We start from the raw sequence: 424,968 nt of genomic DNA, 5'->3' as shown, positions 1-424,968 counted from the left end.
CGGAGACGGGGTATCAACAAACTTGGCGTTGATTTTTGGCACGCTGTTGAGTTCTCAAGGAACGGACACTTCCTTCGTACTCACCCGAGAGACTCTCTCAGGCTTTCCTCCGGGCGTTTCCCTTCGGTCTTGCGATTCCGACTCTATCAGATCCTTTCGGGCCTGATTCCCAGTCAGCGGGTTTGTCTTCCGGGCCGTTGGGCCCTTCCGACGTCTCAAACTTTAGCGGATCCTCGCGGCAGTTCCTAATCGAGCTGCTGCACCCAAATCGAATTGAATTCGGGCACGCCGAATTCGACCCCGTTGGGAGATCGTGCTGGTGGTTTGATTGCCGCTCTTGCGGCGGAGGTGCTGTCGCAGAACCGTTACGGCTCCGTGGCAACTCGAAGAACCCTACGCGTCGGGCAGGGGGGTGTCAACCTCGCCTGTCAAGATCTTTAATCCAGGTCGCTGAGCCGGCCGCCGGCATCCGGCTGGGCGTGCTCCACACGGCGGAGGAGGCGGGTCAGCACCTCACCGAGGACACCGCGTTCGTCGCTGGAGAGGTCCTGGAGCAGGTCCTCCTCGAAGCCCGAGGCGAGGCGCATGACCTCCAGCCACTTCTCGCGGCCCTCGTCGGTCAACTCCACGATGACGCGTACGCGGTTCGACTCGTCGCGCTCCCGGGTGACAAGCCCCTCCCCGACCATGCGGTCGATGCGGTGGGTCATCGCGGCCGGGGTCAGACCCAGCTGCTTGGCCAGGTCGCTCGGGCCCATGCGATAGGGAGCGCCGGAAACGACCAGCGCCTTGAGGACCTCCCACTCGGCGTTGCTGATGCCGAGCGCCGCGGTCTGGCGTCCGTAGGCGACGTTCATCCGCCGGTTGAGGCGGGAGAGGGCCGAGACGATCTTCTCGACCTGGGGGTCGAGGTCCCGGAACTCTCGCTGGTACGCGGCGATCTGCTCGTCGAGTGTCGGCTCGCTGACGCCGGGGGTGTCGCCCATGGGCCGAAGTATCGCACGGGCTCGCTTGCCGTTGAAGTCCTCCAATGTGTATTGTTTAGATCCTAACTTTAGCTTCGAAGTCTTCAGGTCTGCACCCATGCACCGTCATGGGGTTGCACATGCCCTGAGGGCCTCACGACCAGGGCAGGTGAAAAGTGACCAGGGCGATGGGCGCAGCGATGCGCCGGATCCATGTGGGCAACGCGCTCAGCGCGTTCGGGCTCGGCTTTACCGTCCCCTTCCTCTACGTCTATGTGGCGCAGGTGCGGGGACTCGGCTCCATGACGGCGGGCGTCGTGCTCGCCGTCTTCGCCGTGGCCGCTCTCGTCGTACTGCCGTTCGCCGGGCGGGCCATCGTCCGGCGCGGCCCGCTGCCGGTCCTGCTCGTCGCCCTGGTCACGGCCTCTCTCGGAGCGCTGAGCCTCGGGCTCGCGAACAGTGCCACGACCGTGTTGCTGTCGGCGGCCGCGCTCGGTGCCGGTCAGGCCGTGATGTCGCCTGCGCTCGCGACGATGATCGTGGACTGCTCCTCGGCGGACACCAGGTCGCGCGCCTTCGCCACGCAGTTCTTCCTGCAGAACCTGGGACTCGGCGTCGGAGGCCTGATCGGCGGTCACATCGTCGACACCTCGCGCGCGAGCTCGTTCACGCTGCTGTTCTCGATCGAAGCGGCGATGTTCCTGCTGCTGGTCGTGATCATGTCGACCGTCCGGTTGCCACACACGCCGAAGGTCGAGGGTGCGCCGCAGGCCAGGGGCGGCAGCTGGAAGCAGCTGCTCGGCAACCGGGCCATGGTGCAGCTGTCCGTGCTGGGCTTCGTGTTGTTCTTCGCCTGCTACGGACAGTTCGAGTCGGGGCTTTCGGCGTACGGCGTCGAGGCGGCCGGGATCTCCACGTCCGCGCTCGGTACGGCGATGGCGGCGAACACCGCGATGATCGTGGTCGCGCAGTTCGCCGTCCTCAAGTTCGTGGAGCGCCGGAAGCGGTCGCGGGTGATCGCCGCGGTGGGGCTCATCTGGGCGGTCGCATGGCTCGCGGCCGGCTATGCAGGCCTCGGGCACGGCAGCCAGACCATGGCGACCGCCGCGTTCGTGTCGACGTACGCCCTCTTCGGTCTCGGTGAGGCGATGCTGTCGCCGACCGTCGCGCCGCTGGTCGCCGATCTGGCGCCGGCTGGCATGGCGGGGCAGTACAACTCGGCCTTCGCCCTGGTGAAGCAGCTCGCGCTGGCGGTCGGTCCGGCGGTGGGCGGTCCGATGGGGGCCTCGCTGCACGGGCCGTACGTCGTGACGTTCCTGCTGTTCTCGCTGGGCATCACCTACCTCGCGACACGGCTGGGACGGCAGCTCACGCCCGTACAGAATCAGCCGTGGCTCGCGCGGAGCCGGGTGGTCGCGCAGGGCGGAGTTCCGGCGGAGCCGGTGCGTGCCGGGGCCTGAGGGACGGTCGTACGACGGCCGCCACCACTTCTCGAAGTGGTGGCGGCCGTTTTCGCTTGGTGTCAGCGGATTCCGGTCACCAGGTTGGCCGCGAAAGGGAGGGTCGCGCTGCCGTCCGGGGCCGTGCGGTCCTTGAGGTGGGTGTGGACCGCGCGGCCTGCCTGTGCGAGGGCTTCGTGGCCGCCGTTGTCGACGATCGACTGGCCCCAGGGCACCGAGGAGAGCTGGCCCGCGGCGTAGTCGCCGAGGGGCGGGAGGGCGATGCCGAAGGTGACCTCGTGGACGGTGACGTCGTGGAAGCCGGCCTCGCGGAGGGTGGTGGTGAGGCGGTCGGGGGTGCCGGAGAAGGCGGCTTCGTAGCTCGCGGCGACCTCCGGAACCAGGTGGGGAGCCACGTACTCCTTGACCGCTTCGTACTGGGCCACGAAGTACGGGATCAGCTTCCTGTCCGCCCAGGCGGTGGCCGCGAAGTGTCCGCCCGGCCGGGTGACCCGGGCCGCCTCCGTGAGGGCCGCGCGCAGGTCGGGGAAGAACTGGACTCCCTGCTGGCAGACGACCGCGTCGAAGGTGGCGTCCTGGTAGGGGAGTTCGGCCGCGGGGGCCTCCGTGAACTCGATGTCCGGGTAAATGCGGGGTGCGCGTGCCTTGGCGACCCTCAGCATGCCTTCGTTGATGTCCGCGCCCGAGACGCGGCCGGCGGGGCCGACCCGGGCGGCTGCGGCGCGGGCCACGAAGCCGGTGCCGCAGGCGAGGTCGAGGACTGTGGCGCCGGGGGTCAGGTCCGCTGCGTCGAGGATCGCCGCGACGAAGGGCGCCATGATCGGCGCGGCGTACTGCTCGTATCGCTCAGGCGCGCTGCCGCTGAGCTGAAAACCCGTTTCGTCTGCCATGGGTGAGCTACTAGCACCGGGTGGGGGTGGGGGCTAGGTGGCGCGCAGGGGTGGTTGGCGGGGAGTGGGGTTTTCGCCCCCTCCGCCCCTTCCCGTCGCGTCCACTGGGGGCTCCGCCCCCAGACCCCCGTTCGCCCGAAGGGCTCGGCCTCGAACGCCGGACAGGCTGAAACGGGGCGTAGCCCCGGAAGTACGGGACGGGCAGGGGCGGAGGGGGCGAAGAACACACGACCCCTGTCCAGGCTCACCCCTCCCCCCGCGGCAACGCGAACTCGCACCACACCGCCTTCCCCCCGCCCGGGGTACGCCGTGACCCCCAGCCGGAGGCGATCGTGGCGACGATGGCGATGCCTCGGCCGGCCTCGTCGGCGGGCTCGGCGCGGCGGCGGCGGGGCAGGTGGTCGTCGCCGTCGGTGACCTCGATGATCAGGCGGCGGTCAGTGCGGCGGAGGCGCAGGCGCATGGGCGGGGTGCCGTGCTGGAGGGAGTTGGCGACGAGTTCGCTGGCCGCGAGGATGCCGAGGTCCTGGAGGTCGGCCGGGAAGTGCCAGCTCGTCAGGACGCCGGAGGCGAAGGCACGCGCGCGTGGAGTCGCTTCCACGCCGCCGAGCAGCTCCAGGGCGGCGTTGCGGAAGAGGTCGCCGTCCGGACCCGTACGGGCAGGGTGCTGGAGGACCAGGACGGCCACGTCGTCGTCGTGGTCGGCGGTGACGCCCGCGGAGCGGACGAGCCGGTCGCAGACGACCTGGGGGGTGCCGGTGGCGCCGGCGAGGGCGCGCTCCAGGGAGGCGATTCCCTCGTCGAGGTCCTCGTCGCGGCGCTCGACGAGGCCGTCGGTGTAGAGGACGGCCGTCGAGCCGGGGCCGAGCGGGACCGAGCCGGAGGCGTGCAGCCAGCCGCCGGTGCCGAGCGGCGGTCCGGTGGGTTCGTCGGCACGCACGACGACGCCGCTCTCGTCGCGGACGAGGATCGGCAGGTGGCCGGCGGAGGCGTAGATCAGGCGCCCCTCGTTGGGGTCGTGGACGGCGTACACGCAGGTGGCGATCTGGTTGGCGTCGATCTCGGTGGCGAGGCCGTCGAGAAGTTGCAGGACCTCGTGCGGGGGCAGGTCGAGGCGGGCGTACGCGCGTACGGCGGTGCGGAGCTGGCCCATGACCGCCGCGGCGCGCACCCCGCGGCCCATGACGTCTCCGATGACGAGCGCGGTGCGGCCGCCGCCGAGGGTGATCACGTCGTACCAGTCGCCGCCGACCGCGGCCTCCGTGCCGCCGGGCTGGTAGGTGGCCGCGATGCGCAGGTCGTCGGGCTCCTCCAGCTCCTGCGGGAGGAGGGAGCGCTGGAGGGTGACGGCGGTCTCGCGCTGGCTGCGTTCGCTGGCGCGCAGCCGTTCGGCGGCCTCGGCGTGGTCGGTGACGTCGGTCGCGAAGATCAGTACGCCGCCGCCCTGGCCCTCGGTGGAGGTGTCGACGGGGGTGCAGGTGAAGGTGTACGAGCGGCCGTTGGAGGTTTTGCGGGACTTCACCGTGCGGGACTTGGCGCTGCGCAGGACCTGGTCCAGGAGCGGGAGCAGGCCGAGCTCGTGCAGCTCGGGGAGCGCCTCGCAGGCGGGCTCGCCGAGCGGTCGGGCGCCGAAGGCAGCCGTGTAGGAGTCGTTGACGTACGCGACGCGGTGCTCGGAGCCGTGGACGAGGGCGACGAGGGCCGGGACGCGGTCGAGGACGTCGCGGACCGGCAGTTCGTCGACGGCGGGCACGGGCGGCGCGTCGTCGGTGAGCTGCTCGGCGCGGGCCGCCGGCACGGGAGCGCCTTCCCCTCGCAGGTCCGGGGTGACCGTGTGTTCGGTCTGCGCCGCGGTGCGGCGCTGCGTTCCGGGGAGCCGGGCGCTCCAGCGCGTGAAGTTCACTTGGGGAAGGCCTCGTGGGTTAGAAGGGCGAGCGGTGGGCCCGCCCAAGGTCGTGGACCAGTCTGGCCGACCGGACCGACATCCGTCAGACGCCGGCCTGACCGGTGGAGTTCCAGGGTCCGGTCAGGACGACCCCTTCGGGCCGAGCTTCGGGTCGAGAGGATGCTTTCCACCGGCCGCGAGTTCGAACTCCGCTCGGGGATGTTCGAGCGAACCGAGAGAGACGATCTCCCTCTTGAAGAGCCCCGACAGGGTCCATTCGGCGAGCACACGGGCCTTGCGGTTGAAGGTGGGCACCCTGCTCAGGTGGTAGACGCGGTGCATGAACCAGGCAGGATAGCCCTTCAGCTTGCGCCCGTAGACGAACGCGACACCCTTGTGCAGCCCTAGGGAGGCAACCGAACCGACGTACTTGTGGGAGTACGTTTCGAGCTCCTCGCCGCGCAGGGAGTGCACGATGTTGTCGCCGAGGACCCTGGCCTGGCGTACCGCGTGCTGGGCGTTGGGGGCGGTCTCGGTGCCGGGCTCCGCGGTGACGTCGGGGACGGCTGCGGCGTCTCCCGCGGCCCACGCGTGCGTGGTGCCGTCGACGGTCAGCTGGGGAGTGCACTTGAGGCGGCCGCGCTCGTTCAGGGGGAGATCGCTCGCGGCGAGGACCGGGTGCGGTTTCACCCCGGCGGTCCACACGACCGTACGGGTGGGGAAGCGTGCGCCGTCACTGAGGACGGCGATCCGGTCCGCGCAGGAGTCGAGGCGGGTCTCCAGCCGTACGTCGATGTTGCGGCGGCGCAGCTGGGTGACCGTGTACTTGCCCATCTCCTCGCCGACCTCGGGGAGGATGCGGTTCGAGGCCTCGACGAGGATCCACTTCATGTCCTCGGGCTGGACGTTGTGGTAGTAGCGCGCGGTGTAGCGGGCCATGTCCTCCAGCTCGCCGAGGGCCTCCACGCCCGCGTAGCCGCCTCCTACGAAGACGAAGGTCAGGGCGGCGTCGCGGATCGCGGGGTCGCGGGTGGAGGAGGCGATGTCCATCTGCTCGATGACGTGGTTGCGCAGGCCGATGGCCTCCTCGACGGTCTTGAAGCCGATGGCGTACTCGGCGAGACCGGGGACCGGGAGGGCGCGCGAGATCGAGCCGGGGGCGAGGACGAGTTCGTCGTACGAGAGCTGTTCCGCGCCCGCGCCCTCTTCCTCGCCTGCGAGGGTCGTGAGGGTCACGGTGCGCTTGGCGTGGTCGATCGACCGGGCCTCGCCGATGACGATCCGGCAGCGGTCCAGGACCCGGCGCAGCGGGACGACCACATGGCGCGGCGAGATCGAGCCCGCGGCGGCCTCCGGAAGGAACGGCTGATAGGTCATATAGGGGTCCGGGGAGAGGACCGTGATCTCGACTTCCCCCCGTTTAAGTTCCGCCTTCAACTTCTGCTGGAGCCGCAGAGCGGTGTACATCCCGACGTAGCCGCCGCCGACCATGAGAATGCGCGTACGTTCCTTCACCACCCCATGACGCACCCAGCACTGGAGTTTGTCCACAGCCTCGACAATTTGTGTGACCGGCCGTCGTCAGCGCGGAGGGCGGGTCGAATTGCCGGACTACGAGGAATAGGCACAGGTCAGTGAGGGTGCAAGGGGTGTCGGAAGGAGGATCAATAGGGACGTATACGACCCGTACTCCGATCGGGGGGCGCTCCGTGCGGAACCTGCCCCTTCTGAATTGACCCCCGCTCAACTATGTTCGTGTGTCGACGGGGTGTAGGGGGATGCGCTCGACGAGTCCGTACGACGGACTCGTGCACACAAGCTTGTTCCGCGCGCTCCGGCTGCCGATGGCGGGGAGAGTCTCCGGGGGGAGACGGTCATTACCGGGGGAACGCTTATGCACATTCAGGAATCTCATTGGTCATCCGCGTCTGCCACCGCGTCCGGTGGCATCGTCGGCGCGGCAGCGGGCGGTGACGGCCGCGGTCCGGGCTCCGGATCGCGTACGACGCCGCTTCGCGTGGACGCACAGCGCAATCTGGAGCACGTACTGCGCGCGGCGCGCGAGGTCTTCGGCGAGCTGGGGTACGGCGCGCCCATGGAGGACGTGGCGCGGCGCGCCCGGGTCGGCGTGGGCACGGTGTACCGGCGCTTCCCGAGCAAGGACGTCCTGGTCCGCCGGATAGCCGAGGAGGAGACCTCCCGGCTGACGGACCAGGCGCGTGCGGCGCTCGGGCAGGAGGACGAACCGTGGTCGGCGCTCTCGCGCTTCCTGCGCACGTCGGTGGCCTCCGGCGCCGGGCGGCTGCTGCCGCCGCAGGTGCTGCGGGTCGGCGTCGCGGAGGACGGCACTGAGGCGGAGGACGCGCGGGTACCGCAGCAGCGGTCCCAGCTCGCCTCCGAGCTGCGGCTCGTCGAGCAGCGGCCGGCGCCCGCGGAGGAGGTGCTGGTCGCGGCGGCGGACGACGCGGGTGCGGCGCAACTGCTCGACGTGGTGGGCCGGCTGGTGGACCGCGCGCGTGCGGCGGGCGAACTGCGGCCGGACGTGACCGTGGCCGACGTACTGCTGGTGATCGCGACGGCGGCACCCTCGCTGCCGGACGCCGCTCAGCAGGCGGCTGCCTCGGCCCGGCTCCTCGACATTCTGCTGGAGGGGCTGCGCTCACGCCCGGCGTGAGCGCCGGCCACCACGAACAGCGGACACCGGCGCTGCTCTGGGCGCGGGTGCTGCGGCACTCCGTCACTCGCGCACCAGGCCCACCGGTCACGCTCCGGACATTCCGGGCGCGGCGCCAACTCCCGGCCGGGAGCCGTTCGTTGACTATTCCCCAAAAGAGTGACGGCTAGTGCTGGCGTATGGGAAGTCCCCACGGACGAGTGGTAGGTCCGTACGGGGGCGTCAAGCCCCCTGTGCCTGTGGCAGTCTTGCCCGGTATTCGGGTCCGAGTGTGCAGGCGGGGGCTTTCCGCGATGAGCGTTGACGGGCGGGACGAGTCACTCGGTGACGGTGGCGCGGACGGCGGCACGGAAACCGGCGGGCTGCCGTCACAGCAGGTACCCAGCCAGGGCGGTCCGCAAGGTGGACCACAAGCTGGACCACAAGCTGGTCCGCAGGGCGGCGCCCCGGGTGCCGCGCCCTCGGACGGCGGGCCCGATCCCAGCGTTCCGCCGCAGCGCGACCGGTTCGACCGACGGGACGGCGGCAGCATCCTGCCGCCTCCCTTCAACCCGCTTCCGGTTGATCAGTCATCGATCGACCAGTCTCCGGTCGACCAGTCTCCGGTCGACCGGTCTCCGGTCGATCTGCCGTCGTCCGACGCCGATCTGATCGAGCGGATGCGCGCGGGCGACGACACGGCGTACGAGGGGCTGTACCGGCGCCATGCCGAGGCCGTGCGCCGGTACGCCCGCACCTGCTGCCGGGACACGCACACCGCGGACGACCTCACGGCCGAGGTGTTCGCCCGCATGCTGCAGGCCGTACGCGGCGGCAGCGGCCCCGAGCACGCCGTACGCGCGTATCTGCTCACCACCGTCCGCCGGGTCGCCGCGAACTGGACGAAGACGGCGAAGCGCGAGCAACTCGTCGAGGACTTCGCGGTGTTCGCCGCGCAGGCCGCCCGGAGCTCGGAGGTGTCCGACGACGACACACTCGACCTCGGTGCGGATGTGCGCGCGATGCACGAGGCCGAGCAGTCCATGGCCATGCAGGCGTTCCGGTCGCTGCCGGAGCGCTGGCAGGCCGTGCTGTGGCACACCGAGGTCGAGGACGAGTCGCCGAGCGACGTCGCCACGCTCTTCGGACTCGACGCCAACGGCACGCGGGTGCTGGCCAGTCGCGCCCGCGAAGGCCTCAAGCAGGCCTATCTCCAGGCGCATGTGAGCGCCACGCTCACCATGGACGAGGAGTGCGCGCGCTACGCCGACCGGCTCGGCGCCTACGCCCGCGGCGGGCTGCGTACGCGCGCCGAGCGCGGGCTGCGCAAGCACTTGGAGGAGTGCGCCAAGTGCCGCCTTGCGGCGGGCCAGATCAAGGAAGTCGCCAGCGGGATCCCGTCGCTCGTGCCGATCGCGGTCATCGGTTGGTTCGGTGCCGCCGGGTACGCGAAGGCCGCCGCGCTCATCGCCGGCGGGGCAGGCGCGGGTGCGGCCGGAGCGGCGGGTGCCGCCTCCGCGGCGGCCGGCGGCTCCGGCGGAGCGAGCGCGGGTGGCGGCGCGGCGGCCTCGGAGGGGCTCGGCGCGCCGGTCAAGGCCGGTATCGCGGCGGGTGTCGTCGCGGTGGCCGCGACGGCGATCGCGCTCGCCCTGGCCGGCAACGAAGCCCCGCCCAAGAGGCCCGAAGCCAGGCCGGCCACCTCGCCCGCCGCCGAGGTACCACTTCCGTCGCCCAAGCCGCCGAAGAAGGCACCCGCGCCCGAGCCGCCGGTGGTGCCGGCGGCCGAGCCGACTCCCACGCCGACGCCCACACCCACCCCGAAGCCCACGCCGAAACCGACGCCCAAGCCCTCGCCCACCCCGACGAAGCCGAAGCCCGCGCCCAAGCCGACGCCTCCCCCGTCCCCCACTCCGACACCGCCGCCTCCGCCCGCGCCGGTCGTCTACCAGTGGAGCGAGCTGGACTACAACGTCAACGGCGACGGCACCAAGCCCGAGATGCGGCTCGGCGAGAGCAGTTGGGTGTGGCAGCGCTTCGGGGTGTCGATCGCGGACAAGCAGTACCCGCACGGGGTGACCGTCCACGGCCACTCCTCCGTCACCATCGACCTCAACCGCAGCTGCTCGGCGTACGACGCCGTGGTCGGCATCGACGACATGACCCTGGGCCTGGGCCAGGTGCGCTTCTCCGTGTATGCCGACGGCTCCCGCCTGTGGCAGTCAGCGCTGGTCAAGGGCGGCGACGAAGCGGTCCCCGTCCATGTGAACCTCACCGGCCGCAAGACCATCCGCCTCGTCGTCGAACCCCACACCGTCCTCGACGCGCCGGCACTGGCGGACTGGGCGGAGTCGAAGTTCCTGTGCGAGTGAGCGCGGCTGAACGGCGCGAACACGCGTCGGCGGGACGTCCCTGAGAGCCGCACAGTTGGAGATCGGCGAGGTGCTCCTCGGAGCCACGTGGCCAAGCGTCGGTGGAGTGTTCCCCAGAGCCGCACGGCTGGACGCCGGCGGAATGCTCCTGAGCCGCGCGGCTAGAAGTCGGCGGGGTGTTCCTTCACTGCCTCAGCCAGGTCCCGCTGGGCGTCGTCCCGGGTGAAGTCCGCACCCGCGGCGCGCTCCGACTCGTAACGGGCAGGGCCAAGGACCGTGATCGCGGCGGCCTCCGTGCGCTCGGCCGCCGTACGCTCCTGGGCGCGCCGGGGATGGCCGCCACGCCACCGCGTGCCTACGCCGAGCATGCGGGCCGCACGTGGATGGTCGCCCAGGTCGGAGAGAAGGCTCGCGGCGCAGTCGACGAGGGCGGCCAGCACCACATCGGCGCAACGCCCCGCCACCGCCGCCGGCAAAGCGTCGGACAGCTTCCGCAGCCCGTGCTCCGGGCCACTCCGGGCTGCCGTGATGACCGCCTCGACCCAGTCCAGCGCCGCCACGAACTGCGGCGGCGGGGTGCCACGGAGACTCTCCACACGTGCCTGCTCGTACATCTCGTGGGCGAAGGCGATGTCCCCGTCGTCCAGAGCCAACTGGGCACGCAGCATGTGGACGAACGCGCGGGCGTCCGGCACCCCGTACCGATCGGACGCGGCGCTCGCCTCGTCCAGAGCCTCCAGCGCCCGGGCCCGGTCGCCCACGCGGTAGGCGATCTCGGCCAGCCGCGCCGTGAGGAAGGGCGTCTCGGCGTACGCGCCCACCTCGAAGGAGAGCCGCAGCGCCTCCTCGTACTCCCTCTTCGCCTCTTCGAAGAGACTCCGTGCCATGGCCGCCTCGCCGGCCGCGCTGCACACCAGGGCCCGCATCCAGCGGTCGCCCACCCGGCGGCTGAGTACGCGCAGCTCGGCCAGGCCGTCGTCCACGTCGAGCATCCCGCCGGGCGCGTCGACGGCCAAGTGCGTACGGAACATCAGGATGAAGCCGACCTCCCACTCACCGCCGTACAGACGGCAGTTGGCGATCGCCGCGTCCATGGCGGGCCGCAGGTCCTCCGTGCTGCCCATGTAGTAGGCGGCCAGTGGCCAGATGATGCCCGGGAGAATGGCCGCCTCCGGGCCGCCCTTTTCGAAGACGGACCGCACCCGCGCGGTGTACTCCCGCATCGGCCCGTCCTCCTGACCGGCCAGCGGGTCGGTCTCCACCGTCATGAACAGGTACAGCATGCGCAGCCTCATCCGCATGGTGTACAGCGGGTGACGCTCCTCGTCGGAGGCGTGTGCGGGGGTCGCGAGGAAGGCCGCCACCGGGTCGACGCCGGCCAGATAGGCGAGAGGTGCGTCCTGGCCGCGGTCGGGAGAGTCGCCCGGACTGCCGCACCGGCCGGGGGCGGACGGAGCAGCGCCCTCGCCGGCCGCGCACAGCCGCAGTACCAGGTCCGTCCACTCCGCGCCCTCGCGGCGGAAGTTGCGCAGCCACCAGAACCAGCCCATGGCGAGGACGAGGGCGCCTGCCTCCTCCTCGTCACGGACGAGAACGGCGCGGTAGACGGCCGCCCGGATGTTGTCGAGCTCGGTCTCCAGGCGCCGGATCCATGGCAGTTGCTCGGCGGAGCGCAGCAGCGGCTCGGCCTTCTCGACCAGCGCGCGCACCCACGCGCGGTGGCGCCGCTCTGCCTCGGCACGCTGCTCGGGGGCTTCGGCGGCGCGCTCGGTGGCGTACTCATGGATCGTCTCCAGCATCCGATACCGCATGCCGCCGCCTTCGCCGCCTTCCCGGCCTTCCTCCCCGTCTCCTCCGTACGGCGTCGCGACGATCAGGGACTTGTCGACGAGCGCCCCTACGAGGTCGGCGGCGGGGCCGGTGCACACCGCCTCCGCGGCCGCCAGGTCCCAGCCGCCCGCGAAGACGGACGCCTCGCGCAGGACGGTCCGCTCCCGCTCGTCGAGCAGGTCCCAGGACCAGTCGACGACGGCGCGCAGGGTCTGCTGGCGGGGCAGCACCGTGCGGCTGCCGGAGGTGAGGAGCCGGAAGCGGTCGTCGAGCCGGTCGGCGATCTGCCGGGCCGTGAGCAGCCGCAGCCGAGCGGCGGCCAGCTCGATGGCCAGGGGCAGGCCGTCGAGCCGCCGGCAGATCTCGTCCACCGCCGCGGAGTCGTGGAACTCGGCGTCCGCGTCGGGACGGACGGCCGACGCCCGCTCCAGGAAGAGGCGGCGCGCGGGATCGGGCGGCAGGGGCTCGACCGGGCGCAGCAACTCGCCCGGCACGCCCAGGGGTTCACGACTGGTGGCGAGGATCGTGAGCCCGGGGCAGTGCGTTAGGAGGGTTTCGGCGAGTTCGGCGGCGGCGCCTATGACGTGTTCACAGTTGTCAAAGATCAGGAGCTGGCTGCGCGGGGCGCAGTACTCGACGAGCAGGGCGACCGGGTCGTCCTGCGGTCCCGCCATCTCGTTGGTGATCAGCACGGTTTCGCGCAGACCGAGGGCGCTGACCACGGCACCGGGAACCGCCTCCGGCCGGTCGAGCGGAGCCAGCTCGACCAGCCACGCCTGGGGAAGCCCGGCGGCGGCCTCCTCGGCGAGACGGGTCTTGCCCGAACCCCCCGGTCCGGTCAGAGTGACCAGTCGTGCCCTCTGCACATCCGAACGGATGGCGTCGATTTCGGGTTCCCGCCCCACGAATGAGTTCAGACGCGGACGAATGTTGCCGTTTCGGGCGAAGGGGGACAGAGCTCCGGGCGCCGTGCTCCGAGTCCCCGCGTCCTGAGCCGTCAGCCCCCGAGCCTGTGGATCGGCACCTCTGCCGTTCCCCGATCCCTCCCGGTCCCCCTCCAGCAACTCCGCGTGCAGGGCGCGGAGTTCGGGCCCGGGGTCGGTACCCAGCCCGTCCGTCAGGCGGCGCCGTGTCCTCTCGTACGCGGCCAGGGCGTCCGCGCCACGGCCGGCGTCGCGCAGGGCCCGGATGAGCAGGGCGTGCAGCGCTTCGTCGTACGGGTGAGCCTCCGTCAGTTCCTTCAGCTCCGGTACGACGTCATCGGCGCGGCCGAGTCGCAGGTCGGCCTCGATGCGGGTCCGGGTCGCCTCCGCGCGGAGGGCTTCCGGGCGGGTCGCGGCGGTGCGGTCGGGGAGGTCTGCGAGGGCGGGGCCCCGCCAGAGGGCGAGTGCGTCGCGCAGGTGGGTGGCGGCGGTCAGGGCGTCGTCATGTGCGAGGGCGGACTTGCCCTCCCCTACGAGGTGCTCGAAGACGAAGAGGTCCACCTCGTCCTTGGCGGCGCGCAGCCGGTAGCCGCCGGCCTCCGAGGTGACCGTGTCCTTCCCGATCGCTCTGCGGAGGCGGCCGACCAGGGCCTGCAGCGCGGCGGGGGCGTCCTGTGGGGGCTCCGCGGACCACACCTCGTCGATCAGGGTCTCCGGGGTGACCGTGCGGTCGGGGCGCTGGGCGAGGGCGGTGAGCAGCGCGCGTACCCGGGGGCCGCCCACCGCTACCCGGGCCCCCCGGTCGTCCTCCACCTGGGTGACCCCCAGAATCCCGTACCGCACCCACCCATTCTCCCCGCCCCCACCCCTCCACAGCACCGCCTTTCTCCGGCGAGCCCGGGGGCACCCCGCCGCGGGCGCCCAACCACAACCCTTTTTCGCCCCCTCCGCCCCTACCCATCCCGTACCTGGGGGCTCCGCCCCCAGACCCCCCCAACGCCCAAAGGGCTCGTCCTCAAACGCCGGACAGGCTGAAAATCCCTCCCCCGGCCGGAACTGGAGAGTTGAGCCCCTCGGGTGGGTGGGGGTTCGGGATGGCACTGCCTTGTCCTCAAGCGCGAGACAGACTGAAAATCTCTCGCCTGGCCGGGACGGGAGAGTTGAGCCCCTCGGGTGGGCAGGGGATCGGGACGGCACCACCCTTGTCCTCAAGCGCGAGACAGACTGAAAATCCCTCGCCTGGCCGGGACTGGAGAGTTGAGCCCCTCGGGTGGGCAGGGGATCGGGACGGCACCACCCTTGTCCTCAAGCGCGAGACGGGCTGAAATCCCTCGCCCGGGCCGGGGGAGGGAGAGTTGAACCCCCAGGGGTGGGTGCCTCGACATCAAGCGCCCCACAGTCTGGAGATCGCCGGTCGAGGCTGAAGACTGGCCCCGCCCTCAAACGCCCGACGAGACGAAGCCCGCCGCCCGAAGCCGAAAAGCAATGCTGCCGCCCCTCGCCCCCGGCAGCCGAACGACGGCGGAAGGGGGCGTGCCGGTACGTCCAAATGCCCGTCGCGTACGTCCGCGTCACCGGACCCCCACCCCACTGCCCGACGCCTGATCCGGCGGCGACGGGCGGGACGTACCGGCACGCCCCCGACCCACCCACCCGGACGCCCCACGCACCGGCAAACGCACCGGCACCGGCAGGCACACGCACCCGCACCCGCACACGCGCGAGACAGCTACCCCCGCCCCCCAGCCCCCGCCCCCAACGCCCGCCCCTGCGGCACAATCCCCGCAGGCACCGCCCGCTGCCGAGCAGGCGTCCCCGTCCAGCAGGTCCCCCGGCGGGCCAGCAGCCGCCGTAGCCACAACTCCAGGGAGACCAGATCCGCCAGGCCGTCCAAGGGCAGCGGCTCCCCCGAGGCGGCCGCGCGCAGGGCCTTGCGGACGACGCGTGCCTCCACCAGGCCGGCCTGCGCCAGCAGAGGCGTGTCGAAGAGCGCGATCAGGGAATCCGCGGCGACACGGAGTCCCGTGCGCGCGGCCGCCGCCGAGGACGCGTGGGACGGCGCGCCCCACCCGGCCGGCAGATCCCCCACGCCGGCCCCCTCCAGCACCGTACGAAGGATCGCGGCCCGGGCACCGGGCTGAACCCGCAGTGCTTCGGGCAGAGCGCGGCACGCCCGTACGACCTGGTTGTCGAGGAACGGCGCGTGCAGCCGCTGGAAGCGGATCTCGGCGGCCTGCTCCAGGACGCGCAGATCGGACGCGTGGCGTGCGAGGGCGGCACGCGCGCGGAAGTCGCCCGGCCGCTGCCCGGGACCGACACCTGGCCGGCCCGAGGCGACCTGTAGGCGAACCGATACTTCAGCTAGCGCCTCACCGGTGAGCCAGCGCGCGGCGGGCCCGGGTCTGGCCCAGGTGAGCGCCGCGAGCGAGGCCCCGACGGCACCGCCCGGCTCGTCGAACTGCCGCTGCATCAGGCGGTCGGCGAGAACGTCGACCCCGGTGCGGTACGGCGTACGGGCGAGCTTGCGTGCCGCGCCGTACACGCGCGCGGGGACCATGACGGACCCGTCCGCCTTGGTGAGCGCGGCGACGGGTTTCACCAGGTGACGGCGTTTGCGGTCCATCAGGAGGTCCGCGAGCCGGGCGGGGTGGGCGTCCATGACCTGCCGGGCGCCGTACCCGGTGAAGTGATCGGCGCTCCCGGAGGACAGCCGGGCCCGGTGCCGCGCGGCCGTCACCAGGGAGGGCCCCGGCTCGTCGGTGAGCGGCCCGTCCAGGTCGGCGTAAGGAAGTGTCTCCTCGCCCCCGGTGACCACCACATGGTGCAGCCGGGGATTCGCGGCGAGCGAGCCCGCCCGTTCCAGCTCGGATTCCCGTCCGCTGACGGCGAGGTCGTTGAAAGTGACCGCCAGGAGGCGTTCACCGGCGCCTGTGCCGTGCCCGAGGACGGTCCCGGGCGCCCCCGGAAGCCCTGCCGCGAGCAGTGCCAGCGTGCCCGAGGCGGGTCCTCCGGAGAGGTCGGCGCCGATCCCGGGGACGGGCATCCCGCGCGCGGCCCGCCGCTCGGCGGGCCCCATGCCGGGTACGGGCCCGGGGTCCACATCGGTGCCCGGCACATGCCGGGGCGCGGCGAGACGGGCGCGTACGGCCTCTACGAGAGCGTCACGTACGGCGTCCACCGCGCTGGTGGGATCGGCCGAGGGGGTGGCGACGGCGAGGGAGAGGGTCTGCTCGTAGCTTGCGATCTCGCGCGCCCCGGCGCGCAGGATCAGCGCGTGCCCCGGCGGAATGCGCCGTACGCCCTCGTACGGGGTCGAGTCGTGCACCGCGGCCGGTACGTCGGGGGCGGCGAGCAGCGCCGCGAGGTGCCCGAAGTCGAGGTTGGCCTCGATGAGGTCGGCCAGCGGCAGGGCGGCGGTCGCGTACGCCGTACCGCCTGCCCAGGGGGTGTAGAAGACGGGCCGCGCGCCCGCGAGGTCGCCCGCGACCATGAGGCGGCGGCCGACCTGGACGACGGCGGTGTAGCTGCCGGACCAGGCGGTGAGATGGCGAAGTGCCCCGCCGCGCGCGGCGAAGAGTCCCACCCGCAGTTCTTCGTCGGAGGCTCCGCAGATGCCGAGGACGGCCATCCGGTTCTGCTCGTCGGCCTTCACGACACGCACCTCGTCGGGACGCCAGTCGCCGACGGCCCAGAGCGGATCCGGGTCCCCCCAAAGGAGTTGGGAACCCACCGGGTGAACGGTCTCCCCGTCGCTTCCCGTGGCGCCCGCCGAGCCGATCTCAGGCGCTCTGGCGACGGTGCTGCTCCACCCCACCAACCATCGCATCGCCGCCTCCACAGGCTGTGGACAACCAGTGCACCGTACGAACTGGGCACCATGCTGCCACGAAGGAGGCACACGGGAGGGCACCTGGGGCGGCTTGCGCTCCCTGAAGTGCGCCCCCGTAGGGGTGTATTGAGCCCGTCAGGAACAGGTCGGCGGCGGGGCACCGAGGACATACCGGCACCGGATGACCGACGGACGAGCTACGGGCGACCGACGGATGAGCGACGGACGCGCGACGGACGAGCGCCGAATCGAGGACTGAATCGAGGACCGAGCGGCGACCGACCAGCGACCGACCTCCCACGGTCCGTCGCCGGCCCGGCGAGCAGCGCCGCGGCGGACCGGATAACCAACCACCACCGAATCTGCGACGTGAATGCGCCCCCGATACACTCCCCAAAAACACCCCGTGCGCCCTCAAGTCACGTGGTAGGAGCGCTAATTGCCCGCAAAGACCACCGTCGGTTTTCAGCCAAATCGGCTTCTGACGGTCAGGTCCGCACACGCTCCGTACAGGCCTTCCGCACCGCTCGGCCAACGCACAGTCCGGGAGGCGGAGTTCGCCTCCCGGACCGGTCCGCCGCCCGCGGGGATGTAGGCGGCGGTGTCCCCCAGCCCACTGGATCCAGTACAGCGGGCCGACCCACGCATCATCCATGGAAGCGCTCCCCCGGTGGCCGGAGAAGAGCGCACGGACGGGCGCACAGCCACACAACGGGAGCACGCCGCGACCGTCCGTACTGTCGTACGGACCACAATCCCGCCATCCGGAACTACGCCCCTTAACGCTTGGGATGCAGCGAACTACGCTGGGTTTACGAATGCCGCGTGGTTATGCCAGCGCGGCAGCCGTCTGTGTCGAGGGGTGGCGCATGTCCAGGGAGCAACGCGGGCCGAACGAAAAACTCGGCACCGTTCTCGCCCTCGCGGGAATCAGCAACGCAGGACTCGCGCGTCGCGTCAACGATCTTGGCGCTCAACGCGGGTTGACTCTTCGCTACGACAAGACGTCGGTGGCGCGCTGGGTGTCGAAGGGAATGGTGCCCCAAGGTGCCGCGCCGCACCTCATCGCGGCCGCGATCGGCCAGAAACTCGGCCGCCCCGTGCCGCTCCACGAGATCGGCCTGGCGGACGCGGATCCCGCGCCGGAGGTGGGTCTCGCGTTCCCCCGTGACGTCGCGCAGGCGGTGCGGTCGGCGACCGAGCTGTACCGCCTCGACCTCGCCGGGCGCCGGGCCGGCGGCGGCGGGATCTGGCAGTCGCTCGCCGGATCCTTCGCAGTGAGCGCTTACGCAACTCCCGCTTCGCGGTGGCTGATAACCCCGGCCGACAGCTCGGTGGCGCGCGAGGTGACCCCCGGTGAGGGCACCGGAGCACCGCAGAAAGTCGGCCACAGCGATGTGCTGAAGCTGCGCGAGGCGGCCGAGGACGCCAGGCGCTGGGACTCCAAATACGGTGGCGGTGACTGGCGTTCGTCCATGGTGCCCGAGTGCCTGCGGGTCGAGGCGGCGCCGCTGCTGCTCGGCTCGTACTCCGACGAGGTCGGCAGGGCACTGTTCGGGGCGAGTGCCGAACTGACCCGCCTCGCCGGGTGGATGGCCTTCGACACCGGCCAGCAGGAAGCCGCCCAGCGCTACTACATCCAGGCCCTGCGGCTGGCCCGGGCGGCCGCCGACGTACCCCTCGGTGGCTACGTACTGGCCTCCATGTCCCTCCAGGCGACCTACCGCGGCTTCGGCGACGAGGGTGTCGACCTCGCCCAGGCCGCCCTGGAGCGCAACCGCGGCCTGGCCACCGCCCGCAACATGAGCTTCTTCCGGCTCGTCGAGGCACGGGCGCACGCGCGCGCCGGTGACGCCCATGCGGCCGGCGCGGCGCTGCGGGCCGCCGAGGGCTGGCTGGAGCGGGCCCGGGACGGCGACAACGACCCTTCCTGGCTCGGCTTCTACTCGTACGACCGTTTCGCCGCCGACGCCGCCGAGTGCTACCGCGACCTGAAGGCACCGCGCCAGGTGCGCCGCTTCACCGAGCAGGCGCTGTCCCAGCCGACCGAGGAGTTCGTACGCTCCCACGGTCTGCGTCTGGTGGTGTCGGCGGTCGCCGAGCTCGAATCGGGCAACCTGGACGCGGCCTGCGAGCAGGGCGTCCGCGCGGTCGAGGTCGCCGGGCGCATCTCCTCCGCGCGCACCACCGAGTACGTGAAGGACCTCCTGCACCGGCTGGAGCCGTACGGCGACGAACCGCGCGTGGTGGAGCTGCGGGAGCGGGCACGGCCGTTGCTCATGGCACCGGCCTAGGGAACGGGTTCCTTCCCGTCTGCCTGGTTTCGGCGTCTTGGGGCTGCCGGTCACCTGTGGCTCGTCGCGCAGTTCCCCGTGCCCCTGGGCGCCCCTGCGGGGCGTCCGGGACGCTCCCCCTGGTTTGAGGGCGTTGTCAGTGGCGCAGTGCACTCTTGAAGCCGGGAGGTGGAGCAGGTGCGGATCGGGTACGACTGCGATGTGCTGGTGATCGGCGGCGGGATCGTCGGGCTGTCGACGGCGTATGCGATCACGCGCGCGGCGCCGGGCACGCGGGTCACCGTGCTGGAGAAGGAACTCGCCCCTGCCCGCCACCAGACGGGCCGCAACAGCGGGGTGATCCACAGCGGCATCTACTACCGCCCGGGCTCCCTGAAGGCGCGGTATGCGGTGCGGGGCGCCGCCGAGATGGTCAAGTTCTGCTCGGAGTACGACATCGCGCACGCCGTCACCGGCAAGCTGATCGTCGCCACCGAGAAGGCCGAGCTGCCCCGCCTGCACGGACTGGTCCAGCGCGGCCGGGAGAACGGCATTCCGGTCCGGGAACTGGGCCCCGCCCAGATAGCGGAGTACGAGCCGGAGGTGCGCGGGCTCGCCGCCATCCATGTCGGCACGACCGGGGTCTGCGACTTCGCCGCGGTGGCCCGGCAGCTCGCGGAGTCCTCCGGGGCGGAGATCCGGTACGGGGCGGATGTCGTCCGCATCGACCGGCGCTCCGGGCTCGGCGCCGCCGTCCTCACGGCCGACGGGACGGTCGTCCGCGGGCGCGTACTGGTCAACTGCGCGGGGCTGCACTGCGACGAGATCGCCCGGCTGGCGGGCGACGACCCCGGAATGCGGATCGTGCCCTTCCGCGGCGAGTACTACACCCTGGCGCGGCCCGAGCTCGTCCACGGACTCGTGTATCCCGTGCCCGACCCGGCGTTCCCCTTCCTCGGGGTGCATCTCACCCGCGGGATCGACGGAGGCGTGCACATCGGGCCCAACGCGGTACCCGCGCTCGCCCGGGAGGGGTACGGATGGGGTGTCGTACGTCCGCTCGAGCTGGGCGCGACGCTGGCGTGGCCCGGGGCCTGGCGGATAGCGCGGCGGCACTGGCGGTACGGGGTGGGGGAGCTGCGGCGGTCGGTGTCCAAGCGGGCGTTCACGGGAGCCGTGCGGCGCCTGTTGCCCGCGGTGACGGCGGACGACCTGGTGCCCGCCCGTGCCGGGGTCCGGGCGCAGGCGGTGCTCCGGGACGGGACCCTGGTGGACGACTTCCTCATCCGGGAAGGGCCGCGGACGGTGCATGTGCTGAACGCGCCTTCGCCCGCGGCGACTGCTTCGCTGCCGATCGGGCGGGAGGTTGCGCGGCGGGCGCTGGGGGCGCTGGCGGGGGGTTGAGGGGAGTTTTTTCGCCCCCTCCGCCCCTGCCCGTCCCTTACTTCCTGGGGGCTGCCGCCCCCAGACCCCCGCTGTCGCGCTGAACGCGCTCGTCCTCAAACGCCGGACGGGCTGAAAGATCTCCAGCACCGCCCCCGTAAAATGAACCCCACTGTGTCTGAGCCCAACGCCTCCCCCCAAGCCCCCCGCCCCAAGGGCGAGCCCCGATTCCCCGACGGGCCGATGCCCGATCCCGCCGGGTCGCACTTCGAGCGGCGGATCCGGAGTTTTCAGCCGCGGCGGAGCCGGGTGACGGTCGGGCAGGCGGACGCGTTGCAGCGGTTGTGGCCCAAGTGGGGCCTGGATATCGACGGGCAGCGAACGCTGGACCTCGCGGAGCTGTTCGGCGGCGAGGTCCCCGTCGTACTCGAGATCGGGTTCGGGATGGGCGAGGCCACCGCGCAGATGGCGGCCGAGGACCCGGAAACCGGAATCCTGGCGGTCGACGTCCACACCCCCGGTCAGGGCAACCTGCTCAATCTCGCGGACCGGAACGGGCTGTCCAACATCCGGGTGGCCAACGGCGACGCGATCATCCTGCTCAGGGAGATGCTCACGCCGGACTCCCTGAGCGGCCTGCGCGTGTACTTCCCCGACCCCTGGCCCAAGAAGCGGCACCTCAAGCGGCGGCTGATCCAGCCGGAGTTCCTCAGCCTCGCCGCGACCCGCCTCCGGCCGGGCGCCGTCGTCCACTGCGCGACCGACTGGGAGCCGTACGCCGAACAGATGCTCGAAGTGCTGAGCGCGCACCCCGACTTCGAGAACACCCGGCCCGACGGCGGTTACACGCCACGTCCGGACTTCCGGCCGCTGACCCGTTTCGAGGGCCAGGGACTGGACAAGGGTCATGTGGTGAACGACCTGCTGTTCCGGCGCGTACAGCACCGGGACCAGCAATCCGTCGGCGACTGATTCCCTGAGACGGCACCGGCCACCACACCGGACACCACGCACCGTCGCGGGGAGCGCCCCTCCCTCGTTAGGGTCGATGCCGTGGCCACCAGCCCTCCCTACCCGACACACCCCACCGGCGCCGCCGACGACGCACCGCGGCGGCCTGCGCACTGGTGGCGGAGAAGGTGGGTGCGCTACGGCGTGCTGGTCACCCTGCTCGCGATATCCGGGCTGGTGATCCTTGCCCTCGTCCGCCAGCAGACCGGCACCGAGGGCTTCCTGGTCGGCCTCGGCCTCGCCGTGCTCCCCGTTCCGCTTCTCATCGCCGTGTTCCGCTGGCTGGACCGCGTCGACCCGGGCCCCTGGCGGAACCTGCTCTTCGCCTTCGCCTGGGGCGCCTGCGCGGCCGCGCTCATAGCGATCGTCGCCAACAGTTTCGCGACGAGATGGATAGCGACGGCCACCGCCGACCCGACCAACGCCGACACCCTCGGCGCGACCGTCATAGCGCCCATCGTGGAGGAGTCCGCGAAGGCGGCGGCCGTACTGCTGGTCTTCCTCTTCCGCAGGCGGGACTTCACCGGGATCGTCGACGGGGTCGTCATAGCCGGGGTCACCGCCACCGGCTTCGCCTTCACCGAGAACATCCTCTACCTCGGCACCGCCTTCGGCACCGACCAGCTCAACGGCGACAGCGGGCTCATGTCGGTCACCGCCGCCACCTTCTTCGTCCGCGTGGTGATGTCGCCCTTCGCGCACCCGCTGTTCACGATCCTGACCGGCATCGGCTTCGGGATCGCGGCCCTGTCCGCCGAACGCCACCACGTACGCCGCGTCCTGATGCCTCTGGCCGGGCTCCTGCTCGCCATGGGTATGCACGCCATGTGGAACGGCTCGTCGAGCTTCGGGGAGTTCGGTTTCTTCGCGGTGTACGCCACGTTCATGGTGCCCGCGTTCGCCCTGCTGACCGGGCTGATCATCTGGACCCGGCAGCGGGAACTGCGCACCGTGCGTGCGGAACTGCCCGCGTACGCCGCCGCCGGCTGGCTGTCCGCGCCCGAGCCGTACGCGCTCGGCTCGATGCAGGCGCGCCGGATCGCCCGCAAGTACGCCGCCCGCCACCTCGGCAAGCCCGCCGCCCGTTCCGTCGCCGAGTACGAGGCGTACGCGACCTCGCTGGCGTTCCTGCGGCACCGGGCACGCGACGGCCGCGCGGGCGCCGACTTCGTCGCACGGGAGCGGGAGTTGCTCCACGAGCTGTGGCGCCGCCGCGAGGCCGCCCGCCCGGCCCTGGCGTACGCGGCCCGGGCGGCGGCTCAGCTTCCGGTGGTCCCGCCACCGCCCTGGCCCACGTACGGGTCCGCGCACAGCGAGCCCTACTGGCAGCCCTACGGGACCGCGACGCCGTACCCCGCGTACAACCCGTACCGCTCGTAGGACGTACGGCAGGGGTTACGCCGACGCCTCCGTCAGCCTGCCCAGTTCCGTGTCCGTGAGGACGAGGTCCGCCACTCCCAGCAGCGCCGGAAGCTGTTCCACGTTCCGTGCGGAGGCGATCGGCGCCGCGACCGTCGGCTGGGCGGCGAGCCAGGCCAGGGCGACGGTGGCGACCGGCACGTCGTGGGCCTGGGCAGCCTCGTCGAGGGCGGCAAGGACGCGCAGGCCCCGCTCGGTCTCCAGGTGCTTGGCCGCGCCCGCCGCACGCGGCGAGTCGACCTTCGTACCCGGGCGGTACTTGCCGGTGAGGAAGCCGGACGCGAGGCCGAAGTACGGGACGGCCGCCAGGCCCGAGCGGGAGGCGATGTCGCGCAGCGGGCCCTCGTAGGTGTCGCGCGAGACCAGGTTGTACTCGGGCTGGAGGGCGACGTAGCGGGCGAGGCCCTCTCGGTCGGAGAAGTCCAGGGACTCCTGGAGCCGCTCGGGTGAGATGTTGGAGGCCGCGATGTTGAGCACCTTGCCGGCCTTCACCAGCTCGTCGAGCGCGCCGATGATCTCCTCGACCGGCACCTCGGGCTTGTCGAAGTGCGTGAAGTAGAGGTCGATGTAGTCGGTGTCCAGACGGCGCAGAGAAGCATCCGCCGCAGCCTTGATGTTGTCGCCGGACAGCCCCTGGTACTCGGGGTGCTGGCTGACCTTGGTGGCGATCACGATGTCGGAGCGGTTGCCGCGCGCCTTGACCCACTTGCCGATGATGGTCTCGGACTCACCGCCCTTGTGCCCCTCGATCCACGCCGAGTACGAGTCGGCGGTGTCGAGGAAGTTGCCGCCTGCGGCCGCGTACGCGTCGAGCACGGCGAAGGACTCGGCCTCGTCGGCGGTCCAGCCCCACACGTTGCCGCCGAGGGCCAGCGGGAAGACCTCGAGGCCGGACGAACCGAGCTTGCGAAGAGTAGTCGTCATGTCAGGATCCAACGTCCCGAGCGAATGACTGTATTCCACATGTATCAGACCGGCAGCCCTGACGTCGGGGGGATGATGTCAGGGCTGCCGGGGATCAGGGGATTACGGAACTACGCACCCGTGAGGAAACGTGCAGGTCAGGGGTTGAGCCCCTTGCTCTGCAGCCACGCCATCGGGTCGATCCCGGTCGCCGCGCCGTCCGGGTGGACCTCCAGGTGCAGATGCGCCCCGGTGACATTGCCCGTCGCGCCCACGCGCCCGATGACATCACCGGTGGCGACCTTCTGCCCCACGCTGACGCTGATCGACGACTGGTGGCAGAACCACAGCTCGGTGCCGTCGTCGAGGGTGAGGATCGTGCGGTAGCCGTACGACCCGGCCCAGCCGGCCTCCGTGACGGTGCCGCTGTGGACCGCCTTGATCAGGGTGCCCGTGGGAGCGGCGAAGTCGAGGCCGGTGTGGTAGCCGGAGGACCACAGTGCGCCGGCCTGACCGAAGGTCGAGGTGATCGTGTACGAGGAGGTCGGCAGCGTGTAGCTCTTGGCGAGCTCGGCGAGGCGCTCGGCCTCCGCCTTGGCCGCGGCCTCCTCCTCCGCCTTCTTCTTCGCGGCGGCTTCCTTGGCCTCGGCCGCCTTCTGCTCCTCGGCGGCGGCGTCGGAGGCCTTCTTCACGGCGGCGGCCTGGGCGGCCTGCTGGGCCGCGGTGTCGGCCTGGTCCTTCTGGACCTCGGCCTGCTGCATGATGCGCGAACGCAGGACCTCGCCCGCGTCGGTCGCGCCCTGCTCGGTGTCGGCGATCGTCAGACCGGCACTGGTGAGCGGGGTGGTGGAGCCCTTGGCCTCGTCGGCGGAGCTGTCGTCCGTGAGGATCGAGCCGACGGACGGCAGGTCGGGCACGGAGATCGACACCGGCGGCTTGCCGGGCGCCGCGGTGGCCATGCCACCGGCGCCGACGGCGGCTATGACACCGACGCCCAGAACGGTGGAGCTGCGAGCGAGTCCGCCGCCTCCGCGCTGCTTGGAGACGCGGTGCCGGCCGCGGATGGGACGGAGGGATTCCTCGGTGGGATTCCACTCCTCCCGGGGGCCCTCGTCGTCCATGCCGTAACCGAAGGTGTGCGTTTGGCTCGGCGGGTACGAGGGTGCCTGGGCAGGCGGGTTCGACGCCACGTGGGCGTGCTCCTTTCCTTCCTTCTCGCCTACCGGGTTAGCTGACGGGTTCGGAGCAGGAAGGTCTCCTACGCGCGTCAACCGCTGGTGTTCCCACCGCGGTAGACGCTCGATTCACCCCAAGTTGGTGGTTCCCCGGTTCCCTTGCGGGATTCGGCGCGTGCGCACGGAGCCGACTCTTGTGACGGCTGGGACTACCGCGCTGCGTTATCGAACGTTAATAGACGCGGGCACCGGATTCCAAGCCGTTCTGACTGATCATTAACGCTTCTGGCCAGGACTTTCAGGTCATCACCGCCGTAAAACGGGCGAGTTGACCACCACTTGTCGGTCACAGGTTTTCTGACGATGCGTCAGATGTTATGCGGAGGGACGCCATTCGATCACCCCTGGTAACAACGTGAACGAGGGCGTTCACGGACGTCGTACGGCAAGCAGCGCCATGTCGTCCGTGGTGCCGCCGCCGGAGTGCCGGCGGACCTCCTCGGCGAGGGTGGTCAGCAGTGCCTCGGGCCCGGGGAAGGTCCGTCCGGCGAGGCTCACCGCGGGATCGTAGAAGCGCCCGCGTTCGTCGCGGGCCTCGGACAGCCCGTCCGTGTGGAGGAGCAGCATGGCCCCGCGCGGGAACTCCGTCTCCTGCGCGCGGTCGGGCCACATGCCCAACTCGCCCATTCCCAGGGGCAGTGCGGGATCCTCGGCGTCGAGCGAGACGAGCGTGCCGTCCGCGTGCAGGAGCAGCGGCGGGGGATGGCCACGGTTGACGATCCGTACGACCTCCTCGCCGTGCGGGATCTCCGCCAGTACCGCCGTGGTGAACCCCTCGAAGGCGTCGAGGCTCTCGCGCCGGGTGCCCTCGCGCGCCAGAGCCCGCTCCAGGCGCCCCGCGACCGCCTCCAGCGTCGTCTCCTGCTCGGCCGCCTCCCGGAACGCCCCGATCACGACGGCGACGGCGGCCACCGCGCCCATGCCCTTGCCGCGTACGTCGCCCACGACCAGGCGTACGCCGTACGGGGAGTCCTGCACCGCGTACAGGTCACCGCCGATGAACGCGTCCTCCTGCGCCGCCTCGTACCGCGCCGCGACGTCGAGCCCGTCGATCCGCTCCTCGGGCTGCGGCAGTACGGCGCGCTGGGCGGCCTCGGCGATCTCACGGACGGAGGCGAGCCGGGCGTTGCCGCGCCGGACGACGACGTTGATGAGGGCGGCCAGGACGGCGGCCGTCGCCACCGTGACCACTTCGGTGACCGCCTCGGCCTGCAGCGCCACTCCGAGCTTCATCTGAACCGCGACGGCCCCCACGGCGGCCATGGCCCCGGTCAGTACGGTGCCGCGCAGCGAGTAGAGGGGCGCCGCCACCAGCGCGGCGGCGGTGAAGAGGGGGGCGCCGGTGAAGTCCCTCGGCGTGAAGTACTCATAGAGAATCCCGGCGACGATGAGCAGGGCGGGAAGCACCCGGACGAACCTCTGGGTGTACGAGGTCCTCGGCCCGTCCGTTCCCGCCGCCCCGGGCAGCGCTACGTCCCCCACCCCCAGCCCGGGATCGGGCACGGGGTCCCCCGGCAACCGCCCACCGGACCGGTCGTACGACGGGTCGTACGACGCACGCGGGTCGTCCGGGTCGTCCGGATCCCCCGCCCGCTGCTCACCTGCTTGCTGCCCCACCCGTCCAGATTTCCCGGAGCGGGGCCGGAGGGCGACCGGTGTGGGCCGACCGAGGGACGCCCGCGCATACCCGGAAACACCAAGGGCCGGAACTCGTGAATCCGAGTTCCGGCCCTTGGCCTTCAGTAGCGGGGACAGGATTTGAACCTGCGACCTCTGGGTTATGAGCCCAGCGAGCTACCGAGCTGCTCCACCCCGCGTCGTTGAACCCAACTGTACGCCATTCGCGGGGCCTGCTGCACCAGCGTTGCCGCCACCCCCCTCAGGCGGCCGGATTCCCGGCGTGCGTGAGGGTCTCCCAGGACACGAAGAGATCGTCGGTGCCGGCCGGCCGCGTCTGCTCGGCCAGCCGGTGGGCGGCCGGGACGTGTACGTCGAGCCGGTCCTCCAGGTGGTTGAGCGCGACCTCCAGGTCGGGCCCCATGTTCCGGTCGATCCGCCCGCCGCACAGCCACGCGGGCGCCGCCTCCCCCATCTGGTACCTGGAGTGGAAGTCGAGCGCCGCCTTCAGCCGGTCCTTGACGCCGCGGTAGAGGTCGACGCCCTGGTGCCAGGCGGTCTCGGCGATGTGCGCGGTGGCGGCGAGCGAGTACCCGACGTGCTTGAAGTTGCGGCAGGTCTCCTGCGAGACCCCGTCCGTGTACCGCTGCTGCCCGAACCAGTACGTGGTCAGCTTCTGCGGGGTGTCGACGGTGCTGCCGACGGGCGTCAGCGGCACCTTCCCGTCCTTCGCGAGGTAGAAGTACGCGGGCACGCGCTGCCGGAACCGCTCGACGGCCTCGTCGAAGGCCTTGTGGTCATCGAGAAACACGGCGATACCCATCGCGGCATCGGTCATGACGAGATCCCAGTTCCCGTTGAAGTCCGGGACCTTCCTGCTGACTTCGGGGAGGTAGGCGGTCCGCAGCATGCCCTGGAACCGCGCCACGCCCGTCTCGGGCCACTTCGCCCCCGTGTGCCGCACGATCTCCGCGGCCCGCGCCCAGGTGGACCCGGCCCACGCGGTCTGCAGGCCGGCGTTCCCCGCCGTGTGCCTGCGCACCTTCGCCGACCAGGCGTCCATGATCTGAACCGCCTTGTCGGCGTGCTCCTGCTTGCCCGTGATGCTCCACAGCAAGGCCTGCGTGTACGCCGCGATCGCGTCCTCACGCTCCTCGACGCAGCCGTGCCCCGCCCGCGTGCCCGGCGGACACTCGACGGTGGCGTACGGCTTCGCCTGGTACTTGTACGACCCGTACTTGCTGTCCCGCATGTCCAGGAACGCCCGCAGCCACGGCTGCTCCCCTGCGTCCACGTGCTTGCGTACGGCGGTCAGCTGGTCCTTGCTCACGAGCACTCCGGGGTGCTCGAACGCCGCGTCCTTGGCCCGCGCCCGCACCGTCCGCCCCTGCGACGACATCCCGCACGACGCCACCAGCCCCACCAACAACGGCACCAACACCACCGCCGTCACCCGCCGCCCCACTGACCCCATCGCCACTCCTACCTCCGTGTCGGCTCAGAAGCAGCCTGACGGGTGGGGGGAGGGAGCGCAGGATCTCTTAGCCCGGGCGGGAGATCTTTAGCCTGTTCGGCGTTTCACGACGAGGCCGCGCCGTCCCCCACCAACCCGCGGGGTGAGGTTCCAGCCCGTCCGGCGCTTAAGGACGAGACGGTCCCGTCCCGACCCCCCACCCACCCACCCACGGGGGCGAGGTTTCAGCCCGCCCGGCGTTCGAGGACGAGACGGTCCCGTCCCGACCCCCGCCCACCCACGGGGGCAAGGTTTCAGCCCGCCCGGCGTTCGAGGACGAGACGGTGCCGTCCCAACCCCCCACCCACCCACGGGGGCAAGGTTTCAGCCCGCCCGGCGTTCGAGGACGAGACGGTCCCATCCCGACCCCCCACCCACCCACGGGGGCGAGGTTTCAGCCCGTCCGGCGTTTGAGGACGAGGCCGTTCAGGCCGAAGCGGGGGTCTGGGGGCGGCAGCCCCCAGAAACAAGGGACGGGCAGGGGCGGAGGGGGCGAAAAACTCCCCCCCCCCCCCCCGCCGCGAGCTCCCCCTACCCCACCAGATGCCGATTCGGCGCCACCGCAAGCTCCTCGTACTCCGGAAGCACGACGACCGAGGCCCCCGCCGCCACCAGAACCCCCTTCCCATCAGCCCCCGCCACGAACGTGTCCGGCTCCCGCCAAGCAGTGACAACCCGCCGCACCCCGGCATCAACGATCAACCGCGCACAGGGCACCGCCCGAGACGCCCGCCGAGCACACGGCTCAAGACTGCTGTACACCGTGGCGGACGACAGCCGCGGATCGGCAGGATCGACCTTGGCAAGCGCGGCCTCCTCGGCGTGCACGACAGGATCGCCCCCCTCCCGGGAGTACCCGCGCGCCAGCTCGGTCCCGTCCGCGGCCACCACAACCGCCCCCACACTGAACGCACTCTCCGACGCCGGACACAACGCAGCCAGCTCGCAGGCAACCCCCAGCCAGCGCCGGTCGGCGGCGGAGGCGAGCCCACCGGCTCCGGGCGCGGTGGGGACGTACCGGATGAGCACGACGTCCCCGACGGCCCGCGTCTCCACCATCCGCAGCCGCCCGGGGGGATACGGGCCTGGCCCGAAGAGCCGGGGCGCGTCCGTCTCCCCGACGAACAGCGGGGCGACGGCGAGCTGGATCTCGTCCGCGAGCCCCTCCCGTACCAACTGCGTGTGCACCCGGCCGCCCCCCTCGACCATGAGGCGCCGCACACCTCGTACGTCATGAAGGTGTTCGAGGACGGCCCGCCAGTCCAGTTCGGGGCCGACCGGGACGACGTCGGTGTCCAGCCCCAGCCCCAGTCCGCGCAGCCGCTCGGCGCCCTTGTCGGTCGTGTAGACGATCTTCTCGCCGCCGGTGTGCCAGAACCGCGCGGCGGGATCGAGATCACCGGACGCGCTGACCGTGACCTTCAGCGGGTACTCGGAGCGCCCCGCGGCGACCCGCGCCGCCCGCCGCTCGGCCGAGTTGACCAGCAGCCGGGGGTTGTCCGTGCGGAGGGTGCCGGCGCCGACCAGGATCGCGTCGCTGGAGGCCCGTACCTCGTCGACGCGGTCGAAGTCGGCCGCACCGGAGAGGAGCAGCCGTTCGGGACCGTTGTCGTCGAGGAACCCGTCGAGGGAGACGGCGGCGGACAGCAGGACGTAGGGGTGGGGCATGGGGCGCACACTCCAGCTCACGAAGCTCGATACGACTGACTCGGTACGACTGACTCGATACGACTCAATGGTGGCCCGTGGCCTGTGATCTGCCCGGCCGGTGGTGGTTCTGGTGGTTCAACTTTTAAACAATACCTACACTGGTGGTATGACGACCCGCTGGCTCTCCCCCGCAGAACAGCGCGCCTGGCGCTCGTACATCTCCGCGACCTCCCTCGTCGGCGACGCGATCGACCGCGGGCTGCAGGCGCAGGCGGGTATGCCGCACCTCTACTACTCCATCCTCGCCATGCTCTCGGAGGCACCGGACCGGCGGCTGCGGATGACCGAGCTCGCGGAGATCCTGAAGATCACCCGCAGCCGTCTGACGTACGCCGTGACCCGGCTGGAGAACGACGGCACGGTACGCCGTGAGGGCTGCCCCAGCGACAGGCGCGGCCATGTCGCCGTACTCACGGACGAGGGCATGGCGGTCCTGGAGCGGGCGGCGCCGGGGCATGTGGAGACCGTACGGAGCGCGCTCTTCGACCAGTTGACCGCCGAGGAGGTCGGGCAGCTGGAGGAGATCTGCCGGAAGGTCACGCGGGCGATCGAGGGCGAGAATGCCAGGGCTTCCGGGGAAGATCTGCCGTGGCGGCGGCGTTCATCCACACCATGAGGCACGAGCCGCATGAGGCGTAGGATCGCGAAACCCATTGCTTGAACTTTAAAGCACCATGTACTGTGCGTCTCCAACGATGTGCTTCAAATCTTAAGCACCAAGCTGTGAGCACTACGCCTCTGAGCACTGAGCCGATGCACGACCCCGCTGGACCGGACCGGAGAGACAACATGCGCGACTACCCCACCGCCACGGTGCGCACCCGAGTCACCGTGCCCCTGCGTTTCGGCGACGGCTACACGGTCGACGGCGAGCTGGTCACCTTCCACGGCCTCACCGACGGCCTGGAACACCTGGCCGTCGTCCTGGGCGAACCCGGGGCGAACCCGCTGGTCCGGCTGCACTCCGAGTGCCTGACCGGCGACGTCTTCGGCTCGGCCCGCTGCGACTGCGGCCCGCAGCTGCGCGAGGCGGTGGAACGGATCGCGGACCGCGGCGGCGTCCTGCTCTACCTCCGCCAGGAGGGCCGCGGCATAGGCCTCTACAACAAGCTCGACGCGTACGCCCTCCAGGACCAGGGCCTCGACACCTACGCCGCGAACGCCGCGCTCGGGCTCCCCGAGGACGGCCGCGACTACACCGCCGCCGCCCAGATGCTCCAGGCCCTCGGCATCAACTCCCTGGACCTGCTCTCCAACAACCCCGACAAGGCCGACCAGCTCCGCGACCTGGGCGTCACGGTCACCCACCGCGTCCCCACAGGTGTCTTCACCACCGCCCACAACGTCCGCTACCTCCGAGCGAAGGTCCTCCAGACCCAGCACACGCTTCCGCTGCCGGAGCTGACGGCGGGCTGACAGTCCAGCCGTCTCCGGCTCCTGACCGGGAACGCGCAGAGGAGCCCGTCGTCGTGGGGGTACCGACGGGCTCCTCGGTCTTCGGTTCTACCGGTTCACCGGGCGCTCCGGTTCACCGGGCGCTCCGGCTCACACTGTGGTGCCGGCGAAGGTCCGGCCGAGTGCGCGTACGGTCCACCCCGCCGCCTGCCAGCGCTCCGCCGGCAACGCGTTGCGGCCGTCGAGGATCCGTGGGCTGCGCACCGTCGCGGCCAGCGCCTCGGGGTCGAGGTCGCGGTACTCCTGCCATTCGGTGAGATGGAGGATCAGGTCGGCCTGTTCGCACGCCTTGTCGATGTCGAGGGCGTAGTCCAGGGTCGGGAACACGGCGCGGGCGTTGTCGATCGCGGCGGGATCGTGGACGCGGACCCGGCCGCCCTGCAGCTGGATCGCGGCGGCGACGTTGAGCGCGGGGGAGTCCCGTACGTCGTCGCTGTCGGGCTTGAAGGCCGCGCCGAGCACCGCGATGTTGCGGCCGAGGAAGGAGCCGCCGACGAGTTCGCGGGCCAGGTCTACGGTACGCAGCCGTCGCCGCATGTTGATCTCGTCGACCTCCTTGAGGAAGGCCATCGAGTCCTGTACGCCGAGTTCTGTCGCGCGGGCGAGGAAGGCGCGAATGTCCTTCGGCAGGCAGCCGCCTCCGAAGCCCAGGCCCGCGGACAGGAAGCGCGGGCCGATGCGGGCGTCGTAACCGATGGCCTTGGCGACGGTGGTGACATCGCCGCCGGCTGCGTCGCAGACGTCCGCGATGGCGTTGATGAAGGAGATCTTGGTGGCGAGGAAGGCGTTGGCGGACACCTTGACGAGCTCGGCCGTGGCGAGGTCGGTGGAGATCCACGGTGTGCTGTCGCTGTCGAGTATCGGGGCGTAGACAGCGCGGAGCAGGTCCTCGTCGGCCGGGGAGGTGACGCCGACGACCAGCCGGTCGGGGTGCAGGGTGTCCTGGACCGCGAAGCCCTCGCGGAGGAACTCGGGGTTCCAGGCCAGCGTGGCGGCCGTCCCGACCGGGGCGAGGGTCCGGATCCGCTCGGTGACGTATGCCGCGGTGCCGACGGGGACGGTGGACTTCCCTACGACCAGCGTGTCGCGGTGCAGATGCGGGGCGAGGCCATCGACGACGGCGTCGATGTAGCGCATGTCGGCGGCGTTGGACCCGGGCTTCTGCGGGGTGCCGACGCAGATGAAGTGGACGTCACCGAACTCGGCGGCCTCGGTGAGCGAGGTGGAGAAGCGCAGCCTGCCGGCTTCGACGTTGCGGGCAAGTATCTCGTCCAGACCCGGTTCGTGGAACGGGGTCCGGCCGGCGGCCAGTGCTTCGATCTTGGCGGTGTCGACATCGACACCGAGGACGTCATGACCGATCTCGGCCATGCAGGCGGCGTGGACGGCACCGAGATACCCGGTGCCGATGACGGTGAGACGCATGTGGGGGGCCTCCTCGTAATGCGGATCAGACGGTGGGGGAACCGCTGGAGTAGCCGTTGGGGTGGAGCTGCTGGAAACGCCAGGCATCGGCGCACATGGCGGTGAGGTCGCGGGTGGTCCGCCAGCCCCAGGCGCGCTCGACGCGGCCGGGGTCGGCGATGAGGGTGGGCACGTCACCGGCGCGGCGTGCCTGGATGCGGTACGGGACGGGGGCGCCGACGGCCCTCGTGAACTCGGCCAGGAGCTCCAGGACCGATGCGCCGGTCCCGGTACCGAGGTTGAACACCCGCAGACCCTGCTCGTCGTCGAGGTGGTCGAGGGCGACACGGTGGCCGTCGGCGACATCGGAGACGTGGATGTAGTCGCGTACTCCGGTGCCGTCGGGGGTGGGGTAGTCGTCGCCGAAGACGGGCAGTTCGGTGAGGCGCCCGACGGCGACCTGGGCCATGTAGGGCAGCACGTTGTTCGGTATGCCGGTCGGGTCCTCGCCGATCTCCCCGCTCGGGTGGGCGCCGATCGGGTTGAAGTAGCGCAGGGCGATCACCGACAGCTCGGGGTACCTCGCGCACGTATCGGCGAGCAGTTGTTCACACAGGTACTTGGTCCGCGCATACGGGTTGGCGGGGGCGGCGGGGTCGTCCTCGTCCAGCGGGACCTTCGGGGTCTCGCCGTAGATCGAGCAGGACGAGGAGAACACCAGTCGGTGCACTCCGTGCTGGACCATGGCCCGGAGCAGGGTGACGGTGCCGCTGACGTTGATGTCGTAGTACTCCAGCGGGATACGGGTCGATTCGCCCACGGCCTTCTTGGCGGCGAAGTGGATGACCGAGTCGATCTCGTGGGCGGTGAACACGGCGTCCAGCGCCGCGCCGTCGCGCAGATCGGCCTGGTGGAACACCAGAGGCCGGCCTGCCAGCTTCTGCACCGCGTCCAGGGCCGGGGGCGAGCTGTTGGAGAAGTCATCGACGACGATGACCTCGTGGCCGTGCTGGAGGAGCTCCACACAGGTGTGGCTGCCGATGAAGCCGGCGCCACCGGTGACAAGGACGGTCTGGGGCACAGGGGTTCTCCCTTTCGTCGGGCGCGGCTACCAGCCGAGGAACGCGCTGGCGTAGGCGGGGTAGCGGGCGATGGCGATGGTGACGGGCACGGCCGCGAGCGCGCCCGCCACCAGCGGGACCGCCACGGTGCTGCGCACCGCGGTGCGCAGCCGGACTCCGGCGGCGCGGGCGGCCTCCCCGGCGTGCAGCAGCGGAACGAGGAGTCCCACGACCGTGTACGTCGTCGATCCCAGCAGGCACAGGAAGACGTAGCCGGCCGCGTGTGTCCAGGTCTCCGCGTAGAGGGCGGCGGCTGCCAGCAGCACGTTCGTCGTCAGGTAGGGGAGCGTCAGCCGCAGGGGGAGAGGTTCCAGGCCGAGGGCGGACTTGGGAGTGACCTTGAAGGTGATCTGCCGGGGCCTGATCCGCTGGATGACCGCCGCTGTCACTCCCCAGGCGATCAGTGGCCAGCGCGTCAGGCAGTAGAGGTTGTTCTCCCAGCTGATGACGGGAGCGCGCCGGGGACGCAGCAGTCCTCGGCGCCGCAGCAGAAGTGCCAGCGCGAGCACCCAGGCCGAGATCGACCACCAGCGCAGCAGGAACTCGACGTAGTTGACGTGAATCCATGGGGTGCCGGTGACCGCGGCGACGGGCGCCAGAGCCATACCGGCCACCGTGGTCGTCGCCAGCAGCACGTAGTACGACAGGGCGTACAGGAATCGCAGCCGCAGTTTCCACGGCAGCCTGGGCAGATGCCGGGGAACGAGGTCGAGCAGGACGGTGGTCAGGCTGCGTGACCACTGGAACTCCTGGACCAGCATGGCCGAGAAGGTCAGCGGACCGTCCCCGTGCGCTTCGGCGTCGATGGCGAAGGCACCTTGCCAGCCCGCGGAGTTGAGCAGAAAGCTGGTCGAGAAGTCCTCTGCCAGCTCCGGGCCGATGCCGCCGATGGAACGCAGTGCCTGGGTACGCACCGCGTAGTGCGAGCCGATGCACGCCGGCGCCAGCCCCGCGCTGTGTCCGAGCTGCGACGGGCCGTGGAACGTCGCCTCCCGGTGCAGCCGGCCGCGCGCCGCCCAGGACAGCTCGGCGTTGGAGTCGCACACGCTCGGTGCGGCGACGTAGCCGATCGCCTCGTCGGCGAAGGGCCGGACCATCTCGGCGAGGTAGCCGGGCTCGGGGACGTGGTCGCAGTCGAGCTGCGCCACCACGTCGTAGTCCCAGTAGCCGATCTGGTCGTAGAAGTAGGCGAGGTTGCCTTCCTTGCACCGGGTCCTGCGGGGCCAGGTGGTCCGGTGGTAGTCCGGCACCTCGAAGCGGGTCACCACGCCGACGTTGTTGTCGTCGCACCAGACACGTATCTCGTCGGTCGGCGACTCGTCGCACAGCCACACGTCGAAGGGGTGGGGGTAGCGCTGGTCGAGCATCGCCCGGAGGGTGGTCCTGGCGACGTCCCACGGTTCGGACGGCGCCCGCGTCACGACGAAGGCCACGCGCAGTTGCGGGATGCCGATCGAAGGGTCCACCCGCTTGAGCCGGTTGACACCGACCATGAAGTAGACGGGCATCACGGACAGGTAGAGCAGCACCGTGCCGTTGATCGCGAGACCCGGCCAGCCGACCCGGTGCGACGGCTGGAGCAGCCAGGCCCAGAACAGCCCCAGGCAGGTCAGCCAGCCGGCGGTCAGCACGGCGACCACGATCCGGTCGGCACGGCCCAGCACCGGTACGAACGTATCGCTGAGAAGCCGGCGGGACCGGGCGGAGGAACGGTCGAACACCGGGCCGCTCGGCGGGATTCCGACGACGTGGCCGTCGGAGAGTGTGAGCACGGCCTCGGCCAGCTGTGTGCCGTCCAGTGCGGGGGCGACGAGGGTGCCGCCGGCGCGGACCGCGGGGAGGAGGGAGGACGCCGTGGAGGCGGAGGTGGAGGAATCGGAACTGGAACCGGAAGTGGAAGGGGACGGTCCGGCGCCTGGACGCAGAACGCTCATCTGCTGGACTCCGAGGATGTCGCTCCCGCCGGCCGCAAGGGGGGCGGCGGCCGGCGGGGAAGAAAGGGACGTGAGATGACGGAAGGGCCTCAGGCGGCCTGGACGACGCCGACCGTGCCCTGCGCGGGAACCACCGCGCCGTCGAGTTGCCCTCCCGCGATCGCCTCGCGAGCGGCCTCGACCTCCTCGGGCCGGCCCTGGAAGTACTGCACGGTGCGGCGGAGCCCGTCCTCGTCGGAGACGACCGGCTCCCAGCCCAGTACCTGCTGCGCCCGGGTGATCAGGGGACGGCGGCGGGCGGGGTCGTCGACCGGCAGCGGGTGGTACTCGATGGTGCTCTCGGCCTTGGTCAACCGCAGTACCAGCTCGGCGAGTTCGCCCACCGTGCGCTCATGCGGATTGCCCAGGTTGACGGGGCCCGGGTCGGTGGAGTCGATCATCGCGACGATGCCACGGATGAGATCGTCGACGTAGCAGAAGCTGCGGGTCTGCGAGCCGTCGCCGTAGATCGTGAGCGGATCACCGTTCAGCGCCTGGGAGATGAAGCTGGTCACCACCCGGCCGTCGTGCGGGCGCATCCGGGGGCCGTAGGTGTTGAAGATCCGGACGATCCCGGTGTTGGCCTGGGCGGTTCGCCGGTGCGCGCTGGTCAGCGCCTCCGCGAAGCGCTTCGCCTCGTCGTAGATGCTGCGTGGACCGATGGGGTTCACGTGTCCCCAGTAGTCCTCGGTCTGCGGGTGGACCTGCGGGTCGCCGTAGACCTCACTCGTGGAGGCCAGCACGAAGCGTGCTTCGCTGCGTTGGGCCAGCGCCAGTGCATTGTCGGTGCCGCGACTGCCGACCGCCAGCGTCTCCAGGGGCATGCGGTGGTAGTCGGGCGGGGAGGCGGGGCTCGCAAGGTGGGCCACGGCGTCCACAGGAACCGTAACCGGTATTTCCTCGGACACATCGGCCAAGATGAATTCGAATTCATCATGGCTCAGCAGGTGTTCGATGTTTTCGCGCCGACCAGTTGACAGATTGTCGACGCAGATGACCGAATCGCCGCGATTGATCAGGGCATCGCACAAATGCGACCCCAGGAATCCGGCGCCTCCGGTGACGACGATACGCACGATTCTCCTCGAAATGTGGGGGGAGTGAGGTGTGAGGGCGAGGGCGATTTCCCACGGCAAAGGAAGCATCTGTGCGGGGTGAGAGTTCCGGAGCAGTAATGGAAATACCCGTCGTGCTCAGTAACTATCGCACTCCAAGGAGTTAGTGGTCTAGGCCTTTTTAGGTGTGATCGTCGTCACATTAACCCCCCGACTCGGCACCAACCTCTTGCATTCGTTGGACCCGCCATCTATGTTGCCGACTTGTTTCCGGAGTGCTGCTTTCTGTGCGTACTCTTTGAATTCGAACGGGAGTCCGTCGACGGTCACGCCGGCCCACCGTCCGGAAATGGTGTCCATTCGCTCCAGAATACGAGGAGGTGTGAAATGGCGCCTTTTCTGCTTGGTCGCCAATCAGGGTGCAGGTGTTGTACCGTTAATGTGGCGGGCGGCCGTTGCCGCATTCCCTGTCGTATGGACACTTTCGGACGGGAGTGAGCTTGCTGTCACGGAGAAGACTGCTGGCCGCGATGCCTTTGCTGGCCGCCCCGGTGGGCCTCGGCTGCCAAGCGAAGGGGGAGGCCGAGCTGGCCCCCATCGCGATGACCTCGCCTGCTCCCCCACTGCGCGGCGTGGACCTGTCCAGCACTCTGCAGGCGGAGTCCGCGGGCCAGAAGTACAAGGACAAGGGGAAGTCCGCTCCGGTGGAGCGCCTCCTCGCCGCTCGCGGCGCGAACGTGATGCGCCTGCGGGTCTGGGTCAATCCCTCGTCCGGCGGCTACGACCTCGCCTCGGCCATCGAGTTGGCCCGCCGGGCCCGTGGCGCCGGCATGGGTGTGCTGCTCGACCTGCACTACTCCGACACCTGGGCCGACAACGCCCACCAGACGACGCCCGCCGCGTGGGCGGACATGGACTGGCATACGCTCGCCGCCACCGTCCGCACCTACACGCGCGACACCGTGCGGGCGTTCGCCGCGCAGGGCATCCCGCTGGACATGGTCCAGATCGGCAACGAGGTCACCAACGGCATGTTGTGGCCCAACGGCCAGGTCCACTTCACGCAGGGAGATCACTGGGAAGGCTTCGTCGAGCTGCTCCGGGCCGGTCTTGAGGGAGCCGCGGAGGGCTCGTCGTCCGAGCTGCGCACCCTCGTCCACGTGGACAACTCCGGCGAGGGCGTCGACATCTACTCCTTCTACGACCGCCTCGCCGCGGTCGACATCCGGTTCGACGTGATCGCTCTCTCGTACTACCCCTTCTGGCACGGTTCGCTGGCCGCCCTGCAGACCAACCTGACCGACCTGGCGAACCGTTACGGCAAGGACGTGCTCGTGGTGGAGACGGCCTATCCGTGGAAACTGCCGCCCGAGGGCGACGAGGGACAGCACCTCGTGACGAAGGTCGGCCAGTTGCCGGACGGTACCCGCTTCCCGCCCACCCCCCAGGGGCAGGCCGCCTTCTTCGACGCCCTGCGCACCGTGATCGCACGGGTACCCGGGGGGCACGGCCTGGGCTTTCTGGCGTGGGAGCCCGCCTGGGTACCTGGGGTGCCCTGGACATTCGGCGGGGTGAACCCCTACAGCAACCTCACCATGTTCGACTGGTCAGGAACCGGGCTCCCGTCCCTCTCCACCTTCGGCGGCTGAGTGCCGCGCTCCGGGCGGATTTCCCCTCGGCGGCGGACCGCCGCACCCCGGGCGGGCTCCACCCTCGGCGACTGACCGCCGCACCCCGGGCGAGCCGGGTGGTGCCAGGTCAGCCGCCGGTGTGGTCCAGGTCGTGGGCGAGCGCCCGCAGGACCGGCCCGTACTCCGGGTGCGACAGGGCGGACGCGAACTGCGCGACCAGGTAGTCGGCCGGGTTGCCGGTGTCGTACCAACGGCCCTGGATGACCTGCCCGTACACCGCGCGGCTGCCCGCGTAGGCGTTGATGGCATCGGCCAGGTACACCTCGCCGGTGCGGTGCTCGTACCAGCGCGCGGTCTGCTCCCGCAGCTCGTCGATGATGCCGGGGGTGATCACGTAGCCACCGATGGCGGCGAACGCGGAGGGAGCGTCCTGCGCCTTGGGCTTCTCGACCAGGCCGACGATCCGCAGCAGTCCGTCGTCCAGGTCCTCCTTGACCACGGGCACGCCGTAGCGCTCGGAATCCCCCGGGGCGATGGGCAGCAGGGCCAGCACCGGGGCGTTGGTCACCTCGTAGGCACGGATCAGTTGCTGCGCCCGGGGCACTTCGGCAACGAAGACGTCGTCCGGCCAGAGAACGATTATCGGCTCATCACCGAAATTCCGGGCGGCGTTCAGAACGGGGGTGCCGTTGCCGTAAGGACCGTGCTGGTCGAGGTAGGTGATATGACCTTGCCGGGCCAGCTCGCCGACTTCCTCAACGGCGTCCGCGTAGGCGGTTTTGCCGTCGGCACGCAGCCGGGCGACAAGGTCGGGGCTGGGGCGGAAATGGTCCTGGATCACGGATTTTCCGCCGGAGACCACAATGGTGATGTCCGTGATCCCTGACGCCACGAGTTCGCGCACTGTGTGCTCGATCACGGGTTTGTCGCCGACCGGCAGCATTTCCTTGGGTATTGCCTTGGTGAGGGGCAACAGGCGGGATCCGAGCCCGGCGGCAGGGATCACCGCGCGGCGAATGGTGGGGGGCACGGTATCTCTCTCCGTAAAGTGGGATGCCACGCCGAATCGGCCACGGGAATGGCAGGGCGTGGCAAGGCTGAGGTACGGGCGGAACAAGTGGGGTGTGCCGCCCGCCGAGGGGAACGTCCATGTTCCCCGGCAGGCCGTTGCGTGTCGCAACAACCGCCCATGACCTGAATGGTCGGCTTATCGCTGAGCGTCCGTATGTCGGCTGAGCGCGCCTTTGCGTTCATGATCCCGAAGGGGTGATTTTAGTGGGGCACTGATTCGACCCCAGGTATCAATTGAACCGGCGGCCGCAGCGGCCCGTCAAGGGCGCACATCAGATGCGTGGATGGTCGGGAGTGGGGTGAACTGCGCTCTTCAGGCCGGGTATCCGTCCTCGCTGACGGGACGTTCACTCCGGAGAAGCCGTCCCGGCGACCTGGACCGACCTGGACCGTCTCGGCTCCGCTGCCGCGGCCGCGGCCGCTGGGGTCGGCGCCTTTGCCGGTGCCTGTGCCGCGGTGCCGGTTGCCGCGGTGCGTGTCGGTGCCGGTTGCCGCGGTGCGTGTCGGGCGATCCGGAGCAGGGCCAGGGGCCAGGGCCTCGGGCCTCATTTCGCCGCCTGCCTCGCCGCTCTGGTGGCGACGACACGAAACAGGCCGTCGCCCGCGCCCAGGTCTACCAACGGGTTATAAGTCCTGGCGTGATCTTGCTAGGTGGGTCCCGGCGCTGCTCCGTTGCCAGCCACGTGAGGCGGTTGCTTCGCACGTCGAGTTGACGCAGCCGGGGAGGGCCGGCCAACCATCCATCCCCTCTAGATTTTCTCATCTAGGGGGGCTAGATTATCCATCCCTTCATGAGAGAGGTGCCGGAAATGAACCTGCCGCGGATCGTGGCCCACCGGGTCGACAGCGGATGGATGCTGGAAATGGACGGACTCGAACCCGCCTACGTTCGCCGGCTCAGCGACGCGGCCGAGAGCGGGCGCGCACTCATGAGAGCAGCTGGTGCGCTCGGAGCCGACCACGGTGTCCAACTCAAGGTCGACCTTGGAGATGAACTCAACCGACGCGTAAAGGCTGCCACCCAGGCGACCGTCGACGCCCACAACGCGCAACTGCAGGCAGCAGCTGAACTGCGGCAAACGGCCGCAGCCCTCAAGAGTCAAAACATGACGGGCCGAGACATTGCTCATGTCCTGGGCGTCTCACCCCAGCGCGTCTCGCAGCTGCTTGCCGAGCCTGCCGCCCGGGGTTGAAGCGCAAGGTGAGAACCTGCTTGCAATCCGCATGTGATCACCCGCCCCTGCCGGCATGCCTTGAGCGCGTCCCGGAAGATCCGTCGACTTCACTGGAGGTGGCCAGAGCTCAAGGGACTGGTCCGAGCCGACTCTCGACCGCCGTCGAGATCAGGCTGCCTCTCTCATCGAGGCGCGCCTCCCCCGCACAAGCTCCGTTGATTCTTGTCGGTTACAGCATGAGCGCTCAGGCGGCTGCGGACCTGGTCAGCCACTTCGGCGAACGTGTCACGCACCTGGTCCTGTGTGCTCCGGGCATCTACTCGCGCATTCTGCGGCGCGGACCGGAGATGGGACGCCGGGACCGAGCCGCACCCTGACACCCCGTCAGGCATCCATTTACCCGCAACGTGACAGCGCCCCTGCGGTTATGTCGCCGGACCAGTCGTCATTTCACCACCGGCCAGGCAGCCGAACTGTTCCCGCGCAATGCATACCCGGACGGGTCGTCGACGACGTCGCTGTGGCAGGCGTCGGCGGCTTACTCTCTCCGTGTGGCGACGAATTGGGTGATGACCACGAACACCACCAGGATCACCACGGCGATCGCGAGCATGCCGCCCGTGGGTCCCAGGAGCTTCGCCGCATCGGGGCTCGTCGCCATCAGGGTGAACAGCCGGTTGACCGGAGGCATGCCCTTGACGAAGAGGGCGCCCATCACCAGAGCGAGCGCGGCCACCAGTGCGTAGCCCTGCCGCCTGAAAACCAGGCGTGAGCACAGCACGCCGATGGCGATGCCCACGAGTACGCACGTGAGTTGGGCTTCGGCCCCCAGCAGAAGATCGGCTGCGGTCACGTCGTAGCTTCCCATCCACAACGGGAAGACCAGGCCGAAGACCATGAGGACCAGACAGCTCAGCAGCGAGGTTCCGATGGCCGCGAGCAGGACCTTCAGTGACCCGCCGCCGGAAGTGACGACGACGATCGACCGCTGGGTCGGGTCGTCCAGGCTCATCAGGGCGATGGTCAGCCACGTCGAGCAGACGAACATCGCACCGGCGGAGGAGGCGTAGGCGGGAGGCAGCGGGCCGCTGCCGTTGACGGTCAGCACACCCATCAAGCCCACGAACATCAGCAGCGGGGCGGCGTAGCGCTGCGTGTGCAGCAGGGTGGCGAACGTATAGCGGATGAGCGCGATCACCGCGTGCCTCCGTTGGTGGCTACGTCCGGCTCGCAGTGGGCCGGCACCGTTCCTGTCACCTGTGTCACCCGCTCGACGGACCAGCCGTGCTGGAGCGCGGTGGACAGCAGAGCGTCGGTTGCCTCACGTGCCACTCTCACCTTGACCGCGGAGACCTCCCGGCTCACCGCCAGCACGCCGTCCAGCCGCTCCCAGACGAGGTCCTGGGGCACGCCGCCCGTTCGGGACCCGGTCAGCACAATGTCGGACGAGGGTCGGTAATCGGTCTCCCGAGGCTCCGGCCCGCGCAACGAGACGCGCCCTTTGCCGACGGTGTACGTCCGTGTGGCACGGGCCCGGGTCACCGATTCCCGATGGTCGGTGAAGACCACCGTGCCACCGGCGTCGGCGACCTCGGTCATGACCTCGGACAGCACGCCGTGGGCATCCGCGTCGAGACCCGACCAAGGTTCGTCCAGGACGAGCAGCCCAGGCTCCGTCAACAGGGCCTGGGCGAGCGCGACCTTCTGCGCGTTGCCCTTCGACAGGCTCCGCAGGGGGGCCTGCTTGCCGCCCACCAGTGCCAGCCTGTCCAGCAGTTGGTGGGCGCGCGACGAGGCGATGGAGGTGGTCAGCCCGCGAACGCGGCCCATGTGGGTCAGGTACGCCACAGCTGACATGCGTTCGTCGGGGGAGAAGCGGTCGGGGACGTAGCCCACGACGGGTGGCCGCGCGGCCACGCTGCCGCTGGTCGGCCGGGACAGCCCGACCGCGATCCGCAGCAGTGTCGACTTCCCCGAACCGTTCCCGCCGGCGAATGCCACGACTTCTCCCGCCGGGGCCTCCACATCGACGTCTCTCAGAATCCAATCGCCACGGCCATAGCGCTTGCTCACCGCTTGAAGACGTAACAAGACAGGTGCCCCCCCCTAGCCCGGTACGGCGACCTCCAGATGCGTGCAGATTACGGCGCCCGCCGTCCTCTTTGCATGGGCAGCGTGCTCGGGGCCGTGACGGTGATCTTCGCGGCGAGCAGCTCCACGTTGACCCGCACGTCGTCGAAGACGGTGAACTGCTCCAGCGGCCACATGACCTGCTCTCGCGGTGCAGCTACGGGGATGATCCCCAGCGACATGGACGGCAGTGCCATCGACGCCAGGAGGGCGCCGAGTTGAGCGGCCATGACCTCTGTGTCACCGACGACACCCCGTCTGGTGGGGCCTCTGCCGCCTCTACAACGGTGGCCGGTTCAAGGACCCGGGCAGGCTCTTCCCCCTTGTCCATGCCCGCCTGCAACCCGGCGGAATGTTCGCCTTCTCCCAGCCGCCGGCCATCCCCGGCGCCTACGGCCCGCAGGGCATGTACAAGGGCGGGTTCGCGGGGAAGGCCATGCACACCTACCGGTACAGCTACCGGCCCGCGGTGTGGGAGCGGCTGTTGACCCGGGCCGGTTTCGCCACCGCCACGGCGGAGGTGCTCGGTGCCCCGGAGCCCGGCCATATCGGGACGTTGATCGTCTCCGCCCGCGCCTGAACGACGGCGCCGGCCGGTGCCCTCGTGCCATGATCGTCCGCACTTTGGGCCAGCAGCGGGCCGGCTATCGATCTCCAGGCCCTCAGAACACACCGAAGCCCCAGCTCAAAACCCAATTTGACCTGGGGCTTCTCCGTAGACCCTGTGGGACTCGAACCCACAACCAATGGATTAAAAGTCCACTGCTCTGCCAATTGAGCTAAGGGTCCACGCATCGGTCCACGGGGATCCCGTTGGGGATCGTGTGGTGATGCATCCCCGAGCATAGCGGGACGTGGCCGGGACTCCGATCGGGTATCGGGGCCCGGCCGCGCCGAAAGCGCGTACGGCTGGGGATCAACAGGGCGCAAGGTTACGGATCGACCGGTTCGGCCGGCCCTTTGCGGGCCGCTTCGCGGGCGAGGGTGCGTTCGTGGGCGGGGTTGAGGAACCAGTGGCGGGCCGAGGCGAGCCACCAGGTGGTGGCGAAGCCGAGGACGACGAGGACGGCGACCGGGGCGTAGTTGAAGGTCTCCCAGGTGACCGGGGAGACCTGGGGGAGCATGAAGAGGATCGTGATGGCGGCGACCCAGAGGACCGAGACGACGCCGATCGGGCGGGACCAGCGGCCCAGGTGCCAGGGGCCGCGTTCGAAGGCCTCGCCCTTGCGGATCCGCAGCAGGGTGGGGATGACGTACGCGATGTAGAGGCCGATGACGGCGATGGAGGTCACCGCCGCGTACGCCGTGATGTTGATGAGGTACGGCAGGCCCAGGAGCAGGGCGCCCAGGGCGGCCAGCCAGACCGCCGCCACCGGGGTGCGCGTGCGCGGGTTCACCGTGTGCCAGACGCGCGAGAAGGGCAGCGCGCCGTCGCGTGAGAAGGCGTAGATCATGCGGGAGTTGGCCGTGACCGACGCCATACCGCAGAACAGCTGTGCGCCGATCACCACGAGCAGGAGCAGCTTGCCGGTGGTCGCGCCCAGGGCGTCGAGCAGGATCTGGGCCGGCGGCACCCCCGTCGGCGACCCGAGGGCACCGTCGTACGACTGGATCGCGAAGGTGAAGCCGAGGAGGAGGACGAAGCCGGCTATCCAGGACGTCCAGATCGAGCGGACGATGCCCTTGGGGCCGGCCGTCGACGCGTCGTGCGTCTCCTCCGTCATGTGGGCGGAGGCGTCGTAGCCGGTGAAGGTGTACTGCGCCATGAGGAGGCCGAGGGCGACGACGTACACGCCGCTGCCCCAGCCCGTGTTGTTCACGAACTCCGTGAACACGAAGGAGGCGGACTGGTGTTCGTCCGGTACGAAGGTCAGGGCGCCGACGATGACCAGCACGCCCAGCACGTGCCACCACACGCTGATGTTGTTGAGGAGGCCGACGATGCGGACTCCGAAGGTGTTCAACAGCCCGTGCAGGACCAGGATCCCGGCGAACAGCAGCACCGTGCGGCCCGGTGTGACCTCGAAGTCGAACTGGAGGTTCAGGTAGGCGCCCAGGAAGGACGCCGCGCCGAAGTCGATGCCGGCGGTCACCGCGACCTGGCCGAGGACATTGAACCAGCCCGTGAACCAGGCCCAGGCGGCGGCCGTACGAGGGGGCGCGAGGCGGTGCGCCCAGAAGTAGAGGCCCGCCGACGTCGGGTACGCCGAGCAGATCTCGGCCATGGCCAGGCCCACGAAGAGGGTCATCAGGCCTACGGCCACCCAGCCCCAGGTGATCACGGCGGGGCCGCCGGTGTTCATGCCGAACAGGTACAGAGTCAGGCAGCCCGACAGGACCGAGATGATCGTGAAGGAGACCGCGTAGTTGGAGAACGCCGACATACGGCGGGCGAGAACCTGCGTGTAGCCGAGCTGGGCAAGCCGTTCTTCGTCCGAGGGCCCACTCGCTCCGGCATCACGCGCGGATTGCGCGGAGTTTGTCATGCCCCCAGCGATTCCCTCGCCGGGGGCGTGACATGCGTCATACGGTGGCCGAAAACTGCGCCTAGAAGATCCCCTTGTAGCCCTGCCAGCCGGAGGCGATCTTCACCCGGGCCGCGAACGTGCCCTTACCCGTGCCGGTCTGGCGGTACAGATTGCCCGCCGTGTCGCGTGCGACGAGGTCTGCCTTGCCGTCGCCGGTGATGTCACCGGCGCCGACGACCACGTTGTAGGTGGCGCCCCAGTTGGCGGAGACCTTCACGCGGGCCGCGAAGGTGCCGTTGCCCTTGCCGTAGTAGCGGTAGAGGTTGTTGGACTTGTCCTGCGCGAGAAGGTCGCCGATACCGTCGCCGTTCAGGTCACCGGCGCCCACGATCTTCTTGTACGTCTTCCAGTTGTCGTACAGCTTCACGCGCGCCGACAGCTTGCCGGTGCTGGTGCCCTTGTACAGGTACACGGCTCCCGTGGCGGAGTTGCGGGCGATCAGGTCCGGACGGCCGTCCTTGGTGACGTCGCCCGGCGAGGTCAGTACGTCGTACTGGTTCCAGCCGCTGGTGGAGAGCGTCGTGTACGACGTCGACGGCTTCAGCGCCGCATCGCAGCCAGGCTTGTAGAGGCGCAGGGCCCCACTGCTCAGCCGTACCAGGACGTCGTTGCAGCGGTCGCCGCTCAGGTCGCCGAAGGGGACGGCCTTGACGGAGGTGGCCCAGCCCGAGCCGGTGACCTTCCCGGAGAACGTGCCCTTGCCGGTGCCCTGCTGGAAGGTCAGAGCGCCGGAGGAGTTGAGGGTGAGCAGGTCGCCGACGGCGTCGCCGCCGAGGTGGTCGTGGCGCACCGGACTGCCCTTCTCCAGCCTCACGGAGCCCTTCACCTCCAGCGGCCCGCCGACCCCGTCCGCGGGCGAGACGGACAGCGTCCAGTCGTACGTGCCGTTCGGCAGGAACACGTCCCCGCCCACCGTCGGGTCGTCGCCGTCCCACCCGACGGTCAGCTCGCCGCGCGCCGCGCCGCCGTCCCGGGTGTCGACGACCTTGCCGGTCGCGGGGTTGCGCACCGTCAGCCGCCAGCTCGCGGAGGGCTTCGACAGCAGCACGGTCGTCAGCGTGTCGAGCGTCGTGTCGAACTCGTGCGCCTCGACGGACGGCGCGTTCTGCGCCGGACCGAGCAGCCGCAGCGGCTGCTGCGGCACTCCGGACGGTACGAGGTGCACCTGCTCCTGGTCGTCGACGTACGCGGCGTTCGCCCCGGACTCGTCCACGGTCCAGCGCACGTCGTGCTGCGAGACGCCGGTGTCGGGAAGGTCCCCGATGACCCGGCTCTCGGGCGTGCCACCCGCGACCGCGGTGAGTGTCAGCTTCCCTGCCTGCTTGTCGTGCGTGACGACGAACCCGTCGCCGAGCTTGGCCTCGCCCGTCGGCACGGGCACGGACTTCTTCGCCGTGCGGTCGTAGACGCCTGCCTTGCCGTCGCAGGTCCAGTAGAGATAGCGGCCGAGCGCCTGGAGCTCGGTGGGCGCACACCCGGCGTCGGTAGTGACGGTCTCGGTGGTCTTCTTCGTCGTCAGGTTGTACGCGGTGACGGTGCCGGGGGTCGTGCCGGCCGTCCAGAGAATGTCGCCGGAGAGGGCGGCGGCGCCGGGGGTTCGGGTGACGGCGGGGGTACTGCCGCCGTCGATCTTGTAGACGTTCTGCAGGGTCGCGGTCGTGTGGATCACGTACTGGCCGGACACGTCGGTGATCTGGCCGCCGGCAGGGACACGGATCTCCCTGAAGCCGTACTCAGCGGGCCCGTTGACCCGGAGAAGGTCGTAGTCGGCCGAGCCCTTCATCAGCCAGACGGCACGGTTGTCGGCGGTGCCGTAGATCCGGCAGCCACCCTCCGCCGACGGGCAGTCGTACATCACCAGGTCGCTTCCGTCGTACGAGGAGCGCGCACCGAACTGGGGCGTGCCGGTCGCGGAGACGGTCCGGACATAGGTGTCCCGGTACCCGGCCCAGCTCTCGTCGGCGACCAGGAGCCGCCCCTGGTCCAGCGCGAGGCCCTGGATCTCGTACGGCGGCTTCGGCAGCGCCTTGACGAGCGCGACGACGGGCTTGCCGTCCTCGCCGGGGTGGATGCGCTGGACCCCCCAGTCGTCGACGCCGGCGCTGGTGCGGCCGATGACGACGGCGTTGCCGGACGGTGCGGCGGATATGCCGTCGTTGGAGGAGGTGAGCAGGGTGATCGGGTCGCCGCCCTTGATCGGAACGGCTGTCACCTTGGTGCCGCCGGCGGGCCGGTGGACGAGCCAGTCGCCGACCACCGAGAGGTCGTCGGCGGGGTTCACGCCGTCGGTACCGTCCAGGGTCACCTCGACGGGGGCCGCCGAGAGGTCGGCACGGGAGTAGACGTACACCTTCGAGGCGGACGGGCCCCCGTACTGGACCAGGTAGTCGGGCGACAGCTCGGTGTAGGCAGTGCCGCTGGGCCGGGCCTGGGTCCAGCTCTGGACCTGGCCGGTCTGCGGGTCGACGGCCACCGAGCGGATGGTTCCGTCGACCGAGCCGTTGAAGATGAGCCCCGTGGCGTCACCGCGCCGCGGCCCTCCGAGCTTGAGCTCCTCGGGGATGCCCGAGACGACCACGTCACGGGTGGTCCCGTCGGGGCCCGCGCTCAGCAGGTGCTTGACCTGCGTGGTGGTCCCGTCCTCGGCGGTGACCGTCTCGAGGGTGGCGACGATGTCGCCGAAGACCCCGGACAACACGCTGTGCCCCTCGGGGATCTGCAAGGTGCTCATCGTTCCGTCGACGGCGTTCCACAGGTCGACGTGACCGTCCTGGTAGCGGAACGCCGCGACGTCGCTGCCCGTCCCACCGTCGATGGCCAGGCCCGTGGAGGCCGCCGGCACCTCGAAGGACTTGCCGTCCGAGTACCGCGTCCACACCAGTCGGTTGGGGTCGTAGAGCCGGTGGAAGACGCCCTCGCTGCCCGCTCCGTCCCCACCGTAGATCTCGTCGGGGTAGAAGAGACTCGACCGCGTGTAGCTGCTCTCCAGCGTCGCCGGTACCACCGTCTCCTGCGCCGCGTCCGTCGCCGAAGCCACCGGCAGCAACGGGCTCAACCCGCCCGCGAGCACCGCGGATGCCGCCACGACGACGGCGACGCGTCTGACCCGCGAGTGATGTACGAAGGCATGACGAATCAAGGCGATCCTCCCCAGAAGCCACGAGAGGAAGCGGGCCCCGCATCAGATGTCCCCGGCCCCGGCCGTCGCATCCCCCTCATAAGTCCGCTGATCTTACAGCGGGTGCGAAAGCCTGGGCGAGAGCGTTTTCCGGGGCCGCACGACAGAGCGCCGTGGCCCACCCGGAGCGGGGGACCACGGCGCTCAGCGCTCATACAGGTCAGCCGTTGCGCTTCCAGCGCGGCTTGTCGTCGCGGCGGCCGAAGGAGCCGGTGGCGGTACCGGTGCCGGTGCCGCCGCGGTGGTCGTCGCGACGGCCGGTCGGGCGGTCGTGGCCGCCGGAGCGGAAGCCGCCGGTGGGGCGGTCGCCCTGACGGTCGCGGTTGAAGGGACGGTCGCTGCCACGGTGGGTGGACGGACGCTCGTCACGACGGTCGCGGTTGAAGCCACCGGAACCGGCCGAACCGGCCGAGCCACCCGACGGGCGGTCGTCGCGACGGAAGCCGCCGGAGTTGCCCGAGGGACGGTCGTCACGACGGTCGCGGTTGAAGCCGCCCGAGTTGCCGGACGGGCGGTCGTCGCGGCGGAAGCCGCCCGAGTTGCCCGAGGGACGGTCGTCACGGCGCTCGAAGGAACGGCCGCCGCGGTCGTCACGACGGTCACGGTTGAAGCCGCCGGAGCTGCCCGAGCCACCCGACGGACGGTCGTCACGACGGAAGCCGCCGGAGGGACGGTCGTCACGGCGGTCGTCACGGCGGAAGCCGCCCGAGTTGCCCGAGGGACGGTCGTCACGGCGGAAGCCACCACGGTCACCGCCACGGTCGCGGTTGAAGCCGCCCGAGTTGCCCGAAGGACGCTCGCGCCGCTCGTAGTTGCCACGGTCGTCACGGCGCGGACGCTCCTCGCGCACCGGTGCCGCGGCGACTGCCGCCTGCTCCGCAGCAGCGGCCTCGGCAGCGGCTGCCTCCACGACGAGGGCGGCCTCGGCCAGCGCGGCCTCGGGGTCGTCGCCCCGCTCACGCGCGGCGCGGGCGACCAGGCGGTCGGCCTCGCCACGCAGCTCGACGGCGCGACGCTGCGCGCGCTCCAGCTCCTTCGTGAGGTTCGAGACCTCGCGCTCGGCCTGCTGCGCCGCGTTGCCCGCCGACTCGGCCTGGACCTCGGTCATCGAGCGGGCGCCGGTGATCTCGGCGACCTCGGGCTCGAAGGCCGTACCGGAGTTGATGATGTGACGCGTGGCGTCGACGCCCGCGTCCTCCATCAGCCGGAAGATCTGACGGCGCTGGTGCGGCAGCGAGAGGGATACGACGGTGCCGCTGCGGCCCGCGCGGGCGGTACGGCCCGAGCGGTGCAGGTAGTCCTTGTGGTCGCCGGCCGGGTCCACGTTCAGGACCAGGTCGATGCCGTCGACGTGGATACCGCGGGCGGCGACGTCGGTCGCGACGAGCGCGTTGACGTAACCCTTCTTGAAGTCTTCGAGGACGCGGGTGCGGGCGCCCTGGGTCATGCCGCCGTGCAGCGCGTCGGCCTTCACTCCGGACTCGCAGAGCTGCTCGGCGATACGGTCGGCGCCCAGCTGGGTGCGGACGAAGATGATCGTGCGGCCCTTGCGGGAGGCGATCGCGGAGGTGACCGGCGCCTTGTCCTTGGGCTTCACGATGAGGATGTGGTGCGACATCGTCGTGACGTTGCCCTGGGCGCTGTCGACCTCGTGCGTGACCGGGTTGGTCAGGTAGCGCTTGACCAGCGTGGAGATCTCGTTCTCCATGGTGGCCGAGAACAGCATGCGCTGGCCGCCGCCGGGGATCTGGTCGAGCAGCTCGGTGACCTCGGGCAGGAAGCCCAGGTCGGACATCTGGTCGGCCTCGTCGAGCACGGCGACCTGGACGTTCTCCAGCGAGCAGGCGCCGCGGTTGATGAGGTCGCGCAGCCGGCCCGGGGTGGCGACGAGGACGTCGACGCCGCGCTCCAGGGCGTACATCTGGTTGCTCATCGACGTACCGCCGCAGACGACCTTCATCTTCAGGCCGAGTACGTCGCCGTACGGCTGAAGCGCGTCCGCGACCTGCATCGCGAGCTCACGCGTCGGCGTGAGGATGATGCCGCGGGGCTTCTTCTTGTCGGTGTGGCCGCCGGACAGCGCAGCCAGCAGCGGCAGACCGAAGGAGAGGGTCTTGCCGGAGCCGGTGCGGCCGCGGCCGAGGATGTCCTTGCCGGCCAGGGCGTCCGGGATGGTCGCGGCCTGGATCGGGAAGGGGGCGGTCACGCCGTTCTGCGCGAGCTTGCGGACGATTCCGTCGGGGAGACCGAGGGAGCCGAAGGTGATCCCCGGGGTCTCGGACTCCTCGGGGGTCTCGGACTCCTCGGAGGTCTCGAACGCCTCGGGAGCCTCGACCGTGTCGACGATCTGGACGCTCTGGGCGCTCTCGGTGTCGACGGTGTCGTTCTCGTTGTTCTCGGGCACGACGACGTGATCAGTACTGGAAACAGACATGCGAAATGCGAACCTTCCGGAGTTCTACGGCACGCGCCCAAACTCCGTGAAGTCGCAATCGACCGCCTCTATGCGGTCCGGCCACGGCAAGGGAGAGTACGCGCCACGCGGCGCTCTCTTCATCGGCGCCAGGCAATTGGTATCAAACGATCTACTACCATACGCACCGCTCCCCCCTGAAGGCAAACTGCCCGCATAGGTGCAGGTCAGGGGGGTGCGGCAGTCCCGTCCGCGCGGCCTACACCGGCTCGCCGGCCCGCGGCGCCGGCTCCCGTTCCATCAGCTGTGTGACCTGCTCGTGCGCCGAGGACGAGGGCTCCGCGGTGCTCGGTTCGACCACCGGCGGCGACGAGACCGGAGGCGGGGGCGGCTCGGGCGTCGGCTCCGCCGTGGTACGCGTGGGAGTCGGCTCCCCCTTGGTCGGCGCGGGCTCCACGGGCCCGCCCGGCCCGTCGTTCCCCGTGGGCTTCACGGACGGCTTCGCGCCCGCGGACGGCGACGCGGATGGAGACGCCGACCCCGACGCGGACTCACCCGGCTTCGGCGAACCACCGCCCCCCTTGGCTCCTTTCGCCCCGTGGAACCCGGTGCCGCCGCCGCTCAGCGCGGTGCCCCCGTCGGGCGCCTCCCCGCCCTGCTGACCCGCCGAATGCGAGGGGGCGGGCCGGCCCGCGTCGTCACCCACGCTCATACAGCCGGCTGCCGCGGCGACGGCCATGACCGTGGCGGCCAGACGGACGGGTACGTACAAGGCGCGCACGGGCAGCCACCTCCGATTGGGGTCTCCCCTCTTCGAACCTCTTCGATCGAAGCCGAGAACTCGGGAATGGTTCGGGGGAGTCCCCCTGCCCAACTCCCGCCGCCCACAAGAAGACACGCGCGGCCGTCGAACGACCTGCGGTCACATGTCCCCGCTCCGTGACCGCGCCACAAGCGCGCTGTCCCTGACAATGGCCTTGTGCTGGAGATGACGCGCGAAACCTTCGAAGAGCTCGTGAGCCAGGCCCTCGACCGGATCCCGCCCGAGCTGACCCGGGTGATGGACAACGTCGCCGTGTTCGTCGAGGACGAGCCGGCGGCCGACGATCCCGAGTTGCTGGGCCTCTACGAGGGCACCCCGCTCACGGACCGGGGCGAGTGGTATGCGGGCGTGCTCCCCGACCGCATCTCGATCTACATGGGCCCCACGCTGCGGATGTGCGAGACCCCGGACGAGGTCGTGCACGAGGTCGCCGTGACCGTGATCCACGAGATCGCCCACCATTTCGGCATCGACGACGAGCGGCTGCACGAACTGGGCTGGGGCTGAGCCCGGGCTCCGGCCCGACAACTGCCTCCACCGCTACGGAAGCCTCGCATCCCCTCGTACAAGAGTCCGGAGCATCCCGGCATACCCACCCCCACACATGGGCATACGCGACCAATGGCCCGCGCCCCCGCTGCCGTGACCACCGTCCTACGCCGCATACGAGAACTACGAGAACTACGAGAGCCACGAAAGACACGACAGCTACGAAAGACACGAGAGCTGCGAAAGACACGAGGGACACCACCCCGCGTCCTCGCCCTCGCCCGCCGCTACCGCGCCCGCCGGCCCCACCCGGCGACCGAACTCGTCCACCAGCCCCACCCGTACGCCCGGGTCCTGGGGCTCATGACCGTCGTCCTGTTCGGGGCCTGGCTGGGGCTGCTGATCGTGGGGAACGTGCGCGTGCCGGTCGGTCCCATGGACACCACCATGACGCTGCGGCCCTCCCTGGACGGCGGCACGAAGATCAACGTCGCCCCGCTGGGCGCCCTGGAGCTGCGCAGCCACGAGGCCCCGCTACGGCTCGACGTGGACGTGGACCGGCTCGACCCGGTGCGCTCGCAGGCGCTGGTCGATCACCCGGAGCGGCTTTCCGGCCTCCAGGAGGAGGTCGCGCAGGACGTGGAGCACGGCACGCTCGATCTGGCCGTACGGTCCTGCGTGGCCGTCGTGTCCGGGGCCACGGCGCTCGGCCTCGCGGTCTACCGCCGGCCCCGCCGCGCCCTCGCGGCGGGCGGCCTCGCCCTCACCCTCCTCGCCGCCTGCGGAGGGACGGCCTTCGCCACCTGGAACCCCAACTCGGTCCTGGAACCGAAGTTCTCCGGGCTGCTCTCCTCCGCACCCTCCCTCGTCGGCAACGCCCGCAGCATCGTCAGCGAATTCGACGTCTACCAGAAGGAGTTGGCGCGCCTGGTGACGAACGTGACGAAGCTGTACGACGTCACCTCGACGCTCCCCGGCTACGAACCGGACCCGACCACCATCCGGGTCCTGCACGTCTCCGACATCCATCTCAACCCGGCGAGCTGGAAGATCATCGCGTCGCTCGTGGAGCAGTACGACATCAACGTGATCGTCGACTCCGGCGACACGATGGACCACGGCACGGCGGCCGAGAACGGCTTCCTGGACCCGATCGCGGACCTGGGAGCGCCGTACGTCTGGGTCCGGGGCAACCACGACTCCCTCATCACCCAGCGCTACCTCGAAAAGATCAAGAACGTGCGCGTCCTGGACAAGGGCCGGGCGGTCACGGTCGCGGGGCTGCGTTTCGCGGGCATCGGTGACCCGTCGTTCACCCCTGACCGGGCGGTCGATCCGGGTGGTGCCCAGGCGCAGCAACTGGCGGGCGCACAGCTGGCGTCGGTGCTGCGCGACCAGCGGGTGGCGGGCACGCCCGTCGACATCGCCATCGCCCACGAACCGGACGCCGCCCGCGAGACGGACGGGGAGGTGCCGCTGGTCCTGGCGGGTCATCTGCATCACCAGGAGATGGAGGTCATGCCGGGCGGAACGCGGCTGCGTATCGAGGGGTCGACGGGCGGCAGCGGCCTGCGCGCCCTGGAGGGCAAGTACCCCGACCCCATCGAGGCTTCCGTCCTCTACCTCGACCGGGACACCCGCCGTCTCCAGGCCTGGGACGAGATCAAGCTCGGCGGACTGGGCCTGACGACGGCGGAGGTCAGCCGTCACCTGCCCGAGGAGAACAGGCCCGGCGCGGCGCCCCAGTCCCCGACTCCGTCCGACAGCGGCTCGACCCCGGCCCCCTCAGGGAGCACCCCCTCAGAGACAGCCGGCTCAGGGAGCAGCCCCTGAAACCGTTTTGGCGATACCTCCCGCCATCCCATATGCTTCTGACGTCCCCGACGCGCTGCAAAGCGCCCAGGCGGGCCGATAGCCCTCATCGTCTAGCGGCCTAGGACGCCGCCCTTTCAAGGCGGTAGCACGGGTTCGAATCCCGTTGGGGGCACCAGCTACTCATAGGTATCGCAGGCCAAAGTACGTATTTGGCCTGCGATTTCTTTTTGCGCCCTGGCGGGTAGAACCCGCCGCGCACCTCCGGCACCCGCCTCACCACTCCGGTACATACGGGTCAGATCGCTCAAACCACCCTCCACGGGCCATCCAGCAAACATGTCGGAGCCGTTAAGATCGCCCGCCATTTGAAGTCACCAAGTCATTTACTCATCAGGCGTCCCGCGTCTAAGGTGGCCGAGAGGACCTCATCCTCGGTGTCCGCGAGCAGTTCGGGGTCACCGTCGTGCTGGTGACCCACGACATCGACGAAGCCGTCTACCTGGGCGACGAGGTCGTGGTGTTGTCCGGCTCGCCGACGCGCGTACGCGAACGGCTTCCGATTCCGCTCGGCGAGCATCGCGACCAGGTCGGGACGAAGTCCCTGCCCAAGCTCGCGGAGCTGCGGGCACACGTGCTCAACCTGATCCAGCGGGAGAAGTCCACAACACAGGCCGCCGCACCGACGCGCCAGGGCTGAGAGGCGGAACGACCATGATCCAGCTTCGCCGGTACGAAATAGTCCCGGGTGAACTCGACGCCTTCGTCGACTGGTGGCGGGCCACGATGCCCGCGCTGCGTACCAAGGCCGGGTTCACCGTCGAGTTCGCCTACGTCAATGAGGATGCGGGCGAGTTCGTGTGGGCCGTCAGCGTTCCGGGCACGGCGGAGGACTTCGCACGTGTCGACGCCGCCTACCGGAGCTCGGAGGCCCGTCGGCGTGTCTTCGACGGCCTCCCGGAACGGGTCGCGAAGGCGCATGTCGGGTTCGTGCGGCCCGCTCTCGAAGACTGAGGGCCGGCCGGAGTCACGACGGAGAGAGGGCTGAGCATGGGCGAGACCATTGAACTGCTCAGCGACGGCGGGGCGTTCGAGGCCTACCTCGTACGCCCGGCGAGCGGAACCCCCGTCAAGGGTGGACTCATCGTCATCCACGAGATCTGGGGGCTTGCCGATCACATCAAGGACGTGAGCGAGCGCTTCGCTGCCCCACGCGGCCGTGTCCCGCCAGTGGCGCTCCAGCCGGACGAGCTCGGCGATGTCGAGCTTGTCGAGGTGTTCTGCGAGTCTTGCCCGGTCGATCGGCACGGTGTGTTCCCTGGGTTCGGTCTTTTCTGGTGGTTCCGCGGGGCGGCGTTCGCCAGGGCGACGAGGTCAGGAATCCGGCCCGAGCGGAAGGGCGGCGACCGAGGAGCCGACGAGCAGGCAGGGCTCGCTCGACCTGTTGCTCCAGGCGTGGTTGGTCCCCCGGATCACGACGGTGTCGCCCGGCGTGAGCTTGACCTCGTCGACATCGGTCAGGAGGTAGACCTCGCCCCGTACGCAGGTGATGCAGTCGAGGGTGTCGGTGCGGTGCATGCTCGGGTGACGGCTGCGTTCCTCGTCGGTGGCCTTGATTGTCTGTCCGGCCTGCGCACTGAGCTCGTCGAAGACCTGCGCGGACCGCGCGGCGTCCGGGTCGTCCGGCTGCAGTTCGAGCGCACGGCACAGCAGGCCGTTGGGCAGCGGTTCGCGGCGCGGGCCGATGAGAGACCTGTCGCCCTCGACGGAGTTGTCGGCGGGCGTCTCCGCGGTGGCCCACAGGGTCGCTCGCCAGAAGTAGCCTTCCTTCTCCTGGACGTTGCTCAGCTTGTCGTCCAGCACGGCCGAGCGCCCGTTCTCATCGCTGCCGATGACGTAGCGATTGATACGCGACATCGCTCTCCCTTTCTGTCAGGTGCGGCTCAGCAGGTTCTGGCGGTTCTGACGGTTCTTTCGGCTCTTTCGGCTCTTTCGGCTCTTTCGGCTCCTGCGGTCGCGGCTCAGCGGGCCGGGAATCCGCTCGGCGGCGGAGTCGGACGCGAGAGCTGGGATTTCTGTGATGCCGTGTAGAGGTCGTTGACCATTCCCTCGCAGGCACGCCGGAAGGCCATGATGTCGAGTCCGAGGGTGAAGACCTTGACGCCCATCTCCAGTGCGTCCAGGCAGGTTTCCGGGGTCGGATCGAGGTTGGGCCCGCCGATCACCGGGACGTCGTACTTGGCGGCGGCGTCCATCACCCGGCGGTAGGCGGCCTGGACCTTGGGGCTGCGCAGCTGCTCGACGCCCTCGCCCATGGCGAAGGAGAGGTCGCCCACGCCGAAGATCACCATGCTCACTTCGGGGAGGGCGCAGATCTCCTCGATGTTCTCGACCGCGTCGGGGTGCTCGATCAGCGGGACCAGGATGGTCGATTCGTTGTTGCGGCGCGCGTACTCGTTGAAGTCGCTGAACGCATAGCCGGTCGCCCGCACGGCCGGACAGATGCCGCGCTTTCCCAGCGGCGGGAAGAACGCGGCGTCGGCGGCCGTCCTGATATCCGCAGCCGACTTGACCATCGGCAGAAAGATGCCCTCGGCGCCGGCTTCGAGGGCACGGCGGATCGAGGCCTCGTCGTCGAAGCTGGGCACCCGGACCACCGGAACCATATTCACGTGGTTGGCCGCCCGGATGCTGTCCTCGAGTGCTCGCGGATTGTTCGGCGAATGCTCCGTGTCGAGCATGACGAAGTCATAGCCGGTCAGCCCGAGGACCTCTATCAACGCTCCGTTTCCGGTGAAGCACTGCATTCCCAGCGGCACGATTCCCTGGTCGACCATTTCCAGCAGTCGATTGCGGTATGCGCTCACGTCATCCCCTTTTCGTTGGCCAGTGCGAGCGTAGACCAAAGGCAACAAGTCAGCAAGTGACTTGGGGATCTGAAGTCTTCCCACCTGGGAGGCGGGCCGCGCGACCCTGCCGCCGACCCCACGGGGTTCCCGCCTTGCGGTACGATCCAACGAGCAAGACCTATAGTCACCTGATGAGTTCGTGGCTGTTGGGGCGCACCCATGAGGTGTCGGACGATGACGAGGAGAGGGCAGACGGTGACGGCGTTTGTTGCAAACGGTGGCTTCGACCGAGACCGTGCGAGTGTCGCCGATCGAGTACTGCGCGACCTGGAGTCGGGCATCCTGTCGGGCCGCCTGAAGCGCGGCTCCAAGCTCCCCTCCGAGAAGGAGCTGGCCTCCTTCTACGGCGTCAGCTCACCGACGATCCGCGAAGCCATCCGGGCGCTCAGCGCGATGCGCCTCGTGGAGGTGCGGCACGGCTCGGGGATGACCGTGATCGCGGACTCCTCCACGCTGATGGCCTCGGCGATGCGGTCGGTGGTCGAGCTGGAGAACATCGACCTGCCGAGCATCCTGAAGCTGGCGGAGACGCTGAACCTCCAGGCAGTCGATCTCGCGATCACGACCGCCACTCCCGAGGAGATCGACGCCGTACTCGCGACGGCGAAGTCGTTCAACGACTCCATGTCCAGCGAGGAGTTCGTCCAGACTCTGCAGGAGTTCCTCGGGGGGCTCATCGCCCTGTCCCACGACAAGCTGCTCGAAGTGGTGGCGTCCTTCGTCATCTCGACGCACCTGTCGCTGGCCCGCCGCGTCCGTCAGGGCCCGGAATCGAAGTGGGCATCGGACGTCGCGAGGCTGCGTGGCGTGCGTATCGCCATCGTGGAGGCGGTCGCCGCACATGACCGCCTGGCAGCGGCCAAGGCGGTACGGGAGTACACCGCGCAGACACTCGCGATCGCCGGAGCGACCATTGACGATCAGCGCGTCACAGCCGACGACCTCAGCTGAGCCCGGCGGAGCCGCCGTTGCCGCACCTCTTTACGGAGGCCATGAAAACGTCTGCACGAGCCTTGCACCTAAGTCACCTGGTGACCTAATGTGACAGTCGCGTTAAGAGGTGGGAACGCCCGAACAGGACGCGGACTTCGCCTCCTGACACCGCTCGTAGACACGCAGACCGATTCGGCCAGAACCGAGGATGCGCTCCATGGCGGATCACCTGTACAAAAGCCAGGATTTCCACAGGGTTGGGCGCGGCCGGGCGGCCGACCGCATTTTCGACGACCTGCGGAATCAAATCCTTCACGGAGCGCTGCCCGACGGATCGCGCCTCCCGCCGGAACGGAATCTCGCCGAGCGGTACGGCGTCAGCAGTGCCACGGTGCGTGAATCGGTGCGTGCGCTGACGGCCATGGGCCTGGTCAGTGTCCGGCACGGCACCGGAACATACGTCACCGCCTCGACCGACACCATGATCGCTGTGTCGCTCGCCTCGGTGATCCAGCTCAAGAACGTCGGCCCAGCCGAATTCCTCGGCCTCCAGGCCGCGTTGAATGCCTACGCGGTCGAGTTGGCGGCGCGCTGCGCCTCCGACGAGGAGATCGCCTCCCTCAGGGCGGCCGCCGAGAAACTGGCCGCCATCCGGAGTGTGGACCGGGCCGCGGCCGATCTCAGGAATTACCTCCACCGGCTCTCCGAGATCTCCCACAGCGCGCTCCTCGCGGCACTGTGCGGATTCTTCGCCGACATCCAGGTACAGCTCGCTTTCGAATTGTCCGGGGGTCCCAGGCTCGCCGACTGGCAGCGCATCGCGGGTGCTCTCCATCCGCAGCGCATTGCCGTCGTGGAAGCCCTTGAGGCCCGGGACGGCGAGCGGGCGGTGCGGATGGTCCGAATCCACCATGCCCACGCACTCGAACTGATCACTTCCTCGCCGCGCGGCGATGAGATCAGGGCCTCGGGTCCCCTCTATTCAGAGCTGATCGCCTCGCTCCTGAACACCCGGACCGACACGAATCCGAGTAACAGAGCCCAAGCCTCCGAGCCGCACCAGCGAATCCACGAAGCGCCATCGAGCCCGAACGCCACGGAATTGAGCCTTGATTCAGCAGCATGGAAAGGGACGACCCATGAGTACTGGTGCGAGCGCCGAGGTCGGCTCGGTTCTTGACACAGGACGTATGTCACGCCCCACCCTGACCGTCATCCTCCTGTGCGCGGCGGTCGCACTACTGGACGGGCTCGACACCCAGTTGATCTCCCTCGCGGCCCCCGCCATGGGCCCCGACCTGCATCTGGAGCCCTCGGGGTTCGGCACGGTGTTCGGCATCGGGCTCTTCGGGGGACTGATCGGGGCCACGGTGGCCGGGGTGATAGGCGACCGTGTGGGGCGCAGGCCGTTGGTGGTCTTCGGGGTCCTGGCCTTCGGTGCCGTCACCCTCCTGACCCCGCTCGTCGGCTCGGTCGGCGCCCTGGAAACCGTTCGGTTCTTCACCGGAATCGGTCTCGGCGCCGCCCTGCCGGGCATCATCTCGCTCGCCTCGGAGTACGCGCCCGCGAAGTCCCGGGCGACGATCGTCGGGCTGATGTTCTGCGGCTTCCCGATGGGCGCGGTGGTCGGCGGAGTCCTGGCGAACTGGCTGATCCCGGCCTACGGCTGGCAGAGCGTCTTCTACGTCGGCGGTGTCGTGCCGCTGCTCCTGCTGCCACTGCTGGTGTTCCGGCTGCCCGAGTCCGCCCGGTTCCTGGCCGCCCGCGGCGACGGCGTGGCCGCGGCCAGGACCCTGGAACGGCTGGGGATCCCGGCGGACGGCGGCGGTGCGAGAGAAGAAGACCCCGCCGTGACCCGGTCTCCCGTCGCGGCCCTGTTCAAGGAGGGCAGGGGCCCGGGCACGGTCCTGCTGTGGGCCGCGATGTTCCTGACCCTGCTCATGACGTACTTCCTGGTCACCTGGCTGCCCAGCGTCGCCGTCGCGGCCGGGGCGGACAGTGGCCTGCTCGCCGTGTCCACACTGAATCTCGGAGGCATCCTCGGCTGCCTGGTGATCGGCCGGCTCGCGGACCGTGGCCGACCGCCCTTCGTGATCGGGGCCGCGTACACCCTGGGCGCCGTCGCCGTCGCCCTCATCGGCTGGGCCACCACGTCCGACGGCATGCTGCTCGTCATCACCTTCGTCGCCGGTCTGCTCAGCCTGGGTGCGCAGATGTGCACGATCCCACTGATCCCCCAGTTCTACGACACGTCCCAGCGCGCCACCGGCGTCGGCTGGTCCATGGGCTGGGGGCGGCTCGGCGGCATCGCGGGCCCGGTGGTGGGCGGCTGGCTGATCGCCGCGAAGCTCACCACGTCCTCGCTCTTCGTCCTAGCGGGCTGCGTCTCCCTCTGCGCCGCAGCGGTGCTGTTCGGGTTCGGCATGCTCAAGCGGAACGCCCCGGGTCCCGCCACCCTGCAGGCTCCCGTCAAGGACGTCACCAGCCCCGCCTGATCACTGGTACACACGGTGCCGTGCGGACCATTGCCCGTCACCACGTCAAGGAACGGATTCATGGAAGTTCTCCTGCTCAAGCACGCATCACTGATGGTCGACAGCGCCCTGGAACACGGACGCGCCCTGGAGTGCCATCCGCTGACCGTCGCCGTCCTCGACCCGGGGGGCCATCTGCTCGCCCTCAAGCGAGAGGACGACAGCGGGATCCTGCGGCCGGACATCGCCCAGGCCAAGGCGTGGGGAGCGCTGGGCATGGGCGCCGGAGGCCGCGATCTGGCGCGGCGGGCCGCCACGGCACCCGCCTTCTTCGAGGCCCTGAGCTCCATCTCGGGCGGCCGGATCGCCCCGGTTCCCGGTGGCGTACTCGTCCGCGACACGGAGGGCCGCATCATCGGCGCGGTGGGGATCAGCGGAGATCACCCCGACAAGGACGAGGCGTGCGCGGTGCACGCCATCGAGAGTGCCGGCTTCACGGCAGACTGCGGCTGACACAGATCCAGCGTTGAGGAGGGCGTCCCATGCGGACGGTGCGTACCGGGCAGGGATCCGTCAGGGGCAAGGAGAACGACGGGGTGCACGCCTTCCTGGGCCTGCCCTACGCGGCCCCACCGGTCGGCGCGCTGCGGTGGCGGCCGCCGGCCCCGCCCGCGCCGTGGTCCGGGGTGCGTGAGGCGACGGCGTTCGGCGCGGCCGCGATGCAGACGGCGGGCAACGGGCGCGGGCCAGGACTGGGCGCCGAGCAGAGCGAGGACTGCCTGTACCTCAACGTCTGGACCCCCGAACCGGACGGCGCCGCACAGCTGCCGGTCATGGTGTGGATCCACGGCGGCGGTTTCATCGGTGGCTCGGCGTCGGATCCGTTGTTCTCGGGCGAGACCCTGGCACGGCACGGTGTGGTCGTCGTTTCGGTCAACTACCGGCTGGGCGCCTTCGGTTTCCTGACCGATCCGCGGACCGGCACCAACTTCGCGGTGGGCGACTGGGTCGCCGCCCTGACCTGGGTGGCGGAGAACATCACCGCCTTCGGGGGCGACCCGGGCAACGTGACCGTCTTCGGCCAGTCCGCCGGCGCCGTCGCGGTGCGCACCCTGTTGTCGACGCCTTCCGCCCGGGGCCTGTTCCACCGGGGAATCATCCAGAGCGCGGGCTTCGAGGACTACGCCGTGGCCGCCTCGCCGTCCTATGAGCGTGCCGCCCGGGCGACGGAGGAGGTCTTCGGCTTCCTGGGCAGCAAAGACCCGGACGAGCTGCGCCAGTTGTCCGCCGAGCGGGTGCGTGAGGCGTCCTGGGCGACGGCCGGCACCACGGCGCCCCCCGGCCAGGTGCACACACCGGCGAACCTCGTGTGGTACCCGACGGTGGACGGCGAGGTCGTGACGGAAGGCTTCTCCAACTGGCCCGCGAACCTACCCGTGATGTTCGGCAGCACCCAGGACGAGGCACGGTTCTTCGACCGGCCGGACGGCTTGCACGGTCGCCCCGGCCTCGACCCGGCCGAGGTCTACACACCCCGCACACTTGCCGCGATGGCCGGCACGCTCGGCGGCTCCCGCGCCGACGACATCCTCGCCGACTTCGACAGCAGAGGCCTGACGACGTACGAGGCGCTGGCCGAACTGTCCACCAGCGCCGTCTGGCACGAGCCGGAGCTGACCTCCTACGAGCGCTTCACCGCCCTGGGCCGTACGTGCTACTCGTACCGCTTCGCGCGCGTCTCACCGTCCGCCCGCCGCTCGGGCATGCTCGCCTTCCACATGGCCGAACTCCCCTACCTCTTCCGCCGGATCACTCCCGGCGAGGACTACGACGAGACCGATGCCGGGATCAGCGAGGTACTGCGGCACGCCTGGACGGAGTTCGCCCGCACCGGCGTTCCGCGGGGCCCCGACGGTGCGGCCTGGCCCGCCTGTGACGCGTCGGCTCCGCGGCAGACGCTGATCGCGGACACCGTACACAGCCGGCCGCTGCCCGTCGGACCTGTCACCGGGATGATCCACTCGCTCCGGACCGGTCCCGCCGACGCCCTGGACGCGAGTCCCGCCCCCTGATCCCTCAGCCGGTGCTCAGCCCAGACCGTCCGCGCCGACCTGGACGGCGGACTCGTCGAGCAGCGTCTCGGTGACCGGCTGCGGCGAGCCGTCGATGCCGAGGACGGGGCTGGCCTCCTTGTACCAGGACTCGATGACCGCGCTCCCCCAGAAGTCTCGGCGGCGGTCGTCGTGGACGTTCCAGCGGTAGGTCTCGTGGTCGGGGTCACCGGTGTAGTAGTCGGAGGTGTAGATCTCCACCCGGTGGCCGTCGGGGTCGCGCAGGTAGAGGTAGAAGGCGTTGGAGACACCGTGGCGGCATCAGGTGCGCTCCTGGTCCGGGTCGAGGCCCTGGCCGGGGTCGAGGCCCTGGTCCGGGTCCGGGCCCGGGTCCTGGCCCGGGTCCGGGCCCGGGTCCTGGCCCGGGTCCTGGCCCGGGTCCTGGCCCGGGTCCTGGCCCGGGTCCTGGCCCGGGTCCTGGCCCGGGTGGCGGACGCGTTCACGGTCCGGCCCCTGGTCCGGGCCCGGGTCCGGGTAGCGGACGCGTTCGCGGTCCGGCCCCTGGTCCGGGTCCGGGTCCGGGTGGCGGACGCGTTCGCGCAGGGACAGCAGACCGTCGACCGCGTCCATGGCCGGGCTGGGGACGCCGGTGCGCCTCGCGAGTTCCCGGACGGCGCCGAGAATGGCGTCCGTCTCCAGGCGCCGGCCGCGGTCGGAGTCCTGGAGCATCGAGGTGCGGAAGTTGCCGAGCCGGGCGGCGACTTCGAGCCGCTCGTCCGCCGACATGGTGGTCGGGATGCCGAGCCTCGCGCCGACCTCGGCCGTCTCCTTGAAGATGTCGGCACAGAGCTGTCGTAGATCCGGGCTCTGGAGGATTTCGAGCACCGTGCCGCCGGTCAGCGCGCTGACCGGGTTGAGGTTCACGTTCCCGAGCAGCTTCTCCCACATCGCCGTGCGGATGCCCACGCTCACCTCGGCGCGCACCGGGCCCGCGGACAGCGCCTTGGCGCACCGGTCGACACGGGCGGAGGCCCCGCCGAGCGGGTCGCCGATGATCAGGCAGTCGCCGCCGGTATGCGTCACATGGCCGGGCTCCGGGACGGAGCTGCTGAAGTGGGCTACGCCGGCCATCACCCGGGAGGGCGGCAGCAGATCCAGCAGGCCGCCGTCCGGGTCCACCTTCCGGATCACCTGGTAGCCGAAGCCGTCCACAGTGGCCAGCAACCACCACGGGACGCCGTTGGCCACCACGAGCACATCGGCACCGGCCTCGATCCACGGCCGGACGCGTGCGACGGCCGCGGACAGGTCCTGGCCCTTGACGCAGATGACCACCAGGTCAGGATCGGGGAGCAGCGCCGGGTCGTGGGAGGCGGCAAGGCGGTACCGGGCGGTGCTGCCCGTGCTGTCCACAAGGAGCCCGTGCTCGGCGATGGCGTGAAGATGAGCGCCCGGCGCTCCCAGCAGGGACACCTGCGCGCCGCCCGCGGTGAACGACGCGGCCAACGTCGCGCCGACCGCGCCGGGTCCGACAATCGTGATCTTCAAGGCCATCCCTCAGCTCTGGTAGGACGGATCGGTCAGGCTCTGGTACGACGGACCGGTCAGCTCGGGAAAGGCGGACCGGTCGGCTCTTGTACGACGACGGTTCGGTCAGCTCTCGTAGGACGGATCGGTCAGCGCCTGGTAGACGAATCGGTCAGCTCTGGTACGACGGATCGATGCGGTCGATCTTGCGTCGCAGCGCCTCGAAGAGGACCCGTCCCGCGTCGGTACGGTCCCCCAGCTGGAAGGACTCCCGCGTCGACTGGACCGCGGCCTCGCGGCTGACCTTGGCCAGCGGCCGGCCGGTGGAGGTGGCGGCGAGCTGGAGTTCGCAGGCGCGCTGCAGAGTCCACAGGGCAGAGAAGGCGGCCGGCAGGGTCGGCCCCAGCGCCAGCAGGCCGTGATTGCGCAGGATCATCAGATTGCGGTCGCCCAGGTCCTCGACCAGCCGCGGCTGCTCCTCCGGGTTGACGGTGACGCCCTCGAAATCGTGGTACGCGACCATCTCGAAGAGCTGGGCCGAGTAGAAGTTGTCCGGGTCCAGGCCGTCGCGGATACAGGCGACACCGCTGCCCGCCGTGGTGTGGGTGTGCATGATGCAGTGGGCGTCGGAGCGGCTCGCGTGCAGGATCGTGTGGATCAGCAGTCCGGCCTCGTTCACCGGCCAGGGCGAGTCCGAGAGGATGTTCCCCTGGTGATCGATCTTCACCAGGTTCGAGGCGGTGACCTCGTGGTACATCAGGCCGAACGGATTGATCAGCAGGCTGCCCTCCTCGTCGGGCACCCGCAGCGTGATGTGATTGAAGATCATTTCGACCCAGCCCAGATGATCGAAGATCCGGTAACCGGCGGCCAGTTCGAGCCGCGCCCGCCACTCGGCGTCACTCATGGAGGCCGGGGGCCGGCCGGTCGAGGGGTGCATCAGAACGGTCATCGCCGACTCCTTCGTATCGCGGCGCATCCTTCATGTCGCGGCGCATCCTTCGTATCGCGGCGCACTGGACATGAGCATGGGACGACGGACCAGCCAGGACAATGTCGAAACGTACACTCGATGACGTGCGTCAATGTCGAACCCGACATCACCTGGGATGAGGAGGCCGGATGACGTCACTGCCGTTGACAGAGCTGGTCACCTCGATGCCCGAGGACGTGCTGACCGTGCTCGCGGGCGGCGGCGCCCGGGCCCAGGCCGTCGCGGGGGTCGAACTGCTCGACTGCCCGGAGGCGGCCGGTGACCTGCCGCCCGGGCAGCTGCTGCTCGCCGTGGGACTGGATCCGGCCGACGGCACGGCAAGCGGGGCCGCCCTGCGCACCGCCGCCGATCACCGGAGTGTTCTCGCCGTGAAGTGCGCGCTCCCCGCACCCGGCGCCTTCGTGGAACGGGCGACGGAGCAGGGAGTCACCGTACTGGCGGTGGACCCCCGGGTGCCGTGGACGCGTATCCAGCACATGGTGGCCGCGCTGCTCGCCGCACGCCCCGGCGACCCGGGGGCCCGCGATCGCCGGCTCCCTGGCGGAGATCTGTTCTCGCTGGCCAACGCGGTCGCCACGATCGTCGGCGGCGCTGTCGCGGTCATGGACACCCAGCAGGTTCTGGTGGCCTACTCCAACCTGCCGGACCAGCCCATCGACGAGACCCGCAGACGCGGGATCCTGGGCCGCCGGGTGCCGAAGGACGCCGTCGCCGACCACCTGGACAAGGAACTGTGGGCCGGCGACGCGGTGATCCGGCACACCAGGCCCGGCGACCTGCCACGGCTGGCGGTGGTGATCAGGGCAGGACAGGACGTTCTCGGCTCACTGTGGGTGGCGTTCGCCGACGGCGACCGGCAGCCGGCCGACGACCACGAGGCGACGTTGCGCGAAGCGGCCGCGGTCGCTGCGCCGCACATGCTCACGCTGCGCAGGCAGGCCGACGACGACCGGGACAGCCGCAACCGCGCGCTGCGGTCCGCCCTCGAGACGGGCACGGCGCCGGACCACCGGACCGGGATCCGGCTGCCCGCCGTCCTGTTCGGCCTGGATGAATCGTCCCCGCCCCTCCACCGGACGGCCGCCGGGGAGGTGGACGAGGACATGCGGCTGCGCGCCGACCTGATGCGGATGCTCGACCTGATCGCCCTGGACGGCAGGTCACTCGGGCACCAGCCGGTCGCCACCCTCATCGGCGACCGGCTCTACGCCCTGCTGCCGACCGCGTCCCCCGCCACCGTCCCGGTGGACCATCTGCTCGACCACCTCATGGACCGCGCTCGCCGGTCGCTGGGCCGGACCTACACGCTGGTGCGCTCCGGCGACATCACCTCCCCGGCCGGCCTGCGCGAGGCGCGCCAGGACATCGACGCGGCGCTCGACCACCTCCACGACGAACGCGCGGCACCCGGCGTCTACCGCACCCACGAGCTGCACGCCGAGCTGGTGCTGCGCCGCCTCCTCGCCACCGTGCGCGCCAACGCCGACCTGCGCACCGGAACCGCCGAACGCATCGCGGCGTACGACACGGAGCAGGGCACCGACCACCTCGCGACACTCGGCGCCTACCTACGGCACTTCGGCGATGTCGTACCGGCCAGCGCGGCGCTCCACATCCACCAGAACACCCTCCGGCAGCGGTTGCGCAGGGCCGAGCAGACCTTCGGTCTCTCGCTCCGGGACCCCGCGCAGCGGCTTCTGCTGTCCGTGGAGATCGCCGCCCTGGGGAAGTAGCGACCCGTTCCCCGCGGGTCGGCGCGTGGTGAACCTTCCCTTGCGTACATCCGTCGTGCCTGCGCAGGCGATCACTGGATCGTCGATCCGACGCAAGCCCGACTGGAGAGGCATGTTGTATGCGTGTACGGGCACTTCTCTTCGCCTTCTTATTGGTGGTTGTCGGTGTGTCAGCCACAGCCGCGGTGTTCCAGGCCCGTTCCGGCGACTCCGCTGACGGTTTCACCGAGGCCGCGGCCGCCGCGGAGCACACCGTCACCTTCCAGAATCAGACGGCCGGCCGCGTCTGGGTCGGCGCCACGGTCAACGCCGACGGCTCGACCCCGCTCGCCGGGCTGCCGACGCTGGACCCCGGCCAGTCCGCGACCATCACCATTCCCGAGCGCTCGGGAGCCGGGCACTGGCGCGGCAAGTTCTTCGCCCGCCAGGGGTGCAGCGGTGAGGTGGGCAGTACGTTCCACTGCGCCGTCGGGGACTGCGGACCGTACGCCGACCGCTGCTCCGTCGGCGAACAGCCCGCCAGCCTCGCCGAGTTCAACTTCGACACGGCCGACGCACTGGCGCCCTGGTACAACGTCAGTTACGTCAACGCCGTCTCGGTGCCCATCACCATCACGCCCGATGGTGTGGCGCCTCCCGAGAACGGCGGCGAGTGCGCCGAGATGGGCTGCCCTGGTGATCTGCTGTCCGTCTGCCCGCCGGAGAACCTGACGAGGGAGCAGGGCACCGACAAGCCGTTGGTGTGCGTCAACCCGAACCGGGACGCGAAGACCGCGTACAGCGACGCGATCAGCAAGCAGTGCCCCAAGGCGTACGCGTGGTCCAAGCAGGATGCCGAGGCGGGCAACCAGACCGTGCGTCAGTGCAGCAAGTGCAGCGGTCTGACCGTCGCCTTCCACGGCTCCGCCGGCGCCGGTGCCGGAAACCCCGCACCCGACCCCATCCCCACCGTCCACGCGGAAACCGCGTCCTCGCCCCACAAGGGCGCCGCCCTGAACCCCGTCCCGGGCACCGGCGAGGCGCTGGCCGACTCCGGCGCGACCTGGTACCACAACTGGGCCTCCTCCAGCGGCGAGCTCGGCAAGCCTGCCGGTACGGAGTTCGTCCCGACGATCTGGGGTCCCGGCTCGGTCACCGACGCCGAACTGGGCAACGCGGCCCGCGAGGGCAGGAACCTGCTCGGCTTCAACGAGCCGGACTCGCCCAGCCAGGCCAACATGAGCCCCGAGCAGGCCCTGGACCTTTGGCCACGGCTGCAGGGCACCGGCCTGCGTATGGGTGCCCCGGCCGTCGCGACCGGCGCCGACGTCCCCGGCGGCTGGCTGGACCGCTTCATGCAGGGAGCCGCCGAACGGGGCCTGCGCGTCGACTTCATCCCCGTGCACTGGTACGGCGCCGACTTCGGCCCCGCCGCCGCCGGCCAGCTCGCCGACTACCTCCAACGCGTCCACGACCGCTACCACAAGCCGATCTGGCTGACGGAGTACGCCCTCATCGACTGGTCCCAGGGCGCCCCCCGCTACCCCAGCGACCAGGAACAGGCCGCCTTCATCCAGTCGTCGACCACCATGCTGGACGGCCTGGACTTCGTGGAGCGCTACTCCTGGTTCGCCCTCTCCACCCAGACCAGCCCGACCGGCCTCTACAACGGCACAGCCGCGAACGCCAGCGGCAACGCCTACCGTGCGGCGGACTGATCCGGGATTGTCCCCCGCCGAGGCTTCTTGACGGGGCGGCAGCAGCAGAGACAGGGGCGGGCCGCACCGGAAGAACGGTGCGGCCCGTGCCGTCGGCTGGCGGAGTAGCGGTGTCAGCGGCTCTTCTGCGAGGGCGCCGGGGAGCCGGCCCGGCTGAGGTCCGACACCGGGGACACGGGCTCCTGACTGCCTTCGCCGCCCATGCTCTTGGTACGGGTGAGAGCTGAGCCGTACCGATCCAGGAATTTCTGCGAGTCCCGCACGGGGGAAGCGAAAGGGGCGTCAACCACCGTCTCCCCACTGAGAAACGTCGGCGGCTCATGCGCGATATCGCCGGCCGGCAGGCGGGATTCCGTAGCCAGACTCAGATCCATTTCGGTGGCCAGGGTCGCGCGCAGGTCCGCGCCTCCCTCCACCGGACCTCGTTCGTACAGCTCCGCCACACTCATGGACGACCGTCTGCTCCGCACCGACTCGGCATCCTCTTTGGGGGCAGGTTGCTCGGGCTCCTTGGGAGCAGGCGGCTCGGCGTTCTTGGGGTCCGTCTTCTCGAGCAGCATCTCGAGTACGGGCAGTTGGCGGTTCGCGTACGCATCCCGCAGACGGGGTGACTTCACGATCAGGTCCAGCAGCTGGGCGGTGAGCTTCTCGGCATCCTTGATCGAGAGTTCCGCGACGTCCGCCATCGAGAACTTGCGCTTGCGCTGTTCCGCCCTGTCAGCCGGACGCTCTGCGGCGGGCGCGTCTCCTCCGGCTGGGCCGGAAAGGCCGGCCGAGGGCTCCTGAGACCCCCCTTCACCGGCCGGGGACCCGGACTCCTTCCGCGGTGACCACAACCGTTTCAGGTAGTTCCACAGGGCGCGCCAGCGCGAGGTCTTCCTCAGGTTCTCCTTGATCACGTCCTGCGCGCGGCGCTTCCAGAGCGCGTCCTCCTGCTGCTCGGAGAGAGCCGGACGCGGCTTGGTCAGCACCTTCCGTGGCTGGGGACCCGGTGGGGAATCGGCCATGGTGCCCTTCTCTCATGGGGCGGAGACACCGACAGGAGCGACAACGGGGAGCCGGGGTCAACAGTTCAATGAACCGTTTTCGCCTCTCTCCCGTTTCGGGGTACGTCCCGTCGTGACGTCGTGATGTCACGCGAGGGGCAGGACGACGTCATGGGACGTCACGAGTGGAGGTTTCCCCGATGAGCGGTGCGCGCCGGACGGCGGGCGGATGCCACGCCAGGACCTCGGCCGCCAACCCGCCTTTCGTCGGGAGAGCTGCCGGGACATGCGGCCTGAGGACGGTCAGGGCCGGCTTCTCCGGCTCCGGCGCCGACGTGAACGGGAGCCGGTTCCAGGAATGACATGCCCGGCTTCACCCTCCGGTCGTGCGATTCGTCTGGCGGCCGGCGGCAGCATCCCGTCGTACGCCGGACGGCCGGCCGGGAAAGCACTCGTTCAGGCTGCCGACCCGCTTGCGCATCTCCTCGGCGTCCGGGTGGTCGAAATCCTCGAAGATCGACAGCGCCTGGTTCCAGGTGGTGCGGGCCGCCTCAAGGCTGCCGGAGGCCAGGTGGACCTCACCGACATGCCCGAGCGTGTGACCCTCGCCCCAGCGGTTGCCGACGTCGCGATGCGTCTCCAGCGCCCGGCGGTAGTGGTCCAGCGCCTCGTCGTGGCGTCCGAGCCGGTGGTGGACCGTACCGAGGATGTCGAGTGTGACGCCTTCGACCCAGCGGTTGCCGATGGTACGCAGCACGGTCAGCGCCTGCTCCAGGCAGTCGACGGCCTCGTCGAACCGGCCGAGCCGCTGGTAGGCGTCGCCCAGGTTGGCCAGCATGATGCCTTCCGACCACGCGCTGCCGATGATCCGGTGGACGGCCAGGGCCCGGCGGCTGTACTCGACGGCCTTGCCGAGCCGGCCGGTCTGCAGATAGGTGTTGCCCAGGTTGCCGAGGCAGTGGGATCTGCCGAGCGGGTCGCCGAGCTCCCGCCAAAGGGTCATCGCCTGCCGGAGATGGTCGATGGCCTCGTCGAACCGGTGCATCTGCGTCAGAGCGGCGGCCACGTCCCCGAGGCTCCACGCCTCGCCCTTGCGGTCACGGGCGGACCGGGCGGCGGCGAGGCCCGTACGCGCCACGTCGAGCCAGTCGTGCAGATGGCTGCGGAGGTAGAAGAACCCCCACAGGGCGCCGGTCAGTCGCCACGCGATGCCAGGCCGGCCGGATGCGGCGGCCTGGTGCACGGCGACGACGAGGTGGGTCCGCTCGGCCTCGCACCAGCTCAGGGCCTGCTCGTGAGTCGTGAAGGCCAGCGGCTGGCACAAGGGGGGCAGGGGGTCGAGGGGGACCCGTCTGCGATGCGGGGTGAGGAACGGATAGGCGGCGTCCGCGGTGTGCAGGTACCAGGCCAGGAGCCGTTCGACGGCCCGCTCCCGCTCCTGCCGTGTCTCCTCGGCGTGGACGCGCTCGCCGGCGTAGACGCGCAGCAGGTCATGCAGGGTGTAGCGGCCGGGCAGGTGCTCGGCGAGCAGGTGGGCACGGGTGAGCTCGACGAGCAGAGCGCGGGTCTCGCGGAGGGGGAGTCCGGCGAGGGCGGCCGCCGCGGGCGCGGTGATGTCGGGCCCGGCGTGCAGGCCGAGCAGCCGGAACAGTCGTGCGGCGGGCGTGGACAGTGCCTCGTACGACCAGGAGAAGACGGCGCGTACGTCGCTGGTGAGGTCGCCCCCTGCGAAGGCGTCGAGGCTGCCGTGGCTGTCGCGCAGTTCCGTGGCGACGGCGCTGAGCGGGAAGCCGGGGTTGGTGGCGGCGCGAGCGGCGACGATGGCCAGGGCCAGCGGCAACCGGGCGCAGTGGGCGATGAGTTCGTGGGTCGCCTCGGGCTCCGCCGCCAGCCGGCCGGCGCCGAGGCGGTTGGCCAGGAAGTCGTGTGCCTCGCCGGGAGCGAGCGGGTTCAGGGTCAGCGGGAGCGCCCCGTCGTTGACGACCAGGCCGCTGAGCTGGTTGCGGCTGGTGACGATGACCAGACAGCCGGGGGTGCCGGGCAGCAGGGGGCGGACCTGGTCGGTGTCCTGGGCGTTGTCGAGAAGGATCAGTATCCGGCGGCCGGCGAGCAGGCTGCGGTACAGCGCCGCCTGGGCGTCGAGACCGGCGGGTATCCGGTGCGGGGGGACACCGAGCGCGTCGAGGAACGTACGGATGGCCTCGCTCGGCGGCACGACCGTGCCGGTCGGGTCGAAGCCGCGCAGGTTGATGAAGAGCTGTCCGTCGGGGAAGCGGTGGGCGATCCGGTGGGCCAGGTGCACCGCCAGGGTGGTCTTGCCGATACCGGCCATGCCGCCGATCGCGCTGATCAGCACGGTGGCCGGGTAGTTCCCGTCTTCGGGCAACAGGGCCTGGGCCTGCTCCAGTTCGGCGCGTCGGCCGGTGAAGGTGGCCAGGTCGGCGGGGAGCTGGGCGGGGCCCGCCGGCTGTACGGAGGGCGGGGTCGCCGGGGCCGCCGGCGGGTCGGCTCCCTGCTCCGACGAGGTGAGGTCGAGTGAGGCGTCGGCCGCCAGGATGCGCTCGTGCAACTCCCGCAGGGCGGCGCCGGGTTCGATGCCCAGCTCGGCCACCAGGGTGCGCCGTGTCCTGCGGTAGGCCGCCAGCGCGTCGGCCTGCCGTCCGGACCGGTAGAGCGCCAGCATGAGCATCCGGCAGAGCTGCTCCCGCAGCGGATGCTCGCCGATCAGCGCGGTCAGCTCGGCGATCACGTCGCTGTGCCGCCCGAGCCGGACGTCGAGGTCGAAGCGGGTCTCCAGGATGTTCAGCCGTGCCTCGTGCAGCCGGGAGCGCTCGGCCTCGGCCAGCGGGCCGGGGATTCCGGCCAGCGGTGTGCCCTCCCACTCGTCGAGCGCGGCGTGCAGCAGCTCCGCCGCCGCGGGCTCCTGGCCCGCCGCGCGGAGCCGCTTCGCCTCGGCGACCCGTTGCTCGAACACACCCAGGTCCAGGGCGTCTTCGGGAACGTGGGCCAGGTATCCGTCCGCGGCCGAGATGACCACCTGCGGGGAGCCGCCCACGTCCCGTCCGGGTTCCAGCACCTTGCGCAGCCGCGATACATAGGTACGCAGAACGGACACGGCTGCCGTCGGCGGTTCCGCGCCCCAGACGGCGTCGACGAGCTCGCCGACCGTGACGGGGCGGCCACGCCGCAGGAGCAACGCCCCCAGCACAGCTCGTTGTTGTGGTGAACCGAGGTCCAGTTCCCGTCCACCGCGCCATGCCCGGACCGGCCCCAGCACAGCGAATCGAACGGAATCAGTTAAGTGTCCAGTGTTCTCGTAAGCTGTGTTCACACCTTGAACGAGGGGACCAGATGGGTTCGAGGTTCCGCTGTTGCACGGAACCTGCCCTTCCGTTACATGTAACGGCCCCTTGGATGCTAGGAGTTGATGCCCTGGTGTGCCGCTTGGAGGGTCCCTGAGGGAACCTCCGAGGGGCCTTTCGGGCACGGGGTCTGCACGTGGGTACCGGCTGTGGGGCCCGGTCGGCCGGGACAGTCGGCTTTTCGAACACCGCCGCCGCGAGGGAGCCCTGGGTACTGGCGTCGCTGCCGTCGCCGCCACCGCCGCCATCGCCGCCATCGCCGCCATCGCCCACGACGGCCACGACGGCCACGACGGCCACGACGGCCTGAACGGGCATACGGTTCAACGCCGTTCGCGGAATGCCGGAGCCGACTCCGCTTCCGGATCCGTACCTGATGAGCGCCGGAGTTGAACTGTTTCCCTCCGGAACCCGTTGCGGGGTGCGGGGGCCGCTGTGCCGCCCGGTCTGTGGCCGCTCACGGGCCGCGGCGGCCCCCGTACCGAGGCCACACCGAGGCCACGCGGACAGCAACGTCGGGAAGGGGTGGGCATGAGCCCGGGCGAAGAAGATGACGAGCCGATCTGGGGGGAGAGGCACCCCGCACCCGGGGAACAGGTGGACCCCGGCCCACAGTCCCCCGCGGGCGGACCCTCCGGTCCGTCCGTCATCCCCGTGGTCGTCTCCGGCGACGGCTCCGCCTCCATCGACGGCATCCCCGTACCCGTCATGGGAGGCGAGACGGTCGACGTCGCCATCCTCGACACGCTCCACGGATACGCCCGCAACCGCAACGCCTCCGTGAGAGCTGCCATCTCCGACCCCTCCGCGGGATACGTCGCCATCGTCGAGGTCGCCCCCGACGGCTCCAGCAAGCTGGTGGAACAACGCCAGGAGGCGTCGGACGAGGAAGATGAGGAGGACGAGGAAGCCGGATACGACGAGCCCACCGGGCTCACGGGGCCCGTACCGCCTACGGGTTTCGCCGGAAACGCGGGTCCGTCCAGGGCCGAACAGCCTTCCGGGTACGCCGGGTTGCCCGACGACGTGGATGACGATGACGAAGACGCGGTTGCTTTCGCTCCGTCGCCGGCGCGGCCGAGAATCCCAACCCCCGCTCACAGCCCGGGACTCGACAGGGAGCCAGTCCTACGGAGGAAGATCCGGCGTCAGTCGGACGACGAGTACGAGCCCCCAGCATTCCTCAAACGCCCCCTGGGCGTAGGCGTGGCGGGCGTCGTGGCGGCGGCGGTCATCGTCGTCCCCCTGGTCATGCTCGGCAGCGGCTCGGGGAGCGGCCAGGGCCAGGACGGCCAGAACCAGGCGGCCGACTCCTCCACAGCCACCGGCACCACACCCCGAACCCCACTCGAACTCACACCGAGCTACTCCCCGTCCCCCATCCCCTCGCCCTCACCTTCCCGTTCCCCGTCTCCCTCCGCATCGACCTCGGCGAAACCGAAACCGAAACCGACACCGAAACCGAAGACAACGGCGAAGTCGAAGGCGACAACGACACCAAAGGCCAAAGCGAAGGCGAAGACGGAGGCAAAGTCGACCCCCAAGGCGGTGGCCCCGAAGTCCACGCGCTCCCCGGCCGTCCCCACCGGCAGGGTGCTGTTCAAGAACAAGAAGTACGGCTTCTGTCTCGATCTTCCGGGCAATGGCTCGGTCGGGGTGGACACCCGGGTCCAGGACTACGACTGCATACCGACCGGCGACAACCAGGACTGGACCCTGGATCTGGTCTCCAAGGGCGGCGGCACCGCCGGGGCGGACCTGTACCTGATCCGCAACGTCAGCTCCAACCTCTGCCTGGACCTGCCGAACTACGGCACCGTCGTGGCGACGACCCCGGTGAGCGTGTACCACTGCCGGCCCAACGCCGACAACCAGCTCTGGTGGTTCGACAACCGTCCGAACGGCACGTACTGGGTGCGCAACCAGAAGAGCGGCGACATGTGCCTCGACGTGGCCAGGACCAGCAAAGAGGCCGTCACCGCCAAAGTGACGGTGTTCGAGTGCAACGCCCGCGACGACCACGAGTGGAGCTTCCCGAAGAGCTGAGGTGGCTGGACGGGCAGGGCTGAGCAGGCAGGGCTGAGCGGATGTGCGGGTGGGACGCACATCCGCTCGGTCCGTTGGGCGAGTTGGGCTCGGTGTCTCCCTCAGGCCGGGGGCGGTCCGGGCGGCGGCCCGAACGGATCCTTGGCGTCGACGGGAGGAACCTCCTTCGCCCGATGCCCACCGGGCTTGCAGCCGGCAAAGGGGCCCATCGGATCCCTCAGGGAGTTCATCACCGGTCCCAGGTAGTCCCGGTGCCAGTTCGCGGGCCCGGCCATCCCGGACCCGGGACCGGTCAGATCGCCCCAGGCCAGCCACAGACCGTGGAGTTGAGCAACCGCCTCGGGATGCTCCCACCAACGGGAGCACCAGGGAGCCGTGGAGGTGACTTCCCTGCCGTAGACCGGCAGCAGCACGTGATGGGTCCACAGGGTCAACTGCCGCAGCGTCTGGGCGTATGCGGGGCCCTCCATGTAGAGGATGAAGTGTGGCGGGCGCGGAGGCTCCTTCAGCGGAGCCACGCCTTCCGCCTTCGCGCCGGCCTCCACCGCGGTAGCGGTGCCCGGCTCGACTCCGGTGACCTCAGCGGACTCAGCGGACTCAGCGGACTCAGCGGACATTACCGTCCTGCTTTCTCTCGGCTGCTGTATTGCTGTTGGGCCGGGAGAGAACGGGAGGAACCGTTGCTCCTCCCGGGCTCCAAGCTCCGCGGTGTGCATCCCCGGATCCGTCGCCACCACGTAAGCGAGCGACGAACGGTTCACAAGGTGGCGCGGGGTTGGCGGCCTGTGCGGACCTCGGAGTCGTTCTCACGGCAGGCCCAGCCGCGGACGCGGCGGCAAGGGTTGCCGATGTGACTGGTGTCCTCGATTCAGGCGTCCGTTGAACCGTCCGAGCTCCCAGTTCGTTGTGCTCCCCAGCAAGCAGATCTCTGACTCTGCGAAAGGAAACCCAGGTGCCAGGCCACGAAAAACACAAGTCGCAACGCAGCTCCAAGGGCAAGGGCAGAAAGTACCCGGAGGAAGCCTTCCAGACCCCATCCAACCCAGCCGGTGCCTACATGTCCGGAGGCAACAACGAAACCGCGACCAGCACTGTCGCGGCCGAGCCGGTAATCCGCCGTAATTCATCCACCGTCAGCGTCTTCCGCGGCCGATCGTCCTTCAGCGGCAACCAGTCAAAGAACCCCGGTCGGGCTACGTTTGTCGGCGACGTCACCATCGAGATGCCCAAGGACCCGCCCGCAAACACCTCGGCGCTGATCCAAGACGGCAGTTCGAAGAAGGTCTACGCGGCCATCGAGACGCCCGGCCGCAACGGCAAGAGCGACTGGTCCGTGAAGAGGTGGAGCGAAAGCACGCAGAAATGGCTGCAGGAGAACGAATCCGGCATTAAGGCGTTCGTGAAGGGAGCTGCCCTCTTTATTCAGGGGGCGGGGAAGATGGCGCAGTCCTACGGGAATGCCCACGGGAACCAGCAGATGGAGTACTACGGGAATCTTGCGCAGCAGGGCGGGGCCCACATCGAAACCTACATGGGAATCCAGGACACGGTGAATTACGCCGCAGCCACCTGGCAGAACCCCAATGCTACGGACGCGCTCAAGACGGCGGCCTCCGTTGTCAATGTAATCGGAGGGGCTTTGGCGGCGGACGGCCAAAGCGCGCAGTACGACACGAACGAGCAGAACCTGCGGCAGGGAATCGGACAGATGCTGCAGGGCCCCGGCCAGTTCGCCTACGGCCCGACACAGCACGAGCAGCAGCTGCAACTGGCAGCCGCCCAGCAACAGCTCAACAACTTCACGTTCCACGACAACACGCAAATCAACATGGACCACCGAGACTCAGACCTCAGTTTCACCTCCGCGTCGCCGAACCAGCCGGAAAGAGCGTCGTACTTCGACCCCCGCCGGAGGGACTCGTACACGTCTGGCTCGGAGATCCCCATGCAGCCGCTGGCGCCGCGGGGCACTCTGCCCATGATTCCGGCGCGCACCGAGGTGCACCACACCGGGAGCGGCAGTGGCAGCGGCAGCGACTACGACAGCTCGGAGCAGCGTGGCAGGGGGCGGCAGCAGGGTGAGCAACCGAGGCAGCGGTCCCGGTCCCGCTGATCCGGACGACGAAGTCGTCGCGTATCGGTAAACCGATACTCACGGATTGAGGAAAGGCGCCCGGCAGTCCGAGTTGGCCCGTCGCGGACCGGCCGACACCACGACCGCCGGGCGCCCGCCCGTACCGGCCGAGGGCAGCCCTCGCTGTCGGGCCCGTCAAGTTAGGGCCGGCCTCCGCGGCGTCCATCCGCCATGGTCAACCACGCCGGCTTCGGCCAGACCATCCGCTCCGTCAACGGCGACCTGGAGTGCGACGGCAAGCAGCCCGAGCTGGTCGAGAGCCGCGTTGCCGCTTGCGAGCGCCTCACCGGTATCCGCGGGATCGCGCCGGAGGGCTCCCTCACCTGCTGAGGCGGCCGAATCCCCCCTCGCCGTACGGGCCGGCGACTTCATTTTGGTCCCGGACGGCGTTTGCGTCCCCGCTCGGGGGACACCTCGCGCGATCGCGACGCGTCGGAATCTCCACGCACGTGCGAGCCCCTGTCCGTGGAGAAGCCGCCAGGCATCATCCCGGCTATTTCCGCCGAATGCCTCGGTGTCGGTGATGGCGACTGCGACTGCGACTGCGAGCGAACGGTGCGCGAGTTCTCCGACCCCGCATCCCGGGGTGAATCGGGAGCCGTGGACCGGGCATCCCTGTTCCACTTGCTCCACTCCTGGAACTTCTGAAACTGCTGGAAGTCCTGGAACTGCTTGAAATCCTCGGACTGCGTCGGTTCCTTCGACGCCTTCGGCTCTGTCGACCGCGGGTCAGGATCCTGGCGCATCTCCCCCATCGCCGAGTCCCTGGCTTCCTGTGCCTGCGCCGCGGCCCTTTCCTGACGCTGACGCGTCTGCCACCTCAGGCCCAGGTACCCGAACCCCACCCCCATCGCCACCGCCAGCGGAAGCGCAAGCGGCCCTCCGACCAGCATGCCGATGCCGAATCCGATCAGCGCCGGCCCCCAGATGCCTTTCGTGCTCCACAGCCTCTGCCCGACCCACCGGGCCGCTCGTCCAACGGCTCTCAGAATTCCCACAGTTGCGGCTCCGGATCGTGGCGTCGGTCTGGAAGCGGATACGGCCCGCCGAAAGGGCGCCCCCCGGGGGAGGGAGGGCGCCCTCGCCATCTCCACGGGAAAGGGAGGCGAGTGGTTCACCGCGCGGCTTCGAAGAGGTCGGGCGCGGACGCGGATTGAACTGTTTCCCCTCGGCCCACGTTGCGGCGTTGTGCAGGGACCGTGTCCGTGTTCTGGCTGGACGGCCTGGGTTCGTCGAGCATCCTTGAGCATCCGGACCGGGGCCACACGGGCGGCAACGTGAGGAGGGGATGGGCATGAGCCTGGGTGAAGAAGAGGACGACGGGCTGTTCTCGGGGGGCGAGTACCCCGTACCCGGGGAAGGGGTGGACTCCGGCCCACGGGGGCCAGAAGGGGCAGCGGCCGAGAGCTCCGTCATCCCCGTGGTCGTCTCCGGCGACGGCTCCGCCTCCATCGACGGCATCCCCGTACCCGTCATGGGAGGAGAGTCGGTCGACGTCGCCATCCTCGACACGCTCCACGGATACGCCCGCAACCGCAACGCCTCCGTGAGAGCGGCCATCTCCGACCCCTCCGCGGGATACGTCGCCATCGTCGAGGTCGCCCCCGACGGATCCAGCAAGCTGGTGGAACAACGCCAGGAGGACTCCGATGACGACTTCACCGATGCGGACGTCGATGTCGATGCGGATGCCGACGTCGATGACCTCGGCCCCGTACCCATTGCCCCGAAGCCGCCCAGGCCGAGGATCCCAACCCCCACGCTCAGCCCGTCCCTCAGCCTGGCCCCTCTCCGGAAGAAGATCCTCCGTCAGTCGGACGACGAATACGAGCCGCCGGCATTCCTCAAACGCCCCCTGGGCGTAGGAATAGCAGGCGTCGTCGCAGCGGCAGTCATCGTCGTCCCGCTGGTCATGCTCGGCAGCGGCTCGGGGAGCGACGAGGGTCACAACCAGGCCTCCGGCTCCACAGCCACTGACACCGATACCGAGACCGGCACCACTCCCCCTACACCGATCGAACTCACACCGAGCTACTCCACCTCCCCCGTCCCCTCCCCGTCCCCCTCACCGTCACGCTCCCCCTCTCCCTCAGCCTCCGCCTCGGCAAAACCGAAGCCGAAACCGAAGACAACGGCGAAGCCAAAGGCGACAGCAGAGGCGAAGACGCCCGCAACACCCAAGCCCCACAAAGAAACCGCCGCGGAGGCCGTCATGAAATTGGCGGCGAGGGATCCCGGGCGGCACATCTGCTACCGCGTGTACCTCGACAAGGACGGCTGGCAGAAGCCGGCGTGCGACGGCACCACGGCCGGGCGCGTGGGCGAGAGCCAGAAGATCAAGTCGCTCAACACGGCGACGGCGGGTACGAAGGGCACGGCCTCCAGTGCCTGGGTCCACATCGAGGAATGGAAGGCCCCCTGGAACGGTGCGGCCGACGGCGTCGACAATTACATCGGCTCCACCAAGGCGGGCTACCCGTACATCCTGGGCTTCGTCATCAACGTGGGTGACGGCGCGGTCTGCCAGAACGCGGCCGTCAACGGCCGTTGGGGCGGCATGGCCTGCGACCAGCCCACCGGCCAGGCGCCCGGCAACTTCATCTGGGGCGGCACCCAGGACAACTCCCTCTGGCTGCAGGCCGTCAGATTCACCGTGTAAACGGAACGGAACAGGAGGGGCTGGGCGGGCGGCGTCAGTGCCGCCGGCCCCGCCCCGTTGGCAGCGGCGCTGACGCCGCCCGTCGGCGCCTCCCCTACTTGTTCCACCTCTTATTGGTGTTGTTGACCTCCAGCTCAGCCGCCGTCAGATCCACGTGCAGGGGGATTCCGGGGCGGTTTCCGACCTTGATGAGGAAGTTGCCGAGGCCGGGCGGGTCGGTGCGGCGGCCGTTGGCGCCGTCCCAGGCGGGCGGGGTGGACCAGTCGACCAGGAGCCGCTTCTCCGGCTCGGTCAGTTCGACGATCTGGGCGAGCTGCGGCATCTCGGCCGGGGGCAGCCCCGCGCAGATCACCATGCCCGCGCGTTCGACGAAGCCCTTGGCCTTGGTGCGGTCCTCCTCGGTGGGGAGGGCGAGCAGGTCGTCGAGGCTGTGGGTGATCATGGCCAGGCCGACTCCGCGCTGCCGGTCCAGGCGGGTGAGCGCGTTGACCCGGTCGACCAGGCCGCGGCCCGCCTGGAGGACCCGCCACAACTCGTCCATGACGAGGAAGTAGTTGCGCTGCGGCTCAAGACCGGCGTCCGCGAGCGCGTGCGCGGCGGAGACCGCGCCGAAGCCGTAGGACCAGCAGGACAGCAGTGCCGCCGCCTGGAGCAGGACCTCGCTGTCGTCGATGCCGCTGATGTCGAAGCAGACCGGCCGGTCGAGCTTCATCGGCTCGGTGGTCTGCTGGGCGAAGGTGCCACCCAGCCGGCCGTCACCGAGCAGCGCGGTCAGCGACGCCTCCAGGTTCTCGGTGATGTCCTGGTAGCGGGTGATGTCGCCACGGTCGAGCGCGACCGAACGCACCGACTCCGGGGCCTCCTTGATGACCCGCACCAGGTCGCCGAGTACCGGTATGTCGCCCGGACCGTGCCGCTCGTCGAGGACGTTCAGCGCCGCCGAGATGATCGTCTCCTCGCGGTCGGTCGGCGGTGCCGAGCGCAGGATGGTGATCAGCGCGGAGACCATGTGGAGGCGCCGCCCATGGATGTCGGCGAGGAGCCGGTGGCGCGCGTCGCCGGTGAGCCGGGACGCGGCCTCGATCGACGCGCCGGGGTCCAGGACGTTGAGGTTGCCCCGGCCTCGGCCCAGGCTGATGACCTGCCCGCCGATCGCCCGGATCAGGTCCACGTAGTCGGGCTTGAGGTCGCCGAAGATCAGCGGGTGGACGCCGTAGCCGGAGAGGCCAAGTGCCATCCGCCGTACGATCGTTGACTTGCCGAGACCCGGACGGCCCAGCACGAACATCGAGGGGTTGGCCAGCAGGCCCGTGCGCGTGAACCACGACACTGGGTCGCAGCACACCGTGGCCCCCGAGTCGAGGTCGCGGCCCAGCGGCACCCCGACCATGGGGGTCCCCGCGCCCGCGCCGAACGGCCACAGCCCGCACACCTGCACCGAAGTGCCACGCCATTCCGGGGCGGGATCCACGTACCCCACCATGCCGCCGCCATGGCCGGGCCAGCCACGGGAGGTAGCGCGCGCCGGTCGGGGTTCCCTGGTCGTACGTGCCATTGAACTTCCCCTGTACTGGATCGAGTTGTCCTGGACCGGGCCTGCGCGGCCGGGTTACATCGAGTCCCGCACCGTCTGCGGCAACGCCGTGTGCAGCGGCAGCACCAGCCCCAGCGGGAGGGCCGCGGCGAACGCCGCCGCCTGCGAGCCGTAGACCGGCCGCACGGCGATGCGCGCGGCGGGTGCCAGGTTGTCCACGGTGGCGGCGGCCGTCGCCAGTTCGTCGGCGGAGTTGACGGTCGCCGTGATGAGCAGTCCGAAGCGGATCACCCCGTGGCCCTGGGCCTGTTCCTCGGTGGTCCTGCGGGCCGCCGTCAGCTCCGCGTCGTCACGTGCCTGGCCGACCTGCGACTGCTGGGCGGTGAACAGGGCGTTCTTGTAGTCCTGTTGGACGACCCGGGCGCCCTCGGCCCGGGTGTGCGGGCGGTAGAGCAGGGTGACGCGCTTGCGGGCGATGTCGCGGTTGGGCTGTACGAGCGCGGTCAGGACGTTGGAGAAGACCTCGCCCTGCGGGGCCTCCGTCATGGCCCAGGTGACGCTGAAGACGCCGTCGTGGCGGTAGTGGTCCCAGGACTCCTGAGCCGCCATGGGTCCGGCCTGGTCCCAGGTCAGCCCGGTGCCGCCGGCGCCGCGCGCCTCCTCCACCAGGGACGCCACGGTGGGGTCGTAGGCGACGCGCACCGCCTCGGCGAGTTCGGTCGCGGTCATCGGTACGGCTGTACCAGCGCCGGTCATCGACAGCCCGGCGGTCAGACCGGGCAGGCGGGTGCCGATGTGCAGCGCCATGTCCTCGACGCTGCGGCGGGGTGTGCCCTCGCGGGCAGCGCCCGAGTACGTCAGCGCGATCCGGGTGGCGATCTGCGCCGAACCGGCGGGATAGGCGGCCAGCACCTCCCGGAGCATCGACCGGGCCAGGTCGGGCGCCCCGAGGACGGAGTTGGCCGCGATCTCCTGCTGGAGCCGTACGCCGGAGTCGGGGGCGGTCTCCACGGTGACGCTCGCGGCGACGAGGCCCGGCTCGGCGCCCAGGGCGGACAGCCACTGGCCCCAGTGGGCCACCCAGATGTCGACCTGCTGCTCGTCGACGAGGGCGGCTCCGTCCGCGTCGCAGGAGATGACGACGGTGTGGTGGCCGGTCGCCGGAATCGTGATCACGGCGAACGGGCGTCCGTAGCCGTCCCGCGCCTCCGTCAGGGTCGACTCGGCTGCCAGGCCCGGGAGTTGGCAGGTGCCGTAGGCGGTCAGGCCCAGCGGGCCCGAGCGGTACTGGTGGCCGCCGGACGAGGTGGTGCGCCGCCAGGCCAGCCGGACCGCGCCGCGCTGCATCAGGGTGCGGCCGTGCCGGTCCCGCAGCGCCAGCGGGGCAAGCACCGTCACCAGCACCATCGCCAGGGCCAGCGCGGCCCACACGGAGACCAGCGTGGCCAGGACGACGGAGATCAGCCCGGCGAACAGCAGCATGGTCGCCCCGAGGGACAGCCCCCGCAGGCCGGAGGTGCGGGGCTTGCGGAAGTTGCCGTACGTGCGGGGTTGGGTCGCTTCAGTGGCTGCCACGGGACTCCTCCTGCTGGTCGTGGGTGTGCTGCCGGGCCGGCAGGAGTACGGCGGCTGCCTCTTCCCACCGGTGCTCGGGCTCTGTCTCTCCGCTGTCCGCCGGGTCCTGCGGAAGTACGGGCCAGGTGTCCTCCGGAAGTACGGGCCTGGCGGCGTCGCCCGCTGTGTGCTCGCCGTCCGGTGCGCCGCGCGCCCCGTCGGCGCCCCGTGGCGGCACCGGGCCCCCGGGAGTGGTGCGGGCGCCGGTGTTTCCCAGCCGGTCCGGCCTGTCCGGGCTCATGGCGGCCCCCGACACCGACCGGCCGGCGGCCGGACCGCGCAGCTGCGGGACGGGCAGCGCCCCGGTGGCCACGGCCGCGACGCCCGCCCCGGCACCTGCGGACGCCTTGCCCGCACGGCCCGTACCGGACACCGCCGCCTGTACGACGGGGGCGGCGAACCGCATCAGCGCGGGCAGCGTGAAGCAGGCCAGGACGATCAGGACGACCCCGGAGACCATCGAGACGACGTCGTTGTCCTGTGTCTGGCCGGACATCGAGAACGCGGCCGCGTACACGACGGCCGCGGCCGGTTTGTACAGCACGAAGGCGAGCAGCCAGCCCACGGACCTGCGGAACCAGACCCGGCCGGTGGCGGTGGAACTGGCCGCCGCCGACAGCGGCAGTGTGCCGGTGAGGATCACCAGCATGGCCATCCGTACGATCATCAGCGCGATCTGCGCGACGCTGCCGGTGATCACCAGAATGGCCATGATCAGGACGAGGAACGACGAGTCCGCGTCGCCCAGCGCGAGCATGGCCGAGGTGCGTTTCTCGAACTCGGCAACGCAGCTCGCCACTGGTTCGCCGGTGGCGCTGATCTGCCGGCAGCCGGTGGACCTGTCGATGATCCAGACGCTGAACTTGTCTCCCGCCTCGGCCAGCAGATTGACCGTGGCGACCCCGGCGGAGGAGACCACTACCAGGTTGAGCAGCCCCTGAAGGGCCTGCCGGGCGGGCTCGCCGCGACGCTGCCAGGCGAGATGTCCGGCCGCGACGAGCAGACACAGTACGGCGGTGAAGGTGGTGAACCAGAGCGTGGAGCCGCGCAGGAACGCCACCGGGCCGCCGTCCTCGCCCAGATCGGGACTGCCCAGGTCCATCCAGGCGCTGCCGAGTGCCTTGACGGTGGTGCTCGCCGCCTGCGCGGCGCTCTCGGCTATGTCGTCGAACCCGGTGTCACCGAGGTCCTTCGGAGCGGTCCCCGTCCCGTTGCCCACGCAGTAACCGCCGACCGTGGGGGGTATCCAGCCGAAGTCGCAGCCCGCCATCAGACGCCTCCCCACTCGGTGTATCCGGCGAGCGAGCCGACCGGGGCGGGGTCGGCCGGGTCGGCCGGGTACTCCAGCCGCCAGTCGCCGGCCTGCCACAGCACCGTCGTGGTGGCGGCCTGCATCCGCCCGTCCGGGAACCGCCACACGGTCTGGATCACCGCGGTGGTGTCGTTGTAGGTGACGAACCTGAATCCGGCGATCTGCCCGTGCGAGCCGCCGTCCCCGGCCGGGGCCGCCGTCTCCTCCGCCTCGGTCCGGTCGGTGATGTAGGCGTCGCGGCCCGCGCCCACGGTCTGGGTACGCGTGACCTTCAGCCAGTCGTCCGCCGCCAGATAGCGCACGCTGATCTGGCTGGTGGCCAGCAGGGCGCCGACGGGGGTGTGTGCGTAGCAGCGCGCCACGTCCTTGCCGGCCGCGGCCGGGCCCGCCTCCTCGGAGGAGGGGAGGGCGACGCTGCCGTACAGGGTCCAGGTCACGCCCGTGGGTGCGGACGTGGGCAAGTCCTGTTCGCTGTCGGCCAGTTCGGGGCACGAGGTGCCGTCGTCCGCGGACCCGGACGGCAGGCCTTCGGCACGGGCGACGGGTGTCCCCGGCGTGCCGGAGCCGCCGGCCGCGGAGGTGTCCGAGGTGATGGCGAGCACTGTCCCGATGACGGCAATGAAGCCGATGAATGCGGCGGCGAGGACGAAGCCGGTGCTCAGCCACGGACTGCGCGGCTCACCGGCCGCCGCGCGGTTGCCGGACTCTGACATGTTCCCTCCCTCATCCTCGTGGGTTGTGGGGTGACGGGTGGCCGGGGGACGGGTTGTTGGTCGACGGGCGGCCTGGGGACGGGTGGCCGGGGGACGGGTTGTCGGGCGACGGGCAGCCTGGGGACGGGTGGCCGGGGGACGCGTTGTCGGGCGACTGGCGGCCTGGGGACGGGTTGTCCGGCGACCGGCTGCCGCACGACGCGCGAGCGTGTGACCGGCTGCCGGGCGACCGATTGCCGCACGACGGGCGAGCGCGCGGCCAGTTGCCAGGCCACCGGCTGCCGCACGACCGATTGCCGCACGACGCACGAGCGCGCGACCAGTTGCCGGGCGACCGGCTGCCGCACGACACGCGAGCGCGCCGCCAGTTGCCGCGCGACCGGCTGCCGGGTGACCAGTTGTCGGGCGACAGGTCGCCGGGACGCAAGATCGCCGTACGGGTTGTCGGCCCGCGTCGGCGCGCGGCCGGCGCCCCGTCGCCTAGACGAGCGCGCCGACAATGCCGGAGGCGGAGCCGATGAGCAGGCAGGCGCCCAGGACGAAGCCGAGTCCCCTGGCGTGCTCGCGGGCGCCTCCCCGGGAGTGGTCGACGGCCATCCTGGCGGCCACGCCGAAGATGCCCGCGACGCAGAGGGCGGTGACGCTCCAGGCCACCCACTTCAGCACCGTGAGCAGGCCTTCGGCGCCGGGTGGCGCCTCGCCCCCGCCGACGTCCGGCGGACCCGAGGGGACCGGGGTCGCGGCGGCCAGCTGGACAAGAGGGGCTGTGACTATGTGCGGTGAGGCGTCCAGAACGACCGCCAGCAGGCTGGACAACGGGGTTCTCCCTAAGCGGGTCGGGCCAAGCGGAGCGGGCTAACGGGTCGGGCCAAGCGGGTCCGGCAAAGCGGAGCGGGCTAAACGGAGCGGGCCAAACGGGTCGGGCAAAGCGGGTCCGGCTAAGCGGGTCGGGTGAGTCGGGACAGGTCGCGCGCCAGCGGCGCGCACTCCTTGGGCAGGTGCTCCGTGGGCGATTCGCCGAGCCGCCAGGGCTCCACCCACGGGACCTCCCACAGCCGGGGGACGGCGCCGGAGACCAGCCGCACCAGGTTCTGCAGCACCCGGGGGCGCCGGCCGGGAGCGTCGGCGACGACGACCAGGCCGAGCAGGTCGACGCCGGGGACCATGCCGGAGGCCCACTGCCGCGCGGCGTTCTGCGCGGCTTGGATGCCGTTCGCGCTGGAGCGGGCGACGAGCACGACCGCCGGGGACTCCACGGACAGGGGCCAGGCAAGGCCCGCGTCCCGGCCCCCGGGCACGGCCCGTTCCAGCGTGCTGACACCCGCGCCGCCGTGCACGCCCAGCCACCACCAGGCGTGATCGGTACCGGGCCGCGGCCAGGCGACGCGAAGTCCCTGCTCGGGCCGCGGCACTCCCGCGCCCTGGGGTGCCGACGGGCCGGTGAGCCCTGTCGACAACTCCTGAACCGATCGCAGGGATTTCCCGTTGCTGCCCCCGGAAGGGCGTGACTGCGGCAACCAGGGATTGACGACCGGTACCTCACCCGCCACGGCAACTCCTTCCACTGCTGACTCGACTGACTGGACTGCCTCAACACGCCGATAGTACACATAAGTTAGCAATACAACACAAGTAACTACTTATCAGAAATGCGAAATTCAGGGCGAGTTGAGGCTCTTCCGGAGCGTCTTTCGTGGCGCCTGCCGGAGCACTCGGCTCCGGGACCGCAGGCCTATTCGGGGGGATGCAGATGACCGGCCATACCGCGCAGGCCCGGTCGACGATGCTGGTGACGGGTTGCAGCGTCCTGGCGTTGATCGGCTCGCTGGTCGGCCTGTCCGTGCTGGGTTCCGTGGACCAGCAACAGGCCGCCGCACCCGCGGGGTTCGCCACCACGCTCGACGCCGAGGGTGTTCCGGCGGAGTACGTGGATTGGATCGAGCGCGCCGGCCGGCTGTGCGAGGAGGTCAGCGCCCCCTTGGTGGCCGCGCAGATCAAGGCGGAGTCCAACTGGGACCCGACCGCGGTGAGTCCGGCCGACGCCCAGGGGCTCAGCCAGTTCATCCCCGGCACCTGGGCGACCTGGGGCGTGGACGCGGCGAGCCGGGACGGCAGCGCCCAACCGGACGGCGTGGCGGACCCGTTCACCCCGGGCGACGCCATCATGACGCAGGCCCGCTACGACTGCTGGCTGGCCGGCAAGGTCAAGGCGATGGGCGCGGCGGGCGACCCGACCCGGCTGATGCTCGCCGCCTACAACGCGGGCCCCGGCGCGGTCCAGCAGTACGGCGGCGTCCCTCCGTACCCGGAGACCCAGGCCTACGTCGCCAGGATCATCGAGTCGATGGCCGACTTCACCGGCGCCCAACCGGCCGAGCAGGGCGGCGCGTTCGGCGACCGGGTGGTGGCGGCCGCCGAGAAGTGGCTCGGCACCCCGTACTCATGGGGCGGCGGCGGTCCGGAGGGCCCCGGGCGCGGATTCGCCCAGGGCGCGAACACGATCGGGTTCGACTGCTCAAGCCTCGTCCAGTACGCGGTCTACCAGGCGAGCGGCGGCGAACTGCTCCTGCCGCGCGTCTCCCACCTCCAGGTCGGCGCGGGCAAGGCGGTGGCACGCGAGGACATGCGGCCCGGCGACGTCATCGGTTTCAAGCTCAACGGCAGCTACGACCACATCGGCATCTACATCGGCCACGGGCAGTTCATCCACGCGCCGAAGACCGGGGACGTCGTCAAGATCAGCAACCTCGACGACCCCTACTACACCTCGAAGCCCCAGAAAGTGAGGCGGTTCGGATGACTCGCCCCGGCACGCGGAACACCACCGCCGCGACCGTGACTCCCACCGCAACCGCGACCGTGACCCCTACCGCGACCGTGACTCCCACCGCGACCACGACCACGACCGCGACCGTGACCCGTACCGGAGCCGTGGCCGCGACGGTGCTCGCCCTCGCCCTCACCCTGGCCGGGTGCGGCTCCGGCGGCGACCAGGGCCCGGCCGCCCGCCCGTCGGGCCCCGCCGCGACCGGCACCGGCCCGTATCCGACCCCGCCCGACGCCCGCGAGGCCGCACCCCTGCCCGTGGGCGCCAAGGGCACCCCCAAGGGAGGCGTCCCCCGGCCCGCCGACGTCGACCAGCGGAACCCGGACGCGGTCGGCCGGGGCGCGCTCGATGTGATGTGGACCTTCGACGCCGACATCGACAGCGGCCCTCAGGACGCCATGGTGCGCGCCGCGGACGCGGGCTGGCTGACCCAGTCGTACGCGGCACGGCTGCGTACGTACCGGCCCCGTTCGGTTCCCGGCGCCCAGTGGCGGGAGTGGGCGGGCCACCGCGCGTACACCGTCGTCACGGTGCGCGATGCCGAGGACGCCGCCAAGCCCGGTGACACCGGCACCGAGGCGTGGCGGCAGTGGACCGTCACCGCCGCCCCGTTCGGCCGCGACGGGTGGAAGGGCGAAGCCACCACCGTCGTGGCGTACGTACAACTCACCCGCACGGCAGCCGACGTGGCGTGGCGTGTCGCCGATGTCACCGTCCCCTAGGACCTGTCCGGAGGGATTTCATGCCTACGACGTATGAGGACGCGGAAGTGCCCGCGTGGCCGGTCTACGCGCTCACCGTGCACGACGGCGGCCAGGTCGACGCCTCCGGACCCTTGGTGCCCGCGTACGGGCATGCCGACCGTGCCTCGGCCATCGACACCGTGGCCGCGGCGGCCGCCCGCCTCGGCCGTCCGGTACGGGCCGAGGCCACCGAACCGGACGGCACCGTATGGCATTTGGTCATCTCGCCCGAGGGAGCGGTGCGGGAGCTGCCGGGCGGCGGACAGCGCACCAAGGCGACGAAGAAACGCCACGACAGGCCCGACAAGCCTGCACCCCGGCCCGCGCACACCACCCCGGAGCCGGCTGTGCCGCAGCTCCCGGCAGAGACCGACGGAACCACCATCGCCGTACGGACTTCAGCAGGGCCGCTGGCCAACGGGCAACCGGTGACGGCCGTGCCGATCCGGCCGGTACCGAGTACGGCGGTGGCCGCCTCGCGTCAGCCCGGCCCGGTGGCCGCCTCGCGTCAGCTCGGCCCGGGGACCGATCCCGGGACAGATCCGGCGGAGTACGCCGAATCCCTGGCCCTGGTCACGAAGCTGCTGCAGACGGGCCGTGTCGGGAGGGCCGCCTCGCTCGCCTCGCGGCTGGACGAGCAGGCCGCCGGCACCCTCGGGGTCTCCCACCCCGACGCCCTGCGCATCCGCGAGATCCGGGCCCGGGTCACCGCCCTGTCGGGGGACGCCCTCGGCGGCGTACAGCTGTTCCGTGATGTCGCCGAGCGCTGGCACTACCAGGGGGAAGGCGAGCGGGCCGAGGCGGCGGCGGCCCGCGCGCAGGCGCTCTGGCTGCAGATCACCGACCTCGATCCCGCGCTGTCCGCCGCCGTCGCCGTGGTCCGGCTGCGCAACCAGATCCCGGGGGAGGGCGGCGCGGCGCTCACCGCCGCACTGCACCACCGGGCGTGGCTTGAGGCGTCCCGCGTCGCGGGCGGACAGCCACTCCCCTCACAACCACTCCCCTCACAACCACTCGTCTCGCAGCCGCTTGTCGCGCAGTCGCTGGTCGCGCAGTCGCAGGTCGCGGGCGGGCAGCCGCTGCGGGAGATCACCCCGGCGGGTCCGCCCGGCAGGACGCGGACCCGGCGTCCGATGCCGTCCTGGGAGCGCCCCGCGCAGGAGTCCCGGACGGCCAGGTGAGCCGGGGCCGTCCGGTGGCCCGCCGAGACGGGCCGGACCGGTCACGCGGCAGGCGTGTGCCACTGGACCGGGTGCTTCCCCGCGACCACTTCGTCGGGGGTCTCCACGATGCCCAGGGCCATGCGCAGCGCCCGTACCGCGTGGTACAGACGGGACTTGACGGTGCCCGGCGGTATGCCGAGCGCGAGGGACACCTCGCGTGTCGACCTGCCGGTGTAGTAGGTCTCGTACAGCACCTGCCGGTGCTTGGGCGAGAGCGACTTGAACGCCTGCTGGAGGATCATCGAGGAGAGCAGCCGGTCCACGTCGTCGGACTTGGCCAGCAACTCGTCGAGCCAGGCGGTGCCGTCGACCTCCTGGGGGCGGGCCATCCGCAGCCGGTACTCGTCGATGACGAGGTTGCGGGCGACCCTGAACAGCCATGGCCGCAAAGGCTGGTTGTCCTCCATGCTCTGCGTGCGCCAGCAGCGCAGCAGCGTCTCCTGCACCACGTCCTCGGCTCGGTGCCGATCGCCGCCAAGCAGTCGCAGGACATAGTGGTACAGGTCTCTCGCGTGGTCGTCGTACAGCGTGCGCATCGCTCGTTCCCTGACAGCGACGGCTCCGTTTGATCCCATCACGGTCCAGCTCAAGGCCGTACTCCCTCGTTCTGTGACCTCGTGGCGAAGGTCGGGCGTCGAGGCCGGTTTCAGCAGCCCCGATCACCGGGAGTTTCGCGAGCCGGGTTCCACGTCGAATTGACGAGCGATGTACGCGCGCGTGATGGATCCACGAGGAAACGGAGGCCGCGCATCCGTAGCGGCGGGGATGCCCCCACCGGGCCTCTCCCGCCGCTGTCACACGGTTGAGCTGGGCTTTCCGCCTCAGGCCGCTCCGGTCACCCGGGCGTCGGACGCGTCGGTGAGGGCGCGCATACGGCGATTGACGAGCCGCGGCAACGCGGCGTCCACCACGTTCCGGCCGCCCTGTTCCTTGCGTGTGGACGACACGGCGAGCAGTACGGCGAGCAGGGCGCGGCCGTGCTCGACGGCGGACGGCACGTCCTCGACCAACAGCCACGCGGCGGCCGCCCGGGTCAGCTCCTCATGCACCCGGGGGTCGCCCTGCCGGTGGCGGATCCGGGCGAGTTCGATACAAGTGGCCGCGGCGAGACGATGGTTGTCGCTCCGATGCGCGACGAACGCCTCCAAGGCGTGGGCCTCAAGCGTGTAAGGGTGTTCGCGGCCGAAGGCACGCGCGGTGTGTTCCCGCAGCCGGAAGGCGAGCGCCGCCGCCTGTTCCAGCGCACCGGCGTCCACGGAGTGACGGACGAGCGCGACAAGTTCGGCGAGTTCGCCGGGAACCGCCTCCGGGGCCGCGGCCGGAGGCCGGACTGTGACCGGCGGCGGAGCAACAGCCTGAGAGAGGTCGGCAGTTGGTGGCAGTACTGCCTCCGAACGGCGTTCCGCTCCCCGCGTCTCGTCGTGTTTCTCGTGCAGCAGGACCCGGCTCGAACCGTCGGGCGCGACCTCGACGAGAGTGACCTCGCCGCCCTGCCGGTCGAAGATCACCGCCTCGACGGGCTCACCCCGGGCCTGTGCGTGACGGTGCATCATGTCCAGCACCACGACGTGCACCGGCTCGCCCTCCGGTACGTGGAGAGGTTCACCGTCCACCGCCGTACTGCCGTCGTGGCCGATGAGCACGTCGAAGGGGGACGCCGTCGTCGGCGCGGTGTCTTCCGGTGTGTTGTCGTCCTGTGCGGTGTGGTCCGGTGTGTTGTCGTCCTGTGCGGTGTGGTCCGGTGAGTCCGGACGAATGCGCTTGCTGAGCACGTCGTGCCTCCCTGCTGTGCTGGTCAGTAAGTGGGCATCGGGCGCGGGCTGCCGGTCGGGTACTCCTCACCGTCCGTCAGGTCGATGTCCGCGGAGTACAGGGCGAACGACGACCTGACGCTGACGATGTAGCTCTTCGCCCGCGAGTTGTCCGGTACGCCCTTCGCCTGCTTGACCGCGTCAAGACCCCCGTCGTACGCCGCCAGCATCATGTCCAGGCGATCGCCCTTGACCTCGTTGTTGGCGATGAGCTTGTCGAGCTGATCGGCCAGCGAGCACATGTACCTGCCCTGAGCCATGATCGAGTCGGCCGCGTCCAGGGCCGAGGTCTTGTCGTTGTCGTTGTCGTCCTTGCCGAACTCCTTGAACTTGTCCGGCGGCAGCTGGGAGATGCCCTCGGCCCCGTCGGGACCGATCAGCTTCTCGTTGAACTGGGACTCGGCCTGGATCTGGGAGGCGATCACGATGGAACCCATCTGATGGCACTCCTCCCCGGCTTCCTCGATGCGCGCGAGGTACTCCGACGGCACGGCGCTGTCCAGCAACACGCCCTGCCCGTTGCTGGAGTAGGCCGACACGACCTGCTCGGTGTCCACGCCGCTACCGCCGCTGCTGTTGTCGTCGCAGGGCAGAATGCCGATCTTGCAGAGGAGCATGAGCGGCCAGAAGATCCATCCAAGGGCGCACGCGACAAGCACCCCGGCGATGATGAGCAGCAGAAGCACAAAGGCGATGACGCAGCCCACGCCCCCCACGCCGATGCCGGCGGCTATGTAGACGGCGTACTTCTGGGCGTCGGCGGAACTTGCCGAGCCCCCGTCACCACCTGCGGCCACGACCCGTCACACCCCTTGCCTTCGTCTGCCGGACATGCGTCCCAGGACCCCTTGAACCAGGTCGCCCGATTTCCCGTAGTCGCTGCCCGACGGATCACCGCGGGCACGCACGCCGCAACGGACACGACGGCCCATCAGTTCAATCCGGGATCCGTCGCACCACGCGACACAAGGGAAGGGGTGGATGCGCATGGGCGTCCCTTCGGCAACGTCCGCCGGCTCGCAGATGTGGGTCCGCGGGCCGACCGCACAACAAGCCGCACCGGCGCCTACGGCTCCGACCGCACCGACCGCACCGACCGCACCGACCAGGCCATCGCGACCCACGGCCCGGACGGCGCTGCCCAAACCCCCCGTACCGGCCGGTACTTCGACGTCGCGGCACCAGGGCCAGCAGGTCGCCTGGGTCACCACGCACGGCGGGGCCGGGGCGAGCACGCTCGCCCGGGTGCTGGGCGGCGCGGACATCGGCCACCGGTGGCCCGACCCGGCGAAGGGCGAACCCGGCCGGGTGCTGCTGGTGGCCCGCACCCACCACACGGGCATGCAGGCGGCGTCCCACGCCCTGAACGCACTCCGCAAGGGGGACCACCCCGCCGGAGTGGAACTCCTCGCCATCGTGCTGGTCGCCGACGCACCGGGACAGCTGCCGCGCGCGCTCGGCCGGCGCGTACGGGTGCTGCGCTCGGCGGCCGAGGTCCACCGCGTCCCGTGGGTGCCGGCCTGGCGCCTCGGTGAGGACGTCGACCAACTGCCGCGCGCGGTACGTGCGTTGGCCCGACGACTGGTACCGGCTCAGGCCGGTCGTTCGAGGAGGCCGCGATGAGCTTCCTGGCCGACGAGACTCCCAGCCCCGTCCCCTCCAGAGACGTCATCGACTTCGAGAACTTCGGCCCCAACGGCCCGTTCGACCCGTCGGCCGATGGTGGGACCCTGCTCGCCAACCTCGCCTGGATCGTGTCGGCCTGCGCGGTGGCGGGCCTGATGGTCGTGGGCATCCAGATGGCCATACAGCTGCGCCGCGGCGAAATGGGCGAGGGTGCGACCTATTTCCGAGGGGCGTTCTTCGTCGTGGGCGCTTGTGTCCTCGGCTCCACCGCCGGACCGATCGTCGATTTCGTGTTGGTGCCATTTCTCTGACAGTCAAATCCCCCAATGCTCGCCTCGCCATACCTGGAGAATTTCGTGAAGGACACCCTGCTCTCCCTCTACGTCAACGGCCAGACTTTCCTGGCCGCCGCAGGTGGCACCGGCGACGCCACCGGAGTCCCCGACCCGGAGATGAAGGCTCCAGGGGACCTCGCCGAAGCCGTCAACACCGTCCTCGGCATAGCCGCTTGGGCCGGCACCGCCGCCGGCGTGGGCGGCATCATCATCACCGGAATCATGATGGCCGTCTCCATGAAGCGCGGAGAAGGCTCCGAGCACTTCAGCCGCCTCGGAATGGTCCTGGGCGGCTGCGTTCTCGTGTCCACCGCTGGACCCACCGTCCAGTTCCTCTTCTGACGTAGTCCGACCGCAGGAGAGGCCACCGGCATGTTCGGCACAAAACGAAACAAGGCCCCGGCCGACGGGCCTTTCTACAAACAGCCAGGCTGGATCAATTCAGCTCTCTTCCTTGGCTTTTTCGTGGTCATGTCGTTGGTGGCCTTCGTGGTCAACCCCGAGGGTGCCGAGACAACCGCGAGCAGCGAGGAGTCCCTCACCGGAATCGGCGGTCCGCTGTCGCCCGGTGACCCGCAGCGTGTCCGGACGGGGCCGGGTGGCCGGCCGGAGAACTGCCGTACCGACGACCGGAACACCGCCCGGCCGACCACGGCCCCGGCCGATGTGAAGTGGCGGCAGCTCCTCACCATCATGGCGCCCACCTCACCGTCGGCAGGGCCCCTCCACACCGACGCCACCATGTGGTGGTGCTTCGCCCGCACGCCCACCGGGGCGGTGCTGGCGGCGCACGTCATTCCCGTCCAGCTGAGCGGCGTCTCCTGGCGCGTCATCGCGGAGCAGCAGGTCGTACCGGGGAAGGCCCGTGACGCGTTCGTCGCCAACAAGGTCCGGACCGAGGAGACGGACCTGGAGGAGAGCGCCGTCGGCAGGTTCGTGGGCTTCTCCGTGGCGTCGTACTCGGCCGACTCGGCGACCGTACAGCTGCTCCTCACCAATCCCATGGGCGGCTACCTGTCCACGTCGGTGTCCGTCCGCTGGCGGGACGGCGACTGGAAGGTGGCGCTCCTGGACGACGGGTCCCTCTACCCGTCGGTGAAAAACAAGGCGACAAACAGCGGCTTCATCTTGTGGGGAGCGTGACCATGTTCTTGGCCGCAGCAGGCGAGGGGTGCGGGGGTGGCCTCGACTTCTTCGGGATGTTCACCGACCCCATCGGCTCGATGATCAGAATGGTCGCGAAGATCATCATCCAGGGCGCCATCGGGATCTTCATGTCGGTGGGAGGCATCGCCACGACCGACGAGCCGGCCTCGACGGTGATCAGCAACCAGACGCGGTGGATCGTCGTGTACCTCGCGATCGGCTCGATCCTCTTCGCCTCCGCCAAGATGGCCCTGGACCGGCGCGGCGAATCGGGCACGACCGCGCTCAAGGGCATCCTGCGCGTCATCCTGGTCAGCGCGGCCTCGTCCGCCATGATCGCCACGTTCGTCAACCTCATGGACAATTACTCCCAGCACCTCCTCAGGGGCAGCCTCCTCAACCTGATGGAGGGCATCGACTGCAACGGCGGCATTCCGGACATGCTGCTGCTGGTCATCGGGTGCCTGCTGATCATCTCCGGCATCATCCACGCGCTTCTGATGTGGATCCGGCTCGGCGTGATGATCGTCCTGGTAGGCACCCTCCCGATGGCCGCCGCCGCCTCCATGACGGACTGGGGCGGCACGTGGTGGCGCAAGCACATCGGCTGGATGACCGCCTGGCTGCTGTACAAGCCCACAGTCGGTCTCGTGCTGTACTCCGGCGCCGTCATGGTCAACTCGTCGGAGTCCCGCAACCCCGTCGACACGCAGATCGCGGGAATGGGCCTGCTGCTGCTGTCGGCCGTCGCGCTGCCCGCGCTGATGAGAATCATCGTCCCGGCGACGGCCGCCCTCGGCGGCGACTCGGTCGGGGACGCCACCATGGGCGTCGCCGGCGGCCTCGCCTCCGGAGCGAAGAGCCTGGCCGACTCGGCCGGCCGAAACGGTGGAGGAGACTCCGGATCCTCGCCCTCAGGGGCGAAGGACAGCGGCCCCTCCGGTGCGAGTAAAGACGGAGGGGGAGGCGGCGCGAAGGGCAGCGGGTCCTCATCCGAAGGCGGAGGCGGAGCCGGAGGCTCGACAGGAGGCGGAGGCGGAGGCGGCTCGGGCGGAGGCGGCGCCGGCAAGGCGGCCGGAGCGGCGAACCCCGCCCTCGCCGGTATGGTCGCCGCCGCGGAGGTGGCGAGCAAGGTCGCCGGGGGAGCCGTAAACGTCATGAAGAGCGGGGTCGAGGGCGCCAACCAGGGAGACGGCAACTGACCGTCACCGGGAGGGGAATGGCGTGAGTCCTCCCCCGCCCGGGGCACCTCCCCCGCACGGTGTGTGCGGCGGAGGTGCCCCGGTGACACACGGAGACCGCACCCCCTGAGACCCACGAAGGCCTCCGGGACCCGCGAAAACCGCACCCACCCCCCGGGACCTACGAAAGCCGCACCCTCAGGGACCTACGAGAGCCGCACCCTCCCGGCCCCAGGGGGGGCGCACCCCCAAGAACCCTCGAGAGTCGCGACCTCGGCTCTCCCGCCCCGTACCCGAGTTCGACCCAAAGGAAAGGACCCAGGTAACCCATGTCCACCCAAGCCGCTGCTGTCGACCCCACGTACGGGAACTGGCGCAGGCCGAGGCGAGCCGGCTTCGGACCGTTCGGTCTCATCGGCACCATCGCGCTGTTCGGCGGGCTCGTCCTCGACCTGATGGTGTCGATGATCTCGCTGCAGTTCACGGTGGTCGTCATCGTCATCCAGAGCCTCTTCCTGGTGCCGCTGGCCGTGCGTACGCAGGACGGGCGCAACGTCTACCAGCTCTTCGCCGTGCGCATCGGCTGGTCCCGCCGCAAGGCCAAGGGCTCGAACGCCTACCTCTCCGGCCCGCTGTCCCAGCGCCCCGGCGGCAAGTTCCGCCCGCCGGGACTGCTCAGCCAGGTCAAGGTCATCGAGGGCACGGACGCCTACGACCAGCCGTTCGGCGTGCTGCACCACCGCAGCCGCAACCTGTACACCATCGTGCTCGGCTGCGAACCGGACGGCGGCTCCCTGGTCGACCCCGACCAGATCGACAACTGGGTGGCGTCCTGGGGCCAGTGGCTGGCCCGGCTGTCCAGCGAACCGGGTCTGCGCGGGGCCTCCGTGGTCGTGGAGACCGCCCCGGACACCGGCACCCGGCTGGCCAACGAGGTACTGCCGCGCATCACCCCCGACGCCCCGCCGGCCGCGCGGGCCGTGATGGAGGAGGTGGTGCAGCGCTACCCGAGCGCGTCGTCGGAGATGCACACCTACCTCGCCCTGACGTACGGCATCCCCCCGGGGCAGAAGCGCAAGACCGACGACATCCTCACCGACCTCGCCATCCGCATCCCCGGCCTGCTCGCGGGCGTGGTGGGCGCGGGCGGCGGCCCCGCCGCGCCCTTGTCGGCCGAGCGCATCGCCGAGGTCGTGCGCGTGGCCTACGACCCCGCCGTGGCCGCCGACGTCCTGGAAGCCCGCGCCCTGCACGGCGGCACCGGCCTCGAATGGGAGGACGCCGGCCCCTCGGCCGCCGTCGAGAAGGTCAACGCCTACCAGCACGACTCGGGGGTGTCGCGGACCTGGATGCTCACCCTCGCGCCCCGCGGCACCGTACGCGCCCAGGTGCTGCGCGCCCTGCTGGAGGACGCGCCCGGCACCCGCCGCAAGCGGGTGGCGCTGCTCTACCGGCCCATCGACCCGGCGACCTCGGCGCGCATCGTCGAGGCCGACCGGCGGGCCGCGCAGTTCATGGCCACCTCCAAGCGCGGCATGGTGCAGGCGCGTGCGGCGAACGAGGTGCGCGCCGCCGAGCAGACGGCGGTGGAGGAGGCCACCGGCGCCGGCCTGGTGGAGTTCTCGCTGATGGTCACGGTCACCGTCGACTCCGACGCCGACCTGGGCGACGCGAACGTGACCGTGCGCAACCTGCTGGCCGGAGCACGGCTGTTGATGCGCCCGGCCGACCGCATGCAGGCGGCAGCGTTCAGCTGCACATTGCCGGTCGGAATCCTCCCGTGGGAACACACCCTGGTACCGCGCGAACTGAAGGAAGCCCTGTGAGGACCAAGAACACGCGCGCCGGGAACAAGGGCGCGTACGAGGACGACGACGCCCCGATCACGTACAAGGACGAAGGCCCGGACCTCACCCCCACGAAGAACGACCGGAAGAACGACAGAAAGAAGGCGGAGGCCAGGAAGAAGCCCCGGGAGGCGAGGGAGAAACTGGCGCCCCCGCGCGGCTGGTACGGACCCGGCGGCGGCCAGGTCGCCAACATGGACCCGCCGACCATGTGGCGGGCCACCACCGTCCAGGCGTGCGGACTGTGGCCGTTCGCGGCGGGCTCGGGCGCGCCCATGACCGGCGTCCCGCTGGGCCAGCACCTCTACACCGGGGCCACCGTCTGCGGCGACCCGCTGTCCTGGTTCACCCGCGCCCACTACATCTCCAACCCCTCCCTCTTCATGCTCGGCATGCCGGGCCTCGGCAAGTCCACCCTGATCAACCGCATGCTGATCGGGCTGGCCGCCACCGGAGTCGTACCGCTGGTCCTCGGCGACCTCAAGCCCGACTACGCCGACACCGTGCGCGCCCTGGGCGGCCAGGTCATCTCGATCGGGCGCGGTGTGGGCGGCATCAACGTCCTGGACCCGGGTGCCATGGGCGCCGCCGCCCGGCGCATCGGCGGCGAGGCCGGACGGGTGCTGCACGCCGAGACCCACGGCCGCGTCCTCAACATGGTCGCCGCGCTCATCACCATCGTGCGCGACCGCCCCATGGACGACCACGAGCAGTCCGTACTCTCCGCCGCCCTGCACCATCTGCGCGAGCGCACCCCGCCGGACCGCGCACCGCTGCTGCCCGATCTGGTGAGGATCCTCGTCGAAGGACCCGACCGGGTACGGGCGGTGACCCTGGACCGCGGGGACGAGACCCGATACCGCGACGCCGTGGACCCGCTGCACCGCTCGCTCCTCGGCATCCTGGACGGGCCGCTGGGCGACACCTTCGCCTCCGAGACCTCCACCCGCATCAACCTCAACTCCTCCGCCGTGTGCATGGACATCTCCCGGATCGGCGAGGCCGACACCCAGCTCACCGCGGCGGCGATGCTGGCGGCCTGGTCCGACGGGCTCGGCACGGTGGCCGCCTCGCACGCCCTGGCGGACGCCGGGCTCGCGCCCCGGCGCTGGTTCTTCACGGTGCTCGACGAGCTGTGGCGGCCACTGCGCGCGGCCTCCGGCATCGTCGACCGCATCGACGCGCTCACCCGCCTCAACCGCACCCTCGGTCTCGGCGACGCCAAGATCACCCACACCCTGAAGGACGCCGAGTCGCTGGGCAGCGACACCGACCGCGTCAAGGCACGCGGCTTCGTCGAACGCGCCGGAATGGTGGTGGTCGCCGGGCTGCCGCGCCAGGAGATGGAGGAGCTCGGCCAGATCGTGGGCCTGTCCCGCCGGGAGATCAACCTGGTCTCCTCCTGGTCCTCACCGCCCGGCTGGGCCGCGCACGGGGACCGCGAGGAGCCGCCCGGCCGCGGCCGCTTCCTGATCAAGGTCGGTGGCCGGCCCGGCATCCCGATCCAGGTCGCCATCACCGACACCGAACGGCACCTGCACGACACGAACAAGCGCTGGGTGGCGAACAAGCCCGCCAACGAGGGCGGCTTCGAACACATCCCCGACGACCCGTACGGACATCTCCCCGACCTCTCCAAAACCGCAACGGACCGGAGGTGACCGCGTGACCACGAACGCGACGGCCCAGGCCAGGAGGTACCTCCCCATGAACGACACCGCTGCCGACGCCAGGAGGTACTTCCCATGACGGATGCCGCGGTCGACGCCAGGAAGAGGTACCTCCCATGACCGACGCCGCCAAGGGCCGGACGTACGGCAGCGAACTGATGCCATGGGCGATCGTGCTGGTGGCCGGCGGGTTCCTGGTGATGTTCGGGGGCGTCTGGCTGGGCGGGTCACTGGGCGCCGCCATGACCGGCTCGGGCTGGAACCCCCCGCCGTTCGACCTCAAGACGTTCGGCACCTTCATCACCGGCGGCCCGGGAACGCTGTGGCCGGGCGCGTCACCCACCGGCGTACTGGCCGGGATCGGCCTGCTCTACACCGCCGTCGTGGCCCTCGGCATCCTGGCCGGACGCCAGGTCATGCGCCACCTCTCCCGGCCCAAGGGCCTTGCCGGGCGGCGGGAGTTGGCCGGCATGGCACCGAACGGCATCGCGGCCCGCGCCCGCGAGCTGCGCCCCTCGCTCAAGGGCCGGGAGCACCTCCACCCCGACGAGACCGGCAACCTCCTCGGCGACCTCGACCCGAGCGGCCCCGAACTGCGCTCCTCCTACGAGGACGTCGAGCTCGACCTGATGGCCCCGCGCGCCGGCAAGTCCACGGGCATCGCCGTCCCCCGCGTCCTGCGCGCCCAGGGAGCGGTACTGCTGACCTCCAACAAGTCCGATGTGTACGCCGTCACCCGCGCCGAACGCGAGAAGGCCGGCACGGTGTGGACCTTCGACCCGCAGGGCATCGCCCACGCCCCCCGCGAGATGTGGTGGGACATCCTCGCCGACTGCCACACCATCGAGGGCGCCCGGCGCCTCGCCGGGCACTTCGTGGCCTCCGTCAACGACGACCAGTCCAAGAAGGACTTCTGGATCTCCGCGGCCCAGAACACCCTCACCGCCCTGTTCCTGGCCGCGGCCCGCGGCGAGGCCTCCGTCCTCGACCTGCTGGCCTGGCTCGCCGACCCGGCCGACCGCACGCCGGTGGACCTGCTGCGGGACGTCGACATGATCGCCATGGCCGAGCAGTTGCAGGGCACGGTCCGCGGCGCGGTCGAGACCCGCGACGGCATCTACGAGACCGCCCGGCAGTGCGTGGCCTGTCTGCTCGACCCGGAGATCGTGGCCTGGGTGACGCCCGACCCGGACCTTCCGCAGTTCAGGCCCGACGTGCACGTCCTGGGCCGGGACACCCTCTACCTGCTGTCCAAGGACGGCGGCGGCTCGGCCGCGGGCGTGATCGCGGGTCTCGCCGACGCGACACTGCGCGCCGGGGTGGTCGCCGCCGAGCGCACCGGCGGGCGGCTCGACCCGCCGATGACGGCCGTCCTCGACGAGGCCGCCAACGTCTGCCGCATCTCCGACCTGCCCGACCTCTACAGCCACCTCGGCTCCCGCGGGATCAACGTCGTCACCCTTCTCCAGAGCTACCGCCAGGGCAGCCGGGTGTGGGGCGAGGCCGGCATGGACGCCCTGTGGAGCGCGGCCACGATCAAGCTCCTCGGCGCGGGCCTGGACGACGCCGACTTCGTGGAGAAGATCTCCAAGCTCGTCGGCAACCGCGACATCCGCACCCCGTCGATCTCCCGGAGCAAGGAAGGCACCTCCCGCTCCTACTCCTACCGGCTGGACCCGGTGCTGCCCGCGGACAAGATCCGCGCCCTCCCCAAGGGCACCGCCCTGCTCCTGGCCACCGGCGTACGGCCCGCCCTGATCCGGCTGCGCCCCTGGTACAAGGAGCCCAACGCGGGCCCGATCTCGGCGGCGGCCAAGGCGGAGGTGGCCGCCATCACCGAACGGGCCGCCCGCTCATGGGCGGGCACCCCCGGGGCCCGGATCACCGAGGGCCTGTCCCGGTGGCAGCGCGAAGCGGTGACCCTGCGCAAGGGCACCGACAGGTAAACGGGCTCCGAAGCGACCCGCGGAACCAGCACACCTGCCGGCCCCCGCGGGCCCACCGGTGACCCCCGCTTCCCTCAGGGCCTCCGCCCCAGCGTCGCCGCCCGCAGCACCCACTCGGCCGGCCCGTACCGGAAGCGCCGGGTCAGCCACCGACTGAACGCGAGCTGAGCCGCGTACAGGACGAGGCAGCCGCCCAGGACCACCACGGTGCCGAATCGCCCGTACCAGGCCGCCCCGTATCCGGTGAGGAACAGGGCCATGACCAGCGACTGGGTGAGGTAGTTGGTCAGCGCCAGCCGGCCGGCCGGGGCCAGCGCGTCGCCGATCAGCCGGCCGGGGCGGGTGGGCAACAGGAGCAGCAGACCGCAGACGTACGCGGCGGTCAGGGCCGGAGCGGTGAGCACACCGGCGGCCGAACCGACGTAGTACCAGCGCGGGTCCAGCGGCCCGTTGCGGCAGATCGCCATGAACACGCTGCCGGCCAGGCCGAGCGGCAGGCAGCGGACGATGACCGGCACCAGCCGCGCGCGGTGGCGGCCGGGATCGGCGAGCAGCCCGCTCCGGCCCGCGGCCAGGCCCACCAGGAACGCCGCCAGCATGTCGGCGGCGTAGACGATGTTCCAGCCCAGCGCGTCGCCCAGCCGGCGCACGTTGTCTCCGACGACCTCGCCGGGATCGCCCCGCCGGGCCGCCACCATGTCCTCGACCGCGGCCGTGACCTCCTGCGGGTGCACGGGTGCGGCGTAGGCAAGGGTGATCAGCCCCCAGGCCAGCAGGCAGGCCGCGGTACCGGCGACCAGCCAGAGCGCGGCCCGTACCGCCGTACGCGGGGCGAGGTCCCGGCAGGCGAACAGCGGCAGGCTCAGCACCGCGTAGATCATCAGGACGTCGCCGGAGAACAGCAGCACCCCGTGGACCAGACCGAGCAGGAACAGGCAGATCAGCCGGCGCAGGTGGCGCGGCGCGAAGGCCGCTCCGGCGCGCTCGGCCGAGGCCCGCTGCAAGGTGAAGCTGTAGCCGAACAGGAAGGAGAAGAGCAGATAGAACTTGGCACTGACCAGGGCGGTGACGAGCCACCCGGCCACGTCATCGGCCCGTGACCCGGCCGCCCCCACATGCGGCCCGGCCATCAACAGCGCGTTGACCATGAGAATGCCGAGCAGCGCGAACCCGCGCAGGACGTCGACCTCCCGGAGCCGGTCCCGCCCCTGCGTCCGCTCGAGCGCCGGCGCCGGCGCGGGGGCGGCAGGTGTCCGTGTGCGGGGCGGGAAGCGCAAGGCGGACCTCCGTGATCGGTGCCGGTTCGCAGGGCCACCACGGGACACGTCCGGGGACGGTTCAGTCAGGGCTCGCACCCGGCGCGACACGGAACGCCCCGGCCCCCGAACGCCTCTTCCAAGGCGTCGTAGGCCCAGGCGGCGCACACGCCGCCGAACCATTTGAACCCTCCCGCGACAGCTCACGTTGTGCCCTGACAGCAAGGGACTCGATCACCTCGTCGACCCCGACCGGAAGGCCGCCGTATGTGGATCTTTCATCGCTCGCCGGAACGTGACCGCCGTGACGTCTCGCGTCACACCTCCCGTGACGCCTCGCGTCACACCTCCCGTGACGCCTCCCGAGACACCTCCTGTGACGCCGAGTACCGCTTCTTCTCCGCCGACGAGGGTGCGCACTTCCGGGCGCAGGTCCGTGAGGCCTTCGCCGAGCAGGGTCTTGAGGTCACCCTCCACGCGGGCGCGGTGAGCGACAGCGCGGGGCGCCGGTTCGGACTCGGCAACATCGCGGCGATCTGCCACAACGACCCCCGCGGACGGAGCTGGTGGCCCCAGCTCATCCGCGGACACGTCGGCCGCCTGGTGCGGGTGCTGGACGGACCGTCCCCGCTGGACCGCCTCACGGCCGGCCAGCTCCTCGCCCGGCTGCGCCCCTGGGTGGTGGCGCGGGACGTCATCGAGCCGAACCCCGCCCAGTACGTCCATGCCCGCGTCGTCGCGCCCGGCCTGTGCGAGGTCCTCGCCCTGGACCTGGACGAGAGTGTGATGACGCTCCCCGACGAGCTGCTGGAGCCGCTGGGCGGCATCGTCGACCTGCGGATCCGTGCGCTGCGCAACCTCCGTGAGCTTCCGGTGGAGACCCACACGGTCCTGCACGGACCGCAGGACATGCGCTTCGACGTGGTGACGGGGGACTCCTTCTTCACCTCCAGCCGCGTCCTGGCGACGGACGAGCTGGCCCGGGACCTCACCGGGCGCGACCTCGGCCCGGACGGAGCCCTGGTGGCCATGCCGAACCGCCACCAGCTGGCGCTCCGCCCCATCGGCCCCGCCCGCGACGACACCCTGCTCCCGACGCTCTACGGCATGACCGTCTTCGCCGCCGCCAACTTCAAGGAGGCCGCGGGCCCGGTCAGCTCCGACGTCTACTGGTTCCACGCGGGGACACTCACCCGGCTCGTCCGGAACGACGGCGGGGAGCCCGAGTTCACGCCGGACGTCGAGTTCGAGATGTTACGGAGACGACTGGCCGGCGACGACGCCGGCCGACGCTTCTGACGACGGCTCCCCGAGGGCGGCACACCCGGGCAATCGGGCGCCCTGTGAGCCGGCTCTCCCGGCACCGGTGCCCGAAACGTCCCTCCGTCACGAGTCACCCGATACCGATTGGACACCGCTGGTCAGACCTGCAACCATCTGCGTGTGCGCCATTGGGAGCACACAAAACCGTGTGCGACACTATTTACGCAGCCGCACACAACAGCTTGGTCCTGTGGAGCAGTTTGGAGTGCTCGCCACCCTGTCAAGGTGGAGGCCGCGGGTTCAAATCCCGTCAGGACCGCTGAAGTTCCGCAAGGAACTTCGTGGCTGGGTAGCTCAGTTGGTACGAGCGATCGCCTGAAAAGCGATAGGTCGCCGGTTCGATCCCGGCCCCAGCCACCTCCCCGAAGACCCCGCCTCAACAGGCGGGGTCTTCGCCGTTCCGCATCTCGCACACAGTCCGGCACGCAAAAGCGTTCGCCAGTCATTTCGCCGAGGTGAGATCCTGGACGGCGTATGTCTACGCACCCCGCCCCCGCCCTCGGCGATCTCGCCGCCCGCCTGGCCGAGCTGTCCCTGCGCGACGCGCACCGGCTCGGGCGCAGGCTCGAAGGCGCGCGCAAGATCCGCAAGCCCGAAGCCCGGTCCGCCGTGCTCACCGAAATCGACGCCGAGGTCACCAAGGGCGAGGCCCGGATGGCCGAGCGCCGCGCCCGCGTGCCCGCGATCAGCTACCCCGAGCAGCTCCCGGTCAGCCAGAAGAAGGACGACATCGCGGCCGCCATCCGTGATCACCAGGTCGTCATCGTCGCCGGCGAGACCGGTTCCGGTAAGACCACGCAGATCCCCAAGATCTGCATGGAGCTCGGCCGCGGCGTCCGCGGCATGATCGGGCACACCCAGCCCCGCCGGATCGCCGCCCGTACCGTCGCCGAGCGCGTGGCGGACGAGCTCGACGTGCCGCTCGGCGAGGCCGTCGGCTGGAAGGTCCGCTTCACCGACCAGGTGAACCCGGACGGCACCTTCGTCAAGCTGATGACCGACGGCATCCTGCTCGCCGAGATCCAGACGGACCGCGAGCTGCGCGCGTACGACACGATCATCATCGACGAGGCCCACGAGCGGTCCCTCAACATCGACTTCCTGCTCGGATACCTGGCCCAGCTGCTCCCCAAGCGGCCGGACCTCAAGGTCGTCATCACCTCCGCGACCATCGACCCGGAGCGCTTCTCCCGGCACTTCGGCGACGCCCCGATCGTCGAGGTCAGCGGCCGTACGTACCCGGTGGAGGTCCGCTACCGCCCGCTCCTGGAAGAGGAGGGCGACGACTCCGACCGCGACCAGATCACCGCGATCTGCGACGCCGTCGAGGAGCTCCAGGGCGAGGGCAAGGGCGACATCCTGGTCTTCCTCTCCGGAGAGCGCGAGATCCGCGACACGGCGGACGCGCTGACGAAGAAGAACTACCGCTTCACCGAGGTCCTCCCCCTCTACGCGCGCCTCTCGCACGCCGAGCAGCACCGCGTCTTCCAGCAGCACACCGGGCGCAGGATCGTTCTGGCGACCAACGTCGCCGAGACCTCGCTCACCGTCCCGGGCATCAAGTTCGTCATCGACCCGGGCACCGCCCGTATCTCCCGCTACAGCCACCGCACCAAGGTCCAGCGGCTGCCCATCGAGCCGGTCTCGCAGGCCAGCGCCAACCAGCGCAAGGGCCGCTGCGGCCGTACGTCCGACGGCATCTGCATCCGCCTTTACTCCGAGGACGACTTCCTCGCCCGCCCGGAGTTCACGGACGCCGAGATCCTCCGTACGAACCTCGCCTCCGTCATCCTGCAGATGACCGCCGCCGGTCTCGGTGACATCGAGAAGTTCCCCTTCATCGACCCGCCGGACCACCGCAACATCCGCGACGGCGTCCAACTCCTCCAGGAACTGGGCGCGTTGGATCCGCACGAGAAGGACGTACGCAAGCGGCTCACCGACACCGGCCGCAAGCTCGCCCAGCTGCCCGTGGACCCGCGCCTGGCCCGGATGGTCCTGGAGGCCGACAAGAACGGCTGCGCGCGCGAGGTCATGGTCATCGCCGCCGCGCTCTCCATCCAGGACCCGCGCGAGCGCCCCGCCGACAAGCAGACGCAGGCGGACCAGCAGCACGCCCGCTTCCGGGACGAGACGTCCGACTTCCTCGCGTATCTGAACCTGTGGCGGTACGTCCGCGAGCAGCAGAAGGAGCGCGGCTCGTCCGCGTTCCGCCGGATGTGCAAGCAGGAGTATCTGAACTTCCTGCGCATCCGCGAATGGCAGGACATCTACACGCAGTTGCGGACCGTCGCCAAACAGATGGGCATCCATCTGAACGAGGACGACGCGGCGGGCCAGAGCGTCCATGTCTCCCTGCTCGCCGGCCTCCTCTCGCACATCGGCATGAAGGACGTGAAGGAGGCCGCGGGCGAAGGAGCGAGGAGCACCGGCAAGAACGAGTATCTGGGCGCCCGCAGCGCCAAGTTCGCGATCTTCCCGGGCTCCGCCCTCTTCAAGAAGCCCCCGCGTTTCGTGATGTCCGCCGAGCTGGTGGAGACCTCGCGGCTGTGGGCCCGCGTCAACGCGAAGATCGAGCCCGAGTGGGTCGAGCCGCTCGCCGAGCACCTGTTGAAGCGCACGTACTCCGAACCGCACTGGGAGAAGGACCAGGCCGCGGTGATGGCGTACGAGAAGGTCACGCTCTACGGCGTACCGATCGTCGCCCAGCGCAAGGTCAACTACGGGCGGATCGACCCGGAGGCCAGCCGCGAGCTTTTCATCCGCAACGCGCTCGTCGAGGGCGACTGGCGTACGCACCACAAGTTCTTCGCCGACAACCGCCGACTCCTCACCGAGGTCGAGGAGTTGGAGCACCGGGCGCGGCGCCGCGACATCCTCGTCGACGACGAGACGCTCTTCGACTTCTACGACCAGCGGGTGCCCGAACACGTGGTGTCCGGGGCGCACTTCGACTCCTGGTGGAAGCACAAACGGACCGGTGAAAACGCAGAGCCCGAACTCCTCGACTTCGAGCGGTCGATGCTCATCAACGAGCGGGCCGGGGACGTCAGCAAGGACGACTATCCCGACTCGTGGCGCCAGGGCCCGCTCAAGTTCCGTGTGACCTACCAGTTCGAGCCGGGCGCGGACGCGGACGGCGTGACCGTCCACATCCCGCTGCACGTCCTGAACCAGGTCACGGACGAGGGCTTCGACTGGCAGATCCCGGGGCTGCGGGAAGAGGTCGTCACCGAACTCATCCGCTCGCTCCCGAAGCCGATCCGGCGCCATTACGTGCCCGCACCGAACTACGCGACGAAGTTCCTGGAGCGGGCCGTGCCCCTCCAGGAGCCGCTGCCCGTGACGCTGGCGCGCGAGCTGAAGCGCATGGTCGGTGTTCCGGTGGGCGCCGACGACTTCGACCTGTCCCGGGTCCCCGGCCACCTGAAGATCACCTTCCGGATCGTCGACGAGCGGCGCCGCAAGCTCGCCGAGGACAAGGACCTGGAGGCACTCAAGCTCCAGCTGAAGCCGAAGGCGCGCCAGGCGATCTCACAGGCCGCGGCGGCCACGGCGGAGCGCGAGGGCGGGCAGTCCCTGGAACGCAAGGGCCTGACCGACTGGACGATCGGCTCGCTCACCCGCGTCTTCGAGACCCGGAGGGCCGGCCAGCCGGTCAAGGCGTACCCGGCGCTGGTGGACGACGGCGACACCGTCTCCGTACGGCTTTTCGACACGGAGGCCGAGCAGGCGCAGGCGATGTGGAAGGGCACGCGGCGCCTCATCCTGCGCAACATCCCGGTGAACCCGGGCAAGTTCGCCTCGGACAAGCTGACCAACGTCCAGAAGCTCGCCCTGTCCGCGAACCCGCACGGCTCCGTCCAGGCCCTGTTCGACGACTGCGCGACGGCCGCCGCCGACAAGCTGATCGGGGACTTCGGGGGACCGGCGTGGGACGAGGAGTCGTACCGCAAGCTCTACGACAGGGTGCGCGCCGAGATCGTCGACACGACGGTCCGCACGGTCGGCCAGGTGCAGCAGGTCCTCGCCGCCTGGCAGGCCTGTGAGCGCCGTCTGAAGGGCACCAGGAGCCCGACGCTGCTCGCCAACCTCACGGACGTACGGACGCAGCTGGACGCCCTCGTGAAGCCCGGCTTCGTCACCGCGACCGGGCTGCGCCGGCTCCCGGACCTGATGCGCTATCTGGTCGCGGCCGACCGCCGCCTCCAGCAGATGCCGACGAACGTCCAGCGGGACACCTCCCGCATGGAGAAGGTCCACGAGATGCAGGACGAGTACGCCTGGCTCCTGGAGCAGCTTCCGCAGGGCCGGCCGGTCCCGCGGCAGGTCCTGGACATCCGCTGGATGATCGAGGAGCTCCGCGTCAGCTATTTCGCCCACGCGCTCGGCACGGCGTACCCCGTCTCCGACAAGCGGATCGTGAAGGCGATCGACACGCTGGCCCCGTAACGGCGTATGTACGGTGGGTGAGTTCGACCCCGGGCCCGCCCCTCCTGTACAGTCTCTTTTCGCAGCCCAGCGCAGAACCAAGTGGCTGCGAAACCTGGTCCTGTGGAGCAGTTTGGAGTGCTCGCCACCCTGTCAAGGTGGAGGCCGCGGGTTCAAATCCCGTCAGGACCGCAGTGAACGAAAGGCCCGGAGCTTCGGCTCCGGGCCTTTCGCGTACCCGGAGCCGGGTCCCACGTCGAGGCGTATGTCTTGACGTCGTCACATTCCGCCGGTACCCAGAAACCAGGGCCCTCGCCCCCGTGAGGCCCCCTGGAGGTGTGTATGGCGGCATCCGCCCGGCACGAGACGCGCGCGCTGCTCCGCGCCCATCTGTCGGCGGCCTCCGGGTACCGCCACCTGACGCGCCACTGCGCGATCTGCCACCGGCTGCTCCGGCTGGCCATGGAACCCGCCCCTTACGGCGAGGAGTACACCGAGGGCCACGAGGGCTACGAGGACTACGAAGCCTTCGAGGGCGCCCCCGCGGACGAAGCCGCCGCGGAGCCTCAACTCCCTTAGCGCAGAAGCGGTACGGGCGACAAGGACTGTGGCATGTGACGGGTGTCACCGCATAAGTTTTTGAAACAGCGGAACTTACACCTCACCTACAACTGGTCAATTTAATATGTGCAATTGCACCACCCGGCCAAGGCGCCCACAGGAGATCCGACACGCCTCCCCAGAGTCCGACAAGCCCACGCACAGACCCCCCACGCCACCCACAATCAGCACACAAAAAAGATCGCGCTGGACCCGGCGGAGTCCAGCGCGATCTACGACGCACCCTTGTCGCTTGTGTAATTGGGTCGGGCGTGAGTCCCGTTGGGGCAGGACCCGCGTCGCTTGGAGCTGTGGTTCGGGCGCTACGGCAGATTGGGGGACCTACCGAAATGCCCGGCTATGCGCTTGTTCAGGCCTCGCTGCGCTGCTGCGGGATACCCGCGAGTAGCGCGCGGACCTCAGCTTCGCGGTAGCGGCGGTGCCCGCCGAGCGTGCGGATGGACGTGAGCTTGCCGGCCTTCGCCCACCGCGTGACCGTCTTCGGGTCCACGCGGAACATCGTGGCGACCTCAGCCGGGGTCAGCAGCGGCTCGGCATCAGGGGTGCGAGCGGTCATGAGCGGCCTCCTCGGGAGAACCGAACCTTCTCGGTTCATTCCTCTAAATTCTGCACCTTGACCCGCGTTGCCCGAAATGGCGGACGCGGGCCGAGTCGGTTATAGGACGAACGGCTTGTCCTCGGCACTACAACTACACCATCCGTCCAGCCACGTCGGCCAAACCGATGGAATTGCCCTCCCAGGTGTTCATCAGCGACGGAAGCCGATGGACCATGCCATAGCGGACAGTCACGCCGCTGTGACGATCAGTCACAGGGCGATCAGGAGTCATCAGACCCCCCATAGCGTGCAATGCTGAGATTCCACCCATACGTGGGCGGACGGAGCCCTCCCCCGGGCTCCTTGTCCTATTTTGGCACGAGGAGGGGTAAGGGGCGCAAGGGCCAGGAAAGTGCCATCCGTCACGCTTGACACGCCCTTGACGCAAAAGCCCGGATCGGGACCTACGTCCCGTAGTGACGGTTCTTCAGTGCGTGACGACGCCTCAGCCGTCCGGCATGTGCCGACAGCATGCCCCGACGGTACGTCAGTTCGCGGACTGCCGGTCGCGCACCGACCGCCAGCGTTCGACCAGCCGCCCGTACGCCTCGCCCGCGGCGGCCCCGTCCCCGGTGCGCAGCGCCTCGATGCCCTCGTGGACGTCCGCGGCCGAGTGATCGCCTTCCAGCTCCCCGGCGGGCAGGACGTGCACGAGCCCGCCGTAGTCCAGCTCGACAAGGGAGCGCGGGTGGAACTCCTCCAGCCAGCGCCCCACCTCCAGCAGGCCGTCGATGAGCGGCCCGTCCTCGATGGTGTCCTTCAGCGTCTTCAGGGCCCGCGCGGTGCGCCGCCGCGCCTGCACCATCGGCGTCCGGTACCTGAGCGCCGGCGCGGCTCCGTCGGGCGCCGCCCCCTTCTCGTACAGCCGCTCCTCGTCGGAGACGAGCACGAACCAGTTCAGCGGCACCTGCCAGGTCGAGGTGCGGATCCACGGGCGGGCGTCCGGGTTGCGCTCCAGCCAGCGTTCGTAGTCCAGGGCCGCCTGGCGGCGTACGAGCGGGGGCAGGACGGCGTCCAGGACCGGCTCAGGCAGTTCCTCGCCGAGCTCGCCCAGGGCCTGCCAGCCGCGCAGCCGGGTGCGCCAGGGACACACACAGACCACCCCGTCGACCTCCACCACGAACGCGTCGCCGCTCTCGTGCACCGGCACGGCGACCGGCGGGGTGGGCAGCAAGTCGGCCAGGGAGCGGCGCAGTTCGTCCTGGTACGAGGGGCGCTCGGGGCGGCGGGCGTACCGCGCCCAGTGGCCGCGCTCCGGCTCCGGGAAGGCGGCCAGCGGCTCGTACACGCGCAGATAGGACGCGTACGGGACGATCACCGAGGACACCTTGGGCACGCCTGCTCCCTCCCCAACCGGCCGGACACGAAACCCGCTCAACCCACACACAAGCGACCGGGGAAACACTGCGAATCGTGCCACGGCCGAGGAGGACCGTACTCCGGGCGAGGGTGATCCTGAACACTGCGCGGATGGCGGCCCCGCCAAGGCCCTAGTCTCATGCCCACGGGCGCCCGCCACCCGTACGGGACCCGCACGTCAACCGCCGCTTATTACCTTGGAGTCACCACCGTGACCGACGTATCCGGCGCTTCTGCTGATGTACTGCACACCCTGTTCCACTCGGACCAGGGCGGTCATGAGCAAGTAGTGCTCTGCCAGGACCGCTCCAGCGGCCTCAAGGCCGTCATCGCCATCCACTCCACCGCCCTGGGCCCCGCCCTCGGCGGTACGCGCTTCTACCCGTACGCGAGCGAGGCGGAGGCCGTCGCCGACGCCCTGAACCTCGCCCGCGGGATGTCGTACAAGAACGCCATGGCCGGTCTCGACCACGGCGGCGGCAAGGCCGTCATCATCGGCGACCCCGAGACGCTCAAGAGCGAGGAACTGCTCCTCGCCTACGGCCGGTTCGTGGCCTCGCTCGGTGGCCGGTACGTCACGGCGTGCGACGTCGGTACGTACGTCGTCGACATGGACGTCGTGGCGCGCGAGTGCCGCTGGACGACCGGGCGGTCCCCGGAGAACGGCGGCGCGGGCGACTCGTCCGTGCTGACCGCCTACGGCGTCTTCCAGGGCATGCGGGCCTCCGCACAGCACCTGTGGGGCGATCCCTCGCTGCGCGACCGCACGGTCGGCGTCGCGGGCGTCGGCAAGGTGGGCCACCACCTGGTCGGGCATCTGCTCGGCGAGGGCGCGCGGGTCGTGATCACGGACGTGCGGGACGAGTCCGTCCGGCGGATCGTGGAAGAGCACCCGTCCGTCGCGGTGGTGGCGGACACCGAGGCGCTGATCCGCGTGGAGGGCCTCGACATCTACGCCCCCTGCGCGCTCGGCGGGGCGCTCAGCGACGACTCCGTGCCGGTGCTCACCGCGAAGATCGTGTGCGGCGCCGCCAACAACCAGCTGGCGCACCCGGGCGTCGAGAAGGACCTCGCGGACCGCGGGATCCTCTACGCGCCCGACTACGTCGTGAACGCGGGCGGTGTCATCCAGGTCGCCGACGAACTGCACGGTTTCGACTTCGACCGGTGCAAGGCGAAGGCCGCGAAGATCTTCGACACCACGCTGGCAATATTCGCACGTGCGAAGGAAGACGGTATTCCGCCGGCCGCCGCGGCCGACCGGATCGCCGAGCAGCGGATGGCCGAGGCGCGCCGCAGCTGAGGCCCGGGAGGTACCTGCCGGCGGGTGTTGGAGAGAACTCTCACGTCTGTCGGCGGGTCGCCCGCCAAGAAGAGGTTAAAATCGCGGTTGACCAGCGAGGACAGGGCTCCTCGCAGGTTCTGCGCACACGCGCGTCCTGCGGGCGACGTACCGTATGGGCGCGGGAGCAGGTACCGTGGAAGCCCTACGGACCGGTCTCTTCACGGAGAGCCCGTTCCAGATCATGAACGCGTGTCAAGACTCTGGGGCCACCGAGCCCCGTATCCGAGGGGGTCGAGCCATGGGGCGCGGCCGGGCAAAGGCCAAGCAGACGAAGGTCGCCCGCCAGCTGAAGTACAGCAGCGGCGGGACTGACCTCTCGCGTCTGGCCAATGAGCTGGGCGCTTCGACTTCGCAACAGCCGCCGAATGGCGAGCCGTTCGAGGACGACGACGAGGAAGAAGACGACCCGTACGCGCAGTACGCGGATCTCTATAACGACGACGATGAGGACGAGGACGACGAGTCCGGTCCCCAGTCGCAACGTCGCGGCGCGTAGCGTCGGCAGCGGGCTCAGCAGGTTCGGCGTTCTCGTAGAGCCTCATAGCATCTGCACCTCACCCGGTCCGGGGTGGTCTCACACCGGACCGGGTTTTGTGCTGCCCCGGGGGCCTTACTTGGCGTAGTCGCCGATCAGGGCGGCGCCCGTCGTGTGCTCGCCGCGCTCGGTGATCTCGCCGGCGATCCAGGCCTCAACGCCGCGGTCCGCGAGGGTGGCGATCGCCACGTCCGCCGACTCCTCGGGGACGATCGCGATCATGCCGACGCCCATGTTGAGGGTCTTCTCCAGCTCCAGGCGCTCGACGTCACCGGTCCTGCCGACGAGGTCGAAGACGGGGGCCGGGGTCCACGTCTCGCGGTCGACGATCGCGTGCAGGCCGTCGGGGACGACGCGGGCCAGGTTGGCCGCGAGACCGCCGCCGGTGACGTGCGAGAAGGCGTGCACCTCGGTGGTGCGGGTGAGGGCCAGGCAGTCCAGCGAGTAGATCTTGGTGGGCTCCAGGAGCTCCGCGCCGAGCGTGCGGCCGAACTCCTCGATGTGCCGGTCCAGCTCGATCTGTCCGCGGTCGAGGAGGACGTGCCGGACGAGCGAGTACCCGTTCGAGTGAAGACCGGAGGACGCCATGGCGATCACCGCGTCACCCGTACGGACAAGGTCCGCGCCGAGCAGTTGATCCGCCTCGACGACGCCCGTACCCGCGCCCGCGACGTCGAAGTCGTCCGGGCCGAGCAGGCCCGGGTGCTCGGCCGTCTCCCCGCCCACGAGGGCGCAGCCCGCCAGTACACAGCCCTCGGCGATGCCCTTGACGATGGCGGCGACGCGCTCGGGGTGGACCTTGCCGACGCAGATGTAGTCGGTCATGAAGAGCGGCTCGGCGCCGCACACCACGATGTCGTCCATGACCATGGCGACCAGGTCGTGGCCGATGGTGTCGTACACGCCGAGCTGCCGGGCGAGGTCGACCTTCGTGCCCACGCCGTCCGTGGCGGAGGCGAGCAGCGGGCGCTCGAAGCGCTTGAGGGCGGAGGCGTCGAAGAGACCGGCGAAGCCGCCGAGGCCGCCGAGGACCTCGGGGCGCTGCGTCTTCTTCACCCACTCCTTCATCAGCTCCACGGCACGGTCGCCGGCTTCGATGTCGACGCCGGCGGACGCGTAGGAGGCACCGGATGTGGTCTCAGACATTGCCTGGGATCTTTCGGGTCGGGATACGGGGCTCTTACGGGCGACGGATCGCGTCGGCCGCGGCCGTGGCGGCAGGACCTGCCGCCAGCTCGGTCTCCAGGAGCTGCTTGCCGAGCAGTTCGGGGTCCGGGAGATCCATCGGGTACTCGCCGTCGAAGCAGGCGCGGCACAGGTTCGGCTTGTCGATGGTGGTGGCGTCGATCATGCCGTCGATGGAGATGTACGAGAGGGAGTCGGCGCCCAGCGAGGTACCGATCTCCTCGATGGTCATGCCGTTGGCGATCAGCTCGGCGCGGGTCGGGAAGTCGATGCCGAAGAAGCAGGGCCACTTCACGGGGGGCGAGGAGATCCGGATGTGGACCTCCGCGGCGCCGGCCTCCCGCAGCATCCGGACCAGCGCGCGCTGGGTGTTGCCGCGCACGATCGAGTCGTCCACTACGACCAGCCGCTTGCCCTTGATGACTTCCTTCAAGGGGTTGAGCTTCAGGCGGATACCGAGCTGGCGGATGGTCTGCGAGGGCTGGATGAAGGTCCGGCCGACGTAGGCGTTCTTGACGAGACCCGCGCCGAAGGGGATTCCGCTGGCCTCCGCGTAACCGATCGCGGCGGGGGTGCCCGACTCCGGTGTCGCTATGACCAGATCGGCCTCGACAGGAGCTTCCTTGGCGAGTTTCCGGCCCATTTCGACGCGTGAGAGGTACACGTTCCGACCGGCGATGTCCGTGTCGGGGCGGGCCAGATAGACGTACTCGAAGACACAGCCCTTGGGCTTTGCCTCAGCGAATCGCGACGTACGCAGACCGTCCGCGTCGATGGCGACGAACTCGCCCGGCTCGATCTCGCGGACGAAGGAGGCGCCGCAGATGTCGAGCGCGGCGGACTCGGAGGCGACGACCCAGCCGCGCTCCAGGCGGCCGAGGACCAGCGGGCGGACGCCCTGCGGGTCGCGGGCCGCGTACAGGGTGTCCTCGTCCATGAAGACGAGCGAGAAGGCGCCCTTGACCTGCGGGAGGATCCTGGCGGATGCCTCTTCTATGGTCAGCGGCTTGCCGTCGTCGTCGACCTGGGCGGCGAGGAGGGCCGTCAGCAGGTCGGTGTCGTTGGTGGCCGCCACACGCGGGGAGCGGCCGTCCTGCTGCTTGGGGAGGTCGGCGACCATCTCGGCGAGCTGCGCCGTGTTGACCAGGTTGCCGTTGTGGCCGAGCGCGATGGAACCGTGCGCGGTGGCACGGAACGTCGGCTGGGCGTTCTCCCATGTCGAGGCGCCAGTGGTCGAGTAGCGGGCGTGACCGACCGCGATATGACCCTGGAGCGAGCCGAGAGAGGTCTCGTCGAAGACCTGGGACACGAGGCCCATGTCCTTGAAGACGAGGATCTTGGAGCCATTGCTGACCGCGATTCCCGCGGATTCCTGGCCTCGATGCTGGAGGGCGTAGAGCCCGAAGTAAGTGAGCTTGGCGACCTCTTCGCCCGGAGCCCAGACTCCGAAGACGCCACAAGCGTCCTGGGGGCCTTTCTCACCGGGGAGCAGATCATGATTGAGTCGACCGTCACCACGTGGCACGGCACCGAGTGTAGGCGAGATCGACCACTGGTCCGAATTGGGGATACGGAACTCTGACGGTTCACTTACCGGCGACAGCCGTCACATTTTCGCCGTTTGCGCTGGTCAGCGTGAGGGATCGATGATCCAACCCGTAGTCCACTTTGCCGTCGAAGAAGCCCAGCAGGGTCTTCTCGGTCTCCATGAGTGAGCTGTCGCACATCATGCGGGTGGTCTTCGGGGTCCCGAGGGTGATGTGTCCGCCCTGGACGGTGGCCTTCGCGGACACGTCGTTGCAGCCGAGGTGGCCTGTGACCGTGCCCTTCGCCTTGTCGAGGACGAGGTACGGTGCGGCGCCCTCCGGGAGGGAGTGGGACACGTCCCCGGCACCGAGTGCCGTGACGTTCCACCTGGTGCCGTAGAGGGGCGCGGCCTGCTCCTTGGTGAGGTGGACGCGGTCGCCGGCGCCGGTGGTGAGGGTGAGATCGTCGCCCTTGGCCGCCGCGGTGAGGGAGCCGTCGGCGAGCGTACGGGCGAGGGTCCGCTCGAACTCCATGGGGCCCTCCTCGCAGGCCATCTCCGTCATCGACGGGTCACCGAGGTCGATACGGCCGTCCTTGAAGGTCGCGGTCGCGCTGAAGTGGTTGCAGCCGTAGTTCCCCTGGACCTTGCCGTCCTCGCCGAACTCGACGTGCGCTCCGCCGGGGGTGGTGTGGCTGGTGCCGTCCACGGTGACGCTGTCGATGATCCAGTGGGCGCCGGTGACATCGGCCTGTGCACCGGAGCCGACCGAACTGCCACCGGTGCCGTTGCCGGTTTCGTTGCCGCAGGCCACGGCCAGCGGGATGAGGGTCAGGACGGTGAGGGTGAGTCGCTGCCTGTACATGCCGATGTGACGGGGCGGGTGGGGTGGTTGGTTCCACCCAGGTCAGGGCGCGGGTTCTCCGGGTGGCTCAGCCCATGAGCGGCAGCAGTCCGCCCAGGTCGGCCCGCTCCCCGCTCGCGCTCACCTTGGCGTCCTCCAGCGCCGCCTTCCACTCCGTACGCCCCGTCGCGAGCCGGATCCAGGTCAGCGGGTCGGTCTCCACGACGTTGGGCGGGGTGCCCCGGGTGTGCCGCGGACCCTCCACGCACTGCACCACCGCGTACGGCGGAATCCGCACCTCCGTCGACGCGCCGGGCGCCTTCGCCGCGAGCGCGTCGGCGAGCAGCCGGGTGCAGGCGGCGAGCGCCTGACGGTCGTAGGGGATGTCGAGGCCCGGCACGGCCCGGTTCAGGTCGTCCGTGTGGACGACGAGTTCGACGGTGCGCGTGACGAGATAGTCACCAAGGGTCATGACTCCGGTGCGGGCTGCGACCAGCCGGTCGTCGGAGGCGGTGGCCAGCCGCTCGGTGATCCGCTCCTCGGTAAGGGCGTAGAGCGCGTCGAGGTCGGGGTGGCGTCCGGCGAGCTCACGGGTGCCCTCGGCGATGTCACCGGAGCGCGCGGCGGTCGCGAACGGCCAGTCGAGCAGGCCGAGTTCCCGCTTCCCGGGCTCCGGCCTGTCGATGTTCCGGCTGACGGTCTCCACGGCCATCGTGACGTGCGCGGCCAACTCCCGCACGGTCCACTCCCCGAGCCCCGTGGGCCGCGCCAGCTCCTCGTCACCGAGTCCGCGTACACCTTCCCGTACGTTCCCGAACTGGGCCAGCACCGCGGCGCGGATCCTGGCGGAGTCATACGTACGGGCTCGTCGCTTTTTGGCCGGGGGCATGACGGTGAGCCTAGTCGGAGAGGGAGGCAGGGGCCTCTGCCGCGAGGGAGGGGGTCGCCGGCGCCGTGAACGTCTCGCCGTTGCCCGGTACCCCGATGCCCCGCCAGCTGAAGGGGATGCCGCGGGCCGCGTCCAGGTCGGGGCCGTCCATCAGCTGGAAGTGCACATGCGGTTCGGTCGAGTTGCCGGAGTTGCCGCAGCGGGCGATCGGCTGACCGGCACGCACCCGGTCGCCTGGCCGGACGGTGAGGGAGCCGCGGCGCAAATGGGCGTACATCGCGTACACCCCGTCGCCCAGGTCGAGGACGACATGGTTGCCGACGATCCAGCTCGCGCCGCCGGTCTCCCGGACCCAGGCCTCGATCAGCATCAGATAACCGACCGCGGGCAGGGAGTTGCGGCTGAGATGGTCACGCATCCAGTCCCCGGCGTGCACCACCGTGGCATCGGCGACGGCGAACAGCGGCTCGTCGTAGGCGGGGAAGAGGTGGTTTCGGCGGGCTATCGGCCAGAGCTTGGCGAAGGCGGGGCGGGTTCGCGGGCCGTCCTCCGGCTCCGCCACGATGTCGATCGCGTACGTCTGCCCGTACGCGTGGGTGCGATGGCTCGGCACCCTGGTGGCCGGGCTGTTCAGGGCGGACCAGCGGCCCCTCACCGGCGGCTCCACCTCGACGGGTGGACGGTCGGCGAGCTCGTGCGGGGGCCCGATCCGGCTCACGACCATCCCGAGGGGGACGGACAGCAGGAGCGGCAGGAAGGCCCACCGCCCGTCGATCGGGTAGTCGGGCATGAAGAGCTCTCCCAAGGCCATGGCCAGGAAGGTCAGTTGGAGTGCCCGGTACAGAATCATGGCGGTCCTACGGACTAACACTGTTCCCCCAATGTGCCGGAATCGTCGAAGGTTTCTCAGGCCGGGTGAGCCGTGGCCAGCGCCACGAGGAGAGGGACGACCCGCCCCGCCGGGATCTCGTAGCGGCCGCGCCCCGCCTGCCGCAGCCAGCCCGCGGCGGTCAACTGCCGCAGGTGGTGGTAGATCTGACCGCTCGTCCCCACGTCGTCGAGCCCGGCCAGTTCGGTGGCCGTACGCCGGCCGCCGAGGATCTCGCGCAGCAGACGCAGCCGCAGCGCGTGCCCGAGCGCGGCGAACACCTCGGCCGCCTCAGTCCAGTCGGTGTCGAGCAGTTGCTCGGTGAGCAGTTGGTACTGCCACTCGTAGCGCTCCTCGGTCGGCAACCGCACCGCACCCGTGAACAGCACTCCGCCGCCCGCCACTTGGGCCAGCTGCTCCCTGAGCCCTTCGAGGGCCCAGAAGTCACCGCCGGCCGGAACGGGCACGGCTGGATCCGCGCCCTCCAGGGCATCGAGACGCCGCTCAAGCTCCGCAACGCGCTGCTCCAACTCCAGCTCCATGAGCAGAGATTACGTAATTACGTAGAACCAAACAAGAGGGTGGCGGTCGCGGGCACGCCGAAGGCCCCGCCCGGAATCGGACGGGGCCTTCGACTACCGACAAGCGGTGGATCTCTACGCGAGCAGCGCCGGGATCGTGCCCTCGTGTGCCGTGCGCAGCTCGGTCAGGGGGAGGGTGAACTCGCCCTGGACCTCGACGGAGTCGCCGTCGACGACGCCGATACGGGTGACGGGCAGGCCCCGCGCCCCGCACATGTCGTTGAAGCGGAGCTCCTCCGAGCGCGGGACGGCGACGACCGCGCGGCCCGCGGACTCGGAGAACAGGAAGGTGAAGGCGTCGAGCCCGTCGGGTACGACGAGACGCGCGCCCTTGCCGCCGAGGAGCGCCGACTCCACGACCGCCTGGACCAGACCGCCGTCGGACAGGTCGTGCGCGGAGTCGACCATGCCGTCGCGGGAGGCGGAGATCAGGATCTCGGCGAGCAGGCGCTCGCGCTCCAGGTCGACCTTCGGGGGCAGGCCCCCGAGGTGGTCGTGGACGACCTGCGACCAGGCCGAACCGCCGAACTCCTCGCGGGTGTCGCCGAGGAGATAGAGCAGCTGCCCTTCCTCCTGGAAGGCGACCGGCGTGCGGCGGGCCACGTCGTCGATGACGCCGAGGACGGCGACCACCGGCGTCGGGTGGATGGCCACCTCGCCCGTCTGGTTGTAGAGCGAGACATTGCCGCCGGTCACCGGGGTGCCCAACTGCTGGCAAGCGTCGGCCAGTCCACGGACGGCCTCCGCGAACTGCCACATCACCGCCGGGTCCTCGGGCGAGCCGAAGTTCAGGCAGTCGGAGACGGCGAGCGGCTTGGCGCCGGTCGTCGCGACGTTCCGGTACGCCTCGGAGAGCGCGAGCTGGGCGCCCGCGTACGGGTCGAGCTTCGCGAACCGGCCGTTGCCGTCCGTCGCGATGGCGACACCGAGCCCGGTCTCCTCGTCGATGCGGATCATGCCCGAGTCCTCGGGCTGCGCCAGCACCGTGTTGCCCTGCACGAAGTGGTCGTACTGGGAGGTGATCCAGGACTTGGAGGCCTGGTTCGGCGAGGCGACGAGCGCGAGGACCTGGTCCTTCAGTTCTTCTGAAGTGGCCGGGCGCGGGAGCTTGTTGGCGTCGTCGGCCTGGAGCGCGTCCTGCCACTCCGGGCGGGCGTACGGGCGCTCGTAGACCGGGCCGTCGTGCGCGACCGTGCGCGGGTCGACGTCGACGATCTTGCCGCCGTGCCAGTAGATCTCCAGACGGTCGCCGTCGGTGACCTCACCGATCACCGTGGCGATGACATCCCACTTGTCGCAGATCTCCAGGAAACGGTCGACCTTCGCCGGCTCGACGACCGCACACATGCGCTCCTGCGACTCGCTCATGAGGATTTCCTCGGGCGAGAGAGTCGAGTCGCGCAGCGGTACGTCGTCCAGCGTCACGCGCATACCGCCGGAGCCGTTGGACGCCAACTCGCTGGTGGCGCAGGAGAGTCCGGCAGCGCCGAGGTCCTGGATGCCGACGACCAGCTTCTCCTTGAAGGCCTCCAGGGTGCACTCGATGAGGAGCTTCTCCTGGAAGGGATCGCCGACCTGGACGGCGGGCCGCTTCGAAGGCTTGGCGTCGTCGAAGGTCTCCGAGGCGAGGATCGAGGCGCCGCCGATGCCGTCGCCGCCCGTGCGAGCCCCGTACAGGATGACCTTGTTGCCCGAGCCGGACGCCTTCGCGAGGTGGATGTCCTCGTGCCGCATGACGCCGATGGCACCGGCGTTGACCAGCGGGTTGCCCTGGTAGCAGGCGTCGAAGACGACCTCGCCGCCGATGTTCGGCAGGCCCAGGCAGTTGCCGTAGCCGCCGATGCCGGCGACGACGCCGGGCAGTACGCGCTTGGTGTCGGGGTGGTCGGCCGCACCGAAGCGCAGCGGGTCGACGACCGCGACGGGCCTGGCGCCCATCGCGATGATGTCGCGCACGATGCCGCCGACGCCCGTGGCGGCGCCCTGGTAGGGCTCCACGTACGAGGGGTGGTTGTGCGACTCGACCTTGAACGTGACGGCGTAACCCTGGCCGACGTCGACGACGCCCGCGTTCTCGCCGATGCCCACGAGCAGCGCATCGGACTGGGGGGCCTTCTCGCCGAACTGGCGGAGGTGGACCTTCGAGGACTTGTAACTGCAGTGCTCGGACCACATGACCGAGTACATGGCGAGCTCGGCACCGGTCGGGCGGCGGCCGAGGATCTCCACGACCCGCTCGTACTCGTCCTTCTTCAGGCCGAGTTCGGCCCAGGGCAGCTCGACGTCGGGGGTCGCGGCCGCGTTCTCGACCGTGTCCAGAGGCGTGCGGCTCATGCGTTGACCAGCTTCTTGAGGATCGACGTGAAGAAGGGGAGGCCGTCGGTGCGGCCGGACCCGATGAGGGGCTCGACGGCGTGCTCGGGGTGCGGCATGAGGCCTACGACGTTCCCGGCCTCGTTCGTGATGCCGGCGATGTCCCGGAGCGACCCGTTCGGGTTGAAGTCCTGGTAGCGGAAGACGACCCGCCCCTCGGCCTCCAGCTCGTCGAGCGTGCGCTCGTCGGCGACGTACCGTCCGTCCATGTTCTTCAGCGGGATGTGGATCTCCTGGCCGGCCGTGTAGTCGGCGGTCCAGGCGGTCTCCGCGTTCTCCACCCGCAGCTTCTGGTCGCGGCAGATGAAGTGCAGGTGGTTGTTGCCGAGCATCGCGCCCGGAAGGAGGTGCGCCTCGGTGAGGACCTGGAAGCCGTTACAGATGCCGAGAACCGGCATTCCGGACTTCGCCTCACCGATGACGGTCTCCATCACCGGCGAGAAGCGCGAGATGGCACCGGCCCGCAGATAGTCCCCGTACGAGAAACCGCCCGGCAGCACCACGGCGTCGACCTGCTTCAGGTCCTTGTCCTTGTGCCAGAGAGCGACGGGTTCGGCACCGGCGAGCCGGATCGCGCGCTGCGTGTCCCGGTCGTCCAGGCTTCCCGGAAAGGTGACGACTCCAATACGAGCGGTCACTTTCCTGCCTCCGCGACTTCCTCGACCTTGACGGTGAAGTCCTCGATCACGGTGTTGGCGAGGAAGGATTCCGCGAGTTCGTGGATCCGGGCGAGCGCGGCGTCGTCCACCGGTCCGTCCACTTCCAGTTCGAATCGCTTTCCCTGACGTACGTCGGAGACGCCCTCGAAACCAAGGCGCGGCAGTGCACGCTGCACCGCCTGGCCCTGGGGGTCGAGGATCTCCGGCTTGAGCATGACGTCGACTACGACGCGTGCCACTGGCACTCCCGGTGTGTGGTGCTGAGCAGGTCGCTTCAGACTACCCGCACAAAATTTCTACTCGCGTAGATTCGTAGAATCCTACGTGAGCCCGATCACGATCCCGCATCGACGCGGGGGCCTCCACGGAAAATCCTGGGAAAAACCGCAGAAGAGCGGCAGGGCCCCATTGCCTCCGGACACGCGGAAGGATTTAGTCGGGCTTCACAATGCAATGCCGGGCACTGTACAAAGGAAATCGCAATAGCCGATACTTTGCCCAATAACAGCCGGACAGTCGGCAACTCCCCGACAACTCCGTGACGTCTCCGCACGTCATGACACTTGATCGCAGGGGTGCCGCACGAAGGGACCGATATTCGTGGCGCAGCGTGTCGTGGTCACTCTCTTTGACGACATCGACGGCTCAGAAGCGGCGGAAACGATCGCCTTCGGACTGGACGGCAAGTCGTACGAGATCGACCTCAATCCAGCCAATGCCAAGAAACTGCGTAAGGTGCTCGCGCCCTACCTGGAGGCCGGCCGCAAGCAATCGAGGTCCGGGAAGGCGTACACGCACACCGCGTTGACCCCCGACCCGGCGGCCGTCCGCGCCTGGGCCCGCTCGAACAAGCTGGAGGTGCCGCCGCGCGGCCGCATCCCCAAGAAGGTGTACGAGGCGTTCGCCGAGGCGCACTGAAGTCGGGGCTGCGCGACCGGCCCGATGACCGACCGCCGGCCGGCCACTGACCGGTCGGGGCGTCCGTCCGGCCGGTCATCCGCCCCTGGGCGAAGCCGACTTGCGCTGACCCCCCGCTGATCAGCTAGAGTCTGGAGCACGCCGAGGGGCAAGGCCGAAAAGCCGAACCTCAAGGGGTCACGCGGGTGTAGTTCAGTAGCAGAACATCCCCCTTCCAGGGGGAAGGCGCAGTGTGCAATTCCTGTCACCCGCTCTGCATCCCTTACCAACCATCCAATTGGATCAGGTAAGGTGGTGCCCGCGCCGATCGGTGAGAGCCGGTCGGAGGCAATGCGGACGTAGCTCAGTTGGTAGAGCGCAACCTTGCCAAGGTTGAGGTCGCCAGTTCGAACCTGGTCGTCCGCTCCAGAGAAAACAAAGGCCCTGGTCATCGACCGGGGCCTTTGTCGTGCCGCCGTGCTCCCCCTCCGTGCCCGCGTCTGACATATGTCATGCGGAGCGATGACACCGCGCACTGCTGCCGGGGACCGCCGGCGGGGACGCTGAATCCATGAACACGAATGAGCACAACGAGCGCGATGACGTGATCGAGGTCACGGATCTGCGGCGTGTGTACGGGGGCGGCTTCGAGGCGGTGCGCGGAGTCACGTTCTCCGTGGGCCGCGGTGAGCTCTTCGCGCTGCTGGGCACGAACGGCGCGGGCAAGACCAGCACCGTCGAGCTCCTCGAGGGCCTCGCGCCCCCGGCGGGCGGCCGGGTGCGGGTCCTCGGACACGATCCCTACGAGGAGCGCGCGGTCGTACGGCCCCGGATCGGCGTGATGCTTCAGGAGGGCGGTTTCCCCTCCGAGCTGACCGTCGCGGAGACCGTACGGATGTGGGCGGGCTGCACCAGCGGCGCGCGCCCCACGGCGGAGGCGCTGGACATGGTCGGGCTCGCCCGGCGCTCCGGCGTACGGGTGAAACAGCTGTCCGGGGGCGAGAAGCGGCGCCTGGACCTGGCACTCGCGCTCCTCGGCCGCCCCGAGGTCCTCTTCCTCGACGAGCCGACGACCGGACTCGACGCCGAAGGACGCCGGTCCACCTGGGAGTTGGTACGGGAACTGCGCGACGGCGGTACGACGGTGCTGCTGACCACCCACTACCTGGAAGAGGCGGAGGAACTGGCCGACCGGCTGGCGATCCTCCACGAGGGAACCATCGCAACCACCGGCACCCCGGCCCAGGTGACCGCCTCCCAGCCGTCCCGGATCTCCTTCGAACTGCCCGACGGCTACTTCCTCGGGGACCTGCCCCCGCTCGCCGCGCTCGGCATCACCGGGCACGAGACGGAGGGCCGCACGGTCCGGCTGCGCACCCACGAACTCCAGCGGACCGCCACCGCGGTGCTGGTGTGGGCGGAACGGACGCGGGTCGAGCTGCGGGGGCTCGATGTGCGGTCGGCGTCGCTGGAGGAAGCGTTCTTGCGGATCGCCCGGGAGGCGGGGGCCGCTCAACCCGAGGCCGGCACAGGACCTCGTACGGACAAGGAGACGGTGGCGTGAGCACGGTGTCTTTGACGAGTGTGGAGAGTGTGGAGACGGCGGGGGCCACCACCACCGCGGTGGGACGGATGGGCGCCCTGGCGCGCGCCGAGCTCACCCTGCTGGGGCGTACGAAGGCGACGCTTCTCGCCGCGCTGTTCGCGCCGTTGCTGCTGCCGTTCAGCCTCAGTGCGAACGTCGACCAGATGGATCTGAAGGGCACCGGGCTCTCGGCCGGGTCGATCATCCTGCCCTCCTCCATCGGCTTCTCGCTCCTCTTCGCGGTCTACAGCTCGCTGGTGACCGTGTACGCGGCCCGGCGCGAGGAACTCGTCCTCAAGCGGCTGCGCACCGGTGAACTGAGGGACGCCGAGATCCTCACGGGCGCCGCTCTGCCGTCGGCGGCGATAGCGCTGGTCCAGTGCCTGATCCTGACGGCCGCGTGCGCCGTACTCCTGGACGTGGGAGCGCCGCCGGCACCCCATCTCGCCGTCCTGGGGCTGCTGTTGGGCCTGGTGATGTGGCCCCCGCTCGCGGCGCTCACCGCGAACTTCAGCAGGAGCGTGGAGGGCGCCCAGGTGGCGACCATGCCGCTGATCATGGTCTCGATGCTCGGCTCCGGCACCTACATCCCCCTCGAAGTCATGCCGGACAGACTGGCCTCGGTCTGCGAACTGCTGCCCCTGACCCCGGTGATCACCCTGATACGCGGCGGCTGGACCGGCGACCTCTCCGCCTACGACGCCCTGGGCGCCCTCGCCACGGCGGTGGCCTGGACGGTCCTCGCGGTGTTTGCTGTACGACGGTGGTTCCACTGGGAACCCCGGCGGTGAGGGGCGACAGCGAGGGCGGGCGGATGCGGAAACCTGGTGCCTGGTGGCGGGGGAAGAGCACTCCGGCGAAGGTCGAGACGTATACGCGGTGGTCGTTCCACTTCTTCGCGGTGGTCGAGATCACCGGCATCGGGCTCCCGGTGGTCGGCCAGTTGGGGTCCCGGTTCGCGGGCTGGGCCCTGCTGGCGGTGTGCGTCCACAGTGTGTGCTGCGCCGTGACCGCGTCCCGGGCGCTCGACTGGACTCGGGGCACCCGTGATCGGCCCGTACGTCTTCTCTGGGCGCTGGGGGCGGTGACCGTACTGATCACGGTCGGCGCGGTCGTCCTCACGAAGCACGGTTCCGGCGGCAACGACGCCGAGTCCGCGGCCGCCGTGGTGTCCCTGATGGTGCCGGCGTTCGGCCTCGGGACCATCACCCTCGGCATCCGCGACTGGCAGCGCGCGTTCGCCCTGGTAGGGGGCGCCGCGGTCGGCGTCGGCGGCCTGATCTTCCTGGTGGGCGCCCCCGCACCCGCGGCGCTGGCCGCCGTGGCCGCGGAGTTGCTCAGCGGCGGGCTCCTCGTGTCCACCTCCGTCCTCTCCCTGTGGCTGCTCAACACCGTCTACGCGCTCGACGAGGCCCGCGAGACCCGGATCCGCCTCGCCGTCGCCGAGGAACGGCTGCGCTTCGGACGCGATCTGCACGATGTGATGGGCCGCAACCTCGCGGTCATCGCCCTGAAGAGCGAGCTCGCCGTGCAGCTCGCACGACGCGGGCGTCCTGAAGCCGTGGAGCAGATGATCGAGGTGCAGCGCATCGCGCAGGAGTCCCAGCGTGAGGTGCGCGAGGTCGTACGCGGCTACCGGGAGGCCGACCTGAGCAACGAACTCGCGGGCGCCCAGGGCGTGTTGACCGCCGCCGGCATCGACTGCGAGGTCAGCGGCACGGCGACGGGGCTGCCGCCGCAGGTCCAGTCGCCACTCGGCTGGGTCGTACGGGAGGCGACGACGAACGTACTCCGGCATGGGAACGCGGGGCGGTGCGCGGTGTCGCTGCGGGTGACGGAGGGGCGGGTGACGCTCACTGTCGAGAACGACGGGGTGCCGGATGAGGGGGCGGATGGAGTGCCGGATGAGGGGGCGGGCCCCGGGCTCAGGAGGGGTTCCGGGCTCGTGGGGCTGCGGGAGCGGTTGACCGAGGTGGGCGGGGTGCTGACGGCGGGGGCTGTCGGGGGTGGGGTGTTTCGGCTGACTGCGGTGGTGCCGTTGCCTGCGGGGCCGGTGTCATCGGCGCCATCTGTGGCATCCGTTGTGCCTGTGGCATCCGTTGCGTCTGTGGCCTCCGTTGCGTCTGCGGCATCCGTTGCTTCCGTTGCATCTGTGGCGTCTGTGGCGGATCTCTCGGAGCGGGACTCGGACCCTCGGCGGCTTCCGTCTCATGCTCCGTCTCATGCTCCGGCCGCTGCTCCGGCCGCTGCTCCGGCTCCCGCGAGTGAGGTCAATTCGTGAGTACCCAACCGGCCCCTTCTCCCGTACGCCTGCTGCTCGCCGACGACGAGCATCTGATCCGGGGAGCGCTTGCCGCGCTGCTGGGCCTGGAGGACGACCTGGTCGTGGTGGCCGAGGCGGCGACGGGGCCGGAGGCACTGGCGATGGCGCGGGCGCACGTGCCCGATGTCGCCGTACTGGATCTTCAGATGCCCGGCGCCGATGGTGTGAGGGTGGCCACATCCCTGCGAGCCGAACTGCCCGCGTGCCGGGTACTGATCGTGACGAGTCATGGACGGCCGGGACATCTGAAGCGGGCGCTTGCGGCGGGTGTGCGCGGGTTCGTCCCCAAGACGGTCAGCGCCCAGCGGCTCGCGGAGATCATTCGTACGGTGCATGCGGGAAACCGTTATGTGGACCCGGAGTTGGCCGCCGACGCGATCTCCGCCGGGGACTCGCCGCTGACCGCGCGCGAGGCCGAGGTGCTCGAATTCGCCGCCGACGGGGCACCGGTCGCGGAGATCGCCGAGCGGGCCGCGCTCTCGCAGGGCACCGTACGGAACTATCTGTCGTCCGCCGCGACCAAGCTCGGGGCCGGGAACCGGCACACGGCGGTGCGTCTCGCGCGCGAGCGGGGTTGGGTATAGTTGCTCTCGCGCCACGGCGCAGTGCGGACGTAGCTCAGTTGGTAGAGCGCAACCTTGCCAAGGTTGAGGTCGCCAGTTCGAACCTGGTCGTCCGCTCTAGAGAAGACAGCAGAAGGCAGCAGAAGGCAAAGGCCTCGGTCATCGACCGGGGCCTTTGCCGTGTGTTCCGACGTGCGTCACGACCAGCTCGTGCCCGTCAGTCGCTCGTACGCCTCGATGTACTTCGCGCGGGTCGCGTCGACGATGTGCTGGGGCAGGGCCGGCGGGGGCTGCTCGCTCGCCCGGTCCCAGCCGGACTCGGGCGAGGTCAGCCAGTCGCGGACGAACTGCTTGTCGTACGACGGTTGCGCGTGGCCCGGCTCCCACTGCTCGGCCGGCCAGAAGCGGGAGGAGTCCGGGGTCAGCACCTCGTCGGCGAGGACCAGGGTCTCGGCCCCGGTACCTTCCTCGGCGCTTCCCCGTGCACTTCCCTCGAAGCCGAACTCGAACTTGGTGTCCGCGAGGATGATTCCCCGGTCGCGGGCGATGTCGCGGGCGCGGCCGTAGACGGCGAGGGTCGTCTGACGCAACTGTGCCGCAGTCTCGGCGCCGACCTGGCGGGCGACCTCCTCGTACGACACGTTCTCGTCGTGCTCGCCGACCGCGGCCTTGGTGGCCGGGGTGAAGATCGGCGCGGGCAGTTCCGAGCCGTCGGTCAGGCCCTCGGGCAGGGCGAGGCCGCAGACCGTGCGGGTCTCCTTGTACTCGGCGAGGCCCGACCCGGTGAGGTAGCCGCGGGCGACGCACTCGACCGGGACCATCCGCAGCGACTTGCAGATCAGGGTGCGGCCAGCCCAGTCGGCCGGGGCGCCCGGCGGGAGTTCCGTGCTCAGCACGTGGTGGGGGACCAGGTCGGCGAGCTGGTCGAACCACCAGAGGGAGAGCTGGGTGAGCGTGCGGCCCTTGTCGGGGATCTCGGTGGGGACCACCCAGTCGTAGACGGAGATGCGGTCGCTGGCGACCATCACGAGGTCGCCCGCCTCGTTCTGGTACAGGTCGCGCACCTTGCCGGTGTGCAGATGCACCAGTCCCGGAACCTGGATCGGCTCGGGCTTTTCAACGAATCCGGACACGGTTCCTCCGCGTGGTTCTGTCCAATTGGCTCGATTCTCCCGTATGGCGGGAGTGGCTTTGGCCAGGGGGTACGTGGGGTACGAGGGCCAGGGGTACGTGGGGTACGACGGCCAGGGGTACGTGGAGTGCGAGGGCCAGGGTTACGAGGGGTGCGCGGTGCGGGTCCCGCGCGGGGGCCGTGCGAAGGTGACATGTGAGGGTGCCATGCGCCTTCAGTCGTGTTTGCAGATGCGGTCCAGGAGGTTGGCCGTGGCTCGCTGGACGCGGGGGTCCACATGGCCGGGGCGGTCCAGGGCCGGGGACCAGGCGAAGGTTCCCGAGGCGAAGACCAGGGCGCCGGAGGGGGCGCGGTAGAGGGAGGTCTCCTGATGGCGGGGGGTGCCCTCGCTGTCGGCGTACGGGGAGTGGGCCAGGAGGATGCGGCCCTGGTGCTCGGGGAGCGGGGTGCGCGGGAAGTAGCGGTCGGCCTCGCCCGCGACCATGCCGGTGAGCTCGTCGCCCTCGTGCGCGCCGGTCGCCTCCCAGAGCCAGTGGTCGGCGTTGCGGACGACAAGGGGGTGGGGCTCGGGGACCCTTCCCGCGTACTGGATGCCGATGAGTTGCTGTTCCGGCCGGTCGATCTCACGCCACAGGGCCGGTTTTCCGGGGCCTCTGCGCTTGCGGCAGGTCAGCAGGCGGTTGGCGACACCGGACGGAGACGGGCCCAACTCCACTTGCCAGTACATGGTGTTGGCGGAGAGGAAGACGAGCGAGGTGCCGTGTTCGCGGGCGAGTTCCGTGGTGCGGCGCATCGCCGGCGACCAGTACTCGTCGTGGCCCGGGAAGACCAGGCCGCGGTAGCGGGTGGGGTCGATCCGGCCGGAGTGCAGGTCGCGGGCGTCGGCGTAGGCGAGGTCGTAGCCGTAGCGCTCGGCCCAGCGGATGAAGTCGTAGGCGTGGCCCACGTGCAGGGGGAGGCCCGCGCCCGCGTACGGGCGGTCGAAGGAGACCGTCGTCGCGGCGTCGGCCTCGCCCAGCAGACGGCCGTTCTCGTCCCAGGCGTGGTAGAGGCTGGCCCCCGTGTGACCGTCCTCCGGGTAGAGGTTGTACGCCTGCCAGGTGATGTCCGGGAGGAGCAGGAGCAGGTCCGCGGGGTGGTCGTCGCGGATCGTGAAGGGGATGTGGGAGCGGTAGCCGTCCGCGGTGGTGAGTACGGCCACATACGCGCCGATGTTCCAGTAGCTCGGGATCTGCAGGCGCCAGGACAGCCACCAGTGGTGGCAGGAGACCGTGCGGTCGGCGGTGAGGGGCGGGGGCTGGACGATGCCGGAGAGGCGGGGGCTGGTGGTGATCTTCGAGGCTCCGTCGCCTCCGTAGTGGCCGATGCGGTAGATGTCGACGCCGAATTCCTGGGGCGGGTCCACCGTGATGTGGAAGTCGATGGACTCGCCGGGGGCGGCCGCGCCGGTGGAGGTGAAACCCTTGATCTGGCGGTGGACGTCGTCGGCGGAGCGGGGGCCTCCGGCTCGGGGGTGGGGGATGGGGCCCTTGGCGGCGTGCGCCGAGGCCGCGGTCCTGCGGTGCGCGGGGTCGCGGTCCGCCTCCGGGAAGCCGGTGGCGCCCGGGGCCTTGTCGATGTACCAGGGGACCACGTGGCCGGTGTCGTCGAAGTACTGCTCGTCACCGCGGAGCCAGGGAACCGGCCCCTGGCCGAAGGGGTCCGTGACCGCGTGGGCGAGTGCTCCCGACTCCCAGCGGCGAATCTGCTCCGACCCCATGTCGGCTCCCCTCCCTGTTGCCCCCGTCGTCCTTGTCAGCCATTGCCCTGGGCGGTCAGCCGCTGCCCTGTGCGCGATGTACGCGATCGGTCCCAGCACATCACATTACGCACGCACACCGTCACCGTTCGTCGCTAATTGGCAGGAGTGGAACGCGGGGCTCCGCCCGGCTCGGCGGGTGCGGTGTGCGGTGGGTGGGTCGGGGGCGTGCCAGTACGTCCCCGAGCGGTGCCGGAGGGTGGGTCGGGGGGCGTCCCGATCCTCACCCACCCGAGGGGGCTCAGCTGTTCAGCTCCGGCCGGGGGAGGGATTTTCAGCCCGTCCGGCGTTTGAGGACGAGCCCTTCGGGCGTTGGGGGGTCTGGGGGCGGAGCCCCCAGGTACGGGATGGGTAGGGGCGGAGGGGGCGAAGAAAACCCTCCACCCGCTCGCCGGGAAGGTGACCGCTCAGGTCAGATCAGGCGGACCGGTTTCTCGGGGCGGACGCCGAGGTGGCGGAGCCAGTCGCGGAGGGGAGCGGGGTCACCCGTCTCGACGAGGGTGAGGACGCGGGGGCCAAGGTCGGCGGCTCGTTCGCCGTCGACGAGAAGGGACGGTCCGTCGAGCCAGTCGAGCCCCGGAGCGGCCCCGGCGGTGTCCATCGCGGCGCAGCACACCATGGCCGTCACATGGTCGGCCAACAGCTCACGACCGGTCCGCGGCGGCTGAAGCGGAAAGAGGGGAAGAAGCCCGTCGTCCCAGAAGGCGAGGTCGGGCCCCTGCTGCTCCTTACCGCCCCCGGCCGGAGCCCCGGCCGCCAGAGCCGGCGCCGCCGCCTCCTCGCGCGCCAGCTCCGCACTGAGCCCCGCCGCAAGCGCGGCCGTCCGCTCGTTCCCGAGGGCAAGCTCCGCGTCGTCCTCGTCCAGGCCTATGCCCATCTCCTCGTACGCGCCCCCGCGATCGGCGGCAAGGAGGCCGTCGGCGTCCGAGTCCGGGTGCGTGGGCAGGTCCGGGTCCCGACTTGGTACGTCCGTGTCGTCGTCGCCCGGCGCACGCATGTCATCGTCCGGCGACGCCATCAGGTGGTCCATCACCCGCGCCAGCGTGGGACCGCCCGAGTCGGGTGTCGCCGGGCTCGGCGAGTGCCGTACGCCCAGCGCGTCCAGGACCCGGTGGAGGCGGGCAGCGTCGGCACGCCATTTGCGGTCGACGACCTCGTCCGGGTAGTCAAGCCAGTCCACGGGCGCCCAGTCGGGCCCGGCCTCGGCGGGCCCGCCGTGGAAGAGGCGGGCGGCAAGCAGGGAGGCCGCCTCGTCCACCGTGCCGGGCTCTTCGAGGAGGTCACAGGCAGGGCGCTCGCCGAGCCGTGAGGTGAACCCCTCGGCGAGACGGTCACGGCGGGACAGCTCGGTGAGGGCGGCGACGACGCCGGCGTCCAGCCGGGACGGCCAGCGGCCCATCCGCCAGGCGGGCAGCGCGACGCGGGTCAGCAGCCGGTCCCAGCCCGCGTACGCCAGTCCCACCTGTTCCTGCGCGACGATCCGCAGCCCGTAATCCACAGCCTGTGCACGCTCGGCCGCCGCGGCCGCCACGCCCCGCTCCATTTCGGCCGCATGCCCCCGGCAGCTGCGCAGCAGCAGGCGGGTCACCCAGCCGACGCCGCCCAGGACCATGCGGGACAGCGGCCCGCGAGTGGGCGCCGAGGTCACGGCCACGGCTGCGTCCAGGCCCCGTACGAAACGACGGGCCGCGGCTATGTCCGGGTGCGCCGACGGACCCGTACCGGCGACGACCGGGGCGAGGACCGCGCGCAGTTCCCCGACGCGCATCCACCAGAGGAAGGGCGAGCCGATGACGAGGACGGGGGCGGCGGAGGCGGCTTGGCGGGAGCGCGTCGACAGCCCGCGTATACCGCGCAGCCCCTGCGCTCCTTCTGTTTCCTTGCTGTCCTCGGGCGCCGGCCGGCCGTGCGACAGGTGGGTGCGGTCCTCCAGCCAGCTGTCGCAGTCCGGGGTGAGCGCTATCGCGGAGGGGGCCGGGACGTCGAGGCGGTCCGCCAGGTCGCGGACCATGCGGTAGAGGTCCGGCGCCGAACCCTCGGCGATGGCGACCGTGGGACTAACTGCGGGCCTGGCCCGGGCGACGACCAGCGCGATACCCGCGGCGGCGAGCAGGACGAGGGCGGCGAGGGCGGTCACGATCCAGCGGGTGGTGTCCCAGCCGGCGCCTGTGATGTGGCCGGTGGAGCCACCGGCCAGCAGGACGACCGCGACGGCCGCGGGCAGCAGGGCGACGGCCAGCGCCCTGCTGCGGATGCGCAGCACGGCGAGAGCCCGGGAGCGCGCCGACTGCGCGCCCACCTCCACACCCATACCTGTCACGACCGGACCTCACCCCCTACGGTCCGCCCCACCCGGGCTGTCTCGCAGCCCGCGCCGGCGGATGTCCTGGCGTTGCTCACTCCCCCACTGTGGCACTCGCCACTGACATCGCAATGCCGGTGGGCCAAGTGCCGGAACGCTTTCGCCGCACCCTAGTTGGGGCCCCGGCCCCCGTCAGCCGGATGGGGCATCGGTCACTCGATGGAATGGCTTTGGGGAAAGGTGGATGACGGTGGGCAACGATCAGGCCCCGAATTCCGCGGGGAATCCGGGGCCCAGGTGGCTGGCGACGAGGTGCGCACAAGCCCGTGGCGGCCGGCGGCCGCCCAGCGCGCTGACCAGGCTCTACGCCTCTGCCGCCGCCTTCGCGGCGATGTCCGTACGGTGCTGCGAACCGTCGAGACCGATGCGGGCGACCGCCGCGTACGCGCGTTCGCGGGCCTCGGTGAGATCGGTGCCGGTCGCCGTGACGGAGAGCACACGGCCACCCGCACTGACGACCGAGTCGCCGTCGCGCCTCGTCCCGGCGTGCAGGACGTACGCGTGCGGGGCGTCCTGGGCGGCCACCTCGTCGAGCCCGGTGATCGGGTCGCCGGTGCGCGGGGTGTCCGGATAGTTGTGCGAGGCGACGACCACGGTGACGGCCGCGGCGTCGCTCCAGCGCAGGGGCTCCAGGTCGGCGAGGGTGCCGTTCGCAGCGGCCAGCAGCACCCCGGAGAGGGGCGTCTTCAGGCGGGCGAGGACCACCTGGGTCTCGGGGTCGCCGAAGCGGGCGTTGAACTCGATGACCCGTACGCCCCGGCTGGTGATCGCCAGACCCGCGTACAGAAGGCCGGAAAACGGGGTACCGCGGCGGCGCAGCTCGTCGACGGTCGGCTGGAGGACGGTCTCCATGACCTCCTCGACGAGCTTCGGGTCGGCCCAGGGCAGGGGCGAGTACGCGCCCATGCCGCCGGTGTTCGGACCCTCGTCGCCGTCCAGCGCGCGCTTGAAGTCCTGGGCGGGCTGCAGCGGGACCACTGTCTCGCCGTCCGTGATCGCGAAGAGGGAGACCTCGGGACCGTCCAGGAACTCCTCGATGACGACGCGATCGCAGGCGTTGGCGTGGTCACGGGCCTTCGCGAGGTCGTCGGTCACGACGACACCCTTGCCGGCCGCGAGCCCGTCGTCCTTCACGACGTACGGGGCACCGAAGGCGTCGAGCGCCTCCTCGACCTCATCCGGCGTCGTACAGACGTACGATCGTGCCGTCGGGACGCCCGCCCCCGCCATCACATCCTTGGCGAAGGCCTTGGAGCCCTCCAGCTCCGCCGCCTCCTTGGAGGGGCCGAAAGCCGGGATGCCCGCCGCGCGCACGGCATCGGCGACCCCCGCGACAAGCGGGGCCTCCGGGCCCACGATCACCAGCTCGGCGCCGAGCTCCGTGGCCAGCGCGGCCACAGCGGCGCCGTCGAGGGCGTCGACCGCGTGCAGCTCGGCCACCTCCGCGATGCCTGCGTTCCCGGGGGCGCAGTACAGGGCGGTGACGTCGGGGTCGAGGGACAGGGAACGGCACAGGGCGTGTTCACGGGCGCCACTACCGATGACAAGGACCTTCACGGGGGTCAGCCTATCCGCCGGGGGTGGGTGCCTTTGTGGGGGCCGCTGGAGGGGGGTGAGGCATGGGGAATGGGAGACGGCCGCCCGTCACCCCTCACCTATTACTCGTCGCCCGTTCCTCGTCCCCCAATTACTCGTTCGAGAACTCCTCCACCACCGTCGCTCCCAACTCGCGGACGATCAGGTCGTAACCCGAGAGGGCGGACTCGACGAGGTCGGGGTCATCGTCCTCGGGAGTGTCGTCCTCGGGGGCGACCGGGGGCGGTTCGGGAGCGGCGGGAACCGGGGTGGATGCGGAGGCGGGTGCCACCGGAGCGTGGCTCGCGGACGGGCCCGGTGACGGGGAGGGGTGGGGCGGCGGGGCCGACGGCTGCTGAGGTGCGGGGTAGGGGGCTGCCGGCGCCCCGCCATAACCCCCGCCCGCGCCTCCGCCTCCGCCATAACCTCCGCCGGCCGGAGCGGGCGGCATCGAGCCTCCCGAACCACCCGGGCCACCTGCGCCGCCTGCGCCGCCCGAGGTGTCGACGATGGCGTCGATCTTCCACTGCACGTTGAACTGCTCGGACAAGGCCTGGCGCAGCACCTCTTCGCTGCCGCTGCTGGCGAAGTTGTCCCGGGCGCCCGCGTTCACGAAGCCGATCTGCAGAGTCGTACCGTCGAATCCGGTCACCTGCGCGTTCTGGCTGAGCAGGATCCAGGTGAACCGGCGACGGTTCTTGACCGCCTCCAGGATGTTCGGCCAAAGCATGCGGGGGTCGGGGCCGCCGCCGACGGGAGGTTGGACGGCCGGGGAGACGGCGGCAGGAGCCGGTGCGGATGCCGCCGCGGCCGGCGTCGACTGCGCCGGAGCCGTGGGCACGCCCGGTGGTGGCTGCCCCCCGCCCGTGGGCGCCGCCGTCGGCCACCCACCGGGACGCCGGCCACTGCCCGCGGCCGTCGGGGTGGGCCAGGAGCCGGGCGCGCCGCCCGACGGAGCGGGGGTCGTGGGCGAAGTGGCGGGAGCCGCAGGAGGTGCCGGAGGCGCAGGAGTCTGCGGTTGCTCAGCTACAGGAGGAGCGGCCGCGGGAGGAGCGGCATAGGTGGCCGCGGGAGGAGCGACTGGGGCGGCCGGTTCGGTGACCGGCTCGGGCCCCGCCGCGCGCACCGCAGCCCGCGCCGCTGCGACTCCGCCCCCCGGAGGAACGGCCTGTCCGGTGGGAACGGCCTGACCCGCAGAGACCGGAGCCCCACCCTGCGCAAGCCCATGCCCCTGCGCAAGCCCATGCCCCTGCCCCTGCCCCTGCCCACTTCCAATCGCGTGTCCGTGCGCGTCAGCCCCAGGGACGTACCCCATGGCTGGGCTGCCACCGCCACCGGAGAAATTCACGCCTCGCTCGATACGGTCCAGCCGGGCCATGACGGACCGCTCGTCGCCGTACGCGGCGGGGAGCAGCACGCGCGCGCAGATGAGTTCGATCTGGAGGCGCGGCGAGGTGGCGCCACGCATCTCTGTCAGTCCGTCATTGACGAGATCGGCGGCGCGGCTCAGCTCGGCGGCGCCAAAAACGCCCGCCTGGGCCTGCATCCGCTCCACCACGTCGACAGGGGCGTCGATGAGTCCCTTCTCGGCGGCGTCGGGCACGGCCGCGAGGATCACGAGATCCCGCAGTCGCTCCAGCAGGTCGGCGACGAACCGCCTCGGATCATTACCGCCCTCGATGACCCGGTCCACGACCTCGAAGGCCGCGGCGCCGTCCCCCGCGGCGAAGGCCTCGACGACGGAATCGAGCAGCGAGCCGTCCGTGTACCCGAGCAGCGAGGTGGCCATGGCGTAGGTCACGCCGGCCTCACCCGCGCCCGCGAGCAGCTGGTCCATGACGGACATGGAGTCACGCACGGACCCGGCACCGGCCCGCACCACCAGCGGCAGCACCCCGTCCGCGACGGGAATGCCCTCCTGTCCACAGACCTCGCCCAAGTACTCCCGAAGGGTCCCTGGCGGCACCAGCCGGAACGGGTAGTGGTGGGTCCGCGACCGAATCGTCCCGATGACCTTCTCGGGCTCGGTGGTGGCGAAGATGAACTTCAGATGCTCGGGCGGCTCTTCGACGACCTTCAGCAGCGCGTTGAACCCGGCCGACGTGACCATGTGGGCCTCGTCGATGATGTAGATCTTGTACCGGCTGCCCGCGGGCCCGAAGAAGGCCTTCTCGCGCAGGTCACGGGCGTCGTCGACGCCACCGTGCGACGCGGCGTCGATCTCGATGACGTCGATCGAACCGGGCCCGTTCCTCGCCAGGTCCCGGCAGGACTGGCACTCCCCGCAGGGTGTTGGTGTCGGCCCCTGCTCGCAGTTCAGGCACCGGGCCAGAATCCGCGCGCTGGTGGTCTTCCCGCACCCGCGCGGGCCGCTGAACAGGTACGCGTGATTGACCCGGTTGTTCCGCAGCGCCTGCTGCAACGGGTCGGTTACATGCTCCTGCCCGATGACCTCGGCGAACGACTCCGGGCGATAGCGGCGGTACAGCGCGAGAGACGACACGCATACGAGGTTATAGGCGCCCACTGACAACAGGGACCGCCCGGAGACCCGGGCCCCTGCCCGCACCCGTACAAGCCCCGTACAAGTAGTGGAAGCCAAGTGGTGGAAGCAAACGCAAGCGCCCCCCACGCACCCGCCAGAGCCAACCTACCCTTGCTGCCTTCCGGCCCTGGGGGAGTTCAGTCAGATAGCGCCACGTGAGGGGCTCCGCACAGGGTACAGGATCTGAGCGGGGGGAACGAGTTCGCGAGCACTCCTCAACGTCTTGTATTGTTTGCCGCGGAGGATTCGCCTAGTGGCCTAGGGCGCACGCTTGGAAAGCGTGTTGGGGGCAACCCCTCACGAGTTCGAATCTCGTATCCTCCGCCAGTGCCTCACCGGGCACTAACGTCGAAGGGCCCCACCGCAAGGTGGGGCCCTTCGACGTTTTCCGTCTCGTTACATCGGTCTCTGTCCCAGTTGGCCTTCCGTCTCAGTCAGTTGCCGGCGGCGGCTCCCACGGGATGTCGCCGACCTGCTGCGCCCGCCCAGTCAGGTTGACTCGTCAAGTGAGCGGAGTTGGATACCGTCGCAGCGATGAGTCTGACGGCGCCCACGGGTCTACCTCCTGACCGAGACAACCAACTCATCGGGAGTACGTCATGGGCCTCATCCACGTCGAGATGTTCGCAACCCTCGATCTCGTCGGGCAGGCTCCCGGCGGCCCTGAGGAGGACCCGGCGGAGTTCCCCTTCGGCGGCTGGCAGGCGCCCCTGATCGACGAGGTCGCCGGAGCCCAGATCGGTGCCGCGTACGAGGGCACGGACGCCCTTCTGCTCGGCCGGCGGACGTATGACATCTTCGCCGCCTACTGGCCCCACCAGAAGGGCGGCGAGGACAACGAGATCGCCACCCTCTTCAACAGCGTCCCGAAGTACGTGGCCTCCCGCGGCAAGCCCGACCTCCCCTGGGCCGGGTCCACACACCTCGGCCCGGATCTGGCCGACGCAGTGCGCGAGATCCGCGACCGGCACGAGAACGTGAAGGTCGTCGGAAGCCTGAACCTGGTGCAGACCCTCCTGCGCGAGAAGCTCCTCGACCGCCTCGACCTCTGGGTGCACCCGATCGTGCTCGGCGTCGGGAAGAAGGTGTTCGACGGCGGCGCCGTGCCTACGAACCTCACCCTCCTCGAACCGCCGGTCGCCAGCCCGAAGGGCACCGTGTACCTCCGCTACGGACTCGCCGACGGCACCCCCAGCACCGGGGACATGAGCGCACCCGACCGCGGCGTCGGACGCGACGCCGACTAAGACCGTGCCCTACGTGGTGAGGCGGACGTTGAGCCGTATATGGGGCGGGGTACGTGGAGTTGGATTGTTCCGGACGGGCTGTGGGAGATCGCGAAGCCGCTGATCCCGCCGTCGAGAGTGCGACCGCAGGGCGGCGGAACGCAGGACACGCCTGATGAGACGCTGTTCGCGGCCATCATCTACGTCCTGGTCAGCGGCTGCGCCTGGCGAGGCTTGCCGCCGTGCTTCGGTATATCCAAGTCGACCGCACACCGCCGGTTCCTGATCTGGTCGAGAGCTGGCGTCTGGGGCCGCCTGCACGAAGCCGTACTGCGCCACCTCGACGACGCCGGCCTCATCGACGTCACCCGCATCGTCCTCGACACCGCCCACGTCAGAGCTAAAAATGGGGCGAACACACAAGTCCCAACCCCGTGGACCGGGGCAGCGCCTACACGCCGACAAAGCCTACGACCACGCCAGCCTGCGGAAATGGCTGCGCGGCAAGCGCATCGGAGTCCGGATCGCGCGCAAAGGCATCGAGTCCAGCGAACGGTTGGGGCACCGCAGGTGGGTGATCGAGCGCACGATGTCCTGGCTGTCCGGCTACCGCAGGCTCAGTCCCCGTTATGAGCGTCATCCCCGCAACTACCTGGCCTTCCTCGGTCTCGCCGCCGCCCTCTGCTGCTACAAACGGTTCGTCCGCCTCACCACGTAGGACACGGTCTAAGGCACGGCTCAAGGGCGAGAGACCTCGGCAAGCACCGAGGCCTCTCGTAGTGTCCGTACCGCAATGCCCGTGGGATCTCCCAGGTCAGAGCGCCTCCTTCGACGGAGTGATCAGCTCCCCGAACTTACGTACTGGAGGCAACACACTCCAGGGTGAGATGATCCACTCTGGGCGCGGCCCTAGCCGTGCCACTCTTGTGCCAGAACAGCCGGGAACTCACGGGGAATTAGGGTGGGCAGGGGTGTGCACCGCCAGACTCCGTCCAAGGCAGAGAATCCCCAGATCACACGCGTGGCCGCCCAACCTCGCTCGTAAAGCGGTGATCACGCGTCGGGTGTGCCGGGCGCGAGACCGGGAGCGTCAAGGCGTAGCACGAGTGCACGTAGGGCCCTGAGTTCGACGTCCAGGGCCTGCGCACCTTCACGGGTGAGGGATACCCATGTTCGGGGGCGTCGACCGGCATAGCCCTTCTCCACCGTGATCATTCCGGACTCCTCCAGCACCTTCAGGTGCCGGGAGAGATTTCCGTCGGTGACGGCCAGTTGCTTCTTCAGGAAGCTGAACTCGACCCGGTCAGCTTCGCGAGCAACAGTGAGGACACCGAGCCGCACGCGCTGGTGGACGGTGTCGTCCAGCGCCTGGGTGGGATGCAGTTCCTCTTGGTCGTGCTGCGCAGCGGTCGAGTCTTCGACGCTCATGAGGCGACCGTACCCGCAGCTCCGACACCGGGCGCGCGGCGGCGGACCGCTGTCCACTCGCACAGACCGGCGAGAAGCAGTACGGCAGCGAGCAGAAAGGCCTTGACCTGCGGTCCGTCGGCCCAGCCGGGGTGGGTGGGGTGCTGCCAGGGAAGCCATCCACTACCCCAGGAGGCTCCTAGGTACCCCGTGAGCAGCAGGGCGTGAGCGATGCCGGCCGCCGCGACGATCCAACTGCGTTCGGCAATGCCGAGGGCGAGAAGTCCGATGCCGACCAGATACCACGGGGAGGCGTAGCTGTTCTCCAGCAGCACGGCCTCCCACGGCTGATCCTTGCCGAACAGCAACGCCACCAGAGCTGCCGTGATCACAGTGGTGGCTGCGGCAGTCGCTCGGACCCACATGCCACGCCGCGGGACGACCCCCCGGGCCTCGCCGCGCAGGCGGTACCAGCGGGCGAAGACGAACCATGCGAGGGGGAGGAGCGCAAACCACACGCCCCATGCCGCGAAGCGCAGGACGGCTCCGTCGAACTCGCCCTTCAGACAGGGTGTTCCCGGTTCGTGGACGACGCACAGGCCGGTCAGCTCGGCGTAGGCAAAGAGCGGATAGGACCCGATGTCGCGCCCATGGGCTCCGAAGTTGAAGGCGTACCGGGCGACCGGAATGGCCGCCAGTGCAAGGAGCCCGAAGCCAAGGAGGGGAGTCCAGGCTCCGTTGGTCTGCGTGCGGGTCCTCGCTCGAAGGCCTTCCGTCGCAGCCAACAAGGCGGCCGCGGCCGCCCTCGGTTCTGATCCCGCGCTGTTCAGTGCGGATGTCCCCATCTGTCCCCCTTGTAGCCGGCGCTCTGGCAGCGCTCGTGAGCGGATCGCCAGATGGCCGCCCGCCGAGAGTTAACTTTGCGATGCAAAGTACATGGCAGTCAAGAGTAAGCCGTGTACTGACAACAACAAGAGGGCCTTCCACGGAGCAACGCCGAGCAGGCCGGCCGATAGCCCGAAGAGGCGTCCGCGACGGCTCCGCTCGCAGTTCAAGGCAAAGAGGTCGTGCCAGAAGCGTGCCAGGTTGCACGGGGAATCGAACGACGGCCCACCAGGGGCTCCAGAACCCTTTGCCGCAGGTCAGTAAGCCAGCGGAGGCCAGGAGTCCCGAGCTTCCCAAGCTGAGAGCGTCCCGTTCCACTTCGGCGGACACCTCTCGTGGCGTCAATACAGTGCCTCTCATGGACTGGACTGCACCCCTGAGTGCCATAGCCGGTGCGCTTGTCGGCATCGTCGCAACGTTCGTCGTGGACCGAGACCGATGGAAACGCGCCCAACAGGCCGATGCACAGACCGTTCTGCGCGAGACCTTCGTGACCTACCTCGCCCACTTGGCCCGCGCGACCGAGGGCATCCGTTTTGCCGCCGAGGCAACCTACGACATGCCGGAAGAACGCAAGCGTGCAGTCCGCGCGGCATTCTCCGAGTCTGGTCTGTTCGAGCAGCGCTTCGGCCTGACGATGCTCGCTCCGCCGCAGGTAGTGGAGTTGGGCGTCGACGCGTTCCGCAGCGTCCGTACGCTACGTGATCTTCTTGCAGATGGTGCGCAAGTCACTGACGGGCCCTTCCAGACGGCGCAATACACTTACTACAAGGCCGTCCAGGCCGCAGCAGCGGCCATGCGCCAGGAGCTTGGCATCCCCGAGCTCCCGTTCATCCCCCTGGCATCCAGCCACGATGAACACGGCCAGACACAGGCCTGAGCACCAGAGTCCGCGTGGCTGTCATAGCCTGCCGCTCCGTCTCAGTTTCCGTCTCATTCAGCGCCGTTCACGGTCGTTCGGACGAGACCGAAGTCGGTAGCCGCTCCCGCATCTGACCGCCCATGAACCCAGGTGAACGCCCCCGCATACACCCCAAGTCCTCACCACCACAGTTGGAAAGCGTGTTGAGGGCAGCCCCACGCGAGTTCGGATCTCGTATCCTCCGCCAGTGCCTCACCGGGCACGACTTGAAGGGCGCCCCACCGTTCGCGGTGGGGCCCTCCGACGGTGTCCGTGTCAGTCGGCCGTCCTAGGTCGGATGTTGGCGGCTTTCAGGGCATGCCGCCAACCTGCTGGCATCAGCCCCGTGGTGCGCAGGTACCGAGGGCGCATCCGGTTCGGTATCTCCTGGGCAGCCCTACCCGTGATCAAGTCGACGACGAGAGTGGCTTTGGCGATCTCGCATGTCTTACAGGCCTTGTCCTTTCGGCTGAGGGGCGTCGGCTCCGGCGGCGCCACCGCGGTGGGCGCGCGCCTGTGCCGGGGGCGGCGGGATCGGGCCAAGGGGCGCCCTGTTTCGCGCGCTGCTCGCTCGGGTGTCCGGGAACTACCCCGGGATTGTCCTTGATCGGTAACGGACGCATCCCGTGGCTGCTGTTCCTCGTCCTGTCAGGTGGTCGCGAGGTGACCGGGGAATCGGCGAGGAACTGCGGGAAAGCGGGGCGGACATGGCGCGACACGTTGGCGGGCGGGGCTGGTACGGCAAGGTGCTCGGCGCGGCGCTCGGGGTGACGTTGCTCGCCTGCGGTGCCTCGATGTGGACCGCGCAGGCCGGTGCCGTGGGCGGCTCGTCGCCGAAGGTCACCGCGTCGGCCACGCCGGGCAGTGACGTCGAGGCGGTCGCGGTGACCATCGCGCACGCCTCGGACAAGGGAGCGCGCGGCGTCAACATCACCATCGACGACGGCCCCGACCCCGTGTGGACCCCTCAAGTGCTGGACGTGCTGCGGGAGTACGGGGTGAAGGCCACGTTCTGCATGGTGGGTACGCAGGCGCAGGCCTACCCGGACCTCGTGAAGGAGGTGGTCGCGGCCGGGCACCGGCTGTGCGACCACTCGGTGTCGCACGACACCACCATGGACAAGAAGTCCGAGGCCTACCAGTCGCAGCAGATCCTCGATGCCGAACGCATGATCACCGAGGCGTCCGGGGGCGTACGACCGATGTACTACCGGGCGCCGGGCGGAGCCTTCACCCCGTACAGCCGCAAGCTCGCCGCCTCCCACGGGATGCGCCCGCTGGGCTGGAACGTGGATACCAAGGACTTCGAACTGCCGGGCACCGACGCCATCGTCGCCACCGTCGAGCGGGAGCTGCCCAACGGGCCGACGCTCCTCTTCCACGACGCGGGCGGCGACCGCTCCCAGACCGTCGAGGCCCTGCGCCGGATCCTGCCCCAACTCACTGAACAGGGCTACTCCTTCGGCTTCCCGGTGCGCTGAGCTGCCGCTCTGGTCAATCCCGGCATTCAAAGAGATGACTTTCTCGCACGGGTGATCGCTTCCCAAGTCTCGGCACCCGGAACAGAATCAATCCATGTCACCAGAGGTCCAGGAGGCTCTCCGAGCGGGGGGGCTGGCAGCCAGGGCGAAGGATTGACTCGGCTGCCTGGCGCTCTCAACCGAAGCTGGAGGGCCTCCACATGCACGCAGCCGCTGAGAGCTTCCTCCAAGAGTTCGGCGGCTTGGACGTCTGGCTGAGCGGACCTGGCATCTCCTGCGCGCGCACATCCTTCGAACTGGATCCGGCACTCGCCCGAGGTGAGGGTGATCGGTTCACAGAGTGGAGTGCCTCGATCGGGCGGCACCTCTACCCACTGGGGGAGCTGGACCACGGCCGATTCTTCCTGGGTATCGACGAGTTCAGAGAGATCTACCTGGTCGAAGCCTGGCTGGCCAGCTACGGCCGGATGCCGGAGGCATTGGAAAACCTTGTCCTGGGCGTGGCTCCGGTCGACGTCACGGCTCCTGATCGGCCCTGACTACCACCGACGAACCTAGGGTCCCAGAGGGCGAGCATTCCGGCGTCGGTCGCCACTGTGGACACGGTCTCGGCAGGGCGCGGAGAGGCAGTCATCCGGGAATCCTGGCATGCGCGAAGTCCCTGCTCATGCGTCGCTTCGGGTGCCATGCTGCGCCGTTTCCTACGCGGTGCCGGGAGCATCGAGGAAGGTGAGCAGTACGGCGGCCTCCTCGCGGAGGCGTGTGGCGTGGGCGGCTTGGGCGGGTGCGGTCAGTTGCGCGGCAACCTCCAGACGCTCGGCGGCCTCGGCTCGTACGACGGACACCACCGTGCTCTCGCTCAGTTCACGGCGCGCTGCTTCGGTGGTGCCGACGCCGACCGGTGACTGTTCGAGGGCCAAGCCGCGGAGCTCCGCTTCGCCCACGGGCACGGCCTCGGCGTTGTCCAGCGCGGCAAGTGTTGCGCGCAGGGCGCTCACCGCGGCCTTGTCACGGGCGCGCATCGCTTCCGGCAGGGCTTGACGCATACGAAGACGTAGAGACATGCCGGTGACTTTATGGGGCGCGGGCACCTTGAACCCACAACGACCGTCGGCCACAAGCCATACGGTCCCCACGCGACACGGTCCCCAAGCCGCACCGTCACCAAGCCGCACCCTCCCCAAGCCACTCGGTCACCAAGCCGCACCGTCCCCAAGCCACTCGGTCACCAAGCCACACCGTCCCCAAGCCACTCGGCGGTGAGCCACACCGTCACCAAGCCACACCGTCCCCAAGCCACTCGGCGATGAGCAGTATCAGCACCCGGTCACCGCGAGCCACACCGAGTCCTGCAGCGAGCAGCCCGCTGCCGGACGCCGGGGAGGACAGCGGTTCGCCGTACGTCGGGATGCGGCGGCCGTCGGTGAACGTGGTCCGGTCGGCCGGTCGGCCGGTCGACCGGATGACCGGATGACCGGACAGCGACGCCATCAGCGTCGTAGGAGCTCGTCCCGAACTGGTGTCACCGCACAACCTTCCTTCCGGAATCCGGCGCGGACGGGCATGGTCTGACCATGAAAGCGATCAGTCAAATACCGCCCGAGGTACGGGAGTTGGCGGCCAAGGCACCGGAACCGCTCGGACCGGATTCGCTGACCTGGAAGTACCTCGGCGACTGGCGCGGCCTGCTCACCGCGCTCTGGGCAGGGTCGATGCAGAACATGCATCCCGGTCTCGGCGCCGGCGTCGAGCAGCATTCGCGGTTCTTCGAGGAACGCTGGCAGCGGCTGTTCCGCTCGCTCTATCCCATCAGCGGAGTCGTCTACGACGGCCCGCGCGCCCACCGGACCGCGCTCGAGGTACGCGGCTACCACGACCGGATCAAGGGCGTCGACGCCCAGGGCCGTCGCTACCACGCGCTCGATCCCGACACCTACTACTGGGCGCACTCCACGTTCTTCGTCAGCACGCTTCTGATCGCGGAGCACTTCGCGGGCGGCATCGGTGAGGCGGAGAAGCGCCGGCTGTTCGACGAGCATGTGCAGTGGTACCGGATGTACGGCATGAGCATGCGGCCGGTGCCGGAGAGCTGGGAGGACTTCCAGCGCTACTGGAAGCACATGTGCGTGGAGGTGCTGGAGGACAACAGGGCCACCCGGGACGTGCTCGACATAGCCGGGATCGCGAGGCCGCCGTTCCTGCCGTGGCTGCCGAACGCCCTCTGGCGTCCCGTCGGCGCGCTGATCGGGCGGACCTTCCTCTGGTTCACCATCGGGCTGTACGACCGGGAGGTCCGCGACCTGCTCGGCTTCACCTGGTCGGAGCGCGACGCCCGGCGGCATCGCGGGACCTGCCGGCTGATCAGCGCCGTCTTCAAACTCCTCCCGCACGACCGCCGCTACCACCCGCGCGCCAGGGCCGGTTGGCGTCGCGCCCGCGGCGAACCCGGGTCGGACGCCGAGCCGGTCGAGACACCCCGACGGAACCTCCCGCCACTCTCCGAGCGCGGAAAGCCGGAGCACTACGCACCGGATGTCCCATAGCCGCGCGAAGGCAACGGCGCGACCACCACACGGACTTGCGTGATCACCGTAGGGACTTGCGTGCCCACCGCACGGACTGCCTGCCCACCACATGGACTTGCCTGATCACCGCACGGACTGCCCGGTCACCGCACGGACTGCCTGCCCATCGCACGGACTTGCCCGGCCAGCGCATGGACTTGCCAGGTCACCGCACGGACTTCACCCGCAGGACAGCAAGCCCGCCCAGGACAGCGAGGACGGTGGCGGTCGGGAAGATCAGCGCGTACGAGTCGGTGCTCACCACGATCGCACCGGCCACCGCGGGAGCCAGGATCTGCGGAGCGGTGGAGGCGAAGTTGACGACGCCCAGATCCTGGGCGTAGGAGGCGGACCGGGGAAGGACCTGGGTGATGAGCGCGGTGTCGACGGCCTCGAAGCAGCCGAAGGCCAGTGCGACGAGGACCGTCATGACCAGGTATCCCGTGAGGGTCGGGCTGATGAGCGGGATCAGCATCGCGCCGCCCAGCGCTGTGGCCGCGCAGGCCACGAAGATCTTGCGGCGCCCGATCCGGTCGGACACGATGCCCGCCGGGACGGTGGAGAGGCAGATGCAGAGGGCCGCGATACCGGCCACGACGGGGACGACGTCGACCGCGTCGTCCCCCAGTCCTATGTAGTCGTCGAGCAGGTAGAGGCTGTAGGCCTGTACGAGGAAGAAGCCGGTATAGGTGAGGGTGCGGCTGGCGAACGCCCACCAGAAGTCCGGGTGTTCCTTGGGGGACACGAGGAAGGACCGCCACCCTCGCGTCGGCGCGGACGTCGATGTCTGCCCCTGCGCCGGCGCACACATCGACGTCTGCGTCTGCCCCTGCCCCTGCCCCTGCCCCTGCCCCTGCCCCTGCGTCGGATCGTGCCGGACACGGCCCACCGACCGGTTGTCGGGGTCGGGTGCGATGAACAGCCGCGTTCCGGCGAGCGCCACCGGTATCAGGCCGAGGACGAGGTAGGCGACGCCGTAGTCGGACGAGATCACCGAGCCGAGCACGGTTCCGAAGACGGAACCGAGCATCATGCCGAGACCGAGGGCGGAACTGAACCGGCCTCGCCGTTCGGCCGGCACCCGGTCGGGCAGCACGGCGGCCAGCGGTCCCTGCGCGGCGCTCAGCACGAACTCCGAGGCGACGTACAGGACGGCGAGCGTGGCCAGTGACCCGGCGCCGCCCATCCCCCACAGAAACGGGACGGCAAGGACGCTGCCGCCCACGATGAAGGGCGTACGGCTCCCCGAGCGGGTACGCGTCCGGTCGGACAGCGCCCCGGCGAGCGGCTGCGCCACCATGGCGGCGGCCGCGCCGAGAAGGGTGAACAGGCTCAGGACTCCGGCCTTGCGGTCGTCGCCCACGAGGTCCTGGACCTGGAGCGCGAGCAGCACACCCGGCACCGCGCCGTACACGACGGAGATGCCGAACTGGGAGGTGCTGATGGACACCATCAGGCGAAGAGGCGCGGTATCGGTACGCGAACTGTCCGCGGACGCGCTGCGCACCTGCGGGAGGGGAGAGGGCGAGGCAGGCAAGGCGTCTCCAACGAAGTCGGGGGATACGGCGCGGGAGGCGTGCTGTCGAGGTGCGTGCGGGGCCGTGCACTCTCGCCGGTACGCATCCACGTCGTCGCCGGATCCCGTACCTGCACGTTCGGGGCTGAATTTCGACAACACCGTATCCATAATGAGTCGGGCAGGTAAATGGGCGCGTAAGCATCGCTTCCGGCAGGCCGACGGCACACCCGTACCTCACCGCACACAGCCCGAAGGGCCCCACCGCGAACGGTGGGGCCCTTCAGCGTTCTCCGACCAATCAGGGCAGGTCCTGGACGACAACCAGGCGACTACTCCCAGCCGATGACCTTGAAGTCCTTGTCGACGAAGATGTGGTGCGGCCAGTTGACGCCGACGTTGTGGACCTCGTACTCGCCGCCGCTCAGTTCCACCACGCGGTTGGTGACACCTCCGGGCACGACGGCCTGTGCGGCCGTTACCGCCTTGTCGGCCACGGTCCCGGCGAGGATCGTCCCCTCTCCCTCGGTGTACTCCGGGATCGTGCCGACCGACTTCGCCGGTGACGGCGTCCCCTGCTCGAAGGGGACCACCCCTGCCGCCGCGGCGGCCGCGACTCCGCCGTCACCCTTGGGCTGCACGATGACCTGCGTGGCCTCGATGGTCGCGCTGTCGACCGTCCCCAGGACGAGGACGCTCGCGCCCTCCTGCACGGCCTTCGCGGTGGTGCGGTCGGCGCCCTTCGTGTACGTCGTGGTGGACGCCACGTCGACGGTCACCACCACGCCGGTCGCCGTCGAGAAGGTGAAGCCCGTGGTGGACGTGGTGTCGACGATGCCGGTCGCGCCTCCCTCGGAGGGATCGGCCACGGGGCCTCCCGTGGGCGTCGCCGTGACATCCAGGGGCGTCACGGAAGCCGCCGAGGCGGACGTGCCACCGGCGAGTCCGGCCACCGCGCAGGTCAGTCCGGCGGCCACGATCAGCCCGCCGGTCTTCTTCGACAGCAGCCGCCGTGCGTGCGTCCGACGGGTCTTCACGGCCAGGGCCGCCGGGGCGGGCTCGGTGGACGAGTTGCTGGTGGGGTCGTACTCGTTCATGACGACATTCCTCATCGCTGTGGGGGGAGATAACTGCGCTGAGACTGAACGCCGTTCATACGAGGAGGCTGTGGGTGCCCTTAAGAACTCCTTGCAATAGTCAGCGACATCGTCACCCACTCGTTCCCCGGATTTAACGCACGACGTCTTGGCACCCAGGATCTACGCGCGTAACTTGAGCCGACTCCCCACACCAGCCACTCCATGTGCCGCCCGCCGGTGGCGCGTTGCCGTTCGTGATGTACGAGGAGACAGTCGGCGTGTCCAGAACTCCACACAGCAGACCCCGTTGGCGCCATCTCGCCTACCCGCTCCTCTCGACGGGAGTGACCGGGGCGTTCGTTCTGACCGCGGTGCCCGCCGCCTCCGCGGTGCCTTCCACCGGCGCGTTGATCGCCGAGGTATACGGCGGCGGGGGCAACTCGGGTGCGACGCTCACCCGGGACTTCATCGAGCTCGGCAACGCCGGTTCGGCGTCGCAGGACCTGTCGGGCTACAGCGTGCAGTACCTGCCCGGTACGCCGTCCGCGTCCTCCCAGTGGGGAGTGACCGCGCTCAGCGGCTCCGTCGCACCCGGCAAACGCTTCCTGATAGCCGAGTCGGCGGGCACCGGCGGGACGACCGCGCTGCCCACCCCGGACGCGACCGGCACGCTCGCGATGAGCGCGACCACCGGCACGATCGCCCTGGTCTCCGGCACCACGGCACTCACCTGCAAGACCGCCGCGGACTGTGCGGCCGACAGCCGGATCGTCGACCTGGTGGGCTACGGCACGGCGGTCGTACGGGAGGGCAGCGGCCCGGTGACCGGCGCCTCCAACACCGCCTCCGTCGCACGCGCCGCGTCCCTGACGGACACCGACGACAACGCCACCGACCTCACCGCGGGCGCACCCACCCCGTTCAACTCGGCAGGTGAGACGGCCGGTTCGGGCGGCGACGACGGTGGCGGCGACGACGGCCCGACCGAGCCCGGCACCGTCCGGGTCCACGACATCCAGGGGACCACCCGGCTGTCCCCGCTCGCCGGGCAGACGGTCACCCGCGTACCGGGCATCGTCACCGGCGTACGTACGACGGGCTCGAAGGGCTACTGGCTCCAGGACCCGGCGCCCGACACCGACGCCCGCACCAGCGAGGGCGTGTTCGTATACACCGGCTCGGCCACTCCGACCGTGAAGGTCGGCGACAGCGTGCTGGCCACCGGCAAGGTCAGCGAGTACTACCCGAGCAGCACCAGCCAGTCGGTCACCGAGATCACCACGCCCACCACCAAGGTGCTCTCCGGCGGCAACCCGCTGCCCGCGGCCGTCACCCTGGACGCCACCACCGTCCCCGACGCCTACACGCCCACCGCCGCGGGCGGCAGCATCGACTCCCTCGCCCTCGAACCGGCCGCGTACGCACTGGACTTCTACGAGTCCCTGGAGGGCGTGCGCGTCGCGGCCACCGACACCCGCGTGGTCGGTGCGACGACGGCGTACGACGAGGTGTGGGTGACCGTGAAGCCGGGCGAGAGCCCGACCCCGCGCGGCGGCACGCTGTACTCCTCGTACGACCAGCCCAACACCGGCCGTATCAAGGTGATGTCGATCGACGACACCGCCACCTTCCCCGTGGCGAACGTCGGTGACGTGCTCACCGGCACCACGGCCGGCCCGCTCGACTACTCCACGTACGGCGGCTACAACCTCCAGGCCACCCAGCTCGGCACGCTCGCCGCGAAGGGGCTCAAGCCCGAGACCACGCGGAAGCAGCAGAGCAAGGAGCTGGCGGTCGCCACGTACAACGTGGAGAACCTGGACGCGCTCGACGAGCAGGCGAAGTTCGACCGGCTGGCCGGCGGTGTCGCGGTCAGCCTCAACTCCCCCGACATCGTGGCCCTGGAGGAGATCCAGGACGACAACGGCGCCACGAACGACGGCACCGTCACCAGCGAGGCGACGCTGACCCGGTTCACCGACGCGATCGTCGCGGCGGGCGGCCCCCGCTACTCGTGGCGCTATGTCACGCCGGAAAACAACCAGGACGGCGGCGAGCCCGGCGGCAACATCCGCCAGGTCTTCCTCTTCAACGCCAAGCGGGTCTCCTTCACCGACCGGCCGGGCGGCGACGCCACCACCGCGACCAGTGTGGTGAAGACCCGCAAGGGCGCGCAGCTCACCTACTCGCCGGGCCGGATCGACCCCGCGAGCGACGCGTGGGACGCGAGCCGCAAGCCGCTGGTGGGCGAGTTCACCTTCCGGGGCGAGCAGGTCTTCGTGATCGCCAACCACTTCACGTCCAAGGGCGGCGACGAGCCGCTGCACGGCAGCGACCAGCCGCCCGCCCGCAGCTCGGAGACACAGCGCAACGCCCAGGCCGCCGAGGTCAACACCTTCGTCAAGAGCCTGCTCGCCGCCGACAGAAGCGCCAAGGTGGTGGTGCTGGGCGACCTGAACGACTACGAGTTCTCCCAGACCGTGACCACGCTCACCGCCGACCGGGTGCTCACCCCGCTGATCAAGACGCTTCCCAAGGCGCAGCGCTACACCTACGTGTACGACGGCAACTCGCAGACCCTGGACCACATCCTGACCAGCCCTGCCGTCACCGCGTTCGACTACGACATCGTGCACATCAACGCAGAGTTCGCCGACCAGGCGAGCGACCACGACCCGCAGATCGTCCGTATCGACATCAGCAAGTGCGGAAAGCGGTAACCCGTTCGCCTATGGGCGCTTCGAGTGCCCGGTGATCTCTCGCCGTGCCGTCCCCCTCGCCCGGGGACCGGCACGGCGAGAGCCGTTTCACAGGTCGCGATAAGATTCCAGCCTTTGGGGTGGGCTGGAAAGCAGCGGGGGATTTGCACGAATGCGCATCACGTTTCTGATCCACAACGGCTACGGCGTCGGCGGGACCATTCGCACCACGTGCAATCTCTCGGCCGCGCTCGCCGAGTTGGGGCACGACGTGGAGGTGGTGTCGGTGTTCCGGCACCTCACAGCCCCCCGCTTCGCCTACGACAAACGCGTGCGCCTCCGGCACCTCGTCGACTCCGACAAGAAGAGTTCCGGATACGAAGGCGAAGATCCCGAATTCGCCCTCCCTTCCGCCGACTTCCCGCGCGGCGATCACCGGTACCGCGAGTACAACGCCCGGACCGACCGGCGAATCGCCGAATTCCTGGCCGCCCTGGACACCGACGTCATCGTCGGCACCCGCCCCGGACTCAACGTGCAGATCGCCCGCCAGGCCCCGGCCGGCGTCGTCAGAGTCGGCCAGGAACACCTGTCCCTCGAAGCCCACTCGCAGCGGCTCGACCTCACGCTGCGCCGCGCCTACCGCCGGCTCGACGCGCTCACCACCACCACGCGCGCCGACGCGGAGGCGTACCGCCGGCAGATGTGGCTGCCGGGCGTCCGGGTGTCCGCCCTCCCCAACAGCGTGCCCGATCCGGGCATCGCCCCCTCCGACTGCTCCGCCCACCAGATCATCGCGGTCGGCCGGACCGCGCCGGTGAAGCGCTACCCGGACCTGATCAGGGCCTTCGCCCAGGTCGCGGACCGGCGCCCCGACTGGGAACTGCGGATCTGCGGCGTCGGACCTCAGACGGGCGAACTCAAGTCACTGGTGGGCGAGTTGGGGCTCGCGGACAGAATCACCTTCCTGGGCAACGTCACCCCCGTCGAGCCCGTGATGGCCAAGGCGTCGATCCTGGTGATGTCCTCGCGGATGGAGTCCTTCGGGATGTCCCTCGTCGAGGCCATGCGGGTCGGCCTGCCCGTGGTGAGCACCGACTGCCCGCACGGCCCCCGCGAGATCATCACCCACGGCGTGGACGGCCTGCTGGTGCCGCCGGGCGACATCGACGCGCTGGCCGGGGCACTCCTGGAGCTGATCGACGACGAGCCCCGGCGCCGACGCATGGGGCAGGCGGGGCTGCTGAAAGGCGCACGGTACGACCCCGAGCCGATCGCCGACCGGTGCGCGGCCCTCTTCCAGGAACTCCTGGACGCACGCGGCACCGGCACCACCGCCCCTCCGCAGCCTGCCACCGTCTTCCTGCGCGCGACCGCACACACCGCAGCCGACCTCATGGGCCTGACCGCCGCCAAGGCACGCCGAGTGCCAGGCGCCCTGAAGCGACGGCTGCGCGCCCGCCTGGGAAGGCCGGCCAAGGCTCAGTAGACCGGGCCGGCCCCTTCAAGAACCGCGTTGGTGACTCACAGGATCGCTCTCACCGGCGTGCGATAGGTTCCCCGCCATGACCGACCCCCGGCCCCTCGCCTGGCCACCCGCCCCGATCAGGACCGAGCGGCTCGTACTCCGCGAGTCCGAGGCCCGGGACCGCGCGGCGGTCATCGAGCTGTTCACCTCGCCGGAGGTGAACGTCTACCTCGGTGGCCCTCGACCGCGTGATGAGCTCGAACGGACGGTGCCCGAGATACCCGGACGGCGCCCCGGCTTCTTCGTGGTCGAGCTCGACGGAGCGACGATCGGCACGATCCAGCTCGACCCGCACGCCCCCGAGCCTCCGGGCAACCACCGTCTGAAGGCCGGGGAGACCGAGCTCGGCTACCTGTTCCTGCCACCGGCATGGGGACGCGGATACGCCACCGAGGCATGCACAGCGGCACTCGACTGGTTCGCCGACGCTCTTCCCGGTGGGCCCGTGGTGCTCTACACCCAGACCGCCAACACCCCCTCGATACGCCTGGCGGCGAAGCTCGGGTTCACCGAACTGGAGCGGTTCGAGGCGTACGACGCCGAGCAGTGGTTCGGCGTACGGTCACCGACCACACAGCCCGGTTGAGCCAAGTCGCGTCAGGCCACCCACTCCCGGGCAAGCCCTAGCCGATGGTCACCGTCTTCTCCACCGTGACCTGGTCGATGTCCGACGTCCGCACGGTGGCCTTCATGGTCCAGGTGCCGGCCAGCGGGAGGGTCAGGCCGTCGGTGGCCCAGTAGCCGCCCTTGTCCGTGAGCTGGGCGTCGATCGGTCCGACGTCCTGCTTCGGCAGGGTGAAGGTGAGGCGGAGTTCGGGGATGGTCGCGAGACCGCCGTCGGGACCGTAGACCACGGCCTGGACGGAGTTCTCGCCCACCCGGCCGGGCGCCAGATCGATCTGGACCTTGCCGCGCCCGCCGGGGGTGCCGACGTCGAAGGGGATCAGTGTCGTCGAGCCGGTGGGCTGGTCGGCGGCCACGGTCGCGGCCGCCGTCTCGGTGGCCGCCCGCCCCGGCTGGGTACCGGTCAGCACGGTGGTGATCACCAGCACGACGATCCCGACGGCGACCTCGGCGAACACGGACCGCCGCAGCGCCCGCCGGTACACATCGGACTCGCTCCCCGAGGTTTGTACGTCGTCGGACTCGCTCCCCGGGGTTTGTACGTCCTCGGACTCACTCCCCGAGGTTTGTACGTCCTCGGAGGAGACGTCGGCCCGTACGCCCTCGGAGCCACCCGGAGCCCCGACCACCTCCGGCACCCGCTCCACCACAGACACCGGCACCGGCACCGGCACCGGCTCCGGAACCGCCAGCCGCCCCGTCCAGCGCCGCGAATACCCCGCCCCCGCCAGCAGAAGCAGCACCGCGCACAGCTTGACGAGGAGGATGCGGCCGTACGACGTCGAGGTCAGGGCGTCCCAGGAGCCGAGGCCGCGCCAGGACTGGTAGACGCCGGTGACGGTGAGGACGGCGACCGAGGTGAGGGCGAGCCGGGAGAAGCGGGTGACGACGGCCGCGGGGACCGGTTCGGCCGGGCGGTGCAGCGCGACGAGCAGGGCGGTCAGACCGCCGAGCCAGACCGCCATGGCGAGCAGGTGCAGTACGGAGGAGACGATCGCCACCGGGACCTGGATTCCGGCGGACGCGTGCTCGGCGGCGGCCCAGGTGACCGCGAGGCCGAGGGCGAGCACCCCGCCCAGTGCCCACACGGCCCGCCCCCGCTCCCGTACTCGTACGGGATAGAAGGCCACCGCCCCCAGCAGCACCAGACGTGCCACCAGCGCCAGCCCGGGCCGGCTCGTCAGGGTGTCGCGAAGTACCGCCGGATCGAAGGCCGCCCCGAGTCCGCTGCCCCGCTCGTACGGGCCGCGCAGGAGCACCAGGGCGAGGGTGGAGACGAACAGGGTCCACCAGCCGCCCACCAGCAGCCGGCGCACACTGCCCGGGAACCCGCAGGCCAGCACGAAGACGGCGGCGCCGATGAGCACGGCGAGGCCGCCATAGGCGACGTAGCGGGTTATGTCGTAGAGGTTGCTCGCGAGGGTGTCCTCGGCGGAGGCGGTGGGCAGGACGGCGGCGGTCGCGGAGGCTTTGCCGATGGAGAAGGTGAAGGCGCCGGAGACCGGGTGGCTGTCCGCCGAGACGACCCGCCAGGCCACGGTGAAGGTGCCGGTGCCCATGTCGTCCGGCAGGGTCACCAGGGCGGTGTTGGAGCGGTCGCCCGCGTGCGTGGGCTTGCCGGTGTGGACGCGGGCGTTGTCCGGGGTGATCACGCGGAAGGAGTCGTCGAGCAGGCCGACGGACTCGGTGAACGTCAGCGTGATCTGGGTGGGGGCCTCCTTCACCACGCTGCCGTCCTGCGGATCGGTGCCCTTCAGCGCGGCGTGCGCGGACGCGCCGCCCACCCCGCCGAAGAGCACCAGGACCAGCACGGAACCCAGCAGCGCCAGTCCCCGGACGATGTGCCGTCGCGCTCGCTGTCCGCTCACGTACCGTCTCCGTATCCGCATGTCCTCGCCGCGACCCGCATGCCCCCGGTCCCGGATATGTACGGACGATAGCGGCGTCCTGCTCACCCCCGCGGCGCGGAACCCTCCACGCAGCTCCCTTCCGCGAAGCTCCCGTCCGCGAAGGCTCCCTCCGCGAAGTCGCTCTCATCGAAGTCGCTCTCCTCGAACGACCTCTCCGCGAAGGCCCTCTCCCGGGTGAGGAAGGCGAGCCGGGCGGGCTTCTCCGGCAGATGGACATCGGGCAGGTCGATCTCCGGCAGCACGATCTCCGGGCCCGGGACGAACCCCTGCCTGGTCATCCGGGAGATCGCCTTGGTGTTGCGCGCATCGGGCTCGGCCACAATCCGCTGCCGGTCGAGCCCGACCAGCACATACGTGGTGAACGCGGTCAGCAGCCCGGCCGACCAGCCGGGCCGCCCGCCGCCGGGTCCCGCGGGCCCGATCAGCAGGTGGATCCCGATGTCCCCGTCCTGGACGTCGTAGCACTCGCTGACCCGGTCCGCGGCGGGCTCGTAGGTCTGGAAGAGCGCGGCCGGTTCGCCGTCCTTGACCGCGAGGAAGGCGTGGTGGGTGTCGAGCGAGTCCAGATGGACGTAGATCTCAAGGACCTGCTCCTTGCTGAGCCCGTTCATGCCCCAGAACCGGGCCCGCTCCTCGCTCACCCAGCCATGGATGACGTCCAGGTCGGCGCGCGGTTTGACGGGCAGGATGCGGACGGTCCCGAAGCCGTCGACGACCTCCTCGTGGACGGCGTCACGGCGCTCGGCGTACGGCTCAGTCCGCATGATTCTCCTTGCTCAGTACATTCCAGTCGGTGGTCACCCGGACCAGATCTCCCTTGAGCCACAAGGGGAGTTGGTCACGGTGGTGGACGGCCCCCGGCACCCCGTCGGCCCCGAGCGGCACCACCCAGAGACTCTGGTCCCGGTCGGCGAGATCCCATACGTAACGGGCGGCCGGACCGCGCGCGCTCAGATCGGTGAGCCCCGGCACCGCCGAGGTGCAGAGCACACAGTCGTGGTCGCCGGAGAGCGCCGGTTCGTCGTACGACGGGCCCCCGGCCGCACGCCAGGGGGCGAGCCGGTGAGTCTCACCCCACGTACGCGGGGTCCAGTCGGCGGCCACTTCCTCGACCGCCGCACGCACCACCTCGGCGCGATCGATGCCGTACAACTCCTCGGCCCTCAGCAGGCTTTCGAGGGCGAAGGCGACGCGTGGGGTGAGGGCGAGCCAGGGAAGGAAGATCTCCGGGTACGAGGGCGGGTCGGCCAGCACGGCGAGCGCGGGGTGCGCCGCGAGCCGTCGTACGACCGCAGTGCGGACCGCCGCGAACGCCGCGGCGCCAACACTCCCTGCGTCCATGTGCCGGTCCCAGCCGAGGAGTTGCTCCCGTAGGTCGACGGCCGGCGGGCTCAACTCCACGCCGAGAGCGGCGAGATGGTCCAACAGGGCCCCGGCCGAGGCGAGATGGGTGTCCATGTGAATGGCGGCCATGTCACCGGCGGCCCATCTCGCCCGGGATCCGAGAAGTTCAGCGATCCGCTCGGCCCGATGCGGCGCGGCGAACTCCACACCGAACGGAGTGGCCGGCCCACGCTGATTGGCCATGACGGCGATCTCACCAACACTGCCATCGACACTGCCATCGCCACCGCCACCGCCACCGCCACCGGCACCGGCACCGGCACCGGCGCGAGGCATCTCCTCATGCCACCCCCGCCACTCCCGCCCCGGCTCCCACGCGTTCACGATCCGCGTCCGGTTGTCCGCACTCCGCACCGGAACCCGTCCCGCGACCCGGTGCAGCAGCCCGCCTTCCGTGTCGGCGGCCTGAACAACATTGACGGGCTCGGCCCAGAGGTCGAACGCCCGGTCCACATCGGCGACTTGACGGGCACGCAGCAGCGGAAGCAGCGCACTGAAACCGAGATCTTCGCTGACGCGGGGCGGATAGCGGAGGCTGATGGCCCCCTCCCCACCGGCGCCACCAGAACCACCAGAACCACCGATGATGACCGGCCCCCGATCCGTCTCCATCACCTCGACGTCGACGGCCGATCCCCCGGCCACCTCAACCCGCTCCACGTGCCGCGACACGGGCTGCCACTCGCCCCCGGGCCCAAGCGCCTCGACGGACGACGGACCACTCCGTCGCAACCGCTCCCGGTAGAGGTCCTGATAGTCGGCCATGGCGTTGGTGATCGCCCAGGCGACCTGGCCCGTGTGACCGAAGTGGGCGATGCCCGGGACGCCGGGGACGGCGAGGCCGACGACGTCGAACTCGGGGCAGGCAAGGTGGATCTGCTGGTAGACGCCGGGGTCCTCGATGAAGCGGTGCGGGTCGCCGCCGATGAGCGGGTGCCCGGTGACGGTCCGCGCGCCGCTCACCAGCCACCCGTTGCTGCCGGAGGTACCGGGCCCGTCGGTGGCGAAGAGCTCCACGGCCTCCGCGCCGAGCTGCCGCACGACCTCCTCGCGCCACAGCTTGGCGGGAAACCCGGCGAAGAGGATGTGCGCACCGAGCCAGACACCGAGCGGCGTCCACGGCTCCCAGCGCCCGGGAACGAGCCCGGTCTCCGCGAACTCACCCGCCCGCCGGCCACCCTCCACCAACCCCTCATTGACCCCGTCCACATACGACACGACCCAGGCGGCGGTCTCCGGGTCCCGTCTCTCCAGGGCGGCGAAACAGCGTCTGGCGGTGTCGTCGAGCCGGGCCTGCCGCGCGAACCGGTCCCAGCCGACGGCCCCGGCGCCGAGGAACCCGGCGGAGGTGCCCTGGAAGCGGTGCCGCTCGACCTCGAGCTGCCAGGCCCGGTCCACGGCGGTGACCCGGCCCTGGGCACGGGCGAGTTCGAGCGCGCTGTCGGCGCGCAGATGAGGGATTCCCCAGGCGTCACGGTAGATCTCGACGGTCACGGCCCATCCCCACTCTTATCAGGTTAGGCTAACCTAACCACCTTCGAGGAGAGATCGTACGTGAGGGGTGGAGAAGGCATGGGCCAGGGGCACGGCTGGGAGGGCGCGGTCCTCAAACTGTTCCGCGGCAAGGACTTCACGTTCACGGTGACGGGCGCGGAGGATGTCACCCCGTACTTCCGGCGCCTCCACCTCACCGACGGCGGGATGCTCGCGGCGACCGGCGTGCACCCCACCATGTGGGTACGCCTCTGGTTCAACAACGCGGGCAAGCCGCACCAGCGGGCGTACACACTGGTCGACCCGGCGCCGGCGACCGGCACCTTCAGCCTGGAGTTCGCCCTGCACGAGGGCTGCGCGAGCGACTGGGCGAGGTCGGCGAAGCCCGGCGACACCATCGACGCCACGGTCCAGGGCACCGCCTTCACGGAGCCGGCCCCTGCCCCCACCCACCTCTTCGCGATGGCGGACACGGCGTCGCTCCCGGCCCTCAACTCCCTGCTCGACGCGCTCCCTTCGACCCCGGCAACGATCTGGTTCGAATCGGACCACGACCCCGAAGCCCTCCCCCTCCGCCTGACCCCCACCCTCCACAACCTCCGCCCGCTCCCCCGCCGGGACAACGGCGCACACCTGCTCACCCAGGTAAGAACGGACCTCCCCGCGCTCCTCAAGGCGGCGCCCCCGAACCCGTACGTCTGGATCGCCTGCGACACGACCACCACCCGTTCCCTGACGTCCTACGTCCGCAAGGAGCTGGCGCTTCCCCGCCAGCGCGTGCACGCGCTGGGCTACTGGCGAGCGGCCTGACGCCACACCCGCCATCATCGATCCATGGACGTCACCCTCCACCTGGCCCAGCAGCCCGAAGCCGACGAACTCCTCGGCCGCAGCCCCCTGGCAGCCCTCGTCGGCATGCTCCTCGACCAGCAGGTCCCCATGGAATGGGCGTTCGCGGGCCCGTACACGATCGCCCAGCGCATGAACACGAACGACCTCGACGCCCACGAGATCGCCACGTACGACCCGGAGGCCTTCGCCGCCCTCCTCTCCACGAAACCGGCCGTACACCGCTACCCCGGCTCCATGGCCAAGCGCATCCAGCAGCTCTGCCAGTACCTCGTCGAGCACTACGCCGGGGACGCGAGCGCCGTCTGGAAGGACGTCACCACCGGCGACGAACTCCTCCAGCGCCTCAAGGAACTCCCCGGCTTCGGCCCCCAGAAGGCCCAGATCTTCCTGGCCCTCCTCGGCAAACAACTAGGCGTACACCCCAAGGGCTGGCGCGAGTCCGCAGGCCCTTACGGCGCCCCCAATTCCTTCCGCTCGGTAGCCGACATCACAGGCCCCGACTCCCTCACAAAGGTCCGAGCCCACAAACAGGAAATGAAGGCAGCGGCAAAGGCTGCCAAGGCAGCCGGCAAATAGCCCGAGGCCCCACGGCTGGCAGCCCTTGCAGCCCAGAAGACCACCGGGCTGGAGCCGAAAAGCATTGCGGCCGCCCCTCGCACCCGCAGCCGACCGACGACGGAAGGGGGCGTGCCGGTACGTCCACATGCCCGTCGCGTACGTCCGCGTCACCGGACCCGCACCCCACTGCCCGACGTCTGATCCGGCGGCGACGGGCGGGACGTACCGGCACGCGGCCCCCCCCCCCCCCCCCCCCCCCCCCCCCCCCCCCCCCCCCCCCCCCCCCCCCCCCCCCCCCCCCCCCCCCCCCCCCCCGCCGCGGGCGCCGCCCCGCCCCCCCCCGCCGCCCCACCCCTCGGCCGCCGCCGGGCGGGACGTACCGGCACGCCCCCGACCCACCCACCCGGACGCCACACGGCACACGCACCCGCACACGCACCCGCACCGGAGGCCGGCAGGCACACGCACCCGCACACGACGTCCTCCACTCGGTCCACCCCGGTGGCGACGCCCCCCAAACCGTCCCCAGCATGAGACATGACCGAGGAAAGAGACGCCCCCACCACCACCCTCGACGGCCCCCTGAGCCTCCTCACCCGCAGCGCCTGGCAAGCGGTCCTCGCCGCCGGAATCGCCGCGCTGGCGCTGGGCGTCATGGTGCTGGTCTGGCCGGGCGCCTCACTTTTCGCCGCAGGCATCCTCTTCGGCCTCTATCTCCTCTTCAGCGGCGTACTGCAACTGGCCGCCGCCTTCGGCACACACGCGGCGACATCCCTGCGGGTGATGGCGTTCATCAGCGGCGCACTCTCCATCCTGCTGGGCCTGTTCTGCTTCCGTGGCGCGATGCAGTCGATCCTGCTGCTGGCCCTGTGGATCGGCATCGGCTGGCTGTTCCGCGGCATCACCCAGACCCTCGCCGCCGCCTCCGACCCCGGCGTACCGGCCCGCGGCTGGCAGCTCTTCCTGGGGATCGTCAGCTTCTTCGCCGGCATCGTCCTGATCGTGTCGCCCTTCGAGTCGGTCGCTGTCCTCACCCTCGTGGGCGGCCTCTGGCTCCTCGCGGTGGGCATCACCGAGATCTTCACGGCGTTCCGGATCCGCAAACTGGCGCACCACGTCCCACGCGCCCTCTGACGACTCACAACTCACGACTCGCGCCTGACACCTGACCCTTGACCCTTAACGCCTGACGCCTGACGCCTGACACCTGACCCTTGACCCTTAACGCCTGACGCCTGACGCCTGACGCCTGACGCCTGACGCCTGACGCCTGACGCCTGACGCCTGACGCCTGACGCCACAAAGCGTCGTCGTCAACTCCGCACCCGCCCGTACGCCAAGAGGGCGGATCTCACACCCACCCGATGAACGACCGGCCCCCGACGGGGACATGACGTGACATGAAGCCAAGGGTGCTCGTCCTGCTGGTGGTCGCGATCCTCGCGACGACCCCGCACCCCGCCGCGCTCACGGCGCCCCTCGGCGCGATCACCACCGAGACCCCCGCAGGCCCGACCTCCCCCGGGGCCCCCGCAGCCCCCGCCGCGGACCCCGACGTACTCGACACAGCCCTGCGCCCACCCGCCCGCCAGGGCCACCGCCCCACCGCCCCTCTGCGTCCCGCACGCCACCCCAAGACGGCCCACCCGGAGCCGTCTCCCCACAGCGGAATCACGACGTACGACACGACCTGCGACCACCGGCCCAGCCCCACCCTGCACGCACTGCGCTGCGTGGTCCTGCGCTGCTGAGAGTCCCGGCCTCGCGACCCGTCACTCACTCACCAGCGAACGCAAGGACACCTCATGCCCAAGGACCCCTACGCGATCCTGCGCGCCCTGCTGCGCGCGGAGGCCGTACGCAACGCGCCGAAGCCGGAACCCCGTCCGCTCCCGGACGGACACCAGCAGAAGACACCCCCGAAGAAGCCCCAGACGAACTGACCAACAGGAAGGTGGCCGCCCCTCTCCCCGAAGGGGGCGGCCACCCCAGGTCCGTCGCACGGCACCCGCCAACAGCCCTACCGTTTCCGCCGAGCCGTCCCGAACAGCGACCGGGTGATCTCCCGCCCGATCTGCGTCCCCACCGACCGGGCAAGGGACTTGAACATCCCGCTGCCGACAACCTGCTCGACCACCGAGGTGTCCGCCTTGGGCGCCTTGGCCCGCCCCTTCTCGGGGGCCGACACGGCCTCAGGCGCCGACGCCTCACGCACAGCCTCCGCCCGCAGAGCCTCCGCCCGCGCGGCCTCCGCCGCCGTGAGCTTCTCGTACGCGGACTCACGGTCCACCGCCTGCGCGTAGCGCCCGTACAGCGGCGACCCCTTCACCGCCGCGTCGAGGGCGCCCGCGTCGACCGGCCCCATCAGGGACTCCGGTGCCCGCAGCCGCGTCACCGCGACCGGTGTCGGCGCGCCCTTCTCGCTGAGCACGGTGATCACGGCCTCGCCGGTGCCGAGGCCGGTGAGGACCTCCTCCAGGTCGTATGGCGAGTTCGGAAAGGTCTTCACCGTGGCCTTCAGCGCCTTCTGGTCGTCGGGCGTGAAAGCGCGCAGGGCGTGCTGGACGCGGTTGCCGAGCTGGCCGAGGACATCGGCGGGGACGTCCTTCGGGGTCTGGGTCACGAAGAAGACGCCGACCCCTTTCGAGCGAATGAGGCGGACGGTCTGCGTGATGGAGTCCAGGAAGGCCTTCGAGGCATCGTTGAAAAGCAGATGGGCCTCGTCGAAGAAGAAGACAAGCTTCGGCTTCTCCGCGTCACCGACCTCGGGAAGGTCGTGGAAAAGATCAGCAAGCAGCCACATCAGAAAGGTCGAGAAGAGCTGCGGCTTGTCCTGGACCTCGGGGAGCTCCAGCACGGACACGACACCGCGCCCGTCCTCCGCCACCCGCAGCAGCTCGCCGGTGTCGAACTCCGGCTCCCCGAAGAAGGGGCTCATGCCCTGCGCCTCGAAGGCGGTGAGGGAGCGCAGGATCACGCCCGCCGTCGCGGTCGAGAGCCCGCCGATCCCCTTCAGCTCCGCCTTGCCCTCGTCCGAGGTCAGGAAGGTGGCGACCGCGCGCAGATCCTTCAGATCGACCAGCTCCAGGCCCTTCTGGTCGGCGTAGTGGAAGATCAGGCCGAGCGACTGCTCCTGGGTCTGGTTGAGCTGGAGCACCTTGGAGAGCAGCACCGGTCCGAAGCTCGTGATCGTGGCCCGTACGGGGATGCCGTGCCCCATGCCGCCGAGGGCGTAGAACTCCGCAGGGAAACCGGTCGCGTTCCACTCCTGCCGCACATCGGCGGCGCGCCCCTGGACCTTGTCGTTCGGGGCTCCCGGCGCCGAGATCCCGGAGACGTCACCCTTGATGTCGGCGAGAAAGACGGGCACACCCTGCGCCGACAACTGCTCGGCGACCAGTTGGAGGGTCTTCGTCTTGCCGGTGCCGGTGGCACCGGCGACCAGTCCGTGCCGGTTCAGCATCGGTAGCGGAATGCGGATCTGTACGTCGGGCAGGCACCGCGCGTCCCAGAGCAGCGCGCCGAGATCGAGGGCGGGCCCCGAGAAGGCGTACCCGGCAGCGATCTCCAGGGTTTCCTTGGGGAGATCGGCAGCGCCACCCCTGGTCCCGGCAGGGCCGATCTCCAGGGCTTCCTTCGGGGGATCGGCGGCGGCACCACCCATGGTCCCGGCAGGGCCACCGTTCACCTCGGCAGAGTCACCACTCGCCCCGGGAGCAACACCCCCCGTCGCGGGAGCGCTCCCCGCCGTCTGAGCAGCGGCGGACGCGGGCGCGGTCCCAGCAGTGGCCGGAGGTACGGTCTCGCTGTCACTCATAACAGGCCCCTGTTTCCGCTTTGCCCTGATTTACGGCGTCTTTTCCAGCGTCGCACTCCGTCGCCGAGGCTGCGCCCGGAAGGTCTTGACCGGTAGGCTTTCCGTGTGATCTTCAAGCGCATCGGAAACGGCCGGCCGTACCCCGACCACGGCCGGGAAAGCACCCGGCAGTGGGCGGATGTCGCGCCGCGCCCGGTCCGCCTCGATCAGCTGGTGACGACCAAGGGCCAGCTCGACCTCGAAACGCTGCTCGCCGAGGACTCCACGTTCTACGGCGACCTCTTCGCGCACGTCGTGAAGTGGCAGGGCGATCTGTACCTGGAGGACGGCCTGCACCGCGCCGTCCGCGCGGCCCTCCAGCAGCGCCAGGTACTGCACGCACGCGTGCTGGAACTCGGCTGACCGACGCTGTTGACCCTTTTGGGTTGGACTGCGCGCGGGACAATGATCATCTAGTAGTTATCGTCGCCGCGGAGCACTACGCTGCGCCCATGAGCATGCTCACTCCCCCTGGCATGGGTGGCCAGTACCGGATCACGGGGGACAAGTACCCGCGGATGCGCCGACCCCGCGGGCGCCGCAGGCTCGCGTTCCTGGTCGTCGTCTCCGTCGCCGCGATAGGGCTGATCGGGTGGGGAACCCTGCAGCTCATCGACGTCTTCACGGGCGGCGGTGACAAGGCCGCGGCAGCGGGCCCCAAGGCGGACTGCGCGTCGAAGGCAAGCCCCTCGGCGACCGCCTCCGGCGCCTCCGCGACCTCCGCCGCCGCCAAGACACTGCCCAAGCCGGCCCAGATCACCGTGAACGTCTTCAACGCGACGCCCCGCAGCGGGCTCGCCAAGGAGACCGCGGACGAGCTGAAGAAACGTGGCTTCCGGATCGGCGACGTCGGCAATGCGCCGGACGCGTACGACAAGAAGGTCGAGGGCGCGGGGATACTGCTCGGCGCGAAGGGGGCGGCCCAGGCCGCGCTGCCCGTGCTGAACACCCAGCTCTCCGGCGCCCAGCTGAAGACCGACGGTCGCGCGAAGGCCGATCAGGTCGACCTGATCATCGGCACCGCCTTCAAGAACCTGACAGCGAAGGAGGACGCCGACAAGGCGCTGGCCGTCCTGGCCCAGCCCCTGCCGACGCCCTCCACCACGAAGAACAGCTGCTGAAGTCCGTACGTACGTACTTCCGTGATTACTCGGCAGCCCCGTACATCCGGTCGCCCGCGTCCCCGAGGCCCGGCACGATGTAGCCGTGCTCGTTGAGCCGCTCGTCGACCGACGCGGTCACGACCGTCACCGGCGCGCCCGCCAGCTCGCGCTCCATGAACTCGACGCCCTCGGGGGCGGCCAGGAGCACCACGGCGGTGACGTCGTCGGCGCCGCGCTTGATCAGCTCGTGGATCGCCGCGACGAGGGTGCCGCCGGTGGCCAGCATCGGGTCGAGGACGTACACCTGGCGCCCGGAGAGGTCGTCCGGCATGCGGGTCGCGTACGTGGACGCCTGGAGCGTCTCCTCGTCGCGCACCATGCCCAGGAAGCCCACCTCGGCGGTCGGCAGCAGCCGCACCATGCCGTCGAGCATGCCGAGGCCCGCCCGCAGGATCGGCACGACGAGGGGGCGCGGGTAGGAGAGCTTGACGCCGGTGGTCGGGGAGACCGGGGTCACGATGTCGACCTGCTCCGTGCGCACGTCCCGCGTGGCCTCGTAGGCGAGCAGGGTGACCAGCTCGTCGGCGAGCCGCCGGAAGGTCGCGGAGTCGGTGCGCTGGTCGCGCAGAGTGGTGAGCTTATGGGCGACCAGAGGGTGGTCGACGACGTGGAGACGCATGTCCACAACAGTAGCCGGGCCCCGGGCGCCCGCCACTGCCCCACCGGATACGGTCCCGCCCTCCCCTTGACCCGTCCGCTGGCATCAAACCGCCCATCAGGGGGAAAGTGGGAGGGACGGACCATGGGGTGGTGAGCCTGTGCGAGACCGGGACGAGGAGTTCCCCGAGCGGCTGGAGACGGACGCCGAGCGCCGCAGACGCCGCGCCCAGTTCCTCCGCGACCTGGCCGAGGCGCGCGAACTGCGCGACCGCGTCCAGCCCCGCCGCGCCAAGACCGCACGGATGCGCCACGCCATGCGTATGCGCACGTTCCGCTGGTGATCACGCGGCTGTGCCGTTAGCCGCCCGCGCCGCGCGGACAGCGTCCGCCGAGAGCCCCGCGAGGTGCTTGCGCGCCTCTCACCGGCAGCCGCACCATGTGCTTGAGCGCCCTTCACCGGCAAGCACGCCGTGCGGGTGCGCGACATCCGCCGGCGACCCGTCCGCGCGCCGCCCACGCCGTGAGGGCGGGGAGGTGCGTACGTGGTGCCGACGGCCGCGTACGATCCGCTGTTAGCGATCAAAAGAGGCAGACACAGCAGGCCGAAGACGTCCCCTGAGGCCTCCGTTTCTGCCACGATTCCGAGTGGGTGGGACTCGGAGAAACGCGCCCCGCCCACATCCTCCGCCGGGGGGACCCCCAACCGGCACGCCTATGACAGTGGGAGAGTCACGGTGTACTTCGCCGCACTGCTCGCGCGCACCGAAGACGGGTGGGAAGCGAGCGACACAGAGCTGGACGATGTGGAGACCCTGTCGGATCTGACCGATCTGGCCCGTGAAGCCTCGGAGGAGGCCGACACGGTACTCGTACTCATCGAGCAGGAGGACGCCTGGTTCGGCGTTCTCCGCCTGGACGGCGAGGAGGACCCTCGTATCTACGTCTCGGACGCCGCCGCGGCTGCCCGCAGCTCGTACGGCGAGATCCTGCTCACGGACGAACTGCTCGGAAGGGAGCCCGGCGACGACGATGTCGCCGACCTCGACTCCCTGGACCTGGACGGCACGGAAGACGGTGAGCCCGACAACGAAAACGACTCTGACGAAGAGGACGAGGAAACCGGTGCTTCCGGCGAGACCGTGTCGCACAGCCCCGTAGGGGACCGCGACATCCTCGCCGATCTCGGTGTCAGCGAGAAGGAACTGCTCGCCCTGGACGAAGGCGACGCGCTCAGCACGATCGCCGACTCGCTGGGAGCGGCGGAGGTTCTGGAGACCGTCCGTTAGGTTCCTCGGCTAGGTTCCCCTGGTGAGCACTGCCAAGGAGACCCCTCAACCCGATCCGGTACGCGACCGCTGGCGGGCCGCGATGCGGCTCGCCCTGGACGAGGCCCAGCTCGCCGTCCGGGGCGGGGATGTTCCCGTCGGCGCCGTCGTGCTGTCCACGGACGGTACGACGGTGCTCGCGACCGGGCACAACGAGCGCGAGGCGACCGGCGATCCGACGGCGCACGCCGAGGTCCTCGCGCTCCGCAGGGCCGCCGCCAAGCTCGGCGAATGGCGGCTGTCCGGCTGCACACTCGTCGTCACCCTGGAGCCCTGCGTCATGTGTGCGGGCGCGCTCGTACAGTCCCGGGTGGACCGGGTCGTCTACGGCGCCCGCGACGAGAAGGCCGGCGCGGCCGGCTCCCTCTGGGACCTCGTACGCGACCGCCGGCTCAACCACCGCCCCGAGGTGATCGAGGGCGTCCTCGCCGACGAGTGCGCCCACACACTCACCGACTTCTTCCGCGACCGCTGACCCTGCCCTGACCCCGCCGGACGAGTCCGCGATCCCTCCCCCCGTACGTCCTCCGATACGTCCCCGCTGAGTCCCCAGGAGTACCGGAAACGGATTTCGGAGCACGCCCCACCTTGGGGTAAGGTCTCTCTCGGTAGCGTGTCCGAGCGGCCGAAGGAGCTCGCCTCGAAAGCGAGTGTGGCGCAAGTCACCGAGGGTTCAAATCCCTCCGCTACCGCAGGTAGACGAAGGGCCCGGTCCAATGGACCGGGCCCTTCGTGCATCTCCGTCTCACTTCCCGTCTCAGTTGGCCCGGCCAGTCGCTGCTCAACCGGGCGCACAAGACATTGCCGCCGTTCCGGGCGGAGCTGTCGGTGGGATACGTGAGACTGTCCACGTGTTTACGATCGGTCTTCTCGTCGCGGTTTCCCCGTGGTTGGTCTTGGCTGGGATGCTTCTGCTCCTCATTCCTGGACCGGTTCAGCGCTGGTGGTCGGCTTCCTTGGAGCGCTTCGAGCGACTGCGCGCCAACTCGGGGGTGCGTCGGGCTGCTCCGCTTCTGACGCAGATACTGCTGCTGCCGCCTCGAATACAAGATCGGGTCGGCGGCCACGGATTGGCCCCTCAGTATGTTGTGCGGTGGTGGCGCGCTCGGCCCCTGGCCGCGCCAATCAAGACGCTCCGGTTTTGCTTACTGCTATTCATCTTGGTGCACGTTGATGACATGGCCGACTGGGAGCATCTGCGGTTGAGCGCTGATCCGGGACCGCAGCCTGGCGTGGTGCAGGCGCTGCTCAGCAGCATCGTGGCTGTGCCGATGGCGGTGCGTCTCTGGGACTTTTCTGCGATCAACAAGGTAACGGCACTTCTTTTCTGGGCCCTGATTTTGATCGTTGAAGTGCAGATCATCAAACGCATGAACCTGAGCAGTTCTGGCCACGGCGCGTCTTATGCCGCCTATGACCTGGAGAGCCTCGACGGGTACCCGGTCAAGGAGAGTGCGCGAACGGAGGACCGGCGCTCCTGGCCTGTCGTCGCACTGTTGACGGTCGCAGCTCAGTGCGCCACGGTTCTCCGTCGCTGGGAGGAAACCCAGCCGGACTGCCAGATCCCGCGAGTTTCCATGCAACCGATTGAGCGCGCCATCTGGAGGGCCCATCGCACCCGCCGCGCCAGAGCCAGGCGGCACAATGAGAGGCAGTTCAAGGCACATGCCGCACTGGTGGTGGGCGCGCTACGAAGGGCCGAAGCACGGCAGGACTCCGAGCCAGGCCGCGCTCTTGAAGACCTCATCGTGATGTTGCTGACGATCGCCGAACGCTACGCCGAGGGCCGCGTCGACGACCTTCTCGACGCGGATCAATTGGCCGGTGTGGCTCCGGTCGCGCCGAGGGAGCGATTGCGGGTTGTCGTGGTGGGCGGCGTGGTCGTGCTGATCATGGCTGGTGCGGCCGTCATTGGATTGCCTGATGCTGCACTCGTCCCTTTGCTACCGGTAGTGGTGCTGTTCGTTGCGGTCGTCTTCAACCGCGGTCGGATACCAACTGCGGGGCAGCTCACCGATTTACTCATCCCTCGGTGAGGCCGGAGGACCCCCTAAAGCCCTACCCGCCTCACCACATAGGACAGCGTCTTAAGCGGATGGGGGCAGGTTTCCAAACCTGCCCCCCCTCTGTCATCTGACCGGTACTCGCACCCCGGCCATTCCGTCGTCGCCGTCCTTGGGACCGTCTCGGTACGGCTTCCAGATCAGCCCGTCGACCTGTCGAGCGACATCGCTGCGGACGGAGTCGACCATGTGTTGATACCGCGCCGCCATGGCGGTCGTGGACCAGCCCATGAGCCCCATGACGGCGCGCTCGGAGACTCCGAGGATCAACAGGACCGTGGCGGCGGTGTGCCGAGCGTCATGCAAGCGGCCGTCTCGTACCTTCGCGCCGTCCAGCAACTCCTTCCAGTCGTCGTAGTCCGTTCGGGGGGACGTGCCCCGACCATTGGGCGTCGCGAAGAGCCAGCCCTCATCCGTCCAGTCGTCGCCGGCCGCCGCGCGTTCGTCCGCCTGCCTGGCCCGGTGCGTCCGCAGCAGGTCTACGAGTTGGGCCGGCAGTCCGACGGCTCGCCGACCCGCGCGGGACTTCGTGTCGGCCGTCTCCGGGTTCGTCCGCTGACGCTGCGGGCAGTACCCGGCCTTCCTGCCGCAGGTGTCTCCGCACCCGTGGGCGTAGCGCGGTCGGCGACGGCTCCGACGAACCATCAGGACACCCCGGTCAAGGTCCACGTCCGTCCACTTGAGTCCGAGCGCCTCACCCTGCCGAAGCCCCAGAGCGAGGGCCACGGCCCAACGTGCGGAGTTCCTGCGCTCGTCGGCCGCTCGAAGCAACCTCTGCACGTCTTCCACGGGGTACGGCTCGACTTCCTGCTCTCGTACGCGGGGAGCCTTGGCAAGCCGTACGGGGTTCTGCCCGAGGTGGCCACGCCGGACCGCCTCATTCAGCGCAGTGCGGAACGTGCGATGGATCTGGTGAATCGTTCCGGCCTTACGGCCGTTGGCCTGCATGGTCCCGTAGAAGTGCTCAATGTGCTCGGGCTTCAGCCTGTCGAGCCTGTGGGCTCCGAGACCAGGGATCAGGTGCTTCCGCACGGCAACGCCGTAGCCCACCATCGTGTTCTCGTTCACTCCGAGCGGGGCAATGTTGTCGACCCAGTGCGTGAGCCAGGTCTTGACCGTCCAGGGCTTGCCCGGCTTCCGCGTGGTCTTGGCGTCGCGCTGCCGCTCCAACTCGCGGACGGCGTCGGTCACCTCGGCTCGGGTCTTGCGTTCAACGTGCCGGCGGTCGGGACTGCCGTCGTCGCGGATGCCGACGGTGACACGCCCGTGCCATTTCCCGTCCTTGCCAAGGTAGATGGAAGATCGGCCGTTGGGTTGCCGGGTGCGCTTCGTGCTGTCGTTCTCGTCTGCCATGGGCGTACTCCTCAGGCGGCGGCTATCGAGGCGGCGGGTCGGTGGGTCTTACGGCGGCGGGCGACGTACTCGGGTACTGCGTCGACGGGCACCCTGCGGAGGTGGCCGACAGTGATGGACTCCAGCTCTCCGGAGCTGATGAGCCGGTAGCAGACGGTCCGGCCGATGCGGAGGCGTCGCGCGGCTTCCTCGACGGTGAGCAGAACCAGAGTGGGATCGATGGAGTCGGTGAGCTGAACCGGATCCATACGGTGTCTTCTCCTCAGGGAGGATGCGGGGGCGATCGGGGCCCCTTTCCTGTCAGGTCCGCTACTTCCGCTACCTCCGCTACCGCCCTGGTCAGGGGCATGATCGAGGTAGCGGATAGAGGTAGCGGTAGCGGATGAATCCGCTACCGGCCCCGGGTGGTGTCGCGGGACCGGTAGCGGATGGGGTGGTGCGGGTAGCGGATGAATCCGGGCTTGCCGCTACCTTTTTTAGGCCTCTGACCTGCGCGGTAGCGGAGGTAGCGGAAGTAGCGGACTCTCAGGGGGTGGGGGGCAGTACCGCTCCCACGCGTCGTGCAAGTCCGCGGCGTAGTAGCCCTTCATCACGCTGCCGCCCGCCTTGATGTTCCGCGCCGTGACCGGGGTGTTGTCGGCCGTCATGTACTCGCGCAGCATCCGCGCCAGCCCGCGGGCATCGAGAGGCTTGCCGCTCATGTCCGCCCACGGCGCCTCTTCGAGGCTGTGGAGGCGGTCAAGGACAGCGACGGTGGGCAGGCGGTCGATGCCGTTGAACACGGCATCGCGCAGATCCGTCAACAGGCGGATACCGATGCTGCCCTTGTCCCCGACCTTGGCCGCGTTGACCAGCTCCACGCACGCCGCGCGGGCGCGCTCCGGCCACTCGCCCCCGGCAGCATCCGCCACGGCGAGCAGGGGTTCCCACACGTCCGCGGGACGGTCGGTGACCTCCGGCGGCAACACAGGAAACACCCCGTCGACCAAATGCCGTACGGATTCGGCCCAGTTGGAGAGCCGGTCGCGCAGTGCGTTGCCTTCCTTCTCGTGAATGCGCTGCCGGTAGGGCTCCACGCGTTCGTTCCGTGCGCGGCGGCGCATGCGGATAATGACGGAGCGGGTCAGGATCGTGTCCGGCAGCGAGCCGAGCCCCGCCATCGCCACTGCGCAGTACGAGGGGAACTCCTGCACCTGCTGATTGGCTCCGTCCCCGACACAGCGCCACATCCCCACTCCGCGACGGTGTCCGGCGTTCAGGAAGCCGCGCAGGGGTTCGTTGTCTCCGGCCTTGGGCCCGAACACGGTGTCCACTTCGTCGAAGAGGATCGTGGGGCGGGTCTCCAGGGTGGACACGGCGCGGAAGAGCACCGAGGCGGATGCGTTGGCCGCAACGAGCGGCTTGGGCACCAGGGTCTCGATGATCTCCAGGGCCCGCGACTTCCCCGAGCCGGGTTCCGGCGAGAGGAACGCGATACGCGGGGTGGCGTCGAAGCTGTCGAGCAGGTGGGCGTGCGCGTTCCACAGCGTGACGGCGACGTAAGCGGCTTCGAGGGGGAAGACGTTGAAGCGTCGGTGGAAGGCTTCGACCTCATCGAGCAGGGCCGAGCCGTCCGTGGGGTGTGCCGGCGGTTTGGTCGTCATGCCGCGGCCCTCCCTTCCTGGGTGGTGCGGAGCGGGCATTCGTCGCGGTGGGCGGTGTGGTCGTCGATCAGGGCCAGCACGCGGGCTTTGCCGACGGCGCTGCGGTCACGACCGCACAGGCACTTCGAGGTGGCGGTCGGCACGGCGCCGCGCGGTGCGGCAATGTGCAGCCACGCGACGGGGTACCGACCGTCGCCCTGCGGCGGGTCAAGGCGATGAGCTGAAATGACGCCTTCGGCGCCGCCCTTGGGCTCGCCCACGGCCGGACCGAGCGCGGCTTGTGTAGCGGCGCCCGGGTCGGAGGGAGTGGAGGGGAGGCTCTTCAGTGGGGTGGGGGAAGGGGTGCTCATGCCGTCCTCCGCCGCTGATTGCGGGCAACGGACCAGTCCAGACCGCTGCGGATGGTGGAGCGACACTGAGACGGCGGCAGTCCGATGTACTCCCCCGCCGACTGAAGAGCGTCCTCGACCACCGATCGCGGAAGGTCGCCCCACGCGATGAACCGCCCCAACGCTCGCGCCGCCCGGAGCAGCGTGGCGTTGCGCTCGCCCTCAGGAGCCGCCCTCACGGACGCGGTTTCCGCGTTGAAGCCTGCTGTGGCGTAGCTGGAGGCGCGAGCCGACGACGGCACGGCCGTTAGTGCCCGCGCAGCCTGACGGGGCGTCAGAAGCACGTGCAGCCAATCCGGCAGCGGCACGGGCGCCGTGTCGTCGACGACCGCGTACGTGCCCGCCCGGGTGATGCTGCCGGGGGCGACCACGTAGCCACCCCAGGCACGGGTGTCGATGCGCTTGCCGAGCCGTCCGGCCGAATTGCCGAGCTGCACCCCGGGCGGGGCGGTGAAGTACAGGTGGACCCCGCCGCTCGCGGTCCGCACGGTGCGGGTAGTGGGGATGGCCTGTCCGGCGCGCTCGCAGAGCGCCGTAAAGGTCGTCACGCCGGAAGGCGTGTCCGCACTGCCCTTGCTCTTGCGCTTGGGCATGTCGAGGTCCACGACGACCAGACCTGACGGACCGGTCGCGATGCCGACGTTGAACGGCAGCGACGCCCATGCGCGGCGGATGCGGTCCGGGTCGATGGTGGCGCGCTCTTCCCACTTGCGGTGACCGCCCGCACAGTCCCCGATGCCGGGGCAGTACTCCGCGCCGTGCAGCGCCGGACGCTTATCGCCGGGGCGCAGAGGGAAGACCGCACACCCCTGCTCGGCTGCATCGAGTGCGGCGTACAGGAGGTGGTTGTTCATGCCACCACCCCCGGTGCGCTCGATGGGGTGGCGTGGGCCGGGCGGCCCTCGCCGAATGGCGTTCGTTGGGTCATGCTGGATGTCTCCTGAACTGTCGTAAGGGGCAGGCGGGAGCCGAGGCGGTCGCGGCTTGTGGTGAGAGGCGACCGCCTCGGGCGTAGCTAGGCCGCGTCGCGGCGTTCGGGCAGTTCCGGCAGGCCCGCGGTCTCCAGGGCCCTGGGGTCGAAGCCGGGCAGCATGGCGCGGGCGGTGAGTGCCTGCGCGAGGGATTCGGCGTAGGCCACGCCGGTACGGGCCACCTCGACCTGGGTGGTGCCGCGGATGGTTTCCACGCGCTCGATGTGGGCGCGTTCCTCGCGGCGATCGCTCACGTGCCGCTCGTAGGTGACGCGGTCGCGGCGGTCGGTGCGCCAGTAGCGGGCGGCGAGTCCGTAGGCGCCCGCGGTGGCCACCGACCACAGCAGCAGGGGCAGCGGCAGGCCGTCGGCGTATCCCGCGACGCCCGCGAAGGCGAGCGCTCCGGACGCGGCGAACGCGGTGCCCGCGATCACGGGGTCTCCGGCGCGGCCGACGCTCGCGCAGGCGCCGGCCGCCGCGGCGGCGAGCGAGAGCGCGGTCATCAACACGGCGTTGCCGACGCTGTGTTCGGCGCCGTTGGCGTTCCAGATCCGCGCCAGGATCAGCACGGTGGACGTCGCCACAGCAGGCGCAGCCTTGGGCGCGATGATTGCGAGCCAGTGGCGCGCCACGATCTGCTCATTCACGGTCGCTCCTACAGGTCCGGGAGCGCGTTGACCACGGCGCTCATGAGTTCGTTGACGGTGGTGGCGACGCCGGTGGAGGCGAGGTAGAAGCCGAACATCACGGCGACGAACGCGGAGCCCGCTCCGAGGGTCTTGGAGCGGAGCAGCATGAAGAGGACGAAGCCGAAGAGCAGGGCGAGAGAGATGGTCACAGCCATGGCGAAACTCGCTTTCGGGCGAGGCAGAGGGGTTGTTAGGTTCCGTGGGCCCCGGGTGCTGGCAAGTTCGGGGCATTGACCGGCGATCGCGCCCGCCTAGCGTCTGCGTGACGCGGGGTCCGTCTCATGACGGGCGATCGCCGGTCGCCTTGCGTGTGGTCAGCGAGTGCCGGCGCGGTAGACGTCGGCCCACCGGTTGTAGAGCCAGCGGCCGACGCGTATCCGCTTGCCGGTCGCGCGGCAGCGGCGGCAGTCCTTGCCGCGCTTCATGCGGCCCTTGCGGTCGGTCTTCATCGCGAAGCCCCACCCGTTGCACTTGCGGCAGTTGCCGAACGGCGAGGACGCACACACCGCGGCGTAACAGAACGTGACACCGAGGATCAGAGTGATAGCGAGCAGGGCAGGGGTCATCACGGGCCCTTCCAGGCGGGTTTCAGGGGTTTCCGCAGGTGGGCCGCTATCCGCTAGCAGCCTGATCAGAGCAGGTTTGGGGCGCTAGCGGGGTCGCTAACGTTAGCGGGGCATGCCGCTAGCGCTAGCGACCCCGGACCGTCAGCCCGCGTCCCGCTTCCCGTCACGCTCCGCAATCACGGTGGTGATGTGGGAGCGGTCGATACCGCGCCGGTTGACGACCTTGCCGTCGATGCGGCGGCCGACCTGGATGGTGGAGATGCCGTGCGGCTTGAGGGCCGCGTTCAGCGCGTCGGGGTCCCATCCGTCGTAGACCTCGGGACGCAGCTCGGCGAGCCGCCCGACGACGGTCTCGGACCATGCCTTGGGCTCCGCGGCGGGCACGACGGCGAGGATGTCGGCGAGCAGGTCATACGCGCTCGCGGTCGCCTCCGGCTCCTCACCCAGCGCGTGGCCGGACAGGGTTCCGGCGTCCTCGCGTGCCTTGCGGGCTCGCAGCGCGATCCGTTCGGCGGCGGGTGCGTCGACGTAGACGCTGCGGATGATCCGGGCGTCCGAGCCGTCGCCGATGAAGTAGGCGATGCCCTTGTCAGCCCAGGAGAACATCGTGGCGCGCACGCCCCGCTTGTAGGAGGACGTGCCCAGCACCATGTCGTTCTCGGTCTGCCCCATGACCTTCATGCACAGCCGCACGCCCGCGTTCGCGGAGATGCCCGTGGGCAGCGACTTGGCGTCGGGGCGCTGGGTGGCCAGCATCAGCACGATCCCGGTGGCAGGTCCCCGCTTGACCAGGTCGGTGCAGATGTCCTCGAACTCCTTGCCGTACTTGTCGTGCTCGAACCACACCTGGCACTCATCCACGCAGATGACGATGGGGTGCAGTCCAAGACTCGGCTTGGAGGCAAGGTCGCTGGTCACCTTGGACTCCGGGCAGATGTCCCGCGGCAGCGAGCGGATCACCTTCGCGCGGCGCCGCAGTTCGCCCCGGATCTCGCGCATGTCGGCGATGGCGTACTCGATGTCCTCGTCTTCCTCGCCGGCGCGGTGGCGGTAGGAGACGTTCTCGCCGACCGGGTCCAGGTCTCCGGTGCCCTTCAGGTCGTAGGTGTGCAGCTCTGCCCGCGGGTCCAGCGCTGCGATCAGCGCGAACAGGCGCAGCAGGAACGTCTTGCCCATGCGCGGGATCGCGCCGATGATCGCCGCGATGTACATGAACGTCAGGCCCACCCAGCGGCCTCGCTGGTCGGTGGAGAAGTCGACCGCCTTGAACAGGTCGACCAGTCCTGTCTTGGCCAGCGGCCAGGCAGGCTGCTTGGCCCTGTTCATGTCCTGGTCACCGACCCACAGCACCAGGCGCCCGGTGTGCTCATCAGCCACCGCCTCCGGCCACACGCAGCCCAGCGGGCGGCGCAGACCGGACGCGAGGCGGTCGCGGCGCTCGATGACGTCGGTGACCGTGACGCCGTAGGGGAGGTTCCCCTCGGCACGCCAGCCGGGGCCGTCGCGGGTGATGGGGGCGGTGAACTCGAATCCGTCCCTGCCTTTGCCCTGGGCCTGGTTGATGGCGGGAATGCCGAGCGAGCCGAGCGCTCGCAGCACGATGTCACTGGTGAGCTTGATGGCCTTGGGCAGTTCCACCGCGCGGTGGATGACCGGGTCATCCGCCTTGCGGCCGGCGTAGCCGAGCGCCGTCACCAGCGCGCCGACCGACAGAGCCTGAAGCCAGTCGGGGGCCAGGACGTAGATGGCGAGCGCCGAGCCGAGCCCGACGAACATCGCGAGCACGGTCACCAGGGTGCGCAGCCGGACCCGTCCGTCGCGCTGCCGCGACAGCTTCAGGTACTCGGCCGCGTCCTCGCGCCGGACCGCGGCCAGTCGGACCGCCTCGCCCTCGCGGTCGGCCACCCACCGCATCACACCGCCCACGAACTTCGCGGCACCCGACGGGGCTTGGAAGGTGAGCCGGGCGGCGTAGACCGGGGAGCGCAGGGCGTGGTAGCCGACCGAGTGGGCGTAGTGGCGCGCCACCCATCCGGTGGCGGTCTTCAGCTCCGCGAGCGACTTGAGCCAGATGGGAACGACCGCACGGCGCTGGGCACCGAGCAGCCGACCGAGGTAGCCCGGACCGGTCGCCTTGACGGTCGGGAGGTCGACCATCACGCGGGGCGTCGGGTCGCCCGACTCGGCAGCCGACCGGTCCGGCGCGGAGTCGGCCGACTGGTCGGTGTCGGGTCGGGCAGTAGGGTCGGCCGACCCGACACGGGCCGACCGTGCCTTGTCGAGGTCGACTACCTCGCCCCCGGAGTCGGCGCTCATCTCGGCTTCGAGTCGGTTGAACAGTTCGTTGTCGTCGGGCTGGTTCACTGAAGGTTGTTCCTTCCAAGGGGAGGACAGGGCGGGGTCCGGCCGTCGCTGTAGGAGGTGGGCGGACGGACCCCGTGTGGTGCGGTGCGTGCGCGCCCCGGGCCGGATTCGATCCGGCGCCCTCACGGCATGGATGCCGGGGCTGTCTGCCTGCTCAGGCGGCGCGCTGTTCCTCGGGAAAGGCGCAGAGGATGCACATCCCGAGCGAAGTCGGGAGGCAGTAGCTGTAGATGACCTGGCACTTCGGGCAGGTGCGGCGGGCGAGCATCGCCAGCGCGAGCGCGCCCCATTTGCGCGAGGTCATCGGACGGACCGGCCGGGCGAGGTCGAGGCGGTAGAGATAGGCGACCTGCACCCCTGCCTTGCGGCCCCGGTGACGGCGCATCACCTGCGCGGCAACCGGCTGCCCACCCGGCCGCAAACCGCGGTCCCGCAACTGGCGGCGGGTGGCGTAGCCGTCCGGGGCGAAGCGCCAGGGGAAGGTGGGGACCCCGAACTGGACGCCGTTGGGGTCGAAGCACTTGGTGAAGGCGGTGGACATCAGGCAGCCACCCCAACGACCGTCGTATCGGTGCGGGCGCCGGTTCGGCCGGCACGCCGTCCGGCGACGGTGGCGAACAGCCAGCCGAGCCCTGCGCGGCGCATTCCGGCGCGGCCTTGCTTGGCCGCGTACATCGCCTCATCTGCCCGCCGCAACAGCCCGGACAGGCTGTCGTCGGGGAAATCAGCGGCGTGTGCCCAGCCGAGCGAGACGGTGGTGTGCGCGGCAGGGTCCTGGCCCTCGACCGGGCGGGCGAGCACGCCGTGCAGGACGGCAAGCAGGTCACCCGCGGTACCCCGGTCATCGAGCAGGACGGCGGCGAACTCATCGCCCCCGAGCCGTCCCACCACACCGGAACTCCCGACGTGGTGGACGAGACGGTCCGCGGTCGCCTTCAACAAAACGTCCCCCACCGCGTGCCCGTGGGTGTCGTTGATCTGCTTGAAGCGGTCCACATCAGCGAGCACGACGACCGCGCGCGGGTCCTTGAGCAAGGCAGTGGCGCGGCGGGTGAACCCGTCGCGGGTCCATAACCCAGTCAGCGGGTCACGCCGGGCGGTGTTCAGGCGGGCACGCAGCCACCACACGTGGACCGACCAACCCACGGCCAGCGGCAGTACGGACAGCAGGACCGTGACCAGGGTGCTCACGCAGCCACCCCCGCAGCACTGACCTCAGGCACAGACGCAACATCCACGGCATGCAGCGGGCGGCCCTCGGCACGCTCCGCCTTGAGGGTGTCGCGCAGGGTGCGGGCGTTGGCCTGCGAGACGTGCACCGCGGTGCGGATGCGGTCCGCGGTCACCTCCCCGTCCGACCAGTCTTCGGTGACCTCGCGCGCCTCGGTCAACAGCTCCTCGAAGGTGCGCTGCGCCTTGGGCTTGCCCTTGGCAGGCCGCTTACGCGGCGTCTTGGGCGCCTCGGTCTTCGCCTCTTGCGGAACCCGCTCCGGCTCGGGATCGACGGGCAGCGCGGTGGCGGGGGCGAGTTCACCCAGGCGCAGCATCACGCGTTCGCGCCGCGGGGTCTTGGAGCGCCACCACAGTCCGTGCTCCTCGCGCAGGTCCGCGCGGGCCAACTGCCGCTCCCGCTCTAGGGCGAGCGCACGGGTGTAGGAGGTGACCTCCCACAGCGTCATGCGCCGCCACAGCGCGAACGTCTGAGCCGGGGCGAGCAGCCAGCGGGAGAACCGGATCTTCTCCATGCGGCGGCCGGTGGCGGCGCCGATCCGCACGGCGTAGATGTGCGCGCCGATCTCGGAGAACACCACCCACAGCAGCGGCATGGTGCCGTGCGCGACCTTCGCGGACAGGGAGTGTCCGGCCGCGACGTTCAGCCCGCACGTGATGAGCGTGAGGATCCAGGGCACGAACCGCACCCAGGCCAGCGCCATGTCCATCCGGATCAACAACAGGTTGGCCACGGTGAACACCGGAATGGACACGTCGATACCGACCGGCAGCATCCACGGGGAGGTGAAACCCCAGGTGGCGGCGGCCTCGGACACGGCGTCGAAGGAGGAGATCAGACCGAGCGCGCCGACTCCGGCGGCGGCGAGCGCGCCGATACCGGCGAGGCCCAGTTCTGGCTTCGTCAGCGGCGGCACCCCGGACGGAGGCGCCTCGGGGGCAGGGGTCGTAGTCGTCATGCTGCGACTCCCCGGCCTGCCGCGCGGCGCCGCGAGATGCGGGACAGCGGGATGACGTCGAACAGGTCCGGGTTGTCCTCGATGACCTGCGCCGCCATCCGGATCAGGTCGTCGGGCAGGTTCGGGGTGTCGGAAAGGATGTCGCGCGCCGCATCCTCACGGGCCGCGCGCTCTTCGTCACTCTCACCCTCGACCCCGAGCCACAGCTCAACCGGGGTGCCGAGCGCGAGTTCCGCGAAGTCCTCGGGGGAGACGGCCTGTTGACGGCCGATGTAGGTACGCATGGATCTCTCCTGATGTCAGCAGGGGCAGGCAAGATCCGGGGCGGTCGTGGCCTGGTGGTGAGAGGCGACCGCCTCGGAGAGGAAGCCCCGACCGCGTCCGCGGTCGGGGGAGTGCCTCGGGCCGGTTTCGATCCGGCGCCCTCGCGGCTGGATACCGAGGCTGTGATGCGTACTTCAGATCAATGCCAGTCACCGCCCTGTTGGGCGGATCCGGGCAGGTCACCCGGCCCGACATGGGTGGTCGGGATGGTGACCTGCACCCATCGACCGCACATGGTCATGCGGCTGGGTCGGCACTCTGTTGAGTTGTCCACAGCGCGGTGTCCGGGCCTTGCCTTCCGGGCGCTGAACAGCAGGTTTCACGCGGCAACCGCCCCTGGGAGGGGGCTGAGCGCCTCGCTCAACTCTGCCTCAGAGTGCACTGTGAGGCAGAGTTGGTCAAGTCCCCTGGCGGAACAAGCGGTGGGGGACACTGGTTCTCCCTCTGCCGCTTGGGCACTATGAGGCAGAGACCAGGAAGAGACTTGGGGTGCAGATGGTCGAGTGGACCGGAAAATTCGCCTATCAGCAGGTCGCGGACGATCTACGGCGGAGGATCGCGGCCGGCGAATTCGCGGAGACCGGCAGGCTGCCGTCGCTCGCCGACCTTCAATCGGCCTACAGCGTCACCATCACCGTGGCTCGCGAGGCCATTCGACGACTCACAGCCGACGGACTCGCCGTGAGCCACCAAGGCAAGGGCGCCTTCCTGACGCCCGACGCCACGGGGGCCGCGAAACTCACAGACCCAAGCCAGGTCGTTGCCGACCTGCGCACCGAGGTCGCCAAGCTCCGCACCGAAGTCGGGGAGCTGCGTGAGCGCGTCGCGACGCTCGAAGGTAGCTGAGGGTCTGGCTGTTGTGGCTGTGTCGCGATGCATGAGCACCCCCTGTTCGGATGTGCTCTAGTTCACTATCGCGGCTCGAGAATCGGTATCACGTTCCACTACCTGAGAAGTTCTCAGCGGTTTTATACATCCGCTTACACATCCGCTATCACGAATTTCCACAGGCCTAGTCGAGCCGCTACACTCGCGGCTCGACTAGCTATCTAGGAGGGGCAGATGGCTCGGCAGCACCCAGATTGGAAGCCCGATCTCTTGCGTATGCACAGGGAGGAAATAGGGCTGACGTTGGAAGACACTGGTGAGAAACTTCGCGAAATCGCGGAGCGTCACGGCTTCAATATTGCCGCGAACTTCCAAACAATCTGGGGTCACGAGAAGGGTTCGGTCTATCCCGGTCCGCATTACCGCCGGGCTTATTGCCGTCTCTATCATTGCAATGAGGCTCAACTCGGCTTCCGTCGAGCCCTGCCCGGAGAGGATGCCCCTGTGGAGTCCATCCCGGTACCCAATTCAGTTGACCGAAAGATCCCCGATCAGCGGAACGCAGTTCGGCACGCACTCAGTAGCATCCGAGAAGGCACTGACGACGTTGACAGTGAGGCCCTGCACAACCGCGTGATTGATGCTTGGAGTCGACGCACCGCAGGCGGAAGCCTCGATGGTCCCTCCGTCGTGTTGGTTGGGGGGTACGCCGGGTCTGGTAAATCCGAGTTCGCCAAGTTCCTCGGAGGTATCACAGGCTGGCCCATCCTCGACAAGGACTCGCTTACCCGGCCGCTTGTGGACCAACTCTTGGTTGCCCTCGGAGGCGAGGCCCACGACCGCAGCTCTGAGCTATATCGCGAGAAAGTCCGGCCTCTCGAATACCGCTGCCTTATGGAAGCCGCTTGGGACAACGTGGATTGCGGAACCTCCACCATCCTCGACGCCCCGTTCATTTCTGAATTCTCACAAGCGGATTGGATGCAACGTTTCCAGAATCGTTGCCGATCTAAGCGAGTCTCCGTGGCGACCATATGGGTCGAGTGCGATGCGGAGTCAATGCGCGAGTACATCGAATTCCGGGGTGCAGCCCGCGACGCATGGAAGATGGACTCATGGGAGGAATACGTCTCCGGGCTTGACCTGACGATGCGACCCCAGGGCCCCCATTACGTCGTAGACAACCGGCTTGGCGCCGCTGTGGCTCTTGTCGACGAAGCAAGGGACGTACTGAGTGGAGGTGGGCTGTGATCGCTTCCGGCGTCATCCTCTACGGGCCTCCGGGCTCCGGAAAGGACACGCTAACCGCTGAGCTCTCGCACTTGCGGCCACAGTTCACGCTCTTCCAGCGCCTTAAGGCCGGTACTGGGCGGACTACTGGCTACCGGATCACAACTACTCGCCACATCGAGGAGTTGGCGAGTGCCGGAGAGCTCCTCTACCGGAACGACCGATACGACTCGGAGTACGCCATCGACCGCGGCGAGGTTTCCGCGCTTGTCGACTCCGGGCGCATCCCGGTCCTCCACATGGGCCAGGTCGCCGGAGCCCGCGCGGTCGCGGCCTACCCCATCAACTGGGTGCGGGTGCTCCTGTGGTGCTCCGAAGACGTGACGCGCCAGCGCTGCCGGGGGCGCGGAGATAAGGACCTGGACGCTCGGCTCAAGGTCTGGCACGAGACGCGGCAGGATCTTTTGGACCACGCGGCCGAGCCCTGGTCGCTCATCATCAGAACCGACCAGGTCCGCGCGGGTCAGGCGGCGCAGGCCATCGACGAAGCACGGTTCGCCAGCACACCTGCCGAAGTGCGCGATATCCGTGGGCTGGTCGGATGACCGTCGTCGGAGTTGTGCACCCGGGCAGCATGGGCGCCGCGGTAGCAGCACAGGCCAGGTTCAACGGAGCCGAAGTTCTGTGGTGCCCGGCAGGCCGCAGCTCCGCGACCAAGAAACGGGCCCAGAGACACGGACTCACCGCGGTGAGCGACCTTGGCGAACTGACGGAGCGAGCCGACGTCGTCCTCAGCATCTGCCCGCCGGCGTACGCGGAAGACGTCGCAGTCGAGGTCTCCGCCCAGTCATTCACGGGGATCTACGTGGATGCCAACGCCATCTCACCGACCAGCATGGCGCGCGTCTACGCCGTCATGAGCCGCACCGGGGCGACCGTCGTCGATGGCTCCGTCATCGGCTCGCCCCCCTCCGACTCGAAGTCCACTCGCCTGTACCTGTCTGGCCCGACGGACGCACTCGCCCCCGTCGCGTCGCTCTTCACAGGCACCGCCGTGCAGGCGCACCAACTTCCCGGCGGCATCGGACGCGCTTCCGCACTGAAGCTGTCCTACAGCAGCTACCAGAAGGCGAGCCGTGTCCTTGCCGCGGTCTCGTATGCCCTCGCCAAGGACTACGGGGTAGAAGGGGAGCTACTCGATATCGCGCAGGGCCGCACCACCAACTACCTCGCGGAGACGGCCTACATCCCGAAGGTGGCGGCGCGGTCATGGCGCTGGGGCCCTGAAATGGGCGAGGTGGCCGACGCCCTGCGGGAAGCTGGGCTCCCCGCCGACCTGGCAGAGGCGTCAGCCACGGTCATGAGCCGATGGGATGACCTCAGGGACTCATCCAAGAGCGCTGCCGAAGTGCTCGATCATCTGCATGATTCGCCGAGTAGCGAGCCAAGCTAGTCCCCCGCCGCTTGCATCATCTCGATGGCCTCCGCGACGCCCTGCACCACAATGTCGGGCTCACGGGGGCCACCGCTCCATGTACGGCCGTTGGCCACCCACACCGTGCGAAGTCCCGCCGTGCGGCCTCCCTCTATATCCGTCTCGGGCCCGTCCCCGACCATCCACCCGCCCGCGGCGAGCCGGACACCGCACAGCACGGCAGCGGCCTCGAAATGCTCGTAGGCCGGTTTCCTGGCCCCGATCTCCTCCGAGACCGCGATCCCGTCGAAGAACGACTGAAGCCCAGTCGCGGCGAGCTTTGCCCGCTGGATATCCCCCGCGCCATTGGTCGCGATACCGAGCGTCCACCCCGCGCCGCGCAGCACTTCGAGCCCCTCCCGCGCCCCCGGGAAACTGCGGACCGACCGCGCGACACCATCGACGTACTCTTGCCACAAGCAGCCTGGGTCATCGCTGAGCCCGAGCGCCTCCCGTAGATGGACGAAGTCCGCGGGATAGGCACGTTCCCGGAGCCGCTCACAGATGACGGACTCCGCTCGCCCGGACAACCGTCGCGACCGCACGAAGCTGCGAGCCCAGTCCTCTAGGCCCCCGCTTCGGTCAATCAAGGTGTTGTCGAGGTCGAAAAGTGCCAGCACACGGCGACGCTACGCGTTGGGCAGCAAGTGAAGCCCACTGCCCTCTCAACTCAGGGCGGTGGGCTTGCGAGGAGGAGGTACGGCCCGCAGCAGCTCCCACAGTGGGCGCGAGCCCGACGCCCAGACTCCCAGCGTCTGGCGGTCCACCACGTGCAGCCGCTGCTGCTTGGCGAATACGACGGCCGGCGCGGTCACCCTGCCGTTCGTCACGATCACCGCGATGTCCGCCCCGTGCACCTGCCGGGCCGTCCCATTGAGAACCTGGAGATCCGGCGTACCCACCGCCGAGCCCCGAACCCCGTTGCGGCGGTGCTTGCACTGGATTACCCAGCGTCGCCCGAACGGGTCGGTTGCCTTCACATCCGCTCCCAGATCACCACCCCCGCCGACCCGCTGAGCATCCCGGCAGCCGTCCCGTCGCATCAGCTCCCGTATCGCGTCCTCGAACCGGGAGTGGTGCAGGGCGTCGATCTGAGGCAGCCCGAAGCGCAGCCCCTGCACGCGCACGGCTTCCCACCGGGCTTGGTGCTGCCGGTTGTAGTGCCAGCCGACGCCAGCCAGCACCGCCACCACCAGGACGACGACCAGCAGCCACCAGTGCGCCAAGAGCCAGTGCACCACGGCGACCGCAACGGCGACGGCTACGACCACCGCGACCATCAGACCGATCATCTGTGCCTCTGCCTGCTGGCGCCGCTTGCTACGCCGAGCGCGCCGCCGCGTCACCGCCCACCGTCCGCGGCCGGGAACCTGATCGGGTACGACACGGTGGGCTGCGGCCGCTTCACCTTCATCGTGTTCTCGGTGTCCCACCTGATCGGGTACTGCACCGTCGATTGCGGACGTGGACCAGTGTCGTTGCCCGTTCCCACCGTGACGTTGCCGTTGCCTATCCCCACAACCACAAGCCCGACCACGGCTAATATCGCCATCTCCCGACGCGCACCCGGCGCCCACCGCGAGTACCCGCGAACTGGTGTGCCGTCCTTCCTTACATACGGATTGACCCAAGGCACTCTGCCGACTCCCCCTCGTCAGACCTCCCCGCAGACCGCCCTACCACTTGCAACGGTCCCTGACATTAAGTTAGGGAACCACCACTCGGCGTGATCAAGGTAGAGAAGAACAGGACAAGCGTCACAGGTTGCTGGACGGTTCTCGTGCCAGAAATCGAACATATGCTTGAATCCCGACCATGGCGCACACGACGTTCCCCCTCGATCTGATCCAGGCCCAACGCGACTGGAACCGCACCTACGCGGCGCTAGAGCGTCGACCGCTGCACACGGCCGCGCTGCGTCGCCGGTTGCAGCAGCTCTCTGCCCGGCTCGCCTCCCACTCGTTTTGGGAGACGAAAGCGGGGCGGTCGCCAGGGGCGAGGGTCGACCTGCGTCGACAGGTCCGGGAGCTGGAAGAGGCAGAGAGCCGCCTCACTGAACAGCAGGAACGCATCCTGAAGTGCATCAGGGAGTGCGTAGCCGACCGCGGGGAGGCTCCCTCGATGCGGGAGATCTGCCGAAGCGTGGGGCTGTCGAGCACGGGGTCGGTCGCCTACCAACTCGACAGGATGGAAGAACTCGGCGTCATCGACCGGGGTTCCAGTCGCGGCAGGGGGAGGGGAATTGCCCTGCGCTGGTAACCGTTCGCGCTCTCCTCGCCATCGCCAACGCAAGAGAAGCTGCACATCGTCTGACCAGCCTCTTCGGGGCGTCGGCCCGTCTCAGTTTCCGTCTCATTCATCGCCGTACGCGGCCATTCAGAGCCGTTCACCCCGCACCCGTAGGCGCAGCATCCGTACGGGAATGAACGCCCGTGGACGACTCCGGATCATGCTCTGACCAGCACGAACAGACCTCGAAAGCGAGTGTGGCGCAAGTCACCGAGGGTTCAAATCCCTCCGCTACCGCTTCTGGAGGGCCCCGTCGAGAGACGGGGCCCTTCGTGCGTTCGCACCCTTCAAAAGGCCACGACCAGCGGGCCGTTGGGCCGTAAAGGGGGTGTGAAGGTTACACTCGCCGCCGTCAACAGGGGCCCACCGGGCGCAGCAGTCACAGGGGAGGCCGCGATGGCGGTGAATTCGAAGAAGATCGCCGTCTATGTGCTCGTGGTCTTCGCGCTCTACGTGATCATCACGGATCCGGCGAAGGCGGCCGACTACGTCCAGATAGGGTTCGAGGGCATATCGAACGCCGCTCAGGGCGTCGGCGACTTCATGACGTGGATCGCCAACGGGGCCCAGGACTGAGCCAGGAACCGCACCACCAGGGAGTGCCCGTGATCCGCCATCTGGTCCTCTTCAAGCTCAACGAGGGCGTCGAGCGCGACGACCCGAATGTCGTCGAGGGCGTCGCGGCGTTCCGCGCGCTCGGTGAGCAGATCCCGGAGCTGCGCTTCTGGGAATGCGACTGGAACATCACCGAACGGCCCATCGCGTACGACTTCGCGATCAACTCCGCCGTCGACGACATCGACGCGCTGAAGCGGTACTTGGAGCACCCGGCACACCAGGCGGGCGTCGCGCTGTGGCGTGAGTTCGCGACCTGGGTGATCGCCGACTATCCGTTCTGAGCCGCCCGGCCCGTCCTTCCGAGGCGCACCACCCCGAGCTCCTCGCCGCAACCGGCGAGGGGCTCTTTTGCGTCCCGGGTCCCAACTCTCCCTAAATCCCGTTCAACACGGCGTTATGGGGTGCTTGCACACAGTGCACATGTCTTGTGATGCTATGACCGCTTTTGACGGATGAGTTGATGGATCTGACGGATCATAGAGGTGGAGTTGACCGTGCCGGCCAGTACTGCGCCTCAAGCACCGCCGCAAGCACCACTGCAGACACCCCTGCAGGCCCCGCCGCAGGCCCCGCTGCAGACACCGCCCCAGGTCGTCTCACCCCAGGCATCAACCCAGGCGCCACAGACGCTGCACGCACCGCCCGCACCGCAGGTACCACCCGCACCGCAGGTACCACCCGCACCGCAGGCGCCACAGACAGACGTCGTGATCGTGCAGGACCCGCCCCAGGAAGTCGCCCCGGAGCGGCGCCGCGGCGCCGACACCCGGGCCCTGACCCAGGTGCTCTTCGGCCAGCTCAAGGGGCTCCAGCCGGGCACCCCGGAGCACCACCGCGTACGCGGCGCGCTCATCGAGGCCAACCTCCCGCTCGTCCGGTACGCCGCCGCCCGCTTCCGCAGCCGCAACGAGCCGATGGAGGACGTCGTCCAGGTCGGCACGATCGGCCTGATCAACGCGATCGACCGGTTCGACCCCGACCGGGGCGTGCAGTTCCCCACCTTCGCGATGCCGACCGTCGTCGGGGAGATCAAGCGGTACTTCCGCGACAACGTCCGCACCGTCCACGTACCGCGCCGGCTGCACGAGCTGTGGGTGCAGGTGAACAGCGCCACGGAGGACCTCACGACGGCCTTCGGGCGCTCGCCCACCACCGCCGAGATCGCCGAGCGGCTGCGGATCACCGAGGAGGAGGTGCTGTCCTGCATCGAAGCCGGACGCTCGTATCACGCGACCTCCCTCGAAGCCGCCCAGGAGGGCGACGGACTGCCCGGGCTGCTCGACCGGCTCGGCTACGAGGACCCGGCCCTCGACGGGGTCGAACACCGCGACCTCGTACGCCACCTCCTCGTACAGCTGCCCGAGCGCGAGCAGCGGATCCTTCTCCTGCGCTACTACAGCAATTTGACGCAGTCACAGATCAGCGCGGAACTCGGCGTATCCCAGATGCATGTGTCAAGGCTCCTCGCCCGTAGCTTCGCGCGTCTCAGATCCGCAAACAGGATCGAGGCGTAACCGGTAAGAGCGAATCGCTCACCGGCGTCTTTTCCGGCTGTTCAGCGCTGAAAAACCGTCAGACCCCCTCTACCCAGGGCCTATTCACCCCCTCCGTGTCGACATATCACTTCAGCGTGTTGCCGACATGTGACATTCTGCGGCTACCGCGTTTGCCGCGGCCTCGCCTCCGGTATTCAGGTGGAGGCTGCGTTCCTCCGACGGGAGCGTCCGCCGCGACCGTCCGCGACCCAAAGGGGGTGGCATGTCCGCAGACCAGGGCAGCTCGAAGGTGCTCACGCTCACGAAGAGCGAATCCGCGCCCGACGTGCTTCATGATGTCCCGGCCCTTCCGGCCCCCGATGCCGCTCCGGCCGCCCAAGCCGCCCCGGCACCAGCGACCTCAGGGGCGATCGACACCCGCACCCTGTCCCGCTCCCTGTTCCTGCGGCTCGCCGCACTGGGCGAGAACAGCCCCGAGCGTGCCTACGTCCGGGACACCCTCATCGAGCTCAACCTCCCGCTCGTCCGGTACGCGGCGGCACGCTTCCGCTCCCGTAACGAGCCGATGGAGGACATCGTCCAGGTCGGCACGATCGGCCTGATCAAGGCGATCGACCGCTTCGACTGCGAACGCGGCGTGGAGTTCCCGACGTTCGCGATGCCGACGGTCGTCGGCGAGATCAAGCGGTTCTTCCGCGACACGTCCTGGTCGGTGCGCGTCCCGCGCCGCCTCCAGGAGCTGCGGCTCGCCCTCACCAAGACCAGCGACGAGCTCTCCCAGAAGCTCGACCGCTCGCCCACCGTCGCCGAACTCGCCGTCGCACTCGGTGTGTCCGAGGAGGACGTGGTCGACGGCCTCGCGGTCGGCAACGCGTACACGGCGTCGTCCCTCGACTCACCGGCCCCCGAGGACGACGGCGGCGAGGGCTCCCTCGCGGACCGCCTCGGCTACGAGGACACCGCACTGGAGGGCGTCGAGTACCGCGAGTCCCTCAAGCCGCTGCTCGCCAAACTGCCGCCCCGCGAGCGCCGGATCATCATGCTCCGCTTCTTCGCGAACATGACCCAGTCGCAGATCGGCGAGGAGGTCGGCATCTCGCAGATGCACGTCTCCCGGCTCCTGACCCGGACGCTCTCACAGCTCAGGGAAGGGCTCATCTCGGACTGAGTCGACTGAACCTGAACGGCCCGCGGGACCGGTATACCGGCGAACCGGTCGGCCGGGCCCGAGGGTTCATATTTGACGGAGCGTCAGTCACACTGTCGCGATGCCGCGTCGACAGTCGATTCGTGTGATCCGTGCGATCCGTGCGATCCCTGCGATCCGTGTGATCCATGTGATCCATGTGATTTGTGGTCGCCGAGGTGCCCTTGTGGGTGCCTCGGCGGCTGTCGTGTGTCTGGCGAGCGCGCTCGTCGCCTGCGGCACCGGGAACGGCGGGGGCGGCGGGGGCGGTTACGTCGCCGTGCAGCACCCCGCGTCCGGCCCGGCGGTGGCACCCACGGGGGACGTGGAGTTGATCCCCCTGAACCCGGACCCTCCGCCCGAAAGCGCCAAGGGTGCGGCGGGGAGCGGGACTTCGGGCACGACGGACACCCGGGATGGCGGAAGCGGCACGCCCGCACCAGAGACGGGGACTGCGAGCGACGCCCCCCGAGGCGGACGTACGACCTCACCGGGCGACGCGGACTCCGGCCCTGCGGACGGGAGTTCCGGCTCGGGAACCCCAACCGGTGCACCCTCTACGACTCCCGCGGTTCCCGTGACGCCCACGACTCCCGCGACTCCCGCGGTTCCCGTGACGCCCACGACTCCCGCGACTCCCGCGGAGCCCGGGCCGGCCGCACTCACCGTCGGCACCCCGGAGCGCAAGACTGCGGATCAGCGGTGGTGCGAGCAGGTCACCGTCTCGTTCCGCAACACCGGCGGTACGACGGTGCGTTCGGGCACGGTGACCTTCGGGACGCACATCATCGGGGCGCTGGGGATCGACTGGGCGACGATCGAGTCCGACGAGGAGTTGCCGACGCCGATCGCCGCGGGTACGGAGCGGACGAAGACCTGGACGGTGTGCGTCGAGGCGTGGCGCGTGCCGCTGGGTATGCATGTCGAGACGCGGGACGTGTCCGTGGACTGGACGTAGCGCCTGCTTCCGCGGGTGTCCACGCGTGAGATGGACGCTGCCCGGCGGCGCGTGTGGTCCACGCGTGAGGCGGATGTCGCCCGGCAGCGCGCGTCGCCCACGATTGAGGGGCTGTCGCCCGGCAGCGCGTGTCGTCCACGCCTGAGATGGATGTCGCCCGGCAGCGCGCGTCGCCCACGATTGAGGGGATGTCGCCCGGCGGCGCGCGACCCCCGACGCCACGAGCGGCAAAGGGCGCCCGCCGCGTCGGCGACCGGTACGGCGTTCTACATGAGTGCGAGCCAGGCCACCGCGGCCACGACCGCGACGGCGAGGACGACTCCGATGATCAGACCGATGCGGGGGCCCGCCGGAGCGGCCACCGCCTGCTGTTGCCGGCCCTGGGGGGCCTCGTCGACGAATGCGCGGAACATCTGGGTGCTTCCCGCGGGGTCGTGGTTGCCCTCGGGGCCCTGGGTGTTTGCCATGGCCCAGGACACTAGCGAACGCGGGACGGTTGCCCAAGTGCGGGGGTTCGGCCCCTGGCCCTCCGTGGTCTGCGCGATGGCCGGAAAGGCCCGCCCTGGCCCCTACTCCCACCTGCGAGTTTACGTTCGCCAACACTTGCCTTTGCCAAGGTTTTAGGGCGCGATCCTCCGATTTAGTTTGCCTGTAGCAACCAACCTATTTATGGTTGCCCAAAGCAACGAATAGAGGAGGGGTGATGGCCGAGCAGGCGCAGTACGAGGAACTGGCTCGTCAGCTCAGCGCCATCGGTGCGGTGAAGAGGGACCTGGCGCGGACCCTGCCGCCCGACTGCCCCGCGGGTTCCGCCACCGTGCTGACGCTGCTCGGCCGGTACGGCGAGATGCGCATGAGCAGGCTCGCCGAGCTGCTCGCCGTGGACATGTCGGTGACCAGCCGCCATGTCGCACACGTCGCGGACCGGGGCTGGATCGAACGGTCCCCCGACCCGGCCGACAAACGCTCGCGCATCCTGCGCCTCACCCCCGCCGGGCACGAACGGCTCGACGAGCTGTCCCGGCGAACCTCGCATCTCCTCGCCGACCGGCTGAGCGACTGGTCCGCCCACGAGGTCGGACTCCTCATCCACCTCATGGGCAGGCTGCGCGAGAGCTTCGGCGACTGCCGCACCACCACCCACCGGCTCCCTCCGTCACACGAGGCACGCCAGTCACGCCAGGTACCCGAGGCACACGTGGCAGACGCGGCACCCGAGGCAGACGCGGCACCCGAGGCAGACGCGGCACCCGAGGCAGACGCGGCACACGGCACCACAGCTGACCGACCACTGGCCGCCCACTGATCACCCGTACACCCACATAAGTACGAAAGTACGCAACAGAAGGAAGCCCATGGCTACAACCACACCGTCCGGTGTGCGGGCGCACGCCAAGCACGGAGGTGGGTCCTCCGGATCCGCCGACGGCGCTCCGATGACACACCGGCAGATCATGGAGGCGCTCTCCGGGCTGTTGCTCGGACTGTTCGTCGCGATCCTGTCGTCGACGATCGTCACCAACGCGCTCCCCGAGATCATCGGCGCCCTGGGGGGCGGCCAGTCCGCCTATACCTGGGTCGTCACGGCCTCGCTGCTGGCCATGACCGCGACGACGCCCCTGTGGGGCAAGCTGTCCGACCTGTACAGCAAGAAGGCGCTCGTACAGATAGCCCTCATCATCTATGTGCTCGGATCGGCCGCCGCCGGACTGTCGCAGAACCCCGGCATGCTGATCGCCTGCCGTGTGGTGCAGGGAGTCGGCGTCGGCGGTCTGTCCGCCCTCGCCCAGATCGTGATGGCGGCGATGATCTCCCCGCGCCAGCGCGGGCGTTACTCCGGCTATCTCGGCGCGACGTTCGCGGTCGCGACCGTCGGCGGGCCGCTGCTGGGCGGTGTCATCACCGACACGTCGTGGCTCGGCTGGCGCTGGTGCTTCTACGTCGGTGTGCCCTTCGCGGTCATCGCGCTGATCGTGCTGCAGAAGACCCTGAACCTGCCCGTCGTGAAGCGCGAGGTGAAGGTCGACTGGGGCGGCGCCTTCTTCATCTCCGCCGCGGTCTCGCTGCTGCTGGTCTGGGTCACCTTCGCCAGCGTCAAGTACGACTGGATCTCGTGGCAGACGTACACGATGGTCGGCGGATCGATCCTGCTCGGGCTGCTGTTCGTACTCGTCGAGTCCAAGGCGAGCGAGCCGATCATCCCGCTGCGGCTGTTCCGCAACCGCACCATCACCCTCTCCTCCATCGCCTCGCTCTTCGTGGGCGTCGCGATGTTCACCGGCACGGTCTTCTTCAGCCAGTACTTCCAGCTGGCCCGGGACAAGTCGCCGACGATGTCCGGCGTGATGACCATCCCGATGATCGCCGGTCTGGCCATCTCCTCCGCTGTCTCCGGCCGGGTCATCACCAAGACCGGCCGCTGGAAGTACTGGCTGGTCGGCGGCGGCATCCTGGTCACCGCCGGGCTGGGCCTGCTGGGCACCATCCGGTACGACACGACGTACTGGCACATCGCGATCTTCATGGCGCTGATGGGTCTCGGCGTCGGCATGATGATGCAGAACCTGGTGCTCTCCACGCAGAACCAGGTGGCCCCCGCGGACCTCGGCTCGGCCAGCTCCACCGTGACGTTCTTCCGCTCCCTCGGCGGCGCGATCGGCGTCTCCGCACTGGGCGCGGTGATGGCCACCCGGATCACCGACTACATCAAGGACGGCCTGGCCGGCCTCGACCCCAAGTACGCCTCCCTGGCGGCCGGTTCCAGCTCCGAGAGCACCATCCCGGACGTCGACAAGCTGCCCGCACCGCTGCGCACCGTCGTGGAGAGCGCGTACGGCCACGGCATCGCGGACGTCTTCCTGATCGCCGCGGGACTGGCGCTGCTCGCCTTCCTGGTGACGCTGTTCATCAAGGAGGTCCCGCTGCGGACCTCGGGCGCCCTGGCTCAGGCAGCGGAGGCGGCTTCGCCGGAACCAGCCCCCGAAGCCACACAGCAGCAGCCCACGACCGCCGCCACGTCGGAGAGGGAGAGGGAAAGCACCCCCATGGCGAGCATGTCCACCACACCCATTGGAATTCCGGTACGCGGGTACGTCCGGGGCGCCGAGAGCGCGCCCGTGCCGCAGGCCGCGGTGACGCTGATCTCGCTGGCGGGACGGCAGTTGGGCCGCTCGGTCTCGCAGGCCGACGGCGGCTACGCCGTGGACGCGCCCGGCGTGGGCAGCTATGTCCTGATCGCCTCCGCCGACGGTTTCCAGCCGCAGGCCTCGACGGTCCTCGTCAACGAAGGGCCGGTCACCTACGACATCCTGCTGAGCGGCACGAGCGGCCTGAGCGGTGTCGTACGGGCCACGGAGACCGGCACCCCGGTCAAGGACGCCATGGTCATCGTGACCGACGTGCGCGGTGACGTGCTGGCCACCGGAACCAGCGGTGAGCAGGGCGAGTTCGCCTTCGCCGAGCTCATCCCGGGCTCCGTGACCGTCGCGGTCAACGCCGCCGGACACCGGCCCGTGGCCCTGCCCGTCGAGGTCGGCGGCGCGGGCGTCACCCGGGTCGAGGTCGAACTCGCCTCGGGTGCCCTGGTCCAGGGTGTCGTACGGGCTCAGGGCAGCCCGCTCGGCGACGCACGGGTCACGCTGGTGGACGCGGCCGGCAACGTGGTCGGCACCGCCAGGACCGGCACGGACGGCGCGTACGCCTTCACCGACCTGGACGGCGGCGAGTACACGGTCATCGCGACGGGCTACCCGCCGGTGGCCACCGCGCTCACCGTCAACGGCCGCGGCGTCGACGCCCACGACATCGAACTCGCCCACCCCGGCGAGTAACCGAACCCGGCCCGTGGGGCGCGCCCCGAGCGGAGGCGCGCCCCACGGGCCGGACTCTTCTGACCAAAGCTGCAGGGAGAAAACGGGATGGGACTGACCGCAAGGATCCGTACGCGCGACGGATGGGCCGTATCGCACGCGGTTGTCACGCTGACCGACATGACCGGCGCCCAAGTACTGCGCGCCGAGGCGGACATCGAGGGAGCCGTGCGCGACGCGACGCCCCTCGCTCCCGGCGCGTACACCGTGATCGTCACGGCGGTCGGCTACGCGCCCGTGGCCTCCAGCGCCCTCGTCACGGCGAGCGGCCGGGCCGAGATCGGCAGCGTGATCCTCGCCCGCCAGGGCGGCACGGAACTGCCGCCCCCCGGCCTCTGGACCGTCGACCCGGCGCACTCGTCCGTCGGCGCCGTGGCCCAGCACCTGGGCATCTCCAGCGTGCACGGCCGTTTCACCGACTTCGCGGCCCGGATCGAGATCGCCCCGGACGAGCCGGCCAAGTCCCGTGTCGAGGCGGTGATCAAGGCTGCCTCCATCGACACCGGCAACGCGATGCGCGACGAACACCTCAAGTCCCCGGACTTCCTGGACGTCCTCGCGTACCCCGAGATCACCTACCAGTCGACGGACCTGACCACCGCGGGCTCCGACCGCTGGACCGTCCACGGCGAACTGACCATGCACGGCGTCGTACGCCCGGTCGACCTGGACCTGGCCTACCTCGGCACCGGCGCCGATCCCTGGGGCGGCACCCGCGCGGCGTTCCGCGCCACGGCCGACCTCCACCGCGAGGACTTCGCGATGAACTACAACCAGATCCTCCAGGCAGGCATCGCGGCCATCGGCACCACACTGAAGGTGGAACTGGACATCCAGGCCCTACAGGGCGAATCCCTCCCCCAGACATAGGAACACCAGGGACAGCCAGCCGGCCACCCCAGGCTCTAGGCTGCGAGCCATGGCACCGAACACCGCAACGAACACCCCCGTATCCCGCGAACAGCTCCTGGACTTCGTACGTCCCCGCCATCGCGCCATCCTGCTCACCCGCCGCGCCGACGGCAGCCCCCAGGGATCCCCGCTGACCTGCGGGGTCGACGACTCCGGCCGCATCGTCGTCTCGACGTACCCCGAACGCGCCAAGACCCGTAACGCCAAGCGGGACGAGCGGGTCAGCCTGATCATCCTCAGCGACGAGTGGGACGGCCCCTGGGTCCAGGTCGACGGCACGGCCGAAGTCCTCGACGTGCCCGACTCCGTCGAGCCCCTCGTCGAGTACTACCGCAACATCGCCGGCGAGCACCCGGACTGGGACGAGTACCGCGCGGCGATGCTCAAGCAGGGCAAGTCGATCATCCGGGTCACCCCCGAGAAGTGGGGCCCGGTCGCGACCGGGGGCTTCCCGGCCCGCCTGGCCCCGCAGGACGAGAACTGACCGCACCGGACAACGCACCCGCGGCCGCCCACCGGCGGGAGGGGCCGTGTCGGTACATCAAATGCCCGCATCCGAATGGATCCAGCCCCACGGTCACTGACAAACCCCAGTCGATCCGTTCGGATGCGGGCGGATGTACCGGCGCGGCCCCGACCCACCGACCGGCCGTAGGCGCGCACGGTCAGCCCCGCAGTCAGCCGCCCCGCGCGACCATCTCTTCGATCCCCGCGATCAGCATCTCCAGCGCGAACCCGAAGTCCCGCTCCCGCATCTCCTCGACGGTGTCACCACCACGCGCCTCCAGGAGATCCGCGGACCGCTCGAAGTGCTCCGCGAACTGCGGCTGTTCGCTGATCGTGCTCATGGCCTGGCGGTGGTACTCGTCCTGGCTCATCCCCGCCGAGGCGCACCGCTGCACGAAGTGACCCTCGATCGTGCCGAACCCGTACACGAACTGGAAGACCGCAGAGAGCGCGCCCATCTGCCCGTGCGGAGGAAGCCCCGTCCTGCGGATCAACTCCTGCACGCGGAGCGAGAAGGCCATGGAGTGCGGCCCGATGTTCAGGAAGGTCCCGATGAGCGGGGACACCCAGGGATGGCGCACCAGCAGCGCCCGGTAGCCGCCGGCCAGGGCACGGAGCTGATCCCGCCAGTCCTCGCCCGACTCCGGGTCCGGCAGCTCCAGTTCCCCGAACACCGCGTCGAGGGCCAGTTCGAGCAGATCGTCCTTGGTGTCGACGTACCAGTACACGGACATCGCGGTGACGTTCAGCTCGGCGGCCAGTCGGCGCATGGAGAACTTGGCCATCCCCTCCGCGTCGAGCAGCCGCACCGTGACCTCGGTGATCCGGTCCCGGTCGAGCCCCGACGGCTGACCGCCGCCACGGGGACTCCCACCGCCCCGGTGGACCTTGCCCTCCAGCCAGACACTGGCCCGCGCCGGACGCTCGGCCCGGTCGGCTGCCCTCACCATGGCGCACCTTCCTCGGAACTCAAGTGGGCCCGGAACTCTCGGATCCGCCCCTTCTTGATGATGCTAAGCGTGCGTTACGCGGAAACCGCCACAGCCGATTCTCCCCTCTCGGCCCGCCGCAGCAACGCCGCCGCCAGCAGTCCGCCGAGCAGGACGGAGACCGCACCCACGAGCCGGCTGGTCTCGAGCCCCGCCGAGAACGCGTCCGTGATCCGCCTCCGCTCGTCCGCCGAGCCGGCCGACGCGAGCGCCGTGGGCAGCGAGCTCGCGGCCACCGGAACCAGCGCGGCGAAACGGAAGTTGAGGACCGCGCCGAGCACGGCGGCACCCAGACCGTTGCCGAACTCCGCGAGCGTGCCGTTGATTCCCGCGCCGACGCCCGCTTTCTCCCGGGGTATCGCGCTCATGATGGCGTGCGCCATGGCGGGGTTGGCGATCGCGCAGCCCACGCCGATCAGCGGCAGCCCGAGCAGCGTGCCGCCGTACCCGTCCGTGGCCGGCGTCGCGATCGACACCGGGCCGGCCGACATCAGCAGCATGCCGAGCGCGATGGACACCGGCGTCCCGAGCTTCGCCTCCACCTCGCCGTAAGGCCCGAGAAGTTCAGCACGACGACCGCGAGAGCGAGGGGCGCCACCCGCACCCCGGCCTCCAAGGGCCCGTAGCCCACGACCAATTGGAGGTGCTGGGTCAGCAGAAAAAGCGCCCCGCCCATACCGAAGGTGATGAGCACCGCGCCCTCGACGGCGCCGGTGAAGCGCCGGTCCCGAAAGAAGTGAAGATCAAGCATCGGGTACGGGATCCGACTCTCCCAGTAGGCGAGGAGGACAAGCACCACCACCGCACCCCCCGCCATGACCAGCACCCGGCCCGAGGTCCACCCGTGCTCGGACCCGGAGATGATCGCGTACACGAGCGCGCTCATTCCGACGGTGGAGAGCAGCGCACCGAGAAGATCCGGCCCCCGCTCCCCTCTCGGGTTCTTCGACTCCGGTACGAGGGCCACCACCGCGACGAGTCCCAGCGCCACGGCCGGCAGATTGTCGAGGAAGATCGCGCCCCACCAGAAGTGGTCCAGCATGAAGCCGCCGAGAAGGGGCCCCGCCGCGAAGCCGAGTGCGTTGACGGCGCTCCAGATGCCGATCGCCTTCGGCTGTTCATCGGGCGTGAAGATCTGCATGGCGACGGCGAGGGTGGTCGTCAGCAACAGCGCACCGCCGACACCCATACCCGCCCGCGCGGCGATCAGCTGCCCGGCGGAATCGGCGCCCGCGCCGAGCTCCCGGTGAGGGAGGGGATCGCGACGTTCAGCACGGTGTTGTCGAGCAGCACGGTGAGCTGGGCAAGACAGATGACGCCGAGGATGAGCCAGAGCTGGGGGTGTCCTTGGGGGGTTTGAGCGAGGGACATGCTGTACACCGCAGAACTACTCCTGTACGGCGTACAACAGGCGAGCCGTCGGCCGACGCACGAAAAGGCGGTGGCCCGGAGCGAACGCCCCGGACCACCACCCACCCAGAAGGACCCGTCAGCTACTGCTGGTCGGCTGCGTCAGGTCGTAGAAGGTGGCCGAACCGACGGTCACCTTCGTGTAGTTGGCCTCGACCCAGGTGGTGATCTGGGAGGAGGTGCCTTCACTGCCGCCACCCATGGCGCCACCCCCTGTCGAGCTGGAGATGAAGTAGTGGATCTTGCCGTCGGCCACGTACTGCTGGAACTGGGCCAGCGTCGGCGACGGGTCGGTGCCGTTGAAGCCGCCGATCGCCATCACCGGGTCGCCGGTGGCGAGCTGGTAGTTGGCGGAGTTCTGGGCACCGATGGCCGCGGCCGCCCAGGTGTAGTCGTCGGCGTTCTTCTGCAGCAGGTCCTTGGCCTCGTCGGTGACGGTCGCGCCGTTGAGCAGGCCGGCCGCGCCGCCACCGCCCATGCCGCCTCCGGCCGCACCGCCACCGCCCGCACCACCCTGTCCCTGCTGCTGGGTGTTGCCGTTCGCGCCACCGCCGGGGAAGCCGCCACCACCGGGGAAGCCACCACCGCCACCGGTCGGGGGCTGGCCCGTGGTGCCACCCTGCTGGTTCTGGCCGGGCATGCCGCCACCACCGCGCATGCCACCGCCACCGCCACCGCCTCCGCCGAACCCGCCCCTGCTCGCGCCCGCGGGACCGGCCGTCACGATGGACCCGGTGTGCCCGGTGTTCACCGTGCTGAGCGTGTACGCCGTCGGTCCCGCGACCGCGGCCACGAAGCTCAACGCGGCTGCGGCGAGGGCCAGTTGACGGCCCAGCTTGGCCACGAAGATCAGACCGAGGGCGCCGACCAGACCGCCGACGAGGACCAGCCACTTGAGCCAGGGCAGGTAGTCGGGGGTGCGGTTGAGGAGGACGTACCCCCAGGCCGCGGTCGCGGTGACCGAGGCGGCGAGGGTGAGCGAGGCCCAGATCTTGGCGCGCTCCGCCCACAGCGCCGTCGCGCCCATACCGACCAGGGCGGCGATGTAGGGGGCCAGGGCGATCGTGTAGTACTGGTGGAAGATACCGGCCATGTAGCTGAAGATCAGCGCGGTGATCAGCAGCGCGCCGCCCCAGGCGAGGAACGAACTGCGCACCAGGTCGGTCCGCTTGGCCTTGCGGCTGAGCACCAGGCCCGCGACGAAGAGGATCAGCGCGGCCGGCAGCAGCCACGAGATCTGGCTGCCGATCTCGTCGTTGAACATCCGGTCCCAGCCGGTCGCGCCCCAGCGCCCGGTGCTACCGGCGGCACCTCCGCCGACACTGCCGGCCTCGTCGCCGCTGAGACGGCCAAGTCCGTTGTAGCCGAAGGTCAGTTCAAGGAAGGAGTTGTTCTGCGAGCCGCCGATGTACGGTCGCGACGACGCCGGCCAGAGCTCGACGATCGCGACCCACCAGCCGCCGGAGACGAGCAGCGCGAGCGTCGACCAGCCCAGCTGCACGAACCGCTTCTTCAGCTTCACCGGCGCGCAGACCGCGTACAGGATGGCGAGCGGCGGCAGGATCAGGAAGGCCTGGAGGGTCTTCGACAGGAAGGCGAAGCCGACCGCGACACCCGCCCAGACCAGCCACTTCGTACGGCCGTCCTCCAGGGCGCGGATCACGCAGTAGACCGTGACGGTCATCAGCAGCGCGAGGATCGCGTCCGGGTTGTTGAACCGGAACATCAGCGCGGCGACAGGAGTGAGCGCGAGCACCGCGCCCGCGATCAGACCCGCAGCGGGGCTGAAGCGGCGGCGCACGGCCGCGTACAGGACGCCGACCGTGGCGACGCCCATGAGCACCTCGGGAACGAGGATCGCCCACGAGCTGAGGCCGAAGATCCGTACCGACAGCTCCATCGGCCACAGCGAGGCCGGCGGCTTGTCGACGGTGATGGCGTTGGAGGCGTCCAGCGAGCCGAAGAAGAAGGCCTTCCAGCTCTGGCTGCCGGCCTGGACGGCCGCGGAGTAGAAGGAGTTGGCGTAGCCGGAGGCGCTCAGGTTGTACAGGTACAGGACGGCGGTGACGACCAGCAGGCCGAGGAACGCGGGGCGCGCCCAGCTCGGGTCCTCGGGCCGGCCACGCCAGACACGGCGCGCGAAGGGCTGCTTGGGCTCACCGGAGTCGGGGGAGGCGGTGGGCACGACCGGCTCGTGTACAGCCGTCGAGGCCGCCGGCCCCGCCGAGGGATCCGCGGTACCGGTGGGGGGATTCGCTCCCCCCTGATAGCTCGTATCGGACTGGGTCGTCATCGCGCGTTCCTCGGATTCGGATCGTCGTCGTACGGGCGTGTCGCTTCCAACTGCATGGTCGCGTCCCCGTAGGTGCGGTCCGCGGCTTCGCCGGCGCGGAACTGGTCTGTGTCGTACGGGGACTGGGGCGGCGGCACGTGTCCAAGACCCTGGTGCCCCTGGTAGTGCCCCGGAGCCGCTGTCGAGTAGGTGGGCGAGGCCGGGTGGTGGCCCGCCACGACGGGGGAGGGCGTCTCGTCGCGCCGGTCGGGGAAGACCCAGGCCCGGAAGAGCAGGAAGCGCAGGACCGTGGCCGCGAGGTTGGCGGCGACGAGCACCGCCAGTTCCGTGGAGTGCCCGGGGTCGGTCGTCGCCGCGTTCAGGGCGGCGAGCGAACCGCTGGTGAGAGCGAGGCCGATACCGAACACGACCAGACCCTGGGCCTGGTGGCGGACGGCGCCGCCCCGGCCGCGTACGCCGAAGGTCAGACGCCGGTTGGCGGCCGTGTTGGCGACGGCCGAGACCAGCAGGGCGAGCGCGTTGGCGACCTGCGAGCCCGAGAACATCCGGAAGCCGCTGTAGAGCACCAGGTAGAAGAGCGTGGACAGGGCGCCGACCACGCAGAAGCCGACGAGCTGACGGGCGAGACCCTTGGGTACGTCGGTCAGTTCGCGGTCGCGAGGGTCGTCCCCGAAGGGCCGGGCGAGCCGGTCGAGCGGCAGCGAACCGGTGGCCAGGGCGCGGCCGACCCGCCAGACGCCCTTCAAGTCGTCCGTCGCGGTCTTGACGATGTGGACGGTCGAGTCCGGGTCGTCGACCCAGTCGACCGGCACCTCGTGGATGCGGAGCCCGGCCCGTTCGGCGAGCACCAGCATCTCGGTGTCGAAGAACCAGCCGGTGTCCTCGACCAGCGGCAGCAGCACCTGGGCGACATCACGCCGGATCGCCTTGAAGCCGCACTGGGCGTCGGAGAAGCGCGCTTGCAGCGAACCGCGCAGGATGAGGTTGTACGTACGGCTGATGAACTCCCGCTTGGCACCGCGCACCACGCGCGAACTCCGCGAGAGCCGCGAGCCGATCGCGAGGTCCGAGTGGCCCGAGATCAGCGGGGCCACCAGCGGCAGCAGGGCGTTGAGGTCGGTGGACAGGTCCACGTCCATGTAGGCGAGGATCGGCGCGTCCGAGGCGGACCACACCGTGCGCAGCGCCCGGCCCCGGCCCTTCTGCTCCAGCCGGAAGGCCCTGACTTCCGGTATGTCCGCGTCCAGCCGTGCGGAGACCTGTGGGGTCGTGTCGGTCGACGCGTTGTCCGCGATGGTGATGCGGAACTCGTAGGGGAAGGTGCGCTTGAGGTGCTCGTGCAGTCTCATGACACACGGCTGAAGGTCCTTCTCCTCGTTGTAGACGGGGATCACTACGTCCAGGACAGGCGTACCGGCGGACCCGGCCGGGAGGTGCTCCCGCGCCGGCAGGTTGCCGGGAGAAGAGTCGGTTCGCATGCCAACTACTTTCCTCACGCGCCCTGTTGCGCCCATGTGGTGGCACTGTGCTGCACCTGTGAGTACGTTTGCGAATTTGTTACAGACGTTTCTACCAGCAGCGCAGGCAGATGCAGGGTGAACACCGTACGTCCGGGAACACTGTCGACGGTCACCGCGCCCCCGTGCGCGGACGCGACGGCCTGCACGATGGCAAGGCCGAGACCGGTCGAGCCGGACGAGCGGGAGCGCGAGGTATCGCCGCGCGCGAAACGCTCGAAGACGTGCGGAAGCAGGTCCGGCGGAATGCCCTGACCGTCGTCCTGGACATCCACACAGATCCACGGTCCCTGCTGGCGGACACGTGCCGTCACCGTCGTACCCGGCGGTGTGTGCGTGCGTGCGTTTGCGAACAGATTGACCATCACCTGTTGCAGCCGGGCCGCGTCCGCGAGGACGAGCGCGGGCTCGTCGGGCAGATCCAGGCGCCAGTTGTGGTCACGTCCGGCCGCTCGGGCGTCGCTCACGGCGTCGATGACGAGCGGTACGAGGTCGGTCTGCTCGTACTGCAGGGGACGCCCGGCGTCGAGCCGCGCCAGCAGCAACAGGTCCTCGACGAGGAGGGTCATGCGCCCGGCTTCGGATTCAATCCGGCCCAGCGCGTGCCGGGTGTCGGGCCCGGTCTCCTCACGGCCGCGTCTGGTCAGCTCGGCGTAACCACGGATGGACGCCAGTGGCGTACGCAGCTCATGGCTCGCGTCCGCGACGAACTGCCGTACGCGCGTCTCGCTCTGCTGTCTCGCGTGCAGGGCGCCGTGGATGTGGTCGAGCATCCGGTTGAGGGCCGCGCCGACCTGGCCGACCTCGGTGTGCGGGTCGGCCTCGGACTCGGGGACACGCTCGTACAAGGTGACTTCGCCGCTGTGCAGGGGGAGTTCGGAGACGCGGGTGGCGGTGGCGGCGACCCTGCGCAGCGGGCGCAGGGCCACACTGACGAGCACGCTGCCCGCGATACCGGCCGCGATCAGACCGGCGCCGGTGACGCAGACCTCGACGATGACGAGGGTGCTGATGGTGTTGGTGACGGACTTGGTGGGGATGGCGATGTAGAAGTCGCCCTTGATCCCCGACTGGTACTTGACGCGGTACTGCCCGAGGCCGGGGATCTCCACGCTGTGCACGCCGGTCTTGGACACGGAGCCGAGCGCGGCCGTCTGCGCCTCGGAGAGGGGCTGGGTGTCCATCTCCTGGAAGGTGCCGCTGGTGTCGGTCTTCTCCTGGGAGATGACCGCGTCGGTGATACCGCCGTTCTGCACGACGGCGGCGATGGTGTTCTCCTGGCTGGGCCCCCGGGTGAGGAACTCGAAGGTGTTGTTCTGCGCGTTGTTCTGCGAGGCGGTGTTGCCGTTGGCCCCGGGGAGCTGGTTGTTCGGGGCGTTGGCGGCCGGGTTCCCGCCCCCCGGCTTCAGGGGGCCACCGGTCGCGCGCATCGCGGCTTCGCCGAGCTGGCCGTCGAGCTGCTCGTACAGATGATTCTGCAGCGCGATGGTCGTCACCGTGCCGATCACCGCACAGACCACGGCGATGAGCGCCACCGCCGAGACGACGAGCCGCGTCCGCAGGGTGCGCGGCTGTCGTCCTCGCCTCTTCTGCGCTCGCGGCCGTCGTCGTCCGCTCATGACGCGGCGGGCTTGATCAGATAACCGGCTCCGCGCCGCGTGTGGATCATCGGCTCGCGACCGGCGTCGATCTTGCGGCGCAGGTAGGAGATGTACAGCTCGACGACGTTGGCCTGGCCGCCGAAGTCGTAGGACCACACGCGGTCGAGTATCTGCGCCTTGCTGAGCACCCGGCGCGGGTTGCGCATCAGGAAGCGCAGCAGCTCGAACTCGGTGGCGGTGAGGTGGATGCCCTCGCCGCTGCGCGAGACCTCGTGGCTGTCCTCGTCGAGGGTGAGGTCCCCGACGACGAGCACGGAGTCACTGCGGCGGTCGGCGGCGCCGGAGCGGCGGATCAGCCCGCGCAGCCGGGCCACGACCTCTTCGAGGCTGAAGGGCTTGGTGACGTAGTCGTCGCCGCCGGCCGTGAGCCCGGCGATACGGTCCTCGACGGCGTCCTTCGCGGTGAGGAACAGAACGGGCACGTCGGGCAGTTCACGGCGCAGCCGTCCCAGGACGGTCAGCCCGTCCATGTCGGGCAGCATCATGTCGAGGACGACGGCGTCGGGCCGGAAGTCACGAGCGGTCTGGATCGCCCCCGTCCCGTCACCCGCACTGCGGATCTGCCAGCCTTCATAACGAAGGGCCATGGACAACAGCTCGGTGATCGACAGCTCGTCGTCCACCACAAGCACTCGGACGGGGCTCCCGTCCGGCCTCAGCAGTTCGGTGCGCCCCTGGGGCGAGGTCGTGGTCATAGCCGACACATTGCTCGGCGCCGCTGAGAACATCCTTTCCGGAACCTGTGATTTTCCTGAGAAACGCACAGGCGCCTCTCAGGGAACACCTGGGAGGCGCTCAGCACCCAGGGTGACGGGTTGGTGCTGGAGGGGCGGGATGTTGGTGAGGTTCGCGATGTCGGTGGGGTTCGGGATACCGGAGAGGGTCGGGATCCCGGAGGGGGTCGGGATCCCGGAGGGGGTCGGGATCCCGGAGGGGGTCGGGATCCCGGAGGGGGTCGGGATCCCCGTGGGGGTCGGGATCACAGGGGGCGCGTGATGCCGAACAGCCGTGCCCCGTTCTCGTAGCAAACGGCCCGTAGCCAGTCGTCGCCCAGGCCGAGCCGCTCCAGGACGTGCAGTTGGTGGACGTACGGGTGCGGGATGTTCGGGAAGTCGGTGCCGAGCAGGACCCGGTCGCCCAGGTCGGCGAGCCGGGGCAGCGCCTCGCCGGGAAACCGCGAGAAGCGGCCGCTGAAGTCCGTGAACGCCATCGTCGTGTCCAGCCGCACCTCCTCGTAGCGCTCCGCGAGGCCGAGGAAGTCCTCGTACTCGGGCATCCCGAGATGCGCGACGATCATCCGGAGCCGGGGATGCCGGGCGAGTACGTTCGCGACCGGCCCGGGCCCGGTGTGCTTGCCCGGCGCGGGCCCGGACCCACAGTGCGTCACGACCGGGATCCCGGCCTCGGCGAGCAGTCCCCAGACGGGGTCCAGAAGCGGGTCACCCGGGTCGTACGCCCCCACCTGCACGTGTGCCTTGAACACCCGCGCCCCCGCCTCGACGGCCTCACGCACATACGTCTCGACGCCCGGCTCGGGGAACAGCGTCGCGGTGTGCAGACAGTCCGGGGTCCGCCGGGCGAAGTCGGCGGCCCAGCCGTTGAGCCACTGGGCCATGCCCGCCCGGTGCGGGTACAGCAGGGCCGTGAAGGCCCGCACCCCGAACTCCCTTATCGCCGCGAGCCGTTCGTCCTCGTCCCCGCGGTAGGTGATCGGCCACTCGACGCCGCCGGTCAGCGGCCCGAGCCCGTCGAAGTAGGCCCACACCTTGCGCAGAACACGCTCGGGCATGAAGTGGGTGTGGATGTCGACGAGCCCGGGGAGCCCGAGCCGCGTCCAGAACTGCCGTACGTCGTCAGCGTCGTGTCGTACGTCGTCGGCGCCAGGCCGGCCATCCGTCTCGTTCACACCCGCTCCTGCTTCTGCTCCCGCTCCCGCCCCCGCACGAACCCGTGGCTGTGCTCGACCTTGGCGATGTGGATGCTGTAGCGCTCGTACCAGTGCTCGCGGCCGTACGTCTTCGCCGCCCGGTGCTCCAGATGGTTCCGCCACTCGTCGATGGCGGCCTCGTCCCGGAAGTAGGCGACGGTGATCGCCAGCCCGCCGGGCGTCCGTGCGGAGTCCTCCCCGAGGAACCCGGGAACCTCCTTGACCAGCTCTCCCATACGCTCGGCGGTCTCGCCGTACCCGTGGTCACCTTCCGTCCGCAAGGACGTGAACACGACGGCGTAGTACGGGGGTTCGTGGGCGGCGACAGGTGCAACGAGTTGATCGCTCATGTCAGCCACTCTCGGGTCCTACGCTCCCCGACGTCCAGCCCCTTTCCGAACGGGCCCCAAAAGGGATCGAAGTCTTGACCATCCCGCCCCTCAAAAGAGCCCGTCCTGGACGACGGTGTCGTTCGGGTTCGTCAACTCCCTTATGGGGAGGGTTATTTCGGGGGCGGTGGGTGCGCCGGGGGCGGTGGGTGCGCCAGGACCGGCGGGCAGGGACGGTACCGCAGGCACGGCAAGCACAGCGGACGCGGCACGCACCGCAGGAACCGAGGTCACCGAAGTCAGATCCCACCCGCCCATCAGCCGCGTGTCGAGGATGACGACCCCGCGCTCGGTGGCCAGATGCAGATCGGGCCCGGCAGCGGCGACCAGCTCCCCTCTCACCACACCCCCCGCGACCAGCTCACTGACGACACCCCAGGCCGGCGGCAACCCGCCGAGCCCGAAGGCACCGGCGTGATCGACCGCCTCGAACGGCATCCGCTCCAAGGACTCGGGCCACCCGTCGAGCCCCACCGCCCGCGCGTGCAGCTCACGGATCTCGGCCGCCCGGACATCGGCGCCCGGCAACACACTGCGGACGGCCCGCTTGGCGTCGTAGGGGATCCGGTCCGGCACCCCGAGGACCCTGCGCAGCAGTTCCTCGCTCCGCCGGGCGGCCATCAACGGCCCCCGTCCGAGCCAGCTGAAGACCACGGCTCCCTGCTCCAGGAGCCGAGCCGACCCACGCTCGACGGCGGTGATCCCGACCTTGACCATCCCCGGCCCGAACCAGGCCAGATAGGCGGAGTAGGGCCGATGATCGTCCGCGATGGTGTCCGCCGCGACGGAGTGGGCCCGCTCCAGCCGCCCGCACTCCTCGCACCGGGCTCCGACACCGCGCCCCGGCACCGCCGCCCCGACGGGACACGCATTCCCCCGCGCCCCCACGCACCTCCGCACACCCCCGTCCACCACGCCGAACGCAACCTGCTTCCCCCAGGTCAACGCACTGCTCCGCCCCCCGTCCCAACCGAGCACGGGGACACCCCCGGCCCACCGCAGCCCCGTACATCTCCACGCCTGTGCCATCACCAAAAGCGTAGAGGCCACCACTGACAACGCAGGCGACCTGGCGGAGCCGGGCTACCTTGCGACCGTTGGGTTCACCGTTGTGATCCAGCGTTGTGTTCCACCCTTGTGATCCAGCGTTGTGATCCGCCATGGGAAGGGCGCGAGATGGAGAACGGGCTGCGATGGATAGCGGACGTGTACGACGTCGGCTACACCTTCACGCTCTGCGAGGGAATTACGCCGCAGGAGTTGCTGGTTCGGATGGGCGCGGAACCCTCGCACATCCACGAACTGACCGACCATGCGGTCTCCGAGCTGCAGTTCTGGCCGGAGGACGGCCACCTGAGCGATCTGGAGTTCCTCGACCGGGAGGACGAGGACCTCCTGGCACGACTGGAAGAGGCCGGGTTTCTCTCACAGCCACAGGTGATCGTCCGGGCCGGAGCCGTCCCCGGCTGGGCCTACGCCATCGAGTCCTTCTCGAGCCGCGCCACGAACTACCTGGGGCCGTTGTCACACGGCACACGGGCCTTCACCGTGTTCCGCAGCGGCGCGGGCATGCAGCAAGTCGGCTACGCCCGTGCGGGCGAGGTGGTGGCCTACTACGAACCGCGGGCGTCGAGCCAGGCCCCCACCGCGACGGAGGCCTCGGTACCCGGTTTCACCTACACAGCCGACGAGCTACCCGATATCGCCTTCCTCCGCTTCCTGGAACGCGAACTCGGCGTCTACATCCCCTGGGAAGAAACCCTGACCCCCCTACCGACCGCCGCTTTCACACACAACCACCCCTGAACACAGGGCGCCGGCCGAGCAGTTGCACCCCGGGCTTACGGCCTGTCGTACGGAGCCTGGCGACGCCACACGCGTCGCCACTCCCACGGCAGAAACACACACCCCACAAGAACAATCCCCCAGCCCGACCAACTGACCCGAGGCAGGTCAACAAAGCTCGACACCACGGTGCCCACCCACCCAAAGGACATCAGGACGAGCGCCATCATGTGCCCAGTCCGCCCAAAGAACGGAGAACTTCGGCTTCTATCCACGTGTGGCGTTCCTGTCGTACGCGTCCTGGTGGCCTCGGACCTCGGGGTGGTGCTCGGAGCTCCAGGCGGCCAAGTGCTGGATGGCGGCGAGCAGCGAGGAGCCGAGGCCGGTGAGGGAGTACTCGACGCGCGGTGGTACCTCCGCGTAGGCGGTGCGGTCGACAAGGCTGTCGCGCTGAAGGCGCTTGAGGGTGAGGGTGAGCATGCGGCGGGAGATGGCGGGGATCGTGGTGTCGAGGTCCGAGTAGCGGGCGTCGCCGCCGGCCAGGGCGCCGATGACCAGGATGCTCCACTTGTCGCCCACCAAATCGAGGATCTCGCGGATGAAGTCCGCGTCCTGCTCGTCCCAGCGCTCACACGGACCCGCGAGGCGCAGTACGTTCGCCCGCGCCCCACCGGCGGAGAGCGCCCGGCCCTCATCGCTGTTCACGGATGACGCCCTTCCGATGTTCCTAAGGAACACAGAAATACCTTTTGTAAGGTTAATTCCGTTCCTGCACAGTGGCCTACGCATCAGGCGTCAACGCACTGGTCGAAGCGGTGTTCTGCGCACACGGCGGCAACCACCGGGCCCTTCGGGCGTATTCCCGCCTCATCGCTCCGGCACTGTTCCCATCTGCCGCGCGGGCGCCGTACCCACGCCGTACCCACACAGTGAAGGGACACCCCCGTCGTGACCGCGCTCCGTAAAATCGGCACGTCCGACCTCACCGTCTTTCCCCTCGCCCTCGGTGGCAACGTCTTCGGCTGGACCGCCGACGAGAAGCAGTCCTTCGCCGTCCTCGACGCCTACACCGCGGCCGGCGGCAACCACCTCGACACCGCCGACGTCTACGCGGCCTGGATCGACGGCCTCAAGGGCGGTGAGTCCGAGACCGTCCTCGGCAAATGGCTGGCCGCACGCGGCAACCGCGACAAGGTCGTCGTCTCCACCAAGGTCGGCATGCACCCGGACTACCCGGGCCTGTCCGCGTCCAACATCAATGCCGCGGCCGAGCAGTCGCTGCGCCGCCTCGGCATTGACCACATCGACCTCTACTACTCCCACTGCGATGACCCGTCCGTGCCCGTGGAGGAGATCGTCACAGCTCTGGACGACCTGGTGAAGGCCGGCAAGGTACGCGCCGTGGCCGCCTCCAACCTCTCCGCCGAACGGCTCCAGGCCTCCCTCGACTTCGCCGAGCGCGAGAACCTCGCCCGGTACGTGGCGATCCAGCCGGAGTACAACCTGGTCTCCCGCAACACCTACGAGGGCGCCCTCCAGGACACGGCCGAGAAGGCCGGCGTCTCCGCACTGCCCTACTTCGGGCTCGCCGCCGGCTTCCTGACCGGCAAATACCGTCCCGGCGTCACCGTCGACAGCGCACGCGCCGATCTGGCGGCCGGACACGCGTCGACGGCACGGGGCGTCGCGGTACTCGAAGCCCTGGACACCATCGCCGACGCCCACGGCGCCGAACCCGCAACCGTCGCCCTCGCGTGGCTCCTCACCCGGCCCACCGTCGTCGCCCCGATCGCCAGCGCCCGCACCCTGGAACAGCTCCCGGCACTCCTCGCCGTCCAGGATCTCACCCTCACCGACGAGGACACCCGCCTCCTCACCAAGGCCTCGGCCTGACACCCCCCCTCCGCGACCCCGAAGGCCCAGCCCACCGACGCGAGCCCGCCACACGCACCGACGCGCCCCCCCCCCATCGGGGCCGACGCGCTGGAGCGCACCCGATGAACCCGACGCCGCTGCCACTGTCAATGCTGGAGCTGTACGGCACGAAAAAGCCCCGCTCCGTTGATCGGAGCGGGGCTTTCACCTGTGTGCACTCGGCAGGATTCGAACCTGCAACCTTCTGATCCGTAGTCAGATGCTCTATCCGTTAAGCTACGAGTGCTTGTTTTGTTTTTGTCCCGTTTGCTGGGCTTTCGGGCCCGCTCGTGGCGACAGGAAGAACATTACATGACTGCCGCCGCCATGTGAAATCCGTTTGGTGCACCCCTTGTGAGCTGCGCGGACATGCTCTGGCCTGGGGTAACGCCGAAGCCCCGGACCAGATGGGCCGGGGCTTCGGATCTTGGTGCGGAGGCGGAGGGATTTGAACCCTCGATGGGATTGAAGTCCCAAACCGCATTAGCAGTGCGGCGCCATAGACCGGACTAGGCGACGCCTCCCGCACAACCGCTCGCGCGAGCGCGAGTGGTGCGTGCAGATGATGACACAGCCGAGTGGGCTGTCACCAATCGCCTCCCACGGTACTAGGCGGGCGGGCCGCTGAGCAAAGCCGAATGTGGCCGGAGCAGGCGAAGCGGCAGACAGGACGGACGACAAGGGGCCGGGGGCGCGGACAGCACGGAGTGGGGGGAGGGACGAGAACCGGCCCGGCGCGGGAGTGACCGGAACTCCGCGCAACTGTGCGGCGTGCGTGGCGTTAGTCAGCTCATGTTGCGTCGTCTCGTCCTCACTGTTGCCGCATCCTCCGCCGCGCTCTCCGCCGTACCCGCCGGGTCGGCCACCGCGCAGCCCGCCGGCTCCGTCACCTCCGCCGAGTCCCTCAAGCCCCTCGGGCCGGTCATGACGTACGCCGAACCGATTCTTCTCGGCCCCTCCCCGAGCCCGGCCCCGGCAGTTGCCCCGAAGCCGGCCCTGATGCCCCCGCCCGCCCGCGACGAGGACTCCCGCGACCGGCTGACGGTGACCGTCCACGACGCGGGGAGCGGTGCGGACGGGACGTATGAGCTGCGGTGTCACCCCGACGGTGGCAGTCACCCCGATGTGAGCGGAGCGTGTAGTGCGCTCGACCGGGGGGCTCGCTGGGGCCAGGATCCGTTCGCCCCGGTGTCGCCCGGGACCATGTGCACGATGCAGTACGGCGGTCCGGCCACCGCGCATGTCACCGGGACCTGGGCGGGTCGGCCCGTCGACGCCAGGTTCGATCGCGGGGACGGATGCCAGATCTCGCGCTGGAACTCGCTCACACCTCTCCTTCCCGACCTTCGGTCATAGCCGGGGCAGAGGCAGAACATGGGGAGGGCAGGGTGAGCGCACGGCGGACTCCTCGTGGCGTCACGGTTCCACAGGAGGACAAAGGGGGCGAAATGTGCGATCACGGCCTCCGTGTCGCTTCTGCGTGGTTTCTGCGTCAGTTCTGCGTGCGACCTCCCTCTCATCCGGCGTCGCGAGCGCAACCTCTGCCCGTAGACTCCCTCGCGTGACACGCTGCGGGACGGTTGGCAAGATGGCACCCGCGGACGGCAAGGTGCGGTAACAGGGAGGAAGCGTCTCGTGAGCAGCAGGCCATCCCGAGGCGCTGCTCGCCTCGCAGCCATACTGGACGCGCTGCCTGACGCCTTGGTGCTGGTCAACGCCAATGGGACCGTCGTCAACGCGAACACCATCGCCCTGGAGGCCTTCGAGGCCCCGGGCACGGCTCTGGTGGGGCGCGGACTGCTCGATCTGCTGCCCGCGTTCGACTCCCGGCTCATCCCCGGCAGCATGCGGCGGCCCGAGTCCATCGACCCGAGCGGGCGGACCAAGCCGACCCGGATGATCGCGCGGCGTACCGACGGCAGTGAGTTCCCTGTCGAAGTCACCAGTGCGAATCTTGAGAACGGCCAGCAGGCCTACGACAGCTACGGCCCCGCCAACGACGAGCTGCTCATGCTGGTCGTACGGGATCTGTCGGGTGCCGTCGACACCGAGGCCGAACTCGCGCGTTCGCAACGGCAGACCGAGATGATCCTGCGGGCCGCGGCCGAGGGTGTCGTGGGCACGGACACGGACGGGCGGGTCGTCCTCGTCAACCCGGCGGCCGCTCAGATACTCGGATACCGCGCCAGTGATCTCGGCGGCCAGGCGCTGCACGCCCTCATCCTGCACTCACGCGCCGACGGCGAGCCCTTCGCGTACGAGGAGTCGCCGCTCGCCGACACCCTGCGCTCCGGGCGGAAGCACCGGGTGCGCGGGCAGGTGCTGTGGTCCAAGTCCGGGGACAAGGTGTCGGTCGACCTCACGACCGCGCCCGTGCGCGACGGGGACCAGCTCGTCGGCGCCGTGATGACGTTCACCGACCGGCGGCCCTACGACAACCTCGCCGAGGAGAAGGACAAGGCCGAGGAGCGCCACGAGCAGGAGCTCGCGCGAGCCGCCGAGGAGCATGACAAGGAACTCGCCGAGCTGCGCGAGCGGCATGCCGCAGAGCTGGCCGAACTGCGCGAGCAGCACGAGGAGGACCTCGCCGCGGGTGACGAGCGGTACGCCTCGCTCGGGGAGCGCGAGAAGGACCGGTACGAGGCCCTCGCCGCCCGGCACGAGCAGCTGCTCGCCGTACTCTCGCTGTCCCTGCGCGGCCCCCTGGACCAGCTCCGCGGTGAACTGTCCAAGCTCGCCGCGGACGACGCCGGGCAGCTGTGGCCCGAGGCCAACCAGGTGCTCCACCACCTCGCGGCCGGCTACTCGCGGATCACGACGCTGGTCGACAACGTGCTCGGCTATCAGCGGCTCGACTCCGGGGCCGAGGAGATCTCCCGTACGAACGTCATGCTCGACGCGGTGGTCGCGGCCGGTGTCGAAGGCGCCGTCGAACTGATCGGTCCCGGACGCGTGCAGTTCGCCGTACACGCGCCGCCCATCGAGGCCGAGGTCGACCCGCAGCGGCTGGCGAACGCCCTCGCGCATCTCATCGCGGACGTCGCCGGAGTCGACGCCACCGGCAACGCACCCGTGTCCGCGGGCGGTTACATGGACAACACCGTCGTCGTGGCGGCGGCGCAGCGTGGCGAGGTCGTACGTATCGAGGTGCGTGGTCCGTACGCCGGGGGAGACCCGGTGCACGAGCCGATCGTGCGCGGGACGGTGCGTGCGCACGGTGGTGTGCTGCAGACGCACGAGGTGCCGGGGATGAGCGGCAGTTCGTTCGTGCTGGAGGTGCCGATCGGCGGCGGGGCCGGAGCGGTTCCGGCTGCCCTCGAGACCAATTCCGGGGTCGGCTCCGAGATCGCCCTTCCCGAGCAGGCCTCCCAGCAGAGCGGTGGCAGGCGGCGGGCGCGGCGGTCCTCCGTGGACGCCTTCCTGGAGAGCGAGATGGCGGGGGAGTCCGACGCGGACTCCGGCACCGACTCTTCGACCGGCGGCGGCTCGACCGCTCCCACCGGGCGTCGGCGGCGACGTATGGCGGAGGAGCAGGCGGCCGGGTCGGCCGGCGCGGTGTCCGTTCCCGCGCAGGGGGTGGCCGTCGAGAGCTCCGGCGATGGCGGGGCTTCCGGTGGTACCGGGCGGCGGCGTGGACGACCGAGTCCGGTCGAGAACGCGGCCGGCGATGTGGCTGGGGGTCCTGCGGGGAGTGCCTCCGAAGGCGCGGTCGTCATGGCGGGCGAGCACGGGGCGGGGACCGCGGCGGCGGGTACGGGACTGGGCGGGACGGTGCCTCCGCAGGGCGTGCCCGTGTCCGCGCAGGGCGTGGCCGTGCCTTCCGGACGGCGCGCACGACAGGGCCGCGAACAGGCCGCGCTGCCGCCGGCGTTGCCCGCGGCTCCGAGTACGGCCGGTGCACAGAATGCGGCCGACGGTGGTGAGGCTGCGGATGGGGCGCCCGGACGGCGTCGGCGTGCGCTGGCCGCCTCGGCCGAACGTGCCGCCACGCAGGAGGCGGGCGCCCGCACGGTGTTCGCGCTGCCGCCCGCGGACGCGGACCGTTCACCGGAGTACGTCGAGGCTCAGCAGCAGGCCCAGCGGCAGCACCTCCAGCAGGCCGACGCTCTCGGCGCTCGCGGCGCTCTCGGCGCTTCTCAGGGCGGGGCCGACGACGGCCGCCACGACGCGATGCTGCACGACCCGGCCGGCGATCACACTCCGCCCCAGCCGCACCCCGTCTCCAGCCCTACGGGACGGCGCCGTGCGGCAGCACGGACCGCGGAGCATCAGGGTGCCGCGGGGACGCCTGCACAGGGGGTTCCTGCACAGGGAGTTCCGGGTACGGTGCCCGCTGGGCAGCCTGTTCCCGCGCAGTCCTCCGGCACGCCGGGACCATGGCCCGGGAACGCCGAATCTCCCGCAGGCGGCGCACCCACGCCCCAGCCCTGGCCGAACGCGAGCACCCACGACACACCGGGCGCCGGCTCCCCGGCACAGCCCCGGACACCGGCTCAGGCCGCGCCCCCCACAGCCTCCGTACCCAATGCCCCCGCCCAGCCGCGCGTCGCTCAGCCACTGCCCGCTGAGGCCCCGGCCCCGATCGACCCCAACTCGACGCAGGGCCGCGCGATCAGTGTCCGGGCACTCGGCCAGGGCGTGCCGTTCGGCCGCCAGCCCGCCCCGAACCAGCCGCAGGCCCCGCAAGCACAGGCGCCGCAGGCACAGGCACAGCCGCAATCGCAGTCCCCGACGCCTCCCCCGCAGCAGACCAACGGCAACGGCGGTCGTCGTCGCAAGCTCGGCACACCCCCCGAGCCTGCCGCCGAGCGCCCGGAGACGGCAGCGCGTCCGCATCCACAGGGCGGGCAGGCCCCCGGATCGCGGCCGGCCGGAGCCACCGAGGGTGCCGGACGGTCGTACGCCATAGGAGCCCCGGACGAGAACGCCGCCGAGGGCCCCGAGCCGCTCGACGGTCCCGGTGGTGCCGTCGAAGTCGCCGACCAGCCACGTCTGCAGCCCCTGGACGACGAGTTGCCGCCGGAACCGCTGGACAACCCGCGGCGCCTGCTCGTGTGGCCCGCACCCGACGTGACGACCCAGCAGGCGCTGAGCGACCGCGGCTACCGGCCCGTGATCGTGCACTCGCGCGAGGAGGTCAACGCGCAGATCGCCGCCTTCCCGGCCGCACTCTTCGTCGACCCGCTGACCGGGCCGATCACGCGCACGGCACTCCAGTCGCTGCGCCAGGCCGCTGTCGCCGCCGAGGTGCCCGTCCTGGTGACAGCGGGACTCGGGCAGGCGACGCGCGAGGCGGCGTACGGCGCCGATCCCGCCGTACTCCTGAAGGCCCTGGCTCCCCGGGACTCCGAGCAGCACCCGCCGCGGGTGCTGCTCATCGAGGAGCACGCGGAGATCTCACTCGCGCTGACCTCGACGCTGGAGCGACGCGGGATGCAGGTCGCGCGGGCGTCGACCGACGCGGACGCGGTGACACTGGCCTCGCAGATGCGGCCGAACCTGGTGGTGATGGACCTGATGCAGGTACGTCGGCGCCAAGCCGGGATCGTCGACTGGCTGCGCGCGAACGGGCAGTTGAACCGCACACCGCTCGTCGTCTACACCGCCGCCGTCGACCAGGCCGAACTTCCGCGGCTGGCCTCGGGGGAGTCGGTCCTGTTCCTGGCGGAGCGGTCGACGAGTGCGGAGGTTCAGGAGCGGATCGTGGACCTGTTGGCACGGATCGGCACGAACTGACCGATCCGACCGATCCGATTGGTCCGATTGGTCCGCGGGGGAGGAATCACCGACCCGCGCGGGACCGGCATCGGGGGTCCGAACTGACTTCGCACATATGAGACTTGGGGCGTTGTTTCACGTGAAACAACGCCCCAAGTCTCATATGTGCCCCAAGTCCCATGCAGGAACTGCTAGATCTGCGTGACGTCCAGCTCACCCGCGGCGTACTGCCTGCGCAGCACCTTCTTGTCGAACTTGCCGACGCTCGTCTTCGGGACAGACTCGATGATCGTCCAGCGCTCGGGGAGCTGCCACTTGGCGATCTTCCCTTCGCCTGCGAGGAAGGCGCGGAGGGTGTTGAAGTCGGCGGTGGAGCCTTCCCTGAGGACGACGGTCGCGAGGGGACGCTCACCCCACTTGTCGTCGGGAACGGCGACTACGGCGGCCTCGGCGACGTCCGGGTGAGACATCAGCGCGTTCTCCAGCTCGACCGAGGAGATCCACTCGCCGCCCGACTTGATGACGTCCTTGGCTCGGTCGGTGAGCGTCAGGAAGCCGTCGGAGCTGATCGTGCCGACGTCGCCGGTCTTGAGCCAGCCGTCCTCGCTGAACTTGTCGGCGGGGCGCTGGAGTTCGGCGCCCGGACCGCCGTAGTACGCGCCCGCGATCCAGGGGCCGCGGACCTCCAGCTCGCCGGCGGACTCGTTGTCCCAGGGGAGCCGTTCGCCGCCCGGGCCGCTGAGGCGGGCCTCGACTCCGGCGGGGAAACGGCCCTGCGTCAGCCGGTACGCGAACTCCTCGTCCGTGCCCACGACATGGGCCGGCGCCCGGGCGATCGTGCCCAGCGGGGACGTCTCCGTCATGCCCCAGGCGTGGCAGACACGCATGCCCAGCTTGTCGAAGGCCTCCATGAGCGAGGGCGGACAGGCGGAGCCGCCGATGGTGACCTGGGTGAGGGAGGAGACGTCGCGGGGCTTGGCCGTCAGTTCGCCGAGCAGTCCCTGCCAGATGGTGGGGACGGCCGCGGCATGCGTCGGCCGCTCGCTCTCGATCATCTCGGCGAGTGGCGCGGGCTGGAGGAAGCGGTCCGGCATCAGCAGGTTGATGCCGGTCATGAAGGTCGCGTGCGGCAGGCCCCAGGCGTTGACGTGGAACTGCGGGACGACGACGAGGGTGGTGTCCCGGTCGGTGAGACCCATCGACTGAGCCATGTTGACCTGCATGGAGTGCAGGTAGATGGAACGGTGCGAGTAGACGACTCCCTTGGGGTCGCCCGTCGTGCCGGAGGTGTAGCACATGGCCGCCGCCGTGCGCTCGTCCAGCTCGGGCCAGTCGTAGCTGGTCGGCCTGCCCGCGATCAGCTCCTCGTACTCGTGCACCCGCGCCGTCGCCCCGTCGAGCAGCGAACGGTCGCCGGGCCCCGAGACCACGACGTGTTCGACCGTCGGCAGATGGGGGAGGAGCGGGGCGAGCAGCGGAAGCAGCGAGCCGTTGGCGATGATCACGCGGTCGGCGGCGTGGTTGACGATGTAGGCGAGCTGCTCCGCGGGGAGCCGGAGGTTGAGGGTGTGCAGGACCGCGCCCATGGAGGGGATCGCGAAATACGCCTCCACATGCTCGGCGTTGTTCCACATCAGCGTCCCCGTCGGATGCCCCTCCTCCACTCCGAGGTCGCTCAGGGCGTGCGCGAGCTGTGCGGCTCGGGCGCCGATCTCTGCGAAGGAACGACGCTGCGGCTCTCCCTCCCCGGTCCAGGTGATCACCTGTGATGTTCCGTGGATCGCCGACCCATGGGTCAGGATCCTCGAAATCAGCAGCGGTACGTCCTGCATCGTGCTCAGCACGGCGTTCCTCCCGGGGGGCGACATTGCCTACGCGGTGGCAAGGGTTGGGCTGATTCTGCGCACATACCGCGCGGTATGTCACTAGTACCCGGGATGATCGATCAGTCCGCGACACCCCTTCGGCGGAGGCAGCGAGGGGACGGGAGACCGATACCGGGGCCGGTGGGGTGGGGGGCGGATGCCGGGAGTGGACGTTGGGAGTCGCGAGCCTGGGAGGTGGCGGACCGAGAAGTCGGGAGTCGGAGGGCAGGGGGTGGGACTGCGGACTGGGGGCAGATGACCAGAGACGGTCATCCCGTCACGGAAGTGGGCGCGCTACCGGACGGGCTCCAGCTCGGGGTCCTCGCGCAGCTTGCCCAGCGCACGCGACACCGCCGACTTCACCGTCCCGACGGAGACACCGAGCACCTCCGCCGTCTGTACTTCGCTCAGGTCCTCGTAGTACCGCAGGACGACCATCGCCCGCTGCCGCGCCGGCAGCTTCATGATCGCCCGCCACATCGCGTCGTGGAGGGCCTGCTGCTCGGCGGGGTCCCCGGCGGGCGCCCCATCCGGCTCCGGCAGCTCCTCGCACGCGAACTCGTCGACCTTGCGCTTACGCCACTGCGACGTCCGCGTGTTCAGCAGGGCCCGCCGTACGTAACCGTCGAGCGCCCGGTGGTCCTCGATCCGCTCCCACGCGACATACGTCTTCGTGAGCGCGGTCTGCAACAGGTCCTCGGCATCGCACGGGTTCGCGGTCAGCGACCGGGCGGTACGCAGCAGCACCGGCTGGCGGGCCCTCACGTACGACGCGAACGACGGGTAGGGCGCGGACGGAAGGGTCCGCGTCGCGGCGTTCGAAGCGCTGGTGCAGACGGGTGTGGTCATGGCTCCACGCTAGGATCGACCCCTACTCTCGCGGATCGGCCGCAGGTCCCGAAGCGTTGTCCGCCTCAGGTTGTAGGAGGGGGGCTGCCCCCACCTCCTGAAGGTGGACTAACAAGTCCTGCCCCCTGAGGGTTCACCCCTGAGGGATGAGTACGACGGTAGTACGCGGGCCACGGTCCCCCGGTCCCCGCAGGTCATCTCCGGCCTTGCCCGAACAGGCTAGGAAACCACGCCGGCATCCGCGTCGACCTCCAGGATCAACCCCGACGTGGGAACCCCGGTGCCGGCGGTGACGAGCGTGTGGCGGGCGCCCGGTATCTGGTTCACCGCCGTCCCCCGCAGTTGTCGTACCGCCTCCGCCACACCGTTCATCCCGTGCAGGTATGCCTCCCCGAGCTGTCCGCCGTGCGTATTGAGCGGCAGCCCCTCCTCGGCGACGAAGTCCGCGGCCTGGCCCGGTGCGCAGAACCCGAACTCCTCCAACTGCATCAGCACGAACGGCGTGAAGTGGTCATAGAGAATCCCCACGTCGATGTCCGCCGGAGTCAGCCCGGTCGTCCGCCACAGCTGCCGTGCCACCACGCCCATCTCCGGCAGCCCGGTCAGACCGTCCCGGTAGAAACTGGTCATCTGCTCCTGCGCGCGGCCCGCCCCCTGAGCGGCAGCCTTGATCACCGCAGGGGGATGGGGCAGATCGCGGGCCCTCTCCAGAGAGGTGACCACCAGTGCCTGACCGCCGTCCGTCTCCTGACAGCAGTCCAGCAGCCGCAGCGGCTCCGCTATCCACCGTGAGGCGGCGTGCTCGGCAAGCGTGATCGGTCTGCCGTGGAAATAGGCCGCTGGATTTGTCGCCGCGTACTTCCTGTCCACCACGGCGACCTGGCCGAACACCTCGGGCTTCAGCCCGTACGTGTGCAGATAACGCTGGGCCGCCATCGCCACCCAGGACGCGGGCGTGAGCAGCCCGAACGGCAGGGCCCACCCGAGCGCCGCTCCCTCCGCCGACGGCTCCCGCTGCTGCACCCCGGAACCGAATCTGCGTCCCGACCGCTCATTGAACGCCCGGTAGCAAACCACGACCTCGGCCACCCCGGTCGCCACCGCGAGCGCCGCCTGCTGGACCGTGGCGCAGGCCGCCCCGCCGCCGTAGTGGACGCGCGAGAAGAAGGACAGCTCCCCCATTCCGGCCGCCTGGGCGACGGTGATCTCCGGGCTGGTGTCCATCGTGAACGTGACCATCCCGTCCACGTCCCAGGGCGTCAGCCCCGCGTCGTCGAGCGCGGCCCGCACCGCCTCGACCGCCAGCCGCAGCTCACTGCGCCCCGAGTCCTTGGAGAACTCGGTGGCTCCGATCCCGACGATCGCCGCCCGCCCGCCGAGGGTGTCCCGCGTCCGTACGCTCATGTGGCACCCCCGGGTGGAAGAGTGACCGTCACCTTGCCGGTCACATGTCTGCCGATGCCGTTCGCCCCGACGACCCGCACCGTCGCGGTGTCGCCCGCGAGCTCCTCCACCGAGCCGGTCAACACCATGGTGTCGCCCGGGTAGTTGGGCGCCCCGAGCCGGATGGCCACCTTGCGCAGGACCGCGCCCGGTCCGAAGTGGTCCGTGATGTACCTTCCGACCAGGCCGTTGGTGGTGAGGATGTTCATGAAAATGTCGGGGGAACCCTTCTGCCGCGCCAGCTCCGCGTCGTGGTGCACATCCTGGTAGTCCCGTGACGCGATGGCCCCGGCCACGATCAGCGTGCGCGTGACCTCGATCTCCAACGGCGGCAGCGCGTCCCCCACCTTCACGTCACCGGCCCGCGCGTCACCAGCCCGCACGTCACCAGCGCTCACCTTGTCGGCCGTCACTTCATCGGCCGTCACGTCCCCGGCCCAGGTGTCACCGGCCCACCCGTTGTCGACTCTCACGTCGTCGGCCGTCGCCCTTCCGGTTCCCGCCTCTCCGGGCCTCGTGCCTCCGCCGCCCCTCGTGCCCCGGTGCTCACGTCCCCTCCTCGCCGCTCACGATCAACTCCCCCAGTTCCTGGAGCACTTCGCTCCCGCATCCCAGATACGCGTCCAGTTGCCGCCCCCACAGAAAGTGCCGGTGCACGGGGTGCTCCAGGTCGGCCCCCGTCCCGCCGTGCAGATGCTGGCCCGCGTGCACCACTCGCAGGCCCGCCTCCGACGCCCACCAGGCCGCGGTCAGGGCGTGGGTCACGTACGCCAGGCCCTCGTCTCGCCGCCACGCCGCCTCGTACGCGGTCACCCGTATCGCCTCCGTATCCATGTACGCGTCGGCCGCCCGGAGTTGGACCCCTTGCTTGGCGGCGAGCGGACGCCCGAACTGCTCGCGCGCGTTGGTGTGCTCCACCGCCCGGGCCAGCGATCCCGCGCACACTCCGGCCTGCAGCCCCGCGAAGGCGGTACGCGCGGTGGCGAGTACGTCGGCGTACGCGCCCTCCCCGCCGAGCCGCTCGCCCGGTGTGCCGTCCAGTGTCAGCCGCCCCGCCGACCAGGGCGCCGTCAGTTCCACCGGCTCGCAGACCGCCTCGGCGGTCCGCACCAGCCACAGTCGGCGCCGGTCGTCCGCGACAAGCACATGGGTGGCGTCCCGCAACCAGGGCACCACGGGGGCGGTGCCGCTCAACTGCCCCTGAGGCGCCGCACGTACGGCACGGAGACCGGACCCCGGTACGGCTCCGGCTACTCCCGTCCGCTCGCCCTCAGCCGCACCCGTCCGCTCGCCCTCAGTCGCGCCGGTCGGCACGCTCCCAGCCGCACCCGTCCGCTCGCCCTCAGCCGCGCCGGTCGGCACGCTCCCAGCCGCGCCTCCACGTATCGCACCCAGCCCACCGGTCGTTGCGGCCGGCCCCGGCCCGAAGATCGACCCGCTGACCACCACCGTCCCGTCGGCGATCCCTGGCAGCAGCCGCTCCCGCTGCTCCGGTGAACCATGGGCCGCCACCGCCAGCAGCCCGTACACACAGCTCGCCGCGAACGGCACCTGGGCAGTGGTGCGGCCCTGCTCCTCCAGGAGGAGCACCAGGCCGAGCAGTCCGATGTCCGCAACGGCCGCCACCAGCCCGGCCGCGCACAGCGCCTTCCACACCTCGGCGTCGCTCCCGGTCCCGGCCGCGGCGAGCCGCTCATGCGTGGAGAGGTCGCCGAAGATCCGCGCGGCGAGGTCACGGGCGGCCGCCTGCTCCTCGGTGGGCGTGAAGTCCATGTCAGCCTCCACCTCCGCCCACGCCGGCCTCGCCGCCCACTCCGGCCACTCCCGCCTCGTCGGACCGGAAAACCGGCAGCTCCAACTCATCGTCGTACCGCTGGAATTCGAGCCGTACGGGCATCCCGATCCGCACCTTGTCGTACGGCACCCCCACCACGTTGCTCACCATCCGCACGCCCTCCGAGAGTTCGATCAGGCCGACCGCGTAGGGAGGGTCGAAGGCCGGGAAGGGCGGGTGGTGCATGACGACGTACGAGTAGACCGTGCCGTCGCCGCTCGCCTCGACCGTGTCCCACTCCAGGCAGCCGCAGGCGTTGCACCCCGGCAGCCAGGGGAACCGCAGCGCGCCGCAGCCGCCGCACCGTTGGATCAGCAGCTCGTGCCGGCCCACGCCCTCCCAGAAACCGGCGTTGTCCCGGTTGATCACAGGGCGCGGGCGGCGCGCTTTCGGTTCCTGCTGCTTCCGGCGCCCGGCCGGTGCGTACTTGAGGATCCGGAAGCGGTGCGTACCCGCCGGCTCGCTGCCCGCTCGTACATCCATCCGTGTCGTGACGAAAAACCCCCTCCCCAGCTTCGTCGTCTTGGGCTCCGAGACCGACTCGATCACCGCGTCGAAGGTGATCTCGTCCCCGGGCCGCAGTGGACGCAGATACTCCTGCTCGCAGTCGGTGGCGACCACCGAGGTGTAACCGGCCTCGTCGAGGAGCCCCAGCAGCTCGTCGTAGGCCTGCGTACGCCCGGTGTGCCCGGAGAGGCCGCCCATGGTCCACGCCTGGAGCATGGTGGGCGGTGCGACGGCATCCGGCCCCTCGTACGCCGGATTCGCGTCCCCCATCGCCTCGCACCAGTGCCTGATCATCGGCGCGTTGACCGGATCCCGGCCCGCACCGGCGACGGCGGCCGGCCGGCCCTCGTACGCCTTGAGCCGCCCGGACAGCCCGCCCATTCCGTCCCCTCCACCCGCCCCGTCTCCTCCGTCCACCCCGTCCGCTTCCTCGCTCACCGCCGCCCCCTCCGCATCCCGAGCCGCATCGTCGCCACGATCTCCCGCTGCACCTCGCTCACCCCGCCCCCGAACGTGTTGATCTGCGCCGCCCTGTTCATCCGCTCCAGCTCGCCGTCGCCGAACACTCCCGGTGAACCGGAGCGGACCAGGGCGTCCGCTCCGACAATTTGCTGACATATTCGGTACACCGCGACCGCCGATTCGGTTCCCACCACTTTCACGCCGCTCGCGTCGCCGGGTGCCGGCCGGCCGGCCCCGACATCCCCCACCAAACGCCAGTTGAGCAGGCGTGATACCGCAAGTCGGGCATGTGCCTCGGCCAGTTGGGACCGCACCCACGGCTCGTCAACCCGACGCCGACCGTTCACTGGATCGGGTGTGCGTGCCGCTTGCAGCGCGGCCGCGTAGAAGTCCTCGGCCTGCATGCCGATCGCGGCGAGCGCGACCCGCTCGTGGTTCAGCTGGCTGGTGATGAGATTCCAGCCGCCGTTCTCCTCGCCGACGAGGTTCGCGGCCGGGACGCGGATCCCGTCGTAGTACGTGGCTGTCGTCGTCTGCCCGCCCACCGTCTGGATCGGCGTCCACGAGAAGCCGGGCGCGTCTGTGGGCACGAGGATGATGGAGATGCCCTTGTGCTTGGGGGCATCCGGGTCGGTCCGGCAGGCGAGCCAGATCCAGTCGGCGTTCTGGGCGTTGGACGTGAAGATCTTCTGCCCGTCGATCAGCCAGCGGCCGCCGGCACCGCCCCCTACGCCTGCGCCACCCCCCTCGGCCGCTGATTCGACCGCGTCCCCATCCGCATCCCCCTCCCGCACCGCCCGCGTCCGCAGCGACGCCAGGTCCGTCCCCGCCTCGGGCTCCGAGTACCCGATCGCGAAGACGAGGTCACCACTCAGGATGCGCGGCAGGAAGAAGTCCTTCTGTTCCTCGCTCCCGTACTTCATGAGCGTCGGTCCGACGGTGTTCAGCGTGACCATCGACACGGGCGCACCGGCCCGGTACGCCTCGTCGAAGAACACGAACTGCTCGTCCGCGCCACGCCCTTGCCCCCCGTACGCGACGGGCCAGCCGAGCCCGAGCAGCCCGTCGGCGCCGATGCGGCGCAACAGCGCGCGCTGCTTGCCGGGTTCGTCGGCGGGCGGGGGCCCGTCTGGCATGAGGTCGCGGAAGTACATACGGAGTTCGGCGCGCAGTCGCTGCTGGCGTTGAGTGGGGGCGAGGTGCACGGCTGCGGCCTCCCGGACCTCGTACGAACAAGGGTTTCTGACTGTCCGTCAGACAATGCGGACTGTCAAGGTCAATGGAGTCCCGCACCGGGCACCTCGTACCGCACCCCACGCACCCCATCTGGACACCCCGGACACGCGAACCCGATTCACGCGCCCGATGCAGAGACCCGAGGCTCGGACCCGATTCGAGGACCGGATTCGAGGACCCGAGGCGACGGACCCAATGCACAGACCCGAGGCTCGAACCCGAGGTGACGGACCCGGTAACACAGAGGCACGCGCACGCGTGGAGACGTAAAAACGTCTGCGCGACGGCACCGAAGCACCGCCGCGCAGACGCGTTAGAACCCCACAGAACACAACCCCGCACGGGAGTTTCCAGGCCGATGAGGGCGCATCGGCCGGCGGTTTACCAGAGGTTGGTGAAGTTGACGACGGTGTTCGACTGGTCGATTGCCGTGAACGCGGAACCGTTCACCTGGGCCGTGTTGTTCTGGTTGGAGGCGCCGGAGCCGACCGCCTGCTGCTGCGTGGTGGACGAGTTGCCGTGGTTGTTGCCACCGACACCGCTGATGGTCGCCACCGCCGCATTCGATCCGTCGTCCGCGAAGGCGCCGTTGTCTGCCGCCGCGACACCCGTGAAGAGGGTGGCCGCGAGGGGCAGGGCCGCGACGGCGGCGATGACGCGGGCGGTACGGATGCTTGCCATGTGAATTCCTCCAGAAGAACCGGATGTACGCACCGGTGTGAACCGGGAAGTACGGCTTGTCCCAAGGCAGTTGGCCGACCACCTCAGTGATGTGCACGACGTCGCGAGTCCAGAGTTGCCCACCGAATCCCCGGCGAACCACCCCGGAGGCACCGATTCCCCCTGAAGCGTGAGGACAAGTCGATAAACGCCTTTCGCGACCTTTCACCTGTCGGCTCTGGCTCAAAGCCGCAGGTCAAGGCCACCGAGCCGACTCGGACGACAGACACCGCACGAGATGAAGCGTTCCGGCACATTTTCAGCCAATCTCTCCTGCACTCGCCGAAATGCCCAGTCCCGCTCCGGCACCTCACCGAACCCTCTTCCCTTTTTCGAACACTCGTACGAACATAGAGGCATGGCCACCACCACCATCGACCGGCAGGCCACGACCATGGCCCTGGCCCACGCACTGTCCGCCGCCGAGCGCGGCCTCGCGGTCATTCCGCTGTCCCGTACGAAGCTCCCTGCCCTCCGCTCCCCCCACCGCACCGACCCCGCCGGTCTGCCCGTCTGCCACGGCGAATGCGGCCGCTTCGGGCATGGCGTGTACGACGCCTCGACCGACCCACGCCGCATTCGCACGCTCTTCACGGCCGCCCCCTGGGCCACCGGCTACGGAATCGCCTGCGGCCTGCCGCCGTACCACCTCATCGGCATCGACCTGGACACCAAGTCCGGTACGGAGTCATCGGCGGCCCTGCGCGAACTGGCCCTTCGCCACCTGTTCACCATCCCGGAGACAGTGGTCGTCCTCACCCCGAGCGGCGGCCGTCACCTGTGGCTGAGCGGTCCGCCGGACGTGGCCGTCCCCAACTCCGCGAGCCGGCTGGCCCCCGGCATCGACGTCCGCGGCGCCGGCGGCTACCTCGTCGGCCCCGGTTCCCGCACCGAACAGGGCATCTACAGCACCGCTCCGGGCACCGCCCACCTGGCTCCCGCGCCCTGCCCGCCGGCCCTGCTACGGCTGCTCCTGCCGCCCCCACGGCACGCCAAGCCGACTTCGTCCTCGACACCGGCGGACGTCCACGGGCAGGGCCAGGGCTTGATCCAGTTCGTCCTGGCGGCCCACGCGGGTCAACGCAACACCCGCCTCTTCTGGGCAGCCTGCCGCGCTTACGAGAACGGCATCGGCCCGGACCTGACCCCCGCCCTGATCGACGCGGCCGTCCACACCGGCCTCACACTCCGCGAGGCCCGCTCGACGGTGGCCTCTGCGGCACGCATGACGGGAAACCACGCCTGAAGAGCGACACAAAAGCCATGCAGCACAGAAGGGGTGCCCCGTTCCCAGGGACACCCCTTCTGACCTGCAATACGTCTGACCAGCGCGGTGGGTGTGGGATTTGAACCCACGGTGACATCGCTGCCACGACGGTTTTCAAGACCGTTCCCTTAGGCCGCTCGGGCAACCCACCGTCGCCCCGGCCCACCTGGGGCGGAGCGGGTTACAGCCTACCGGCCTCGGGGGGTGTCGTGGGCTGGTGGTCCGCGCGGGGCCCTGCGGGGCCGACGGCGGCGGTCAGCAGGGCCTTGAGGTCGGCGTTCTCCGCTTCCAGGGCCGCGATCCGTTTTCTGGCGAAGTAGAGCTCCATCACCGCGTCGTGGAACTCCGACACCAGCTCTTCAGGGGTCAGTTGCATCGTCGTCTCCCGTCCCGCGTGCTCAGGCCGGCGCGATACGGGTGACCGTGCCGGCGGAGCCCCGCCAGAACAGTTGGCCGTTCACGGCGTACAGGGCGCCGCCGCCTGCCGAATCGACGGTCGTCGGCACGGCCGCGGCGTTCGCTATCCGGACCACGCCCTCGACCAGCAGGCCGGCCGGGGCGGCCGACGACTGGACGATGTGGACCTGGGCGCGCGGGGTGGCCGCGCGGTCGATGCCGACCCCGATCCGCCCTGTTCCCTTCACCACGAAGTCGTCCAGGCCCGTGTTGTTGCGCAGGGCGATCAGGTTGCCGGTGGTGGCGCCGTTGGTCGCCGTCAGGTAGATGCCCTGGGCGGCTGTCCCGGCCGTCCCGTCCGCCCCGGCGGTCTGCAGGTCGATCGACAAGGCGGCGGCGTTCTTGTCGGAGCCGTCGGCGTACCCCACGTGGGCGATCTTCAGCGTGCCGCGCGCGGTCTCCTTGCCGGACAGGTACATGGCCGAGGTGCCCGGGTTGTCCGAGACCACGTTCAGTGCCGCGCCGATTCCGGCGGTGCCCGCCTGATAGACGGTCACCGTGTGATCCGTCTCCGAAGTCGTCTTGAAGAACGCGGAGTTGGCCGTGGCGTTCGTACTGAACTTCTGCCCGGTCACCGCCCCCGCGACCGCCAACGGCCCCCCGACGACCACCGGTCCGTCGAACGTCGTCGTCTCGCCCTCCACCGCCGCGCCCTCCGACGCGGCGGCCTCCGAGGCCGCACCACCTACGGCGACGGTCACCGCGCCCGCCGTGAAGCTCCCCAGAAACAGTCTGCGTGCCAGGGGCATGCAGCCACCCGCCTTCCACGTCTCGCGCCGCCGGAGCGTCCGGCGCATCCCGGGTACGACTCAAATCGCCGGCCTTTGGTTGTACGACCGGTCGTACGAGGGAGCTGGACAGCTGACTGCACGTGCGGCGCCGCGTCGTCCGAGAACCCACGCGGAAGGGGTGCCCGCAACCCGCGGGCACCCCTTCCGATGCCGGCCAGCTCATGCCGCGCCGGCCACCTACTGTCAGCTGTCGCCCTCGCGTTCGCCCAGGGTGACGTCGGTGGTGTGGGTCTTGCCGTCGCGCGTGTAGGTGAGCTTGACGGTGTCGCCGGGCTGGTGGGTCCAGATCTCGCCGATGAGGGTGGGGCCGCTGTCGATCACCGTGTCGTCGAGCTTGGTGATGACGTCACCGGACTTGAGGCCCGCCTTGTCCGCGGGACCACCGGCGGTGATCGAGGCGGAACCGCTCGCACCCTGGTCGGTGATCTTCGCGCCGCCGGTGCCCTCTTCGAGGGAGACCGACGCGCCGATCACCGGGTAGACCGGCTTGCCCGTCTTGATGAGCTGCTGGGCCACGGTCTTCGCCTGGTTGATCGGGATCGCGAAGCCCAGGCCGATGGAGCCGGACTGGCTGGTGCCGTCGAGGCTCCCGCTGGACTGGATCGCCGAGTTGATGCCGATGACCGAACCCTGGGCGTCCAGGAGGGGGCCGCCGGAGTTGCCGGGGTTGATCGAGGCGTCCGTCTGCAGGGCGCTCATGTACGAGGAGCTGCTGGACGTGCCGTCGCTGGAGGCCACCGGGCGGTTCTTGGCGCTGATGATGCCCGTGGTCACCGTGTTCGAGAGACCGAAGGGCGCGCCGATCGCGATCGTCGAGTCGCCGACGGCCACCTTGTCCGAGTCGCCGAGGGCGAGGGGCTTCAGATCCGACGGCGCGTTCTTCAGCTTGATGACCGCGACGTCGTAACCCTGTGCGTGGCCGACCACTTCGGCGTCGTACTTCTTGCCGTTGGAGAAGGTCGCGGTGAGCTTGCCGTTGTCGACCGCGTCCGCCACCACGTGGTTGTTGGTGAGGATGTGGCCTTCCTTGTCGAAGACGAAACCGGTGCCGGTGCCGCCCTCGCCGCTGCTGCTCTCGGCCTCGATGGTGACCGTGCTCGGCAGCGCGTTGGCGGCCACGCCCGCGACGCTGTCCGCGGCGCGCTTCACATCGCCGCTGCTCTGCGGGGCGGAAACCGTCGTCGAGTCCGTGGAGTCGTCGTTGTCCTTGGCCAGCGTGTAGCCGATTCCGCCGCCCACTCCGCCCGCGACCAGCGCGGCGACGAGGATCGCGGCGACCAGGCCGCCGCGTCTGCCACCGGGCTTGGGGGCGGGCTCCTGGTAGGAGGAGCCCCAGCCGGATCCCGAACCACCGCCGTCGGCGTACGAGGGGGTGGCGGGGGGCGGCGGCGGCCAGCCTGCCTCGGCCGCGGAGACCGGCGCCCCGGAAGGCCCGGTGGCCCCGGAGTCGGGACCGTGCCCGTCAGGAGCCCCGGCGCCCACGGAGGCGTACGCCGGTGCCTGCTCCGGAGATCCGTAGGCCGACGTGTGGTCGGGTGCGCCGTAATTCGGCGTCTGGTCCGGAGATCCGTACGCAGGCGCGTGCTCGGGTGCGCCGTACGTCGGTGCCTGGTCAGGTGTGCCGTACGCCGGTGCACGCTCCGGTGTGCCGGGGGCGCTCGGAGGCACCGCCGGGAGCTGAGCGGTCGGCACGCTCTCCCCCGGGGCGGCTGTCTGCGCGGAAGCAGCGGGAGTGTCCACCGGCACAGGAGGTGCGGACGGGGCCGGGGGTACTGCAGTGCCCTCGTTCTCGGTGCTCACAGCTCTTCTCCTCGATCCACGGCTGTTGTTCTTGGTCGCACTCGGTCACGCTCGCTCACGCTTTTCGGCGGTCCGGCGCGATTCAGCTGTGCATGTGTTCTTGTCTGCCGTCAGCTTTTCCCACCGGGCGTCAGAGCACCATAAGCGGTGCCTGTGCGTCCGAGGCCATTCTTTATAAGGGTCTTGTCAGGCGAAATTAACCCATTCTCGGCATACCCGCCCTCACGCCCGCCCTGCGGCGGTGGCACCATGACGCGGTGACCCACGCACGACAGCACCCGATTCAGGTGGTCGCCCACCGCGGAGCCTCCGAAGAGGCACCCGAGCACACCCTGGCCGCGTACAAGAAGGCTATCGAGGACGGTGCGGATGCCCTCGAGTGCGATGTACGCCTGACCGCGGACGGCCATCTGGTCTGTGTTCATGACCGCCGCGTCAACCGTACGTCGAACGGCCGCGGAGCGGTGTCGGCCCTGGAACTCGCCGATCTCGCCGCGCTGGACTTCGGCGCCTGGAAGAACCGCGAGGAGTCCCCCGACTGGGAGTACGGCCCGGGGGACCGCGAGGACACCTCCGTCCTCACCCTGGAGCGGCTGCTCGAACTCGTCGCCGACGCCGGCCGGCGGGTGGAACTGGCCATCGAGACCAAACATCCCACGCGCTGGGCGGGCCAGGTCGAGGAGCGCCTGCTGCACCTGCTGAAGCGTTTCGGCCTGGACGCCCCGGAGTCCGCCGCGGAGTCGCCCGTACGCGTCATGAGCTTCTCGGCGCGCTCCCTGCACCGCGTCCGGGCCGCTTCGCCGAACCTGCCCACGGTCTATCTGCTGCAGTGGGTCTCGCCCCGACTGCGCGACGGACGGCTGCCCGCGGGTGTCCGGATCGCGGGCCCGTCGATGCGGATCGTACGCAGTCACCCCGGGTACATCGAGCGCCTGAAACGCGCCGGACACCAGATCCACGTCTGGACCGTGAACGAGCCCGAGGACGTCGACCTCTGCGTTGAGCTGGGCATCGACGCCATCATCACCAACCGCCCGCGCGCGGTCCTGGGGCAGCTCGGCCGCTGACGCGACCGCACACTTTCAGCCAGCGATCTCCCAAAACCCCACAAGAAACCATCGAAATCCAGCCACACAGTCACCGGGAGTGCTCCGGCGCGTTCGCTCCGTATTCGATCGTTACGAGTGCGTCAGCAGACGTTGATTGGCCGGTTTCCGGTCCAGTTCAAAGGGGCATCCACACCGTGGCGTGGGGCAAAGGAGGTCTCGGGGGTGGCGTTGGTGGTGGCACAGGAGGTGCCCGCGTCGTCAAGCATGGCCGTACCTCATGGCCCTGCGGGCGTGGGGCAAGCAAGGCACCGGATGCGGGATCAGCTGCGTACCGGTGGCGTAGCGGAATCGGTCATCGACGACGCCGTACTGATCCTTTCCGAACTGCTCAGCAACGCGTGCCGGCACGGCAGGCCACTGGGCGACGCCCTGTCGGGGGACGGTGACGTCCGCGCCGCGTGGCGTGTCGACGCGTCCGGAAGACTCACCGTCGAGGTGACGGACGGCGGCGGCCCGACCCGTCCGATGCCGGCCACTCCCTCGGTCACCGCGCACGGCGGCCGCGGGCTGAACATCATCACGGCACTGGCCAAGGACTGGGGCGTCCGGGACAACGCCCGCGGAGAGATGACGGTCTGGGTCGTCGTCCAGGACAACGTGCAGACATCGCGCCGAGGCGACGACCTGGGCCACGACGACCTGGCTACGCGCGTCACCGCACCGGCCCAGCGGCGGCAGCCGCTGATTCCGCAGCAGCCGACGATACCCGGCCTGGGCTTCGCGGACGCCTACGACGACTTGGCCTGAGCAGGCCCGGTACGACACCGACAGCAGGCCCGGTACGACACCGACAGCGGGCCTGACATGGCACCGACAGCGGGCCCGACATGGCACCGTCGGAGGCCTGACACAACACCGCCGGCAGGCCCGATACAGCACCGCCGACAGGCCCGATAAGACACCGACCTGGACCGAAGTGTCGGTTCCGGGACGACTCGGTGCGTTGTCCACAGGGTCCCGTCGGCCCCCGTACGAACGGCTAGGCTCGCGCCCGTACGAGACGAGCCGTAACCGGGAGACACCCACGATGGCCAAGAAGCGACCCCAGACGAAGGCCAAGCAGCCGCAGCTGAAGGATGGTGCCCGAGCCGGAGGCGCTGAAGGACACGTATCGGTTGTCGGCGCACGCGAACCCTGCCCCTGCGGCAGTGGCCGCCGCTACAAGGCCTGTCACGGCCGGGCCGCCGCGCATGCCGCGACCGAGCTGGTGCACCGCCCCTTCGAGGGCCTGGCGGGCGAGGGCGACTGGATCGCGCTGCGCGAGCTGGTGCCCGCCGCGACCGTCGAGCTGAAGCTCAGGGAGAGCCTGCCGGAGGGCGTTCCCTCGGTCACGCTCGCCACCGTCCTGCCGATGGCCTGGCCCGCGCTGCGCCGCGACGACGGCTCGGTGCTGATCGGCCTGCAGAACGACACGGCGTCCGGCGACATCAGCCGCGACCTGGCCGACACCCTCCAGCGCGCGCTCACCGCGCAGCCCGGCACGCCGGTCGAGGGCCGCCGCGCCCCGGCCGACGGTCCGCGGCTCCAGGATCTCCTCGACCCCGAGGGTGCGTTCGAGCCAGTTGTGCACGCGGGCTTCGAGTTCTGGGTGCCGGACGCGGAGAACGCGTCGCCCGAGGTGACCGCCTCCCTGGAGCGGGCCAACGCCGCTGCCATCCCGACCGTGAAGCTCTCCGGCGTCGACGCCGCCTACTGGTGCGAGACGCCCGACAAGAACCATCTGCGCTGGGTCATGCCGTACGAGGAGGAGCGTCTTCTGGACGCGCTCGCGCGGCTCCACGCGGCCGGGAAGTCGAGCCTCGGGGAGGGCACCCGACTGGTCGGCTCCTTCCGTGCACACGGGCTCACCGTGCCGGTCTGGGACCTGCCGACCGGGGTGACGGCGGACGATGTCGAGAAGCCTGCGGCCGAGTTCGCCGAGCGCCTCACCACCGCCCTGGCCACGGACGCAGCGCTCAGCGCGGACGAGCGCCGGGCGCGCGGCGGCCTCACCAATCGACAGGTGACACTCAGCTGACACACATACAGGGGAACTGACCTACCGGTCAGGTGGTCAGGAGTCACCAGCCAGGTGACTCCTGTCACAACTCCCCGTACCGGCAGGTAAATTCGTGTCCGAATAGCCAAGACCGAATTTGCGAACCGCCGATCTCTTGTTACCGTTCGAGTAGCCCGGTTGCTGGTGCATCCCCCGTCGCCAGCAACCGGGTCTTTTCATGTGCGGGCTCCCGCGCGGCGCCAACCGCCTTGCTGCGGCGCCGAGTTGCTTCCCCGACACCCGGCGCCCAGTTCCTCCCTGGGCCTACGGCGCCGAAGTTGCTCCACGGCCTACGGCGCCGGGTCGCTTCCCGAACGCAGCAGCAGCGGCCCGTCCTCGCCGCCCCTCGCGAACTCCGCGACCGCCGCGTACGCCGTCACATCCCCCGTCGTACGCCCCCGCGGTGTCTCGCACGCCCCAGGGTCGTCCTCCGCGCCCACCGCGCAGCGCATCAGCACGGTGCGGCCGCCGGGCTCCATGAGGCTCAGTACGGAAGTCAGCTCGCCGCCGGTCGCGTTGCGGTAGTAGGTGCGCGCCCAGGTCTCCTCACCCTGCGTCAGGACGCAGGTCTGTGCCTCGATGCCGTCGGCCGAGGTGAGTTCGGGGCCGCAGCGGGCGGCGGTGGCGAGACCGAGGCCGAGCAGCCGGGGCGACGACGCGGGGTCCGGGGCGGGGGCCGGCGCCTTGTCGCCGCCACTGCCACTGCCGTCGCGGCTGTCGTGACCGTCGTCTTCGGAACGGTCGGAGTGTGCGGAAGAAGCACGTGCATCCGCAGGACCCTCGTCACCGACAGGTCCTGCGGATGCGACAGCCAACGGAAGAGCCACCGTGACCGCCACTACGCCCGCGAGTGCGAGCAGGCGAAGGTTCATAGAAGGGAAGATAACGACCGTGGGCGGGCGCCCGGTTCGCCGCGCGCCCGACACCCCTACAAGTCGGGAGCGCTCACACCCGTACGAGTGAGGGCCTCCACCACGGCGTCCACCACGGCCTCCACATCGGGCACCCAGGGGGCGGCCGAGCCGGGCAGTGGTGCGCGTTCCCAGCGGATCTGGCCCTGGCCGGTCCCGGACGGAGGCAGCGCGATGTAGCCGCCCTCTCCGTGGAAGCGCAGGGAGCCGGGGACGTAGTCCTTGGCGTACAGCAGCTCGCCGAGCTGCTCCAGGGAGTACGGCGCGACGAGGATCGCCCATCGCGTGGGGGCCGCGACGACCGGGCCCAGGCGCATGCCCTGGCGGTCGAGCGCGGCGAGTGCGCGGGCCGCCGCGAGGGCGGGCAGGCTCACCGCGCAGGGGGCCTTCTCACCGGTGGCCAGCACGATCGGTGCCGTCGGCCGGTTGGTCCACCACCAGCGCACCATGCGCTCGTCGGTGGTGGCCGCGAGGAGGCCTGGGTCGAAGGGGTGGGCGCCGGGCACCGTGCACTCCGGGTCAGGGCATCCGCAGCGGGCGCGCCCCTGCGGGTCGGCCGCCACACCCGGGAGTACGGGCCACTGCCATTCGGTCGCGAAGGTCAGGGCCGACTTGAGCATCTCAGTCCTCCCGTTGTTTCGCCTGGACAGGAGCCTGCGTCGCCTTCCGAGGATCTCGCGCATGAGCGCTCGTTCCTTTCCGTTGCACGCCTGGCAACACTGTGGACCATTCACATCATGTGTCGATCACTTCACTGTGCGTACCTGCTGGCGCATCACACCCTTGCTGGAGACAAGGGAAGCCCCTCTGGGCCGAGCGTCGGGCTTCGTCCGCGTCCGTACTGCGTGTGCCTGAAGCATGGGCATGGCGTGGGGTGGCGGCGCCTGGCGTTTTGCCGTCCCGTGTACTTCTAGCCGCCTCCGCCACGGGAGGATGGGGCACGGTCGTCGGTGGTTAAGACGCCCGGGTCCGTCGCCAGGTTCCGGGCGATACGCAATCGCCCCTGGCCTTCACCGAGTACGTACCCATCACGACCGCTGTGACGCTCTGTCGAACTAGGCCAGTCGACCTCAATAAGCCGTTACCCGAGTCAGTTTTAAGCCAACTTTACTTTCCCGCAAGGGTTACCGCCGGTCTCACGGACACCAGGAATCCCGGCAGGACAATGCTGGACATCCCCTCACGAGTGCGTGTACATGTGGAGACACTGCTTGCGGCGCAGAACGACATGGGGGTTTGCGATGCTATTGAGCAATACGCACCGGTCGGAAAGCCGGATGACATGACCGCCCCTCACCTTCCGAAAGTGGCCGGAATCGATTCCACGGTTCCCTCGCCCGCACACACTGTCGCGCCGAGGTCCGCCACCACGGTCACCCCCTCGGCCACCTCCGCCACCGGCCCGGGAGCCGATCTCCAGGATCGTCTCGCCGGACTGGTCTCCGATCTGACCACGCTCCACGAACTCACCGAACGCCTGGCACGCACCGCGACACTGAGCGACGCACTCGAGGAGCTGCTGCGCGCCGGAGCCGCCCTGGTGGGCGCCCGGCGCGGTCTCGTCGTCATGGAACCGAGCGACGGACTCGGCCCGGACACCACGATCGGACTGGGCCTCGCGCGGGCCGATCTCGGCCACATCGAGACCGTCCCGCGAAGCTGTATGGCGTACGGGAAACTCCTCGACACCGCGGCCGGACTGCCCGGCGGCGAGGCGGAGATCACACAGCCCGATCTGTTCGCCGAGGACGGGCTCGACCCCCGCCACCGCGAGGTGGCCGCCCAGCTCGGCTACGCGGCGAGCTACGCACTGCCCTTGTCCACGGAGGGCGCGGGCCGCCTGGGCGCCGCCGTATGGCTCTACGACGAGCCCGCCGAACCGGTCGAGCGCCAGCGCCACCTCATCGGCCGGTACGCCCGGCACGCCACCGAACACCTGGCACGGCTGCTGGAACTGGATCGCACGCGCGCGTGCCTCACGACGATGTCCGAGGAGCTGCTTCCCCCGCGGCTGCCCCGGGTCTCCGGCGTCCAGCTCGCCGCCCGGCACCGCACCGGTCCGCGCGGCGGCGGCGACTGGTACGACGCGCTGCCGCTGCCCGACGCCGCGCTCGGCCTCGCGGTCGGCTCCGTCACCGGGTCCGGGCCCAGCGCGGTCGCCGCGATGGGCCGGCTCAGGGCGTCCCTGCGGGCATACGCGGTCATGGAGGGCGAGGACCCCGTCGCCGTCCTGTCCGACCTCGAACTTCTGATGCGGCTGACCGAGCCCGCCCGCTCCGCCACCGCCCTGTTCGCCTTCTGCGAGCCCGCGCTGCGAAAGATCACGCTGGCCGGCGCCGGACACAGCCCGCCCCTGGTGATCGGCCCGCGGCGCACGGAGTTCGTGGAGACCTCCCTGTCGGCGCCCCTGGGCATGCTCGCCTGCTGGGAGGCACCGAGCGTCGAACTGAGCGCCGAGCCCGGCGAGACGGTGCTCCTCTACACGGACGGCCTGCTGCACCGCACCGGCGACCCCATGGACCGCGCCTTCGCCCGGCTGCACGCGGCGGCGTCGAGTGTCCCTCGGACCCTGCGCGACGATCCGGGCGCGCTCGCCGATCACGTCCTGCGGAGTGTGCTGCCGGACGGGCTGGACGAGGCGGACTCCGAGGAGGACGTCGTACTTCTGGCGGCGCGCTTCGAGTGAAGACGTCGTACTACTCGCGGCACGCTCCGAGTGAAGACGTCGAACTACTCGCGGCACGCTCCGAGTGAAGACGTCGAACTACCGGCGGCACGCTCCGAGTGAGGACGTCGTACTACCGGCGGCACGCTTCGAGTGAGCCCGCGTAACAGGTCTTCCGGCTCTGGACCCCCTTCAGTACGACCGTACGATGGTGGGGGTCCAGAGTCGTATCTAGGAGGCAGACCGTGGCGGACGAGCTCAACCCGGAGACCCCGGACGAGACTCCCGAAGAGCCGATCAAGCAGCGCAAGAACGGGCTGTACCCGGGCGTGTCCGACGAGCTGGCCGAGAGCATGAAGTCCGGCTGGGCCGACACGGAGCTGCACGGCCTGGAGCCGATCGCGCAGGCCGAGCACACCGCCGCCCGCCGCGCCGCGCTCTCCGCGCGCTTCCCGGGCGAGCGTCTGGTCATCCCCGCGGGCAACCTGAAGACCCGCTCGAACGACACCGACTACCCCTTCCGCGCCTCGGTCGAGTACGCGTACCTCACCGGCAACCTGACCGAGGACGGCGTCCTGGTCCTGGAGCCCACCAGCGACGGCCACAAACCGACCATCTACCTGCTGCCCCGCTCCGACCGCGAGAACGGCGAGTTCTGGCTCAGCGGCCAGGGCGAGCTGTGGGTCGGCCGCCGCCACTCCCTGACGGAGGCCGGGCAGCTGTACGGCATCCCCGCCTCGGACGTCCGCGAGCTCGCCGACAAGCTCCGTGAGGCCACCGGTCCGGTCCGCGTCGTACGCGGCTACGACGCCGGCATCGAAGCGGCGCTCACCGACAAGGTGACCGCCGAGCACGACGACGAGCTGCGGGTCTTCCTGTCGGAGGCCCGGCTGGTCAAGGACGAGTTCGAGGCCGGCGAGCTGCAGAAGGCCGTCGACTCGACGGTGCGCGGCTTCGAGGACGTCGTGAAGGTCCTCGACAAGGCCGAGGCGACCAGCGAGCGCTACATCGAGGGCACCTTCTTCCTGCGCGCGCGGGTCGAGGGCAACGACATCGGGTACGGCTCGATCTGCGCCGCCGGTCCGCACGCGTGCACCCTGCACTGGGTGCGCAACGACGGTCCGGTCCGCTCGGGCGACCTGCTCCTGCTGGACGCCGGTGTCGAGACGCACACGCTCTACACGGCCGACGTCACGCGCACGCTGCCCATCAGCGGCACGTACACGGAGATCCAGAAGCAGATCTACGACGCGGTGTACGAGGCCCAGGAGGCCGGTATCGCGGCCGTACAGCCGGGCGCCAAGTACCGCGACTTCCACGATGCGGCGCAGCGCGTGCTGGCCGAGAAGATCGTCGAATGGGGCCTCGTCGAGGGCCCGGTCGAGCGCGTCCTGGAGCTGGGCCTCCAGCGCCGCTGGACCCTGCACGGCACCGGCCACATGCTCGGCATGGACGTCCACGACTGCGCGGCCGCGCGGACCGAGACGTATGTGCAGGGCACGCTGGAGCCCGGCATGTGCCTGACCGTCGAGCCCGGCCTGTACTTCCAGGCGGACGATCTGACGGTGCCGGAGGAGTACCGCGGTATCGGCGTGCGGATCGAGGACGACATCCTGGTGACCGAGGACGGCAACCGGAACCTGTCGGCCGCCCTGCCGCGGCGCTCCGACGAGGTCGAGGCGTGGATGGCCGCCCTGAAGAGCTGAGCTGAACACCGCTTTTGAAGTCTGCAGTACTGAAGTACTTCGGGTGCTTCGGGTACCTCAGGTACTTCGGGACCTAGGTACTTCGGGAGACTGCAGGGGCTGATACGAGATTGGTGGCCGGGTACCTGTGGCGGTGCCCGGCCATTCGTGTGCCTGTTCGGGTGCCTTTTGTGCGCCTTTTCCGTGTGCCTAGGGGGCGGCTTTTCGTGGACGACTTCTGGTCCGGCGTCGGTGTGGACCTGCACCTGGAGCCCGACGCGGCTGCGGGACGCAGATCCGGGCTCGAACGGGCACTGCGCGACGCCGTACGCGACGGGCGGCTCACGCCCGGTACCCGGCTGCCCGCGACGCGACGGCTCGCGGTCGAGCTGGGCGTCTCCCGGGGCACGGCGAAGGCGGCGTACGACCAGCTCGTCGCCGAGGGCTATCTGACCTCACGCCAGGGGTCTGGCACGGCGGTCGCGTCGCTGCCCTCGGTCGACGCGGCGGCGCCGAACGCCCCCACGCGCACGCGTGCCCCCCGTTTCGACCTGAGGCCCGGCAGCCCGGACGTCGGTACGTTCCCGGCGGCGGCCTGGCTCCGCGCGCTGCGGCGGGCGATCGCGACGGCGCCCTCCCTGACGTACGACTACGGGGATCCGCGCGGCCGCATCGAACTGCGGACGGCGCTGTCGGAGTACCTGGGCCGGGCCCGGGGCGTTCTCGCGCCGCCCGAGCGGATCGTGATCACCTCCGGGTATGTGCAGGGGCTCGCGCTCCTCGCGCGCGTGCTGGACGGCGGGACGTTCGCCATGGAGGACCCCGGGCTGCCGTTCCACCGGGAGGTGGTGCGGCGGGGCGGTGGGCGGGTGGTGCCGCTGCGGGTCGACGAACACGGTGCCCGTGCCGGTGAGTTGACCGATGCGGCGGCCGTGGTCGTCACGCCCGCCCATCAGTACCCGACCGGCGTGACACTGCACCCGGAGCGGCGGCGGGCGCTCACCGACTGGGCACGCGCGCGTGGCGGGCTGATCATCGAGGACGACTACGACGGGGAGTTCCGCTACGACCGGCAGCCGGTCGGCGCCCTCCAGGGGATGGCACCGGGGCAGGTCGCCTACCTGGGTACCGCCTCCAAGACGCTCGGGCCCGCGTTGCGGCTCGGCTGGATGGTGCTGCCGCCCCGCCTGGCCGACGAAGTGGCCGACGTCAAACTGCACACCGACCATCACACCGAGTCCATCGGGCAGTTGGCCCTCGCCGAGATGATCAACAGTCACGCGTACGACCGGCACGTACGCGCGTGCCGTCTGCGCTATCGGCGGCGCAGGGACCAGCTCGTCGACCGCTTGGGAGCGCGGCGGGGCGTACGGGGGATCGCGGCGGGGCTGCACGCGCTGGTGGAAGTGCCGGACGAGGCCGAGGCGTTGGCGCGGGCGGCGGAGGAAGGGCTCGCGGTCGGGCATCTCGGCGAGCACTGGCACACGCCGGGCGGCGGCGGCCGGGCACAGGGGCTGGTCGTCGGATACGGGACACCGCGGGAGCGGGCGTATCCGGAAGCACTGGAGGCGCTGGGGCGGGTGCTGGAGACCGGCTGACGGGCCTCTCTCGGTGGGCGTGGGGAGACCGCTGACGACGTCCCCGAGTGGGCCTGAGGAGACCAGCTGACTGCGTACCCGGGTGGACTTGGGGAGACCAGCTGACTGCGTACCCGGGTGGACTTGGGGAGACCGGCTGACGGCGTCACCGGGTGGGCCTGGATTGGGTCACGAAATGGTGCTCGGATTGGGCCTGTCCAGGGGTCCACCGTGCTTCTAGTGTCGGTCTCATGACGAACTCCCTCGTCCCGCCCGCGGGTCCGCAGCGTGTACTGGCCCTCGCCCAGTTGGCCAACTCCGTCGGAGACGGCGCCTACTACGTGACATCGGCGCTGTACTTCACCCACGTCGTCGGTCTCGCCCCCGGGCGGGTGGGCCTCGGGCTGACCGTCGCGTGGGCAGTCGGTTCGCTGGTGGGGGTGCCGCTGGGACGGCTGGCCGACCGGCGCGGGCCGCGCGGCACGGCGGTGCTGCTCGCACTGGCGACCGCGGCGGCGGTGGCGTCCTTCCTCGTCGTACGCGGCTTCCTCCCGTTCGTCCTGGCGGCGTGCGCGTACGCGTCCGCGCAGTCGGGGCTCGCGGCGGCCCGGCAGGCGCTGCTGGCGGGGCTGATACCGGCCCGGGAGCGGACCGGACTGCTCGCGCACCTGCAGTCGACGCTCAACGCCGGTCTGGCCGTGGGCGCGGGACTCGGCGGCCTCGCACTGCACGCCGGGACGCGAGCCGCGTACCTCGGGGTGTTCGCACTGGACGCGGTGACGTTCCTGCTCTGCGCGGGCCTGCTGCTGCGACTGCCGGCCGTGTCATCGTCGGTCGCCGTGCACCGCGGTCATGGCCTCGGCGTACTGCACGACCGCCCCTACGTCCTCGTCACGTTCCTCAACACCGTCCTGCTGCTGCGGATGCCGCTGCTCAGCCTCGGCATCCCGCTCTGGATCACCGAACGGACCGCGGCCCCGGCCTGGCTGGTCTCCGCGCTGTTCGTGCTCAACACAGGTGCGGTGATGGTCTTCCAGGTACGGATGGCCCGCGGTGTCACTGGCCTCGCGTCCGCCACGCGCGCGATACGCCGCTCCGGGCTCGTCATGCTGGCGTCCTGCGCCGTCTTCGCTCTGTCGTCCGGTGTCTCGGCGTGGGTCGCGGTGAGCGCGCTGGTGGCGGGCGCGGTACTGCAGGTCCTCGCAGAGATGCAGCAGTCCGCCGGTTCCTGGCAGTTGGCCTTCGGCCTCGCTCCGGCCGACCGGATGGGCGAGTACCAGGGCTTCTTCGGCACCGGCGTCACGGTCGCCCGCACGATGGGCCCCCTCGTGCTCACCGCGCTGCTGGTGGGCTGGGGGACGCCGGGGTGGCTGCTCCTGGGCGGGGTGATGCTGGCGGCCTCGTATGCGATGGGGCCGGCGAGTCGGTGGGCGAGCGCCGGACCTGCGCAAGGGCGCGTCAGGCAGCCCGTGCCGGTGCCGGTGAACTGACGGCCGAAGAGGCACGTCAAGAAACCATCGCCGGTGAACTGACCACCACCGGCAGCGAGTCCACGAACAGCGCCCCCGCGAGCAGCCCTCCGCTGCCGCGGGGGCTCCACGCGCGCGCGTGGAGGTCGTTGTCGAGGGCGGACAGGGTTTCGCGGCCGGCCTCCGTGGACGTACCGCCCGCTTCCAGCACTGCGCGCGCGCCTGCCTGGACATGGCGGAGGCCGTGCGGGCCCGCCGTGTGCAGCAACTCGGTGTCCTGGAGGGTGGACATGACGGTGAGGAGGGCGTCGAGCCGGGCGTACGGCTCGGACGCGCCGGCGTCGCGGGCGGCGGTGAGCGCGTCCAACGCGCGCCGTACGTGCGGGAATCCAGCCCGCGCCTCGCCGCGCGCCCCGGCGGCGCCGTACTTCGCCGAGACGGACGATCCCCGCGAGGGCCGTCGCGGCGCCCGCCGGTCCTGGTGCGCGGCGATGCGCTTGGCAGCGACGGTGACATCCTTCCCGGTGGCCCGGGGCTCCAGGGCCGCGGCAGCGACCAGGAGCCCGAGGGTCCACATGGCGCCGCGGTGTCCGCCGCCCGCGAGGGCCATCGAGTGCTCGGTGGAGCGGCCGATCGCGCCCAGTTCCGTGCGGAGTTCGGCCGTGGGCCCGCCGATGCGGCGGGCGGCGGCGGCCATGGCCACGAGGCCGGGCTCCAGCGCCCTGGCCGACCAGTGCAGGGCGCGGTGGTCCTGGCGGGTGGAACGGGCGTCGAGGTCGCGCGGGTCGGGCAGTCCGGGCTTGGGAGCCAGCTCCAGTTGCCGGATCAGCGCTGCCACGGCGGCCCGCGCGAGCGTCTCGTCCTCGCGGCTCTTCATGGGCGTAACTTACGAAGACGCCGTCGCGGACGGGGACGGGGACGGGGAGACGCTGTCCGTCGGGGCGTCGCTCGGCGGCGTACCGGTCGGCGCGTCGCCCGGATCACTGCCCGGGTCACCACTCGGGGGCGTACCGCCGCCGCTGCCCGCCCCGGTGCTCTCCGCGTCGGGGTCGATGCCCAGGACGATGGACCCCTTGTAGCCCTTGGACGGGTCCTTCTTGTGCACCGCCTTCAGGGTCAGCAGGCCGCCGGCCGCGCCGTTGTCCTCGTACACCATGTCGTCGGCGAGCTCGGTGTAGCTGCCGCTGTGCCGGGAGTACGGCTCCAGGGCGAAGATCTCCGCGGCGATGTCGTCGTCGAAGAAGAGCTGGCCGGTGAAGTTCACCGTGCCGCCCTCGTAGGTGCCGTCCTCCTTCTCGCCGCCGGTGTGCACCTTGACGTGGATGTGCGTGGTGCGGGGCGTGTACCAGCCCGGGAAGATCGTCTCGAACTTGACGACCCCGTTGGCGCCTGCGACCTGGTAACCACGCAGGTACGTCTTGTCGTTGGCGGTCGAGCCGTCCTCGCTCTCGGCGGGGGCGGAGCCGCCGGGGTTGGCGGTGGTGTAGCCGGAGTAGTAGCCCCAGGCGTCGCAGTGCCAGATCTCCACGGCCGCGCCCGCGACCGGGGCGCAGGACTCGGTGGTGTCCTGAACGGTGATGCGCAGCGTCAGCGGGACGCCGCTCTTGCCCTCGGTGATGTCCTTCCGCACCAGGGCGCCGTCCAGGTAGTACGGCCCCTCGGTGACGCTCGACATCAGCACGCACTGGCCGCTGGTGGCGGAGGTCGCGGAGGCCGGCGCCTCGGCGTCCGTGGTCGCGGTGGTCGTCTCCTCGTCCGCGAACGCCGCCCGGTATCCCGCGAACGCGACTCCGCCGGCCGCGACCGTCCCTCCGGTCACCGCGATCGCGTGGCGCCGGGTGATCGTCTTCTCTTTGTGGCTTCCCGTCATGCTGGGAAAATTAGGGGCGTTACCCGTCAAGGACATGGGATGGCGCTGTCAGTTGACTATGGGCCCTGAGAGGTCGGCGGGGACTACACCGCGATCAAAGGCGCGCCCTTCCTCCACTTGAGGATCTTGTCGAAGCTGACCACGGCGCCGCCCCGCCCCGGCTTGTTGCCGATCTGGACGTGGTCCGCGAGTTCCTGGATGAGACACAGCCCGCGGCCGTGCTCGGCGTCACTGCGGGCCGGAACCGGGCGGAGCGGGGTGCGCATGACGCGGCCTGACGGGAGGTCGGGGCCGGACGGCGGGCTCGGGTCGGACGGAAGGGCGGTGCCGGACGGGAACCCCGGGCCGGAGTCGGCGACTTCGATGCGGCACGTCTCGCCGTCGAGGTAGGCGGTCACCCGGTAGGCCTCGGAGGAGCCGCCCCGCGCGGTGTCGCCGCCGTGCTCGACGGCGTTGGCGCAGGCCTCGCTCAGGGCGATGGAGAGGTCGAAGGAGACGTCCGGGTCGACGCCCGCGGTCTCCATCGTGCCGAGCAGCAGGCGTCTGGCGAGCGGAACGCTCGCAGCTTCACGCCGCAAATGGAGTGACCACCAGATGCTCATGCTCCAGCCTCCCGGCCGCGGCTCGACATACCGTTACGTATTGCCGCAACCACGCGTACGCAATCACCCACTTGACGTGATGCCGCCCATACGGCGGATGCGCGGGCGACAGGAATCGGTGTATGTGCAGGCGGAGAACGCCGTACCCGTCGGGAAACCCCGTACCCGCGGACGACACGACGGGCACAGACATCTCGAACGGCACGGACATCTCGAACGGCGCCGACGGCACGGACTGCGCCTCTACGGGCGGCACAGACAGATCTACGTACCGACGGTCGCCCGGATCGCCGCCCTCCGGACCAATCGCCATCTTGCGGACCTGCCATAGGGAACGGGTAAGCCCAGTGCGATGATGAGCCCGCCATGACTGCCCCCCACAAGCGCACGGCGCGCTCCGGATGCGATGTCCGGATGCTCCGGGCCGCGGTGTTCGCCGCGGCCTGCGTCGTGCTGGCCGCGGCCGGTCATGTGCTCGCCTCCTCCGCCACGGTCCCGCCGTGGACGCTGGCCGCCGGTTTCCTCGCGGTCTTCGCCGTCGCCGCGCCGCTGGCGGGACACGAGCGTTCCCTTCCGGGCATCGCGGCGGTCCTCGCGACCGGCCAGTGCGTGCTGCACACCCTGTTCGGACTCGGCCAGCACGGCGATACGACGATGACGATGGGGTCGGCCACGGCGTCGACCACCGGGTCAGGAACCGGGTCCGGAATGGCGTCGGGCATGGTCATGGCCGACGCGTCGGTCGTCGAGCGCGCGGCGCGTCTGCTGTGCGGCGCGACCGCGGCGGCGATCAGCCCCGCACAGGCCCAGCAGATCCTCGCCGACGCCCGGCTCGACACGGGCACGACGCAGTCCATGCACCACTCCGCGGACGCCATATCGGCGACCGGTTCCTCGATGTCCGTGCTGCCCTCGCTGCCGATGCTGCTCGGCCACGTCCTCGCGGCCGTCGCCACCGGATGGGTCCTGCGCCGGGGGGACATGGCGCTGCTGCGTCTCATCCGGCTGTCGGCGCACGGGGTCTCCGAGGGGGCTCTCGTACGTTCCCTGCGCGCCGCGCTCGCACTCGTACGCGCCCTGCGCACGGGACTTCCGGGTACGCCCGGCGCGGCACCGCGCACTGCGCGCCCCACGCCGCTCAGGCCGCCGAAGCCCCGTACCACCGCGCTCCAGCACACCGTCATCCGGCGCGGACCGCCGTCCTCCACCGCGCTCGTCCTCGCTGCCTGACGCGACGCACCACTCCACCGAGGGGCTGCCGTCGTGCGGCACACGCGCGTGCCCGCGTTTTCGACACCTCCAAGGGCGCCTCTAAGGGCTCCCCATCGGTGCCTTCCGCACGCGCATCGCGCACCACGCGCGCCCCAGCTCACCGGATCCCGTCCGATCTCACCGGATGTCATCCGATCCCATCCGATCTCATCGGACTCACAGTGGAGTGCTTCCTGTCATGAAGGTTTCCCGTATCGCCGCCGCCGGTGCCGTCGCCGCCTCGGCCGTCCTCGTCCTGTCCGGCCCCGCCTTCGCGCACGTCAGCGTGCAGCCGGAGGGCGAAGCCGCCAAGGGCGGATACGCCACGGTCAACTTCAAGGTCCCCAACGAACGCGACAACGCCTCGACCACCAAGCTCGAGGTCAGCTTCCCGACCGACCACCCGCTCGCCTCCGTCATGCCGGAGGCGGTCGCAGGCTGGACCACCAAGGTCACCACGTCCAAGCTGGACAAGCCGCTCGAAATGCACGGCGAGACGATCTCCCAGGCCGTCACCAAGGTCACCTGGACCGCCACCGGCAAGGGCATCCAGCCCGGCTACTTCCAGAAGTTCCCGCTCTCCATCGGCGCGCTCCCCGAGGACACCGACGAACTCGTCTTCAAGGCGGTCCAGACGTACTCCAACAAGGAGGTCGTCCGCTGGATCGAGGAGCAGAAGGAGGGCGCGGAGGAGCCCGAGAACCCGGCCCCGGTACTGGCGCTCAGCGCGGCGAGCGAGGAGGGCCACCACGGGGCCTCCGCCACCGCGACCCCGGCTGCCGAAACCTCCGCGGAGCACACGGAGACCACCGAGGTAGCCGCCGCTTCCACCGACAGCAGTGACACCACCGCGCGCGTGCTCGGCGTCGTGGGCATCGTCGTCGGCGCGGCGGGCGTGGCGTACGGCGTGCTGGCCGGCCGTCGGCGCACCGACGCCTGAGGCCCATCGCTCCCTCGGTGCCGCGCCGGAGGTCGTACGACATCGCCGTACAGGCCCTCGTACGACCCCGGTGCGCACCGGGCTCCTCACATCTGGGACATTTTTGTATGCGCAAGAAGACGTATGCCGCGGCCGCCCTGTTCGCTGCCGCCGCTCTCACCCTCTCCGCCTGTGGCAGCGGTGACGACAGCAACAAGCCGGTCGCCGACGTGTCCGTCGAGGCCGACTCCGGCAAGGCCGCGACCGTACTCGACCAGCCGTTCGAGAAGCCGGACCTCGTACTCACCGACGCCGAAGGCAAGAAGTACGACCTCCGCGCGGAGACCAAGGGCGACCCGACGCTGATCTACTTCGGCTACACCCACTGCCCCGACGTCTGCCCGCTGACCATGAACAACCTCGCCGTCGCCAAGAAGGCGCTGCCCAAGGCCGAGCAGGACAAGCTGCGCGTCGTGTTCGTCACCACCGACCCCGACCGCGACACCCCCGCCGAACTCAGCAAGTGGCTCAAGGGCATCGACTCCGACTTCATCGGCCTGACCGGTGACTTCGCCACCATCCAGGCAGGCGCCCGCACCCTCGGCATCTCCATCGAGCCCACCTCGAAGGACAAGAACGGCAAGCTCGTCTCCGTGCACGGCACCCAGGTCATCGCGTTCTCGCCGAAGACCGACGGGGGCTATGTGCTGTACGGCGAGGACGCCACCGTCGACGACTACATCAAGGATCTGCCCAAGCTCATCAAGGGACAGAACCCGTGAGGCGTCACACGACGGGAGCCGCCGTGCTGACCATCGCGGCCCTGACACTCACCGGGTGCGGCGCGGACAGCTCCGCCAGCACCTCGGCCAGGCCCGAACTCAAGGTCAGCGGCGCCTACATGCCCGCCCCGAGCATGGACATCATGGCGGCCGGCTTCTTCACCGTCACCAACTCCGGCGGCGCCGACACCCTCACCTCCGTCACCAGCGACCTCTCCGACGACATCACGCTGCACTCCACCAAGGACGGCACGATGGAGGAGGAGAAGTCCTTCGCCGTGCCCGCCGACGGCACCCTCGACTTCGCCAGCGGCGGCAACCACCTCATGTTCGAAAAGCTCACCCACCGGCCGAAGCAGGGCGAGAAGGTGTCGGTGGAGCTGCACTTCGCCAAGTCCGGCACCGTGAAGATCTCCATGCCGGTGCAGTCCGCGACGTACAACCCGAAGACCGGGCACTGAGGGAGGGATCACCTGTGACGCCGACCATCGCTCCCCGTGGCGCCACGCAAGGCATCGCGCGGATACGGACGCTGCTGTTGCTGTTCCTCGCCGTCAGCGGCGCGCTCCTGGCCGGCGCCGCGCCCGCCTCCGCGCACGCCGCGCTGACCGGCAGCAACCCGACGCAGGGGTCGGTGGTCGACAAGGCGCCCGCACAGGTCTCGCTGACCTTCTCCGAGCAGGTCGCACTCTCCGACGGCGCACTCCAGGTGCTCGACCCCAAGGGCGAGCGCGTCGACACCGGCAAGCCGACCAACCCGAGCGGCACCACGTACGCCGTGAAACTCCACGCCGGACTGCCCGACGGCACCTTCACCGTCACCTACCAGGTGGTGTCCGCGGACAGCCACCCCGTCTCGGGCGCCTTCACCTTCTCCATCGGCGCGCCCTCCCAGACCACCGTCGCCGTGTCCGACAAGGAGGCCGGCGGCGGAGTCGTCGGCGCGCTCTACGAAGCCGGTCGCTACATCTCGTACGCCGGGTTCATCCTCCTCGTCGGCGGCGCGGCCTTCGTACTCGCCTGCTGGCAGCGGGGCGCCGGAGTCCGCCCCGTACAACGGCTCGTGGTCTCCGGGTGGCTCGCGCTCACCGGCGCCACCCTCGCGCTGCTGCTCCTGCGCGGTTCCTACGTCGGCTCCGGCAAGGTCGGCGACATCTTCGACCTGACACTGCTCGGGCAGGTGCTGCAGACCAAGGCGGGCGCGGCGCTGGTGTCGCGGCTGCTGCTGCTCGCCGCGGGCGCGTTGTTCATCGCGGTGCTCTTCGGGGCGTATGTGAAGCGGGAGGAGGCAGAGGCAGAGGCTGGGGATGGGGATGGGGATGGGGATGGGGATGGAGTGGACGCCGATACCGATGCCGATGATGCCGCCGCCGCGAAGAGGGACCTCACCTTCGGGCTCGCGATCGGCGGCGCCGTCGTCGCGGCCGGACTGGCCGCGACCTGGGCGATGGCCGAACACGCCTCGGCCGGCATCCAGACGGGCATCGCGATGCCCGTCGACGTCGTGCACCTGCTGGCCGTCGCCCTCTGGCTCGGTGGCCTCGCGGCGCTGCTCGTGGCCCTGTTCCGGGCGCCCGCCGACGCCCAGATCGAGGCGGCGGCCGTCCACCGCTTCTCACGCATCGCGTTCGGCAGCGTGATCGCACTCGTCGCGACCGGTATCTACCAGTCATGGCGGCAGGTCGGCTCGTGGTCGGCCTTCACCGACACGACGTACGGGCAGCTGCTGCTCGTCAAGATCGGCCTGGTGGCGGTACTCGTCGGCATCGCGTGGATCTCGCGGCGCTGGACGGGACAGCTGTCCGAGCTTCCGGCCCCGGACGCCGTCGCGGCGGCCGTGGTCGAACAGCGCGCGAAGACCCGGACCAAGGTTCCCGCGGGCTCCGGTGACCCACGGCGGGCAGCCCAGCTCGCGCGGCAGGAAGCCGCCATGACCACCACACGCGACAAGCGCCTGCGCGACGCCGACCCACTCCGCTCGGGCCTGCGCCGCTCGGTGCTCGCGGAGGCCGGCGTCGCCGTCGTCCTCCTCGCGGTCACCACCGTGCTGACATCCACCGAGCCCGGACGCACCGAGGAGGAAGCCAAGGCAGCCACCTCGGCCACCTCCCAGCAGACCGGACCACTGTCTCTGAAGATTCCGTTCGACACGGGCAGCGAGGACGGCAAGGGCACCGTGGAGGTCACACTCGACCCGGCCCGCGTGGGCGGCAACGAAATGCACGTCTTCGTGGTGCGGCCCAACGGCAAGGCCTTCGACGTCCCCGAGGTGAAAATCGCCTTCACGCTCGAATCGAAGGACATCGGACCGCTCCCCGTGACCCCCGACCGCGTCGCCACCGGCCACTGGACGGCGAGCGGGGTACAGATCCCCATGGCGGGCGACTGGACGATCGCCGTGACCGTGCGGACCTCCGACATCGACCAAGCGACCGTAGACAAGAACGCGCAGATCGGCTGAACCACACCATGGCTGACCAGTCCACGCCGGGAGCCCCCTCCCAGGGAAGCGCCGCCAAGGAGGCATCCCCTGAGTCCCCTCCTGTAGAGGGCGCCCTCAAGGTGGGCTCTCCGGGCCCTTCCAAGGAGGCCGTTTCCGAAAACGCCTCCCCCAAGGAGGGCATTTCGCGGCGGCGGCTGCTGGGAACCGCCGGTGCCACCGGGCTCGCACTCGGTGCGGCGGGCGGCGCCGCCGGGTATGCGACCGCCCCCTCCGACAAGGCCGTGCCACTCACCTCGGTCGGCGCGGACATGGCGATGTTTCACGGGAAACATCAGCCCGGCATCACCACCGCCCTCCACGCCAGCGGCCACCTCATCGCCTTCGACCTGGCAGCGGGCGCGGGCCGCAAGGAAGCAGCCGCACTGCTGCGCCGCTGGTCGACGACAGCCCAGCGGCTGATGGCGGGCGAGGCCGCCGCACAGGACGACACGGACGTCGCGCGCGACGCCGGACCGTCGTCCCTGACGGTCACCTTCGGCTTCGGGCACAGCTTCTTCGCGCGCACCGGCCTGGAGAAGCAGCGCCCGGTCGCCCTCGACCCGCTCCCCGACTTCTCCTCCGACCACCTCGACAAGGCGCGCAGCAACGGCGACCTGTGGGTACAGATCGGCGCGAACGACGCCCTGGTCGCCTTCCACGCCCTGCGCGCCATCCAGAAGGACGCGGGCAGCACGGCCCGCGTGCGCTGGCAGATGAACGGCTTCAACCGCTCGCCGGGCGCCACCGCCCAGCCGATGACGGCCCGCAACCTGATGGGCCAGCTCGACGGCACCCGCAATCCGAAGCCCTCCGAAACCGACTTCGACGAGCGCATCTTCGTCCCCGCCTCCGGCGACCCGGAGTGGATGGCGAACGGCTCGTACGCCGTCGTACGCCGGATCCGCATGCTCCTCGACAACTGGGAGCAGCTCTCCGTGAAGGCCCAGGAGGACGTCATCGGGCGGAAGAAGGCCACCGGGGCGGCCCTGAGCGGCGGCACCGAGACGACCGAGATGAACCTCGACACGACCGACGCCGACGGCAACCTCGTCGTCCCCATCAACGCGCACGCCCGCATCACCCGGCCCGACCAGAACGGCGGCGCCGCGATCCTGCGCCGCCCCTTCTCCTTCCACGACGGCTTCGACCCGGACGGGGCGCCCGACGCGGGCCTGCTCTTCATCTGCTGGCAGGCCGACCCCGTACGCGGCTTCGTCCCCGTCCAGCGCAAACTCGACCGTGGCGACGCGCTCTCCGAGTTCATCCGCCATGAGTCGAGCGGACTGTTCGCGGTACCGGGCGGGGCGACGGAGGGTGAGTACGTGGGGCAGCGGCTGCTGGAGGGGTGAGGGGGCCGGCCTCTTCGGGATGGCGGGGTTCATGAGTGTGGTCGTCGCTCACCGGGGCCGTCGCCTCCACAGCCGGCGTCGCTCACCGGGGCCGTGGTTTTCCACAGGCGTGAGCCGGGTCGCGCAGGGCCCATTAGGGTGAGGTCATGCCAGCCAGCTACGCGTATCTCGGCCCGCAGGGCACCTTCACCGAAGTCGCCCTGCGGACGCTTCCGGAGGCTGCCACCCGGGAGCTCGTCCCGATGGTGTCGGTTCCCGCCGCGCTCGACGCCGTCCGTAACGGCGAGGCCGAGGCCGCGTTCGTGCCGATCGAGAACTCCGTGGAGGGCGGCATCACCACGACCCTCGACGAGCTGGTCGCGGGCAAGCCGCTGATGATCTACCGCGAGGTGCTGCTGTCGATCACCTTCGCGCTGCTGGTCAGGCCCGGCACGAAACTGTCCGAGATCAAGACCGTGACCGCGCACCCCGCCGCGCAGCCGCAGGTGCGCAACTGGATGAAGGCCAACCTCCCGGACGTGCTCTGGGAGTCCGCGGCCTCGAACGCGGATGGTGCCCGACTCGTGCAGGAAGGCCGGTACGACGCCGCCTTCGCCGGCGAGTTCGCGGCCGGTCCCTACGGCCTGGAGGCCCTGGAGACCGGGATCCACGACGCCGAGAACGCGCAGACACGGTTCGTCCTGGTGGGACGGCCCGCCCGGCCCGCCGCGCCGACCGGCGCGGACAAGACGTCCGTGGTCCTGTGGCAGCGTGACGACCACCCCGGTGGGCTGCGCGACCTGCTGGGCGAGTTCGCCACACGGGGCATCAACCTGATGCTGCTGCAGTCCAGGCCCACCGGCGAAGGCATCGGCAACTACTGCTTCTGCATCGACGCCGAGGGCCATATCTCCGACCGCCGGGTGGCCGAGGCCCTGATGGGGCTCAAGCGGATCTGCCTCCAGGTGCGGTTCCTCGGGTCGTATCCGCGCGCCGACATCGGTGTCGAGGACGTACGCACTCCGCTGCGCGGGACATCAGACGACGAGTTCGTCGCGGCGGCCGACTGGGTGGCGCGCTGCCACGACGGACGGTTCTGAGCGGTTCAGCCACTTCTGTCGAGCCTGCATGGTGACGGGCCCTGTCAGAGCTCAGCGCTGCCTTGCTCCGAGACCAGTCGTACCTGCCGATTTTCCTCATCCACAGGAAGTTATCCACAGGTGCGCTTCTCGACCTGGGGACAAGTCGACAACGAAGGGCTACATCGTCGACAAATCGGCCTCTGGGCCCCTGTTTCATCCACAGGGCGGCACGTCACCCCTCGTCCACTCTTTTCCCTTGGTCAATCCTATGGAGCGAAGCATTTCTGCTCGAATCCACTCGAACGTGGGTGTAGGGATGGTTTGACCCGAGAATCCCCCGCCCCGGCCACCCCTTTCGGAATGATCACTTCCATAGTCCACAGATCTTCCACACACCCTGTGGATAACTTCATGGAGGCGTGACTCCCTGTGGACAACTCTCCACTCAAGTCCCCTTTCCCATAAGGGGATCCAGTCAACAGCCCAACCGCCACGTGCCCCGATTCAGGGAGCATCGTCCGTTTTATTGACGGATATTGCCGATCAAGAAATTCAGTCCGGCATTTCGCCCATAACGTGACAGAAGTCACGGTACGGAATATCGAGTCGTTGACCGGAAGCACGCACCGGTAACCTTGAGGGGTGATTGACCTTCGCCTGCTCCGTGAGGACCCCGACCGTGTTCGCGCCTCCCAGCGCGCCCGTGGAGAGGACGTCGCGCTCGTCGACGCCCTCCTCTCCGCCGACGAGCGGCGCAGGTCGTCCGGCCTGCGGTTCGACGAGCTGCGCTCCGAGCAGAAGGCGCTCGGCAAGCTGATCCCCAAGGCCTCGGGTGACGAGAAGGCCGAGCTGCTGAAAAAGGCCGGCCAGCTGGCGGCCGACGTCAAGACGGCCGACGCCGAGCAGCACGAAGCGGACGAGGCGACCAAGCACCTCCTCCTCCAGCTCGGCAACCTGGTCCACCCCGATGTCCCGGTCGGCGGCGAGGAGGACTTCGTCATCCTGGAGACGCACGGCACCATCCGTGACTTCGGCGCCGAGGGCTTCGAGCCCAAGGACCACCTGGAGCTCGGCGAGGCACTGGGCGCGATCGACGTCGAGCGCGGGGCCAAGGTGTCGGGCTCGCGCTTCTACTACCTCACCGGTGTCGGCGCGCTCCTGGAGCTCGCCCTCGTCAACGCTGCGATCGCACAGGCCACCGAGGCCGGCTTCATCCCGATGCTGACCCCGGCGCTGGTCCGCCCGCGCGCCATGGAGGGCACCGGCTTCCTCGGCCAGGCCGCGGAGAACGTGTACCACCTGGAAAAGGACGACTACTACCTGGTCGGCACCTCCGAGGTCCCCCTCGCCGCGTACCACATGGACGAGATCCTCGACGCCGACAAGCTGCCCCTGCGCTACGCCGGCTTCTCGCCGTGCTTCCGCCGCGAGGCCGGCACGTACGGCAAGGACACCCGCGGCATCTTCCGCGTACACCAGTTCGACAAGGTCGAGATGTTCTCGTACGTCGCTCCCGAGGACGCGGAGAACGAGCACCAGCGGCTTCTGGACTGGGAGAAGCAGTGGCTGACCGGCCTTGAGCTGCCCTTCCAGGTGATCGACGTGGCCTCGGGCGACCTCGGCGCATCCGCCACCCGCAAGTTCGACTGCGAGGCGTGGATCCCGACCCAGGGCAAGTACCGCGAGCTGACCTCGGCCTCGAACTGCGACGGCTTCCAGGCGCGCCGCCTGTCGGTGCGGATGCGCGACGGCAAGAAGGTGCAGCCGCTGTCGACGCTGAACGGCACGCTGTGCGCCGTACCCCGCACAATCGTGGCGATCCTGGAGAACCACCAGCTCGCCGACGGCTCCGTACGGGTGCCGGAGGTGCTGCGTCCGTATCTGGGCGGCCGTGAGGTTCTGGAGCCGATCTCCAAGTGACGTCCGGCGCCATTCGGTCAACGGGGGCGTTCCCCTACAAGCTCGTCGCGACCGACCTCGACGGGACGCTGCTGCGTTCCGACGAGTCGGTCTCGGCGCGTACGCGTGAGTCGCTCGCGGCGGTCACCGCCGCGGGCGCCGCGCACATCGTCGTCACCGGGCGCGCGGTGCCCTGGACCCGGCACATCCTCGACGACCTCGGCTACCACGGCCTCGCGGTGTGTGGTCAGGGCGCGCAGGTGTACGACGCGGGGGAGCACAGGCTGCTCACCTCGGTGACCCTCGACCGGCAGCTGGCAGTTCTGGCGCTCGCCAAGATCGAGGCGGAGGTCGGCCCTCTGTTGCTGGCCGCGAGCCGCGACGGGCTTGACGGCGAGGTGCTGGTCGGGCCCGGCTACCGAGTGCACGAAGGGCCGCTCCCGGTCATGCCGATCAAGGACGCGGCGGACCTCTGGGCGGCGCCTCTGAACAAGGTGTACGTGCAGCACCCGACCCTCTCCGACGACGAGCTCGCCGCGGTGGCCCTGGAGGTCGCGGGCGGTCTGGTCGGGGTGGTCATGGCCGGCGCCGGGATAGTGGAACTCCTCCCCCTGGGCCTCTCGAAGGCGACGGGGCTTTCCCTGGCGGCCCGCCGTCTCGGCGTGAAGGCCGCGGACACGATCGCCTTCGGGGACATGCCCAACGACATCCCCATGTTCGCCTGGGCTGCTCACGGGGTGGCGATGGCCAACGCGCATGAGGATCTCAAGGCGGTGGCGGACGAAGTCACGCTGTCCAATGAAAAGGACGGCATCGCGGTGGTGCTGGAGCGGTTGCTTGGTCGCTGAGGGCGCGGCCGGCTTCTTGCCACTGGCTGCGTGCTGGTGGGCGTGCGTGTTGCGGAGGATGCGCGGATCGAACGCGCGCGGGGGTTCAGTCCCGATCGCGACTCGCTTCTGCTCAAACGCAGCGCAAGCCGGTGCCTTACCTCTCGGCCAATCCTCCGGGTGGGCGGCCCGCGCGAATACGCGCTCGAAGCGGCCGCCCCGGACAGCCCCCCGTGCGGCGCGGGTTCGACGGAGGTGACTACTCCGGAACCCGCCGCGGGCTGCCCTGTCGGGAGCTCGACGAACTGCTCCTGACGAACATCGTCGCGCTCCTCTCCCTGATCGTGGCGCCGACTCGAACCGGCGGCGTTGACACAACCAATGTGCCCGTACGCCGAGTTGGGCGCCACTGATTAAAAGGGCCGGCCGGGGGTGCTCACCGGCGGCGCCACCTGCGTCGGCGTCCCTTACTGAAGAACCACCCCGCGGGCGGCTCGTCGGAGCGCCAGGGCTGGGGATCGGGTCCCCCGTTGCGCCAGCGGGCGGCGAGCATCCGCGCGCGGGCCGACGGCTCGGTCGTCTCGGCGGATCGTATGAAGGCCTCGTCGAGCACGAGGTCGTCCCAGACTTCCCCGTCCGCATCCCCGTCCGCGCCTGTGCCCCTGCCCCCGGACTGCTCGCGACCATCACTCCGTGGTTCTTCGGCTGCCATCCCCGTTCCTCCTGGACGTGCGTCCCCGTCTGCCCAGTGTGCACAGACAGATGTGAAGCCTCTGTCAAGAAACAAAGAGGGCTCCACGCGCGCGTGCACGGTGACATCCGGGCACGCGCGCGTGGAGCCCCCGCTCACTCCTCGCCGGCCAGTGTCAGCGTCCGCAGCTTCTGCCCGGCGTACCAGGTGGCGAGGACGGTGACCACGACCAGCAGCACCGTCGCGGTCGGCAGGCCTACGTCCGAGGTGACGAGGTCGCCGCCGGTGACTTTGTGGCCCACCGCGAGCGCCCACTGCTGGACGCTGAGGGTGCGTGCGCCGGACACCAGTGAGCCGAAAAGGGCCTCCCAGACCAGCGCGTAGACGAGCCCGAAGACCACCGCGTGCCGGGTGATCGTCCCCAGGAGCAGGAAGAGTGCGGCGTAGGCGATCGAGGCGACCAGGGCGGCCACGGTGTAGGCGACGGCGATCTGCTGGCCGTTGCCGTTGAGGATCATGCCGGCGATGAAGGTGGGCACCGCGGAGAACGCCATGGTCACGGCGACGGCGACGATCAGCTTGGTGAAGATGATCGTCGGCCGCTTGAGCGGCTTGGCGAGCAGGTACACCACCGAGCCGTCGTCGATCTCGGGGCCGATGGCGCCCGTACCGGCGATGACGCCGATGATCGGGACCATCGTGGCGAGCGCGAACCCGCCGAGGACGTCGGCGGCCGTCTGGTCGTCGGCTCCGGTGAAGCCGCGTACGGCCGCGGAGATCACGATGAGCAGGACGGGAAGGGCGCAGAGAATGAGGGCTCGGCGGCGGCCGAGCAGGGCTCGATAGGTGAGCCGGGCGACTGTGGGGTCGTACATCTTCGGCCTCCTACGCCGCTACGAGATACGAGAAGACGGACTCGAGGGACTCGTCGGACGGCGAGACCGTGAGCAGCCGGATGCCGCTGTCGCGTGCGACCCGGGGCAGCAGCGCGGTGAACCGGCCGAAGTCGACGGCCTGGATGCGCAGCGCGCCCTCGGCGAGGTCCACTTCGATGCCGGAGGTGGACGGGTCGGCGATCAGCGCGGCGGCGAGTGCCCGGTCGTCGCTGGAGCGGACGAGGTAGCGGTGCGGTCGGTCGGTCATCAGGCGGCGGATGCGCCGGAAGTCGCCGCTGGCCGCGTGCCGTCCGGCGACGATCACCTCGATGTGGGCGGCGAGTTGCTCGACCTCTTCGAGGATGTGGGACGAGAACAGCACCGTGCGGCCTTCGTCGCCCATGCGGCGCAGCAGGTCCATGAGCTGCATGCGCTGGCGCGGGTCCATGCCGTTGAAGGGCTCGTCGAGCAGCAGCAGGGACGGTTCGTGGACGAGGGCGGACGCCATTTTCACGCGCTGTCGCATGCCCTTGGAGTACGTCGAGATCTTGCGGTCCTGCGCGTACTCCATCTCGACCGTGGCGAGCGCCTTCTGGGCGGCCTTCTTGCCCAGGCCGTGCAACTCGGCGTTGGCGACGACGAATTCGAGGCCCGTGAGGAAGTCGTACATCCCCTCGCGCTCGGGGACGATCCCGATCTCCTTGTAGATCTGTTCGTTGCGCCAGGTCGGCTTGCCGTCGAGGGTGACGGTGCCCGTGGACGGAGCCAGGAAGCCGCCCATCATGTGGATGAGGGTGGACTTGCCGGCGCCGTTCGGGCCGAGCAGGCCGGTGACTCCGGGGCCGATCGTCATCGTGATGTCGTTGACCGCCACCACGTTGCCGAACCAGCGGGAGACGTGGTCGATGTTGAGCGTGGTCACAGCCCGACCTTTCGGTAGCGGCGCATCAGGAGGCCGTAGCAGCCTGCGATGAGACCCAGGACGACGATGAGGTAGACGACGCCCTGCGCGGACGAGGGGCCTTCCCCTCCGGGGAAGGCGGAGGTGGCGCCCAGGAAGGCCGTCTGTACTCCGTCGATGAGCGTGATGGGTGAGAAGAGGCCGAGCCACGAGACGGCCGTGGGGTCGCTGGACTGGTTGAAGGCGATGGCCTGGACGGTGGACACGGCTCCGTAGGAGATGGTCAGTACGGCGATGACGGCCGCGATGCCGAAGCCGCGGCGCGGGGTGACCGCCGAGATGACCAGGCCGATGCCGGCGAAGAGGAGCGACAGCAGCGTCACGGAGACCAGCCCCTGTGCGAAGCCCTTCGTCTGGTCGGCGAAGTCGAGCTTGGCCAGCAGCGCCCCTACGTAGAGCACGATCAGCGGCGCGGCGGTGAGGGCGAAGAGTGCGGAGGCGAGGGCCGCGTACTTGGCGCGTACGTAGTCGGCGGTCTCGATGGGGCGCGAGAAGTACAGCGGTACGGTCTTGAAGCGCAGGTCGCGGGAGACGGACTGGGGTCCCTGGGAGGCGACGTAGAGGCCGATGACGGCCTGCATGATGATCGCGTAGCGCGTGTAGTCGACGGGCAGGTCCTTCGCCTTGGTGGCGACCGCTACCGCCACCATGATCAGCGCGGGGACGCACATCACCACGAAGAGCAGCATGGGCAGCACCTTGGACTTGACCGAGCGGCCGAGTCCGTAGGAGCCGCGCAGCGACTGCGAGTACAGCGAGCGGCGGGCGTACGCGCGGCCCAGGCGCGGTCCGTCGTAGTTGCGGTAGCCGATGTTGTGGATTCGGGTCTGCTCGCCCGCATGGGCTGTGGGCTGGACCTGGGGCTGCTCAACCGCCATGGCCGACCGCCTCCTTCCGCTGCTCGAGCTCGTCACGTGCGCCGTTCTGGTCGCTCTCGGTGTGGAAGACCTCGGCGATGTGGTGCCTGCGCTGTTCCATGCGGACCAGGCCGAGGCCGAGGTCGGCGACGATGTCGCGGACGAGGTCGTAGGTCTCCTCGCCCTCTGCGGTGAGCAGCAGGATGTGGCCGGCGCCGGGCAGGCCGCTGCCGTCGTGGGTCTCCACCCCGCGCGCGTGGAGCACGTCGCGCACCGCGCCGGTGCCGTCCGGGTGCTCGTCGGTGTCGGTGACCTCGATGGCGAGGGTCGTCGTCTTCTGGGTGAAGTCCGTGGTGGAGCTGGAACGCAGCAGTTTGCCGCCGTCCACCACGACGACGTGGTCGCAGGTGCGCTCCAGCTCGCCCAGGAGGTGCGAGGTGACGAGGACCGAGATGCCGAAGTCGGTGTGGATCCGGCGGATCAGGCCGAGCATCTCGTCGCGGCCGACCGGGTCGAGGCCGTTGGTCGGCTCGTCGAGGAAGACCAGTTGCGGGTCGTGGACGAGGGCCTGGGCGAGCTTGACGCGCTGCTTCATGCCCGTCGAGTAGCCACCGATGGGGCGGTACCGCTCCTCGTACAGGCCGACGTGGCGCAGTGTGTCCGCGGTGCGCTCGCGGGCCGCGGCCGGCGGGAGTCCGGACATGCGCGCCATGTGGACGACGAACTCGGTGGCCGAGACATCGGGCGGCAGGCAGTCGTGCTCGGGCATGTATCCGACCCGCTCGCGAATGGCGCCGCCTTCGGTGGCGACGTCGAGGCCGAGCACGTGTGCTCGGCCCTCGGTGGCGGGGGACAGACCCAGCAGGATCTTGATCAATGTGGACTTGCCGGCTCCGTTGGCTCCGACGAGTCCGGTCACACCGGGTCCGACGTCCACGGAGAGCCGGTCAAGAGCGGTCACCCTGGGGAACCGCTTGCTCAGGCTTTCGGTCGCGATCACAGTCACGGTTCGAAGTTAGTGGCGCACGCCACATCAAGTCGTCAGACCAGGGAGCTGTATCCGCGTCCCTCTCCAGTCGTACGGGCCCGTAGGGGTCCCCCTGAGGTCGAACAACCGTCAATGGGTTGTCCACATCGACCCGGCTGTCCACAGGGGTCGCGCAGGCCTATTGACGCAGCCTCCAACCATTGTCACATTCATCAGTGTCAAGTTACGGGCACGTACGGCGATCGTGGTGGACGGACGGTGGCATGAGCAGTGCAGCGACAAGTGAACTCTCGGCGGAGCTGCGGGGGTTCCGGGAAGTGCAGCGTCTCGCCTACGAGTGCGCGGAGGCGGTCGCGGCGCGGCTGAAGCCGGGGGTCACCGAGCGTGAGGCGGCGCGGATGCAGCGTGTGTGGCTGCGCGAGCGCGGGGTGCGGGACTGGTTCCATCTGCCCTTCGCCTGGTTCGGGGACCGCACGGCGTTCGTCAACTTCCGCATCCCGCTGCAGTTCTTCCCCACCAACCGCCGGCTGAAGGCGGGGATGCCGTTCATTCTCGACATGGCCCCGGTCCACAAGGGTTTCACCGCGGACATCGGCTACTCCGGCTCCCTGGGGCTGAATCCCGTGCAGGACAAGCTGATGGCCGACCTGGAGGCGCATCGCGAGCTGATCCTGCGCGAGGTGCGCGAGCGCCGCCCGCTGCGCGAGATCTACGAGGACGTGGACCGGCTCATGGTCCGCCAGGGCTATGCGAACCGGCACCGCGCGTACCCGTTCGGCGTGATCGCCCACAAGGTCGACCGGGTGAAGGAACGCCCTTGGTCACCCCACCTGTTCGGGTTCGGCACCCAGTCCCTGAAAGGGCTGGCGAGCGACGCTCTGCGCGGGCACCGCGACGGCTGGTCGCCGCTGTGGTCGCCGTACAAGTTCTCCGACCACCCGCCCCGGCCGGGGCTGTGGGCGGTCGAACCGCACCTCGGATTCCGGGGTACGGGCGCGAAGTTCGAGGAGATCCTGGTCGTCACCGACTCCAAGGACCCCGAACAGAGCGCGTTCTGGCTGGACGACGATCTGCCGCACGTGCGGCGCTGGGCGGAGGACAAGTGAGTCTCACGGGGGCGCGCGAGCGCTGGGTGCGGACGGGCGGAGTCGAGCTGTGCGTCGCCGAGTTGGGCGACCCGCGGCAGCCCACGGTCGTGCTCGTGCACGGCTATCCGGACTCCAAGGAGGTGTGGTCCGAGGTCGCCGGGCGGCTCTCCGAGCGCTTTCACGTCGTGCTGTACGACGTCCGCGGGCACGGCAGGTCGTCGGTGCCGCAGCCGCTGCGGGGCGGGTTCACGCTGGAGAAGCTGACGGACGACTTCCTGGCCGTCGTGGACGCGGTCAGCCCTGACAAACCCGTACACCTGGTGGGGCACGACTGGGGTTCGGTGCAGTCGTGGGAGTTCGTCACCGTCGCGCGCACCGAGGGCCGGATCGCGTCCTTCACGTCGATGTCCGGGCCCTCCCTCGATCACTTCGGGCACTGGATCAAGCAGCGCGTGAAGAGCCCCACCCCGCGCGCGATCGGCCAGCTCCTCGGCCAGGGTGCCAAGTCCTGGTACGTGTACCTGCTGCACACACCCGTGCTGCCCGAGCTTGCCTGGCGCGGCCCCCTGGGCAGGCAGTGGCCGAAGATCCTTCGACGCGTCGAGAAGATCCCCTCGGACGGCTACCCCACTCCGTCACTGCCCCTGGACGCCGCACACGGAGCCTGGCTGTACCGGGACAACGTACGGGCCCGGCTGGGCAGGCCCCGCGCGGACGCGTACGCACACGCGCCCGTGCAGCTCATCACGCCCCTGGGGGACGCGTTCCTCTCCGAGCGGCTGTACGACGAGCTGGAGCAGTGGGCTCCGGGGCTGGTGCGCCGTACGCTCCCGGCCAAGCACTGGGTTCCGCGCACCCGGCCCGATCAATTGTCCACCTGGATCACGGAGTTCGTGCACGCCAACGAGGACGGTGTACCGGTGGGGGACACCGTGGCCACCGGCAAGTACGCGGACCGGTTCGGCGGGCAGCTCGTGCTGGTCACCGGCGCGGGCAGCGGTATCGGGCGGGCCACCGCCTTCGCGTTCGCCGAGGCAGGCGCGCGCGTGGTGGCCGTCGACCGGGACGCGGAGAGCGCGGCCCGCACCGCGGAGATGTCCCGGCTGATCGGCTCCCCCGAGGCCTGGGCGGAGACCGTCGACGTCTCCGACGAGCAGGCCATGGAGAAGCTCGCAGAGAAGGTCGCCACCGAGTACGGCGTGGTGGACGTGCTGGTGAACAACGCCGGGATCGGGCTCTCGGGCTCCTTCTTCGACACCACTCCGGAGGACTGGAAGAAGGTCCTCGACGTCAACCTGTGGGGCGTGATCCACGGCTGTCGGCTCTTCGGGAAGCAGATGGCCGAGCGCGGGCAGGGCGGCCACATCGTCAACACCGCGTCGGCGGCGGCATACCAGCCGTCAAAGGCACTGCCCGCCTACAGCACCTCCAAGGCGGCCGTGCTCATGCTCAGCGAGTGTCTGCGTGCGGAGCTGGCGGGCCAGGGCATCGGCGTCTCGGCGATCTGCCCCGGCTTCGTCAACACCAACATCACCTCTACCGCACGCTTCACCGGCGTCGACGCGGGCGAGGAGCGGCGGCGCCAGAAGAAGTCGGCGCGGCTGTACGGGCTGCGGAACTACCCGCCGGAGAAGGTGGCCGACGCGATCCTGCGCGCCGTCGTCCGCAACCAGGCGGTCGTGCCAGTCACCCCGGAGGCGCGCGGCGCCCGCCTCATGTCCCGCTTCACACCGAGGGCGTTGCGCGCGATCGCACGATTGGAGCCACCTCTATGACCGACTCGATGGATGGCTCGACGAATGCCTCGACAGCTGGCTCGACGACTGGCTCGGCGAATGCCTCGACGGCTGGCTCGACGAGTGACTCGACGGCTGGCTCGGCGAATGCCTCGACGGCTGGCTCGACGAGCGACTCGACGGCTGGCTCGACGAGTGACTCCCTACGCGACGATCACTACGCGATCGCCCCGCGGCGGGTCTCCTTCGACTGGGAGAAGACGCCGCTGCACTGGATCCCGGACGAGCCCACCGCCACCCATGTCATCAACGTGCTGCATCTGCTGCTGCCGGCGGGGGAGCGGTGGTTCGTGAAGGTCTTCAAGGAGGCGCTCGCGCTCGTCGAGGACCCCGAACTCCTCAAGGACGTGAAGGGGTTCATGGGGCAGGAGGCGACGCACAGTGTGCAGCACGCGTTCGTCCTGGACCACCTGGCGGCGCAGCAGCTCGACACCGCGGACTTCACGAAGTACGTCGACTTCCTCTTCGAGAAGCTGCTCGGCGAGCAACCGCCGCTGGGCGCGCCCGTTCCGCCCGAGGCATGGCTGCGCTTCCGGCTGTCGGTGATCGCGGCGATCGAGCAGTTCACGGCGGTGCTGGGCGACTGGGTGCTGGCGGCAGAGGGCCTGGATCTCGCCGACGCCGACGAGGTCATGCTCGACCTGCTGCGCTGGCACGGCGCGGAGGAGGTCGAACACCGCGCGGTCGCCTTCGACATGTTCCAGCACTGCGGCGGCGAGGGCCTGCCCCGCTACGCACGCCGGGTCGCGGGCATGGCGGTCACCGCACCGGTGATGCTCTATCTGTGGGGGTGGGGCGCCGCATACCTCATACGCCACGACCCCCAGCTCGCCGGCCGCCTGCGCTACTCGCTCGCCGCCCACAACAGAGCCGTACGCAAAGGGCTGTTGCCCACCTGGCGGGAGCTCGGCGCGGCCGTACCCCGCTATCTGCGGCGGTCGTACCATCCGTCGCAGGAGGGCTCGCTGCGCCGGGCGGTGGAGTATCTGGCGCAGTCCCCGGCGGCCCGGTCGGCGGCGGGAGTGATCGGACGGGCGGCCACCGCGTAGCGACGTGCGGCCATGGCATAGCGAGGTGGGGAGGGCGGGGATCGTGAACGAGGAGTCGGTGGACGGGGCGGCGGGTGTCGGCCCTACGGCCCGTAGCCGTGCGGAGTCCGGTGTCGGTCCTGCAGCCCGTGGTCGTACAGAGGCTGGTGTCGGCGCGGAGGCCGGTATTGGCCCGGAGGCCGGTGTCGGTCCGGAGGCCGGTATTGGCCCGGAGGCCGGTGCCGACCCGAAGGCCGGTATTGGCCCGAAGGCCGGTATTGGCCCGAAGGCCGGTATTGGCCCGCAGGCCAGTGTTGGCCCGCAGGCCGGTGTCGGTCCGCAGGCCGGTGTCGCGTACCGGATAGAGGATCTGGCGCATCACAGCGGTGCCACGGTCCGCACCATCCGTGCCTATCAGGACCGTGGCCTGCTCCCCCGCCCCGAGCGGCGCGGCCGCGCCAATGTGTACGCGGACGCGCACCTGGCCCGGCTCCGGCAGATCGCCGATCTCCTCGACCGGGGGTTCACGCTGGCGTCCATCAAGGAACTCCTGGAGGCCTGGGATGCCGGCCGGGGTCTCGGCGGGGTCCTCGGTCTGGTCGCGGAGGTCGACGGTCCTTGGACCGATGAGGAGGCCGTACGGATCTCCCGGGCCGACTTGGACGAGCGGTTCGGCGGCTCCCCGGACGACGAGGCGGTCGCCGACGCGATCGAACTCGGCGTACTGGTACCCGTACCGGGAGACGAGGATCTCTTCCTGGTCCCGAGCCCTCAAGAGCTCGCTGTGGCAGTCGAGTTGTACGCGGCGGGGGTCCCGTTGTCCGCGATCTCCGTCCACCTGCGGGAGTTGAGGGGTCAGGTCGAGCACATCGCCTCCCGTTTCCTGGAGTTCACGACCGAGCATGTGTTCGCCCGCTATCTGGGGGAGCACCCGCCGACGGACGCGGAAGCGGCGGAAGCGGCCTCACTCGTACGACGGCTCCGGCCGCTCGCACAGCAAACCGTGGATGCTGAACTGGCCCGTGCCATGCGGCTGTTCGCCAACCGGCATCTGCGTCAGCACCTTGGCGCGGACAAGGTGCCGCAGCCCGTGGACGAGACCCATTTCGTGGCGCTCCCGGCCGGGACAATAGGGGCGGTGGAGAAGCTGGTTGGCGCCGGGCAGGTCGCCGCCTTCGTCGCCGCAGCGGCCGAACGGGAGGTGCAGGCCCGCGCCTTGGACCAACTGGCGGCAAACCATGACAAAATAACCATAGTTGACGAACTCTCCTAAACGGCCTGTGGGTTGTCCACAGAATCGCCAATTCCCCTGTGGATAACTGGACTTGGCTGTGGATCAAACCTGAGGACCAAAATCAAATGCGTGATCTCCGTCCCGCCAGGCACCCTTACGGGATGGACGAAAGACGCACCGTGAAGGTGTCGAAGTACCTCTCCAAGCATCTGCGGCACCAGCCCGAGAGGATCGGGCTCACGCTCGGCGAGGCGGGCTGGGTGGAGATCGAGACGTTGATCGCCGCGGCGTCGGCGCACGGTTTCGGGTTCACGCGCGAGGAGCTGGACCACGTGGTGGCCGAGAACGACAAGCGGCGCTTCGCGGTCGAGGGGACCCGGATCCGCGCCAGCCAGGGCCACTCCGTCGACGTCGACCTCGGACTGCCCACGGCGACTCCGCCGGCGTATCTCTACCACGGGACCGTGTCCGGCAGCCTGGACGCGATCCGCGCCGAGGGCCTGAGGCCCATGAACCGGCACGACGTGCACCTCTCGCCCGACCGCGAGACCGCCACCCGGGTCGGTGCCCGCCGCGGCCGGCCGGTCGTGCTCTCCGTGGACGCCGCCGCGATGGACCGCGACGGTCATGTTTTCCACGTCAGCGCGAACGGGGTGTGGCTCACGGAGGCCGTACCGCCGGGGTACATCCGGTTCCCGGCCCAGCACTGAAGTGACTCAGGGATGATCGGGAACATGGAGCAACTGTCCAGTACCGAAGCCGCCGTCACCGCGCTCCGCGCGATCGCCGTCGAGTACGCGCGTGAGATCGAGGTCACCCACGACATCGGTGCGGACCAGACGTCCCGCCGCAGCGCCGCGGGCGTCGGGGTGACCGCCGATCCCGACGGCTCGCTTCCGCACGAGGCCTTCGTGGAGTTCGGCGGACTGCCCAGGCTGAGTGTCCGGCTCTATCCGGAGGACGACGCGCTGATCACCGTGGAGGACGTCGAGTTCCCCGACGTCCCGCGCGATGACGTGCCCGCCTTCCTGCGCTCGGTCTTCGGCGGCCTCGCCTACGTGAGTACGCGCCGGTTCCCGCCCGGCTACCGGCTCATCGTGCCGCTGCCCGGCGACCGTACGTACAAGGAACACCTGCTGATGATCAGCCTCAGTCCGTGGCTCAGCGGACGGGTGCGCTGAGCGGGCGGGTGCACTGAGCAATCCCGTGCGCTGGACAGGCCTGGGCTCTGAGCAGCCCGGTGCGATGAGCAGGCACGTGCGCCGACCGTTCACTCCTGCGCTTAGGCTCGATGGCATGAGTCTGCGTCTGAGCACCGTGATCCTTCCGTACCTCCGCTGGCATGAGGGCGGTCGTGCCGCATGGCAGCGGGCGGAGCAGCTCGGGTTCCACACCGCGTACACGTACGACCACCTGTCCTGGCGGACTTTCCGGGACGGCCCGTGGTTCGGTGCCGTGCCGACGCTGACCGCCGCGGCCGCCGTCACCGATCACCTCCGCCTCGGCACGCTCGTGACCTCGCCGAACTTCCGGCATCCGGTGACCCTCGCCAAGGAACTGATCTCCCTCGACGACATCTCGGACGGCCGGATCACCCTGGGGATCGGCGCGGGAGGCACCGGTTTCGACGCGACGGCGCTCGGCCAGGAGCCCTGGACCCCGCTCGAGCGCGCCGACCGCCTCGCGGAGTTCGTTCCGCTGCTCGACCGTCTCCTGACGGAGGACTCCGTGTCGTACGAAGGTGACTTCTACTCGGCGCACGAGGCTCGGAACATCCCGGGCTGCGTCCAGCGCCCCCGGCTGCCCTTCGCGGTGGCCGCGACCGGACCGCGTGGGCTGAGGCTCGCGGCGCGGTACGGGCAGGCGTGGGTGACGACGGGCGACCCGAAGCTGTACGAGACGGGGACCCCTGAACAGTCAGTTCAAGCCATTCGCGGACAGGTCGAGAAGCTGGGCGTCGCCTGCGCCGAGGCGGGCCGTGACGTGGGCGAACTGGACAAGATCCTGCTCACCGGCTTCACTCCGGACCGTGGCCGTCCGCTGCAGTCGCTGGACGCGTTCGTCGACTTCGCGGGCCGTCACGCCGAGCTGGGATTCACGGACCTGGTGATCCACTGGCCGATCCCCGACTCCGGCTTCGCGGCGGACGAGAAGATCTTCGAGCGGATCGCCATGGAGGCTGCCGCGCAGCTCGCCTGATCCCTCGGCCGGAACCTGACTCCGTCGGCTTGGTCTTGACGGGGCGTAACGTCCCTGGTGAGGACGGTAATCACTCACATGTGCGGACCGCCGCCCGCACGTGCGCGCATATGCGGGAGAATGGGCCAGTGACCTCCGCGACTCGACGGCCCGAGACCCCGGCCTCCATGGTTCCGCCCCGGCTGATCGCCACCGACCTCGACGGCACTCTGCTGCGCGACGACAAGTCGGTGTCCGAGCGCACGGTCGCCGCCCTCGCCGCCGCCGAGCAGGCGGGCATCGAGGTGTTCTTCGTCACCGGCCGCCCCGCCCGCTGGATGGACGTCGTCAGCGACCACGTCCACGGGCACGGCCTGGCGATCTGCGGCAACGGCGCCGCCGTGGTCGACCTGCACGGCGGCCCCGGCGCCCACCGCTTCGTCAAGATCCGCGAGCTGGCGCCCGACGTCGCTCTCGACGTCATCCAGCTGCTGCGCGCCGCCGCCCCCGGCACCACGGTCGCCGTCGAGCGCACCTACGGGCTCCACCTCGAACCGGCCTACCCGTCGCTGCACATGGAGCCCCCGGAGATCATGGCGCCCGCCGAGAAACTCCTCGCCAAGGACGCGCTCGACGCCGATCAGCCGGTCCTCAAGGTGCTCGCGTACCACCCCGAGATGGACCCGGACGACTTCCTCACCGTCGCCCGCCTGGCCATCGGCGACCGCGCGGGTGTCACTCGCTCCAGCCCGAGCGCCCTCCTGGAGATCAGCGGCCCCGGAGTCTCCAAGGCGAGCACGCTCGCACTGTGCTGCGCCGAGCGCGGCATCTCCCACGAGGAGGTCGTCGCCTTCGGCGACATGCCGAACGACGTCGAGATGCTCACCTGGGCGGGCCGCTCGTACGCGATGGGCAACGCCCACCCCGCCGTGATCGCCGCAGCCTCCGGGCGCACGGTCGCGAACAACGAGGACGGGGTGGCGGTGGTGATCGAGCGGATCATCGCCGAGCGCCAGGTGTAGCCCCTTCGGCAGGAAACCCGGTCTGTGGCGACCTCCACCGTTGCTGTTGGCGTTGCCGCGTCGGGGAGCGAGCACCGCTCCGGAGGAGGGCCACCGGCAGCAGGGGCATACGCGCCAACCGGAGCTAAAGCTGGACCCCGTGCTCGGCCAGCCACGGCACGGGGTCGATCCCGGACCCCAGTTCCGGCGTGACCCGCACCTCGAAGTGCAGATGGGGCCCGGTCGAGTTGCCGGTCGTGCCCGACTGCCCGACCCACTGCCCGGCCGCGACCTGCTCCCCCTGGTCGACGGTGACGGCGGCGAGATGCGCGTACTGCGTGTAGTAGCCGCCCGGGTGCTGGACGACGATCTCGATACCGAAGGCCCCGCCGCACGACACCTTCACCACCCGGCCCGCCCCGACCGCCCGCACCGGCGTGCCGATCGGCACCGCGAAGTCCTGTCCGGTGTGCCGGCTAGCCCAGCGCTCGCCGCCGCTGCCGAAGCTCGCGGAGAGTTCGTACGTCTCCACCGGCGCGACCCACGCACGCGCGAAGTCCGTTTCCGGCTGGTCGAGCTGGACGGCACCACGGCAGGAGCCGGCCACCACCGCGGCGTCGGCCTGCCCCTGGAGCACCGACCGTGCCTCGTCCAGCTTCGCCTGGATGGTCCGCTTCATCTCGGCGAGTTCACCGTTGCGCTTCTCCAGCGCCTGCCACTCCGCCTGGGCCTTCGCCTCGTCGGCGGCGAGCCTCGCCTCGGCCCGGCGGCTCTTACTGACCGCGTTGTTGACGGCGAGATCCGCCTGCCACACGGCACGCTGACCGCGCATCAGGTCCTCGGGGCTGTCCGCGAGCAGCAACTGCGCGGTGTACGGCAGGCCGCCGCCCTGGCGGTACTGGGTGCGCGCGATCCGGCCGAGGTCGTCGTGGAGTACCGCGATGTCCTGGCGTTCCCGCGCGAGGAGTTCCTCGGCCCGCTGCGCCCTGCCCCGCTGCGCTTCGGCCTCCTGCTGTCCCGCCTCGTACTGGCGCGCCGCCACGGAGGCGTCCTCGTAGAGCCGCGCCACCTGGGCGCTGATGCCGGGCTCGCTCCCGGACTCGCCCTCGGCGGCGGTGGGACGGGCCGCGAGAACCGCGACGGCGCACAGCAGGGCCGGCACGAGCAGGGGATGGCGGCGAGGTGAGCGCATGACAGCGATCGTGTCCTGTGCCCCCGCTCGCGGTCCTGTTCAAGGGGTACGCCCGGGGGAACGGGCTCCACGGATGGCTCCGTCGGCTGGGCCGAACAGGGGCTCGGCTTGGGCGTGTTGCCCCGGCAGAGCGGTGGAGTGTGCTTCGGGCGCCCACATGGTGTGCTCGGTCGAGCTGCGAAGTGTCGCCGGGGAAGCCACGCCGGTGCGCTCGGTGAAAGGGCTACGGCCCGCGCTCAGTACGGCGCCTGCCACACCACCGTCGTACCGCCCTCGTCCTCGCCCGCCCCGGGGCCGTACCAGCTCTCGCCGCCCAGGTACTCGGCGCGCCGCTCAAGGTTCCGCAGGCCGCTGCGCCGACCGCCGTCCGTGATGCCGACGCCGTCGTCGGCGACGGTCAGCCGGACGCCCTGGCGTCCGTCCCGCAGGGTCACGGTCGCGTCGACGACGACGTCGATACGGGAGGCGCCGGCGTGCCGGAAGGCGTTGGAGAGGGCCTCGCGCAGGGCGGCGATGAGGTTCTTTCCGGTGAGTTCCCCGACCATGGTCTCCACCGGGCCGACGAAGCGGTGGGTGGGTTTGAAGCCGAGGGGTACGGCGGCCATGTTGATCTCACGCAGCACGCGGGTGCGCAGGCCGGACGGCGTTTCTGTGGGGTCCTGCCGGAGCGCGAAGATGGCGGTGCGGATCTCCTGGATGGTGACTTCGAGTGCGTCGACCGCCTTGCCGACACCTTCCCGGACCTCGGGAGCGACGGACAGCCGCTGGGCGCTCTCCAGCATCATCCCGGTGGCGAAGAGCCGTTGGATCACGAGGTCGTGCAGGTCACGGGCGATCCGGTCACGGTCCTCGTACACCGCGAGCCGCTCCCGGTCGCGCTGCGCCTCGGCCGTCATCAGCGCGAGCGCGGCCTGTGCTGCGAACTGCGCGGCCAGGGTCCGCTCGGTCTCGGTGAACGGGCGGGCGCCCGGCGCGCGAGGCGTGATCAGGCACCCGAGCACGCGGCCGCCGCACTGCAGGGGGAGCATCATCATCGGCCCGTACACGCGGGCGAGGTCGGAGACCATACGCGGGTCGGTGGCCGCGTCCTCGACGAACACGGTCTCTCCGCCGAGGAGTTCGGCGACAAACTCGTTCTCCGGCGGGAAGGTCATTCCCAGCGCCTTCGACGGGTGTTCGGAGGCGACGGCGACGACCTCGAGACCGCCCTCGGCGGCGGGCAGCAGCACGGCCCCGGCCGCCGAACCGGAGAGCCGGCGGGCCTGTTCGGCGACGACCTGGAGGGCGTCCTCGGCGCCGCCGCCCGACAGGAGGGCGGTGGTGACGGCCACCGAGCCGTCGATCCAGCGTTCGCGCTGCTGGGCGGCCTCGTACAGCCGGGCGTTGCCGATGGCGATGCCCGCCTCTGTGGCCAGCACGCCGACCATGTTGAGGTCGTAGTCGCTGAAGGACCCGCCGCCCCGCTTCTCGGTCAGGTACAGATTGCCGAAGATCTCGCCCTGCACCCGGATGGGGACCCCCAGGAAGCTCCGCATCAGCGGGTGGTGTTCCGGAAAGCCGCAGGAGCGCGGATCGTCTGCCAGGTTCGCGAGCCGTACCGGCTCCGGTTCGTGGATGAGCGCCCCGAGCAGCCCCCTGCATCCGTCGGGGAACCGCCCGATCAGCCCGGCGGTCTCCCCTTCGACCCCGTGGAACACGAAGTCCACGAGCCCTCCGCCTTCCTCCGCCACGGCCCCGATCGCGGCATACCGCGCATCCGCCAGTTCGGCGGCCGTCTCACAGATCCGGTCCAGCGTGGAGTGCAACTCCAGCCCCGCTCCGACCTCCCGCACAGCCTCCAGCAACTGAGGTACCCGCTCGGCCAGCTCGGCGGGCAGCCCCTGGCTGCCGCGGACCACAGGACCGGTTGCGTCCGAGCCGTCATCAGGCTCGGACGGAGGTGAGGCGGGGGCTGCCGTCATACCTTGAGCGTAGTTAGTCCCATTTGCCATGGAAAGTCGAGGTGGTGGCCGCCCGGCGAGGCAAACGAGGTCACCACGCCCCGAAGCCGAGTCGGCGCGATCAGTGGGCCACGGCACCGGCCAGCAGATCCCCCGCGGCCTCCCGGTCCACCATCTCCCGCAGCGGACCCTCGACGGCCACCAGCTCCGCGTACGGCCCCCGCTGGGCCACCCGGCCCTCCGCCAGCACGATCACCTCGTCCACCGCATCGAGCCCGGCCAGACGGTGGGTGATCAACAGCGTCGTACGGCCCTCGGTCGCGGCCAGCAGATCCTCGGTGAGGGCGTCGGCCGTCGGCAGGTCGAGGTGTTCGGCTGGCTCGTCGAGGACGAGGACAGGGAAGTCGGCGAGCAGCGCGCGGGCGAGAGCGAGCCGCTGCCGCTGGCCCCCGGACAGCCGGGCGCCGTGCTCACCAATGAGTGTGTCGAGCCCCTCGGGCAGCCCGTCGGCCCAGCCGAGGAGCCGAGCCCGCGCGAGCACGTCACACAGCTCGGCCTCGGTCGCGTCCTTCCTGGCCAGCAGCAGGTTCTCGCGCACCGAACTGTCGAAGAGGTGCGCGTCCTGGGCACACAGCCCGACCAGTCGGCGTACGTCGTCTCCCGCCATCTGGTACGCGTCCACTCCGCCCAGCGTGTAGGTCCCCGCGTCCCCGTCCAGGAACCGCAGCAGCACTTGCGCGAGCGTGGTCTTGCCGGACCCGGAGAGACCTACGACGGCGACCCTGCGTCCCTGTTCCAGGGTCAGGTCGAGCCCGGCGAGCGCGTCCCGGTCCTGCCCTGTGTGGCGCGCGCTCAACTCCTTGAGGACCAGAGGGAACGCGGATGCGGGCGCCTGCGCCGGCTCCTCCGGTTCGCGTACGGCATCGGGGGCGTCCAGCACCTCGTACACCCGCTCCGCGCTCTTGCGTACCCGCTGTCGATGCTGGACGGCGAGCGGCAGCCCGAGGACGGCCTCGAACGCGGCCAGCGGGGTGAGGACGACGACGGCCATCGCCACACCGCTCAGCCGCCCGGCGGCGACGGCCTGGGCGCCGACGAGCGCCGCAGCCGCGACGGTCAGCCCGGACACCAGCGCGGTGAGCCCGTCGCCGAGCGCGGTCGCGGTGGCGGCCCGCGAGGCGATACGGGTGAGCACCGAGTCGGCCCGACGCGTCTCGGCGGTACGGGCGGGCAGCGCACCCGCGACCGTCAGCTCCGCCGTTCCCGTGAGCAGATCGGCCACCCTGGTCGCCAGGACACCGCGCGCGGGCGCCAGCCGCCGCTCCGCACGGCGCGCCACGGCGCCGGTCAGCAGCGGCACACCGAGCCCGGCCGCCAGCAGCCCCACGGCGAGAACGGCACCGGCCTCGGGCAGCAGCCACGCGGTGAAGCCGACGGAGGCGGCGGACACGACGCCCGCGGCCCCGACCGGCAGCAGCCATCGCAGCCAGTAGTCCTGGAGCGCGTCCACGTCCGCGACGAGCCGCGACAGCAGATCACCTCGCCGGGTCGTCCGCAGCCCCGCGGGCGCCAGCCGTTCGAGGCGCCGGTACACGGCGACCCGGGTGTCGGCCAGCATCCGCAGCACCGCGTCGTGCGACACGAGCCGCTCCGTGTACCGGAACACGGCCCGCCCGATCCCGAACGCCCTGGTGGCCGTCACCGCCACCATCAGATACATCACCGGCGGCTGTTGAGAGGCGCGCGAGATGAGCCACCCGGAGGTGGCCATCAGCCCGACGGCACTCCCCAGGGCGAGACCGCCGAGCAGGAGGGCGAGGGCGAGTGCTCCCCGCCGGGGGGCGGCCATGGCACGGACGCGGGCCAGCACACCTCCATGCCCTCGCGGAGACGGAGCCGGAGCGGGAGCGGGAGTGGGAGACAGGGCCGAACCCGGACCCGGAGCCGAGGCCGAGGACGCGGCCGGATCCGGAGCCGAAGCCGAGGACGCAGCCGAAGCCGAAGCCGAAGCCGAATACAACTCCTCTCCTGGTGCCGCAGGCATGCTCTCCGCCTCGACGGACGGAGACTCCCTCACCTCTGCGGCACGCACGGACCCAGCCGCCTGGACAGGCACCCCAGGCCCCGCGGCGACCACCCCGGGCTCCAGCCGCACCACCCGGTCAGCCACCCCCAGCAACGCCGGCCGATGCACCACCAGCAGTACCGTGCGCCCGATGGCGAGCCGCCGCACCGCCTCCACGACCTCCGCCTCCGTCGCCCCGTCCAGCGCGGCCGTCGGCTCGTCGAGGAGCAGCACCGGACGGTCCGCGAGGAACGCGCGGGCCAGAGCGAGGCGCTGGCGCTGGCCGGCGGACAGCCCGGCGCCGTCCTCACCGAGTACCGTGTCGGCCCCGTCGGGCAAGGCGTCCACGAAGCCGGCGGCACCCGCGTCGGCCAGCGCCCGGCGTACCGCCGTGTCGTCCGCGTCGGGACGCGCCAGTCGTACGTTCTCGGCGATGGACTGGGCGTACAGGTGGGGTCGCTGTGGCACCCAGGCGATCCGCGAGCGCCAGTCCGTCAGGTCGGCCTCGGAGAGATCGACTCCCCCGATCCGCGCCCGCCCCTCGGCGGGATCCACGAATCCCAGCAGGACGTTCAGCAGCGTCGACTTACCCACACCGCTCGGCCCGACAAGAGCAACCGTCTCCCCGCGCCCCACCGTGAAGGAGACGTCCGAGACCGCGTCTCGTGAGCGCCCCGGATAGCGCACGGTCACGCCCTCGAAGGCGATCTCGCCCTCGGGCGCGGAAAGCGAGCCGGAGGCGGCCAACGGAGTCTCCAGGACCGAGAAGATCTCCTCGGCGGCCGAGAGTCCCTCAGCGGCGGCGTGGTACTGCGCCCCCACCTGTCGCAGCGGCAGATACGCCTCGGGCGCGAGGATCAGGATGACGAGCCCGACGTAGAGATCCATCTCGCCGTGGACGAGCCGCATTCCGATGGTCACCGCGACCAGCGCGACGGAGATGGTGGCGAGGAGTTCCAGGGCGAAGGACGACAGGAAGGCGATCCGCAGCGTCCGCATGGTCGCCTGCCGGTAGTCGCCGGTGATCTTCCGGATCGACTCAGCCTGTGCCTTGGCCCGGCCGAACACCTTGAGCGTGGGCAGCCCAGCGACCACGTCCAGGAAGTGGCCCGAGAGCCGTGACAGCAGCCGCCACTGACGGTCCATCTGGCTCCGGGTGGCCCAGCCGATGAGAATCATGAAGACGGGGATCAGCGGCAGCGTGCCGGCGATGATGGCCGCGGACACCCAGTCCTCGGTGACGATCCGCGCGAGCACCGCCACAGGGACTACCACCGCGAGCCCCAACTGCGGTAGATAGCGCGAGAAGTAGTCGTCGAGCGCGTCGACTCCCCTGGTGGCGAGGGCGACCAGGGAACCCGTCCGCTGCCCGCTCAGCCAGCCGGGACCGAGCAGCGACGCCCGCTCCAACAGCCGACCCCGCAGCTCCGACTTGACCGCAGCGCTCGCCCGGTGCGCGGCGAGCTCGGTGAGCCAGGAGACGACCGCCCGCCCCACTGCCACCAGGACCAACAGCCCCAGCGGCGTGCGGAGTTCAGTGACCGAGAATCCGTGCTGGAAGGCGCCGACCACCACTTCGGCGATGAGCATCGCCTGGGCAATGACCAGAACCGCCCCGGCGGCCCCCAGACCGACAACCGCAGCGAGGAAGAAGCGGGTGGCGCGGGCGTACCGAAGCAGACGCGGGTCGATTGGTTTCACGTGAAACACACCCTTGGGTCATCAGGCATGTTTCACGTGAAACATGCCGTTATTCGGACTCTGCGCGCCGTGCCGGACTCGGTGCGCACGGCAGGAATCAGTGCGTGCCATCCACGGCGATGTGGTGCGTACCGATCCGCTTGCGGAACACCCAGTACGTCCACGACTGATAGAGCAGCACGATCGGCGTCGCGATCCCCGCACACCAGGTCATGACCTTCAGGGTGTAGGGGCCCGATGACGCATTGGTGACCGTCAGGCTCCACTCGTCATTGAGCGAGGACGGCATGACGTTCGGGAAGAGCGACAGGAAGAACATCGCGACGACCGCGATGATGGTGAGCCCCGAGAGCATGAACGCCCAGCCCTCACGCCCGGCCTTGGCCGCCCCGAGGGCCACGAGGAGTGAGGCCACCGCGACGATCGCCGCGGCCAGGGACTTGCCGTTACCGCTGTCGATCTGGGTCCAGATCAGGAAGCCAAGTGCCAACGCGGCCGTCACCAGGCCGAGTTTCAGCGCCAGCCTCCGCGCGCGCTCCCGGATGTCCCCGACGGTCTTGAGCCCGACGAACACCGTCCCGTGGAACGTGAACAGCGCCAGTGTGACCAGACCGCCGAGGATCGCGTACGGGTTGAGCAGGTCCCAGAGGGTGCCGACGTACTCGAAGTTCCTGTCGATCTTCACGCCGTGCACGATGTTGCCGAAGGCCACACCCCACATGAATGCGGGGATCAGTGAGGCCCAGAAGATCGCGTTCTCCCAGTTGCGCTGCCAGGACTCATCGGGGCGCTTCACGCGGTACTCGAAGGCGACACCGCGCACGATCAGGCAGACCAGGATGAGCAGCAGGGGCAGATAGAACCCCGAGAAGAGCGTGGCGTACCACTCGGGGAAGGCGGCGAAGGTCGCGCCGGCCGCGGTGAGCAGCCATACCTCGTTGCCGTCCCAGACGGGTCCGATGGTGTTGATGAGGACCCGCTTCTCGGTGCGGTCCCGGGCCAGCAGCTTGGTGAGGATGCCGACCCCGAAGTCGAAGCCCTCCAGGAAGAAGTAGCCGGTCCAGAGGACCGCGATGAGGACGAACCAGACATCGTGGAGTTCCATGGCTCAGAGGCTCCCTTGGCCTAGTAGGAGAAGGCCATCGGCTTGTCGGCGTCACTGGAGTCGCCGCCGATCTTCGTGGGCGGGTTGAGGTCGGCCTCGGTAAGCTCGGGCGGGCCCTGCTTGACGTACTTGACCATCAGCTTCGCCTCGATGACGGCGAGGGCCGCGTAGAGCAGGGTGAACACGGTCATCGAGATCACCACCTCGGTCGTGGAGACTCCCGGCGAGACCGCGTCCTTGGTCTTCAGCAGGCCGTAGACGACCCAGGGCTGACGCCCTGTCTCGGTGAAGATCCAGCCCCAGGAGATACCGATGAGCGGGAAGATCAGCGTCCACTGGGACAGCCACCACCACCACTTGCCGAGCTTCGGTGCCAGCCCCCGGTGCTTGGTGAGCATCAGCTTCGGCACTTCCTCGTCCCCGGTGCGGTGTTCCGGCGCCAGCCAGAACTTCCGCCGGGTCAGCCAGAGTCCGGCCACACACACGGCCATCGAGACCCCGCCGAAGCCGATCATCCAGCGGTAGGCCCAGTAGGCGGTGGGGATGTTGGGACGGTAGTCGCCGGGGCCGTACTTCTCCTGCTCGGCCTTGTTGATGTCGTTGATGCCGGGGAGCCTGGACGTGAAGTCGTTCTTGGCGAGGAAGGACAGCAGCCCGGGGATCTCCAGGGCAACCGTGTTGTGCCCCTTGGCGACATCGCCGTACGCGAAGAGCGAGAAGGGCGCGGGCTGTTCCGAATCCCACAGGGCTTCTGCGGCCGACATCTTCATCGGCTGCTGTACGTACATCACCTTGCCGACGGTGTCGCCGCTGAGGGCGACGAGGATCGTGCCGACGAGTGCCGTGACCAGGCCGAGCCGCAGCGACATCCGCATCGTGGGGATGTGCCGCTTCTTGCGGAGATGGAAAGCGGCGATGCCCGCCATGAAGGCGCCGCCGACAAGGATGGAGGCGGCCATGACGTGCCAGAAGTTGACGAGTGCCGTCTCCTGGAAGAGCACCCTGGGAAGGTCGGTGAGCTCGGCCCGTGTACTGCCGTCCGCCTTCTTCACGATCCGGTAGCCGACCGGATGCTGCATGAAGGAGTTGGCCGCCATGATGAAGTACGCCGACAGGATCGTGCCGACCGAGACCATCCAGATGCAGGCGAGGTGGATCTTCTTCGGCAGCTTGTCCCAGCCGAAGATCCACAGCCCGATGAAGGTGGACTCGAAGAAGAACGCGATCAGGGCCTCGAGGGCGAGTGGGGCTCCGAAGACGTCACCGACGAAGCGCGAGTAGTCGGACCAGTTCATGCCGAACTGGAACTCCTGCACGATACCGGTCACGACACCCATGGCGATATTGATCAGAAACAGCTTTCCCCAGAACTTGGTCGCCCTGAGGTAGTGCTCCTTGCCCGTTCGCACCCAGGCGGTCTCCAGGATCGCCGTGAGTGCGGCGAGCGAGATCGTCAGGGGGACGAAGAGAAAGTGGTAGACGGTGGTGATGCCGAACTGCCAGCGCGCCAGAGTCTCGGGCGCCAAAGCCAATTCCACGTCGTCAGTCTCCTTACATCGCCGTGGTACAGCGGCAGTTTGCCCCCTTTGTCACGCACATTGCGGGAGCAACCGGGACACGTTTGTGAACGCGTTCACATTCACAAGCAAGTATGACGCATGGCCGTTCGAGGGTTGACGGGAGGGGGTACCTAAGCGTGGACCGGCTGGTCACTGACGGATTGTCGACACGGAAGAGTCGGCCCTCGGCCAGAAGAGCTGCCTCGAAACCGGCGTCACCGCCAGCCGTGCGGACGGTCGCCAACAAGTCGCCCAACAAGTCGTCGAGCCCCCGCACGGTGGCCTTCCGGGCCGACAGCAAGGCCCGTCCGCGCGCTCCCCTACGGGCCCACACGGGTCTCACGGGGCGCCGAATGCCGCCTCGCTTCGCGAGCCCGCGCCGCGCACAGCGCCGCGTCAACGGCGGCCTACGCACCTTCGCGACCGTGGTCGACAGCGGCCGCACCCGCTCGCCATCGTCCGCTACGCCAGCCGCCGCACCCTCGCCACCATGCGCGACGGCGCCCCCCTACACGTAGATCGCCTATGGCGGCTCCTGGCGGACGAGGAACCGCCGTAGTAGTCAGAGCTCCTTGCGGAACCCCTCTGTCGTCTTGACGAAGATGTCGTTCGCCTCGGTCTCGCCGATCGTCACCCGGACCCCCTCGCCGGCGAACGGCCGCACGACGACCCCGGCCTGCTCGCAGACGGCGGCGAAGTCGAGCGTGCGCTCCCCCAGCCGCAGCCACACGAAGTTGGCCTGCGTCTCGGGCACCGTCCAGCCCTGCCCGCGCAGCGTCTCGACCACCCGTACGCGCTCCGACACGAGGGAGCCGACCCGGCCGAGCAGTTCGTCCTCGGCGCGCAGCGAGGCGACCGCCGCGTCCTGTGCGAGCTGGCTCACACCGAAGGGCACCGCCGTCTTACGCAGCGCCGCCGCCACCCGGTCATGGGCGATCGCGAAACCGACCCGGAGGCCCGCGAGCCCGTACGCCTTGGAGAACGTGCGCAACACGCAGACGTTGGGCCGGTCGCGGTAGAGCACGACGCCGTCCGGCACCTCGGCGTCGCGGATGAACTCGCGGTACGCCTCGTCCAGGACCACCAGCACATCACTGGGCACCCGGTCCAGGAACCGCTCCAGCTCGGCCCGGCGCACCACCGTCCCGGTCGGGTTGTTGGGGTTGCAGACGAAGATCAGCCGGGTCCGGTCGGTGATCGCGTCCGCCATGGCGTCCAGGTCGTGCACCTCGCCGGGCGTCAGCGGCACCTCGACCGGGGTCGCCCCGCTGATCTGCGCGATGATCGGATAAGCCTCGAAGGACCGCCAGGCGTAGATGATCTCGTCGCCCGGGCCGCTCGTGGACTGCACCAGTTGCTGCGCGACCCCGACGGAACCGGTGCCGGTGGCCAGGTGCGAGAGGGGGACGGCGAAGCGGTCCGACAGTTCGTTCATCAGTGCGGTGCACGCCAGGTCCGGGTAGCGGTTGAAGGAGGCGGCCGCGGCGGTCACGGTCTCGATCACACCGGGCAGCGGCGGATACGGGTTCTCGTTGGAGGACAGCTTGTACGCCACCGCACCACCGACCGCGGCGGGCTTGCCGGGCTTGTAGGTGGGGATACCCTCCAGCTCGGCACGCAGCTTGGGGCTCATCTCGCTCACCGCAGTCCTCCTCGCGACCACCGCCGGCTCATGACCGCCGTCGGCTACCAATACTCCTCACCCTATGAGGATTGGGCTCCGCTGCGAATGGCCTGTGGACAACCACCTCGCCGCCATGAGCGGTCCGAGTGATCATCTCCGTACGAAGGCGTACGAATGGGGGCGCGCTGCTCGTCGCGCCGCGCGCCGGTGGCTCACGCCGTGGCGCGCATCCCTCGTCAAGGTGAGTTGAGACCTCTTCGAGACATGGCCGGGTTGGCAGGCCCATGCGCGCCGACAAGTCACGTCCTGCCATCGGATCGTTCAACTGACTTTCTTTCTAAGGCAGTTGGCCCATTTGGACCATGCAGAAACGTGCCTGTCAACGAGTGCATATGCGTCCGCACTACCCCACCGCATGAGCCCTACTATCGGCTCGCCATGACAGCAGCAGGGAAGCACCAGGTGAGCCGGGCGGAGACAACCCGCCGCGGCGGTCGGCCGGGACGGGCGGGCATCAGAGATGTGGCCGCAGCCGCCGGAGTGTCCATCACGACCGTCTCCGACGCCCTCAACGGCAAGGGCCGGCTCCCGGACGCCACCCGACGCCATGTCCGCGAGGTCGCCGACCGATTGGGCTACCGCCCGTCGGCCGCGGCCCGAACCCTCCGTACCGGCAAGTCGGGCCTCATCGGCCTGACCGTGACGACGTACGGGGATGAACCTTTCACCTTCACCGAGTTCGCGTACTTCGCGGAGATGGCCAGAGCCGCCACGTCGGCCGCGCTGGCCCGGGGCTACGCCCTGGTCATCCTCCCCGCGACCTCGCGCCACGACGTGTGGTCCAACGTCGCCCTGGACGGAACCGTGGTCATCGATCCGTCCGACCACGACCCGGTCGTCAGCGAACTGGTCCGCCAGGGCTTACCGGTCGTCTCCGACGGCCGCCCGGCGGGCTCGCTGCCGGTCACCGCCTGGGTGGACAACGACCACGAGGCAGCCGTCCTCGGCATCCTCGACCACCTGGCCGACGCCGGCGCCCGCCGGATCGGCCTCCTCACCGGCACCACCACCGACACCTACACCCACCTCTCCACCACCGCTTACCTGCGCTGGTGCGAGCGTGTGGGCCAGGATCCGGTCTACGAGGCCTACCCGGCGCACGATCCGTGCGCGGGAGCCGTCGCCGCCGACCGGCTCCTCGCGCGCCCCGACCGACCGGACGCCGTCTACGGGCTCTTCGACCCGAACGGCACCGACCTGCTGGCCGCCGCCCGGCGCTACGGCCTGCGCGTACCGGACGACCTGCTCCTCGTCTGCTGCAGCGAATCCACCGTCTACGCCAACACCGAGCCGCCCGTCACGACGCTCTCACTCAAACCACGCCGGATCGGCACAGCGGTCGTCCAGCTCCTCATCGACGCCATCGAGGGAGTCGAGTCGGACCAGCCCGTCGAGCAGGTGATACCGACCGAGCTGATCGTGCGGACCTCCTCGCAACGCCGTCCGCCACGTACGACGGTGAGTCCGCCCCGATCACCCGAGAAAGGCTGACTCCCGCTGAGGGCAGGGCGGGAAAGCCCCGCCCAATTCGGGCAAAAACCCCGGTGAACTGGGCTCCTGCTCCGATTCACCACCCCTGGGTCATCACATGGCGCGATCCGCATTCCTATGATGGGCCCACGACACCGCGGGCCGCTGCGACCAGGCAGTCCGATCCGGTGCAGATGCGGCGCGATGGTGGTGGAGGGGTCGATGACTCAGGGGGCCGGTCAGGGACCCGAGGTGGCGCGGACGGCGACGTTGCGCGACTTCCGGGTGCCCGCGTACGTCCACGAGACCGGTCCGTTCGCACAGGACACTCCACCCGACGAGGACGCGGGGCCCGGCGAGGAACCCGAGGGGTACACGCCGACCCGGCGCGATCTCCCCGTCATCAACCGCAGTGACACGGTTGAGGTCGCTGTTGACGCCGCCGCTTCGGAGGGCGCCGACGGACCGGGGCCGCTGTATGTCGTAGGCGATGTGCACGGCTACCTCGACCAGCTCGTCGCCGCGCTCCAGGAGCAGGGCCTCATCGACGCCGCCGGGAACTGGTCGGCGGGAACCGCCCGCCTGTGGTTCCTCGGCGACTTCACCGACCGCGGCCCGGACGGCATCGGCGTGATCGACCTCGTGATGCGGCTGTCCGCCGAGGCCGCCGCAGCCGGCGGCTACTGCAAGGCGCTCATGGGCAACCACGAGCTGCTCCTCCTCGGCGCCAGGCGCTTCGCGGACACCCCCGTCAACTCCGGCGCGGGCACCGCCACCTTCCAGGCCGCCTGGCTGCTCAACGGCGGCCAGAAGACCGACATGGACCGTCTCCAGGACCACCATCTGCAGTGGATGGCCCGACTCGACGCCATGGAGCAGGTCGACGGACACCTCCTGGTGCACTCCGACACCACCGCCTATCTCGACTACGGCGACTCGATCGAGGCGGTCAACGACACCATCCGCGAAACCCTCACCCGCAACGACGCGGACGAGTGCTGGGACCTGTTCCGCAAGTTCACCAAGCGCTTCGCCTTCCGCGACGACGGCGGCGCCGAGGCCGTGCGCTCCCTGCTGGACATGTACGGCGGCTCGCGCATCGTCCATGGCCACAGCCCCATCCCGTACCTCCTGGGCGATGTGGGCTCGGAGGACGGCGAGGACAGTGCCGGCCCGCTGGTCGAAGGACCGCATCTCTACGCCGAAGGACTGGCCATCGCGATGGACGGTGGCGTGACCATGGCCGGAAAACTGCTGGTCCAGCAACTGCCACTGGACAGCTGAGGGTTCATCGGGCAGGTCTCGTCCTGCTAAAGACCGCGCTGGCCAGGGGGCAATTTCTGGAAACCCCCTGTCACGGCGTGCCATCACCGCTCTACCATCGGACTATCCGTAGCAGGCTCCCCTCCGTTTCTGCCCAACGGCTCGTCAGCGTGCGAGCCATCAGCCCTACGGAGCATCGGGGGATGCAGATGAACAGCGTTCCGCAGCACCTGCTGAGCGAGGACCGCCAGGACTACGAGCGGATCCTCGATGAGGCGCTGCGCTCCGCACCACACCGCCCGGAACTCGCCGCTGTCGGCCAGCGGCTCAATCCGGAACAACTGCGCACCATGGCGCTCAACGCCACAGCGCTCATCACGGTGGCGGCGGCAACCGAGTACCAGCACTACGTGAAGGTCCGTGAGGAACTGCGTCAGCCGGCGCCGACCACCCCACCCGTCCGCAAGGAAGCCGGTTCCGCCGAACCGGGTTCGAGCGCGATGGGGCTCGCCGCCACCGTGGGGGAGGTCACCGAGACAGCCGGAGCGGGCGCCGTCGCCATCGTCGCGGTACTCGCCCCCGTCCTCGCCGGGACGGCCGCGGCGATATTCCTGCTCGTGGGGTACATCCTGAAAATGATCGACCCCGAGCCGGCGTTCGCCAAGACCCTCCTGACCACCGGGTGGGTCTTCGGCGCGGTCACGGCGGCCGCGATTCTGGTCGCCGCGGTCGGCCTCCTGCTCACCGCACTGCGCAACGGCTCGTCCTCGCTCCTGGCAGGAGCACGCGGCGAGCTCGACGAAGAGGTCGCCCGGGCCAGGGAAGCCTGGCGCGAGGCCCTTCTGGAGCGCGGCATCATGCCGTTCCTCCGGGAGGCTCTCGCGGACCCGGGCTCGGCAGCATTCGGCCGTCCGTCGCCGACACCGACGAGCCGCATGCCGCAACTGGGCTACAACCGGCCGGGGTTCAGCAGCCCCGACGGCGGCCCGGCAGCGGGCCCGCGCCCGAGCTACTCAAGCCCGGACTTCTCCAGCCCGGACTTCGGGGGGCCCGAACACCAGCCGGAGTAGGACCCGGCCGGCCGACCGTCGGGGAGTATCCCGTGCCGGGGAACCGGGCCCGCGCCACATAGGCACGGGCCCCGTCTCCGGTCGGCTGCGTACGTTTCTCACGCGCGCGTTAGTCCGCATCCGTTCGCCTGAGTACGCCCCACGCGGCGGCCTCGGCCTCAGGCGAGGCCCAGCTGCCGTACCGCGGTCACCCGGGCCGGGCAGCTGGGGCAACAGGCGACCGCGCAGTGCGCCGGGCCGGTCCCCACAGCTCCGGCGCACTGCCCGCGTTCCCGTCAGTCGGCCAAGGGCAGATACACCCGGTTGCCGCTCGCCGCGAACTCCTTCGACTTCTGCAGCATTCCCTCGGCGACCTCCTCGGCGGAGGCCCCCGCAGCCGCCGTACCGCCGAACTGCTCCGTGATGCTGTGGCTGATCTTCATGGAGCAGAACTTCGGCCCGCACATGGAGCAGAAGTGGGCCGTCTTGGCGGGCTCGGCCGGGAGTGTCTCGTCGTGGAACTCCCGTGCCGTGTCCGGGTCGAGGGCCAGATTGAACTGGTCCTCCCAGCGGAACTCGAAGCGGGCGTCGGACAGCGCGTCGTCCCATACCTGCGCACCTGGGTGCCCCTTGGCGAGGTCGGCTGCGTGGGCGGCGATCTTGTAGGTGATGACGCCCGTCTTGACGTCGTCACGGTTGGGCAGGCCCAAGTGCTCCTTGGGCGTGACATAGCAGAGCATGGCCGTGCCCCACCAGGCGATCATCGCGGCACCGATGCCGGAGGTGATGTGGTCGTACGCCGGCGCGACGTCCGTCGTCAGCGGACCGAGCGTATAGAACGGAGCTTCATCACAGATCTCCTGCTGAAGGTCGATGTTCTCCTTGATCTTGTGCATCGGGACATGTCCCGGGCCTTCGATCATGGTCTGAACATTGAAACGCTTCGCGATCGTGTTGAGTTCCCCGAGCGTCCTCAACTCCGCGAACTGCGCCGCGTCGTTGGCGTCCGCGATCGACCCCGGCCGCAGCCCGTCACCGAGTGAGTACGTGACGTCGTACGCCGCGAGGATCTCGCACAGCTCCTCGAAGTTCTCGTAGAGGAAACTCTCCTGGTGGTGGGCCAGGCACCACGCCGCCATGATCGAGCCGCCGCGCGAGACGATGCCGGTCTTGCGGTTCGCGGTGAGCGGTACGTAGGGCAGGCGCACGCCCGCGTGGACCGTCATGTAGTCCACGCCCTGCTCGGCCTGCTCGATGACCGTGTCCTTGTAGATCTCCCAGGTCAGCTCCTCGGCGCGGCCGTCCACCTTCTCCAACGCCTGGTAGAGCGGCACGGTGCCGATCGGTACGGGGGAGTTGCGCAGGACCCACTCGCGGGTGGTGTGGATGTTGCGGCCGGTGGACAGGTCCATGACCGTATCCGCGCCCCACTTCGTGGCCCAGGTCATTTTGTCCACCTCCTCCTCGATGGAGGAGGTCACCGCGGAGTTGCCGATGTTCGCGTTGACCTTCACCAGGAACCGCTTGCCGATGATCATCGGCTCGATCTCCGGGTGGTTGATGTTCACCGGCAGCACCGCGCGGCCCGCGGCGATCTCCTCGCGTACGACCTCGGCGGCGACGTTCTCGCGCACCGCCACGAACTCCATCTCGGGCGTGATCTCGCCGCGCCGGGCGTACGCGAGCTGCGTGACGGCCTGTCCGGAGCGGCCCCGGCGCGGCTGGCGCGGCCGCCCCGGGAAGACCGCGTCGAGGTTACGGAGGCCCCCGCGCGGTGAGGTGTGCTTGATCCCGTCGTCCTCGGGACGGACCGGGCGGCCCGCGTACTCCTCGGTGTCACCGCGGGCGATGATCCAGTGCTCGCGCAGCGGTGCCAGACCCCTGCGTACATCGGTGTCGACGGTCGGATCGGTGTACGGACCGGAGGTGTCGTACAGCGTGACGGACTGGCCGTTGGTGAGGTGTACCTGACGGACCGGCACCCGCAGATCGGGGCGCGAACCCTCGACGTACGCCTTGTGCCAGCCGATGGACTGCCCAGCTCCGTCGTTCTGGGACGGGGATGGGGCCCCGTCCGTCTGGCTGGAGACAGGCGTGCCTACTACGTCCTTGTTGGTCATGAGACCTACTCCCTACGCCGGCATTACCCGGTAACAGGTTCGGCGGTCGACGCAGCGGATTCCGTCTGCCGATGTTTCATGTGAAACATCGCTAAGACGAAGGTCAGCGCCCTCTCAGCCCGGTGCTCCGAGCTCCCGCGTGTGCAAAGGTGCCTCCACGCTAGCGTCACATCGGGCGCGCTGAACAGTGGGCCCCTTCCGTTCTTGCGATGATCGGTCGGTGACCACGATGCAGCAGCCCCCTATTCCGCCGTCCGAGTCACCGCACGGACATGGCCCCGGCGACGGCCACGGGCACGGCCCGGGCGGCGGCAGAGGCCCCGGCGACGGCCATGGGCCGGGCGGTGGGCAGGGGCCCGGTGGCGTCCATGGGCCAGGCGGTGGGCAGGGGTCCGGTGGCGGCCAAGGGTCCGGTGGCGGCCAAGGACTGGGCGGCGGCCATGGGCCCGGTGGTGGACAGGGGCCCGGTGGTGGACAGGGGCCGGGCGACAGCCACGGCCATTCGCACAGTCACAGCCATGGCCCCGCCGCCCCCGTCTCCAAGCATCTGCGCAAGGTCATCGGCGCGGTACTGATCCCCTTCGCCGCCGCGGTCGTCGTGGGGCTCGTGGTGCTCTGGCCGGGCGGCGCCCCGGGGCACGAGCGCACCGGCGTCGGTTTCGACCGGCAGACCCAGCAGGCGACGGTCACCAAGATCGACCAGGTGGACTGCGATTCCGTGAACGCCTCGGGGGAGACCCCGACCGGCGACACCTCCACCGCCGAGGGCTCCTCGGCACAGCAGCAGGCGACGGGCGACTGCAAGAAGGCGACGATCCGGGTCGACACCGGCAGCGACAAGGGCCGTACGTTCACCGAGATCGTCCAGCCTGATCAGTCACGCCAGTTGCACCAGGGCGAGAAGGTCGTCGTCGCGTACGAACCCTCCGCGCCGAAGGACCTGCAGTACTCGGTCAGCGATGTGAACCGCAGGATCCCGATGGCGGTGCTCGCCGGGATCTTCGCGCTGATCGTCGTGGGGGTCGGCCGGCTGCGCGGTGTCATGGCGCTGGTCGCACTGGCCGTCAGCTTCATGATCCTGACGTTCTTCATCCTGCCCGCCATCCTGCAAGGCTCGAACCCGCTGGTCGTGGCGGTCGTCGGGGCCAGCGCCATCATGCTGATCGCCCTCTACATGTGCCATGGCCTCTCGGCGCGGACCTCGGTGGCGGTGATCGGCACCCTGCTCTCGCTGCTGCTGATCGGTTTGCTGGGCTCCGTGTTCATCGACTGGGCCGCGCTGACCGGCAACACGGACGACAACACCGGCCTGATCCACGGCCTGTATCCGTCCATCGACATGAGCGGTCTGCTGCTCGCCGGCGTCATCATCGGTTCGCTCGGTGTGCTCGACGACGTGACGGTGACGCAGACCTCCGCGGTCTGGGAGCTGCACGAGGCGAATCCGGCGATGGGCTGGCGGGGGCTGTACCGCGCGGGCATCCGCATCGGCCGCGACCACATCGCCTCGGTCGTCAACACGCTCGTCCTGGCTTACGCGGGTGCGGCGCTGCCCCTCCTGCTGCTCTTCTCGATCGCGCAGAGCAGCATCGGCTCAGTCGCCAACAGCGAACTGGTCGCCGAGGAGATCGTGCGCACCCTGGTCGGATCGATCGGCCTGGTCGCCTCCGTGCCCGTCACCACCGCACTGGCCGCCCTGGTCGTCTCGGCCGACCGCACGGGGACTCCGGCCGGCCGGCCCGGGGCCGGGGCCCCCGACGCACCTGTGGAGCCCGTGGGGGCCGCCAGGACGCCGGTGCGCGGCGGGAAGGGCCGCCGCCGCAAGCACTGAAGTCACGTGGCGCCCAGGGCACTTGAAGCGTGCCGTGCGGCCCCCTCCCTGTGCGCGGGGCCAGTTGAGAGGAAGCGTTACTCCACTTGGGGGGTGAGGCGGCGTTCAGCCCGCGCTCTGTTCCTCCGCCAGGATGCGGTCCAGCGCCTCGTCGAGGTGGGCGTCGAAGTCGGCCAGGGAACGCTCCTGCCCGAGCGGCACCAGCTTGTCCGTACGGTCGAGGAACGCCACGAGCGGCGCCGCGCCCGACCTGAACAGCGCGTGATCGCCGCCGACCTGAAGCCGGATCAGCACCTCACCGAACGCGTCCGGGTCGGCGGGTGCGATGTGCACATCACCGTCGCCACACGGGCGGCCCACGCCGTCCACCAGCAACTCCCGTCCGAACGCCCAGGTCACAGGCGCGTCGCCGGGCAAGTGAAAGGTCAGCCGCACGGCGTACGGATCACAGGTCTCGTATCGCAGCTCCACCGGAATGCGGAAGGAGAGCTCCTCCGACACGAGGAAGCTCATCATGACCTCTGCCTGTACCGACTCACGCATCGCCTACCCCGTCGTTTGCGGTCGACTGGCCAGGAATCGTCCCCCTGACACTGCTGAAATCTTGCTCAACGTACACGGCAGATCACAAGGAGTGAGTTTTCAGATACTGATAGAGATGGCGAGTGTCCCTGGCGCCCTGCCGATTTCCCCTTGCAACTGGCGTGCGGCAGGCAGGAGTCGGTCGGCCTGGTGCGACGGTACGGAGATGGCCACGGTCGACGCGGTGGCGCCGACGGTGATGGGGATCGCGGCGCAGACCGTGCCCAGCGCGTACTCCTGTCGTTCGATCACGGGCTCCATCCGCCCGATGCGTTCCAGGCGCCGCAGCAGGCTGTCACTGTCACGCACCGTGTAAGGAGTGATCGACTGCACCGGATAGCGGTCGAGATGATCCCTGCGGGCCTTCTCGTCCAGTTGCGACAGCAGACACTGACCGATCGCGTGGGCGTGCCCGGTCTCCCGGAAGCCGGCCCACTCCTCGACCGCGGGGTTGCCCGGAGTGTCGGCGACGGACAGGACCTCGATCTCGCCGTCGCGGTATGTCGCGTAGTACACGGGTACGCCGATCGAATCGCGCCAGTGCGCGAGCATGTCGCTCATCGTGCTGCGACGTTTCTGCTGGGCTCCGCTGCTGCTCAACCGCTCGGCGGCCTCACCGAGGAAGAACAGCCCCTTCTCGCGGCGCAGATAGCCCTCGTGGGCCAGAGTGCGCAGCAGGTGGTACGCCGTCGGCAGCGCGAGCCCTGCCTCCCGGGCGAGCTGTTTCGCGGGGGCCCCGTGCTCGCGCGCCGCAACGGCCTCCAGGAGGCGCATCGCCCGCTGTACGGAGCCGATGAGGGTCGTGGGGTGCGGCTCCAGCGACGCGGCGTCGGCCGGGGGCGTGCGGGCACCGACGAGCAGGGCGTGGGCAGCCACGGGCGGGGTGCGCGCAGCCGCGGGCTGCGTGTCGATCTCGGCGGTTGACGTCCCTCCGTCGGCCTCGGCGGTTGACGTCCCTCCGTCGTGCTCAGAGGTTGGCGTCTGCCCCTCGTGCTCAGGGGTTGGCGTCCGGACGACCTGCGCCGCCGCGGGCGAGGTCTGCGCCCGTGTCTCGGCGGGCGACGTGCGTGGCTGGGTCGGCGGGACACGAGACCCCGCGGACACTCCGGACCGCTGGACAGGTGGAGCGTGTGAGGTTGCGGGTGCGGTGTCAGCCGTGGCCAAGGGGCACTCCCTGAGCGCGAGGGGGACCGCCCGTGCGGGGGAACACGGGAGGGAGGTGTGCGCTGCTCGCGAGGGTCAACCCTGCGTCGAGCTTCCGGACTTTAACTGCCCGTCGCCGCTCGCAGACCGCCCCGCCGGGAAACTTCCCCCTGCCGAGGGAACCTCGGCTTCCCTTTACCGGCCCACCCGTTACCGATCGCTCACCCGCTCGCGCCTCCCCGTCACCTCACCAGTCGCCCCGCGAGGACGAACTCGTCGTGAACTTCCGCACGACGTAGATCAGTCCGCCGACCAGCGCGACGAAGATCAGTGCCTTGAAGAGCAGGCCGATGACGAAGCCGACGACGGTCGCTATCAGGCCACCGAACACCACGAGGGCGATGACCGGCACCGCGACCCACTTCACCCACCACGGCATACCGTTGAAGATCTCTCGCATCGCCCTTGTCCTTGCCTCTGTCCGCCCGTCGCCCCAAATCCGGGACACTGATTGCGGGTTCTCCGATGTTTCACACGTCTCGCATGTCTTGCATTCGATGCTAGATCCGCGAGGGACCGGACGGGGGCCTCGCACCCCTTGTTCCCCCCTGACCGTTCCCCTAGGGAATCCCGAGAAGGCAGTCAGCTCTCGGGCGGAGAGAACACCACCAGAACCCGTAGGTCCTCGGTGATGTGATGGAACTTGTGGGCGACCCCCGCGGGTACGTAGACGACGCTGCCTCGCGCCACCTGCGTGGTCTCCAGACCGACCGTGATCGAGGCCCGCCCGCTCACGATGAAGTACACCTCGTCCTGCTGGTGGGGCCGCTGCGGGTCCTGGTCCCCCGCGTCGAGCGCGTACAGACCGACCGACATGTTCCGCTCACGCAGAAACTGCAGATAGGCACCGTCGTTGGCGGCGCGTTCCGCCTCCAGTTCATCCAGCCGGAATGCCTTCATCGCCCTCGTCCGCTCTCGTACGCGGTCTGCTCTGTCCACAGCCGCGCTCGCCAGTCGATCTCTTCTGCCACGATCAGACACATGAAGAATTTCGTAGTCAAGACGATCGCCAACGCGGCGGCCCTGGCCGTCGCCGTCTGGGTGCTGGACAAGATCACCCTGACCGGTGACAGCACCGGCAAGAAGATCTGGACACTTCTCCTCGTTGCACTGGTGTTCGGCCTGGTGAACTTCCTGGTCAAGCCGGTCGTGAAGGTGCTGACCTTCCCGCTCTTCATCCTCACGCTCGGCCTGATCACCCTGGTGGTCAACGCCCTGATGCTGCTGCTCACCTCATGGCTGTCCGACAAGCTGGACCTGAGTTTCCACGTCGAGGGCTTCTGGACCGCTGTCCTGGGCGGCCTGATCATCTCGGTCGTGTCCTGGGCACTCAACGTCGTCCTGCCCGATGGCAAGGACTGAGCACGTCCGATGACCTTCTCCGTCTGTTTCGTCTGCACCGGCAACATCTGCCGCTCCCCGATGGCCGAGTCCGTCTTCCGCGCCCGCATAGAAGAGGCCGGACTCGAAGGCCTGGTCGAGGTCGACAGCGCGGGCACGGACGGCTGGCACGAGGGCGACGGCGCCGACCCACGCACCGTCGCCGTACTGGAGGCGCACGGTTACAGGAGCGACCACGTGGCCCGGCAGTTCCGGTCCGCGTGGTTCGCCCGCCTCGACCTCGTCATCGCCCTCGACTCCGGCCACCTCAGGGCCCTGCGCCAGCTCGCACCCACACCTCAGGACGCGGAGAAGATCCGGCTGCTGCGCTCCTACGACCCCGCCGCGGACGCCGATCCCGACGTCCCCGATCCGTATTACGGACATATAGAAGGCTTCGAGGAGTGTCTTGAGATGGTGGAGTCGGCGAGCCACGGGCTGCTGGCCGCCGTACAGGAGCAAGTGGAGGGACGAGCCGCATGACCACTGGGGATTTCGTCACGGGGAGCGGTGACGGCACACGCGCGGTACGGGCCGGACTGCCCGAACCCGTCAAGTACGAGCCGACCCTCCCGGGCCCGGTCTTCGCCGCGCACTTCCACCTGCCGGGAGAGCCCACCGGCCCGTACACCTACGGCCGCGACGAGAACCCGACCTGGACCCTCCTGGAGCGTGCAATCGGGGAGCTGGAGGCCCCCGGCCAGGACGACGTCGAGACGCTCGCCTTCCCCTCAGGCATGGCCGCCATCTCGGCGGTGCTCTTCTCCCAGCTACGAGCCGGCGACACCGTGGTCCTGCCGGACGACGGCTACCAGGTGCTGCCTCTGGTGCGCGAACAACTGACGGCGTTCGGCATCGAGGTACGCACGGCCCCGACCGGCGGCGACGCCCAGCTCGACGTGCTCGACGGCGCGAAGCTGCTGTGGATCGAGACCCCGTCGAACCCGGGGCTCGACGTGTGCGACATACGGCGGCTCGTCGGGGCGGCCCACGCACAGGGCACCCTCGTTGCCGTCGACAACACGCTGGCGACCCCGCTCGGGCAGCGCCCGCTGGAGCTGGGCGCCGACTTCTCCGTGGCCAGCGGCACCAAGATGCTCACCGGGCACGGGGACATCCTCCTGGGATACGTCACCGGGCGCGACGCCGCTCTGATGGCTCCCGTACGGCGCTGGCGGAAGGTCGTCGGCGCGATCCTCGGGCCCATGGAGGCATGGCTGGCACACCGCTCGCTCGCCACATTGCACCTGCGTGCCGACCGGCAGACGGCCAACGCCCTGACGATCGCTGAGGCACTGCGGAATCGGAGCGAGGTGACCGGGCTGCGCTATCCGGGGCTGTCCGACGACCCCTCGTACAAGATCGCCTCGCAGCAGATGCGGCGCTTCGGGTGCGTGGTGTCCTTCACGCTGCCCACGCGTGCGCGTGCCGATCGTTTTCTCGACGCGCTGCGACTGGTGGACGACGCGACGAGCTTCGGCGGGGTGCGGTCCACGGCCGAGCGGCGCGGGCGGTGGGGCGGGGACGCGGTGCCGGAGGGCTTCATCCGTTTCTCCGCCGGCGCGGAGGATCCGGAGGACTTGGTGGCGGACGTGCTGCGGGCGCTGGACGAGTCCGGGGACTGAGTCCCCGAGTCCCCGCCGAGCCCCGTCTTCACTGAAGCCCGTCTTCACGGTCTCGGGTCTTCGCCGATTCGAGGACCCAGCTCTTCCCGCGCGACCAGCGACGCCGAGCGATCGGTGAGTGGGCGGCCACGCCTGTCCGAGCTGCGGGCTGTGGTGTCCCGCCAGGCACAACGGACGGTCCGAGCCTCCCCCCTCGTGGCTCGGACCGTCCCGGTTCCACGCGCGAAGAACCGCGCGAACAAGGCTAGTTGACTCTGTGTCAGTGTCCAATCACAGTAGCGACAGCAACCTATCGACTTATTTATAGTTGGGGGCTCGACCGGGAGTGGTGGGAGGGGAGGGGCACCGTGGATCTGGCGCTGCTGCGCACGTTTGTGACCGTCCACCGTGCCGGTTCCTTCACCCGAGCTGCCGCACTGCTCGGCCTGTCGCAGCCTGCCGTCACCTCACAGATCCGCGCACTGGAGCGCCAGTTGGGGAGGCCCCTCTTCCTGCGCCAGGCTCGCGGAGTGACCCCCACGACCATCGGCGACGAGCTCGCCCACAAGGCCGCACCGCATCTCGACGCCCTGGTGGAGATCGCCGAGACCGGACTCGAGGACGACTCCTCCCAGCGCACTCTGCACCTCGCCGGGCCACCGGAGTTCACCGCCGAACGGGCCCTGCCCGCGCTGACGGAGCTGACCGGCGACGACGGCCACGGTTTCGCACTGCGGGCTTCCTTCGGAAACGCCGAGGAAGCGCTGGAGGGGCTGGCTGCCGGACACCATGATCTGGCCATCACCACAGCCCAGCCGCGCGGCTCATTGCTCACCGCGACTCCACTCTGCGACGAGGAGCACGTCCTGGTCGCCGCCCCGCGCTGGGCCGCCCGCATCGGTCCGGGCAAGCTGCGCCGCAAGGGTGCCCACGTTCTGGAGAAGTTCCCCGTCGTCGAGGTGCACGAGTCCCTTCCGCTGGTCGCCCGCTACTGGGCCTCCGTCTTCGACTGCCACCCGGTGGCCTCCGGCACCGTCGTCGTGCCCGATCTCCGCGCGGTGCTCGCCTGCGCCGCCGCGGGCGCCGGCCTCGCCGTGCTGCCGCGGTATCTGTGCGCCGCCGCCCTGGAACGCGGCGATGTCGTGGCGCTCCTAGACCCGGCGGTGCCGCCGCTGCGTACGTACTTTCTGGTGGTCCGCACCGGCACTCTCGCCATGCCTCATATCGCACGGGCACACGAGTGGCTGCTGCGTGCCGCGGCAGACTGGTCGTGAAGTCCCCTCCTGGGCCTCCGCGCCTCGCCCTCTGCCCCTCCCCCTTCTGAGCCTTCTCCTGAAGCTCTGGCGGCTTTGCGATGTTTCACGTGGAACCAACCGGGCCACATTCCTCCCATGACCGTCCGACCCGTGGTCAAGCGCACCGCCCGCGCCATCCTGCTGGATGGCGACGACCTGATTCTCATCAAGCGCACCAAGCCAGGCGTCGATCCCTACTGGCTCACGCCGGGTGGCGGGGTCGAACCGGAGGACGCGACTGTCGTCGACGCGCTCCATCGTGAAGTTCACGAGGAACTCGGCGCCAAGGTCGTCGATGTGGTGCCCTGCTTCGTCGACACCGTCGAGCACATCGGCGACGACGGCGGCGCGACCGGTGTGAAGGTGCAGCACTTCTTCGTCTGCCGTCTGGAGTCCATGGATCCGGCGCTGCGGCACGGCCCCGAGATGGATGAGCCGTGCGGCGAGTACGAGACGGTGCGGGTTCCGTTCACCCGGGTCGGTATCGCCTCCGTCCACCTCGTGCCGCTGTCCCTGCGGCACTATCTGGACGGGAACATCGAGGGCGTACGAGCGATGCACGCGCCCGATCTGGGCTGAACTCCACCGACCCACGACGAGGCGGTCATCTGTCGATGCGGGCCCGAGGTCAGTCCCCGGTCAGGACGAGCTCTTCCACCGCGTCGTGGCGTATCCGGTCCGACGGGATACCGATGTCCCTGAGGGCGTCCACTCCGCTGCGGATCATCCCGGGCGGACCCGACAGGTAGGCGTCGTACTCGTTCCACGGCCCGTACTCGCGTATGACATCGGGCAGTTGGAGATGGGCCTGCTGGTCGACCACCGGACGCACCTCAAGCCACGGGTGGCTCTGCTGGAGCCGCAGCATCGTGTCGATGTCGTACAGATCGTGATCGGTACGGGCTCCGTAGAAGACCTCGACCGGGCGCCGCTCCCCGTGCTTGGCGACATCCTCGACCAGCGCCTTGATGGGCGCTATACCGGTGCCGCCGCCCAGGCAGAGCAGTCCGCTTTCGGTGGTGTGATCGACGGTCATCGAACCCGCCGGCGGGCCGAGCCGTATGGTGTCGCCGGGCCGGGCACGGTGTACCAGCGCGTTGGACACCCAACCTGCCGGAATCGCCTTGACATGGAACGAGAGCAGCCCGTCCGAGCGGGGCGCCGAGGCGAACGAGTAGTGGCGCCAGATCCGCGGCCACCACGGCGTCTCCAGGCTCGTGTACTGCCCGGCGAGGAAGGGGTACGGCTGGTCCGGGCGGACCGTGATGACGGCGATGTCCGGAGTCCTGAGGTCGTGCGAGACCACTTCGGCGTACCACCAGGCCGGGGCTCGCAGTTCGTCCCGGGCCGCAGCGTCGATCATGACCTGGGAGATCGTCGTGTACGTGCGGACCCAGGCCGCCTCGGTCTCTGGATCCCAGACCGCCGAGGCGAACCGGCTGAGCGATCCGATCAGACACTCCCCGACGGCCGGGTAGTGCTCGGGCCTGGTGCCGTACTTACGGTGTCCGCGGCCGAGGTTCTGCAGGTACGCGACGAGGACCTCGGTGTTGTCGATGTGCTCTGCCGCGGTCAGCAGCGCCTTGAGCAGCCGGTCCCGCTGAGCGTCCATCGCGGCAGGGAACAACGACCGCAGTTCGGGGTGCCGCACGAAGAGAAGTGCGTAGAAGTAGGAGGTGACCTTGTCGGCGATGGAGCCGACCTCGGCCATCGTCCGACGGACCAGTACGGCGTCCGGAGACGGCTCGGGAGTGGAGACGGAACTCCGGGCGTGCACGTGCGGCTCCGGCGCGTGAGCGGGCTGCTCCGGGATCGGTTGGGGGCGCGGAGAGCCGTGGCTGGACTGCGGAGAGCTGGGTCCGGGCCGCGGAGGGCCGTAGTCGGACTGCGGAGAGGCCTGCCCGGTCTGCACAGAGCCGGATTCAGGCCGTGGCGAGCCATGCTCGGGCGGTGCGGGGTCTGACTGCGGCCCTACGGATTCACGTGCCCGGTCTGACGGCAGTCGTACGGCTTCACGTACAGGGTCTGACGGCGGTCGTACGGCTTCAGGAGGGGGCACCTGCTCGCGCGGCGCCGCCGGGACAGGCGCGGCCTCGCTGCTCCGGGTGTGATCGGTCTCGGCGTGCTCGACGGCCCGTATTCGCTCCTGCGGGGGTGAACCCTCGCCCGCTCGGGGAGTGCGTCCGGTGCGATCCGGATCCGTCGGGCTGCTCCCGGTCGGCCGGCCCACCGGTCGCAACGCGGCCAGACGGCTCCCCTCCGGCTCCTGTTCCCCGCCGGCGGACGGCGCCGGATCCTTGCGTGGTGTGAACCAGCCACCCCCGCTGTTGCCGCCGGAAGTGCCGTTGTCGGCCGACGTGGTGGTCGGAGCGTCCATGGGTGTGCCTCGCCTCGAACATCTTTCGGTCGGTCTACGCACCTCCGCGATCGGAAGATGCCTACTTTCCCCCGCAGACGGCTTGCTTTCGTTCCCGGTTCAGTCCCCTTCGGTCAATGCGGCCACATTGAACCCGGATTACCGCTCCGTACGGACAAGTAAGGAGAGAATGTGACATTGACCGCAGTAATCGCAGCTTCCCATCCCGAGCCAACGTCCGGCCCCATAACGCAGAATGCGGGTCTTCGATCTCTCCATCCCGTTAGGCTGCATTGGCATGCGTTCGCGCCTCCACGCGGCTTGCGCACAGCTCGACGGACGCGAACCGGACTCGACCATACCGGCCGCCTCCTCAGGCACAAGTCCCGCCTTCGTTGAGCACGAACGGACGGGACCCACGCATCCATCGCCTCAATTGCCGGGTTCGACGGATAAATTCATGGACACCCCACAGGTTCAGACCTACATAGAGGTGGATGACTAGGCCCGTCGGATCGCGATCGCATTGAGCGCTACGGATACCGCTACGGCGCCGAGCAGTCCGTCCGTAAGACAACGTCGGCCACGCAATCGACCCGGTTCACCTCGAATTCTTCACAGAGCCGGTTCGCGATCTGCACTCTGCTTGCAGCACTGGGAATCTCCGCAGGGTCAATTGACTCGACCGAGCGCATGGCTGGGAACCACGAGCTGTTTCACGTGAAACATCTGTCCACGAGCTGTGTGGTGCCGTATAGCCTGGCCAAAAGCGTGTACGTCTACCCGCAAACAGGTGGACGTCGCGGGTGCGGGTCGGACAGCCTGACCTGCGTGCCAACACCTTCCCTCGCCGCTCTGCCCATTCGTCGCCTGACGCTTCGCGATCTCACCGCCTGCGCCAACTTGTCCGAGGACCGGGGCTGGCCCCGCGAGGAACACAAGTGGGGCCATCTCCTCACCGCCGGGACGGGATACGGCATCGACGCGCCCGACGGCGGACTTCTCACAGCCTGTGTCCTGACCGAGTACGGCCCGCGCGAACGCCCTGATCTGAGCGCAATCGGCATGGTGCTCGTCGCCGAGCGGTACGCCCGCCAGGGAGTCGGTCGGCGTCTGATGCGACATGTCGTCGAGGAGATGGGCACCACCCCGCTGACGCTCCACGCCACCCCCTTCGGCCGTCCCCTCTACGAGGAGATGGGCTTCAAGGTCACCGGCCGGGCCGAGATGGTCCTCGGCCACTTCACCACCGACGGGCCGCGTCCCAAGGTCTTCACGCGCCCGGCCACGGCCGGCGACCTCACCACGATCCTCCGGCTCGACGAGGAGGTCTTCGGCTGCGACCGCACCCACGTGATTACGCGGCTGCCCGCCTTCTCCGACCAACTGCGCGTCGCCGAGGAGCACGGCCGGATCACCGGATACGCGGCCGCCTGGCCCAACATGGACAACCACGTGGTGGGTCCGCTCATCGCCCACGACACACAGACAGCGAAGGCACTCATCACCTCGCTGGCCGACCACACCGACGGCCCACTGCGCACCGACATCGATGTACGACACGAAGATCTGTTGTCCTGGGTGAAGGAGCGCGGCCTCGTGTCCATCGGTTTCAACGCGGTGATGACGTACGGGATCTCGGAGCTGCCCGGAGACTGGACACGACGTTTCGCTCCCCTGACGGTGGCGGCCGGCTAGAAGGCGACGGCGGCCCGGCAGCCGACACCAAGGAAGCGCCGGTCCCCCAGGCTTGGGAGACCGGCGTGTCTGCACTGAATCAATGTCAGGCGAGTGCCTCTACGGCGGCTACGGCGAAGCCGTGGTCCTGGTCCGGTGCACCGCCACCGACGCCGATCGCGCCGATCAGCCGGCCGTCACGGTGGACCGGCACACCGCCCGCGATGAACAGCAACGGGCGGTCAAGCGCGGTGGGCAGGGTGTGGAAGAGGCCACCGGGCTGAACCGCCTCGACAAGGTCCGCGGTGGCGGAGTCCAACTGCAGTGCCGTGTAGGCCTTGCGGGTGCTGGTCTCACCGGAGATCAGCACGGCCTGGTCATCGCGGCGGAAGGCCAGCAGGTGACCGCCGGCGTCGAGGACGGTGACGCTGACCCGGGCTCCGGAGACTTCGGCGGCACGGCGGGCCGCGCTGACGAGAACCTCGGCGTCCTCGGTGGTCAGCGGGGAAACGGCGATGGTGGTGCTCATGGGGCTTCTCCTTGTAGGTGGTACTTGGTCACAGGTGGCGCTGAGTCGCGAGGGTGCGGAGACGGCCCTGGCCCCGCACCGAGTACGACTCGGGTCATCAGTGGACGGCAGTTCGCTGTTCAGCGGGCGCACCACCGGCGACGACAGCGCTGCGGGCGACGGCTCGCCGCTCCAGGGCGGCTGACAGAATGGCAAGTACGAGCGCACTCGCGGCAAGGACGGCGCCGACCCAGTTGGGCGCGGTGTAGCCCAGGCCGGCAGCGATGACGATGCCGCCGAGCCAGGCCGACAGGGCGTTGCCGAGGTTGAAGGCGCCGATGTTGACAGCCGAGGCCAACGTGGGAGCGCCGTGCGCCTGGTCGAGGACGCGCTTCTGCAGCGGCGGCACGGTGGCGAACCCGAGGGCGCCGATCAGCGCGATCGTGACGGCCGCGAGGAACTTGTTGTGCGCGGTGACCGTGAACAGGGCGAGCACGGTGGCGAGGCCGCCCAAGGACACGTACAGCATCGGCATCAGCGCACGGTCGGCGAACTTGCCGCCCATCAGGTTCCCGCCGACCATGCCGAGGCCGAAGAGGACCAGCAGCCAGGTGACAGACCCATCTGCGAAGCCAGTGACGTGCGTCATCATCGGCGCGATGTAGGTGATGGCCGCGAAGACACCGCCGAACCCGAGCACAGTCATCGCCATGGCCAGGAGAACCTGGACGTTCTTGAAAGCGGCCAGCTCGTGTCGGAGGCGTACGCCTTCAGGCTTCGGAAGCTCGGGGACCAGCTTGGCTATGCCCAGCAGACCGACCACGCCGAGTGCGGCGACGCCCGCGAAGGTGACGCGCCAGCCGGCGGACTGCCCGATCATCGTGCCCAGCGGGACGCCGACCACATTGGCGACGGTCAGACCGCTGAACATCATGGCGATCGCACCGGCCTTCTTCTCTGGGGCGACCAGTTCGGCGGCGACCACTGAGCCGATGCCGAAGAAGGCACCGTGGGCGAGGGAAGCGACCACGCGGCCCGCCAGCATCAGCCCGTAAGCCGGGGCGACGGCGGAGAGCAGGTTGCCGAGCACGAACAGACCCATCAGCAGCATCAGCATCTGCTTGCGGGACACCTTCGTGCCGAGCGCGGTCATGATCGGGGCGCCGATGACCACACCGAGGGCGTAGCCGGTCACCAGCAGTCCAGCGGTGGGGATGGAGACACCGAAGTCATCGGCGACCTCGGGCAGCACACCCATGATCACGAATTCGGTGGTTCCGATTCCGAAGGCCCCGATCGCGAGGGCCAGAAGCGCGAGAGGCATGGTGGGGTACACCTTCCCAGACGATTGCAGGAGCGCTTTGCGTGCGTTCACAATAGTTGCAGACGCGGGCTACACGCAAGTGCGGGCTATTGCGGACGTGCTTTATCCTGGATCCAGTCGCTCCGGGACGGAGAAATCGCCATGACAGCCACGGACCCCGCACTCACCGCCCTCTCACAGGGCTGGTGTGCTCTCTCCCTGCTTCACGGGAGGATCGAGGCCCACATCGAGCGCGCCCTTCAGGCCAAGCACGGCCTGAGTGTGCGGGAGTACTCCCTGCTCGACGTGCTCAGCCGCCAGCACGACGGTGATGGCGGTCATCTGCAGATGAAGCAGGTCGCGGACGCGGTCGTCCTCAGCCAGAGCGCCACCACCCGGCTCGTCACCCGACTCGAGGACCGCGGGCTGCTCTCGCGCTATCTGTGCCCGACCGATCGCCGCGGCATCTACACGAACGTCAGCGAGGCAGGCCTCACGCTCCTCGAAGAGGCACGGCCCACCAATGACGCCGCCCTGCGCGAGGCACTGGACGAAGCAGCCGGAAACCCGGAGCTGGCCCCACTGGTCAGGGTCGTGGAATCGGCGCAGGTTCCCGCTTAGGCGATGCGCAGGGGTGAGCCCACTCTCGTAAGGTCCGGCCATGGGAGATCTTGAAATACGTGCCGCCGTTCCGGACGACATGCCTGCCATCGTCGCGATGCTCGCGGACGACCCGCTGGGCGCCCAGCGGGAATCGCCGGAGGATCTCACCCCGTACCTGGCCGCGCTGAAACGCCTCAGTGGCGATGCGAACCAGCACCTCGTCGTCGCCATGCGCGAGAACCGTGTCGTCGGCACCCTCCAGCTCACGGTGATTCCCGGGCTGTCCCGCAAGGGAGCGACCCGCTCGATCATCGAAGGCGTACGTGTCCACGCCGACGAGCGCGGCAGCGGCCTGGGCACCCGGTTCATCGAGTGGGCGATCGAGGAATCCCGGCGCCAGGGCTGCCAGTTGGTCCAACTGACCTCCGACGTCACCCGTACCGATGCTCACCGGTTCTATGAGCGGCTCGGTTTCACGGCCTCCCACGTGGGCTTCAAACTGCAGCTCTGAGAGACAGCCGCGCATACGGCGGGAGGCGGTTGTTTCACGTGAAACAGGCGCCTCCCGTCGTTGCGGCCCCTACTGGACCCCTCGCCAGCCCTCAGGATCCACCCCACCCGGCACAGGAGCCTTCTCGTCGTACGGCTGACGCGTGAAAGTGAAGGACCCGAGGTCCAGGTGACTCACAGACCCGTCAGGGCGCCGCAGGGCCCGGAGAAGCTCTCCGGCGTAGTAGCCGTCGAGTCCCGTCCAGGTGCCGTCGCCGTTCGCCCGAAAGCGCGCACCTCGACCCGTGCCGGACAACGGCTCCAGCGAAACACCGCCGTCGGCCACCAGCCGCAGCCCGAAGGCGTAAGTCCCCCAGTACCACTGCCCCGCCAACTCCAGGACCGCTCCGTCAACTTCAGGCAGCGGACGCCAAGGCTCAGGGATCCGGGGCTCCGCCTCCGCCACGATCCGGACAAGATCTGCAGCGACCGTCAGCGCAGGGAGTCCGGAGGTGCAGTTGGACAGCACGACCGCCGCCAGGTCGTCCTCCACACTCACCACCAGGCCGGCGAGGAAGCCCGGCAGAGAACCGGAATGGCCGACGAGGGTCCGGCCGTCACGGTGCACGATCTGCATGCCCAGGCCGTAAGCGGAACCCACGGCCAGGTCCGCCGTCTCGGGCGGCGCGGCGGGCGTGCGCATCTCCCGCACGGATTCCGAGCTCAGCACCCGGTCGTCGCCCTGGGTAAGGAAGATCGCAAAGCGCGCCAAATCCCCAGTGGTGGACCAGAGTTGTCCGGCCGGCGCCATGCGCCCGAGGTCCTCGGCAGGTTCCGGCATCATCACGTCCGCCCAGGGGTGGACGGCCCACCCGCCCGCGTGCGGCGCCTGAGGCTGTCCGCTGGTACGGCGCAGTCCAAGCGGTTCGAGCACCTCGCGCCGCAGCACCTCTTCCCAGGGGGCACCCCGCAGTTCCTCGATCAACGCTCCCAGCAGCGTGTAGCCGGGGTTCGAATAGTGGAACCGGCGCCCCACCGAATGCCGGAAAGGCTGCTCGCCCAGTACATCGGCCAGCTCGGGTCGCAGCGAGCCAGGCGTGCGCTCCCACCAGGGAGCGGGTGACTCGGCAGCCAACCCCGCCGTGTGAGCGAGCAGTTCGGCAATGGTGACCTCTCCCGCGCCGGTACCCGGCAGATGCTTCTCCAGGGGGTCACCGAGATCCACCACCCCTTCGTCACGCAGCCTCAGTACCAGTACGGCGGTGAAGGTCTTGGTGATGGAGCCGATCCGGTACTGCACGTTCTCGTCCGGCCCGTGCCCGTCCACCGAGGTGCGCGCGCCGGTCCAGACCGTCTCCCCACCCCGGACCACTGAAGCGACCAGTGACGGCGTCCGTCCTTCGGCCTGCGCGACGGCGATACGGTGCAACAGAGCCCGGCGCGTGGCAGGTAGCAGCTCTTCCTGAAGTGTCGTCATGCCCCCAGTCCATCTGCCCCGGCATCACACGTCGAGCACATTTCTCCGACGCACTGAGACACAGCGAGGTACCGGAGCCGCATCCTGTCACTCCGACGCGGTGCCGGAGCCGACTGCGGCCAGCCCGACCAGGTGTCGGATCAGGTCTGCGCCATGTCCACGAAGCGTGAGTAGTGGCCCTGGAAGGCCACCGTGATCGTGGCAGTCGGACCGTTACGGTGCTTGCCCACGATGATGTCCGCCTCGCCCGCGCGCGGCGACTCCTTCTCGTAAGCGTCCTCGCGGTGCAGCAGGATCACCATGTCCGCGTCCTGCTCGATCGATCCGGACTCACGCAGGTCGGAGACCATGGGCTTCTTGTCCGTGCGCTGCTCAGGGCCACGGTTGAGCTGGGACAGCGCGATCACCGGCAGCTCAAGCTCCTTGGCCAGCAGCTTCAGGTTTCGCGACATGTCGGAGACCTCCTGCTGTCGGCTCTCGGACCTCTTGCCGCCCGACTGCATCAGTTGCAGATAGTCGATGACCACGAGCTTCAGGTCGGCGCGCTGCTTGAGGCGGCGGCACTTGGCGCGGATCTCCATCATGGACAGGTTCGGGGAGTCGTCGATGTAGAGCGGGGCCGCAGAGACATCGGGCATACGGCGCGCGAGCCGTGTCCAGTCCTCGTCGGTCATCGTGCCGGATCTCATGTGGTGCAGTGCCACACGGGCCTCGGCGGACAGCAGACGCATCGCGATCTCGTTGCGGCCCATTTCGAGGGAGAAGATCACGCTGGGCATGTTGTGCTTGATCGAGCAGGTGCGCGCGAAGTCCAGGGCAAGCGTCGACTTACCCATGGCGGGACGAGCGGCGATGATGATCATCTGGCCAGGGTGGAGACCGTTGGTGAGAGAGTCGAGGTCGGTGAAGCCCGTCGGCACACCGGTCATCTCCCCCGACCGGGATCCGATCGCCTCGATCTCGTCGAGCGCGCCCTCCATGATGTCGCCGAGCGGCAGATAGTCCTCAGTGGTGCGCTGCTCGGTGACCGCGTAGATCTCGGCCTGCGCGCTGTTGACGATCTCATCCACATCGCCGTCGGCCGCATACCCCATCTGCGTGATGCGCGTCCCCGCCTCGACCAGACGGCGCAGGACCGCACGCTCGTGCACGATCTCCGCGTAGTACTCCGCGTTCGCCGCCGTCGGGACCGTCTGCACCAGGGTGTGCAGATACGGTGGGCCGCCGACCTTGGTGATCTCACCGCGCTTGGTGAGCTCCGCCGCGACCGTGATGGGGTCAGCGGGCTCGCCCTTGGCATACAGGTCGAGGATCGCCTGGAAGATCGTTTCGTGTGCCGGACGGTAGAAGTCGTGGCCCTTGAGAACCTCCACGACATCGGCGATAGCGTCCTTGGAGAGAAGCATGCCGCCGAGAACCGACTGCTCGGCATCCAGGTCCTGCGGCGGCACACGCTCGAAGGCCGAACCTCCGCCCTCCCACGAGCCGGTGTCCCGGTCGCGGTCGTGCTGATCGTCGCGGCTCCTGCCGCCGTCCTGGCGCCGGCGGGAGGATGGCAGACGATCACTGGGACCGCTGTCGGCCCAGGGGTCGTCCAAAGGCTCGGAAATACTCACCGAGCCACCTCCTCCCGTCCGCGTAGCGGACCTAGCCGTGCCCCTTATTTCTACGGCACGGCACTGACAACTAAGAGGCCCAACTCCGGTTCTGACGCGTCCTTTTTGTGAGGTTTTCGAGGACGAAGGAGAGAGTGGGCGCCGCACCACGTTAGGCCCGCGGGCACCGTCAGCCAATCTGGTTATCCACAGGCCATGTGGACGACGGCCCGGATGCTGTGGAGAACCCCACCAAACCTGTGCACGACCCGGTGGACAGGCCTGTGAACAAGCACTCAAGATCTCCTGACAACCTACCCTGACCTGCCCTTTTCCCGTCCACCGGCTGTGCAGAAGAAAAACTTTCCCAGTCGGACCAAGATCGTTGCAAACGGCCCGCGACGGCGCGTCCCACTGGAGAGCAAGTAAGGGTTCTTATTGTCTTGCATCTATTACCTGTGGAAGATTAGATTGGTGGCCATGACACAGGCTCCTGCGGCGTCCAAGGACGTCCGACGCCGACACGACCGAGAGATCGTCGCACTGGCCGTTCCAGCCTTTGGCGCACTTGTCGCCGAGCCACTCTTCCTCATGGCCGACACCGCGATCATCGGCCACCTCGGCACAGCCCAACTGGCCGGCCTCGGCGTGGCCTCCGCCCTCCTCATGACGGCCGTCGGCGTCTTCGTCTTCCTCGCCTACGCCACCACGGCCGCCGTCGCCCGCCGCGTCGGCGCGGGAGATCTGCGCGCCGCGATCCGTCAGGGCATGGACGGAATCTGGCTCGCCCTGCTGATCGGCGCAGCCGTCATAGCCATCACTCTGCCCACGGCACCGGCCCTGATGGAACTCTTCGGCGCCTCGGACACAGCCGCCCCGTACGCCGTCACCTATTTGCGCATCTCAGCACTCGGCATCCCGGCCATGCTCGTCGTGCTCGCGGCAACCGGCGTCCTGCGCGGACTCCAGGACACAAAAACCCCGCTGTACGTCGCCGTCGCGGGCTTTGTCGCGAACGCCGTCCTCAACGTCGGTCTCGTCTACGGTGCCGGCCTCGGCATCGCAGGTTCCGCCTGGGGCACCGTCATCGCCCAGTGCGGCATGGCCGCGATCTATCTGTACGTCGTCATCCGCGGCGCCCGCCGGCACGGCGCCTCCTTGAGACCCGATGCCGCTGGGATACGCGCCTGCGCCCAAGCCGGTGCGCCCCTGCTGGTTCGCACACTCTCGCTGCGAGCGATCCTCATCATCGCCACGGCGGTGGCCGCACGTCTCGGCGACGCCGACATGGCGGCACACCAGATCATCCTGTCGCTGTGGAGCCTGCTCGTCTTCGCACTCGACGCGATCGCCATCGCCGGGCAGGCCATCATCGGACGCTACCTCGGCGCGGGCGACGCCCAGGGCGCCCGGGAGGCCTGCCGCCGCATGGTCCAGTGGGGAATCGCCACAGGAGTCGTACTCGGCTTGCTGGTCATCGCCGCTCGCCCCCTGTTCCTCCCCCTGTTCACCAGCGACTCGGTCGTCCAGAACGCCGCACTGCCCGCCCTGCTGCTGGTCGCCGTGTCGCAGCCGATCAGCGGGATCGTCTTCGTCCTGGACGGAGTCCTGATGGGTGCGGGGGACGGGCCGTATCTGGCCTGGGCGATGCTGCTCACTCTGCTGGTCTTCGCTCCCGTGGCGCTGCTCGTACCGGCACTCGGTGGCGGCCTCACCGCACTCTGGGGAGCGATGACGCTGATGATGACAGTCCGGATGATGACCCTGTGGCTGCGTTCCCGCTCGGGACGCTGGATCGTCACGGGCGCGACGCGCTGAGCGTTTCACGTGAAACCTCCCGCTTGTTTCACGTGAAACAGGAGAGAGCCGCGCCACCGGGAAGCCCAACCGTGCCGTCGAAGCACGAAGAAGGGCCGCACCCAGTCGGGTACGGCCCTTCCCTCAGCAATGCCGAGTGCGGCGTCAGGCCGCGACGACCTCGATGTTGACCTTGGCGGCAACCTCGGGGTGCAGACGCACGGACGTCGCGTGGGCGCCCAGGGTCTTGATCGGCGCGCCCAGCTCAATGCGGCGCTTGTCGACCTCGGGGCCACCGGAAGCCTTGATCGCCGAGGCGATGTCGGCCGGGGTGACGGAACCGAAGAGACGGCCGGCGTCGCCGGAGCGAACGGCCAGGCGGACCTTCACGCCTTCGAGACGGGCCTTGATCTCATTGGCCTGCTCGATGGTCGCGATCTCGTGGATCTTGCGAGCACGACGAATCTGCTCGACGTCCTTCTCGCCACCCTTGGTCCAGCGGATCGCAAAGTTCCGCGGGATCAGGTAGTTGCGAGCGTAACCGTCCTTGACGTCGACGACGTCGCCCGCGGCACCGAGGCCGGAGACCTCGTGGGTGAGGATGATCTTCATGTGTCAGTCACCCTTCCCTTATCGCGCGGTGGAGGTGTAGGGCAGCAGCGCCATCTCACGGCTGTTCTTCACAGCCGTGGCGACGTCACGCTGGTGCTGCGTGCAGTTGCCGGTCACGCGGCGGGCACGGATCTTGCCGCGGTCGGAAATGAACTTCCGCAGCATGTTCGTGTCCTTGTAGTCCACGTACGTGACCTTGTCCTTGCAGAAAGCGCAGACCTTCTTCTTAGGCTTGCGCACAGGCGGCTTCGCCATGGTGTTTCTCCTGTGTGATCAAGAAGTTGGGGTACGAGCCCCACCCCTTAGAAGGGGGGCTCGTCCGAGTAGCCGCCGCCAGAGCCGCTGGAGCCGCTTGAGGCGCCAGAGCTTCCGCCCCAGCCACCGCCACCGCCCTGGCTTCCACCGGCGGGAGCGCCGGTCGCCCAGGGGTCGTCAGCGGGGGCGCCGCCGCCCTGCTGCTGGCCGCCGCCGGAGCCTCCGCCCCAGCCACCGCCCTGCTGGCCGCCGCCGCCACCGCCGCTGTATCCGCCCTGGCCGCCTCGACCCGTGGTCTTGGTGACCTTGGCCGTGGCGCTCTTCAGGCTGGCGCCGACTTCCTCGACGTCCAGTTCGTAGACCGTGCGCTTGACGCCCTCACGGTCCTCGTAGGACCGCTGCTTCAGCCGGCCCTGCACAATGACGCGCATGCCTCGCTGAAGCGATTCGGCGACGTTCTCCGCCGCCTGACGCCAGACCGAGCAGGTCAGGAACAGGCTTTCGCCGTCCTTCCACTCATTGGTCTGACGGTCAAAGGTGCGGGGAGTGGACGCGACACGGAACTTCGCGACCGCCGCACCGGAAGGGGTGAAGCGCAGCTCGGGGTCGTCGACAAGATTGCCGACGACCGTGATGACGGTCTCGCCTGCCATGGGGGAACCTCTCGGCGGGTTTGCTGCTGGCTGCTGGTGCTGCTACTCGATGCCCGAGATCAGCTGAGCTGGAAAGCTCAGTGGGTCTCGGGACGGAGGACCTTGGTCCGGAGGACCGACTCGTTCAGGTTCATCTGTCGGTCGAGCTCCTTGACGATCGCGGGCTCAGCCTGCAGATCGATGACCGAGTAGATGCCCTCGGGCTTCTTCTTGATCTCGTAGGACAGACGACGACGGCCCCAGGTGTCGACCTTCTCGACCTTTCCGTTGCCCTCACGGACGACGGAGAGGAAGTTCTCGAGCAGCGGGGAAACAGCGCGCTCTTCGAGATCGGGGTCGAGGATGACCATCACTTCGTAGTGACGCATGTGGAACCCACCTCCTTTGGACTCAGCGGCCACGGTCGTTCCGTGGCAGGAGGGTTGTGATGCGTACGCAACGGTATCGGCCGCCACTGACAATCGGGCTCCCCGAACGGCGAACCGAGCGGGTTTCCCTCTCGTGACCTGGCCTTGGCCTGGGCAGACACCGGTGCAGAGGGTACAGAGTACCTGCACAACGGCTTCCGGTTGAAATCCGACCGGGTTGGGCGTCAATCTGTACACATCGGGTGTGTATGGCGCTACGATGCGCCGCCTTCCGCAGGAGGTGCCATATGGCACAGACATTGCGACCCAACACCGTCGGTTCTCTGCTCGCCACCGACCACAAGCCCCACCCGCTCCAGGACACGCTGGTCGGGCTGACCCTGGTGCTCGGCTTCACCGCCTTCATCACGGCGCAGTTCCACAGTCTTCATCTGCTCAGTTCCTGGACAGGCCTGGTGGGCATCCTTACCGGCGCCGGCGGACAGTTCATCTCGGAGACGACACGGGAGCGCTTCGGGCTGATCCTGGGTCTCGGTGCCGCGGGCGTCGGTTTCTTCCTGGGTATGGCACATGGCGGTCTGTTCGGCGGCGTCATCGGCTGACGGCCCGCCAGAAGGCCGAACAACACCTCAGGACGTCCTGGCCGCGTATCGGTCGGGGCGCAGGTTCCATACGGCCAGACGGGGCGCTCGCGGGGCGCAGTAGGCTTCGGCGCGAGAGCCGGAGCCCCTGTACCCATGGGGACACACCAGCCCGAGGAGCGCCCCGAATGAGCCTGACCCTGAGGACCATCAGCCGTGAGCAGCATCTGGCGTACATCCAGAGTCTGCCCGCGGCCAGCCACATGCAGGTCCCCGCCTGGGCAGACGTCAAGGCGGAGTGGCGCTCCGAGAACCTCGGGTGGTTCGATGACAAGACCGGCGAGATCGTCGGGGCGGGGCTCGTGCTGTACCGCCAGCTCCCCAAGATCAAGCGCTATCTCGCGTACCTGCCCGAGGGTCCGGTCATCAACTGGTTCGCCCCGAACCTCGACGACTGGCTGCAGCCGATGCTCGCGCATCTCAAGCAACAGGGCGCCTTCTCCGTGAAGATGGGTCCGCCGGTGATCATCCGGCGTTGGGAGGCCACCTCCATCAAGGGCGGCATCCAGAACCCGGACGTGAAGCGCCTGCGCGACATCGAGGCGGACTTCATCGAACCGCGCGCCTTCGAGGTCGCCGACAAACTGCGCCGCATGGGCTGGCAGCAGGGCGAGGACGGCGGCGCCGGCTTCGGCGACGTACAGCCGCGCTACGTCTTCCAGGTGCCGCTCGCCAACCGCTCCCTGGAAGAGGTTCACAAGAACTTCAACCAGCTGTGGCGCCGCAACATCAAGAAGGCCGAGAAGGCGGGCGTCGAGGTCGTCCAGGGCGGCTACCAAGACCTGGAGGAGTGGCAGCGGCTGTACGAAATCACCGCGATCCGCGACCACTTCCGGCCCCGCCCGCTCTCGTACTTCCAGCGCATGTGGACGGCCCTCAACACCGAGGACCCCAACCGCATGCGGCTCTACTTCGCCCAGCACGACGGCGTGAACCTGTCCGCGGCGACGATGCTGGTCGTCGGCGGACACGTCTGGTACTCGTACGGCGCCTCGGACAACATCGGGCGGGAGGTCCGGCCCTCGAACGCGATGCAGTGGCGCATGCTGCGTGACTCGTACGCGCTCGGGGCGACCGTCTACGACCTGCGTGGCATCTCCGACTCGCTGGACGAGACCGACCACCTCTTCGGTCTGATCCAGTTCAAGGTGGGCACAGGCGGGGAGGCCGCGGAGTATCTCGGCGAGTGGGACTTCCCGCTCAACAAGCTGCTCCACAAGGCGCTCGACATCTACATGTCGCGCCGCTGACCCGGCCGGAGCCGCATGTCGCGCCCTTGACCCGGCCCGGTATGGCTCCGTCGGTCCGCCGAATCCGCCACAATTTCCGTTCATACCTCTGATACACCGCAGCCACGAGAAAGGTTCCGGGACCGGCCATGGCGCTCACGCTCTACGTCGACACCGCGCGCTGGCGGGCACACCACAAGCAGGTGTCCGAGCAGTTCCCGGGGCTCGTCCCCGTCTGCAAGGGCAACGGGTACGGCTTCGGCCACGAGCGCCTCGCTGACGAGGCCACCCGCCTGGGCTCGGACGTCCTCGCCGTCGGCACCACGTACGAAGCCGCCCGGATCAAGGACTGGTTCGGTGGTGACCTGCTGGTCCTGACGCCTTTCAGGCGGGGCGAGGAGCCGGTTCCGCTGCCGGACCGTGTGATCCGCTCCGTGTCGTCCATCGACGGCGTGTACGGCCTCGTGGGCGCCCGCGTCGTCATCGAGGTGATGTCCTCGATGAAGCGGCACGGAGTGAGCGAGCAGGATCTGCCGCATCTGCACTCCGCCATAGAGAACGTCCGGCTGGAGGGCTTCGCCATCCACCTGCCGCTGGACCGCACCGACGGCTCGGACGCCGTCGAGGAGGTCATCGGCTGGATGGACCGCCTGCGCGCCGCCCGTCTGCCGCTGCACACGATGTTCGTCAGCCACCTCAAGGCCGAGGAGCTCTACCGTCTCCAGCAGCAGTTCCCGCAGACCCGCTTCCGCGCTCGCATCGGCACGCGGCTGTGGCTGGGCGACCACGAGGCCACCGAGTACCGCGGAGCCGTCCTGGACGTCACACAGGTCTCCAAGGGCGACCGCTTCGGCTACCGCCAGCAGAAGGCCGCCTCGGACGGATGGCTGGTGGTCGTCGCGGGCGGCACGTCGCACGGTGTGGGGCTGGAGGCCCCGAAGGCGCTGCACGGCGTCATGCCTCGCGCCAAGGGCGTCGCCCGCGCCGGCCTCGCAACGGTCAACCGGAACCTCTCCCCGTTCGTCTGGGCGGGTAAGCAGCGCTGGTTCGCGGAGCCCCCGCACATGCAGGTCTCGATCCTCTTCGTGCCCTCTGACGCCACCGAGCCGAAGGTCGGCGACGAACTCGTGGCCCATCTGCGGCACACCACCACCCAGTTCGACCGCGTCGTCGAACACTGACCTGCGGAAGACGACACGCTCGACCCAGTGGAAAGGCCGTACACGGACACCGTGTACGGCCTTTCACGTGGCTTTCCTTCGCCCTGTTCGCTCAGGGCGAACGGTCTCCAGTAGTGGCACTCCCACTGCCCCAGTCCACCTGAGGCCCGTCGAAGTGCGCGGCGTGCCGTGGCGGATGAGCAGCGGCCCCGAACACGAAGACGTCCTCCGCACCGTCCAGCACCCCGCCCGACGGATCGTCGTCACCGGCGCGGCGCACCATGTCCCGCTCGGGCAGGAAGATGTCACGTACGACCACGGCGCACAGGTACAGCGTCCCCAACAGGTGGACGGCGATGGCGACTTGATACCCCTCGGTCGGCAGGCCCTTGTGTGCGTCACCGCTGGTCGTGTAGGCGAGGTACATCCAGATACCCAGGAAGTACGCGACCTCGCACGCCTGCCAGATCAGGAAGTCCCGCCAGCGCGGCCGGGCCAATGCGGCGAGGGGGACCAGCCACAGTACGTACTGGGGCGAGTAGACCTTGTTGGTGAGGATGAAGGCCGCGACGATCAGGAAAGCGAGCTGAGCGAAGCGGGGGCGGCGGGGAGCGGCGAGGGTGACCGCGGCCAGGCCCAGGCAGACGAGCAGCATCATGATCAGCGCCCAGGCGTTCGCCGTGTCGGCGGTGATCGTGATCTTCAGCCAGTTCGAGAGGAACAGGAAGATCGAACCGAAGTCGACTCCCCGCTCCTGGCTGAAGCTGTAGAACTTCGACCACCCCTCCGGCGCGAGGTACATCACCGGAAGGTTCACGAGGAGCCAGGCTCCGACGGCGCCCAACAGCGCGGTCCCGAACTCACGCCACCTGCCCGCCCGCCAGCACAGCAGGAAAAGCGGTCCGAGCACCAGGAACGGGTAGAACTTGGCGGCCGTGGCGAGCCCGATGAGCACACCGAACGCCAGCACACGGCCTCGCGACCACATGAGCATCGCAGCGGCCAGGAGGGCCACGGCGAGGAGATCCCAGTTGATGGTGGCCGTAAGCGCGAAAGCGGGCGCGAGAGCGACCAGTAGGCCGTCCCAGGGCCTGCGACGGTGGGTACGCGCGGTGCATACGGCGATGACCGCCGCGCACACCATCAGCATCCCGGCGTTGACCATCCAGTAGATCTGCTCCTGGTCCTGGATGCTTCCGCTGCCTGGTGTGAGCCAGGAGGCGACCTCCATGAACACGCCGGTCAGCACCGGGTACTCGAGGTACTCCATGTCGCCGGGGAGCTTGTCGAAGTACGGCACGAGACCGTCGGCGAAGCCGCGTCCCTGGTAGAGGTGCGGGATGTCCGAGTAACACGCATGCGTGTACTGGGAGCTGGCCCCGAAGAACCAGGCGCCGTCGTAGCACGGCAGTTTCTGCACCATGCCAAGGGCGAATACGCCGATCGCGATGAGTGCGACAACCCGCACGGGAGTCCACCAGGACGTCCCGAGCAGGGCCCGTCGTCCGATGGGGCCGCCGATCAGCTCACTGCCGGTCGCGGCCACCTCGTCTTCCTTGGTCGGCCGTACCAGCTCTGGCTCGCGCACGCTCGCTCGCGTCGTCTCTGCACTGGGCATGGCGCACATCCTGCCGTACGGACCTGAGTACACGACGAGGGCCGCCGCACCTGATAGGTGCGACGGCCCTCGTTTCACGTGAAACGGTGTGTTTCACGTGAAACACACACGGAGGCGGCTATCCGCTCGACCCTCCGAAGAGTCCTCCATTGGCGTTCCCGTTACTTGTGTTATTGCTGGTCGACTCAGATGGAGTGGCGGACGCCCCTCCGTCCGTACCTCCCGTATCCGTACCGCCGGTGTCTGTTCCACCGGTGTCGGAGCAGTTGAAGTCGAAGTTGCCGCAGGTCTCACTCGTCGAGGGCGAGGGAGCGGTCGTAGTGGGCTCCTCGCTGGGAGTCGGCGTGGCCGTCGGGGTCTCCTCCACGCTCTCGGTGGGCGAGGGGGTCACGCTCGGACTCGGAGTGTCGTTGAGGACCTCACCGATATCCTTGGGCGTCGGGAAGTCCTCCGCCTTCTCACCCTTGAGCGCCTGTTCCATGTAGTCGTGCCAGATCTGGGCCGGGAACGAGGCGCCGTGGATCTTCTCCTCGCCGCCCGTGCCGTACATCTCCAGGAACTCGCGGTTCTTCTTGGTCTCGTCGTCGTCCATGCGATACATGCCGATCGCGGTCGACAGCTGCGGGGTGTACCCGACGAACCAGGCGGACTTGTTGCCGTCGGTGGTACCGGTCTTACCGGCCACGTCCCGGCCCGTCAGCTTGGCCGCGGTACCGGTTCCCTTGTCCACCACGGTCTTCAGGACGTCGGTGACGTTGTCGGCGACATCCGACGTGAAGGCCTGCTTGGCCGCGCCCTCGTGCTGGAAGACGGTGCCGTCCTGGTCGGTGACCTTCTCCACCGAGTACGGATTGTTCTGCTTTCCGCTGGCCGCGAAGGTGGCGTAGGCGCCAGCCATACGGATCGCACTCGGATCGGACGTACCGAGGGAGAAGGACGGGTAATCGGCGCCGGCAAAGCTGGACTCCAGGATGCCCGCGTCGCTGGCGGCCTCCTTGACCTTGTCGAGGCCGACGTCCATTCCCAGCTGGACGTAAGCGGAGTTGACGGACTCGCGCATCGCCTCGCGGAGGTCAATGTCGTAGCTGGGCGCGTTGTACGACTCACCGCCGTCGTTCGTCTGCAGCCACTCCTTGCCTTCCTTGTCCGTCCAGACGGTGTGGTCGTAGTCCTGGATCTTGAGCTTGTTCTTGCCGCTGTACAGGCTCTTCGGAGAGACCTTGGTGCGCTCGTCCTGCGGCTGAGCCGCGCCGCCGTCGGGGTCCCGAACACCCCACGACATGGCTGCAGCCAGCACGAACGGCTTGAACGTCGAACCGACCTGGGCACCGGTGGCGTCGGCGTTGTCCGTGAAGTGCTTGGTCGCGTCCTCGCCGCCGTAGATGGCCTTGATCGCGCCGGTGTCGGGGTCCACGGAAGCCCCGCCGAACTGGACGAAGGTGTCGGTCTGGGGGCGCTTCTTGGGATCGATGTTCTCCTCTTGGACCTTCTTCACCGAGGCTTCGAGCGCGTCGACCTTCTTCTTGTCGAAGGTCGTATGGATCTCGTAGCCGCCCTGCTGAAGCTGCTCCTGAGTGATCCCCGTCTTGTTGTTGATGAGGTAGGAACTGGCCAGGTCGACGAGGTAGCCGACCTGTCCGCTCAGCTGCGCGTTCGACCGCGGGCTCTGGGGCTCGGGGAACTTCGTGAACTCGGCGCGCTCCGCTGCGGTCAGGTGCCCGTCCTTGACCTCTTCGTCGAGGATCCACTTCCATCGAATCTGGGCGCGCTCGCGGTTGGCCTGAGGAGTGGCGGCCGGGTCGATCGACACGGCGCCCGCGGGGTCGTAGTACGTGGCGCCCTTGAGCATCGCCGCCAGGAAGGCGCACTCGCTCGCGTCCAGGTCCGTGGCGTCCTTGTCGAAGTAGGCGCGTGCCGCTGCCTGGATTCCGTAGGCGTTGCGCCCGTAGTACGCGGAGTTCAGGTAGCCGGCCATGATGTCCTCCTTCTCCATGGAGGTACCGACCTTTATGGAGACGAACAGCTCCTTGAACTTTCGCGAGATCGTCTGCGACTGGTCGTCCAGCATCGCGTTCTTCACGAACTGCTGGGTGATCGTGGAGCCACCCTGCGTCTGACCGCCCTTGGCCATGTTGTAGAAGGCTCGGGCGATACCCATCGGGTCGACGCCGCTGTCGGTCTCGAACGTCTTGTTCTCGGCCGACATGACCGCGTATCGCATCTCCTTGGGGATCTGCGCGTAGCTGATGATCTGGCGGTTCGTCTCGCCACCGGTGGCGACCATCTGACTACCGTCGGCCCAGTAGTAGACGTTGTTCTGCGCCTCGGCGGTCTTGGCGACGTCCGGGATGCCCACCAGGGCGTACGCGACACCCGCCACAGCCACCATGCTGCCGCAGAAGCCGATGAACAGCCCCGTGACCAGTTTCCAGGACGGAACCCAGCGCGCTGCACCGTACTTGCCGGCACGCGGATAGTCGATGATGCGCTTCTTGACGGGCCCGGTGCCGCGGCCTCGGCCCCGGCCGGGCCCGGTCGGGCCACCGGGTCCACCGCGTCGGCCTCCGCCTCCGGAGCCGCCATTTCCGGCGCCCTCGGCGCCTCTGCGCCGGCTGGCGCCACCTCTCTGCGCCGCACGGCGGGCCTCGGCACGGCCACCGTACGAGCGCTCCTCTTCACCCCCCGACCCATAGGAGTCGGAAGGAGACTCGGTGGCGCCACGCGGTGCCGCGCGGCGGCCGGAGGCCGAGCCGGACTGGCCGCGTCGGGCCGCGGCACGTCCGCCTTCCTGCGACTGCGGCAGTTTGCGACGGTGCTCGCTCATCGAACGATTACTCCTCGGGCAGGCGCACCCATGCACGCCTGGAAACGGCAGCGGCTGGTTTCCGGTCCCCCCGAAGTACGGATGCGGTCCTCATCGCATTCATCCGTACTGCACCGAGGACGGTGACGTCCTCAGACGTCACTTGGTTCCCCGTGGTGTGCATGCCGCACAGACTACGCACCGTCAAAACCTGCCGAGGGCCGAAGTTCACCCCAAATCAGGCAAGTTGCTTCGTATGAATCAGTGATGTGACGCCGTTCACCGTGACCCCTCTTGCCGCATCCGAGTGGCCGTTCTATCGTGTCGATGTATCGAGTCGATACATCAGCTCGGCATAAAGACCGTGCCGAGGCGACAGCGACAGGGAGGAGGCGACGTGAGCCGGCGTTCCGGGATCCTCGAGTTCGCCGTCCTCGGCCTGCTCCGCGAGTCTCCGATGCACGGCTATGAGCTGCGCAAACGACTCAACACATCGCTGGGTGTGTTCCGTGCCTTCAGTTACGGAACGCTCTACCCCTGCCTCAAGACGCTGGTCGCCAACGGCTGGTTGATCGAGGAGCCAGGGGCGGCCACACCCGAAGACTCCCTCGCCGCTCCACTCGCAGGGCGTCGCGCCAAGATCGTCTATCGATTGACGGCGGAAGGTAAGGAACACTTCGAGGAGCTGCTCTCCCAGACGGGTCCCGACGCATACGAGGACGAGCACTTCGCCGCTCGCTTCGCCTTCTTCGGGCAGACGTCACGCGACGTACGCATGCGCGTACTGGAGGGCCGCCGCAGCCGCCTCGAGGAGCGCCTGGAGAAGATGAGCGCCTCTCTGGCGCGGACCCGGGAGCGCCTCGACGACTACACGCTCGAGCTCCAGCGCCACGGAATGGAGTCCGTGGAGCGCGAAGTGCGCTGGCTGAACGAGCTCATCGAGAGCGAGCGGGCAGGACGGGACGTCAAAGGTCCCGCCTCCGAAAGCTCCGCTCAGCAGGACAGCACATCTGGCGAGGCGGGCGGCCTGCCCCGGCACCGGGACAGCTCCCGGCCGGATCCGTCCGACGACACCACCACGTGAGACCCGTTCGGGGTTTCACCAGTACATACAGGGAGCAATCGGAATGGGTTCGGTTCGCGTAGCCATTGTCGGCGTGGGCAACTGCGCCGCCTCGCTGGTGCAGGGCGTCGAGTACTACAAGGACGCCGATCCGGCGGCCAAGGTGCCCGGCCTGATGCACGTCCAGTTCGGCGAGTACCACGTCCGCGACATCGAGTTCGTCGCCGCCTTCGACGTCGACGCGAAGAAGGTCGGCCTCGACCTCTCCGACGCCATCGGCGCCAGCGAGAACAACACCATCAAGATCTGCGACGTCCCGAACAAGGGCGTCACGGTCCAGCGCGGCCACACCCTCGACGGTCTCGGCAAGTACTACCGCCAGACCATCGAGGAGTCCGACGAGACCCCGGTCGACATCGTCCAGACCCTCAAGGACAAGCAGGTCGACGTCCTCATCTGCTACCTGCCCGTCGGCTCCGAGGACGCGGCGAAGTTCTACGCCCAGTGCGCCATCGACGCCAAGGTCGCGTTCGTCAACGCCCTTCCGGTCTTCATCGCCGGCACCAAGGAGTGGGCGGACAAGTTCACCGAGGCAGGCGTCCCGATCGTCGGCGACGACATCAAGTCGCAGGTCGGCGCCACCATCACGCACCGCGTGATGGCGAAGCTGTTCGAGGACCGCGGTGTCCGTCTCGAGCGCACCATGCAGCTCAACGTCGGCGGCAACATGGACTTCAAGAACATGCTGGAGCGCGACCGCCTCGAGTCCAAGAAGATCTCGAAGACGCAGGCCGTCACCTCGCAGATCCCGGACCGCGACCTGGGCGAGAAGAACGTCCACATCGGTCCGTCGGACTACGTGCAGTGGCTGGACGACCGCAAGTGGGCGTATGTGCGTCTCGAGGGCCGTGCCTTCGGCGATGTCCCGCTGAGCCTGGAGTACAAGCTCGAGGTCTGGGACTCCCCGAACTCCGCGGGCGTCATCATCGACGCCCTGCGTGCCGCGAAGATCGCCAAGGACCGCGGTATCGGCGGCCCGATCCTCTCCGCGTCGAGCTACTTCATGAAGTCCCCGCCGGTCCAGTACTTCGACGACGAGGCCTACGCCAACGTCGAGAAGTTCATCAAGGGCGAGGTCGAGCGCTAGCAAGACACTGAGGTGCGCGCCAAAGCTCATCTCCTCGAAGGCTGTTGAGGGTCCCCGGGCATTCCGCCCGGGGACCCTCCTCGTATGTGAGGCTGTGCCCATGGCTGTCGTACGTGATCTGCGCGTACTCCTGCGCTTCCAGGGCTTCAGGCGCCTGCTCGGCGTACGGCTGCTGTCCCAGGGCGCCGACGGGGTCTACCAGGTCGCGCTCGCCACGTACGTCGTCTTCTCACCCGAGAAGCAGACCTCGGCGGGCTCGATCGCCTCCGCCATGGCCGTTCTGCTGCTCCCGTACTCCCTCATCGGCCCGTTCGCGGGTGTCCTGCTGGACCGTTGGCGACGCCGTCAGGTCTTCCTGTACGGCAATCTGCTGCGGGCGGCGCTGGCGTGCGTGACGGCCGTCCTGATGCTGAGCCATGTCCCGGACTGGCTCTTCTATGTCTCCGCGCTGTGCGTCACTGCGGTCAACCGCTTCGTCCTGTCCGGCCTTTCGGCCGCGCTGCCCCGCGTCGTCGACTCCGACCGGCTCGTCATGGCCAACTCTCTGTCGCCCACCGCCGGGACGCTCGCCGCGACCACGGGCGCCGGGCTCGCGTTCGTCGTACGGCTGGTCGCCTCGGACTCCGACGCGGCGGTCGTCCTCGTCGGAGCAGCCCTGTATCTGTGCTCGGCCCTCGCGTCCCTGCGCCTCGCTCCGGAACTACTGGGCCCCGACCGGCAGTTGGTGCCCTCAAGGCTGTCCACGGCACTCACGGGCACCGCTCGCGGTCTCGCAGCGGGCGTGCGCCATCTGGCCGAGCCCGCACGCCGGGAGGCGGCCTGGGCGCTCATGGCAATGACGGTGATGCGCTTCTGCTACGGCGCCCTGACCGTCATGGTGCTGATGCTGTGCCGCTACGCCTGGACATCCGGCTCGGACGACGAGGGGCTCGCGCTGCTGGGGTTGGCCTTGGGTATTTCGGGGGCAGGGTTCTTCGTCGCGGCCGTGGTGACGCCCTGGGCGGCGGGACGGCTGGGCCCCGGCGGCTGGATCGTCGCGTGCGCCGGCACCGCCTCCGTCCTGGAACCAGCGCTCGGTCTACCGTTCGCCGCCACCCCGATGCTGCTTGCCGCCTTCATCCTGGGGCTGTCCACACAGGGGGCGAAGATCGCGACCGACACGATCGTGCAGTCCTCGGTCGACGACGCCTTCCGCGGCCGGATCTTCTCCGTCTACGACGTCCTGTTCAATGTCGCCTTCGTCGGTGCGGCCGCAGTAGCCGCGTTGACACTGCCTCCGGATGGACGTTCGGCCTCTCTCGTCGTCACCGTGGCAGTGCTCTACGCGGCAGTGGCTGTCCTATTGGCTCGCCTCAAAGCACGGCGGGTAGCACCTCAGTCGTGAGGGGCGATGTTTCACGTGAAACACCGCCCCTCCGTAGCGCGAGAGGTCATGTTTCACGTGAAACATGACCCGCCGAGAGCCTCAGCTCTGCGCGGCCCACCACTCCTTGAGTGCGGACACTGCCGCGTGATGCTCCATCGGGCCGTTCTCCAGCCGGAGCTCCAACAGGAACTTGTACGCCTGGCCGATGGCCGGTCCGGGGCCGACACCAAGGATGCCCATGATCTCGTTGCCGTCGAGGTCGGGACGGATCGAGTCCAGCTCCTCCTGCTCCTGAAGCTGAGCGATGCGCTCCTCCAGGCCGTCGTAAGCCCGGGAGAGTGCGGTCGCCTTCCGCTTGTTCCGGGTGGTGCAGTCGGAGCGGGTCAGCTTGTGGAGCCGATCCAGAAGGGGGCCCGCGTCGCGCACATAGCGACGAACTGCGGAGTCCGTCCACTCCCCGGTGCCGTATCCGTGGAAGCGCAGGTGGAGTTCGACCAGACGCGAGACGTCCTTCACGAGATCGTTCGAGTACTTGAGCGCCACCATTCGCTTCTTGGTCATCTTCGCGCCCACCATCTCGTGGTGGTGGAAGGAGACCCGCCCATCCTGCTCGAAGCGGCGCGTCCTCGGCTTGCCGATGTCGTGCAGCAGCGCGGCGAGCCGAAGAACCAGATCGGGACCGTCCTCCTCCAGCTCCATCGCCTGCTCCAAGACGATCAGGGTGTGGTCGTAGACGTCCTTGTGTCGATGATGCTCGTCGCGCTCCAGGCGAAGCGCGGGAAGCTCCGGCAGCACATGGTCGGCGAGCCCGGTGTCGACGAGCAACGTCAGACCCTTGCGCGGGTACGCGGACAGGATCAGCTTGTTCAGCTCGTCCCGTACTCGCTCGGCGGAGACGATCTCGATGCGCCCGGCCATGTCCGTCATCGCGGCCACCACCTCGGGCGCCACCTCGAAGTCCAGCTGCGCGGCGAACCGTGCCGCCCGCATCATCCGCAGCGGGTCGTCGGAGAAAGACGCCTCGGGGGTCCCCGGAGTCCGCAGGATGCGCTCTGAGAGGTCGTCCAGGCCCCCGTGCGGGTCGATGAACTCCTTCGCCGGCAGCGCGACGGCCATCGCGTTCACGGTGAAGTCCCGGCGCACGAGATCTTCCTCGATGGAGTCGCCGTAAGACACCTCGGGCTTCCGGGAAGTCCGGTCGTACGCCTCGGAGCGGTACGTCGTGATCTCGATCTGGAACGACTGCTGAACATCGCCCACCCGGGCGTCCTTCTGAGCGCCGACGGTGCCAAAGGCGATCCCGACCTCCCACACGGCGTCCGCCCAGGGCCTCACGATCTTCAGGACATCTTCGGGACGGGCGTCCGTCGTGAAGTCCAGGTCGTTGCCGAGCCGGCCAAGGAGCGCGTCCCGGACCGAGCCGCCGACCAGAGCGAGTGAGAACCCGGCCTCCTCGAATCGGCGGGCGAGGTCGTCGGCGACAGGGGAGACCCGCAGCAGTTCAGTCACCGCTCGGCGCTGCACCTGGCTCAGGGCACTGGGGTTGTCTTCATTGGCGTTCGGCACAACAGAAAAGGGTACGTGGCCGAGGCCCCCACAGGCGCCTCCATAAAACGCGCACACCCGTCCCCTCTTACAGGGGCATTGATACGCACACATAAAGGACAGTCGGCCCGGTCTCCCGATCTTGTGGAGCAGTCCGCGGCACTTCCCCTCAGCGCACATCGTTACCATGCGTGGACGCACATTCCGACGACCACTGACGATGACGAGGGACGGGCGAGCGCGTGGCCGAGGCGGCAGACTTCCAGGGGATGACTCCCTCACCTGCCCGCCGGTGGCTCCGGCGCAGCGGCGTACTTCTCGCCGGTGTGCCCCTGCTGACCGGGCTGCTCCAGCTGCCCCTTGGGACGCCCGCGTACGCCACCGAGAAGACCGCTGTGGCCGACGCCACCGGCTCCAGCACAGTCGACGTCTCGCTCGACTCGCTGAGCCCCAGCGCACCTACGACCGGCGACACCATCACCGTCTCCGGTACGGTCACCAACAACGGCAAGCAGGCGGTCACGGACGCCCACGTGGGCGTCCGTGTAGGTCCGTCGCTCAACAGCCTCTCCGCCATCGACAGCGCCGCGCAGCGAACCGGGTTCCAGCCGGGAGTCGATCCTTCGGAGGTCGGTGGCTCGTACGTCGCGAAGTTCTCCGAGCTCGCCGTCGGCGTCTCGCAGCCCTTCAGCATCTCGGTGCCCGTCGACGAGCTGGACCTCGGCGCCGACGGCGTCTACCAGCTGGGTGTCTCCCTCACGGGCCGGACCGCCACCCAGCCTTGGGACCAGATCCTCGGCATCCAGCGGACGTTCCTGCCCTGGCACCCCGACGCGGCTGACACGAAGACGAAGACGACGTACCTCTGGCCCCTGATCTCCACGGTCCATCTCACGGCGGAGACCGGCTCGGACGCCCAGCAGACACCCGTCTTCGAGAACGACGACCTGGCCGCGGAGATCGCCCCGGGCGGCCGCCTTGACCAGCTGGTGTCCTTGGGCAGCGACCTGGACGTCACCTGGGTGCTCGACCCGGACCTGCTGGCCTCCGTCGACGCCATGACGCGCAGCTACCAGATCCAGGACGGCGACACCACCACGGCCGGCAAGAACCAGGCGATCGCCAAGCAGTGGCTCGCCAAGCTGGAGACGACGGTCAAGGACAAGGAAGTCGTCGCCCTCCCCTTCGCCGACCCCGATCTCGCCTCGCTTGCGCACAACGGCACGAACGTCACCGGCTCCCTCAGCCACCTCAAGGACGCAACGGACGTGGCCGCCTCCACGGTGGACACGGTCCTTCACGTCACGCCGAACACAGACTTCGCCTGGCCCGCGGACGGCGCCATCGACCCGTCGATCGTCAAGGTCGCCACCTCCGCGGGCGCCGACACGGTGATCGCCCGCAGCGACAGCCTGCGCGAGACGGGCGGGCTGTCGTACACGCCGAGTGCCGCCCGCCCGATCGGCGGCGGGACGACCGCGGTCGTCGCGGACGCCGGGCTGTCGACCGACTTCCAGGGCGACATGACCAAGGCCGACAACTCCACACTCGCTGTGCAGGAGTTCCTCGCGCAGAGCCTGGCGATCAACCTCCAAGAGCCGCACAAGCAGCGCAGCATCGTGATCGCTCCGCAGCGCATGCCGTCCGGGAGTCAGGCCGAGACGATGGCGGAGGCGCTGACGGCGCTCCAGGACGGGAACTGGTCGGAGTCCCAGGGCCTGGCCGCAGCCGCCAAGGCCAAGCCGGACCCTGGTGCCACCACGAAGGTGCCCGCCGAGTCCGCGTACCCCTCCTCGCTGCGCAAGCAGGAGCTGCCGCGGTCGGCCTTCGAGTGGATCCGGGACACGCAGACCAGCCTCGACAACTTCAAGGTCATCCTCACCGACCAGTCCCGCGTGGTCACCCCGTTCGGGCGGGCCATGGACCGGGGGATGTCCACGTCCTGGCGCGGCCGCGCCGCTCCGGCGGCGGCCTTCCGCACGAGCGTCTCGTCGTACCTGAATGACCTCACCGGCCTCGTGAAACTGATCGAGAAGTCCGACGCGCAACTCTCGGGTCGCAGCGCCACGATCCCCGTGACCGTGCAGAACAACCTCGTGCAGGGCGTCGACCATCTGGTCCTGCGTCTCACGTCGCAGCAGCCCACCCGTCTCAAGATCGGTGACGGCCCCTACGACGAGCAGCCGATCGCGGTCGCGGGTGAGCACAGCCAGTCGGTGAAGTTCACGACCTCGACCAAGGCCAACGGTCCTGTGAAGGTGGTCGCCCAGCTGTACACGGAGGACGGCCAGAAGTACGGCGCCCCCGTCACCTTCGAGGTGAAGGTCACCGAGATCACCTCCACGGTGATGCTGGTCATCGGCGGTGGCTTCCTGTTGCTCGTGCTCGCCGGATACCGGATGTACACGCAGCGCAAGCGCGCGGCCGCCCGGCAGGCCGAGGAGGACGCTCGCGAGGGCGGGAGCGTGAGCGAAGACGGCGACGGCGCCGTGGACGCTGAGGACAGCGCCGCCGAGGACTCCCAGGACCGCCCCTCGGGCGAGTCCGGCACGGAGTCCGGGGCAGACGACCCGGAGCACCCGAGTGACCTGGCACCGGACACCGCACCGGAAAGCACCGGCCCGTCCGGGACGGGTGAGAGAGTGGACCGTTGAGCGATGTCGTGGCCGGTGGGCCCGGGGACGATGAGGTGGGGTAACCATGAACGCGCCGTACGACGGTGACCGCGGTCAGGGCGCGGGCGGCTCCGGCTACCCCGAGGGCTACCCGGACCAGGGCGCCGGGAACTCCGGCTATCCCGAGGGTTATCCCGAGGGCCCACCATCCCAGTCCGGGCAGACGCCGCAGGGGGCTCCCTCGGACGTGTACTTCCAGGACGCATACGCCCAGGACCCTTACCGAGCGCAGGACCTCTCCGCCCAGGACCCGGTGACCGAGGCACTGTACGACCGCGCCGCGCACCCTCCGCCACCCCCGGGCACCTACCAGCCGCAGCCTCCGCTGTACGCGCAGCCGCCCACATCGCAGTACGCACCCGACCCGCGCGTCTGGGCCCAGACGCCGCCGCCGGAGCCTGCGGGCCCGACCCGGCACCTTCCGTACGGCGACGACGCGCGCACCACCCAGTTCGTGGGCGTCGACGACCTGGTCACCCAGGCCGGCGAGCAGCAGCACGAGCCGGACGCCTTCGCCCACCTGTTCCGCGACCAGGGACAGGGCCCCGGCCGTCCCTACTACGGTCCGCCCGGCGTACCGTCACCGACCCCCGAACCGGCTCCGGCCGCCGCACAGCCACCGCCGGCTGCGGCCGCTCCGAAGGAGTCCGGGGGGCGTGTGTCGGGGATGCTCCAGTCGAGCGCGGTGATGGCAGCGGGGACGCTGGTGTCCCGGCTCACCGGCTTCGTACGCACCGTGATCATCACGGCCGCTCTGGGTGCCGCGACACTCGGCGACACCTGGACCGTCGCGTACACCCTGCCGACGATGATCTACATCCTGACCGTCGGCGGAGGACTCAACTCGGTCTTCGTGCCCCAGTTGGTGCGCTCCATGAAAGAGGACGAGGACGGCGGCGAGGCCTACGCCAACCGCCTGCTGACGCTCGTCATGGTCGCCCTCGCTGTGATCGTCACCGGGGCTGTCTTCGCGGCACCGCTGTTGATCCAGTTGATGTCGAACCCCATCGCGAGCGATCCGGCATCGAACAATGTCGCCATCTCCTTCGCCCGCTACTGCCTGCCCACGATCTTCTTCATGGGCGTTCATGTGGTCATGGGGCAGATCCTCAACGCCCGTGGGAAGTTCGGCGCGATGATGTGGACTCCGGTCCTCAACAACATCGTCATGATCTTCACCTTCGGCATGTTCCTCTGGGTGTACGGGACCGCCGCGGACTCCCACATGACCGTGAGCAACATCCCGCCCGACGGGATCCGACTGCTCGGCGTCGGCACTCTGCTCGGCCTGGTCGTGCAGTCCCTGGCGATGATCCCGTATCTGCGTGAGACCGGTTTCCGGTTCCGCCCACGCTTCGACTGGAAGGGTCACGGTCTCGGCAAGGCGGTCAAGCTCGCCAAGTGGACCGTGCTCTTCGTCCTCGCCAACCAGGCAGGCGTCCTCGTCGTCACGCAGTTGGCCACCGCCGCAGGCAAGGCCTCCGGCAAAAACGGCGCGGGCATCATGGCCTACTCCAATGCCCAGCTGATCTGGGGCATGCCGCAGGCGATCATCACCGTCTCCGTCATGGCGGCCATGCTGCCGCGGATCTCCCGCGCCGCCCACGACGGCGATCCGGGTGCTGTCCGCGATGACATCTCCCAGGGCCTGCGCACATCGGCCGTTGCGATTGTCCCGGTCGCTTTCATGTTCGTCGCCCTGGGCATCCCGATGTGCACCCTGCTCTTCGGCTCCAGTGGCATCCCGGCCGCCCAGTCCATGGGGTACGTCCTCATGGCGTTCGGCCTCGGCCTGATTCCGTTCTCGGTGCAGTACGTGGTCCTCCGCGGCTTCTACGCGTACGAGGACACTCGTACCCCCTTCTACAACACGGTCATCGTGGCTGCCGTGAACGCCGCCGCCTCGGTTCTCTGTTACGTGGTTCTGCCCGCTCAATGGGCGGTCGTCGGCATGGCGGGCTCGTACGGCCTGGCGTACGCGGTCGGCGTCGGCGTCGCCTGGCAGCGGCTGCGCAGGCGGCTGGACGGCGACCTCGACGGTGCCCGTGTCCTGCGGACGTACGCGCGGCTCTGCCTGGCATGCATCCCAGGCGCTCTGGCAGGTGGTGCCGTCGGGTACGCGATCACCAGGGCGCTGGGACACGGAGCCCCGGCCTCGATCGCGGCGCTCGTCGCAGGGTCGATCACCCTCCTCGGTGTCTTTTACGTAGCAGCGCGGAAGATGCGCATCGAAGAGCTCAACTCGCTGGTCGGAATGGTCCGCGGGCGCCTTGGGCGCTGATGCGGGGGTACGCGCACAACCATCGTTCGCCGCCGCGTGTCGTGCATAGCGGCGGACTGTGGGCACAATTGGGTTCTGCGTCGGAGCACGCAACGGATGGGGAGGCGGGAACGACGGTGGCGGAACGGAGCACGGCTGCCGTCGACGTGGCAGACAACAGCGGTGACGAGCCGCTGACCGCCAAGGCGGACCAGTCCACGGCCGACGGGGTGGCCCAGAAGCGGGAGCGGGACACGGAGAGCGAAAAGGCACAGGGGAGCGGCGGGACCGAGCGTCCCGGAAAGGCCTCACCGCCCGAACTTCACAGCGGCCACAAGCTCGCCAGACGCTACCGCCTCGAGGAGTGCGTCACCCGTCTGGACGGTTTCAGCAGTTGGCGTGCGGTGGACGAGAAACTCCGCCGTGCGGTCGGTGTGCATCTGCTGCCCGCCGACCATCCGCGGGCCCGCTCCGTACTGGCAGCGGCCCGCTCCTCCGCCCTGCTGGGTGATCCCCGCTTCGTCCAAGTCCTGGACGCGGTCGAGGAGAACGACCTCGTCTATGTGGTGCACGAGTGGTTGCCGGACGCCACGGAGCTCACGACGCTCCTGGCCGCGGGCCCGCTGGAGGTGCACGACGCGTACCAGATGGTCAGTCAGGTCTCTCAGGCCATGGCCGCCGCGCACCGCGAGGGCCTGGCGCACCTGCGGCTGACCCCGGGCGCCGTACTGCGCACTTCCTCCGGCCAGTGGCGCATCCGCGGGCTCGCGGTCAACGCCGCGCTGCGCGGCATCACCTCGGACACCCCACAGCGCACCGACACGGAGGCGATCGGCGCGCTCCTGTACGCCGCGCTGACCCAACGCTGGCCCTACGACACCGACGCGTATGGTCTGTCCGGACTACCCAAGGACATCGGCCTCATCGCTCCCGACCAGGTACGGGCCGGAGTTCACCGGGGCCTGTCCGAACTCACGATGCGTGCGCTCGCCAACGACGGCGCGACTGCCTCCCGCCACGAAACTCCGTGCACCACACCGGAGGAACTGGTGAAGGCGATCAGCGAGATGCCTCGCATCCGCCCGCCCGAGCCCGCGTTCACCGCCCCGCCGGAGTATCAGCGCACGTCGTACCAGCAGGGCACGTACGGCCGTCCGACGCCGCGCCCAGGCTTGACGCAGCCCATGCCCGCCCCGCCGTCCCCGTTGCAGAGCCGTACCGGCAGGGCCCTCAAGTGGGCCGTGTCCGCTCTGCTCATCGCCGCGCTGGGCCTGGGCAGTTGGCAGCTCGCGGACGCGCTCATGGAACAGAGCAAGTCCGACGACACCAACCAGACGCAGACGACGGACGGCGACGACAAGTCGAGCGACAAGGCCAAGCCCGTCACGCCGATCACCATCAAGGGTGCGCAGGAGTACGTCGCCAGTGGCGAGGCCCAGGCCGCCGGAGATGTCGGCAACACGTACGACGGCAACAGCTCCACCTACTGGCGCACCAAGAAATACAACGCCGGCCCCAAGCTGGCGCCCTACAAGCCAGGTGTAGGGATCGTCTACGACCTCGGCTCGGACACGGAGCTCTCGGCAGCCTCAATAGGGCTTCGCTATTCCGGGGACCACACAACAATCCATCTGTACGCCACGGACTCGTTGTCCCCCTCGACTTCCGTCGACGGAATGAAGGAAATCGGTTCCGTCACCACGGACGGCACAACCGCGAAGGTGACGGCAGCGAAGTCCGTGAAGACGCAGTACGTGCTGCTGTGGATCACGGACGTTCCCAATGCACCCGCCGACGGCTACAGCGGCGCCGGCTACAAGCAAGCCATCACGGACGTGAAGTTCACCGGCTGACGCTCGTCGAAAAAGGGGAGGGGGTCCGATGGCCGATGAAACCGCATACGGCGAAGCAAGCGATCAGGACCTCCTCGCCTGCCATGTCGGAGGCGACACCGATGCCTTCGGTGAGCTCGTGCGGCGTCACCGCGACCGGCTCTGGGCCGTGGCCCTGCGGACTCTGGGAGACCGCGAGGAGGCCGCTGACGCGGTCCAGGACGCCCTGGTCTCCGCCTACCGGGCCGCCCACACCTTCCGCGGCCAGTCGGCCGTCACAACCTGGCTGCACCGCATCACGGTGAACGCCTGCCTGGACCGCGCCCGCAAGGCTGCCTCCAGAAAGACGTCTCCCGTCGATGACACCGAACGCCTGGAGCAACTCCTCGAACCGCACGAGTCCGCCTCCGCTCCGGCGGAGCGCAACGATCTGCATCGAGAGCTCCTCAAAGCCCTGGCCACCCTCCCGCCCGACCAGCGCGCCGCCCTGGTTCTGGTGGACATGCAGGGTTACCCCGTGGCCGAGGCCGCCCGCGTTCTCGACGTGCCGATCGGCACGGTGAAAAGCCGCTGCGCCCGCGGCAGAGCCAGACTCCTCCCGCTGCTCACCCATCTCCGCACGGAGAACGAGAGCAGCACGGGCAGTAAGAAGTCGGTGAGCGGACGGAACCGGACGCAGGGGACATCCGTCCCACCCGCAGCGGGACCACATGATGCGGGGCCAAGCGATTCAGCTGCTGTGAAGGGCGGAGGTGGGAGAGCGTGACATCCACGACGGATACGGCCGGGCACCCGGACGTCGCGGAGATCTCCGACCTCACTGAAGGTCTCCTCGCCCCCTCCCGTACCACGGACGTACGACGGCACCTCGACGAGTGCCCGCTCTGCGCCGACGTGTACGACTCGCTTGAGGAGATCCGCGGCCTGCTCGGTTCCCTCCCCGGCCCGGTACGTATGCCCGCCGATGTGGCCGGCCGCATTGATGCCGCCCTGGCCGCGGAAGCCCTACTCAGTGCCACGGCACCCGATAGCGGCGGCGAGACAGAAGACGACCGCGCGCCTGTTTCACGTGAAACATTGACCGCGGGCGTGCTCCCTGCATCTGCCGGCTCAGGCTCCTCTGCGTCCACGGACCGCCCCTCGGGACCTCGCGCGGCCACCGGCCCCGGCCGTTCCCACCGGCTGCGCCATGGACGTGTCAGGGTGGCCGTGATCGGCACGGCCTTCACGGCTGCCGCACTGGGGCTGGGCGCAATCCTCCTGCAGACGATCGGCGACGACAGCCCGGGCAAGAGTTCTCAGGCAGAAGCACCGGGGTCGGGTTCGACGGTCACCTTCTCCGAGGCAACGTTGGAGAGCCAGGTCTCTGAGCTCCTTTCGAAGAACAAGAGCACAGGTGCTCCTTCCGCAGACGGGGACTCCTTGGGCATCGAATCCCATGGCAACGAATCCGAGTCCCCCAGAGTCGGCACCTTGACCACGCCCTCGGTGCCCGTCCCTGAATGCGTCCAGGAAGCAACGGACAACAGCGGAGCAGTTCTCGGCGCCGAGCCGGGCACCTACAAGGGCACCAGCGTCTACCTCGTCGTACAGCCCGACACGTTCGATGGCACGAAGGTCACGGCTTATATCGTCGACGCCGCGTGCGTGAAGCAGGACTCGGCAGCCCCGGGAAAGCTCTTGCTGACGCAGTCGTACACCCCTTCCTGAGGGGTACAGAGCCGAACGAGTTCCTGCCCGGACGCTGCATGGCCTCTCTGTACGGTCCCGGGTCTCCGTGTGCCCGGACACAGCGGGAATGCTGGCCCCTTAGGATCCGTTGGGTGGGGTGAGAGTTCTGAGAGAGGCTCCCACCGGCAGTACGCAGCAGTCTCCAGAGACGAGGAATCAAGCCGTGACCGACGTCCGTAACGTGATCATCATCGGCTCCGGGCCCGCCGGCTATACGGCAGCGCTCTACACCGCGCGCGCGTCGCTGAAGCCCCTGGTGTTCGAGGGCGCCGTCACCGCAGGCGGTGCGTTGATGAACACCACCGAGGTGGAGAACTTCCCCGGCTTCCAGGACGGCATCATGGGCCCGGAGCTCATGGACAACATGCGCGCCCAGGCCGAGCGCTTCGGTGCTGAGCTCGTTCCGGACGACGTCGTCGCCGTCGACCTGGCGGGCGAGATCAAGACCGTCACGGACACCGCCGGAACCGTCCACCGCGCCAAGGCCGTCATCATCACGACAGGCTCCCAGCACCGCAAGCTCGGCCTGCCCAACGAGGACGCCCTCTCCGGACGCGGCGTCTCCTGGTGTGCCACCTGTGACGGCTTCTTCTTCAAGGACCACGACATCGCCGTGATCGGTGGCGGCGACACCGCGATGGAGGAAGCCACCTTCCTCTCCCGCTTCGCCAAGTCCGTGACGATCGTCCACCGCCGGGACACGCTCCGCGCCTCCAAGGCGATGCAGGAGCGGGCCTTCGCCGACCCGAAGATCAAGTTCGTCTGGGACAGCGAGATCGCCGAGATCGAGGGCGACCCGAAGCTCTCCGGTCTGAAGCTGCGCAACCTCAAGACGGGCGAGATCTCCGATCTGGCGGTGACCGGTCTGTTCATCGCGATCGGCCACGACCCCCGCACCGAGCTCTTCAAGGGCCAGCTCGACCTTGACGGTGAGGGCTACCTGAAGGTCGAGGCGCCCTCGACCCGGACGAACCTGACCGGTGTCTTCGGCGCCGGTGACGTCGTCGACCACACGTACCGTCAGGCGATCACGGCCGCCGGCACCGGCTGCTCCGCCGCCCTCGACGCCGAGCGCTACCTCGCCGCCCTCGCGGACAACGAGGCCGCTGCCGCGGCTGCCACTGTCTGATCCCCATCCGCCCCACCGCACCAACGAGTTAAGGAGCCCGCTGTGGCCGGCACACTCAAGAACGTGACCGACGACTCCTTCGAGCAGGACGTCCTCAAGAACGACAAGCCCGTACTGGTGGACTTCTGGGCCGCCTGGTGCGGTCCGTGCCGCCAGATCGCGCCGTCTCTCGAGGCGATCGCCGCCGAGTACGGCGACAAGATCGAGGTCGTTAAGCTCAACATCGACGAGAACCCGGGGATCGCCGCCAAGTACGGCGTCATGTCGATCCCGACCCTGAACGTCTACCAGGGTGGCGAGGTCGCCAAGACCATCGTCGGTGCGAAGCCGAAGGCTGCGATCGTGCGTGACCTCGAAGACTTCATCACCGAATAGTCGGTGAGGCGCCGCGCGAGCGGCGTGTGTTTCACGTGAAACACGAATGGGCCAGCCCTCCTGGGTTGGCCCATTCGTCTGTGCAAGGTCGGAGCGGCCCCTTCAGGGCACGAGCCCCGGCTAAAGGGGACGGAGCACCGGTTCCTTCTGTACGGCTCCCAGAAGGCGGTCCAGGGCCAGCTCCACGTCTTCCTTCCACGAGAGCGTCGTCCGTAGTTCCAGCCTCAGTCGCGGATGGGTGGGGTGCGGACGGACCGTCTTGAAGCCGACGGCCAGCAGATGGTCGGCCGGCAGCATGCACGCCGGTTCCTTCCACCGGGCGTCGCCGAAGGCCTCGATCGCCTTGAAGCCTCGGCGAAGCAGGTCCTTGGCGACTGTCTGGACCATCACCCGGCCGAGTCCCTGTCCCTGATAGCCCGGCACGATGAAGGCGGTCATCAGCTGAACCGCATCCGGTGACACCGGGCTCGTGGGGAACGCCGTAGCGCGGGGAACATATGCCGGGGGCGCGTAGAGCACGAAGCCGACCGGTACGTCGTCCACGTAGACAACACGGCCGCAGGATCCCCACTCCAACAGGACGGCGGAGATCCAGCCCTCCTTCTCCAGCTCAGGTGTGCCTGCTTTTAGCGCGGCCTGCCCACTGACTGGGTCCAGCTCCCAGAAGACGCACGAGCGACAGCGCTCGGGAAGGTCCTGAAGGTTGTCCAGCGTGAGCGGTACGAGCCGACGCCCCATGAAGGATGTTCCTCGCTTCCTTCGCCCGCGAGATCGCGGGCGGCTGTCAGAGCGCTCCGCTCCCTGAGCAGGCTGCCGACGAATCCGCCGACCGCCCCCAGTCCCAGGCCTGCGGTCAACAGTCCGGTACGGGTCATGGATTGCACGGCCCCCGCCTCCCCAAGAAGGTGCTGCCAGGTGGATGCGCCATACCCGAACGCATCGTATCGACGATGCGATTCCATCGATACCGCCAGAAAGCAAAAGAGCGGGCCGTCTCCGGTACACACCGGACACGGCCCGCTCTAATGGTTCTGACGATCAAGGACCCTCCCGCCACCGGGAGACTCAGCCCTCCGTGTCCTCGGAGTCGTCGTCCAGGAGGCTCTTCTGAAGAACCGGTCCTTCGCCCGGTGCCAGGGAGCCCAGGATCCGCTCAAGGTCATCCATCGAGGCGAACTCGACGGTGATCTTGCCCTTCTTCTGTCCCAGGTCGACCTTCACTCGCGTCTCGAAACGGTCCGAGAGACGCGACGCCAGATCACTGAGCGCCGGGGAGAGCAGCGCGCCGGCCCGCGGACCCTTGGAGCGCGGAGCGGTCTGCGGCCGCGATCCCATGAGGGTGACGATCTCCTCGACGGCACGCACCGAAAGCCCCTCGGCGACGATGCGGTGAGCCAGCCGGTCCTGCTCCTCCGAGTCATCCACGGAGAGCAGCGCCCGTGCATGGCCGGCGGAGAGAACCCCTGCGGCAACACGGCGCTGAACCGCAGGAGAGAGCTTCAGCAGACGCAAGGTGTTGGAGACCTGCGGACGCGACCGGCCGATGCGGTCCGCCAACTGGTCGTGCGTGCAGTTGAAGTCCTTGAGCAGCTGGTCATAGGCCGCCGCTTCTTCCAGCGGGTTCAGCTGCGCGCGGTGCAGGTTCTCCAGCAGAGCGTCCAGGAGGAGCTTGTCGTCCTCCGTGGCACGCACGATCGCCGGAATGGCCTCGAGCCCGGCTTCCCGGCATGCCCGGAAGCGCCGCTCGCCCATGATGAGCTCGTAGCGTGTCGGGCCGACCTGACGCACGACGACCGGCTGGAGAAGCCCGACCTCCTTGATGGAGGTGACGAGCTCAGAGAGAGCGTCCTCGTCGAACACCTCGCGGGGCTGGCGCGGGTTCGGGGTGATGAAGTCGAGGGGCAGCTCGGCGAAGTGAGCACCCACCGGCGCCGGGGGCGCCTCCAGCACTCCGTTCGCCGACAGCTCCTCGGTTTCATGTGAAACAGGCGGCAACATGGCCACCTTCGCCGCAGCCACACCGCGTTCGGCGGTGAGCACGGGCACGGCCGACGGCGAGGTGGACGGTTCACCCGTCGCGGAGGCCGCCTTCTCCCCTGTCGGTGCCGCAGGGATCAGGGCACCGAGTCCACGCCCCAGTCCCCGTCGTCGCTCGCTCACTGGATCCCCTCCACCATGTTCTGACCGTTCTGTACGCCCACGTGGGCAGGTTCCGCCTCGTACGCCACACCAACACCGCGGAGGGCGATTTCCCGTGCTGCCTCAAGATACGAGAGGGCACCGCTCGACCCCGGATCGTACGTCAGCACCGTCTGCCCATAGCTCGGTGCCTCGGAGATACGAACCGAGCGAGGAATGCTCGTCCGCAGCACCTCTTCGCCGAAGTGACTGCGCACCTCGTCCGCGACCTGCGACGCCAGCCGCGTCCGACCGTCGTACATGGTGAGCAGGATCGTGGAGACATGGAGGTCGGGATTGAGGTGCCCCCGCACCAGGTCCACATTACGCAGGAGCTGCCCCAGGCCTTCCAGCGCGTAGTACTCGCACTGGATGGGGATGAGGACCTCCGCGCCGGCCACCAGCGCATTGACTGTCAGGAGGCCGAGTGACGGCGGGCAGTCGATGAGGATGTAGTCCAGCGGCTGCTCGTACGCCTGGATCGCTCGTTCCAGTCGGCTCTCCCGCGCCACCAGGGACACCAGCTCGATCTCCGCACCGGCGAGATCGATGGTGGCCGGCGCGCAGAAGAGACCCTCGACATCGGGGACCGCCTGGACGACTTCGGAGAGCGGCTTGCTGTCGATCAACACGTCGTAGATCGATGGAACTTCGGCGTGGTGGTCGATGCCCAGCGCGGTGGAGGCATTGCCCTGAGGGTCGAGGTCGATCACCAGGACACGGCCGCCATGCAGAGCGAGTGAGGCAGCAAGGTTGACCGTAGTCGTGGTCTTACCCACCCCACCCTTCTGGTTGGCAACGACCATGACCCGGGTCTGTTCGGGCCGTGGCAGGCCCTCACCGGCGCGACCTAGCGCCTCCACTGCCAGTTGGGCAGCACGACCGATGGGAGTGTCGTCCATTGGAGGCGGTGTTTCACGTGAAACATCCTCCCCCATCGACTCGGTACGGGGACCGGGGACCGGATCGGTCATCGGTCCCGCGATGTTGGCGTCGGACCGCAAGGATTCACTCTCCTCGACTTCAGGCTCGCAATGAACAGAGCCTCCCATGCCTTCGGGGTCGTGAACCAGCGAGGCCCGTTCTTCTGTGGAGAAATCCACCTCTGTGGACAACTCCGCACCCTCTCCGAGTGAACCGAGAGGTTTCCGGTCCCGGGATACGGCCGCGGCCCGGCCGCGACTGATGATGCCGTGCAACAGTGAGCGACGTTTCACGTGAAACACGATGCATAGCGTTCGCTGCCAACACGGCGCGACACTCCGAGATGTATAGGTTTGGCAGCTTGTGTGGAGTACCGCTCGTCGTCAGGACGGATCAGCGATAGTGACAAAAAACTCCCGGCTCCGCATGGCGGAACCGGGAGTCCAACGTCCATTCAGCCCCTCGGGCTCAGCGTCGACGTCGCGTTCGCCCGATCCGGGCCGCCTTCGCTCGCTTGGCCGCGAAACGCACACCGCCCGGACTCTCTCCGACCTCGACCCGTACGACGGTGGAAAGCGGATCCACCACTCCCTCTCCGACATGGAGCACGGAGGTCTGGGCGGCACCGAGCTTACTGAGCGCCGTAGCCGCGCTCTTCAGCTCCTCCTCGGCCGTGTCGCCCTTGAGGGCGAGCATCTCGCCGTAAGGGCGCAGTAGTGGGATTCCCCAGGCGGCCAGGCGGTCCAGAGGCGCTACGGCGCGCGCGGTCACCACGTGAACGGGCGGGAGCTTGCCCATGACCTCCTCTGCGCGGCCACGGACGACCGTCACATGGTCGAGGCCCAGCAGCTCCACGACCTCGGTGAGAAAGGTCGTGCGACGCAGCAGCGGCTCAAGCAAGGTGATCTTGAGGTCCTCGCGCACGAGCGCCAACGGAATGCCCGGCAGCCCGGCACCGGAACCGACATCGCACACCGTCACCCCCTCGGGTACGACCTCGGAGAGCACCGCGCAGTTCAACAGGTGCCGCTCCCAGAGACGCGGCACTTCGCGCGGGCCGATCAGCCCCCGCTGCACTCCCGCCTCGGCCAAGAGCTCCGCGTACCGGACCGCGTCCGCGAAGCGATTACCGAAAACCTCACGCGCCTGCTCGGGCGCGGGAGGAAGCTCCGCTGCCTCCGTCACGGGGACCGTCCTTCCGTACCGCATAAGCGCATCGAGCGCTGCCACCAGAACCATCAGGGACTACCGGCTACTGCCCGAGACACGACCAGGGACCAACAGGCACCACCGGGAACTACCAGGCTGACAAGATTCGGCCCCGCCTGCGCAACAGACGGGGCCGATGAAACGTACGTACCGATCAGGCAGGGAGCACGACGACGAAGCGCTGAGGCTCCTCGCCCTCGGACTCGCTGCGCAGGCCGGCGGCCTTTACAGCGTCGTGCACGACCTTGCGCTCGAACGGCGTCATCGGGTTCATCTTGACGGGCTCGCCCGAGCTCTTGACCTCGGCCGCGGCTTTGGCGCCCAGCTCGGAGAGCTCCTCGCGCTTCCTCGCGCGGTAGCCCGCGATGTCCAGCATGAGGCGGCTGCGGTCGCCGGTCTCCCGGTGTACCGCCAGGCGCGTGAGCTCCTGCAGGGCTTCCAGCACCTCGCCGTCCCGGCCGACCAGCTTGTTCAGATCGCGACCGCCGGAGTCGCTGATGATCGAGACAGCGGCGCGGTCGGCCTCGACGTCCATGTCGATGTCGCCGTCGAGATCGGCGATGTCGAGCAGACCCTCGAGGTAGTCCGCCGCGATCTCGCCCTCCTGCTCAAGGCGGCTCAGGGTGTCGCCCTCGGCGGCAGCGGAGGTGGTGCCTTCCGTCACGGGATGGACTCCTTCTTACTTCTTGGACGGCGACTTGGGCCGCTGAGGACCCTTGCGCTGTCCGGACTGGGCTTTGCTGCGGGTACCGGAGCCGGGCTTGTTGCCGCCCGCGGCCGGCTTGGCGGCGTTGGGCTTGGCGTCCTGCGGCTCGTCGGACTTGGTCAGCGAGGTCTTCGGCTCGGCCTCGCCGGCCGCCTTGGCCACAGCGGCCTGACGCTGGGACTTGGACTGTCGCTTCGGCTGCTGCCGCTTGGGCGCGCCGCCCGAGGTCGTCGGAGTGCCGTCCTCGCCCTCGGTGACGGCATCGCTCACGCCCTTCGCCACGGTGCCGTCGGCCTGGGCCGCCAGGCCCGCCTTCGTCAGAGCGTTGATGAACTTGCGCTCGTGCTCGTTGCGGTCGCGGCCCTTGGCGACGATCGCCTTGACGATGGCCTTCTGACCACGGCCGCGCGTCTTCTCATGGTGCGTGACGTGCTTCTCCAGGCGCTCCAGGTAAGCGGCCTGGGCCTTGCTGCCCGGCGTCGGGTTGTTCCGGATGACGTACATCTGCTGGCCCATGGTCCACACGTTGGTCGTCAGCCAGTAGACGAGGACACCGACCGGGAAGTTGATACCGAAGATGGCGAACATGACCGGGAAGACGTACATCAGCATCTTCTGCTGCTGCATGAAGGGCGTCTTGACGGACATGTCGACGTTCTTCGTCATCAGCTGGCGCTGCGTGTAGAACTGCGACGCCGACATCAGCACGATCATGATCGCGGTGACGACACGGACATCGGTCAGTGTGGCCCCGAGCTGGGCGACCTTGTCGGCGCCGTCGGTGAACTTCGCCGCGAGCGGGGCACCGAAGATGTGTGCCTTACGGGCGCTGGTCAGCAGCGAGTCGTCGATGACGCCGATCGTCTTGCCGGTCGCGATGCCATTGAGCACGTGGTACAGGGCGAAGAAGAACGGCGACTGCGCCAGGATGGGAAGGCACGAGGAGAGCGGGTTGGTACCCGAATCCTTGTACAGCTTCATCATCTCTTCGGACTGACGCTGTTTGTCGTTCTTGTAGCGCTCCTGGATCTTCTTCATCTCGGGCTGCAGCGTCTGCATCGCCCGAGTGGCCTTGATCTGCTTCACGAAGAGCGGGATCAGGCAGATACGGATCAAGATCACCAGGGACACGATGGACAGGCCCCAGGCCCAGCCCGTATCGGCGCCGAAGATCTTGCCGTACACGGAGTGGAACTGGACGATGACCCAGGAGACGGGTGTCGTGATGAAGCTGAACAGACTGGCAATCGTGTCCACTAATCAGGCTCCTTGAGCATGGGACGGGGTCTCGGCGGCCGGGCTCGAGGGGTGGTCGGACATACCGTGCCCCTCGATGGCCGGTTCGGCGGCGGAGGTCCCGCCCTTGCGTGCACGCCAGGCGTTACGCAGCATTTCGTGCCACCGCGGACGCTTGCGCGGCGGAACATGGTCCACACCGCCCAGCGACCACGGATTGCACCGGAGGATGCGCCAGGCGGTGAGTGCCGTTCCCTTGATCGCACCATGCCGGTCGATGGCCTGGTAGCCGTAGTGGGAACACGACGGGTAGTACTTGCACACCGGCCCCAGGAGTGGGCTGATCGTCCACTGGTACAGCTTGATAAGAGCCAGCAGCGGGTACTTCATCGCGCGCCCCCTCCCAGCAGCCGCTGAAGGGCGGCATCCAGGTCTCGGGCCAGCTGTTCATGGTCGGCGTCACCCGCTCCGGGCAACGCTCGTACGACTACCAGGCTACCGGTGGGCAGCAGGGCCACCCGGTCACGCATCAGATGGCGAAGTCGGCGCTTCACCTTGTTGCGTACGACAGCCCCGCCCACGGCTTTGCTCACGACGAAACCCGCACGCGTCGGGGGAGCGCTCTCCCCAGGCGCGTGCGGGTCCGTTGCACCGCTACGTAGATGGACGACGAGGAGCGGGCGTCCGGCCCGGCGTCCTCGGCGTACCGCGGTCGCGAAGTCCTCGCGCCGCCTCAGCCGATGCTCGGTAGGCAGCACGACGTCATGACCTGTAAGTGATCAGGCGGACAGGCTGGATCGGCCCTTGCCACGACGGTTCGCGAGAATCGCGCGGCCGGCACGGGTGCGCATCCGCAGGCGGAAGCCGTGGGTCTTGGCGCGACGACGGTTGTTCGGCTGGAAGGTGCGCTTGCTCACTCGGGGGCTCCAGAAATAATCGGTGGTGGCGGGATGCCGTCCTGGCTGTCACCGTGCGCCCACGAGTAGCTCGTACACGCCCGAGTGCACCGCTTCCCGATCACTCGAAGTGACCTGTGCCCATCGGAGGCAGGCGGCAGCAGCCATCGACAACTCGACCTGGTCACGGTACGCGCGGCTACGCCATCCGGTCAAACCAGCACCTGCCAGGAGACACTATCCACAGGCTGGGGACAACAACTTGAACCGCAGCGGTCGCCCTGACTACCGTGGCCAAACTCCGATTCGTTCCCTTCTCACCGCCCCAGCGGCTTTGTCCCCACCGCTCCAGCAGTTTTGTTCCCGCCGCCCCACCCGAGTGATCTTCCCAACCTGCTCCCAGAACCACACGTTCGTGGGACCCATGAGAGAGCGTGCCCTGTGGCTGACGTACCTGCCGATCTTGCCGCAGTGTGGCCACGAGTAATGGAGCAACTTCTCGGCGAGGGCCGCGGTCAGGGTGTCGAGGCGAAGGACGAGCACTGGATCAAGCGCTGCCAGCCCTTGGCACTGGTCGCGGACACCGCACTCCTCGCCGTCCCCAACGAGTTCGCGAAGGGCGTACTCGAAGGCCGTCTCGCGCCCATCGTCAGCGAGACCCTGAGCCGCGAGTGCGGCCGCCCGATCCGCATCGCCATCACCGTCGACGACTCCGCCGGCGAACCCCCCGTGCCCGCCCAGCCCCGGTACGACGAATCCGAGCCCCCCTCAGGACAGGGCCAGGGACGCGACTCGTACGACGGTCAGACCCGCGACGACCGAAGCCCGTACGACAACCCGACGCGCGACGAGCGCCCCCCGTACGACAGCCAGGGCCGCGACGAGCGAAACCCGTACGAACCCCAGGCACGCGACGACCGGAACCCCTACGACGGTCAGCGGCGCGACGGATACGAGGGGTACGGCCGGCACCGCGCCGACGACCACAGGTCCGGCCGCTCCGACCAGCTCCCCGGAGCCCCCGGCGACCAGCTCCCGAGCGCCCGCCCCGCCTACCCCGACTACCAGCGGCCCGAGCCGGGCGCCTGGCCGCGGCACCAGGACGACTACGGCTGGCAGCAGCAGCGCCTCGGCTTCCCGGAGCGCGACCCCTACGCCTCGCCCTCGCAGGACTACCGGCCGCAGTCCATGGACCGCCCGCCCTACGAGCAGCAGCGCCCTGACTACGACCAGCAGCGCTCCGACTACGACCAGCGTCCCGACCGCCGCGATCTTCAGGACCCGACCGCCGGCAGTGGCCACATGCACCGCGGCGGCCCCTCGCTGCCCTCATCCAGCGGCGCCCCGGGCCCACTGGCCGCGCAGCCCGCACCGGCGAGCGGTCCGGGCGAGCCCACCGCGCGCCTCAACCCGAAGTACCTCTTCGACACCTTCGTCATCGGCGCCTCGAACCGCTTCGCGCACGCCGCCGCGGTCGCCGTCGCCGAGGCACCGGCGAAGGCATACAACCCGCTCTTCATCTACGGGGAGTCCGGCCTCGGCAAGACTCACCTGCTGCACGCGATCGGGCACTACGCGCGCAGCCTCTACCCGGGCACGCGGGTGCGGTACGTGAGCTCGGAGGAGTTCACCAACGAGTTCATCAACTCCATCCGCGACGGCAAGGGCGACAGCTTCCGCAAGCGGTACCGCGAGATGGACATCCTGCTCGTCGACGACATCCAGTTCCTGGCGGACAAGGAGTCGACGCAGGAGGAGTTCTTCCACACCTTCAACACCCTCCACAACGCGAACAAGCAGATCGTGCTCTCCAGTGACCGGCCGCCCAAGCAGCTGGTCACCCTGGAGGACCGGCTGCGGAACCGTTTCGAGTGGGGCCTGATCACGGACGTCCAGCCGCCCGAGCTGGAGACGCGCATCGCCATCCTTCGTAAGAAGGCGGTGCAGGAGCAGCTCAACGCCCCGCCGGAGGTGCTGGAGTTCATCGCGTCCCGGATCTCGCGGAACATCCGCGAGCTGGAGGGCGCGCTGATCCGGGTGACGGCGTTCGCGTCGCTCAACCGGCAGCCGGTGGACCTCGGCCTCACCGAGATCGTCCTCAAGGACCTGATCCCCGGCGGCGAGGACTCGTCCCCGGAGATCACCGCGCCGGCCATCATGGCGGCCACCGCCGACTACTTCGGGCTCACGGTGGACGACCTGTGCGGCTCCTCGCGCAGCCGCGTCCTGGTGACGGCACGCCAGATCGCCATGTACCTCTGCCGCGAGCTCACCGACCTCTCGCTGCCGAAGATCGGCGCGCAGTTCGGCGGCCGCGACCACACGACCGTGATGCACGCCGACCGCAAGATCCGCGCGCTGATGGCCGAGCGCCGCTCCATCTACAACCAGGTCACCGAGCTCACGAACCGCATCAAGAACGGCTGACAGTGCCGACGACGGACACCGTCGTACGTCGCTGAGGGCGCCCCGGGACACCTTCCCGAGGGCGCCTTTCGCCGTTCTCGGACCCATGTCGGGGGCGCCTGCCGAGGTTTTCGGACCCGTGCCCGGGCCCCTGCCGAGGTTTTCGTAGGCCGTCGAAGGCCGTCCCAGACACGTTCTCGTACGTCCACGGAGGCCGCCCGGAGCCGTTTTCGTACCCGCGCGGAGGGCCTCGGCGACGTTTTCGTACGTATACGGAGGGCGCCCTTCGTCGATCGGCGGTCATCCTCTGTTCGATTAAGCGCGGGGTTACGGCCACTCTCCACAGATTCGGTGACTTTCCGGCGTCCACACCCTGGGGACTGAGAAGTTGTCCAGATCGTGTCCACAGGCAGGACTGTTGAGAGACGATCAGACCAGGTCACCCGCTTGTGGATTGGTGGACGAAGACTCTCCACAGGCTGTGGATGAAGAAAAGATCCACAGGGTGTGCACGAAGTTGTCCACCGCCGGCCCACAGGCTGGGCCGAGTTGTCCCCAGCGATCTCCAGCTTCTCCACACCTCTGTCCACTGTTCGGCAACCCGACGCGCCCTCTCACCGTGTCGAGTGAAAGGCGTCACACCAAGGTGTCCGGTTGGCCTGTGGGGAACGTGGGTAAATCTGGGGACGGCGCTGGGGAGAAGTGACCTCCGCCTGTGCATCGAGTGTGCAGAACTTTTCGCCGTCCACAGAAGAGCGTGGTTTTCCACCGCTCCCGCCCACAGGGCCGGTGGACAAAAAATCGCCCCTGAGCTGCGAAAACAGGGTTATCCACGGTTTCCACAGGCCCTACTACTAAGACCAACTAGAGAGAGCCTGAGAGTCGATTCGAAGTGGGGGCTGTGCACAACTCACGCTCGGAGCCTCCGCTGCCGCTCGGAACGACTTGACCCCGAGGGGCACCGACTGTCAGTGCTGTGCGTCAGACTGGTCCCCGGTGTCCTGCCCATCCCTGGGCCGAACGACACCGAGTCAGACGACGAAGGCCAGCAGGGCGAGAGCGCCGGCAACAGACGGAGGCGGCAACGGTGAAGATCCGGGTGGAACGCGACGTACTCGCGGAGGCAGTGGCCTGGGCGGCACGCAGCCTCCCGGCCCGTCCGCCGGCTCCTGTGCTCGCCGGCCTGCTCCTGAAGGCCGAGGAGGGCGCCCTGAGCCTCTCCAGCTTCGACTACGAGGTCTCGGCACGGGTCTCGGTGGATGCCGAGATCGACGAGGAAGGCACGGTGCTCGTCTCCGGGCGCCTGCTCGCTGACATCTGCCGCGCCCTTCCCAACAGGCCGGTGGAGATTTCCACAGACGGTGCACGGGCGAGCGTGGTCTGCGGCTCCTCGCGATTCACACTCCACACCCTGCCTGTGGAGGAGTACCCGGCGCTGCCGCAGATGCCGTCGGCGACCGGCACCGTCCCCGGTGAGGTCTTCGCCTCCGCGGCCGCCCAGGTGGCCATCGCCGCCGGACGCGACGACACCCTGCCCGTCCTGACCGGTGTCCGCATCGAGATCGAGGGCGACACGGTCACCCTCGCCTCCACCGACCGCTACCGCTTCGCCGTCCGTGAGTTCCTGTGGAAGCCGGAGGACCCCGAGGCGTCCGCGGTGGCCCTGGTGCCCGCCAAGACGCTCCTGGACACCGCCAAGGCCCTCACGAGCGGCGACAGCGTGATCCTGGCGCTGTCCGGCTCCGGTGCCGGCGAGGGCCTGATCGGTTTCGAGGGCGCGGGGCGGCGTACGACCACCCGGCTGCTCGAAGGCGACCTCCCGAAGTACCGCTCGCTGTTCCCGACGGAGTTCAACTCGATCGCCGTCATCGAGACCGCCCCCTTCGTGGAGGCTGTCAAGCGTGTGGCCCTGGTCGCCGAGCGGAACACCCCGGTGCGGCTGAGCTTCGAGCAGGGCGTGCTGATCCTGGAAGCGGGTTCCAGCGACGACGCACAGGCTGTGGAGAGGGTTGACGCCCAGCTCGAGGGCGACGACGTCTCGATCGCCTTCAACCCGACGTTCCTGCTCGACGGCCTGAGCGCCATCGACTCGCCGGTCGCCCAGCTCTCCTTCACGACGTCCACGAAGCCCGCGCTGCTGAGCGGCAAGCCGGCCCTGGACGCCGAGGCGGACGAGGCCTACAAGTACCTGATCATGCCGGTGCGCCTCAGCGGCTGACGCGCGGCGGCCGGCCCACCGGCCGCCAAAGCCGCAGGTGGGGCGTACGTCTGAGCGCGTATGCCCACAGGTGTGCGTGAGCGCCCGGGTTTAGGCTCGGACGTAGGTACGAGAGTGCCCTCACGCCACGTCGAAAACCTAAGGAACAACTGATGGAGCTCGGTCTCGTCGGCCTCGGCAAGATGGGCGGCAACATGCGCGAGCGGATCCGCCGCGCAGGCCACACCGTCCTCGGATACGACCGCAACCCGGACCTCGCCGATGTCCACAGCCTGGAAGAGCTTGTGGGCAAGCTCAAGGGCCCGCGGGTGGTGTGGGTGATGGTCCCCGCGGGCGCCGCGACCCAGTCCACCATCGACGAGCTGGCCGCCCTCCTGTCGCCCGGTGACGTGGTCGTGGACGGCGGCAACTCGCGCTGGACGGACGACGAGAGGCACGCCGTCGAGCTCGGCATCAAGGGCATCGGCTTCGTCGACGCGGGCGTCTCGGGCGGTGTGTGGGGCCTGGAGAACGGCTACGCCCTGATGGTCGGCGGCGACGCCGAGAACATCGCGAAGGTCCAGCCGGTCTTCGACGCGCTCAAGCCCGAGGGCGACTTCGGCTTCGTGCACGCCGGCAAGGTCGGCGCGGGCCACTTCTCCAAGATGGTCCACAACGGCATCGAGTACGCCATGATGCAGGCCTACGCCGAGGGCTGGGAACTCCTGGAGAAGGTCGACTCCGTCACCGACGTACGCGAGGTCTTCCGCTCCTGGCAGGAAGGCACCGTCATCCGCTCCTGGCTGCTCGACCTCGCCGTCAACGCCCTCGACAGCGACGAACACCTGGACAAGCTGCGGGGCTTCGCGGAGGACTCGGGCGAGGGCCGCTGGACGGTGGAGGCGGCCATCGACAACGCCGTCCCGCTGCCCGCGATCACCGCCTCGCTCTTCGCCCGCTTCGCGTCCCGCCAGGACGACTCACCGCAGATGAAGATGGTCGCGGCACTGCGCAACCAGTTCGGCGGCCACGCCGTCGAAAAGAAGTAATCCACAGATCCGAAGATCCACAGGCCGACGGCCCGCGGATCCACAACCTGGGGGAGGTCGGCGAACGACCATGCACGTCACGCATCTGTCGCTGGCCGACTTCCGTTCCTACGCCCGGGTCGAGGTCCCGCTCGACCCGGGCGTCACCGCGTTCGTGGGCCCCAATGGGCAGGGCAAGACGAACCTGGTCGAAGCGGTCGGCTACCTCGCGACCCTCGGCAGCCACCGCGTCTCCTCCGACGCCCCGCTGGTGCGCATGGGCGCCGACCGCGCGATCATCCGGGCCAATGTCCGCCAGGGCGAGCGCCAGCAGCTCATCGAGCTCGAGCTGAACCCCGGCAAGGCGAATCGCGCCCGCATCAACAGGTCGTCGCAAGTCAGACCCCGTGATGTGCTCGGCATCGTACGGACCGTGCTGTTCGCCCCCGAGGATCTCGCCCTGGTCAAGGGCGACCCCGGCGAGCGGCGCCGCTTCCTCGACGAGCTGATCACCGCCCGCTCCCCGCGAATGGCGGGCGTCCGCTCCGACTACGACCGGGTCCTCAGGCAGCGCAACACGCTCCTGAAGTCGGCCGCACTGGCCCGGCGGCACGGCGGCCGCACCATGGACCTGTCCACCCTCGACGTCTGGGACCAGCACCTCGCGCGCGTGGGCGCTGAGCTGCTCGCCCAGCGGCTCGACCTGGTCTCCGCGATCCAGCCTCTGTCCGACAAGGCGTACGAGCAGCTCGCGCCCGGCGGCGGCCCGATCGCACTGGAGTACAAGCCCTCGTCGCCCGAAATCGTCGGCCACGCGCGCGAGGAGCTGTACGAGCAGCTGATGGCCGCCCTCCTGGAGTCCCGCAAGCAGGAGATCGAGCGGGGCGTCACCCTGGTGGGCCCCCACCGGGACGAACTGCTGCTCAAGCTCGGCCAGCTCCCCGCGAAGGGATATGCGTCACACGGCGAGTCCTGGTCGTACGCGCTGGCGCTGCGCCTGGCCTCGTACGACCTGCTCAGGTCCGAGGGCAACGAACCGGTGCTGGTTCTGGACGATGTTTTCGCCGAACTGGACACCCGCAGGCGAGAGCGGCTCGCGGAACTCGTCGCTCCGGGCGAGCAGGTCCTGGTGACCGCCGCGGTCGACGACGACGTACCCGGCGTACTGGCGGGGACGCGGTACTCCGTGTCCGAGGGCGAGGTGGAACGCGTATGACGGAGAACACACCCGACCCGGGAGCGGCACCCAAGGTGCCCGAGCCGTCCGGCGTCGACCTCGCGCGCGTGGCCCTGCGCGCCGCGAAAGAGCAGGCACGCGCGCGTGGGGACGCCGCGCAGCAGAAGAAGCAGGCGCGGCGCGGCGGCGGGCTGCGTTCCGGCGCGGGCGCGGACGGGCGCGACCCCATGGCCCTCGGTGCTGCCATCAACCGGCTGCTGACCGAGCGCGGCTGGGAGACGCCGGCGGCGGTGGGCGGTGTGATGGGGCGCTGGCCCGAGATCGTCGGCGACGCGATCGCCACGCACTGCAAGCCGGAGCGATATGACGAGGAAGCGCGGGAGCTGACTGTCCGTTGCGACTCAACGGCGTGGGCGACCGAAATCAGGCTCCGCGCCCCGCAGTTGGTCGCGCGGCTGAATGAGGACCTGGGGCACGGCTCGGTGCGCCTGATCAAGGTGCAGGGACCCGGGGGTCCCCCCCGTCGCTTCGGCCCCCTGCGCGCCCCTGGGAGCAAGGGTCCCGGCGATACCTACGGGTGATCGGCACAGGCCGGAACCGTCGGTAACGGTTGACCGGGTGCGGTTGCGAACGCCGACCTGACTCGGCAGTAGCCAAGGGTTGACACCCGGAAGCGCTGAGTGCCGCTGTAAGCCTCTTTGGGCCCGGGTCCGCATATGGGGAGTCGGCCGAGACCGGTTCAGGGCGGCACATGCGGACTCAGGTACCGGCAAACCCCCATCACTGTCGGCGCTACCGGTAGACTGGAAGCTAATCCCGCCCCACTTGTGGGACACACCGAGCAACGCTGACTAAGGCTTACCAACGCAACACGCCGCAGCCGCTCCGGCCACCCGCCAGGAGTTCGGCTTGTGCTGTGCCAGAAAGGGCGCTTCGTGGCCGATTCCGGCAACCCCAACGAGAACATCCCGTCCACCGACGCCGGCGCGAACGGCGCGGCAGTCTCCTCGAACGGGGAGGTCGCCGCCTCGTACGACGCCAACGCCATCACCGTCCTCGAGGGTCTGGACGCGGTCCGCAAGCGACCCGGTATGTACATCGGCTCGACCGGTGAGCGAGGCCTGCACCACCTGGTGCAGGAGGTCGTGGACAACTCCGTCGACGAGGCGCTGGCCGGTCACGCGGACACCATCGACGTGACGATCCTGGCCGACGGCGGCGTGCGAGTCATCGACAACGGCCGCGGCATCCCGGTGGGCATCGTCCCGTCCGAGGGCAAGCCCGCCGTCGAGGTCGTGCTGACCGTGCTGCACGCGGGCGGCAAGTTCGGCGGCGGCGGCTACGCGGTCTCCGGCGGTCTGCACGGCGTGGGCGTCTCCGTCGTCAACGCGCTGTCCACGAAGGTCGCCGTCGAGGTCAAGACCGACGGCTACCGCTGGACGCAGGACTACAAGCTGGGCGTCCCCACGGCACCGCTGGCGCGCAACGAAGAGACCGAGGAGACCGGTACGACGGTCACCTTCTGGGCCGACCCGGACATCTTCGAGACCACCGACTACTCCTTCGAGACGCTGTCGCGGCGCCTCCAGGAGATGGCGTTCCTCAACAAGGGTTTGACCATCAAACTCACTGATGAGCGCGAGTCGGCGAAGGCCACGGTCGGCGCGGACGAGGCCGGGGCGGACGAGATCGCCGAGGTCAAGACCGTCACGTACCACTACGCGGGCGGCATCGTCGACTTCGTGAAGTACCTGAACTCCCGCAAGGGAGAGGTCGTCCACGACACCGTGATCGACATCGAGGCCGAGGACAAGGAGCGCCTGCTCTCCCTCGAGGTCGCGATGCAGTGGAACAGCGGCTACAGCGAGGGTGTGTACTCCTTCGCCAACACCATCCACACGCACGAGGGCGGCACCCACGAAGAGGGCTTCCGGGCCGCTCTGACCGGTCTGATCAACCGGTACGCGCGCGACAAGAAGCTGCTGCGCGAGAAGGACGACAACCTCACGGGTGACGACATCCGCGAGGGTCTGACCGCGATCATCTCGGTCAAGCTCGGCGAGCCGCAGTTCGAGGGCCAGACCAAGACCAAGCTGGGCAACACCGAGGCGAAGACCTTCGTACAGAAGGTCGTGCACGAGCGTCTGACGGACTGGCTGGACCGCAACCCGAACGAGGCTTCGGACATCATCCGCAAGTCCATCCAGGCGGCCACCGCGCGCGTGGCGGCCCGCAAGGCGCGTGACCTCACCCGCCGCAAGGGCCTGCTCGAGTCGGCGTCCTTGCCGGGCAAGCTCTCCGACTGCCAGTCGAACGACCCCACCAAGTGCGAGATCTTCATCGTCGAGGGTGACTCCGCCGGTGGCTCGGCCAAGTCCGGCCGCAACCCGCAGTACCAGGCGATCCTTCCGATCCGAGGCAAGATCCTCAACGTCGAGAAGTCGCGGATCGACAAGATCTTGCAGAACCAGGAGATCCAGGCGCTGATCTCGGCCTTCGGCACCGGAGTCCACGAGGACTTCGACATCGAGAAGCTCCGCTATCACAAGATCATCCTGATGGCGGACGCCGACGTCGACGGCCAGCACATCAACACCCTGCTGCTGACGTTCCTGTTCCGCTTCATGCGGCCGCTGGTCGAGGCCGGGCACGTGTTCCTCTCGCGTCCGCCGCTCTACAAGATCAAGTGGGGCCGCGAGGACTTCGAGTACGCCTACTCCGACCGTGAGCGCGACGCGCTGATCGAGCTGGGCAAGCAGGCCGGCAAGCGCATCCGCGAGGACTCGGTCCAGCGCTTCAAGGGTCTCGGCGAGATGAACGCCGAGGAGCTGCGCATCACGACCATGGACCAGGAGCACCGTGTCCTCGGCCAGGTCACCCTCGACGACGCCGCCCAGGCCGACGACCTGTTCTCGGTCCTCATGGGCGAGGACGTGGAGGCGCGCCGCGCGTTCATCCAGCGCAACGCCAAGGACGTCCGCTTCCTCGACATCTGAGTCGGTCTCAGCTGACCGCACCAGAAAGGATCTTGACCAGCAATGACCGACGAGAACACTCCGGAGACCCCCGAGGGCGAGGGCTTCGTGCTGCGCGTCGAGCCCGTCGGGCTCGAGACCGAGATGCAGCGCTCCTACCTCGACTACGCGATGTCCGTCATCGTGTCGCGCGCGCTGCCCGACGTACGGGACGGTCTCAAGCCCGTCCACCGCCGCGTCCTGTACGCCATGTACGACGGCGGCTACCGGCCCGAGAAGGGCTTCTACAAGTGCGCTCGCGTCGTCGGCGACGTCATGGGCAACTACCACCCGCACGGCGACTCCTCGATCTACGACGCGCTGGTCCGCCTCGCGCAGCCGTGGTCGATGCGCATGCCGCTCGTGGACTCCAACGGCAACTTCGGTTCCCCGGGCAACGACCCGGCCGCCGCCATGCGGTACACCGAGTGCAAGCTGATGCCGCTGTCCATGGAGATGGTCCGTGACATCGACGAGGACACCGTCGACTTCACGGACAACTACGACGGCCGCTCCCAGGAGCCGACCGTCCTGCCGGCCCGCTTCCCGAACCTGCTGATCAACGGCTCGGCGGGCATCGCGGTCGGCATGGCGACCAACATCCCGCCGCACAACCTCCGCGAGGTCGCGGCAGGCGCCCAGTGGTACCTGGAGAACCCCGAGGCCTCCCACGAGGAGCTCCTGGACGCCCTGATCGAGCGCATCAAGGGCCCCGATTTCCCCAGTGGCGCTCTGGTGGTGGGCCGAAAAGGCATCGAGGAGGCGTACCGCACGGGTCGTGGCTCCATCACGATGCGCGCGGTCATCGAGGTCGAGGAGATCCAGAACCGCCAGTGTCTGGTGGTCACCGAACTCCCCTACCAGGTCAACCCGGACAACCTCGCGCAGAAGATCGCCGACCTCGTGAAGGACGGCAAGGTCGGCGGCATCGCCGACGTCCGCGACGAGACCTCCTCGCGCACGGGCCAGCGCCTGGTCATCGTCCTCAAGCGGGACGCGGTCGCCAAGGTCGTACTGAACAACCTCTACAAGCACACCGATCTGCAGTCGAACTTCAGCGCCAACATGCTGGCGCTGGTCGACGGCGTCCCGCGCACGCTGTCGCTCGACGCGTTCATCCGCCACTGGGTGACGCACCAGATCGAGGTCATCGTCCGCCGTACGAGGTTCCGGCTACGCAAGGCCGAGGAGCGCGCGCACATCCTGCGTGGCCTCCTGAAGGCCCTGGACGCCATCGACGAGGTCATTGCGCTGATCCGGCGCAGCGACACCGTGGAGATCGCGCGTGAGGGCCTGATGGGCCTCCTGGAGATCGACGAGATCCAGGCGAACGCGATTCTCGAGATGCAGCTGCGCCGACTGGCCGCTCTGGAGCGCCAGAAGATCGTCCAGGAGCACGACGAACTCCAGGCGAAGATTACCGAGTACAACGCGATTCTCGCCTCGCCGGTCCGGCAGCGGCAGATCATCAGCGAGGAACTGACCGCGATCGTCGACAAGTTCGGTGACGACCGCCGTTCCAAGCTGATCCCCTTCGACGGCGACATGTCCATGGAGGACCTGATCGCCGAAGAGGACATCGTCGTCACCATCACGCGCGGCGGCTACATCAAGCGCACCAAGACCGAGGACTACCGCTCGCAGAAGCGCGGCGGCAAGGGCGTACGCGGCGCGAAGCTGAAGCAGGACGACATCGTCGACCACTTCTTCGTGTCGACGACGCACCACTGGCTGCTGTTCTTCACCAACAAGGGCCGCGTCTACCGAGCGAAGGCGTACGAGCTTCCGGACGCCGGCCGTGACGCGCGCGGCCAGCACGTCGCCAACCTGCTGGCCTTCCAGCCGGACGAGCAGATCGCCCAGATCCTCGCGGTCCGTGACTACGAAGCGGCGCCCTATCTGATCCTGGCCACCAAGGGTGGTCTGGTGAAGAAGACGCCTCTCAAGGATTACGATTCCCCGCGTTCGGGCGGCGTCATCGCGATCAATCTCCGCGAAACGGAGGACGGTTCCGACGACGAACTGATCGGAGCCGAGCTTGTTTCGGCCGAAGATGATCTGCTTCTGATCAGCAAGAAGGCCCAATCGATCAGGTTCACGGCGACGGATGACGCGCTGCGACCCATGGGCCGTGCCACCTCGGGCGTCAAGGGCATGAGCTTCCGCGAGGGAGACCAGCTGCTCTCGATGAATGTTGTTCGACCCGGTACGTTCGTGTTCACTGCCACAGACGGTGGGTACGCGAAGCGGACCAACGTCGACGATTACCGCGTCCAGGGTCGCGGTGGCCTGGGCATCAAGGCCGCCAAGATCGTCGAGGACCGTGGTTCTCTGGTGGGCGCGTTGGTGGTCGAGGAGACCGATGAGATTCTCGCCATCACGCTGTCCGGTGGTGTGATTCGTACGCGAGTCAACGAGGTCAGGGAGACGGGCCGTGACACCATGGGCGTTCAACTGATCAATCTGGGCAAGCGCGATGCCGTCGTCGGTATCGCTCGTAACGCCGAGGCCGGACGCGAGGCGGAGGAAGTCGACGGCGATGACGCCGTGGACGAGACCGCCGAAGGCGTCGAGGCAGTCGGTACGGAAGAGGGCGAGCCGTCCTCGGCCGAGTAGCGCGAGGAGTGAGTCATCGTGAGCGGAGCCACGGGCGCCGGATCGACCGGTACGGAAACGGACGGCGGCCGTGGCCCCGCCACAGATGCGACTGACTCCCATGACTCTCATGGATCCCAGGGGGGAACTGTGACGGACACCCGAGGCCCGCAGGCCCAGAGTTACATGGGCGGGGAGGCCCCGGCAGCAGCGCCGCCGGCACCTGGTTCGCCGGTGGCGGGGCCGCCGCAGCAGGGTTCGCCCCTGCCGGGCTCACCGCTGCCAGGATCGCCCCTGGCGGGTTCACCATTGCCCGGTTCGCCGCTGCCGGGGGAGCGGCAGCCGTCGCAGCCCGCACAGCCGTACCACCCGCCGCAGGCGTACCCGGCTCAGGCGCCCTCGGGCGCGGTCCGCCGACCGCGCACCGGCGCTCGCACGACGCCGCGGACGCGCAAGGCACGGCTGCGGGTCGCCAAGGCAGACCCTTGGTCGGTGATGAAGGTCAGCTTCCTGCTTTCCATCGCCCTCGGTATCTGCACGATCGTCGCGGCCGCGGTGCTGTGGATGGTCATGGACGCGATGGGCGTCTTCTCGACGGTCGGCGGCACCATCTCCGAGGCAACGGGGTCGAACGAGTCGAACGGCTTCGACCTGCAGTCGTTCCTCTCCCTGCCGCACGTCCTGATGTTCACGTCGGTCATCGCGGTCATCGACGTCGTCCTCGCCACCGCGCTCGGCACGCTCGGCGCGTTCATCTACAACCTCTCCGCAGGCTTCGTCGGCGGCGTCGAGCTGACGCTGGCCGAGGACGAGTAAGCACGAGCCGGCGGCCTCTCAAACGTCCGCCGACTATCGATTTTGGGACTGGCCGCGTCGTGCGCTAATCTTCAGAGGTCAGCGCGCGGGACGTACACCGCAAAGCGCGGCGGGGCTATAGCTCAGTTGGTTAGAGCGCATCCCTGATAAGGATGAGGCCACAGGTTCAAATCCTGTTAGCCCCACCAGCCAGAAGACCCCCAGGCGATCATGCCTGGGGGTCTTCTGCATCTACGGCTGCGATCGGCCGATGAGTGATCTTCCAACGGTTCGGCGAGCGTTGCGGTTGCTTCCCGTGAGTTGCTCGCCGCGCGCCGGCTGGCGGAGCGCACTGTCGATCTCGTACGCCGGTAGCCGCGTGCTGCACGGGCGTTGGCGGGCTGGGACGCGTCGTTGGGCGCCTCCCGCTTGCGTACTCCGCTGGTGGCCCGCGCGAAGGGTCGGCCCCTGTGAGTGGCGCCGACGGCAACTCGGTCCGTCGGGCGCGCCGCTTGTCCGGCTCGTGATGCTGGGCGCTGTGGGGCCGGCGACGGTGCCTGCATGGTCGTACGCGGGCACGGGAGCAAGTGCGCTGCCACGTCGGGGAGCGAGCACCGCTCCGGAGGGGGGGCCACCGGCAGCAGGGGCATACGCGCACTCCTTGGTGACGGCACGCGCCGACATGGATCGTCGGACCAAGGGTTCGCGTGGACCAAGGGGTTGCTTCGGGAGGCGGCCTCGTCGCCTATATTCAATCTTCATGTAGATGTAGATTTTCAAGGCGTGGAACGCGTACGGCGGCAGCTGTCACCCGTGGCGTGCTCGGGGGGATGAGTGAAGAACTCGTGTGGACCGAAGACTCAGGCCCTCAGGCGTGCCTCGTAGTACGCGGGCAGCGTGGAATGACTCCTGTCCCGGAATGCCGGACGTCGATCTGCGATCTACTTGCGCATGTGTATGTTGTCGGTCGATGGTCGAAAACGTGACTAAGTTCCCTTATTCATCCGGTGATCTCGGCTCCGGTGAGGACTTCGCCTACGACGGTGAAGATCTGGCTGCCCTACTGGAACGTCTTCTTGACCAAGCGCAGGGCCGGACGCAGAAGGATCTGGCCGAGCAGGCCGGTATCTCGTACCCGACGCTCAACGCGTGGGTGAACCGGACCCGTGGTACGTCCCGCATCGACCCCGAGAAACTGCGGGCGATGGTGGAGGTGTTCCGTCGCTGGGGTGTGAAGACCACGCTGCGGGAGTTCTTCGCCTCCGTCGGACGGCCTGTACCCGGTCCCAGTGGCGACGAACGAGAAGCGCAGTTGCTGCGGCTCTACCGGCAGCTGCCCGAGTCCAGGCAGCGTGACCTGGTCAAGAACGCCGAGGCGATGCTCCGGCTCAGTCGCGCGGTCTGAAGGTCACCGGCACAGCTACGACTTCGGTGATTTGTGTCCACTTTCTCCCCATCGCTGTTCCGGGAACTGCAGGAGATCCTCACGATCGACCTGGGTGCGTCGGCCACCGCCGAGGCGGCACTGTTCCACTTCTGCAGCACGCGCGCCGAACTGCCTGGTGAACTCGCGCCACAAAGTTCCGGTGGATCTGCTGATGCCCTCTGACGTACGGAATGGCGCCTGTCGGTCATCGAGCGCCGGTGGCGCAGTCGACCGCGCTCGTGGATCCGGTTCCCGTCGTCGTGCCTGTTGCGGCCGAGAGGTCGGTCCAGTCGGGCTCGGTTGCGTCCAGGGGTGGGCGGTGACGGCAGGAGGGGGACGAGCCGTGGGCTTCTGCCCGGATGCGCTGCTTCATCGTCGGAGGCAGGCCCCGATCTTGTGCTCCGGACCCGAGGGGCGCCGCCGGGACCGTCACGGCCGGGGCTCCGGCGTTGCGGACGGGTGCTGACTGCGGTACTGCCGCGGCTGCGGTCGTCGTGATGAATCCGGCCGCCGTGCACAGGGAGAGAAGGAGCGTCACGATGGCGGTCCACAGCTTCATGACCTGGTTCCTGGCCATGGTCCCTCACTTTCGGGTTGGGTGATTTGCGTACTTTCCTCATGATGTGTATAGAGGCCGTGAAGTGCTGGACCGACGCCCGTGGCGTGTCGATCTTCCGATGAACAGCACTCGGACGGGTGCATGAGGCTCGAAATCCGGGGAGGGGAGAGCCGAGGCGGACGCAGTCACCTTCCGAAGGGGGGCGATCACCCTTTGATCGGAGCGGTATTCCTGGCCTCTAATGCGCTGTGCCGGCGGCGAGTTGGCCATCGACGCAGGTCACCGATCGATATCGGTCGGTGTGTATAGTCGGGCGCCAGAGGTCCCCTACGTCAAGGAAAGACGAGGTCGCGCGGTGAAGAAGCTCCTCCTGGTCGCACTGGCCGCCATCGGCGGGCTCCTCGTGTACCGCCAGATCCAGGCGGATCGCGCCGAGCAGGATCTGTGGACGGAGGCGACTGACTCCGTGCCCACGGGTTCGTGAGTAGCGAAAACAGTCGAGACGACAGTCTCAGAGCAGACCCCGGCCGCCTCGCGGTCGGGGTTTTGTGTTGCCCAGGGGCTCTCAATTCACAAGAGCAAACGATTGAATTGCGATGAGGAACTCGAGCACTACGTAGAGGGCACTTTCGGCCGCTCGTCCGGATAGCACGGGTAGCGAGGTGGCGGTCGGGGCAGGATGGGCCACGATCGAGGGCGGCCACGGCTGTGGTGCGTACGGCTGCGCATACGCCTACGAGCTGGGCCATGGACATGCTGACAGGCACGCGAAAGGGCATGCCTGTGGAGAGGGCCTACAGATAGGGGCCCAGGGATAGGGGCCCACGAGGGCCTGTGGATGGGGCCTGCGGATGGGCCTCCAACGAGGGGTGGCGCGCGATGGGGCGGCGCAGGGCGCGGTGGCGCGTGATGTCGTGGCACGGCCGGGCGTTCGCGGCCAGTACGGCGACGACGGTCGTGGCAGCGGCACTGTGCACGACGATCGCACTGCCCGGGCAGGCAACGGCCGCCTCCGGCAGGCAGGTGGCCACTTCCGGTACGCAGGTGGCAGCCTCCGGTACGCAGGTGGCAGCCTCCGATATGCAGGTGGCAGCCTCCGGTACGCCGAAGCCGTACGCGTTCGCCGAGGACGCCACCCCGGTCGAAGGCACCGCGGACACCACCAACTCCGTACGCCTGGAGCCAGGAAAGGCATACAAGAGCTCCATAGGAAAGGATGGCAAGCTCTACTACCGTCTCGAACTCGATGTCACTTCCAACGCGTACGTCTCCGCCACCGCCATCCCCAGGGCGGGCGAAGCGGTCACCTATGGGGACGGCGTCAAGGTGTCCGTGCAGGACGGCAACAGCCGCAACTGCTCCTTCTCCGGGACCACCCACTTCGGTGCCACCCAGAGTTCCCACCCCATCGCCGCCTGGGCGTCGCGGGAGAGCGGCAGCGACCAGTACGCCTGCCAGACAGCGGGGACGTACTACGTCGTCGTCGAGCGCAGCGGTACGACGGGTTCCTCCTCCGGCGACTGGGACCTGGAACTCACCTATATGTCGGAGCCCAGCCTGAGGAAGGCCGCTTCGACGAGTGCACCCGAGACGTGGAACTCCGCGTCGCCGGACGCCCTCACGGGCGACCCCGAGTCCCGCAGAGGCGGTGCGGGCTTCACCCAGGCAACCGGCCTTGAACAGGGAGTCTGGCAGGACGCGATCGCCCCTGGACAGACGCTCTTCTACAAGGTGCCCGTCGGCTGGGGACAACAGCTCTACACCACCGCCGAACTGGGCAGCTCGACCGGCGGCGACGGCTATCTGGGTACGGCCCTGGCCGTGTCCCTGTACAACCCCGTACGTGGCTTCGTCGACGACGAGAGTTCCGGATACGACGGCAGCCAGCGTTCAGCCGCGCTGGATCCGCTGCCTCCGGTCGCCTACGAAAACCGCTACGCCCCCAACAACCGCGTGAGCGGCATGCGATTCGCCGGCTCGTACTACCTCGTGGTCCATCTCGCCGAGCAGGTCGCCGATAAGTTCAGCGACGGGCCGTTCGGGTTGACACTGCGTGTGCGGGTGGACGGCACCGCGCAGGCGGGGCCGTCGTACGCTGGGCAGGCCCAGCCCCGGGGCGCGTTCGACGTTCCGTCAGGGGCTCTTGAGGGCGCGGCCGGGGACGAAGGTGAACGTGGCGGCAGCAGTAGCGGTAGCGATAGCGGCACGATGAAGCTGGTCGCCGCGGGTGGGATCGGCACGGGGAGCGTCCTGGTGCTGGCGCTCGGCCTGTGGGCCGTGGTCGCGCGGCGGGCGGGGCGGGTGCCCGAGGACGCGGACACGGTCCCGGCTCCGCAGCCGTCGACTTCGAGGGCCCATCGGGCGCCACGCCACCGGTAGGACCGGCGAACCGGCAGCGAGACGCCGTCCTGGACGGTCCCTTTCAGACCTGGGTCAACGCCCAGAAACCCACCGCGAAGCAGACCAGCGCGAGAAGCAGCACCGGTACGGCCACCATCGCGGGAGGTCCCGAGCGCTGCTGCGCCCGGCCCGCGCCACCCTCCGAAAATGCACTCGCCCGAGGCGGAACCTGCGGGGACCGAGCGGTGTATGAACCAGTAGAGGCGTACGCGTGCTGCGGCATCGCGGCGGACGGGGAGACAGGCCCATGGGGGGAGGGCACATGTGCGGGCGTAGGCGTGGGCGTGGGCTCGAAAGGCTGAGCGCAGGGGGGAGTTGGGACCGGGAGCGCGACCGCGGTGGGGGGAGTGGGCGGCTGCTCGGGCGGGTGCGGCGGCGAGTGGTGCGGCTGTTGATGGGGGGTGGGGTATCGCTGTGTCTCGTGCCATGCCTGGTGGGGCTGAGGCTGGTGCGGCCCGTGCTGGGGCTGGGCGTGGGGGACGGCTGCCCGGGGTGGGGGCAGGTGGAAGCTCCCGGTGTCCGACATCGTGGAGGGCTGTGGGGGCACGGGCGCCGGCACGGGGACGGACGCGGGGTGCGGGGGTGCGGCACCATCACTGGCAGGGGGATTCGGTCGTACGTTGCTGGGGGCAGACCCCGGCCGTCCGCCATCGTCGGTGGACTCGGGGCGTACGCCGTCGGAGGCGGACCTTGGCCATGTCGCACCGGAGACGGGGCTCTGGGGCGGGGAGCCCGAGCCGAGCTGCCATGGGCTGGGAACTTGGGCCGAGTTCGGTTGCCCGGAGCCGGAGTCGGAGCCGGAGCCGGACCCGGAGTCGGAGCCGGAGCCGGAGTCGGACCCGGACCCGGACCCGGACCCGGACCCGGAGCTAGGAACGGGGCGGAGCCCAGTCTCAAACTCCGTCCCACCGTCTGCCCCAGCCTCGGCGCCGGAGGCCTGACCACGACTGTGGCTGTGGCCCGAGCCCGGTTGCCAGGGCCCGGACCCGGAGCTGGACCCGGTGTCAGCGCCAGGAACCGGCCCGAGCCCAGTCCCTGCCTCCGCTCCAGCCTCAGCCCCGGTGCCGGCCTCAGACCGATGGTGGGAGCCAGTGCCGGCCCCGGTACGAGCTCCTCCACGTGCAGCGCCACGTGCAGCGCCTCGGCCGGCTCCATAGCCAGAGCCACCCTCAGAACCAGGAGTAAGCCCGGACACGGCCTCGGCCCCCAACGGCCCCCCACTCAGACCGAGTTGTGCCGCTGCGGAGGTGGATCCCGGCCGGTGCGATCCGTCGCCCGCGCGCACTCCCGGCGTGCCCCCGAGGGGACCCTCTGGGCCGAACCCCTCCGGGAGCGGCCCGAGTTGGTCGAATACGTCGATCAACTCGTCGTCGGGGCCGGGCTCCGGGAGCAGCTCGGCAGCCGAGGCGAGCGCCTTGCGCGCCCCCGTGGCGGTGCGGAACCGCGCCTGCGGATCGGGCTGTACCAACGTGGCCACGACCTGCCACAGCGGTTCGGGGATGCCCCGCGGAGCCGTCGGCGTGCCGTTCTCCGCGAAGTACTCGATCAGCGCCTTGGCATCCGGCTTGGCGCCCTCCAGCAGATACAGGGCGACCAGACCCACGGCGAACAGATCCGCGGGAAAGTCCGGCTCGGCGCCCAGCATCTGCTCGGGAGCGAAGTAACCGGGCGTCCCCACCACATAGTTGGTCTCCGTCAGCCGTGGCTCGCCCAACCGCATCGCGATGCCGAAGTCGGACAGCCGCAGCCTTGGCCGAGCTTTGCCGGTCGCCTCCAGCAGCACGTTGGCAGGCTTGATGTCCCGGTGCACGACCCCCTCGGCGTGCACGGCCGTAAGCCCGGACAGAAGCTGGTCGAGCAGGGTGCAGACGAACGGAGGTGGCAAGGGACCGTAGTCCGCGACCAGATGGACCAGCGAGCCCCCGGCGACCAGGTCCATCGTGAACAGGACCTTGTCGTCGTCGGCGGCCCAACTGGCAGGAGCGAGGACATGCGGATGATCGATGCGCATCGCCTGCTCACGCACGAAGCGCAGCAGCGCATGCGCGTCGCTCTGCTGCAGCACCTTGGCGGCCACATACCGGCGCCGCCGGTGATCCCAGGCGCGCCAGACGGCACCGACTCCCCCACGCCCGATCGGGTCGACCAGTTCGTACCGGCCTGCGAAAACCTCACCCATGTCGTGCGTCGCCCCCCTGCGGCGGTCTGTCCGGTGACCTCTTCCGATGTGCACGGACGCCTGGACCTCTGTGAAGTCCCGGCCGTCCGGTACTTCACAGAGGTTCCCGGCCGCGTGAACCCCGATGAGGCGCCCGGCTGCCTGACGTGACGCGCGGCGTCCGGAGACCTCGCGAGCCTTCAGGCGCCCGGCAAGCGGCGGCCGGGCTTCGGCTCAGCTCTGGTGCGACTGGTAGTGAGCGACCGCGTCAGAGGTGCGGCCGGCGCCGTACACCCGGAGGAACTCTGCCAGTTCCGGGTGGGTCGGGGCGAGAGTGTCCGCCGCGTCGATGATGTCCCCCGCAGCTGCCACCGAGCGCAGCAGAGACTGGATCTCACGCACCACCCGCTTGACCGTGGGTGCCCCTGAACTGCTGGTGGATTGTGTGGTGTTGCTGAGCACCGAGCCCCCCTGCGACTTCTTGATCTCGTCCATACGCTCAGTTGCCTCAGCGGCGCTGACACTGCCGTCCACGACCTGCCCCGCCAGGTCCTGCAACAGCTGCACACGCTGCACCACGGCCGGATTGCCGATCTTGGCGCGCTGACCACTCATCAGCTGCGACAACATGGGTGCGGACAGGCCCAGCACCCCGGCAAGACGCGCCTGGTTGAGCCCCAGATCGTCTATGAGCCTACGGAAGAGCGCCCCCAACGGCTCCCCGTACCAGTTCCGCTGCAGCTCCCGGGCTCTCGCGGTTGCTTCCTGCTGTGCGGCGTCCATTCGCGTCTCCCCATCGCTTCCCCAAAAACCGCGGTTCGCTGTAGCGAACCACGTCGAGCATCTTACGGAGAGTGGTCGTCCACGGGGACCCCCAATCTTTTTGCGAGATCCCGGGGGTGACCCGGTACTCTGGTCTCCGGCGCCAGTCGGAAGGGGTTCTTTCGGCCGGACGTTCCACTTCCGGGGCCTTAGCTCAGTTGGTAGAGCGCTGTCTTTGCATGGCAGATGTCAGGGGTTCGACTCCCCTAGGCTCCACACCCAAAAGCCCCTCCGAACTGCGGAAACGCAGAGCGGAGGGGCTTTGTGCACAGCAATGGACGCGGCCCGGCCTCATGTCGGCAGATACGGTCCGGGTTCCCTCATTCGGCGAGACGGCCGGACTGCCACGGGCTCTCGACGCCGCCCGCCCGCCGGTTCCACGTGAAACATCGTCGCCCACAGGCGAGACCCGAGCAGGTTCCACGTGAAACATCGCTGTGGGGCAGAAGGCCCGCAAGCCTTCTGCCCCACAGCGATATTGAGATCGAAATCAGAACTCAGACACAGAGATCACGGACGGTCCTCACGTCCCGCCGCTTCCTCCTCGGCCTCCTTGGCCTCGACCTCGGGATCCAGGCCGGACTGCCCGGTGCCGTCGACCGACGTCAGGTGACCCGGCTCGGGCACCTCCGTCGCGGCAGGCGGCTCGACCAGCCAGTCGGGGTTGGCCTGCTTGTCCCACCACTTCCAAGCCACAAAGGCACCGCCCGCCAGAATCCCCAAGACGGCCAGCCCCTTGGCAACACGGCCGGCTCGCGCCCGCCGCTCCTGCTTACGGACCAGCTTCTGGATCTCCTTCGGCGAGACCTGACCGCGCAGCGCGGCCAGCGCAGCCACACCACGCGACGCGGCTTCCTCACGAACAGGCTGCGCCGCAGCAACCGCCTGCTCGATCCTCGGCTTGGAATAGTCGGCAGCCTGGCGAGCCGCCTTACGGGTACGGACGGCGGCATCATGGGCCGCCCGGTCGACCTTGGGCGGCACATGCGTACGCGCCTGCTCTACGCGCGGGGCGAGATGAACGTCGTACTGCACGCGGGCCTGGTCTGCGGCCTGCGACACCTTCGGCGCGAGACGCACACGCGCCTCATGCGCATAGTGCGATGCCTTGTCCTTGGCCGTGTCGGCGTAAGGCGCCACCACTTCCGCGGCGTGCAGCACGCTGTCCTTCGCCGAGCCGCTCGCGGCGCGCACGCTGTCGATGCGGGTCACGGGTTTCCTCCTCCTCGGTGGCGTACGTCGGGGGTTCTGAGTACCCCCAAAGACACACAGTTCACCTTTCCACCCCTATCCGGATCATGCCCGCCCGACGGGACCGGGGCATGTGAGGACGGGCATCCGGGTCATGGGCGGACTCCGGGCGAACTCAGAGCGAGAGCCGCTCACGTGTCGATCAACTGCAATAGCGCATTAATACGGGGCAACGGGAGCTTGTCGTCGACAATGCCACGGATCGCCGTGCAGCGCCCCGGTACGGAGAGGACTGGGCCGGATTTCTGCAAGGCCGACACCCCGAACTCGCCCAGAGGTGGCGGCCGGGCGACGCGCGTCCCCGTCCGTGCGAGGATCGGAGGGTCAAGAGAAGGCAACGGAAGGCAGATCGTGGCTGAGCAGCTTTACGCCACCCTGAAGACCAACAACGGCGACATCGAAGTCCGGCTCCTGCCGAACCACGCGCCCAAGACGGTCCGGAACTTCGTCGAACTCGCCACGGGCCAGCGCGAGTGGGTCAATCCGGAGACGGGGGAGAAGTCCACGGACAACCTCTACGACGGCACGGTCTTCCACCGGGTGATCAGCGGATTCATGATTCAGGGCGGCGATCCCCTGGGCAACGGCACCGGCGGCCCCGGCTACCAGTTCGAGGACGAGTTCCACCCGGACCTCGCCTTCGACAAGCCCTACCTGCTGGCCATGGCCAACGCCGGCCCGGCCACCAACGGCTCGCAGTTCTTCATCACCGTCTCCCCGACGGCCTGGCTGACCCGCAAGCACACCATCTTCGGCGAGGTCACCGACCCGGCCAGCCAGAAGGTCGTGGACGCCATCGCCGGCGCCAAGACCAACCCGCGCACCGACCGTCCCGTCAACGACGTCGTCATCGAATCGGTCGTCGTCGAAACCCGCGGAGCCTGACCCCCCGGCTGACCCCAGAGACCTCAGGGACCTCAGGGACCTGAGGGACCTGAGGGTCGAGCCCCCAGAGCTGAGCTGAGCATCGAGGACTGAGCCCCCAGGTACTGAGCCCCTAGGTATCGCCCGCGCGCGGCAGAGTCCCGTACGCTCCCGCAGGGAACCAAACGCCCCGTTCATCCGTATGGATGGACGGGGCGGTGCATTGCGTACGACCGAGTGAGGGGACCCCATGGACCAGGCGCCAGGCAGCCCCCAGGGCCCACAGGGCCCCGGGGATCAGGAACCGCAGGACACGCGGAGCCTGCCCACCTGCTACCGGCATCCGGACCGCGAGACGGGCATCCGCTGCACCCGCTGCGAGCGACCGATCTGCCCCGACTGCATGGTCAGCGCCTCCGTCGGCTTCCAGTGCCCCGAGTGCATCCGCGGCGGCTCCGGCACCGGACACTCCCCGACGGCCACCCAGCCCCGTACCCTCGCGGGCGGCACGGTCACCGCGGACCCCAGACTCACCACCAAAGTCCTGATCGGCATCAACCTCGCCGCCTTCCTGGTCCAGCTGTCCTTGGGCGATCGCTTCACCGACAGCTTCGACCTCTTCGGGCAGGCCTGGCTCTCCGGACGGCTGCAAGGAGTCGCGGAAGGCCAGTGGTACCGGCTGGTGACAGCCATGTTCCTGCACGGCAGCTACATCCACATCATGTTCAACATGCTCAGCCTGTGGTGGATCGGCGGCCCCCTGGAGGCCGCCCTCGGCCGCGCCCGCTACCTCGCCCTGTACTTCGTCTCAGGCCTCGCGGGCAGCGCGCTCACGTATCTCATCGCCGCGCCGAACCAGCCTTCGCTCGGCGCCTCCGGCGCCATCTTCGGTCTCTTCGGCGCGACCGCCGTCCTCATGCGCCGGCGCAGGTACGACATGCGTCCGGTCATCGCCCTGCTGGTGATCAACCTGATCTTCACCTTCGGGTGGAGCAACATCGCCTGGCAGGCCCATATCGGCGGGCTCGTCGGCGGAGTCGTCGTCGGCTACGCCATGGTTCACGCGCCGCGTGAGCGGAGGGCCCTGATCCAGTACGGGGTGTGCGCCCTGGTGCTGGTCGCTGTGGTGGTTGCGACGCTGGTCAGGACCGTTCAGCTCACCTGAAAAACCGGTGTTGTCCACAGACCGTGGCGGATCTTGTGCACATTGTGCGGGAACAGCTGTGCCCCCTGTCACTGAACTGGGTTTCCCCAGGTCAGGCAGGGGGCGAACAAGCTTCCGGATTCCGGTAGGTCTGTCACACCGGCGTCAACCCCGGATTAGTTATCCACAGATCTTCTTTCTTTTCCACCTGTGGATAACTGCTGTGGATAACTCAGTGGATAGCCCTGGGCAGAGCTGCCGCAGAGTTGCCGCATGGCGACCGCAGAGCTGCCTCACGGCTACTTTCCTGGAGCTACTTCCACTGGGTGGAGACGCCGAAGCCTGCGGCGATGAAGCCGAAGCCGACCACGATGTTCCAGTTGTCCAGGCCGTCAACGGGCAGCGAGCCGTCCGTGACGTAGAAGACGACGATCCAGGCCAGGCCGATGAGGAACATGGCCAGCATGACCGGTGCGACCCAGCCGCGGCTGGTCAGCTTGATGTTGGTCGCCTGCTTCGCCGCGGGCGGCGTGTAGTCGGCCTTCTTGCGGATACGTGACTTCGGCACGAGGGTCTCTCCTGTCGATGCGCTGCGTGGCCGCGCAGGGAACTGGGGCGGGCTCCGGGGCAGCGTACAAGGGGACACTGAGTGCTCCCCCGGGCGTCCGTTAGCGTAGTGCTTCCGCGGCGCCGAAGGAGATAAGGGTACGTTGAGCAATTCTGCCGACTCCCCCGGTACGGGTTCCAGCCCTGCCGGTAAGCGCCGTTTCCGGCCCGTTCGCGTACTAACGGCCGCCGTTTTCGCCCTCGCGGGCCTCATTTTCTTCACGAGTTTCAACACGGCCAAGGGCACCAACATCCGCACGGACGCCTCTTTGCTCAAGCTTTCCGACCTGATCGAGGAGCGCAGCCACAAGAACGCCTCGCTGGATAAGTCCAACGGTGTGCTGCGCGATGACGTCGACGCGCTGGCCGGGCGGGAGGACGGCAGCACGGCCGCCGAGGACGCCAAGCTCGCGGCACTGGAGAAGAACGCGGGTACCCAGAAGCTCAAGGGTGAGGCCGTCACGGTCACGCTCAATGACGCCCCGCCGAACGCCACGGCCAAGCTGCCCGGCTATCCCGAGCCGCAGCCCGACTACCTGGTGATCCACCAGCAGGACCTTCAGGCGGTCGTGAACGCCATGTGGGAGGGCGGGGCGCAGGGCATCAAAGTGATGGACCAGCGGCTGATCTCCACGAGCGCCGTCCGCTGCGTCGGCAACACCCTGATCCTGCAAGGCCGCGTCTACTCGCCCCCGTACAAGATCACCGCAATCGGTGACCCGGACACGCTTCAGGACGCGCTGGCCGCCTCCCCCGCGATCCAGAACTACATGGTGTACGTCAACGTCTACGGGCTCGGCTGGAAAGTCGAGGAGGACGGGGCGGTGACTCTTCCCGGCTACTCGGGCACAGTGGATCTCCACTACGCGAAGCCCGTGGAGTAGCTCGGGGCGGCTCGGAGTGGTGCCTGATTAGCTGTTGCTGCCGCTGGGGGACCCTGTGTCGGTGCGAGTGGTCGTCAGGACGATCAGTGAACTGTGCATCACTGTCGGTACTTTGATCGTGCTCTTCGTGGTCTATGTGCTGTTCTGGACGGGCGTGAAGGCCGAGAGCGCGATGGACCGGCAGATCGACCAGCTCCAGGAACAGTGGTCGAAGGGGAGCGTGCGGTCGCCGGCCGCCTCCCCTCCCCAAAGCCCGGGCTCCGGGGAGAGTCCGAGCCCGGGCCCTGGGCAGGGTGAGGCACCGGTGGCGGCTCCGGAGCCGCCCGCCCCGTACACGTATGGCAAGCCTTTTGCTGTGATGTACATCCCACGGCTTGGTTTCACGTGGAACAAGCCTCTGCTCGAAGGCACCGGCACCGACGTTCTCAAGAAGGGGCTGGGTCACTACAGGGGGACGGCCCAGCTCGGGCAGCCCGGGAACTTCGCCGTCGCGGGGCACCGCCGTACGTACGGCGACCCGTTCAAGGACTTTCCCCAGCTGCGCGAGGGTGACGCGGTGGTGCTGACCGACGGGACGACCTGGTTCACGTATCGGATCGACAAAGGCCCGTACAAAACCGTGCCCTCCGATATTGAGGTGATCGATCCTGTGCCGCGTAAGTCCGGGTATACGCGTCCGGGCCGCTATCTCACGCTGACCACGTGCGACCCGGAGTGGGGGCACAGTCATCGGCTGATCGTCTGGGCGCACCTTGATTCCACACAGCCTGTGGAGGCTGGGAAACCGACGCCGCTACGCCGTTAGTCTGGTGCCGTACGACGACGGAAGGGACGGCATGTACGGCTGGATCTGGCGGCATCTGCCGGGGAACGCGTGGGTGAGGGCGCTCATCTCCCTCGTACTGGCCCTCGCGACGGTCTACGTGCTCTTCCAGTACGTCTTCCCGTGGGCCGAACCGCTGCTTCCCTTCAATGATGTGACGGTGGACAACCAGTGAGCGCACGGATTCTCGTCGTCGACAACTACGACAGCTTCGTCTTCAACCTGGTCCAGTACCTGTATCAGCTGGGTGCCGAGTGCGAGGTGCTGCGCAACGACGAGGTGTCGACGGCGCATGCCCAGGACGGTTTCGACGGGGTGCTTCTGTCGCCGGGCCCGGGCGCTCCCGAGCAGGCCGGCGTCTGCATCGAGATGGTCCGGCACTGTGCCGCGACCCGCGTGCCCGTCTTCGGTGTCTGCCTCGGCATGCAGTCCATGCAGGTGGCGTACGGCGGTGTCGTGGACCGTGCGCCCGAACTGCTGCACGGCAAGACCTCGCTCGTGGAGCACGAGGGTCAGGGCGTCTTCGCGGGCCTTCCCTCCCCCTTCACGGCGACCCGCTACCACTCGCTCGCGGCCGAGCCGGAGACCGTGCCGGCCGAGCTGGAGGTCACCGCCCGTACGCATGACGGGATCATCATGGGGCTGCGGCACCGTGAACTCGCGGTCGAGGGTGTGCAGTTCCACCCCGAGTCGGTGCTGACCGAGCACGGGCACCTCATGCTTGCCAACTGGCTTGTGGCGTGTGGCGACCAGGGTGCCGTGGCGAGGTCGGTGGGGCTCGCCCCGGTGGTGGGCAGGGTCACGGCGTGACCGCGCTGCGCCCCGAGCGCGAGAGCTCCTCCTATGGCGGCGAGGCCGCTTACGGGGGCGCCGAGGCGTTCGAGGGTGCTGACGGTTTCGCGGGTCCGGAAGGCTTTGCGGGCACCGGGGCTTTCGAGGCGGCGGTCGAGCGGCTGGACGACCCGCTGACGGATCCGCTGCCCGGACAGGGACGGGGGCAGGGGCAGGTACGGGGGGCGGGGCAGGGGCAGGCGACCGGGCAGCAGCATCAGCCGAGCGCCGGGCTCCGACAGCCGACGACGACCGGGCTGCAGGGGATCCCTCCGCAGCCCGCCTCTCCGAACGCTGCGCCTCTGCCGCCGCAGGCTCCTCAGCAGCCGAGCCATCAACAGCCGACTCCTCAACAGCCGACTCCTCAACAGTCGACTCCTCGGCAGTCGACTTCTGAGAGGCAGGAGTGGTACGACCCGGAGGGGTACGCGCACGACTGGTACGCGGCGTCCGAGCCGACGCGGCCGCGGCAGCCGTCGTACGAGGAACCGGTCACGGCGCCGTACGTGGAGCCGGTGGCCCCGCCGTACGAGGAGCCGGTCTCCGTGCCGTACGAGCAACCGCGTGCGGCGCCCGCGCCGTTGGACGACGAGACGGTGGCGCTGCGGATTCCGGGTTCGCTGCCGGGTTCGGTTCCGGGCCCGCTGCCAGGTCCGATGCCGGACTTCATCACGGATACGCCCCGAATAGCCGGTAATGCGAGCGCACCGGTGCCCGCCTCGGGAGGTCGTGCCGCCCGACGTAAGGCTGCCCGGCGCCACGGGCGGCATGGAGGGCCTCAGGAGCCTCTGGAGTCACAGGACCCCCAAGAGTCCCTGACGTCGGCGGAGAAGGGCGCTGAGGCGCCTCTGACCCGGATGGAGGCACGGCGGGCGGAGCGGGCGCGGAAGCCGGGGGCTGCTGTCATCGCGAGCCGGATGATCGGTGAGGTGTTCATCACCACCGGTGTGCTGATGCTGCTGTTCGTGACCTACCAGTTGTGGTGGTCGAACGTGCGGGCGCACCAGCAGGCGGACAGTGCCGCGAACAATCTTCAGCAGGACTGGGCGACCGGCAAGGGGGAGCCGGGGACGTTCGAGCCGGGGCAGGGGTTCGCCATCCTGCACATTCCGAAGCTGGACGTGGTCACGCCGATCGCCGAGGGCACGAGCAAGACGAAGGTGCTCGACCGCGGAATGGTCGGTCACTACGCGGAGGGCAGCCTGAAGACGGCGATGCCGGATGCCAAGACGGGCAACTTCGCGCTGGCGGGGCACCGGAACACGCACGGGGAGCCGTTCCGGTACATCAACAAGCTTGAGCCGGGCGACGAGATCATCGTCGAGACGCAGGACGACTACTTCGTCTACAAGATGACGTCGATCCTGCCGGTGACGAGTCCGAGCAACACGGCCGTGATCGACCCGGTGCCCAAGGGTTCGGGTTTCACCGAGCCGGGCCGCTACATCACGCTCACCACCTGCACACCGGAATACACCAGCAAGTACCGGATGATCGTGTGGGGCAAGATGGTCGAGGACCGGCCGCGCAGCGAGGGCAAGCCGGAAGCGCTCGTTCAGTGAGAGCACCCGGGAGCATGCAGTAGCCGCACGCGGGACACCTGCGACAGACCACACGGGACAACCCGCGACAGACCAGACGGGGCAGATGCACAGTGGCAGCGAGGACCGACCGCGACGAGCGCACCGACGTCGAGGAGCCGGTGCCGGCGTCGCGACGCGGCGGGTCCGGCCGCCTGGCGCTGGCGGTCAGCGTCTTCGGTGAGCTCCTCATCACCGCGGGTCTGGTGCTCGGACTGTTCGTCGTCTACTCCCTGTGGTGGACGAACGTCGTCGCGGACCGCGTGGCGGACAAGCAGGGCGACAAGGTCCGCGACAACTGGGCGGCGGCGGACACCGGCCCGGGTTCCCTGGACACCAAGAACGGCATCGGCTTCCTGCACGTCCCCGCGATGAAGAACGGCGAGGTCCTTGTCGAGAAGGGCACGTCGTCCGAGGTCCTCAACGACGGCGTCGCCGGCTACTACACGGACCCCGTCAAGTCCGCCCTGCCGACGAGCGACAAGGACGGCAACTTCGCCCTCGCCGCCCACCGCGACGGCCACGGCGCCAAGTTCCACAACATCGACAAGGTCAAAGAGGGCGACGCGATCGTCTTCGAGACCAAGGACAAGTGGTACGTCTACAAGGTCTACGCCACCCTCCCGGAGACCTCGAAGTACAACGTCAAGGTCCTCCAGTCCGTCCCCAAGCAGTCCGGCAAGACGAAGCCGGGCCACTACATCACGCTGACGACCTGCACACCGGTGTACACCTCGCGCGATCGGTATGTGGTGTGGGGGGAGTTGGAGCGGGTGGAGAAGGTGGACAGCGACCGGACGCCGCCGGAGGAACTGCGCTGAGGCGACGGAGTTGCCGCGAGCAACTCCGTCAGCCTTGTGCCACTACTCCAGAGCCGGCAGCGCTGCTCCGGCGCTCCACTCCTCCAGCAGTCCTCGGTGTACGGCCGTGATGCCGCCGTCGCCGGCGATGTTCAGGGCGTCACGGGTGAACGGGCATGTCGCCACGAAGAGCGCCACCTCCGAGGTGTGCAGCACCTTGACCGCCCCGATGAACTTCTGGATGTCGGGGCTGGTGACGGAGAGGTAGGGCGCGAATCTCTTGCACTGGACGACCAGGGTTCGCCCGTCGGCGGTAAGGCCGGTGATGTCGACGCCCCGGTCACCGTTGCCGCCCCGTACGACGACGGAGGTGCAGCCGTCGCGGCGCAGGAGTTCGGCGACGTACTCCTCGAACTCGCGGCCGTTCATGGCGTCGATGGCGGCCATGACTCCGGCGAGGGGGCGGTCTTCTCGATGGCTTTCCAGGCGTTGCAGCCTGGCGTGGTGCTGCCGGAGCCTGCGCTCGACGGTTTGGACCCCTGCCCGCAGGGCGATCAGCTCCCCGCGGTGCTCGCCCGATGTCTCGATCAGGGCGTTGAACATCGGGACGACGGTCTTGCCTAGGATGTGGGTGATGCGCTGGTCGATGCGGTCGTCCAGCGGCACGGCGTCGCTCGGGGCGGGGTTCTCCACTGGGAGAGTTCGCGCCAGGTACTCCATGTCGAGGAGGTAGGTGCGGACCTGCCGGGCCACGTCGCTGTCGCGGAGGAGCATGGCGACGTTGAGGACGGCTCGACGGGACCATAGGGCCAGGCTGGAGCGGGGCTGTGGATAACCACTGCGATAGGAACTCAAGTTGAGTTCCTTAAATTCTTGCAGCTCAGAGCCTCGGAGAATGCGCAGGCCGTTGCATTCGAGCTCTTGCCTGTGGCGGCTTAGTAGGTTGTTGATCACTGTTTCGGCGACTTCGAAGTACGCCGCCACCATCGCCGTCGTCACATGCATGCCGTCCGGCAGTAGCGACAGCGCCTTCACCCTGTCCAGTACGTCCGTGCGTTCCAGCACGCTGTCCCGCAGTGTCTTCGATTCCAGCAGAGCCGCTTCGTTGATCACGGTCCGCCCCTTCTGCTCGTGTCGTGGCCATCCGGCCAGGGGCAGAGCTCTGTTTCCCGCCCCATCGGTTCAACGAGTCGGTGTATATGAAGATGTGGTCGGATCTCGCACGGATTGTCGATGGATGTCGATGACCTGGGTGGGGAGACCTAGGCAAGTCCGCCCTGGGGACGCCACCACCGTGTGCATGACGAAGGCCCGGCTCCCTATGAGGGAGCCGGGCCTTCGTCATCGTGCTGGGCGGAGTCGGTGGTTCTCCGTCCGGGCGGGTCTATCCGGTGGAGCCGCCGAAGAAACCGTTGTCGCCGTTGTCGCCGCCGTTGTTGCCGGGCTGGTCTGCGGTGATCAGGTTGACCGCCGAGCCCGGGTCGACCGGGTTGCCCTGGCCCGGGTCCGAACCCAGGACAACGGCGTTGTCGTCCTGGGAGCCGGTGATGTTGCCGGGCTGGAGGCCTGCCTGTTCGAGCAGTGCCTTGGCGGCCCCGAGGGTCTGCCCATTGATGTTCGGGACATTGACCTGGGTCTTGGCCTTGCCGATCTGGATCTGGACTTTGGACCCGGGGTCGGCCAGCGAATTGGGCGTCGGGCTGGTCTGGATGACCTTTCCGACCAGGTTGGGGTCGTCCGTCTCCACGTCGGTGCACTCGCCGACCAGGTTGTTGGCCGTCATCTGCGCCTTGGCGGCGTCACAGGACTGGTTGAGGACGTCCGGCACGGTGGACTGCTTCTTCTCGATGGCGATGGTGAGGGTGATGGTGGATCCCTTCTCCACCTCTGTGCCGAGCCTCGGGTCCTGCTCCAGGACGGTGTCCGGATCCTCTGTGGACTCCTGGTCCTTCGTCTCGACCTGGAACTGGTAGTCGTCGCCTTCGAGGATCGACTTGGCGTCGTCAAGGCTCTTGCCGACGACGCTCGGAACCGCCACCTTCGGCGCCCCCGTCGACACCACCAGATTGACCGTGCTGTTCTTCTCGACCTTGGTGTCCGGGGCCGGGTCCTGCGTGCAGATGTTGCCCTTGGGCTGGGCTTCGCAGGTCTTCTCCGTGAAGGCCAACTGCAGTTCGGAGTTGTCGGCCAGTTTCTGGGCCTCTGCCTTGGTCGTGTCAACGAACCGCGGTACGGACACCTGTGTGTCGGCCGCGTTGTCGCCGGGGAACAAGTACTTCCCGATCAGAATCGCACCCACCAGAACCAGAACCCCCGCCACGACCAGCAGGATCGTCGAGGTGTTCGACTTCTTCTGCCGGCGCCGGTCGGGGCGGTCGTCGTAGCCGTAGCTGCCGTCGTCCGGGTTCATCGGGGGGAGCATGGAGGTGGCGCCGGCGTCCGCGGAGTGCAGGGCCGTGGTGGCCTGGTCGGCGCCGTAGCCGCCGTATCCGACGGAGCCCATGGCCGCGGTGGCCGCGACGGGCTGGCCGTCGAGGCAGGCCTCGATGTCGGCGCGCATCTCGTCGGCGGACTGGTAGCGGTAGTCCGGGTCCTTGACGAGCGCCTTCAGCACGATCGCGTCCATCTCGGGCGTGATCTCGGGGTCGAAGACGCTCGGGGGCTGCGGCTCCTCGCGTACGTGCTGGTAGGCGACCGCGACCGGGGAGTCGCCGATGAACGGCGGGCGGACGGTCAGCAGCTCGTAGAGGAGGCAGCCGGTGGAGTACAGGTCGGAGCGTGCGTCGACCTGCTCGCCCTTCGCCTGCTCCGGCGAGAGGTACTGCGCCGTACCTATGACCGCGGACGTCTGCGTCATCGTCATGCCGGAGTCGCCCATGGCGCGGGCGATGCCGAAGTCCATGACCTTGACCTGGCCGTTGCGCGTGAGCATGACGTTGGCGGGCTTGATGTCGCGGTGGACGATGCCGGCGCGGTGGGAGTACTCCAGGGCCTGGAGGATCCCGATGGTCATCTCCAGGGTGCGCTCGGGCAGCAGTCTGCGGCCCGAGTGCAGCAGCTCGCGCAGCGTGGATCCGTCGACGTACTCCATCACGATGTACGGGATGGACGTGCCGTCGATGTAGTCCTCACCCGTGTCGTACACGGCGACGATCGCGGGATGGTTGAGCGAGGCGGCCGACTGGGCCTCCCGGCGGAACCGAGCCTGGAACGATGGGTCGCGTGCGAGGTCGGCCCGCAGCGTCTTCACCGCCACCGTGCGCCCGAGCCGGGTGTCATGCGCGAGGTAGACCTCCGCCATGCCACCACGGCCGAGCACGTGGCTCAGCTCGTACCGGCCGCCGAGGCGACGCGGCTCTTCCATAGCTACCTACCAGCCCTCTCCGTCGGTCCCGACCGCACCTTTGTGTGGTCCGGCGGTGTGCCGTCCGGGCATACCGTACCCGGCTCGGCTTCTGTGACCTGGCCACAATCGTCACTCGATACAGGACCGGTATCCCAACGTGCACGGATGTGCAGGAGACGTGACGGGGGTCACTTGGTGCTGTCGATGACTGCCTGCATCACACTTTTCGCGATGGGAGCCGCCAGGCCACCACCGGAGATGTCGTCGCGGTTGGCGCTCTCGTCCTCGACCACCACGGCCACGGCGACCGGGGAACTGCCGTCGCTGAGCTTGGCGTACGAGATGAACCAGGCGTACGGGTTCTCGCTGTTGTCGACGCCGTGCTGGGCGGTTCCGGTCTTGCCGCCCACCGTGACGCCGTCCTCGTTGATCTGGGCGTTCTTGCCCGTGCCGTCCTTGACGACCGTCTCCATCATCGACTGCAGGATCGCGGCGTTCTCGGGGGACAGCGGCTCGCTCATCTTCTCGGGCTCGGTCTGCTCGATGACGTCCAGGCTGGGGGCCTGGAGCTTGTCGACCATGTACGGCTTCATGAGCGTGCCGTTGTTGGCGACGGCCGAGGCGACCATGGCCATCTGCAGCGGGGTTGTCGCGGTCTCGAACTGGCCGATCGAGCTGAGCGCGGTCTGCGGCTTGTCCATCTTCTCGGGGAAGACGGAGGCGCTGGAGCGGACCGGCGTGAACTGCTCGGAGTTGAAGCCGAACTTCTCGGCCTCCGTCAGCATCTTGTCCTTGCCGAGGTCGGCACCGATCTTGCCGAAGACGGTGTTGCAGGAGACGCGGAGCGCTTCGCGCAGGGTGGCGTCCTTGCAGGGGATGTTCCCCTCGTTCTTCAGCTCGGTCGTGGTGTCCGGCAGGATGTACGGCAGCGGCGAGTCGGTCTTCTCGTCGGCTGACGTGTACAGGCCGTTCTCCAGGGCCGCGGCCGCGGTGACCACCTTGAAGGTGGAGCCTGGCGGGTAGACCTCGCGCAGCGCCCGGTTGAGCATCGGGTCGTCGGGGTCGTTCTTCTTCTGGAGCGCCGTCCATGCCTTGCCGTCGACGCTCGTCGAGTTCCCGGCGAACGTGGAGGGGTCGTACGACGGGGTGGAGGCGAGGGCGAGGATCGCGCCGGTCTCCGGGTCGATCGCGGCGACGGCGCCCTTGCCCTGCTTCAGCAGTCCGTCGTACGCCGCCTTCTGCGCGGCGGCGTTGAGGGTGGTGACGACGTTGCCGCCCTGCTGCGCCTTGCCCGTGATCATGTCGAGGGTGTTGCGGAAGAAGAGCCGGTCGTCGTTGCCGGTGAGGATGCCGTCGTCGATGGATTCGAGCTGGGTGGCGCCGAAGGCCTGCGAGGCGTACCCGGTGACGGGTGCCCACATGGCGCCGTCCTTGTAGGTGCGCTTGTACTCGAAGTCGTTGTAGCTGTCGCCCGACGTCTTCTTGGACCCGGTGATCGGGTTGCCGTCGACGATGATGTCGCCGCGGGGGCTTGCGTATCGCTCGATGGCGACGCGGCGGTTCTTGGGGTCGCTTCTCAGCGTGTCCGCTTGGACGTACTGGATCCAGTTGTCGCGGATGAGCAGGGCGAGGACGAGGAGCCCGCAGAAGATCGCGATCCGGCGAAGGGGCTTGTTCACGGGCGGACCACCTGGGTCATCTCGGCGTCGGGGCTGGGGGCGGGGGCCGGTGCCGGGCGGCGGGCGGTGTCACTGATTCTGATCAGGATGCCGATGAGGGCCCAGTTGGCGATGACGGAGGAGCCTCCGTATGCCAGGAACGGCATGGTCATACCGGTCAGCGGGATCAGGCCCATGACGCCGCCGGCGACGACGAAGACCTGGAGGGCGAAGGCGCCGGAGAGGCCCACGGCGAGGAGCTTGCCGAACGGGTCGCGGGCGGCGAGTGAGGTGCGTACGCCTCGCTCCACGATCAGGCCGTAGAGCACCAGGATCGCCATGATTCCGGCCAGGCCCAGTTCCTCGCCGAAGGTGGCGAGGATGAAGTCGGAGTTGGCGGCGAAGCCGATGAGGTCGGAGTTGCCCTGGCCGAGTCCGGTGCCGAGGGTTCCGCCGGAGCCGAAGGCCCACAGGGCCTGCATGGACTGCTCGGTGTGTCCGGCCACGCCCTGCTGGCTGAGCGTGTACTCCTTCATCGGGTCGAGCCAGGCTTGGACGCGCTGCTGGACGTGCGTTTCGAAGGTGGCGACGCCGACGGCACCCGCCGCGGACATCAGCAGACCGAAGACGATCCAGCTGGTCCGCTCGGTGGCGACGTACAGCATGATGATGAACATTCCGAAGAACAGCAGCGACGTACCGAGGTCGGTCTCGAAGACCAGGATCAGGATCGAGATCACCCAGACGACGATGATCGGGCCGAGGTCGCGGCCGCGCGGCAGGTAGAGGCCCATGACGCGGCGGCTGGCCAGGGCCAGCGCGTCTCTCTTCACCATGAGGTAGCCGGCGAAGAAGATCGCCAGGACGATCTTCGCGAACTCGCCCGGCTGGATGGTGAATCCGGCGATCGAGATCCAGATCCTGGCGCCGAAGACGTTCAGGCCGAGTCCCGGGACCAGCGGCAGGAGCAGCAGGATCAGGGCGCCGACCATGGAGATGTAGGTGTAGCGCTGCAGGACGCGGTGGTCCTTGAGGAAGATCAGTACGGCCACGAACAGGGCGACGCCCATGGCGGAGTAGAGCAGTTGCCGAGGGGCCGCCTCGACGAAGGTGGACTTGGCCTGGAGCCGCGGTGACTGGTCCAGGCGCCAGATGACGACCAGGCCGATGCCGTTGAGCAGCGTCGCCAGCGGCAGCAGCAGTGGGTCGGCGTACGGCGCGAACTTGCGTACGACGAGGTGGCCGACGCCGGCGAGGAGGCCGAGGCCGAGGCCGTAGCTCAGCAGGCCCGGCGGGACCGAGTCGTTGATGGCGAGGCCTACGTTGGCGTACGCGAAGACCGGGATCACCACCGCGAACACCAGCAGTGCCAGTTCGGTGTTGCGTCGGCTCGGTGTGCCGATCGACCCGATCGTGGACGTGTGGTGCGTCGGCGTGTTCGTACTACTGCTCATGGTGTGACAGGGCCCCTCACGGCTGCTTACTGCTTACCGCACAGCGAGACCAGCTTCTGCTCCTCGTCGGAGAGGCTGGGGCCGGGTGTGGGAGTGGGTGCGGTTGTGGACGTGGACGCCGAGGGGGTCGGCGTCGGCGTGGCTTTGGACGTCAGGGAGGTGGTTGTGGTTCCTGTGGTTCCGCCTGCCTCGCCCTCACCGGTCTTGGCGTTGTTGTCGGCTTCGGCGGCGCGGCGCTCGGAGTCCTTCTTGCAGGCGGAGGCCTGCACGGCGAGCTCGTCGATCTTCGACTTGGCGTCGCTGAGGCCGCCTTCGGCGATGGTCGCCTTGACCTGCTTCTGCTGGTAGGGCGGCAGGTACTTGAGTTCGATCTCGGGGTGGTCCTTCTCGACCTTCGAGAGGGAGACCCAGGCCAGGTCCTGGCTGATGCCCTGGTAGAGCGCCACGTGTTCGCCCTTGGCGCCGACGTAGTACTGCGTCTGTGTCCAGCGGTAGCCGCCGTAGAGGCCGCCGCCGATGACGCCGAGTGCGAGCACGATGTAGAAGGATCTCTTCAGCCACTTGCGTCCGGTTCGCGGTTTGACGAAGTCCTCGTCGGAGTAGCCGCCGAAGCCGCTCGTGTCGACGTAGCCGGTGGTGTCGCCGCTGCCGGGTGGGCCGAATTCGCCGCCGCCCTGTCCGGGCACGGGGCGGCCGAGGCTGGATGCGCGGCCGGCCGGTGTCTGCATGGCGCCGTTGTCGTGCAGTTGGTGCTGATGCTGGTTCTCGGCGACCGCGCCGACGACGACCGGGGTGTCGGAGAGCTGGGCCGCGAGGGTGTCTCCGCCGTCGATGTCGAGGACGTCGGCGATGATGACCGTGATGTTGTCCGGGCCGCCGCCGCGCAGTGCGAGCTCGATGAGCTGCTGCACGGTTTCCTGCGGGCCCTGGTAGCTGGCGAGGGTGTCTTCCATCGTCTGGTGGGAGACGACCCCGGACAGTCCGTCGGAGCAGATCAAGTAGCGGTCGCCGGCGCGGACTTCACGGATGGAGAGGTCGGGCTCGACGTGGTCGCCGCTGCCCAGCGCGCGCATGAGGAGTGACCTCTGCGGGTGGGTGGTGGCCTCTTCCTCGGTGATGCGTCCCTCGTCGACGAGGCGCTGCACCCAGGTGTGGTCCTGTGTGATCTGCGTCAGTACGCCGTCTCGCAGCAGGTACGCGCGGGAGTCGCCGACGTGCACGAGACCGAGCCGCTGACCGGTCCACAGGAGGGCGGTGAGGGTGGTCCCCATGCCTTCGAGCTGGGGGTCCTCCTCAACCATCATCCGCAGCTGGTCGTTGGCCCGCTGTACGGCGGTGCCGAGCGAGGTGAGGATGTCGGATCCGGGCACGTCGTCGTCGAGCGCGACGATCGTGGAGATCACCTCGGAGCTGGCGACCTCACCGGCGGCCTGGCCGCCCATCCCGTCGGCGATCGCGAGGAGGCGGGGACCGGCGTAACCGGAGTCCTCGTTCCCCTCGCGGATCATCCCTTTGTGCGATCCGGCGGCGAAGCGCAGTGACAGACTCATGCGCACCTCGCCCGTCGGCTCCGGGTACATCCGCACGGTGCCCACCCTCCGGTCGGGAGCGCGCGGGCGTCCTTCGTCTGGACCGCCGCCGCGTGCTCGCTCCGCTCGCGCCTATTCATGATGTAGCACTACTTCCGCAACTCGATGACGGTCTTGCCGATGCGGATCGGCGCGCCCAGCGGAATCGGCGTGGGGGTCGTCAGTCGGTTCCGGTCGAGATACGTGCCGTTGGTGGATCCGAGGTCCTCGACGATCCACTGGCCGTCGCGGTCCGGGTAGATCCTGGCATGCCTGCTGGATGCGTAGTCGTCGTCCAGCACGATGGTGCTGTCGTGCGCGCGGCCCAGCGAGATGGTCTGCCCCTGCAGTGCGACCGTCGTGCCCGTGAGGGTGCCCTCCGAGACGACGAGTTTGGTCGGGGCGCCGCGACGCTGGCGGCCGCCGCTGGGTGCGGCTTGCTGGCGTTGCGGCGGTGGCGCGGCCTGGCGCGCGGCCGGCTGCTGCCTGTTGGCGTCCCGTCGCGACCCGCGCTGTGTGACACGCGTTCCGAACAGGTCGCTGCGGATGACCTGCACGGCCACGATCACGAACAGCCACAGTACGGCCAGGAAACCCAGCCGCATGACCGTGAGGGTCAGCTCTGACATTGCCCCCGCTTCACCCTTCGGCTTGCCGGTAAATGATGGTGGTGCTGCCCACGACAATCCGCGAGCCGTCGCGGAGCGTAGCGCGGGTGGTGTGCTGCCCGTCCACCACGATGCCGTTGGTGGACCCTAGATCCTGGACGGTCGAGGGCGTTCCGGTCCGGATCTCACAGTGCCTGCGCGATACGCCGGGGTCGTCGATCCGCACGTCGGCTTCGGTGCTGCGGCCCAGCACCAGCGTCGGGCGGGAGATCTGATGGCGGGTGCCGTTGACCTCGATCCAGTGCCGCGTCCGGCCGCCGGGCTGCGCGCCCGGTGCCGCGGTGGGCCGCTGGCCCATGGGCGCGGGGGCCGGACGTCCGCCGGGCGGTGGTGCGGCAGGCATGGGCGGAGCGCCCGCGGGCTGGGCGGCGGGCGGGTAGCCGTAGCCACCCGGCCGGCCCGGGGCCGGAGCCGCCGGGCCCGCGGGAGCGCGCTCGGGTGCCTGCTGGTTGGTCGAGGAGGCGAGCGTACGGCTGCGCACCCGGTACAGACCGGTGTCGAGGTCGTCGGCCTTCTCCAGGTGGACCTTGATGGGGCCCATGAACGCGTAGCGCTGCTGCTTGGCGTAGTCGCGCACCATGCCGGCGAGCTCGTCGCCGAGCTGCCCCGAGTAGGGGCTGAGGCGATCGAAGTCCGGCATGCTGAGCTCGACGATGAAGTCGTTGGGTACGACGGTCCGGTCGCGGTTCCAGATCGTGGCGTTGTTGTCGCACTCGCGCTGGAGCGCTCCGGCGATCTCCACGGGCTGGACCTCGGACTTGAACACCTTGGCGAAGGTGCCGTTGACCAGGCCTTCGAGACGCTGCTCGAACTTCTTCAGGACTCCCATGGGGCACCTCCTCCTTCGTAGCCGTCCTGGTGCAGGTTGCTGTTGTCGTCTTGTTGGTGGTGCGGGTGGTGCGGGTTCTGCCGGTCGTACGGGTTCTGCGGGTCGTACGGGTTCTGCGGGTCGTACGCGGGTTCTGCGGGTCGTGCTTGTACTGCCGGTCGTGCTCGTTTTGCGGGTCCTGCTCGTACTGCTTACTGATCGTATCCACGCGCCGAGAAATCGGGTGGTTCCCCCTGTCGGCCCGGTCGACGGATGTCGACGGCTTCCGGAGTCCCTTCCCGAAGTTCCCTGTGAACTGCCTTTTCGAACTCCCGCAGGTGCTACTCCTGCCATGGATCGTAGAGGCGGCCCGTGACCAGTGTCCCGCACCTGACTGTGCGGGCTGTCCTGCTCCTGGGTAGATGCGCAGGACCGGTACGAGGTTGATACGTGAACCGGTTCGGCTTGATACCTGTGGCCGACGCCGACCGGGCGCGGGCGAGGTGGCCTGGGCGGGAGCCCTGTTTCGGAGGGGTGCGGGTCGGCTTCCCCAGGGGCGCGGGCGCGGTCCGCGCGGGGGTGCGGGGCACCGGAAAGGGATGTGATTCCACCCTGAGCAGCGTGCTAATCTTCTCGATGTCGGCAGGCGCTCACACCACTTGGTGGGAGACGGACGGCACACCAAATGCGCGAGTGGCGGAATGGCAGACGCGCTGGATTCAGGTTCCAGTGCCCGCAAGGGCGTGGGGGTTCAACTCCCCCCTCGCGCACCACACGAAGTATCGAAGGAACGGGTCTTCACCAGGGACGAGAGTCCGGGTGGGGCCCGTTTCTCGTTGTGCGGCAGGCAGGCAGGCAGGCTTACGCCCGGACAGGGACGTGGCAGGGGCCCCGGCGGTGAGGTATCTCACGCTCGGGGCCCTGTTTTTTGTGCTGGTGGTGGCGGGGACGTGGGGTGGCGTTGGCCCGGCTTCCGCACGTCATCGACTGGGGGGCGATCGTTGTCTCCGTCCTGGCAGGAGCGCTCGCCAGGTGGATCTGCCGGTCGTGGATGGGAAAGGGGAGCGGGGAGGGGGCCTGAGTCGGGATGTCGGGTCCGCGGCGCGGGCGGTCCAGGTGCTCGGGTCTCCCGGAGGTACTGCGTGTGGGCGCCCCGCATGATCGTTCTGCGTGAGGACAATCACACGGGGCCTTGCGGATGGTGGGGCCGCGCTCCGGAGGGGCGAGGGGCTACGCGGCGAGGCGTTCGGCGAGTTCCTTGGCCTTGGTGGTCGCGTCGTCGAGGGCCTTCGTGCGGGAGGCCTCGAAGAGGGGGACCAGCTCGGACATCGCCGGGTTGTGGGGCGCCGCGGTGAGTTCCGGGACGATGAAGTCGAGGTCCAGGGCGAGGGAGTCGCGCAGGACGGCTTCCAGGTAGTTCTGCACGTACTCGAAGGACTCGCGCGGGGTGCCCGGCGCGTAGGAGCCGCCGCGGCTGGCGACCACGGTGACCGGGGTGCCCGCGATCTTCGAGTCCTCGGTCGCGGCGGTGCGGCCCATGAGGATGATGCTGTCCAGCCATGCCTTGAGCGTCGACGGGATCGCGAAGTTGTACATCGGGGCGCCGATCAAGATCGCGTCCGCCTGCTCCAGTTCCTCTATGAGAGTCACGCGCGCGGCGAAGGCGGCGGCCTGCTCGGGGGTGTGCGTGTCCGGAGCGGCGAAGCCGGCGGAGTGGGCGTCGGCGGTGATGTGCGGTACCGGGTTCGCGGCCAGGTCGCGGTAGATCACCGTGCCCTCCGGGTGCTGCTCCTCCCAGGCCTTGCGGAAAGCGGCCGTCACCGCACGGGAGGCGGAGGCGGAGCCCGGGAACACGGACGAGTCGATGTGAAGGAGGGTGGCCATGGGGATCTCCAAGGGGGGACTGGGGTGTGGTCAGTCAGAAGCGGCAGCGCTGGCTCCGGATCCGGGACTCTCGCTGGGCTTCTTTTTCGTACTCGACTATAGATAACACAGCTACTTACTTTTTTTCATCCCCTTGCGTGGGCGCAGTACTCTGAAGCCATGCCTGAACGGGGAAGCCACGAGGACGCAGGGCCGTGCCAGAAGGTCGATGGCGGCATGACCCGGGTCTTCCAGCTGCTCGGAAAGCGCTGGACGGGCCTGGTCGTGTCCGTTCTGATGCAGCGGCCTGTTCACTTCGCCGAGCTGCGCAGGGCGATCCCCGGCATCAGCGAACGGATGCTCTCCGACCGGCTCACCGAACTCGGCGCGGCCGGACTGGTCGTGCGCGAGGTCGATGAAGGGCCCCCGCTGCGCGTGGCGTACCGGCTGACTGAGGCGGGAGCCGCGCTGGAGCCCGCGCTCAAGGAACTCGGGGTCTGGGCGGAGCGGCATCTTCCGGAGGGCGGGCAGTGCCCGGGGTGACGTGCTCCGGCGCCGCTCCTTGCCCCTTTCCGCTCTTTCCGCCAACCCGTTTCTGCGAGCCTGTGGAGTTGTTGTCCACAAGCTCCGAGTTGTCCACAGGCTCTGACGCCTTTCCGCGGCCGGCTGTACGGTCGTGGCAAGTTGATGTTCGTGCGCGGGGGAGGCGGTCGGAGTGACCGAGCTCGGTACAGAGGTTCCGGCCCAGGAAGCGGTCGAAGCGCAGAAAGCGGTCGAAGCGCGGGAGTCCGTTGAAGTGCGGGAAGCCGGTGGAGTGCAGGGGGCGCGGCAGGCGCAGCAGACATCCAGGGCCTTCGACGTACCTGGATTCGCCGCGTGGCCCGTGCAGGGTTCGCCGAAGGAAGAGGGCAAGGCGCTGCGCGGGCGTGTGGCGCGCGCCTCACACGCCGAGTTCACCCCGGACGCCGGCCGGCCCGACGCCGTCCGCGCGGTGGAGGAGTCCAACGTCGGCCGGATCCCCGGGCTCATCCCGATACGGGTCGGCAGGATGGCGGCCACGCCCTTCGCCTTCCTGCGCGGTTCGGCGGGCCTCATGGCGTACGACCTCGCGCGCACCCCCGTGACCGGGATCAGCGCCCAGATCTGCGGCGACGCACACGCGGCGAACTTCGGCCTCTACGGGGACGCGCGCGGCGGACTCGTCATGGACCTGAACGACTTCGACGAGACGGTGCACGGCCCCTGGGAATGGGACCTCAAGCGCCTCGCCACCTCCCTCGTGCTCGCGGGCCGGGAAGCCGGGGCGGACGAGGACACCTGCCGCAAGGCCGCGCATGACGTGGTCGGTGCCTACAGGCGCACCCTGAGGCTGCTGGCGAAGCTCCCGGTGCTGGACGCGTGGAACGCCATCGCGGACGAGGAACTGGTCTCACACGCCGACGCCCACGATCTGCTCGGCACGTTGGAGCGGGTCTCCGAGAAGGCGCGGCGCAACACCAGCGGGCGGTTCGCGGCGAAGTCGACGGAGGCCGTGGAAGGCGGCGGCCGGCGCTTCGTGGACGCGCCTCCGGTGCTGCGCCGCGTACCCGACGCGGAGGCGGAGGTGGTCGCGGCGTCACTGGAGGAGTACCTCACGACGCTGTCGGCCGACCGACTCCCCCTCCTCGCCCGGTACACCGTGCACGACGTCGCCTTCCGCGTCGTCGGCACCGGCAGCGTGGGCACCCGGTCCTATGTCGTCCTGCTCCTGGACCACCGTGGCGAACCCCTCGTCCTTCAGGTGAAGGAGGTCCGTGCCTCGGCGCTGCTCCCCCATCTGGCGACGGCCGGCCATGAGATCCCCGACGTATCGCATGAGGGACGTCGGGTGGTCATCGGCCAGAAGCGTATGCAGGTCGTCAGCGACATCCTGCTCGGCTGGACCTCGGTCGACGGACTCCCCTTCCAGGTACGCCAGTTCCGCAACCGCAAGGGCAGCGTCGACCCCGCCGCCCTCGCCGCCGACCAGATCGACGACTACGCCCGGATGACCGGCGCCCTCCTCGCCCGCGCCCACGCCCACAGCGCCGACCCGCGCCTCATCACCGGGTACTGCGGCAAGAGTGAGGAACTGGACGAAGCCGTAGCCTCGTTCGCCGTGACGTACGCCGACCGCACGGAGGCGGATCATGCGGAACTGGTGGCGGCGGTGCGGGAAGGGCGGATTGAGGCCGAGTTGGGGGTTTGAGGAGTGGGGGCCGCAGTCGCGCCGACCCTGGCGGCCTGCCCCATCACGGGCTCCCGAGCAGTAGCCCCGAGTGGCCTCCCCTCCCCGTGGCCTACGCTGGTCGGGTGACGACGCCGGAAGCCGAGCAGAGCCAGTCCGAGCCCATCGACGAGGGGGCCCGGGAGCGGTCCGGTGCCCTGGAGAGCGCGGAGGCGGACGGTTCCGCCGCGGCGGATTCCCGCGAGGCGGAGCCCGCGGGCGTGAAGCCCTCGCAGGCGGTGTCCGAATGGAAGCCGTCACAGCGGGCCGGCGCTGCGGGTGGCCTTTCTTCACAGGGGGAGTCCGAAGGGAAGTCGTCCCAGCAGCAGGCCGGCGCCGCCGGTGAGCCGTCTTCCCAGGCGGAGCCGCCCGTAGAGGAGACGCTCCAGCGGGCCGGTGGAGAAGGCGAGGAGCCCTCGTCGGCGCAGGCCGCGGAGGAGACGCCGCAGCAGGCCGGCATCGAGAGTGGGGCGTCGGTGCAGGCGGAGGGCGATGGTTCGGCGCGGCCCGAGGAGCGGTTGGAGCGCGCTGTTCGGGTGGCTGAGCAGGCGTTGATCGAGTTCGAGATCGCGGTGGAGACCTTCCGCGTCGAGGTCGACAACTTCTCGCGGCTGCATCATCAGAAGCTCGGGCCGATGTACTCGCGGCTCGACGAGCTGGACGCACAGATCGCCGAGGCGCGGGCCGTGCGCACCGGGGACCCGGAGGACCTGCGCAAGGCGGACGAGGCGCGGGCGCGGGTCATGCCGATGCCGGGTGTCGAGGAGCTGTTCCACGGCTGGATGGACGCCGAGGGGCTGTTCCCGGAGGCCGTGGCGATGCTGACGGACCAGCCTGTGCGGCCCCCGCAGCGGGTGCGCCCCAGTGACGAGGCTCGCAGGCTCTACCGGGATCTGGTCCGCAAGGCCCATCCCGACCTGGCGCAGGACGACGACGAGCGCAAGCGGCGCGACGAGTTCATCACCCGGGTCAACGCCGCCTACGCCCGGGGTGACGAGGCGCAGCTCAGCGAGCTCTCCGTGGAGTGGGCCGCGGGGCCCGTGCCCGAGGAGTGGAAGCCGAGCCGCAGCGAGGAGCTGTACGCCCGGCTCGAGTGGCTCTCCCAGCGCAAGGAGATGCTCGCGTTCGTCGCCGGCGAGCTGGAGGAGAGTGCCATTGGCGCGATGCTCAAGCTGGCTCCCGAGGATCCCGACCGTCTCCTGGAGGAGATCGCCGAGCAATTGCTGGCCCAGGTCAGTGAGCGTGAGGCGGAGCTGGCCGAGCTGGTCGGCCAGGCTCCCGAGGCCGGCTGACCGGTCCGAGGCCGGCTGACCGGTTCGGCTCCGGCTGGCCGGTTCGGCTCCGATTGACCGGTTCGGGCCCGGTTGACCGGTCCGGGTCCGGGTGGTTGAGGGTCGGGATTCCGGAAGAGGATCAGGCCGTCGGTGGGGTCGGGTAGCGTCGGAGGTATGAGTTTCGGAGCTGGTGTGCCCACGGTCGAGGTCGGCGATCTCACGGACGGAGACTTCCTGCTGGACGTCCGGGAGGACGACGAGTGGGAGGCAGGTCACGCCGATCGGGCACTGCACATCCCCATGAGCGAATTCGTCGCGCGTTTCGGTGAGTTCACCGAGGCGGCACCGCAGGACGGCAAGGTCCACGTGATCTGCCGCTCCGGCGGGCGTTCGGCGCAGGTCACCATGTATCTGGCCCAGCAGGGAATCGACGCGGTGAATGTGGACGGCGGCATGCAGGCCTGGGCGGCCACCGGTCGCCCGGTCGTGGACGACAAGGGACAGCCGGGCTTCGTGGCGTAGATCGCCGGCGCCGGGGGAGGCGCTGGGCGGCGCCTAACCTGACGGGCTGGACCCGATGTTCAGCCCAGCGGATGGGCAGCGAGCAGATCCCCCAGTGCCTCCTCGTGCGCCGCTGCCGGCCCGAGCGACAGTTCCAGTTGCTTGGCCCAGGCGTGGTACCGGTGCAGCGGGTAGTCGGTGTCGGCGCCGAACCCCCCGTGCAGGTGCTGCGCGGTCTGCACGACCCGCCGTACGCCTTCGGACGCCCAGATCTTGGCGACGGCCACGTCCCCGGACGCCGGAAGCGCACCGCCCGCGCCCGTGCTGATCCGCCATGCGGCCTGCCAGAGCGTCACCTCCATCGCGCGCAGGTCGATATAGCGGTCGGCGGCCTGCACGGCGACTGCCTGGAAGGTGGCGACGGGGAAGCCGAACTGCTCCCGTTTGCTGGTGTATTCACTCGTCATCCCGAGCACGCCCTCCCCGAGCCCGAGCGCCAGCGCGCACGTCCCGGTGGCAAGGAGTTCGCGCAGCCACTCCCATGCTCCGTCCGCCTCGATGACATCCCGGGCGGCGATCCGCACGGAGTCCAGGCGCAGTTCACCGAGTCGCTCGCCGCTGGTGGAGATCTGTTCGGCGAGTACGGCCCCTTCGTGGACGCGGGGAACGAGGGCGAGGACGGTCCGGTCGGCGGCGGTGTGTGCGGGTACGAGGGTGAAGTCGGCGTTCTGCGCCCAGGGAATGGCGGTCTGTGTGCCGTCCAGTACCCATGCGTCGCCGTCCTGCCGTGCGGTCACGGCGAGTTCGGCGGGGTCGTGACCGCTGCGGCCGTTCGCGGCGACGGTCAGCACCAGCTCGCCCCGGCCGACCCGGGTGAGCAGCCGCTCCTTCAACTCCGCGCCGCCGTAACGCTGGACGGCCACCGCTGCCGCGCTGCTCTCGAGCAACGGCACCCGCGCGAGCACCCTCGCCGACTCCCGCAGCACCAGGCACAGCGCGACGGCGTCGAGTCCCGCCCCGCCGTACTCCGGGCCGAGCAGCAGGCCCAGCAGGTCCGCGTCGGCGAGCTTCGCCCACAGGGTCCGGTCGAGGTCCTCGGCCACGGCGCCCGGGGTGAGCGCGGGGCTTGGCACCCCGTCCGGCGCGACGCCCGCGAACACGGCCTTCGCCGCCTCGACCGCCGCCTGGTGCTCCTCGGTGAAGGTGAAGTCCACGGTCCCGTCCTCCCACGCACCGGTCCGCCGACCAGGCGGACGCCTGATCTGACGGAGCGTCAAGATAGAACAGGTTCTACGAGAAGGGAACGGTTCGGCCGTGACCCACGTCAGCCGTGACAGGCGTGGGTCGTGCCCTACGTCGGCCATGACTGACGACGGTCACGGCCTACGTCAGCGGTGTCGTCGCTTACCGGCCGAAGTCCAACTCGACCCGCTCCGTGGCCGGTGGCCGGATGCGACTGGCAGGCCAGTACGTGTCCCGTGTCCCGTGCCCCGGGTCCCGTGCCCGTCTCTCCGGCTCCGGCGCGAAGGTGCGGTCCACCCGTGCCTTCCCTGAGGCCAGGAAGGCGGGGCACGGTGCAGACCCACCCCTCAATTTATACCGACCGGTCGGTAGGTGGGCTCGATTCAATGGTGGGACGAGTCGCCGTAAGGTGTCAACCGCTGTGGATAACCTCGTGGCCGCCGATGTGGCCACAGTGGCTCCTGGGGCTGTGCCGGGCGATCCGGTCTGAGTACCGTTCCCGTGCGAACGCCGCAGCGTGGGGCTCGCGGGCGGTACGACCACGCCGGGCGGCCTCGGTGGCGGGGAGTCCGACCGGATCGGGGATAGGGGCGGAGCGGAATGGACGCGTACGACGAGGGCTCGAACGGCCGGCGTGGTCCGGACGTGCCCGACGGGCCCGCGCCTGGCAGGCGCGACGATCCCGCCGCACCCGACAGCTCCAGCGCGCCCGACGACTCCAAGGCGTCCGACGACTCCAGCGCACCCGAGAACCCAGGCGCATCTGAAGCGTCAGACGCCTCCGAAGCGTCAGACGCCCCCGTAGCGTCAGACGCACCCGAGGTATCCACTTCGAGCCCCTCTGACCCGCCAAACGCTTCCGCCGGCCCGAAAGTGCCCGACGGCCTCGCCGATCACCAGCCGCTTGCTGATCCTCAGCCGCTTGCTGATCCTCAGCCGCTTGCTGATCCTCAGCCGCTTGCTGACCCCCAGCCGCTTGCTGACCCCCAGCCGCCTGCCGATCACCAGCCGCCCGCCGACCCGCAGCCGCCCGTCCACCGCCACCCGGCAGACGCAGGCCACGAGCCGCACCCCCTCCATCCCGCACCCGTTCACCCCGAACCCCTCCACCCCGCACCCCTTCACCCCGCACCCCTCCACCCCGAACCCCTCCACCGCCCCACCCCGGAAGCCGCCCCGCCGGTCTCCGCCCCCACCGGGATAGCCGCCCTCTCCCTCGGCTACCAGATCGCCGCCGCCTTCGCTCTCGCGATCGTCGCGCTCACCGCCTGTGTGCACCTGGGGATGGTGTTCCTGCACCTCGCGCCCTCGAACACCGTCACCAAGCAGCACGGCCGGGCGATCGAGGAGTGGATCTACCCCGAGTTCGAACAGAACTGGAAGCTGTTCGCGCCCAACCCCTTGCAGCAGAACATCGCCGTCCAGGTCCGTGCCCAGGTCCGCACGCCGGACGGCACCAGCACTGAGACCGGCTGGTACGACCTGTCCGCGCTCGACGGCGCGGCCATCGACGGAAACCTGCTGCCGAGCCACACCCAGCAGAACGAACTGCGCCGGTCCTGGGACTTCTACGTCAGCAGCCACGACGGCGAGAACCGCCCCACGGGCCTGCGCGGTGACCTCTCGGAGCGCTATCTGCGAAGGATCGTCGTGCTGCGCCTGGACCGGCTGGACGCCGGCGGCAAGGACGCGGTCGTCGAAAGCGTGCAGGTCCGTTCCGTCACGACCAGCGTGACGCCCCCCAAATGGAGCGAGGAGCAGGTGTCCGACAAACCCGCCGTCCGTGAACTGCCCTGGTGGTCCGTCCCCGAGGCGGACCGGCAGCAGGAGACGGCGGAGGCGAGCGCCCGATGAACACCTTTTCCCTGTCGCTCGCGCGCGGCATCACCCGGGTCACCGAGGCGGCCCTCGGCCCCTACCAGACCGCCGTGATCCGTATCGGTTTCGCCGGGACCTGGCTGCTTTTCCTGCTGCGCGAGTTTCCGCACCGCCAGGAGATGTACGGGCCTGACGCGCCGTGGAGCTGGGACATGGCCCAGCAGCTCATCGCGACCAACCACGCCTTCACGATCCTGATGTGGTCCGACAGCCAGATCTGGTTCGAGATCGTCTACGCCCTCGCGGTCCTGTCGAGCCTGCTGCTCCTGCTGGGCTGGCGGACCCGCGCGGCGTCCGTCCTGTTCATGGTGGGTGTGCTCTCGCTGCAGAACCGCAGCGTGTTCATGGGGGACGGCGGCGACAACGTCATCCACCTGATGGCGATCTACCTGGTGTTCACGCGCTGCGGCCAGGTGTGGTCCCTGGACGCGCGGCGGGCGCGGCTCGGACGGGAGGCACGCGCGCGTGGAGAGCGGGTAGGGCCCGACCGGGCCGGCCCCGTCCTGTGGGGGGTGCTCGGCCTCGCGCTGGCGACGGCGACGCTCGCCGGACGGCTCAGCGACGGCTGGCTGGTCGTCTTCTGGGGGCTGTGGGCGGCGCAGGCCCTGTGGTGGGTCGTCGCCGAGCGCGCGCGCAGCAACGAGCCCCGTGTCCTGCTGGACGTCGTCGCCAACCTCGTGCACAACGCGGCCCTGTTCGTGATCATGGCCGAGGCCTGCCTGATCTACGCGACCGCCGGCTGGTACAAGATCCAGGGCTCGCGCTGGCAGGACGGCACCGCGGTGTACTACCCGCTCCACCTGGACTACTTCTCGCCCTGGCCGGCCCTGTCCGACCTGATGACGAATTACGGCACGATGGTGATGCTGGTGACCTACGGGACGGTGATCGCCCAGGTCGCCTTCCCCTTCACCCTGTTCAACCGGCGGGTCAAGAACGTCCTGCTCGTGGTCATGATGACCGAGCACGCGGTGATCGCCGTGGTGCTCGGGCTGCCGTTCTTCTCGCTCGCGATGATCGCCGCCGACGCGGTGTTCCTGCCGACGTCGTTCCTGCGGCGCCTGGGCGGCTGGGTCACACGCGCGCGTGGAGGGCTGTTTTCGGGCAGCGGCGGCGGTCGTACGCTGCCGGGTCCGCGCGAACAGCCGCCGAGCACCCCGGATTCGGCGGAGCCCACGCACGTAGGCTTCAGGGCATGAACGACCCCGACAGCGGGCTCGGAGCGGACGGTGCCGGGCACCCCCAGGACGGTGCCGGGCACCCCCAGGACCGCGCCAGCGGCTTCCAGGACGGCGCCAGGGGCCCCCAGGAGGCCATGCGCGCCTGGCACCGGCTTGCCGACAGTTCCGTTCTGCTCGACGGCTTCCACGCCCTCAAGCACGCGGTGCGCTTCCAGGCCCGTATCCCGGTCGCCGTCACGACCGACCGGCAGGCGGCGCTCGCGCTGGCCGACGACCTGGCTTCCGACGTACGGGCCGCCGTCGACCGGCTGTTGGTGGAGGTCCCGGAGGCCACGCTGAAGGCCCTGGTGCCGCGTCCGCACCCCACTTCGGTGGCCGCTCTGGCGGTACGTCCGTCCCGGGCGGCCAATCTTGAGTCGCTGGCCAAGATGCCCCGCCGCACGCCGGTCGTGGTCCTCGACAACCCCCGCAACCTGGGCAACGCGGGGGCTGTGATCCGGCTCGCGGCCGGCTTCGGCGCGACCGGCGTGATCACCACGGGCTCGCTCGACCCCTGGCATCCCACCGTCGTACGCGGCGGGGCGGGCCTGCACTTCGCGACCGCAGTGGAGCGGCTGACGGTGGACGAGCTGCCGCCGGGCCCGGTGTTCGCCCTCGACCCGGAGGGCGAGGACATCCGGGGGCTCAAGCTCCCCGACGACGCCGTCCTTGCCTTCGGCTCCGAGCGCAGCGGCCTGTCCGCCGAACTCCGTGCCCGCACCGACCACTTGGTGTCCCTGCCGATGCGCCCCCAGGTCTCCAGCTACAACCTCGCGACCAGTGCGGCCATGACGCTGTTCCACTGGAGCGCGACCGGCGGCGCGACGGCCTGAAGGACAGGGGGTGTCTGATCATCCCCGTCCGCCCCACGACTCGGGGCGACGACGGCGATGGTCAGACGGGCCTCACGCGTCCCGGCGTACCTCCACCACGCGGAAGCGGTTGGCGACGAACGCCCCGTCGGACAGGGCCGCGTTGGCTGCCGGGTTGCCGCCCGAGCCGTGGAAATCGGAGAACGCGGCCGTCTGGTTGACGTACACCCCGCCCGTGAGGTTCAGGGAGAGCTGGGCGCACTCCTCCAGGCACACCTCCCGCACGGCCTCCTCGAACTCCACCGAGCTGGTGTAGGCGCCGACCGTCATCGCGCCCTTGTCGCGGACCGTGCGGCGCAGCAGCTCCACCGCGTCCGTGGCCGAGTCGACCGCGACGGCGAAGGAGACGGGGCCGAAGCACTCGTTCATGTAGACGGCCTCGTCGTCCGGCTTGGCTCCGTCGAGCTTCACGATCACCGGCGTACGGACGACCGCGTCCGGGAACTCAGGGTTGCTGATCTCCCGTGAGGGGAGCGCGACTTCGCCGAGGCCGGCAGCGGCTTCCAGGCGGGTCTTCACGTCCGGGTTCACGATGGCTCCGAGGAGCGCGTTGGCCCGGGCGTCGTCGCCCAGGAGCCCGCCGACCGACTTCGCGAGGTCGGCGGTCACCTCGTCGAAGGACTTGGGGCCCTCGTCCGTGGTGATGCCGTCGCGCGGGATCAGCAGGTTCTGCGGGGTGGTGCACATCTGGCCGCTGTACAGGGACAGGGAGAAGGCCAGGTTGGACAGCATGCCCTTGTAGTTGTCCGTCGACTCCACGATCACCGTGTTGACGCCGGCCTTCTCCGTGTAGACCTGCGCCTGGCGGGCGTTGGTCTCCAGCCAGTCGCCGAACGCGGTGGACCCGGTGTAGTCGATGATCCGGATCTCGGGCCGCAGGGCGAGGGTCTTGGCGATGCCCTCCCCGGGGCGCTCGGCGGCCAGTGCCACCAGGTTCGGGTCGAAGCCGGTCTCGGCGAGCACCTCGCGGGCCACCTGGACGGTGAGCGCGAGCGGCAGCACCGCGCGCGGGTGGGGCTTCACGAGCACGGCGTTGCCGGTGGCGAGGGAGGCGAACAGGCCCGGATAGCCGTTCCACGTCGGGAAGGTGTTGCAGCCGATCACGAGGGCGGTGCCGCGCGGCACGGGCGTGAACTGCTTGGTCAGGTTGAGCGGGTCCCGCTTGCCCTGGGGCTTGCTCCACTCCGCGCTGTCCGGTGTGCGGACCTGCTCCGCGTACGCGTACGCCACCGCCTCCAGGCCGCGGTCCTGTGCGTGCGGGCCGCCCGCCTGGAAGGCCATCATGAAGGCCTGGCCGCTGGTGTGCATGACCGCGTGCGCGAACTCGTGGGTGCGGTCGCTGATCCGCTTGAGGATCTCCAGACAGACCGCGGCACGCGTCTCGGCGCCCGCGTCGCGCCAGGCGCGCTGCCCCGCGCGCATGGCGGGCAGCAGGATGTCGACGTCCGCGTGCGGGTAGGTGACGCCCAGCTCGATGCCGTACGGCGAGACCTCGCCGCCCACCCAGTCGTCGGTGCCGGGCTGGCCGAGGTCCAGGCGGGTGCCCAGGAGGGCGTCGAAGGCGGCCTTGCCCGCTGCCATGCTCAGGCTGCCGTTCTCGCCGTACGCCTTGGGGTGTTCGGGGTGGGGGGACCAGTACGCGCGCGTGCGGATCGCTTCCAGCGTCTGGTCGAGGGTGGGCCGGTGCTGGGTGATCAGCTGGTGCGCGGTGAGTTCGGCGGCCATCGGGGGACCAACTCCTCCTCGAAGCAGCTCTTCGTCGAGCTGGTGATCTGGGCAGGATTACGGAAAAGGTGCGGCGCCCGGCGCCTCTGTCAGGGTGGTGGTGGGCGATGGGCGGGTACTCACAGCTAGAGTAACCGAACGATCGGTCGGTACAAGGGGGTCCGCCGCATCTGTGGAAAACCCTGTGCGGGAGGATCGCGAGCATGACAGCACTCGACCTCAGCGGCCCTGTGGCCGTCGTCGGCACCGGCACCATGGGCCAGGGCATCGCCCAGGTCGCACTGGTCGCGGGCCACCTCGTGCGGCTCCACGACGCCGTGCCGGGGCGTGCCGACGCCGCCGCCGGGGCGATCGGCGCGCGCCTGGACCGGCTGGTCGAGAAGGGCCGGCTCAGCGGCGCCGACCGGGATGCCGCACGCGACCGGCTGCGACCGGCGCGGGACCTCTCCGACCTCGCGGACTGTGTGCTCGTCATCGAGGCGGTCGCCGAACAACTCGACGTGAAACAAAAGCTGTTCCGCGGCCTCGAGGAAATCGTCGACGCCGACTGCCTGCTCGCCACCAACACCTCGTCCCTGTCCGTCACGGCCATCGCCGGCGCGCTGCGCAACCCCGGCCGGCTCGTCGGACTGCACTTCTTCAACCCGGCGCCGCTGCTGCCGCTGGTGGAGGTCGTGTCCGGGTACGCGAGCGACTTCTCTTCGGCCACGCGCGCGTACGAGACGGCACGCGCCTGGGGGAAGACCCCGGTCGCCTGCGCCGACACCCCCGGGTTCATCGTCAACCGCATCGCGCGGCCCTTCTACGCCGAGGCCTTCGCGGTGTACGAGTCGCAGGCTGCCGACCCGGCCACCATCGACGCCGTCCTGCGCGAATCCGGCGGCTTCCGGATGGGCGCCTTCGAACTCACCGACCTCATCGGCCAGGACGTCAACGAGTCCGTCACCCACTCCGTGTGGCAGGCCTTCTTCCAGGACGTGCGGTTCACACCCTCGCTCGCCCAGCGCCGGCTCGTGGAGTCGGGCATGCACGGCCGCAAGACGGGGCACGGCTGGTACGACTACGGGGAAGGCGCCGAGCGGCCCGAGCCGCACACCGCGGAGAGGGCCCAGCCGCCCGCGTACGTCGCCGTCGAGGGCGACCTGGGCCCGGCGGCCGAACTCCTCCCGCTGATCCGTGAGGCGGGCATCCAGGTCCGCGAGGACGAGGAGGACCATGGCACGCGGCTGATGCTGCCCAGTGGCGGTCAGCTCGTCCTCGCCGACGGCCAGACCTCGGTCGAGTTCCGTGACGTCGTCTACTTCGACCTGGCGCTCGACTACCGCAAGGCCACCCGCATCGCCGTCTCGGCCTGCCAGGACACCGCTCCCCAGACCCTCGCGGAGGCCATCGGCCTCTTCCAGGCGCTGGGCAAGGACGTCAGTGTCATCGGGGACGCCCCGGGCATGATCGTGGCCAGGACCGTGGCACGGATCGTCGACCTGGCGCACGACGCCGTCGCCAAGGGGGTGGCCACCGAGGAGGACATCGACACCGCGATGCGGCTCGGCGTGAACTATCCCCTCGGTCCCTTCGAATGGAGCCGCAGGCTCGGCCGGACCTGGGCGCACGACCTCCTGGAGGAGCTGCACCTGCGCGAACCCTCCGGCCGGTACGCACCCTCACTCGCGCTGTACCGTCACGGACACACCGCCGAGAAGCGGGAGGGCACCTCATGACCACCGCCAAGCGGGACACCTACACCCCGGAGACCCTGCTCTCCGTCGCCGTCCAGGTCTTCAACGAGCGCGGCTACGACGGCACCTCCATGGAGCACCTCTCCAGGGCGGCGGGCATCTCCAAGTCGTCGATATACCACCACGTCGCCGGCAAGGAGGAGCTGCTGCGCAGGGCTGTCAGCCGCGCCCTGGACGGCCTCTTCGGGATCCTCGACGAGGAGCACGCGCGCGTGGGGCGTGCCGTGGAGCGCCTGGAGTACGTCGTGCGGCGCATGGTCGAGGTGCTCACCGCCGAGCTGCCGTACGTGACGCTGCTGCTGCGGGTGCGCGGCAACACGGACACCGAGCGGTGGGCCCTGGAGCGGCGCCGCGAGTTCGACCACCAGGTGGCCGAGCTGCTGAAGGCGGCGGCTGCGGACGGGGACGTACGCGGCGACGTGGAGGTCCGGCTCGCGACCCGGCTGGTCTTCGGGATGATCAACTCGATCGTGGAGTGGTACCGGCCCGACGGGCGGGGCATGAACGAGCGGGAAGTGGCCGACGCCGTCGCCCAGCTGGTCTTCGGCGGGCTGCGCAGCGAGTCCTGAACGCCCAGGTCATCCGAGCCTTCAGGACTGCGGTTCCAGGTCCTCCTCCTCGAACACCAGCAGTGTCCTGGTGCTGAGGACCTCCGGGATGGCCTGGAGACGGGTGAGTACCAGTTCGCGCAGGGCCTTGTTGTCCGGTGTGTGCACCAGGAGGAGTACGTCGAAATCGCCGCCCACCAGGGCGATGTGGGAGGCCCCCGGGAGCACCCTGAGCTGCTCGCGGACCGTGCGCCAGGAGTTCTGCACGATCTTCAGGGTGATGTACGCCGAGGTTCCCTGACCGGCGCGTTCGTGATCCACGCGCGCCCCGAAGCCGCGGATCACGCCGTCCTCGATGAGGCGGTTGATACGCGCGTAGGCGTTGGCCCGCGAGACATGGACGTGTTCGGCCACGGACCTTATCGAGGCGCGGCCGTCCGCCTGGAGCATCTGGAGGATGTCTTGATCTATGGCGTCGAGCGGGCGGGCGGGCGGAAGGGCGGGGCCGGCCTCCGGCGGCTCGGCCATTTGTTCAGGTGCCATGTCTCCCCGCCTCACTATCATGGACGTACTGCGTCCATTTCAGGCTGTGCAGAACCGTTTGTCCACAGCTTGAAGGGGTCTGTAGCCAAATTGTGCCGACGACCGAACAATCGGTAGGTGAGGCGCATCACAACCGTGACGCGTCCGGAGCCGTCTCCCACGAGGAGGTGCCGTTATGACGGTCATGGAGCAGCGAGGCGCTTACCGGCCAACCCCGCCGCCCGCCTGGCAGCCCCGCACCGACCCCGCGCCGCTGCTGCCCGACGCGCTGCCGTACCGCGTGCTCGGCACCGAGGCAGCCGCGCAGGCCGACCCGGGTCTGCTGCGCCGTCTGTACGCGGAGCTGGTGCGCGGCCGCCGCTACAACACGCAGGCCACCGCCCTCACCAAGCAGGGCCGCCTCGCCGTGTACCCCTCCAGCACCGGCCAGGAGGCCTGTGAGGTCGCCGCGGCGCTCGCCCTGGAGGACCGGGACTGGCTCTTCCCCAGCTACCGCGACACCCTCGCGGCCGTCGCCCGCGGCCTCGACCCGGTCCAGGCGCTCACCCTCCTGCGCGGCGACTGGCACACCGGCTACGACCCCCGCGAGCACCGCGTCGCGCCCCTGTCCACCCCTCTCGCGACCCAGCTTCCCCACGCGGTGGGCCTCGCGCACGCCGCCCGCCTCAAGGGCGACGACGTGGTCGCCCTTGCGATGGTCGGCGACGGCGGCACCAGCGAGGGCGACTTCCACGAGGCGCTGAACTTCGCCGCCGTCTGGCAGGCGCCGGTCGTCTTCCTCGTCCAGAACAACGGCTTCGCCATCTCCGTACCGCTCGCCAAGCAGACCGCCGCCCCGTCGCTGGCCCACAAGGCCGTCGGCTACGGGATGCCGGGCCGCCTGGTCGACGGCAACGACGCGGCGGCCGTGCACGAGGTGCTGAGCGAAGCCGTCCGCCGTGCGCGCGCGGGCGGCGGTCCGACGCTCGTCGAAGCGGTGACGTACCGCATCGAGGCCCACACCAACGCCGACGACGCCACCCGCTACCGCGGCGACTCCGAAGTGGAGACCTGGCGCGCGCACGACCCGATCGCGCTCCTGGAGCACGAGTTGACCGAGCGCGGGCTGCTCGACGAGGACGCGATGCGTGCGGCCCGCGAGGACGCCGAGACGATGGCCGCGGACCTGCGCGCGCGCATGAACCAGGACCCGGTGCTCGACCCCATGGATCTGTTCGCCCATGTGTATGCCGAGCCCACACCTCAACTGCGTGAGCAGGAGGCGCAGCTCCGCGCGGAGCTGGCAGCCGAGGCCCACGGGCCGGTCGGGGCCCACGGGCCAGAAGGAGCCGGGCGATGACGACCGTTGCCCTGAAACCGGCCACCATGGCGCAGGCCCTCGGGCGCGCGCTGCGCGACGCCATGACCGCGGACCCCACCGTGCATGTCATGGGTGAGGACGTCGGCACCCTCGGCGGCGTCTTCCGGGTCACCGACGGACTCGCCAAGGAGTTCGGCGAGGACCGCGTCACGGACACCCCGCTGGCCGAGGCGGGCATCCTCGGGACGGCCGTCGGCATGGCCATGTACGGGCTGCGGCCTGTCGTGGAGATGCAGTTCGACGCCTTCGCCTACCCGGCGTTCGAGCAGTTGATCAGCCATGTGGCGAAGATGCGCAACCGCACGCGCGGCGCGATGCCGCTGCCGATCACGATCCGCGTCCCGTACGGCGGCGGCATCGGCGGCGTCGAGCACCACAGCGACTCCTCCGAGGCGTACTACATGGCGACTCCGGGGCTCCATGTCGTCACACCCGCGACGGTCGCCGACGCCTACGGTCTGCTGCGTGCCGCCATCGCCTCCGACGACCCGGTCGTCTTCCTGGAGCCCAAGCGGCTGTACTGGTCGAAGGATTCCTGGAACCCGGACGAGCCGCCGGCCGTTCAACCGATAGGCCGCGCGATGGTGCGGCGCTCCGGCCGGAGCGCCACGCTCGTCACGTACGGGCCGTCCGTGCCCGTCTGCCTCGAAGCCGCCGAGGCCGCGCGGGACGAGGGCTGGGACCTGGAAGTCGTCGATCTGCGCTCCCTGGTGCCGTTCGACGACGAGACGGTGTCGGCTTCGGTACGGCGGACGGGGCGCGCGGTCGTCGTGCACGAGTCGGGTGGGTATGGCGGACCGGGCGGGGAGATCGCCGCGCGGATCACCGAGCGCTGCTTCCATCACCTGGAGGCGCCGGTGCTGCGCGTGGCCGGGTTCGACATCCCGTATCCGCCGCCGATGCTGGAGCGGCACCACCTGCCTGGCGTCGACCGGATCCTTGACGCCGTGGGGCGTCTGCAATGGGAGGCGGAGAGCTGATGGCCCAAGTGTTGGAGTTCAGGCTTCCCGACCTCGGTGAGGGACTCACCGAGGCGTTGATCGTCCGCTGGCTGGTCGAGGTCGGCGAGGTCGTCGCCGTCGACCAGCTCGTCGTCGAGGTCGAGACCGCCAAGGCGATGGTCGACGTGCCCTGCCCGTACGGCGGTGTGGTCACCGCCCGCTTCGGCGAGGAGGGCGCGGAACTGCCCGTGGGCGCCCCCCTGTTGACGGTCGCCGTGGGCGCGGCTGCCTCCGGCGAGGGCGAGGAGGCCGACGAGGGCTCTGGGAACGTGCTTGTCGGTTATGGCACCGGGGCGCCTCCGGCACGGCGCGGGAGGGTGCGCCCGCCGGGCGTCACCGGCCTGACGGGCGGCGCGCGTGCGGACGGGCGGCCGGCACCGGGTGCTTCGGAGGGTGCGCCGGGGGGCTCGATGGCTGCCGACGGTGCGGTGGCCGCCCCTGACCGGGTGCGTGAGACGGGCCGTCAGCCGGCCGCGCGTTCGGGAGACGGGGACCACGCGGTCCCCGACGGCCGGTACGGCGCGGGCACGGATGTCCAGGACCGGACGGCCGAAGGCAATCACGGCAGCCATGGTGATCACGGTGGCGTCGCGGTGTACGGGGACGGTCCCGTGCCGGTCATCTCTCCGCTCGTACGGCGGCTCGCGCGGGAGAACGGCGTGGATCTGCGCGAGTTGGAGGGTTCGGGGCCCGACGGGCTGATCCTGCGGGCGGACGTCGAGTACGCGCTGCGCGCGGCGGCAACCGGTCACGCACGGGTGCCCACAGCCGCCGAACCCCTCCGGGCACCGGCAGTCGGTCACGGGCCTGTCGCGCCCCTCGGCGCACCCCAGTTCCAGTCCCGGCCGGCGACCGGGACCGGTCCCACCGACGCCCAGAGCGGGACGGGTATCCCCCTGCGCGGCATCCGCGGAATCGTCGCCGACAAGCTCTCCCGCAGCCGCCGCGAGATCCCCGACGCGACCTGCTGGGTCGACGCCGACGCCACGGAACTCATGCACGCGCGCGTGGCGATGAATTCCGCAGGCGGCCCGAAGATCTCCCTCCTGGCCCTGCTCGCCCGGATCTGCACGGCGGCGCTGGCCCGCCACCCCGAGCTGAACTCGACGGTCGACATGGACGCCCGCGAGGTCGTCCAACTCGACCAGGTGCACCTGGGTTTCGCGGCGCAGACCGAGCGGGGGCTCGTCGTACCCGTCGTACGGGACGCGCACGCCCGCGACGCGGAGTCGCTGAGCGCGGAGTTCGCGCGGCTGACCGAGGCCGCGCGGACCGGCACCCTGACCCCCAGGGACCTCACGGGCGGCACCTTCACGCTGAACAACTACGGGGTGTTCGGGGTCGACGGCTCCACGCCGATCATCAACCACCCCGAGGCGGCCATGCTGGGCGTCGGCCGGATCGCTCCCAAACCCTGGGTGCACCAGGGCGAACTGGCGGTGCGGCAGGTCGTGCAGCTCTCCCTCACCTTCGACCACCGGGTGTGCGACGGCGGCACGGCGGGCGGCTTCCTGCGCTATGTCGCGGACTGCGTGGAACAGCCGGCGGTGCTGCTGCGGACGCTGTGACCGCCCCTGCCCACATGCTGCCCAGGGGGTGGCAATGATCCTTCGGACGCTCATACTCGGGGGATGAACGCGTACGAGGCCCCCGGCGACCCCGGCGCCGGTCTCCGGTACGACGCCGTCGTGCTGGCCGGAGGCGCCGCCCGGCGGCTCGGCGGGGTGGACAAACCCGCTGTGCGGGTGGGCGGCCGGGCGCTGCTCGACCGGGTGCTCGCCGCCTGCGCCGGTGCCGCGACCACGGTGGTGGTGGCCGAACCACGGCCGACCGCCCGTCCCGTGGTGTGGGCCCGGGAGGACCCGCCCGGTGGAGGACCGCTCGCCGCGCTCGGCGCCGGGCTGCGGCACACCACCGCGGAGTACGTCGTCCTGCTCTCCGCCGACCTGCCGTTCCTGGAAGCGGGGACGGTACGGCGACTGGTGGAGACCCTTCAGCTGAGCACCATCGGCCCGGTGCAGGCCGAAAAGAAGCCCAGCGGTCCGGTGGACGCCGATCGGAAGGCGAGCGGCCCCGACGGCGTTCTGCTCGTCGACCCCGGGGGCAAGGACCAGCCGCTCGTGGCGGCATACCGGGTGGGGGCGCTGCGGCGAGAGCTGGGCGCACTCGCCGCCGGTCCCATCGGCGGTTCCACCACCGCCGCAACCATCAGCGGCCTGGCCGGGCTGCCGCTCCGGCGGCTCACCGCCGCGCTCGATCTCCTCCGAATCTCCGACCCCGTCGCGTCTTTCGACTGCGACACCTGGGACGACATCGCCGCCGCCCGGGCACGTATCAGGGAGCATGGGCACGTGTTGGATGAATGGATTTCCGCAGTCAAGGACGAACTGGGCATCGATCTGGACGTCGACACCGGCATCCTGCTCGACCTCGCTCGCGACGCCGCGCACGGTGTGGCCCGGCCTGCCGCGCCGCTGACCACGTTCCTCGTGGGCTACGCGGCCGCGCGGGCCGGGGGAGGCCCCGAGGCGGTGGCCGAAGCCTCCCGGAAGGCCGCCGCGCTGGCTCTCCGCTGGGCCGACGAGGAAGCCGCCGACGCCGATGCCCTCGCCAAACCGGAGACCGGTCCCGCAGAAGGTTCCGCGGCCGGATCCGGTGCGGGTTCCGGCGCCCGGCCGGACGCCGGATGACCGCCGCGCGCGGCACCCGGGACAGCCACGACGCCGGCGGCCTGGACGACCTCGACGTGGAGGACGTGCTGGCGCTGGTCAAGGAGGGCAGCGCCCGCGCATCGAGCGGGCAGCCGGGCCCTCGGGACAGCGGCGCCGGGGACCGCTCCGGCGTGCCCGCCACCCCCGTGCCCACCCCGCAGGGCGAGCCCCACTCGCACGCCGCCACCAGCGGCTACGGCGAACACAGCGGGGGCGGTCACGGAGCGCACGGCGGTGACCAAGGCGGCCGCCACCAAGCCACCCCCTGGCCGCAGGCCCGCACCACCGCCGAGCGGGCCGCCCGTGCCCTCCCCCGCCCCACCGCCGTCTCTGTGCCCCTGGACGCCTCCCTCGGCCTGGTCATCGCCGCTCCCCTCACCGCGCTCTCGGACCTCCCCTCCTTCGACACCTCGGCCATGGACGGCTGGGCGGTCGCCGGGCCCGGACCCTGGGACGTACGTGAAGGAGGCGTGCTCGCCGGGCACGCGCAGCCCGCGGCGCTCACCGACGGCGAGGCGGTGCGGATCGCCACCGGGGCGCGCGTCCCGCAGGACGCCACCGCCGTACTGCGCAGTGAGCACGGGCGTATCGACGACAAGGGGCGGCTGCACGCGGCCCTCCCTCAGGCTCCCGGCTCTGCCCGGTCAGGGACGACCTCCGGCGTCACGCACGGGCAGGACATCCGGCCGCGCGGTCAGGAGTGCCGCAGTGGCGACCAACTCCTGCCGGTCGGCGCGCTGGTGACGCCCGCCGTGCTGGGTCTCGCCGCGGCCGCCGGGTACGACACCCTTGCGGTCGTCCCCCGGCCACGCGTCGAAGTCCTCGTACTCGGCGACGAGTTGCTCACCGAGGGGCTGCCCAAGGAGGGGCTGATCCGGGACGCTCTCGGCCCGATGCTGCCGCCCTGGCTGCGCGCGATCGGCGCCGAGGTCGTCGCGATGCGCAGGCTCGGCGACGACGCCAAGGCCCTGCACCGGACCATCACCAACTCCGAAGCCGACCTGATCATCACCACCGGCGGCACCGCGGCCGGTCCCGTCGACCATGTCCACCCCACCCTGCGCCGCATCGACGCCGAACTCCTCATCGACGGCGTCAAGGTGCGCCCCGGCCACCCCATGCTGCTGGCCCGCACCAAGCAGAACCAGTACCTCGTCGGCCTGCCGGGCAACCCCCTCGCGGCCGTCTCCGGGCTGCTCACGCTGGCTGAGCCCCTGCTGCGCATCCTCGCCGGACGTGCCGCGGCGGAGTCGTACACGCTGCCCCTCAAGGAAGCCGTGCACGGGCACCCGTACGACACCCGGCTCGTTCCCGTCGTCCTGCGCGCGGACCGGGCCGTGCCGCTGCACTACAACGGCCCCGCGATGCTGCGGGGCATTGCGGCGGCGGATGCCCTCGCGGTCGTGCCGCCGGGCGGTGCCCGTGCGGGTCAGGAGCTTGAGCTCCTTGACCTGCCGTGGGCCGCGGCAGGAATCGGGGTGTGTTTCACGTGAAACAACCGGGCCATGACGCGATTGCCCGCCAGGCGGACGAACACCTCGTGACCCATCGGGTGAAACTCCCGAAGAACGTGGTGGAGCGACCGATCCGCCAGGTCGGGAAGCGCGTGGCGATGGCCCTGCTGGTGCTGGCCGGCACGGCGTTCATCGTGTGGGTCGACCGCGACGGCTACACCGACAACTCGGACGGCGCCGTCGACCTGCTCGACGCCTTCTACTACGCGACCGTCACCCTCTCCACCACCGGATACGGCGACATCACCCCGGTCAGCGACGGCGCCCGGCTCACCAACATCTTCGTCATCACCCCGCTGCGGGTGCTGTTCCTGATCATCCTGGTCGGCACCACGCTGGAAGTCCTCACGGAACGCACGCGCGAGGAATGGCGGCAGAACCGCTGGAGGGCGGCCTTGCGAGATCACACCGTCGTTGTCGGCTTCGGTACCAAGGGACGGTCGGCGATCGAGACCGTCTGTGCGACCGGGCTGAAGAAGGAGCAGGTCGTGGTCGTCGACCCCAACTCCAAGGTGGTCGACGCGGCGACGGCCGACGGATACGCGGGGGTCATAGGGGACGCGACGCGCAGCGAGGTGCTGGATCGGGCCGAGGTGCGCAAGGCCAGGCAGATCATCATCGCTACCCAGCGCGACGACACGGCCGTGCTGGTCACGCTCACCGCGCGCCAGCTCAACAGCGGGGCGAAGATCGTCGCCGCGGTGCGGGAGGAGGAGAACGCGCCGCTGCTGCGCCAGTCCGGTGCCGACGCCGTGATCACCAGTGCCAGTGCGGCAGGGCGGCTGCTCGGGCTCTCCGTGCTCAGCCCCGCCGCGGGCATGGTCATGGAGGATCTCATTCAGCAGGGCAGCGGGCTCGACATCGTGGAGCGGCCGGTCATAAAGGCCGAGGTCGGCAAAGGCGTGCGGGAGACGGAGGACCTGGTGGTGAGTGTCGTACGAGGGCACCGGGTGCTCGGCTACGACGATCCGGCCGTCGGCACACTGCAGTTGACGGACCGGCTCATCACGATCGTGCGGGTGACGCCGGGCACCCATGTGGCACCCGACGCCCATCGCCTGCGCACGGACCACCGCAGGCCGTAGCCGTAGTAGCCGCCTTCGCACGGGCCACCGCAGGCCCTAGGGGTCGCCTGCGCACGGTCCACCGCGGGCAGGCCCGAGTGGTCGCCCGCGGTCACTTGCGGTTGTAGAGCCGCATCGTGATCGGCCCGAAGACCAGCACGAGCAGGCCTGCCCAGCCCAGTGACCAGGCGACCTCCGCGGCCGGCCAGTCGCCCGCCATCAGGCCGCGCACCGCGGACGAGACGTGGGTGATCGGGCTGTTGTTGACGAAGGCCTGGAGCCAGCCGGGCATCGTCTTCGGGTCGACGAAGACGTTCGAGAGGAAGGTCAGCGGGAAGATCACCATCATGCTGACGCCCATCACCGACTTCTCGGTGCGCAGCAGCAGTCCGAACATGGTCCAGATCCACGAGAACGCGAACGAGAAGACCAGCAGCAGGGCGATCCCGGCGAGTACGCCGAGGACGCCGCCGTCCGGGCGGTAGCCGAGGATCACGCCGACGACGAGCATCACCACCGACGCCATCGTGTAGCGCAGGGCGTCGCCGAGGAGATAGCCGACCATCACCGCGGGCCGCCAGATCGGCAGGGTACGGAAGCGGTCGAAGACGCCCTTCTCGATGTCCGTGTTGACCGAGACACCCGTGTACATCGTGATCATGACGACCGACATCACCAGGATGCCCGGCAGCAGAAACTGGATGTACTCCGTGGGCGATCCGGCCAGCGCACCGCCGAAGAGGTACGTGTACATCAGCACCATCATGATCGGGAACGCGGTGACGTCGAAGAGCTGCTCCGGCACGTGCTTGATCTTGAGGATCGCCCGCCAGCCGAAGGTCAGCGACGCCGACAGGGCGCTGGGCCGCGGCGGACGGTCCTTGCTGATGAGGAGCTCGGCCAGCGACTCGGCGCTGACCGGGGCGAGATCCTGGCTGTCCGTGGTCGTCGCGGTGCTCATACCGCCGCCTCCTTGTCCATCGCGGCGTCGGCCGAAGGAACCTCGGGCTCCGTCACATGTCCGGTGAGGGCGAGGAAGACCTCGTCCAGGCTGGGCTGCCCCAGCGAGAAGTTGTCGACGATCACGCCGGTGCGGGCCAGTTCGGCGAGCGCTCGCGCGGCCTGTTCCGCCGCGCCCCGGCCATTGGCGGCGCCCGCACCGACCCGGGCCGTCAGCGCCACCGGATCCGGTTCCAGCTGAACGTCGACGTCCAGGGCCAGGCGCAGCACCTCCTGCGCCTGCGGGCGCTGCGCCGAATCGCGCAGCCGCAGGTGGACGGAGCCGGCGCCGACGGACGCCTTCAGCTCGCCCTTGGTGCCCTCGGCGATGACCTTGCCCTTGTCGATCACCGCGATCCGGGACGCCAACTGGTCCGCCTCGTCCAGATACTGCGTGGTGAGCAGCACGGTGGTGCCCTGGGCGACGACCGCGCGCACGATGTCCCACACCTGGTTGCGGCTGCGCGGATCGAGGCCGGTGGTCGGCTCGTCGAGGAAGAGCAGGTCGGGAGTGTTGAGGATGGAGGCGGCGATGTCGATACGGCGCCGCATGCCGCCCGAGTAGTGCTTGACCTGCTTGCCAGCCGCCTCGCTCAGCCCGAACGCTTCCAGCAGCTGTGCCGAGCGGATCGCCGCGGCCCGCTTGTGGTGGCCGAGGAGGCGGCCGAGCAGCACCAGGTTCTCGTTGCCGGTCAGGTCCTCGTCCACGGACGCGTACTGGCCGGTGAGGCTGACTCTTTCGCGTACCCGGTCGGCCTCCTGGACGACGTCGTGGCCGAAGACGTGCGCCTGGCCGCCGTCGGGACGCAGCAGGGTGGCCAGCATCTTCACGGTGGTGGTCTTGCCGGCGCCGTTCGGCCCGAGGACGCCGTAGACCGTGCCGGCGGGCACGGCGAGGTCGACGCCGTCGACGGCCCGGGTCTCGCCGAACGTCTTCACCAGACCCGCGGTCTCGATGGCCAGACCGGATGTCGGTGTGCTCAGTGCGCTGAGTGCGCTCATGTCTCGGTGTCCTTCCGGGTGCGTGGCTACGCAAGGGAGACCGCTGCCGTGCCGCGAACTCATCGCCCGCCGTACGAGTAATTCGCGCAGTTGTCCGTTTCCGCTGTTCGCGCAGCCATCCGCTGCCACGGCCCTTCGACTTTACGGTCCCTTTGCCTACACCGTGCCTCTACTGGAGGATCCGCGCATCCCAATTACCTTGAGGAGTAGCGTCCCCCTCATGTACGCGATCACGATTCCTGAACCTGGTGGGCCCGAGGCGCTGGTGTGGGACGAGGTCCCGGATCCGGTGGCCGGACAGGGCGAAGTACTGGTCGAAGTGGTGGCCAGCGCCGTCAACCGCGCCGATCTCCTGCAACGACAGGGCCTCTACAACCCGCCGCCCGGCGCGTCCCCCTACCCCGGTCTCGAATGCTCGGGGCGCATTGTCGAGGTCGGCCCCGGAGTCTCGGGGTGGGCGGTCGGCGACGAGGTGTGCGCGCTGCTCTCGGGCGGCGGGTACGCCGAGAAAGTCGCCGTCCCCGCGGGGCAGCTGCTTCCGGTGCCCGAGGGCATCGACGTCAAGCAGGCCGCGGCGCTGCCCGAGGTGACCTGCACCGTCTGGTCGAACGTCTTCATGGTGTCCCATCTCCGCCCCGCCGAGACCCTGCTCGTGCACGGCGGCTCCAGCGGTATCGGCACCATGGCGATCCAGCTCGCGAAGGCCGTGGGCGCGCGGGCCGCGGTCACGGCGGGTACCAAGGAGAAGCTCGACTTCTGCGCCGAGCTGGGCGCGGACATCCTGGTCAACTACCGCGAGCAGGACTTCGTTGAGGAGATCAAGCGCGCCACCGACGGCGCGGGCGCCGATGTCATCCTCGACAACATGGGCGCCAAGTACCTGGACCGCAACGTCCAGGCCCTCGCCGTCAACGGACGGCTCGCGATCATCGGCATGCAGGGCGGCATCAAGGGCGAGCTGAACATCGCCACCCTCCTCAACAAGCGCGCCGCCGTCACCGCGACCTCGCTGCGCGTCCGCCCGCTGGCGGAGAAAGCGGCGATCGTCGCCGCCGTACGCGAACATGTGTGGCCGCTGATCGCCTCCGGCCACGTACGCCCGGTCGTCGACCGTGAGCTCCCGATGAACGACGCGGCGGAGGGCCACCGGGTGCTGGAGGGCAGCGGACACATCGGCAAGGTGCTGCTGGTCGCCCCCTAGGGGGCGCGCTGCCCGGGCGACTCGGCGGCGCGCTTCCTAAGGGGCGCGCCGTTCGGGGAACTGGGCGGTGCGCTTCCCAAGCAGCGCCCCCACGGGCCCCACGGGCCCCACGGGAAGTTCCAGCGTCCCAGGGGGCGCGCTGCCCGGCGGTTCGGACGTGTGCTTCCCAGGGGCGCGCTGCTCGGGGGATCCGACCGCGCGGTTCCCAAGGGCGCCCGCTTCCCAAGGGCGCCCCCTCGGGCAGGTCCCGGTCTCCCAGGGGGCGGCGCCGCTCGGGGAGGTTCGAGCTTCCCGAGGCAGCGCCCGCTCGGGGAGGTTCCAGCTTCCCAGCCAGCGCCCCGCTCGGGGAGGTTCCAGCTCCCCAGGAAGCGTCCCGACCGGTGAGTCCCGGCCCCGCGCATCCCAAAGAGCGCGCCGCCCGAAGCGGTTTCAGCCGCCGCGCCGGACGCGCAGGGCGAAGAACGCCAGCCCCAGACCGAGCCCGATGAGGATCAGCCCGCTGCCGAGCGGCACGATCGGGAACACGGGCTCCGGCGCGCGTCCGGGGCGGCCGACGCTCTGCCGTACGGGGACCGCGGCCTCCTGCGGCGCGGCGCTCGCCTCCGGACGGTCGAGGACGGTGGGGTCGCGGTCCGTGTACGGCGGCTCCGCGGCCTCGGACGCCGACTGCCCCCCGGGCTCCTCGCGCCCCGGACGCGCCCGGCCCTCTCCCGGACCGCTCCCCGCACGGGAGGCATCGGCACTGGGATCGGGGGCGTACGAAGAGGCGGGTGTGGCGGCGTACGAGGGGGCCGTCGCCCCGGTCGTCAGGGCCAGCAGCAGTCCCACCACGTGCAGCGCACGGAGCCATGGAGTCACGCCCGTGACCCCCTCCCGGTGAGGAGTCCATGATCAGTGGGTCCAGCCTCACATGCCCCCTTTGCCCCGGCATCTCGGTTGCTCCCTTTGCCCACGGTGGCCCCGCCGGCTCGGGCCGGGGGGTGGTGCGGTGGACGGGTGCGAGACAATGGACGGCATGGAGATGCCGAGGAACGAACGGTCGCCGGAGAACCCTCAGATCCTGGTCCTGGGCCAGGACGGAATGACTCTCGGTGACGCCGGAGACGAGGACTCCCGCGAGATCCCGGTGACGGAGATGGTCGAACAGCCCGCCAAGGTGATGCGCATCGGAAGCATGATCAAGCAGCTGCTCGAGGAGGTGCGCGCAGCCCCTCTGGATGAGGCGAGCCGTGTCCGGCTGAAGGAGATCCACGCGAGTTCCGTGAAGGAACTGGAAGACGGTCTGGCCCCCGACCTGGTCGACGAGCTGGAGCGCCTTTCCCTTCCGTTCACGGACGAGGCGATTCCCTCCGACGCCGAACTGCGCATCGCGCAGGCACAGTTGGTGGGCTGGCTGGAAGGTCTCTTCCACGGGATCCAGACCACGCTCTTCGCCCAGCAGATGGCGGCGAGGGCGCAGCTCGAGTCGATGCGCCGCGCCCTTCCGCCGGGCGCCGGCGGCGCGGAGGGGGACGAGGACCCCCGCACGGGCGGCCGTTCGGGCGGGCCGTACCTGTAGCCCCTGGCGGGCACCCGCAAGCCCCCGGCGGGCACCCGCAAGCCCCCGGCGGCCGGACAACGAAATGGGCCCGGCACGAAAGTGCCGGGCCCCACTCGTACCCGGATCAGGACGGATTGCCCGTCGACACCTTGAGCTGGATCTCCGGCATGTCCTTCGGGTCGACGTCCGTGCCCTCGGAGGGGAACTGGTCCATGACCGTGCCCTCGCCGTACGTGTTCTCGTCGACGTATTCGATCTCCATCTGCCAACCCGCCGCCTGGAAGCAGGACTTGACCGACTGGAGGTACTTGTAGGAGAAGTCCGGGACCTGGATCTTCTTCTCGTCGTTGTACGACTCCTGCGGCGCCGTGCACTTCTCCGTCTCGATGGTCTTCGTCGTGTCAGGCCCCTTGTGACCCGCCACAACGGACGGCGACTGACTGGCCTCGCCGCCACCGCCCTGGTCGTCGCCGATCCCGCCGTACAGCGCCACCGCCGCGATCAGGCCGCCGACCGCGACGACCGCGACGACGATCGAGCCGACGACAACCCCCTTGGCGCTCTTGCGGCCGCCGCCGGAGCCGCCCGGCTGGGGAGTCGGGTACTGGGGCGTCAGGTTGTACGGCGGAGGGGTCGAGACGCCCTGCTGCGGGGAGTACGCCGAGGTCTGCGGCGGCGGCAGATAGCCGCCCTGCTGCGGATAGCCGTACGACGGAGCCGGCGTCGGGGGCGGGGTGGGTGCCGGGGTCGGCGGACCGTAGGGACCCGGCTGGTAGGGCGACTGGACCGGGCCCGGTGCCGGAGCGGCCTGGTCGACGGGCGGGAAGACCGCGGAGGCGACACCCGCGCCGTTCGCCGTCCGGGCGCCCGGCACGATGCTCGGCGCGGCGGCGTGCAGCGACTGGGCCACGCGCAGGCACTCGTCGCGCATCGCCTCGGCGCTGGGAAACCGCTCGTTCGGGTTCTTCTTCAGCGCGCGGGCGATGAGCGCGTCCACGGCCGGGGGCAGCGAGCGGTTGACCGAGGAGGGCGCGACCGGCTCCTCCTGGACATGTGCGTACGCGATGGCCAGCGGCGAGTCCGCCTCGAACGGCAGCCGCCCGGTGGTGAGTTGGAAGAGCATGATGCCGACCGAGTACAGGTCGGATCTGGCGTCCACCGCTCGGCCGAGGGCCTGCTCCGGCGAGAGGTACTGCGGTGTGCCGACGACCATGCCGGTCTGGGTCATCGAGGTGACCCCGGACTGCATGGCGCGGGCGATGCCGAAGTCCATCACCTTGACGACGCCGCGCTTGGTCATCATCACGTTGCCCGGCTTGATGTCCCGGTGGACCAGGCCCATCTCGTGGCTGATCTCCAGGGCGGCCAGCACATCCGCGGTGATCTTGAGCGCCTTGTCGGCGGGCATGGCGCCCTGCTGCGCGATGTCCTGGTCGAGCACCGAACCGAGCGGGCGGCCCTCGACGTACTCCATGACGATGTACGGCGTCGTCATGCCGTCCAGGACGTCCTCGCCGGTGTCGAAGACCGAGACGATGTTCGTGTGCGTGAGCTTCGCCACCGACTGGGCCTCGCGGCGGAACCGCTCGCGGAAGGCCTGCTCGCGGCCGAGCTCGGTGTGCAGGGTCTTGATGGCGACCTGGCGGTCGAGCACCGAGTCGTACGCGAGATGGACCGAGGCCATGCCGCCCTCGCCGAGCAGATCACGCAGCTGGTAGCGGCCGCCGGCGACCGCACGCCCCGCGTACCGGCCCTGTGCGCCGTCCTGGCTCATCTTCTGCGTCCCCCATCGGCGCGGCGGGAGCGGCTGATCGCCCCCGCGGTCCGTGACTTGTTCGTCGTGATCGATTGCGCGATCTGCCCGGTGATCGGCCGGTGTTCGGTGATCGATTGGCTCATTCCCGGCCAAGTCTGCCCGAGGGCACTGACACGTCAAGTTCGGTGCCCGTTCCGTGACCGTCTGAGAAAGAAGCGTCGCGGAAGCGTTACAGGTGCCGTACGGCCGGTACACAGGATTTGCACGCGGGTACCCGCGACGGGTTGGATGGCCGATCCATCCCACTTCCGTCTCGGACCGGAGCCTTGCGCAGAGCCTGTAGCGTGGCCCGACGGAGACCGTGACAACCACCGCGCAGACCGCGGGCAGAAACGACGGCGAGGACTGATGGCACAGCAGCAGCGCGCTCAGGGCCCGTCCGACCCCGAGGCGGCTGGCGGCGGTATGTCGGATGCGCCGGAGCTGTGGGGTAACGGCGGGCTGGTCGGCGACGGCCGGTATCGGCTGACCCACAGACTGGGCCGAGGCGGTATGGCCGAGGTGTTCGCGGCCGAGGACGTACGCCTGGGACGCACTGTCGCGGTCAAGCTGCTCCGCTCCGATCTGGCCGAGGACCCGGTCTCCAAGGCCCGCTTCACACGCGAGGCCCAGTCGGTCGCCGGCCTCAACCACCACGCGGTCGTCGCCGTGTACGACTCCGGCGAGGACGTGGTCGGCTCCCGCGTCGTCCCGTACATCGTGATGGAGATCGTCGAGGGCCACACGATCCGCGACCTGCTGATCAACGCCGAGGCCCCCGGGCCGGAGCAGGCGCTGATCATCGTCTCCGGTGTCCTCGAGGCGCTCGCCTACTCGCACCAGCACGGCATCGTGCACCGCGACATCAAGCCGGCGAACGTGATCATCACGGAGACCGGCGCGGTCAAGGTGATGGACTTCGGCATCGCGCGCGCCCTGCACGGCGCGCAGTCGACGATGACCCAGACCGGCATGGTCATGGGCACGCCGCAGTACCTCTCCCCCGAGCAGGCGCTCGGCAAGGCCGTCGACCACCGCTCCGACCTGTACGCGACGGGCTGCCTGCTCTACGAACTCCTCGCGCTGCGGCCCCCGTTCACGGGTGAGACGCCGCTGTCGGTCGTCTACCAGCATGTCCAGGACATCCCGGTGCCCCCGTCCGAGGTCTCCGACGCGGCGCCGCCGGAGCTCGACGGGCTGGTCATGCGCTCCCTCGCGAAGGAGCCGGACGACCGGTTCCAGACCGCCGAGGAGATGCGCGGGCTCGTCCAGTACGGGCTTCAGATGCTGTACGACCAGGGCAGCCACACCGGCACCTGGAACACCGGGCCCGTCGACATGCACGGCGGCCCGCGCACTCCGGCCGGGGGCTACGCCGGAGTCGCCGCGATGCCGCATCCCGGCGACTCGGGCACCTCGCAGATCCCGCAGCCGATCCTGCCGAGCAGTTACGGCGGCGGGGACGACGGCGGTTTCGAGGGGCACGGCAACAGCGGGGGCGGCCGCGGCAAGCTGTGGATCCTCGCGGTCCTCGCGGTGATCGCCATCGCGGCGGGTGTCGCACTCGCGCTCAACCAGGGCGGAAACGGCGGCGGCGGGGCCGGCACCACCCAGTCGCCCACGGTGACGTCGTCGTCCACCGAGGACAGCAACTCCAGCGCGACGCCCAGCGAAGAACCTACGGACACCTCCACCGACGACTCGACGGACAACGGCAACACCACGGGCTCCGGCTCGCAGTACACGCCGTCGTACACACCGTCCCCGAGTTACAGCAACGAGCCGTCGGACGAGCCCACGGGTGAGCCGAGCGAGACGACGCCGACCACCACGGAGCCGACGGACGAACCGACCACCACGGAGCCGACGGACCCGGCGACCACGGAGCCGACGGACCCCGGAGGCGTCACCGGTGGCGGCACCCCTGGCGGCCTGACCGGCGGCTGACCCGGCGAGCGAAACACACCCCCACGCGCGCGTGCGGCCCGAACGGGCTCCACGCGCGCGTGCCGTTTGCCACCGGACAAGCCACCGGACATGCCCCGCACAGGCCACCGCACAAGCCACCGCACAAGCCGGGATCACCCCGCGAACGCCTCGCACACCGCCTCGTACTCCCGGGTCCACCACACCGCCAGCGCCGACGCCGCCGGGAACTGCGGATCGGCGCGGGTGTCCCCGCGCTCGTAGTGCCAGCGCAGTATCCAGAAGTCGTTGAGACGCTCCCACCACACGCGGTGCACGGCGGCGGCGAGTTCGGAGGGGGTGGCGCCCGCGGTACGCCGGTACGCGCGCGCGTAGGCCCGCACTTTCGGCAGGTCGAGTGCGCCGACGGGCCGTACGAAGAAGATCACCGCGGCGCGTACGGCCTCCTCGGCGCGGGGCTGCACGCCCAGCCGGTCCCAGTCGACGATCGCGGCCGGTTCGCCGTCGCGGTAGAGCAGGTTGAACGGGTGGAAGTCGCCGTGCACCCAGCCCACCGAGGCGCCCTGCGGAGGGCGCCGGTCGGCATGCCGTTCCAGGAGGACGCGCCGCTCCAGGAGCCGGTGCCTGGCCAGTTCGTCGAAGGCGTCGGACGGGCGGTGGCGGCGTACCCGGGCGAGCAGGTGGTCGATGAGCGCGAAGGTGTCGGCGGGGTCGGCGCCGTCGGCCGGGGCGGCACCGGGTGACGGGGCGGCACCGGGTGACGGGGCGGCACCGGGTGACGGGGCGGCACCGGGTGACGGAGCTGCGCCGGGCGACAGGGCTGCGCCGGGCGACAGGGCGGCACCGGCCGACGGGGCGGACCCTTCGGCCGGTTTCGCCGAACCGCGTCCCTGGGTCGGCATCACCTGCTCCAGGCTCGCGTGGACGACGCCCAGGAGCGCGCCCAGCCGCGCGCACTGCTCCGTGCTGAGCTGGCCGCCGTGCCGGTGCCGTCCGTCGATCCACGGGTGCAGTGCGTAGGCGTGGCCCCCGACGACGGCGACCGTGCGGCCGTCGGTGCCGGTCAGCGGCGGGGCGACCGGGACGCCGAGGTCCGCGAGGCGCTGGGTCGCCCGGTGCTGGCGGGCGATCGCGGCGGGGTCGGCGGTCTCGGGGTCGAAGTGGTGCTTGAGGAAGTACCGGCCGCGGGTGGTGCACAGCCGGTAGCCGCGGTTCAGCAGCCCCTGGTCGACGGGTTCGCAGGTCAGCGCGGACCCGGCGGCGTACTGGCGGAGGAGGGCGCCCAGAGGGGGCGCATGAGACACAGGGGGTGGTACGGGAGAGCGCGGCACGCGGCAGATGCTAGGGCAAGAAAACGCCTCTGACCTCGGGTTTGTCACACACAGTCGTCCTGTTCGCAACATCGGTCACAGAACGTGCTGGAACCGCCGTTCCAGGCCACCGTCCGTCGCGTGGACGTTGCAGAACTGCGGCTCGATGCCCAGGTAGACCGGCTCGTAGGGCTCGCCGTCCACGAGACGCGGCGCGGGGCCGAAGCGTTCCAACTGGGCCTCGGTCGGCTCGACGGTCTCGCACCGGCCCACGATCTGCGCGGTCCACAGGTCCTCGCCCGGTCGTGCGGAGTTCAGGTTGTCGGTGCCGTACGCGACGATGCTGGCGGCGCAGGCCTGGTGGTAGCCGAGGTTGCGGGGCATGCGCAGCAGGACATGTCCGTCAGCCACGATGTGCCGGGCGAACGCGAGGAAGGGCAGCGCGCGCATGCTGGTGGCCATCCGGCCGTAGTCGGTGCGGCCGATCAGTTCCACGGCGAACTGCTTGGGGACCGGCTGCTTGTCGGCCGGCGGTGCGTCGGGCATACGACCAATTTCCGGCACCCGGAGGACCGGGAAAAGGGCCACCCGCCCTCTGTAGGGAGGCCATAAGTCCCGAATGGGGCCCAATGGGGTGCGATTACTGCCGCTGCTCCTGCTCCACCTGGAGGCGCGCCACGTACGCCGCCGCCTGGGACCGCCGCTCCATCCCCAGCTTGGACAGCAGGCTCGACACATAGTTCTTGATCGTCTTCTCGGCGAGGTGCAGCCGCTCGCCGATCGCGCGATTGGTGAGCCCCTCGCCGATCAGGTCGAGGATCCTGCGCTCCTGCTCGGTGAGGTGGCCGAGCTTGTCGTCACCCTTGGTGCCGCCGCCGTCGCGCAGCCGCTCCAGGACGCGGGCGGTGGCCTCCGGGTCGAGCAGGGACTTCCCGGCGGCGACCTCACGTACGGCGGTGAGCAGTTCGTTGCCGCGGATGGCCTTGAGGACATAGCCCGAGGCGCCCGCCATGATCGCGTCGAAGAGGGCCTCGTCGTCGGCGTACGAGGTCAGCATCAGGCACTTGATGTCCGGGTCCTGGGAGCGGATCTCGCGGCAGACCTCCACGCCGCTGCCGTCCGGGAGCCGTACGTCCAGGACGGCGACGTCCGGGCGGGTGGCCGGAATCCGTACCAGCGCGTCGGCGGCCGTGCCGGCCTCGCCGACCACCTCGATGTCGTCCTCCCCCGAGAGCAGCTCATGGACGCCGCGCCGGACCACTTCGTGATCGTCGAGGAGAAATACGGTGATTTTCCCGGTTTCAGGCACGCTGTCAGTGTCACACAGGACCATTGGCCCTGCCCCGGAGTGAACTCTTCCCGTGTCCGGGGTGACCGGGATAACGTGCCGGTGTTCCGGCCCCCTGCAAGGCTGTTACCAGTGCTGTGACCAGCAGCTGTTCCCGACTGACGCGAGGTACTTGGACGTCCGACTGAAAAGTAGTTGGAAATCCGAGCAAAAACGCAGGTCAGGAGGGGTCTCACAGATTTGTGAGGCACTGGGTAACGTGGCTGTTGCAGGGCGCTCGCCGGGGCACCTGTCACGTCTGTTCCCGGCCGAGTGCACCCACCCCGTGCACGGGTACTGGACCAGGCGAGCCGCACTGGCCGACCGGCAACCCCGGGGGCCGGACCGACGGAGGAGTACACGTGACCGTGGAGAGCACTGCCGCGCAGAAGCCGCGACGCAGCGCCGGTACGAAGAGCGCCACAAGCACCGGCACCACCGGTTCGAAGAGCGCCGCAAGCACCGGCACTACCGGGACGAAGCGCGCCGCGACGGGTGCCAAGCGCACCGGCGCGAACAAGTCACCGGACGCCCACCCACAGCTCATTCAGCTGCTGACGCCCGAGGGCAAGCGGGTCAAGGACGCCACGTACGACCCGTACGTCGCCGACATCACCCCCGAAGAGCTGCGCGGCCTGTACCGCGACATGGTGCTTACCCGCCGTTTCGACGCCGAGGCCACCTCACTGCAGCGCCAGGGCGAGCTGGGCCTGTGGGCCTCGCTGCTCGGCCAGGAGGCCGCCCAGATCGGCTCCGGGCGCGCCACCCGCGAGGACGACTACGTCTTCCCGACCTACCGCGAGCACGGCGTCGCCTGGTGCCGCGGGGTCGACCCGACCAACCTGCTCGGCATGTTCCGCGGTGTGAACAACGGCGGCTGGGACCCGAACACCAACAACTTCCACCTGTACACGATCGTCATCGGCTCGCAGACCCTGCACGCCACCGGCTACGCCATGGGCATCACCAAGGACGGCGCCGACTCGGCCGTGATCGCGTACTTCGGGGACGGCGCCTCCAGCCAGGGCGACGTCGCCGAGTCGTTCACCTTCTCCGCCGTCTACAACGCCCCCGTCGTGTTCTTCTGCCAGAACAACCAGTGGGCCATCTCCGAGCCCACCGAGAAGCAGACCCGCGTCCCGCTCTACCAGCGCGCACAGGGCTACGGCTTCCCCGGCGTCCGCGTCGACGGCAACGACGTCCTCGCCTGCCTCGCCGTCACCAAGTGGGCCCTTGAGCGGGCCCGTCTCGGCGAGGGCCCCACCCTCGTGGAGGCGTTCACCTACCGCATGGGCGCCCACACCACCTCCGACGACCCGACCAAGTACCGGGCCGACGAGGAGACCGAGTCCTGGCAGGCCAAGGACCCGATCCTGCGTCTGCGCACCTATCTCGAGGCCTCAAACCACGCGGACGAGGGATTCTTCGCGGAACTCGAAGCCGAGAGCGAGGCGTTGGGCAAACGAGTACGCGAAGTCGTACGGGCCATGCCGGACCCTGACCACTTCGCCATCTTCGAGAACGTGTACGCGGACGGGCACGCGCTCGTCGACGAGGAGCGGGCCCAGTTCGCCGCCTACCAGGCGTCGTTCGCGGACGAAGGGGAGGACAAGTAGCGATGACCGCGGAAAAGATGGCGCTGGCCAAGGCGATCAACGAGTCGCTGCGCAAAGCCCTGGAGACCGACCCCAAGGTCCTGATCATGGGCGAGGACGTCGGCAAGCTCGGCGGTGTCTTCCGGGTCACCGACGGACTCCAGAAGGACTTCGGCGAGGACCGGGTGATCGACACACCGCTCGCCGAGTCGGGCATCGTCGGCACGGCGATCGGCCTCGCGCTGCGCGGCTACCGCCCGGTCGTGGAGATCCAGTTCGACGGTTTCGTCTTCCCCGCCTACGACCAGATCGTCACGCAGCTCGCGAAGATGCACGCGCGGGCGCTCGGCAAGATCAAGCTCCCCGTCGTCATCCGTATTCCGTACGGCGGCGGGATCGGCGCGGTCGAGCACCACTCGGAGTCCCCCGAGGCGCTGTTCGCGCACGTCTCGGGCCTGAAAGTGGTCTCCCCGTCGAACGCTTCGGACGCCTACTGGATGATGCAGCAGGCCATCCAGAGCGACGACCCGGTGATCTTCTTCGAGCCGAAGCGGCGGTACTGGGACAAGTCCGAGGTCAACACGGAGGCGATCCCCGGACCCCTGCACAAGGCGCGGGTGGTGCGTGAGGGCACCGACCTGACGTTGGCGGCGTACGGCCCGATGGTGAAGGTGTGTCTGGAGGCCGCGGCGGCCGCCGCGGAGGAGGGGAAGTCGGTCGAGGTCCTGGACCTGCGGTCGATGTCCCCGCTCGACTTCGACTCCGTGCAGGTGTCGGTGGAGAAGACGCGTCACCTGGTGGTGGTGCACGAGGCGCCGGTGTTCCTCGGCACGGGCGCGGAGATCGCCGCCCGGATCACCGAGCGGTGCTTCTACCACCTGGAGGCACCTGTCCTGCGGGTCGGCGGCTATCACGCCCCGTATCCGCCGGCACGCCTGGAGGACGAGTATCTTCCGGGCCTGGACCGGGTGCTCGACGCCGTCGACCGCTCGCTTGCGTACTGAGGAGAGGGTCGTGACGACGATGACCGAGAACGCGTCGGGACTCCGCGAGTTCAAGATGCCCGATGTGGGCGAGGGCCTCACCGAGGCGGAGATCCTCAAGTGGTACGTCCAGCCCGGCGACCAGGTCGAGGACGGACAGGTGGTCTGCGAGGTCGAGACCGCCAAGGCGGCCGTGGAACTGCCGATCCCGTACGACGGCGTGGTGCGCGAACTCCGTTTCCCCGAGGGGACGACGGTGGACGTGGGCCAGGTGATCATCGCGGTGGAGGTCGCCGGAGGGGCGGGCTCGCCCGTCGAGGAGACCACCGCGGCAGCTGCTGAAGCGCCCGCCGCCGAGCAGCCCGAAGCCGAGCAGCCCAAGCCCGAGCAGCCCAAGGCCGAGGGCCGCACGCCGGTCCTCGTCGGCTACGGCGTCTCCGTGTCCTCCACCAAGCGCCGCCCCCGCAAGGGCGCCGAGGTCCCGGCCCAGGCACCCGAGCCGGTCTACGCGGCCTCGGCGATCCAGGCCGTCCAGGCGGAGTTGAACGGACACGGGCACTCCGCGTCCGCCGCGGCCCGTCCACTGGCCAAGCCCCCGGTCCGCAAGCTCGCCAAGGACCTCGGCGTCGACCTGGCGACGATCCGCCCGGCCGGCCCGGACGGCATCATCACGCGCGAGGACGTGCACGCGGCGGTGGCACCGGCGCCGACCGCCGCCCCGGAGCCGGTCGTCCGGCAGCCCGTGGCCGCTCCTGTCCAGGTCACGGCGCCCGTCGCCTCGTACGACACGGCGCGTGAGACCCGTATCCCGGTCAAGGGTGTGCGCAAGGCCACGGCGGCGGCGATGGTCGGTTCGGCGTTCACCGCGCCGCATGTCACCGAGTTCGTGACGGTCGATGTGACGCGCACGATGAAGCTCGTCGAGGAGCTCAAGCAGGACAAGGATCTCGCCGGCCTCCGCGTGAACCCGCTGCTCCTGATCGCCAAGGCCCTGCTGGTCGCCATCAAGCGCAACCCGGACATCAACGCGTCCTGGGACGAGGCCGCCCAGGAGATCGTCCTCAAGCACTATGTGAACCTGGGCATCGCGGCCGCCACCCCGCGCGGCCTGCTCGTCCCGAACATCAAGGACGCGCACGCCAAGACCCTGCCGCAACTGGCCGAGTCGCTGGGTGAGTTGGTCTCCACCGCCCGCGAGGGCAAGACCTCCCCGGCCGCGATGCAGGGCGGCACGGTCACGATCACGAACGTCGGCGTCTTCGGCATCGACACCGGCACGCCGATCCTCAACCCCGGCGAGTCCGCGATCCTCGCCGTCGGCACGATCAAGCTCCAGCCCTGGGTCCACAAGGGCAAGGTCAAGCCCCGCCAGGTCACCACCCTGGCACTGTCCTTCGACCACCGCCTGGTGGACGGGGAGTTGGGCTCCAAGGTGCTCGCCGACGTGGCGGCCGTCCTGGAGCAGCCGAAGAGGTTGATCACTTGGGCGTGATCGCGGGGGTGTGAGCCAAGGACACGGGGCCGTCCCTTGAGGGTGCGGCCCCGTGTGAGGTCCTCAGGCGGTTGTCCTGCCGACCTTCAGAATCCTGACGCCCTACGCATCCGTGTTGCCCGGAACATTCAGTTCCGCCCAGACCGTTTTGCCCACGGTGAGGTTCTCGACGGCCCATCGGTGGGCGAGCACTCCGACGATGAGCAGTCCGCGCCCGAACTGGTCACCGCCCGATGCCGCACGGGGCTCCGGCAGGCGCTCGCCCTTCGGGTCGGTGACGGCGATCCGTAACACCCTGCCGCTGAGCGACGTCTCCACCCGGAACAGCCGGTCCCGCAGGGATCCGTGCAGCAGCGCGTTCGTACACAACTCGCTTGCCAGCAGCGCCGCGTCGCCGGCCGCACCGGGATGGCCCCACTCGGCCGCGAGGTGAGCTACACGTCTCCGGGCACGGGGGACGCTCTGCGGATACGGGGTGTAGTCGACGGCGTCGTAGCGGTCGGGTCTGTGCGGATCGGTTCTTACGCGATCGGGGTCGCAGGAGCCGGTCATGGGCGCACCTCCTTGTGCGGGCCGGGTGCCCGGGGCGGCTGCCAGGTGGGTGGGGGAGGCGACCGGCCGCTCAACCCCCCTCACACAGCTACAGCTGTGGCCGCTCCAGTACGTAGACGGGTGCGCCGTCCTCCGCGCCGCCCCTGGACCGGATGCACGCATGCCTCCGCATGAACCGCAGGCACTCGTTGACCCGATGGGCGTTCAGTCCCGTCCGCTCCGAGAGTGTTTCCAGAGACATTCGGATCTCACCGTGTTCAGCAAGCACAGGTGCGATCGTGACGGCCACGGCCCACACGTCCTCGGTCACGGACATCCGTGACCTCCAGTCCGCGAGGAGGGCTTCGGCACTCGGCCTGTACGTGTCCGCCGGAGCTGCCGGACGCTCCGCTCGGACAGGCCGGAACGCGTCCAGCGCGTCCGCGATCCGATCCATCGCATCCGCCATCCGGGACTGCACCTGTGCTGAGGCCCGTTGTGCCTCTGCGAACTCCTCGTCCAGTCGCACATTGCGTGCCTCGAGCCGCACGATCGCGTCGGCGACCTGCGCTGGCATCGCGTACAGCACGGGACCGCTCGGGTCGGGGGGCTGTACCTCGGCCTGGGGGAGGGCGTACGAACCATCACGCTGGATCGACATGATCACCTCGCTCACCCATTCCTTGAACGGCCTGCACGAGGGCTTGGTGCAGCCGTTCACAAGTTGGATCAAGCCGGGAAAGTCGATCAGTTGCAGATCTCGGCGCCACTCCCGACCTGCGGGAACGCCGAGACTGTGGCTTCCGGTCACAGTCTCGAGAAAGTCTCGGTGCGCCTCCGGTACATGGTCGAGCAGAGCCTTCCGGGTCGTTGTGTAACCGAGCCGCTTGCAGACATCCGCCGCCGGAAACCAATGGCTCCCGTCCGGCATCGTCAGCCTCCGCACCCGGGCCCCTGTCGCCCCGTACACGAAGTCGTTGATGTCGATCGCATCGGTCCTTGGTGCCGTGGTCGACGTCGTGTCGTGTTCGCTCATACGAACCACCTCCTCGGCGGAACGTAGATCGACGCACAACGCATATGCCAACAGGATCCGGGATGTTCATCACTCCGAGCGCAGATCACGTATAACCCTGCGCAGGTGCCTCAGGGCGTGGTGGGCATACGGGAAGCGGGCCCGCCGCTCGTACGCGGCGGGCCCCCTTCCCGTATGCCTGAAGTCCCGGAAACTATCCGTTACTTGGCGAAGGCGTAGTTCATCAGCTTCTTCGCGTCCGACTCACGGGCGGTGATGGACGTGGAGGCGAGGACCGTGCCGATGACGGTCTTGCCGTTGCGGGTGGCCGCGAAGACGAGGCAGTACTTGGCCTCGGCGCCGGAGCCGGTCTTCACGCCGATCGTGCCGCTGTAGCTGCTGAGCAGACCGTTCGTGTTGGTCCACTTGCCCATGGTGCGGGTGGAGCCGGTCTTCGTGATGGTCTTGGCCGTGTACGACTTCGTCTTCACGACCGTCTTGAACGTGGAGTTCTTCATCGCGCTGCTGGCGATCTTCGTCAGGTCGCGCGGCGTCGAGTAGTTGGAGCCGTTGCCGATGCCGTCGAACGAGTCGAAGTGCGTGTTCGTCAGGCCGAGGTTCTTCGCGGAGGTGTTCATCTTGCCGATGAACGACTTCACGCGGGCCGCGCGCGTCGTGCCCGTGCCGAACTTGTCGGCGAGCGCGTACGCGGCGTCACAGCCGGACGGCAGCATCAGCCCGAAGAGGAGCTGACGGACGGTGACCTTGTCGCCGACGATCAGGTGGGCGGACGAGGCGGTGTTCGCCACGATGTAGTCGCTGTAGGCCTTCTGGATCGTGACCTTGGCGTCCAGGTTGAGGTTCGGCTGGGCGAGCACGACCTTGGCGGTCATGATCTTGGTGGTGGAGCCGGTGGAGAGGCGGGTGTCCGCCTTCTTGGTGTACAGGGAGGTGCCCGTGCCGTTGTTCATCACGTAGCCGCCCTTGGCGGCGATCGTGGGCGTGGTGAGGGCCTGTGCGGGAGCCGCGCTGAGGGCTCCGGTCGCGATCATGGCGCCGGTCGTGACGACTACAGCGGCAGCTCTGCGGACGCGCGTGCCCTTAATGCCGGTTATCAAGTTTCCTACCCCGATTACGTTAAATGCCCAAGGAGCGCGGCTACATGGGAGTGCCGCCTTTCGTGTGACACGCACGTCGCACGAAAGGTTGTGCGGTTGATCGGAGAAATGTTCGCGCTTCCGGTGTCCGCGCTCTGGCGTCCGTGTTCCGGCGTCCACATTCGGGCGCCGCGTTCCGGCGTCCGCATTGTGGAAGGGGCGCGACGATGCGTACGTGTTGTATCTATGCTGTGCGCATGCCTTCCGCCCCGTCCCCCGCAGTGACCCCGCCCGCTCCCGCACAGGTGCCCGTGAAACAACCCCCCGCCGCCGAGCGCGTCTACGCACACGTCAAGCAGGGTGTCCTGGAACGCCGTTACGAGGGCGGCACGCTGCTCACGGAGGGCGAGCTCGCCGAGGCCGTGGGGGTCTCGCGCACGCCGGTGCGTGAGGCGCTGCTCCGGCTGGAGGTGGAGGGGCTGATCAAGCTCTACCCGAAGAAGGGCGCGCTCGTCCTGCCCGTCTCCGCGCAGGAGATCGCGGATGTGGTGGAGACCCGGCAGCTCGTCGAGGGACACGCGGCGCGCAAGGCCGTACCGGCATCGCCGCAGCTCATCGCCCGCCTGGAGGAACTGCTCGCCGAGCAGAAGGAGCAGGCCGCCGCCGGGGACCTGGCCGCCGCGGCCGTCACCGACCGCTGTTTCCACGCCGAGATCGTCCGCAGTGGCGGCAACGAGATCCTCTCCCGGCTCTACGACCAGCTCCGCGACCGGCAGTTGAGGATGGGCGTCGCCGTGATGCACGCCCACCCCGACCGGATCACCAAGACGCTCACCGAGCACGAGCAGATTCTGCAGGCGCTGCGCTCCGGCGACGCGGAGGAGGTCGTCGGCCTCATCAACCGGCACGTCAGCTGGTTCTCCAACCTGGCGCGGGGCGAGGTCCGATGACTTCTCCGGCCACGCTGCCCGGGGATCCGCCCGGCGGACGGCGCGCCATCGCCGTCTGGAGCGTCGGCGTCTCCGTCTACTTCGTCGCTGTGATCTTCCGTACGTCGCTGGGGGTGGCCGGCCTGGACGCGGCGGACCGCTTCCACATCAACGCCTCCGCCCTCTCCACCTTCTCGATCCTCCAGCTCCTCGTCTACGCGGGCATGCAGATACCCGTGGGCCTGCTGGTCGACCGTCTCGGCACCAAGAAGGTGCTGACCATCGGCGCGGTGCTGTTCACGGCAGGGCAGCTGGGCTTCGCGTTCTCCCCCTCGTACGGGATGGCGCTCGCCTCGCGCGCGCTCCTCGGCTGCGGCGACGCGATGACCTTCATCAGCATCCTGCGGCTCGGTACCCGGTGGTTCCCCGCCCGGCGCGGGCCGCTCGTCGCCCAGCTCGCGGGTCTGGTGGGGATGGCGGGCAACCTCGTCTCGACGCTGGTGATCGCCCGGCTGCTGCACGGGGTCGGCTGGACGGCTGCGTTCGCGGGCAGCGCCGGCGCCGGTGTCGTCGTCCTCGTCCTCATGCTGCTGTTCCTGAAGGACCACCCCGAGGGGCACGAGCCGGAGCCGTTCCCGCACCAGGGGGCCGCGTACGTCCGGCGTCAGATCGCCGCGTCCTGGCGGGAGCCCGGGACCCGGCTCGGGATGTGGGTGCACTTCACCACGCAGTTCCCGGCGATGGTGTTCCTGCTGTTGTGGGGGCTGCCGTTCCTCGTCGAGGCGGAGGGGCTGTCGCCGGCCTCCGCCGGTGACCTGCTGACGCTCGTCGTGCTGTCCAACATGGTCGTCGGACTGGTGTACGGGCAGATCGTCGCCCGGCATCACGCGGCTCGGCTTCCGCTGGCGCTCGGCACGGTGGCCGCTACGGCGGTCGTCTGGGCGGGGGTGCTGGTGTACCCCGGGGAGCACGCGCCCACCTGGGTGCTGGTCGTGCTGTGCACGGTGCTCGGGGCCTGCGGGCCGGCTTCCATGCTGGGGTTCGACTTCGCCCGGCCGGCGAATCCGCCCGAGCGGCAGGGGACCGCGTCCGGGATCACCAACATGGGGGGCTTCGTCGCCTCCATGATCACGCTGCTGGCGATCGGTGTGCTGCTGGACGCGACCGGTGGCAGTTACCGGCTCGCCTTCTCCGCCGTGTTCGTTCTTCAGGCGGTGGGCCTGAGCCAGATCTTCCGGTTGCGCAAGCAGGCGGCTCGCAGGGAGCGGGAGCGGTTGGTGGCCAGCCGGGTGGAGACGGTGCATGTTCCGGCATAGGCGGGCTTAGGTGGTGGGGGATTGTTCTCGCCCCCGCCGCCCCTACCCTTCCCTTGTTTCTGGGGGCTCCGCCCCAGACCACCGCTCCTCAAACGCCGGAGGGGCTGATTTACCTGGTGACCGTGAAGTTCCTGAGGATCGCCGCCGTCAGTTCCGGGTCGCCCTCCGTCTTGATGCGGTCGGCGACCGAGTCGGGGGTCACGCGTCCGCAGGCCAGGCGGTGGTACGTCTCCCAGTCGAGGGTGAGGGTGGCGGCCGGGCCCAGTGAGGGCGCGCCGTCTATCGAGCCGTTGCCGTCGGCGTCGACGCGGACCGTCCGGAGGAACTCCACCGGCCCGTGGACATCGATGACGACCGCCGAATTCGCGGGCGCTCCCGCGTCCTTGGCGACCACCTTCGGGAGAGCGGCGAGAAGCTCGTCGCGGGCGATGTACGCGCCCGGGGAGTCGAGGTCGCCGGGCCGGCCGAGGGCGGCGCGGAGGTCCTGCTCGTGCACCCACACGTCGAACGCGTGGTTGCGCATGGCGTGTTCGAGGGTGACCTCGGTGCCGAGGGGGCCACGCATCTTGGTGTCGGGCTGCCGGTTCTCGTTCCGCAGCTGGCGGTTGCGGCGGATGATCATGTACTCCAGCTCGGAGGTCATCTCCGGCGCGGTGTGGTGACGGCGTACGTCGACCTGCATCTCCATGTACCGCTGGTGTTCGTTCGTCACGTGGTACAGGTCGCGCGGCAGCGTGTGGATCGGCCGGGGGTCGCCGAGCATCTCGGAGTCGAGGCCGATGACGTGCGAGACGAGGTCACGCACCGACCAGCCCGGGCAGGGCGTCCGCTTGTTCCACTCGCCTTCCACAAGAGGCGACACCAGCTCGGATATCGCTTCGATCGACTGGGTCCAGGCATCGGCGTAGGACTGAAGGCTGGGATGCAGACTCACGGAACGGGACCCCTCGGGCGATTGGACGCGGGCAGTGCACAGGCAGCGGGTGTCTTGGGACGCTAAGTTACGCTGCTGTGAGGCACCCCGGCAGTGCTTTGGTGTGACGATCGTAGGCCCGTATCAACGGCTCGAATGCCAGGACGGTGGTAGTGTGCGCGCCTCTATCCTCCAAGTCGACGTAAAAGACACCGAATCCGTTGATTCACGGCGCGCCCGAGTGGCAACTCTGGTACGGGAGCAGGCCGGTGCCGACCTCGTCGTACTGCCCGAGCTGTGGACCACGGGGGCGTTCGCGTACGAGGAGTTCGGTGCGGAGGCCGAGCCGCTGGTGGGGCCCACGTACGAGGTGATGGCGAAGGCGGCGAGCGACGCGGGCGTGTGGCTGCACGCGGGCTCGATCCCCGAGCGGGACCCTGAGGGATCTCTCTACAACACCTCCCTCGTCTTCTCGCCTTCCGGCGAACTGGCCGCCGCCTACCGAAAGATCCACCGCTTCGGCTTCGACAAGGGCGAGGCCGTCCTGATGGGGGCTGGGTCCGAACTGGTGACCGTCCGCCTGCCGGAGACCAACCTCGGCATCGCCACCTGCTACGACCTCCGCTTCCCCGAACTCTTCCGCGGCCTCGTCGACGCCGGCGCCGAGACCCTCGTCCTGTCGGCCGGCTGGCCCGAGCGCCGCCGCTCCCACTGGACGCTGCTCGCCCAGGCCCGCGCCGTCGAGAACCAGGCGTACGTCCTCGCCTGTGGAACGGCCGGTACGCACGCGGGAGTTCCCCAGGCCGGGCACTCCATCGTGGTCGACCCGTGGGGCGAGGTCCTCGCGGAGGCGGGCGCCGGCGAGGAGGTCCTCACGGTGGAGTTCGACCCGGCGAGGGTCGGCACGACCCGGGAACAGTTCCCGGCGCTGAAGGACCGGCTGCTGGGACTGGATACTCCTCGCCGTTAGTCCGGGGCGGTATATCGGTCCTTCTCCGCCCGTTAGGCCGGGGCGGTATCGGTCCTAACCCTCCCCGTCGGTCCGGGGCGGCATCGGTCCTAACCCTCCCCGTCAGTCCGGGGCGGTATCGGTCCTTCCCTCCCCCCCCCGTCAGTCCGGGGCGGTAATCAGTCCTCCCCCCGCTCCTTCTCCGCCAGATGGATCACGCACACCGCCACCGCGATCAGCAGCGCCGGATCCGCGTCCTCCCGTACGACGTCCACGCCGTACGTCTCGCGGACGTGCAGCCAGCGGCGGGAGATCTGGGCGAGGAGTTCGTTGTCGTAGTCGACGGCGAACTCGCGGTCGAGGATCTTGCCGCTGACGTCGAGTTCGGTGCCGTCCACCAGGGACACCCGGTAGTGGTTGCGCAGCAACGACAGCCGCTTGCGCTTGATCGTCGCGAGCGGGTCGCCGTCCCGTTCGATGATCATCGTGTCGCGCAGGGTGAGCATCTTGCGGTGGATGTCGATGAGGACGCGGCCCTGCGTGTCCTTCAGCTCGAAGGTGTCCCGCAGCCGCATCGCCTTGCCGTCGACGAGGAAGACCTTGTTGCCGTGGTCGTCCTCGATCCAGTAGTCGTCACCGAAGCCGAGGAGCCGGTCGCGTACGAGGTATCTCATGCCATCACCGGTTCCCCGGCGGGCGGTCCGAAACGCCGCCGGTAGGCCGACGGGCTGAGTCCGGTCGCGCGCCGCACCCGCTCCCTCAGGTTCGCGGCGGTCCCCAGACCGCTGCGTTCCGCGACGACGTCGAGCCGCTCCTCCCCGCGCTCGATGAGCCGGCAGGCCAGCTCGACGCGTTCCCCGGTGAGCCAGGCCAGCGGGGTCGTGCCGAGCTGGGCCCGGAAGCGCCGGTGCAGGGTGGCCGGGCTGACCGCCGCCTGCGCCGCCAGGTCCGCGACCGTGAGCGGTTCGCCGATCCGCCGCTGTGCCCATGCCAGCAGCGGCGCGAGCGACTCGTCCGGTACGTCGGGCACCGGCCGCTCGACGAACTGCCGCTGCCCGCCGTCGCGGTGAGCGGCGAACACGAGCCGCCGGGACACCGCGTTGGCGGTCTCGGCGCCGTGGTCGCGCCGGACGAGGTGCAGCCCGAGATCCAGCGCGGCCGCGCTGCCGGCCGCGGTCAGCACATCGCCCTCGTCCACGAAGAGCACGTCGGGCTCCAGCAGGACCTTCGGATGCAGCTCGCGGAAGGAGTCCGCCCAGCGCCAGTGCGTGGTGGCCCGGCGCCCGTCGAGCAGCCCGGCCTCGGCGAGCGCGAACGTGCCGGTGCAGAAGCTCACGATCCGGGTGCCGAGCGCATGGGCGCGCCGGATCGCGTCGCGCACGGCTGCGGGGCGCGGGACGACGTTGTCGGGACGGCCCGGCACGATCAGCGTGTCGGCGTCGTCCACCGCGTCGAGCCCCGGCAGCCCGGTCACGGTGAAGAACCCGTGGTTCATCCGCACGCCGGGCGTGGGGCCGCACAGGGTCAGCTCGTACAGCGGCTCCGGCCGGCCCAGTTCGGGCCTCGGCAGCCCGAACAGCTCGGTCGCGACGCCGACCTCGAAGGGGTTCGTGCTCTCGTCGATGATCACGGCGACCCGGTGCGGCCGTGTCGGGGGTGCGTCCTGCGAGGATCCTTGCGGCATGTGCGATTTCTAGCACTCGTACGGAGGCCCGGCACCCCGCACGATGAGGCCATGGACCCCATCTCTGAACCCATGTCTGCCCCCATGACTGAACCCATGTCTGCCCCTATGTCTGCCCCCACGACTGAACCCATGTCTGAACCCATCTCCTTGGACAAGGCCCTGTCCTCCTTCACCGATCTGTGGAGCCCCCGCATCGTCACCGCAGTCAACGACTACGACGTACGCGTGGCCCAGGTCGAGGGCGAGCACGTCTGGCACGTGCACGACCACACCGACGAGTTCTTCCTGGTGGTCGAGGGCGAGCTGCACATCGCGCTCAGGGAAGCGGCCGGCGAGCGGACCGTCGTACTCCCCAAGGGCTCCGTCTTCACCGTCCCGCGCGGCACCGAACACAGGCCGTACGCCCCGCGCCGCACCGCGATCCTGATGTTCGAACCCACCGGCACCCTCACGGTCGGCGACCACCACGACGAGGTCCCCGCGCACGTGGACGCGACGACGGGCCATGCCCTCCCCTAGGGCCTGATCCGCCGGGCAGACGCTAGTGGCACCCTTGACCGCATGGCTCACTCCACACCCCGTCGCGTCCGTGTCCGCGCCCCCGAGCTGATCGGCGAGGGCGGCTGGCTGAACACGGGAGGCGAGCAGTACACCCTCGCCGACCTGCGAGGACGCATTGTCGTTCTCGACTTCTGGACATTCTGCTGCGTGAACTGCCTGCACGTCCTGGACGAGCTGCGGGAGCTGGAGGAGAAGCACCGGGACACGGTGGTGATCATCGGGGTGCACTCGCCGAAGTTCGCGCACGAGGCCGAGCACCAGGCCGTCGTCGACGCCGTCGAGCGCTACGGCGTCGAGCACCCGGTCCTCGACGATCCCGAGCTCGCGACCTGGAAGCAGTACGCCGTCCGCGCCTGGCCGACGCTCGTCGTGATCGACCCCGAGGGGTACGTCGTCGCGCAGCACGCCGGTGAGGGGCACGCGCACGCGATCGCGCGGCTCGTCGAGGAACTGGAGGCCGAGCATGCCGCGAAGGGAACCCTGCGACGCGGCGACGGGCCGTACGTGGCGCCCGAGCCCGAGCCGACAGAGCTGCGCTTCCCCGGCAAGGCCGTGCTCCTCCCGTCCGGGAACTTCCTGGTCAGCGACACCACCCGGCACCAGCTGGTGGAACTGGCGGACGACGCGGAGACCGTCGTACGGCGGATCGGGTCCGGTGTACGGGGGTTCGCGGACGGCGGGGCCACGCGGGCCGCGTTCAGTGAGCCGCAGGGTCTCGCGCTGCTCGACGACGGGTCGGTGGTCGTCGCCGACACCGTGAACCACGCCCTGCGCCGGCTCGACCTCGCGACCGGCGAGGTCGCCACCCTCGCGGGCACGGGGCGCCAGTGGTGGCAGGGGTCGCCGGTCGCCGGGCCCGCGCGCGAGGTCGACCTCTCCTCACCGTGGGACGTCGCCGTGTTCGGCGGGCGCGTGTGGATCGCCATGGCCGGCGTGCACCAGCTGTGGGTCTACGACCCGGCCGACGGCAGCGTCTTTGTCACGGCCGGAACCACCAACGAGGGCCTCGTCGACGGCCCCGGCCCCGAGGCCTGGTTCGCCCAGCCGTCCGGGCTCGCCGCCACCGCCGACCGGCTCTGGCTGGCCGACTCCGAGACCTCCGCGCTGCGCTGGGTCGGCCTCGACGGAGCCGTGCACACCGCCGTCGGCACCGGGCTCTTCGACTTCGGGCACCGAGACGGTCCCGCGGAACAGGCGCTGCTCCAGCACCCGTTGGGGGTCACGGCCCTGCCCGACGGCTCGGTCGCCGTCAGCGACACCTACAACCACGCGCTGCGCCGCTACGACCCCGCCACCGGTGAAGTGACCACCCTGGCAACCGACTTGAGGGAGCCGAGCGACGCGGTGCTCGTCGGGGACGACATCGTGGTCGTCGAGTCGGCCCGGCACCGGCTGACCCGGCTCCGGCTCCCGGAGGAGGCCGTACGGGTCGAGTCGGTCGCCCACCGCACCCAGCGCGCGGCAACCGAAGTCGCCCCGGGGGCGCTGAAGTTGGACGTCATCTTCCAGGCCCCGGCGGGCCAGAAGCTGGACACCCGGTACGGCCCGTCCACCCGGCTGCTCGTCTCCTCCACCCCGCCCGAGCTGCTGCTCGACGGCGAGGGCGCGGGAACCGATCTCTCCCGCGCCCTGGAACTGAACCCCGCCGTCACGGAGGGCGTCCTGCACGTCTCCGCGATGGCCGCGTCCTGCGACGACGATCCGGACAACGAATACCCGGCCTGCCATGTCCATCAGCAGGACTGGGGCGTTCCGGTCCGCATCACCGAGGGCGGGACGGACCGGCTGCCGCTGGTCCTCGCGGGGATGGACGCTTAACCCGCGCGCCCTGTCCCAAGAGGCCTGTCTCAGCCACCGTAGCCGTCGCGGTAGCTGCCCCGGTGAGGGGGTTCCTCGTCGATCACCGGGGCGCTGGACCCGACGACCACACGCCTGCGCCGGGCCATGCTGCTGAACGTGGCCACCCCGATCAGTCCGACGATCATGAAGATGATGCCGACCAGGTCGAGGTTGACCCCCTGCATGTCCCAGTCGGTCGCGAACGTGAGGATCGCTCCTGCGGCGATCAGAATGATGCATCCGCCCAGGCCCATGGGTGTCGCCTCCCTGCATTCAACTCGGCGTCGTTCTGGCCAACTCCGGGTACCCGGAGCCGCCTTGGACATGCCAGTGCAGGCGGAGAGATCCTGGCGACTAGCCCTCCAGGAACGCCACCATCGCGTTGGCCAGCAGGAACGGGTCGTCCGCGCCGCACAGTTCACGCGCGCTGTGCATGGACAGGATGGCGACCCCGATGTCGACGGTCTTGATGCCGTGCCGGGCCGCGGTGATCGGGCCGATGGTGGTGCCGCAGGGCATGGAGTTGTTGGAGACGAAGGACTGGAAGGGCACGCCGGCCTTCTCACAGGCGGCGGCGAAGACCGCACGGCCCGAACCGTCCGTGGCGTAGCGGTTGTTGACGTTCACCTTGAGGATGGGCCCGCCGCCCGCGCGCGGGTGGTGTGTCGGGTCGTGCCGCTCCGCGTAGTTGGGGTGCACGGCGTGGCCCGTGTCGGAGGACAGACAGACGGTGCCGGCGAAGGAACGCGCCCGGTCCTCGTACGAGCCCCCGCGCGCGAACACCGAACGCTCCAGGACGCTGCCGAGCAGCGGCCCGTCCGCGCCGGTGTCGGACTGCGAGCCGTTCTCCTCGTGGTCGAAGGCGGCGAGGACGGGGATGTACGGCAGATACGGCTCACCGCAGTCGGCCGTCGCGACCGCCGCCAGCGCCGCCGTGCCCGCGTGCACGGACAGCAGGTTGTCCATGCGCGGGCCCGCAAGCAGCTCCTTGTCGCGGCCCAGATAGGAGGGCGGCTCGACGGAGTGGGTCATCAGGTCCCAGCCGGTCACCTCGCCGGGCGTGAGCCCCGACTCCTCCTCCAGGAACGCGATCAGATCACCGTCGCGGACCTGCTCGCCCAGCCCCCAGATGGGCTGCAGATGACGCTGCTTGTCCAGCTTCAGGCCCTCTGTCGACACGGAACGGTCCAGGTGGACGGCGAGCTGGGGCACCCGCAGCAGCGCCCGGTCGATGTTCACCAGGCGCGTCGAGCCGTCCCGCAGCGACAGCCGTCCGGCCAGGCCCAGATCCCGGTCCAGCCAGGAGTTCAGCAGCGGCCCGCCGTAGATCTCCACGGCCACCTGCCGCCAGCCGTGCGCCCCGCTGTCCGGGCGCGGTTTCACCCGCAGGTTGGGGGAGTCGGTGTGCGCGCCCACGATCCGGAACGGGGTGTGCGGCTCGGCACCTTCAGGTACGTACCAGGCGATGAGCGCACCCCCGCGCAGCACGTACTTCCCGCCGCTCGTCCCCTCCCACGCGTCGGTCTCGGCGACCTGACGGAATCCGGCCTTCTCCAGCCGCTCGGCGGCGTTCGCCACGGCGTGGTACGGCGTCGGACTCGCCGCCAGGAAGGGCATGAGGTCGTCGGTGTGGCCGCGGTCGAAGCGGGGGGGAGTGCTCATGGGGTTCACCTTAACGACGCCGAAAGGGCCCGCTCCCGGGGATGGGAGAGGGCCCTGGTAACGGGGTTGTGAAGGGCGGACATGGGCGGAGACCTGACCGGAAGGACAGCTTCCGGTCAGGTGTCCGCCCTGTCCTGGAGTGCGTGGTGACGCGGCTTTGGTGCGGAGCGACGGGCCCTGGCGGGCTGGCCAAGGCTAGAAAGCGGCCTCGTCCAGCTCCATCAGGTCCAGGTCGACGCCCTCGGCGAGCTTGCGCGCACCCGTGACACCCGGCAGGACTGTGGCGGCGAAGAACTTCGCGGCCGCGATCTTGCCGCTGTAGAAGGGCTTGTCCTTGGCGGACGCCGTCTCCAGCTTCTCGGCGGCGACCGCGGCACCGCGCAGCAGCAGGTAACCGACGACCACGTCACCGGAGGCCATCAGCAGCCGGGTCGTGTTCAGGCCCACCTTGTAGATGTTCTTGACGTCCTGCTCGGTCGCCGCGAGGTCGGTGAGCATCAGGCCGACGATGGCCTCCAGCTCGACGGCCGCCTTGGCGAGCTGCTCGCGGGCTGCGGAGAGCTCCTCGCCGCCGGTGCCGAGCGCCAGGAACTTCTTGATGTCCTCGGCGAGGGAGTTCAGCGCCGCGCCCTGGTTGCGGACGATCTTGCGGAAGAAGAAGTCCTGGCCCTGGATCGCGGTCGTGCCCTCGTACAGGGTGTCGATCTTGGCGTCGCGGATGTACTGCTCGATCGGGTACTCCTGGAGGAACCCGGAGCCGCCGAAGGTCTGCAGGGACTGCGCGAGCTGCTCGTAGCCCTTCTCGGAGCCGTAGCCCTTCACGATCGGCAGGAGCAGGTCGTTGAGCGCGTGCAGCTGGGAGGTGTCCTCGCCCGCCGCGGCCCGGACCGCGATCTCGTCCTGGACGGACGCGGTGTGCAGCACCAGGGCGCGCATGCCCTCGGCGTACGCCTTCTGCGTGATGAGCGCGCGGCGCACGTCCGGGTGGTGCGTGATGGTGACCTTGGGCGCGGTCTTGTCCATGAAGTTCGCGAGGTCGGGACCCTGGACGCGCTCCTTGGCGTACTCAAGGGCGTTCAGGTAGCCGGTCGAGAGGGTCGAGATCGCCTTCGTCCCGACCATCATCCGAGCGAATTCAATGATCCGGAACATCTGGCGGATGCCGTCGTGCTTGTCGCCGATCAGCCAGCCCTTGGCGGGGTGCCGGTCGCCGAAGGTCATCTCGCAGGTGTTGGAGGCCTTGAGGCCCATCTTGTGCTCGACGTTCGTGGCGTAGGCGCCGTTGCGCTCGCCCAGCTCGCCGGTCTCGAAGTCGAAGAGGTACTTCGGTACGAGGAAGAGGGAGAGACCCTTGGTGCCGGGGCCGGAGCCCTCGGGGCGGGCCAGCACGTAGTGAAGGATGTTCTCCTCCATGTCGTGCTCACCGGAGGTGATGAACCGCTTCACACCCTCGATGTGCCAGGAGCCGTCCTCCTGCTGGATCGCCTTCGTACGGCCGGCGCCCACGTCGGAGCCCGCGTCGGGCTCGGTGAGGACCATGGTCGAACCCCAGGTCCGCTCCACCGCGATCTCGGCGATCTTCTTCTGTACGTCATTGCCCTCGTCGAAGAGGATCCCCGCGAAGGCCGGTCCTGACGAGTACATCCAGACCGCCGGGTTCGAGCCCAGGATCAGCTCCGCGAACGCCCAGATCAGGGACGCGGGGGCGGTCGTGCCGCCGATCTCCTCGGGCAGGCCCAGACGCCAGTACTCGGAGTCCATGAAGGCTTTGTACGACTTCTTGAACGACGCCGGTACGGGCGCGGTGTTGGTCTCCGGGTCGAAGACCGGCGGGTTGCGGTCGGCGTCGGCGAAAGACTCCGCGAGCTCGTTCTCCGAGAGCCTGGTCAGCTCACTGAGGATGCTTTTGGCGGTATCGACGTCCATCTCCGCGAACGGGCCGGTGCCGTACAGCTTGTCGCGCCCGAGCACCTCGAAGAGGTTGAACTCGATGTCGCGGAGATTCGACTTGTAGTGCCCCATGGCGACGGCTCCGTAAGGGATCGGGGAGGCCGAAGCTCTTCGGAGAACTCGGGCCTCGTTACACGTACCGGCTAGTAGCTACGATGATGCTACCCGTCGGTAATAAGGCGCAACCCCGGACGGTCATCTGTGACGAGGTAGACCGCCGGAGGCAGATGGCTCCCGCCCCGTCCGCTGCCTCCGTCCGTCGCCCCGTCCGTCACCCCCGTACCCGCCCGCCCGGACGGCCCTCTCGGTACGCTTGCGCCCATGTACGGCTATGACCAGAACGCGGGCGCACAGCAGGGGTACGCCGCGCCCCAGCAGCAGATGCCCGGGCAGATGCCGGGCGGCCAGATGCCCGGCGGGTACGGGCAGCAGCCGCCGCTCTACCCCGAGCCGTCCCCGCCGTCCCTCGCGGACGCGGTCCGCGCGTTCACCACGGGGTCGATGGCCGCCGAGGACTTCCAGCAGGTCTTCGCCACGTCGAAGGTGTACTGCCCGCGCGGCGACAACCCCGGATTCCTCGCGCTGCACAACACCCAGCAGCCGGTCATCCCCATGTTCACCTCCCTCAAGGAGCTCCGCCGGTACGCCGGCAAGGAGTCCAAGTACTTCGTGATCACCGGCGCCGAGGTGATCGACCTGCTCCCCACCGGCTACGGCTTCGTCCTCGACATGGAGGGCGAGCACCGCATGGTCTTCGACGCCAAGGCGGTCGAGCAGATGGTGGACTTCGCGATGCGCCGTATGTACGGCTGACGTATCTGAAGCAGTGCTGGACGCCCGGAGGGAATGCCCTCCGGGCGTCCGTCGTTACGGGTAGCAGAAAGTTCAACAATCAACTAAAGTGAACGCACAAGGAGGTACCGACATGCCTGCAGTGACCGTCGAGAACCCGTTGGCCCTGCCCCGTGTGGTGGCGCCCGCCGATGCCGTGGCCCGCCCGGTGCTCACCGTGACGACCGCGCCCGGCGGCTTCGAGGGCGAGGGCTTCCCGGTCCGCCGTGCGTTCGCCGGGATCAACTACCGCCACCTCGACCCGTTCATCATGATGGACCAGATGGGTGAGGTGGAGTACGCGCCCGGGGAGCCGAAGGGCACTCCTTGGCACCCGCACCGCGGCTTCGAGACCGTGACCTACATCATCGACGGCACCTTCGACCACCAGGACTCCAACGGCGGCGGCGGCACCATCACCAACGGTGACACCCAGTGGATGACCGCGGGCTCGGGCCTGCTGCACATCGAGGCTCCGCCGGAGTCCCTCGTCATGTCCGGTGGCCTCTTCCACGGTCTCCAGCTCTGGGTGAACCTCCCGGCCAAGGACAAG

The 424,968-nt window shown here is 69.4% G+C and carries 362 protein-coding genes, 18 tRNA genes, 1 other RNA gene, 5 pseudogenes and 2 riboswitches (1 of these 388 only partly in view); of the genes and pseudogenes, 199 read left to right on the top strand and 187 right to left on the bottom strand.

Annotated features, from left to right (window positions below; genetic code table 11):
• Positions 1-437 precede the first annotated feature (437 nt).
• A complete protein-coding gene (locus ACFVKT_RS14215; RefSeq protein ID WP_385731034.1) occupies positions 438-986 on the bottom strand; it encodes a MarR family winged helix-turn-helix transcriptional regulator in 549 nt (182 codons plus the stop codon).
• 167 nt (positions 987-1,153) lie between these two features.
• Here ACFVKT_RS14215 and ACFVKT_RS14210 point away from each other — a divergent pair, with 167 nt between their 5' ends.
• Positions 1,154-2,425 (top strand): MFS transporter, encoded by a 1,272-nt coding sequence (locus ACFVKT_RS14210; protein ID WP_385731119.1) that lies wholly within the window; start codon positions 1,154-1,156, stop codon positions 2,423-2,425.
• A gap of 62 nt (positions 2,426-2,487) precedes the next feature.
• On the opposite strand, the gene ACFVKT_RS14205 is transcribed toward ACFVKT_RS14210, so the two are convergent.
• From ACFVKT_RS14205 to ACFVKT_RS14195, 3 genes are all read right to left on the bottom strand, one after another.
• Complete coding sequence (locus tag ACFVKT_RS14205; RefSeq protein ID WP_385731033.1) at positions 2,488-3,315, bottom strand: class I SAM-dependent methyltransferase; 828 nt, start codon at positions 3,313-3,315, stop codon at positions 2,488-2,490.
• A gap of 244 nt (positions 3,316-3,559) precedes the next feature.
• On the bottom strand, positions 3,560-5,218 hold the full coding sequence (locus tag ACFVKT_RS14200) for a SpoIIE family protein phosphatase (RefSeq protein ID WP_385731031.1): 1,659 nt from the start codon (positions 5,216-5,218) through the stop codon (positions 3,560-3,562).
• 123 nt (positions 5,219-5,341) lie between these two features.
• Positions 5,342-6,718 (bottom strand): NAD(P)/FAD-dependent oxidoreductase, encoded by a 1,377-nt coding sequence (locus ACFVKT_RS14195; RefSeq protein ID WP_385731117.1) that lies wholly within the window; start codon positions 6,716-6,718, stop codon positions 5,342-5,344.
• A gap of 376 nt (positions 6,719-7,094) precedes the next feature.
• On the opposite strand from ACFVKT_RS14195, the gene ACFVKT_RS14190 reads away from it, so the two are divergent.
• Both ACFVKT_RS14190 and ACFVKT_RS14185 read left to right on the top strand, forming a co-directional pair.
• Complete coding sequence (locus tag ACFVKT_RS14190) at positions 7,095-7,874, top strand: TetR/AcrR family transcriptional regulator (RefSeq protein WP_385731029.1); 780 nt, start codon at positions 7,095-7,097, stop codon at positions 7,872-7,874.
• A 293-nt stretch (positions 7,875-8,167) separates the two neighbouring features.
• Entirely contained in the window at positions 8,168-10,222 is a 2,055-nt protein-coding gene (locus tag ACFVKT_RS14185) for a sigma-70 family RNA polymerase sigma factor (RefSeq protein ID WP_385731027.1), read from the top strand.
• A gap of 161 nt (positions 10,223-10,383) precedes the next feature.
• On the opposite strand, the gene ACFVKT_RS14180 is transcribed toward ACFVKT_RS14185, so the two are convergent.
• Both ACFVKT_RS14180 and ACFVKT_RS14175 read right to left on the bottom strand, forming a co-directional pair.
• Positions 10,384-13,818: a BTAD domain-containing putative transcriptional regulator gene (locus ACFVKT_RS14180; RefSeq protein ID WP_385731025.1), complete on the bottom strand. Its 3,435-nt coding sequence runs from the start codon at positions 13,816-13,818 to the stop codon at positions 10,384-10,386.
• Between the two features lie 886 nt (positions 13,819-14,704).
• Entirely contained in the window at positions 14,705-16,801 is a 2,097-nt protein-coding gene (locus ACFVKT_RS14175; protein ID WP_385731023.1) for an asparagine synthase-related protein, read from the bottom strand.
• An 872-nt stretch (positions 16,802-17,673) separates the two neighbouring features.
• Here ACFVKT_RS14175 and ACFVKT_RS14170 point away from each other — a divergent pair.
• The 4 genes from ACFVKT_RS14170 (at position 17,674) to ACFVKT_RS14155 (ending at position 22,851) form a co-directional block, all read left to right on the top strand.
• On the top strand, positions 17,674-19,098 hold the full coding sequence (locus tag ACFVKT_RS14170) for an MFS transporter (RefSeq protein WP_385731021.1): 1,425 nt from the start codon (positions 17,674-17,676) through the stop codon (positions 19,096-19,098).
• A 177-nt stretch (positions 19,099-19,275) separates the two neighbouring features.
• Positions 19,276-20,481 (top strand): L-2-hydroxyglutarate oxidase, encoded by a 1,206-nt coding sequence (gene lhgO / locus ACFVKT_RS14165; RefSeq protein WP_385731019.1) that lies wholly within the window; start codon positions 19,276-19,278, stop codon positions 20,479-20,481.
• Positions 20,482-20,622: 141 nt separating this feature from the next.
• Complete coding sequence (gene trmB, locus ACFVKT_RS14160; RefSeq protein WP_385731017.1) at positions 20,623-21,432, top strand: tRNA (guanosine(46)-N7)-methyltransferase TrmB; 810 nt, start codon at positions 20,623-20,625, stop codon at positions 21,430-21,432.
• Positions 21,433-21,513: 81 nt separating this feature from the next.
• Positions 21,514-22,851: a PrsW family intramembrane metalloprotease gene (locus ACFVKT_RS14155; protein ID WP_385731015.1), complete on the top strand. Its 1,338-nt coding sequence runs from the start codon at positions 21,514-21,516 to the stop codon at positions 22,849-22,851.
• A gap of 15 nt (positions 22,852-22,866) precedes the next feature.
• On the opposite strand, the gene ACFVKT_RS14150 is transcribed toward ACFVKT_RS14155, so the two are convergent.
• From ACFVKT_RS14150 to ACFVKT_RS14125, 6 genes are all read right to left on the bottom strand, one after another.
• A complete protein-coding gene (locus tag ACFVKT_RS14150) occupies positions 22,867-23,814 on the bottom strand; it encodes an aldo/keto reductase (RefSeq protein ID WP_385731013.1) in 948 nt (315 codons plus the stop codon).
• A gap of 137 nt (positions 23,815-23,951) precedes the next feature.
• Positions 23,952-24,983 carry a M23 family metallopeptidase gene (locus ACFVKT_RS14145; protein WP_385731011.1) on the bottom strand — a complete coding sequence of 344 codons (1,032 nt, stop codon included), beginning with the start codon at positions 24,981-24,983 and terminating at the stop codon, positions 23,952-23,954.
• Positions 24,984-24,994: 11 nt separating this feature from the next.
• A riboswitch (cyclic di-AMP (ydaO/yuaA leader) is annotated at positions 24,995-25,152 on the bottom strand.
• A 245-nt stretch (positions 25,153-25,397) separates the two neighbouring features.
• Complete coding sequence (locus tag ACFVKT_RS14140) at positions 25,398-26,531, bottom strand: PP2C family protein-serine/threonine phosphatase (protein ID WP_385731115.1); 1,134 nt, start codon at positions 26,529-26,531, stop codon at positions 25,398-25,400.
• A gap of 240 nt (positions 26,532-26,771) precedes the next feature.
• Positions 26,772-26,845 (bottom strand) — tRNA-Met (locus tag ACFVKT_RS14135).
• Between the two features lie 62 nt (positions 26,846-26,907).
• On the bottom strand, positions 26,908-28,119 hold the full coding sequence (locus ACFVKT_RS14130) for an alginate lyase family protein (RefSeq protein ID WP_385731009.1): 1,212 nt from the start codon (positions 28,117-28,119) through the stop codon (positions 26,908-26,910).
• 570 nt (positions 28,120-28,689) lie between these two features.
• Complete coding sequence (locus ACFVKT_RS14125) at positions 28,690-29,826, bottom strand: dihydrofolate reductase family protein (RefSeq protein ID WP_385731007.1); 1,137 nt, start codon at positions 29,824-29,826, stop codon at positions 28,690-28,692.
• A 148-nt stretch (positions 29,827-29,974) separates the two neighbouring features.
• On the opposite strand from ACFVKT_RS14125, the gene ACFVKT_RS14120 reads away from it, so the two are divergent.
• Positions 29,975-30,484, top strand: coding sequence for a MarR family winged helix-turn-helix transcriptional regulator (locus ACFVKT_RS14120; RefSeq protein WP_385731005.1), 510 nt, complete (start codon positions 29,975-29,977; stop codon positions 30,482-30,484).
• 173 nt (positions 30,485-30,657) lie between these two features.
• Complete coding sequence (gene ribA / locus ACFVKT_RS14115; RefSeq protein WP_385731003.1) at positions 30,658-31,284, top strand: GTP cyclohydrolase II; 627 nt, start codon at positions 30,658-30,660, stop codon at positions 31,282-31,284.
• A 129-nt stretch (positions 31,285-31,413) separates the two neighbouring features.
• Here the strand turns inward: ribA and ACFVKT_RS14110 are convergent, their stop codons facing one another.
• The 4 genes from ACFVKT_RS14110 to ACFVKT_RS14095 all read right to left on the bottom strand — a co-directional run bounded on the left by ACFVKT_RS14110 (position 31,414) and on the right by ACFVKT_RS14095 (position 36,897).
• Positions 31,414-32,748 carry a UDP-glucose dehydrogenase family protein gene (locus ACFVKT_RS14110; protein ID WP_385731001.1) on the bottom strand — a complete coding sequence of 445 codons (1,335 nt, stop codon included), beginning with the start codon at positions 32,746-32,748 and terminating at the stop codon, positions 31,414-31,416.
• Positions 32,749-32,773: 25 nt separating this feature from the next.
• A complete protein-coding gene (galE, locus tag ACFVKT_RS14105; protein WP_385730999.1) occupies positions 32,774-33,808 on the bottom strand; it encodes a UDP-glucose 4-epimerase GalE in 1,035 nt (344 codons plus the stop codon).
• A 27-nt stretch (positions 33,809-33,835) separates the two neighbouring features.
• Complete coding sequence (locus tag ACFVKT_RS14100; RefSeq protein WP_385730997.1) at positions 33,836-35,782, bottom strand: glycosyltransferase family 2 protein; 1,947 nt, start codon at positions 35,780-35,782, stop codon at positions 33,836-33,838.
• Positions 35,783-35,871: 89 nt separating this feature from the next.
• Positions 35,872-36,897, bottom strand: a complete 1,026-nt coding sequence (locus ACFVKT_RS14095) for a UDP-glucuronic acid decarboxylase family protein (RefSeq protein WP_385730995.1) — start codon at positions 36,895-36,897, stop codon at positions 35,872-35,874.
• 473 nt (positions 36,898-37,370) lie between these two features.
• Between ACFVKT_RS14095 and ACFVKT_RS14090 the strand changes: the two genes are divergently transcribed.
• Positions 37,371-38,525, top strand: coding sequence for an arabinogalactan endo-beta-1,4-galactanase (locus tag ACFVKT_RS14090; RefSeq protein ID WP_385730993.1), 1,155 nt, complete (start codon positions 37,371-37,373; stop codon positions 38,523-38,525).
• 109 nt (positions 38,526-38,634) lie between these two features.
• Here ACFVKT_RS14090 and ACFVKT_RS14085 read toward each other — a convergent pair whose 3' ends face one another.
• Positions 38,635-39,537, bottom strand: coding sequence for a UTP--glucose-1-phosphate uridylyltransferase (locus tag ACFVKT_RS14085; RefSeq protein WP_385730991.1), 903 nt, complete (start codon positions 39,535-39,537; stop codon positions 38,635-38,637).
• A gap of 832 nt (positions 39,538-40,369) precedes the next feature.
• Here ACFVKT_RS14085 and ACFVKT_RS14080 point away from each other — a divergent pair.
• Positions 40,370-40,771: a hypothetical protein gene (locus ACFVKT_RS14080; protein ID WP_385730989.1), complete on the top strand. Its 402-nt coding sequence runs from the start codon at positions 40,370-40,372 to the stop codon at positions 40,769-40,771.
• Positions 40,772-40,989: 218 nt separating this feature from the next.
• The gene (locus ACFVKT_RS14075) at positions 40,990-41,130 is read left to right on the top strand and encodes a hypothetical protein (protein ID WP_385730987.1); all 141 of its coding nucleotides are present in this window, start codon (positions 40,990-40,992) and stop codon (positions 41,128-41,130) included.
• 161 nt (positions 41,131-41,291) lie between these two features.
• Here the strand turns inward: ACFVKT_RS14075 and ACFVKT_RS14070 are convergent, their stop codons facing one another.
• From ACFVKT_RS14070 to ACFVKT_RS14060, 3 genes and pseudogenes are all read right to left on the bottom strand, one after another.
• Positions 41,292-41,951 carry a hypothetical protein gene (locus ACFVKT_RS14070; RefSeq protein ID WP_385730985.1) on the bottom strand — a complete coding sequence of 220 codons (660 nt, stop codon included), beginning with the start codon at positions 41,949-41,951 and terminating at the stop codon, positions 41,292-41,294.
• Entirely contained in the window at positions 41,948-42,844 is an 897-nt protein-coding gene (locus tag ACFVKT_RS14065) for an ATP-binding cassette domain-containing protein (RefSeq protein WP_385730983.1), read from the bottom strand. The genes ACFVKT_RS14070 and ACFVKT_RS14065 overlap by 4 nt, the downstream gene beginning before the upstream one ends.
• Positions 42,845-42,894: 50 nt before the next feature.
• Positions 42,895-43,122, bottom strand: a pseudogene (locus ACFVKT_RS14060) (hypothetical protein); the annotation flags it as partial.
• Between the two features lie 56 nt (positions 43,123-43,178).
• Between ACFVKT_RS14060 and ACFVKT_RS14055 the strand changes: the two are divergent.
• Positions 43,179-43,463, top strand: a pseudogene (locus tag ACFVKT_RS14055) (SAM-dependent methyltransferase); the annotation flags it as partial.
• Positions 43,464-43,599: 136 nt separating this feature from the next.
• On the opposite strand, the gene ACFVKT_RS14050 reads toward ACFVKT_RS14055, so the two are convergent.
• From ACFVKT_RS14050 to ACFVKT_RS14035, 4 genes are all read right to left on the bottom strand, one after another.
• Positions 43,600-43,672, bottom strand: a tRNA-Lys gene (locus tag ACFVKT_RS14050).
• A gap of 143 nt (positions 43,673-43,815) precedes the next feature.
• A complete protein-coding gene (locus ACFVKT_RS14045) occupies positions 43,816-45,369 on the bottom strand; it encodes an amino acid permease (RefSeq protein WP_385730981.1) in 1,554 nt (517 codons plus the stop codon).
• Positions 45,370-45,430: 61 nt separating this feature from the next.
• Positions 45,431-48,550 (bottom strand): FG-GAP repeat domain-containing protein, encoded by a 3,120-nt coding sequence (locus ACFVKT_RS14040; protein ID WP_385730979.1) that lies wholly within the window; start codon positions 48,548-48,550, stop codon positions 45,431-45,433.
• Positions 48,551-48,749: 199 nt separating this feature from the next.
• Positions 48,750-51,023, bottom strand: coding sequence for a DEAD/DEAH box helicase (locus ACFVKT_RS14035; protein WP_385730977.1), 2,274 nt, complete (start codon positions 51,021-51,023; stop codon positions 48,750-48,752).
• Between the two features lie 287 nt (positions 51,024-51,310).
• Between ACFVKT_RS14035 and ACFVKT_RS14030 the strand changes: the two genes are divergently transcribed.
• The 6 genes from ACFVKT_RS14030 (at position 51,311) to ACFVKT_RS14005 (ending at position 55,140) form a co-directional block, all read left to right on the top strand.
• A complete protein-coding gene (locus ACFVKT_RS14030; protein WP_385730975.1) occupies positions 51,311-51,664 on the top strand; it encodes a hypothetical protein in 354 nt (117 codons plus the stop codon).
• Positions 51,665-51,981: 317 nt separating this feature from the next.
• Complete coding sequence (locus ACFVKT_RS14025; protein ID WP_385730973.1) at positions 51,982-52,332, top strand: metallopeptidase family protein; 351 nt, start codon at positions 51,982-51,984, stop codon at positions 52,330-52,332.
• Positions 52,333-52,446: 114 nt separating this feature from the next.
• Positions 52,447-54,147, top strand: a complete 1,701-nt coding sequence (locus ACFVKT_RS14020) for a metallophosphoesterase (RefSeq protein WP_385730971.1) — start codon at positions 52,447-52,449, stop codon at positions 54,145-54,147.
• Between the two features lie 81 nt (positions 54,148-54,228).
• Positions 54,229-54,304: transfer RNA gene (locus ACFVKT_RS14015), tRNA-Glu, on the top strand.
• A gap of 294 nt (positions 54,305-54,598) precedes the next feature.
• A complete protein-coding gene (locus tag ACFVKT_RS14010) occupies positions 54,599-54,826 on the top strand; it encodes a hypothetical protein (RefSeq protein ID WP_385730969.1) in 228 nt (75 codons plus the stop codon).
• A 14-nt stretch (positions 54,827-54,840) separates the two neighbouring features.
• Complete coding sequence (locus tag ACFVKT_RS14005) at positions 54,841-55,140, top strand: NIPSNAP family containing protein (protein WP_385730967.1); 300 nt, start codon at positions 54,841-54,843, stop codon at positions 55,138-55,140.
• A 360-nt stretch (positions 55,141-55,500) separates the two neighbouring features.
• Here the strand turns inward: ACFVKT_RS14005 and ACFVKT_RS14000 are convergent, their stop codons facing one another.
• Together ACFVKT_RS14000 and ACFVKT_RS13995 are read right to left on the bottom strand one after the other, a co-directional pair.
• On the bottom strand, positions 55,501-56,043 hold the full coding sequence (locus ACFVKT_RS14000; protein ID WP_385730966.1) for a cupin domain-containing protein: 543 nt from the start codon (positions 56,041-56,043) through the stop codon (positions 55,501-55,503).
• Between the two features lie 104 nt (positions 56,044-56,147).
• Complete coding sequence (locus ACFVKT_RS13995) at positions 56,148-56,993, bottom strand: HpcH/HpaI aldolase/citrate lyase family protein (RefSeq protein ID WP_385730964.1); 846 nt, start codon at positions 56,991-56,993, stop codon at positions 56,148-56,150.
• A 237-nt stretch (positions 56,994-57,230) separates the two neighbouring features.
• On the opposite strand from ACFVKT_RS13995, the gene ACFVKT_RS13990 reads away from it, so the two are divergent.
• From ACFVKT_RS13990 to ACFVKT_RS13970, 5 genes are all read left to right on the top strand, one after another.
• The gene (locus ACFVKT_RS13990; protein ID WP_385730962.1) at positions 57,231-57,986 is read left to right on the top strand and encodes a FadR/GntR family transcriptional regulator; all 756 of its coding nucleotides are present in this window, start codon (positions 57,231-57,233) and stop codon (positions 57,984-57,986) included.
• 199 nt (positions 57,987-58,185) lie between these two features.
• Positions 58,186-59,148, top strand: coding sequence for a FadR/GntR family transcriptional regulator (locus ACFVKT_RS13985; RefSeq protein ID WP_385730960.1), 963 nt, complete (start codon positions 58,186-58,188; stop codon positions 59,146-59,148).
• Positions 59,149-59,158: 10 nt separating this feature from the next.
• Positions 59,159-60,463: an MFS transporter gene (locus ACFVKT_RS13980; protein WP_385730958.1), complete on the top strand. Its 1,305-nt coding sequence runs from the start codon at positions 59,159-59,161 to the stop codon at positions 60,461-60,463.
• Between the two features lie 60 nt (positions 60,464-60,523).
• The gene (locus ACFVKT_RS13975) at positions 60,524-60,955 is read left to right on the top strand and encodes a heme-binding protein (protein WP_385730956.1); all 432 of its coding nucleotides are present in this window, start codon (positions 60,524-60,526) and stop codon (positions 60,953-60,955) included.
• Positions 60,956-60,984: 29 nt separating this feature from the next.
• Positions 60,985-62,514, top strand: coding sequence for a carboxylesterase/lipase family protein (locus ACFVKT_RS13970; RefSeq protein WP_385730953.1), 1,530 nt, complete (start codon positions 60,985-60,987; stop codon positions 62,512-62,514).
• A 15-nt stretch (positions 62,515-62,529) separates the two neighbouring features.
• Here ACFVKT_RS13970 and ACFVKT_RS13965 read toward each other — a convergent pair whose 3' ends face one another.
• From ACFVKT_RS13965 to ACFVKT_RS13955, 3 genes are all read right to left on the bottom strand, one after another.
• Entirely contained in the window at positions 62,530-62,754 is a 225-nt protein-coding gene (locus tag ACFVKT_RS13965) for a hypothetical protein (protein WP_385730951.1), read from the bottom strand.
• Positions 62,755-62,814: 60 nt separating this feature from the next.
• Positions 62,815-64,041, bottom strand: coding sequence for a 2-dehydropantoate 2-reductase (locus tag ACFVKT_RS13960; RefSeq protein ID WP_385730949.1), 1,227 nt, complete (start codon positions 64,039-64,041; stop codon positions 62,815-62,817).
• A 151-nt stretch (positions 64,042-64,192) separates the two neighbouring features.
• Positions 64,193-64,972: a class II aldolase/adducin family protein gene (locus tag ACFVKT_RS13955; protein WP_385730947.1), complete on the bottom strand. Its 780-nt coding sequence runs from the start codon at positions 64,970-64,972 to the stop codon at positions 64,193-64,195.
• Positions 64,973-65,142: 170 nt separating this feature from the next.
• On the opposite strand from ACFVKT_RS13955, the gene ACFVKT_RS13950 reads away from it, so the two are divergent.
• Entirely contained in the window at positions 65,143-66,747 is a 1,605-nt protein-coding gene (locus tag ACFVKT_RS13950) for a PucR family transcriptional regulator (protein ID WP_385730944.1), read from the top strand.
• Positions 66,748-66,914: 167 nt separating this feature from the next.
• Positions 66,915-68,444 carry a glycosyl hydrolase gene (locus ACFVKT_RS13945; protein ID WP_385730941.1) on the top strand — a complete coding sequence of 510 codons (1,530 nt, stop codon included), beginning with the start codon at positions 66,915-66,917 and terminating at the stop codon, positions 68,442-68,444.
• A 113-nt stretch (positions 68,445-68,557) separates the two neighbouring features.
• Here the strand turns inward: ACFVKT_RS13945 and ACFVKT_RS13940 are convergent, their stop codons facing one another.
• A complete protein-coding gene (locus ACFVKT_RS13940; protein WP_385730939.1) occupies positions 68,558-69,451 on the bottom strand; it encodes a hypothetical protein in 894 nt (297 codons plus the stop codon).
• Positions 69,452-69,803: 352 nt separating this feature from the next.
• Positions 69,804-72,707: a BTAD domain-containing putative transcriptional regulator gene (locus ACFVKT_RS13935; RefSeq protein WP_385730937.1), complete on the bottom strand. Its 2,904-nt coding sequence runs from the start codon at positions 72,705-72,707 to the stop codon at positions 69,804-69,806.
• A 616-nt stretch (positions 72,708-73,323) separates the two neighbouring features.
• Between ACFVKT_RS13935 and ACFVKT_RS13930 the strand changes: the two genes are divergently transcribed.
• Complete coding sequence (locus ACFVKT_RS13930) at positions 73,324-74,838, top strand: RICIN domain-containing protein (RefSeq protein ID WP_385730935.1); 1,515 nt, start codon at positions 73,324-73,326, stop codon at positions 74,836-74,838.
• A 101-nt stretch (positions 74,839-74,939) separates the two neighbouring features.
• Here the strand turns inward: ACFVKT_RS13930 and ACFVKT_RS13925 are convergent, their stop codons facing one another.
• Positions 74,940-75,308: a DUF4913 domain-containing protein gene (locus ACFVKT_RS13925; RefSeq protein WP_385731113.1), complete on the bottom strand. Its 369-nt coding sequence runs from the start codon at positions 75,306-75,308 to the stop codon at positions 74,940-74,942.
• A 482-nt stretch (positions 75,309-75,790) separates the two neighbouring features.
• Here ACFVKT_RS13925 and ACFVKT_RS13920 point away from each other — a divergent pair, with 482 nt between their 5' ends.
• From ACFVKT_RS13920 to ACFVKT_RS13910, 3 genes are all read left to right on the top strand, one after another.
• Positions 75,791-76,951, top strand: a complete 1,161-nt coding sequence (locus tag ACFVKT_RS13920; protein WP_385730933.1) for a hypothetical protein — start codon at positions 75,791-75,793, stop codon at positions 76,949-76,951.
• Between the two features lie 192 nt (positions 76,952-77,143).
• Positions 77,144-77,302, top strand: a complete 159-nt coding sequence (locus ACFVKT_RS13915) for a hypothetical protein (protein WP_385730931.1) — start codon at positions 77,144-77,146, stop codon at positions 77,300-77,302.
• Between the two features lie 964 nt (positions 77,303-78,266).
• Positions 78,267-79,631, top strand: coding sequence for a hypothetical protein (locus tag ACFVKT_RS13910; RefSeq protein ID WP_385730929.1), 1,365 nt, complete (start codon positions 78,267-78,269; stop codon positions 79,629-79,631).
• A 94-nt stretch (positions 79,632-79,725) separates the two neighbouring features.
• Here ACFVKT_RS13910 and ACFVKT_RS13905 read toward each other — a convergent pair whose 3' ends face one another.
• From ACFVKT_RS13905 to ACFVKT_RS13875, 7 genes are all read right to left on the bottom strand, one after another.
• On the bottom strand, positions 79,726-81,102 hold the full coding sequence (locus ACFVKT_RS13905; RefSeq protein ID WP_385730927.1) for an ATP/GTP-binding protein: 1,377 nt from the start codon (positions 81,100-81,102) through the stop codon (positions 79,726-79,728).
• A 138-nt stretch (positions 81,103-81,240) separates the two neighbouring features.
• Positions 81,241-82,740: an SCO6880 family protein gene (locus ACFVKT_RS13900; RefSeq protein WP_385730925.1), complete on the bottom strand. Its 1,500-nt coding sequence runs from the start codon at positions 82,738-82,740 to the stop codon at positions 81,241-81,243.
• Positions 82,727-84,049 carry a hypothetical protein gene (locus ACFVKT_RS13895; protein ID WP_385730923.1) on the bottom strand — a complete coding sequence of 441 codons (1,323 nt, stop codon included), beginning with the start codon at positions 84,047-84,049 and terminating at the stop codon, positions 82,727-82,729. Before ACFVKT_RS13895 ends, ACFVKT_RS13900 begins: the two co-directional genes overlap by 14 nt.
• The gene (locus ACFVKT_RS13890) at positions 84,049-84,804 is read right to left on the bottom strand and encodes a hypothetical protein (RefSeq protein ID WP_385730921.1); all 756 of its coding nucleotides are present in this window, start codon (positions 84,802-84,804) and stop codon (positions 84,049-84,051) included. The genes ACFVKT_RS13895 and ACFVKT_RS13890 overlap by 1 nt, the downstream gene beginning before the upstream one ends.
• A complete protein-coding gene (locus ACFVKT_RS13885) occupies positions 84,750-85,304 on the bottom strand; it encodes a histone H1-like repetitive region-containing protein (protein WP_385730919.1) in 555 nt (184 codons plus the stop codon). The genes ACFVKT_RS13890 and ACFVKT_RS13885 overlap by 55 nt, the downstream gene beginning before the upstream one ends.
• A complete protein-coding gene (locus ACFVKT_RS13880) occupies positions 85,285-85,620 on the bottom strand; it encodes a hypothetical protein (RefSeq protein WP_385730917.1) in 336 nt (111 codons plus the stop codon). Before ACFVKT_RS13880 ends, ACFVKT_RS13885 begins: the two co-directional genes overlap by 20 nt.
• Before the next feature lie 122 nt (positions 85,621-85,742).
• Entirely contained in the window at positions 85,743-86,354 is a 612-nt protein-coding gene (locus ACFVKT_RS13875) for a DUF6668 family protein (protein WP_385730915.1), read from the bottom strand.
• 200 nt (positions 86,355-86,554) lie between these two features.
• On the opposite strand from ACFVKT_RS13875, the gene ACFVKT_RS13870 reads away from it, so the two are divergent.
• The 3 genes from ACFVKT_RS13870 to ACFVKT_RS13860 are packed head-to-tail and all read left to right on the top strand — an operon-like array spanning position 86,555 to position 89,555.
• Positions 86,555-87,604, top strand: coding sequence for an NlpC/P60 family protein (locus tag ACFVKT_RS13870; RefSeq protein ID WP_385730913.1), 1,050 nt, complete (start codon positions 86,555-86,557; stop codon positions 87,602-87,604).
• Positions 87,601-88,353 (top strand): hypothetical protein, encoded by a 753-nt coding sequence (locus tag ACFVKT_RS13865; protein ID WP_385730911.1) that lies wholly within the window; start codon positions 87,601-87,603, stop codon positions 88,351-88,353. Before ACFVKT_RS13870 ends, ACFVKT_RS13865 begins: the two co-directional genes overlap by 4 nt.
• A gap of 20 nt (positions 88,354-88,373) precedes the next feature.
• Entirely contained in the window at positions 88,374-89,555 is a 1,182-nt protein-coding gene (locus ACFVKT_RS13860) for a hypothetical protein (RefSeq protein WP_385730909.1), read from the top strand.
• A 41-nt stretch (positions 89,556-89,596) separates the two neighbouring features.
• Here the strand turns inward: ACFVKT_RS13860 and ACFVKT_RS13855 are convergent, their stop codons facing one another.
• From ACFVKT_RS13855 to ACFVKT_RS13845, 3 genes are all read right to left on the bottom strand, one after another.
• The gene (locus ACFVKT_RS13855) at positions 89,597-90,133 is read right to left on the bottom strand and encodes a sigma-70 family RNA polymerase sigma factor (protein WP_385730907.1); all 537 of its coding nucleotides are present in this window, start codon (positions 90,131-90,133) and stop codon (positions 89,597-89,599) included.
• A 285-nt stretch (positions 90,134-90,418) separates the two neighbouring features.
• Positions 90,419-91,369: a hypothetical protein gene (locus tag ACFVKT_RS13850; RefSeq protein WP_385730905.1), complete on the bottom strand. Its 951-nt coding sequence runs from the start codon at positions 91,367-91,369 to the stop codon at positions 90,419-90,421.
• Between the two features lie 23 nt (positions 91,370-91,392).
• Positions 91,393-92,205 (bottom strand): transglycosylase SLT domain-containing protein, encoded by an 813-nt coding sequence (locus ACFVKT_RS13845; RefSeq protein ID WP_385730904.1) that lies wholly within the window; start codon positions 92,203-92,205, stop codon positions 91,393-91,395.
• Positions 92,206-92,395: 190 nt separating this feature from the next.
• Here ACFVKT_RS13845 and ACFVKT_RS13840 point away from each other — a divergent pair, with 190 nt between their 5' ends.
• The 8 genes from ACFVKT_RS13840 (at position 92,396) to ACFVKT_RS13805 (ending at position 101,159) form a co-directional block, all read left to right on the top strand.
• A complete protein-coding gene (locus ACFVKT_RS13840; RefSeq protein WP_385730902.1) occupies positions 92,396-93,031 on the top strand; it encodes a DUF6668 family protein in 636 nt (211 codons plus the stop codon).
• Positions 93,028-93,345: a hypothetical protein gene (locus ACFVKT_RS13835; RefSeq protein WP_385730900.1), complete on the top strand. Its 318-nt coding sequence runs from the start codon at positions 93,028-93,030 to the stop codon at positions 93,343-93,345. The genes ACFVKT_RS13840 and ACFVKT_RS13835 overlap by 4 nt, the downstream gene beginning before the upstream one ends.
• Positions 93,346-93,360: 15 nt before the next feature.
• Positions 93,361-93,711 (top strand): hypothetical protein, encoded by a 351-nt coding sequence (locus ACFVKT_RS13830; protein ID WP_385730898.1) that lies wholly within the window; start codon positions 93,361-93,363, stop codon positions 93,709-93,711.
• Positions 93,712-93,840: 129 nt separating this feature from the next.
• A complete protein-coding gene (locus ACFVKT_RS13825; protein WP_385730896.1) occupies positions 93,841-94,512 on the top strand; it encodes a hypothetical protein in 672 nt (223 codons plus the stop codon).
• A 2-nt stretch (positions 94,513-94,514) separates the two neighbouring features.
• Entirely contained in the window at positions 94,515-95,717 is a 1,203-nt protein-coding gene (locus tag ACFVKT_RS13820; RefSeq protein WP_385730895.1) for a hypothetical protein, read from the top strand.
• Positions 95,718-96,025: 308 nt separating this feature from the next.
• Positions 96,026-97,522 carry an SCO6880 family protein gene (locus tag ACFVKT_RS13815; RefSeq protein ID WP_385730893.1) on the top strand — a complete coding sequence of 499 codons (1,497 nt, stop codon included), beginning with the start codon at positions 96,026-96,028 and terminating at the stop codon, positions 97,520-97,522.
• A gap of 215 nt (positions 97,523-97,737) precedes the next feature.
• Positions 97,738-99,204 (top strand): ATP/GTP-binding protein, encoded by a 1,467-nt coding sequence (locus tag ACFVKT_RS13810; protein WP_384378683.1) that lies wholly within the window; start codon positions 97,738-97,740, stop codon positions 99,202-99,204.
• Between the two features lie 125 nt (positions 99,205-99,329).
• Entirely contained in the window at positions 99,330-101,159 is a 1,830-nt protein-coding gene (locus tag ACFVKT_RS13805) for a TraM recognition domain-containing protein (protein ID WP_385730891.1), read from the top strand.
• 74 nt (positions 101,160-101,233) lie between these two features.
• Here ACFVKT_RS13805 and ACFVKT_RS13800 read toward each other — a convergent pair whose 3' ends face one another.
• A complete protein-coding gene (locus ACFVKT_RS13800; protein WP_385730889.1) occupies positions 101,234-102,436 on the bottom strand; it encodes a DUF418 domain-containing protein in 1,203 nt (400 codons plus the stop codon).
• A gap of 246 nt (positions 102,437-102,682) precedes the next feature.
• Here ACFVKT_RS13800 and ACFVKT_RS13795 point away from each other — a divergent pair, with 246 nt between their 5' ends.
• The 6 genes from ACFVKT_RS13795 (at position 102,683) to ACFVKT_RS13770 (ending at position 108,748) form a co-directional block, all read left to right on the top strand.
• A complete protein-coding gene (locus ACFVKT_RS13795; protein WP_385730888.1) occupies positions 102,683-103,714 on the top strand; it encodes a hypothetical protein in 1,032 nt (343 codons plus the stop codon).
• Between the two features lie 208 nt (positions 103,715-103,922).
• Positions 103,923-103,997 (top strand) — tRNA-Asp (locus ACFVKT_RS13790).
• Between the two features lie 24 nt (positions 103,998-104,021).
• A tRNA-Phe gene (locus tag ACFVKT_RS13785) sits at positions 104,022-104,095 on the top strand.
• A 117-nt stretch (positions 104,096-104,212) separates the two neighbouring features.
• Positions 104,213-108,190: an ATP-dependent RNA helicase HrpA gene (hrpA, locus tag ACFVKT_RS13780; protein WP_385730886.1), complete on the top strand. Its 3,978-nt coding sequence runs from the start codon at positions 104,213-104,215 to the stop codon at positions 108,188-108,190.
• Between the two features lie 96 nt (positions 108,191-108,286).
• Positions 108,287-108,361 (top strand) — tRNA-Asp (locus tag ACFVKT_RS13775).
• Between the two features lie 150 nt (positions 108,362-108,511).
• Positions 108,512-108,748, top strand: a complete 237-nt coding sequence (locus ACFVKT_RS13770) for a DUF6274 family protein (RefSeq protein WP_385730884.1) — start codon at positions 108,512-108,514, stop codon at positions 108,746-108,748.
• Between the two features lie 391 nt (positions 108,749-109,139).
• On the opposite strand, the gene bldC is transcribed toward ACFVKT_RS13770, so the two are convergent.
• The gene (gene bldC, locus ACFVKT_RS13765; RefSeq protein ID WP_003949541.1) at positions 109,140-109,346 is read right to left on the bottom strand and encodes a developmental transcriptional regulator BldC; all 207 of its coding nucleotides are present in this window, start codon (positions 109,344-109,346) and stop codon (positions 109,140-109,142) included.
• Between the two features lie 529 nt (positions 109,347-109,875).
• A complete protein-coding gene (locus ACFVKT_RS13760; protein ID WP_384378446.1) occupies positions 109,876-110,724 on the bottom strand; it encodes a hypothetical protein in 849 nt (282 codons plus the stop codon).
• 234 nt (positions 110,725-110,958) lie between these two features.
• Between ACFVKT_RS13760 and ACFVKT_RS13755 the strand changes: the two genes are divergently transcribed.
• Positions 110,959-112,050: a Leu/Phe/Val dehydrogenase gene (locus ACFVKT_RS13755; RefSeq protein ID WP_385730881.1), complete on the top strand. Its 1,092-nt coding sequence runs from the start codon at positions 110,959-110,961 to the stop codon at positions 112,048-112,050.
• A 280-nt stretch (positions 112,051-112,330) separates the two neighbouring features.
• Positions 112,331-112,588 carry a DUF3073 domain-containing protein gene (locus ACFVKT_RS13750; RefSeq protein ID WP_266459026.1) on the top strand — a complete coding sequence of 86 codons (258 nt, stop codon included), beginning with the start codon at positions 112,331-112,333 and terminating at the stop codon, positions 112,586-112,588.
• A 114-nt stretch (positions 112,589-112,702) separates the two neighbouring features.
• Here the strand turns inward: ACFVKT_RS13750 and purM are convergent, their stop codons facing one another.
• From purM to purS, 9 genes are all read right to left on the bottom strand, one after another.
• On the bottom strand, positions 112,703-113,773 hold the full coding sequence (purM, locus tag ACFVKT_RS13745) for a phosphoribosylformylglycinamidine cyclo-ligase (RefSeq protein WP_385730879.1): 1,071 nt from the start codon (positions 113,771-113,773) through the stop codon (positions 112,703-112,705).
• Between the two features lie 34 nt (positions 113,774-113,807).
• Positions 113,808-115,337: an amidophosphoribosyltransferase gene (gene purF, locus ACFVKT_RS13740; RefSeq protein WP_385730877.1), complete on the bottom strand. Its 1,530-nt coding sequence runs from the start codon at positions 115,335-115,337 to the stop codon at positions 113,808-113,810.
• A 61-nt stretch (positions 115,338-115,398) separates the two neighbouring features.
• Positions 115,399-116,202 carry an META domain-containing protein gene (locus ACFVKT_RS13735; protein WP_385730874.1) on the bottom strand — a complete coding sequence of 268 codons (804 nt, stop codon included), beginning with the start codon at positions 116,200-116,202 and terminating at the stop codon, positions 115,399-115,401.
• A gap of 67 nt (positions 116,203-116,269) precedes the next feature.
• The gene (locus ACFVKT_RS13730; RefSeq protein ID WP_385730872.1) at positions 116,270-117,070 is read right to left on the bottom strand and encodes a sterol carrier family protein; all 801 of its coding nucleotides are present in this window, start codon (positions 117,068-117,070) and stop codon (positions 116,270-116,272) included.
• 10 nt (positions 117,071-117,080) lie between these two features.
• Positions 117,081-117,941 carry a M23 family metallopeptidase gene (locus tag ACFVKT_RS13725; RefSeq protein WP_385730869.1) on the bottom strand — a complete coding sequence of 287 codons (861 nt, stop codon included), beginning with the start codon at positions 117,939-117,941 and terminating at the stop codon, positions 117,081-117,083.
• Between the two features lie 35 nt (positions 117,942-117,976).
• Positions 117,977-118,474 carry an ArsR family transcriptional regulator gene (locus ACFVKT_RS13720; protein WP_385731111.1) on the bottom strand — a complete coding sequence of 166 codons (498 nt, stop codon included), beginning with the start codon at positions 118,472-118,474 and terminating at the stop codon, positions 117,977-117,979.
• A 120-nt stretch (positions 118,475-118,594) separates the two neighbouring features.
• Entirely contained in the window at positions 118,595-120,853 is a 2,259-nt protein-coding gene (purL, locus tag ACFVKT_RS13715; RefSeq protein ID WP_385730867.1) for a phosphoribosylformylglycinamidine synthase subunit PurL, read from the bottom strand.
• Complete coding sequence (gene purQ / locus ACFVKT_RS13710) at positions 120,850-121,530, bottom strand: phosphoribosylformylglycinamidine synthase subunit PurQ (RefSeq protein WP_385730865.1); 681 nt, start codon at positions 121,528-121,530, stop codon at positions 120,850-120,852. The genes purL and purQ overlap by 4 nt, the downstream gene beginning before the upstream one ends.
• Positions 121,527-121,790, bottom strand: coding sequence for a phosphoribosylformylglycinamidine synthase subunit PurS (purS, locus tag ACFVKT_RS13705; protein ID WP_005482678.1), 264 nt, complete (start codon positions 121,788-121,790; stop codon positions 121,527-121,529). Before purS ends, purQ begins: the two co-directional genes overlap by 4 nt.
• A 361-nt stretch (positions 121,791-122,151) precedes the next feature.
• Between purS and ACFVKT_RS13700 the strand changes: the two genes are divergently transcribed.
• From ACFVKT_RS13700 to ACFVKT_RS13665, 8 genes are all read left to right on the top strand, one after another.
• Positions 122,152-122,469 (top strand): Lsr2 family protein, encoded by a 318-nt coding sequence (locus ACFVKT_RS13700; protein ID WP_384378416.1) that lies wholly within the window; start codon positions 122,152-122,154, stop codon positions 122,467-122,469.
• Positions 122,470-122,650: 181 nt separating this feature from the next.
• Positions 122,651-122,722 (top strand) — tRNA-Gly (locus ACFVKT_RS13695).
• A gap of 79 nt (positions 122,723-122,801) precedes the next feature.
• A tRNA-Gly gene (locus ACFVKT_RS13690) sits at positions 122,802-122,877 on the top strand.
• 142 nt (positions 122,878-123,019) lie between these two features.
• Positions 123,020-124,012: an ABC transporter ATP-binding protein gene (locus ACFVKT_RS13685; RefSeq protein WP_385730862.1), complete on the top strand. Its 993-nt coding sequence runs from the start codon at positions 123,020-123,022 to the stop codon at positions 124,010-124,012.
• A 68-nt stretch (positions 124,013-124,080) separates the two neighbouring features.
• The gene (locus ACFVKT_RS13680) at positions 124,081-124,824 is read left to right on the top strand and encodes an ABC transporter permease (RefSeq protein ID WP_385731109.1); all 744 of its coding nucleotides are present in this window, start codon (positions 124,081-124,083) and stop codon (positions 124,822-124,824) included.
• A 23-nt stretch (positions 124,825-124,847) separates the two neighbouring features.
• Positions 124,848-126,314, top strand: coding sequence for a sensor histidine kinase (locus ACFVKT_RS13675; protein ID WP_385730860.1), 1,467 nt, complete (start codon positions 124,848-124,850; stop codon positions 126,312-126,314).
• A complete protein-coding gene (locus ACFVKT_RS13670) occupies positions 126,311-126,940 on the top strand; it encodes a response regulator (RefSeq protein ID WP_385730859.1) in 630 nt (209 codons plus the stop codon). The genes ACFVKT_RS13675 and ACFVKT_RS13670 overlap by 4 nt, the downstream gene beginning before the upstream one ends.
• A 23-nt stretch (positions 126,941-126,963) precedes the next feature.
• Positions 126,964-127,036, top strand: a tRNA-Gly gene (locus tag ACFVKT_RS13665).
• An 80-nt stretch (positions 127,037-127,116) separates the two neighbouring features.
• Here ACFVKT_RS13665 and ACFVKT_RS13660 read toward each other — a convergent pair.
• From ACFVKT_RS13660 to ffs, 6 genes are all read right to left on the bottom strand, one after another.
• Complete coding sequence (locus tag ACFVKT_RS13660) at positions 127,117-128,052, bottom strand: phosphoribosylaminoimidazolesuccinocarboxamide synthase (RefSeq protein WP_385730857.1); 936 nt, start codon at positions 128,050-128,052, stop codon at positions 127,117-127,119.
• A 213-nt stretch (positions 128,053-128,265) separates the two neighbouring features.
• Complete coding sequence (locus tag ACFVKT_RS13655) at positions 128,266-129,810, bottom strand: N,N-dimethylformamidase beta subunit family domain-containing protein (RefSeq protein ID WP_385730855.1); 1,545 nt, start codon at positions 129,808-129,810, stop codon at positions 128,266-128,268.
• A gap of 451 nt (positions 129,811-130,261) precedes the next feature.
• On the bottom strand, positions 130,262-132,160 hold the full coding sequence (locus tag ACFVKT_RS13650) for a hypothetical protein (protein WP_385731107.1): 1,899 nt from the start codon (positions 132,158-132,160) through the stop codon (positions 130,262-130,264).
• 354 nt (positions 132,161-132,514) lie between these two features.
• Complete coding sequence (purD, locus tag ACFVKT_RS13645; protein WP_385730853.1) at positions 132,515-133,768, bottom strand: phosphoribosylamine--glycine ligase; 1,254 nt, start codon at positions 133,766-133,768, stop codon at positions 132,515-132,517.
• A 130-nt stretch (positions 133,769-133,898) separates the two neighbouring features.
• Positions 133,899-136,289, bottom strand: a complete 2,391-nt coding sequence (locus ACFVKT_RS13640; RefSeq protein ID WP_385730851.1) for a DNA polymerase III subunit gamma and tau — start codon at positions 136,287-136,289, stop codon at positions 133,899-133,901.
• 111 nt (positions 136,290-136,400) lie between these two features.
• Positions 136,401-136,499, bottom strand: an RNA gene (ffs, locus tag ACFVKT_RS13635) — signal recognition particle sRNA small type.
• Positions 136,500-136,570: 71 nt separating this feature from the next.
• Here ffs and ACFVKT_RS13630 point away from each other — a divergent pair.
• The 3 genes and pseudogenes from ACFVKT_RS13630 (at position 136,571) to ACFVKT_RS13620 (ending at position 138,275) form a co-directional block, all read left to right on the top strand.
• Positions 136,571-136,658 (top strand) — tRNA-Ser (locus ACFVKT_RS13630).
• Positions 136,659-136,930: 272 nt separating this feature from the next.
• Entirely contained in the window at positions 136,931-137,578 is a 648-nt protein-coding gene (locus tag ACFVKT_RS13625; RefSeq protein WP_385730849.1) for a dihydrofolate reductase family protein, read from the top strand.
• A 39-nt stretch (positions 137,579-137,617) separates the two neighbouring features.
• A pseudogene (locus ACFVKT_RS13620) lies at positions 137,618-138,275 on the top strand (transposase).
• Between the two features lie 335 nt (positions 138,276-138,610).
• Here ACFVKT_RS13620 and ACFVKT_RS13615 read toward each other — a convergent pair.
• Together ACFVKT_RS13615 and ACFVKT_RS13610 are read right to left on the bottom strand one after the other, a co-directional pair.
• Entirely contained in the window at positions 138,611-138,985 is a 375-nt protein-coding gene (locus ACFVKT_RS13615; protein ID WP_385730847.1) for a winged helix-turn-helix domain-containing protein, read from the bottom strand.
• On the bottom strand, positions 138,982-139,809 hold the full coding sequence (locus ACFVKT_RS13610; RefSeq protein WP_385730845.1) for a hypothetical protein: 828 nt from the start codon (positions 139,807-139,809) through the stop codon (positions 138,982-138,984). The genes ACFVKT_RS13615 and ACFVKT_RS13610 overlap by 4 nt, the downstream gene beginning before the upstream one ends.
• A 398-nt stretch (positions 139,810-140,207) precedes the next feature.
• On the opposite strand from ACFVKT_RS13610, the gene ACFVKT_RS13605 reads away from it, so the two are divergent.
• From ACFVKT_RS13605 to ACFVKT_RS13595, 3 genes are all read left to right on the top strand, one after another.
• Positions 140,208-140,729, top strand: a complete 522-nt coding sequence (locus ACFVKT_RS13605) for a hypothetical protein (RefSeq protein WP_385730843.1) — start codon at positions 140,208-140,210, stop codon at positions 140,727-140,729.
• Positions 140,730-141,457: 728 nt separating this feature from the next.
• The gene (locus ACFVKT_RS13600) at positions 141,458-142,231 is read left to right on the top strand and encodes a polysaccharide deacetylase family protein (RefSeq protein WP_385730841.1); all 774 of its coding nucleotides are present in this window, start codon (positions 141,458-141,460) and stop codon (positions 142,229-142,231) included.
• A gap of 86 nt (positions 142,232-142,317) precedes the next feature.
• Entirely contained in the window at positions 142,318-142,770 is a 453-nt protein-coding gene (locus ACFVKT_RS13595) for an SUKH-3 domain-containing protein (protein WP_385731106.1), read from the top strand.
• A gap of 162 nt (positions 142,771-142,932) precedes the next feature.
• Here ACFVKT_RS13595 and ACFVKT_RS13590 read toward each other — a convergent pair whose 3' ends face one another.
• On the bottom strand, positions 142,933-143,253 hold the full coding sequence (locus tag ACFVKT_RS13590) for a hypothetical protein (protein ID WP_385731104.1): 321 nt from the start codon (positions 143,251-143,253) through the stop codon (positions 142,933-142,935).
• A gap of 250 nt (positions 143,254-143,503) precedes the next feature.
• A complete protein-coding gene (locus tag ACFVKT_RS13585; RefSeq protein ID WP_385730839.1) occupies positions 143,504-143,722 on the bottom strand; it encodes a hypothetical protein in 219 nt (72 codons plus the stop codon).
• A gap of 83 nt (positions 143,723-143,805) precedes the next feature.
• Between ACFVKT_RS13585 and ACFVKT_RS13580 the strand changes: the two genes are divergently transcribed.
• The gene (locus ACFVKT_RS13580) at positions 143,806-144,774 is read left to right on the top strand and encodes an oxygenase MpaB family protein (RefSeq protein WP_385730837.1); all 969 of its coding nucleotides are present in this window, start codon (positions 143,806-143,808) and stop codon (positions 144,772-144,774) included.
• Positions 144,775-144,961: 187 nt separating this feature from the next.
• Here the strand turns inward: ACFVKT_RS13580 and ACFVKT_RS13575 are convergent, their stop codons facing one another.
• The gene (locus ACFVKT_RS13575; RefSeq protein ID WP_385730834.1) at positions 144,962-146,248 is read right to left on the bottom strand and encodes an MFS transporter; all 1,287 of its coding nucleotides are present in this window, start codon (positions 146,246-146,248) and stop codon (positions 144,962-144,964) included.
• A 395-nt stretch (positions 146,249-146,643) separates the two neighbouring features.
• Entirely contained in the window at positions 146,644-147,408 is a 765-nt protein-coding gene (locus ACFVKT_RS13570) for a hypothetical protein (protein WP_385730831.1), read from the bottom strand.
• A gap of 326 nt (positions 147,409-147,734) precedes the next feature.
• Between ACFVKT_RS13570 and ACFVKT_RS13565 the strand changes: the two genes are divergently transcribed.
• The 3 genes from ACFVKT_RS13565 to ACFVKT_RS13555 all read left to right on the top strand — a co-directional run bounded on the left by ACFVKT_RS13565 (position 147,735) and on the right by ACFVKT_RS13555 (position 152,203).
• Complete coding sequence (locus ACFVKT_RS13565; protein WP_385731101.1) at positions 147,735-150,110, top strand: endonuclease/exonuclease/phosphatase family protein; 2,376 nt, start codon at positions 147,735-147,737, stop codon at positions 150,108-150,110.
• Between the two features lie 151 nt (positions 150,111-150,261).
• Positions 150,262-151,578 (top strand): glycosyltransferase family 4 protein, encoded by a 1,317-nt coding sequence (locus tag ACFVKT_RS13560; RefSeq protein ID WP_385730829.1) that lies wholly within the window; start codon positions 150,262-150,264, stop codon positions 151,576-151,578.
• A gap of 76 nt (positions 151,579-151,654) precedes the next feature.
• On the top strand, positions 151,655-152,203 hold the full coding sequence (locus tag ACFVKT_RS13555) for a GNAT family N-acetyltransferase (RefSeq protein ID WP_385730828.1): 549 nt from the start codon (positions 151,655-151,657) through the stop codon (positions 152,201-152,203).
• Between the two features lie 37 nt (positions 152,204-152,240).
• Here the strand turns inward: ACFVKT_RS13555 and ACFVKT_RS13550 are convergent, their stop codons facing one another.
• The 3 genes and pseudogenes from ACFVKT_RS13550 to ACFVKT_RS13540 all read right to left on the bottom strand — a co-directional run bounded on the left by ACFVKT_RS13550 (position 152,241) and on the right by ACFVKT_RS13540 (position 157,049).
• A complete protein-coding gene (locus ACFVKT_RS13550; RefSeq protein WP_385730826.1) occupies positions 152,241-154,130 on the bottom strand; it encodes a copper resistance CopC/CopD family protein in 1,890 nt (629 codons plus the stop codon).
• Positions 154,131-154,309: 179 nt separating this feature from the next.
• Positions 154,310-154,915: pseudogene (locus ACFVKT_RS13545) on the bottom strand (GNAT family N-acetyltransferase); the annotation flags it as partial.
• Positions 154,905-157,049, bottom strand: a complete 2,145-nt coding sequence (locus ACFVKT_RS13540; RefSeq protein WP_385730824.1) for a penicillin acylase family protein — start codon at positions 157,047-157,049, stop codon at positions 154,905-154,907. The gene ACFVKT_RS13540 and the pseudogene ACFVKT_RS13545, both read right to left, overlap by 11 nt.
• 78 nt (positions 157,050-157,127) lie before the next feature.
• Between ACFVKT_RS13540 and ACFVKT_RS13535 the strand changes: the two genes are divergently transcribed.
• The 5 genes from ACFVKT_RS13535 to ACFVKT_RS13515 all read left to right on the top strand — a co-directional run bounded on the left by ACFVKT_RS13535 (position 157,128) and on the right by ACFVKT_RS13515 (position 160,402).
• On the top strand, positions 157,128-157,859 hold the full coding sequence (locus ACFVKT_RS13535) for a siderophore-interacting protein (protein WP_385731099.1): 732 nt from the start codon (positions 157,128-157,130) through the stop codon (positions 157,857-157,859).
• A 24-nt stretch (positions 157,860-157,883) separates the two neighbouring features.
• Entirely contained in the window at positions 157,884-158,477 is a 594-nt protein-coding gene (locus ACFVKT_RS13530) for an HhH-GPD-type base excision DNA repair protein (protein ID WP_385730822.1), read from the top strand.
• Positions 158,478-158,996: 519 nt separating this feature from the next.
• Positions 158,997-159,593, top strand: coding sequence for an HdeD family acid-resistance protein (locus tag ACFVKT_RS13525; protein WP_385730820.1), 597 nt, complete (start codon positions 158,997-158,999; stop codon positions 159,591-159,593).
• Between the two features lie 266 nt (positions 159,594-159,859).
• Positions 159,860-160,210: a hypothetical protein gene (locus ACFVKT_RS13520; protein WP_385730818.1), complete on the top strand. Its 351-nt coding sequence runs from the start codon at positions 159,860-159,862 to the stop codon at positions 160,208-160,210.
• 54 nt (positions 160,211-160,264) lie between these two features.
• On the top strand, positions 160,265-160,402 hold the full coding sequence (locus ACFVKT_RS13515; RefSeq protein WP_385730816.1) for a hypothetical protein: 138 nt from the start codon (positions 160,265-160,267) through the stop codon (positions 160,400-160,402).
• Between the two features lie 77 nt (positions 160,403-160,479).
• On the opposite strand, the gene ACFVKT_RS13510 is transcribed toward ACFVKT_RS13515, so the two are convergent.
• The gene (locus ACFVKT_RS13510) at positions 160,480-162,123 is read right to left on the bottom strand and encodes a helicase HerA-like domain-containing protein (RefSeq protein WP_385731097.1); all 1,644 of its coding nucleotides are present in this window, start codon (positions 162,121-162,123) and stop codon (positions 160,480-160,482) included.
• A gap of 258 nt (positions 162,124-162,381) precedes the next feature.
• On the opposite strand from ACFVKT_RS13510, the gene ACFVKT_RS13505 reads away from it, so the two are divergent.
• Both ACFVKT_RS13505 and ACFVKT_RS13500 read left to right on the top strand, forming a co-directional pair.
• On the top strand, positions 162,382-162,678 hold the full coding sequence (locus ACFVKT_RS13505) for a type II toxin-antitoxin system VapB family antitoxin (RefSeq protein WP_003955420.1): 297 nt from the start codon (positions 162,382-162,384) through the stop codon (positions 162,676-162,678).
• Between the two features lie 113 nt (positions 162,679-162,791).
• Positions 162,792-163,436, top strand: coding sequence for a LytR C-terminal domain-containing protein (locus ACFVKT_RS13500; RefSeq protein ID WP_385731095.1), 645 nt, complete (start codon positions 162,792-162,794; stop codon positions 163,434-163,436).
• A gap of 25 nt (positions 163,437-163,461) precedes the next feature.
• Here ACFVKT_RS13500 and upp read toward each other — a convergent pair whose 3' ends face one another.
• Positions 163,462-164,097, bottom strand: coding sequence for a uracil phosphoribosyltransferase (upp, locus tag ACFVKT_RS13495; RefSeq protein ID WP_365440542.1), 636 nt, complete (start codon positions 164,095-164,097; stop codon positions 163,462-163,464).
• Positions 164,098-164,236: 139 nt separating this feature from the next.
• Here upp and ACFVKT_RS13490 point away from each other — a divergent pair, with 139 nt between their 5' ends.
• From ACFVKT_RS13490 to ACFVKT_RS13470, 5 genes are all read left to right on the top strand, one after another.
• Complete coding sequence (locus tag ACFVKT_RS13490; RefSeq protein ID WP_385730814.1) at positions 164,237-164,419, top strand: hypothetical protein; 183 nt, start codon at positions 164,237-164,239, stop codon at positions 164,417-164,419.
• Between the two features lie 393 nt (positions 164,420-164,812).
• On the top strand, positions 164,813-165,364 hold the full coding sequence (locus ACFVKT_RS13485) for a hypothetical protein (RefSeq protein WP_384381054.1): 552 nt from the start codon (positions 164,813-164,815) through the stop codon (positions 165,362-165,364).
• A gap of 82 nt (positions 165,365-165,446) precedes the next feature.
• A complete protein-coding gene (gene tadA / locus ACFVKT_RS13480; RefSeq protein WP_385731093.1) occupies positions 165,447-165,878 on the top strand; it encodes a tRNA adenosine(34) deaminase TadA in 432 nt (143 codons plus the stop codon).
• 132 nt (positions 165,879-166,010) lie between these two features.
• Positions 166,011-166,095 (top strand) — tRNA-Ser (locus tag ACFVKT_RS13475).
• Between the two features lie 486 nt (positions 166,096-166,581).
• Entirely contained in the window at positions 166,582-167,439 is an 858-nt protein-coding gene (locus ACFVKT_RS13470) for a hypothetical protein (protein ID WP_385730812.1), read from the top strand.
• Positions 167,440-167,532: 93 nt separating this feature from the next.
• Here ACFVKT_RS13470 and ACFVKT_RS13465 read toward each other — a convergent pair whose 3' ends face one another.
• The 13 genes from ACFVKT_RS13465 to ACFVKT_RS13405 form a co-directional block, all read right to left on the bottom strand.
• Positions 167,533-168,819 carry a tyrosine-type recombinase/integrase gene (locus ACFVKT_RS13465; protein WP_385730810.1) on the bottom strand — a complete coding sequence of 429 codons (1,287 nt, stop codon included), beginning with the start codon at positions 168,817-168,819 and terminating at the stop codon, positions 167,533-167,535.
• A gap of 11 nt (positions 168,820-168,830) precedes the next feature.
• The gene (locus ACFVKT_RS13460; protein ID WP_385730809.1) at positions 168,831-169,067 is read right to left on the bottom strand and encodes a helix-turn-helix domain-containing protein; all 237 of its coding nucleotides are present in this window, start codon (positions 169,065-169,067) and stop codon (positions 168,831-168,833) included.
• Positions 169,068-169,295: 228 nt separating this feature from the next.
• The gene (locus ACFVKT_RS13455; protein ID WP_385730807.1) at positions 169,296-170,462 is read right to left on the bottom strand and encodes a DUF3631 domain-containing protein; all 1,167 of its coding nucleotides are present in this window, start codon (positions 170,460-170,462) and stop codon (positions 169,296-169,298) included.
• Complete coding sequence (locus ACFVKT_RS13450; RefSeq protein ID WP_385730805.1) at positions 170,459-170,812, bottom strand: hypothetical protein; 354 nt, start codon at positions 170,810-170,812, stop codon at positions 170,459-170,461. Before ACFVKT_RS13450 ends, ACFVKT_RS13455 begins: the two co-directional genes overlap by 4 nt.
• Entirely contained in the window at positions 170,809-171,705 is an 897-nt protein-coding gene (locus ACFVKT_RS13445) for a bifunctional DNA primase/polymerase (protein WP_385730803.1), read from the bottom strand. Before ACFVKT_RS13445 ends, ACFVKT_RS13450 begins: the two co-directional genes overlap by 4 nt.
• A gap of 161 nt (positions 171,706-171,866) precedes the next feature.
• Positions 171,867-172,469, bottom strand: a complete 603-nt coding sequence (locus tag ACFVKT_RS13440) for a hypothetical protein (RefSeq protein WP_385730801.1) — start codon at positions 172,467-172,469, stop codon at positions 171,867-171,869.
• Positions 172,470-172,477: 8 nt separating this feature from the next.
• On the bottom strand, positions 172,478-172,666 hold the full coding sequence (locus ACFVKT_RS13435; RefSeq protein ID WP_385730799.1) for a hypothetical protein: 189 nt from the start codon (positions 172,664-172,666) through the stop codon (positions 172,478-172,480).
• 159 nt (positions 172,667-172,825) lie between these two features.
• A complete protein-coding gene (locus tag ACFVKT_RS13430) occupies positions 172,826-173,077 on the bottom strand; it encodes a hypothetical protein (protein WP_385730797.1) in 252 nt (83 codons plus the stop codon).
• A 141-nt stretch (positions 173,078-173,218) separates the two neighbouring features.
• Complete coding sequence (locus ACFVKT_RS13425; protein WP_385730795.1) at positions 173,219-175,441, bottom strand: cell division protein FtsK; 2,223 nt, start codon at positions 175,439-175,441, stop codon at positions 173,219-173,221.
• A gap of 154 nt (positions 175,442-175,595) precedes the next feature.
• Complete coding sequence (locus ACFVKT_RS13420; protein WP_385730793.1) at positions 175,596-175,982, bottom strand: RRQRL motif-containing zinc-binding protein; 387 nt, start codon at positions 175,980-175,982, stop codon at positions 175,596-175,598.
• The gene (locus tag ACFVKT_RS13415) at positions 175,982-176,632 is read right to left on the bottom strand and encodes a GGDEF domain-containing protein (RefSeq protein ID WP_385730791.1); all 651 of its coding nucleotides are present in this window, start codon (positions 176,630-176,632) and stop codon (positions 175,982-175,984) included. The genes ACFVKT_RS13420 and ACFVKT_RS13415 overlap by 1 nt, the downstream gene beginning before the upstream one ends.
• Positions 176,629-177,630, bottom strand: a complete 1,002-nt coding sequence (locus ACFVKT_RS13410; protein WP_385730788.1) for a DUF2637 domain-containing protein — start codon at positions 177,628-177,630, stop codon at positions 176,629-176,631. Before ACFVKT_RS13410 ends, ACFVKT_RS13415 begins: the two co-directional genes overlap by 4 nt.
• Positions 177,627-177,914, bottom strand: a complete 288-nt coding sequence (locus ACFVKT_RS13405; protein ID WP_385730786.1) for a hypothetical protein — start codon at positions 177,912-177,914, stop codon at positions 177,627-177,629. Before ACFVKT_RS13405 ends, ACFVKT_RS13410 begins: the two co-directional genes overlap by 4 nt.
• Positions 177,915-178,449: 535 nt before the next feature.
• On the opposite strand from ACFVKT_RS13405, the gene ACFVKT_RS13400 reads away from it, so the two are divergent.
• From ACFVKT_RS13400 to ACFVKT_RS13385, 4 genes are all read left to right on the top strand, one after another.
• Positions 178,450-178,800: a winged helix-turn-helix domain-containing protein gene (locus ACFVKT_RS13400; RefSeq protein WP_385731092.1), complete on the top strand. Its 351-nt coding sequence runs from the start codon at positions 178,450-178,452 to the stop codon at positions 178,798-178,800.
• A 216-nt stretch (positions 178,801-179,016) separates the two neighbouring features.
• The gene (locus tag ACFVKT_RS13395) at positions 179,017-180,033 is read left to right on the top strand and encodes an AAA family ATPase (protein ID WP_385730784.1); all 1,017 of its coding nucleotides are present in this window, start codon (positions 179,017-179,019) and stop codon (positions 180,031-180,033) included.
• Positions 180,030-180,617, top strand: coding sequence for a guanylate kinase (locus ACFVKT_RS13390; RefSeq protein WP_385730782.1), 588 nt, complete (start codon positions 180,030-180,032; stop codon positions 180,615-180,617). Before ACFVKT_RS13395 ends, ACFVKT_RS13390 begins: the two co-directional genes overlap by 4 nt.
• Positions 180,614-181,465: a DUF1932 domain-containing protein gene (locus ACFVKT_RS13385; protein WP_385730779.1), complete on the top strand. Its 852-nt coding sequence runs from the start codon at positions 180,614-180,616 to the stop codon at positions 181,463-181,465. Before ACFVKT_RS13390 ends, ACFVKT_RS13385 begins: the two co-directional genes overlap by 4 nt.
• On the opposite strand, the gene ACFVKT_RS13380 is transcribed toward ACFVKT_RS13385, so the two are convergent.
• Together ACFVKT_RS13380 and ACFVKT_RS13375 are read right to left on the bottom strand one after the other, a co-directional pair.
• Positions 181,462-182,106, bottom strand: coding sequence for an HAD family hydrolase (locus ACFVKT_RS13380; protein ID WP_385730777.1), 645 nt, complete (start codon positions 182,104-182,106; stop codon positions 181,462-181,464). The two genes, ACFVKT_RS13385 and ACFVKT_RS13380, sit on opposite strands and share 4 nt — an antisense overlap.
• Positions 182,107-182,151: 45 nt before the next feature.
• Positions 182,152-182,778: a restriction endonuclease gene (locus ACFVKT_RS13375; RefSeq protein ID WP_385730774.1), complete on the bottom strand. Its 627-nt coding sequence runs from the start codon at positions 182,776-182,778 to the stop codon at positions 182,152-182,154.
• 523 nt (positions 182,779-183,301) lie between these two features.
• Here ACFVKT_RS13375 and ACFVKT_RS13370 point away from each other — a divergent pair.
• The 6 genes from ACFVKT_RS13370 to ACFVKT_RS13345 all read left to right on the top strand — a co-directional run bounded on the left by ACFVKT_RS13370 (position 183,302) and on the right by ACFVKT_RS13345 (position 188,033).
• Positions 183,302-183,745: a LexA family protein gene (locus tag ACFVKT_RS13370; RefSeq protein ID WP_385730772.1), complete on the top strand. Its 444-nt coding sequence runs from the start codon at positions 183,302-183,304 to the stop codon at positions 183,743-183,745.
• A gap of 426 nt (positions 183,746-184,171) precedes the next feature.
• Positions 184,172-184,351, top strand: a complete 180-nt coding sequence (locus ACFVKT_RS13365) for a hypothetical protein (RefSeq protein WP_365440548.1) — start codon at positions 184,172-184,174, stop codon at positions 184,349-184,351.
• A gap of 29 nt (positions 184,352-184,380) precedes the next feature.
• Positions 184,381-184,674 (top strand): Dabb family protein, encoded by a 294-nt coding sequence (locus ACFVKT_RS13360; RefSeq protein WP_385730770.1) that lies wholly within the window; start codon positions 184,381-184,383, stop codon positions 184,672-184,674.
• Positions 184,675-185,022: 348 nt separating this feature from the next.
• Positions 185,023-185,907, top strand: coding sequence for an RNA polymerase sigma factor SigF (locus ACFVKT_RS13355; protein WP_385731090.1), 885 nt, complete (start codon positions 185,023-185,025; stop codon positions 185,905-185,907).
• A 244-nt stretch (positions 185,908-186,151) separates the two neighbouring features.
• Positions 186,152-187,057, top strand: coding sequence for an RNA polymerase sigma factor SigF (locus tag ACFVKT_RS13350; RefSeq protein ID WP_385730768.1), 906 nt, complete (start codon positions 186,152-186,154; stop codon positions 187,055-187,057).
• Positions 187,058-187,688: 631 nt separating this feature from the next.
• Entirely contained in the window at positions 187,689-188,033 is a 345-nt protein-coding gene (locus tag ACFVKT_RS13345) for a hypothetical protein (protein ID WP_385730766.1), read from the top strand.
• 266 nt (positions 188,034-188,299) lie between these two features.
• Here the strand turns inward: ACFVKT_RS13345 and ACFVKT_RS13340 are convergent, their stop codons facing one another.
• A complete protein-coding gene (locus tag ACFVKT_RS13340) occupies positions 188,300-188,500 on the bottom strand; it encodes a hypothetical protein (RefSeq protein ID WP_365440558.1) in 201 nt (66 codons plus the stop codon).
• A gap of 236 nt (positions 188,501-188,736) precedes the next feature.
• On the opposite strand from ACFVKT_RS13340, the gene ACFVKT_RS13335 reads away from it, so the two are divergent.
• The 4 genes from ACFVKT_RS13335 (at position 188,737) to ACFVKT_RS13320 (ending at position 193,298) form a co-directional block, all read left to right on the top strand.
• Complete coding sequence (locus ACFVKT_RS13335) at positions 188,737-189,339, top strand: MarR family winged helix-turn-helix transcriptional regulator (RefSeq protein ID WP_385730764.1); 603 nt, start codon at positions 188,737-188,739, stop codon at positions 189,337-189,339.
• Positions 189,340-189,388: 49 nt separating this feature from the next.
• The gene (locus ACFVKT_RS13330) at positions 189,389-191,863 is read left to right on the top strand and encodes an MFS transporter (protein ID WP_385730761.1); all 2,475 of its coding nucleotides are present in this window, start codon (positions 189,389-189,391) and stop codon (positions 191,861-191,863) included.
• A gap of 87 nt (positions 191,864-191,950) precedes the next feature.
• Entirely contained in the window at positions 191,951-192,772 is an 822-nt protein-coding gene (locus tag ACFVKT_RS13325; RefSeq protein WP_385730759.1) for a YceI family protein, read from the top strand.
• A gap of 49 nt (positions 192,773-192,821) precedes the next feature.
• Positions 192,822-193,298 (top strand): PPOX class F420-dependent oxidoreductase, encoded by a 477-nt coding sequence (locus ACFVKT_RS13320; protein ID WP_385730757.1) that lies wholly within the window; start codon positions 192,822-192,824, stop codon positions 193,296-193,298.
• 193 nt (positions 193,299-193,491) lie between these two features.
• Here ACFVKT_RS13320 and ACFVKT_RS13315 read toward each other — a convergent pair whose 3' ends face one another.
• The 9 genes and pseudogenes from ACFVKT_RS13315 to ACFVKT_RS13275 all read right to left on the bottom strand — a co-directional run bounded on the left by ACFVKT_RS13315 (position 193,492) and on the right by ACFVKT_RS13275 (position 204,536).
• The gene (locus ACFVKT_RS13315; protein ID WP_385730755.1) at positions 193,492-194,271 is read right to left on the bottom strand and encodes a TetR/AcrR family transcriptional regulator; all 780 of its coding nucleotides are present in this window, start codon (positions 194,269-194,271) and stop codon (positions 193,492-193,494) included.
• A gap of 74 nt (positions 194,272-194,345) precedes the next feature.
• Positions 194,346-195,681, bottom strand: a pseudogene (locus ACFVKT_RS13310) (MFS transporter).
• Between the two features lie 118 nt (positions 195,682-195,799).
• Positions 195,800-198,013, bottom strand: a complete 2,214-nt coding sequence (locus tag ACFVKT_RS13305) for an ArnT family glycosyltransferase (protein WP_385730752.1) — start codon at positions 198,011-198,013, stop codon at positions 195,800-195,802.
• The gene (locus ACFVKT_RS13300; RefSeq protein ID WP_385730750.1) at positions 198,010-199,491 is read right to left on the bottom strand and encodes a glycosyltransferase; all 1,482 of its coding nucleotides are present in this window, start codon (positions 199,489-199,491) and stop codon (positions 198,010-198,012) included. The genes ACFVKT_RS13305 and ACFVKT_RS13300 overlap by 4 nt, the downstream gene beginning before the upstream one ends.
• A gap of 14 nt (positions 199,492-199,505) precedes the next feature.
• Complete coding sequence (locus ACFVKT_RS13295; RefSeq protein WP_385730748.1) at positions 199,506-201,149, bottom strand: ATP-binding protein; 1,644 nt, start codon at positions 201,147-201,149, stop codon at positions 199,506-199,508.
• Complete coding sequence (locus tag ACFVKT_RS13290; RefSeq protein WP_266458853.1) at positions 201,146-201,886, bottom strand: response regulator transcription factor; 741 nt, start codon at positions 201,884-201,886, stop codon at positions 201,146-201,148. The genes ACFVKT_RS13295 and ACFVKT_RS13290 overlap by 4 nt, the downstream gene beginning before the upstream one ends.
• Positions 201,887-202,170: 284 nt before the next feature.
• Positions 202,171-203,097, bottom strand: coding sequence for an amidohydrolase family protein (locus ACFVKT_RS13285; RefSeq protein WP_385730746.1), 927 nt, complete (start codon positions 203,095-203,097; stop codon positions 202,171-202,173).
• Positions 203,094-203,468, bottom strand: coding sequence for an antibiotic biosynthesis monooxygenase family protein (locus ACFVKT_RS13280; RefSeq protein ID WP_385730744.1), 375 nt, complete (start codon positions 203,466-203,468; stop codon positions 203,094-203,096). Before ACFVKT_RS13280 ends, ACFVKT_RS13285 begins: the two co-directional genes overlap by 4 nt.
• A 90-nt stretch (positions 203,469-203,558) precedes the next feature.
• Entirely contained in the window at positions 203,559-204,536 is a 978-nt protein-coding gene (locus tag ACFVKT_RS13275; RefSeq protein WP_385730742.1) for a DUF2797 domain-containing protein, read from the bottom strand.
• A 147-nt stretch (positions 204,537-204,683) separates the two neighbouring features.
• On the opposite strand from ACFVKT_RS13275, the gene ACFVKT_RS13270 reads away from it, so the two are divergent.
• Positions 204,684-205,313, top strand: a complete 630-nt coding sequence (locus ACFVKT_RS13270) for a DUF6461 domain-containing protein (protein WP_385730740.1) — start codon at positions 204,684-204,686, stop codon at positions 205,311-205,313.
• Between the two features lie 246 nt (positions 205,314-205,559).
• Here ACFVKT_RS13270 and ACFVKT_RS13265 read toward each other — a convergent pair whose 3' ends face one another.
• A complete protein-coding gene (locus ACFVKT_RS13265) occupies positions 205,560-205,997 on the bottom strand; it encodes a winged helix-turn-helix transcriptional regulator (RefSeq protein WP_385730738.1) in 438 nt (145 codons plus the stop codon).
• A 243-nt stretch (positions 205,998-206,240) separates the two neighbouring features.
• Between ACFVKT_RS13265 and ACFVKT_RS13260 the strand changes: the two genes are divergently transcribed.
• Positions 206,241-207,185 (top strand): aldo/keto reductase, encoded by a 945-nt coding sequence (locus tag ACFVKT_RS13260; protein ID WP_385730736.1) that lies wholly within the window; start codon positions 206,241-206,243, stop codon positions 207,183-207,185.
• A 195-nt stretch (positions 207,186-207,380) separates the two neighbouring features.
• Here the strand turns inward: ACFVKT_RS13260 and ACFVKT_RS13255 are convergent.
• Both ACFVKT_RS13255 and ACFVKT_RS13250 read right to left on the bottom strand, forming a co-directional pair.
• Positions 207,381-207,453: transfer RNA gene (locus tag ACFVKT_RS13255), tRNA-Arg, on the bottom strand.
• Between the two features lie 186 nt (positions 207,454-207,639).
• A tRNA-Ser gene (locus ACFVKT_RS13250) sits at positions 207,640-207,730 on the bottom strand.
• A 268-nt stretch (positions 207,731-207,998) separates the two neighbouring features.
• On the opposite strand from ACFVKT_RS13250, the gene ACFVKT_RS13245 reads away from it, so the two are divergent.
• Complete coding sequence (locus ACFVKT_RS13245; RefSeq protein ID WP_385730733.1) at positions 207,999-208,562, top strand: SSI family serine proteinase inhibitor; 564 nt, start codon at positions 207,999-208,001, stop codon at positions 208,560-208,562.
• Positions 208,563-208,841: 279 nt separating this feature from the next.
• Positions 208,842-212,942 carry a PAS domain-containing protein gene (locus ACFVKT_RS13240; protein WP_385730731.1) on the top strand — a complete coding sequence of 1,367 codons (4,101 nt, stop codon included), beginning with the start codon at positions 208,842-208,844 and terminating at the stop codon, positions 212,940-212,942.
• Positions 212,943-213,115: 173 nt separating this feature from the next.
• On the opposite strand, the gene ACFVKT_RS13235 is transcribed toward ACFVKT_RS13240, so the two are convergent.
• From ACFVKT_RS13235 to ACFVKT_RS13200, 8 genes are all read right to left on the bottom strand, one after another.
• Positions 213,116-214,792: a long-chain fatty acid--CoA ligase gene (locus tag ACFVKT_RS13235; protein WP_385730730.1), complete on the bottom strand. Its 1,677-nt coding sequence runs from the start codon at positions 214,790-214,792 to the stop codon at positions 213,116-213,118.
• Between the two features lie 291 nt (positions 214,793-215,083).
• Positions 215,084-215,638, bottom strand: coding sequence for a SigE family RNA polymerase sigma factor (locus ACFVKT_RS13230; RefSeq protein ID WP_385730728.1), 555 nt, complete (start codon positions 215,636-215,638; stop codon positions 215,084-215,086).
• Between the two features lie 219 nt (positions 215,639-215,857).
• Positions 215,858-217,042: a lipid-transfer protein gene (locus tag ACFVKT_RS13225; protein ID WP_385730726.1), complete on the bottom strand. Its 1,185-nt coding sequence runs from the start codon at positions 217,040-217,042 to the stop codon at positions 215,858-215,860.
• Complete coding sequence (locus ACFVKT_RS13220; protein WP_385731088.1) at positions 217,039-217,434, bottom strand: MaoC family dehydratase; 396 nt, start codon at positions 217,432-217,434, stop codon at positions 217,039-217,041. The genes ACFVKT_RS13225 and ACFVKT_RS13220 overlap by 4 nt, the downstream gene beginning before the upstream one ends.
• A 193-nt stretch (positions 217,435-217,627) precedes the next feature.
• A complete protein-coding gene (locus ACFVKT_RS13215) occupies positions 217,628-218,854 on the bottom strand; it encodes an acyl-CoA dehydrogenase family protein (protein WP_385730724.1) in 1,227 nt (408 codons plus the stop codon).
• A 1-nt stretch (position 218,855) separates the two neighbouring features.
• Positions 218,856-219,803, bottom strand: coding sequence for a bifunctional MaoC family dehydratase N-terminal/OB-fold nucleic acid binding domain-containing protein (locus ACFVKT_RS13210; RefSeq protein ID WP_385731086.1), 948 nt, complete (start codon positions 219,801-219,803; stop codon positions 218,856-218,858).
• Positions 219,804-219,856: 53 nt separating this feature from the next.
• Positions 219,857-221,089: an acyl-CoA dehydrogenase family protein gene (locus tag ACFVKT_RS13205; RefSeq protein ID WP_385730722.1), complete on the bottom strand. Its 1,233-nt coding sequence runs from the start codon at positions 221,087-221,089 to the stop codon at positions 219,857-219,859.
• Between the two features lie 412 nt (positions 221,090-221,501).
• Entirely contained in the window at positions 221,502-221,801 is a 300-nt protein-coding gene (locus tag ACFVKT_RS13200) for a hypothetical protein (protein ID WP_385730720.1), read from the bottom strand.
• A 397-nt stretch (positions 221,802-222,198) separates the two neighbouring features.
• Between ACFVKT_RS13200 and ACFVKT_RS13195 the strand changes: the two genes are divergently transcribed.
• Positions 222,199-223,086: a bifunctional DNA primase/polymerase gene (locus ACFVKT_RS13195; RefSeq protein WP_385730718.1), complete on the top strand. Its 888-nt coding sequence runs from the start codon at positions 222,199-222,201 to the stop codon at positions 223,084-223,086.
• An 85-nt stretch (positions 223,087-223,171) separates the two neighbouring features.
• On the opposite strand, the gene ACFVKT_RS13190 is transcribed toward ACFVKT_RS13195, so the two are convergent.
• From ACFVKT_RS13190 to ACFVKT_RS13175, 4 genes are all read right to left on the bottom strand, one after another.
• Positions 223,172-223,258: transfer RNA gene (locus ACFVKT_RS13190), tRNA-Ser, on the bottom strand.
• A gap of 30 nt (positions 223,259-223,288) precedes the next feature.
• The gene (locus ACFVKT_RS13185; RefSeq protein WP_385730716.1) at positions 223,289-223,483 is read right to left on the bottom strand and encodes a hypothetical protein; all 195 of its coding nucleotides are present in this window, start codon (positions 223,481-223,483) and stop codon (positions 223,289-223,291) included.
• 22 nt (positions 223,484-223,505) lie between these two features.
• Complete coding sequence (locus ACFVKT_RS13180; protein WP_385730714.1) at positions 223,506-224,312, bottom strand: hyaluronoglucosaminidase; 807 nt, start codon at positions 224,310-224,312, stop codon at positions 223,506-223,508.
• A gap of 225 nt (positions 224,313-224,537) precedes the next feature.
• A complete protein-coding gene (locus ACFVKT_RS13175; protein ID WP_385730712.1) occupies positions 224,538-226,154 on the bottom strand; it encodes a trypsin-like peptidase domain-containing protein in 1,617 nt (538 codons plus the stop codon).
• 257 nt (positions 226,155-226,411) lie between these two features.
• Between ACFVKT_RS13175 and ACFVKT_RS13170 the strand changes: the two genes are divergently transcribed.
• The 3 genes from ACFVKT_RS13170 (at position 226,412) to ACFVKT_RS13160 (ending at position 229,280) form a co-directional block, all read left to right on the top strand.
• Positions 226,412-227,221: a glycerophosphodiester phosphodiesterase gene (locus ACFVKT_RS13170; protein WP_385730710.1), complete on the top strand. Its 810-nt coding sequence runs from the start codon at positions 226,412-226,414 to the stop codon at positions 227,219-227,221.
• A 117-nt stretch (positions 227,222-227,338) separates the two neighbouring features.
• Positions 227,339-228,010, top strand: a complete 672-nt coding sequence (locus tag ACFVKT_RS13165; RefSeq protein WP_385730708.1) for an ATP-binding protein — start codon at positions 227,339-227,341, stop codon at positions 228,008-228,010.
• A 280-nt stretch (positions 228,011-228,290) separates the two neighbouring features.
• Complete coding sequence (locus tag ACFVKT_RS13160; RefSeq protein ID WP_385730706.1) at positions 228,291-229,280, top strand: DUF5926 family protein; 990 nt, start codon at positions 228,291-228,293, stop codon at positions 229,278-229,280.
• Between the two features lie 311 nt (positions 229,281-229,591).
• Here the strand turns inward: ACFVKT_RS13160 and ACFVKT_RS13155 are convergent, their stop codons facing one another.
• Complete coding sequence (locus tag ACFVKT_RS13155; protein WP_385730705.1) at positions 229,592-230,173, bottom strand: hypothetical protein; 582 nt, start codon at positions 230,171-230,173, stop codon at positions 229,592-229,594.
• A gap of 56 nt (positions 230,174-230,229) precedes the next feature.
• Positions 230,230-230,895, bottom strand: a complete 666-nt coding sequence (locus ACFVKT_RS13150) for a bifunctional DNA primase/polymerase (protein WP_385730703.1) — start codon at positions 230,893-230,895, stop codon at positions 230,230-230,232.
• A 482-nt stretch (positions 230,896-231,377) separates the two neighbouring features.
• On the opposite strand from ACFVKT_RS13150, the gene ACFVKT_RS13145 reads away from it, so the two are divergent.
• From ACFVKT_RS13145 to ACFVKT_RS13130, 4 genes are all read left to right on the top strand, one after another.
• Positions 231,378-232,898, top strand: coding sequence for a PP2C family protein-serine/threonine phosphatase (locus tag ACFVKT_RS13145; protein WP_385730702.1), 1,521 nt, complete (start codon positions 231,378-231,380; stop codon positions 232,896-232,898).
• A 224-nt stretch (positions 232,899-233,122) separates the two neighbouring features.
• Positions 233,123-234,583 carry an aminopeptidase P family protein gene (locus ACFVKT_RS13140; RefSeq protein ID WP_385730701.1) on the top strand — a complete coding sequence of 487 codons (1,461 nt, stop codon included), beginning with the start codon at positions 233,123-233,125 and terminating at the stop codon, positions 234,581-234,583.
• Between the two features lie 206 nt (positions 234,584-234,789).
• Complete coding sequence (locus tag ACFVKT_RS13135) at positions 234,790-236,160, top strand: PLP-dependent aminotransferase family protein (RefSeq protein ID WP_385730699.1); 1,371 nt, start codon at positions 234,790-234,792, stop codon at positions 236,158-236,160.
• Between the two features lie 230 nt (positions 236,161-236,390).
• On the top strand, positions 236,391-237,629 hold the full coding sequence (locus ACFVKT_RS13130) for an MFS transporter (RefSeq protein WP_385730697.1): 1,239 nt from the start codon (positions 236,391-236,393) through the stop codon (positions 237,627-237,629).
• Between the two features lie 16 nt (positions 237,630-237,645).
• Here ACFVKT_RS13130 and ACFVKT_RS13125 read toward each other — a convergent pair whose 3' ends face one another.
• The 3 genes from ACFVKT_RS13125 to ACFVKT_RS13115 form a co-directional block, all read right to left on the bottom strand.
• The gene (locus ACFVKT_RS13125) at positions 237,646-238,485 is read right to left on the bottom strand and encodes a triphosphoribosyl-dephospho-CoA synthase (RefSeq protein WP_385730695.1); all 840 of its coding nucleotides are present in this window, start codon (positions 238,483-238,485) and stop codon (positions 237,646-237,648) included.
• Positions 238,486-238,494: 9 nt separating this feature from the next.
• Entirely contained in the window at positions 238,495-239,478 is a 984-nt protein-coding gene (locus ACFVKT_RS13120; protein ID WP_385730693.1) for an intradiol ring-cleavage dioxygenase, read from the bottom strand.
• An 83-nt stretch (positions 239,479-239,561) separates the two neighbouring features.
• Positions 239,562-240,080: an ATP-binding protein gene (locus tag ACFVKT_RS13115; RefSeq protein WP_385730692.1), complete on the bottom strand. Its 519-nt coding sequence runs from the start codon at positions 240,078-240,080 to the stop codon at positions 239,562-239,564.
• Positions 240,081-240,446: 366 nt separating this feature from the next.
• On the opposite strand from ACFVKT_RS13115, the gene ACFVKT_RS13110 reads away from it, so the two are divergent.
• From ACFVKT_RS13110 to ACFVKT_RS13070, 9 genes are all read left to right on the top strand, one after another.
• Positions 240,447-241,310 carry a hypothetical protein gene (locus tag ACFVKT_RS13110; RefSeq protein ID WP_385730690.1) on the top strand — a complete coding sequence of 288 codons (864 nt, stop codon included), beginning with the start codon at positions 240,447-240,449 and terminating at the stop codon, positions 241,308-241,310.
• A 220-nt stretch (positions 241,311-241,530) separates the two neighbouring features.
• The gene (locus ACFVKT_RS13105; RefSeq protein ID WP_385730688.1) at positions 241,531-242,271 is read left to right on the top strand and encodes a YcnI family protein; all 741 of its coding nucleotides are present in this window, start codon (positions 241,531-241,533) and stop codon (positions 242,269-242,271) included.
• Between the two features lie 107 nt (positions 242,272-242,378).
• Positions 242,379-243,032: an SCO family protein gene (locus tag ACFVKT_RS13100; protein ID WP_385730686.1), complete on the top strand. Its 654-nt coding sequence runs from the start codon at positions 242,379-242,381 to the stop codon at positions 243,030-243,032.
• Entirely contained in the window at positions 243,029-243,493 is a 465-nt protein-coding gene (locus ACFVKT_RS13095) for a copper chaperone PCu(A)C (protein ID WP_385730683.1), read from the top strand. Before ACFVKT_RS13100 ends, ACFVKT_RS13095 begins: the two co-directional genes overlap by 4 nt.
• Positions 243,494-243,507: 14 nt before the next feature.
• Positions 243,508-245,493 carry a copper resistance CopC/CopD family protein gene (locus ACFVKT_RS13090; protein ID WP_385730681.1) on the top strand — a complete coding sequence of 662 codons (1,986 nt, stop codon included), beginning with the start codon at positions 243,508-243,510 and terminating at the stop codon, positions 245,491-245,493.
• Positions 245,494-245,501: 8 nt separating this feature from the next.
• Entirely contained in the window at positions 245,502-246,863 is a 1,362-nt protein-coding gene (efeB, locus tag ACFVKT_RS13085) for an iron uptake transporter deferrochelatase/peroxidase subunit (RefSeq protein ID WP_385730679.1), read from the top strand.
• A 146-nt stretch (positions 246,864-247,009) separates the two neighbouring features.
• Complete coding sequence (gene pheA / locus ACFVKT_RS13080; protein ID WP_385730678.1) at positions 247,010-247,942, top strand: prephenate dehydratase; 933 nt, start codon at positions 247,010-247,012, stop codon at positions 247,940-247,942.
• A gap of 624 nt (positions 247,943-248,566) precedes the next feature.
• Complete coding sequence (gene serS / locus ACFVKT_RS13075) at positions 248,567-249,844, top strand: serine--tRNA ligase (protein ID WP_385730676.1); 1,278 nt, start codon at positions 248,567-248,569, stop codon at positions 249,842-249,844.
• Positions 249,841-250,671, top strand: coding sequence for an HAD family hydrolase (locus ACFVKT_RS13070; protein ID WP_385730674.1), 831 nt, complete (start codon positions 249,841-249,843; stop codon positions 250,669-250,671). The genes serS and ACFVKT_RS13070 overlap by 4 nt, the downstream gene beginning before the upstream one ends.
• A 52-nt stretch (positions 250,672-250,723) precedes the next feature.
• Here the strand turns inward: ACFVKT_RS13070 and ACFVKT_RS13065 are convergent.
• From ACFVKT_RS13065 to ACFVKT_RS13040, 6 genes are all read right to left on the bottom strand, one after another.
• A tRNA-OTHER gene (locus ACFVKT_RS13065) sits at positions 250,724-250,828 on the bottom strand.
• A 258-nt stretch (positions 250,829-251,086) separates the two neighbouring features.
• The gene (locus ACFVKT_RS13060) at positions 251,087-251,362 is read right to left on the bottom strand and encodes a hypothetical protein (RefSeq protein WP_385730672.1); all 276 of its coding nucleotides are present in this window, start codon (positions 251,360-251,362) and stop codon (positions 251,087-251,089) included.
• A 134-nt stretch (positions 251,363-251,496) separates the two neighbouring features.
• A complete protein-coding gene (locus ACFVKT_RS13055; protein WP_385730670.1) occupies positions 251,497-252,216 on the bottom strand; it encodes an ABC transporter permease in 720 nt (239 codons plus the stop codon).
• A gap of 10 nt (positions 252,217-252,226) precedes the next feature.
• Positions 252,227-253,138, bottom strand: coding sequence for an ABC transporter ATP-binding protein (locus ACFVKT_RS13050; protein ID WP_385730668.1), 912 nt, complete (start codon positions 253,136-253,138; stop codon positions 252,227-252,229).
• On the bottom strand, positions 253,135-254,055 hold the full coding sequence (locus ACFVKT_RS13045) for an ABC transporter permease subunit (RefSeq protein ID WP_385730666.1): 921 nt from the start codon (positions 254,053-254,055) through the stop codon (positions 253,135-253,137). Before ACFVKT_RS13045 ends, ACFVKT_RS13050 begins: the two co-directional genes overlap by 4 nt.
• On the bottom strand, positions 254,045-255,034 hold the full coding sequence (locus ACFVKT_RS13040; RefSeq protein WP_385731084.1) for an ABC transporter ATP-binding protein: 990 nt from the start codon (positions 255,032-255,034) through the stop codon (positions 254,045-254,047). The genes ACFVKT_RS13045 and ACFVKT_RS13040 overlap by 11 nt, the downstream gene beginning before the upstream one ends.
• A 251-nt stretch (positions 255,035-255,285) precedes the next feature.
• Between ACFVKT_RS13040 and ACFVKT_RS13035 the strand changes: the two genes are divergently transcribed.
• The 8 genes from ACFVKT_RS13035 to ACFVKT_RS13000 all read left to right on the top strand — a co-directional run bounded on the left by ACFVKT_RS13035 (position 255,286) and on the right by ACFVKT_RS13000 (position 263,368).
• The gene (locus tag ACFVKT_RS13035) at positions 255,286-256,128 is read left to right on the top strand and encodes a M24 family metallopeptidase (RefSeq protein WP_385730664.1); all 843 of its coding nucleotides are present in this window, start codon (positions 255,286-255,288) and stop codon (positions 256,126-256,128) included.
• Positions 256,125-257,885, top strand: coding sequence for an SDR family oxidoreductase (locus tag ACFVKT_RS13030; RefSeq protein WP_385730662.1), 1,761 nt, complete (start codon positions 256,125-256,127; stop codon positions 257,883-257,885). The genes ACFVKT_RS13035 and ACFVKT_RS13030 overlap by 4 nt, the downstream gene beginning before the upstream one ends.
• Positions 257,882-258,955 carry a metal-dependent hydrolase gene (locus tag ACFVKT_RS13025; protein WP_385730660.1) on the top strand — a complete coding sequence of 358 codons (1,074 nt, stop codon included), beginning with the start codon at positions 257,882-257,884 and terminating at the stop codon, positions 258,953-258,955. The genes ACFVKT_RS13030 and ACFVKT_RS13025 overlap by 4 nt, the downstream gene beginning before the upstream one ends.
• 274 nt (positions 258,956-259,229) lie before the next feature.
• Positions 259,230-260,207, top strand: a complete 978-nt coding sequence (locus tag ACFVKT_RS13020; RefSeq protein ID WP_385731082.1) for a MerR family transcriptional regulator — start codon at positions 259,230-259,232, stop codon at positions 260,205-260,207.
• Between the two features lie 122 nt (positions 260,208-260,329).
• Positions 260,330-260,878 (top strand): RNA 2'-phosphotransferase, encoded by a 549-nt coding sequence (locus ACFVKT_RS13015; protein ID WP_385730658.1) that lies wholly within the window; start codon positions 260,330-260,332, stop codon positions 260,876-260,878.
• Between the two features lie 12 nt (positions 260,879-260,890).
• On the top strand, positions 260,891-261,349 hold the full coding sequence (locus ACFVKT_RS13010; protein ID WP_385730657.1) for a hypothetical protein: 459 nt from the start codon (positions 260,891-260,893) through the stop codon (positions 261,347-261,349).
• 115 nt (positions 261,350-261,464) lie between these two features.
• The gene (locus tag ACFVKT_RS13005; RefSeq protein WP_385730655.1) at positions 261,465-262,367 is read left to right on the top strand and encodes an LLM class flavin-dependent oxidoreductase; all 903 of its coding nucleotides are present in this window, start codon (positions 261,465-261,467) and stop codon (positions 262,365-262,367) included.
• A 110-nt stretch (positions 262,368-262,477) separates the two neighbouring features.
• Positions 262,478-263,368 carry a Cof-type HAD-IIB family hydrolase gene (locus ACFVKT_RS13000; RefSeq protein WP_385730653.1) on the top strand — a complete coding sequence of 297 codons (891 nt, stop codon included), beginning with the start codon at positions 262,478-262,480 and terminating at the stop codon, positions 263,366-263,368.
• Between the two features lie 124 nt (positions 263,369-263,492).
• Here the strand turns inward: ACFVKT_RS13000 and ACFVKT_RS12995 are convergent, their stop codons facing one another.
• The 6 genes from ACFVKT_RS12995 to hisC form a co-directional block, all read right to left on the bottom strand.
• Positions 263,493-264,539 (bottom strand): peptidoglycan DD-metalloendopeptidase family protein, encoded by a 1,047-nt coding sequence (locus ACFVKT_RS12995; protein WP_385730651.1) that lies wholly within the window; start codon positions 264,537-264,539, stop codon positions 263,493-263,495.
• Positions 264,540-264,775: 236 nt separating this feature from the next.
• Positions 264,776-266,500, bottom strand: a complete 1,725-nt coding sequence (locus tag ACFVKT_RS12990; protein WP_385730649.1) for a GAF domain-containing sensor histidine kinase — start codon at positions 266,498-266,500, stop codon at positions 264,776-264,778.
• Positions 266,501-266,600: 100 nt separating this feature from the next.
• The gene (gene cydD, locus ACFVKT_RS12985; protein WP_385730647.1) at positions 266,601-270,245 is read right to left on the bottom strand and encodes a thiol reductant ABC exporter subunit CydD; all 3,645 of its coding nucleotides are present in this window, start codon (positions 270,243-270,245) and stop codon (positions 266,601-266,603) included.
• Between the two features lie 97 nt (positions 270,246-270,342).
• Positions 270,343-271,350, bottom strand: a complete 1,008-nt coding sequence (gene cydB / locus ACFVKT_RS12980; protein WP_385730646.1) for a cytochrome d ubiquinol oxidase subunit II — start codon at positions 271,348-271,350, stop codon at positions 270,343-270,345.
• A gap of 20 nt (positions 271,351-271,370) precedes the next feature.
• Positions 271,371-272,888 carry a cytochrome ubiquinol oxidase subunit I gene (locus tag ACFVKT_RS12975; protein ID WP_385730644.1) on the bottom strand — a complete coding sequence of 506 codons (1,518 nt, stop codon included), beginning with the start codon at positions 272,886-272,888 and terminating at the stop codon, positions 271,371-271,373.
• Between the two features lie 583 nt (positions 272,889-273,471).
• Complete coding sequence (gene hisC / locus ACFVKT_RS12970) at positions 273,472-274,551, bottom strand: histidinol-phosphate transaminase (RefSeq protein ID WP_385730642.1); 1,080 nt, start codon at positions 274,549-274,551, stop codon at positions 273,472-273,474.
• Positions 274,552-274,971: 420 nt separating this feature from the next.
• Here hisC and ACFVKT_RS12965 point away from each other — a divergent pair, with 420 nt between their 5' ends.
• From ACFVKT_RS12965 to ACFVKT_RS12955, 3 genes are all read left to right on the top strand, one after another.
• On the top strand, positions 274,972-276,084 hold the full coding sequence (locus tag ACFVKT_RS12965; RefSeq protein WP_385730640.1) for a LacI family DNA-binding transcriptional regulator: 1,113 nt from the start codon (positions 274,972-274,974) through the stop codon (positions 276,082-276,084).
• A gap of 186 nt (positions 276,085-276,270) precedes the next feature.
• Entirely contained in the window at positions 276,271-277,347 is a 1,077-nt protein-coding gene (locus ACFVKT_RS12960) for a metallophosphoesterase (protein ID WP_385731080.1), read from the top strand.
• Positions 277,348-277,529: 182 nt separating this feature from the next.
• A complete protein-coding gene (locus tag ACFVKT_RS12955) occupies positions 277,530-278,396 on the top strand; it encodes a hypothetical protein (protein WP_385730638.1) in 867 nt (288 codons plus the stop codon).
• A 275-nt stretch (positions 278,397-278,671) separates the two neighbouring features.
• Here the strand turns inward: ACFVKT_RS12955 and thiC are convergent, their stop codons facing one another.
• On the bottom strand, positions 278,672-280,495 hold the full coding sequence (gene thiC, locus ACFVKT_RS12950) for a phosphomethylpyrimidine synthase ThiC (protein ID WP_385730637.1): 1,824 nt from the start codon (positions 280,493-280,495) through the stop codon (positions 278,672-278,674).
• Positions 280,488-280,644: riboswitch (TPP riboswitch) on the bottom strand. It overlaps the preceding gene by 8 nt.
• A 71-nt stretch (positions 280,645-280,715) precedes the next feature.
• Between thiC and ACFVKT_RS12945 the strand changes: the two genes are divergently transcribed.
• On the top strand, positions 280,716-282,326 hold the full coding sequence (locus ACFVKT_RS12945; protein WP_385730635.1) for a YibE/F family protein: 1,611 nt from the start codon (positions 280,716-280,718) through the stop codon (positions 282,324-282,326).
• 105 nt (positions 282,327-282,431) lie between these two features.
• Here ACFVKT_RS12945 and ACFVKT_RS12940 read toward each other — a convergent pair whose 3' ends face one another.
• From ACFVKT_RS12940 to ACFVKT_RS12925, 4 genes are all read right to left on the bottom strand, one after another.
• Complete coding sequence (locus ACFVKT_RS12940; RefSeq protein ID WP_385730633.1) at positions 282,432-282,869, bottom strand: SsgA family sporulation/cell division regulator; 438 nt, start codon at positions 282,867-282,869, stop codon at positions 282,432-282,434.
• A gap of 99 nt (positions 282,870-282,968) precedes the next feature.
• Positions 282,969-283,682: an IclR family transcriptional regulator gene (locus tag ACFVKT_RS12935; RefSeq protein ID WP_385731078.1), complete on the bottom strand. Its 714-nt coding sequence runs from the start codon at positions 283,680-283,682 to the stop codon at positions 282,969-282,971.
• Between the two features lie 616 nt (positions 283,683-284,298).
• Positions 284,299-284,511: a DUF5326 family protein gene (locus tag ACFVKT_RS12930; RefSeq protein ID WP_365440758.1), complete on the bottom strand. Its 213-nt coding sequence runs from the start codon at positions 284,509-284,511 to the stop codon at positions 284,299-284,301.
• Between the two features lie 182 nt (positions 284,512-284,693).
• A complete protein-coding gene (locus tag ACFVKT_RS12925) occupies positions 284,694-285,011 on the bottom strand; it encodes a cupin domain-containing protein (RefSeq protein ID WP_266458532.1) in 318 nt (105 codons plus the stop codon).
• Positions 285,012-285,092: 81 nt separating this feature from the next.
• Here ACFVKT_RS12925 and ACFVKT_RS12920 point away from each other — a divergent pair, with 81 nt between their 5' ends.
• The 5 genes from ACFVKT_RS12920 to ACFVKT_RS12900 all read left to right on the top strand — a co-directional run bounded on the left by ACFVKT_RS12920 (position 285,093) and on the right by ACFVKT_RS12900 (position 288,969).
• On the top strand, positions 285,093-285,473 hold the full coding sequence (locus ACFVKT_RS12920) for a phage holin family protein (protein WP_385730630.1): 381 nt from the start codon (positions 285,093-285,095) through the stop codon (positions 285,471-285,473).
• Between the two features lie 9 nt (positions 285,474-285,482).
• Positions 285,483-285,974 carry a low molecular weight protein-tyrosine-phosphatase gene (locus ACFVKT_RS12915; RefSeq protein ID WP_385730628.1) on the top strand — a complete coding sequence of 164 codons (492 nt, stop codon included), beginning with the start codon at positions 285,483-285,485 and terminating at the stop codon, positions 285,972-285,974.
• Positions 285,971-287,116, top strand: a complete 1,146-nt coding sequence (locus tag ACFVKT_RS12910) for a cystathionine gamma-lyase (protein WP_385730626.1) — start codon at positions 285,971-285,973, stop codon at positions 287,114-287,116. Before ACFVKT_RS12915 ends, ACFVKT_RS12910 begins: the two co-directional genes overlap by 4 nt.
• Positions 287,117-287,463: 347 nt before the next feature.
• Entirely contained in the window at positions 287,464-288,369 is a 906-nt protein-coding gene (locus tag ACFVKT_RS12905) for a LysR family transcriptional regulator (RefSeq protein ID WP_385730624.1), read from the top strand.
• 117 nt (positions 288,370-288,486) lie between these two features.
• Positions 288,487-288,969, top strand: coding sequence for an NUDIX domain-containing protein (locus ACFVKT_RS12900; RefSeq protein ID WP_385730622.1), 483 nt, complete (start codon positions 288,487-288,489; stop codon positions 288,967-288,969).
• A gap of 49 nt (positions 288,970-289,018) precedes the next feature.
• On the opposite strand, the gene ACFVKT_RS12895 is transcribed toward ACFVKT_RS12900, so the two are convergent.
• Positions 289,019-290,620 (bottom strand): globin domain-containing protein, encoded by a 1,602-nt coding sequence (locus ACFVKT_RS12895; protein ID WP_385731075.1) that lies wholly within the window; start codon positions 290,618-290,620, stop codon positions 289,019-289,021.
• A gap of 957 nt (positions 290,621-291,577) precedes the next feature.
• Between ACFVKT_RS12895 and ACFVKT_RS12890 the strand changes: the two genes are divergently transcribed.
• Positions 291,578-292,444 carry a GNAT family N-acetyltransferase gene (locus tag ACFVKT_RS12890; RefSeq protein WP_385730621.1) on the top strand — a complete coding sequence of 289 codons (867 nt, stop codon included), beginning with the start codon at positions 291,578-291,580 and terminating at the stop codon, positions 292,442-292,444.
• Between the two features lie 85 nt (positions 292,445-292,529).
• On the opposite strand, the gene ACFVKT_RS12885 is transcribed toward ACFVKT_RS12890, so the two are convergent.
• Together ACFVKT_RS12885 and ACFVKT_RS12880 are read right to left on the bottom strand one after the other, a co-directional pair.
• On the bottom strand, positions 292,530-292,952 hold the full coding sequence (locus tag ACFVKT_RS12885; protein WP_385730619.1) for a heme-binding protein: 423 nt from the start codon (positions 292,950-292,952) through the stop codon (positions 292,530-292,532).
• 97 nt (positions 292,953-293,049) lie between these two features.
• The gene (locus ACFVKT_RS12880) at positions 293,050-294,255 is read right to left on the bottom strand and encodes an MFS transporter (RefSeq protein WP_385730617.1); all 1,206 of its coding nucleotides are present in this window, start codon (positions 294,253-294,255) and stop codon (positions 293,050-293,052) included.
• Positions 294,256-294,396: 141 nt separating this feature from the next.
• Here ACFVKT_RS12880 and ACFVKT_RS12875 point away from each other — a divergent pair, with 141 nt between their 5' ends.
• Both ACFVKT_RS12875 and ACFVKT_RS12870 read left to right on the top strand, forming a co-directional pair.
• Positions 294,397-294,855, top strand: a complete 459-nt coding sequence (locus ACFVKT_RS12875; protein ID WP_385730615.1) for a MarR family winged helix-turn-helix transcriptional regulator — start codon at positions 294,397-294,399, stop codon at positions 294,853-294,855.
• A gap of 40 nt (positions 294,856-294,895) precedes the next feature.
• Positions 294,896-295,348, top strand: coding sequence for a GNAT family N-acetyltransferase (locus ACFVKT_RS12870; protein ID WP_385730614.1), 453 nt, complete (start codon positions 294,896-294,898; stop codon positions 295,346-295,348).
• A 69-nt stretch (positions 295,349-295,417) separates the two neighbouring features.
• Here the strand turns inward: ACFVKT_RS12870 and ACFVKT_RS12865 are convergent, their stop codons facing one another.
• Both ACFVKT_RS12865 and dnaB read right to left on the bottom strand, forming a co-directional pair.
• A complete protein-coding gene (locus ACFVKT_RS12865; RefSeq protein WP_385730612.1) occupies positions 295,418-296,803 on the bottom strand; it encodes a serine hydrolase domain-containing protein in 1,386 nt (461 codons plus the stop codon).
• A gap of 140 nt (positions 296,804-296,943) precedes the next feature.
• Positions 296,944-298,419 (bottom strand): replicative DNA helicase, encoded by a 1,476-nt coding sequence (gene dnaB / locus ACFVKT_RS12860; RefSeq protein WP_385730610.1) that lies wholly within the window; start codon positions 298,417-298,419, stop codon positions 296,944-296,946.
• A gap of 459 nt (positions 298,420-298,878) precedes the next feature.
• Between dnaB and ACFVKT_RS12855 the strand changes: the two genes are divergently transcribed.
• Positions 298,879-300,216 (top strand): MATE family efflux transporter, encoded by a 1,338-nt coding sequence (locus ACFVKT_RS12855; protein WP_385730608.1) that lies wholly within the window; start codon positions 298,879-298,881, stop codon positions 300,214-300,216.
• A 144-nt stretch (positions 300,217-300,360) separates the two neighbouring features.
• Here the strand turns inward: ACFVKT_RS12855 and rplI are convergent, their stop codons facing one another.
• The 4 genes from rplI to rpsF all read right to left on the bottom strand — a co-directional run bounded on the left by rplI (position 300,361) and on the right by rpsF (position 302,083).
• Positions 300,361-300,807 carry a 50S ribosomal protein L9 gene (gene rplI, locus ACFVKT_RS12850; protein WP_266458477.1) on the bottom strand — a complete coding sequence of 149 codons (447 nt, stop codon included), beginning with the start codon at positions 300,805-300,807 and terminating at the stop codon, positions 300,361-300,363.
• 18 nt (positions 300,808-300,825) lie between these two features.
• A complete protein-coding gene (gene rpsR, locus ACFVKT_RS12845; protein WP_003949403.1) occupies positions 300,826-301,062 on the bottom strand; it encodes a 30S ribosomal protein S18 in 237 nt (78 codons plus the stop codon).
• Between the two features lie 47 nt (positions 301,063-301,109).
• Positions 301,110-301,715 carry a single-stranded DNA-binding protein gene (locus ACFVKT_RS12840; protein ID WP_385730606.1) on the bottom strand — a complete coding sequence of 202 codons (606 nt, stop codon included), beginning with the start codon at positions 301,713-301,715 and terminating at the stop codon, positions 301,110-301,112.
• A 77-nt stretch (positions 301,716-301,792) separates the two neighbouring features.
• The gene (rpsF, locus tag ACFVKT_RS12835; RefSeq protein WP_385730604.1) at positions 301,793-302,083 is read right to left on the bottom strand and encodes a 30S ribosomal protein S6; all 291 of its coding nucleotides are present in this window, start codon (positions 302,081-302,083) and stop codon (positions 301,793-301,795) included.
• 287 nt (positions 302,084-302,370) lie between these two features.
• Between rpsF and ACFVKT_RS12830 the strand changes: the two genes are divergently transcribed.
• The 3 genes from ACFVKT_RS12830 (at position 302,371) to ACFVKT_RS12820 (ending at position 305,134) form a co-directional block, all read left to right on the top strand.
• Positions 302,371-302,685, top strand: a complete 315-nt coding sequence (locus ACFVKT_RS12830; protein ID WP_385730602.1) for a hypothetical protein — start codon at positions 302,371-302,373, stop codon at positions 302,683-302,685.
• A 167-nt stretch (positions 302,686-302,852) separates the two neighbouring features.
• Positions 302,853-303,974, top strand: a complete 1,122-nt coding sequence (femX, locus tag ACFVKT_RS12825) for a peptidoglycan bridge formation glycyltransferase FemX (protein WP_385730600.1) — start codon at positions 302,853-302,855, stop codon at positions 303,972-303,974.
• 128 nt (positions 303,975-304,102) lie between these two features.
• Positions 304,103-305,134: an alanine racemase gene (locus tag ACFVKT_RS12820; protein WP_385730598.1), complete on the top strand. Its 1,032-nt coding sequence runs from the start codon at positions 304,103-304,105 to the stop codon at positions 305,132-305,134.
• 91 nt (positions 305,135-305,225) lie between these two features.
• Here the strand turns inward: ACFVKT_RS12820 and ACFVKT_RS12815 are convergent, their stop codons facing one another.
• The gene (locus ACFVKT_RS12815) at positions 305,226-306,731 is read right to left on the bottom strand and encodes a glycosyltransferase family 87 protein (protein ID WP_385730597.1); all 1,506 of its coding nucleotides are present in this window, start codon (positions 306,729-306,731) and stop codon (positions 305,226-305,228) included.
• A gap of 118 nt (positions 306,732-306,849) precedes the next feature.
• A complete protein-coding gene (locus ACFVKT_RS12810; protein ID WP_385730595.1) occupies positions 306,850-309,555 on the bottom strand; it encodes a transglycosylase domain-containing protein in 2,706 nt (901 codons plus the stop codon).
• Positions 309,556-309,931: 376 nt separating this feature from the next.
• Between ACFVKT_RS12810 and ACFVKT_RS12805 the strand changes: the two genes are divergently transcribed.
• The 3 genes from ACFVKT_RS12805 (at position 309,932) to ACFVKT_RS12795 (ending at position 313,128) form a co-directional block, all read left to right on the top strand.
• Positions 309,932-310,618, top strand: a complete 687-nt coding sequence (locus ACFVKT_RS12805) for a PadR family transcriptional regulator (protein WP_385730593.1) — start codon at positions 309,932-309,934, stop codon at positions 310,616-310,618.
• Positions 310,619-310,661: 43 nt separating this feature from the next.
• Positions 310,662-311,744 (top strand): inositol-3-phosphate synthase, encoded by a 1,083-nt coding sequence (locus ACFVKT_RS12800; protein WP_385730591.1) that lies wholly within the window; start codon positions 310,662-310,664, stop codon positions 311,742-311,744.
• Positions 311,745-311,844: 100 nt separating this feature from the next.
• The gene (locus ACFVKT_RS12795; protein ID WP_385730589.1) at positions 311,845-313,128 is read left to right on the top strand and encodes an MFS transporter; all 1,284 of its coding nucleotides are present in this window, start codon (positions 311,845-311,847) and stop codon (positions 313,126-313,128) included.
• Between the two features lie 81 nt (positions 313,129-313,209).
• On the opposite strand, the gene ACFVKT_RS12790 is transcribed toward ACFVKT_RS12795, so the two are convergent.
• Entirely contained in the window at positions 313,210-314,676 is a 1,467-nt protein-coding gene (locus tag ACFVKT_RS12790) for a CCA tRNA nucleotidyltransferase (RefSeq protein WP_385730587.1), read from the bottom strand.
• Between the two features lie 221 nt (positions 314,677-314,897).
• On the opposite strand from ACFVKT_RS12790, the gene ACFVKT_RS12785 reads away from it, so the two are divergent.
• From ACFVKT_RS12785 to trxA, 7 genes are all read left to right on the top strand, one after another.
• Entirely contained in the window at positions 314,898-317,309 is a 2,412-nt protein-coding gene (locus ACFVKT_RS12785) for a DUF6049 family protein (protein WP_385730586.1), read from the top strand.
• 46 nt (positions 317,310-317,355) lie between these two features.
• Positions 317,356-319,611 (top strand): murein biosynthesis integral membrane protein MurJ, encoded by a 2,256-nt coding sequence (murJ, locus tag ACFVKT_RS12780; RefSeq protein ID WP_385730584.1) that lies wholly within the window; start codon positions 317,356-317,358, stop codon positions 319,609-319,611.
• Positions 319,612-319,727: 116 nt separating this feature from the next.
• Positions 319,728-321,443: a serine/threonine protein kinase gene (locus tag ACFVKT_RS12775; protein WP_385730582.1), complete on the top strand. Its 1,716-nt coding sequence runs from the start codon at positions 319,728-319,730 to the stop codon at positions 321,441-321,443.
• A gap of 28 nt (positions 321,444-321,471) precedes the next feature.
• A complete protein-coding gene (gene sigM, locus ACFVKT_RS12770; RefSeq protein WP_385730581.1) occupies positions 321,472-322,188 on the top strand; it encodes an RNA polymerase sigma factor SigM in 717 nt (238 codons plus the stop codon).
• Positions 322,189-322,625: 437 nt separating this feature from the next.
• Positions 322,626-323,132, top strand: a complete 507-nt coding sequence (locus tag ACFVKT_RS12765; protein ID WP_385730579.1) for a hypothetical protein — start codon at positions 322,626-322,628, stop codon at positions 323,130-323,132.
• Between the two features lie 184 nt (positions 323,133-323,316).
• Positions 323,317-324,282 carry a thioredoxin-disulfide reductase gene (gene trxB / locus ACFVKT_RS12760; RefSeq protein ID WP_385730577.1) on the top strand — a complete coding sequence of 322 codons (966 nt, stop codon included), beginning with the start codon at positions 323,317-323,319 and terminating at the stop codon, positions 324,280-324,282.
• Positions 324,283-324,324: 42 nt separating this feature from the next.
• The gene (trxA, locus tag ACFVKT_RS12755; RefSeq protein ID WP_385730575.1) at positions 324,325-324,657 is read left to right on the top strand and encodes a thioredoxin; all 333 of its coding nucleotides are present in this window, start codon (positions 324,325-324,327) and stop codon (positions 324,655-324,657) included.
• 120 nt (positions 324,658-324,777) lie between these two features.
• Here trxA and ACFVKT_RS12750 read toward each other — a convergent pair whose 3' ends face one another.
• The 9 genes from ACFVKT_RS12750 to rpmH form a co-directional block, all read right to left on the bottom strand.
• Positions 324,778-325,395, bottom strand: coding sequence for a GNAT family N-acetyltransferase (locus ACFVKT_RS12750; RefSeq protein ID WP_385730573.1), 618 nt, complete (start codon positions 325,393-325,395; stop codon positions 324,778-324,780).
• A 327-nt stretch (positions 325,396-325,722) separates the two neighbouring features.
• Positions 325,723-326,817, bottom strand: coding sequence for a ParB/RepB/Spo0J family partition protein (locus ACFVKT_RS12745; RefSeq protein ID WP_385730571.1), 1,095 nt, complete (start codon positions 326,815-326,817; stop codon positions 325,723-325,725).
• Positions 326,814-327,887, bottom strand: coding sequence for a ParA family protein (locus ACFVKT_RS12740; RefSeq protein ID WP_385731073.1), 1,074 nt, complete (start codon positions 327,885-327,887; stop codon positions 326,814-326,816). The genes ACFVKT_RS12745 and ACFVKT_RS12740 overlap by 4 nt, the downstream gene beginning before the upstream one ends.
• Before the next feature lie 340 nt (positions 327,888-328,227).
• The gene (gene rsmG, locus ACFVKT_RS12735; protein ID WP_385730569.1) at positions 328,228-328,944 is read right to left on the bottom strand and encodes a 16S rRNA (guanine(527)-N(7))-methyltransferase RsmG; all 717 of its coding nucleotides are present in this window, start codon (positions 328,942-328,944) and stop codon (positions 328,228-328,230) included.
• 178 nt (positions 328,945-329,122) lie between these two features.
• The gene (locus ACFVKT_RS12730) at positions 329,123-329,632 is read right to left on the bottom strand and encodes a protein jag (RefSeq protein ID WP_384391072.1); all 510 of its coding nucleotides are present in this window, start codon (positions 329,630-329,632) and stop codon (positions 329,123-329,125) included.
• Between the two features lie 15 nt (positions 329,633-329,647).
• The gene (yidC, locus tag ACFVKT_RS12725; RefSeq protein ID WP_385730567.1) at positions 329,648-330,931 is read right to left on the bottom strand and encodes a membrane protein insertase YidC; all 1,284 of its coding nucleotides are present in this window, start codon (positions 330,929-330,931) and stop codon (positions 329,648-329,650) included.
• A gap of 3 nt (positions 330,932-330,934) precedes the next feature.
• Positions 330,935-331,300: a membrane protein insertion efficiency factor YidD gene (gene yidD / locus ACFVKT_RS12720; RefSeq protein ID WP_266458393.1), complete on the bottom strand. Its 366-nt coding sequence runs from the start codon at positions 331,298-331,300 to the stop codon at positions 330,935-330,937.
• Positions 331,297-331,668, bottom strand: coding sequence for a ribonuclease P protein component (rnpA, locus tag ACFVKT_RS12715; RefSeq protein WP_385730564.1), 372 nt, complete (start codon positions 331,666-331,668; stop codon positions 331,297-331,299). The genes yidD and rnpA overlap by 4 nt, the downstream gene beginning before the upstream one ends.
• A 21-nt stretch (positions 331,669-331,689) precedes the next feature.
• Entirely contained in the window at positions 331,690-331,827 is a 138-nt protein-coding gene (gene rpmH / locus ACFVKT_RS12710) for a 50S ribosomal protein L34 (RefSeq protein ID WP_003967884.1), read from the bottom strand.
• Between the two features lie 420 nt (positions 331,828-332,247).
• Between rpmH and dnaA the strand changes: the two genes are divergently transcribed.
• The 11 genes from dnaA (at position 332,248) to ACFVKT_RS12655 (ending at position 346,627) form a co-directional block, all read left to right on the top strand.
• Positions 332,248-334,233, top strand: a complete 1,986-nt coding sequence (gene dnaA, locus ACFVKT_RS12705) for a chromosomal replication initiator protein DnaA (protein ID WP_385730562.1) — start codon at positions 332,248-332,250, stop codon at positions 334,231-334,233.
• 1,066 nt (positions 334,234-335,299) lie between these two features.
• Positions 335,300-336,430: a DNA polymerase III subunit beta gene (gene dnaN / locus ACFVKT_RS12700; RefSeq protein ID WP_385730559.1), complete on the top strand. Its 1,131-nt coding sequence runs from the start codon at positions 335,300-335,302 to the stop codon at positions 336,428-336,430.
• Between the two features lie 152 nt (positions 336,431-336,582).
• A complete protein-coding gene (gnd, locus tag ACFVKT_RS12695; protein WP_385730557.1) occupies positions 336,583-337,458 on the top strand; it encodes a phosphogluconate dehydrogenase (NAD(+)-dependent, decarboxylating) in 876 nt (291 codons plus the stop codon).
• A 70-nt stretch (positions 337,459-337,528) separates the two neighbouring features.
• A complete protein-coding gene (recF, locus tag ACFVKT_RS12690; RefSeq protein WP_365445438.1) occupies positions 337,529-338,653 on the top strand; it encodes a DNA replication/repair protein RecF in 1,125 nt (374 codons plus the stop codon).
• The gene (locus tag ACFVKT_RS12685) at positions 338,650-339,195 is read left to right on the top strand and encodes a DUF721 domain-containing protein (protein ID WP_385730555.1); all 546 of its coding nucleotides are present in this window, start codon (positions 338,650-338,652) and stop codon (positions 339,193-339,195) included. Before recF ends, ACFVKT_RS12685 begins: the two co-directional genes overlap by 4 nt.
• A 330-nt stretch (positions 339,196-339,525) precedes the next feature.
• Complete coding sequence (gene gyrB, locus ACFVKT_RS12680; RefSeq protein ID WP_385730553.1) at positions 339,526-341,610, top strand: DNA topoisomerase (ATP-hydrolyzing) subunit B; 2,085 nt, start codon at positions 339,526-339,528, stop codon at positions 341,608-341,610.
• Positions 341,611-341,652: 42 nt separating this feature from the next.
• Positions 341,653-344,244 carry a DNA gyrase subunit A gene (gene gyrA, locus ACFVKT_RS12675; protein WP_385730551.1) on the top strand — a complete coding sequence of 864 codons (2,592 nt, stop codon included), beginning with the start codon at positions 341,653-341,655 and terminating at the stop codon, positions 344,242-344,244.
• An 18-nt stretch (positions 344,245-344,262) separates the two neighbouring features.
• Complete coding sequence (locus ACFVKT_RS12670) at positions 344,263-345,039, top strand: DUF3566 domain-containing protein (RefSeq protein WP_385730549.1); 777 nt, start codon at positions 344,263-344,265, stop codon at positions 345,037-345,039.
• Between the two features lie 111 nt (positions 345,040-345,150).
• Positions 345,151-345,227, top strand: a tRNA-Ile gene (locus ACFVKT_RS12665).
• A gap of 773 nt (positions 345,228-346,000) precedes the next feature.
• Positions 346,001-346,423, top strand: a complete 423-nt coding sequence (locus ACFVKT_RS12660) for a helix-turn-helix domain-containing protein (RefSeq protein ID WP_385730547.1) — start codon at positions 346,001-346,003, stop codon at positions 346,421-346,423.
• 33 nt (positions 346,424-346,456) lie between these two features.
• Complete coding sequence (locus ACFVKT_RS12655; RefSeq protein WP_385730545.1) at positions 346,457-346,627, top strand: hypothetical protein; 171 nt, start codon at positions 346,457-346,459, stop codon at positions 346,625-346,627.
• A 22-nt stretch (positions 346,628-346,649) separates the two neighbouring features.
• Here the strand turns inward: ACFVKT_RS12655 and ACFVKT_RS12650 are convergent, their stop codons facing one another.
• Complete coding sequence (locus tag ACFVKT_RS12650; RefSeq protein WP_385730543.1) at positions 346,650-347,021, bottom strand: DUF6344 domain-containing protein; 372 nt, start codon at positions 347,019-347,021, stop codon at positions 346,650-346,652.
• Between the two features lie 337 nt (positions 347,022-347,358).
• Here ACFVKT_RS12650 and ACFVKT_RS12645 point away from each other — a divergent pair, with 337 nt between their 5' ends.
• Together ACFVKT_RS12645 and ACFVKT_RS12640 are read left to right on the top strand one after the other, a co-directional pair.
• On the top strand, positions 347,359-347,487 hold the full coding sequence (locus ACFVKT_RS12645) for a DLW-39 family protein (RefSeq protein ID WP_003999697.1): 129 nt from the start codon (positions 347,359-347,361) through the stop codon (positions 347,485-347,487).
• Positions 347,488-347,912: 425 nt separating this feature from the next.
• Positions 347,913-349,382 carry a hypothetical protein gene (locus ACFVKT_RS12640; protein WP_385730541.1) on the top strand — a complete coding sequence of 490 codons (1,470 nt, stop codon included), beginning with the start codon at positions 347,913-347,915 and terminating at the stop codon, positions 349,380-349,382.
• 43 nt (positions 349,383-349,425) lie between these two features.
• On the opposite strand, the gene ACFVKT_RS12635 is transcribed toward ACFVKT_RS12640, so the two are convergent.
• Together ACFVKT_RS12635 and ACFVKT_RS12630 are read right to left on the bottom strand one after the other, a co-directional pair.
• The gene (locus tag ACFVKT_RS12635; protein WP_385730539.1) at positions 349,426-351,582 is read right to left on the bottom strand and encodes a protein kinase; all 2,157 of its coding nucleotides are present in this window, start codon (positions 351,580-351,582) and stop codon (positions 349,426-349,428) included.
• Between the two features lie 213 nt (positions 351,583-351,795).
• On the bottom strand, positions 351,796-352,344 hold the full coding sequence (locus ACFVKT_RS12630; RefSeq protein WP_266458338.1) for a DNA-binding protein: 549 nt from the start codon (positions 352,342-352,344) through the stop codon (positions 351,796-351,798).
• Positions 352,345-352,526: 182 nt separating this feature from the next.
• On the opposite strand from ACFVKT_RS12630, the gene ACFVKT_RS12625 reads away from it, so the two are divergent.
• A tRNA-Ala gene (locus tag ACFVKT_RS12625) sits at positions 352,527-352,599 on the top strand.
• Positions 352,600-352,893: 294 nt separating this feature from the next.
• Here ACFVKT_RS12625 and ACFVKT_RS12620 read toward each other — a convergent pair.
• The gene (locus ACFVKT_RS12620) at positions 352,894-353,595 is read right to left on the bottom strand and encodes a DUF5324 family protein (protein WP_385730537.1); all 702 of its coding nucleotides are present in this window, start codon (positions 353,593-353,595) and stop codon (positions 352,894-352,896) included.
• A gap of 390 nt (positions 353,596-353,985) precedes the next feature.
• On the opposite strand from ACFVKT_RS12620, the gene ACFVKT_RS12615 reads away from it, so the two are divergent.
• Together ACFVKT_RS12615 and ACFVKT_RS12610 are read left to right on the top strand one after the other, a co-directional pair.
• Positions 353,986-354,519: a peptidylprolyl isomerase gene (locus tag ACFVKT_RS12615; RefSeq protein WP_385730535.1), complete on the top strand. Its 534-nt coding sequence runs from the start codon at positions 353,986-353,988 to the stop codon at positions 354,517-354,519.
• Between the two features lie 229 nt (positions 354,520-354,748).
• On the top strand, positions 354,749-355,663 hold the full coding sequence (locus ACFVKT_RS12610; protein WP_385730533.1) for a rhomboid family intramembrane serine protease: 915 nt from the start codon (positions 354,749-354,751) through the stop codon (positions 355,661-355,663).
• Positions 355,664-355,955: 292 nt separating this feature from the next.
• Here the strand turns inward: ACFVKT_RS12610 and crgA are convergent, their stop codons facing one another.
• Positions 355,956-356,210 carry a cell division protein CrgA gene (gene crgA, locus ACFVKT_RS12605; protein ID WP_365445402.1) on the bottom strand — a complete coding sequence of 85 codons (255 nt, stop codon included), beginning with the start codon at positions 356,208-356,210 and terminating at the stop codon, positions 355,956-355,958.
• Between the two features lie 142 nt (positions 356,211-356,352).
• Between crgA and ACFVKT_RS12600 the strand changes: the two genes are divergently transcribed.
• The 6 genes from ACFVKT_RS12600 (at position 356,353) to ACFVKT_RS12575 (ending at position 361,187) form a co-directional block, all read left to right on the top strand.
• A complete protein-coding gene (locus tag ACFVKT_RS12600; protein ID WP_385730531.1) occupies positions 356,353-357,132 on the top strand; it encodes a DUF881 domain-containing protein in 780 nt (259 codons plus the stop codon).
• Positions 357,133-357,193: 61 nt separating this feature from the next.
• Entirely contained in the window at positions 357,194-357,937 is a 744-nt protein-coding gene (locus ACFVKT_RS12595; RefSeq protein ID WP_385730529.1) for a class E sortase, read from the top strand.
• 4 nt (positions 357,938-357,941) lie between these two features.
• On the top strand, positions 357,942-358,130 hold the full coding sequence (locus ACFVKT_RS12590) for a hypothetical protein (RefSeq protein WP_385731123.1): 189 nt from the start codon (positions 357,942-357,944) through the stop codon (positions 358,128-358,130).
• Complete coding sequence (locus tag ACFVKT_RS12585; protein WP_385730527.1) at positions 358,127-358,765, top strand: aminodeoxychorismate/anthranilate synthase component II; 639 nt, start codon at positions 358,127-358,129, stop codon at positions 358,763-358,765. The genes ACFVKT_RS12590 and ACFVKT_RS12585 overlap by 4 nt, the downstream gene beginning before the upstream one ends.
• Positions 358,762-360,348 (top strand): class E sortase, encoded by a 1,587-nt coding sequence (locus ACFVKT_RS12580; protein ID WP_385730525.1) that lies wholly within the window; start codon positions 358,762-358,764, stop codon positions 360,346-360,348. The genes ACFVKT_RS12585 and ACFVKT_RS12580 overlap by 4 nt, the downstream gene beginning before the upstream one ends.
• 92 nt (positions 360,349-360,440) lie before the next feature.
• Positions 360,441-361,187, top strand: coding sequence for a class E sortase (locus ACFVKT_RS12575; protein ID WP_385730523.1), 747 nt, complete (start codon positions 360,441-360,443; stop codon positions 361,185-361,187).
• 42 nt (positions 361,188-361,229) lie between these two features.
• Here the strand turns inward: ACFVKT_RS12575 and ACFVKT_RS12570 are convergent, their stop codons facing one another.
• From ACFVKT_RS12570 to ACFVKT_RS12540, 7 genes are all read right to left on the bottom strand, one after another.
• Positions 361,230-362,279 (bottom strand): restriction endonuclease, encoded by a 1,050-nt coding sequence (locus tag ACFVKT_RS12570; RefSeq protein WP_385730521.1) that lies wholly within the window; start codon positions 362,277-362,279, stop codon positions 361,230-361,232.
• Between the two features lie 271 nt (positions 362,280-362,550).
• Positions 362,551-364,530: a Stk1 family PASTA domain-containing Ser/Thr kinase gene (gene pknB, locus ACFVKT_RS12565; protein ID WP_385730519.1), complete on the bottom strand. Its 1,980-nt coding sequence runs from the start codon at positions 364,528-364,530 to the stop codon at positions 362,551-362,553.
• 170 nt (positions 364,531-364,700) lie between these two features.
• Positions 364,701-366,191: a peptidoglycan D,D-transpeptidase FtsI family protein gene (locus ACFVKT_RS12560; RefSeq protein ID WP_385730518.1), complete on the bottom strand. Its 1,491-nt coding sequence runs from the start codon at positions 366,189-366,191 to the stop codon at positions 364,701-364,703.
• Positions 366,188-367,624, bottom strand: coding sequence for an FtsW/RodA/SpoVE family cell cycle protein (locus ACFVKT_RS12555; RefSeq protein ID WP_385730516.1), 1,437 nt, complete (start codon positions 367,622-367,624; stop codon positions 366,188-366,190). The genes ACFVKT_RS12560 and ACFVKT_RS12555 overlap by 4 nt, the downstream gene beginning before the upstream one ends.
• 26 nt (positions 367,625-367,650) lie before the next feature.
• Positions 367,651-369,204, bottom strand: coding sequence for a Stp1/IreP family PP2C-type Ser/Thr phosphatase (locus ACFVKT_RS12550; protein WP_385731071.1), 1,554 nt, complete (start codon positions 369,202-369,204; stop codon positions 367,651-367,653).
• Positions 369,205-369,302: 98 nt separating this feature from the next.
• Positions 369,303-369,821: an FHA domain-containing protein gene (locus ACFVKT_RS12545; RefSeq protein WP_385730514.1), complete on the bottom strand. Its 519-nt coding sequence runs from the start codon at positions 369,819-369,821 to the stop codon at positions 369,303-369,305.
• 10 nt (positions 369,822-369,831) lie between these two features.
• Positions 369,832-370,689: an FhaA domain-containing protein gene (locus tag ACFVKT_RS12540; protein WP_385730512.1), complete on the bottom strand. Its 858-nt coding sequence runs from the start codon at positions 370,687-370,689 to the stop codon at positions 369,832-369,834.
• Positions 370,690-371,355: 666 nt separating this feature from the next.
• Here ACFVKT_RS12540 and ACFVKT_RS12535 point away from each other — a divergent pair.
• Positions 371,356-371,441, top strand: a tRNA-Leu gene (locus tag ACFVKT_RS12535).
• A 457-nt stretch (positions 371,442-371,898) separates the two neighbouring features.
• On the opposite strand, the gene ACFVKT_RS12530 is transcribed toward ACFVKT_RS12535, so the two are convergent.
• The gene (locus ACFVKT_RS12530) at positions 371,899-372,552 is read right to left on the bottom strand and encodes an FMN-dependent NADH-azoreductase (RefSeq protein WP_385730510.1); all 654 of its coding nucleotides are present in this window, start codon (positions 372,550-372,552) and stop codon (positions 371,899-371,901) included.
• Between the two features lie 159 nt (positions 372,553-372,711).
• Here ACFVKT_RS12530 and ACFVKT_RS12525 point away from each other — a divergent pair, with 159 nt between their 5' ends.
• From ACFVKT_RS12525 to ACFVKT_RS12510, 4 genes are all read left to right on the top strand, one after another.
• A complete protein-coding gene (locus tag ACFVKT_RS12525; RefSeq protein ID WP_385730508.1) occupies positions 372,712-373,074 on the top strand; it encodes a winged helix-turn-helix transcriptional regulator in 363 nt (120 codons plus the stop codon).
• Positions 373,075-373,345: 271 nt separating this feature from the next.
• Positions 373,346-374,758 carry a DUF2252 domain-containing protein gene (locus tag ACFVKT_RS12520; protein ID WP_385731069.1) on the top strand — a complete coding sequence of 471 codons (1,413 nt, stop codon included), beginning with the start codon at positions 373,346-373,348 and terminating at the stop codon, positions 374,756-374,758.
• A gap of 476 nt (positions 374,759-375,234) precedes the next feature.
• Positions 375,235-376,068, top strand: coding sequence for a hypothetical protein (locus tag ACFVKT_RS12515; RefSeq protein ID WP_385731067.1), 834 nt, complete (start codon positions 375,235-375,237; stop codon positions 376,066-376,068).
• A gap of 174 nt (positions 376,069-376,242) precedes the next feature.
• Entirely contained in the window at positions 376,243-376,572 is a 330-nt protein-coding gene (locus ACFVKT_RS12510; RefSeq protein WP_385731065.1) for a rhodanese-like domain-containing protein, read from the top strand.
• A 59-nt stretch (positions 376,573-376,631) separates the two neighbouring features.
• On the opposite strand, the gene ACFVKT_RS12505 is transcribed toward ACFVKT_RS12510, so the two are convergent.
• Positions 376,632-377,765: an acyl-CoA dehydrogenase family protein gene (locus ACFVKT_RS12505; RefSeq protein WP_385730506.1), complete on the bottom strand. Its 1,134-nt coding sequence runs from the start codon at positions 377,763-377,765 to the stop codon at positions 376,632-376,634.
• An 835-nt stretch (positions 377,766-378,600) separates the two neighbouring features.
• A complete protein-coding gene (locus tag ACFVKT_RS12500) occupies positions 378,601-379,071 on the bottom strand; it encodes a hypothetical protein (RefSeq protein ID WP_385730504.1) in 471 nt (156 codons plus the stop codon).
• Positions 379,072-379,077: 6 nt separating this feature from the next.
• On the opposite strand from ACFVKT_RS12500, the gene ACFVKT_RS12495 reads away from it, so the two are divergent.
• From ACFVKT_RS12495 to ACFVKT_RS12485, 3 genes are all read left to right on the top strand, one after another.
• Positions 379,078-379,647, top strand: a complete 570-nt coding sequence (locus ACFVKT_RS12495) for a DUF5819 family protein (protein ID WP_385730501.1) — start codon at positions 379,078-379,080, stop codon at positions 379,645-379,647.
• Positions 379,644-380,870 (top strand): HTTM domain-containing protein, encoded by a 1,227-nt coding sequence (locus ACFVKT_RS12490; RefSeq protein WP_385730499.1) that lies wholly within the window; start codon positions 379,644-379,646, stop codon positions 380,868-380,870. The genes ACFVKT_RS12495 and ACFVKT_RS12490 overlap by 4 nt, the downstream gene beginning before the upstream one ends.
• A gap of 116 nt (positions 380,871-380,986) precedes the next feature.
• A complete protein-coding gene (locus tag ACFVKT_RS12485; RefSeq protein WP_385731063.1) occupies positions 380,987-381,724 on the top strand; it encodes a TrmH family RNA methyltransferase in 738 nt (245 codons plus the stop codon).
• Between the two features lie 72 nt (positions 381,725-381,796).
• Here the strand turns inward: ACFVKT_RS12485 and paaN are convergent, their stop codons facing one another.
• Complete coding sequence (gene paaN / locus ACFVKT_RS12480) at positions 381,797-383,488, bottom strand: phenylacetic acid degradation protein PaaN (RefSeq protein ID WP_385730497.1); 1,692 nt, start codon at positions 383,486-383,488, stop codon at positions 381,797-381,799.
• 203 nt (positions 383,489-383,691) lie between these two features.
• Here paaN and ACFVKT_RS12475 point away from each other — a divergent pair, with 203 nt between their 5' ends.
• Positions 383,692-385,206, top strand: a complete 1,515-nt coding sequence (locus ACFVKT_RS12475; RefSeq protein ID WP_385730495.1) for a 3-hydroxyacyl-CoA dehydrogenase — start codon at positions 383,692-383,694, stop codon at positions 385,204-385,206.
• Positions 385,203-385,793 (top strand): TetR/AcrR family transcriptional regulator, encoded by a 591-nt coding sequence (locus ACFVKT_RS12470; RefSeq protein ID WP_385730493.1) that lies wholly within the window; start codon positions 385,203-385,205, stop codon positions 385,791-385,793. Before ACFVKT_RS12475 ends, ACFVKT_RS12470 begins: the two co-directional genes overlap by 4 nt.
• Positions 385,794-385,814: 21 nt before the next feature.
• Here ACFVKT_RS12470 and ACFVKT_RS12465 read toward each other — a convergent pair whose 3' ends face one another.
• The gene (locus tag ACFVKT_RS12465; protein WP_385730491.1) at positions 385,815-386,315 is read right to left on the bottom strand and encodes an Lrp/AsnC family transcriptional regulator; all 501 of its coding nucleotides are present in this window, start codon (positions 386,313-386,315) and stop codon (positions 385,815-385,817) included.
• A gap of 175 nt (positions 386,316-386,490) precedes the next feature.
• On the opposite strand from ACFVKT_RS12465, the gene pdhA (ACFVKT_RS12460) reads away from it, so the two are divergent.
• From pdhA (ACFVKT_RS12460) to ACFVKT_RS12435, 6 genes are all read left to right on the top strand, one after another.
• Entirely contained in the window at positions 386,491-387,654 is a 1,164-nt protein-coding gene (gene pdhA / locus ACFVKT_RS12460; protein WP_385730489.1) for a pyruvate dehydrogenase (acetyl-transferring) E1 component subunit alpha, read from the top strand.
• Positions 387,651-388,655, top strand: a complete 1,005-nt coding sequence (locus ACFVKT_RS12455; protein WP_385730487.1) for an alpha-ketoacid dehydrogenase subunit beta — start codon at positions 387,651-387,653, stop codon at positions 388,653-388,655. The genes pdhA (ACFVKT_RS12460) and ACFVKT_RS12455 overlap by 4 nt, the downstream gene beginning before the upstream one ends.
• Positions 388,655-390,244 carry a dihydrolipoamide acetyltransferase family protein gene (locus ACFVKT_RS12450; RefSeq protein WP_385730485.1) on the top strand — a complete coding sequence of 530 codons (1,590 nt, stop codon included), beginning with the start codon at positions 388,655-388,657 and terminating at the stop codon, positions 390,242-390,244. The genes ACFVKT_RS12455 and ACFVKT_RS12450 overlap by 1 nt, the downstream gene beginning before the upstream one ends.
• Positions 390,245-390,307: 63 nt before the next feature.
• Positions 390,308-391,366, top strand: a complete 1,059-nt coding sequence (locus tag ACFVKT_RS12445; protein WP_385730483.1) for a DUF6457 domain-containing protein — start codon at positions 390,308-390,310, stop codon at positions 391,364-391,366.
• Positions 391,363-392,880, top strand: coding sequence for a molybdopterin molybdotransferase MoeA (locus tag ACFVKT_RS12440; RefSeq protein ID WP_385730481.1), 1,518 nt, complete (start codon positions 391,363-391,365; stop codon positions 392,878-392,880). Before ACFVKT_RS12445 ends, ACFVKT_RS12440 begins: the two co-directional genes overlap by 4 nt.
• Positions 392,868-393,986, top strand: a complete 1,119-nt coding sequence (locus tag ACFVKT_RS12435; RefSeq protein WP_385730479.1) for a potassium channel family protein — start codon at positions 392,868-392,870, stop codon at positions 393,984-393,986. Before ACFVKT_RS12440 ends, ACFVKT_RS12435 begins: the two co-directional genes overlap by 13 nt.
• 91 nt (positions 393,987-394,077) lie before the next feature.
• Here ACFVKT_RS12435 and ACFVKT_RS12430 read toward each other — a convergent pair whose 3' ends face one another.
• Both ACFVKT_RS12430 and ACFVKT_RS12425 read right to left on the bottom strand, forming a co-directional pair.
• On the bottom strand, positions 394,078-394,926 hold the full coding sequence (locus ACFVKT_RS12430) for an ABC transporter permease (RefSeq protein WP_385730477.1): 849 nt from the start codon (positions 394,924-394,926) through the stop codon (positions 394,078-394,080).
• The gene (locus ACFVKT_RS12425) at positions 394,923-395,948 is read right to left on the bottom strand and encodes an ATP-binding cassette domain-containing protein (protein WP_385731060.1); all 1,026 of its coding nucleotides are present in this window, start codon (positions 395,946-395,948) and stop codon (positions 394,923-394,925) included. The genes ACFVKT_RS12430 and ACFVKT_RS12425 overlap by 4 nt, the downstream gene beginning before the upstream one ends.
• Before the next feature lie 238 nt (positions 395,949-396,186).
• Between ACFVKT_RS12425 and ACFVKT_RS12420 the strand changes: the two genes are divergently transcribed.
• On the top strand, positions 396,187-397,167 hold the full coding sequence (locus ACFVKT_RS12420) for an NAD(P)H-quinone oxidoreductase (protein WP_385730475.1): 981 nt from the start codon (positions 396,187-396,189) through the stop codon (positions 397,165-397,167).
• 429 nt (positions 397,168-397,596) lie between these two features.
• Here the strand turns inward: ACFVKT_RS12420 and ACFVKT_RS12415 are convergent, their stop codons facing one another.
• Complete coding sequence (locus tag ACFVKT_RS12415; RefSeq protein ID WP_385730473.1) at positions 397,597-398,025, bottom strand: hypothetical protein; 429 nt, start codon at positions 398,023-398,025, stop codon at positions 397,597-397,599.
• Between the two features lie 157 nt (positions 398,026-398,182).
• Here ACFVKT_RS12415 and ACFVKT_RS12410 point away from each other — a divergent pair, with 157 nt between their 5' ends.
• Positions 398,183-398,725 (top strand): bacterial proteasome activator family protein, encoded by a 543-nt coding sequence (locus tag ACFVKT_RS12410; protein WP_385730471.1) that lies wholly within the window; start codon positions 398,183-398,185, stop codon positions 398,723-398,725.
• A 106-nt stretch (positions 398,726-398,831) separates the two neighbouring features.
• Here the strand turns inward: ACFVKT_RS12410 and ACFVKT_RS12405 are convergent, their stop codons facing one another.
• The gene (locus ACFVKT_RS12405; RefSeq protein ID WP_385730469.1) at positions 398,832-400,481 is read right to left on the bottom strand and encodes a protein kinase; all 1,650 of its coding nucleotides are present in this window, start codon (positions 400,479-400,481) and stop codon (positions 398,832-398,834) included.
• Between the two features lie 390 nt (positions 400,482-400,871).
• Here ACFVKT_RS12405 and ACFVKT_RS12400 point away from each other — a divergent pair, with 390 nt between their 5' ends.
• The gene (locus ACFVKT_RS12400) at positions 400,872-402,449 is read left to right on the top strand and encodes a protein kinase (RefSeq protein WP_385730467.1); all 1,578 of its coding nucleotides are present in this window, start codon (positions 400,872-400,874) and stop codon (positions 402,447-402,449) included.
• 134 nt (positions 402,450-402,583) lie between these two features.
• On the opposite strand, the gene ACFVKT_RS12395 is transcribed toward ACFVKT_RS12400, so the two are convergent.
• The 3 genes from ACFVKT_RS12395 to ACFVKT_RS12385 form a co-directional block, all read right to left on the bottom strand.
• Positions 402,584-403,732 carry a phosphotransferase gene (locus tag ACFVKT_RS12395; protein ID WP_385731058.1) on the bottom strand — a complete coding sequence of 383 codons (1,149 nt, stop codon included), beginning with the start codon at positions 403,730-403,732 and terminating at the stop codon, positions 402,584-402,586.
• Positions 403,733-403,834: 102 nt separating this feature from the next.
• Positions 403,835-404,284, bottom strand: coding sequence for a pyridoxamine 5'-phosphate oxidase family protein (locus tag ACFVKT_RS12390; RefSeq protein WP_385730465.1), 450 nt, complete (start codon positions 404,282-404,284; stop codon positions 403,835-403,837).
• A gap of 94 nt (positions 404,285-404,378) precedes the next feature.
• Positions 404,379-405,047: a response regulator gene (locus ACFVKT_RS12385; protein ID WP_385730464.1), complete on the bottom strand. Its 669-nt coding sequence runs from the start codon at positions 405,045-405,047 to the stop codon at positions 404,379-404,381.
• Positions 405,048-405,427: 380 nt separating this feature from the next.
• On the opposite strand from ACFVKT_RS12385, the gene pdhA (ACFVKT_RS12380) reads away from it, so the two are divergent.
• From pdhA (ACFVKT_RS12380) to ACFVKT_RS12370, 3 genes are read left to right on the top strand one after another with little or no spacing between them, the layout of a single operon-like run.
• Complete coding sequence (gene pdhA / locus ACFVKT_RS12380; RefSeq protein ID WP_385730462.1) at positions 405,428-406,681, top strand: pyruvate dehydrogenase (acetyl-transferring) E1 component subunit alpha; 1,254 nt, start codon at positions 405,428-405,430, stop codon at positions 406,679-406,681.
• Between the two features lie 2 nt (positions 406,682-406,683).
• Positions 406,684-407,664, top strand: a complete 981-nt coding sequence (locus ACFVKT_RS12375; RefSeq protein WP_385730459.1) for an alpha-ketoacid dehydrogenase subunit beta — start codon at positions 406,684-406,686, stop codon at positions 407,662-407,664.
• 10 nt (positions 407,665-407,674) lie between these two features.
• Positions 407,675-409,135, top strand: a complete 1,461-nt coding sequence (locus ACFVKT_RS12370) for a dihydrolipoamide acetyltransferase family protein (protein ID WP_385730457.1) — start codon at positions 407,675-407,677, stop codon at positions 409,133-409,135.
• Positions 409,136-409,237: 102 nt separating this feature from the next.
• Here the strand turns inward: ACFVKT_RS12370 and ACFVKT_RS12365 are convergent, their stop codons facing one another.
• The 3 genes from ACFVKT_RS12365 to ACFVKT_RS12355 all read right to left on the bottom strand — a co-directional run bounded on the left by ACFVKT_RS12365 (position 409,238) and on the right by ACFVKT_RS12355 (position 411,799).
• Positions 409,238-409,687, bottom strand: a complete 450-nt coding sequence (locus tag ACFVKT_RS12365; RefSeq protein ID WP_385730454.1) for an ATP-binding protein — start codon at positions 409,685-409,687, stop codon at positions 409,238-409,240.
• 88 nt (positions 409,688-409,775) lie between these two features.
• The gene (locus tag ACFVKT_RS12360; RefSeq protein ID WP_385730452.1) at positions 409,776-410,702 is read right to left on the bottom strand and encodes a Bro-N domain-containing protein; all 927 of its coding nucleotides are present in this window, start codon (positions 410,700-410,702) and stop codon (positions 409,776-409,778) included.
• 200 nt (positions 410,703-410,902) lie between these two features.
• Positions 410,903-411,799, bottom strand: coding sequence for a D-alanyl-D-alanine carboxypeptidase family protein (locus tag ACFVKT_RS12355; protein ID WP_385730449.1), 897 nt, complete (start codon positions 411,797-411,799; stop codon positions 410,903-410,905).
• 236 nt (positions 411,800-412,035) lie between these two features.
• Here ACFVKT_RS12355 and ACFVKT_RS12350 point away from each other — a divergent pair, with 236 nt between their 5' ends.
• Both ACFVKT_RS12350 and ACFVKT_RS12345 read left to right on the top strand, forming a co-directional pair.
• Positions 412,036-412,728, top strand: coding sequence for a GntR family transcriptional regulator (locus ACFVKT_RS12350; protein WP_385730447.1), 693 nt, complete (start codon positions 412,036-412,038; stop codon positions 412,726-412,728).
• Positions 412,725-414,023, top strand: coding sequence for a nitrate/nitrite transporter (locus tag ACFVKT_RS12345; protein ID WP_385730444.1), 1,299 nt, complete (start codon positions 412,725-412,727; stop codon positions 414,021-414,023). The genes ACFVKT_RS12350 and ACFVKT_RS12345 overlap by 4 nt, the downstream gene beginning before the upstream one ends.
• Before the next feature lie 109 nt (positions 414,024-414,132).
• Here ACFVKT_RS12345 and ACFVKT_RS12340 read toward each other — a convergent pair whose 3' ends face one another.
• The gene (locus tag ACFVKT_RS12340; protein WP_385730442.1) at positions 414,133-414,957 is read right to left on the bottom strand and encodes a maleylpyruvate isomerase family mycothiol-dependent enzyme; all 825 of its coding nucleotides are present in this window, start codon (positions 414,955-414,957) and stop codon (positions 414,133-414,135) included.
• 154 nt (positions 414,958-415,111) lie between these two features.
• Here ACFVKT_RS12340 and ACFVKT_RS12335 point away from each other — a divergent pair, with 154 nt between their 5' ends.
• Positions 415,112-415,906, top strand: a complete 795-nt coding sequence (locus tag ACFVKT_RS12335) for a carbon-nitrogen family hydrolase (protein WP_385730440.1) — start codon at positions 415,112-415,114, stop codon at positions 415,904-415,906.
• Positions 415,907-416,064: 158 nt separating this feature from the next.
• On the opposite strand, the gene ACFVKT_RS12330 is transcribed toward ACFVKT_RS12335, so the two are convergent.
• Complete coding sequence (locus ACFVKT_RS12330; protein ID WP_385730438.1) at positions 416,065-416,559, bottom strand: LURP-one-related/scramblase family protein; 495 nt, start codon at positions 416,557-416,559, stop codon at positions 416,065-416,067.
• On the bottom strand, positions 416,556-417,569 hold the full coding sequence (locus ACFVKT_RS12325) for a GlxA family transcriptional regulator (protein WP_385730435.1): 1,014 nt from the start codon (positions 417,567-417,569) through the stop codon (positions 416,556-416,558). Before ACFVKT_RS12325 ends, ACFVKT_RS12330 begins: the two co-directional genes overlap by 4 nt.
• A gap of 132 nt (positions 417,570-417,701) precedes the next feature.
• Here ACFVKT_RS12325 and ACFVKT_RS12320 point away from each other — a divergent pair, with 132 nt between their 5' ends.
• Positions 417,702-418,091: a cupin domain-containing protein gene (locus tag ACFVKT_RS12320; RefSeq protein ID WP_385730433.1), complete on the top strand. Its 390-nt coding sequence runs from the start codon at positions 417,702-417,704 to the stop codon at positions 418,089-418,091.
• Positions 418,092-418,133: 42 nt separating this feature from the next.
• Positions 418,134-419,951, top strand: coding sequence for an NHL domain-containing thioredoxin family protein (locus ACFVKT_RS12315; protein WP_385730431.1), 1,818 nt, complete (start codon positions 418,134-418,136; stop codon positions 419,949-419,951).
• 29 nt (positions 419,952-419,980) lie between these two features.
• On the opposite strand, the gene ACFVKT_RS12310 is transcribed toward ACFVKT_RS12315, so the two are convergent.
• From ACFVKT_RS12310 to ACFVKT_RS12300, 3 genes are all read right to left on the bottom strand, one after another.
• Entirely contained in the window at positions 419,981-420,226 is a 246-nt protein-coding gene (locus ACFVKT_RS12310; protein ID WP_385730429.1) for a hypothetical protein, read from the bottom strand.
• Between the two features lie 100 nt (positions 420,227-420,326).
• Positions 420,327-421,634 (bottom strand): M18 family aminopeptidase, encoded by a 1,308-nt coding sequence (locus ACFVKT_RS12305; RefSeq protein WP_385730427.1) that lies wholly within the window; start codon positions 421,632-421,634, stop codon positions 420,327-420,329.
• A gap of 195 nt (positions 421,635-421,829) precedes the next feature.
• On the bottom strand, positions 421,830-423,656 hold the full coding sequence (locus ACFVKT_RS12300) for an acyl-CoA dehydrogenase (protein WP_385730426.1): 1,827 nt from the start codon (positions 423,654-423,656) through the stop codon (positions 421,830-421,832).
• Between the two features lie 249 nt (positions 423,657-423,905).
• On the opposite strand from ACFVKT_RS12300, the gene ACFVKT_RS12295 reads away from it, so the two are divergent.
• Positions 423,906-424,397 (top strand): SseB family protein, encoded by a 492-nt coding sequence (locus tag ACFVKT_RS12295; RefSeq protein WP_385730424.1) that lies wholly within the window; start codon positions 423,906-423,908, stop codon positions 424,395-424,397.
• A 112-nt stretch (positions 424,398-424,509) separates the two neighbouring features.
• Positions 424,510-424,968, top strand: the 5' portion of a protein-coding gene (locus ACFVKT_RS12290; protein ID WP_385730422.1) for a pirin family protein. Its footprint extends 513 nt past the window's final position; only the first 459 of its 972 coding nucleotides appear in the window; its start codon is at positions 424,510-424,512; its stop codon lies off the right edge, out of view.

Origin of the sequence: Streptomyces sp. NPDC127595, from assembly GCF_042671685.1 — a bacterium.
Classification (GTDB): Bacteria; Actinomycetota; Actinomycetes; order Streptomycetales; family Streptomycetaceae; genus Streptomyces.
The sequence above is the reverse complement of the archived record's forward strand: the minus strand, read 5'-3'. Positions and strand labels throughout refer to the sequence as shown.

What these genes read in the sequence shown, in the direction of transcription:
- ACFVKT_RS14215 (WP_385731034.1), bottom strand. Translation starts at nt 986, where the DNA reads ATGGGCGACACCCCCGGCGTCAGCGAGCCGACACTCGACGAGCAGATC.
- ACFVKT_RS14210 (WP_385731119.1), top strand. Translation starts at nt 1,154, where the DNA reads ATGGGCGCAGCGATGCGCCGGATCCATGTGGGCAACGCGCTCAGCGCG.
- ACFVKT_RS14205 (WP_385731033.1), bottom strand. Translation starts at nt 3,315, where the DNA reads ATGGCAGACGAAACGGGTTTTCAGCTCAGCGGCAGCGCGCCTGAGCGA.
- ACFVKT_RS14190 (WP_385731029.1), top strand. Translation starts at nt 7,095, where the DNA reads ATGCACATTCAGGAATCTCATTGGTCATCCGCGTCTGCCACCGCGTCC.
- ACFVKT_RS14185 (WP_385731027.1), top strand. Translation starts at nt 8,168, where the DNA reads ATGAGCGTTGACGGGCGGGACGAGTCACTCGGTGACGGTGGCGCGGAC.
- ACFVKT_RS14175 (WP_385731023.1), bottom strand. Translation starts at nt 16,801, where the DNA reads ATGCGATGGTTGGTGGGGTGGAGCAGCACCGTCGCCAGAGCGCCTGAG.
- ACFVKT_RS14170 (WP_385731021.1), top strand. Translation starts at nt 17,674, where the DNA reads ATGTCCAGGGAGCAACGCGGGCCGAACGAAAAACTCGGCACCGTTCTC.
- trmB (WP_385731017.1), top strand. Translation starts at nt 20,623, where the DNA reads ATGAACCCCACTGTGTCTGAGCCCAACGCCTCCCCCCAAGCCCCCCGC.
- ACFVKT_RS14150 (WP_385731013.1), bottom strand. Translation starts at nt 23,814, where the DNA reads ATGACGACTACTCTTCGCAAGCTCGGTTCGTCCGGCCTCGAGGTCTTC.
- ACFVKT_RS14130 (WP_385731009.1), bottom strand. Translation starts at nt 28,119, where the DNA reads ATGGGGTCAGTGGGGCGGCGGGTGACGGCGGTGGTGTTGGTGCCGTTG.
- ACFVKT_RS14125 (WP_385731007.1), bottom strand. Translation starts at nt 29,826, where the DNA reads ATGCCCCACCCCTACGTCCTGCTGTCCGCCGCCGTCTCCCTCGACGGG.
- ACFVKT_RS14120 (WP_385731005.1), top strand. Translation starts at nt 29,975, where the DNA reads ATGACGACCCGCTGGCTCTCCCCCGCAGAACAGCGCGCCTGGCGCTCG.
- ribA (WP_385731003.1), top strand. Translation starts at nt 30,658, where the DNA reads ATGCGCGACTACCCCACCGCCACGGTGCGCACCCGAGTCACCGTGCCC.
- ACFVKT_RS14110 (WP_385731001.1), bottom strand. Translation starts at nt 32,748, where the DNA reads ATGCGTCTCACCGTCATCGGCACCGGGTATCTCGGTGCCGTCCACGCC.
- ACFVKT_RS14100 (WP_385730997.1), bottom strand. Translation starts at nt 35,782, where the DNA reads ATGAGCGTTCTGCGTCCAGGCGCCGGACCGTCCCCTTCCACTTCCGGT.
- ACFVKT_RS14080 (WP_385730989.1), top strand. Translation starts at nt 40,370, where the DNA reads ATGAGAGAGGTGCCGGAAATGAACCTGCCGCGGATCGTGGCCCACCGG.
- ACFVKT_RS14075 (WP_385730987.1), top strand. Translation starts at nt 40,990, where the DNA reads ATGAGCGCTCAGGCGGCTGCGGACCTGGTCAGCCACTTCGGCGAACGT.
- ACFVKT_RS14045 (WP_385730981.1), bottom strand. Translation starts at nt 45,369, where the DNA reads ATGACAAACTCCGCGCAATCCGCGCGTGATGCCGGAGCGAGTGGGCCC.
- ACFVKT_RS14035 (WP_385730977.1), bottom strand. Translation starts at nt 51,023, where the DNA reads ATGTCTGTTTCCAGTACTGATCACGTCGTCGTGCCCGAGAACAACGAG.
- ACFVKT_RS14020 (WP_385730971.1), top strand. Translation starts at nt 52,447, where the DNA reads ATGGCCCGCGCCCCCGCTGCCGTGACCACCGTCCTACGCCGCATACGA.
- ACFVKT_RS14005 (WP_385730967.1), top strand. Translation starts at nt 54,841, where the DNA reads ATGATCCAGCTTCGCCGGTACGAAATAGTCCCGGGTGAACTCGACGCC.
- ACFVKT_RS14000 (WP_385730966.1), bottom strand. Translation starts at nt 56,043, where the DNA reads ATGTCGCGTATCAATCGCTACGTCATCGGCAGCGATGAGAACGGGCGC.
- ACFVKT_RS13985 (WP_385730960.1), top strand. Translation starts at nt 58,186, where the DNA reads ATGGCGGATCACCTGTACAAAAGCCAGGATTTCCACAGGGTTGGGCGC.
- ACFVKT_RS13980 (WP_385730958.1), top strand. Translation starts at nt 59,159, where the DNA reads ATGTCACGCCCCACCCTGACCGTCATCCTCCTGTGCGCGGCGGTCGCA.
- ACFVKT_RS13975 (WP_385730956.1), top strand. Translation starts at nt 60,524, where the DNA reads ATGGAAGTTCTCCTGCTCAAGCACGCATCACTGATGGTCGACAGCGCC.
- ACFVKT_RS13970 (WP_385730953.1), top strand. Translation starts at nt 60,985, where the DNA reads ATGCGGACGGTGCGTACCGGGCAGGGATCCGTCAGGGGCAAGGAGAAC.
- ACFVKT_RS13955 (WP_385730947.1), bottom strand. Translation starts at nt 64,972, where the DNA reads ATGACCGTTCTGATGCACCCCTCGACCGGCCGGCCCCCGGCCTCCATG.
- ACFVKT_RS13950 (WP_385730944.1), top strand. Translation starts at nt 65,143, where the DNA reads ATGACGTCACTGCCGTTGACAGAGCTGGTCACCTCGATGCCCGAGGAC.
- ACFVKT_RS13940 (WP_385730939.1), bottom strand. Translation starts at nt 69,451, where the DNA reads ATGGCCGATTCCCCACCGGGTCCCCAGCCACGGAAGGTGCTGACCAAG.
- ACFVKT_RS13930 (WP_385730935.1), top strand. Translation starts at nt 73,324, where the DNA reads ATGAGCCCGGGCGAAGAAGATGACGAGCCGATCTGGGGGGAGAGGCAC.
- ACFVKT_RS13925 (WP_385731113.1), bottom strand. Translation starts at nt 75,308, where the DNA reads ATGGAGGGCCCCGCATACGCCCAGACGCTGCGGCAGTTGACCCTGTGG.
- ACFVKT_RS13915 (WP_385730931.1), top strand. Translation starts at nt 77,144, where the DNA reads ATGGTCAACCACGCCGGCTTCGGCCAGACCATCCGCTCCGTCAACGGC.
- ACFVKT_RS13910 (WP_385730929.1), top strand. Translation starts at nt 78,267, where the DNA reads ATGAGCCTGGGTGAAGAAGAGGACGACGGGCTGTTCTCGGGGGGCGAG.
- ACFVKT_RS13895 (WP_385730923.1), bottom strand. Translation starts at nt 84,049, where the DNA reads ATGGCGGGCTGCGACTTCGGCTGGATACCCCCCACGGTCGGCGGTTAC.
- ACFVKT_RS13890 (WP_385730921.1), bottom strand. Translation starts at nt 84,804, where the DNA reads ATGTCAGAGTCCGGCAACCGCGCGGCGGCCGGTGAGCCGCGCAGTCCG.
- ACFVKT_RS13870 (WP_385730913.1), top strand. Translation starts at nt 86,555, where the DNA reads ATGACCGGCCATACCGCGCAGGCCCGGTCGACGATGCTGGTGACGGGT.
- ACFVKT_RS13865 (WP_385730911.1), top strand. Translation starts at nt 87,601, where the DNA reads ATGACTCGCCCCGGCACGCGGAACACCACCGCCGCGACCGTGACTCCC.
- ACFVKT_RS13860 (WP_385730909.1), top strand. Translation starts at nt 88,374, where the DNA reads ATGCCTACGACGTATGAGGACGCGGAAGTGCCCGCGTGGCCGGTCTAC.
- ACFVKT_RS13855 (WP_385730907.1), bottom strand. Translation starts at nt 90,133, where the DNA reads ATGCGCACGCTGTACGACGACCACGCGAGAGACCTGTACCACTATGTC.
- ACFVKT_RS13840 (WP_385730902.1), top strand. Translation starts at nt 92,396, where the DNA reads ATGGGCGTCCCTTCGGCAACGTCCGCCGGCTCGCAGATGTGGGTCCGC.
- ACFVKT_RS13835 (WP_385730900.1), top strand. Translation starts at nt 93,028, where the DNA reads ATGAGCTTCCTGGCCGACGAGACTCCCAGCCCCGTCCCCTCCAGAGAC.
- ACFVKT_RS13830 (WP_385730898.1), top strand. Translation starts at nt 93,361, where the DNA reads ATGCTCGCCTCGCCATACCTGGAGAATTTCGTGAAGGACACCCTGCTC.
- ACFVKT_RS13825 (WP_385730896.1), top strand. Translation starts at nt 93,841, where the DNA reads ATGTCGTTGGTGGCCTTCGTGGTCAACCCCGAGGGTGCCGAGACAACC.
- ACFVKT_RS13820 (WP_385730895.1), top strand. Translation starts at nt 94,515, where the DNA reads ATGTTCTTGGCCGCAGCAGGCGAGGGGTGCGGGGGTGGCCTCGACTTC.
- ACFVKT_RS13815 (WP_385730893.1), top strand. Translation starts at nt 96,026, where the DNA reads ATGTCCACCCAAGCCGCTGCTGTCGACCCCACGTACGGGAACTGGCGC.
- ACFVKT_RS13810 (WP_384378683.1), top strand. Translation starts at nt 97,738, where the DNA reads ATGGACCCGCCGACCATGTGGCGGGCCACCACCGTCCAGGCGTGCGGA.
- ACFVKT_RS13805 (WP_385730891.1), top strand. Translation starts at nt 99,330, where the DNA reads ATGACCGACGCCGCCAAGGGCCGGACGTACGGCAGCGAACTGATGCCA.
- ACFVKT_RS13795 (WP_385730888.1), top strand. Translation starts at nt 102,683, where the DNA reads ATGTGGATCTTTCATCGCTCGCCGGAACGTGACCGCCGTGACGTCTCG.
- hrpA (WP_385730886.1), top strand. Translation starts at nt 104,213, where the DNA reads ATGTCTACGCACCCCGCCCCCGCCCTCGGCGATCTCGCCGCCCGCCTG.
- ACFVKT_RS13770 (WP_385730884.1), top strand. Translation starts at nt 108,512, where the DNA reads ATGGCGGCATCCGCCCGGCACGAGACGCGCGCGCTGCTCCGCGCCCAT.
- bldC (WP_003949541.1), bottom strand. Translation starts at nt 109,346, where the DNA reads ATGACCGCTCGCACCCCTGATGCCGAGCCGCTGCTGACCCCGGCTGAG.
- ACFVKT_RS13750 (WP_266459026.1), top strand. Translation starts at nt 112,331, where the DNA reads ATGGGGCGCGGCCGGGCAAAGGCCAAGCAGACGAAGGTCGCCCGCCAG.
- purM (WP_385730879.1), bottom strand. Translation starts at nt 113,773, where the DNA reads ATGTCTGAGACCACATCCGGTGCCTCCTACGCGTCCGCCGGCGTCGAC.
- ACFVKT_RS13735 (WP_385730874.1), bottom strand. Translation starts at nt 116,202, where the DNA reads ATGTACAGGCAGCGACTCACCCTCACCGTCCTGACCCTCATCCCGCTG.
- ACFVKT_RS13730 (WP_385730872.1), bottom strand. Translation starts at nt 117,070, where the DNA reads ATGCCCCCGGCCAAAAAGCGACGAGCCCGTACGTATGACTCCGCCAGG.
- purL (WP_385730867.1), bottom strand. Translation starts at nt 120,853, where the DNA reads ATGAGCCGCACGCCTCTGGACACGGTCGAGAACGCGGCCGCGACCCCC.
- ACFVKT_RS13685 (WP_385730862.1), top strand. Translation starts at nt 123,020, where the DNA reads ATGAACACGAATGAGCACAACGAGCGCGATGACGTGATCGAGGTCACG.
- ACFVKT_RS13680 (WP_385731109.1), top strand. Translation starts at nt 124,081, where the DNA reads ATGGGCGCCCTGGCGCGCGCCGAGCTCACCCTGCTGGGGCGTACGAAG.
- ACFVKT_RS13675 (WP_385730860.1), top strand. Translation starts at nt 124,848, where the DNA reads ATGCGGAAACCTGGTGCCTGGTGGCGGGGGAAGAGCACTCCGGCGAAG.
- ACFVKT_RS13655 (WP_385730855.1), bottom strand. Translation starts at nt 129,810, where the DNA reads ATGGGGTCGGAGCAGATTCGCCGCTGGGAGTCGGGAGCACTCGCCCAC.
- ACFVKT_RS13650 (WP_385731107.1), bottom strand. Translation starts at nt 132,160, where the DNA reads ATGGGTGTGGAGGTGGGCGCGCAGTCGGCGCGCTCCCGGGCTCTCGCC.
- ACFVKT_RS13625 (WP_385730849.1), top strand. Translation starts at nt 136,931, where the DNA reads ATGGGCCTCATCCACGTCGAGATGTTCGCAACCCTCGATCTCGTCGGG.
- ACFVKT_RS13615 (WP_385730847.1), bottom strand. Translation starts at nt 138,985, where the DNA reads ATGAGCGTCGAAGACTCGACCGCTGCGCAGCACGACCAAGAGGAACTG.
- ACFVKT_RS13610 (WP_385730845.1), bottom strand. Translation starts at nt 139,809, where the DNA reads ATGGGGACATCCGCACTGAACAGCGCGGGATCAGAACCGAGGGCGGCC.
- ACFVKT_RS13605 (WP_385730843.1), top strand. Translation starts at nt 140,208, where the DNA reads ATGGACTGGACTGCACCCCTGAGTGCCATAGCCGGTGCGCTTGTCGGC.
- ACFVKT_RS13600 (WP_385730841.1), top strand. Translation starts at nt 141,458, where the DNA reads ATGGCGCGACACGTTGGCGGGCGGGGCTGGTACGGCAAGGTGCTCGGC.
- ACFVKT_RS13590 (WP_385731104.1), bottom strand. Translation starts at nt 143,253, where the DNA reads ATGCGCGCCCGTGACAAGGCCGCGGTGAGCGCCCTGCGCGCAACACTT.
- ACFVKT_RS13585 (WP_385730839.1), bottom strand. Translation starts at nt 143,722, where the DNA reads ATGGCGTCGCTGTCCGGTCATCCGGTCATCCGGTCGACCGGCCGACCG.
- ACFVKT_RS13580 (WP_385730837.1), top strand. Translation starts at nt 143,806, where the DNA reads ATGAAAGCGATCAGTCAAATACCGCCCGAGGTACGGGAGTTGGCGGCC.
- ACFVKT_RS13575 (WP_385730834.1), bottom strand. Translation starts at nt 146,248, where the DNA reads ATGGTGTCCATCAGCACCTCCCAGTTCGGCATCTCCGTCGTGTACGGC.
- ACFVKT_RS13570 (WP_385730831.1), bottom strand. Translation starts at nt 147,408, where the DNA reads ATGAACGAGTACGACCCCACCAGCAACTCGTCCACCGAGCCCGCCCCG.
- ACFVKT_RS13560 (WP_385730829.1), top strand. Translation starts at nt 150,262, where the DNA reads ATGCGCATCACGTTTCTGATCCACAACGGCTACGGCGTCGGCGGGACC.
- ACFVKT_RS13555 (WP_385730828.1), top strand. Translation starts at nt 151,655, where the DNA reads ATGACCGACCCCCGGCCCCTCGCCTGGCCACCCGCCCCGATCAGGACC.
- ACFVKT_RS13550 (WP_385730826.1), bottom strand. Translation starts at nt 154,130, where the DNA reads ATGCGGATACGGAGACGGTACGTGAGCGGACAGCGAGCGCGACGGCAC.
- ACFVKT_RS13535 (WP_385731099.1), top strand. Translation starts at nt 157,128, where the DNA reads ATGGGCCAGGGGCACGGCTGGGAGGGCGCGGTCCTCAAACTGTTCCGC.
- ACFVKT_RS13530 (WP_385730822.1), top strand. Translation starts at nt 157,884, where the DNA reads ATGGACGTCACCCTCCACCTGGCCCAGCAGCCCGAAGCCGACGAACTC.
- ACFVKT_RS13525 (WP_385730820.1), top strand. Translation starts at nt 158,997, where the DNA reads ATGACCGAGGAAAGAGACGCCCCCACCACCACCCTCGACGGCCCCCTG.
- ACFVKT_RS13520 (WP_385730818.1), top strand. Translation starts at nt 159,860, where the DNA reads ATGAAGCCAAGGGTGCTCGTCCTGCTGGTGGTCGCGATCCTCGCGACG.
- ACFVKT_RS13515 (WP_385730816.1), top strand. Translation starts at nt 160,265, where the DNA reads ATGCCCAAGGACCCCTACGCGATCCTGCGCGCCCTGCTGCGCGCGGAG.
- ACFVKT_RS13510 (WP_385731097.1), bottom strand. Translation starts at nt 162,123, where the DNA reads ATGGGTGGTGCCGCCGCCGATCCCCCGAAGGAAGCCCTGGAGATCGGC.
- ACFVKT_RS13500 (WP_385731095.1), top strand. Translation starts at nt 162,792, where the DNA reads ATGGGTGGCCAGTACCGGATCACGGGGGACAAGTACCCGCGGATGCGC.
- upp (WP_365440542.1), bottom strand. Translation starts at nt 164,097, where the DNA reads ATGCGTCTCCACGTCGTCGACCACCCTCTGGTCGCCCATAAGCTCACC.
- tadA (WP_385731093.1), top strand. Translation starts at nt 165,447, where the DNA reads ATGCGGCTCGCCCTGGACGAGGCCCAGCTCGCCGTCCGGGGCGGGGAT.
- ACFVKT_RS13470 (WP_385730812.1), top strand. Translation starts at nt 166,582, where the DNA reads ATGGCCGACTGGGAGCATCTGCGGTTGAGCGCTGATCCGGGACCGCAG.
- ACFVKT_RS13465 (WP_385730810.1), bottom strand. Translation starts at nt 168,819, where the DNA reads ATGGCAGACGAGAACGACAGCACGAAGCGCACCCGGCAACCCAACGGC.
- ACFVKT_RS13460 (WP_385730809.1), bottom strand. Translation starts at nt 169,067, where the DNA reads ATGGATCCGGTTCAGCTCACCGACTCCATCGATCCCACTCTGGTTCTG.
- ACFVKT_RS13455 (WP_385730807.1), bottom strand. Translation starts at nt 170,462, where the DNA reads ATGACGACCAAACCGCCGGCACACCCCACGGACGGCTCGGCCCTGCTC.
- ACFVKT_RS13450 (WP_385730805.1), bottom strand. Translation starts at nt 170,812, where the DNA reads ATGAGCACCCCTTCCCCCACCCCACTGAAGAGCCTCCCCTCCACTCCC.
- ACFVKT_RS13445 (WP_385730803.1), bottom strand. Translation starts at nt 171,705, where the DNA reads ATGAACAACCACCTCCTGTACGCCGCACTCGATGCAGCCGAGCAGGGG.
- ACFVKT_RS13435 (WP_385730799.1), bottom strand. Translation starts at nt 172,666, where the DNA reads ATGGCTGTGACCATCTCTCTCGCCCTGCTCTTCGGCTTCGTCCTCTTC.
- ACFVKT_RS13430 (WP_385730797.1), bottom strand. Translation starts at nt 173,077, where the DNA reads ATGACCCCTGCCCTGCTCGCTATCACTCTGATCCTCGGTGTCACGTTC.
- ACFVKT_RS13420 (WP_385730793.1), bottom strand. Translation starts at nt 175,982, where the DNA reads ATGTCCACCGCCTTCACCAAGTGCTTCGACCCCAACGGCGTCCAGTTC.
- ACFVKT_RS13410 (WP_385730788.1), bottom strand. Translation starts at nt 177,630, where the DNA reads ATGACGACTACGACCCCTGCCCCCGAGGCGCCTCCGTCCGGGGTGCCG.
- ACFVKT_RS13405 (WP_385730786.1), bottom strand. Translation starts at nt 177,914, where the DNA reads ATGCGTACCTACATCGGCCGTCAACAGGCCGTCTCCCCCGAGGACTTC.
- ACFVKT_RS13400 (WP_385731092.1), top strand. Translation starts at nt 178,450, where the DNA reads ATGGTCGAGTGGACCGGAAAATTCGCCTATCAGCAGGTCGCGGACGAT.
- ACFVKT_RS13395 (WP_385730784.1), top strand. Translation starts at nt 179,017, where the DNA reads ATGGCTCGGCAGCACCCAGATTGGAAGCCCGATCTCTTGCGTATGCAC.
- ACFVKT_RS13385 (WP_385730779.1), top strand. Translation starts at nt 180,614, where the DNA reads ATGACCGTCGTCGGAGTTGTGCACCCGGGCAGCATGGGCGCCGCGGTA.
- ACFVKT_RS13375 (WP_385730774.1), bottom strand. Translation starts at nt 182,778, where the DNA reads ATGATCGGTCTGATGGTCGCGGTGGTCGTAGCCGTCGCCGTTGCGGTC.
- ACFVKT_RS13370 (WP_385730772.1), top strand. Translation starts at nt 183,302, where the DNA reads ATGGCGCACACGACGTTCCCCCTCGATCTGATCCAGGCCCAACGCGAC.
- ACFVKT_RS13365 (WP_365440548.1), top strand. Translation starts at nt 184,172, where the DNA reads ATGGCGGTGAATTCGAAGAAGATCGCCGTCTATGTGCTCGTGGTCTTC.
- ACFVKT_RS13350 (WP_385730768.1), top strand. Translation starts at nt 186,152, where the DNA reads ATGTCCGCAGACCAGGGCAGCTCGAAGGTGCTCACGCTCACGAAGAGC.
- ACFVKT_RS13340 (WP_365440558.1), bottom strand. Translation starts at nt 188,500, where the DNA reads ATGGCAAACACCCAGGGCCCCGAGGGCAACCACGACCCCGCGGGAAGC.
- ACFVKT_RS13335 (WP_385730764.1), top strand. Translation starts at nt 188,737, where the DNA reads ATGGCCGAGCAGGCGCAGTACGAGGAACTGGCTCGTCAGCTCAGCGCC.
- ACFVKT_RS13330 (WP_385730761.1), top strand. Translation starts at nt 189,389, where the DNA reads ATGGCTACAACCACACCGTCCGGTGTGCGGGCGCACGCCAAGCACGGA.
- ACFVKT_RS13325 (WP_385730759.1), top strand. Translation starts at nt 191,951, where the DNA reads ATGGGACTGACCGCAAGGATCCGTACGCGCGACGGATGGGCCGTATCG.
- ACFVKT_RS13320 (WP_385730757.1), top strand. Translation starts at nt 192,822, where the DNA reads ATGGCACCGAACACCGCAACGAACACCCCCGTATCCCGCGAACAGCTC.
- ACFVKT_RS13315 (WP_385730755.1), bottom strand. Translation starts at nt 194,271, where the DNA reads ATGGTGAGGGCAGCCGACCGGGCCGAGCGTCCGGCGCGGGCCAGTGTC.
- ACFVKT_RS13305 (WP_385730752.1), bottom strand. Translation starts at nt 198,013, where the DNA reads ATGACGACCCAGTCCGATACGAGCTATCAGGGGGGAGCGAATCCCCCC.
- ACFVKT_RS13300 (WP_385730750.1), bottom strand. Translation starts at nt 199,491, where the DNA reads ATGCGAACCGACTCTTCTCCCGGCAACCTGCCGGCGCGGGAGCACCTC.
- ACFVKT_RS13295 (WP_385730748.1), bottom strand. Translation starts at nt 201,149, where the DNA reads ATGAGCGGACGACGACGGCCGCGAGCGCAGAAGAGGCGAGGACGACAG.
- ACFVKT_RS13290 (WP_266458853.1), bottom strand. Translation starts at nt 201,886, where the DNA reads ATGACCACGACCTCGCCCCAGGGGCGCACCGAACTGCTGAGGCCGGAC.
- ACFVKT_RS13280 (WP_385730744.1), bottom strand. Translation starts at nt 203,468, where the DNA reads ATGAGCGATCAACTCGTTGCACCTGTCGCCGCCCACGAACCCCCGTAC.
- ACFVKT_RS13275 (WP_385730742.1), bottom strand. Translation starts at nt 204,536, where the DNA reads ATGGCACAGGCGTGGAGATGTACGGGGCTGCGGTGGGCCGGGGGTGTC.
- ACFVKT_RS13270 (WP_385730740.1), top strand. Translation starts at nt 204,684, where the DNA reads ATGGAGAACGGGCTGCGATGGATAGCGGACGTGTACGACGTCGGCTAC.
- ACFVKT_RS13245 (WP_385730733.1), top strand. Translation starts at nt 207,999, where the DNA reads ATGTTGCGTCGTCTCGTCCTCACTGTTGCCGCATCCTCCGCCGCGCTC.
- ACFVKT_RS13235 (WP_385730730.1), bottom strand. Translation starts at nt 214,792, where the DNA reads ATGTCGCCCCCCGGGAGGAACGCCGTGCTGAGCACGATGCAGGACGTA.
- ACFVKT_RS13230 (WP_385730728.1), bottom strand. Translation starts at nt 215,638, where the DNA reads ATGACCACACCCGTCTGCACCAGCGCTTCGAACGCCGCGACGCGGACC.
- ACFVKT_RS13225 (WP_385730726.1), bottom strand. Translation starts at nt 217,042, where the DNA reads ATGAGCGTACGGACGCGGGACACCCTCGGCGGGCGGGCGGCGATCGTC.
- ACFVKT_RS13215 (WP_385730724.1), bottom strand. Translation starts at nt 218,854, where the DNA reads ATGGACTTCACGCCCACCGAGGAGCAGGCGGCCGCCCGTGACCTCGCC.
- ACFVKT_RS13210 (WP_385731086.1), bottom strand. Translation starts at nt 219,803, where the DNA reads ATGGGCGGGCTGTCCGGGCGGCTCAAGGCGTACGAGGGCCGGCCGGCC.
- ACFVKT_RS13200 (WP_385730720.1), bottom strand. Translation starts at nt 221,801, where the DNA reads ATGGCAAGCATCCGTACCGCCCGCGTCATCGCCGCCGTCGCGGCCCTG.
- ACFVKT_RS13195 (WP_385730718.1), top strand. Translation starts at nt 222,199, where the DNA reads ATGGCCACCACCACCATCGACCGGCAGGCCACGACCATGGCCCTGGCC.
- ACFVKT_RS13185 (WP_385730716.1), bottom strand. Translation starts at nt 223,483, where the DNA reads ATGCAACTGACCCCTGAAGAGCTGGTGTCGGAGTTCCACGACGCGGTG.
- ACFVKT_RS13180 (WP_385730714.1), bottom strand. Translation starts at nt 224,312, where the DNA reads ATGCCCCTGGCACGCAGACTGTTTCTGGGGAGCTTCACGGCGGGCGCG.
- ACFVKT_RS13160 (WP_385730706.1), top strand. Translation starts at nt 228,291, where the DNA reads ATGGCCAAGAAGCGACCCCAGACGAAGGCCAAGCAGCCGCAGCTGAAG.
- ACFVKT_RS13155 (WP_385730705.1), bottom strand. Translation starts at nt 230,173, where the DNA reads ATGAACCTTCGCCTGCTCGCACTCGCGGGCGTAGTGGCGGTCACGGTG.
- ACFVKT_RS13150 (WP_385730703.1), bottom strand. Translation starts at nt 230,895, where the DNA reads ATGCGCGAGATCCTCGGAAGGCGACGCAGGCTCCTGTCCAGGCGAAAC.
- ACFVKT_RS13145 (WP_385730702.1), top strand. Translation starts at nt 231,378, where the DNA reads ATGCTGGACATCCCCTCACGAGTGCGTGTACATGTGGAGACACTGCTT.
- ACFVKT_RS13130 (WP_385730697.1), top strand. Translation starts at nt 236,391, where the DNA reads ATGACGAACTCCCTCGTCCCGCCCGCGGGTCCGCAGCGTGTACTGGCC.
- ACFVKT_RS13125 (WP_385730695.1), bottom strand. Translation starts at nt 238,485, where the DNA reads ATGAAGAGCCGCGAGGACGAGACGCTCGCGCGGGCCGCCGTGGCAGCG.
- ACFVKT_RS13120 (WP_385730693.1), bottom strand. Translation starts at nt 239,478, where the DNA reads ATGACGGGAAGCCACAAAGAGAAGACGATCACCCGGCGCCACGCGATC.
- ACFVKT_RS13115 (WP_385730692.1), bottom strand. Translation starts at nt 240,080, where the DNA reads ATGAGCATCTGGTGGTCACTCCATTTGCGGCGTGAAGCTGCGAGCGTT.
- ACFVKT_RS13110 (WP_385730690.1), top strand. Translation starts at nt 240,447, where the DNA reads ATGACTGCCCCCCACAAGCGCACGGCGCGCTCCGGATGCGATGTCCGG.
- ACFVKT_RS13105 (WP_385730688.1), top strand. Translation starts at nt 241,531, where the DNA reads ATGAAGGTTTCCCGTATCGCCGCCGCCGGTGCCGTCGCCGCCTCGGCC.
- ACFVKT_RS13100 (WP_385730686.1), top strand. Translation starts at nt 242,379, where the DNA reads ATGCGCAAGAAGACGTATGCCGCGGCCGCCCTGTTCGCTGCCGCCGCT.
- efeB (WP_385730679.1), top strand. Translation starts at nt 245,502, where the DNA reads ATGGCTGACCAGTCCACGCCGGGAGCCCCCTCCCAGGGAAGCGCCGCC.
- pheA (WP_385730678.1), top strand. Translation starts at nt 247,010, where the DNA reads ATGCCAGCCAGCTACGCGTATCTCGGCCCGCAGGGCACCTTCACCGAA.
- ACFVKT_RS13060 (WP_385730672.1), bottom strand. Translation starts at nt 251,362, where the DNA reads ATGGCAGCCGAAGAACCACGGAGTGATGGTCGCGAGCAGTCCGGGGGC.
- ACFVKT_RS13055 (WP_385730670.1), bottom strand. Translation starts at nt 252,216, where the DNA reads ATGTACGACCCCACAGTCGCCCGGCTCACCTATCGAGCCCTGCTCGGC.
- ACFVKT_RS13045 (WP_385730666.1), bottom strand. Translation starts at nt 254,055, where the DNA reads ATGGCGGTTGAGCAGCCCCAGGTCCAGCCCACAGCCCATGCGGGCGAG.
- ACFVKT_RS13035 (WP_385730664.1), top strand. Translation starts at nt 255,286, where the DNA reads ATGAGCAGTGCAGCGACAAGTGAACTCTCGGCGGAGCTGCGGGGGTTC.
- ACFVKT_RS13025 (WP_385730660.1), top strand. Translation starts at nt 257,882, where the DNA reads ATGACCGACTCGATGGATGGCTCGACGAATGCCTCGACAGCTGGCTCG.
- ACFVKT_RS13015 (WP_385730658.1), top strand. Translation starts at nt 260,330, where the DNA reads ATGGACGAAAGACGCACCGTGAAGGTGTCGAAGTACCTCTCCAAGCAT.
- ACFVKT_RS13010 (WP_385730657.1), top strand. Translation starts at nt 260,891, where the DNA reads ATGATCGGGAACATGGAGCAACTGTCCAGTACCGAAGCCGCCGTCACC.
- ACFVKT_RS13005 (WP_385730655.1), top strand. Translation starts at nt 261,465, where the DNA reads ATGAGTCTGCGTCTGAGCACCGTGATCCTTCCGTACCTCCGCTGGCAT.
- ACFVKT_RS13000 (WP_385730653.1), top strand. Translation starts at nt 262,478, where the DNA reads ATGCGGGAGAATGGGCCAGTGACCTCCGCGACTCGACGGCCCGAGACC.
- ACFVKT_RS12995 (WP_385730651.1), bottom strand. Translation starts at nt 264,539, where the DNA reads ATGCGCTCACCTCGCCGCCATCCCCTGCTCGTGCCGGCCCTGCTGTGC.
- ACFVKT_RS12990 (WP_385730649.1), bottom strand. Translation starts at nt 266,500, where the DNA reads ATGACGGCAGCCCCCGCCTCACCTCCGTCCGAGCCTGATGACGGCTCG.
- cydB (WP_385730646.1), bottom strand. Translation starts at nt 271,350, where the DNA reads ATGGAACTCCACGATGTCTGGTTCGTCCTCATCGCGGTCCTCTGGACC.
- ACFVKT_RS12965 (WP_385730640.1), top strand. Translation starts at nt 274,972, where the DNA reads ATGACAGCAGCAGGGAAGCACCAGGTGAGCCGGGCGGAGACAACCCGC.
- ACFVKT_RS12955 (WP_385730638.1), top strand. Translation starts at nt 277,530, where the DNA reads ATGCAGATGAACAGCGTTCCGCAGCACCTGCTGAGCGAGGACCGCCAG.
- thiC (WP_385730637.1), bottom strand. Translation starts at nt 280,495, where the DNA reads ATGACCAACAAGGACGTAGTAGGCACGCCTGTCTCCAGCCAGACGGAC.
- ACFVKT_RS12940 (WP_385730633.1), bottom strand. Translation starts at nt 282,869, where the DNA reads ATGCGTGAGTCGGTACAGGCAGAGGTCATGATGAGCTTCCTCGTGTCG.
- ACFVKT_RS12935 (WP_385731078.1), bottom strand. Translation starts at nt 283,682, where the DNA reads ATGCGCCTCCTGGAGGCCGTTGCGGCGCGCGAGCACGGGGCCCCCGCG.
- ACFVKT_RS12930 (WP_365440758.1), bottom strand. Translation starts at nt 284,511, where the DNA reads ATGCGAGAGATCTTCAACGGTATGCCGTGGTGGGTGAAGTGGGTCGCG.
- ACFVKT_RS12925 (WP_266458532.1), bottom strand. Translation starts at nt 285,011, where the DNA reads ATGAAGGCATTCCGGCTGGATGAACTGGAGGCGGAACGCGCCGCCAAC.
- ACFVKT_RS12920 (WP_385730630.1), top strand. Translation starts at nt 285,093, where the DNA reads ATGAAGAATTTCGTAGTCAAGACGATCGCCAACGCGGCGGCCCTGGCC.
- ACFVKT_RS12915 (WP_385730628.1), top strand. Translation starts at nt 285,483, where the DNA reads ATGACCTTCTCCGTCTGTTTCGTCTGCACCGGCAACATCTGCCGCTCC.
- ACFVKT_RS12910 (WP_385730626.1), top strand. Translation starts at nt 285,971, where the DNA reads ATGACCACTGGGGATTTCGTCACGGGGAGCGGTGACGGCACACGCGCG.
- ACFVKT_RS12900 (WP_385730622.1), top strand. Translation starts at nt 288,487, where the DNA reads ATGACCGTCCGACCCGTGGTCAAGCGCACCGCCCGCGCCATCCTGCTG.
- ACFVKT_RS12885 (WP_385730619.1), bottom strand. Translation starts at nt 292,952, where the DNA reads ATGAGCACCACCATCGCCGTTTCCCCGCTGACCACCGAGGACGCCGAG.
- ACFVKT_RS12880 (WP_385730617.1), bottom strand. Translation starts at nt 294,255, where the DNA reads ATGCCTCTCGCGCTTCTGGCCCTCGCGATCGGGGCCTTCGGAATCGGA.
- ACFVKT_RS12875 (WP_385730615.1), top strand. Translation starts at nt 294,397, where the DNA reads ATGACAGCCACGGACCCCGCACTCACCGCCCTCTCACAGGGCTGGTGT.
- ACFVKT_RS12870 (WP_385730614.1), top strand. Translation starts at nt 294,896, where the DNA reads ATGGGAGATCTTGAAATACGTGCCGCCGTTCCGGACGACATGCCTGCC.
- ACFVKT_RS12865 (WP_385730612.1), bottom strand. Translation starts at nt 296,803, where the DNA reads ATGACGACACTTCAGGAAGAGCTGCTACCTGCCACGCGCCGGGCTCTG.
- ACFVKT_RS12855 (WP_385730608.1), top strand. Translation starts at nt 298,879, where the DNA reads ATGACACAGGCTCCTGCGGCGTCCAAGGACGTCCGACGCCGACACGAC.
- rplI (WP_266458477.1), bottom strand. Translation starts at nt 300,807, where the DNA reads ATGAAGATCATCCTCACCCACGAGGTCTCCGGCCTCGGTGCCGCGGGC.
- rpsR (WP_003949403.1), bottom strand. Translation starts at nt 301,062, where the DNA reads ATGGCGAAGCCGCCTGTGCGCAAGCCTAAGAAGAAGGTCTGCGCTTTC.
- ACFVKT_RS12840 (WP_385730606.1), bottom strand. Translation starts at nt 301,715, where the DNA reads ATGGCAGGCGAGACCGTCATCACGGTCGTCGGCAATCTTGTCGACGAC.
- rpsF (WP_385730604.1), bottom strand. Translation starts at nt 302,083, where the DNA reads ATGCGTCACTACGAAGTGATGGTCATCCTCGACCCCGATCTCGAAGAG.
- ACFVKT_RS12830 (WP_385730602.1), top strand. Translation starts at nt 302,371, where the DNA reads ATGGCACAGACATTGCGACCCAACACCGTCGGTTCTCTGCTCGCCACC.
- femX (WP_385730600.1), top strand. Translation starts at nt 302,853, where the DNA reads ATGAGCCTGACCCTGAGGACCATCAGCCGTGAGCAGCATCTGGCGTAC.
- ACFVKT_RS12820 (WP_385730598.1), top strand. Translation starts at nt 304,103, where the DNA reads ATGGCGCTCACGCTCTACGTCGACACCGCGCGCTGGCGGGCACACCAC.
- ACFVKT_RS12815 (WP_385730597.1), bottom strand. Translation starts at nt 306,731, where the DNA reads ATGCCCAGTGCAGAGACGACGCGAGCGAGCGTGCGCGAGCCAGAGCTG.
- ACFVKT_RS12810 (WP_385730595.1), bottom strand. Translation starts at nt 309,555, where the DNA reads ATGAGCGAGCACCGTCGCAAACTGCCGCAGTCGCAGGAAGGCGGACGT.
- ACFVKT_RS12800 (WP_385730591.1), top strand. Translation starts at nt 310,662, where the DNA reads ATGGGTTCGGTTCGCGTAGCCATTGTCGGCGTGGGCAACTGCGCCGCC.
- ACFVKT_RS12795 (WP_385730589.1), top strand. Translation starts at nt 311,845, where the DNA reads ATGGCTGTCGTACGTGATCTGCGCGTACTCCTGCGCTTCCAGGGCTTC.
- murJ (WP_385730584.1), top strand. Translation starts at nt 317,356, where the DNA reads ATGAACGCGCCGTACGACGGTGACCGCGGTCAGGGCGCGGGCGGCTCC.
- sigM (WP_385730581.1), top strand. Translation starts at nt 321,472, where the DNA reads ATGGCCGATGAAACCGCATACGGCGAAGCAAGCGATCAGGACCTCCTC.
- ACFVKT_RS12750 (WP_385730573.1), bottom strand. Translation starts at nt 325,395, where the DNA reads ATGGGGCGTCGGCTCGTACCGCTCACGCTGGACAACCTTCAGGACCTT.
- ACFVKT_RS12740 (WP_385731073.1), bottom strand. Translation starts at nt 327,887, where the DNA reads ATGGGAGGCTCTGTTCATTGCGAGCCTGAAGTCGAGGAGAGTGAATCC.
- yidD (WP_266458393.1), bottom strand. Translation starts at nt 331,300, where the DNA reads ATGAAGTACCCGCTGCTGGCTCTTATCAAGCTGTACCAGTGGACGATC.
- gnd (WP_385730557.1), top strand. Translation starts at nt 336,583, where the DNA reads ATGGAGCTCGGTCTCGTCGGCCTCGGCAAGATGGGCGGCAACATGCGC.
- recF (WP_365445438.1), top strand. Translation starts at nt 337,529, where the DNA reads ATGCACGTCACGCATCTGTCGCTGGCCGACTTCCGTTCCTACGCCCGG.
- ACFVKT_RS12685 (WP_385730555.1), top strand. Translation starts at nt 338,650, where the DNA reads ATGACGGAGAACACACCCGACCCGGGAGCGGCACCCAAGGTGCCCGAG.
- gyrA (WP_385730551.1), top strand. Translation starts at nt 341,653, where the DNA reads ATGACCGACGAGAACACTCCGGAGACCCCCGAGGGCGAGGGCTTCGTG.
- ACFVKT_RS12650 (WP_385730543.1), bottom strand. Translation starts at nt 347,021, where the DNA reads ATGGCCAGGAACCAGGTCATGAAGCTGTGGACCGCCATCGTGACGCTC.
- ACFVKT_RS12640 (WP_385730541.1), top strand. Translation starts at nt 347,913, where the DNA reads ATGTCGTGGCACGGCCGGGCGTTCGCGGCCAGTACGGCGACGACGGTC.
- ACFVKT_RS12635 (WP_385730539.1), bottom strand. Translation starts at nt 351,582, where the DNA reads ATGGGTGAGGTTTTCGCAGGCCGGTACGAACTGGTCGACCCGATCGGG.
- ACFVKT_RS12630 (WP_266458338.1), bottom strand. Translation starts at nt 352,344, where the DNA reads ATGGACGCCGCACAGCAGGAAGCAACCGCGAGAGCCCGGGAGCTGCAG.
- ACFVKT_RS12610 (WP_385730533.1), top strand. Translation starts at nt 354,749, where the DNA reads ATGGACCAGGCGCCAGGCAGCCCCCAGGGCCCACAGGGCCCCGGGGAT.
- pknB (WP_385730519.1), bottom strand. Translation starts at nt 364,530, where the DNA reads ATGGAAGAGCCGCGTCGCCTCGGCGGCCGGTACGAGCTGAGCCACGTG.
- ACFVKT_RS12555 (WP_385730516.1), bottom strand. Translation starts at nt 367,624, where the DNA reads ATGAGCAGTAGTACGAACACGCCGACGCACCACACGTCCACGATCGGG.
- ACFVKT_RS12550 (WP_385731071.1), bottom strand. Translation starts at nt 369,204, where the DNA reads ATGTACCCGGAGCCGACGGGCGAGGTGCGCATGAGTCTGTCACTGCGC.
- ACFVKT_RS12545 (WP_385730514.1), bottom strand. Translation starts at nt 369,821, where the DNA reads ATGTCAGAGCTGACCCTCACGGTCATGCGGCTGGGTTTCCTGGCCGTA.
- ACFVKT_RS12540 (WP_385730512.1), bottom strand. Translation starts at nt 370,689, where the DNA reads ATGGGAGTCCTGAAGAAGTTCGAGCAGCGTCTCGAAGGCCTGGTCAAC.
- ACFVKT_RS12530 (WP_385730510.1), bottom strand. Translation starts at nt 372,552, where the DNA reads ATGGCCACCCTCCTTCACATCGACTCGTCCGTGTTCCCGGGCTCCGCC.
- ACFVKT_RS12525 (WP_385730508.1), top strand. Translation starts at nt 372,712, where the DNA reads ATGCCTGAACGGGGAAGCCACGAGGACGCAGGGCCGTGCCAGAAGGTC.
- ACFVKT_RS12495 (WP_385730501.1), top strand. Translation starts at nt 379,078, where the DNA reads ATGGTGTTCCTGCACCTCGCGCCCTCGAACACCGTCACCAAGCAGCAC.
- ACFVKT_RS12490 (WP_385730499.1), top strand. Translation starts at nt 379,644, where the DNA reads ATGAACACCTTTTCCCTGTCGCTCGCGCGCGGCATCACCCGGGTCACC.
- ACFVKT_RS12485 (WP_385731063.1), top strand. Translation starts at nt 380,987, where the DNA reads ATGCGCGCCTGGCACCGGCTTGCCGACAGTTCCGTTCTGCTCGACGGC.
- paaN (WP_385730497.1), bottom strand. Translation starts at nt 383,488, where the DNA reads ATGGCCGCCGAACTCACCGCGCACCAGCTGATCACCCAGCACCGGCCC.
- ACFVKT_RS12475 (WP_385730495.1), top strand. Translation starts at nt 383,692, where the DNA reads ATGACAGCACTCGACCTCAGCGGCCCTGTGGCCGTCGTCGGCACCGGC.
- ACFVKT_RS12470 (WP_385730493.1), top strand. Translation starts at nt 385,203, where the DNA reads ATGACCACCGCCAAGCGGGACACCTACACCCCGGAGACCCTGCTCTCC.
- ACFVKT_RS12465 (WP_385730491.1), bottom strand. Translation starts at nt 386,315, where the DNA reads ATGGCACCTGAACAAATGGCCGAGCCGCCGGAGGCCGGCCCCGCCCTT.
- pdhA (WP_385730489.1), top strand. Translation starts at nt 386,491, where the DNA reads ATGACGGTCATGGAGCAGCGAGGCGCTTACCGGCCAACCCCGCCGCCC.
- ACFVKT_RS12455 (WP_385730487.1), top strand. Translation starts at nt 387,651, where the DNA reads ATGACGACCGTTGCCCTGAAACCGGCCACCATGGCGCAGGCCCTCGGG.
- ACFVKT_RS12450 (WP_385730485.1), top strand. Translation starts at nt 388,655, where the DNA reads ATGGCCCAAGTGTTGGAGTTCAGGCTTCCCGACCTCGGTGAGGGACTC.
- ACFVKT_RS12445 (WP_385730483.1), top strand. Translation starts at nt 390,308, where the DNA reads ATGAACGCGTACGAGGCCCCCGGCGACCCCGGCGCCGGTCTCCGGTAC.
- ACFVKT_RS12440 (WP_385730481.1), top strand. Translation starts at nt 391,363, where the DNA reads ATGACCGCCGCGCGCGGCACCCGGGACAGCCACGACGCCGGCGGCCTG.
- ACFVKT_RS12430 (WP_385730477.1), bottom strand. Translation starts at nt 394,926, where the DNA reads ATGAGCACCGCGACGACCACGGACAGCCAGGATCTCGCCCCGGTCAGC.
- ACFVKT_RS12420 (WP_385730475.1), top strand. Translation starts at nt 396,187, where the DNA reads ATGTACGCGATCACGATTCCTGAACCTGGTGGGCCCGAGGCGCTGGTG.
- ACFVKT_RS12410 (WP_385730471.1), top strand. Translation starts at nt 398,183, where the DNA reads ATGGAGATGCCGAGGAACGAACGGTCGCCGGAGAACCCTCAGATCCTG.
- ACFVKT_RS12405 (WP_385730469.1), bottom strand. Translation starts at nt 400,481, where the DNA reads ATGAGCCAGGACGGCGCACAGGGCCGGTACGCGGGGCGTGCGGTCGCC.
- ACFVKT_RS12400 (WP_385730467.1), top strand. Translation starts at nt 400,872, where the DNA reads ATGGCACAGCAGCAGCGCGCTCAGGGCCCGTCCGACCCCGAGGCGGCT.
- ACFVKT_RS12390 (WP_385730465.1), bottom strand. Translation starts at nt 404,284, where the DNA reads ATGCCCGACGCACCGCCGGCCGACAAGCAGCCGGTCCCCAAGCAGTTC.
- ACFVKT_RS12375 (WP_385730459.1), top strand. Translation starts at nt 406,684, where the DNA reads ATGACCGCGGAAAAGATGGCGCTGGCCAAGGCGATCAACGAGTCGCTG.
- ACFVKT_RS12365 (WP_385730454.1), bottom strand. Translation starts at nt 409,687, where the DNA reads ATGACCGGCTCCTGCGACCCCGATCGCGTAAGAACCGATCCGCACAGA.
- ACFVKT_RS12360 (WP_385730452.1), bottom strand. Translation starts at nt 410,702, where the DNA reads ATGAGCGAACACGACACGACGTCGACCACGGCACCAAGGACCGATGCG.
- ACFVKT_RS12350 (WP_385730447.1), top strand. Translation starts at nt 412,036, where the DNA reads ATGCCTTCCGCCCCGTCCCCCGCAGTGACCCCGCCCGCTCCCGCACAG.
- ACFVKT_RS12345 (WP_385730444.1), top strand. Translation starts at nt 412,725, where the DNA reads ATGACTTCTCCGGCCACGCTGCCCGGGGATCCGCCCGGCGGACGGCGC.
- ACFVKT_RS12330 (WP_385730438.1), bottom strand. Translation starts at nt 416,559, where the DNA reads ATGAGATACCTCGTACGCGACCGGCTCCTCGGCTTCGGTGACGACTAC.
- ACFVKT_RS12325 (WP_385730435.1), bottom strand. Translation starts at nt 417,569, where the DNA reads ATGCCGCAAGGATCCTCGCAGGACGCACCCCCGACACGGCCGCACCGG.
- ACFVKT_RS12320 (WP_385730433.1), top strand. Translation starts at nt 417,702, where the DNA reads ATGTCTGAACCCATCTCCTTGGACAAGGCCCTGTCCTCCTTCACCGAT.
- ACFVKT_RS12315 (WP_385730431.1), top strand. Translation starts at nt 418,134, where the DNA reads ATGGCTCACTCCACACCCCGTCGCGTCCGTGTCCGCGCCCCCGAGCTG.
- ACFVKT_RS12310 (WP_385730429.1), bottom strand. Translation starts at nt 420,226, where the DNA reads ATGGGCCTGGGCGGATGCATCATTCTGATCGCCGCAGGAGCGATCCTC.
- ACFVKT_RS12305 (WP_385730427.1), bottom strand. Translation starts at nt 421,634, where the DNA reads ATGAGCACTCCCCCCCGCTTCGACCGCGGCCACACCGACGACCTCATG.
- ACFVKT_RS12300 (WP_385730426.1), bottom strand. Translation starts at nt 423,656, where the DNA reads ATGGGGCACTACAAGTCGAATCTCCGCGACATCGAGTTCAACCTCTTC.
- ACFVKT_RS12295 (WP_385730424.1), top strand. Translation starts at nt 423,906, where the DNA reads ATGTACGGCTATGACCAGAACGCGGGCGCACAGCAGGGGTACGCCGCG.